417 protein-coding genes, 7 tRNA genes and 12 pseudogenes (2 of these 436 cut by a window edge) are annotated in these 461373 nt (G+C 57.5%); 267 read left to right on the top strand and 169 right to left on the bottom strand.

Annotation, left to right across the window (positions count from 1 at the left end):
* Window positions 1-579: the 5' portion of a FliC/FljB family flagellin gene (locus CLM71_RS14035; RefSeq protein ID WP_105231559.1), read on the bottom strand. The gene continues 483 nt to the left of window position 1, outside the view; only the first 579 of its 1062 coding nucleotides appear in the window; the start codon lies at window positions 577-579; its stop codon lies beyond the left edge, outside the window.
* 285 nt (window positions 580-864) lie between these two features.
* Here CLM71_RS14035 and fliD point away from each other — a divergent pair, with 285 nt between their 5' ends.
* The 4 genes from fliD to CLM71_RS14060 all read left to right on the top strand — a co-directional run bounded on the left by fliD (window position 865) and on the right by CLM71_RS14060 (window position 4204).
* Window positions 865-2262: a flagellar filament capping protein FliD gene (fliD, locus tag CLM71_RS14045; RefSeq protein ID WP_105231560.1), complete on the top strand. Its 1398-nt coding sequence runs from the start codon at window positions 865-867 to the stop codon at window positions 2260-2262.
* A gap of 30 nt (window positions 2263-2292) precedes the next feature.
* On the top strand, window positions 2293-2703 hold the full coding sequence (gene fliS / locus CLM71_RS14050) for a flagellar export chaperone FliS (RefSeq protein WP_105231561.1): 411 nt from the start codon (window positions 2293-2295) through the stop codon (window positions 2701-2703).
* Window positions 2703-3071 (top strand): flagella biosynthesis regulatory protein FliT, encoded by a 369-nt coding sequence (gene fliT / locus CLM71_RS14055; RefSeq protein ID WP_105231562.1) that lies wholly within the window; start codon window positions 2703-2705, stop codon window positions 3069-3071. The genes fliS and fliT overlap by 1 nt, the downstream gene beginning before the upstream one ends.
* A gap of 302 nt (window positions 3072-3373) precedes the next feature.
* The gene (locus CLM71_RS14060; RefSeq protein ID WP_105231563.1) at window positions 3374-4204 is read left to right on the top strand and encodes a helix-turn-helix transcriptional regulator; all 831 of its coding nucleotides are present in this window, start codon (window positions 3374-3376) and stop codon (window positions 4202-4204) included.
* A 46-nt stretch (window positions 4205-4250) separates the two neighbouring features.
* Here the strand turns inward: CLM71_RS14060 and lpxO are convergent, their stop codons facing one another.
* Window positions 4251-5159, bottom strand: coding sequence for a lipid A hydroxylase LpxO (lpxO, locus tag CLM71_RS14065; RefSeq protein WP_105231564.1), 909 nt, complete (start codon window positions 5157-5159; stop codon window positions 4251-4253).
* Between the two features lie 501 nt (window positions 5160-5660).
* On the opposite strand from lpxO, the gene CLM71_RS14070 reads away from it, so the two are divergent.
* Window positions 5661-6113: a GNAT family N-acetyltransferase gene (locus CLM71_RS14070; RefSeq protein ID WP_105231565.1), complete on the top strand. Its 453-nt coding sequence runs from the start codon at window positions 5661-5663 to the stop codon at window positions 6111-6113.
* 70 nt (window positions 6114-6183) lie between these two features.
* Here CLM71_RS14070 and CLM71_RS14075 read toward each other — a convergent pair whose 3' ends face one another.
* Complete coding sequence (locus CLM71_RS14075; protein WP_105231566.1) at window positions 6184-6633, bottom strand: PaaI family thioesterase; 450 nt, start codon at window positions 6631-6633, stop codon at window positions 6184-6186.
* Window positions 6634-6981: 348 nt separating this feature from the next.
* Complete coding sequence (gene fliE / locus CLM71_RS14080; RefSeq protein WP_105231567.1) at window positions 6982-7296, bottom strand: flagellar hook-basal body complex protein FliE; 315 nt, start codon at window positions 7294-7296, stop codon at window positions 6982-6984.
* Between the two features lie 270 nt (window positions 7297-7566).
* On the opposite strand from fliE, the gene fliF reads away from it, so the two are divergent.
* From fliF to fliR, 13 genes are all read left to right on the top strand, one after another.
* Window positions 7567-9249: a flagellar basal-body MS-ring/collar protein FliF gene (gene fliF, locus CLM71_RS14085; RefSeq protein ID WP_105231568.1), complete on the top strand. Its 1683-nt coding sequence runs from the start codon at window positions 7567-7569 to the stop codon at window positions 9247-9249.
* Window positions 9246-10238, top strand: coding sequence for a flagellar motor switch protein FliG (gene fliG, locus CLM71_RS14090; protein WP_105231569.1), 993 nt, complete (start codon window positions 9246-9248; stop codon window positions 10236-10238). The genes fliF and fliG overlap by 4 nt, the downstream gene beginning before the upstream one ends.
* On the top strand, window positions 10231-10935 hold the full coding sequence (gene fliH, locus CLM71_RS14095) for a flagellar assembly protein FliH (RefSeq protein ID WP_105231570.1): 705 nt from the start codon (window positions 10231-10233) through the stop codon (window positions 10933-10935). Before fliG ends, fliH begins: the two co-directional genes overlap by 8 nt.
* Entirely contained in the window at window positions 10932-12296 is a 1365-nt protein-coding gene (gene fliI, locus CLM71_RS14100; protein WP_105231571.1) for a flagellar protein export ATPase FliI, read from the top strand. The genes fliH and fliI overlap by 4 nt, the downstream gene beginning before the upstream one ends.
* A 20-nt stretch (window positions 12297-12316) precedes the next feature.
* Window positions 12317-12763: a flagellar export protein FliJ gene (gene fliJ / locus CLM71_RS14105; RefSeq protein ID WP_105231572.1), complete on the top strand. Its 447-nt coding sequence runs from the start codon at window positions 12317-12319 to the stop codon at window positions 12761-12763.
* On the top strand, window positions 12760-13941 hold the full coding sequence (locus CLM71_RS14110) for a flagellar hook-length control protein FliK (protein WP_199776385.1): 1182 nt from the start codon (window positions 12760-12762) through the stop codon (window positions 13939-13941). Before fliJ ends, CLM71_RS14110 begins: the two co-directional genes overlap by 4 nt.
* Before the next feature lie 162 nt (window positions 13942-14103).
* The gene (gene fliL / locus CLM71_RS14115; RefSeq protein ID WP_105231573.1) at window positions 14104-14592 is read left to right on the top strand and encodes a flagellar basal body-associated protein FliL; all 489 of its coding nucleotides are present in this window, start codon (window positions 14104-14106) and stop codon (window positions 14590-14592) included.
* 6 nt (window positions 14593-14598) lie between these two features.
* The gene (gene fliM, locus CLM71_RS14120; protein ID WP_015672814.1) at window positions 14599-15603 is read left to right on the top strand and encodes a flagellar motor switch protein FliM; all 1005 of its coding nucleotides are present in this window, start codon (window positions 14599-14601) and stop codon (window positions 15601-15603) included.
* Window positions 15596-16012, top strand: coding sequence for a flagellar motor switch protein FliN (gene fliN, locus CLM71_RS14125; RefSeq protein WP_105231574.1), 417 nt, complete (start codon window positions 15596-15598; stop codon window positions 16010-16012). Before fliM ends, fliN begins: the two co-directional genes overlap by 8 nt.
* On the top strand, window positions 16009-16404 hold the full coding sequence (gene fliO / locus CLM71_RS14130; protein WP_105231575.1) for a flagellar biosynthetic protein FliO: 396 nt from the start codon (window positions 16009-16011) through the stop codon (window positions 16402-16404). The genes fliN and fliO overlap by 4 nt, the downstream gene beginning before the upstream one ends.
* Window positions 16401-17189: a flagellar type III secretion system pore protein FliP gene (fliP, locus tag CLM71_RS14135; RefSeq protein WP_232251561.1), complete on the top strand. Its 789-nt coding sequence runs from the start codon at window positions 16401-16403 to the stop codon at window positions 17187-17189. Before fliO ends, fliP begins: the two co-directional genes overlap by 4 nt.
* A gap of 48 nt (window positions 17190-17237) precedes the next feature.
* Window positions 17238-17507 (top strand): flagellar biosynthesis protein FliQ, encoded by a 270-nt coding sequence (gene fliQ / locus CLM71_RS14140; RefSeq protein WP_105231576.1) that lies wholly within the window; start codon window positions 17238-17240, stop codon window positions 17505-17507.
* Window positions 17508-17509: 2 nt separating this feature from the next.
* On the top strand, window positions 17510-18292 hold the full coding sequence (gene fliR, locus CLM71_RS14145) for a flagellar biosynthetic protein FliR (RefSeq protein WP_105231577.1): 783 nt from the start codon (window positions 17510-17512) through the stop codon (window positions 18290-18292).
* Between the two features lie 181 nt (window positions 18293-18473).
* On the opposite strand, the gene flgL is transcribed toward fliR, so the two are convergent.
* The 11 genes from flgL to flgB form a co-directional block, all read right to left on the bottom strand.
* Window positions 18474-19439 carry a flagellar hook-associated protein FlgL gene (gene flgL, locus CLM71_RS14150; protein ID WP_105231578.1) on the bottom strand — a complete coding sequence of 322 codons (966 nt, stop codon included), beginning with the start codon at window positions 19437-19439 and terminating at the stop codon, window positions 18474-18476.
* A 16-nt stretch (window positions 19440-19455) separates the two neighbouring features.
* On the bottom strand, window positions 19456-21105 hold the full coding sequence (gene flgK / locus CLM71_RS14155; protein WP_105231579.1) for a flagellar hook-associated protein FlgK: 1650 nt from the start codon (window positions 21103-21105) through the stop codon (window positions 19456-19458).
* Between the two features lie 237 nt (window positions 21106-21342).
* Window positions 21343-22290 carry a flagellar assembly peptidoglycan hydrolase FlgJ gene (gene flgJ / locus CLM71_RS14160; protein ID WP_105231580.1) on the bottom strand — a complete coding sequence of 316 codons (948 nt, stop codon included), beginning with the start codon at window positions 22288-22290 and terminating at the stop codon, window positions 21343-21345.
* Window positions 22290-23390 carry a flagellar basal body P-ring protein FlgI gene (locus CLM71_RS14165; RefSeq protein ID WP_105231581.1) on the bottom strand — a complete coding sequence of 367 codons (1101 nt, stop codon included), beginning with the start codon at window positions 23388-23390 and terminating at the stop codon, window positions 22290-22292. The genes flgJ and CLM71_RS14165 overlap by 1 nt, the downstream gene beginning before the upstream one ends.
* 9 nt (window positions 23391-23399) lie before the next feature.
* Entirely contained in the window at window positions 23400-24104 is a 705-nt protein-coding gene (gene flgH / locus CLM71_RS14170) for a flagellar basal body L-ring protein FlgH (protein WP_187044722.1), read from the bottom strand.
* An 86-nt stretch (window positions 24105-24190) separates the two neighbouring features.
* On the bottom strand, window positions 24191-24973 hold the full coding sequence (flgG, locus tag CLM71_RS14175) for a flagellar basal-body rod protein FlgG (RefSeq protein ID WP_004961475.1): 783 nt from the start codon (window positions 24971-24973) through the stop codon (window positions 24191-24193).
* A 10-nt stretch (window positions 24974-24983) separates the two neighbouring features.
* The gene (locus tag CLM71_RS14180) at window positions 24984-25739 is read right to left on the bottom strand and encodes a flagellar basal body rod protein FlgF (protein ID WP_105231583.1); all 756 of its coding nucleotides are present in this window, start codon (window positions 25737-25739) and stop codon (window positions 24984-24986) included.
* 24 nt (window positions 25740-25763) lie between these two features.
* The gene (flgE, locus tag CLM71_RS14185; protein ID WP_105231584.1) at window positions 25764-27002 is read right to left on the bottom strand and encodes a flagellar hook protein FlgE; all 1239 of its coding nucleotides are present in this window, start codon (window positions 27000-27002) and stop codon (window positions 25764-25766) included.
* 64 nt (window positions 27003-27066) lie between these two features.
* Window positions 27067-27756 (bottom strand): flagellar hook assembly protein FlgD, encoded by a 690-nt coding sequence (gene flgD / locus CLM71_RS14190; protein ID WP_105231585.1) that lies wholly within the window; start codon window positions 27754-27756, stop codon window positions 27067-27069.
* Window positions 27757-27768: 12 nt separating this feature from the next.
* Window positions 27769-28173: a flagellar basal body rod protein FlgC gene (gene flgC, locus CLM71_RS14195; protein WP_105231586.1), complete on the bottom strand. Its 405-nt coding sequence runs from the start codon at window positions 28171-28173 to the stop codon at window positions 27769-27771.
* Between the two features lie 5 nt (window positions 28174-28178).
* Complete coding sequence (gene flgB / locus CLM71_RS14200) at window positions 28179-28589, bottom strand: flagellar basal body rod protein FlgB (protein ID WP_105231587.1); 411 nt, start codon at window positions 28587-28589, stop codon at window positions 28179-28181.
* Between the two features lie 186 nt (window positions 28590-28775).
* On the opposite strand from flgB, the gene flgA reads away from it, so the two are divergent.
* From flgA to CLM71_RS14225, 5 genes are all read left to right on the top strand, one after another.
* Window positions 28776-29426, top strand: a complete 651-nt coding sequence (flgA, locus tag CLM71_RS14205) for a flagellar basal body P-ring formation chaperone FlgA (protein WP_105231588.1) — start codon at window positions 28776-28778, stop codon at window positions 29424-29426.
* A 127-nt stretch (window positions 29427-29553) separates the two neighbouring features.
* Entirely contained in the window at window positions 29554-29865 is a 312-nt protein-coding gene (gene flgM, locus CLM71_RS14210) for a flagellar biosynthesis anti-sigma factor FlgM (protein WP_105231589.1), read from the top strand.
* Between the two features lie 30 nt (window positions 29866-29895).
* Window positions 29896-30330: a flagella synthesis protein FlgN gene (locus CLM71_RS14215; protein WP_105231590.1), complete on the top strand. Its 435-nt coding sequence runs from the start codon at window positions 29896-29898 to the stop codon at window positions 30328-30330.
* Between the two features lie 238 nt (window positions 30331-30568).
* Complete coding sequence (locus CLM71_RS14220) at window positions 30569-30955, top strand: type II toxin-antitoxin system RelE/ParE family toxin (RefSeq protein WP_105231591.1); 387 nt, start codon at window positions 30569-30571, stop codon at window positions 30953-30955.
* Complete coding sequence (locus tag CLM71_RS14225) at window positions 30936-31238, top strand: DNA-binding transcriptional regulator (protein ID WP_105231592.1); 303 nt, start codon at window positions 30936-30938, stop codon at window positions 31236-31238. Before CLM71_RS14220 ends, CLM71_RS14225 begins: the two co-directional genes overlap by 20 nt.
* Window positions 31239-31242: 4 nt before the next feature.
* Here the strand turns inward: CLM71_RS14225 and CLM71_RS14230 are convergent, their stop codons facing one another.
* From CLM71_RS14230 to flhD, 15 genes are all read right to left on the bottom strand, one after another.
* The gene (locus CLM71_RS14230) at window positions 31243-31647 is read right to left on the bottom strand and encodes a flagellar protein FlhE (protein ID WP_105231593.1); all 405 of its coding nucleotides are present in this window, start codon (window positions 31645-31647) and stop codon (window positions 31243-31245) included.
* Window positions 31647-33728 carry a flagellar biosynthesis protein FlhA gene (flhA, locus tag CLM71_RS14235; RefSeq protein WP_105231594.1) on the bottom strand — a complete coding sequence of 694 codons (2082 nt, stop codon included), beginning with the start codon at window positions 33726-33728 and terminating at the stop codon, window positions 31647-31649. The genes CLM71_RS14230 and flhA overlap by 1 nt, the downstream gene beginning before the upstream one ends.
* The gene (gene flhB, locus CLM71_RS14240) at window positions 33721-34872 is read right to left on the bottom strand and encodes a flagellar biosynthesis protein FlhB (RefSeq protein WP_105231595.1); all 1152 of its coding nucleotides are present in this window, start codon (window positions 34870-34872) and stop codon (window positions 33721-33723) included. The genes flhA and flhB overlap by 8 nt, the downstream gene beginning before the upstream one ends.
* Window positions 34873-35079: 207 nt before the next feature.
* On the bottom strand, window positions 35080-35724 hold the full coding sequence (gene cheZ / locus CLM71_RS14245; RefSeq protein ID WP_105231596.1) for a protein phosphatase CheZ: 645 nt from the start codon (window positions 35722-35724) through the stop codon (window positions 35080-35082).
* A gap of 12 nt (window positions 35725-35736) precedes the next feature.
* Window positions 35737-36126 carry a chemotaxis response regulator CheY gene (gene cheY, locus CLM71_RS14250; protein ID WP_105231597.1) on the bottom strand — a complete coding sequence of 130 codons (390 nt, stop codon included), beginning with the start codon at window positions 36124-36126 and terminating at the stop codon, window positions 35737-35739.
* A gap of 109 nt (window positions 36127-36235) precedes the next feature.
* Window positions 36236-37285 (bottom strand): chemotaxis response regulator protein-glutamate methylesterase, encoded by a 1050-nt coding sequence (locus CLM71_RS14255; protein WP_105231598.1) that lies wholly within the window; start codon window positions 37283-37285, stop codon window positions 36236-36238.
* Window positions 37285-38145: a protein-glutamate O-methyltransferase CheR gene (cheR, locus tag CLM71_RS14260; protein ID WP_105231599.1), complete on the bottom strand. Its 861-nt coding sequence runs from the start codon at window positions 38143-38145 to the stop codon at window positions 37285-37287. The genes CLM71_RS14255 and cheR overlap by 1 nt, the downstream gene beginning before the upstream one ends.
* Window positions 38146-38173: 28 nt before the next feature.
* Window positions 38174-39778 (bottom strand): methyl-accepting chemotaxis protein, encoded by a 1605-nt coding sequence (locus CLM71_RS14265; protein WP_105231600.1) that lies wholly within the window; start codon window positions 39776-39778, stop codon window positions 38174-38176.
* 103 nt (window positions 39779-39881) lie between these two features.
* Window positions 39882-41549, bottom strand: a complete 1668-nt coding sequence (locus CLM71_RS14270) for a methyl-accepting chemotaxis protein (protein ID WP_105231601.1) — start codon at window positions 41547-41549, stop codon at window positions 39882-39884.
* A gap of 169 nt (window positions 41550-41718) precedes the next feature.
* Window positions 41719-42219 (bottom strand): chemotaxis protein CheW, encoded by a 501-nt coding sequence (gene cheW, locus CLM71_RS14275; RefSeq protein ID WP_105233410.1) that lies wholly within the window; start codon window positions 42217-42219, stop codon window positions 41719-41721.
* A 30-nt stretch (window positions 42220-42249) separates the two neighbouring features.
* Complete coding sequence (gene cheA, locus CLM71_RS14280) at window positions 42250-44223, bottom strand: chemotaxis protein CheA (protein WP_105231602.1); 1974 nt, start codon at window positions 44221-44223, stop codon at window positions 42250-42252.
* Window positions 44220-45263: a flagellar motor protein MotB gene (gene motB, locus CLM71_RS14285; protein WP_105231603.1), complete on the bottom strand. Its 1044-nt coding sequence runs from the start codon at window positions 45261-45263 to the stop codon at window positions 44220-44222. Before motB ends, cheA begins: the two co-directional genes overlap by 4 nt.
* Window positions 45260-46150, bottom strand: a complete 891-nt coding sequence (gene motA / locus CLM71_RS14290) for a flagellar motor stator protein MotA (protein ID WP_105231604.1) — start codon at window positions 46148-46150, stop codon at window positions 45260-45262. Before motA ends, motB begins: the two co-directional genes overlap by 4 nt.
* A 147-nt stretch (window positions 46151-46297) precedes the next feature.
* Entirely contained in the window at window positions 46298-46879 is a 582-nt protein-coding gene (gene flhC / locus CLM71_RS14295) for a flagellar transcriptional regulator FlhC (protein ID WP_105231605.1), read from the bottom strand.
* 2 nt (window positions 46880-46881) lie between these two features.
* A complete protein-coding gene (gene flhD, locus CLM71_RS14300) occupies window positions 46882-47232 on the bottom strand; it encodes a flagellar transcriptional regulator FlhD (RefSeq protein ID WP_172606272.1) in 351 nt (116 codons plus the stop codon).
* A gap of 1438 nt (window positions 47233-48670) precedes the next feature.
* On the opposite strand from flhD, the gene ydgT reads away from it, so the two are divergent.
* The 40 genes from ydgT (at window position 48671) to CLM71_RS14505 (ending at window position 93970) form a co-directional block, all read left to right on the top strand.
* A complete protein-coding gene (gene ydgT, locus CLM71_RS14305; RefSeq protein WP_105231607.1) occupies window positions 48671-48886 on the top strand; it encodes a transcription modulator YdgT in 216 nt (71 codons plus the stop codon).
* Window positions 48887-49043: 157 nt separating this feature from the next.
* Window positions 49044-49463, top strand: coding sequence for a universal stress protein UspC (uspC, locus tag CLM71_RS14310; RefSeq protein ID WP_105231608.1), 420 nt, complete (start codon window positions 49044-49046; stop codon window positions 49461-49463).
* 89 nt (window positions 49464-49552) lie between these two features.
* Window positions 49553-50587 carry an NADP-dependent oxidoreductase gene (locus tag CLM71_RS14315; RefSeq protein WP_105231609.1) on the top strand — a complete coding sequence of 345 codons (1035 nt, stop codon included), beginning with the start codon at window positions 49553-49555 and terminating at the stop codon, window positions 50585-50587.
* A gap of 1439 nt (window positions 50588-52026) precedes the next feature.
* Window positions 52027-52530 carry a type VI secretion system accessory protein TagV gene (gene tagV / locus CLM71_RS14320; protein WP_105231610.1) on the top strand — a complete coding sequence of 168 codons (504 nt, stop codon included), beginning with the start codon at window positions 52027-52029 and terminating at the stop codon, window positions 52528-52530.
* A 26-nt stretch (window positions 52531-52556) separates the two neighbouring features.
* The gene (gene tssJ / locus CLM71_RS14325; RefSeq protein ID WP_105231611.1) at window positions 52557-53084 is read left to right on the top strand and encodes a type VI secretion system lipoprotein TssJ; all 528 of its coding nucleotides are present in this window, start codon (window positions 52557-52559) and stop codon (window positions 53082-53084) included.
* Window positions 53085-53126: 42 nt separating this feature from the next.
* Window positions 53127-54473 (top strand): type VI secretion system baseplate subunit TssK, encoded by a 1347-nt coding sequence (tssK, locus tag CLM71_RS14330; RefSeq protein WP_105231612.1) that lies wholly within the window; start codon window positions 53127-53129, stop codon window positions 54471-54473.
* A 3-nt stretch (window positions 54474-54476) separates the two neighbouring features.
* On the top strand, window positions 54477-55700 hold the full coding sequence (locus tag CLM71_RS14335) for a DotU family type VI secretion system protein (RefSeq protein ID WP_105231613.1): 1224 nt from the start codon (window positions 54477-54479) through the stop codon (window positions 55698-55700).
* Window positions 55700-59347 carry a type VI secretion system membrane subunit TssM gene (tssM, locus tag CLM71_RS14340; protein ID WP_105231614.1) on the top strand — a complete coding sequence of 1216 codons (3648 nt, stop codon included), beginning with the start codon at window positions 55700-55702 and terminating at the stop codon, window positions 59345-59347. The genes CLM71_RS14335 and tssM overlap by 1 nt, the downstream gene beginning before the upstream one ends.
* Window positions 59348-59369: 22 nt before the next feature.
* Window positions 59370-60089, top strand: a complete 720-nt coding sequence (gene tagF / locus CLM71_RS14345) for a type VI secretion system-associated protein TagF (protein ID WP_105231615.1) — start codon at window positions 59370-59372, stop codon at window positions 60087-60089.
* A gap of 29 nt (window positions 60090-60118) precedes the next feature.
* On the top strand, window positions 60119-61144 hold the full coding sequence (gene tssA / locus CLM71_RS14350) for a type VI secretion system protein TssA (RefSeq protein ID WP_105231616.1): 1026 nt from the start codon (window positions 60119-60121) through the stop codon (window positions 61142-61144).
* Between the two features lie 130 nt (window positions 61145-61274).
* Window positions 61275-61814: a type VI secretion system contractile sheath small subunit gene (tssB, locus tag CLM71_RS14355; protein ID WP_105231617.1), complete on the top strand. Its 540-nt coding sequence runs from the start codon at window positions 61275-61277 to the stop codon at window positions 61812-61814.
* Window positions 61815-61817: 3 nt separating this feature from the next.
* Window positions 61818-63323 carry a type VI secretion system contractile sheath large subunit gene (gene tssC / locus CLM71_RS14360; RefSeq protein WP_105231618.1) on the top strand — a complete coding sequence of 502 codons (1506 nt, stop codon included), beginning with the start codon at window positions 61818-61820 and terminating at the stop codon, window positions 63321-63323.
* Window positions 63324-63346: 23 nt separating this feature from the next.
* Window positions 63347-63886: a type VI secretion system amidase effector protein Tae4 gene (locus CLM71_RS14365; protein WP_105231619.1), complete on the top strand. Its 540-nt coding sequence runs from the start codon at window positions 63347-63349 to the stop codon at window positions 63884-63886.
* Window positions 63883-64326 carry a T6SS amidase immunity protein Tai4 family protein gene (locus tag CLM71_RS14370; protein WP_105231620.1) on the top strand — a complete coding sequence of 148 codons (444 nt, stop codon included), beginning with the start codon at window positions 63883-63885 and terminating at the stop codon, window positions 64324-64326. The genes CLM71_RS14365 and CLM71_RS14370 overlap by 4 nt, the downstream gene beginning before the upstream one ends.
* A gap of 189 nt (window positions 64327-64515) precedes the next feature.
* Complete coding sequence (locus CLM71_RS14375; protein WP_015672867.1) at window positions 64516-64998, top strand: type VI secretion system tube protein Hcp; 483 nt, start codon at window positions 64516-64518, stop codon at window positions 64996-64998.
* A 79-nt stretch (window positions 64999-65077) separates the two neighbouring features.
* A complete protein-coding gene (locus CLM71_RS14380; RefSeq protein ID WP_105231621.1) occupies window positions 65078-65905 on the top strand; it encodes a peptidoglycan-binding protein in 828 nt (275 codons plus the stop codon).
* A 12-nt stretch (window positions 65906-65917) separates the two neighbouring features.
* The gene (locus CLM71_RS14385; protein ID WP_105231622.1) at window positions 65918-66712 is read left to right on the top strand and encodes a lysozyme inhibitor LprI family protein; all 795 of its coding nucleotides are present in this window, start codon (window positions 65918-65920) and stop codon (window positions 66710-66712) included.
* A gap of 29 nt (window positions 66713-66741) precedes the next feature.
* The gene (locus CLM71_RS14390; protein ID WP_105231623.1) at window positions 66742-67119 is read left to right on the top strand and encodes a T6SS amidase immunity protein Tai4 family protein; all 378 of its coding nucleotides are present in this window, start codon (window positions 66742-66744) and stop codon (window positions 67117-67119) included.
* A gap of 63 nt (window positions 67120-67182) precedes the next feature.
* Window positions 67183-67563 (top strand): T6SS amidase immunity protein Tai4 family protein, encoded by a 381-nt coding sequence (locus CLM71_RS14395; protein ID WP_105231624.1) that lies wholly within the window; start codon window positions 67183-67185, stop codon window positions 67561-67563.
* A gap of 390 nt (window positions 67564-67953) precedes the next feature.
* The gene (locus tag CLM71_RS14405) at window positions 67954-68307 is read left to right on the top strand and encodes a hypothetical protein (protein ID WP_105231626.1); all 354 of its coding nucleotides are present in this window, start codon (window positions 67954-67956) and stop codon (window positions 68305-68307) included.
* A 78-nt stretch (window positions 68308-68385) separates the two neighbouring features.
* Window positions 68386-70251 (top strand): type VI secretion system-associated FHA domain protein TagH, encoded by a 1866-nt coding sequence (gene tagH, locus CLM71_RS14410; RefSeq protein WP_105231627.1) that lies wholly within the window; start codon window positions 68386-68388, stop codon window positions 70249-70251.
* Complete coding sequence (locus CLM71_RS14415; RefSeq protein ID WP_105231628.1) at window positions 70251-71024, top strand: PP2C family serine/threonine-protein phosphatase; 774 nt, start codon at window positions 70251-70253, stop codon at window positions 71022-71024. Before tagH ends, CLM71_RS14415 begins: the two co-directional genes overlap by 1 nt.
* Window positions 71025-71050: 26 nt before the next feature.
* A complete protein-coding gene (locus tag CLM71_RS14420; RefSeq protein ID WP_105231629.1) occupies window positions 71051-72052 on the top strand; it encodes a type VI secretion system-associated protein in 1002 nt (333 codons plus the stop codon).
* 17 nt (window positions 72053-72069) lie between these two features.
* Window positions 72070-72891: a type VI secretion system accessory protein TagJ gene (locus tag CLM71_RS14425; RefSeq protein ID WP_105231630.1), complete on the top strand. Its 822-nt coding sequence runs from the start codon at window positions 72070-72072 to the stop codon at window positions 72889-72891.
* Window position 72892: 1 nt separating this feature from the next.
* Window positions 72893-73471: a type VI secretion system baseplate subunit TssE gene (locus tag CLM71_RS14430; protein ID WP_105231631.1), complete on the top strand. Its 579-nt coding sequence runs from the start codon at window positions 72893-72895 to the stop codon at window positions 73469-73471.
* A 4-nt stretch (window positions 73472-73475) separates the two neighbouring features.
* Complete coding sequence (gene tssF, locus CLM71_RS14435) at window positions 73476-75362, top strand: type VI secretion system baseplate subunit TssF (RefSeq protein WP_105231632.1); 1887 nt, start codon at window positions 73476-73478, stop codon at window positions 75360-75362.
* Window positions 75359-76429 (top strand): type VI secretion system baseplate subunit TssG, encoded by a 1071-nt coding sequence (gene tssG, locus CLM71_RS14440; protein ID WP_105231633.1) that lies wholly within the window; start codon window positions 75359-75361, stop codon window positions 76427-76429. The genes tssF and tssG overlap by 4 nt, the downstream gene beginning before the upstream one ends.
* A gap of 84 nt (window positions 76430-76513) precedes the next feature.
* Window positions 76514-79222, top strand: a complete 2709-nt coding sequence (gene tssH / locus CLM71_RS14445) for a type VI secretion system ATPase TssH (RefSeq protein WP_105231634.1) — start codon at window positions 76514-76516, stop codon at window positions 79220-79222.
* Between the two features lie 46 nt (window positions 79223-79268).
* Window positions 79269-80705, top strand: a complete 1437-nt coding sequence (locus CLM71_RS14450; RefSeq protein ID WP_105231635.1) for a serine/threonine-protein kinase — start codon at window positions 79269-79271, stop codon at window positions 80703-80705.
* Window positions 80706-80824: 119 nt separating this feature from the next.
* On the top strand, window positions 80825-82762 hold the full coding sequence (locus CLM71_RS14455) for a type VI secretion system Vgr family protein (RefSeq protein WP_105231636.1): 1938 nt from the start codon (window positions 80825-80827) through the stop codon (window positions 82760-82762).
* Window positions 82759-83196, top strand: a complete 438-nt coding sequence (locus CLM71_RS14460) for a DcrB-related protein (RefSeq protein WP_105231637.1) — start codon at window positions 82759-82761, stop codon at window positions 83194-83196. The genes CLM71_RS14455 and CLM71_RS14460 overlap by 4 nt, the downstream gene beginning before the upstream one ends.
* A 3-nt stretch (window positions 83197-83199) precedes the next feature.
* The gene (locus CLM71_RS14465; protein ID WP_105231638.1) at window positions 83200-87804 is read left to right on the top strand and encodes an RHS repeat-associated core domain-containing protein; all 4605 of its coding nucleotides are present in this window, start codon (window positions 83200-83202) and stop codon (window positions 87802-87804) included.
* Between the two features lie 14 nt (window positions 87805-87818).
* Window positions 87819-88319 carry a hypothetical protein gene (locus tag CLM71_RS14470; protein WP_158684817.1) on the top strand — a complete coding sequence of 167 codons (501 nt, stop codon included), beginning with the start codon at window positions 87819-87821 and terminating at the stop codon, window positions 88317-88319.
* Window positions 88320-88706: 387 nt separating this feature from the next.
* Window positions 88707-89159, top strand: coding sequence for a hypothetical protein (locus CLM71_RS14475; protein ID WP_105231640.1), 453 nt, complete (start codon window positions 88707-88709; stop codon window positions 89157-89159).
* Between the two features lie 380 nt (window positions 89160-89539).
* On the top strand, window positions 89540-89704 hold the full coding sequence (locus tag CLM71_RS23995) for a hypothetical protein (RefSeq protein ID WP_158684818.1): 165 nt from the start codon (window positions 89540-89542) through the stop codon (window positions 89702-89704).
* A gap of 853 nt (window positions 89705-90557) precedes the next feature.
* Complete coding sequence (locus tag CLM71_RS14485) at window positions 90558-91967, top strand: RHS repeat domain-containing protein (protein ID WP_234008579.1); 1410 nt, start codon at window positions 90558-90560, stop codon at window positions 91965-91967.
* Window positions 91967-92314 carry a hypothetical protein gene (locus CLM71_RS14490; RefSeq protein ID WP_105231641.1) on the top strand — a complete coding sequence of 116 codons (348 nt, stop codon included), beginning with the start codon at window positions 91967-91969 and terminating at the stop codon, window positions 92312-92314. The genes CLM71_RS14485 and CLM71_RS14490 overlap by 1 nt, the downstream gene beginning before the upstream one ends.
* Window positions 92315-92343: 29 nt before the next feature.
* Window positions 92344-92736 carry a hypothetical protein gene (locus tag CLM71_RS14495; protein WP_105231642.1) on the top strand — a complete coding sequence of 131 codons (393 nt, stop codon included), beginning with the start codon at window positions 92344-92346 and terminating at the stop codon, window positions 92734-92736.
* A gap of 155 nt (window positions 92737-92891) precedes the next feature.
* A complete protein-coding gene (locus CLM71_RS14500) occupies window positions 92892-93389 on the top strand; it encodes a HEAT repeat domain-containing protein (protein WP_105231643.1) in 498 nt (165 codons plus the stop codon).
* Window positions 93390-93592: 203 nt separating this feature from the next.
* Window positions 93593-93970, top strand: a complete 378-nt coding sequence (locus CLM71_RS14505; RefSeq protein ID WP_105231644.1) for a DUF6508 domain-containing protein — start codon at window positions 93593-93595, stop codon at window positions 93968-93970.
* Between the two features lie 20 nt (window positions 93971-93990).
* On the opposite strand, the gene kynA is transcribed toward CLM71_RS14505, so the two are convergent.
* The 3 genes from kynA to CLM71_RS14520 all read right to left on the bottom strand — a co-directional run bounded on the left by kynA (window position 93991) and on the right by CLM71_RS14520 (window position 96832).
* Window positions 93991-94833, bottom strand: coding sequence for a tryptophan 2,3-dioxygenase (kynA, locus tag CLM71_RS14510; RefSeq protein ID WP_105231645.1), 843 nt, complete (start codon window positions 94831-94833; stop codon window positions 93991-93993).
* Window positions 94834-95060: 227 nt separating this feature from the next.
* Window positions 95061-95453, bottom strand: a complete 393-nt coding sequence (locus CLM71_RS14515; protein WP_105231646.1) for a DUF4440 domain-containing protein — start codon at window positions 95451-95453, stop codon at window positions 95061-95063.
* Window positions 95453-96832, bottom strand: a complete 1380-nt coding sequence (locus tag CLM71_RS14520) for an MFS transporter (protein WP_105231647.1) — start codon at window positions 96830-96832, stop codon at window positions 95453-95455. The genes CLM71_RS14515 and CLM71_RS14520 overlap by 1 nt, the downstream gene beginning before the upstream one ends.
* 125 nt (window positions 96833-96957) lie before the next feature.
* Between CLM71_RS14520 and CLM71_RS14525 the strand changes: the two genes are divergently transcribed.
* The 4 genes from CLM71_RS14525 to CLM71_RS14540 all read left to right on the top strand — a co-directional run bounded on the left by CLM71_RS14525 (window position 96958) and on the right by CLM71_RS14540 (window position 100108).
* A complete protein-coding gene (locus CLM71_RS14525) occupies window positions 96958-97872 on the top strand; it encodes a LysR family transcriptional regulator (RefSeq protein ID WP_105231648.1) in 915 nt (304 codons plus the stop codon).
* Window positions 97873-97998: 126 nt separating this feature from the next.
* Complete coding sequence (locus CLM71_RS14530) at window positions 97999-98442, top strand: universal stress protein (protein WP_105231649.1); 444 nt, start codon at window positions 97999-98001, stop codon at window positions 98440-98442.
* Window positions 98439-98867: a universal stress protein gene (locus tag CLM71_RS14535; RefSeq protein WP_105231650.1), complete on the top strand. Its 429-nt coding sequence runs from the start codon at window positions 98439-98441 to the stop codon at window positions 98865-98867. The genes CLM71_RS14530 and CLM71_RS14535 overlap by 4 nt, the downstream gene beginning before the upstream one ends.
* Before the next feature lie 110 nt (window positions 98868-98977).
* Window positions 98978-100108: an MFS transporter gene (locus CLM71_RS14540; protein ID WP_105231651.1), complete on the top strand. Its 1131-nt coding sequence runs from the start codon at window positions 98978-98980 to the stop codon at window positions 100106-100108.
* Here CLM71_RS14540 and CLM71_RS14545 read toward each other — a convergent pair.
* From CLM71_RS14545 to CLM71_RS14560, 4 genes are all read right to left on the bottom strand, one after another.
* A complete protein-coding gene (locus CLM71_RS14545; protein WP_105231652.1) occupies window positions 100100-100855 on the bottom strand; it encodes a DUF4105 domain-containing protein in 756 nt (251 codons plus the stop codon). The two genes, CLM71_RS14540 and CLM71_RS14545, sit on opposite strands and share 9 nt — an antisense overlap.
* Window positions 100855-102138 (bottom strand): MFS transporter, encoded by a 1284-nt coding sequence (locus CLM71_RS14550; protein ID WP_105231653.1) that lies wholly within the window; start codon window positions 102136-102138, stop codon window positions 100855-100857. The genes CLM71_RS14545 and CLM71_RS14550 overlap by 1 nt, the downstream gene beginning before the upstream one ends.
* A gap of 2 nt (window positions 102139-102140) precedes the next feature.
* Complete coding sequence (locus tag CLM71_RS14555) at window positions 102141-103412, bottom strand: MASE1 domain-containing protein (protein ID WP_105231654.1); 1272 nt, start codon at window positions 103410-103412, stop codon at window positions 102141-102143.
* A gap of 213 nt (window positions 103413-103625) precedes the next feature.
* Window positions 103626-103991 carry a DUF596 domain-containing protein gene (locus CLM71_RS14560; protein ID WP_105231655.1) on the bottom strand — a complete coding sequence of 122 codons (366 nt, stop codon included), beginning with the start codon at window positions 103989-103991 and terminating at the stop codon, window positions 103626-103628.
* Window positions 103992-104433: 442 nt separating this feature from the next.
* On the opposite strand from CLM71_RS14560, the gene fdhD reads away from it, so the two are divergent.
* On the top strand, window positions 104434-105222 hold the full coding sequence (gene fdhD, locus CLM71_RS14565) for a formate dehydrogenase accessory sulfurtransferase FdhD (RefSeq protein ID WP_234008580.1): 789 nt from the start codon (window positions 104434-104436) through the stop codon (window positions 105220-105222).
* Window positions 105223-105447: 225 nt separating this feature from the next.
* Window positions 105448-106365 carry a bestrophin family protein gene (locus CLM71_RS14570; protein WP_105231656.1) on the top strand — a complete coding sequence of 306 codons (918 nt, stop codon included), beginning with the start codon at window positions 105448-105450 and terminating at the stop codon, window positions 106363-106365.
* 68 nt (window positions 106366-106433) lie between these two features.
* On the opposite strand, the gene CLM71_RS14575 is transcribed toward CLM71_RS14570, so the two are convergent.
* A complete protein-coding gene (locus tag CLM71_RS14575; protein WP_105231657.1) occupies window positions 106434-108749 on the bottom strand; it encodes an FdhF/YdeP family oxidoreductase in 2316 nt (771 codons plus the stop codon).
* Between the two features lie 308 nt (window positions 108750-109057).
* On the opposite strand from CLM71_RS14575, the gene CLM71_RS14580 reads away from it, so the two are divergent.
* A complete protein-coding gene (locus CLM71_RS14580; protein WP_105231658.1) occupies window positions 109058-110023 on the top strand; it encodes a Dyp-type peroxidase in 966 nt (321 codons plus the stop codon).
* A 35-nt stretch (window positions 110024-110058) separates the two neighbouring features.
* Here CLM71_RS14580 and CLM71_RS14585 read toward each other — a convergent pair whose 3' ends face one another.
* The gene (locus CLM71_RS14585) at window positions 110059-110892 is read right to left on the bottom strand and encodes an IclR family transcriptional regulator C-terminal domain-containing protein (RefSeq protein ID WP_105231659.1); all 834 of its coding nucleotides are present in this window, start codon (window positions 110890-110892) and stop codon (window positions 110059-110061) included.
* Between the two features lie 241 nt (window positions 110893-111133).
* Here CLM71_RS14585 and CLM71_RS14590 point away from each other — a divergent pair, with 241 nt between their 5' ends.
* The 11 genes from CLM71_RS14590 to benD all read left to right on the top strand — a co-directional run bounded on the left by CLM71_RS14590 (window position 111134) and on the right by benD (window position 120694).
* Window positions 111134-111820 (top strand): 3-oxoacid CoA-transferase subunit A, encoded by a 687-nt coding sequence (locus CLM71_RS14590; RefSeq protein WP_105231660.1) that lies wholly within the window; start codon window positions 111134-111136, stop codon window positions 111818-111820.
* Between the two features lie 9 nt (window positions 111821-111829).
* On the top strand, window positions 111830-112510 hold the full coding sequence (locus CLM71_RS14595) for a 3-oxoacid CoA-transferase subunit B (protein WP_105231661.1): 681 nt from the start codon (window positions 111830-111832) through the stop codon (window positions 112508-112510).
* Window positions 112488-113690, top strand: a complete 1203-nt coding sequence (gene pcaF / locus CLM71_RS14600) for a 3-oxoadipyl-CoA thiolase (RefSeq protein ID WP_105231662.1) — start codon at window positions 112488-112490, stop codon at window positions 113688-113690. The genes CLM71_RS14595 and pcaF (CLM71_RS14600) overlap by 23 nt, the downstream gene beginning before the upstream one ends.
* Window positions 113690-114448, top strand: coding sequence for a 3-oxoadipate enol-lactonase (gene pcaD / locus CLM71_RS14605; protein WP_105231663.1), 759 nt, complete (start codon window positions 113690-113692; stop codon window positions 114446-114448). The genes pcaF (CLM71_RS14600) and pcaD overlap by 1 nt, the downstream gene beginning before the upstream one ends.
* Window positions 114449-114451: 3 nt before the next feature.
* Window positions 114452-115567 carry a muconate cycloisomerase family protein gene (locus CLM71_RS14610; protein WP_105231664.1) on the top strand — a complete coding sequence of 372 codons (1116 nt, stop codon included), beginning with the start codon at window positions 114452-114454 and terminating at the stop codon, window positions 115565-115567.
* Window positions 115568-115580: 13 nt separating this feature from the next.
* Window positions 115581-115871, top strand: a complete 291-nt coding sequence (catC, locus tag CLM71_RS14615) for a muconolactone Delta-isomerase (protein ID WP_105231665.1) — start codon at window positions 115581-115583, stop codon at window positions 115869-115871.
* Window positions 115872-116006: 135 nt separating this feature from the next.
* The gene (gene catA, locus CLM71_RS14620; protein ID WP_105231666.1) at window positions 116007-116936 is read left to right on the top strand and encodes a catechol 1,2-dioxygenase; all 930 of its coding nucleotides are present in this window, start codon (window positions 116007-116009) and stop codon (window positions 116934-116936) included.
* An 89-nt stretch (window positions 116937-117025) separates the two neighbouring features.
* Window positions 117026-118387: a Rieske 2Fe-2S domain-containing protein gene (locus tag CLM71_RS14625; RefSeq protein ID WP_105233414.1), complete on the top strand. Its 1362-nt coding sequence runs from the start codon at window positions 117026-117028 to the stop codon at window positions 118385-118387.
* Window positions 118384-118869, top strand: a complete 486-nt coding sequence (gene benB, locus CLM71_RS14630) for a benzoate 1,2-dioxygenase small subunit (RefSeq protein ID WP_105231667.1) — start codon at window positions 118384-118386, stop codon at window positions 118867-118869. The genes CLM71_RS14625 and benB overlap by 4 nt, the downstream gene beginning before the upstream one ends.
* Before the next feature lie 12 nt (window positions 118870-118881).
* Window positions 118882-119901 carry a benzoate 1,2-dioxygenase electron transfer component BenC gene (gene benC / locus CLM71_RS14635; RefSeq protein ID WP_105231668.1) on the top strand — a complete coding sequence of 340 codons (1020 nt, stop codon included), beginning with the start codon at window positions 118882-118884 and terminating at the stop codon, window positions 119899-119901.
* A gap of 10 nt (window positions 119902-119911) precedes the next feature.
* A complete protein-coding gene (gene benD, locus CLM71_RS14640) occupies window positions 119912-120694 on the top strand; it encodes a benzoate diol dehydrogenase BenD (RefSeq protein ID WP_105231669.1) in 783 nt (260 codons plus the stop codon).
* Between the two features lie 39 nt (window positions 120695-120733).
* Here the strand turns inward: benD and arsC are convergent, their stop codons facing one another.
* The 3 genes from arsC to CLM71_RS14655 form a co-directional block, all read right to left on the bottom strand.
* Complete coding sequence (gene arsC, locus CLM71_RS14645) at window positions 120734-121159, bottom strand: glutaredoxin-dependent arsenate reductase (protein ID WP_105231670.1); 426 nt, start codon at window positions 121157-121159, stop codon at window positions 120734-120736.
* A gap of 12 nt (window positions 121160-121171) precedes the next feature.
* Window positions 121172-122461 carry an arsenic transporter gene (locus tag CLM71_RS14650; protein WP_105231671.1) on the bottom strand — a complete coding sequence of 430 codons (1290 nt, stop codon included), beginning with the start codon at window positions 122459-122461 and terminating at the stop codon, window positions 121172-121174.
* Between the two features lie 65 nt (window positions 122462-122526).
* Window positions 122527-122862 (bottom strand): metalloregulator ArsR/SmtB family transcription factor, encoded by a 336-nt coding sequence (locus CLM71_RS14655; protein WP_105231672.1) that lies wholly within the window; start codon window positions 122860-122862, stop codon window positions 122527-122529.
* A 213-nt stretch (window positions 122863-123075) separates the two neighbouring features.
* Between CLM71_RS14655 and CLM71_RS14660 the strand changes: the two genes are divergently transcribed.
* From CLM71_RS14660 to CLM71_RS14670, 3 genes are all read left to right on the top strand, one after another.
* Window positions 123076-123255 (top strand): hypothetical protein, encoded by a 180-nt coding sequence (locus CLM71_RS14660; protein ID WP_105231673.1) that lies wholly within the window; start codon window positions 123076-123078, stop codon window positions 123253-123255.
* A gap of 153 nt (window positions 123256-123408) precedes the next feature.
* Window positions 123409-124008, top strand: a complete 600-nt coding sequence (locus CLM71_RS14665) for a hypothetical protein (protein ID WP_105231674.1) — start codon at window positions 123409-123411, stop codon at window positions 124006-124008.
* 2 nt (window positions 124009-124010) lie between these two features.
* Complete coding sequence (locus CLM71_RS14670; RefSeq protein WP_105231675.1) at window positions 124011-124784, top strand: DUF3307 domain-containing protein; 774 nt, start codon at window positions 124011-124013, stop codon at window positions 124782-124784.
* An 11-nt stretch (window positions 124785-124795) separates the two neighbouring features.
* On the opposite strand, the gene mgtA is transcribed toward CLM71_RS14670, so the two are convergent.
* A complete protein-coding gene (mgtA, locus tag CLM71_RS14675; RefSeq protein WP_105231676.1) occupies window positions 124796-127495 on the bottom strand; it encodes a magnesium-translocating P-type ATPase in 2700 nt (899 codons plus the stop codon).
* 617 nt (window positions 127496-128112) lie between these two features.
* The gene (locus tag CLM71_RS14680) at window positions 128113-128979 is read right to left on the bottom strand and encodes a LysR substrate-binding domain-containing protein (RefSeq protein WP_105231677.1); all 867 of its coding nucleotides are present in this window, start codon (window positions 128977-128979) and stop codon (window positions 128113-128115) included.
* Between the two features lie 104 nt (window positions 128980-129083).
* On the opposite strand from CLM71_RS14680, the gene CLM71_RS14685 reads away from it, so the two are divergent.
* Window positions 129084-130499 carry a pyridoxal-dependent decarboxylase gene (locus tag CLM71_RS14685; RefSeq protein ID WP_105231678.1) on the top strand — a complete coding sequence of 472 codons (1416 nt, stop codon included), beginning with the start codon at window positions 129084-129086 and terminating at the stop codon, window positions 130497-130499.
* On the opposite strand, the gene CLM71_RS14690 is transcribed toward CLM71_RS14685, so the two are convergent.
* A complete protein-coding gene (locus tag CLM71_RS14690; RefSeq protein WP_105231679.1) occupies window positions 130486-131223 on the bottom strand; it encodes a GNAT family N-acetyltransferase in 738 nt (245 codons plus the stop codon). The two genes, CLM71_RS14685 and CLM71_RS14690, sit on opposite strands and share 14 nt — an antisense overlap.
* Before the next feature lie 722 nt (window positions 131224-131945).
* Between CLM71_RS14690 and rcsA the strand changes: the two genes are divergently transcribed.
* Window positions 131946-132578, top strand: coding sequence for a transcriptional regulator RcsA (rcsA, locus tag CLM71_RS14695; protein ID WP_105231680.1), 633 nt, complete (start codon window positions 131946-131948; stop codon window positions 132576-132578).
* Between the two features lie 236 nt (window positions 132579-132814).
* Here rcsA and dsrB read toward each other — a convergent pair whose 3' ends face one another.
* Window positions 132815-133015: a protein DsrB gene (dsrB, locus tag CLM71_RS14700; RefSeq protein WP_105231681.1), complete on the bottom strand. Its 201-nt coding sequence runs from the start codon at window positions 133013-133015 to the stop codon at window positions 132815-132817.
* 578 nt (window positions 133016-133593) lie between these two features.
* On the opposite strand from dsrB, the gene CLM71_RS14710 reads away from it, so the two are divergent.
* Window positions 133594-134634, top strand: coding sequence for an IS630 family transposase (locus tag CLM71_RS14710; protein ID WP_004966524.1), 1041 nt, complete (start codon window positions 133594-133596; stop codon window positions 134632-134634).
* Here CLM71_RS14710 and CLM71_RS14715 read toward each other — a convergent pair.
* Both CLM71_RS14715 and CLM71_RS14720 read right to left on the bottom strand, forming a co-directional pair.
* Window positions 134631-135527, bottom strand: coding sequence for a tyrosine-type recombinase/integrase (locus CLM71_RS14715; RefSeq protein ID WP_105231682.1), 897 nt, complete (start codon window positions 135525-135527; stop codon window positions 134631-134633). The two genes, CLM71_RS14710 and CLM71_RS14715, sit on opposite strands and share 4 nt — an antisense overlap.
* A gap of 90 nt (window positions 135528-135617) precedes the next feature.
* Complete coding sequence (locus CLM71_RS14720; RefSeq protein ID WP_325964492.1) at window positions 135618-135920, bottom strand: helix-turn-helix transcriptional regulator; 303 nt, start codon at window positions 135918-135920, stop codon at window positions 135618-135620.
* Window positions 135921-136015: 95 nt separating this feature from the next.
* On the opposite strand from CLM71_RS14720, the gene CLM71_RS14725 reads away from it, so the two are divergent.
* The 9 genes from CLM71_RS14725 (at window position 136016) to CLM71_RS14760 (ending at window position 142042) form a co-directional block, all read left to right on the top strand.
* Window positions 136016-136369 carry a hypothetical protein gene (locus CLM71_RS14725; protein WP_105231684.1) on the top strand — a complete coding sequence of 118 codons (354 nt, stop codon included), beginning with the start codon at window positions 136016-136018 and terminating at the stop codon, window positions 136367-136369.
* Window positions 136366-136626 (top strand): hypothetical protein, encoded by a 261-nt coding sequence (locus tag CLM71_RS14730; protein ID WP_105231685.1) that lies wholly within the window; start codon window positions 136366-136368, stop codon window positions 136624-136626. The genes CLM71_RS14725 and CLM71_RS14730 overlap by 4 nt, the downstream gene beginning before the upstream one ends.
* Window positions 136617-136832, top strand: a complete 216-nt coding sequence (locus tag CLM71_RS14735) for a phage filamentation protein Fil family protein (RefSeq protein ID WP_105231686.1) — start codon at window positions 136617-136619, stop codon at window positions 136830-136832. Before CLM71_RS14730 ends, CLM71_RS14735 begins: the two co-directional genes overlap by 10 nt.
* A 76-nt stretch (window positions 136833-136908) precedes the next feature.
* Entirely contained in the window at window positions 136909-137217 is a 309-nt protein-coding gene (locus tag CLM71_RS14740) for a hypothetical protein (RefSeq protein ID WP_105231687.1), read from the top strand.
* Window positions 137218-137305: 88 nt separating this feature from the next.
* Window positions 137306-137437, top strand: coding sequence for a hypothetical protein (locus CLM71_RS24370; protein ID WP_255414252.1), 132 nt, complete (start codon window positions 137306-137308; stop codon window positions 137435-137437).
* Window positions 137438-137451: 14 nt separating this feature from the next.
* Window positions 137452-138570, top strand: a complete 1119-nt coding sequence (locus CLM71_RS24460; protein ID WP_105231688.1) for a 3'-5' exonuclease — start codon at window positions 137452-137454, stop codon at window positions 138568-138570.
* Window positions 138567-139376 carry a Dam family site-specific DNA-(adenine-N6)-methyltransferase gene (locus tag CLM71_RS14750; protein ID WP_105231689.1) on the top strand — a complete coding sequence of 270 codons (810 nt, stop codon included), beginning with the start codon at window positions 138567-138569 and terminating at the stop codon, window positions 139374-139376. Before CLM71_RS24460 ends, CLM71_RS14750 begins: the two co-directional genes overlap by 4 nt.
* Window positions 139373-139660: a DNA-binding protein gene (locus CLM71_RS14755; RefSeq protein WP_105231690.1), complete on the top strand. Its 288-nt coding sequence runs from the start codon at window positions 139373-139375 to the stop codon at window positions 139658-139660. Before CLM71_RS14750 ends, CLM71_RS14755 begins: the two co-directional genes overlap by 4 nt.
* A 15-nt stretch (window positions 139661-139675) precedes the next feature.
* Window positions 139676-142042: a replication endonuclease gene (locus tag CLM71_RS14760; protein ID WP_325964495.1), complete on the top strand. Its 2367-nt coding sequence runs from the start codon at window positions 139676-139678 to the stop codon at window positions 142040-142042.
* 215 nt (window positions 142043-142257) lie between these two features.
* On the opposite strand, the pseudogene CLM71_RS14770 reads toward CLM71_RS14760, so the two are convergent.
* Window positions 142258-142362 (bottom strand): annotated as a pseudogene (locus CLM71_RS14770) (IS1 family transposase); the annotation flags it as partial.
* Between the two features lie 67 nt (window positions 142363-142429).
* On the opposite strand from CLM71_RS14770, the gene CLM71_RS14775 reads away from it, so the two are divergent.
* Window positions 142430-143604, top strand: a protein-coding gene (locus CLM71_RS14775) for an IS3 family transposase (RefSeq protein ID WP_105231692.1) whose coding sequence is annotated in 2 segments (ribosomal slippage) — window positions 142430-142688 and window positions 142688-143604 — 1176 coding nt in all. Because the reading frame shifts where the segments join, the coding sequence is not laid out codon by codon here.
* Between the two features lie 17 nt (window positions 143605-143621).
* Here the strand turns inward: CLM71_RS14775 and CLM71_RS24000 are convergent.
* From CLM71_RS24000 to CLM71_RS14805, 7 genes and pseudogenes are all read right to left on the bottom strand, one after another.
* Window positions 143622-143780 (bottom strand): hypothetical protein, encoded by a 159-nt coding sequence (locus CLM71_RS24000; RefSeq protein ID WP_158684820.1) that lies wholly within the window; start codon window positions 143778-143780, stop codon window positions 143622-143624.
* A gap of 41 nt (window positions 143781-143821) precedes the next feature.
* A pseudogene (locus CLM71_RS24295) lies at window positions 143822-143995 on the bottom strand (S24 family peptidase); the annotation flags it as partial.
* 33 nt (window positions 143996-144028) lie between these two features.
* Window positions 144029-144298, bottom strand: coding sequence for an ogr/Delta-like zinc finger family protein (locus CLM71_RS14785; protein ID WP_105231693.1), 270 nt, complete (start codon window positions 144296-144298; stop codon window positions 144029-144031).
* Window positions 144299-144359: 61 nt separating this feature from the next.
* Entirely contained in the window at window positions 144360-145157 is a 798-nt protein-coding gene (locus CLM71_RS14790) for a LamG domain-containing protein (RefSeq protein ID WP_234008581.1), read from the bottom strand.
* Window positions 145108-147858 (bottom strand): hypothetical protein, encoded by a 2751-nt coding sequence (locus tag CLM71_RS24300; protein WP_234008582.1) that lies wholly within the window; start codon window positions 147856-147858, stop codon window positions 145108-145110. Before CLM71_RS24300 ends, CLM71_RS14790 begins: the two co-directional genes overlap by 50 nt.
* Window positions 147859-147860: 2 nt before the next feature.
* Window positions 147861-148901 (bottom strand): phage portal protein, encoded by a 1041-nt coding sequence (locus CLM71_RS14800; RefSeq protein ID WP_105231695.1) that lies wholly within the window; start codon window positions 148899-148901, stop codon window positions 147861-147863.
* Window positions 148898-150703, bottom strand: a complete 1806-nt coding sequence (locus CLM71_RS14805) for a terminase large subunit domain-containing protein (RefSeq protein ID WP_105231696.1) — start codon at window positions 150701-150703, stop codon at window positions 148898-148900. Before CLM71_RS14805 ends, CLM71_RS14800 begins: the two co-directional genes overlap by 4 nt.
* A gap of 196 nt (window positions 150704-150899) precedes the next feature.
* On the opposite strand from CLM71_RS14805, the gene CLM71_RS14810 reads away from it, so the two are divergent.
* The 21 genes from CLM71_RS14810 to CLM71_RS14915 all read left to right on the top strand — a co-directional run bounded on the left by CLM71_RS14810 (window position 150900) and on the right by CLM71_RS14915 (window position 167628).
* Window positions 150900-151754 carry a GPO family capsid scaffolding protein gene (locus tag CLM71_RS14810; protein WP_158684821.1) on the top strand — a complete coding sequence of 285 codons (855 nt, stop codon included), beginning with the start codon at window positions 150900-150902 and terminating at the stop codon, window positions 151752-151754.
* A gap of 57 nt (window positions 151755-151811) precedes the next feature.
* A complete protein-coding gene (locus tag CLM71_RS14815; protein ID WP_105231698.1) occupies window positions 151812-152864 on the top strand; it encodes a phage major capsid protein, P2 family in 1053 nt (350 codons plus the stop codon).
* Window positions 152865-152866: 2 nt separating this feature from the next.
* A complete protein-coding gene (locus CLM71_RS14820; RefSeq protein ID WP_105231699.1) occupies window positions 152867-153670 on the top strand; it encodes a terminase endonuclease subunit in 804 nt (267 codons plus the stop codon).
* Window positions 153667-154158 carry a head completion/stabilization protein gene (locus CLM71_RS14825; RefSeq protein WP_234008583.1) on the top strand — a complete coding sequence of 164 codons (492 nt, stop codon included), beginning with the start codon at window positions 153667-153669 and terminating at the stop codon, window positions 154156-154158. Before CLM71_RS14820 ends, CLM71_RS14825 begins: the two co-directional genes overlap by 4 nt.
* Window positions 154155-154652, top strand: a complete 498-nt coding sequence (locus tag CLM71_RS14830; RefSeq protein WP_105231700.1) for a phage tail protein — start codon at window positions 154155-154157, stop codon at window positions 154650-154652. The genes CLM71_RS14825 and CLM71_RS14830 overlap by 4 nt, the downstream gene beginning before the upstream one ends.
* The gene (locus tag CLM71_RS14835; protein ID WP_105231701.1) at window positions 154636-155349 is read left to right on the top strand and encodes a phage virion morphogenesis protein; all 714 of its coding nucleotides are present in this window, start codon (window positions 154636-154638) and stop codon (window positions 155347-155349) included. The genes CLM71_RS14830 and CLM71_RS14835 overlap by 17 nt, the downstream gene beginning before the upstream one ends.
* Window positions 155346-156470: a DUF2586 domain-containing protein gene (locus CLM71_RS14840; RefSeq protein ID WP_105231702.1), complete on the top strand. Its 1125-nt coding sequence runs from the start codon at window positions 155346-155348 to the stop codon at window positions 156468-156470. The genes CLM71_RS14835 and CLM71_RS14840 overlap by 4 nt, the downstream gene beginning before the upstream one ends.
* Window positions 156471-156476: 6 nt before the next feature.
* Complete coding sequence (locus CLM71_RS14845; protein ID WP_105231703.1) at window positions 156477-156932, top strand: phage protein; 456 nt, start codon at window positions 156477-156479, stop codon at window positions 156930-156932.
* 5 nt (window positions 156933-156937) lie between these two features.
* Window positions 156938-157237 carry a phage holin family protein gene (locus CLM71_RS14850; protein WP_105231704.1) on the top strand — a complete coding sequence of 100 codons (300 nt, stop codon included), beginning with the start codon at window positions 156938-156940 and terminating at the stop codon, window positions 157235-157237.
* The gene (locus tag CLM71_RS14855) at window positions 157224-157565 is read left to right on the top strand and encodes a M15 family metallopeptidase (protein ID WP_105231705.1); all 342 of its coding nucleotides are present in this window, start codon (window positions 157224-157226) and stop codon (window positions 157563-157565) included. Before CLM71_RS14850 ends, CLM71_RS14855 begins: the two co-directional genes overlap by 14 nt.
* Window positions 157565-157951 carry a hypothetical protein gene (locus tag CLM71_RS14860; protein ID WP_105231706.1) on the top strand — a complete coding sequence of 129 codons (387 nt, stop codon included), beginning with the start codon at window positions 157565-157567 and terminating at the stop codon, window positions 157949-157951. The genes CLM71_RS14855 and CLM71_RS14860 overlap by 1 nt, the downstream gene beginning before the upstream one ends.
* A 114-nt stretch (window positions 157952-158065) precedes the next feature.
* Entirely contained in the window at window positions 158066-158332 is a 267-nt protein-coding gene (locus CLM71_RS14870) for a putative phage tail assembly chaperone (protein ID WP_105231708.1), read from the top strand.
* 184 nt (window positions 158333-158516) lie between these two features.
* On the top strand, window positions 158517-160430 hold the full coding sequence (locus tag CLM71_RS14875) for a phage tail tape measure protein (RefSeq protein ID WP_105231709.1): 1914 nt from the start codon (window positions 158517-158519) through the stop codon (window positions 160428-160430).
* Complete coding sequence (locus CLM71_RS14880) at window positions 160423-160755, top strand: DUF2590 family protein (protein WP_105231710.1); 333 nt, start codon at window positions 160423-160425, stop codon at window positions 160753-160755. Before CLM71_RS14875 ends, CLM71_RS14880 begins: the two co-directional genes overlap by 8 nt.
* Complete coding sequence (locus CLM71_RS14885; protein ID WP_105231711.1) at window positions 160752-161936, top strand: baseplate J/gp47 family protein; 1185 nt, start codon at window positions 160752-160754, stop codon at window positions 161934-161936. Before CLM71_RS14880 ends, CLM71_RS14885 begins: the two co-directional genes overlap by 4 nt.
* Window positions 161929-162531, top strand: a complete 603-nt coding sequence (locus CLM71_RS14890; protein ID WP_105231712.1) for a phage tail protein — start codon at window positions 161929-161931, stop codon at window positions 162529-162531. The genes CLM71_RS14885 and CLM71_RS14890 overlap by 8 nt, the downstream gene beginning before the upstream one ends.
* Window positions 162532-162609: 78 nt before the next feature.
* On the top strand, window positions 162610-164211 hold the full coding sequence (locus CLM71_RS14895; protein ID WP_105231713.1) for a phage tail protein: 1602 nt from the start codon (window positions 162610-162612) through the stop codon (window positions 164209-164211).
* Window positions 164212-164214: 3 nt separating this feature from the next.
* Window positions 164215-164712, top strand: a complete 498-nt coding sequence (locus CLM71_RS14900) for a tail fiber assembly protein (RefSeq protein ID WP_105231714.1) — start codon at window positions 164215-164217, stop codon at window positions 164710-164712.
* A complete protein-coding gene (locus CLM71_RS14905) occupies window positions 164712-165413 on the top strand; it encodes a hypothetical protein (RefSeq protein WP_105231715.1) in 702 nt (233 codons plus the stop codon). Before CLM71_RS14900 ends, CLM71_RS14905 begins: the two co-directional genes overlap by 1 nt.
* A complete protein-coding gene (locus CLM71_RS14910) occupies window positions 165410-165964 on the top strand; it encodes a hypothetical protein (protein ID WP_105231716.1) in 555 nt (184 codons plus the stop codon). Before CLM71_RS14905 ends, CLM71_RS14910 begins: the two co-directional genes overlap by 4 nt.
* Complete coding sequence (locus CLM71_RS14915; protein ID WP_105231717.1) at window positions 165961-167628, top strand: hypothetical protein; 1668 nt, start codon at window positions 165961-165963, stop codon at window positions 167626-167628. The genes CLM71_RS14910 and CLM71_RS14915 overlap by 4 nt, the downstream gene beginning before the upstream one ends.
* Before the next feature lie 302 nt (window positions 167629-167930).
* Here CLM71_RS14915 and CLM71_RS24005 read toward each other — a convergent pair whose 3' ends face one another.
* On the bottom strand, window positions 167931-168194 hold the full coding sequence (locus CLM71_RS24005) for a hypothetical protein (protein ID WP_158684822.1): 264 nt from the start codon (window positions 168192-168194) through the stop codon (window positions 167931-167933).
* 68 nt (window positions 168195-168262) lie between these two features.
* Between CLM71_RS24005 and CLM71_RS14920 the strand changes: the two genes are divergently transcribed.
* From CLM71_RS14920 to CLM71_RS14935, 3 genes are all read left to right on the top strand, one after another.
* On the top strand, window positions 168263-168901 hold the full coding sequence (locus tag CLM71_RS14920; protein ID WP_105231718.1) for a hypothetical protein: 639 nt from the start codon (window positions 168263-168265) through the stop codon (window positions 168899-168901).
* Between the two features lie 570 nt (window positions 168902-169471).
* A complete protein-coding gene (locus CLM71_RS14930; RefSeq protein ID WP_105231720.1) occupies window positions 169472-170176 on the top strand; it encodes a hypothetical protein in 705 nt (234 codons plus the stop codon).
* Window positions 170173-170604 carry a hypothetical protein gene (locus tag CLM71_RS14935; RefSeq protein WP_105231721.1) on the top strand — a complete coding sequence of 144 codons (432 nt, stop codon included), beginning with the start codon at window positions 170173-170175 and terminating at the stop codon, window positions 170602-170604. Before CLM71_RS14930 ends, CLM71_RS14935 begins: the two co-directional genes overlap by 4 nt.
* Before the next feature lie 178 nt (window positions 170605-170782).
* Here the strand turns inward: CLM71_RS14935 and cspE are convergent, their stop codons facing one another.
* On the bottom strand, window positions 170783-170995 hold the full coding sequence (gene cspE, locus CLM71_RS14940; RefSeq protein ID WP_015672942.1) for a transcription antiterminator/RNA stability regulator CspE: 213 nt from the start codon (window positions 170993-170995) through the stop codon (window positions 170783-170785).
* Between the two features lie 808 nt (window positions 170996-171803).
* Between cspE and CLM71_RS14945 the strand changes: the two genes are divergently transcribed.
* On the top strand, window positions 171804-172013 hold the full coding sequence (locus tag CLM71_RS14945; RefSeq protein WP_105231722.1) for a hypothetical protein: 210 nt from the start codon (window positions 171804-171806) through the stop codon (window positions 172011-172013).
* A 161-nt stretch (window positions 172014-172174) separates the two neighbouring features.
* On the top strand, window positions 172175-173179 hold the full coding sequence (locus CLM71_RS14950; RefSeq protein ID WP_105231723.1) for an NAD(P)H-quinone oxidoreductase: 1005 nt from the start codon (window positions 172175-172177) through the stop codon (window positions 173177-173179).
* A gap of 31 nt (window positions 173180-173210) precedes the next feature.
* On the opposite strand, the gene CLM71_RS14955 is transcribed toward CLM71_RS14950, so the two are convergent.
* The 4 genes from CLM71_RS14955 to CLM71_RS14970 all read right to left on the bottom strand — a co-directional run bounded on the left by CLM71_RS14955 (window position 173211) and on the right by CLM71_RS14970 (window position 175483).
* Complete coding sequence (locus CLM71_RS14955) at window positions 173211-174293, bottom strand: endonuclease/exonuclease/phosphatase family protein (RefSeq protein ID WP_105231724.1); 1083 nt, start codon at window positions 174291-174293, stop codon at window positions 173211-173213.
* Window positions 174294-174514: 221 nt separating this feature from the next.
* On the bottom strand, window positions 174515-174919 hold the full coding sequence (locus tag CLM71_RS14960; RefSeq protein ID WP_105231725.1) for a YidB family protein: 405 nt from the start codon (window positions 174917-174919) through the stop codon (window positions 174515-174517).
* A 102-nt stretch (window positions 174920-175021) separates the two neighbouring features.
* Window positions 175022-175270: a GlsB/YeaQ/YmgE family stress response membrane protein gene (locus tag CLM71_RS14965; protein ID WP_054307869.1), complete on the bottom strand. Its 249-nt coding sequence runs from the start codon at window positions 175268-175270 to the stop codon at window positions 175022-175024.
* Window positions 175271-175285: 15 nt separating this feature from the next.
* Complete coding sequence (locus CLM71_RS14970) at window positions 175286-175483, bottom strand: DUF883 family protein (RefSeq protein WP_105231726.1); 198 nt, start codon at window positions 175481-175483, stop codon at window positions 175286-175288.
* A 341-nt stretch (window positions 175484-175824) separates the two neighbouring features.
* On the opposite strand from CLM71_RS14970, the gene CLM71_RS14975 reads away from it, so the two are divergent.
* On the top strand, window positions 175825-176745 hold the full coding sequence (locus tag CLM71_RS14975; RefSeq protein ID WP_105231727.1) for a Kdo(2)-lipid IV(A) acyltransferase: 921 nt from the start codon (window positions 175825-175827) through the stop codon (window positions 176743-176745).
* Here CLM71_RS14975 and CLM71_RS14980 read toward each other — a convergent pair.
* Entirely contained in the window at window positions 176742-177659 is a 918-nt protein-coding gene (locus tag CLM71_RS14980) for a LysR family transcriptional regulator (protein WP_105233421.1), read from the bottom strand. The genes CLM71_RS14975 and CLM71_RS14980 overlap by 4 nt on opposite strands.
* A 59-nt stretch (window positions 177660-177718) precedes the next feature.
* Complete coding sequence (locus CLM71_RS14985) at window positions 177719-178492, bottom strand: SDR family oxidoreductase (protein ID WP_105231728.1); 774 nt, start codon at window positions 178490-178492, stop codon at window positions 177719-177721.
* Window positions 178493-178745: 253 nt separating this feature from the next.
* On the opposite strand from CLM71_RS14985, the gene CLM71_RS14990 reads away from it, so the two are divergent.
* Window positions 178746-179165 carry a VOC family protein gene (locus tag CLM71_RS14990; RefSeq protein ID WP_105231729.1) on the top strand — a complete coding sequence of 140 codons (420 nt, stop codon included), beginning with the start codon at window positions 178746-178748 and terminating at the stop codon, window positions 179163-179165.
* Between the two features lie 22 nt (window positions 179166-179187).
* Here CLM71_RS14990 and CLM71_RS14995 read toward each other — a convergent pair whose 3' ends face one another.
* Window positions 179188-179382 (bottom strand): hypothetical protein, encoded by a 195-nt coding sequence (locus CLM71_RS14995; RefSeq protein ID WP_105231730.1) that lies wholly within the window; start codon window positions 179380-179382, stop codon window positions 179188-179190.
* A 146-nt stretch (window positions 179383-179528) separates the two neighbouring features.
* Here CLM71_RS14995 and CLM71_RS15000 point away from each other — a divergent pair, with 146 nt between their 5' ends.
* Entirely contained in the window at window positions 179529-181067 is a 1539-nt protein-coding gene (locus tag CLM71_RS15000) for a GGDEF domain-containing protein (protein ID WP_105231731.1), read from the top strand.
* A 56-nt stretch (window positions 181068-181123) separates the two neighbouring features.
* On the opposite strand, the gene paaZ is transcribed toward CLM71_RS15000, so the two are convergent.
* Window positions 181124-183202 carry a phenylacetic acid degradation bifunctional protein PaaZ gene (paaZ, locus tag CLM71_RS15005; RefSeq protein ID WP_105231732.1) on the bottom strand — a complete coding sequence of 693 codons (2079 nt, stop codon included), beginning with the start codon at window positions 183200-183202 and terminating at the stop codon, window positions 181124-181126.
* Between the two features lie 319 nt (window positions 183203-183521).
* Between paaZ and paaA the strand changes: the two genes are divergently transcribed.
* The 13 genes from paaA to paaY all read left to right on the top strand — a co-directional run bounded on the left by paaA (window position 183522) and on the right by paaY (window position 194831).
* Complete coding sequence (gene paaA, locus CLM71_RS15010) at window positions 183522-184460, top strand: 1,2-phenylacetyl-CoA epoxidase subunit PaaA (RefSeq protein ID WP_105231733.1); 939 nt, start codon at window positions 183522-183524, stop codon at window positions 184458-184460.
* Between the two features lie 15 nt (window positions 184461-184475).
* The gene (gene paaB, locus CLM71_RS15015; RefSeq protein ID WP_105231734.1) at window positions 184476-184763 is read left to right on the top strand and encodes a 1,2-phenylacetyl-CoA epoxidase subunit PaaB; all 288 of its coding nucleotides are present in this window, start codon (window positions 184476-184478) and stop codon (window positions 184761-184763) included.
* Between the two features lie 7 nt (window positions 184764-184770).
* Window positions 184771-185529 (top strand): 1,2-phenylacetyl-CoA epoxidase subunit PaaC, encoded by a 759-nt coding sequence (paaC, locus tag CLM71_RS15020; protein ID WP_105231735.1) that lies wholly within the window; start codon window positions 184771-184773, stop codon window positions 185527-185529.
* Window positions 185530-185540: 11 nt separating this feature from the next.
* A complete protein-coding gene (paaD, locus tag CLM71_RS15025; protein ID WP_105231736.1) occupies window positions 185541-186038 on the top strand; it encodes a 1,2-phenylacetyl-CoA epoxidase subunit PaaD in 498 nt (165 codons plus the stop codon).
* A 14-nt stretch (window positions 186039-186052) separates the two neighbouring features.
* Window positions 186053-187111, top strand: coding sequence for a 1,2-phenylacetyl-CoA epoxidase subunit PaaE (gene paaE, locus CLM71_RS15030; protein ID WP_105231737.1), 1059 nt, complete (start codon window positions 186053-186055; stop codon window positions 187109-187111).
* A 9-nt stretch (window positions 187112-187120) separates the two neighbouring features.
* Window positions 187121-187894: a 2,3-dehydroadipyl-CoA hydratase PaaF gene (paaF, locus tag CLM71_RS15035; RefSeq protein WP_105231738.1), complete on the top strand. Its 774-nt coding sequence runs from the start codon at window positions 187121-187123 to the stop codon at window positions 187892-187894.
* Window positions 187895-187897: 3 nt separating this feature from the next.
* Window positions 187898-188689, top strand: coding sequence for a 2-(1,2-epoxy-1,2-dihydrophenyl)acetyl-CoA isomerase PaaG (paaG, locus tag CLM71_RS15040; protein WP_105231739.1), 792 nt, complete (start codon window positions 187898-187900; stop codon window positions 188687-188689).
* A gap of 2 nt (window positions 188690-188691) precedes the next feature.
* Window positions 188692-190227: a 3-hydroxyacyl-CoA dehydrogenase gene (locus tag CLM71_RS15045; protein WP_105231740.1), complete on the top strand. Its 1536-nt coding sequence runs from the start codon at window positions 188692-188694 to the stop codon at window positions 190225-190227.
* A complete protein-coding gene (gene paaI, locus CLM71_RS15050; protein WP_105231741.1) occupies window positions 190224-190664 on the top strand; it encodes a hydroxyphenylacetyl-CoA thioesterase PaaI in 441 nt (146 codons plus the stop codon). The genes CLM71_RS15045 and paaI overlap by 4 nt, the downstream gene beginning before the upstream one ends.
* The gene (gene pcaF, locus CLM71_RS15055) at window positions 190661-191872 is read left to right on the top strand and encodes a 3-oxoadipyl-CoA thiolase (RefSeq protein ID WP_105231742.1); all 1212 of its coding nucleotides are present in this window, start codon (window positions 190661-190663) and stop codon (window positions 191870-191872) included. The genes paaI and pcaF (CLM71_RS15055) overlap by 4 nt, the downstream gene beginning before the upstream one ends.
* A 10-nt stretch (window positions 191873-191882) precedes the next feature.
* Window positions 191883-193190 (top strand): phenylacetate--CoA ligase PaaK, encoded by a 1308-nt coding sequence (gene paaK, locus CLM71_RS15060; RefSeq protein WP_105231743.1) that lies wholly within the window; start codon window positions 191883-191885, stop codon window positions 193188-193190.
* 91 nt (window positions 193191-193281) lie between these two features.
* Window positions 193282-194223: a phenylacetic acid degradation operon negative regulatory protein PaaX gene (paaX, locus tag CLM71_RS15065; RefSeq protein WP_105231744.1), complete on the top strand. Its 942-nt coding sequence runs from the start codon at window positions 193282-193284 to the stop codon at window positions 194221-194223.
* 11 nt (window positions 194224-194234) lie between these two features.
* Entirely contained in the window at window positions 194235-194831 is a 597-nt protein-coding gene (gene paaY, locus CLM71_RS15070) for a phenylacetic acid degradation protein PaaY (protein ID WP_105231745.1), read from the top strand.
* Window positions 194832-194876: 45 nt separating this feature from the next.
* Here the strand turns inward: paaY and CLM71_RS15075 are convergent, their stop codons facing one another.
* The gene (locus CLM71_RS15075; protein WP_105231746.1) at window positions 194877-195284 is read right to left on the bottom strand and encodes a putative T6SS immunity periplasmic lipoprotein; all 408 of its coding nucleotides are present in this window, start codon (window positions 195282-195284) and stop codon (window positions 194877-194879) included.
* Between the two features lie 192 nt (window positions 195285-195476).
* Between CLM71_RS15075 and CLM71_RS15080 the strand changes: the two genes are divergently transcribed.
* Together CLM71_RS15080 and CLM71_RS15085 are read left to right on the top strand one after the other, a co-directional pair.
* The gene (locus CLM71_RS15080) at window positions 195477-196175 is read left to right on the top strand and encodes a hypothetical protein (protein ID WP_105231747.1); all 699 of its coding nucleotides are present in this window, start codon (window positions 195477-195479) and stop codon (window positions 196173-196175) included.
* Window positions 196172-196600 (top strand): hypothetical protein, encoded by a 429-nt coding sequence (locus tag CLM71_RS15085; RefSeq protein WP_105231748.1) that lies wholly within the window; start codon window positions 196172-196174, stop codon window positions 196598-196600. Before CLM71_RS15080 ends, CLM71_RS15085 begins: the two co-directional genes overlap by 4 nt.
* 56 nt (window positions 196601-196656) lie before the next feature.
* On the opposite strand, the gene CLM71_RS15090 is transcribed toward CLM71_RS15085, so the two are convergent.
* From CLM71_RS15090 to CLM71_RS15105, 4 genes and pseudogenes are all read right to left on the bottom strand, one after another.
* Window positions 196657-198060 carry an amino acid permease gene (locus tag CLM71_RS15090; RefSeq protein WP_105231749.1) on the bottom strand — a complete coding sequence of 468 codons (1404 nt, stop codon included), beginning with the start codon at window positions 198058-198060 and terminating at the stop codon, window positions 196657-196659.
* Between the two features lie 16 nt (window positions 198061-198076).
* Window positions 198077-199267: pseudogene (locus tag CLM71_RS15095) on the bottom strand (aromatic amino acid transaminase).
* A 102-nt stretch (window positions 199268-199369) separates the two neighbouring features.
* Window positions 199370-199741 carry a RidA family protein gene (locus tag CLM71_RS15100; protein WP_105231750.1) on the bottom strand — a complete coding sequence of 124 codons (372 nt, stop codon included), beginning with the start codon at window positions 199739-199741 and terminating at the stop codon, window positions 199370-199372.
* The gene (locus CLM71_RS15105; protein ID WP_105231751.1) at window positions 199738-200541 is read right to left on the bottom strand and encodes an alpha/beta hydrolase; all 804 of its coding nucleotides are present in this window, start codon (window positions 200539-200541) and stop codon (window positions 199738-199740) included. The genes CLM71_RS15100 and CLM71_RS15105 overlap by 4 nt, the downstream gene beginning before the upstream one ends.
* Before the next feature lie 376 nt (window positions 200542-200917).
* Here CLM71_RS15105 and mtfA point away from each other — a divergent pair, with 376 nt between their 5' ends.
* The 3 genes from mtfA (at window position 200918) to CLM71_RS15120 (ending at window position 202685) form a co-directional block, all read left to right on the top strand.
* Entirely contained in the window at window positions 200918-201706 is a 789-nt protein-coding gene (mtfA, locus tag CLM71_RS15110) for a DgsA anti-repressor MtfA (RefSeq protein ID WP_105231752.1), read from the top strand.
* A gap of 102 nt (window positions 201707-201808) precedes the next feature.
* Window positions 201809-201884, top strand: a tRNA-Asn gene (locus CLM71_RS15115).
* 249 nt (window positions 201885-202133) lie between these two features.
* Window positions 202134-202685, top strand: coding sequence for an NADPH-dependent FMN reductase (locus CLM71_RS15120; RefSeq protein WP_105231753.1), 552 nt, complete (start codon window positions 202134-202136; stop codon window positions 202683-202685).
* Between the two features lie 116 nt (window positions 202686-202801).
* Here the strand turns inward: CLM71_RS15120 and CLM71_RS15125 are convergent, their stop codons facing one another.
* From CLM71_RS15125 to nac, 3 genes are all read right to left on the bottom strand, one after another.
* Window positions 202802-205549, bottom strand: coding sequence for an autotransporter domain-containing protein (locus CLM71_RS15125; RefSeq protein ID WP_105231754.1), 2748 nt, complete (start codon window positions 205547-205549; stop codon window positions 202802-202804).
* A gap of 235 nt (window positions 205550-205784) precedes the next feature.
* A complete protein-coding gene (locus tag CLM71_RS15130) occupies window positions 205785-208670 on the bottom strand; it encodes an autotransporter domain-containing protein (protein ID WP_105231755.1) in 2886 nt (961 codons plus the stop codon).
* A gap of 196 nt (window positions 208671-208866) precedes the next feature.
* A complete protein-coding gene (gene nac, locus CLM71_RS15135; RefSeq protein WP_105231756.1) occupies window positions 208867-209790 on the bottom strand; it encodes a nitrogen assimilation transcriptional regulator NAC in 924 nt (307 codons plus the stop codon).
* Between the two features lie 318 nt (window positions 209791-210108).
* On the opposite strand from nac, the gene CLM71_RS15140 reads away from it, so the two are divergent.
* Together CLM71_RS15140 and CLM71_RS15145 are read left to right on the top strand one after the other, a co-directional pair.
* A tRNA-Asn gene (locus tag CLM71_RS15140) sits at window positions 210109-210184 on the top strand.
* A 281-nt stretch (window positions 210185-210465) separates the two neighbouring features.
* Window positions 210466-211116, top strand: a complete 651-nt coding sequence (locus tag CLM71_RS15145) for a hypothetical protein (protein WP_105231757.1) — start codon at window positions 210466-210468, stop codon at window positions 211114-211116.
* Window positions 211117-211566: 450 nt separating this feature from the next.
* On the opposite strand, the gene CLM71_RS15155 is transcribed toward CLM71_RS15145, so the two are convergent.
* From CLM71_RS15155 to CLM71_RS15165, 3 genes are read right to left on the bottom strand one after another with little or no spacing between them, the layout of a single operon-like run.
* Window positions 211567-212523: an ABC transporter substrate-binding protein gene (locus CLM71_RS15155; protein WP_234008584.1), complete on the bottom strand. Its 957-nt coding sequence runs from the start codon at window positions 212521-212523 to the stop codon at window positions 211567-211569.
* Window positions 212524-212568: 45 nt separating this feature from the next.
* Window positions 212569-214149, bottom strand: a complete 1581-nt coding sequence (locus CLM71_RS15160) for a rhodanese homology domain-containing protein (protein WP_105231759.1) — start codon at window positions 214147-214149, stop codon at window positions 212569-212571.
* 2 nt (window positions 214150-214151) lie between these two features.
* Window positions 214152-214751: a cysteine dioxygenase gene (locus CLM71_RS15165; RefSeq protein WP_105231760.1), complete on the bottom strand. Its 600-nt coding sequence runs from the start codon at window positions 214749-214751 to the stop codon at window positions 214152-214154.
* 110 nt (window positions 214752-214861) lie between these two features.
* On the opposite strand from CLM71_RS15165, the gene CLM71_RS15170 reads away from it, so the two are divergent.
* From CLM71_RS15170 to CLM71_RS15205, 8 genes are all read left to right on the top strand, one after another.
* Window positions 214862-215749 carry a LysR family transcriptional regulator gene (locus CLM71_RS15170; RefSeq protein ID WP_105231761.1) on the top strand — a complete coding sequence of 296 codons (888 nt, stop codon included), beginning with the start codon at window positions 214862-214864 and terminating at the stop codon, window positions 215747-215749.
* 173 nt (window positions 215750-215922) lie between these two features.
* Window positions 215923-217005, top strand: a complete 1083-nt coding sequence (locus CLM71_RS15175; protein ID WP_105231762.1) for an LLM class flavin-dependent oxidoreductase — start codon at window positions 215923-215925, stop codon at window positions 217003-217005.
* 24 nt (window positions 217006-217029) lie between these two features.
* A complete protein-coding gene (locus CLM71_RS15180) occupies window positions 217030-218223 on the top strand; it encodes an acyl-CoA dehydrogenase family protein (protein ID WP_105231763.1) in 1194 nt (397 codons plus the stop codon).
* Window positions 218210-219178 (top strand): ABC transporter substrate-binding protein, encoded by a 969-nt coding sequence (locus tag CLM71_RS15185; protein ID WP_105231764.1) that lies wholly within the window; start codon window positions 218210-218212, stop codon window positions 219176-219178. The genes CLM71_RS15180 and CLM71_RS15185 overlap by 14 nt, the downstream gene beginning before the upstream one ends.
* Window positions 219175-220224 carry an ABC transporter substrate-binding protein gene (locus tag CLM71_RS15190; protein WP_105231765.1) on the top strand — a complete coding sequence of 350 codons (1050 nt, stop codon included), beginning with the start codon at window positions 219175-219177 and terminating at the stop codon, window positions 220222-220224. The genes CLM71_RS15185 and CLM71_RS15190 overlap by 4 nt, the downstream gene beginning before the upstream one ends.
* Window positions 220205-221203, top strand: coding sequence for an ABC transporter permease (locus tag CLM71_RS15195; protein WP_105231766.1), 999 nt, complete (start codon window positions 220205-220207; stop codon window positions 221201-221203). Before CLM71_RS15190 ends, CLM71_RS15195 begins: the two co-directional genes overlap by 20 nt.
* Window positions 221197-221985, top strand: coding sequence for an ABC transporter ATP-binding protein (locus tag CLM71_RS15200; RefSeq protein WP_105231767.1), 789 nt, complete (start codon window positions 221197-221199; stop codon window positions 221983-221985). The genes CLM71_RS15195 and CLM71_RS15200 overlap by 7 nt, the downstream gene beginning before the upstream one ends.
* Before the next feature lie 54 nt (window positions 221986-222039).
* A complete protein-coding gene (locus tag CLM71_RS15205; protein ID WP_105231768.1) occupies window positions 222040-222837 on the top strand; it encodes a class II aldolase/adducin family protein in 798 nt (265 codons plus the stop codon).
* Between the two features lie 40 nt (window positions 222838-222877).
* Here CLM71_RS15205 and CLM71_RS15210 read toward each other — a convergent pair whose 3' ends face one another.
* Window positions 222878-223969 (bottom strand): LacI family DNA-binding transcriptional regulator, encoded by a 1092-nt coding sequence (locus CLM71_RS15210; protein WP_105231769.1) that lies wholly within the window; start codon window positions 223967-223969, stop codon window positions 222878-222880.
* Between the two features lie 199 nt (window positions 223970-224168).
* Between CLM71_RS15210 and CLM71_RS15215 the strand changes: the two genes are divergently transcribed.
* The 5 genes from CLM71_RS15215 (at window position 224169) to CLM71_RS15235 (ending at window position 228889) form a co-directional block, all read left to right on the top strand.
* Complete coding sequence (locus CLM71_RS15215; protein WP_105231770.1) at window positions 224169-224990, top strand: ABC transporter substrate-binding protein; 822 nt, start codon at window positions 224169-224171, stop codon at window positions 224988-224990.
* 73 nt (window positions 224991-225063) lie between these two features.
* Entirely contained in the window at window positions 225064-225882 is an 819-nt protein-coding gene (locus tag CLM71_RS15220; RefSeq protein ID WP_234008585.1) for an amino acid ABC transporter permease, read from the top strand.
* A gap of 2 nt (window positions 225883-225884) precedes the next feature.
* Window positions 225885-226661: an amino acid ABC transporter ATP-binding protein gene (locus CLM71_RS15225; protein ID WP_105231771.1), complete on the top strand. Its 777-nt coding sequence runs from the start codon at window positions 225885-225887 to the stop codon at window positions 226659-226661.
* Window positions 226662-227735: a Gfo/Idh/MocA family oxidoreductase gene (locus CLM71_RS15230; protein WP_105231772.1), complete on the top strand. Its 1074-nt coding sequence runs from the start codon at window positions 226662-226664 to the stop codon at window positions 227733-227735. It abuts the gene before it with no gap.
* Between the two features lie 38 nt (window positions 227736-227773).
* Window positions 227774-228889 (top strand): FAD-binding oxidoreductase, encoded by a 1116-nt coding sequence (locus CLM71_RS15235; protein ID WP_105231773.1) that lies wholly within the window; start codon window positions 227774-227776, stop codon window positions 228887-228889.
* 130 nt (window positions 228890-229019) lie between these two features.
* Here CLM71_RS15235 and CLM71_RS15240 read toward each other — a convergent pair whose 3' ends face one another.
* From CLM71_RS15240 to CLM71_RS15290, 11 genes are all read right to left on the bottom strand, one after another.
* The gene (locus tag CLM71_RS15240; protein WP_105231774.1) at window positions 229020-229625 is read right to left on the bottom strand and encodes a LuxR C-terminal-related transcriptional regulator; all 606 of its coding nucleotides are present in this window, start codon (window positions 229623-229625) and stop codon (window positions 229020-229022) included.
* A complete protein-coding gene (locus CLM71_RS15245; RefSeq protein ID WP_370446955.1) occupies window positions 229622-231256 on the bottom strand; it encodes a Wzy polymerase domain-containing protein in 1635 nt (544 codons plus the stop codon). Before CLM71_RS15245 ends, CLM71_RS15240 begins: the two co-directional genes overlap by 4 nt.
* A 413-nt stretch (window positions 231257-231669) precedes the next feature.
* Complete coding sequence (locus tag CLM71_RS15250; protein ID WP_105231776.1) at window positions 231670-232707, bottom strand: fimbrial protein; 1038 nt, start codon at window positions 232705-232707, stop codon at window positions 231670-231672.
* Between the two features lie 79 nt (window positions 232708-232786).
* On the bottom strand, window positions 232787-233791 hold the full coding sequence (locus CLM71_RS15255; RefSeq protein ID WP_158684823.1) for a fimbrial protein: 1005 nt from the start codon (window positions 233789-233791) through the stop codon (window positions 232787-232789).
* 79 nt (window positions 233792-233870) lie between these two features.
* A complete protein-coding gene (locus CLM71_RS15260; RefSeq protein WP_105231778.1) occupies window positions 233871-234392 on the bottom strand; it encodes a fimbrial protein in 522 nt (173 codons plus the stop codon).
* 32 nt (window positions 234393-234424) lie between these two features.
* On the bottom strand, window positions 234425-234946 hold the full coding sequence (locus CLM71_RS15265; protein WP_105231779.1) for a fimbrial protein: 522 nt from the start codon (window positions 234944-234946) through the stop codon (window positions 234425-234427).
* A gap of 90 nt (window positions 234947-235036) precedes the next feature.
* The gene (locus CLM71_RS15270) at window positions 235037-235669 is read right to left on the bottom strand and encodes a fimbrial protein (protein ID WP_222618810.1); all 633 of its coding nucleotides are present in this window, start codon (window positions 235667-235669) and stop codon (window positions 235037-235039) included.
* A 21-nt stretch (window positions 235670-235690) separates the two neighbouring features.
* The gene (locus tag CLM71_RS15275; protein WP_105233427.1) at window positions 235691-236446 is read right to left on the bottom strand and encodes a fimbria/pilus periplasmic chaperone; all 756 of its coding nucleotides are present in this window, start codon (window positions 236444-236446) and stop codon (window positions 235691-235693) included.
* Window positions 236447-236501: 55 nt separating this feature from the next.
* A complete protein-coding gene (locus CLM71_RS15280; protein ID WP_105231780.1) occupies window positions 236502-239033 on the bottom strand; it encodes an outer membrane usher protein in 2532 nt (843 codons plus the stop codon).
* Window positions 239034-239072: 39 nt separating this feature from the next.
* Entirely contained in the window at window positions 239073-239618 is a 546-nt protein-coding gene (locus CLM71_RS15285) for a fimbrial protein (RefSeq protein WP_158684824.1), read from the bottom strand.
* 78 nt (window positions 239619-239696) lie between these two features.
* Entirely contained in the window at window positions 239697-240218 is a 522-nt protein-coding gene (locus CLM71_RS15290) for a fimbrial protein (RefSeq protein WP_105231781.1), read from the bottom strand.
* A 502-nt stretch (window positions 240219-240720) separates the two neighbouring features.
* Here CLM71_RS15290 and CLM71_RS15295 point away from each other — a divergent pair.
* Window positions 240721-241626 (top strand): winged helix-turn-helix domain-containing protein, encoded by a 906-nt coding sequence (locus CLM71_RS15295; RefSeq protein WP_105231782.1) that lies wholly within the window; start codon window positions 240721-240723, stop codon window positions 241624-241626.
* 1 nt (window position 241627) lies between these two features.
* Window positions 241628-242101, top strand: a complete 474-nt coding sequence (locus CLM71_RS15300) for a FidL-like protein (protein ID WP_105231783.1) — start codon at window positions 241628-241630, stop codon at window positions 242099-242101.
* A gap of 53 nt (window positions 242102-242154) precedes the next feature.
* Here CLM71_RS15300 and CLM71_RS15305 read toward each other — a convergent pair whose 3' ends face one another.
* From CLM71_RS15305 to CLM71_RS15345, 9 genes are all read right to left on the bottom strand, one after another.
* Entirely contained in the window at window positions 242155-243414 is a 1260-nt protein-coding gene (locus CLM71_RS15305; protein WP_234008586.1) for a DUF2254 domain-containing protein, read from the bottom strand.
* Window positions 243415-243600: 186 nt separating this feature from the next.
* Window positions 243601-245034 carry a 6-phospho-beta-glucosidase gene (locus tag CLM71_RS15310; RefSeq protein ID WP_105231785.1) on the bottom strand — a complete coding sequence of 478 codons (1434 nt, stop codon included), beginning with the start codon at window positions 245032-245034 and terminating at the stop codon, window positions 243601-243603.
* 12 nt (window positions 245035-245046) lie between these two features.
* Window positions 245047-246942 carry a glucose PTS transporter subunit IIA gene (locus tag CLM71_RS15315; RefSeq protein WP_105231786.1) on the bottom strand — a complete coding sequence of 632 codons (1896 nt, stop codon included), beginning with the start codon at window positions 246940-246942 and terminating at the stop codon, window positions 245047-245049.
* A gap of 242 nt (window positions 246943-247184) precedes the next feature.
* Window positions 247185-248105 (bottom strand): LacI family DNA-binding transcriptional regulator, encoded by a 921-nt coding sequence (locus CLM71_RS15320; protein WP_105231787.1) that lies wholly within the window; start codon window positions 248103-248105, stop codon window positions 247185-247187.
* 205 nt (window positions 248106-248310) lie between these two features.
* A complete protein-coding gene (locus tag CLM71_RS15325; protein WP_105231788.1) occupies window positions 248311-248634 on the bottom strand; it encodes a PTS lactose/cellobiose transporter subunit IIA in 324 nt (107 codons plus the stop codon).
* Window positions 248634-250025 (bottom strand): glycoside hydrolase family 1 protein, encoded by a 1392-nt coding sequence (locus CLM71_RS15330; RefSeq protein WP_105231789.1) that lies wholly within the window; start codon window positions 250023-250025, stop codon window positions 248634-248636. Before CLM71_RS15330 ends, CLM71_RS15325 begins: the two co-directional genes overlap by 1 nt.
* Before the next feature lie 14 nt (window positions 250026-250039).
* Window positions 250040-251362, bottom strand: a complete 1323-nt coding sequence (locus tag CLM71_RS15335) for a PTS sugar transporter subunit IIC (RefSeq protein ID WP_105231790.1) — start codon at window positions 251360-251362, stop codon at window positions 250040-250042.
* Window positions 251359-251682, bottom strand: coding sequence for a PTS sugar transporter subunit IIB (locus CLM71_RS15340; RefSeq protein ID WP_054307116.1), 324 nt, complete (start codon window positions 251680-251682; stop codon window positions 251359-251361). Before CLM71_RS15340 ends, CLM71_RS15335 begins: the two co-directional genes overlap by 4 nt.
* 230 nt (window positions 251683-251912) lie before the next feature.
* Entirely contained in the window at window positions 251913-252542 is a 630-nt protein-coding gene (locus CLM71_RS15345) for a hypothetical protein (RefSeq protein WP_105233431.1), read from the bottom strand.
* Between the two features lie 76 nt (window positions 252543-252618).
* On the opposite strand from CLM71_RS15345, the gene CLM71_RS15350 reads away from it, so the two are divergent.
* Window positions 252619-253575 carry a LysR family transcriptional regulator gene (locus CLM71_RS15350; protein WP_105231791.1) on the top strand — a complete coding sequence of 319 codons (957 nt, stop codon included), beginning with the start codon at window positions 252619-252621 and terminating at the stop codon, window positions 253573-253575.
* Here the strand turns inward: CLM71_RS15350 and alkB are convergent.
* The 10 genes and pseudogenes from alkB to citC form a co-directional block, all read right to left on the bottom strand.
* A complete protein-coding gene (gene alkB / locus CLM71_RS15355; protein WP_105233433.1) occupies window positions 253553-254200 on the bottom strand; it encodes a DNA oxidative demethylase AlkB in 648 nt (215 codons plus the stop codon). The genes CLM71_RS15350 and alkB overlap by 23 nt on opposite strands.
* Window positions 254201-254300: 100 nt before the next feature.
* Window positions 254301-254996 (bottom strand): 4'-phosphopantetheinyl transferase, encoded by a 696-nt coding sequence (locus CLM71_RS15360; RefSeq protein WP_105231792.1) that lies wholly within the window; start codon window positions 254994-254996, stop codon window positions 254301-254303.
* A gap of 97 nt (window positions 254997-255093) precedes the next feature.
* Entirely contained in the window at window positions 255094-256323 is a 1230-nt protein-coding gene (gene agp, locus CLM71_RS15365) for a bifunctional glucose-1-phosphatase/inositol phosphatase (RefSeq protein WP_105231793.1), read from the bottom strand.
* A gap of 141 nt (window positions 256324-256464) precedes the next feature.
* Window positions 256465-257927 (bottom strand): annotated as a pseudogene (locus tag CLM71_RS15370) (anion permease).
* 25 nt (window positions 257928-257952) lie between these two features.
* Window positions 257953-258843: a triphosphoribosyl-dephospho-CoA synthase CitG gene (gene citG / locus CLM71_RS15375; protein WP_105231794.1), complete on the bottom strand. Its 891-nt coding sequence runs from the start codon at window positions 258841-258843 to the stop codon at window positions 257953-257955.
* Window positions 258821-259369 carry a citrate lyase holo-[acyl-carrier protein] synthase gene (gene citX / locus CLM71_RS15380; RefSeq protein ID WP_105231795.1) on the bottom strand — a complete coding sequence of 183 codons (549 nt, stop codon included), beginning with the start codon at window positions 259367-259369 and terminating at the stop codon, window positions 258821-258823. Before citX ends, citG begins: the two co-directional genes overlap by 23 nt.
* 3 nt (window positions 259370-259372) lie before the next feature.
* Window positions 259373-260878 carry a citrate lyase subunit alpha gene (gene citF, locus CLM71_RS15385; protein ID WP_105231796.1) on the bottom strand — a complete coding sequence of 502 codons (1506 nt, stop codon included), beginning with the start codon at window positions 260876-260878 and terminating at the stop codon, window positions 259373-259375.
* A complete protein-coding gene (gene citE, locus CLM71_RS15390; RefSeq protein WP_105231797.1) occupies window positions 260875-261795 on the bottom strand; it encodes a citrate (pro-3S)-lyase subunit beta in 921 nt (306 codons plus the stop codon). The genes citF and citE overlap by 4 nt, the downstream gene beginning before the upstream one ends.
* Complete coding sequence (gene citD, locus CLM71_RS15395) at window positions 261779-262087, bottom strand: citrate lyase acyl carrier protein (protein WP_105233434.1); 309 nt, start codon at window positions 262085-262087, stop codon at window positions 261779-261781. Before citD ends, citE begins: the two co-directional genes overlap by 17 nt.
* On the bottom strand, window positions 262087-263157 hold the full coding sequence (citC, locus tag CLM71_RS15400) for a [citrate (pro-3S)-lyase] ligase (protein WP_105231798.1): 1071 nt from the start codon (window positions 263155-263157) through the stop codon (window positions 262087-262089). The genes citD and citC overlap by 1 nt, the downstream gene beginning before the upstream one ends.
* A gap of 305 nt (window positions 263158-263462) precedes the next feature.
* On the opposite strand from citC, the gene dpiA reads away from it, so the two are divergent.
* The 3 genes from dpiA (at window position 263463) to CLM71_RS15415 (ending at window position 265811) form a co-directional block, all read left to right on the top strand.
* Window positions 263463-264149, top strand: a complete 687-nt coding sequence (gene dpiA, locus CLM71_RS15405; RefSeq protein ID WP_105231799.1) for a two-component response regulator DpiA — start codon at window positions 263463-263465, stop codon at window positions 264147-264149.
* A gap of 162 nt (window positions 264150-264311) precedes the next feature.
* A tRNA-Asn gene (locus CLM71_RS15410) sits at window positions 264312-264387 on the top strand.
* 161 nt (window positions 264388-264548) lie between these two features.
* Window positions 264549-265811: an integrase arm-type DNA-binding domain-containing protein gene (locus CLM71_RS15415; protein WP_000059623.1), complete on the top strand. Its 1263-nt coding sequence runs from the start codon at window positions 264549-264551 to the stop codon at window positions 265809-265811.
* A 193-nt stretch (window positions 265812-266004) separates the two neighbouring features.
* Here the strand turns inward: CLM71_RS15415 and ybtS are convergent, their stop codons facing one another.
* Genes ybtS through ybtP form a run of 4 tightly spaced genes read right to left on the bottom strand, consistent with a single transcriptional unit; the run spans window position 266005 to window position 272111 of the window.
* Window positions 266005-267309, bottom strand: coding sequence for a yersiniabactin biosynthesis salicylate synthase Irp9/YbtS (ybtS, locus tag CLM71_RS15420; protein WP_000703040.1), 1305 nt, complete (start codon window positions 267307-267309; stop codon window positions 266005-266007).
* A gap of 27 nt (window positions 267310-267336) precedes the next feature.
* Window positions 267337-268617 carry a yersiniabactin-associated zinc MFS transporter YbtX gene (gene ybtX, locus CLM71_RS15425; protein WP_001286280.1) on the bottom strand — a complete coding sequence of 427 codons (1281 nt, stop codon included), beginning with the start codon at window positions 268615-268617 and terminating at the stop codon, window positions 267337-267339.
* Entirely contained in the window at window positions 268610-270412 is a 1803-nt protein-coding gene (gene ybtQ / locus CLM71_RS15430; protein WP_001446633.1) for a yersiniabactin ABC transporter ATP-binding/permease protein YbtQ, read from the bottom strand. The genes ybtX and ybtQ overlap by 8 nt, the downstream gene beginning before the upstream one ends.
* On the bottom strand, window positions 270399-272111 hold the full coding sequence (gene ybtP, locus CLM71_RS15435) for a yersiniabactin ABC transporter ATP-binding/permease protein YbtP (protein ID WP_001327262.1): 1713 nt from the start codon (window positions 272109-272111) through the stop codon (window positions 270399-270401). Before ybtP ends, ybtQ begins: the two co-directional genes overlap by 14 nt.
* 256 nt (window positions 272112-272367) lie before the next feature.
* On the opposite strand from ybtP, the gene ybtA reads away from it, so the two are divergent.
* From ybtA to mobC, 29 genes and pseudogenes are all read left to right on the top strand, one after another.
* The gene (gene ybtA / locus CLM71_RS15440; RefSeq protein WP_080884762.1) at window positions 272368-273327 is read left to right on the top strand and encodes a yersiniabactin transcriptional regulator YbtA; all 960 of its coding nucleotides are present in this window, start codon (window positions 272368-272370) and stop codon (window positions 273325-273327) included.
* Window positions 273328-273517: 190 nt separating this feature from the next.
* Complete coding sequence (gene irp2 / locus CLM71_RS15445; RefSeq protein WP_105231800.1) at window positions 273518-279625, top strand: yersiniabactin non-ribosomal peptide synthetase HMWP2; 6108 nt, start codon at window positions 273518-273520, stop codon at window positions 279623-279625.
* A gap of 87 nt (window positions 279626-279712) precedes the next feature.
* Window positions 279713-289204: a yersiniabactin polyketide synthase HMWP1 gene (gene irp1 / locus CLM71_RS15450; RefSeq protein ID WP_080884760.1), complete on the top strand. Its 9492-nt coding sequence runs from the start codon at window positions 279713-279715 to the stop codon at window positions 289202-289204.
* Window positions 289201-290301: a yersiniabactin biosynthesis oxidoreductase YbtU gene (ybtU, locus tag CLM71_RS15455; protein ID WP_000982866.1), complete on the top strand. Its 1101-nt coding sequence runs from the start codon at window positions 289201-289203 to the stop codon at window positions 290299-290301. The genes irp1 and ybtU overlap by 4 nt, the downstream gene beginning before the upstream one ends.
* On the top strand, window positions 290298-291101 hold the full coding sequence (gene ybtT / locus CLM71_RS15460) for a yersiniabactin biosynthesis thioesterase YbtT (RefSeq protein WP_080884759.1): 804 nt from the start codon (window positions 290298-290300) through the stop codon (window positions 291099-291101). The genes ybtU and ybtT overlap by 4 nt, the downstream gene beginning before the upstream one ends.
* 3 nt (window positions 291102-291104) lie before the next feature.
* Window positions 291105-292682, top strand: coding sequence for a yersiniabactin biosynthesis salycil-AMP ligase YbtE (gene ybtE / locus CLM71_RS15465; protein WP_001088826.1), 1578 nt, complete (start codon window positions 291105-291107; stop codon window positions 292680-292682).
* A 130-nt stretch (window positions 292683-292812) separates the two neighbouring features.
* Window positions 292813-294834, top strand: coding sequence for a siderophore yersiniabactin receptor FyuA (fyuA, locus tag CLM71_RS15470; RefSeq protein ID WP_004175333.1), 2022 nt, complete (start codon window positions 292813-292815; stop codon window positions 294832-294834).
* An 871-nt stretch (window positions 294835-295705) separates the two neighbouring features.
* Window positions 295706-296632, top strand: coding sequence for a hypothetical protein (locus tag CLM71_RS24160; protein ID WP_000039790.1), 927 nt, complete (start codon window positions 295706-295708; stop codon window positions 296630-296632).
* A gap of 139 nt (window positions 296633-296771) precedes the next feature.
* Complete coding sequence (locus CLM71_RS15480; protein ID WP_000205185.1) at window positions 296772-296957, top strand: AlpA family transcriptional regulator; 186 nt, start codon at window positions 296772-296774, stop codon at window positions 296955-296957.
* 21 nt (window positions 296958-296978) lie between these two features.
* Window positions 296979-297161, top strand: a complete 183-nt coding sequence (locus CLM71_RS15485) for a hypothetical protein (protein WP_001513329.1) — start codon at window positions 296979-296981, stop codon at window positions 297159-297161.
* Window positions 297146-297727 (top strand): DUF2857 domain-containing protein, encoded by a 582-nt coding sequence (locus tag CLM71_RS15490; protein WP_000937857.1) that lies wholly within the window; start codon window positions 297146-297148, stop codon window positions 297725-297727. The genes CLM71_RS15485 and CLM71_RS15490 overlap by 16 nt, the downstream gene beginning before the upstream one ends.
* Window positions 297717-297926 carry a TraR/DksA family transcriptional regulator gene (locus CLM71_RS15495; RefSeq protein ID WP_001112403.1) on the top strand — a complete coding sequence of 70 codons (210 nt, stop codon included), beginning with the start codon at window positions 297717-297719 and terminating at the stop codon, window positions 297924-297926. The genes CLM71_RS15490 and CLM71_RS15495 overlap by 11 nt, the downstream gene beginning before the upstream one ends.
* Before the next feature lie 221 nt (window positions 297927-298147).
* Window positions 298148-298297: pseudogene (locus tag CLM71_RS15500) on the top strand (Hha/YmoA family nucleoid-associated regulatory protein); the annotation flags it as partial.
* A 568-nt stretch (window positions 298298-298865) separates the two neighbouring features.
* Window positions 298866-299099 (top strand): hypothetical protein, encoded by a 234-nt coding sequence (locus CLM71_RS15505; protein WP_001231171.1) that lies wholly within the window; start codon window positions 298866-298868, stop codon window positions 299097-299099.
* 72 nt (window positions 299100-299171) lie between these two features.
* Entirely contained in the window at window positions 299172-299882 is a 711-nt protein-coding gene (locus CLM71_RS15510; protein WP_001446637.1) for a lytic transglycosylase domain-containing protein, read from the top strand.
* Window positions 299882-300175 (top strand): TrbC/VirB2 family protein, encoded by a 294-nt coding sequence (locus tag CLM71_RS15515; RefSeq protein WP_000600171.1) that lies wholly within the window; start codon window positions 299882-299884, stop codon window positions 300173-300175. The genes CLM71_RS15510 and CLM71_RS15515 overlap by 1 nt, the downstream gene beginning before the upstream one ends.
* Window positions 300176-300187: 12 nt before the next feature.
* Window positions 300188-302926 carry a VirB3 family type IV secretion system protein gene (locus CLM71_RS15520; protein ID WP_021551849.1) on the top strand — a complete coding sequence of 913 codons (2739 nt, stop codon included), beginning with the start codon at window positions 300188-300190 and terminating at the stop codon, window positions 302924-302926.
* Between the two features lie 18 nt (window positions 302927-302944).
* Window positions 302945-303658 carry a type IV secretion system protein gene (locus CLM71_RS15525; protein ID WP_000848059.1) on the top strand — a complete coding sequence of 238 codons (714 nt, stop codon included), beginning with the start codon at window positions 302945-302947 and terminating at the stop codon, window positions 303656-303658.
* A gap of 7 nt (window positions 303659-303665) precedes the next feature.
* On the top strand, window positions 303666-303908 hold the full coding sequence (locus tag CLM71_RS15530; RefSeq protein WP_000949385.1) for an EexN family lipoprotein: 243 nt from the start codon (window positions 303666-303668) through the stop codon (window positions 303906-303908).
* Window positions 303909-303911: 3 nt separating this feature from the next.
* Window positions 303912-304985 (top strand): type IV secretion system protein, encoded by a 1074-nt coding sequence (locus CLM71_RS15535; protein ID WP_000014008.1) that lies wholly within the window; start codon window positions 303912-303914, stop codon window positions 304983-304985.
* A gap of 217 nt (window positions 304986-305202) precedes the next feature.
* Window positions 305203-305886 carry a type IV secretion system protein gene (locus CLM71_RS15540; protein WP_001005327.1) on the top strand — a complete coding sequence of 228 codons (684 nt, stop codon included), beginning with the start codon at window positions 305203-305205 and terminating at the stop codon, window positions 305884-305886.
* Window positions 305883-306791, top strand: coding sequence for a P-type conjugative transfer protein VirB9 (gene virB9 / locus CLM71_RS15545; RefSeq protein WP_105231801.1), 909 nt, complete (start codon window positions 305883-305885; stop codon window positions 306789-306791). The genes CLM71_RS15540 and virB9 overlap by 4 nt, the downstream gene beginning before the upstream one ends.
* A 43-nt stretch (window positions 306792-306834) precedes the next feature.
* The gene (virB10, locus tag CLM71_RS15550; RefSeq protein WP_080884758.1) at window positions 306835-308097 is read left to right on the top strand and encodes a VirB10/TraB/TrbI family type IV secretion system protein; all 1263 of its coding nucleotides are present in this window, start codon (window positions 306835-306837) and stop codon (window positions 308095-308097) included.
* The gene (virB11, locus tag CLM71_RS15555) at window positions 308087-309112 is read left to right on the top strand and encodes a P-type DNA transfer ATPase VirB11 (RefSeq protein WP_105231803.1); all 1026 of its coding nucleotides are present in this window, start codon (window positions 308087-308089) and stop codon (window positions 309110-309112) included. The genes virB10 and virB11 overlap by 11 nt, the downstream gene beginning before the upstream one ends.
* A pseudogene (locus CLM71_RS15560) lies at window positions 309109-309512 on the top strand (cag pathogenicity island Cag12 family protein). The gene virB11 and the pseudogene CLM71_RS15560 overlap by 4 nt, the downstream one beginning before the upstream one ends.
* Before the next feature lie 35 nt (window positions 309513-309547).
* A complete protein-coding gene (locus tag CLM71_RS15565) occupies window positions 309548-309850 on the top strand; it encodes a TrbM/KikA/MpfK family conjugal transfer protein (RefSeq protein WP_080884757.1) in 303 nt (100 codons plus the stop codon).
* A gap of 44 nt (window positions 309851-309894) precedes the next feature.
* Window positions 309895-310200, top strand: coding sequence for a hypothetical protein (locus tag CLM71_RS15570; protein WP_001168332.1), 306 nt, complete (start codon window positions 309895-309897; stop codon window positions 310198-310200).
* 709 nt (window positions 310201-310909) lie between these two features.
* On the top strand, window positions 310910-312769 hold the full coding sequence (locus CLM71_RS15585; RefSeq protein ID WP_000602685.1) for a type IV secretory system conjugative DNA transfer family protein: 1860 nt from the start codon (window positions 310910-310912) through the stop codon (window positions 312767-312769).
* 9 nt (window positions 312770-312778) lie between these two features.
* Window positions 312779-313525 (top strand): MobC family replication-relaxation protein, encoded by a 747-nt coding sequence (gene mobC, locus CLM71_RS15590; RefSeq protein ID WP_000909124.1) that lies wholly within the window; start codon window positions 312779-312781, stop codon window positions 313523-313525.
* A 192-nt stretch (window positions 313526-313717) separates the two neighbouring features.
* Here mobC and CLM71_RS15595 read toward each other — a convergent pair whose 3' ends face one another.
* Window positions 313718-314662: an ArdC family protein gene (locus CLM71_RS15595; RefSeq protein WP_158684825.1), complete on the bottom strand. Its 945-nt coding sequence runs from the start codon at window positions 314660-314662 to the stop codon at window positions 313718-313720.
* A 236-nt stretch (window positions 314663-314898) separates the two neighbouring features.
* On the opposite strand from CLM71_RS15595, the gene CLM71_RS15600 reads away from it, so the two are divergent.
* The 5 genes from CLM71_RS15600 (at window position 314899) to CLM71_RS15625 (ending at window position 320116) form a co-directional block, all read left to right on the top strand.
* Entirely contained in the window at window positions 314899-315132 is a 234-nt protein-coding gene (locus CLM71_RS15600; RefSeq protein ID WP_001446639.1) for a JAB domain-containing protein, read from the top strand.
* A 535-nt stretch (window positions 315133-315667) separates the two neighbouring features.
* Window positions 315668-316663 (top strand): restriction endonuclease, encoded by a 996-nt coding sequence (locus CLM71_RS15610; RefSeq protein ID WP_105231805.1) that lies wholly within the window; start codon window positions 315668-315670, stop codon window positions 316661-316663.
* On the top strand, window positions 316660-317748 hold the full coding sequence (locus CLM71_RS15615; RefSeq protein WP_000127329.1) for an ABC-three component system protein: 1089 nt from the start codon (window positions 316660-316662) through the stop codon (window positions 317746-317748). The genes CLM71_RS15610 and CLM71_RS15615 overlap by 4 nt, the downstream gene beginning before the upstream one ends.
* Complete coding sequence (locus CLM71_RS15620) at window positions 317745-318239, top strand: ABC-three component system middle component 2 (protein WP_000076577.1); 495 nt, start codon at window positions 317745-317747, stop codon at window positions 318237-318239. Before CLM71_RS15615 ends, CLM71_RS15620 begins: the two co-directional genes overlap by 4 nt.
* The gene (locus CLM71_RS15625) at window positions 318236-320116 is read left to right on the top strand and encodes an ATP-binding protein (protein WP_000214431.1); all 1881 of its coding nucleotides are present in this window, start codon (window positions 318236-318238) and stop codon (window positions 320114-320116) included. The genes CLM71_RS15620 and CLM71_RS15625 overlap by 4 nt, the downstream gene beginning before the upstream one ends.
* 283 nt (window positions 320117-320399) lie before the next feature.
* Here CLM71_RS15625 and CLM71_RS15630 read toward each other — a convergent pair whose 3' ends face one another.
* Together CLM71_RS15630 and CLM71_RS24465 are read right to left on the bottom strand one after the other, a co-directional pair.
* Window positions 320400-321419: a DUF4917 family protein gene (locus CLM71_RS15630; RefSeq protein ID WP_080884755.1), complete on the bottom strand. Its 1020-nt coding sequence runs from the start codon at window positions 321417-321419 to the stop codon at window positions 320400-320402.
* Window positions 321420-321546: 127 nt separating this feature from the next.
* Window positions 321547-321886: pseudogene (locus tag CLM71_RS24465) on the bottom strand (IS630 family transposase); the annotation flags it as partial.
* Between the two features lie 931 nt (window positions 321887-322817).
* Here CLM71_RS24465 and CLM71_RS15645 point away from each other — a divergent pair.
* The 3 genes and pseudogenes from CLM71_RS15645 to CLM71_RS15655 form a co-directional block, all read left to right on the top strand.
* Complete coding sequence (locus tag CLM71_RS15645; protein ID WP_032641557.1) at window positions 322818-325064, top strand: retron Eco8 family effector endonuclease; 2247 nt, start codon at window positions 322818-322820, stop codon at window positions 325062-325064.
* A gap of 114 nt (window positions 325065-325178) precedes the next feature.
* A complete protein-coding gene (locus CLM71_RS15650) occupies window positions 325179-326279 on the top strand; it encodes a reverse transcriptase domain-containing protein (protein ID WP_080884754.1) in 1101 nt (366 codons plus the stop codon).
* A gap of 480 nt (window positions 326280-326759) precedes the next feature.
* Window positions 326760-326915, top strand: a pseudogene (locus CLM71_RS15655) (IS630 family transposase); the annotation flags it as partial.
* Between the two features lie 19 nt (window positions 326916-326934).
* Here the strand turns inward: CLM71_RS15655 and CLM71_RS24315 are convergent.
* The 4 genes and pseudogenes from CLM71_RS24315 to CLM71_RS15685 form a co-directional block, all read right to left on the bottom strand.
* On the bottom strand, window positions 326935-328053 hold the full coding sequence (locus CLM71_RS24315; protein ID WP_234008587.1) for a hypothetical protein: 1119 nt from the start codon (window positions 328051-328053) through the stop codon (window positions 326935-326937).
* Window positions 328054-328187: 134 nt separating this feature from the next.
* A pseudogene (locus CLM71_RS15670) lies at window positions 328188-328319 on the bottom strand (phage virion morphogenesis protein); the annotation flags it as partial.
* A pseudogene (locus CLM71_RS15675) lies at window positions 328268-328702 on the bottom strand (transposase); the annotation flags it as partial. The pseudogenes CLM71_RS15670 and CLM71_RS15675, both read right to left, overlap by 52 nt.
* 617 nt (window positions 328703-329319) lie before the next feature.
* Window positions 329320-330204, bottom strand: a complete 885-nt coding sequence (locus CLM71_RS15685; RefSeq protein WP_105231807.1) for a LysR family transcriptional regulator — start codon at window positions 330202-330204, stop codon at window positions 329320-329322.
* Between the two features lie 234 nt (window positions 330205-330438).
* Here CLM71_RS15685 and CLM71_RS15690 point away from each other — a divergent pair, with 234 nt between their 5' ends.
* A complete protein-coding gene (locus CLM71_RS15690; protein ID WP_105231808.1) occupies window positions 330439-331416 on the top strand; it encodes a nitronate monooxygenase family protein in 978 nt (325 codons plus the stop codon).
* A 228-nt stretch (window positions 331417-331644) separates the two neighbouring features.
* On the opposite strand, the gene CLM71_RS15695 is transcribed toward CLM71_RS15690, so the two are convergent.
* Both CLM71_RS15695 and CLM71_RS15700 read right to left on the bottom strand, forming a co-directional pair.
* Window positions 331645-332082: a cupin domain-containing protein gene (locus tag CLM71_RS15695; RefSeq protein ID WP_105231809.1), complete on the bottom strand. Its 438-nt coding sequence runs from the start codon at window positions 332080-332082 to the stop codon at window positions 331645-331647.
* A 251-nt stretch (window positions 332083-332333) separates the two neighbouring features.
* Window positions 332334-333050: an IclR family transcriptional regulator gene (locus CLM71_RS15700; RefSeq protein ID WP_234008588.1), complete on the bottom strand. Its 717-nt coding sequence runs from the start codon at window positions 333048-333050 to the stop codon at window positions 332334-332336.
* A 277-nt stretch (window positions 333051-333327) separates the two neighbouring features.
* On the opposite strand from CLM71_RS15700, the gene CLM71_RS15705 reads away from it, so the two are divergent.
* The 6 genes from CLM71_RS15705 to CLM71_RS15730 are packed head-to-tail and all read left to right on the top strand — an operon-like array spanning window position 333328 to window position 339595.
* Window positions 333328-334377 carry a 2-dehydro-3-deoxygalactonokinase gene (locus tag CLM71_RS15705; protein ID WP_105231811.1) on the top strand — a complete coding sequence of 350 codons (1050 nt, stop codon included), beginning with the start codon at window positions 333328-333330 and terminating at the stop codon, window positions 334375-334377.
* Window positions 334374-335000 carry a 2-dehydro-3-deoxy-6-phosphogalactonate aldolase gene (locus CLM71_RS15710; RefSeq protein WP_105231812.1) on the top strand — a complete coding sequence of 209 codons (627 nt, stop codon included), beginning with the start codon at window positions 334374-334376 and terminating at the stop codon, window positions 334998-335000. The genes CLM71_RS15705 and CLM71_RS15710 overlap by 4 nt, the downstream gene beginning before the upstream one ends.
* A 10-nt stretch (window positions 335001-335010) precedes the next feature.
* Complete coding sequence (locus CLM71_RS15715) at window positions 335011-336447, top strand: amidohydrolase family protein (protein ID WP_105231813.1); 1437 nt, start codon at window positions 335011-335013, stop codon at window positions 336445-336447.
* Window positions 336448-336460: 13 nt separating this feature from the next.
* Window positions 336461-336859: a RidA family protein gene (locus CLM71_RS15720; protein WP_105231814.1), complete on the top strand. Its 399-nt coding sequence runs from the start codon at window positions 336461-336463 to the stop codon at window positions 336857-336859.
* 28 nt (window positions 336860-336887) lie between these two features.
* Window positions 336888-338372: a sodium:solute symporter family protein gene (locus CLM71_RS15725; RefSeq protein ID WP_105231815.1), complete on the top strand. Its 1485-nt coding sequence runs from the start codon at window positions 336888-336890 to the stop codon at window positions 338370-338372.
* Window positions 338369-339595, top strand: coding sequence for an amino acid deaminase (locus CLM71_RS15730; RefSeq protein WP_105231816.1), 1227 nt, complete (start codon window positions 338369-338371; stop codon window positions 339593-339595). The genes CLM71_RS15725 and CLM71_RS15730 overlap by 4 nt, the downstream gene beginning before the upstream one ends.
* A gap of 58 nt (window positions 339596-339653) precedes the next feature.
* Here CLM71_RS15730 and CLM71_RS24020 read toward each other — a convergent pair whose 3' ends face one another.
* Window positions 339654-339821: a hypothetical protein gene (locus CLM71_RS24020; RefSeq protein WP_158684826.1), complete on the bottom strand. Its 168-nt coding sequence runs from the start codon at window positions 339819-339821 to the stop codon at window positions 339654-339656.
* A gap of 118 nt (window positions 339822-339939) precedes the next feature.
* Window positions 339940-340515: a hypothetical protein gene (locus tag CLM71_RS15735; protein ID WP_158684827.1), complete on the bottom strand. Its 576-nt coding sequence runs from the start codon at window positions 340513-340515 to the stop codon at window positions 339940-339942.
* 131 nt (window positions 340516-340646) lie between these two features.
* On the opposite strand from CLM71_RS15735, the gene CLM71_RS15740 reads away from it, so the two are divergent.
* Both CLM71_RS15740 and CLM71_RS15745 read left to right on the top strand, forming a co-directional pair.
* On the top strand, window positions 340647-341549 hold the full coding sequence (locus CLM71_RS15740) for a LysR substrate-binding domain-containing protein (protein ID WP_105231818.1): 903 nt from the start codon (window positions 340647-340649) through the stop codon (window positions 341547-341549).
* 68 nt (window positions 341550-341617) lie between these two features.
* Window positions 341618-341974: a DUF805 domain-containing protein gene (locus CLM71_RS15745; RefSeq protein ID WP_105231819.1), complete on the top strand. Its 357-nt coding sequence runs from the start codon at window positions 341618-341620 to the stop codon at window positions 341972-341974.
* Here CLM71_RS15745 and CLM71_RS15750 read toward each other — a convergent pair.
* Window positions 341971-343407 carry an EmmdR/YeeO family multidrug/toxin efflux MATE transporter gene (locus tag CLM71_RS15750; protein WP_105233436.1) on the bottom strand — a complete coding sequence of 479 codons (1437 nt, stop codon included), beginning with the start codon at window positions 343405-343407 and terminating at the stop codon, window positions 341971-341973. The two genes, CLM71_RS15745 and CLM71_RS15750, sit on opposite strands and share 4 nt — an antisense overlap.
* 207 nt (window positions 343408-343614) lie before the next feature.
* On the opposite strand from CLM71_RS15750, the gene CLM71_RS15755 reads away from it, so the two are divergent.
* Window positions 343615-345075, top strand: coding sequence for an AMP nucleosidase (locus CLM71_RS15755; protein ID WP_105231820.1), 1461 nt, complete (start codon window positions 343615-343617; stop codon window positions 345073-345075).
* Between the two features lie 45 nt (window positions 345076-345120).
* Here the strand turns inward: CLM71_RS15755 and CLM71_RS15760 are convergent, their stop codons facing one another.
* The 3 genes from CLM71_RS15760 to CLM71_RS15770 all read right to left on the bottom strand — a co-directional run bounded on the left by CLM71_RS15760 (window position 345121) and on the right by CLM71_RS15770 (window position 348482).
* Window positions 345121-346521, bottom strand: a complete 1401-nt coding sequence (locus CLM71_RS15760) for an MFS transporter (protein ID WP_105231821.1) — start codon at window positions 346519-346521, stop codon at window positions 345121-345123.
* Window positions 346522-346718: 197 nt separating this feature from the next.
* Window positions 346719-347906 carry a sugar transporter gene (locus tag CLM71_RS15765; protein ID WP_105231822.1) on the bottom strand — a complete coding sequence of 396 codons (1188 nt, stop codon included), beginning with the start codon at window positions 347904-347906 and terminating at the stop codon, window positions 346719-346721.
* A gap of 171 nt (window positions 347907-348077) precedes the next feature.
* Entirely contained in the window at window positions 348078-348482 is a 405-nt protein-coding gene (locus tag CLM71_RS15770; RefSeq protein WP_145961109.1) for a hypothetical protein, read from the bottom strand.
* A gap of 480 nt (window positions 348483-348962) precedes the next feature.
* Here CLM71_RS15770 and CLM71_RS15775 point away from each other — a divergent pair.
* Window positions 348963-349038 (top strand) — tRNA-Asn (locus tag CLM71_RS15775).
* Between the two features lie 54 nt (window positions 349039-349092).
* Here CLM71_RS15775 and mgrA read toward each other — a convergent pair.
* From mgrA to CLM71_RS15795, 4 genes are all read right to left on the bottom strand, one after another.
* Window positions 349093-350127 (bottom strand): L-glyceraldehyde 3-phosphate reductase, encoded by a 1035-nt coding sequence (gene mgrA, locus CLM71_RS15780; RefSeq protein ID WP_105231824.1) that lies wholly within the window; start codon window positions 350125-350127, stop codon window positions 349093-349095.
* 154 nt (window positions 350128-350281) lie between these two features.
* A complete protein-coding gene (gene tmaR / locus CLM71_RS15785; protein WP_105231825.1) occupies window positions 350282-350599 on the bottom strand; it encodes a PTS system regulator TmaR in 318 nt (105 codons plus the stop codon).
* Window positions 350600-350761: 162 nt separating this feature from the next.
* Window positions 350762-351826, bottom strand: a complete 1065-nt coding sequence (locus CLM71_RS15790) for an FUSC family protein (protein ID WP_105231826.1) — start codon at window positions 351824-351826, stop codon at window positions 350762-350764.
* A 131-nt stretch (window positions 351827-351957) separates the two neighbouring features.
* On the bottom strand, window positions 351958-352725 hold the full coding sequence (locus CLM71_RS15795) for an N-acetylmuramoyl-L-alanine amidase (RefSeq protein ID WP_105231827.1): 768 nt from the start codon (window positions 352723-352725) through the stop codon (window positions 351958-351960).
* Window positions 352726-352902: 177 nt separating this feature from the next.
* On the opposite strand from CLM71_RS15795, the gene CLM71_RS15800 reads away from it, so the two are divergent.
* On the top strand, window positions 352903-353649 hold the full coding sequence (locus tag CLM71_RS15800) for a S24 family peptidase (protein WP_105231828.1): 747 nt from the start codon (window positions 352903-352905) through the stop codon (window positions 353647-353649).
* A gap of 6 nt (window positions 353650-353655) precedes the next feature.
* Here CLM71_RS15800 and CLM71_RS15805 read toward each other — a convergent pair whose 3' ends face one another.
* Window positions 353656-354765 (bottom strand): SDR family oxidoreductase, encoded by a 1110-nt coding sequence (locus tag CLM71_RS15805; protein WP_105231829.1) that lies wholly within the window; start codon window positions 354763-354765, stop codon window positions 353656-353658.
* 254 nt (window positions 354766-355019) lie between these two features.
* Here CLM71_RS15805 and CLM71_RS24025 point away from each other — a divergent pair, with 254 nt between their 5' ends.
* The 5 genes from CLM71_RS24025 to sbcB all read left to right on the top strand — a co-directional run bounded on the left by CLM71_RS24025 (window position 355020) and on the right by sbcB (window position 359063).
* Window positions 355020-355178: a hypothetical protein gene (locus CLM71_RS24025; protein ID WP_158684828.1), complete on the top strand. Its 159-nt coding sequence runs from the start codon at window positions 355020-355022 to the stop codon at window positions 355176-355178.
* Window positions 355179-355335: 157 nt separating this feature from the next.
* Entirely contained in the window at window positions 355336-355578 is a 243-nt protein-coding gene (locus CLM71_RS15810) for a DinI family protein (protein ID WP_105231830.1), read from the top strand.
* 77 nt (window positions 355579-355655) lie between these two features.
* Entirely contained in the window at window positions 355656-356684 is a 1029-nt protein-coding gene (locus CLM71_RS15815; protein ID WP_105231831.1) for a hypothetical protein, read from the top strand.
* A gap of 11 nt (window positions 356685-356695) precedes the next feature.
* Window positions 356696-357106, top strand: a complete 411-nt coding sequence (locus tag CLM71_RS15820; RefSeq protein ID WP_105231832.1) for a hypothetical protein — start codon at window positions 356696-356698, stop codon at window positions 357104-357106.
* A gap of 526 nt (window positions 357107-357632) precedes the next feature.
* Window positions 357633-359063: an exodeoxyribonuclease I gene (sbcB, locus tag CLM71_RS15830; RefSeq protein ID WP_105231833.1), complete on the top strand. Its 1431-nt coding sequence runs from the start codon at window positions 357633-357635 to the stop codon at window positions 359061-359063.
* 33 nt (window positions 359064-359096) lie between these two features.
* Here sbcB and CLM71_RS15835 read toward each other — a convergent pair whose 3' ends face one another.
* A complete protein-coding gene (locus CLM71_RS15835; RefSeq protein ID WP_105231834.1) occupies window positions 359097-359549 on the bottom strand; it encodes a universal stress protein in 453 nt (150 codons plus the stop codon).
* Window positions 359550-359558: 9 nt separating this feature from the next.
* Window positions 359559-360347, bottom strand: a complete 789-nt coding sequence (locus CLM71_RS15840) for an IclR family transcriptional regulator (protein WP_105231835.1) — start codon at window positions 360345-360347, stop codon at window positions 359559-359561.
* Between the two features lie 164 nt (window positions 360348-360511).
* On the opposite strand from CLM71_RS15840, the gene CLM71_RS15845 reads away from it, so the two are divergent.
* Together CLM71_RS15845 and CLM71_RS15850 are read left to right on the top strand one after the other, a co-directional pair.
* The gene (locus CLM71_RS15845) at window positions 360512-362116 is read left to right on the top strand and encodes an MFS transporter (protein WP_105231836.1); all 1605 of its coding nucleotides are present in this window, start codon (window positions 360512-360514) and stop codon (window positions 362114-362116) included.
* A gap of 2 nt (window positions 362117-362118) precedes the next feature.
* Window positions 362119-363147 carry an HlyD family secretion protein gene (locus tag CLM71_RS15850; RefSeq protein ID WP_105231837.1) on the top strand — a complete coding sequence of 343 codons (1029 nt, stop codon included), beginning with the start codon at window positions 362119-362121 and terminating at the stop codon, window positions 363145-363147.
* A gap of 79 nt (window positions 363148-363226) precedes the next feature.
* On the opposite strand, the gene CLM71_RS15855 is transcribed toward CLM71_RS15850, so the two are convergent.
* Window positions 363227-364594: an APC family permease gene (locus CLM71_RS15855; RefSeq protein WP_105231838.1), complete on the bottom strand. Its 1368-nt coding sequence runs from the start codon at window positions 364592-364594 to the stop codon at window positions 363227-363229.
* Window positions 364595-365491: 897 nt separating this feature from the next.
* On the opposite strand from CLM71_RS15855, the gene puuR reads away from it, so the two are divergent.
* Complete coding sequence (gene puuR / locus CLM71_RS15865) at window positions 365492-366049, top strand: HTH-type transcriptional regulator PuuR (RefSeq protein ID WP_105231839.1); 558 nt, start codon at window positions 365492-365494, stop codon at window positions 366047-366049.
* A 275-nt stretch (window positions 366050-366324) separates the two neighbouring features.
* Entirely contained in the window at window positions 366325-368316 is a 1992-nt protein-coding gene (locus CLM71_RS15870; protein ID WP_105231840.1) for a ligand-gated channel protein, read from the top strand.
* A 77-nt stretch (window positions 368317-368393) separates the two neighbouring features.
* Here CLM71_RS15870 and CLM71_RS15875 read toward each other — a convergent pair whose 3' ends face one another.
* The 6 genes and pseudogenes from CLM71_RS15875 to yieE all read right to left on the bottom strand — a co-directional run bounded on the left by CLM71_RS15875 (window position 368394) and on the right by yieE (window position 374631).
* Window positions 368394-368801 carry a hypothetical protein gene (locus CLM71_RS15875; RefSeq protein WP_105231841.1) on the bottom strand — a complete coding sequence of 136 codons (408 nt, stop codon included), beginning with the start codon at window positions 368799-368801 and terminating at the stop codon, window positions 368394-368396.
* Between the two features lie 17 nt (window positions 368802-368818).
* Window positions 368819-369818: pseudogene (locus CLM71_RS15880) on the bottom strand (hypothetical protein).
* A gap of 178 nt (window positions 369819-369996) precedes the next feature.
* On the bottom strand, window positions 369997-370785 hold the full coding sequence (locus CLM71_RS15885) for an ABC transporter ATP-binding protein (protein ID WP_105231842.1): 789 nt from the start codon (window positions 370783-370785) through the stop codon (window positions 369997-369999).
* On the bottom strand, window positions 370785-371867 hold the full coding sequence (locus CLM71_RS15890; RefSeq protein ID WP_105231843.1) for an iron ABC transporter permease: 1083 nt from the start codon (window positions 371865-371867) through the stop codon (window positions 370785-370787). Before CLM71_RS15890 ends, CLM71_RS15885 begins: the two co-directional genes overlap by 1 nt.
* Window positions 371868-372111: 244 nt before the next feature.
* Window positions 372112-373584: an amino acid permease gene (locus tag CLM71_RS15895; protein ID WP_105231844.1), complete on the bottom strand. Its 1473-nt coding sequence runs from the start codon at window positions 373582-373584 to the stop codon at window positions 372112-372114.
* Between the two features lie 168 nt (window positions 373585-373752).
* A complete protein-coding gene (gene yieE, locus CLM71_RS15900) occupies window positions 373753-374631 on the bottom strand; it encodes a DNA-binding transcriptional regulator YeiE (protein WP_105231845.1) in 879 nt (292 codons plus the stop codon).
* Between the two features lie 171 nt (window positions 374632-374802).
* On the opposite strand from yieE, the gene CLM71_RS15905 reads away from it, so the two are divergent.
* From CLM71_RS15905 to nfo, 3 genes are all read left to right on the top strand, one after another.
* A complete protein-coding gene (locus tag CLM71_RS15905; RefSeq protein WP_234008589.1) occupies window positions 374803-376749 on the top strand; it encodes an acyltransferase family protein in 1947 nt (648 codons plus the stop codon).
* Window positions 376750-376895: 146 nt separating this feature from the next.
* On the top strand, window positions 376896-377972 hold the full coding sequence (locus tag CLM71_RS15910; protein WP_105231847.1) for a YeiH family putative sulfate export transporter: 1077 nt from the start codon (window positions 376896-376898) through the stop codon (window positions 377970-377972).
* A 158-nt stretch (window positions 377973-378130) separates the two neighbouring features.
* The gene (gene nfo, locus CLM71_RS15915; protein ID WP_105231848.1) at window positions 378131-378970 is read left to right on the top strand and encodes a deoxyribonuclease IV; all 840 of its coding nucleotides are present in this window, start codon (window positions 378131-378133) and stop codon (window positions 378968-378970) included.
* Between the two features lie 65 nt (window positions 378971-379035).
* On the opposite strand, the gene fruA is transcribed toward nfo, so the two are convergent.
* The 3 genes from fruA to fruB are packed head-to-tail and all read right to left on the bottom strand — an operon-like array spanning window position 379036 to window position 382813.
* Complete coding sequence (gene fruA, locus CLM71_RS15920) at window positions 379036-380727, bottom strand: PTS fructose transporter subunit IIBC (protein WP_105231849.1); 1692 nt, start codon at window positions 380725-380727, stop codon at window positions 379036-379038.
* Window positions 380728-380738: 11 nt separating this feature from the next.
* Window positions 380739-381680, bottom strand: a complete 942-nt coding sequence (gene fruK, locus CLM71_RS15925; protein ID WP_105231850.1) for a 1-phosphofructokinase — start codon at window positions 381678-381680, stop codon at window positions 380739-380741.
* A complete protein-coding gene (fruB, locus tag CLM71_RS15930) occupies window positions 381677-382813 on the bottom strand; it encodes a fused PTS fructose transporter subunit IIA/HPr protein (protein ID WP_105231851.1) in 1137 nt (378 codons plus the stop codon). The genes fruK and fruB overlap by 4 nt, the downstream gene beginning before the upstream one ends.
* Window positions 382814-383060: 247 nt before the next feature.
* Here fruB and CLM71_RS15935 point away from each other — a divergent pair, with 247 nt between their 5' ends.
* From CLM71_RS15935 to torA, 3 genes are all read left to right on the top strand, one after another.
* Window positions 383061-383483, top strand: coding sequence for an NUDIX hydrolase (locus CLM71_RS15935; protein WP_105231852.1), 423 nt, complete (start codon window positions 383061-383063; stop codon window positions 383481-383483).
* Between the two features lie 255 nt (window positions 383484-383738).
* Window positions 383739-384893: a NapC/NirT family cytochrome c gene (locus tag CLM71_RS15940; RefSeq protein ID WP_105231853.1), complete on the top strand. Its 1155-nt coding sequence runs from the start codon at window positions 383739-383741 to the stop codon at window positions 384891-384893.
* Between the two features lie 13 nt (window positions 384894-384906).
* Entirely contained in the window at window positions 384907-387387 is a 2481-nt protein-coding gene (torA, locus tag CLM71_RS15945) for a trimethylamine-N-oxide reductase TorA (RefSeq protein WP_105231854.1), read from the top strand.
* A 76-nt stretch (window positions 387388-387463) separates the two neighbouring features.
* On the opposite strand, the gene CLM71_RS15950 is transcribed toward torA, so the two are convergent.
* Window positions 387464-387718 (bottom strand): YkgJ family cysteine cluster protein, encoded by a 255-nt coding sequence (locus CLM71_RS15950; protein WP_105231855.1) that lies wholly within the window; start codon window positions 387716-387718, stop codon window positions 387464-387466.
* 299 nt (window positions 387719-388017) lie between these two features.
* Between CLM71_RS15950 and mtr the strand changes: the two genes are divergently transcribed.
* Together mtr and yeiP are read left to right on the top strand one after the other, a co-directional pair.
* Complete coding sequence (gene mtr, locus CLM71_RS15955) at window positions 388018-389259, top strand: tryptophan permease (RefSeq protein ID WP_105231856.1); 1242 nt, start codon at window positions 388018-388020, stop codon at window positions 389257-389259.
* A 131-nt stretch (window positions 389260-389390) separates the two neighbouring features.
* Window positions 389391-389963 (top strand): elongation factor P-like protein YeiP, encoded by a 573-nt coding sequence (gene yeiP / locus CLM71_RS15960; protein ID WP_105231857.1) that lies wholly within the window; start codon window positions 389391-389393, stop codon window positions 389961-389963.
* 137 nt (window positions 389964-390100) lie between these two features.
* Here yeiP and uxuA read toward each other — a convergent pair whose 3' ends face one another.
* On the bottom strand, window positions 390101-391294 hold the full coding sequence (gene uxuA / locus CLM71_RS15965) for a mannonate dehydratase (protein ID WP_105231858.1): 1194 nt from the start codon (window positions 391292-391294) through the stop codon (window positions 390101-390103).
* 331 nt (window positions 391295-391625) lie between these two features.
* Here uxuA and CLM71_RS15970 point away from each other — a divergent pair, with 331 nt between their 5' ends.
* Window positions 391626-393104, top strand: coding sequence for a mannitol dehydrogenase family protein (locus CLM71_RS15970; RefSeq protein WP_105231859.1), 1479 nt, complete (start codon window positions 391626-391628; stop codon window positions 393102-393104).
* 45 nt (window positions 393105-393149) lie between these two features.
* Here the strand turns inward: CLM71_RS15970 and CLM71_RS15975 are convergent, their stop codons facing one another.
* Window positions 393150-393461 carry a type 1 fimbrial protein gene (locus tag CLM71_RS15975; protein WP_105231860.1) on the bottom strand — a complete coding sequence of 104 codons (312 nt, stop codon included), beginning with the start codon at window positions 393459-393461 and terminating at the stop codon, window positions 393150-393152.
* 320 nt (window positions 393462-393781) lie between these two features.
* On the opposite strand from CLM71_RS15975, the gene CLM71_RS15980 reads away from it, so the two are divergent.
* The 6 genes from CLM71_RS15980 (at window position 393782) to CLM71_RS16005 (ending at window position 400920) form a co-directional block, all read left to right on the top strand.
* Window positions 393782-394756, top strand: a complete 975-nt coding sequence (locus tag CLM71_RS15980; RefSeq protein WP_105231861.1) for a GTP-binding protein — start codon at window positions 393782-393784, stop codon at window positions 394754-394756.
* Window positions 394757-394804: 48 nt separating this feature from the next.
* Window positions 394805-395515 (top strand): phosphatase PAP2 family protein, encoded by a 711-nt coding sequence (locus CLM71_RS15985; RefSeq protein ID WP_105231862.1) that lies wholly within the window; start codon window positions 394805-394807, stop codon window positions 395513-395515.
* Window positions 395516-395926: 411 nt separating this feature from the next.
* The gene (gene mepS, locus CLM71_RS15990; protein ID WP_105231863.1) at window positions 395927-396505 is read left to right on the top strand and encodes a bifunctional murein DD-endopeptidase/murein LD-carboxypeptidase; all 579 of its coding nucleotides are present in this window, start codon (window positions 395927-395929) and stop codon (window positions 396503-396505) included.
* Window positions 396506-396686: 181 nt separating this feature from the next.
* On the top strand, window positions 396687-397340 hold the full coding sequence (locus tag CLM71_RS15995; RefSeq protein ID WP_105231864.1) for a TetR family transcriptional regulator: 654 nt from the start codon (window positions 396687-396689) through the stop codon (window positions 397338-397340).
* A 100-nt stretch (window positions 397341-397440) separates the two neighbouring features.
* A complete protein-coding gene (locus tag CLM71_RS16000) occupies window positions 397441-399033 on the top strand; it encodes a cyclic di-GMP phosphodiesterase (RefSeq protein WP_105231865.1) in 1593 nt (530 codons plus the stop codon).
* Between the two features lie 84 nt (window positions 399034-399117).
* Complete coding sequence (locus CLM71_RS16005; protein ID WP_105231866.1) at window positions 399118-400920, top strand: extracellular solute-binding protein; 1803 nt, start codon at window positions 399118-399120, stop codon at window positions 400918-400920.
* A 158-nt stretch (window positions 400921-401078) separates the two neighbouring features.
* On the opposite strand, the gene CLM71_RS16010 is transcribed toward CLM71_RS16005, so the two are convergent.
* The 3 genes from CLM71_RS16010 to rsuA form a co-directional block, all read right to left on the bottom strand.
* Window positions 401079-401423 carry a YejG family protein gene (locus CLM71_RS16010; RefSeq protein ID WP_105231867.1) on the bottom strand — a complete coding sequence of 115 codons (345 nt, stop codon included), beginning with the start codon at window positions 401421-401423 and terminating at the stop codon, window positions 401079-401081.
* Between the two features lie 648 nt (window positions 401424-402071).
* Window positions 402072-403283 (bottom strand): Bcr/CflA family multidrug efflux MFS transporter, encoded by a 1212-nt coding sequence (locus tag CLM71_RS16015; protein WP_105233437.1) that lies wholly within the window; start codon window positions 403281-403283, stop codon window positions 402072-402074.
* Between the two features lie 33 nt (window positions 403284-403316).
* Window positions 403317-404033: a 16S rRNA pseudouridine(516) synthase RsuA gene (gene rsuA, locus CLM71_RS16020; RefSeq protein WP_105231868.1), complete on the bottom strand. Its 717-nt coding sequence runs from the start codon at window positions 404031-404033 to the stop codon at window positions 403317-403319.
* A 257-nt stretch (window positions 404034-404290) separates the two neighbouring features.
* Here rsuA and CLM71_RS16025 point away from each other — a divergent pair, with 257 nt between their 5' ends.
* Window positions 404291-406048 (top strand): DEAD/DEAH box helicase, encoded by a 1758-nt coding sequence (locus CLM71_RS16025; RefSeq protein ID WP_105231869.1) that lies wholly within the window; start codon window positions 404291-404293, stop codon window positions 406046-406048.
* Window positions 406049-406211: 163 nt separating this feature from the next.
* The gene (rplY, locus tag CLM71_RS16030) at window positions 406212-406496 is read left to right on the top strand and encodes a 50S ribosomal protein L25 (RefSeq protein WP_105231870.1); all 285 of its coding nucleotides are present in this window, start codon (window positions 406212-406214) and stop codon (window positions 406494-406496) included.
* A gap of 89 nt (window positions 406497-406585) precedes the next feature.
* Here rplY and yejK read toward each other — a convergent pair whose 3' ends face one another.
* Window positions 406586-407593, bottom strand: a complete 1008-nt coding sequence (gene yejK / locus CLM71_RS16035; RefSeq protein WP_015673075.1) for a nucleoid-associated protein YejK — start codon at window positions 407591-407593, stop codon at window positions 406586-406588.
* A gap of 190 nt (window positions 407594-407783) precedes the next feature.
* Between yejK and CLM71_RS16040 the strand changes: the two genes are divergently transcribed.
* From CLM71_RS16040 to CLM71_RS16070, 7 genes are all read left to right on the top strand, one after another.
* Window positions 407784-408011 carry a YejL family protein gene (locus CLM71_RS16040; protein ID WP_105231871.1) on the top strand — a complete coding sequence of 76 codons (228 nt, stop codon included), beginning with the start codon at window positions 407784-407786 and terminating at the stop codon, window positions 408009-408011.
* 10 nt (window positions 408012-408021) lie between these two features.
* Window positions 408022-409800, top strand: coding sequence for an LPS biosynthesis-modulating metalloenzyme YejM (gene yejM, locus CLM71_RS16045; protein WP_105231872.1), 1779 nt, complete (start codon window positions 408022-408024; stop codon window positions 409798-409800).
* A gap of 77 nt (window positions 409801-409877) precedes the next feature.
* Window positions 409878-409954: transfer RNA gene (locus CLM71_RS16050), tRNA-Pro, on the top strand.
* A gap of 183 nt (window positions 409955-410137) precedes the next feature.
* Window positions 410138-410779, top strand: coding sequence for a hypothetical protein (locus tag CLM71_RS16055; protein WP_199776386.1), 642 nt, complete (start codon window positions 410138-410140; stop codon window positions 410777-410779).
* 339 nt (window positions 410780-411118) lie between these two features.
* The gene (locus CLM71_RS16065; RefSeq protein WP_105231874.1) at window positions 411119-411664 is read left to right on the top strand and encodes an AAA family ATPase; all 546 of its coding nucleotides are present in this window, start codon (window positions 411119-411121) and stop codon (window positions 411662-411664) included.
* Between the two features lie 162 nt (window positions 411665-411826).
* On the top strand, window positions 411827-411979 hold the full coding sequence (locus CLM71_RS24030; RefSeq protein ID WP_156484018.1) for a hypothetical protein: 153 nt from the start codon (window positions 411827-411829) through the stop codon (window positions 411977-411979).
* Between the two features lie 149 nt (window positions 411980-412128).
* Window positions 412129-413280: an acyltransferase gene (locus CLM71_RS16070; protein WP_105231875.1), complete on the top strand. Its 1152-nt coding sequence runs from the start codon at window positions 412129-412131 to the stop codon at window positions 413278-413280.
* A gap of 81 nt (window positions 413281-413361) precedes the next feature.
* Here the strand turns inward: CLM71_RS16070 and CLM71_RS16075 are convergent.
* Together CLM71_RS16075 and CLM71_RS16080 are read right to left on the bottom strand one after the other, a co-directional pair.
* Window positions 413362-413437, bottom strand: a tRNA-Thr gene (locus tag CLM71_RS16075).
* A 170-nt stretch (window positions 413438-413607) separates the two neighbouring features.
* A complete protein-coding gene (locus tag CLM71_RS16080) occupies window positions 413608-414528 on the bottom strand; it encodes a LysR family transcriptional regulator (protein ID WP_105231876.1) in 921 nt (306 codons plus the stop codon).
* Between the two features lie 171 nt (window positions 414529-414699).
* Here CLM71_RS16080 and CLM71_RS16085 point away from each other — a divergent pair, with 171 nt between their 5' ends.
* Complete coding sequence (locus CLM71_RS16085) at window positions 414700-416115, top strand: M20 family metallopeptidase (RefSeq protein ID WP_105231877.1); 1416 nt, start codon at window positions 414700-414702, stop codon at window positions 416113-416115.
* Window positions 416112-417401 carry an MFS transporter gene (locus CLM71_RS16090; protein WP_105231878.1) on the top strand — a complete coding sequence of 430 codons (1290 nt, stop codon included), beginning with the start codon at window positions 416112-416114 and terminating at the stop codon, window positions 417399-417401. The genes CLM71_RS16085 and CLM71_RS16090 overlap by 4 nt, the downstream gene beginning before the upstream one ends.
* A 75-nt stretch (window positions 417402-417476) precedes the next feature.
* On the opposite strand, the gene CLM71_RS16095 is transcribed toward CLM71_RS16090, so the two are convergent.
* Window positions 417477-418604, bottom strand: a complete 1128-nt coding sequence (locus CLM71_RS16095) for a hybrid-cluster NAD(P)-dependent oxidoreductase (RefSeq protein WP_105231879.1) — start codon at window positions 418602-418604, stop codon at window positions 417477-417479.
* 344 nt (window positions 418605-418948) lie between these two features.
* Between CLM71_RS16095 and CLM71_RS16100 the strand changes: the two genes are divergently transcribed.
* Complete coding sequence (locus CLM71_RS16100) at window positions 418949-420271, top strand: aromatic ring-hydroxylating dioxygenase subunit alpha (RefSeq protein ID WP_105233441.1); 1323 nt, start codon at window positions 418949-418951, stop codon at window positions 420269-420271.
* Between the two features lie 88 nt (window positions 420272-420359).
* Here CLM71_RS16100 and CLM71_RS16105 read toward each other — a convergent pair whose 3' ends face one another.
* From CLM71_RS16105 to CLM71_RS16130, 6 genes are read right to left on the bottom strand one after another with little or no spacing between them, the layout of a single operon-like run.
* Entirely contained in the window at window positions 420360-421163 is an 804-nt protein-coding gene (locus tag CLM71_RS16105; protein ID WP_105231880.1) for an electron transfer flavoprotein subunit beta, read from the bottom strand.
* Complete coding sequence (locus CLM71_RS16110; RefSeq protein WP_105231881.1) at window positions 421153-422391, bottom strand: electron transfer flavoprotein subunit alpha/FixB family protein; 1239 nt, start codon at window positions 422389-422391, stop codon at window positions 421153-421155. Before CLM71_RS16110 ends, CLM71_RS16105 begins: the two co-directional genes overlap by 11 nt.
* Window positions 422391-424349: a (Fe-S)-binding protein gene (locus CLM71_RS16115; RefSeq protein WP_105233443.1), complete on the bottom strand. Its 1959-nt coding sequence runs from the start codon at window positions 424347-424349 to the stop codon at window positions 422391-422393. The genes CLM71_RS16110 and CLM71_RS16115 overlap by 1 nt, the downstream gene beginning before the upstream one ends.
* A gap of 40 nt (window positions 424350-424389) precedes the next feature.
* Entirely contained in the window at window positions 424390-426453 is a 2064-nt protein-coding gene (dgcA, locus tag CLM71_RS16120; protein ID WP_105231882.1) for a dimethylglycine demethylation protein DgcA, read from the bottom strand.
* A 56-nt stretch (window positions 426454-426509) separates the two neighbouring features.
* Complete coding sequence (locus CLM71_RS16125; protein WP_105231883.1) at window positions 426510-427040, bottom strand: 4-vinyl reductase; 531 nt, start codon at window positions 427038-427040, stop codon at window positions 426510-426512.
* A 31-nt stretch (window positions 427041-427071) separates the two neighbouring features.
* Entirely contained in the window at window positions 427072-428049 is a 978-nt protein-coding gene (locus CLM71_RS16130; protein ID WP_105231884.1) for a dipeptidase, read from the bottom strand.
* Window positions 428050-428166: 117 nt separating this feature from the next.
* Here CLM71_RS16130 and CLM71_RS16135 point away from each other — a divergent pair.
* Window positions 428167-428268: pseudogene (locus CLM71_RS16135) on the top strand (AbrB/MazE/SpoVT family DNA-binding domain-containing protein); the annotation flags it as partial.
* 151 nt (window positions 428269-428419) lie between these two features.
* On the opposite strand, the gene CLM71_RS16140 reads toward CLM71_RS16135, so the two are convergent.
* A complete protein-coding gene (locus CLM71_RS16140; RefSeq protein ID WP_105231885.1) occupies window positions 428420-429574 on the bottom strand; it encodes a GlxA family transcriptional regulator in 1155 nt (384 codons plus the stop codon).
* A gap of 290 nt (window positions 429575-429864) precedes the next feature.
* Window positions 429865-431241 (bottom strand): L-serine ammonia-lyase, encoded by a 1377-nt coding sequence (locus CLM71_RS16145; RefSeq protein ID WP_105231886.1) that lies wholly within the window; start codon window positions 431239-431241, stop codon window positions 429865-429867.
* A gap of 284 nt (window positions 431242-431525) precedes the next feature.
* On the opposite strand from CLM71_RS16145, the gene CLM71_RS16150 reads away from it, so the two are divergent.
* The 10 genes from CLM71_RS16150 (at window position 431526) to purU (ending at window position 444712) form a co-directional block, all read left to right on the top strand.
* Complete coding sequence (locus tag CLM71_RS16150) at window positions 431526-433181, top strand: BCCT family transporter (protein WP_105231887.1); 1656 nt, start codon at window positions 431526-431528, stop codon at window positions 433179-433181.
* A gap of 35 nt (window positions 433182-433216) precedes the next feature.
* The gene (locus CLM71_RS16155; protein WP_105231888.1) at window positions 433217-435103 is read left to right on the top strand and encodes a DUF294 nucleotidyltransferase-like domain-containing protein; all 1887 of its coding nucleotides are present in this window, start codon (window positions 433217-433219) and stop codon (window positions 435101-435103) included.
* 7 nt (window positions 435104-435110) lie between these two features.
* Entirely contained in the window at window positions 435111-435869 is a 759-nt protein-coding gene (locus tag CLM71_RS16160; RefSeq protein ID WP_105231889.1) for a 3'-5' exonuclease, read from the top strand.
* A 96-nt stretch (window positions 435870-435965) separates the two neighbouring features.
* Window positions 435966-437057 (top strand): GlxA family transcriptional regulator, encoded by a 1092-nt coding sequence (locus CLM71_RS16165; protein ID WP_105231890.1) that lies wholly within the window; start codon window positions 435966-435968, stop codon window positions 437055-437057.
* 147 nt (window positions 437058-437204) lie between these two features.
* A complete protein-coding gene (gene glyA, locus CLM71_RS16170) occupies window positions 437205-438521 on the top strand; it encodes a serine hydroxymethyltransferase (protein WP_105231891.1) in 1317 nt (438 codons plus the stop codon).
* Window positions 438522-438539: 18 nt separating this feature from the next.
* On the top strand, window positions 438540-439790 hold the full coding sequence (locus tag CLM71_RS16175) for a sarcosine oxidase subunit beta family protein (RefSeq protein ID WP_105231892.1): 1251 nt from the start codon (window positions 438540-438542) through the stop codon (window positions 439788-439790).
* A gap of 14 nt (window positions 439791-439804) precedes the next feature.
* The gene (locus tag CLM71_RS16180; RefSeq protein WP_105231893.1) at window positions 439805-440176 is read left to right on the top strand and encodes a sarcosine oxidase subunit delta; all 372 of its coding nucleotides are present in this window, start codon (window positions 439805-439807) and stop codon (window positions 440174-440176) included.
* Entirely contained in the window at window positions 440173-443199 is a 3027-nt protein-coding gene (locus CLM71_RS16185; RefSeq protein ID WP_105231894.1) for a sarcosine oxidase subunit alpha family protein, read from the top strand. The genes CLM71_RS16180 and CLM71_RS16185 overlap by 4 nt, the downstream gene beginning before the upstream one ends.
* Complete coding sequence (locus CLM71_RS16190; protein ID WP_105231895.1) at window positions 443192-443836, top strand: sarcosine oxidase subunit gamma; 645 nt, start codon at window positions 443192-443194, stop codon at window positions 443834-443836. The genes CLM71_RS16185 and CLM71_RS16190 overlap by 8 nt, the downstream gene beginning before the upstream one ends.
* 12 nt (window positions 443837-443848) lie before the next feature.
* Window positions 443849-444712 carry a formyltetrahydrofolate deformylase gene (gene purU, locus CLM71_RS16195; RefSeq protein WP_105231896.1) on the top strand — a complete coding sequence of 288 codons (864 nt, stop codon included), beginning with the start codon at window positions 443849-443851 and terminating at the stop codon, window positions 444710-444712.
* A gap of 94 nt (window positions 444713-444806) precedes the next feature.
* On the opposite strand, the gene CLM71_RS16200 is transcribed toward purU, so the two are convergent.
* The 3 genes from CLM71_RS16200 to CLM71_RS16210 form a co-directional block, all read right to left on the bottom strand.
* Window positions 444807-444894: transfer RNA gene (locus tag CLM71_RS16200), tRNA-Ser, on the bottom strand.
* Window positions 444895-445139: 245 nt separating this feature from the next.
* Window positions 445140-445469: an osmotically-inducible lipoprotein OsmE gene (gene osmE, locus CLM71_RS16205; RefSeq protein WP_105231897.1), complete on the bottom strand. Its 330-nt coding sequence runs from the start codon at window positions 445467-445469 to the stop codon at window positions 445140-445142.
* A gap of 115 nt (window positions 445470-445584) precedes the next feature.
* Window positions 445585-446979 carry a PepSY domain-containing protein gene (locus CLM71_RS16210; protein ID WP_105231898.1) on the bottom strand — a complete coding sequence of 465 codons (1395 nt, stop codon included), beginning with the start codon at window positions 446977-446979 and terminating at the stop codon, window positions 445585-445587.
* Between the two features lie 157 nt (window positions 446980-447136).
* On the opposite strand from CLM71_RS16210, the gene CLM71_RS16215 reads away from it, so the two are divergent.
* On the top strand, window positions 447137-447580 hold the full coding sequence (locus CLM71_RS16215) for a DUF2946 domain-containing protein (RefSeq protein ID WP_105233445.1): 444 nt from the start codon (window positions 447137-447139) through the stop codon (window positions 447578-447580).
* Between the two features lie 87 nt (window positions 447581-447667).
* Here the strand turns inward: CLM71_RS16215 and CLM71_RS16220 are convergent, their stop codons facing one another.
* The gene (locus CLM71_RS16220) at window positions 447668-448084 is read right to left on the bottom strand and encodes a VOC family protein (RefSeq protein WP_105231899.1); all 417 of its coding nucleotides are present in this window, start codon (window positions 448082-448084) and stop codon (window positions 447668-447670) included.
* Between the two features lie 129 nt (window positions 448085-448213).
* Window positions 448214-449323, bottom strand: a complete 1110-nt coding sequence (locus CLM71_RS16225) for a porin OmpC (RefSeq protein ID WP_105231900.1) — start codon at window positions 449321-449323, stop codon at window positions 448214-448216.
* Window positions 449324-450038: 715 nt separating this feature from the next.
* Between CLM71_RS16225 and CLM71_RS16230 the strand changes: the two genes are divergently transcribed.
* From CLM71_RS16230 to rcsB, 4 genes are read left to right on the top strand one after another with little or no spacing between them, the layout of a single operon-like run.
* Entirely contained in the window at window positions 450039-450443 is a 405-nt protein-coding gene (locus tag CLM71_RS16230; RefSeq protein WP_105231901.1) for a DUF4186 domain-containing protein, read from the top strand.
* Between the two features lie 54 nt (window positions 450444-450497).
* Entirely contained in the window at window positions 450498-451652 is a 1155-nt protein-coding gene (locus CLM71_RS16235; RefSeq protein WP_105231902.1) for an MFS transporter, read from the top strand.
* 20 nt (window positions 451653-451672) lie between these two features.
* Window positions 451673-454387 carry a phosphotransferase RcsD gene (gene rcsD / locus CLM71_RS16240; RefSeq protein ID WP_105231903.1) on the top strand — a complete coding sequence of 905 codons (2715 nt, stop codon included), beginning with the start codon at window positions 451673-451675 and terminating at the stop codon, window positions 454385-454387.
* On the top strand, window positions 454380-455030 hold the full coding sequence (gene rcsB / locus CLM71_RS16245; RefSeq protein ID WP_105231904.1) for a response regulator transcription factor RcsB: 651 nt from the start codon (window positions 454380-454382) through the stop codon (window positions 455028-455030). Before rcsD ends, rcsB begins: the two co-directional genes overlap by 8 nt.
* 54 nt (window positions 455031-455084) lie before the next feature.
* Here the strand turns inward: rcsB and rcsC are convergent, their stop codons facing one another.
* Both rcsC and gyrA read right to left on the bottom strand, forming a co-directional pair.
* Window positions 455085-457964 carry a two-component system sensor histidine kinase RcsC gene (gene rcsC, locus CLM71_RS16250; RefSeq protein ID WP_105231905.1) on the bottom strand — a complete coding sequence of 960 codons (2880 nt, stop codon included), beginning with the start codon at window positions 457962-457964 and terminating at the stop codon, window positions 455085-455087.
* Window positions 457965-458121: 157 nt separating this feature from the next.
* Window positions 458122-460764, bottom strand: coding sequence for a DNA topoisomerase (ATP-hydrolyzing) subunit A (gene gyrA / locus CLM71_RS16255; protein WP_105231906.1), 2643 nt, complete (start codon window positions 460762-460764; stop codon window positions 458122-458124).
* A gap of 191 nt (window positions 460765-460955) precedes the next feature.
* Between gyrA and ubiG the strand changes: the two genes are divergently transcribed.
* Window positions 460956-461373: the 5' portion of a bifunctional 2-polyprenyl-6-hydroxyphenol methylase/3-demethylubiquinol 3-O-methyltransferase UbiG gene (gene ubiG, locus CLM71_RS16260; protein ID WP_105231907.1), read on the top strand. 308 nt of this gene lie beyond the right edge of the window; only the first 418 of its 726 coding nucleotides appear in the window; its start codon is at window positions 460956-460958; the stop codon falls past the right edge of the window.

Consider the following 461373-nt stretch of genomic DNA (forward strand, 5'->3'; position numbering starts at 1 on the left):
CTTGATGGTCGTGCCCTTGGCGACTTCGCTGCCTGCGGTCGGGCCTTTGACGGTCACGTCGAAGCCTTCCAGACCCAGCTGCTTGGCGTCGATTTTTTGCAGATCGATATTGATGGTTTCGCCGTCGTTCGCACCAACCTGAATGGTCAGAGACTGATCTTTACTCAGCACTTTCACGCCGTTGAAGTCAGTTTGTTCAGAGATGCGGTTAACTTCTGACAGACGCTGGGTGATTTCGTCCTGGATGGATTTCAGATCGCTGTCAGAGTTAGAGCCGTTCTGCGCCTGTACGGTCAGACGACGGATGTTCTGCAGGTTGTCGTTCACTTCGTTCAGCGCGCCTTCGGTGGTCTGCGCCAGGGAGATACCGTCGTTGGCGTTGCGGGACGCCTGAGTCAGGCCTTTGATGTTGGCGCTGAAGCGGTTGGAGATCGCCTGGCCGGCCGCATCGTCCTTCGCGCTGTTGATGCGCAGACCGGAAGACAGACGCTCGATCGCGGTACCCAGAGAAGACTGAGATTTGTTCAGGTTGTTTTGCGCCATCAGCGACAGGCTGTTGGTGTTAATTACTTGTGCCATAGTGTGAGTTTCCTTACGAATCAGTATGAATGCACGGGGTCATTCATATTCACAATTAAAGGTTCGGGCTGTTGCCCACGGCGTCAATCACCGTCCACTCAGGTATCGGCGCTGCCCTTGCAACCTTTAGATTTTTTTTATTTTTTTTTCATGCCTGGCCAATGACGCAAATAACACGCTTTTTCCCTCTTCATTGCCCTATCGGTTTTTGCTTTTTTGCATAAACTTTTCCACCGCTGGGCCGATAACGCAGTAAGCGAATACATCAACCAAGGAGCACGACCCATGGCATCGATCAGTTCATTAGGCATCAGTACCGGCATGGATCTGAATGGATTACTGGACAAATTAAGCCAGGCGGAGCAGCAGCGTCTGACGCCCTACACCACACAGCAAAGCAGCTACAACGCCAAACTGACCGCTTACGGCACGCTGAAGGGCGCGCTGGAGAAGTTCGACAACCTGAGTAAAGAGCTGGCTAAACCCGAGTTTTTCACCAATACCACCGCCAGCAAGCACGATCAGTTTAATGTCACCACCAACGCCAAAGCGGTGCCGGGCAACTACACCATCACCGTCGACCAGCTGGCGCAGCCGCAAACGCTGACTACCGACGCCAAGATTGCCAGTCAGACGGAGAAGCTGGGCACAACCGGCGCCGGCGACCGCTCCCTCACCCTGACCACCGGCAACCCGCCGAAAGCGGTGAACATCCCGCTCAGCGACGACCAGACCTCGCTGGTGGAGATGCGTGACGCCATCAACGGCGCCAAGGCGGGCGTCAACGCCAGCATCATGCGCGTCGGTGATAATGAGTACAAACTGGCCATCAGCGCCAGCACCCCGGGCGCAGAGAGCAAAATCTCCGTGCAGGTGAATAACGACGACAAACTGGGCGCGGTACTGAACTACGACGGCGTCAGCGGCAAAGGTGCGCTGCAGGAAACGGTGAAAGGCCAGGATGCCAAAGTCACCATCAACGGCACGCAGATTCAGCGCAGCACCAACGCTATCTCCGATGCGCTGCAGGGCGTGACGCTGGATCTGAAAACCCTCACCAAGCCCGGCGAATCGCAGAATCTGGTGATTGAAGCCGATAAAGGCGGCTCCGCCGATAAGATCAAAGAGTGGGCCGACAGTTACAACTCCCTGCTGGATACCTTTAACTCGCTGACCAAGTACACGCCGGTAAAAAGCGGCGAGGCGCAGTCAAACAGCAACGGCGCGCTGCTGGGCGACAACACCCTGCGCGGCATTCAGTCATCGATCAAAAACGCGCTGAGCGCCGCGCAGGACAACCCGGAGCTGAAGGGGTTCGGCAACCTGGGCATCAAGACCGATATCAAAACCGGCAAGCTGGAAGTCGACAGTGAAAAACTGAAAAAAGCGATTGAGGAAAAGCCGGATCAGGTGGCGAACTTTTTTGCCGGCAACGGTAAAGACAGCGGCATGGCGACGGAGATTCATAACGAAATCCAGAACTATATCAAGGCCGGCGGCATTATTGAGAACTCTACCAAGAGCATCAACAGCAGCCTTGACCGGCTGAATACGCAAATCACCCGCGTGACGGAAAGTATTCAGAACACCATCGACCGCTATAAACAACAGTTCGTACAGCTGGACACCATGATGTCGAAACTGAACGGCACCAGTAACTACTTAACTCAGCAGTTCTCTTAACACAGATTAACCACAGGTAAATAAAACAGCATGTATAACCGTAGCGGAACACAGGCCTACGCACAGGTCGGTTTAGAAAGCGGCGTCATGAGCGCCAGTCCGCATCAGTTAATCGTAATGCTATTCGACGGGGCGCAAAATGCCCTGTCGCGCGCGCGCATACTGATGGAACAAGGCAATATCACCGGTAAAGGCCAGGCGTTGTCCAAGGCGATAAACATTATCGACAACGGCCTGAAAAGCGGGCTCGACCACCAGCAGGGCGGCGAGATCGCCGCGCAGCTCGACGCGCTGTACGACTATATGAAACGCCGTCTGCTGCAGGCTAATCTGCATAACGACCCGCAGGCGCTCGACGAAGTGGCGAAGCTGCTGGAAAATATCGCCGACGCCTGGCGACAGATTGGCCCCAATTATCAACCCGCGCAGGACGCCATTTAATGGAACGCCAACAGCAACTGTTATCCGTCTATCAGCACATTGCCGGCCTCAGCGCACAAATGCTCGCGCTGGCGCAAAACGGCGACTGGGATCGCCTGGTGGAACTTGAGCTGACCTACGTCACCGCGGTGGAAAAAACCGCAGACTTTTCTGACGTGATGGCTTCATCCATGGCGCTGCAGGAACTGCTGCGCCATAAGCTGCAGCAGATTCTGGATAATGAAACCCAACTGCGCGCCTTATTGCAGCAGCGCCTGACAGAGCTAAAGTCTTTAATCGATCGGTCAACGCGGCAAAGCGCCGTTAACGCCGCCTACGGGCAATTCCACGACCGCGCCCTGCTGTTAGGGGAGCCGCAGAACCCATAATCGCCCTACCCGATTCCCGCCGCAGGCCGCAGCGTTGATAACGCTTTAACGTCCGGCACGGTTTTCGTTTATCCTGTTTACTTTATTCACGGTGGCAACGGTTTCTTTGGCAGACGCCGTTTAGCCGGCGGGAAAAACAATGGATAAATATCATCCCGACATGGACGTTTTCTGTTCAGCAGGAAATTAATTTTTGGCAGGAAATAAGCAGAACTGCGCGTCACCGCGTATGGAAAAAAGTTGCTCCAATGGGCGGCAACGCGTAAAGATATTCTCAGAGACTGGCTGCGAAGCGAATATCGATGGAACGCACAATTAATCTTTGTCCCGGGATCGGTAGCTCGGCGCATATTATTCAACATACTGAATTATTACTCCCTTCAGTGTATTTCGAACAACCTCACCTGTACCTGATTCAGGAGGGGTGCAAACGCATCCGTTGGCAACAGCAGGAAGTGGTGGCGAACGCCGGCGATCTGCTGCTGATTGATGGCGGACAGACCGTTGACATTATTAACAGTATTTCCGATAAGGGCCGCTTCAGCTGCCATTTGATCACCTGCGATCCGTTGCTGTTCAGCGCCTCGCCTGCGCCGGTTGATTTATCTGCAGCCAGCGCGTTTTCCGGCGTCCGGACGCTGCCGGATATCCCCTGTGGATTTATTCACAGCTTTGAAACCACGCACCTGGCACTCACGTTACACCACAGTTTTCCTCAGGCGATCACCCGCCATAAACTGCTGGAAATTTTGCTCTGGCTGGCGCAATACGGCATCAAATTTGTCCACGGCGAAGTCAAAGATCTGACGCAGCGCGTACGCCGCTGCCTGGCGACCGATCCGCACAGCATCTGGAGCGCGGCAAAGGTGGCCGCCAGTTTATCGATGAGCGAAGTGGTGCTGCGGCGTAAGCTGTCAGCAGAAAATACCGCTCTGCGCAACCTGATGATCGACGTGCGCATGAGCAGCGCGCTGGCGTTGCTGCAATCCACCGACTGGCCGATCTCCGCCATTGCCCAACACGTCGGCTATGAGAGCGCCTCCCGCTTTGCCGAGCGTTTCCGCAAACGCTTCGGTTTCGCCCCCACCGCCATCCGCGGGCATCAGCGCGTTATGGAGGCGGCGACCGGCTGAGAACATCACGCCATTTGCCCTAGGACAGGGCAAGTGGCGTGATGGCTTAACTCAGGCTCGGGATAATAATGGCGGCAAAGACGGCGGCAATAACCAGCCATTTCAGCAGATAATAGCCGCGACGGTGGCGTTTTTTCAGCCGTTGCCCTGCATCGCGGATTGCATTGACGTATTTGAAAATACGGTTAATAAAACCGGTGCGATCCTGTTCGTCATTAGGCGAACTGGCCGCCGACATCAGCGTCTTGCCGACCCAGTGGTTCACCGCCTGCGCCCAGCCCCATTTCATCGGCCGCTCGATATCGCAAAACAGGATGATGCGCGTCTGATCCGTGCCGTTTTGCGCCCAGTGCACGTAGGTTTCGTCAAAAATCACCGCCTGACCGTCACGCCAGCTGTGGCGCTGGCGATCCACTTCAATAAAACAGCGGTCGTCATTCGGCGTCACCAGCCCCAGGTGATAGCGCACCGATCCGGCATAAGGATCCCGGTGCTTGCCCAGATGGCTGCCGGCGGGCAACTCGGCAAACATCGCCGCCTTAACCGACGGGATCTGGTTTAGCAACGCCACGGTGTTGGGACACAGTTCCAACGCCGAAGGATGGGTATCGCTATACCATTTAAGGTAAAAACGCTTCCAGCCGCGCTTGAAAAAGGTATTGAACCCGGCGTCGTTGTGGCTTTGCGCCGCCTTGATATGGTCCTGCAAACGCAGGGCTTCCTCGCGAATCACCTGCCAGCTGTCAGTCAGGTGCTGCAGCTCGGGAAAAGTCTGCGGCGCAAAGTAAGGCTGTTTGGCCGGCAGGCGGGAGAAACCGGTCATAAACATGTTGATCGGCCCCATAAAGGTGGAGTGATCGAAAAGTTGTCTGCTAACTTTTTGTTTTTCCTGCCCGCGGGAGTGGGCGTAAATAAAGCTGATAATAAAAATGCCGATGATAATTACTGCAACCATAGAATCCGTCCTATAGAGTCGTTCTGTCAAAATCGCAGGAATTATAATTTCATGCCCAAAAAAATTTAATTATTTTGTGCCTTTTAGTTAAATGAATGTTAAACAAATAGTTTTTAGCCGCTAATCTCACGTCGACGGCGGGCCAGTTAACGGCGGAGAAGGCAAGCGGCCATGTCGCCATGGCCGCGTAAACGGTTACTGTGTAATCATGAGATAAATTAATACAATCAGAATAGCTATTATCACAAAACTTATTCTACGCCATCCGGCTTCACTTTTTAAACTCATACTGTTCCCTGTGTTAACTGCATCAAATAATAACGCCGATATTTTAATTCATTACATTTTAAATAACCATCGCCTGTCGTTTTTTTTCTTCGCGAATATTTAATAAGTCGATGAAAATCACCTTGCAGCCAAAAATATCGTGTTTTAATTCCATGCATAACAATTTTCAATTAGAATGCCATTTCAAATAACACATTAATCCTGCTGCTTACTATGAAAATAATATCCGTACGGGAACACCCGGAGTTAGCCGAAACCGCCATCGCCTATTTTCAACGCCAGTGGGCCACGCCAGAAACGATGATGATGTACCGCGATGCCATTATCCATGCCATCAACGCTGAAAATCCGCTGCCGCAGTGGTATCTGCTGATGCAGAACCAGGAAGTTATCGGCTGCGCAGGGTTAATCACCAATGATTTTATCAGCCGTGGCGAGCTTTATCCCTGGCTATGCGCGCTGTTTATTGAAGAACAGCATCGCGGCCAGGGCCACGCCACCCGGCTGATTCAACATATCGCGGCGCAGACCAGGACGCTGGGGTTTACTCAATTGCACCTGTGCAGCGACCTGACAGGTTTTTACGAAAAACGGCAGTTCGTTTCCAACGGAATCGGCTACCATCCGTGGGGAGAAAGCTCGCGTATTTATACGCTGAAATTATAGTTCAACTTGATTAATCAACATATTATGACGCCGGCTCACTCTATGCCGCCGGCCGGCGCCAGAAAATCACCTACCCCTGCCAGGGAATCGGCATCCTGCCGTACTTACCCAGTTTGAATGTCGCGCTGCCTGTTGCAATCAGATCGCCCTCGGCATTATGCAAAAAACCCTCGGTAAACACGATGGAACCTGTCTTGCGCACTATTTTGCCAATGCCTTTGATCTTTCCCGGCTGCGCCGGACTGATAAAACTGGTTTTTGATTCAATCGTTACCGCCAGCAGCGGCGTCGGCAGCGTAATATAGACCGCCGGCCCCATCGCATCATCCAGCATTGCCGACAGGATCCCTCCCTGAATACAACCCAGCGGATTGGTCAACACCTGTTCTGCGTCGTACTCCACCTGAACTTTCATCGCATCATCATCGTAGTGGACGAATTTCCATCCCAACATCTTTGAGACCTGCGACAGAATAACGTCACCTTTAACTACGCGTAAAAAGTAGGGATCGTTCTGCATGGCAACCACCTCCAGTTATGAAAGAGTACTCTGGAAAATACATAAAAATTATTTCACTTTCATACTTAGGATAGTTGAGCAAAAAACAATCACCAGTTTCTTTTTAACACGTTCGAATCATCCAGAATGGCCATAAAAAACAGTAAGGGGCACAGGCAACTTCGGTGTGTTCAAGAAAAACGGCTTATGCCATAAATGCGTGAGTTAACCCAAAGAAAAGATGTGCGCAGTGGGGCCAAGCGACTATTTCCGCCACCGAGTGGCGGCGCCGACCAGCGGACGGTTTATTATCTGGGACTCTCACCTTTCCTGCCATGGCATCACCCATCTGTCAGCCGTCTTATCCCGCTACACCTGCATATTCATAATATCCTGATACGCCGCCACCAGCTTGTTGCGCACCTGAATACCCAACTGCATCGACACCGATGATTTCTGCAGATCCACCATCACATCATTCAGGCTGATGCCCGGCATGCCCCGCTCAAAATCCTGCGCCTGTTTGCGCGCCGCCTGCTGGTTATCGCTGATTTTACCCAGCGCGGCCTTCAGCTCACCGGCGAAGCTGACGCCCTTCGCCGGCTGCGCCGCGCCTGAGCCGCCGGCCTGCAGCGCCGTTGCCTGCAACTGCTGCAGCACGCCTTCAATCCCCTGAATCGCCATTCCGTTCCCCTGTTAGTGGTTATCGTCACCGGGTTGCTGTACGCCCGACACAATTTTGATGATGCACACCCTAGCACAGGCTTTTGCCGCTAAAGCGGTTAATTAACTGCAAAAAACGCGGCTTATCGGGCCATCAAAATCATCGTCCGGGGCAAATAATGGCATGCCCAAAATGGGGACAGTTTTAACCCGTCAAGTTATGTGCATCATGGAGTCTGTTTTGTCACCACACAACGCTAAGCATTTTGTTCAGCCAGGTAAGGGGCCAGCATGAGCGCCTCAATCACCAGCGGTGAAAACCGTGAAAATGGCCTTCAGGCCCAGTGGAACCGCCTGCGCGCCAATCCTAAAATCCCGTTGCTGATTGCAGCCTCCGCTGCGATAGCCATCGTGGTGGCGCTGTTGTTATGGGTGAAAAGTCCGGATTACCGCGTGTTGTACAGCAACCTGAACGACCGGGACGGCGGCGCGATCGTCACGCAGCTCACGCAGATGAACATCCCCTACCGCTTTGCCGATAACGGCGCGGCGCTGATGGTTCCCGCCGATAAGGTGCACGAAACCCGTCTGCGTCTGGCGCAGCAAGGGCTGCCGAAAGGCGGCGCCGTCGGTTTTGAACTGCTCGATCAGGAAAAATTCGGCATCAGCCAGTTCAGCGAACAGATTAATTACCAGCGGGCGCTGGAGGGCGAACTGTCGCGCACCATCGAATCGCTGGGGCCGGTGCAGAATGCGCGGGTGCACCTGGCGATGCCCAAGCCGTCGCTGTTTGTGCGTGAGCAAAAATCCCCTTCCGCCTCGGTCACTCTGACGCTGCAGCCGGGCCGGGCGCTGGATGACGGCCAAATCAACGCCATCGTCTATATGGTCGCCAGCAGCGTGGCCGGCCTGCCGCCGGGCAACGTGACGGTGGTCGATCAGGCCGGCCGGCTGCTGACGCAGTCCGACGGCAGCGGGCGCGATCTTAACGCCGCGCAGCTGAAATACGCCGGCGAAGTGGAAAGCCGCTACCAGCGCCGCATTGAAGCGATTCTGGCGCCGATCGTCGGCAGCGCCAACGTACGGGCGCAGGTAACCGCACAGATTGATTTCGCTACCCGTGAACAGACCGATGAACAGTACCAGCCCAACCCAACGCCGGAGAAGGCCGCCATCCGCTCGCGTCAGCTGAGCCAGAGCGACCAGATCGGCGGCCCGCAGGTGGGCGGCGTGCCGGGCGCACTCTCCAATCAGCCAAGCGCAGCGCCTGCTGCGCCGATTGAAACGCCGCCGGCCAATAACGCCGATGCCCAGACCAAGGCGCAAACCAATGCCGGCAACAACGCCGTCAGCGGGCCACAAAACAGCCGCCGCGATGAAACCACCAACTACGAAGTCGACCGCACCATCCGCCATACCCAGCACCAGGCCGGTACGGTACAGCGCCTGTCCGTGGCCGTGGTGGTCAACACCCTCGGCACGGATAAAGACGGTAAGCCAGTCATGATGGACAAAGCGCAGCTGGCGCAGGTGGAATCGCTGGTGCGCGAGGCGATGGGCTACTCCAGCGCGCGCGGCGACTCATTGAACGTGGTCAACTCGCCGTTCAGTGATGTAGAGGTCGGCGGCGGCGAACTGCCGTTCTGGCAGTCGCAGCACTTTATCGATCAATTGCTGAACGCCGGCCGCTATCTGCTGATCGCGCTGATTGCCTGGCTGCTGTGGCGCAAATTGGTGCGTCCGCAGTGGCAAAATCGTCAGGCGCAACAGCAGGCCACCGCCGCAGCCACAGCCGCACCGGCCCACGCCGCCGAAGGCGGCAGCAAACCCAGCAATGAGGAACTGGTGCAGCGCAGGCGTTCACAGCAGCGCGTCAGCGCCGAAGTTCAGAGCCAGCGCATCCGCGATTTGGCGGATAAAGATCCGCGCATCATCGCCCTGGTAATCCGCCAATGGATGAGTAACGAATTATGAGTCTGACAGGTACAGAAAAAAGCGCCATCCTGCTGATGACGCTGGGAGAAGACCGCGCCGCCGAGGTATTCAAACACCTCTCGTCGCGCGAAGTGCAACAGCTGAGCGGCACCATGGCCAGCATGCGGCAGGTATCGCACAAACAGCTGGGCGATATTCTGACGGAGTTTGAGGACGATGCCGAGCAGTATGCCGCGCTCAGCGTCAATGCCAGCGACTATCTGCGTTCGGTATTGGTAAAGGCGTTGGGCGAAGAGCGCGCCTCCAGCCTGCTGGAAGATATTCTCGAATCGCGGGAAACCACCTCCGGGATGGAAACGCTCAACTTTATGGAGCCGCAGAGCGCTGCCGACCTGATCCGCGACGAACACCCGCAGATTATCGCCACCATTCTGGTGCATCTGAAACGCGGCCAGGCGGCGGATATTCTGGCGCAGTTCGAGGAACGCCTGCGCAACGACGTGATGCTGCGAATCGCCACCTTCGGCGGCGTGCAGCCGGCGGCGCTGGCGGAGCTGACCGAAGTACTCAACAACCTGCTCGACGGCCAGAACCTCAAGCGCAGCAAAATGGGCGGGGTGCGCACCGCCGCCGAAATCATCAACCTGATGAAGACCCATCAGGAAGAGGCGGTGATCGACGCGATGCGCGACTACGACGGCGAGCTGGCGCAGAAGATCATCGACGAGATGTTCCTGTTCGAAAACCTGGTGGAAGTCGACGATCGCAGCATCCAGCGCCTGCTGCAGGACGTGGAAAGCGAGTCGCTGCTGATCGCCCTGAAAGGCGCGGAGCAGCCGCTACGCGAGAAGTTTCTCAAGAATATGTCGCAGCGCGCCGCCGACATTCTGCGCGACGATCTGGCCAACCGTGGTCCGGTACGGATGTCGCAGGTGGAAAACGAACAGAAGGCAATTTTGCTGATCGTCCGTCGTCTGGCGGAAAGCGGCGAAATGATTATCGGCGGCGGCGAGGATACCTATGTCTGACAGCAGCTCCCCACTCGCCTGGCAGCCGTGGCAGCTTAACGATTTAGCGACGCCGATGCCGCCGGAGGAGGACGCGACGGAAGCCGCGCCGATGCCGGCGGACACGACGCCTGATGAGGCGGAAAGCGAGCGGCAGCATCTGGCAGCGCTGCGCCTGCAGGCGCAGCAGCAGGGCCATCAGCTGGGCCATGACGAAGGCCGGCAACAGGGCTATCAGGAAGGCTATCAGCAAGGCCTTGCTGAAGGGCGCCAGCAGGGCATCGAACAGGGCGAACAGCAGCAGCAGCCGCTGACCGAACAGTGGCGGCAGATGGTCGGCGAATTCCAGCATACGCTGGATGCGCTGGACAGCGTGATCGCCGCACGCCTGATGCAGCTGGCGCTTACTGCCGCCAAACAGGTGCTCGGCCAGCCGCCGGTCTGCGACGGCACCGCCCTGCTGGCGCAGATCCAGCAGCTGATTCAGCAAGAACCGATGTTCAGCGGCAAGCCGCAGCTGCGTGTGCATCCCGATGATTATCCGCGCGTGGAGCAGCAGCTCGGCGTAACCCTGAGCCTGCACGGCTGGCGGTTACTGGCCGACGGCGATCTGCACCCCGGCGGCTGCAAAGTCAGCGCTGAGGAAGGCGATCTCGACGCCAGCCTGGCCACCCGCTGGCACGAAATCTGCCGCCTGGCGGCGCCGGGGGACGTATGACGACGCCCCGCCTCAGCCGCTGGCTCAGCGCGCTGGATACGCTGGAGCAGCGCATTCAACATGCGCCGCCGGTGCGCCGTTACGGCCGCCTGACCCGCGCCACCGGGCTGGTTCTGGAAGCCACCGGCCTGCAGATGCCGCTCGGCGCCACCTGCCTGATAGAGCGGCACTGCGCCAGCGAGATCCAGGAAGTGGAAAGCGAAGTGGTCGGTTTTAACGGCCAGCACCTGTTTCTGATGCCGCTGGAAGATGTGGAAGGCATCGTGCCCGGCGCGCGGGTGTACGCCCGTCTGGCGCCGGAGGGGCAAAGCGCCGGCAAACAGCTGCCGCTCGGCCCCGCCCTGCTCGGCCGGGTATTGGACGGCGGCGCCAAACCGCTCGACGGCCTGCCGGCGCCGGAAACCGGCTATCGTGCGCCGCTGGCCACCGCGCCGTTCAACCCGCTGCAGCGCACGCCGATCGAACAGGTGCTGGACGTCGGCGTGCGCACCATCAACGGCCTGCTGACCGTCGGCCGCGGCCAGCGCATGGGACTGTTTGCCGGCTCCGGGGTGGGTAAAAGCGTACTGCTCGGCATGATGGCGCGCTATACCCAGGCCGATGTGATCGTGGTCGGGCTGATCGGCGAGCGCGGCCGGGAGGTGAAAGACTTTATCGAAAATATTCTCGGCGCCGAAGGCCGCGCCCGTTCGGTGGTTATCGCCGCGCCGGCCGACGTGTCGCCGCTGCTGCGGATGCAGGGTGCCGCCTACGCCACGCGCATTGCCGAAGATTTCCGCGATCGCGGTCAGCACGTGCTGCTGATTATGGACTCCCTGACCCGCTACGCCATGGCGCAGCGGGAAATCGCGCTGGCGATCGGCGAACCGCCGGCTACCAAAGGCTACCCGCCGTCGGTGTTCGCCAAGCTGCCGGCGCTGGTGGAACGCGCGGGCAACGGCATCAGCGGCGGCGGTTCCATCACCGCCTTTTATACCGTCCTGACCGAAGGCGACGACCAGCAGGATCCGATTGCCGATTCGGCGCGCGCCATTCTCGACGGCCATGTGGTGCTGTCGCGCCGGCTGGCGGAATCCGGCCACTATCCGGCCATCGACATCGAAGCGTCCATCAGCCGTGCGATGACCGCGCTGATCGACCAGGAGCACTACCGTCGGGTGCGCGATTTCAAACAGATGCTGGCCAGCTACCAGCGTAACCGCGACCTGATCAGCGTCGGCGCCTATTCGGCCGGCAGCGATCCGCTGCTGGACAAGGCGATGGCGCTGTATCCGCAGATGGAGGCCTATCTGCAGCAGGGCATTTTCGAACGCAGCGGCTATGACGAAGCCTGTCAGCAACTGCAACAGCTGATCGTTTAACCACACGGGGGCCAGGCACGATGAAATCAGACTCGCCACTGCTGACGCTGCGCGACCTGGCGCAAGAGGCGGTGGAACAGGCCACTCAGCAGCTGGGCCAGGCGCGTCAGGCGCAGCAGGCGGCGGAGCAGCAGCTTTCCATGCTGCTTAATTACCAGGATGAATACCGGCAAAAACTCAACGCCACGCTGAGCCACGGCATGGGTTCCGCCAGCTGGCAAAACTATCAGCAGTTTATCGCCACGCTGGAACAGGCCATCAGCCAGCATCGCCAGCAGTTACAACAGTGGAGCCAGAAAGTGGAACAGGCGATGAAACAGTGGCAGGACAAACGGCAGCGGCTGAACGCCTTCGACACCCTGCATACGCGCGCGCTGCACGCCGAACAGCAGCGGGAAAATAAACGTGACCAAAAACTGATGGATGAGTTTGCTCAACGTCGTTCACACAGGAACAGTAACCTATGAACCTCACCCTTCTGCCCGGCCTCACGCCGGCAGGCGACGCCGCAACCGACGGCCTGGTGCCGGCTGCCGATAACGATGCGCTGTCATCGGCATTCGCGCAGCTGCTCGGCGAGCGTTTTCGCCCCGCCGGACAGCGCTCGGGCGTGCCGCAGCCTTTGGCCGCCGATGCGGAGCCGACGCCGGGCGATGGTGCGCTCAGCCAACTGCTGAACGTCCCGGAACAGTTCGAAACGCTGGCGAACCTCACCGCACGAGCGCCGGCCGACGCGGCGGTGGCGCAGGATGATACGTCGGAACCCCCGACCGTATCCGCACTGAAAACCCATGACGCGCCGGATGCCGCTACCTTACAGGCGCTGTTGGCTATGCTGCCGGCGATTGCGGCACCGCAGCCGGATGAACAACGCGCCGTCCCTGCGCCCGCGGATAACCGCCCCCCCGGCAGGCCGTCCGCCCCGGCGGTCTCATTGATCGGCGCATTGCATGACGATGCCGCGCCGTCTGCCGAGCGCGTCGCTACGCCGGTAACGCCTCGTCAGACGCCGGCAGCGCAAAATAGCGCGGCCGACGCCGCACCGCAGGCGATCAAAACGGACCTCTTCACCACCGATCGCGTACCGCTGAGTACCGATAGCGCATCGTCGCCGGCGCCGCAGCACGCCATGACGCCAGCCCCGCAGTTCACCGCATCACAACAGCCCGCAGCGGCGGTAGCGGCTCCGGCCGCGCCGCTGCTGAACGCGCCGCTCGGCAGTCCGGAATGGCAGCAGGCATTAAGCCAGCAGGTGCTGATGTTCCACCGCGGCGGCCAGCAAAGCGCCGAACTGCGCCTGCATCCTCAGGAACTGGGATCGCTGCAGATTACGCTGAAGCTGGACGATCAGCAGGCGCAGCTGCACATCGCCTCGGCGCACGGTCAGGTGCGCGCCGCGGCGGAAGCCGCCATACCGCATCTGCGCCATGCGCTGGCGGAAAGCGGCATCAATCTGGGCCAGAGCAGCGTTGGCGGCGACGCGACGCCGCAACAGTCGCAACAGCAGGCCTCACAGGAGCACGGCCGGTCGCCTTCCTACCGTGAGCAGCACAGCGGTGCGGATCTGCCGGCGGAAGCGACGGCCGCTCCGCCAACCCTGCAGGCGCTGGCGCGGGCGGTTGACGGCGTCGATATCTTCGCCTGACGCAGCGCGGCAAACGCCGAAGCTGACACGTTTTTCCCCGTCTATTCAGGCTATTGCATGCCGGGATAGACGGGATAATAACGCCATCTTTATCTCCCCTATTTGTCAGGGGGACGCACGGGCGAGCTCTGCGCGTGCCAATAACAGGAATTTGATTAAGTAATGTCACAAAATACCCTGCCAACGGCGCCGAAAAAGCGCCCGCTATTGGTCATCCTGTTGCTGCTGATCACCGTCGCCGCCTGCGGTGCGGCGGGTTACAGCTGGTGGCTGCTGCAACAAAAAGGCCACGGCGACGGCACCGCCGCAGCCAAACTGCAGCCGCCGGCGGCGCCGGTATTTATGCCGCTCGACACCTTTACCGTCAATCTGCTGACGCCGGACAACAACCCCGACCGCGTGCTTTACATCGGCCTGACGCTGCGGCTGCCGGATGAGGCGACGCGCCGCCGGATGAACGATTTTCTGCCGGAGGTGCGCAGCCGTCTGCTGATGCTGCTGTCCCGTCAGGAAGCCGCGCAACTGGCCAACGAACAGGGAAAACAGCAGCTGGTGGCGCAGATCAAAGAAGTGCTCAGCCCGCCGCTGGTTAACGGCCAACCCAATCAGGTGGTCAGCGATGTGCTGTTCACCGCCTTCATCCTGCGGTAATCCACTATGGGCGACAGTATCCTTTCTCAGGCGGAGATCGACGCATTACTCAACGGCGACAGCTCAGGCGATGAACCTGCGGCGATGGTCGGCAACGAGAGCGAGGTCAAGCCTTACGATCCCAATACCCAACGCCGGGTGGTGCGTGAACGTCTGCAGGCGCTGGAAATCATTAACGAACGTTTTGCCCGTCAGTTCCGCATGGGGCTGTTTAACCTGCTGCGCCGCAGCCCGGACATTACCGTCGGCCCGATCAAGATCCAGCCGTATCACGAATTCGCCCGCAACCTGCCGGTGCCGACCAACCTGAATCTGGTGCATCTGAATCCGCTGCGCGGCACCGCGCTGTTCGTGTTCGCCCCCAGCCTGGTGTTTATCGCCGTCGATAACCTGTTCGGCGGCGACGGCCGCTTCCCGACCAAAGTGGAAGGCCGCGAGTTTACCCCGACCGAACAGCGGGTGATCCGGCGCATGCTGCGGCTGGCGCTGGACGCCTACGGCGACGCCTGGAGCGCGATTTATAAGGTGGACGTGGAATACGTCCGCGCCGAGATGCAGGTGAAATTCACCAATATCACCACCTCGCCGAACGATATCGTGGTCACCACGCCGTTCCAGGTGGAGATCGGCGCGCTGACCGGCGAATTCAACATCTGCATCCCCTTCTCGATGATTGAGCCGCTGCGCGAACTGCTGACTAATCCGCCGCTGGAGAATTCACGTCAGGAGGACAACCGCTGGCGCGAAACGCTGGCGAAGCAGGTGCAACACTCTGAACTGGAGCTGATCGCCAACTTTGTCGACATCCCGATGCGGCTGTCGAAGGTGCTGAAGCTGCAGCCCGGCGACGTACTGCCGATCGACAAACCGGAACGCCTGATCGCTCATGTCGACGGCGTGCCGGTGCTGACCAGCCAATACGGCACCCTGAACGGGCAATATGCCCTGCGCGTTGAACATTTGATTAACCCTATTTTGCATGCTCTGAGTGAGGAACGGCCCAATGAGTGACCCGAAACAACCGTCTGGCGAAGAAAAGGAATCCGCCGACTCCCTGTGGGCTGACGCGTTTAACGAACAACAGGCGGCGGAAAAGCCGGGCGTCACCACCGAAGGCGTGTTCAAAACGCTGGAGGCGCAGGATGCCATCGGCAGTCTGCAGGACATCGACCTGATTCTGGATATTCCGGTCAAACTGACGGTGGAGCTAGGCCGCACCAAAATGACCATCAAAGAGCTGCTGCGCCTGTCGCAGGGTTCCGTGGTGGCGCTGGACGGGCTGGCCGGCGAGCCGCTGGATATTCTGATCAACGGTTATCTGATCGCCCAGGGCGAAGTGGTGGTGGTGGCCGATAAGTTCGGCGTCCGCATCACCGATATCATCACCCCGTCCGAACGCATGCGGCGCCTGAGCCGATGAGCGCGACCGTGCAGACCCACACCGGCCAGCCTGCCGAACCGGTCTTGCCGGCCGGTTCGGTGCTGACTCAGGTCAGCAGCGCGCTCGGCGGCGTGCTGCTGCTGATCGTGCTGGCGGGCTGGCTGTTTCGCCGCCTGGGTTTTACGCCGCAAAAACGCCGCGGCGCGCTGCTGAATCTGCGCGCCAGCTGCCAGGTCGGCCAGCGCGAACGCGTGGTGGTGGTGGAAGTGGACAACACCTGGCTGGTGCTGGGCGTCACCGCGCAGCACATCACCCCGCTGCATACCCTGAGCGCGCCGCCGGCCGCGCCTGATGCCGCCAGCGCCACGCCGCCGGCGGATTTTCGCCAGTTGATACGCAATGTCCTGCAACGCCCGGAAAAATCGGCATGAATGCACCCCAACGCCCTTCCTGCGCGTCGCCGACGCGCCTCACCCGTCTGAGCCGCTGCTGTGCGCCGGCGCTCACCGCCCTGCTGCTGATCAGCCCGCCGGCGCTGGCGCAACTGCCGGGCCTTATCAGCCAGCCGCTCGCCGGCGGCGGCCAGAGCTGGTCGCTGTCGGTGCAGACGCTGGTGCTACTGACTTCGCTGACTTTCCTGCCGGCGATGCTGCTGATGATGACCAGCTTTACCCGCATCATTATCGTGCTCGGCCTGCTGCGCAATGCGCTGGGCACCCCCACCGCGCCGCCGAATCAGGTGATGCTGGGACTGACGCTGTTTCTGACCTTCTTTATTATGTCGCCAGTATTCGACAAGGTGTATCAGGACGCCTACCTGCCGTTCAGCCAGGACAAGATCGCGCTCGACGCCGCCATGGAAAAAGGCGCGCAGCCGCTGCGCGAATTTATGCTGCGCCAGACGCGGGAGAGCGATCTGGCGCTGTATGCCCGGCTGGCCAATCAGCCGCCGCTGGCCGGCCCGGAAGCGGTGCCGATGCGCATCCTGCTGCCGGCGTACGTCACCAGCGAGTTAAAAACCGCCTTCCAGATTGGCTTTACGGTGTTTATTCCCTTTCTGATTATCGATCTGGTGGTGGCCAGCGTGTTGATGGCGCTGGGGATGATGATGGTGCCGCCGGCCACCATCTCGCTGCCGTTCAAACTGATGCTGTTTGTGCTGGTCGACGGCTGGCAGCTGCTGCTGGGTTCGCTGGCGCAGAGCTTTTATTCCTGACCCCGTTCCCTCCGGCGCTCAGCGCCGCACTATGCGGAGAGAAACGCAATGACTCCTGAATCGGTAATGGCGCTGGGCGTCGAAGCGATGAAAGTCGCGCTGGCGCTGGCCGCCCCGCTGCTGCTGGCGGCGCTGGTCAGCGGCCTGGTGGTCAGCCTCATGCAGGCGGCGACCCAGATCAACGAAATGACGCTGTCTTTTATCCCGAAAATCCTGGCGGTGGTCGCCACCATCATTATCGCCGGCCCGTGGATGCTCAACCTGCTGCTGGACTATATGCGCACGCTGTTTGGCAATCTGCCCAACATTATCGGTTAACCATGCTCAACCTCGACAGCTCGCAGTTCACCCTCTGGCTCAGCCACTATTTCTGGCCGCTGCTGCGTATTCTGGCGCTGATCGCCACCGCCCCGCTGCTGAGCGAAAAGCAAATCAGTAAAAAAGTGAAGCTGGGGCTGGGCGGGCTGATCGTCATGCTGATTGCGCCGACGCTGCCGGCCAGCGAGATACCGATTTTCTCCGCCGCCGGCCTGTGGCTGGCGCTGCAGCAAATCCTGATCGGCGTGGCACTCGGCCTGACCATGCAGTTCGCCTTTGCCGCGGTGCGCACCGCCGGCGAAGTGATCGGCATGCAGATGGGCCTGTCGTTCGCCACCTTCTTCGATCCCTCCGGCGGGCCGAATATGCCGGTGCTGGCGCGCTTGCTCAATCTGCTGGCGATGCTGCTGTTTTTATCCTTCGACGGTCATCTGTGGCTGATCTCGCTGCTGGCGGACAGTTTCCACACCTTGCCGATCGGCACTCGGCCCCTTAACGGCAACGGCTTCCTGGCGCTGACTCAGGCCGGTTCGCTGATCTTTATCAACGGCGTGATGCTGGCGCTGCCGCTGATCTGCCTGCTGCTGACGCTGAACCTGTCGCTGGGGCTGCTCAACCGCGTCACGCCGCAGCTGTCGGTATTCGTGATCGGCTTCCCCGTCACCATGACCATCGGCATCCTGACGCTCGGCATGATGATGCCGATGCTGGCGCCGTTTTGTGAACATCTGTTCGGCGAGGTGTTTAACCGGCTGGCGGATGTGCTCAGCGGCATGCGCAGTTAGCCCGCCGATTCCGCGCATAAAAAAAGCCCGTTGCTCCAAACCTTAGTGGGAAAAAGAGCAACGGGCCAAACGACTGCGCCCGGTTTGTAAGGGAATGGTCGCCCCGCGTCAGCACGGGACGTTCCCTTTCGCGCAGCCAAATCGGCATGCGCCGCCAACCGGCGGCGCACAATGGTCAGCGTTAGCGATTCATCTGAAACAACGACATGCCCTGCATATCGCCGAAGGTCTTATACGAAGCCTGCAGCGCGGCCTGCTGCTGGAAATAAGACGAGATAGCCTCGACAACGTCCACGTCGACCAGCGCGCTCATCTGGACCTGATTGTTCGTATCACGGACTTTGCCGATATTATCCAGCGTCTCAATTTCCTGCATCTGCGTACCCAGCTTGGAATTGACCGTCAGCACGTTGTTGTAAGCGTTATCCAGACCGCGCTGCGCCTTGTCCAAATCCGCCTGTACCTGTTGACGCGTCGCGTCGTCGGCGTCCTGCAGCGGGGTATTGAGCGCCTTGAGCGCCAGATCGATACTGTCAAACACGTTGCTCACCGGCGCGCTGCCGTCCGGCTCCGGCTTCGGGTTGCTGGTCAGCGACATAAAGATCGCATCACCGGTATAGCCGACGGTCATGGTGCGGTTGGCGTCAACCTTCTGCTCAATCGCCCGGCTGCTGCCCTGATACACCACCTTGCCGTCGTCCTGCTGGACAAACGGCGGCTGGTCGTCCTTAAAACCGCCGAACATATAGCGGCCGTTGCCGTCAGAGTTGTTCGCCTGGCCCAGCAGCTGATCTTTCAGCCCCTGCAGCTGGGTCGCCAGCGAGGCGCGGTCGTTATCGCTCAGCACGCCGTCGCCGGCGTTAACCAGCAGGCCTTTCATATCCTTGATGCTGCCGGCGGCGCTGGCGGTCACTTTCTCCGCCATGGTGATACTTTGCAGGGCGAACTGACGCGCCAGCGCATACTGGCTGTTTTCCGACTGGGACTGCGTCAGCATCACCGCCTGCGAGGCCGCCAGCGGATCGTCGGACGGCGTCAACACCCGGGTGCCGCTGGACAGATGCTGGGCGGACTTCATCCACAGCGACTGCCGGTCGGTCAGGCTCTGCATGTTTTGCTGATACATCATGCTGGTGCTCATACGCATAGTCTGGGTTCCTCAATCAACGGATGGACAGGAGAGCATCGAACATCGAGCTGGCGGTCTGAATCACCTGCGCGTTCGCCATGTAATACTGCTGGAAACGCAGCAGTTCGCCGTACTCCTCGTCCAGGTTGACGCCGGATACCGACTGCTGTTGTTCCGTCAGCTGCTTGACGATATTGCCCTGCGCAACGCTGTTGGTTTTCGCCGTGGCGGTCTGGTTGCCGACGTTGCTGACCAGGCTGGCATAGGCGCCGCTCAGCGTGGCCTTGCCGTCCACCAGCTTTTGCGTCTGCAGGTCGCTCAGCTTTTTCACGTTGTCGTTATCGCCGCTACCGCCGTCCTCGCTGCCGGCGGCGGCCAGCTTGCCGGCGTCGCTAATCACCACCTTCAGGTTGCCGGCCACATCGCTGACGGGCTTGACGGTGAAGCTGTCGTTCTTGTTGGCCGTGCCGTCGATGCCGACCCGCAGCCCTTCAAATTCCAGCGTCGGTTTACCGTCAGCGTCGGTGCCGGGGGTGGTGTTCACTTTGACGTTGTCCGACAGGCGCGTCACCTGCCAGTTGCTGCCGTCAAACTCGACGCGGTAATCGCTGGCCTGCACTTTGCCGGTATCGGTATAGCTCACGCTCAGTTCGGCGTCGCCGCTGTTGCGACTGTTTTCCACCACCCGGCCGCCGCTGAAGCTGAAGAAATCGCCGCCCGGTTCGCCATGAATATCAAAACCGGCGCGATGCTGCTGGTTAAAGCTGTCGGCCAGCGCCAGCACCATCTGCCCCAGCTGGTTACGTGCCCCGTCCAGCGCCTCACTGCGGAACTTCAGCACGCCGCTGACGCTGCCGCCGGTAATCTGCCCGGTCGGGATCTCGCTGGCGCCGTTACCGCGGTTATAGCCCAGCGTCAGCCGCGCCGGATCCTCGCTGGATGGCACGGCCTCCACCTGATAGGTATTACTGCCCTGCACCAGCGTCAGGCCGTTGGCGAAAGAGACGGTGTACGTGTCGCCGTCCTGCTGCGTCACCTGCACATTGACGATTTGGTTCAGCTCGGTCACCAGTTGGTCGCGCTGATCGAGCAGAGCGTTGGGTTCGCTGCCGCTGCTGCCGCGCAGGCGGGTGATTTCATCATTCAGTCGGGCAATCTGCTGGCTGTAGTTATTAATTTGTACCGCGCTTTCGCTCAGTTGCTGATTGACGCCGGCATCCAGATCGCGCAGATATTTATCGGCATTACCGATCTGGTTCACCAGGCCGTTGGCCTTGCCCAGCACGGTGTTGCGCGACGCGTCATCACCGGCGTTATTGACCACGTTCTGCAGGCTGGTGAAAAAATCCTGCATATTGGTCGACACGTTGTTGGTTTTGTCCGCCAGCAGGTTATCTATCTGCGAAATTTTTTCATAATAGGCGCTGTGGGCGCCGGCCTGGCTCTGTGCGCCACGCAGCTGATTGGTGATGAACTGGTTATATTCACGGTTCACGCTGGTGACCGTGACGCCGTTGCCGATAAAGCCGGCCATGGTGCCCATACCGCCGTTCTGCGCCAGAATGGCGGTCTGACGGTTGTAGCCGGCCACGTTGTAGTTGGAAATATTATTACTGACGGTGCTCAGCGCCACCTGCGCCGCATTCAGGCCGCTCATCGCGGTATTGATTAAGCTATTGGACATAGAGATTCCTTGTGCTGCGGCGCCGGAGGCCCACAGGGTTTCATCAGGTTGCTGAACGACGCCGCCCAGCCTGTCTGGGTTATCGGCCGGGCGGCGAAAAACTTGAGGGAAAACTCACGGCGGCGCGGCATGTGGAAAATACGTGACAGGGTTGGTGAATCGCTATTAAAAGCCTATTTTCAGGATACTTTGCCGGCAGACGTGACATTTAATCTGACACATCGCTGGGCATGGTGATCAGAACAGATCCTGCAAATCGTGGCTGTAGGCCTTCGCCACCTGCTCACCGGCGCTTCTCATCTGCGCAATCACGCTGACCAGTTTGCGGGCATAGTGCGGATCGGTGGCATAACCCGCCTGCTGCAGCGCATGCGCCGCCTGTTCCGGCGTGCGGGCGGCGGCGACGCCGGCGTAACGCGGGTTGCCGGTCAGCAGTTTGACGTAGTCGGCGATCGCCTCCACGTAGGAGCCGTACACGCGGAAACGCGCCTTGATCTTCTTCGCCGCCCCCTGTTCAAACTCGGTAGTGGTAATTTCCGTCACCGGCCCGCGCCAGCCGCTGCCCGCCTTGATGCCAAACAGGTTATGGCTCGGCGAACCGTCGGCGGCCGGGATTTCACGCCGTCCCCAGCCGGACTCCAGCGCCGCCTGCGCCACGATCAGCTGATGGGGAATACCGCTCTGCTGGCTGGCAAGGCGCGCCGGCGTTGACAGCCGGGCGACAAAGTTGCCGTTGTTCAGCGGCGCAGGATTCCCCGGCACCGACGGCATTGGCGGCAGCGCGCGCCGCACCAGTTGCTCCAACGCCTGACGCGGCAGAGCCTGCAGCCTGTCGCCGTCCAACGCCATCGGCACCGTGCCGGCCGTTTCGCTCGGTGGCCTGCCGGCGCTGCCGAGCTGGCGCACCATCATATCCGCCAGCCCCAGCCCCTTCTGCGACATCTGCTGGGCGATCTGCTGATCGTACAGCGAGGTGTACAGCCGGGTCTGGTCGCTACTCAGCATGCCGTCTTTCGGCAGCGCCGCGCGCATGCTTTTCAGCATCATCTGCACGAACATGCCCTCCACCTGGCGGGCCACCTGCTTCAGGTTGCCCTGCGGGTCAGCGGCGGCGGCGCTTTTCAGCCCGTTCAGCGCCTGGGCGTCGTAGGCCGCGCCGGCCATACTGGTGACGTCTCTGCTCATCAGATAATTTCCAGTTTTGCGCGCAGGCAGCCGGCGCTCTGCATCGCCTGCAGGATGGACATCAGGTCGATCGGCGTCGCACCCAGCGCATTCAGCGCGCGGACTACGTTATTCAGATTGGCGCTGGCGTTGACCTTCTGCAGCGAACCGCCCTGCTGCTGCAGCGAGATCTGGGTATTCGGCGTCACCACCGTCTGACCGCCGCCGAACGGCGTATCCGGCTGGCTGACGCTGTTTTGCCGATCCACCACCACCGACAGGTTGCCTTGCGCCACCGCGCAGGAATCCAGCACCACATCACGGTTCATCACCACCGAGCCGGTGCGCGAATTGATGATCACCTTGGCGTCGATCGCGCCGACACGCACATTGATATTCTGAATATCCGCCAGAAAACGCACCTGAGAGCTGTTGCCCTGCGGCACCAGTACCTTGATGGTGCGCGCGTCCAGCGGCGTCGCGGTGCCGTAGCCGCGCTGGCGGTTAATCGCGTCGCTGATCTGCTGCGCCAGCGTAAAGTCTTCATTGTTCAGCTGCAGATTGATTTCGCCGCCCTGACCGAAGGTGGTCGGCAGCTCGCGTTCGATGGTGGCGCCGTTGCTGATGCGCCCGCCCGCCAGCTGGTTGACCTGTACGCTGCTGCCGCCGGCCGCCGCGCCGGCGCCGCCGACCAGCACGTTGCCCTGCGCCAGCGCGTATACCTGGTTATCCACCCCTTTCAGCGGCGTCATCAGCAGCGTGCCGCCACGCAGGCTTTTGGCGTTGCCCATCGAGGAGACCACCACGTCGATATTTTGCCCGACGCGCGAGAACGGCGGCAGCTTGGCCGTCACCATCACCGCCGCCACGTTTTTCAGCTGCATATTGGTGCCCGGCGGCACGGTGATGCCCAGCTGCGACAGCATATTGCTCAGGCTTTGGGTGGTGAACGGCGTCTGCATGGTCTGGTCGCCGGAACCGTCCAGCCCCACCACCAGTCCGTAGCCGATCAGCGCATTGTCGCGCACGCCCTGCACCGTCACCAGATCGCGGATCCGCTCCGCCGCGGCCGGCAGGCTGAGGCTCGCCAGCAGCGCGGCAATCAGTAATTTCTTCAGCATCGCGATTCCTTAGTACGGGGAGAGATTGAGGAAGAAGCGCTGCAGCCAGCCCATGGTCTGCGCTTCGTTGATATAACCGTTACCGACGTACTCAATGCGGGCGTCCGCCACCTGGGTCGAGGTCACGGAGTTATTGCCGCTGATGGTGCGCGGGTTCACCACGCCGGAGAAACGAATAAATTCGGTGCCCTGATTGATGGCGATCTGCTTTTCCCCCACCACGTGCAGGTTGCCGTTGGTCAGCAGCTGGTTGACGGTTACGGTAATGGTGCCGTTAAAGGTGTTGTTGGCGTTCGCCCCCCCTTTGCCGCCGAAGCTGCTGTCGCCGGACATTTCCATATCGGCGCGCGCGTTGCCGAACAGCCCGCTGAGGTAGCGCGGTGCGGTGGCGACGCCGAATTTGCTGGCGCCGTTGCGGCTGGCGTTGGCTGACGAGCTCTTGCTGGCGCTGACGTTTTCCTGCAGCACGATGGTCAGGGTATCGCCGATATTGCGCGGCCGCCGGTCTTCAAACAGCGGCTGATAGCCGTAGTTCATCGGCTGTACCGTCTGAAAAATCGAGCCGTTCGGCACCGGCGCGGTGGCCGGCGCCGGCTGCGCGCTGGTGGCCCCGTCGACCAGCGGTTTGTGCGGTATGTAGGCGCAGCCGCTGAGCGCCAACAGCGCCGTGGCGGCCAGCGCGCGTTTGCCCTGCGATGGCCGGCGCGCCGTCAAAAGAGTGGTTAGCACAACAAATATCGCCTTTGTTTACGAGAGAGTTAAGCGGGCGCAGCAGGCTGCGCCCTGTGCGTCCGCATCGGTTACAGCTGCGTCAGCTTCTGCAGCATCTGATCGGAGGTGGACACCGCCTTACTGTTGATTTCATACGCGCGCTGTACCTGAATCATGTTTACCAACTCTTCCGCCACATTGACGTTGGAGGTTTCCACATAGCCCTGATACAGCAGCCCGGCGCCGTTCAGCCCCGGCGTGCTCTCATTCGGCGCGCCGGAGCTTTCAGTTTCCTGGTACAGGTTTTCACCGACGCTCTCCAGACCGCTGTCGTTGATAAAGGTGGTCAGCGTCAGCTGGCCGACCTGCTGCGCCGCCGTCTGCCCCTGCTGGGTCACGCTGACGATGCCGTCGCGCCCCACGGTAATGCTCAGCGCGTTGGCAGGAATGGTGATCGCCGGCTGTACCTGGAAACCGCTGGCGGTCACCAACTGGCCGTTCTGGTCGATCTGGAACGAGCCGTCGCGGGTGTAGGCCTGACTGCCGTCCGGCAGCATTACCTGAAAATAGCCCTGTCCCTTGATCGCCACGTCTTTACTGTTGTTGGTCTGTGACAGATTGCCCTGACTGTGCAGGCGCTCGGTGGCCACCGGCCGCACGCCGGTGCCGATCTGCAGGCCCGACGGCAGCGTGGTCTGCTCGGAGGACTGTGCCCCCGGCTGGCGCATGGTCTGGTACAGCAGGTCTTCAAATACCGCACGCTGGCGCTTGAAGCCGTTGGTGCTGACGTTCGCCAGGTTGTTGGCGATCACGTCCATATTGGTCTGCTGCGCGTCCAGACCGGTTTTGGCAATCCATAATGATGGGATCATGTTGTTTTCCTTAGCTCACTGACAGCAGCGAGTTGGCGCGTTGTGCATTCTCATCCACGCTGTGGATGACCTTCATCTGCATTTCGAAGCGGCGGGCGTTGGCGATCATATCGACCATGGTTTCCGTCGGGTTGACGTTGCTGCCTTCCAGCACGCCGGGCATCACCCGCACCTGCGGGTCGTTCGCCAGCTGGTTGCCGCGCTGCTGCCGGCTTGCCGGCGTCAGATGGAACAGCCCGTCATCGCCGCGCGCCACCTCGCCGGCATCCGCCTTGACCAGCTTCAGCCGGCCGATCTGCGCGATGGTGTTCGGCGGGTCGCCCGGATTGAGCGCCGAGATGGTGCCGTCGGCGGCGATGGTGATTTCAGACTGCGGCGGCACCTCGATTGGCCCGCCGTCGCCCAGCAGCGGCCGCCCCTGCACCGTCAGCTGCCCTTCGGCGGAAATCTGGATATTGCCGTTGCGGGTGTAGGCTTCGCCGCCATCGGCCAGCCGCAGCGCCAGAAAACCATCCTGCTGCAGCGCGACGTCCAGCGGGCGCGCGGTGTAGTTCAGCGCCCCTTGGCGCATATCGGCGCCCGGCGTCGAGGCGGCGACCAGCGTACGCGTCGGCAGGCTCGGCCCGTCGACCGGCACCGCGCGCAGCGCCGCCAGCTGGGCGCGAAATCCCGGCGTCGAAACGTTGGCCAGATTGTTGGCGGTGATCGCCTGCTGGTCCAGCGTCTGACGCGCCGCCCCCATCGCGGTATAAATCGCGTGATCCATAGCTTGGTTCCTTTAACCCCGCCGTCAGCGCAGGCTGACCAACGTCTGCAGGATGGAGTCCTGCGTCTTGATGGTCTGCGCGTTCGACTGATAGTTGCGCTGTGCGACGATCATATTGACCAGTTCCTGGCTCAGATCGACATTGGAGGACTCCAGTGCGCCGCTGGTCAGCTTGCCGAAGCCGCCGCCGCCCGCCACGCCGACGCGCGCCTGACCGGAGGCGCCGGTTTCCTGCCACACGTTATCGCCCTGTGACGCCAGCCCTTCCGGATTGGAGAAGTTAGCCAGCACGATCTGCCCCAGCACCTGTTTTTGCTGGTTGGAGTACAGGCCGACCACGGTGCCGTCCTGCTCAATCTGGAAGTTGGTGTATTCGCCGGCGCTGTAGCCGTCCTGCGACACTTTACTCACCGAGTCGCTGCCGACGTTCTGCTGCATGCTGCCGGCAAAGCTGAGGGTGAAGTCCTGCGCCGGCGCGCCGTCTTTGGCCGACATCGGGATCGTCAGGCTGAACGCCGTGGCGCTCGGGTTGCCGTCGGCGTCCAGGGTTTCAGTCAGGGTGCCGCTGGTGTTGAAGTTCAGGCTGCCGGCCTTGTCGGCCGGAGCGCCGTCAACGCTGCCGTCCTGGGTGTAGACATCCCATTTGTTGTCGGCGGTTTTGACGAAATAGGCGTTAATGTTGTGCGCATTGCCCAGCGAGTCGTAGGTGGTAATAACGTTGACGTAGTTATAGGAGTCCGTTTTGCTTGGATCGAAGGTCGTATTTTCCGGCACCTTGTGGGTGGACTTCAGGTTGGCCACCATCGCGCCGGAAGTGGATGCTCTGGCGTTCATCATCCCTTCAGGAATGCTCAGCGGCTGCGGATCCGCCCCCTGCTGAATGGTTGGCGGCGTACCAGCTGCCGGGTAGCCGGTCAGCTGCAGGCCTTGCATATTCACCAGGTTACGGTTTTCATCCAGTTTGAACTGGCCGTTGCGGCTGTAAAAGATGCCGCCGTCGCTGTCCTGCAGGCGGAAGAAACCACTTTCGGTAATGGCGATATCCAGCGCGCGGTTGGTGCTGGTCGGCGTGCCGCCGTTAAAATTTTGCGTAATGCCCGCCACTTTTACCCCCAGCCCGACCTGCGAGCCGGCGAACATATCGGCAAAGGATACGCTGCCGGATTTAAACCCGGCGGTGGCGGAGTTGGCGATATTGTTGCCGATAACGTCAAGGTTGGTCGCCGCCGCATTAAGGCCGCTGACTGCCTGAGAAAAAGCCATGTGTAGTCTCCAAAAAAACAAATAGGTAAGTTAAAACCGCCGTCGCTGAATCTGGCGCTGCGTGTTATAGGATCTGGCGCACATCTTCCAGCGTGGCGCTGCCCGCCAGGCCGAGATCCAGTTTGGCGCCGTCTGCGCCGCGGGTGACGCCGTTCACCATGGCGAAGCGCAGCGGGTTTGCCACCAACTGTTCACCGTTGCCCTTGGCGTTAATGGCGACGGTATAGGCGCCGTCCGGCGCGTTGCTGCCGTCTTCCAGCTTGCCGTCCCAGGTAAAGGCGTGCACGCCGGCGCCCAGGCCGCCGATCTCGATGGTGCGCACCGCCTTACCGGTGGCGTCACTGATGGTGGCGGTAACGCTGCTGGCGGCGCGTTCCAGCTCGACGCCGAACGGCGTGGTGCTGACCTGACCCTCTTTACTGCCCACCAGGATGTCTTTGCCCGGCACCATTACGCCGTGGCCGATCAGCGCGCTGGCCTGCAGTGACTGGTTGCTGTTGATCTGGCCGGAAATCGATCCCAGCGTGGTGTTGAGTTTTTCGATGCCGCTGACGGTGTTGATCTGCGCCAACTGGGTCGTCAATTCGTTGTTCTGCATCGGGTTGGTCGGGTCCTGGTTTTTCAACTGCGCCACCAGCAGGGTCAGGAAACTGTTTTGCAGATCCTGGCTGCTGTTGCCGGCCGCGCCGCTTCTGGCGTTGGCGCCGGCGACGGTGTTGTCCAGTGGTTCATTGGTGGTTGCGGCAATGCCCATAAAAAGCTCCGGTTATTGGCCCAGCGTGAGGGTTTTCATCATCATCGACTTGGTGGTATTCAACACCTCGACGTTGGCCTGATAGCTGCGCGAGGCCGAGATGGTGTTGACCATTTCACCGACCACATCGACGTTGGGCATCTTGACGTAGCCGCGGGCGTCCGCCAGCGGGTTGCCCGGCTGATACACCCTGCGCGCCGGCGCCGGGTCCTCCACCACCTGCGCGACGCGTACGCCGCCGGTAGGTTGGCCGGACGCTGAGGCCACCTCGAACACCACCTGTTTGGCGCGGTACGGCTGGCTGTCCGGCCCGGTGACGCTGTCGGCGTTGGCCATGTTGCTGGCACTGACGTTCAGCCGCTGCGACTGCGCGCTCAGCGCCGAACCGGAAATATCAAAAATGTTCAGTAGTGACATACGCCTTATCCTTGAATCACCGACAGCATGCCTTTGATCTGACCGGTAAGCAGCGTCAGATCGGTTTGGTATTTCAGGCTGTTATCGGCAAAGTTGGTGCGTTCGCGATCCATATCCACCGTGTTGCCGTCGCTCGCCGGCTGGTCCGGCACCCGGTATAACAGCTCGAGCTGCGGCGGCTGCAGGTTCTGCGCCGGAATATGGCGCGCCGAGGTCAGGCTGAGCGCCACGCCGCTGCCGCTAGGGCGGCCCTGCGCCATCACCTTGTTCAGTTGGCTGGCAAAATCAATATCCCGAGCCTGATAACCCGGCGTGTCGGCGTTGGCGATATTGCCCGCCAGGATCTCCTGGCGCTGCGCGCGCAGGTTCAGCGCCTCCTGCCCGAAACGCAGGCTGGCATCCAGTTTGTCGAGCATGCTCCCTCACGAGGTTAGAATTTGGAGCCGACAGCATAAACGCCGCCATTGCCAACCTATCGCCAGAATAAACGTCAAATGCGTCGCTATTTGCCCGCTTAACCGGCGCGGACTCCGGGTACACTGGACGCCATCAGACAGGTCGCCGCGGCGGCGCGTGCGACGCTAACCTCCGGGAGGCCGGGATTGCGATTATTACTCATACTGCTGGCGCTGCTGCCGGGCCTGCCGGCCTATGCCGACGATCTCGCCGGGCAAATCGACCGTTTTATCCAGGCGCAGTTTGCCAACAGCCCGGTGACGGTCAACGTCGAGGTGCGCACGCCGAAGGCGCAATGGCCCGCCTGCGCCACACCGCAGCTGGCGCTGACGCAAAGCGTCCGCCTCTGGGGCGCCGTCACCCTGTCCGCCCGCTGCGGCGATGAACGTCGCTTTATCCAGACGCAGGTTGCAGCGACCGGCCGCTATCTGGTGGCCGCACGCGCGATCCGCGCCGGCCATGCGCTGACGGCGGCAGACGTAAAAGTCGTGCGCGGGCGGCTGGATACGCTGCCGCCGCGTGCACTCAGCGACGCGCGCCGCGCCCTCGGCGCCGTCAGCCTGCGCAATATCGGCCGCGCGCAACCGCTAACCGCCCCGATGCTGCGCCGCCCCTGGCTGGTGAAAGCCGGCCAGCCGGTGCAGGTGCGGGTACAGGGCGAAAGTTTTACTATCAGCGGCAACGGTAAGGCGATGAACAACGCCGCCGCCGATGACAGCGTGCGGGTGAGAATGACCTCCGGGCGGATCGTCAGCGGCCATGTCGGCGAAGATGGCGAAGTGCGTATCACGTTATAAAGAACGCGATTAAAGGTTTGCGCCGGCCTGCCGATAGTTACACTATCAACGGCAGCGGCCGAGCGCGCCGCCCAGAGTAATAACGACTTCCGTCGCCGCAGACGCGCGATGTAGATGGAGATGGGACATGAGTATCGATCGCACCCAACGGCTGCAGGCCATTACCGCCGTGCAGCCCCGAGAAACCTCGGCGGAAACGCCGCTGAAACCGCGTAAAAACGCCCAGGCGGAAAACGGCCAGAGCGGTACGCAGGTCAGGCTCAGCGACGCGCAGGCGCAGCTGATGCAGCCCGGCAGCCAGGATATCGACATGAACCGGGTTGAGGCGATCAAGCAGGCGATTCGCAGCGGCGATCTCACTATGGACGCCGGCAAGATTGCCGACGCGCTGCTGCAGGAAATGCAAAACGACAGCCAGTGGACATCCGGACCGCGCTGAACGTACAGAGAGAAAAGGTAAACAATCACCATGGAAAGTCTGGCACTGCACCTGGACAAGCTACTGGAAACGCTCAGCGAGTTGGAGAGCGTGCTGGCGGAAGAACACGCCCTGCTGTGCGCCGGCACGCTGCCGGGGCCTGCGCTGCAGCGCGTTACCGATGACAAAAGCCAGCTGCTGGCGACGGTCAATCATCTGGAACAGCAGCGACAGCTGTTGGAAAACAGCGGCGGCCCGAAAGCGCCCTATGCCGGCCACGACGGGCTGACCGCGCGCTGGCGGCAGGTTCAGCAGCAAAGCCAGCAATTACGTGAGAAAAATCAGCATAACGGCCTGCTGCTCAGCCGCCATATCGACCACAACGCTCAGGCACTGGCGGTGCTGAACAAACAGAATAAAAACCTGTACGGGCCGGACGGACAGTCGCGCGGCGGCAGCCTGCTGGGGCGCAAAATCGGCGTTTAAATCCAAATCCCTCTTCGCGTCGTCCGGCTGCCCCATAACGCCGGACGACGTTTACCATTTTGCGCAGCCGTGCGCATTCCTTTGATAAATGCCGCTATATCGTCATTTTTAAATTCATCACGCCCCGCATAATCCCTCTATTCCTCTGTGCCTCCCTCGTTTGACGCGGCATGATGAGCGCGTTGTTAAACCGCTTGAAATATACCCACCAAGGGTATAGATTTCACAGGGAGCGTGAATGACGGATATCTACCTGACCAAAACGTTTCAGGCTTTTGCCGCGCGTGAACGCATCAGCGACGCCACCGTGATCAAAGCCGCCAGAGAAATACGGCATGAAAACTACGAGGCCAACCTCGGCGGCTGCGTGTACAAAAAACGGGTCGCGAAACACGGCGGGGGAAAACGCGGCGGCTACCGCCTGTTAATCGCCTTCCGTGAGGAGAACCGGCTGTTTTTTATGCGCGGGTTCGCCAAAAGCGAGCGGGAGAACCTGAGCCGCGACGAACTGGCTGCATTAAAGTGCCTGGCGGCTCTGTATCTGGATTTCTCGCCTTATAGACTTTATCAGTTGGTTAACAACAAGGAATTAAAGAGGCTGTGTGATGAGCAAAATTCTGTCTGAGATCCACCAGGAAGTGCAGGGACTGCACCAAACGGGCTTCGTCGACGATGTGACAATGCGCACCTTCGATATGCTCTGTTTACACCCGGTTAAACACTACTCGCCCGCCGACATCCGCGCCCTGCGTGAACGTGAAAACGTCAGCCAGCCGGTGTTCGCCCTGCACCTCAACGTCAGTAAAAAAGCGGTGCAAAAGTGGGAGCGCGGCGAGGCAAAACCCAACTCCGCGGCGATGAAGCTGCTGTCGCTGGTTGAACGCAGCGGACTGGCGATCCTCGCCTGAGACATTACTGATAATTGACAATCACCTGGTTGCTGAGCACCCGCAGCGGAGGAAACAACGCGCCGCGCGTCTGCACAACATAGCTGAAGCGCAGCTCGCTGGCCGCCGGCGCGTCCTGCAACGCCAGCGTAGTGCCGCTGGCGCCTGCGAGCGGTACGCAACGTCCCGGTATGCACAGCTGCACCTGTAAACCAGCCGGCGGCGGTGATGTCAGCAGATAACGCCAGCTGACGCTGACGATGCGCGCCTCATCGCTCGGCAAGACATTCGGCGGCCGCAGCGCGGACGACTGCGTGCTGATACCACCGTGGCTCAGCGTCGCCCCCAGCCCGTCCGCCGCCCAGGAGCCGGAGACCGCCTGCGCCGCCGGCACGCCGAACAGCCACAGCAGCAGCCACAGACGCCTCATCAGACGCCGCCGATGGTGGCGGTCATGCGAATTTGGCGCTCATCATTGATTTCCAGATTCGACAGCACCACCAGCTGCGGCAGACTGCGGCGCAGAAAGCGCGACAGCAGCGGCCGCAGCGCGTGATTGACCAGCAACACCGGCGGCGCGCTGTGCATTTCCTGACGCTGCAGCGCCTGCTGCGCCTGTTCCAACAGCCTTTCGGCCAGCCCCGGCTCCAGCCCGCCGCCGTTCTGCAGCGCCTGCAGCAACAGACGCTCCAACTGGGTATCCAGGCCAATCACCTGAATTTCACCGTTGCCCGGGAACCACTGCTGGGTTATCGCCCTTCCCAGCGCGACGCGCACCACGGCGGTCAATTCATACGGATCGCTCTGCGTCGGCGCATGCTCTACCAGCGTTTCAATAATGGTGCGCATATCGCGAATCGAAATACGTTCCGCCAGCAGATTTTGCAGCACCTTGTGCAGCGTGGTCAGCGAGACCACGCCGGGCACAAAGTCCTCGGTGAGCTTCGGCATATCCTGCGTCACGCGGTCCAGCAGTTGCTGCGCCTCCTGACGACCAAACAGGTCGCTGGCGAACTGGCCGATCAGATGATTCAGGTGGGTAGCCACCACGGTGCTGGCCTCCACCACCGTGAAGCCCTGAATTTGCGCCTGCTCACGCAGCGCGCTGTCGATCCACACCGCTTCCAGACCAAAGGCCGGATCGACGGTTTTCTCGCCGGGCAGTTCCCCCGCCGCATTGCCGGGGTTAATCGCCAGCCAGCGCCCCGGATGCGCTTCACCGCTGCCGATTTCCACGCCCTTCATCAGAATACGGTAGCGGGCCGGCGGCAGCTCAAGATTGTCGCGGATATGCACCACCGGCGGCAGGTAGCCCATCTCCTGGGCGAATTTTTTGCGGATGCTGCGGATACGCCCCAGCAGCTCGCCATCCTGCTGGAAGTCCACCATCGGGATCAGCCGGTAGCCCACTTCCATGCCCAGCGGATCTTCCAACTGAACGTCCGACCAGCTGGCCTCCAGCGCCTGCGGGTTGTCCTGTGGCGCGGCCGGTGCTTCCGCCTGGCGCGGCGCCTGCTGCTCACGGCCGCGCAGCCACCAGGCCAGCCCCAGCAGCCCGGCGGTAAACAGCAGGAACACCAGATTCGGCATGCCCGGCACCAACCCCAACAGCCCCAGCACCCCGGCGCTGAGCAGCATCACGCGCGGGTTGTTGAACAGCTGGCCGACCATCTGCTCGCCAACGTCCTGATCGGTCGCCACGCGGGTGACGATCACGCCTGCGGCGGTAGAGATCACCAGCGCCGGAATCTGCGCCACCAGCCCGTCGCCGATGGTCAGCAGCGTGTAGCTCTCCGCCGCCGCCCCCAAAGGCATGCCGTGCTGCACCACGCCGACCAACAGGCCGCCGACCACGTTCAGCACCATAATCATCAGGCCGGCAATCGCATCGCCGCGCACAAATTTACTGGCGCCGTCCATCGAGCCGTAGAAATCCGCCTCCTGCGTCACCTCGGCGCGGCGTTTTTTCGCCTCTTCTTCGCCAATCAGTCCGGCGTTCAGGTCGGCGTCGATCGCCATCTGCTTGCCCGGCATGCCGTCGAGCACAAAACGCGCGCCCACTTCGGCAATCCGCCCGGCCCCCTTGGTGATCACCATAAAGTTAATCAGCACCAGAATAATAAACACCACGATGCCGATGGCGAAGTTGCCGCCGACCAGGAAGTGGCCGAAGGCTTCCACCACCCGTCCCGCCGCCGCAGAGCCGGTATGCCCTTCCATCAGAATGATGCGGGTCGAGGCCACGTTCAGCGACAGGCGCAGCAGGGTCGAGAACAGCAAAATGGTGGGAAACGCGGCGAACTCCAGCGTGCGCTGGGTAAACATCGCCACCAGCAGCACCATAATCGACAGTGCGATATTGAAGGTGAACAGCAGATCGAGGATAAACGACGGCAGCGGCAGCACCATCATCGACAGAATCAGCAGAATCAGCACCGGGCCGGCAAGCACCTGCCACTGCGTATCTTTAAAATTCCCCGGCAAACGAAGCAGGGAGGCCAAATTAGCCATCAGCGTTACTTTCTCCAGCAAAATCCAGTGCGTCCGGCACCGGTAAATGTTCAGGTTTTTTCGGGATCAGCCCCCCTTCTCGCTGCCAGCGGCGTAGCTGGTACACCCAGGCCAACACTTCGGCGACCGCGGCATACAGGGTAGTGGGAATATGTTGGCCAATCTCGCTGTGACGGTACAGCGCGCGCGCCAGCGGCGGCGCCTCCAGCAGCGGGATACGGTGTTCTCCCGCCAGTTCGCGGATGCGCAGCGCAATCTCGCCGGCGCCTTTCGCCAGCACCTTCGGCGCGCTCATCTTTTTATCGTTGTACTGCAGCGCCACCGCGTAGTGCGTCGGGTTGGTGACGATCACGTCCGCCTTCGGCACGTCCGCCATCATGCGGCGGCGGGCGGCGGCGCGCTGCTGCTGGCGAATCCGCCCCTTCACGTGCGGATCGCCCTCCTGCTCCTTAAACTCGTCGCGAATATCCTGCTTGGTCATCTTCAGCTTTTTGAAGTGGCTCCACAGCTGATAAAACACGTCGAACGCCACCATCGGCACCAGGCCAAGCACCACCAGCAGGCCGCAGAACACCACCATCTGCAGCGCGTTGGCCATCGCATCCAGCGGCTGCTGCGTCACCAGATGCAGCATCGCCGCCCAGTTGTGCCACAGATACAGACCGGTCACCCAGCCCACCAGCAGCGCTTTAAGCACGCCCTTCAGCAGCTCCGCCAGCACCTGGCTGGAAAAGATGCGTTTCAGGCCGGACAGCGGGTTCAGCCGTTTGAGATCGAACTTGAGTGATTTGGCGCTGAACAGCAGGCCGCCCAACAGCATCGGCGCGGTCAGCGCCACCAGCACCAGCCCCGCCAGCACCGGCAACAGCGCCCACACCGCCTGACGCAGCAACGTGGCCAGCTGGCGCAGCATCTGTTTATCGTTATTCACCATGGCGTGATCGAAATGCAGGCCGCCGGCCAGCATCTGTGACAGCTCCCGGGCCATATTGCTGCCCCCCAGCCACAGACACGCCAACCCCACGATCAGCATCAGCATGGACGTCAGTTCGCGCGAACGCGGGATCTGCCCCTCTTTCCGCGCTTTTTCCAACCGATGGGGCGTGGGGGCCTCGCTTTTTTCCAGATCGCTGTCTTCAGCCACTGCCTGCTCACCGTGCCGGAAAGGAATAAAATTGCGGTCAGCATGACAAAAAAATGCGGAGTTTATTGATGGAACAGCGCGGGAAAAGGTGAGTTATTTCGGGGATGGGGAACGACCGGACGCGGAGATTACGGTCAGTTTTGCCGCCGCAGAGCATCGATTACACAAAAAATATCACCGGACGCGGCGACCCGCGCCCGGTATCCCTCAGAAACCGAGGCTGTCGAGCAGGTCGTCCACCTGCTCCTGATTGGCGATCACGCCGACGCCGTTCTGATCGAGCTGCGGACCGTTGAGTAAACTGTCATTCGGCCGCTTATCTTTAACCGGCTGCTCCGGAATATTCTCCATCAGCACCATCAGCAGCTGTTTTTCGATCTCCTGCACCACGCTCATCATGCGTTTGATGACCTGACCGGTCAGATCCTGGAAGTCCTGCGCCATCATGATTTCCAGCAGCTGCGCGTTGGTAAAGGCGGTGTGCTCCGGCACCTGCGCCAGGTACTGACGGGTATCGCTGACCAGCACGCGCGCCTCCGCCAGCTCGATCGGATTGGCGAACCACTCATCCCAACGCCCCTGCAGCGCCTTCGCGCCGGTTTCCAGCTCCGCCTGGCGCGGTTGCGCCGCTTCAACGCAGTTCAGGGCGCGTTCCGCCGCCTGCGCCGTCATGGTCACGACATAGTCCAGCCGGTCGCGCGCATCCGGTATCGCCTCCGCCGCCTGGGCGATCGCCTGGTCAAGTCCCAGCTCGCGCATGCTGTCGCGCAGCATCCGCGTCAACTGGCCGATACGGGCGATAATCTCCCCCGCGCTCGCCGCATCGCTGGCAGGCATCGGAATATTTGTCATGGCGCTTTCTCCTTACATGCCCAGTTTTTCGAAGATCTTATTGAGCTTTTCTTCCAGCGTCGCCGCCGTGAACGGCTTCACCACATAGCCGCTGGCGCCGGCCTGCGCCGCCGCAATAATGTTCTCTTTCTTGGCCTCGGCGGTCACCATCAGCACCGGCAGTTTCGCCAACTGTCCGTCGGCGCGAATCGCCTGCAGCAGCTCCAGGCCGTCCATGTTCGGCATGTTCCAGTCGGAGACCACAAAGTCAAAACCGCCAGCCTGCAGTTTGCCCAGCGCGTCGGCGCCGTCCTCCGCCTCTTCCACATTATTGAAGCCCAGCTCTTTCAGTAAGTTCCTGACGATGCGACGCATGGTTGAGAAGTCGTCCACCACGAGAAATCTGAGATTTTTATCTGCCATAGTTAGTCCTAAGGTTTAATGCTCATTATTGAGCCAATTGCAGCAACAGCCGCGCCGCCGCTACTCCGGCGACGCCGGCTAAATCCGTTCGCCCCCGACGCAGGCGGCGTCAGATACGCAGCGCCTGCCCTCCGGCGATTTGCGCCAGCATGCGCTGGCTTATCCGTTCCAGTTCCACCACTTCGCTGACGCCGCCGCCGGCGATAGCCTCGCGCGGCATACCGAACACCACGCAGCTGTTTTCATCCTGCGCCAGGGTATAGGCGCCGGCGCGGTGCATTTCCAGCATGCCGGCGGCGCCGTCGTTCCCCATGCCGGTCAGGATCACCCCGACCGCATTGCGCCCGGCGAACTTTGCCACCGAGCGGAACAGCACGTCCACCGCCGGCCGGTGCCGGTTGACCAGCGGTCCGTCATGCAGCTTCACCTGATAGTTGGCGCCACTGCGCGCCAGCTCCAGGTGACGATCACCCGGCGCGATGTAAGCGTGCCCCGGCAGCACGCGCTCGCCGTCTTCCGCCTCTTTCACCGTAATCTGGCACAGTTTGTTCAGACGCTCGGCAAAGGAGCGGGTGAACCCCGGCGGCATATGCTGCGTGATCAGCAGCGCCGGACTGGTGGCCGGTAACGGCTGCAGCACCTGACGAATCGCCTCGGTGCCGCCGGTGGAGGCGCCGATGGCGATCAGCTTTTCGCTGCTGAGCAGCGGCGTATGACTGAGGATCGGCGGCGCGGCGGCGCGCGTACGCGACGGCAGGCGCGCACGGGCGGCGGTGCGAATCTTTTCGGCGATCAGCTCGCTGTACGCCAGCATGCCTTCGCGGATGCCCAACTGCGGCTTGGTGACGAAATCAATCGCCCCCAGTTCCAGCGCCCGCAGGGTAATTTCCGAGCCTTTGCCGGTTAGCGATGACACCATCACCACCGGCATCGGCCGCAGACGCATCAGCTTTTCAAGGAATTCCAATCCGTCCATGCGCGGCATTTCGACGTCCAGCGTCAGCACCTGCGGATTAAATTTTTTGATGAGATCGCGCGCCACCAACGGATCCGGCGCGGTCGCCACCATTTCCATATCCGCGTGGCTGTTGACAATTTCACACATCAGCTGCCGCATCAGGGCGGAGTCATCTACGCTTAACACTCTGATTTTACTCATTACCTCTCCTTGGTCAGGCCATACACGGTCTGCCCGCGCAAGTAGACATCCCGGCTGATCTGGCTGAAGTTTTCGGAATGACCGGCAAACAGCAGCCCGCCAGGCTTCAATAGGGGAACAAACCGACGCAGAATCTTTTCCTGCGTCGCCTTATCGAAATAGATCATCACGTTGCGGCAAAAAATAGCGTCGAACTGCCCCGGCAGATCCCACTGCGGCGCCAGCAGGTTCAGCGGCTGAAAGTGCACCTGCGCCGCCAGTTCCGACCGGATACGCACCAGCCCCTGATGCGGCCCGGTGCCGCGTAAAAAGTAGCGCTGCATCTGCCCCGCCGTCAGCGTGCGCAGGTCCTCCTGCCGGTAGATGCCCGCCAGCGCCTTCTCCAGCACCTGCGTATCAATATCGCTGGCCCATACCTGAAAGCCGCCGCCCCGTTGCCCCAACGTTTCGCTCAGGGTGATGGCGATGGAATACGGCTCTTCGCCGGTCGAGGCGGCGGTACTCCAGACGCAGTAGCCGTTCGGGCGCGTGCGGGCATGTTCGGCCAGAATAGGAAAGTGGTGAGCCTCACGAAAAAACGCCGTCAGGTTGGTGGTCAGCGCATTGATAAACGCCTGCCATTCGGCGCTGTTGACGTCGCTCTCCAACTGCGCCAGATAGCTGCCGAAATCATTGATGCCCAGCAGGCGCAGGCGGCGCACCAGGCGGTTGTACACCATTTCCCGTTTATGCTCCGCCAGCACGATGCCGGCGCGCTGATAAATCAGCTGGCTGATACGGCGAAAATGCACGTCGGACAGCGGCAGACGCTGCGCCATCTGCGCCAGCGGCGTCGCCGCGCCATGGGGTAAAGGCTTCATCGCGTCTTACCCGGAAAAGAACTCGGTTTTATGCTGTTTGACAATCTGGCGTCTCCTTTTGCCTCTGTAACCACTCTGCGGCCGGCACGCTGACGTGCGCGTCCGCCAGACGAAATACCGACACCGCATCCGCCAGGGCGATCGCCTGCTCTTCCAGACCGCTGGCGGCAGAGGCCGCCTCGACCACCAGCGCCGCATTCTGCTGTGTCACCTGATCCATTTGCGTCACCGCCTGCGTCACCTGTTCAATGCCGCGGCTTTGCTCATCGGACGCGGACGTAATTTCCCCCATGATGTCGGTAACCCGCGTTACCGAACGCACGATGTCCTGCATGGTGGCGCCGGAGTGTTCCACCAGCGTCGACCCCTGCTGCACCCGCGCCACCGACTCATCGATCAAATCTTTAATCTCTTTCGCCGCCTGCGCGCTGCGCTGCGCCAGACTGCGCACCTCACCGGCCACCACGGCGAAACCGCGCCCCTGTTCGCCGGCGCGCGCCGCCTCCACCGCCGCGTTAAGCGCCAGGATATTGGTCTGGAAGGCAATAGCGTCGATGACGCCGGTAATGGCGCCGATTTTCTGCGAACTGCCGGAGATAGCGCACATGGTATCGACCACCTCGCCCGCCAGTTCGCCGCCTTTGGCGGCGATGGTCGACGCATCGCGCGCCAGTTGCGTGGCCTGGCGCGCATTGTCGGCGTTCTGTTTCACCGTTGAGGTCAATTGCTCCATGCTGGCGGCGGTTTCTTCCAGCGAGGCGGCCTGCTGCTCGGTGCGGGAAGAGAGGTCGTTATTGCCTGCCGCAATCTCCTGCAGCCCGATCAGCATGGCTTGTGTCCCGTCCTGCACTGCGCCGACGGTATTGGCCAGCGACTGCTGCATCTGCCGCAGCCCGGCGAATAGCGCGCTGATTTCATTGTTGCCTTTCACCTCCACCGGCATCGCCAGATCGCCGGCGGCGATGCGTTCAAAATGGCGGCGCATGGTTTTCAGCGGCCCCAGCAGCACGGTCTGCTGCCACCAAATGGCGCTGCCGGCGACGACGAACAGCATCAGCACCGCGCCCGCCAGCATCCAGCCGCCCAAGGCGTAGGCCCGCTGATTGGCCTGCTGCGCCTGCGCCATCTCGCCCCTCAACTGCTGCAGGTAATGCGTGAACTCCGTGTCAAACTGCGCCTGTATTTGCTGCGTGGGCTGCGCCATAAAAGCCTGCAGGTTGCCGCTCTCCAACAAACCGATCAGCTCCAGCAGCGCTGCGCGCAACCGCTGATAGCGGGCCGTCAGGCGGCGTTCACTCTCGCCGGCGGGCGCAAGCGTCTGAAACTGACCAAAACCCTGCTCGGCGCTCTGCAGCGAACGGCGGGCGTCATCCATCAGGGGGGTCACCTGCTCCTGCGGCAGCTGCAGCGCAGCACGGGTGCCGGCGCGGTTCAGGCTATTGCGCGCCTGCAGCAATGCAATCCGGCTCATCGTCAACACGTCACGCTGTTGACTTCCCTGCGTTATCACCTCAAAGCTGCGGCTGTCGGCGCGGAAGGCGCTGAACGACAGACCGGTGCTGATCAGCTGCATCAGACAAAAACAGAACATCAGCAGATACAGGCTGATGGAAATACGGACTCGGTTAAACATGATGAATCTCCTTTCATCCGGACGCGGCCAGCCGACGACGGAACAGAGGCGCTTTCTCCGCAACCGCCGCGCTACAGCATGCGGCGGTTACGGCACCTCAGAGTCAGAACGTTTCCCAGTTATCCTGCGTCTCGCCGACGCTGGCTTTACGCGGCGTAATGCTCGGGACAGCCGCCTTGCTGATGACCGGCGCGTTGACGGTTTCCTGACCGTTGTTATGCAGGCGGAACACCGCGACGGAGCGCGTCAGCAGGCTGACCTGCTCCTCCAGCGCCGCGGCCGCAGAGGCCGACTCTTCCACCAGTGAGGCGTTCTGTTGCGTGACGCGGTCCATTTCCGCCACCGCCTGGCCGACCTGGTCGATCCCACGGCTCTGCTCGTCGGACGCGGAGGCGATTTCTCCCATAATGTCGGTGACCCGCGTCACCGCATTGACGATATCGCCCATGGTTTCGCCGGCGCTTTCCACCAGTACCGATCCCATATCGACACGGCTGACCGAGTCATCAATCAGTCCTTTAATTTCTTTTGCCGCCTGCGCGCTGCGCTGCGCCAGATTGCGCACTTCGCCGGCCACCACGGCAAAACCGCGCCCCTGTTCACCAGCGCGCGCCGCTTCCACCGCCGCGTTAAGCGCCAGAATATTGGTCTGGAAGGCAATGCCGTCGATCACGCTGGTAATATCAGCGATTTTCTGCGAACTGCCGGCGATATCGTGCATAGTCTGCACGACGTCGGCGACCACCTTGCCGCCCTTCTGCGCGGTTTCAGAGGCGCTCAGCGCCAGTTGGCTGGCCTGGCGCGCATTTTCCGCATTCTGTTTCACCGTGGCGGTCAGTTGCTCCATGCTGGCGGCAGTTTCTTCCAGCGAAGCCGCCTGCTGTTCAGTGCGGGAGGAGAGATCGTTATTACCGGCGGCGATTTCCGACGCGCCGCTGTAGATAGCGTCGGCCCCCTGACGCACGCCGCTGACGGTGTTAGTCAGTTCGGCCTGCATATGCTGCAGGCTGGCGGCCAGCACGCCCATCTCGTTGCGGCTGCCGACGTCGATCGACCGGGTCAGATCGCCGGCAGCAATGTGTTTGATATGTTCGATAATGCGGTTAAGCGGACGTACCAGAATATGATGAATACCGCTCCATACCAGCACGATCGCCGCCAGCACCACCAGCAGCACGGTCACCAATGTCCAGAGCGCCGAACTATAAGAGCGTTCGTTGGCCTCTACCGCATCGTGATACAGCTCGCCGTTTTTCATCAGATACGCGACATAGACCTGTTCGAAGGCATCCTGGTAGCTTTGAGTCGGTTGGTCGAAGAAGGCGTTGATTTTGCCGGCGTCCAGCAGTTGGATCAGCTCCGACAGCGCGCCGTATAAAATGTGATACTGCTGCTTAAGCTTTTCAGCAGCCTGCCGGTCCTGTCGCTCGCCAAGCGGGACTTTTTCGTAAGCGGCGTAACGCTGCTGCGCCTCGCCGAGCGCGCTGCGGGCCGATGCAAGTAAATCCTGCACGCTGGCGCCGCTGCCGATTTTATTGGCATCCATCATGTAGCGGATGCCCGCGCGGTTCAGCGTATTGCGGGCCTGCAACAGGCTTACCCAGCTGCCGTTCAGTTCGGACTGCTGCTGTCGGATAGTCTGCAATACGGTGAAGTTTTCCTTATCGCTCTTGAGCGAGGAGAAGAACAGTCCGCCGGAAATCAGCTGCAACGCACCAAACAACACCAGCACCAACAGCAGGCTGGTCACGACTTTCATACGATTAAACATGTGTCCCCTTCTTGGAATGCCACTCGGATAAATCCCAAAACGTTATCTGTCTGGGTTATCGGCGGCGCCGAAGAGAACTTTATGGTTGCGGGTAACTATTTTGTGTGAGTCGGTTACCGCCGTTGCACCGCCCGGAGACGGCGGCACAACGGCGACGGCCATCTGTGAATCAGGCGCTTTTCACCACGCTGTCGACCAGCGACATCTCTTCGCTGCTCAGCAGTTTTTCAATATCCACCAGGATCAGCATCCGTTCACCCAGCGCCCCCAGCCCGGTGAGGTATTCGGTCGCCAGCGTGACGGCAAATTCCGGCGCCGGCCGGATCTGCTCGGCGGTCAGCGACAGTACGTCGGACACGCCGTCCACCACAATACCTACCACCCGCTGGCTGAGGTTGAGCACAATCACCACGGTGTTTTCATCGTAAGAGACGTCCTGCTGGGCAAACTTCACCCGCAGATCGATAATCGGCACGATCACGCCGCGCAGGTTGGTCACCCCTTTAATAAACGCCGGCGTGTTGGCGATGCGCGTCACCTGGTCATAACCACGGATCTCTTGCACCTTCAGAATATCAATGCCGTACTCTTCATTACCCAGCGTAAAAATCAGGAACTCCTGCCCTACGGTTTCACCAGCCATTTTGCTGACGCTTGCCAATCCAGCCATATTCATGCCCTATCCAAGTCGGTTAACGAGTTACGCCGCCGCCTCCGGCAGCAGCTTTTCACGGTTCAGCGTCTGCAGCGCCGACACATCGACGATCAGCGCCACGCTGCCGTCACCCAAAATGGTCGCTGCGGAAATGCCCGGCACCTTGCGGTAGTTGCTTTCCAGGTTTTTCACCACCACCTGATGCTGGCCGATCAACTGATCCACCAGCAGCGCGTAGCGCCGGCCGGCGCTTTGCAGTATCACCACGATGCCCTGCGTCGCTTCGGTTTTCGCGCCGGCAACGTCGAAGATACGGTACAGCTCAACCAGCGGCAGGTATTCGCCACGCACCTGCAGCACCCGCTCGCCGCCGGCCAGCGGATGCAGATCTTCCGCCTGCGGCTGCAGCGACTCCATCACCGCGTTCAGCGGCAGGATAAACACCTCGTCATTCACCTTGACCGACATCCCGTCCAGGATCGCCAGCGTCAGCGGCAGCAAAATACGGATAGAGGTTCCCTTGGCCGCCTGCGAATGAATTTCTACATGGCCGCCCATCTCCTGAATGTTTCTCTTCACTACGTCCATGCCGACGCCGCGGCCGGAGACGTCGGTCACCTGTTCCGCGGTGGAAAAGCCCGGCGCGAAGATCAGCATACCAACCTCTTCGTCGCTCATGCTGTCGCTGACCGCCAGCCCCTGCGCGGCCGCCTTGGCCAGGATTTTTTCCCGGTTCAGCCCGGCGCCGTCGTCAGTCACCTCAATGCAGATATTGCCGCCCTGATGCTCCGCCGACAGAATCAGGTTGCCGACCTCCGGCTTGCCCGCAGCCAGACGCACCTGCGGGTCTTCAATCCCGTGGTCCAGGCTGTTGCGCACCAGGTGGGTCAACGGATCGATAATGCGCTCTATCAGGCTCTTATCCAGTTCGGTGGAGCTGCCCTGTAACGTCAGCTCTACCTGCTTGTTCAGCTTGCCGGCCAGGTCCCGCACCAGCCGCGGGAAGCGGCTGAACACGTACTCCATCGGCATCATGCGGATCGACATCACCGACTCCTGCAAGTCACGTGCGTTGCGCTCCAGCTGGCTCATGCTGTTGAGCAGGTCGCCGTGCGCGACCGGATCCAGCGTGCCGGAACGCTGCGCCAGCATCGACTGGGTGATCACCAACTCGCCGACCAGGTTGATCAACTGGTCCACCTTCTCGACCGCCACGCGGATACTGCTGGACTCCGTCGCCGCTTTGCTGCGCGGCTTCGGCGCGTCTGCCGCCGGCGCCGCCGTTTGCACCGCCGGTGGAACAGGCCCGGCCACTTTTGCCGCCTCAGCCGACGGGGCTGTGGTCGCAGCGAAGGCAATCTGCTCAGGCTCCAGCACAAAGCAGAGCACCGCGCTGATATCCTCTTCGCTGACGGACGTCAGCAGCGTCACCGACAGGCTGTTTTCACCCTGCTGCGGATCGCGCACTTCGCCGAGGTTACCCAGTTCTTCCAGCAACAGCGGGATTTCGTTCGGTTTCAGATCGGTCAGTGAAATATGCAGCCCGCCGGCTCCGGCTGACGCGGACGGCGGCATCGCCGGGGCGGCCACCTCAGGCTCCGCTGCCGGCGGTGCGGGAGCGTCCTGTTGCGCTTCCAGCGCCAACTGCCGCAGCGCCTGACAGATATAGGCAAAGCTGTCGGCATCGGGTTGTTGTGACGTTTTATAGGCGTCCAGTTGCTCCTGCATAATGTCTTTGGTTTCCAGAAACAGGTTGATAATCTCGGTGCTCAGGCTCATTTCCTGGCGCCGCGCGCTGTCCAGCAGGTTTTCCAACAGATGGGTGGTTTCCTGCAGAATGCTAAAACCGAAGGTGGCCGCACCGCCTTTAATCGAATGGGCCGCGCGGAAAATGGCGTTCAGCGGTTCGATGTCCGGCGCCAGCGGATCCAGCTCCAGCAGGTGCTGTTCCATATCCGCCAGCAGCTCGTCTGCTTCATCGAAAAAGGTCTGATAAAAAGCGCTAATATCCATACTCACGGGATCACCTCTACTGTGAGACGCTGTGGGTTAGTCGATGGGCCTGCCGCCGGCGCCGGTGAGACGTCCGTCGTCGGCGCCTCCGGCTGTGGAGCCTCCGGCGCTGACGGCTGAACCGCCGCTTCTCCAACCGGCGTCTTTTGTGTCGACGCGGCAACAGGCTGCGGCGCCAGTTGCTTCAGCGCCTGCGGCCGGCTGATTTCCGCCGCCTCGCTTTTGGCGTTTTCATGCTCGATGCCCTGCTGCGTTTGTTTATTCAGCACCAGGATCGTGATGCGCCGGTTCATCGAATCATCCGCCCCGTGCTGCTTCAAACTCATGGTGGCGGCCATGCCCACCACGCGCAGCACTTTGCCTTCCGCCAGCCCGCCGGCAATCAGCTCTCGCCGTGAGGCGTTGGCGCGATCGGCGGACAGTTCCCAGTTGCTGTAATAGCGCTCGCCGGTGGCGTACGGCAGATCGTCAGTATGGCCAGACAGGCTGATTTTATTGGGTAAGTCATTCAGGATCGGCGCAATTGCCCGCAGAATATCGCGCATATAATTCTCCACCTGCGCGCTGCCGGTTTTGAACATCGGCCGGTTCTTGCCGTCGATAATCTGGATGCGCAACCCTTCATCCATCAGGTTAATCAGCAGGTGCGGCCGCAGCGCCCTGAGGCGCGGGTCGGACTCAATCAGCTGATCCAGCCGCTCGCGCAACTTATTGAACCTCCGCGCTTCCGCCTGCTGTTCGGCGTTCGGCTGTTTTTTTACCAGCCCGTCCTGCCGGGTGGGATCCTCGCCGCCGCCGGGAATCGGGCTGCTTTCGGCACTGCTTTTGTTGCCGCCGGTCAGCGCCACTTTCAGCGGCGTACGGAAATATTCGGCGATTTGCGTTAACTCCTGCGGACTGGCGATGGCCAACAGCCACATCACCAAAAAGAACGCCATCATCGCCGTCATAAAGTCGGCATAGGCGATTTTCCAGGAACCACCGTGATGCGCGTTATGGTGCGCCTTACGCTTGCGAACCAGGACGACCGGGTGATTCTGCTTCATGCCTGCTCTTCTTCCGCTGCCTGCTGCGCCGGCGCCCTCACCTGACGAACATGTTCTTCCAGTTCCACAAAGGACGGCCGCTCCGTGGTGTACAGGGTTTTACGGCCGAATTCGACGGCAATTTGCGGCGCGTAGCCGTTCAGGCTGGAGAGCAGCGTCACCTTGATGCACTGCATCATTTTGACGTTCTCCGCGCTCTTTTGCCGCAGCAGGGTGGCAAGCGGAGAAATAAAACCGTAAGCCAGCAGGATCCCAAGGAAAGTCCCCACCATCGCATTGGCGATCAGCGCCCCCAGCTCCGCCGCCGGCCGGTCAGCCGAGGCCAGCGCGTGCACCACGCCCATCACGGCGGCGACGATGCCGAACGCCGGCAGTGAATCGCCGACCATTGCCAGACTGCCGGCCGGCACCTCGCTTTCCTGCTCGAAGGTTTCAATCTCTTCATCCATCAGCGCCTCAATTTCAAACGCGTTCATATTGCCGCTCACCATCAACCGTAAATAGTCGGTAATAAATTCCACCAAATGGTTATCGGCAAGAATGCGCGGATAATTAGAGAAAATTTCACTCTCCTGCGGGTTATCAATATCGAACTCCAGCGACAGCATCCCCTGCTGGCGTGATTTGGACAGCAGGCGAAACAGCAACGCCATCAAATCCATATACAGCGCTTTGTTGTATTTTGAGCGGCGCATCAGCGTAGGTATGGCGCGCAGCGTGGCCTTGATCGCTTTACCGTTGTTGCCGACGATAAACGCGCCAACGCCGGCGCCGCCGATAATCAGGAACTCCGCCGGCTGATACAGCGCGCCGAGGTGGCCACCCACGATCATATAGCCGCCAAATACCGTGGCCAGAACCACTACGTAACCCAAAATAACTAACACACGCATTCCTTAATTAAACGAGGTGGATGGAGGACGGGAGCAATGCCAAACGCCATCGTAGCGGCGCAACAGCCTGCGCCGACGGGAGCCGCCGGCTCCCCTACGTATGGGTGATAAATTGATGCCGTAAGCCGGAGGAACCCCGGCTTACATTGCGCGTTTAACCGGCTCGTCCAACAGTTGTGGAATAATATCGGCCAGTTGCGGCGAAAGTTTACGTCTTTTTACGGCGCGGGATGGGGGTTGGCATAAACTGCAGACGAAATTGCTCAGCGGCTGATGTGCATGAGTGATAAACGTACCGCCGCAGCTGCTGCAGGCGGAAAGCTGCAGCATATCGCTGTCGACAAAGCGCACCAGCGTCCAGGCGCGGGTCAGCGCCAGCAACGGCGGCTCGCCCGGCTGCTGGGGACACTGTTCCAGATATAAACGGTAGGCTTTGATCACCGCCTCAACGCCCGTGCATTGCCCGCTTTTGAGCAAGAAACAATAGGCGTTATAGAACATCGACGAGTGAATGTTATGTTCCCAGGTCATAAACCAGTCGGTAGAGAACGGCAGCATGCCTTTCGGCGGCGGACTGCCGCGCAGTTCCTTGTACAGCTTGATTAATCTGCCGCGGCTGAGCTGCGTCTCGCTTTCCAGCATCTGCAGCCGTGCTCCCAGAGCGATCAACTCCATGGCAAGCTGGATATCCTTGGCTTCCTTGACAATACTCTTATCCGCCATCTTCAAGCCCTTTTCTTCATCGCGCCGTCCTGCTTACCGGAGAGCTCTTGCAATAAATGGCTTGAGAGCAAAATCCCGGTGTGGATCTGCTGCAGGTCATCAACACGCGACTCTTTTGTCAGCTGTGTGATGGTTTGATGATCGTTAAAACGGAAATGGCACACCAGCTGGTTGGTCTCCGCCAGCTTGACCATTTGCGGTAACGTTAATTGCGACAGGGCGTCGGCCATATCCTCATCAATCCCCAGACGGAACATTGCCGATGCTTTTTCATCATTAATCAAACGCTGTGCTAAAAGTAAGTACGACAAATTGATGTCGTATATATGCTTAAGTAATTCAGACGTACCCATATTTCCCATCCCGACAGACTATGTTTAAAAACATACGCTGGGTGATAATTTTATCGCCCGTGACTTGGGTTTTCTCGAAGTTGGCAAATGAATCCTGATTATCATCCGTGAAAAGAGAGTGCCGATTTCACGCTCCCGGAACGTCATTCAGTAAATAATTCGCTCTCAAATCCATGTGAATAGGTATGCAACACCCTGCTCCGCTGGTTGCGAAATCACGGTGAAGCTTTTTTACAAGTTAATAAGATTATTCCTAAACAACAGCAACTCTACCCCCGATCCGTTAGCACACACAACGCAAGCATACGGCAATTTTAAATACAATGTGACGTAGATCACAAAAATGCAGCCTTTTTAACTCAAATATCAGGTTGGCAGCATTTTTTTTGCACAGATCAACGCGCAAAAAAGCGCCACAAGTAAAAAAACGTCTGAAAAGAGATATTTATCAGCCAAAAAAATAGCTTTTTTAGATCAATTCGAACAAAAGCGTCACCAAACCAAAATCACAGAACAAAAATCTGCATATCTCGGATAAATACAGAGTAAATAGCTAGTTAACAGCAATCTAACCATCAGCACGCTAACAATTAGCCGCATCAACTATAAGGTTGTTTGTAGGTAAGATATCGCAAAAAGTGCAGATTTCAGTGAATCACTATTCGACAATAGCGAATAGTCTTGGCAAAGCGCCGGGCTAGTGCGGGACAAAAGCCAAGAGATGTAACAAAGCATATCCACCGGCGCGGGCCATCTGCATAAAATAAATGTATAGAGCGCGTTAATCTAACTATCGGCAGGATTGTTTAATCCTTTAATTGTTTTTTTATATTTCCGCAAAAAAACAATCTGAAAAATTGCGCCAGATTAATACGTTCGCGGAGTTTTGTATTTTCCCGTCTTTTATGCCAGGTGTATATTTCCTTTATCCCTGCCATTCATCGCTCAAAACCAACGGCTCAGACACTCGCCTGTTTATCGTTTTCCCGCCGATGTGCCAGGCCAGTGTTCGACACCAAATGTCCCCCGAATAGCCGGACGTTTTCTCACTCGGGGTTATCGCGGCCCCCAAGCAACGCAAAACAGGTTGCCGGCGCATCCCGCCCATCGGCACAGATACGCCACACTTCCCCGCCGCCTTCCGGAAATATTCAACACGCCATGACTGACATAAATCTGAAAATGCAGCCTGAACGCTGCCGGCCAGCTTAAGACTAGGCTGAATTCATAAAAAATCGGGCGTTGCCGCATTGCTGACAACGCACGGGCATATTACTATTCTGGCGCTTATGCGCACTTGGCGCGTTATTTTTCACCGGTGCTCGTTTTTCACCATAGTTTCTACTTTTTAGTCTGTCGTCCATACACGGCAACGGTGCAATCACTCTACATATGTGATTTTTCCTAATCACAACTATTAACAGGCTATATTTAAATCATGACAACTACCCTAGAATACCTGATGACATTTCGTAAATGCTCCAGCCTGGACAGCCTGGAAAAGGTTTACGACAAGCTACACTACTCGATTGATAATGATACAGAAATGAGCAACATGTACCGTGCGGCAGACCACCGGCGCGCCGAGTTGGTTTCAGGTAAACTGTTTGACCTGGGAAAAATTCCTAAAACATTATGGGCCCGCGTGCTTTAATTTTTTCCTGCGAATCATAACGTGCGCAACCACCGTTATCTTTAATTGCTCAATAAAGGCTTTTTGGAAAATTTATTGTCGCGCGTGATGCAAAACACGGTTATTTCCCTCATCAGCTTCTACGATTATTTATCGGGACAATAGATGGAGAGGAAATATGGGATATCAAAAGGTGCTGGTTGCCGTCGCCGTGGCCGCCGACAGTCAATTATTAGTGCAAAAAGCGGTCTCCATCGTCCGTCCCTACAGCGGACAGCTCACGTTGTTAAGCATGGTGGCGAACCCTGAGCTTTATAATAGTTTCGCCGGCCCGATGCTCGGCGATCTGCGCAACCTGATGGAAGAAGAGACCCGATTGTTCCTGGAACAACTCCGCCAGCAGGCCGGCTATCCGATCGCCGACTTACTGGTGGTGCAGGGAGAACTGGGGGACGGCCTCAGCTACGCCTGCCAGCAGCGCAGTTTTGATCTGGTTATCTGCGGCAATCACAGCGGCCATCTGATGAACAAGCTGAGCTGTTCAGCCGCGCGGTTTATCGATACCAGCCGGACAGATGTGCTGATCGTCCCGCTCTGACCCGGCGCGGCGCGGAGCACTTTCCGTTGGTTGTTCCCCATCGCTTCTGACTAGACTAGGGGCTGGTACCCGCAGCTCAGGAGCGTTTTATGTCTCAACAACCACAAAACAATCGCCGGATCGTGCTTGCTTCACGGCCGCACGGCGAACCCACCCCGGAAAATTTACGTCTGGAAACGACCGACGTACCGCAGCCCGCCGCAGGCCAGGCGTTACTGCGCACTGTTTATCTGTCGCTCGACCCTTATATGCGCGGCCGGATGAGCGATGCCCCTTCTTATGCTCCCCCGGTAGAAGTTGACGACGTCATGGTCGCCGGCGCCGTATCGCGCGTCGTCACCTCACAACATCCGGATTTTAAACCCGGCGACTGGGTGCTGGGCGCCACGGGTTGGCAGGACTACTCACTTACCGACGGCAGCAACGTGCGCAATCTTGGCGCACACCTGGAACACCCCTCACGCCTGCTCGGGGTATTAGGCATGCCCGGTTTTACCGCCTATATGGGATTACTGGACATCGGCCAGCCGCAGCCCGGCGAAACCGTGGTGGTTGCCGCCGCCAGTGGGGCGGTCGGTTCGGTGGTCGGCCAAGTGGCGAAACTGAAAGGCTGCCGCGTGGTCGGCATCGCCGGCGGCGCAGAAAAATGCCGCTATGTGAAGGATGAGCTGCAGTTCGATGATTGCATCGATCATCGCGCCGACGATTTTGCCGAACGGCTCGCCCAGGCTTGCCCAAATGGCATTGACGTTTATTTTGAAAATGTCGGCGGCGCGGTGTTCGACGCGGTAATGCCTTTACTGAACGCCAGGGCGCGCATTCCCGTCTGCGGCATTATCGCCCAATATAATGCCACTGGCCTGCCCAACGGACCGGATCGCCTGCCAATGCTGCAGGCGCTGATCCTGCGTAAACGCATTCGCATGCAAGGTTTTATCATTTTTGACGACTATGCGCCGCGCTTCACTGAGTTCCTGCAGCAAATGGAAACCTGGGTCAATCAGGGCCACATAAAATTCCGCGAAGATATCATCGACGGCCTGGAGAACGCCCCGCAGGCCTTTATCGGCCTGCTCAGAGGGAAAAACTTCGGCAAACTGGTTATTCGCGTCGCAGAAGAGTAATCAATATCATGCCGCTGGGGGCGCTCGCCCCCAGCATGGGTAAACCTAAGATTTAGCTCAACCCATTAACTTTTTTACCAGAAAAAACCTAGACTCATGCGTTCAGCCCACCATGGCATGAGTGCTTTACAATCAAAAATCGCCATCCCCACCCCCGCCACCAATGAGATTTATCTGAAATAATATTCGATTAATTTATGTATTTCTCTATATTTATCATGTGAATGGTAAGGATAGAAAATCAGCGAAAAGTTAATTTTCGTTAAAAAATAGTTTTAATTAAGAGGGTTAAGAGACACCTGACTCATAAGCTTTTGGTATTACCAATTCACCAAATCATACACATGGAAAATGGGATGCATTTTAACTCGCTGTTTATATTGCATAAAAATAAAAAATTGCGTAAGTTAGCTTCACCAAAATGGGTTACTCGCGGTCATTTTGCAAATGCCTGTGGCTATTGTAAACTGCAGCCAGACCCGTGGATGTGTAAAGATTGTTAAATATTCGGATAATAAAACGCTCTATTTGTGACAGATACGCCCTCGGGATCGCGCGTTAATCCCGTGCGGTAGCCATGCCTGAACGGCAAAAATAGTATGTGTCTGCTTATCATTAAACATGGCGCGAATTGAGGCACACGGCGCTGCCAGACGCCAGTCTGAGCGGCACCTGCAACGTTCAATCGCTCGCTAATCATTAAGCAAAAATCATCACATTATCCGCTGTTTTCCAGCTTAATAACGCGTAACCGTCGCATGCAACAAGGCTCGCTATTCCCCGGTCCCTGCGCCCGAACGGATGTGCGCCTGATGCCATGCATACGCATAATCATTTGTTTTAGGGAACGTTACCTTTTATTTCCCTGTCGTTTACATAATTTCTTGTGACGTAGCCTGATATCTATAAAACCTAAAACGGGACTGTTTTGAGCGGTGCTGCGTGGCAGCGCGCTGATATCCACAGGAAGCCTTACACACACAATGAAAGCTACCACTACCATGTTGTTACGCTACGGCGTCTCTCCTTGTCTGGGCCACCAGCAGGAACATTATCTTCTGGGAAGCCGCCGTTTTTACCTGGGTAAAAACGGCGGCTTCTCCATGCCTGCTGCCCACACCACCGCAGGGAAAACGCGACGACCAGGCGCTGCCGTTTCACGGCGGGATGCCGGCAGCCGTTTTTCCCGCCGGCCTCGTCCTGCCCTGCCGCGTTACTCCCCACCCCTGACAGAAATGCATCCGCACTGGCGCCATCGCGCAGGCCTAAGCCCTTTGCCGCACCGGCACTCGGCGGCGCCAGTCCAGAACCATTTCCCTATGGCAACGCGCGTCGTACCCCGTCATCCACATCGCCAATGCGCAGCCGCAGTGACGATGAACGTTGATTAATCACCGCGCTTCTAGCCGACAGACAACAAAAGATATAAAGAGGATATTGTGAAAATACGGATTACGATGACACTGCTTTCCGCCCTGATCCTTGCCGGTTGTTCGACGCCGCCGCCGCCGCCGGTCATCAGTTCAGATACCCTGGTCACCAGCGAAATCAACGGCGTGAAGCTGCAGCACCGTATGGCGATCGCCGCACCGAAACAGTTCAAACCGATTAATGAAGAGTACCGCAGCCTGTACGCCGCCAGCGTCATGACCCAGCCGGGTTACGGTGGCGCCACCGTTACGCGCCTCGACAACGCCGCTTCCTTCTACGCGCTCGGCGAAGTGGAAAACGACTGGCTGGCCATCTCCGCCGTACGCGGCGGCGACCTGATGGGTTATATCCAGAACAACGCCGGCGTGCCCGAAAACAAATACAAATCAACCTTGCGAAAAGACCGACCGCGCCGTGCACGCGCCGCCGCCAAACCGCAAAACTGCGTTCAGGTCGGCAGCGACGGCAAAGCCTGTAAAGACGCCAAATCGGCCACCTGGATCCTTGAGTAGTCCCCTTTCGCTGGGAGTCATTGATAATGAAATCATCATTCGCCCCGCGTGCGTGGGGTTTTAGCCTGCTGATGCTGGGCGCGCTGCTGCTCAGCGGCTGTATGTCTTCGGCAAAAAGCGTGCCGTCGCGCTACAGCCTGACGTTTGACGCCGTCCCGCAGGTCAATGCCGCCGCCGGCCAGCGCCCCGCGCCGATCAAGGTGCGCGTGCTGCTGCTGCGTTCTGACGCGGAATTTATGGATGCCGACTTCTTCAGCCTGCAAAACGACGCCAAAAGCGTACTGGGCAACAGCCTGCTGGACAGCGACCAGTTTTTCCTGACGCCTGGCCAAAATGGTAAAAAACTGAACGGCCAAAGCACTCTGGAAACGCGCTATATCGGCGTAATCGCCGAATACCAGAATCTGGACGGCAAAGCCTGGCGCATTTCACTGCCGCTGCCCGCCCCGACCGAAACCAATTTCTATAAGGTCTGGCAATTCTCGCCGGATGAGCTGCAAGCGCACGTTGTGGCCGATGTTAACGGTCTGCGCATCGTCAAAGACGAAGACTGATTATTTGGGGCGGGCGCGCCCGCCCTCTACATAGGTGTGATGATGAAAGATGCTCATAAAGTGGTCTGGAGTGAAGGGATGTTTCTGCGTCCCCACCATTTCCAGCAGGCGGAAAACTACCTCGAAAGTTACGTGCGTAACTGGGGACAGGCGCATAACGGGTGTTTCTGGGGCTTTTTGACCCTTGAGCTGGATCAGACCCTGCTGCGTCAGGGGAAAATTGCCCTGACCGCCGCCAGCGGCATTATGCCGGACGGCACGCCATTCCGTTTCAACGGCGCACAGCAGGCACCGGCCCCGTTGGCCATTGCCGAGAACAAAACCGGCGAAAATGTTGTACTGGCATTGCCGACGTACCGCGCCGGCCGTGAAGACGTTATCTTCCAGGAGTCGCCGGACGCGCTGGCGCGCTATCTGGCTTACGAAAATGAGGTGGACGATCTCAATGCGGTCTCCGTCGGCAGCGCAGCGCTGCAGTTCGGCAACCTGCGCCTGCGCCTGATGCTGGAAAGCGATCTGAACGCCGAATGGACCGCCATGACCGTCACCCGCGTGCTGGAAAAACGCAGCGACAACAGCCTGCGCCTGGAGCCAGACCTGATTCCGCCGACGCTCAACTGCCAGAGCAGCCCGGCACTGAAAACTTTTATCAACGATCTGCAGGGCCTGCTGCAGCAACGCAGCCAGCAGATGAGCCAGCGTCTGCTGCAGCCGGGCCGCGGCGGCAGCTCCGAAATGGTCGATTTTATGCTGCTGCAGCTGGTGAACCGCTATCTCGGCCAGGTCAGCCATGCCTGGCACCTGGAACATCTGCACCCGGAACGCCTGTTTGCCGAATGGCTGCAGTTCGCCACCGAGCTGTCCAGCTTTTCACCGCAGCGCACGCCGGAAGGCCGCCTGCCGGTATACGATCACGACAACCCGGCGCTGTGCTTCGGTAAACTGATGCTGCTGCTGCGCCAGGGGCTGTCGGTGGTGCTGGAAGACAATGCTATTCAGCTGACGCTGGTCGAACGCTCGCACGGGCTGAACGTGGCGACGGTGCAGGACACCAAAATGATGCGCGACTTCGGCTTTGTGCTGGCGGTACGCGCCGACGTCGCCGCCGACGTGCTGCTGACCCACTTCCCGGCGCAGATGAAAATTGCCCCGGTGACGCGCATCCGCGATCTGGTGCAGCTACAGCTGCCGGGCATCGGCCTGCGCACCATGCCAGCCGCGCCGCGTCAGATTCCGTACCACGCCGGCTATACCTACTTCGAGCTGGAGAAAGGCGGCGATCTGTGGAAACAGATGGAAAAGTCCAGCGCCTTCGCCCTGCATCTGGCAGGGGAATTCCCGGGTCTGGATATGGAATTCTGGGCTATTCGCAGCCATACGGACCGATAAGCTATGACACAGGAAAACATCCAGGCCGCGCAGTGGGATAACCCGTTGGTGGCCGCCGCCAATCCACTGTTGAATGCGATCTCGCAAATCCGGCAGTCGGCGACGCACGCTAATCCGGCGCAGCTGCGTCAGCAATTGATCGATGAAGTTCGCCGTTTTGAAGTCCGCGGCCAACGCGCCAATCTGCCGTATGAAGTGATTATCGGCGCGCGCTACTGCCTGTGCACCGCGCTGGATGAAGCCGCCGCCCTCACCCCTTGGGGCAGCAACAGCGTCTGGTCGGGCAGCGGCCTGCTGGTCACCTTCCATAACGAGACCTGGGGCGGCGAAAAGTTTTTCCAACTGCTGGCCAAGCTGTCGCAGAGCCCACGCGAGCACATTAACCTGCTGGAGCTGGTCAACTACTGCCTGCTGCTGGGCTTTGAAGGCCGCTACCGGGTGATGGAAAACGGCCGTTCGCAGCTGGAAACCATGAAACAGCGCCTGCTGCAGCTGATTCGCTCGGTGCGCGGTGGCTATGCTCCGCCGCTGTCGCCGAACGCGGTCGATCTGCCGGTGCAGCAAAAACTGTGGCGACCGCTGGTGCCGCTGTGGGCCTGCGCGGCGCTGACCGGTTTCCTCGCCTCGCTGCTGTTTATCGTACTGAACTGGCGTCTGGGCGATGCCACCAGCCCGGTGCTGGCCTCCATCTACCAGACCAACCTGCCGCAGGTGACGATCGGCAACCCGGCGCCGGCCGCGCCGCCGGTGCTGAGCCTGAAAAGCTTCCTGCGTAAGGAGATCGCCGAAGGCCTGGTCGTAGTGCGCGATGAAGCGCAGCAAAGCGTGGTGATCCTCAAAGGCGATGGACTGTTCAACTCTGCCGCCACCAGCGTACGCCCGGCGTATATCCCGGTCATCGACCGCATCGCCAAGGCAATGAACGGCGTCAGCGGCAAAATCCTGGTGACCGGCTATAGCGACAGCCAGCCGATCCGCAGCGCCCGTTTCGCCTCGAACTGGGAACTTTCGCTGGCGCGCGCAGAAGCCGTCAGCGAACGGCTGCAAAAACATCTTGATAACCCTCAGCGGGTGAAAGCGGAAGGCCGCGGCGAAAGCAACCCGGTCGCGCCGAACAACAGTAAAGAGAACCGCGCATTGAACCGCCGGGTTGAAATTACGCTGTTGGTTGCGCCAGAGAATACTCAGGCGGAAATCAACGGACTGCAGCAAGGAAACGGAAAGTAATGCTTAGTACGTTATTCTCCATCATCACCAGCCGCCTGTTATGGGGTTTTGCCGGCATCAGCGCCATGGCGTTCATCATCTGGATGATCGGCCCGCTGGTGGCCATCGGCGATTACCGTCCGCTGGAGCCGGAACTGAACCGCATCATCACTATCGCGGTGATCTATCTGATTTGGGTGCTGTGCCGCATTGTGCCGCGCATCTACAGCGCCTGGTTCAACCGTAAGCTGCTCAGCAACCTGCGCGCCAGTGAGCAGGCGCCGGCCGACGACGCCGACGCCAAGGCGGAGCCGCAGCAGGATCAACTGCTGGCGCAGCGCTTTGACGAAGCCGCCCAACTGCTGAAAAAAGCGCGTTTTGCCCCCGGCCAGGGGGATAAACACCGCTGGATGACCCGCTTCAGCCGCCAGTATCTGTATCAGTTGCCCTGGTATGTGATTATCGGCGCGCCGGGCGCAGGGAAAACCACCGCGCTGGTGAACTCCGGCCTGCACTTCCCGCTGGCGGATCGCTTCGGCAAATCGGCGCTGCGCGGCGTCGGCGGCACCCGCAACTGCGACTGGTGGTTCACCAACGATGCCGTGCTGCTGGACACCGCCGGCCGTTACACCACTCAGGAAAGCCAGCGGGAAGAAGACGCCGGCGAATGGAAAAGCTTCGTCAACCTGCTGAAGAAATACCGCACCCGCCAGCCGATCAACGGCGTGATGGTGACCATCAGCGTCGCCGACCTGATGACGGAAAGCGCCGAAGCACGCAATGCGCAGGCCAGCGCCCTGCGCAAACGGCTGATTGAACTGCACGAACAGCTGGGCATCCACTTCCCGGTGTATGTGATGGTGACCAAAACCGACCTGCTCAACGGTTTTATGGCCTACTTCAGCGGCTTTGACAAAGCGCAGCGCGACCAGATCTGGGGATTCACCTTCCCGTATGAGCGCTCGCGCCAGCCCGACTTCAACCTCAGCGGCGAATTTGAGCAGCAGTATACGCTGCTGCAACAGCGTCTCGACGCGGCACTGCCGGATACGCTGCTGGTGGAACACGATGCCCGCCAGCGCTCGGAAAGTTACCTGTTCCCGCAGGAATTCGCCGCACTGCGACCGTTGCTGGCGCAGTACCTGGACGTGGTGTTCGCCACCTCCAGCTTTGAAACGCGCTTCACGCCGCGCGGTATTTACTTTACCAGCGGCACCCAGGAAGGCCTGCCGTTCGACCGGGTGATGGGCGAACTGAACCGCTATCTGCAACTGCCGTCAGCCGGCAACGGCCAGCGCAACGGCGCGCAGACCTCCTGGGACAGCGTCAACGACGATGCACCAATCCCGGCGGCCAAAGGGCAAAGCTTCTTCCTGAAAGAGACGCTGGAAACGGTGATCTTCCAGGAGTCCGGGCTGGCCGGCAGCAACCGCTGGTGGGAGTACCGCAACCGTGCGCTGCACTGGGCCGGTTACATCGCTCTGGCGGTGGTGCTGGCGATTCTGGGGATTTTCTGGTTCACCAGCTACGGCAATAACAAGGCCTATCTGGCCGAAGTCTCCGCCAAGGCGCCGTCGGTGGAGCGTCAGGGCCAGGGGCTGACCCAGCTGAACTCCGGCGATATGTTCGCCCTGCTGCCGTTCCTGAACAGCGTGCTGCATCTGCCGGACAGCCAGAACTTTTCGCTGGACGATCCGCCGTTCACCTACCGCATGGGGCTGTATCGCGGCGATCAGGTCAGCGACGCCAGCAACGCGCTGTATCAGAAAACGCTGCAAGAGCTGCTGCTGCCGCAGGTGGCGCAACAGATCGCCACTACCCTGCGCAACGATAACCACAGCGACGCCGATTTCAGCTACGAAGCGCTGAAGGCTTACCAGATGCTGTATCTGCCGAAGCAGTACGACGGCAAATTCCTGCGCGCCTGGGTAATGCTCAACCTGCAGCGCAATCTGCCGCAGGGCAGCACCCAAAAACAGCTGCAGCAGTTGGAATGGCACCTGAGCCAGTTGCTCGACGGCCAGATTCAGGCTTCGCCTTACGCCAAGGATGAGGCGCTGGTTAGTCAGGCGCAGGCCGCCATCAACCGCGCTCCGCTGTCGCAGCGCGTGTATGGTCGTCTGAAGCGTCTGTTGCTGAATCAGACCGAGATTAAACCGGTTCGTCTGGTGGATCTCGCCGGCCCGCAAACCGAGCTGGCGTTCTCGCGCAAAAGCGGCAAGCCAATCACCGACGGCATCCCCGGCCTGTTTACGCCACAGGGATATTGGAAAGCGTTCGACAGCAATATCGACAAAGTGACCGATACGCTGCGCCAAGAAGATGTCTGGGTGCTGAACACCCAGACGCCGGAGCAGAAAAGCGCCGATCTGACGAAAACCGTACGTCAGCTCTATATGCAGGATTTTATCGCCGTCTGGGATGAACTGCTGGGCGATATTCAGCTGGCCCACATTGGCAACCTGACGCAACGCATCAGCAGCGCACGCCTGCTGTCCGGCAACCCGTCGCCGATGCGCAACCTGCTGGTCAACGTCGGTAAAAACGTCACGCTGCGGGAAGAGAAAGAGGGTGAGGAAGCACGCTCGCTGGCGAATAAAGCCGGCGAATCCATCAACCAGAGCGCCAACCGTACGCTGGAAGCCCTGTTCACCAACCGCCCGAGCAACGCCGACGGCGACGTCTCCGCCCAGCCGGAACAGGTGGTGATGGCGCACTTCGCACCTCTGCTGGAACTGGCCCAGGGCCAGGGCGAAGGCAGCAAAGCGATTGTGTTTGACGGCGTTCTGAAACAGGTCGACGAGCTGTACAGCTATCTGACGGCAGTTCAGGGTGCGGCCAACAGCGGCATGTCGGCGCCGCCGAGCGACGTGATCCCACGCCTGCAGGCGGAATCCGGCCGTTTGCCGACGCCGTTTAAACAGATGCTGTTATCGCTGGCGATCGGCGCCAGCAGCGATACCCAACGCAAGGAGATGGAGAACGTAAAAAAGCGCATCAGCTTTGAGGTCGGCAGCTTCTGCCGACAGGCGATAGCTGGCCGCTATCCCCTCTCCTCGCGTTCAAAACGAGACGTCACGCCGGATGACCTGGCGCGCATGTTCGCGCCCAACAGCGGGCTGATGGACAGCTTCTTCCGTGAAAACCTGCAGGGCAAAGTGGACACGACCCGCGCCAACTGGCGTTTCACCCCGGGCGTCGATGGCAAAACGCTGCCGGGCGGCGAAGGTATCTTGCGTTCGTTCCAGCAGGCGCAGCGTATTCGCGACGCCTTCTTTGCCAACGGCACCGCTACGCCGTCGTACCGCGTGACGGTGCGTCCGGTGCGGATGGATAACGATATTCTCAATATGACGCTGGATATTGACGGGCAGCTGTTCAAATACAGCCATGGTCCGCTGGTGCCGCTGGTGGTCAGTTGGCCGGGCACCCGTAATACCAATCAGGTGCACCTGCAGCTGGCGCTGGCGAACGGCACCACCGCCAGCCTGCTGACCAGCGGCCCCTGGGCGCTGAATCGCATGGTCGATATGGCGAGCCTGTCGGCCGGCGGCAGCAGCCTGAGCCGTCAGGCGACGTTTAACCTCGACGGCCACCGCGTCACGCTGGAATTCACCGCCAACAGTATCCGCAATCCGTTCCAGCTGCCGGCATTCTCTTGCCCGTAGCCCCGAAAGGACATTCATCACCATGAGCAACGACCAAAGCCCGACAGCGAGCATCGGCTGGTATGGAAAGATTCCCACCGCCGGTGATTTTTTACAGCGCCGCCTGCCCGACTTAGTGGTCAGCAACTGGGCCCAGTGGTTTCACAACGGTTTAGTCAACCAGAAACAAAACTTGCCCGATAACGCCAGCAACCCGTTCAGCAATGCGCCGGTGTGGAATTTTGTGATTCCCGCAACACTCGGCAGCCAATATATCCAGATGGGCTGCCTGCTGCCGGCGCGCGACCGCGTGGGGCGCCACTACCCGATCTGCGCCATCCGTCTGTTTACGCCGGAAGAGTGGCATATCCAGCAGTTGAATATGGCGGCGGAATGGTATCGGCAACTGGGCCACACCCTGCTCAACGGCGTGCGCAACAGTTTTTCCGCCGAGCAGATCGACCAGAGCCTGCTGAACATACCGCCGCTGCCGACACCGCCGGAAGAGAGCGAGTCCGAAATCCTGTCGATTATCGGCTTTCGCCATCCGGATCTGCCGGGGCTTGGCTGGCAACAGGCCGCTGACTGTTTCGACCCGGCGCAGTACACCAGCTTTTGGTGGACCAATCAGGCCGATGGTCATCCGCTTTATACCCATGTACACAGCGGTAACCTGACGGTGCAGCTGTTCTCGCTGCTGTTTGAGCCTAACGGCTGGGCGCGTCCCGGCCGCGGCGGGCAATATCCGCAAATGTTTGATTAACAGCGTTTTCATTTATCTAGAGACTGTGTATGGCTATCGAAACCCTGCTGACCCCGATTAACGCGGATTCTCCCTGCGGCGACAATCTGGAATATGACGCTGACTTTTTAGCGATGGAGCAGGCCTGTGCCGGCAAGGCTGAGCAGCAGTTCGGCGACACCATTATTCCGGCTGAAGCGCCGGATTGGGTGCAGGTGGAGCGCCTGGCGACCGCACTGCTGGAACGCACCAAGGATCTGCGGGTAATGCTGCCGCTGACGCGCGCCTGGACACAGCTGCGCGGCCTGCAAGGCTATGCCGACGGCCTGACGCTGATTCATCAGGCGCTGGATCGCTACTGGGAACCGTTGCTGCCGCAGCTGGAATTTGACGGCGAAGCCGACCCGCTGTTCCGCATTAACGTGCTGGCGGATCTCGGCGACAAGTCCGCCCTGGCCGGCTGTGTACGATCCGCCTGGCTGCTGAAAAGCGCCGCCGGCGAGATTATGCTGCGCGACGCCTGCTCGCTGCTGGATGGCAGCAAGCAGGAGTGCCCTACCTTCCCCGGCGGCCGCGCCCGCCTGCAGGATGAGCTGGGCCAGCCGGAACAGCCGGCGGTGGCACTGGTGCGCACTATCCTTCTGCAACTGGCCGCCATTCGCGACATCGTGACGCGCCACTTGGGCGAAAGCGCGCTGCCGGAAATGCACACCCTGCTGAAAATGTTCAACGTGATTGCGCAGGCCGGCGGCACCACGGCGCCGGACGTCGCAACGCCGGAAGCACACGACGAGCAGCAACCCGAGCAGCCCGCCAGCGCCCAACCGGCCGCAGCGGCGGCGCTCAACTGGCGCAGCGCGCAGATTCAGTCGCGCGACGATGCCCAACTGATGCTGGAAAAAGTAAAAAGCTATTTTCAGCTGAATGAACCGAGCCATCCGGCGCCGCTGATGATTGACCGCGTGCAGCGCCTGATCGCTCTGGACTTTATGCAAATCGTCCGCGACCTGGCGCCCGATGGTCTTAACCAACTGGAAACCATTCTTGGGCGCACTGATAACGACGACAACCACTGAAACTGAACCCCGGCTTGTCGTTTTTCGTTTCGACCACTATCGTTGCCTGTAGTAACAGAAACAGGCCAGAATTTGAACGACGCCGTTACCGATGGCAATCGTTCCTAATCGTCATTAGATGGAGTAACTCATGGCAAACTCGAAATCCCGCAGCGGACAGAAGTTCATCGCCCGCAACCGCGCGCCGCGCGTCCAGATTGAATATGATGTCGAAATCTACGGCGCAGAACGCAAAATTCAGCTGCCGTTTGTAATGGGTGTGATGGCGGATTTGGTCGGTAAACCGGTAGACCCGCAGCCGAGCGTCGACGAACGCAAGTTCCTCGATATCGATATCGACAACTTCGACGAACGCATGAAGTCGTTGAAGCCGCGCGTGGCCTATCAGGTAGACAATACCCTGACCGGTGAAGGGAAGCTGAACATCGATCTGTCCTTTGAAAGCATGGACGACTTCTCCCCTGCCGCCATCGCCCGCAAGGTTGATTCGCTGGGCGGCCTGCTGGAAGCACGCACCCAACTTTCCAACCTGCTTTCCTACATGGACGGTAAAAACGGCGCCGAAGAGCTGATCTCCCAGATCCTGCAAAACCCGGAGCTGTTGAAATCTCTGACTAACGCGCCGAAACCGGCGGAGAAAAAAGACGACAATAACGAGCGTGAGGATTAATTGATGAGCAACTCGCCTCAGCAACAACAAGCGTTACAGACTAACGAAACCTTATCCAACGACGAGTTCAGCGCACTGTTGAACAAAGAGTTTCGTCCGAAGACCGATCAGGCGAAAGAAGCCGTCGCCAACGCGGTGAAAACGCTGGCGCAGCAGGCGCTGGAAAACACCGTGACCGTTTCCTCTGACGCCTATCGCACCATTCAGGCGTTGATCGCGGAGATTGATGAAAAGCTGTCGCAGCAAATCAACAAAATCATTCACCATGAAGATTTCCAGAAGCTGGAAGGCGCCTGGCATGGCCTGCATTATCTGGTTAACAACTCGGAAACCGATGAGCTGCTGAAAATTCGCTTTATGAGCATCTCGAAGAAAGAGCTGGGCCGCACGCTGAAGCGCCACAAGGGCGTGGGCTGGGACCAAAGCCCTATCTTCAAGAAAATCTATGAAGAAGAGTATGGCCAGTTCGGCGGCGAACCGTTCGGCTGCCTGGTGGGCGACTACTACTTCGACCATAGCCCGCAGGACGTTGAACTGCTGGGTGAAATGGCCAAGATCAGCGCCGCGTCCCACTGCCCGTTCATCGCCGGCACCGCGCCAAGCGTGATGCAGATGGAATCCTGGCAGGAGCTGTCCAACCCGCGCGACCTGACCAAAATCTTCCAGAATACCGAATATGCCGCCTGGCGCAGCCTGCGCGAGTCGGAAGACGCGCGCTACCTAGGCCTGGTGATGCCGCGCTTCCTGGCGCGCCTGCCTTACGGCATCCGCACCAATCCGGTTGATGAGTTCGACTTCGAAGAAGATACCGACGGCGCAACGCACGGCAACTATACCTGGACCAACGCCGCCTACGCGATGGCGACCAACATCAACCGCTCCTTTAAAGAGTACGGCTGGTGCACCGCGATCCGCGGGGTGGAATCCGGCGGCGCCGTAGAGAACCTGCCGTGCCACACCTTCCCGAGCGACGACGGCGGCGTGGATATGAAGTGCCCGACCGAGATCGCCATCAGCGACCGTCGCGAGGCGGAACTGGCGAAAAACGGCTTTATGCCGCTGGTGCACCGCAAAAACTCCGACTTTGCCGCCTTTATCGGCGCACAGTCACTGCAGAAGCCGGCGGAATATTACGACGCCGACGCCTCAGCCAACGCCCAGCTGTCTGCACGCCTGCCATACCTGTTCGCCTGCTGCCGTTTCGCGCACTACCTGAAGTGCATCGTGCGCGACAAAATCGGTTCCTTCCGCGAACGCGACGATATGGAACGCTGGCTGAACGACTGGATCATGAACTACGTAGATGGCGACCCGGCCAACTCCTCGCAGGAAACCAAGTCCCGCAAACCGCTGGCCGCGGCGGAAGTTCAGGTGGAAGAGATCGAAGATAACCCGGGCTACTACAGCGCCAAGTTCTTCCTGCGTCCGCATTACCAGCTGGAAGGCCTGACCGTTTCCCTGCGTCTGGTGTCGAAACTGCCTTCGCTGAAGAAGAATGACGCGTCCTGATGCGCCGATGACAGGCTGCGGTAATGCGCAGCCTGATTAAAATAAGGATATTGTCTATGGGCACGAGGCCACGTTTTCTTGCAGCATGGGCTGCTGCAAAAAATATTTATGATCCCAATGATCCGTTGGGAAAAGTAAAAAATACTATCGGCGGTGCTGTAAAACGCAATTTCGATATCCCTGTAAATAAAGGCGGATGGGAAAATAGTTGTGCAGTAAGAATGAGTTACGTTCTTAACTACACGGGCCACCCCGTCCCCAGGATAAGTCAGTTAACCGTCTCTGGCGCAGATAAGAAATGGTATTTTTTTCGAGTCAGGGACTTGATTGCCTACCTTAACACTACATGGGGAAAGCCAGATTTAATAATGAGTTACCCGCAATTGCCTGTAGCTCAACTGGCTAATAGGAAAGGGTTAATTCTATTCGAAATTACGGGCTGGAGTAACGCCGGCGGACACGCAACCTTTTGGAATGGTTCTCAGTGTTCCGATCATTGTTATTTTAATGAGGCTAGTGCTCAGTACTCGACCACACATGCTAACTTCTGGGAATTACCATGAGTAAGTTGATAATAACCAGTCTCACTACGGTCTTAGTAAGTCTTTCCCTGCAATCATTTGCTAAAGATGCCCAGGACCCGGTAGCATTTATCAAGCAAATGCCTTATCAGCAGGCGGTCAAAGAACTGGCATTATCCCGTTGCTTATCTCAGGTTTCTGATTCAGACAAAACTTTTTCTATTGACGCTGCTAGAACGGCTAATGCAATAAGAGACTGGATACCGTTTGATATAGAGTCTGGAGATGATAGAATCAACGCGCTTATTGATAAATTCAAGTCAAGAACCAATGAATTTCATAGCGAGTCTGAAACTAACAGTCAGGGTGTTACCCTGAACTGCCTGCGGTTATATCACAGCCATGAATTAGATGGTTTGTCCCGCACGTTAATCGTCGGCAATCCAACTCACTCATGGGAAACAGATAACCCGCATAAATAATTATTGAGTTATTACTATTTAGAATAGTATCTCGATAAACAATACCGATAGTTTTCGGTATTTCATAAGGTGCATGGCACAAGGAGCGTTAAATGGTAGTGCATTGCCAACTTTCCAATTCCTGCTGCTATTACCTGATTTTTCAACGCAACGTTAATATTATTAACCCTTAAAAAGAGTGAATAAACTATGGCTATTGATATGTTCCTGAAAGTTGAAGGCGCCAGCGGTGAATCTAAAGATTCCAACCACAAAGGCTGGACCGACATTACTTCTTTCTCCTGGGGCGCGTCCCAACCGGGCAACATGAGCGTGGGCGGCGGCGGCGGTGCCGGTAAAGTGTGCTTTAACGACCTGCACGTTAACGCGCTGGTTGATAAATCCACCCCGGCTCTGCTGAAGCACTGCTCCAGCGGTAAGCACCTGACCAAAATCGAACTGTCCGTCTGTAAAGCCGGCGGTACTCAGGTTGAGTATGTAAAAATCACCCTGGACGACGTACTGGTTACCGCTGTGCAGTACACCGGTTCAGGCGGTGAAGACACCGTCGGCGTAACCTACTCCTTCCAGGCGGCTAAAGTTAAACAGCAGTACTGGGAGCAGAGCGATAAAGGTGGTAAAGGCGCAGAAAGCAGCGCAGGTTGGAACATCAAAGAAAACCGCGAAGCTTAATCTCAATATAACCTCCCCCTTGGGGGAGGTTTATTCTTGTCCAACTTAAATTTATCTATTAACTTAAAAATAAATAACAATGAAAGCTATCAGGAAAGGTGATAAAGGATCTCATGTAAAATCCCTACAAGAGATGCTTATCGGACAAGGTGCGAATATTTATGCTGATGGTATTTTTGGCGGAAAAACAGAATTCGCAGTCAAGAAGTTTCAGCTTAAAAAAGGTTTACATATCGATGTAATTGCTGGCCGAAAAACTTTTTCAGCTTTAGGCAAACCATCAGTAGTACGGGCACCACAACCCCCCATTGGAGGGAAGTCCGGGCGTCAAGGGACGCGAGCAATGACCACATCACAAAGTGGACTAAGGTTTATATTCAATATTGAATCGTGGCGAGGCGTAAGTAACCATCTTCACTGGCCAGGTGGCGCAAGTGGAGTAACCCTTGGCCCAGGTTATGATATGAAAACGCGTTCTGTTAACTCTATAAAGAACACAATGATCGCCATAGGATTAGATAGTACAACAGCAGATAAGATCAGTAAGGCCTCTGGTTTAAAACACCAAGACGCCAGGATTTTTTCACAAGAAAACCATAATTTGGTTGCTTTAACTGCTGCGCAAGAAACCTCATTACTTAAATTTATCATCCCCGCGTATGAAAAATTAGTGAAAAGTAAAATTCATGTCCCCTTAACCCAACAAGAGTTTGATGCGTTAGTTTGCTTTTCCTATAACCCCGGAGGGAGATTTAACAATGTTGCTTCATTAATCAATCAAAATAGAATATCTGACGCAATGACAGAAATAAAAAGAGCAATAACCTCTGCCGGAAAGGTAATGAAAGGTCTTATCAATAGAAGAAATTACGAAGTTGATCTATATCTAAATGGAAATTATCGATAAGGATAATACCTAATGAATTCATTAAAATTACTAGCCTGCGGATTTATACTTTCTTTCAGCGTATGTGCTGCGGACAAAAACAATAATACGTCAATAGTCTCCCCTATTGAAGGTCAATGGCAAGTTAACCAGGCAAATATCAATAACGATGCCACACGTACGCTTAGTTATCAGTTTAACGATCCGCGACTAGTCGGTAGAGTCATTACTATTAGCAATAATAAAATCCAAACAAACTTGCCAGAAGGCAGTGACTGTCTCACCCCAAAACTTGCTGAAAAGACAATCAGCCTTGACCAATATATTACCGACACGATGGGCGGCGAACACACCATCACGGCTAAAAGCTATGAATTAAACGAGGATGGTAACAAGCATGTTTTGGCCCAAGAAATAACTTGTGCCTCAGGCTCATTCGGCCCTGCCGACAACGCCATGAATGCCCGCATTGCCGTACTCAACGCAAATAAATTACTGGTCAATTGGTATGATGGTTCGTTATTGCAACTTAACAGGTTGCCTGCAAACCCTAAACCCGTTGCCTCATTCGAGTGCTCTAATGCTAAAAGCAACGTTGAGAAAGCGATATGTTCGGATTTTAATTTAGCCGCTTATGATAAAAGTGTCGCTCGTGCCTGGTTGCTGGCTAAAAAACAATCCAACAATATCGGTGATAAAAACTTATCCACATCATTGATGAAATCACAAAAATCATGGTTACAGCAAAGAGATAAGTGCATGAATGACAAAAATTGTCTGACTGAAGCAATGTCGACTCGTATTGACTCACTTTCATCATATTGGTAAGGCTAAATATAACGTCTGAACATTTTGTTATGAAAACAAAAATAAGCCGCTTTCTATTTATCTGTTTTTTATTTTCTTCAAGTGCATCATTTGCAAATGATATGAAAATAGAAAACCTACCACAAAATAAAATATATGACAATTGGCTAATCAGTCGTTGCATCGGTGAATTTACTGACTCAGAAAGCACCCGGCAAGATGCATTCCGCTCTGCCAGTGCTTATCTTGAATTTAGTCAACTACCGATCGAGGCCTTTGACAGCAGCGAAGTGCTGATACATCAGTACCTGCAAAAAAAGAGTAGCGGTTCAGTGCCTGGAAGCTATAACACATTGGCCTGTCTTTCATTACCAACATCAGAACAAGCCAAAAGTATTTTCAAGAAATACGCAGTCATCAGTAAATAAAACAAACACTTTACGGTGGCGGTCAGCATGGGAAATGACAACGTAAAACATGGAAAGATAGTTATGAAAAATAATAAATTATCGTTTCTTAGTTGCCTTAGCCTGGCCTGTTTCTTCACCTCTTTATCTGTCTATGCTGCACCGCGATCTTACCACGGTGATGCAGTGAGCTATCTGAAGAATTACGCTATCAGCGTTTGTATTGCCAAAGGCTATTCGGCAACAGAGGTTAAAAACGACGCGGCCGCAGCGGCAAGAGGCTATAGTGAGTTTGGCGAATACTCACTTGAGGCACATAGCGCAGTGCGCAGTCTGGCTCAACGGTTTCTTGCCAGGCATTATGACAGTATGTCCGGCGAATCGATGACGCTAACTAAGTGCATTGACCTCTATCACAGCCGGGAACTTGATAGCATCATCGAAAAATATAAAGACAAAAATTAATGGATTGGTAATGAACAATGACGTCACTATCTCCACCTTTAACTACTCATATGGATTTGTATTTTCATACTTTACCATCTCCATAGCGTTGTTTGTTTTACTTTTCCATTTAAATAAATACGTCACAAAAAAGCATAGCCATTCACTTTTTATTTTATCGACAGTTATTGTTGTTATTTGCGGAGCCGTGCAGTTCATTGTTTTTGGTGACGGCAATTACTTCTTTAGTCTTTTCTACCCCGTTGAACTTATCAAATACCAAGTCGTGCAGTACGGTGGGTTATTTTTTACCATCGCCTACTCTGTTCTACTGCCACGAAACACGTATTACAAGAAGCTAAAGAGTGATAGTAAAAAAAACCAACATAAAAACAAAAGACAAGGCTAACGATGACAACACCATTATCAACTTACCCTTACTCCTACGGATTCCCTGTTGGCTATTTTTTTATTTCCATTGCGGTACTGCTGGGACTCTACTTTCTACGAAAAAAAACCATACGCCTGCACTGGTTTCCGTTATTTATTGCGCACTTTGGCGTAACAATCGTCTGCATTGCGTTGCAAAGCGCCATCTGTCTTGATGGCGAAGCTATTTTTGACCACATTTACCCGGCTATCGACTTCCCCGATTACCCTGAAGTCTGGTACGGCAGCATATTCTTTATGGTCGCCTATTTTCTGTTACTGCCCCCTGTCACTAACTTTGAAGGCACGTCCGAAACACGGCAACCAAAACAGTAACAACCTCTTTATTCATCACTACCCGCAGCCATGGGCGTGAAAACAGTTTGCATCAAACCTAATCAGCAGGAATGCCTTATGCGATTTTCTATTGTAAAAAACAAAAATGGCCAAAACCCGCCGCAAAGCAGTTGCGACTTCCTGCCGCCGGGCGGCACCATCGGCCGCAGCGTGGACAACAACCTGGTTCTGCCGGATGAAGAGCGCGCGATTTCCCGCCTGCAGGCCATTGTGCATATTTCCGCTGACGGCGAGTGCCGCATCACCAACCGTGGCAACGTCACCCGCGTCCTGCTGAACGACATTCCGCTGGAGCGCGGCCGTCAGGTGGAGCTGCAGGATGGCGATATCCTCGGTATCGATGATTATCAGATCCAGGTCAACGATCTGAATCAGCAGGCCGCGCCGGTGCAGCCGGCAGCCGCTGCGCCACCGGTGCCTCAGGCGCCGGTGGCCGATGCCGCGCCGGCCGCCAAGGCAAACGGCGCCGCGCCGATCCCCAACGAAATCTGGGACAGCCTGGTGGAAGAGTTCACACCGGCAAGCGCCGCCGCGGCCGTACCGCCGAAAGCGGAGCCAGCAGCGCAGCCCGACCATAACCCGCTGCTCGATCGGCCACAGCGCGAACTGAACCCCAGCGACCCGCTGGGCCAACTGGACGGCGATGTCGATCTGCACCAGCTGCAGCAAAAACAGACTGACCCGGCCGAACTGTTCAAAACCGACAGCACCTTCGAGCGCGACAATATCCTGACCGATACCACGCCGAGCACGCTGCTGGCGGAAAACCAGCCGAAACCGGCCAAACCGGAAACGTCAAAACGCCCGCAAGCGGCGGTGACGGAGAGCGGCAATAAAGATGAAGAGCTGGATCCGCTGGCGCTGTTCGGCGGTTCTTCCGCGCCCAGCACGCCTGGCGCATCAAACAGCAACGATCCGCTGGGGCTGCTGATGGGCGGCGCCGTACCGCTGACACAGCCGGAAGCAGCACCAAGCGTGGCCGCACCTCAAACGCCGGCAGCCCCGGTTGAACCGGCAAAGCCTCAGCCTGCACCGCAGCCGCAGGCAGCGCCAAAGGCCAAGCCGCAACCGCAACCGCAACCGCAACCGCAACAACAGGCTCAGCCAACACCAGCGCCGAAGCCACAGCCGCAGGCCGCCGCACCGCAGGAGCCGCCACGCGCGCAGCCGGAACCGCTCGTGCCGCCTGAAGCCGCGCCGCATGTGGAACCCCAGCAGCGTTCTCGCCCGGGCAACCGGCTGGGTATCGATCCTATCGCCTATCAGAACGCCCGCGCCCAAGGCTCGGCGGCGTCTAACGGCGACGTGCTGGAAGGCCCGCTGCTCAAAGCGTTGCTGCAGGGCATCGGCCTGGACGACCTGCAGCCGCAGCCACATTTTGACGAGCAGCAGGTACGTCAGGTCGGTCGCCTGCTGAGCCTGTTCTCTCAAGGCACCGTCGCCCTGCTCTCTTCGCGCTCTATCCTCAAGCGCGGCGTGAAGGCAGAGATGACCATGATTCTCGACGAGGCCAATAACCCGTTCAAACTGCTGCCGTCCGGTAAAACCGTGCTGATGCAGATGTTCGGCAGCCAGATGCCGGGCTTTATGCCACCGGAGCAGGCGGTGCGCGATGCGCTGATCGATCTGCAGGCGCACCAGTTGGGGATGATCGCCGGCATTCGCGCCATCATCGCCGCCATGCTGCAGTCCTTTAACCCGGACCGTCTGGAAGAAGAAGCGCGTAAAGAAGGCTCCGCGCCGCGGCTGGCGCTGCCTTCCAACCGTAAAGCGGCGCTGTGGGACTATTTTGTAAAAAATTACCAGCAGACCTCGGGCGAGATCGAAGATGACTTCCATACGCTGTTTGGTGAAGCCTTCCTGCATGCCTATGATGTTGAAGTGAATCAGTACAAAGACTCCCAAACCAAACCGGACGTGTAATGAATATCACCATAGCCTCTACCTCTAATCAGGGCGGCCGCGCCTCAAATCAGGATCAGACCGGCGAAGTGGTTGGCAACCGTGCAGCCTGTTTCGTGGTGTGCGACGGCATCGCCGGTTTTCCCGGCGGCGAAGTCGCCGCCAAACTGGCGCGCGACACCATCCTGGACAATTTTAACGGCGAAAAACATCTGGATGCGCAGAGCATCCGCCAGCATATCTCGCAGGCGAATGCGGCCATCCATCAGCAGCAGAATCAGTCCGAAGAGTACAGCAAGATGGGCACCACGCTGGTCAGCCTGTTTATCGACCGGGATTACCAGCTGGCCTACTGGGCCCACGCCGGCGACAGTCGCCTGTACCTGTTCCGTCGCGGCTACCTGCACGCGGTTACCACCGACCACAGCCTGATCCAGCAGATGCAGGACGCCGGTTACCAGACCAGCGGCATCAACAGCAACCTGCTGTACTTTGCGCTGGGGCTGAGTGAAGAGCGCGACGCTACCTACAGCGACGTACTGCAGTTAGAGGACGGCGACGTTTTCCTGCTGTGCACCGACGGCTTCTGGCACAGCTTTACCCAGGCCGAACTGGAGCAATCGCTGCATATGGTCAACTCCCCCAGCGAGTGGATCGCCCTGATGCAGCAAGCATGGAAGAAAGACAACAACAGCGATAACTACAGCGCTATCGCCGTATGGATTGGTTCACCGCAAGAGACCACGCTGCTGCATTCGCTGGCGGATGCAGAACGTTTCCTCACGCGCGACTGAACCGCATAACACAGCTAAGGTTAACGATGAAATATTGGATGCCCGGTGTAATCGCCCTGATGGCGGTACCCGCCGTTCACGCGGCAAATTACCGGCTGGTGTATTCTCCCAGCCAGAAACTCGAAGTCTTTATCGACAACGTTAAAAACAACAAGCCGGAAAGCTGGTGTGCGCCAAGCATCCCGCTGCGTATTGTTTCCGCTAACGCAAAGGACGCCGCCATCCTGGACGGCTTCCTGCCGCGGGTAGGCAGCCTGCTGGCGAAACAGTGCCCCAAAGTCAGCCAGTTGCCGTGGACGCTGACCGATAAGGCCGGCAACACGCTGGCAGCCGGCGATGCGCTGAAAAACCAGCGCTGGAAGCCGCAGGTTAAAACGGCGCCGCAGGCGCAGCCGGAAACAACGCCGGAAGCACAGCAGGCAACCGCTATGCCGCCGGCCGCGGTCGCCGTCAGTTCACCGCAGGCCGATGCCGCGCCGGCGCAGGTGTTCGAGCTGCCGAAAGGCTGCAAGTTCCGCACTTACTGGCAAGGCAACGACGCCGGCAGCGCGATGTTCGTACCTGCCGGCGGTAACCTCACCTGCCAAAGCGACGGCTGGCTGAGCGGCAGCGATAAAGTCCAGCTGCAGAGCAATGGCAAAAGCAGCTCGCCGACCATCAGCTTCCTGCAGGGCTACCCGCTGATGAATATTGACGTGGCCGGCCAGACGCTGACCGTGGTCAGCGCCAACCGCCAGCGCATGGTGCTGGCCAATCCGCAGGTGGCCGGCAGCTATCTGGTGCTGCCGTTTGACGCCGCTCAGCACGCCTGGTTCTTCAGCGGCACGCTGATTGCCGAGTTCCCCCGCCAGCAGGCCGCCGATGCCGATCGGGTGAAACAGCGCGTCGCCAAAGTGCGTGAAACCTGGCTGCCGCTGCTCAGCGCCTATCGCGAGCCGCTCAGCGTACGGCTGGTGGATCAGCTGGCCGCCGACCGGGTTGACCCGGCCAGCGGCAGTTATCTGACCGTCCAGAACGCCGCCCACTGATTAAGAGGTATTTTGTTGTGAAATCATTAACCGACGTATTGCAAGGCGGCTCCGTCAGCGCAGCCACCCAGGCGGTGGAAGCCGATATCAAAGCGCGCCCGGCCGACGCCGATCTGCGCGCCGCGCTGGTGCAGCTGCTGTGCCTGAGCGGCAACTGGCAGCGCGCCAAAGCGCAGCTGAAATCCTGGCAGGCGCTGAAACCGATGGCGCAGCCGACCACCCTGCTGCTGTTGCAGTCGGTCGAGGCCGAACTGCAGCGCCAGGCGGTGTTTGCCGGCCAGGCCGCACCGGCGCTGCTGAAGCAGGATCAGCCTTGGATCGGACAGATGGTCAAGGCCCTGCAGCTGGACGTCGCCGGCGACGCCGCACAGGCGCAGGCGCTGCGCGACCAGGCGCTGGAAGACGCGCCGGCCAGCGGCGGCAGCCTGCTGCTGGCGGACGGCGATGATGAAAAAACCGTCGCCTTCGACTGGCTGACCGACGGCGACGGCCGCCTCGGCCCGGTGTGTGAATTGGCGCTCAACGGCGTGTACTACTGGCTGCCGTTCTCCGCCATCGCCGAAATCCAGTTCCAGGCGCCGCAAAGCGCCATCGATCTGGTCTGGAGCCACGCGCTGGTGCGCCTGACCGACGGCCGCGAGCAGGTATGTCAGCTGCCGGCGCGCTATCCGCTGGCGGCAGACAGCGACGACGCCCTGCTGCTCGGCAAGCGCACCGAATGGCAGCCGCTCGGCGACAGCCCGCACTATCTCGGTTACGGCCTGAAAACCTGGCTGAGCGACAGCGACGAGTTTCCGCTGCACAGCCTGCGCCAGTTGAGCTTCGATCAGGACGCCTGAGATGAACGACAAGCACCTATGGGGCGCTCATAACGGCGACGATCTGCGCCGGCAGGGCTATCGCCAGCGGCAGGACAGCGAGCGCCTGACGTCACGCGACAAGATGCAGCCGGTGCTGCTCGACCTGCTGACCGATGATGAACCGCATAAAAAACAGGAAGCGCAGATCCGCAATCTGGTGTCGCACAGCGAACTGCGGCGGCGCGTGCTGCGCGATTTGCAGTGGCTGTTTAACTGCGTCAACAGCGAATCCAATCTCGACCTCGGCGATTTTCCTCAGGTGCGCCGCTCCACGGTGAATTACGGCGTCGCCTCGCTGGCGGGCAAACGAATGTCGGACATTGAATGGCAGGATATCCAGCGCGCGCTGACCGAATCGATCCTGAATTTCGAGCCGCGCATTCTGCCTGAAGGCCTGCAGGTGCGCTGCATCTCCGACACCGGCTCACTGGAGCTGCACAACGTGTTATCGATTGAAATCAAGGGCCGCCTGTGGTGCGTGCCCTATCCGCTGGAGTTTCTGTTCAGAACCGACGTCGACCTGGAAAACGGTCACTTCGATCTGAAAGACATAGGGTAAGGCGATGGACAGTAAACTGTTAGAGTATTACAACCGCGAACTGGCCTATCTGCGCGAGATGGGCGCGGAGTTCGCCGAACAGTACCCGAAGGTCGCCGGGCGTCTCGGCATGCGCGGCATCGACGTGGCGGATCCTTATATCGAGCGTCTGATGGAGGGCTTCGCCTTCCTGACCTCGCGCGTACAGCTGAAAATGGACGCGGAATTCCCGCGTTTCTCGCAGCGGCTGCTGGAAATTATCTATCCGAACTATCTGTCGCCGACGCCGTCGATGGCGATTGCCGAACTGCAGCCAGACAGCAGCAAAGGCGACATCAGCAACGGTTTTACCGTACCGCGCGGCACCATGATGGACAGCCAGACGCTGAAAAAGAACGGCATCACCTGTAGCTATACCACCGCCCACGACGTCACGCTGCAGCCGGTGCGGCTGGCCAGCGTGGAACTGGGCGGCATTCCGGCCGATATTCCGTTTTCCTCCCTCGGGTTGCAAAACCGCGGCTGCGTCAGCGCGCTGCGCATCCGGCTGGAGTGCTATGACACCGTCACGCTGAACAGTCTGGATCTCGACAACCTGATGTTCTACCTCTCCGGGCCGGATATGCAGGCGCAGCAACTGCTGGAGCTGCTGATGCAGCACAGCGTCGGCATGCTGTGCCAGACGGTGGAAGCGCAGCCGCAGCGGCGCGTGCTGGCGGATGACGCGCTGCGTCAGGAAGGCTTCGCTCCGGAACAGGCGCTGCTGCCGAACGACCTGCGCAACTTCGACGGCTACCGTCTGCTGCAGGAATACTTCGCCTTCCCGGCGCGCTTCCAGTTCTTCAGCATCAGCGGGCTGCAGCCGCTGCTGCGCAGCGTGCGTGAAGGCAAGAAAACGCTGCGCCAGTTTGAGATCGTGGTACTGCTGGACCGCCACGACGCCGCGCTGGAGCGGGTGATTGACGTCAGCCATCTGGCGCTGCACTGCACGCCGGTGATTAACCTGTTCCCAAAGGTGGCCGAACGCATCACCCTCAACGAAAAAAATCACGAATACCATCTGGTGGTCGATAATATCCGTCCGCTGGATTATGAAGTGTTCTCGGTGCAAAGGCTGGGCGGCAGCGCCAGCGAGAAACGCTATGAGCAGGAGTTCCGGCCGTTTTACAGCACGCTGAGCGAAGACGACGGCAACTACGGCGCCTACTTCTCGCTGCGGCGCGAACAGCGCACCCTTTCCTCTCACGCCCGGCGCTACGGCACCCGCACCGGCTATGTCGGTTCCGAAGTGTTCGTCTCGCTGGTGGATGAGCGCCAGTCGCCCTGGCACAGCGATCTCAAATACCTGACGGCCGACGTGCTGTGCACCAGCCGCGATCTGCCGTTGATGCTGATGCAGCAGGACCAGGGCAACTTCGTGATGCCGGACTCTATCCCAATCAAGCGGGTATTTCTGCGCAAAGGGCCGACGCCGCCGCGGCCGGCGCTGGCGGAAGGCATGATCACCTGGCGGCTGATCAGCCAGCTGCAGCTTAACTACCTGAGCCTGATGGACGGCGATCCAGAACAGGGCGCCGCCAGCCTGCGTCAGCTGCTCGGCCTGTACGGCAACCTGAGCGAGCCGGCAATCGCCAAACAGATTCAGGGCGTGCGCAGCTGCAACCTGCGGCCAGTGTACCGCCGGGTGCCGGAGCCGGGGCCGATCGTGTTCGCCCGCGGCATCGCCATCGACCTGACCGTTGACGATCAGGCGTTCTCCGGCAACAGCCCTTATCTGCTCGGCAGCGTGCTGGAACGGCTGTTCTCACGGCTGGTGGCGATGAACACCTTTACCGAAATGACGCTGTCCAGTCAGCAGCGCGGTGAAATCGCCCATTGGCAGGCGCGCATGGGCAAAAGGACGCTGATATGAGTGAAAGCGTAACCGAACTGCCGGCCGGCGACGCGCCGCAGATCAACGCGCTGCACCGCCTGCCGGACGACTTCTGGCTGCGGCTGCGCGCCGCGCCTTACCGTTACGATCTGTTCCAGCTGCTGCGCCGGCTGGACGCTCAGGGCGGCCAGGCTTATCTGCTGGGGCGCGCCCCGCTGCCGCGCCATGAAATGCTGCGTCTGGGGCAGGAGCCGTCGCTCTCTTTTGCACCGTCGACGCTGGCCAAGGTCACGCCGCGCAGCGGCAGCCCGCTGCATGATGTGTCGATCCTCAGTTTCGGCCTGTTCGGCCCCAACGGCCCGCTGCCGCTGCACCTGACCGAATACGCGCGCGAACGGATTTACCACCATCAGGACACCACCCTGACGGCCTTCGCCGACCTGTTTCATCACCGCCTGACGCTGCTGTTTTACCGCGCCTGGGCCGATGCGCAGCCGACGGTGTCGCTCGACCGGCCCGACAACGGCAGCTTTAATGACTACCTGTCGAGCCTGATCGGCAACGGCCAGCCGGCGCAGCGCCAGCGCGACAGCATCAACGCGCACGCCAAGCATTTTATGGCCGGTCATCTGATTCGCCACAGCCGCGACCCGGAAGGCCTGAGCAAAATTTTACGCGGCTATTTCCAGGTGCCGGTGCGCATCGTGGAGAACGTGCCGCACTGGCTGCGCGTCGACCCGCGTGAACAGGCGCGGCTTAAGGCCGGGCGCGGCGCACCGCGGCTGGGCGAGTCGGCGTTTCTCGGCGTGGCGGTGCGCGACGTGCAGCACAAGTTCCGCATCGAGCTAGGCCCGATGTCGCAGCAGGAATACGACCGTTTCCTGCCCGGCGCCGAACTATGCGAACAGCTGCGCGACTGGGTGCGCCAGTATCTGGGCATCGAATTTGTCTGGGAAGTCCGGCTGATTCTGGCAAAAGAACAGCTGATCGGCACCCAGCTCGGCGGCGCTCAGCGGCTGGGGCTCAGCAGCTGGATGGCCGCCGAACGGCGTCAGCACGACGCCGGCGATCTGACTTTCAGCCCGGAACCGCTGGAAGATATTTAGCAGGGCGCGCACTGCCGCGTCCGTCAATTACATCGATATGTTTAAAACGCAGGCAGGACTTGCCCTGCCCCTACGAGGAAAACCATGTCAGAAATCAGCCGCTCGGTACTCTTTGGCAAACTGGATAGCCTGCTTTTCACCTCCCTGGAAAGCGCCACGGCTTTTTGTAAGCTGCGTGGCAACCCTTATGTTGAACTGGCGCACTGGCTGCATCAGCTGATGCAGGCGCAGGATGGCGATCTGCAGCAGATTATCCGCCACTTCGCCCTCGACGAAGACCAACTGACGCGCGATATCGTCGACGCTCTGGATCGCCTGCCGCGCGGCGCCAGCGCCATCTCCGATCTGTCCGAACATATCGACAGCGCGGTCGAGCGCGCCTGGGTCTACGGCTCGCTGAAGTTCGGCGCGCACGCCATCCGTGGCGGCCATTTACTGCTGGGGATCCTGAAAACCTACAGCCTGCGCCATCTGCTGAAAGCCATTTCCGGCCAGTTCGAACGCATCAACGCCGATCTGCTGATGGACCAGTTTGCCGCTATTGTCGGCAATTCGTCGGAAAACGCTCAGGCGCAAAGCGCCGCCGGCGAACCGGCTGCCGTGTCCGTACCGGGCCAGTCCGGCGGCAGCGTGCTGGCGCAATATGCGCAGGATATGACGGCGCGCGCACGCAACGGCGAAATCGATCCGGTCAGCGGCCGTGACGAAGAGATCCGCCAGATCGTCGATATCCTGATGCGCCGCCGGCAGAACAACCCGCTGCTGACCGGCGAGGCCGGCGTCGGTAAAACCGCCGTGGTGGAAGGCCTGGCGCTGCGCATCGTCGCCGGCGACGTACCGCCGCAGCTGCGCGACGTGCAGCTGTACCTGCTGGATATCGGCATGCTGCAGGCCGGCGCCGGCATGAAGGGCGAGTTCGAAAAACGCCTGCAGACGGTGATTGACGAAGTCCAGTCCAGCCCGACGCCGATTATTCTGTTTATCGATGAAATTCATACGCTGGTCGGCGCCGGCGGCGCGCAGGGCACCGGCGACGCCGCCAACCTGCTGAAGCCGGCGCTGGCGCGCGGTCAGCTGCGCACCATCGGCGCGACCACCTGGGCGGAATACAAAAAATACATCGAGAAGGACCCGGCGCTGACCCGCCGCTTCCAGGTGGTGCAGGTGCACGAGCCAGACGAAGAGAAAGCGCTGCTGATGCTGCGCAGCACCGTCAGCCCGCTGGAACAGCACCACCGCGTGCTGCTGCTCGACGAAGCGGTCGACGCCGCGGTGCGTCTCTCCCACCGCTATATCCCGGCGCGTCAGCTGCCGGATAAGGCCGTGGCGCTGCTGGATACCGCCTGCGCCCGCGTCGCGGTCAGCCAGCACGCCGAGCCGGCTCAGGTGGAAGATTGCCGCCACCGCATCGACGCGCTGCAGATTGAACTGGATATCGCCCGCCGCGAAACCAAGGTCGGCATCGGCGATCCGCAGCGCCCGGCGGCGATCGAAGCGCAGCTGAGCGAGCTGCAGCAGCAGCTGACGCAACTGACCGAGCGCTGGCAGGAAGAACTGGGGCTGATTGCGCAAATCATCGATCTGCGCGCCCGACTGCATCAGCAGGAAGCGGAACCGGACGACGACGCCACAACCGACAGCGACGCGGAAACGCCGGCGGAAACCGCCGAGGCGGCTGAAGCCGCAGAACCGGCGCCGTCGGCAGATGAACTGCGCGCCCAACTGGCCGTGCTGCAACAGCAGCTGGCTACGCTGCAGGGCGAAGCGCCGCTGATCTTCGCCGCGGTGGACGCCAATATCGTCGCCGCCGTGGTCGCCGACTGGACCGGCATCCCGCTGGGCCGCATGGTGAAAAACGAAATCGAAGCGGTGCTGCAGCTGTCCGACACCCTGAACGAGCGGGTCATCGGTCAGCGCCACGCGCTGGACCTGATCGCCCGCCGCGTACGCACCTCGCGCGCCCGGCTGGACGACCCGAACAAACCGGTCGGCGTCTTCCTGCTGGCCGGCCCGTCCGGCGTCGGCAAGACCGAAACCGCGCTGGCGCTGGCGGAAACGCTGTACGGCGGCGAGCAGAACGTTATCACCATCAATATGAGCGAGTTCCAGGAATCGCACACCGTATCGACGCTGAAAGGCGCGCCTCCGGGCTACGTCGGCTACGGCGAAGGCGGCGTGCTGACCGAAGCGGTGCGCCGCCGTCCTTACAGCGTGGTGCTGCTGGACGAAATTGAAAAAGCGCACCCGGACGTGCACGAAATCTTCTTCCAGGTGTTCGATAAAGGCTGGATGGAGGACGGCGAGGGCCGCCATATCGATTTCCGCAACACCATTATTATTCTGACCTCCAACGTCGGCACCGACTTAATCGCCGGCCTGTGCAGCGACCCTGACCTGATGCCGGAGCCGGAAGCGCTGAGCGGCGCACTGCGTCAGCCGCTACTGGAGGTGTTCCCGGCGGCGCTGCTCGGTCGCCTGCTGGTGGTGCCTTACTACCCGCTGACCGACGCCACGCTGGGCAACATCGTGCGTCTGCAACTGGGCCGCGTCCAACGCCGGATGGCGGAAAACCACGACATTACCACCACCTTCGACGACGCGGTGATCGAACAGATCGTCAGCCGCTGCACCGAGGTGGAATCCGGCGGGCGTATGGTCGACGCCATTCTGACCAATACCCTGCTGCCGCAGATCAGCCATACCCTGCTGTCGGCCAGCGCCAACGACCAGCGCTACCGTCAGCTGCATATCGCGCTGCAAAACAACGAGTTTATTTGTCAATTTCAGGCTTAACGCCCCGGCCGCCGCGGCGGCCAGTTGATCACAGAGAGTAGTCACTATGTCCGGAAACGGGATCAAAAAACCGAACTCAAACAGCCTGCCGATCGGCTATCGGTTCAACGAGTTTGAGATCAAGGAAGTGATCGGCGAAGGCGGCTTCGGCATCGTCTATCGCGCCTACGACCACCAGCTTGAACGCACCATCGCCATTAAAGAGTACATGCCGACCCAGTTGGCCCAACGCAATGACGATCTGACCCTCAGCCTGCGTGGCGAACGTTTCAGCAAAACCTTTCAGGCCGGCCTGAACAGCTTTATTCAGGAGGCGCGCCTGCTGGCCCGTTTCTCCCACCCGGGACTGCTGCACGTACTGCGCTTCTGGGAAGAGAACGGCACCGCCTATATGGGCACCCAGTTCTACAGCGGCACCACGCTGAAAAACTTCCGCCTGCAGCAGCCGGCGATGATTGACGAGGCGTGGATCCGCCGGCTGCTGCCGCCGCTGTTCAGCGCGATCGACACCATCCATCAGGAAGGCTACCTGCACCGCGATATCTCGCTGGATAATATCCAAATCCAGGAGAATCAGCTGCCGGTGCTGCTGGACTTCGGCTCGGCCCGTAAAGAGATCGGCAACCTGTCCGACGAAACGGAAATCATGCTGAAGCCGGGCTACGCGCCCATCGAGCAATACACCGAAAACAGCGACGGCGAGCAGGGGCCGTGGACGGATATCTATGCGCTCGGCGCGGTGCTGCATACCCTGATCGTCGGCAACCCGCCGCCGGTCAGCGTGGTGCGCAGCATTGAAGACAGCTACCAGCCGCTGAGCGAGCGCCGCCCCGAAGGCTACTCGCCGGAGCTGCTGCGCGTAATCGACCAGACGCTGGCACTGAAACCGGAAGAACGGCCGCAAACCATCGATGAAATGGCCGAGCTGCTGCACCTGCCGGTGGCCGACGAAGCAGAAATCATCAGCACGCCGGCCGCCGCGCCGGAACCCCCGCTGCCGGCCAGCACTCCGGCGACCGGCACTGCCGCCGCCGGCAGCATAACCGTCGGCGGTATGACGTTCTCCCGGCCGATGATGATCGGGGCAGGCGTTGCCGCGCTGCTGGTGATTGGCATCATCTCCTGGCTCAGCAGCTCTCCGGACGACGCCGCGCCGACCGCAGCGGCGGAAAACGGCGCGCCGGCCGACAAGACGCTGTCACCGCAGCAAAGTGCGCCGCAGCTGGACAGCGCTGCGCAGGAAGCCGCACCGCCGCCTGCGCCGGTGGCGATGGTCTATTTCAAACTGCGCCCGGGTGAAAAAGTGACGCTGGACGGCAAAGTCCAGTCGCTGCAGCCAAGCACTAACGGCTTCGCCAGCCTGGATCTGGCGCCGGGCACCTATCAGCTGGAAATCCACCGTAACGACGATAGATTGCGCCGCCAACAGCTGACGATCGAGCATGCCGGCACCTGGCTGGTCGCGCCGACCGACGCCGGTTAATTGTCCCCTATTCCGGCGCCGTCAGACGGCGCCGTTTTACCTCCACGCGATTGACATCACTGCCCCGGTCCAAGGCCACGCCGCCGTAACGAGGAGTGTCATTCACCAAGGATGTTTCTATGTTAGACCGCATCACAGCTTATACACCGCTTGGCCCTGAACAACTGCTGTTTCGTTCTCTGGAAGGCACCGAAGCCCTGTCCACGCCGTTTGATTTCCGCATCGAACTGCTGAGCACCGACGCACGTCTGGACCGCAAGGCGCTGCTCGGCCAGCCGCTGACGCTGGAAATCCCGATCCCCGGCCTGCTGCGCCCGCCCCGCTATCTCAACGGCAAGATCACCGCCATCGCCGTCAGCAGCGAAGAAATCAGCGGCACCCGCTATTCGGTGTACACCCTGCGCGTACAGCCCGACCTGTGGCCGATGCTCAAGGATCGCAACTTCCGCATCTTCCAGGAGCAGACCGTTCCGGACATCGTCAAAGCGCTGCTGGCCGAACAGAACATTCAGCTGGAAGACCAGCTGACCGGCGAGTATCGCCAGTGGGGCTACTGCGTGCAGTACAGTGAATCCACCTTTAACTTCATCAGCCGCCTGATGGAGCTGGAAGGCATTTACTACTACTTCAAGCACGAGCAGGACAAACACACCATGGTGCTGGCCGATAACCCGCACCATCACCAGCCGTTCCCCGGCTATGAGACCATTCCGTACCACGTCACGCCGTCCGGCGGCGTCACCAGTGAAGAAGGCATCAGCCAGTGGACGCTGGCCGATCAGGTGACCCCCGGCATCTACAGCGTGGACGATTACGACTTCCGCAAGCCCAACGCCTGGCTGTTCCAGGCGCGGCAGAACCCGGCCTCGCCGGCCCCCGGCCAGATTGACGTCTACGACTGGCCCGGCCGCTATACCGAGCATCAGCAGGGCGAGTTCTACGCGCGCGTGCGTCAGGAATCCTGGCAGGCCGAGCATCAGCAGGTGACCGGCACCGCTACCGCGCTGGGCATCGCCCCCGGCAACACCTTTACGCTGATCAAAGCGCCTTATATGTCCGATAACGGCGAATACCTGACGCTCTCCGCCCGCTATCACCTGCGCGAAAACAGCTACGCCAGCGGCGATACGCAGGGCAGCCTGCACCGCATCGACTTCACCGTCATCCCGGCCGATGTGCAGTTCCGCCCGGCGCAGAGCGCGTCGTGGCCGAAAACCCACGGCCCGCAGACCGCCCGCGTGGTCGGCCCGCAGGGCGAGTCGATCTGGACCGACAAATACGGCCGCATCAAGGTGAAGTTCCACTGGGACCGGTTGGCCAAAGGCGACGACACCAGCTCCTGCTGGGTGCGCGTCTCCAGCGCCTGGGCCGGCCAGGGCTTCGGCGGCGTGCAGATCCCGCGCGTCAACGACGAGGTGGTGATCGACTTTATCAACGGTGACCCGGACCGGCCAATCGTCATCGGCCGCGTGTACAACGAAGCCAGCATGCCGCCGTGGGCACTGCCGGCCGCCGCCACCCAGATGGGCTTTATGAGCCGCTCCAAAGACGGCACGCCGGACAACGCCAACGCCCTGCGCTTTGAGGACAAGGCCGGCTCCGAGCAGGTGTGGATCCAGGCCGAGCGCGATATGGACACCAACGTCAAGAATGACGAGAGCCACTCCGTCGGCGGCCACCACAACTTTATCGTCACTAAAAACCATGAAAGCCAGGTTAACGGCGAATACCGCCAGTCGACCCAGTACAACCGCAGTGAACTGGTGGGCGGCGACTATGCGATGAAGACGCAGCAGCAGATCATGCTGAGCTCCGGCGAAGGCATCACGCTGGTAAGCGGCGACAGCAAGCTGACGCTTAATCCGAACGGCACCGTCTCGATTCAGTGCACCCAGTTTGAAATCAACGCCAGCGCGCAGGGCGAAATCAACACCGGCGGCACGCTGGATCTCAACATCAAAAAACCGGCCAAAGGTAAAACGCCGACGCCAACCCCGGCGGAGATCACGCAGGAAGTCGCCAAGGTGTTCAACAGCTCTTCGGAGGGCAACGCATGACGCAGCAGACCCGTTACGCCCTGTCCGAAGGCACCCTGACGCTGCCGGAAGCGGCGCAGGATACCAGCGTCACCATCCTCAAACTGCCGCAGGCGCGCGCCACGCTGGTGGTCACCCGCGCCTATGACGTCAAACCGGGACAGGAAGAAGCCTACCTGCAGCAGCAGCTGGCCAAGGTGAAGCGCGATATGAAAAAATTCAGCGCCCGCGCCGTGGAGGACAGCAGCTTCGGCCCGCTGCCGGCACGGGCGGTCAGCGTGCGTTTTGAAAACCAGGGCATCGCCATCGAGCAGCAACTGCTGGTCGTACGCCTGGAAAGCCACCTGATGGTGCTGACCTTCAGCACCAGCGCCGCCTTCGCCGCCGAGGCGCAGGCCACCTGGGAACAGATCCGCCAGGGATTTATTCCGGCCGGCAACGCAGCGGAGGCGTAAGCGATGTCTGATTTAACCGCCGCGAGTCTCGGCGACCCGCTGGTGCACAGCTCGCTGCTGGCCGACTTTGTCAGCGGCCTGGTTGAGGGCGCCATCTATGCCGGCATCTACGCCGGCGCCACCGCGCTGATCTCCTCCGGGCTCGGCGCACCGGTCGGTTTCGCCCTAGTCGCCGGCGCCATGGTGTCCGGCATTCCGGAGAAAATCGGCACCGCCGCCGGCGCGCTGGTGGATACGCTGATCGGCACCGGCCCGCCCGACGCCTTTATCACCAGCGGCTCCGACAACGTCCATATGAACGGCAAACCGGCGGCCCGCGCCGCCGGCACCGTCGACCACGATTTTCTCAACAGTCCCGACGTTGGCGCTGAAGAAGGCCCGGGCCTGATCGACAGCGCCCTGGCGGTGGCCGGCGGCATCATCTCCAGCGTGATGCATCCCGGCCCGCTGATCGACAAGATCGCCAGCATCGACGGTGAATCGGTGAAAAACTGGCTCGGCGACGTCTGGGACGACATCACCCAGCCCACCGTTGAGAGCGCCAGCCCGTACGCCACCCCGGCCAACAAAGACACCGTCGCCTGCACCAAGGGCCATATGGCGGAGAACGTCAACTTCCTGGCCGAAGGCTCGAAGAAGGTGCTGATCAACGGCCACCCAGCCGCACGCAACGGCGACCGCAGCACCTGCGAAGCCAAGATCGAGGTGGCGGACAACCCGCGCGTACGCATTGGCGGCGACGGCATCGTGGTGCGCGATATCCGCAGCGGTAAAAACGCGCTGGCCTACTTTGCCGGCGGCCTGATTGGCGGCCTGGGCAAGCAGGGCCTGGCGCTCGGTCAGTCGCTGTTCCGCCGCGTAATGCCCCGTCTGGCGCTGAAGGATGCCGGCTGCGCTCTGGCCGCCGTGGCCGCCGCCGATCTGGCGGGCAACGCCGCCGGCGCTGCCGTGGGTACAACGCTGGTGGCCGCCACCCAGACCGGCCACCCGGTGCATATCCCCACCGGCGCCAAAATCCTCGCCGGCGAGGAGGAGCTTGACTTCACCCTCCCCGACCGCATCCCGCTTTACTGGCAGCGCCTGTACAACAGCCGCAACCGCGCCGCCGGCATGCTCGGCGTCGGCTGGATGCTGCCGTTCGAAACCCGCCTGCTGCGCATGCTGGACGACAACGGCCAGCCGCAGTTTATCCTGCGCGACGCCTCCGGCCGCGAGACCGGCCTCGGCAACGTCACCCCCGGCGACGTCATTCGCTTTACCGAGGACGGCTTTACCCTCTACTGCTCGCTGCAGGGCGTGATGCTGCTGCAGACCGCCGAGGGCGAACACCAGCTGTACGAGCCGGATCCTGCCCGCGTCGGCGAATGGCGCATCGCGCGCATTTATGACCGCCACGAGAACTGCCACCACTTCGCCTGGAACAGCGCCGGCCAGTTGGTCACCATCTCCAGCGACAACCAGGCGCTGGACGTCGAGCTCAGCTACGACGCGCGCAACGGCCGTCTGCTTGCGGTGCATCAGCACGTCGGACAGGAAAAACGCCTGCTGGTGCAGTATGACTACAACCCGCAGGGGCAGCTGATTGCGGTGCGCGACGCCGACGCCATCGTCACCCGCCGTTACGGCTGGGACGACGCCAGCGGCCTGCTGGCCTGGCACAGCTACGCCACCGATCTGCGCGTCAGCTACCGCTGGCAGCGCGCGGCGGACGGCGACCACTGGCGCGTCAGCGAGTATCAGGTGCTGGACGCGCAGCTGCAGTGTCTGGAGCACTGGCTGCTGGAGGCGGACGAAGCCGCACGCCGCGCCAGCGTCACCTGCCTGTCCGGCGGCACCACCGAACACCGCTGGGACAGCCTGCTGCGCATTACCGACTATACCGACAGCTACGGCGCCCGCTGGCGCTTCCGCTGGGCCGCCCTGCGCGAGAACCTCAGCGCCGTCATCACCCCCGACGACCAGCGCTGGGAGCTGGGCTATGACGAGCGCGGCAACCTGATACTGGTGCGCGACCCGCTCGGCAACACCACCCATACCACCTGGCACCCCGCCTGGGCGCTGCCGTTAAAAGAGGTGCTGCCCGACGGCGCCTGCTGGCAATATCGCTACAACCCGTTCGGCGACGTGGTGGAGATGACCGACCCGCTCGGCAACGTCAGCCGCTTTACCTGGAACGACCAGGGCGACCTGCTGACCCGCACCGACCCGCTCGGCAATACCCAGCAGTTCTGGTGGAACGCCCTCGGCCAGCTGACCCGCGACGAAGACTGCTCCGGCCACCAGAGCCGCCGCGAATATGACGACGCCGGCAATCTGCTCCGCACCTGCGATGCCGAAGGCAACGCCACCCGCTACCGCTGGAGCGCCGCCGGACGTCTGCAGGCGCTGGTGCGTCCCGACGGCCGGGAAACCCGCTACGACTACGACCACGCCGGTCTGCCCTGCCGCGAGAACATCGACGCCTTCTCCGAACGCCGCGTCGAGCGCAACGTGCGCGGCCAGATAACCTGCGCCGTCGACCCGGCCGGCATCGAGACACGCTATCAGTACGACCGCTTCGGCCGTCTTACCGCGCTGGTCAACCCCAACAACGAGCGCTGGCAGTTTGACTACGACGCCGGCCACCGCCTGCTGGCCCAGAGCGACTTTGCCGGCCGCCGCAGGCAGTACCGTTACAACCCGCTGGGACAGGTCAGCGCCATAACCGAGTACCCGCTGGCGCAGGACGGCGACGCGGCGCAGCCGCTCCACACCCGTCTGAGCTATGACGCGCTGGGCCGCCTGACCGCCAAAGAGACCGCCGACAGCCGCACCGAATACCGCTACCAGGCGCGCACGCTGGAGGTACGGCGTACCCCGCTGGCGCTGTGGCAGCAGGCGCAGGCGTGCGGCGAGCAGCCCGACTGGCCGGAGACGCTGCGCTTTAGCCGCGACGCCGCCGGCAACCTGTGCGCCGAAGAGAACCACAGCGGACTCTGGCAGCACAGCCATGACCCGCTCGGCAACCTGAGCGCCACCCACATGCCCGACGGCAGCACCCTCTCCCAGCTGCGCTACGGCAGTGGCCACCTACTGCAGACCGCACTGCAGACCGCCGGCCAGCGGCTCGATATCGCCGGCTGGCAGCGCGACAAGCTGCACCGGGAAGTGACCTGCACCCTCGGCGAAGTCACCCAGGAGACCCGTTACGACAGCGTCGGACGCATCACCCTGCGCCGCGCCAGCAGCGAACGCAGCCACCCGCTGGTGTTCGAACGCCGCTACCAGTGGGACCGTCAGGACCTGGTGGTGCAGCAGAAGCTGATTGAGAACGACAACCTCACCGACGGGCCGCAGTTCCAGCAGCGCCGCTTCGGCTATGACGCCCGTGGGCAGCTGACCCACAGTATCCTGCCGCAGCGCGAGGAACGTTTTTACTACGACCCCGCCGGCAACCGCAGCGACGGCCCGGCCGTCACCGTCTGGCGCAACCTGCTCCAGCGCCTGAACGGCCACCGCTGGGGCTATGACGGCTTCGGCCGGCTCAGCTGGCGCCGCGACGGCAACACCGGCGTCGAGCAGCGTTTTCAGTACGACGCCGAGCACCGCCTGACCGCCGTCACCTTCGACGGCGACAGCCGCTACCAGCGCGCCGAATACCGTTACGACGCGCTGGGGCGCCGTACCCGGAAAACCCTCTACCCGCACCACGGCGAGCCGCAGACCACCCTGTTCCACTGGAACGGCCTGCAGATGGTCGGCGAGCACAGTCCCGACCAGCCGCAGCGCAGCATCCAGTATCTGTACAAGGAAGACAGCTACGAGCCGCTGGCCCGCGTCGACCGCCACGGCGACAGCAGCGAGGTGTACTGGTACCACAGCGAACTCAACGGCCTGCCGGAGCGCATGACCGACGCGCAGGGTAAAGTCGTCTGGCACGGCCGTTTCTCCGCCTGGGGCGCCACCGACGCCGAGAGCGGCACCCTCGCCACGGCGCAAAACCTGCGCTATCAGGGCCAGTACCTGGACAGGGAAACCGGGCTTCACTACAATCTGTTCCGCTACTACGATCCGAACTGCGGTAGATTTACCCAGTCAGATCCGATTGGGTTGGCAGGCGGGGTGAATACCTACGCGTATACCCCGGATCCGATTAGCTGGGTGGATCCGTTGGGGTTGAGTGGATGTTCAACCACCCTTGGCAAAAATATGATGGCAAAGATGGGATTACCCCGATCTACGTCATGGAAAGGATATCAAGCGCACCACATTATTCCTAAGGAACTGGCTAATCACCCCGCATTAAAAAAAATAGGCTATTATATTGATGATGCTAAAAACGGTATATTCTTGAGAAAAAAAGATGAGGCGACAAGTGCAATGGCAAGGCACCAAGGGAATCATAGTGGTTACACTAAATCTGTAGAAGGCGCTCTTGATAAAATCGATTTAAATCAGTCAAAAGATATTATTAGTCAACAAGTGGCCGAGATCCAAAATATAGCTAGAAAAGGACTACAAAATGGATACCCTATACGTCCTCTCGATATGGATGTTTCCGGTGGCAGCCTTGGCAACGCAAAGGTGAATTTATTATGGGTGAAAATATTTAATACTGGAGGTTGGTGATGGGGAATTATTTTGTGGAAGAACCATTGGAGTTATTATTTTCCAATGAAATTTTCAGTGGGATATCAGAGAGAATAAATGCACCTTATATTTTAGTCAGTAATTTAAACGACGCCTTTAGAATAGCATTTGACCAAAACCCTCCTGCAGGATTTAAAATATGGAAAGATGTGGTAGAAAACCACAGGAAAGAAATGAGAAATGACAGTAAGTTTTCTGAAGCAGACGAGTTCGTGTCAAAGTTCTTAGAAGAACATCATGACAAACATAAAAAAAACACATTAACCTATAGGAAAATGAAAATAAAAAAAACAAACACAGCATATGATGACTTTATATTCTCAGATGCTCGAGAAGATGCTATTTTTGCTTTAGGTACGGTATCAATCAGCAGATATTTAGGAGAAAAAAGCGAATTAATGGACTGGATCTTTGAAATATATAAAAAGGGCGGATGGGTTTGCGGCATGAAAAATAAAAAATTAGCAGTATTTAATCCTGACATACTAAAATAGGAGGGTGATATCATTAATTTTTATAACGCTCCTATATTACTATTAAATAGCATAAGTAATAAAATGCGGGGGCGCTATTTTTATAACAACGGTGGGAGTTTTACACCCTCTCTTATATTAATCAACCACACCTATTTTACCTAAAGTTAGTACATCACCAATAGCGAATAAAATTCAAGTTAAAATAGAGTTAGCTCTTCTTCTCGAATGGAAGATCACAAGGCAATTTGAAGCAATAATTAAAGTCACCAAAGGTATTATCCTTCAAATAGGAAAGCTTGAAAAACAAACAATGATATCAGGCGAAGTTCTTAAAGGCGGTGCTGACCAGATACTATTGCCACAAAATTATCCGATGAGTTGGATAAGTGATAAGAGAATATTGTAATGATTGAAGTAAAGTCTTATATAAAGTCAAAAGAAGATTACATAAACATATTAGAATTCAGTGGTGAAATAAAAGACTGCAACTATATCGAAGGCGCTTTGGAATTAACCATAAACAATGTTAATTTGATCAACCTTGAAATGTGGGATTACATTGATCAGTTATGGGCTTATTTGTCAGAAGGATTGGATGCCATATCTAAAAACAATGAGTTCAATACTTATTTTCCAGACCAACCGATAGAGGTTAAATTAAAACCCATAAATGACAATGTACTTATCAGTGTAAAATGCAACTCAAAAGTAACAACATTGACCAACAAGAATGAGTTTGTATCTGCAATGTCAAAACATGCTTTGGATTTTTTTGAAAGATTATCCACAATAAAAGGCATTGAGAAAGATCATTATAAATATGAGATTGAAAACTTAAGAAAAATCCACAATAAATAACAATCAAAAATATAGTAACCCATCGATAAAATACTCATCACTCAATGCCTCACGTAGTGAAAGCAATGAATTTACATAGTTCATTACTGCGTCCAACTACACTTTTAGCACAACGCCGAGATCATTCGGCGTTTACCCACATGATAATTCCATAGCGTACAAAAATTAATATATTTAAAAATATCATCTCCAAAAAATAAAATGATAATCGATGATTTAATAAATAAACTATCGTCAACAAAAAAGCATGAGGTTATGTGGCTTGGTGCTGAATATAAAGAGAAAACATCTAGATTATAACACTATTCATCCCTAAATTCACCTGAGGATTTTAAATTTTTCTTAGAAAAAACAGGAGGGGTGGCGTTATAGAACAAGAGATGTCTGACATTGAAGATAATGATCCATTGGCGGATTTAGGAGGGATAGTATATTATGATGCAATATATTGCCAGGATCAATATCAACTCCCTTCGCATTTAGCTTCAATCTACTTCAAAGATGATGAAGTTTGTTGCCCCCCCCAAATAGCCTTGATGAAATAGCATGCTACGATTTATATTCAATGAAAAAAAATAAAAATTGCATGATTCATTCAAATCATTCCTTCAATGAATATGTAAATCTGCGATGTTAGTAAAACGTACTTACGAAAAAAATCGTATAGTATAAGTTTTTGAAAAACACTAAATATATCATTATTATTCTGGTTTTTATAATTCCCCGCCCCAAAAATATAGTTCCCCCTACAGACTCAACACCGTGACCGCGTAGCCATAGAGGTATTTAACCCTCAAACTGTACAGTGGATATAAAAAGGTCTTTAATTCCCCATAAACCTTGGAGTCGACAAAAAGTACCAACAGAAATTAAAGGTGCACATAATAATGTAATTAGCAATGATAGTGGATTGGTGTAAATATCACCAAACGGTGTGAAAATTGATGCTTATTTAGGCCGTATTGGAAATATAAACACAGCACTTCCAGTTCTCTAACGAGTGAAGATGAAAATGAAATGTTTTATTGATGAACGTGGTCATTGCCGTGTTAAAACAGAAAAATAACACCACCTCATATCTTCATTTTTAGAAGGAGGTATTCAAAGTAGTTTATATGGTGTCAACGAGTATATTTCTGCATGTGAATCCGTCAATAATGGTTATATTCCTGAGTGGAAAGGAACAGGCAATGCTCATACTATTACCATCAAACAGGATGGCATCGAAATTTTTAACGAGTACACAGAAGAGAGCTTAACGATTCTAACAATAGAAAAGTTCAAAGGCTATCTTGAAAAGTGGAAAGAATTAATTCTGAGTAAAGAGTGATCTTTATATAAAGGAAAACGGCAGCCCCCTCTCCCTGTTGGCCAGCGGCACGATATCGCCGGCTGGCAGTGCTGCAAGCTGCACCGGTAAGTCACCTGCGCCGCGCCAGCAGCGAACGCAGCCACCCGCTGGTGTTCGAACGCCGCTACCAGTGGGACCGTCAGGACCTGGTGGTGCAGCAGAAGCTGATTGAGAACGACAACCTCACCGACGGGCCGCAGTTCCAGCAGCGCCGCTTCGGCTATGACGCCCGCGGGCAGCTGACCCACAGTATCCTGCCGCAGCGCGAGGAGCGTTTTTACTACGACCCCGCCGGCAACCGCAGCGACGGCCCGGCCGTCACCGTCTGGCGCAACCTGCTCCAGCGCCTGAACGGCCACCGCTGGGGCTATGACGGCTTCGGCCGGCTCAGCTGGCGCCGCGACGGCAACACCGGCGTCGAGCAGCGTTTTCAGTACGACGCCGAACACCGCCTGACCGCCGTCACCTTCGACGGCGACAGCCGCTACCAGCGTGCCGAATACCGTTACGACGCGCTCGGGCGCCGCACCCGGAAAACCCTCTACCCGCACCACGGCGAGCCGCAGACCACCCTGTTCCACTGGAACGGCCTGCAGATGGTGGGCGAGCACAGTCCCGACCAGCCGCAGCGCAGCATCCAGTATCTGTACAAGGAAGACAGCTACGAGCCGCTTGCCCGCGTCGACCACCACGGCGACAGCAGCGAGGTGTACTGGTACCACAGCGAACTCAACGGCCTGCCGGAGCGCATGACCGACGCACAGGGTAAAGTCGTCTGGCACGGCCGTTTCTCCGCCTGGGGCGCCACCGACGCCGAGAGCGGCACCCTCGCCACACAGCAGAACCTGCGCTATCAGGGCCAGTATCTGGACAGGGAAACCGGGCTTCACTACAATCTGTTCCGCTACTACGATCCGAACTGCGGCAGGTTTACCCAGTCAGATCCGATCGGGCTGGCCGGCGGGGAGAATACCTACGCGTATACCCCGGATCCGATTAGCTGGGTGGATCCGTTGGGGTTGGCTAGGTGTGACCCTACCGGATACCATAAACGCAAAGCTCTTCGAACAGATGTCTATAATGCTCAACGCCCTACTGCTGGTCGCCATGCAACAAAACATATTAATGCAAAAGATGCAGATGAAGCTAAAAACCTGAGCGTAGGCAAAGGAATTTTAGATAAAAGATCTGAAGCATCTTACTTCCCGGAATATGCAGGTAAAGTGTCTGGTTTTGAGAAACAAGCCGCATATGGAGCTATTCGGAATGGTCATGCTTTCGATCATGGCGGAACTCGATTCATGTTTTACAAAAACCCTAAAGGACACGTGGGATACAATGAAGGGAAATTAACTGATTGGGTAAGGATTGAAATGACAAATACTCCAGTCCCTACAATTCATAGTTTCCCCGCATCGTTAGAACAAGTAGGAAAATACATTCCAGGAGTTCGTTAATGAAAGAAGAAATATGGAAAAACATTCAACCTTTAAGAGTACCAAGCAGATGGGTAATTGATGTAAATAACTTCTACAACTATGAACCTACTAAAGAAAACATGGATTGGTTCTATGGATCAATTTTGATTAGCGGTCATAATTCTCTTGATGGTCTTTGCTTCGATTCACGATATGAACCAGAAGGAGAACCTAATGGTTTCTTTGTATTGGATTTTTTCATCATAAAAATAAATAAAAAGACAGGAAAGACAGAAGAGGAAAAATTCCTAGGTAGTAAGCAGACAAAAGATAAATCTATGTTCATTAACATGCTTGAAGAGTTTATGTTCACAGGGAAATATTAATAATTGAATAAAAAGCCGGAGAGCTTCTAATGCTCTTCCGGCTTTATGTTTTTTATTCACAGCCTCCGTTTACAACCCCGGAAAACCCTCTACCCGCACCACGGCGAGCCGCAGACCACCCTGTTCCACTGGACGGCCTGCAGATGGTCGGCGAGCACAGTCCCGACCAGCCGCAGCGCAGCATCCAGTATCTGTACAAGGAAGACAGCTACGAGCCGCTGGCCCGCGTCGACCGCCACGGCGACAGCAGCGAGGTTTACTGGTACCACAGCGAACTCAACGGCCTGCCGGAGCGCATGACCGACACTATCAAGGCCAGTACCTCGACAGGGACAAATCAACCAACGGCTGAAGCAAAGGTAAGTACTCCATATGCTAAAGAAAAAATAAATTCACTGTCAAGAACCAACAAAAATAAATAAAAGATAAAGCAGTTGAAATTATAACAACCAATAACATACAATCATATAAAAAACATGAGGTTAAGTGCAATCAACCAGTGACACAGGAAACCAAACTGGGCGCTTACTTATACCCTCAACGAAAAACAAAATGACTCACGAGGATTAATTTGCATATGTCAACCGATAAAAAGGATTTAATTCTATCATTTATCATGAATAAAATAACCGCCACTGAACTGATCAGTTCATATAATGAAAATTACGGAGAGATAAATATATGCAAAGAACTTTACAATGCTCGCAATGAAAAAGATCCAGATGCAGTAGATATTTTTTTATATTTTGGAGACGTTATAGGCTACAGATACACTTGTATAAATTTATTAAACAATCTACTTACAGAAACTTGGCATAAAAAACACGAAGAACTAGTCCGGCTGTTGGCACAATATAAAAGCGAAACAAGCATAAATAGTTTATTTGAAACATCTTTATTAAATCTTGATTACTTGGATTATGATGAAGATCATGTCTTGGCTGATAAATGCATCAGAGCTCTAGCAAAGATAAACACAAAAGAATCCATAGAAAAAATAAAAAAATTAACTCACTCAGATAACGCATCCATTAGAAAAAGTGCAACAAAGCATCTACAGAAGATTAAAATGTAAACGTGATGAAATTTAAATCACGTTGATAATATCTTTGGCTAAAGGGCTACGATACAACCAAACAAGAAAAATGCGGTTGATATCTTCGCTTACGAAGAACACGACATTGTCGCCGATCCGGCAGAACCGTGCTTATACTGAAAAAAGTGGTTAAACTCCTTATAAACAATAAACATCCCATTAAAAACACGGACATCTCCCCCATGACCCCCATCCCCCCACTGAGTAAAGAAGACATCGACGCCGTGCTGGACAGCGCTGCGGGCGTTACGCCGCCGCCGGACGCCCAATGGCGATTTGACGATGTACCTCATGAGCCTCTGCTGCGCCATATTCAGGCCCTGAGCCACAGCCAGTTTCTCTTTGTCTACGACTGGACGAATGAGTTTTCCCGCGGGGGCGATCCGCGTTTCACCTGCCGGCGCACGCTGGCACAGGCCGACCTGACGCTGCTGCGCAAACTAATGACCGCCCATCTCCGTATGGATCGCTTCTGCGAAAATCACCTTGCCAGCCTTATCATCTGCGGATACTGGCAGGCCTGTCTGGATCGCCTGCAAGAATTGCGCCGGGCAATGTAACCCGCCGGCGCCCTGCCCCATCAGTTGCCGATCTCGGTGCGCACATCCAGCAGCTCCGGGAAGAAGGTCAGCTCCAGCGCCCTTTTGAGGAAACTGACGCCGCTGGAACCGCCGGTGCCGCTCTTAAAGCCGATAATCCGCTCTACCGTTTTCATATGGCGGAAGCGCCACAGGTGGAAACTCTCCTCAATATCCACCAGCTTCTCCGCCATTTCATAGGCTTCCCAGTAAGTCTGCGGATTGTCATAAATGATTTTAAACACCGGCAATAAATCGGGGTTGCGCTGGTAAGGCTGCGTCCAGTCCCGCTCCACGCAGGCCTGCGGTACCGGCAGCCCTTTGCGCGCCAGGTACAGCAGAAACTCATCGTACAGGCTCGGCGCGTCCAAAATCGCTTTCAACGCGGCGTATTTCCCCTCGTCGTTGCGGAACACCTCCAGCATCGCCGCATTCTTATTCCCCAGCAAAAACTCAATCGAACGGTACTGATGCGACTGAAAACCGGACGAATTGCCCAGCACATTGCGAAACTCGACGTACTCCGACGGGGTTAAGGTTTCCAGCACCGCCCACTGTTCGAACAGCAGACGCTGGATCTGCTTCACCCGCGCCAGGATCTTGAAGCAGTGGCTGAGTTTATCCTGTTGTACCAGCTGGCGCGCGCCCTGCAGCTCGTGCAGCATCAGCTTCATCCACAGTTCGGAGGTCTGATGCTGCACCACAAACAGCATTTCATCATGGTGCTGCGGGTTGGACAGCGGGTGCTGGCAGTCCAGCAGCTGGTCCAGGCACAGATAGTCGCCGTAGCTCATACGCTTGGAAAAATCGGTAACAACCGTGCTCTCTATTTCCCGTTGATTCATCTGTTCTCTCCGCGCAGTTTCAAATATGAAACAGGGTTCCGATTACTAAACTGAGAGAAAACAATAGCCCATACGTGCAACAACTGCTCAACAATAAACGAGAGTTACCTCGCAGAATGTACGCCAGCTACCGGCGTCCGGTGTTCACTTTTCTTGACGCTTTCGGCTACGCCGCCCGCTCCATACCCGCCGTGGCTCAAACCACCGGCGTTACGCGGGCAGCGCGCTTACAGGGGAAGCATGGTTTCATGCAGATGACGCCATACCACCTGATTATCCGCCCCCAATTCAAACACCACGGTCGAAAAGCGCAGCGTCGCCTCCTGGCCCGGCAGTTGCTGCCGCTCCTGATAGGTCACGGTCGCCCCGGCGGCGCTCTCTGCAATCAGCTGCATGTTGTCAATTTCAATCTCCAGCCCCGGCCGCGCGCCGCACTGGGCGCGGAAAAATGTAGTCAGCGAGGGGAAATCAAGCAGTGCGCCGCCCGGCGTCACCATGGAATAGTCCGGGCTGAAACGCGCCAATAAATCGTCACACACGGCCACCGGGCTGTCGCCATCGCCAAGCCAGCGGCGAATCAGCGTATGGGCATCTAAAACTTCCTGAAAATAACGGTTCATCATTTCTCCTGATTAAGCATAAGAATAACGCTGCGATTGGCGATCCGCAGGCAGAGCAGAACGGGGATGACGGTGCTGACCGCCGCCAGGACAAAACACAGGTGGTAAGCCCGCGCTGGCGGCATACCGGTCATATTGAGTAATACGTTAAGCAATAAGCTGATTAGCGTGACGCCGAAACAGAAGCTGAGCTGGCGGTTAATGTTCCACAGCGCGCTGGCATCCGCCAGTTCAGTATCGTCTACCTGAATAAATGCCGAACTCTGCGCGGTGCTGCTGCACAGGCTGCCGCCAAACCCCATCAACGCGTAGGCGGAGGCCGCCAGCACCACGTCATCGCCGCTGCCAATCAGCGACAGTAAGCCGATACCGCTCCCCTGCACCAGACAGCCGATGATAAACAGCGGGCGCGGCCCAAGCTGATTAAACGTTTTGCCCGTAAGGGAGATAGCGGCAAACGCGGCGATCGCCCACGGGAACATCATCACCCCCACCAGCGTGGCGTGCATACCCAGCTGATTTTGCAGATACAGCATCGCAACCAGGCTGACGCCGGTAAAAATGCCGGGAATCAGCTGATAAATCAGCATCGCGGTTCGCAGCATCGGCTCCTGCATCAGGCGCAGGTTAAGCAGCGGCTGCGTTTTGCGTAATGAAGCGCGCACATAACCGCCCATCAGCGCCAGACCGGCAAGCAGTAGCATCGCCCCCACGCCCAGACGGCCAGACTCCCCCATGTTGGTCAGCCCTAACAGGATCAGGCTCAGCGCCAGGCAACCCGAGATAAGGCCGCTGAAGTCCAGCCGTTCGGCCGCGCCGGCCTCGGCGTCGGGCTTCAGCCAGCAGGCGGCGAGGATCAATGCGGCGAACGCCAAGGGCAGGCTGGCCAAAAATACCCAGCGCCAGCTAACGCTGTCGACCAGCGCCCCGCCGATAGCCGGAGAGAGCGCCGGCGCCATCAGCGCCACCAGCATCACGACGGCAGAGAGCCTGGCCCGCTCATGGCTGCGGTACAGGGCGTAGGTCATGGTCTGGCCGACCGGGATCAGCAGCCCCCCGCCCAGCCCCTGCAGCACGCGCCAGGCTATCAGCTGTCCAATATTGCCGGCGGCGGCTACGCCGCAGGTGCCGATAATGAAAACCCCCAGCGAGAGCATCAACAGGCGCTTTGATCCCATCCGTTTTGCCAGCCAGCCGCTCAGGGGAATAACCAGCGTCAGTCCCAGAATATAGCCGTTGCTCACCCACGCCAGCTGACTGACCGGCGCATCAAGCTGCCGACCGATATCCGGATAGGCAACGTTGGCGATAAACATGTTGACCAGATCGATAAAAAATCCCAGCAGATAGACGCTGGCGACACGCAGCCGGTAATTCATAGGTTTTCCATAAAAAACAGCACAGTGCGCGTAGTATAAAATCATAAAAAAAAAGATAAATCGGCGCCTGGCGGTTACACTGTCAAAATTATTTTGACAATTATTCCCCCACGCGAGGAAAACCCATGTTGAATATGCAGCGCCTGGAGATATTTGTGGCGGTGGTGGAAGCCGGCAGCTTTACCGGCGCGGCGCAGACGCTGGGGCTGACCAAGGCGGTGGTGAGTTTTAATATCAAGCAGCTGGAGGAAAAGCTGGGCGTCTCCCTGCTCACCCGCAGCACCCGGAAAGTTGCCGTCACGGATGCCGGCGAGCGTTTTTATCTGCGCTGTCTGCAGCTGCTGCAGGATGCGGAAAAAATTCTGGACGATGTGCGCAGCGACCATTGCGGCCTGCACGGCATACTGCGCATCACCACCACGCCGGAATATGGCGCCAACGTCGTGGTGCCCGCGCTCTCGGCGTTTGCCGCTCTGCATCCGCAGCTGCGCATTCAACACGTCTCCTCGTCAAAAAACGACGATCTGATCGCCGGGCGTTTTGACGTGGCGATACGCCTTGGCCAGCTGGCGGACTCGACGCACCATGCAAAACTGTTGGAGTGGTTTGATATTTTCCCTGTAGCCTCAACGGATTACTTGACGACGCATCATGACGGGACAATCGCGGACCTGCAGCAATTGCAAAACGCACGCTGGATCGCCCATAGCCGTCTGGCCACGCCGCTGAGCTGGCAGGTGGTGACGCCGGCCGGCGACAGCGTGCTGTTCCGGGCCAGCACCCCTGCCACAATCATGGCAGACAGCGCGGCGGCACTGCTGGCGTTTGCCCGCAGCGGCGCGGGTGTAGCGTTACTGCCCGCCTGGCTGGTGCGGGAGGACATCGCCAGCGGCGCCTTAACCCGGCTGCTGCCCGACCACCGTTTTCCCAGACAGGGCATCTACGCTCTCTATCCCAATACCCGCCATGTCTCCGAGAAGGTGCGGGCGTTTATCGATTTTCTGCAACGCCGTATTGACGCTCCCGATGCCCCCCTTTAGCGCTGCGTTTGCAACGGTCGCCGGGCCGCAGGTAATTTCTGTACTAAACTAATTACATACCCCGCCAACAGCGGATGGATGCGTGGGACCGCTCTCTGCATTGGGTCAGAACCCCAAGGAGGCGCCATGAGCTACCAACATATCGTGATTGCCGTCGACCTTAACGGCGACAACCGGCAACTGTTAGCAAGAGGTGCGGCGCTGGCCGACGCCTGTGATGCCAAGCTGTCATTAATTCACGTCGATATTCACCACGCGCCCTACTACTCGGCGTTGGGCCTGCAGACCTACCACTACAGCGGCGAGGTGCCCGCCGAAGTCACCGCCAGCAAGCAGCTAGCCGCCATTGCACAGCAATCGTCTTATCCGATACCGGATTCGATCGTCGTGTCGGGCGAACTGCTGCCGGAACTGAGAAAAGAAATCGACGCGCGCGGTATCGATCTGATTATTTTCGGCCACCATCACGACGTGTGGAGCAACCTGTTCTCCACTACGCGGCAGGCGATTAATCATCTCGACGTCGATGTCCTCGTTGTACCGTTAGTGACCAATCAGGAGGCCTTATGAGCAGCTACCAGCATATCGCCGTCGCCACCTCACTGCTGGATGAGGAACGCCTGCTTATCGACAAAGGCATCGCCCTCGCCTCGGCGCTCGGGGCGAAGCTGTCGCTGATTTATGTCGATGAGCATCACGCCTCTTACTATTCGGAACTGGGCCGCCCGGTGGCGAACTTCTCCGAAACCCAGTTTGAGGAGAAGATCAGAACGGAGATGCAGCCGCTGCTGCAGGCCGCCTCCTATCCGATCGCGGAAGTTATTATCAGACGCGGCGAGCTGGCTTATGAGCTGAAATACGCCGCCGCAGAAAAAGGCATCGATCTGTTTATCTTCGGCCACCATCAGGATCTCTGGGGCAACCTGTTCTCTTCCGCCAGAAACGCCATTAATACCCTGCATACGGATATTCTGGTGGTTCCCATCAGGAAATAACCGCGCGCCGCGCCGGTGCATCGCCGGCGCGCCTTTCTCCGCACTTGCTATACTTCTCACACCTCACACCATCACCCCTGGCCGCTCTCTGCAGAAAGGATCGATCGTCCATGCAACAGGCGCACCGTAACATTCTGTCCGTCATTTTTTCCGTGTCGGTCTTCAGCCTGACCTACGGGCTCAGCGCACCGCTTATCGCGCTGCAGCTGGCGGATAACGCCTATGGCGAGACCACTATCGGGCTTAACGCCGCCATGCACGCCCTTGGGGTATTCGCCGTCGCCCCGTTCCTGCCGCGGCTGTTCCGCCGCTTCAGCCCGCTGGCGCTGATGTGCGCCTCGCTCAGCGCCATCGCGCTGCTGTTTCTGCTGTTTCCCTGGCTGCCGCTGCCGGCATGGTTTGTGTTGCGCTTCGGGCTGGGCATATTTACCGAAATCATTATGGTGCTGACCGAAACCTGGCTGAATGACGCCACCGTCGAGCAAGCCAGAGGGAAAACCATGGCGCTGTATACCGCCGGGATGTCGCTGGGGTTCGCTTCCGGTCCGCTGATCCTGACGATGATGGGCAGCGACAGCGCCGGGCCGTTTGTGGTTGGCGCGCTGATCGCCCTGGCCGCCGTGCCATTGATCGACAGAGCCGGTATGGTGCGGCAGCCAGGCGAGGAGCTGACGCCGATCGGGCTGCGGCAGAGCCTGCAGCTGGCCCTGCTGGCGATCGTCGCCACCGCGCTCAACGCCGCGATTGAAGTGGCGGGAATGAATTTTCTGTCACTGTACGCCATCAGCCTGGGGTGGAGTGAATCACGGGCGACGCTGCTGATCTCGGTGCTGATGTTTGGCGCCATCGTACTGCAGCTGCCGCTGGGCTGGCTGGCGGACAAAGTGGATCGCCGCCGCCTGATGACGCTGCTGGCGGCAATTTCAGCCCTCGGCGCGCTGGTGTGGCCACTGCTGCTGACCACGCCGCTGCTGGCCTACTGCCTGCTGTTTGTCTGGGGCGGGGTCTTTGTCGGCATCTATACCGTCGCCATCACCTGGGTAGGTTCACGGTTTCGCGGCGCGCAGCTGGCGGGCATCTATGCCGCCATGTCGGTCGCCTGGGGCGCCGGCGCCCTGCTCGGCCCGCTGCTGGGAGGCGCAGCGATGGAAGCCGCTACCCATGGTTTGCCGTATATGACCGCGCTGCTGTGCGCGCTGTTTACCGTGCTGTCGCTCAGCCGCCGGACGGCATCACGTTGAGCGCCCGCGGCGGATCGCCCGGGAAAACTCGCCGTCAATCAGCGCGCCGGGCGGACGCTGCAACCGGCTGCGACGCCTTAGATCGGCAAACGGCAGCCGGCTGTCCAGCAGCCCCATGCGGTAACAGTAACGGTCGGCAAAGCCGCTGAGCAGCAGCCGCCAGTCATACTTGACCGCCGGCGATACCGCCCGGCCGTGACGCAGAATATTGGTGGTGCAGTTATTGCACAGCGTGTGATACCACTCCGGTTGTGCATTCACCTGCTCAATACGCAGCAGGTAATCACGCAGCAGCAGCCGACGTTGCTCGGCCGTCAGCGTTAATCCATACAGCCAGACCCGTTCGTGGCGCACATCGCTGCGCACGCCGATCAGATCGCGCTCGTCGGCCACGACATAGATCACCGGGTAGTTGCGCCAAAATCCCCCCATGGCCGACCACGGCTGATCCTCCCTGCGACGGGTCTCAATCGAGATCGCCAGCCACTCCCCGTTACTAAAGCCAAAACTGAGAAATACGTGGGCAATGGCGTTGCCGCCCCAGTAAGAAAGCACCAGATCGGTGGCGTTCAGTTCACTCAGGCGAAAGCTGCGATCGTCCCACGCCGGCAGCGGTTCAGCAACGCTGCGGTAGCGAAAATTGCGTACGTTGCGAATCTGAAAGCGGTCATTATCCAGCCAGACCACGCCGGCCAGCCGGGCGTATTCCGCCAGCCAGGGCGCACCGTTTTCTACCGGGCGAAGCATCAGGAAGCGTCATCCTGACGCCGCCGGCGTCGCCATGACAGGCGTGCCGGATGCACAATGGCATGCAGCGCCCGGGCATAGTCCAGCGCCAGGCCGGGCGTCCAGGCCATGGTGGTGGCGCGCTTGCGCAACTGGGCGGCAATCCACAGTTCGGGAATAAAAAACAGGCGTAAAAACGTCAGCCAGCCGCCGCGGGCAAAAACGCCGTCCAACGCCGCCTCCAGCCCGTAGGCCACGCTGCTGGAACAGTTGCGCCAGGTCAGGTTGTACACCTCCGCCTGGCGATAGCTGGCCCAGTAGCGCCGCAGCCCTTCGGGATTAAAGTCGTGGAAGACAATCTTGCGGTCGGACTCACACCACGCCGCCGACTCGCTGGCGTAGCTCTGCTGGTACTGCCCGGCGACGTTGTTCTCCTGAATTGCCTTCAGGGTATTGAAAAATTCCGACGGCGAGCGGTCGATATCCACCGCCGGATAGAGGCTGATATACAGTTCCGGCGGCATTTCCAGCGCCGCATGGCCGGTAGAAATCACGCCGTTGGCGTCAACCGCAGCAATATAGCGGTTAAACACCGGCCGGCGGATCGGTTTACTGGCTGCCGAGCCTTCCGGCGTCCAGATATGCACCACCAGCGAGCCGTCATAGGGCAACGGATCTGGTTCCTGCGGCGGCGCTGCCGTTTCCGGCAGCAGCCCGCCCGGCGCCAGCAAATTAAACACCGCCGCGCCGTCTCGCAGGCGGAATGCACGCCAGGCCAGCCGCAGGCACTGCAGGCCGCCGGCCATCATAATCGCGCCAAGAAACTGCGAAACGGTGCCATGATGGTGCGTCGGGTACGGGAAGAAAAGAAACAGCGCGAACAGCAGTTGCGCAACGCCGGCGGCAAACGCCCGTCGCCAGCCGTGGTAGCGCACCACCCAGGCCGAGGCCATCACAAACAGCCCGGTAATAAAGAAGGCAAAACCGAAAATGACCGCCAGTAACAGATTACTGCTGTTACGCCCGGATAAAATCAGCAACGCAACAAAACAAAAAATGCCGCCTTTAAAATAGAGCACCGCCTTTTGCGCACCGACGCCGCCAGGGGCCAGCATCAGCGTCGCCAGGCTCTCAATCAGCAGCAGAATGCCAAAGATATGCAGGGGGAAATAGCGAATGCCCTGCAAACCGTCAATAAATATGGAGACGCCCAGTCCGCCCCACAACAGCCCGATTACCGCCAGCAGCGGGGCATTCCTTCTTACGAAATCAGCACCGGATAGCAACAAGGCAAGCTGTAACATATTTACGCCCCCTGCGGTGAGTGAATAGAGACTTTGCTGTGCGGCTCTTCGCTCCAGTAGCCGACAATCACCACGCCAGCAGGCCCGCGCAGGCCGAGCAAACGGTTTTCGCTGACCGCAATCCGGTTTGACGGCGGCAGCGCCAGATGGAAGCGGAAGGTTTCACTGTTGCCCCCCTGCTGCAACACCTGCTGCCAACGCTGCTGCATGGCGCTGCTGTCCTCCGCCGACAGCAGCGCAAACAATTGTTCAACATTGCTTATCGCGGCCAGTTGTTGGCTCAGCGGGGTATGGATGTTTTCATCCCACGTCAGCCGCCCGCTCTGCGGCTCCAGATGGTAGGCCGCCTTCCCCTGTCCGGGGCCGGCCATGCGTTCTTCCGCCTCTGATGCGCTTACCGCCGCACGCTTTTGCACATAGACAAAACTCAACAGCAGCGCCGTGGCGGACAGGTAACACTGCGCCAGCAGCAACGATTCACCGTCGCGCAGCCCGGGGATAAAAAATGGGCCATAGCGCTGCCAGGAGTAATAAATCACGATGATGCTAAAACACAGGAAGGAAAATGCACCGAACCGGTTGCCGCTCATCACCGGAATCGCAATCATCAGCATCACCGGCAGGCAGGCCAGGGCAAACTGTAGCGCCGTTCCGTGCGCTCCGCCGATCGGCTGATGAAAAACGTACCAGGCACTCAGGCATAGCAGCAACCACAGCACACCGCCGGACAGCAGTTGGCGAACGCTTAATGGCCCGGAACGCCAGCGCAGCCCCATCAGGATGGTGGTCAGCAAAATGGTGCCGACCACGTTGGACGCCCACCACGTCCAAGCGGCCTGCACAAAATCAACCTCGTGCCTTAACGCCAGCCAGCCACCGCCCAGCAGACCGGAGAGCACGCTGGTGCCCAACGTCGCCAACAGCCAGACGCCCACGCTGCGCAGTTGATCTTGCAGTGAGGAAAAATGCCTGACGCACCACGCCACCGCCAGGCTGTTACTCAGGGAGATCGCGGATAGAATCAGGGAGGTTTCCAGCGTATGCCGCAACGTGGCATCCAGCAGCACCCGGGTAAGGAACAGCACCAGAAACAGCATCGGCCAATAACCCCGGCCGAAGATCAAAAATGCGCTGACCGCTACCCCGGCAGGGAACCAGACGGCGGCGACCCGGCTGACGGGCGCATCCATATACAAAGAGATATAGCCGGTAAGAAAATAGAGCGCGCACCAGAACAGTAAAGCCAGCAACGAGCGCCCGGACAGGTAAGACACGTCGTGCCTCCAAGAGCAAAATCAGCGTGACTTAAGAATAGTGCAGCATGGGGCAAATGGTAGGAAGGCACCCCGTTCGTAAAGCCGTAATCCGGTATACAGGCGAATACATTCCTGTAACGAGAGCACGTTTTTGTCTGATGGCTGGGTGATATCAGGCAACATGAACGGTAGCAGCAAAAAACGGCTCCGCAGAGCCGTTCTCATTAGCATTTAGGTCCAGTCTTGATAGCCATCTTCGTGGATCCAGACGATCCCTCCAGGGCACTGTTCAGTCAAAAACCAATACCCATCGAACGCGCCGGCATCCATTTCATCCTGATTTCTCGGAAAAACATCTGTGAAGTGCTTTATCTGTTCCTCTGCCGTTCCAGGTAAAAAAACACCATCACTCGCTAACTTTACAGTTCCATCACTCAGTAAATGATGGAGAAACCATAAGAAAATATCTTTTTCCTCATCAAAACTGAGCGTTTTTAGCCCCTCAACACTATCCGGATCAATATTCTTCCATAAGTTACCTATCGATAACCCCTCAAGAGTATCTCTCCTTTCTATATACTGTTGTTCTGTCAACAGAATTCTCCTATCTGAATTTTATTTCATATTTGTTAGAGGCTATGCCTACAGCATTTTAAATGTCGTCGTTGCCTATAAGATCAATCGTCCAACGAGCTTTCGTTAGCTCCCCAGAGGCTGAGTAATTCGGCGTGCCGCCGGCAGAAACAGCACCTGAACCTATAATAGCATCCGGCGCATAGTTCCTCGCCTGATTAAGACACAAAGTAAGAAGCGATGATGACAGCGTACTGCTTGATGATTTTATTCAGATTATAAAAAATAAAACTGCTGATGCCGGATAATAACAATCCGCCAATATTTTCGGGAATCTCCACCGTCATCCGTGTATAATAAAATCTCGACCGTTTAGTCGCGTCGTTATCTGAATCACAGCCGGCAAGAAGAGATGATGAATAAACATTTAATAACAAATGCGCCTGAAAATAACACCGATACGTGCATGGTTAAACGCCCGGTCTGGCAGCGCGATAATCTGCAACAGGCGGAAGAAGACTGGCTGGCGGAAGAGGTGCCGGTCGCGCTGGTGTATAACGGCATTTCCCACGTGGTGATGATGGCAACGCCAAAGGATCTGCCGGCCTTTGCCATCGGTTTTTCCCTGTCGGAAGGCATTATCACCTCAGCCGACGAGATCTATGATATTCAGCAGTACCCTGCCTGCAACGGTATAGAAGTGCATATCGAACTCTCCAGCCGGCGCTTTATGCAGCTGAAAGAGCGCCGCCGCAGCATGACCGGGCGCACAGGCTGCGGCGTTTGCGGCGTGGAGCAGTTGCAGGAAGTCACCCGCACCATCGCCCCGCTGCCGTTCAGCCAACGTTTTGATTTAACACAGCTTGATGCCGGGCTGGCGCAGCTGAAAAGCTATCAGACCGTCGGGCAGCTGACCGGCTGCACCCACGCCGCCGCCTGGCTGCAGCCGGACGGTAACCTGAGCGGCGGCTATGAAGACGTCGGCCGTCACGTGGCGCTGGATAAGCTGCTGGGATACCGCAGCCAGCAGGGCTGGCAGGCCGGCGCGGTGCTGGTTTCCAGCCGCGCCAGCTATGAAATGGTGCAAAAAACCGCGATGTGCGGCATTGAAATTCTGTTCGCCGTCTCCGCCGCCACCAGCCTGGCGGTTGAGGTGGCCGAGCGCTGCAATCTAACCCTGGTCGGCTTCAGCAAGCCGGGGCGCGCCACCGTCTATACGCATCCGCAGCGTCTGTGGCGCTCCGGCAGCGCATAGGCTCGCTGTTTCCGGCCCCCGACAGGGCCGGTTTTATTTTGTTTCGGAGAAAAACATGACCTCTGGCGTAATAAATTAATCAGGAAGCTTTCCGTCATCCGGATGGATAATAAAAATCCGTTGTTGATTAAATAGCTTATTCTCAATGACGCCACCATCCGTTAAAATACAACCTATTATTCATCCCATAAAATATTTCAGTAAAAATCAGGAAATATTGACCTTATGATCATTCGTCCAAACCAGCACTGGTTTTTGCGCCTGTTTGACTGGCGCGGCTCGGTGCTGTCAAAAATAACTTTTCGTCTGGGCTTAAATGTCCTGATGTCGATTATCGCCATTGTCTTTTATCAATGGTATGAGCAATTCGGCATTCATTTAACCGTTGCCCCTTTCAGTTTGCTTGGGATCGCCATCGCCATTTTTCTCGGCTTCCGCAACAACGCCGGCTACAGCCGCTTCGTCGAGGCGCGCATGCTGTGGGGCACGCTGCTGATCGCCGAACGCACCCTGCTGCGCCAGTTGCAAAACCTGCTGCCGGAAGAGAAAGCGCTGCATCGCCATATCGCCCGGTATCTGATCGCCTTCGCCTGGAGCCTGAAGCACCAGCTGCGCCACACCGATGCGACCGCCGATTTGTACCGCATTCTGCCGAAGCCGGCGTTTGCAGAAGTGAACGCCAGCCCGATGCCGACCAACCGTATCCTGCTGCTGCTCGGCCATGAAATCGGCCGGCTGCGTCAGGCCGGCCGGCTCAGCGACATCACCTACAGGATGCTGGATAATAAACTCGACGAACTCGCCCACGTACTCGGCGGCTGCGAACGCATCGCCAATACGCCGGTGCCGTTTGCCTATACCCTGATCCTGCAGCGTACCGTGTACCTGTTTTGCTCCCTGCTGCCCTTCGCGCTGGTGGCCGACCTGCACTACATGACGCCGTTCGTCTCGGTATTTATTTCCTACACCTTCCTGTCCTGGGACTCGCTGGCCGAAGAGCTGGAGGACCCGTTCGGCACCACCGCCAACGATCTGCCGCTCAGCGCCATCTGTAACGGTATTGAACGCAGCCTGATGGAAATGAACGATCAGCAGCCGCTGCCGGCGCTGCATAAGCCGGATCGCCACTTCAACCTGACCTGAGCCGCCAACGATAAAAAAGCCTGTCGAAACAGGCTTTTTTATCATCCGCCGACGGTGCGGAAAACAGGTTATGCAATCCGCTGAGTTGATCTGCTCGTGGTGCGGGTAATTTTTACCGGAACGGATTTTGAGGTAGGCGTACCGGTACCGTCGCCGATGCTGTTCATCGGCACCAGCGGGTTGGTTTCCGGGTAATAGGCGGCCAGGTTGCCACGGGGAATGGCGTAGCTCACCAGTTTGAAGCCGCTGACCGCTCGCTGCACGCCGTCGTTCCAGATGGTTTCAATATCCACCAGATCGCCGGCCTGATAGCCGGCCGCGGCGATATCCTCCGGGTTCATAAACAGCACCTCACGCTGGCCGTAAACGCCGCGGTAACGGTCATCCAGGCCATAAATGGTGGTGTTGTACTGGTCATGGGAGCGTAACGTCTGCAGTACGAACGGCACGTCCTGCTGCGTCGCCAACTGCGGGAACAGCGTGGCCGGCAGCGGCGCATGGCTGAACTGCGCCTTGCCAGACGCCGTCGGGAAGCGCAGCTCGGCGGCCGCATTGCCCAGGTAAAAGCCCCCCGGCTGCTCACACTTGTGGTTAAAGTCGCTAAAGCCTGGAATGGTGGCGGCAATATGGTCGCGGATCTTGTTGTAATCTCCGGCCAGTTCCAGCCAGTTGATGGTCGGCGTATTGCCGAACGCCGCGTTGGCGATGCCGGCGACGATCGCCGTTTCAGAGCGCTGGCTGTCAGACAGCGGTTTACCAATACCTTCGGAGGCGTGCACCATGCTGAAGGAGTCTTCCACCGTGATGAACTGTTTGCCACCGGCCTGAACATCCTGCTCGGTGCGCCCCAGCGCCGGCAGAATCAGCGCGTCTTTTTTGCCGGTCACCAGGTGGCTGCGGTTAAGTTTAGTGCTGATATGCACGGTCAAATCGCAGTTGCGCAGCGCCTCTTCCGTACGGCGGCTATCGGGAGCCGCCGCGGCCAGGTTGCCGCCCAGCGCGATCAATACCTTAACCTCGCCGCGCAGCATGGCGCTCAGCGCATCCACCGTATTGTGGCCGTGGGCGCGCGGCGGCTCGAAGCCAAAGTGCGCGCCCAGGCTGTCCAGAAAGGCGGCCGGCGGCTGCTCATCGATACCCATGGTGCGGTTGCCCTGCACGTTGCTGTGGCCGCGCACCGGGCACAGACCGGCGCCCGGTTTGCCCAGTTGGCCGAACAGCAGCTGCATGTTGACGATCTCACGCACCGTCGCCAGCGAATGTTTATGTTGGGTAATGCCCATCGCCCAGGTGCAAATCACCCGTTCTGCGTGCTGATAAATCTCTGCCGCCTCGCGGATTTGCGCCTCGCTCAGGCCGGACTGCCGCTCAATAAACGCCCAACTGGTGGCCACCACTTCCTGCAGATAGCGCTCCACGCCCTCGGTATGGTCGGCGATAAACTGCGTGTCGAACAGACCGGATTCCCCGGCGGCGATGCGCGCGTGGTGGGTTTCCGCCAGCGCTTTCACCATGCCGCGCACCACCGCCATATCGCCACCCAGGTTCGGCTGGTAATAGCGATGGCTGATTTCGCCGGCCATCGGCGTCACCACTTCCAACGGTTTTTGCGGGTCGGCAAAGCGTTCCAGCCCACGCTCGCGCAGCGTATTGAAGGTGACGATGCGCGCGCCGTGTTCTGCGGCATGGCGCAGGCTGTGCAGCATGCGCGGGTGGTTGGTACCGGGGTTTTGGCCGAAGACAAAGATGCCGTCCGCCTGGTCGAAATCCTCCAGGCGGATGGTGCCCTTGCCAACGCCCAGGCTTTGCCGCATGCCGAAGCCGCTGGCTTCGTGGCACATGTTGGAACAGTCGGGGAAATTATTGGTGCCCAGCACCCGGCCGAACAGTTGATACAGCCACGAGGCTTCATTGCTGGCGCGTCCGGAGGTGTACAGCTCCAGCTGGTTCGGATTCTCCATCCCCTTGATGTGTTTGCCAATCAGGGCAAAAGCGTCATCCCAGCTGATGGGTTCATAATGATCGGTGGCGACGTTATAGCGCATCGGCTCAGTCACCCGGCCCTGATACTCCAGAAAATAATCGCTTTCCAGATAAAGGCGGCTGACGCGGTGCGCGGCGAAAAATTCGCGATCGACGTGACGCCGCGTCGCTTCCCAGGTCACCGCTTTGGCGCCGTTCTCACAGAAGCTGAAGGTGCTTTTATTATCGTCACCCCAGGCGCAGCCCGGGCAGTCAAACCCTTTGGATTTATTCATCCGCATCAGGTTGACCATGTTCTTCAGTGCTTGTTTACTGTCAAAAACAAACCGCGTGGTGGCCTCCAATGAGCCCCAACCGCCCGCGGCCGCTTTATACGGCTTTATTTTTGATTTGAATTTCATAATTGTCTCGATGTCTTTTTAATAAATAACCGGCCGCTGGCTAATCAATTTTTTATTTGTGTCCGGCTATTTTCTGCGATGTAAAATCATTTTACCTCTGTATAACATACCGTCAAATTGGTTAACTTTATGGCGCAATAGATACGGTCTATCACACACAATATCGACCTATCTCACTGTATTTAAAGGAAACAATCTGAAGCTCATGATGTGGGGAAATATCCAATCGATATCGTGACGATTTTGGCGCTCGCTACTTTTTACTTCTAAAATATCAGTGGCATTCTCACTTTTACGGCAAAGGACTCATGAACAACCATAATTATGATTCACAAGCAGTTTTTAGCCCGATAACGCGCAGCGCCATTTTTATTGTCGCCACCCTTAACCCCGTCCCTGAACACTACGATACGGTACGCGACTGGTGCGCCGACGTCGCTGCGCTGGTGCGTTCGGTCGGGAAAAGAGCGCCGGCCGGAAAGTTATCCTGCGTCTGCGGCTTCGGCTCCGGCGCCTGGAATACGCTGTTCGGCCAGCCGCGCCCCGCGCAACTGCACCCGTTCCGCGAAATAGGCGCCGGCGGACGCGTCGCCGTCGCCACGCCGGGGGATATTCTGCTGCATATTCGCGCCGATGATATGGATCTCTGTTTTGAACTGGCGACCCAGTTGCTGGACAAACTGGGCGACGCCGTCAGCGTGGTTGATGAAGTGCACGGCTTCCGCTATTTCGATCAACGCGCGATGATCGGCTTCGTCGACGGTACGGAAAACCCGGAAGGCCGAGAAGCCGTTGATTTTACGGTGATTGGCGAAGAAGACGCCGAGTTTAGCGGCGGCAGTTACGCGCTGGTGCAAAAGTATCTGCACGATATGACGGGCTGGAACGCCCTGAGCGTGGAGCAGCAGGAAGGTATTATCGGCCGCCATAAACAGTCCAATATTGAACTGGACGACGATGTGAAACCCTCCTCCTCCCACAGTTCCCTCACCACCCTTGAAGATGAACACGGCAACGAGGTGAAAATCCTGCGTGACAACATGCCGTTCGGCCGCCCGGGCATGCGTGAATTCGGCACCTATTTTATCGGCTATGCGCGCTCGCCGGAACCGATTGAACAGATGCTGGAAAACATGTTTATCGGCCGGCCGGAGGGCAATTACGACCGGCTGCTCGACTTCAGCCACGCGGTGACCGGCAGCCTGTTCTTTATTCCGTCGGCGACGCTGTTGGAGCAGTTATCAACGCGCACGCTCCCCGTCAACCTGCACTGATTCCGGTAACGGCGTACGCCATAAAAAGTTAACCTCTACAGCAGCAGCGCCAGCTCCATCGCCGTGCGCTGCAGCAGCGGCAACACGCGCTCACGCAGCTCCTGCGCCGACACCTGCGAGGCATTGACGCCGACGTTCATCGCCGCCACCACGCCGCCTTTGCGCGAGTGCATCGGCACCGCGATGGAACGCAGGCCAATCTCCAACTGCTGGTCGTTAATCGCATAGCCCTGGCGCCGCACCCGGGCCAGCTGTTCGCGCAGCTGCGCCTCGCTGACGACGGTATGCGCCGTCAGCGGCTCCAGCGTCACCCGCGACAAATACGCCTCCAGCTGCGCTTCATCCAGCGCGCTGAGCAGCACCAGCCCCATCGACGTGGCATAGGCCGGCAGGCGGCTGCCGCGCCCGAGATCGATAGTCATAATGCGCTTTACCGAGGCGCGGGCGATATACAGGATATTGTCGCCGTCCAGCGTCGCCACCGAACAGGACTGATTAAGCTGCTTACTCAGGTAATCCAGTGAATTCTGCGCCGCCTTCGCCAGTTCCGAAGAGGACAGATAGGCGTGCCCCAGGGTCAACACCCGCGGCAGCAGCCGGTAGTGGCGACCGTCGGGGCAGTGCACAAACCCCAGCGCCTTCAGCGTGTACAGGCAGCGCCGCACCGCCGCGCGCGGAATGCCGGTAATCTGGCTGATTTCCGACACCGACATCTGCGAATACTGCGGCTTGAAAGCCTGCAGCACTTCCAGCCCGCGCGCCAGCGACGCCATAAAGTTGGGGTCGCCCTTATATTTATCATTGCTCAGCTCGCCGATCTCCTGCAGCCGCTGCAGTTCGCCGTCGCCTAATTCCGGCATATCGCTCATTCCGCCTCTCCTTTTCGTTAATAATCATGCAAATAGCGTCTTACGTCAGCGTATGCAACCACCTGCTACAGCAAATGGGTGAATTAGTTAGCTGCATCACAAAATTAACATCAAAATAACAAACCGTCCGATAATCGCACAAAGATCTGATATTCGCACTTGCTGGTGATTTTTTCCTCCCCTAAGTTGAATTCAAGCCAGGCCATATGGCGTTAAAGAATCAGCCTACCAAGGAGAAGAAATGATTAATAAAAGCGTGCAGTCCACCGACGCCGCCGTTGCCGATATTCCCGACGGCGCCAGCGTGATGGTGGGCGGCTTCGGTCCGGCAGGCCAGCCTTATGCCCTGCTGGACGCCCTGATCCGCCGACTCCCGCGTAACCTGACGGTAATCAGCAACAACGCCGGCAACGGCGATTTCGGGCTGGCGGCGCTGCTGAAAGCCGGCTGCGTACGCAAAATCATCTGCTCATTCCCGCGCCAGTCCGACTCCTGGGTGTTTGACGACCTCTACCGGCGCGGGGAGCTGGAGCTGGAGCTGATCCCGCAGGGCAACCTGGCGGCGCGCATTCAGGCAGGCGGCGCCGGCCTCGGCGGTATTTATACCCCGACCGGCTACGGCACCCAGTTGGCGGCAGATAAAGAGGTGCGCGAAATCGACGGCCGGCACTATGTGTTCGAACTGCCGCTGAAGGCCGATTTTGCCCTGATCCGGGCCGAGCGCGCCGACCGCTGGGGCAATCTGGTCTATAACCAGACCGGTCGCAACTTCGGCCCGATCATGGCGATGGCCGCCGGCTGCACCATTGCCGAGGTCAATCATCTGGTGCCCCTGGGTGAGCTGGATGCCGAAGCGGTGATCACGCCGGGGATTTTCGTGCGGCGCGTGGTCAGCGCACCGTCCACCCCACAACGGCTTTCGGCCTGAGGAACCATCATGTCAAAACTGACGCATCAACAGCTGGCCGAACGTATCGCGCGTGATATTCCGGAAGGGGCCTACGTCAATCTGGGCATCGGCATGCCGACCCAGATCGCCAACTATCTGCCCGCCGATAAAGAGATCTTTTTACACAGTGAAAACGGCATCCTCGGCATGGGGCCGGCGCCGGCGGCCGGAGAAGAAGACCCCGAACTGATTAACGCCGGCAAGCAGCCGGTGACGCTGCTGCTGGGCGGCTGTTTTTTCCACCACGGCGACTCCTTCGCCATGATGCGCGGCGGCCATCTGGATATCTGCGTGCTGGGGGCCTATCAGGTGTCGGAACGGGGCGATCTGGCCAACTGGAGCACCGGCGCGCCGGGGGCAATCCCGGCGGTCGGCGGCGCGATGGATTTGGCGATCGGCGCGCGTCAGGTGTATGTGATGACCGAACACCTGACCAAAAAAGGCGAGTGCAAAATCGTCAGAGAGTGCAGCTATCCGCTGACCGGCGTCGGCTGCATTACCCGCATCTACAGCGACCTGGCGGTGATCGACGTCACCGACCACGGGCTGGTGGTGCGCGAGATTTTTGCCGGCCTGACGCCACGCCAACTCCAGGAGGTCACCCCGGTTGAGCTGACTTTTGCCCTGCAACACGGAGAACAACACGATGACTCACGCTTATCTGTGTGACGCGGTGCGCACCCCGTTCGGCAAGCTGAACGGCACCCTGGCCGGGATCCGCGCCGACGATCTGGCGGCGCTGCCGCTGCAGGCGCTGCAGCAACGCCACCCGCAGTTGGACTGGAGCGCGCTGGACGATGTGCTGCTCGGCTGCGCCAATCAGGCCGGCGAGGACAACCGCAACGTGGCGCGCATGGCGCTGCTGCTGGCCGGGTTGCCGGTTTCCGTACCCGGCTGCACCGTCAACCGTCTGTGCGGCTCCAGCCTGGATGCGACGGCGATGGCGGCGCGCGTGATTAAAAGCGGTGAAGGCGATCTGCTGATCGCCGGCGGCGTCGAGAGCATGTCGCGCGCGCCGTTCGTCATGGGCAAAGCGGAAAGCGCCTTCAGCCGCGCCATGCGGCTGGAAGACACCACCATGGGCTGGCGCTTTATCAACCCGCAGATGAAAGCGCTGTACGGCGTCGACTCCATGCCGCAAACCGCCGAAAACGTGGCGGAGCAGTTCCGCATCAGCCGGCAGGATCAGGACGCCTTCGCCCTGCGCAGCCAGCAGCGCGCCGCCGCCGCGCAGGAAAGCGGCTTCTTCGCCAGCCAGCTGATCGCGGTAACCATTCCGCAGAAAAAAGGCGAGGCGCTGAGCTTCAGCCGCGATGAACACCCGCGCGCCACCAGCCGTGCGGCGCTGGAAAAACTCAAGCCGGTGGTGCATCCGCAAGGCAGCGTCACCGCCGGTAACGCCTCCGGGCTGAACGACGGCGCCTGCGCCCTGCTGCTGGCCAGCGAACGCGGTATGCGCCGGCACGGCCTGCAGCCGCTGGCGCGCATCGTCGCCAGCGCGGTCACCGGCATCGAGCCGTCGATTATGGGTTTCGGCCCGGCGCAGGCGGTGCGTAAAGTGCTGGCAAGCGCCGGCCTGCGCCTCGAACAGATGGACGTGATTGAGCTGAATGAGGCCTTCGCCGCGCAGGCGCTGGCGGTGACCCGCGCCCTGTCGCTGCCGGACGATGCGCCGCAGGTTAACCCGCACGGCGGCGCCATCGCTCTCGGCCACCCGCTGGGCGCCTCCGGCGGCCGGCTGGTGATGAATGCCGCCTATCAGCTGCAGCAAAGCGGCGGACGCTACGGATTGTGCACCATGTGCATCGGCGTCGGTCAGGGCATCGCCATGATTATCGAGAGGGTGTGATGGAGATTGAATACCGCCTTGACGGCCCGGCCGGCGCACCGCTGCTGGTGCTGTCCAATTCGCTGGGTACTACATTGGATCTGTGGCAGCCGCAGATGGCGCTCTTTACCGCCCATTTCCGCGTGCTGCGCTATAACCAGCGCGGCCACGGCGGAACGCCGCTGCCCGCCGCCCCGCTGACGCTGGAGATCCTTGGCCGCGATGTCGTCGCCCTGCTCGACAGCCTGGACGTTGAACGCGCCCATTTCTGCGGCATTTCGATGGGCGGGCTGACCGGCCTGTGGCTCAACCGCTATCAGCCGCAGCGCCTGCAGCGGCTGGTGGTGGCCAACAGCGCCGCGCGCATCGGCAGCGCCGAAGGCTGGCATCAGCGCGCGCAGACGGTGCGCCGTGACGGCCTGGCGGAGATTGCCGCCGCGTCGCCGGCGCGCTGGTTCAGCGAGGAATTCCAACGCCGCGAACCGCAGCAGGTGGCGGCACTGGCCGCGCAGCTGGCGCAGGGCAACGCCGCCGGTTATGCCGCCTGCTGCGACGCGCTGGCGCAGGCGGATCTGCGGGCCGAAGTCCGCCACATGCCGCAGCCGATGCTGGCGATCGCCGGCGAGCTGGATCCGATCACCACGCCGGACGACGCGCGCTTCCTGTTGGCGAACGCGCCGCAGGCGGAACTGGCGACCCTGCCCGCCTCGCACATCAGCAATATTGCGTGTCCGGCGCTGTTCGCCCACCGCGTACTCGACTTTCTGACAGAGGTATAACCCATGACGCTGTGTATTGAACGCATTGAAAGCTGGCTGCTGGATATTCCCACCATCCGGCCGCACAAACTGTCGATGGCGACCATGGGCTGCCAGACGCTGACCATCGTTCGCCTCACCTGTGCGGGCGGCCTGGTCGGCTGGGGCGAAGCCACCACCATCGGCGGCCTGAGCTACGGCCCGGAAAGCCCGGAAGGGATCAAGTCCGCCATCGATACCTATCTGGCGCCGCTGCTGACCGGCCAGCAGTTTGACGGCCTGACGCCGCTGGTCAATCTGATGAACGCCAGCGTCAAAGGCAATACCTTTGCCAAATCGGCGCTGGAGACCGCGTTTCTCGACGCGCAGGGCAAAGTGCTGCGTCAGCCGCTCAGCACCCTGCTCGGCGGCGCGCAGAGTCGGCAGCTGCCGGTGTTGTGGACGCTGGCCAGCGGCGACACCGAGCGCGATATCGCCGAGGGGCAGCGCCTGCTGGCGGAAGGCCGCCATAACGCCTTTAAACTCAAGATCGGCGCCAGACCGCTGGCCGACGACCTGCGACACACCGCGGCGATCGTCCGGGCGCTGGGGGCCGACGCCAGTATCCGGGTTGACGTCAATCAGGCCTGGGACGCCGCCAGCGCGGTGCGCGGCATGGCTGCGCTGCAGGAGATCGGCATCGATCTGGTGGAGCAGCCGGTGGCGCTGTGGGACCGCGCCGCGCTGACGCAGCTGAGTCAACGGTTCACCCTGCCGATTCTGGCCGATGAAGCGGTAGCCGACGCCCATGACGGCTACGCGCTGGCCGCCGGCGGTTTCCGCGGCGCCTATGCGCTGAAAATCGCCAAGGCCGGCGGCCCGGCGCAGGCGCTGAAACTGGCGCACGTCGCCGATGCGGCCGGCATCGCGCTGTACGGCGGCACCATGCTGGAAGGCAGCATCGGCAGCGTGGCGTCGCTGCACGCTTGGTCAACGCTGAAGCTGGCCTGGGGAACGGAAATGTTCGGTCCGCTGCTGCTAAAAGACGACATCATCGCCGAACCGCTGAATTTCGCCGACGGACAGGTCACGCTGCCGGACGGCCCGGGCCTCGGCATTGAGGTCGATGAAGACAAACTGCGTTTTTATCAGCGCACCTAGAGGAGCCTGCCTGATGTTGTTCAAAGTTGAAATGTCCGTGCAACTGCCGTCCGATATGCCGGCCGCCGTCGCCGATGAGATCAAACTGCGTGAAAAGCGCTATGCGCAAGAGCTGCAGACGCAGGGAAAATGGCGCCACCTTTGGCGCGTGGCGGGAAAATACGCCAACGTCAGTATCTTTGACGTGGAAAGTAATAGCGAACTGCACGATATCTTATCGGCGCTGCCGCTGTTCCCGTATATGGAAATGCATATTGAGGCCTTGTGCCGGCATCCGTCATCCATTTACGACGACGATAAATAAAGCAGAAATAATTCATCTCCACGGGTTAGCCGGTTATTTTCGGCGCCGTAAACCCGAGCTCAGCCCGAATAATTGCGATGCGCCGCTGCCGGCCATCGCCGTTATTTACGGCTCTATTATAATGAGGAGTCTGCAATGTCCGTATCCTTCAATCAGTCTGAAGACGTCAGCAAGCTGCTGGATATCAGCAGCGGTTTAACCGGAAACGACGGCGATCCGCGTTTTAAAGCCATCACCCGCCAGCTGCTGGGTAATATCTGTCAGTTGATCGACGACTTTGATATTAGCGCCGAAGAGTTTTGGCGGGCGATTAACTATCTGCATCAGCTCGGCGGCCGTCAGGAAGCGGCGCTGCTGGCGGCCGGCCTGGGGCTGGAGCACTATCTGGATATGCGTGAGGACGCGCGAGAACGCCAGCAGGGTCTGAACGGCGGCACGCCGCGCACCATCGAAGGGCCGCTGTATGTCGCCAATGCGCCGCTGAGCGACGGCTACGCACGGATGGACGACGGTACGGACAGCGGCGAAGTCATGTGGCTGCACGGCCAGGTCAGCGACCAGCACGGCCGCCCGCTGGCCGGCGCCATCGTCGATATCTGGCACGCCAATACGCTGGGCAACTATTCGTTCTTCGATAAGTCGCAGAGCAATTACAACCTGCGTCGCCGGGTGCAAACCGACGCCGACGGCCGCTACGCGGTGCGCAGTATTTTGCCCTCCGGTTACGGCTGCCCGCCGGACGGCCCGACGCAGGCCTGGCTCGATCGCCTTGGCCGCCACGGCAACCGGCCGGCGCATATCCACTTTTTTGTTTCCGCTCCCGGCCACAAGCACCTCACCACTCAGATCAACCTGAACGGCGACCGCTACCTGTGGGACGATTTTGCCTTCGCTACCCGCGATGAACTGATCGCCGATCCGATCAAAATCAGTGATCCGGCGCTGGCCGCACAGCGCGATCTGCCCGGCGAACATACCGAAATCCGCTTTGATTTCATGATTTACGCCGCCGGCGACAGCGCAGAGGAACAGCGAATTAAACGCCCGCGCGCGCTGGAAAGTTAAACCGGAAAAAGAACAACAATAATACCTGCGCCATGGGGAATAAATTTCCCCAGGGCACCCTACGCAACGTGATTAACGAGGTCATTAGTATGAACTCATCAACAACTGCTATTTATTCCACGCTGGAACAGAAAATAAAAAATGCATTGCGGGTAGATAAAGAGCAAGGCGTCTACCAGTGTCACCGCGGCATATTTACCGACCCGGCGATATTTGAACTGGAAATGAAGGCAATTTTTGAAGGCAACTGGGTATATATGGCGCACGAAAGCCAGGTCGCCGAGCCGGGCGACTATTATACCCTGACGATGGGCCGCCAGCCGGTGATCATTACCCGCGACAAGCAGGGAGAACTGCATGCGATGATCAACAGCTGCTCGCACCGTGGTGCGATGCTGGCCAGCCGCAAAAAGGGCAACAAAGCCACCTTTACCTGTCCGTTTCACGGCTGGACGTTTAACAACGCCGGCAATCTGCTCAAGGCCAAAGACGAAAAGAGCGGCGGCTATCCCCCGTGCTTCAAACAGGCCGGCTCGCACGATCTCAAGCACCTGCCGCGCTTTGCCTCTTACCGCGGGTTTCTATTCGGCAGCCTGAGCGACAAGGTGCTGCCGCTGGAGGAATACCTGGGCGATACCCGGCAGGTGTTGGACCTGATTGTCGATCAGGCGGAAGACGGCATCGAACTGCTGACCGGCGCCTCCTCGTATACCTATGACGGCAACTGGAAGCTGCAGATGGAAAACGGCGTCGACGGCTATCACGTCAGCGTGGTGCACTGGAACTATGTCTCGACCATGTCGCGCCGCAGCCACGACGCCAGCAGTACCCAGACGCTGGACGCCACCTGCTGGTCGAAAAGCACCGGCGGCGTCTACGGCTTCGAACATGGCCATATGCTGCTGTGGACCCGGGCGCTGAACCCGGAGGTGCGGCCGGTATTCAAACACTTCCGCCGCCTGAGCGACCGCTTCGGCGAGACGCGCGCCGATTTTATGGTCAACCATACCCGCAACCTGTGCATCTACCCCAACCTCTACCTGATGGATCAGTTCTCCACCCAGCTTCGCGTGATGCGCCCCATCGCGGTGGATAAAACCGAGGTCACCACCTTCTGCTTCGCGCCGAAGGGAGAAAGCGCCGAGGACCGCGCCCTGCGCATCCGCCAGTATGAGGACTTCTTTAACGTCAGCGGCATGGGCACGCCGGACGATCTGGAAGAGTTCCGCGCCTGCCAGCAGGGCTATCTCGCCGGCAACATGCCCTGGAGCGATATCAGCCGCGGCGCCACGCGCTGGCTGGAAGGCCCCGACGACAACGCGCAGGCGATGGCGATCCGGCCGCTGATGAGCGGCGTGCGCGCCGAGGATGAAGCGCTGTATGTCCCCCACCACCATCACTGGCAGCAGACCCTGCTGCGCAGCCTGAACGACACCGAGGTGCAGTCATGAGCCAGCAACAACGTATTGAGCAGTTTTTATACCGCGAGGCGCGGCTGCTGGATGACCGCCAGTGGGATGAGTGGCTGGCGTGCTACAGCCCGCAGGTCGAGTACTGGATGCCCTCCTGGGGCGAGGATGACCGGCTCACCTGCGATCCGCAGCGCGAAGTATCGCTGATTTACTACCCGAACCGCGAAGGGCTGGAAGACCGCGTCTACCGCATCAAGACCGAGCGTTCAGCGGCCAGCACGCCGGAACCGCGCACCACCCACCATATCAGCAACGTGGAGCTGATCGGCGAAACGGCGGATGCAGTGGACGTACGCTACAACTGGAGCACCTACAGCCACCGCTATCAGAAAACCGATCTGTTTTTCGGCAGTTGCCGCTGCCGCATCGCGCTTGGCGGCGAACAGCCGCAGATCCTGAGCAAAACGATCCGTCTCAATAACGACTACATCAGTCATGTGATTGATATTTACCATGTTTAATGGGAGGCGATGATGAGCTATACCGTTGCGCTTAACTTTGAGGACGGCGTCAGCCGTTTTATCCAGTGCAATCCCGATGAGACCGTGCTCGACGCCGCCTATCGCCAGCAGGTCAATCTGCCGATGGACTGCGCCGACGGCGTCTGCGGCAGCTGTAAATGCCATTGCGAACAGGGCGACTACCAGTTGGGCGATGACTACCTGGATGATGCCCTCTCCGCAGAGGAAGCCGGACAACGCCAGGTGCTGACCTGCCAGATGGTGCCGCAGTCCGACTGCGTGATCGACGTGCCGATGGCCTCCACGCAGTGTAAAACCGGCTGCGAAACCTTTTCCGCCAGCGTGGTAAGCGCCACCGCGCTGTCGGACAGCGCGATTGAGTTCAGCCTGCAGTTGGATGACGCCCACGGCGGCGTCGCCTTTTTGCCCGGCCAGTACGTCAACATTGAAGTGCCGGGCAGCGACGCCCGCCGCGCCTATTCGTTCAGCTCCCTGCCCAACGCGCCCCGGCTGTCGTTCCTGCTGCGCAACGTGCCGGGCGGCATGATGAGCAGCTACCTGAGCGGCCGGGCGCGCCCCGGCGATAAAGTGCGTCTGCACGGCCCGCAGGGCAGCTTTTATCTGCGCAGCGTGACGCGGCCGCTGCTGTTCCTCGCCGGCGGCACCGGGTTGGCGCCCTTTCTGTCGATGCTGGAGCAACTGGCGCAGGACGACGTCCGGCAGCCGGTGCGGCTGATCTATGGCGTCACCCACGACTGCGATCTGGTGAAGCTGGAACAGCTGGACAGTTATCGCGCACGGCTGAGCGATTTCAGTTACCTGACCTGCGTCGCCAGCGACGCCTCGCAGGCGGCGCGCAAAGGCTATGTCACCCAGCATCTTGATGACAGCCAGCTGCACGACGGCGATGTGGACGTCTACCTGTGCGGCCCGCCGCCGATGGTCGAGGCGGTGCTGCACGACTTCCGTCAGCGCGCCTTCACGCCGGCCAGTTTCCACTATGAAAAATTCGCCCCCAGCCAGACGGCGTAAGGAGTCGCTGATGCTACAGCAACGTTTTAGCAACAAGGTAATGGTCATCACCGGCGCGGCGCAGGGGATCGGCAAAGCGGTCGCTGAACAGGCCGCGCGGGAAGGCGCGAAGTTGGCGCTGATCGACCGCGCGCCCTATCTGCAGGAGGCGGCCGCTGCGCTGCGGGAGCTAGGCTGCGACGCGCTGGCGATTCATGCCGATCTGGAACGCTGGGAGGAGACGCAGGCGGCCATCGATGAGGCGCAGCAACGCTTCGGCCGGCTGGATATACTGGTGAACAACGTCGGCGGCACCATCTGGGCGCGGCCGTTTGCCGAGTATGCGCCGGCGCAGATTGAGGCGGAGATTCAGCGTTCGCTGTTTCCTACGCTGTGGGGCTGCCGCGCCGTGCTGCCGCACATGCTGGCGCAGGGCGGCGGCGCGATCGTCAATGTCTCTTCGGTCGCCACCCGCGGCGTCAACCGGGTGCCCTATTCGGCCGCCAAAGGCGGGGTGAATGCGCTCACCCGGTCGCTGGCGTTTGAGTACGCCAACGCCGGCATCCGCATCAACGCCACCGCGCCGGGCGGCACCGAAGCGCCGCCGCGCCTGACGCCGCGCAACCGGGAAACGCCGACACCGCAGGAGGAGGCGTGGTATCAGCAGGTGGTCGATCAGACCCTAAACAGCAGCCTGATGCACCGCTACGGCACGGTAAACGAACAGGCCGCCGCCATTTTATTCCTTGCCAGCAACGCGGCCAGCTATATTAACGGCACCGTGCTGCCGGTGGCCGGCGGCGATTTAGGCTGACAGACCCGGCAGAGCGGGCCTCCGCTCTGCCGTCCCGCTCTAACGCCGCCGCCGCCCGTGCTCATCAACCACCCTTTCTCCGTCTTCCTTGATAAACTCGCCTTGCTGTGCGTCCGGTAAGATATCCAGCACCACCTCCGACGGCCGGCACAGCCGGGTGCCGAGCGGCGTCACCACGATCGGCCGGTTAATCAGTATCGGCTGCTGCTGCATAACATCGATCAGCTGTTCATCACGCCAGTGCGTCTGCGCCAGTTGCAGCCGTTCATACGGCTCGACGTTCTTGCGCAGCAATGCCCGCACCGGGATGCCCATATCGGCAATCAGCCGGCACAGTTCGTCACGGCTCGGCGGTGTTTCCAGATACAGTACGATCGTCGGTTCGACGCCGCTGTTGCGGATCAGCGCCAGCGTATTGCGCGACGTGCCGCAGGCCGGATTATGGTAGATGGTGATCGTTTTCATGGTTGCCCCTTTTTACGATGAGACCGACAAACGCAGCGCCAGGGCGGCTAACGTCACGAACAACACCGGCAGCGTCATGACAATACCTACGCGGAAATAGTAACCCCAGGTGATATTGATATTCTTGCGCGCCAGCACATGCAGCCAAAGCAGCGTCGCCAGGCTGCCAATCGGCGTAATCTTCGGCCCCAGATCGCTGCCGATCACGTTGGCGTAGATCATCGCCTCTTTAATCACGCCGCCAGCGCTGCTGCCGTCAATCGACAGCGCGCCGATCAGCACCGTCGGCATATTGTTCATCACCGAAGACAGGAAAGCGGTGATAAAACCGGTGCCCAACGTCGCCGCCCACAGCCCCTGTTCCGCCAGGCGGTTCAGCACTGCCGACAGCAGATCGGTCAGCCCGGCGTTGCGCAAGCCGTATACCACCAGATACATCCCCAGCGAGAAAATCACAATCTGCCACGGCGCGCCACGCAGCACCTTGCCGATAGCGATCGTCCGGCCGCTTTTCGCCACCAGCAACAGCACCAGCGCGCTCACCGCCGCCACCAGACTGACCGGCACGCCCAGCGGCTCCAGCACAAAAAAACCGACCAGCAACAGCAGCAATACGCCCCAGCCGGCGCGGAAAGTCGACACATCGCGAATGGCCTCATGCGGCGCCTTCAGCAGCGCCACATCGTAACGGGTCGGAATATCCTTGCGGAAAAACAGGTGCAGCATCGCCAGCGTGGCGATAATGGCGGCGATATTCACCGGCACCATCACCGCCGCATAGTCATTAAAACCAAGCTGGAAGAAGTCTGCCGAGACGATGTTCACCAGATTGGAAACCACCAGCGGCAGGCTGGCCGTGTCGGCAATAAAGCCGGCGGCCATGACAAACGCCAGCGTCGCCGCCGGACCAAACCCCAGCGCCAGCAGCATGGCAATCACTATCGGCGTCAGGATCAGCGCCGCGCCGTCATTGGCGAACAGCGCCGCCACCGTAGCCCCCAGCAGCACGATATAGCTGAACAGCCGCCGCCCTTGTCCTTTACCCCAACGCGCAACGTGCAGCGCCGCCCACTCAAAAAAGCCGGACTCATCCAGCAGCAGGCTGATGATAATCACCGCGATAAAGGTGGCGGTAGCATTCCAGACGATGTGCCACACCACCGGAATATCGCCAAGCTGCACCACCCCGCTCAGCAGCGCCAGAACGGCGCCCAACGAGGCGCTCCAGCCGATGCCCAGCCCCCGCGGCTGCCAGATAACCAATACGATGGTCAGGATAAAAATCGCGCCCGCCAGCCACATACGTACTCCTTGTCTCTTGGATTTCATATTCGAAATTTCAAATATGAAAAGTTAAAATTTTTACGTTAGCGGCACACCGTCCACCCGTCCGCGGCGGCGCGTTTTGCCAGATTGCTCACCTGCTCCTGCTGACTAAGGTAAGCCTGCTCGATAATGCCCGCCGCCCAGGCCGGCATATGCGGCGAAAGCCGGTAATAGACCCACTTGCCCTCACGGCGGTCCAGCAGCAGGCCGCTTGCGCGCAGCATCGCCAGATGACGGGAGATTTTAGGCTGCGGCAGCGTTAAAACCGCCGCCAGTTCACACACGCACAGCTCTTCAGCCTGCCGCAACAGCAGCACCATCGTCAGTCGGGTTTCGTCCGACAGGTTTTTAAACAGTTGTAATGGCGTCAGCATCATTCCGCAGGCTCCTTATCCCATTGCCCGGCCAATCTTAACCCTGCACGACACGCTGTCAACAACATATATGGAAATTCATATGTTATTGAGCGGCCGCGCCGCACATCGTGAAAGTTTCAGCTATCGAATCGATACGGTAAAGCCGCTGTTCATGTTCTAAGCAGCACTCTACAATCGCCGCACTGACAACCAGACATCGCCAAGGGGGGCGCCATGTACAATTTTTCACGTTATCAGGCCAAAGAATTGGCATTAGCCTATATGAGCGGCAAACAGCACGATCTCTCGCCGCAGGCATTCCTGCAGCAGCTTAAGCAGACGGAAAAGTCATTCGAACATCTGCTCAAGTATGGCGCAGAACAGCCGCGTGAAGTGATGATGAAAAGCTTCTGAACCTTGGTACGCCGGGATTTACTCATATTTTCCATACATAAAATTCGTCTCTGGATGCGAATATCATAAAAATTCGTATCTGAGTACGAATAATTGACAAATTCGCCTTCAGATGCGAATTTAAATGTCCGTTCGTTTTCTGGACAGCCTACTATGAAAGCGCAAATCAGCGTTATCACCGGCGATCTCGTCAACTCACGACGTGTTGACACCCCACGTTACATCGCGCAGTTACGCACCGAACTCACGGCGCTTCAACAGGCCGGCCTGCTGACGCAGTTTGAAATTTTTCGCGGCGACGCCTTTCAGGCCGTGGGCCAGCCCGAGTCCGGCCTGTGGCTGGCCGTCTACCTGCGTACCGCCTTAAAAGCGCAACATGATGCCGCGCTCTGGGACGCGCGCATCGCCGTCGGCCTGGGCAAACGCCGGGGCCGGGGCGACGGTTACGGCAGCGCCTTCCTCAATTCCGGCAACGCGCTGGACCTGATGACAAAAAATTGCAGGCTGGCTCTGAAAATTGACAATGAACGCGCCAATGCCATTGTCAGCGATCTGCTACCGATGCTAGATCATACCCTCAGCCGTTTGTCACAGGCAGAAGCGCAGGTCGTCCAGGCACGCATGCTGACAACGACCAACGCGCAAGCGGCCGCCGCGGTGCGCAAGGCAGCGTCAACCGTCTCCGCAACGCTCAAACGCGCGGCCTATGATGAAATTATCCGGTTCATTGATGCAATTAACAGGATCATTTAAGTATGGCTTTAACCTATGCGCCACTGTTGATCTGGCTGCTGGTGCTCCATCTGCTGGCGGACTTCCCTTTGCAACCGCGCGCCTGGGTGCAGGATAAGGCTCAATACCGCCACCGGTCGCGTTTTTTACTGCTGCACGCCCTGCTGCACGGCGTCGTGGCGGCCTGGGCCGTTGCCGGCTTCGGTCTGCTGCACGGCGGCGTCTCGTCGGCGGATGTGCTGCTGGCGCTGCTGGTGGTCGGCATCAGTCACTACGTGATTGATCTGGCCAAGGTGACGCTGATGGCGCCGATGAAGCCGGCGGCAAGCTTCCTGCTGGATCAGGGCCTGCATCTGCTGGTGATTATTCTGCTGTGGCTGGCAATCGTGCCGCATGTCGCTACGCTGTTCGAGGCGTTATGGCAGCGTTTCGACGGCTGGCGCGTCGGCCTGGCGGCGCTGGGATACGGGCTGATTTATATGCCGATGGGGCTGCTGATCGGGCAGTTGCTGGCAAGCTGGACGCCGCAGATGCAGCCGAACGCCAAGACGGACAACGATTCTTTGCTGCGCGCCGGCAAACAGATCGGCTATCTGGAAAGAACGCTGATCCTGACCTTTGTGCTGCTGGGGCATATTCCGGCCATTGGCTTTCTGCTGGCGGCCAAATCTATTTTCCGCTTTGGCGATCTGCGACAGAGCGACGATAAAATGCGTACCGAGTATGTGATGCTCGGTACGCTGTTTTCTTTCACCCTGACGATTATGCTGGGGCTGCTGATTACCCTGTTATGGTAACCGACCGCCGCTTACAGCCAGACGCCAAACCGGCGGATATAGAAGCGCTTCATCAGCTGCGCGACCACGCAGTAGCTGACCAGCGTCGCCGCCAGCCACGGGAAATACTCCCACGGTAACGGCTGCAACCCCACCCAGGCGCCGAGCGGCGAGAACGGAATATAGATGCCAATCGCCATGATCAGCCCGGTCATCAGCAGCACCGGCAGTGCCGCCGTACTCTGGATAAACGGAATCTTCTGGGTACGCAGCATATGCACCACCAGCGTTTGCGACAGTAACCCTTCAATAAACCAGCCCGACTGGAACAGCGCCTGATGCTCAACGCTGTTGGCGGCAAACACAAACCACATCAGCGCATAGGTGGTCATATCAAAAATCGACGACGTCGGGCCAATCCAGATCATAAAGCGTCCGATATTTTTGGCATCCCATTTGCGCGGCTTACGCAGAAACTCCTTATCCATTTTGTCCCACGGTAGCGACAGCTGTGAGATGTCATACATCAGGTTCTGAATCAACAGATGAATCGCCAACATCGGCAGGAACGGAATAAACGCGCTGGCGACCAGTACCGAGAACACATTGCCGAAGTTGGAGCTGGCAGTCATATTCAGATATTTGATGATATTGCCAAAAGTCTCGCGCCCCTTGATGACCCCTTCCTCCAACACCATCAGGTCTTTTTCCAACAGGATGATATCCGCCGACTCCTTGGCAATATCGGTGCCGCTGTCTACCGAAATACCCACGTCGGCATCGCGCAGCGCCGGGGCGTCATTGATGCCGTCGCCGAGAAAACCGACGGTGTGGCCATTCGCCTGCAGCATTTTCAGTACGCGGGACTTTTGCAGCGGCGTCAGCTTGGTGAACACGGTGCGCAGCTCCACCTCCTGCGCCAGCTGACGATCGTCCATCAGCTCGATTTGCGGCCCGGAAAGCGGCACCCCCGGCTCCAGCCCGACATCGCGACAGATTTTGCAGGTAATCACCGGGTTATCGCCGGTCAGCACCTTCACCGCCACACCATGTTCCTGCAGCGCGCCGATCGCCGCCTGCGCGCTTTCTTTCGGCGGATCCAGGAATGTCAGCAGCCCCCGGATCACCAGATCGCGCTCATCCTCCACGCTGAGCGGCAGCGTGCAGCCCTGTACGCCCAGTTCGCGCGTCGCCAGCAGCAGCACGCGGAAGCCGTCCTCATTATATTGATTGGCCAGCGCCAGCAGCGCCGCACGACGCGTCTCATCCAACGTAACCCGGCAGTCGCCCTCCTGCACATGGCTGGCGATAGCAAGCATCTCCTCCACCGCCCCTTTGCAGATCAGCAACTGTTGCTGCCGTTCGTCCTGCACCACGATCGACAGGCGGCGGCGGATAAAATCAAACGGCAGTTCGTCCACCTTGCTGTAACGCCCCAGGGCCTCTATGCCCGTCTTACCGCGGCCAAAACGCACGATTGCCTGATCCATCAGGTTCTTCATGCCGCTCTGGTGAAAGCTGTTCAGCCAGGCCAGATGCAGCACCTGGCTATCCGAAGCGCCGCTGGCGTCCAGGTGATGCTCGAGAATGATGCGATCCTGCGTCAAGGTGCCGGTTTTATCGGTACACAGCACGTCCATCGCGCCAAAGTTCTGGATGGCGTTAAGCCGTTTAACCACGACCTTACGCCGTGACATGGCAATAGCGCCTTTTGCCAGGTTGGAGCTGACAATCATCGGCAACATTTCCGGCGTCAGGCCGACGGCGACCGCCAGCGCAAACAGCGCCGCCTCCCCCCAGTCGCCCTTGGTAAAACCGTTAATCAGCAGCACTACCGGCACCATCACCAGCATAAAGCGGATCAGCAGCCAGCTGACGCTGTTGACCCCACGGTCAAACGCCGTCTGCGCCCGGCTGCCGACGATCGATTTTGCCAGCGAACCAAAATAGGTTTGTCCGCCGGTGGCCACCACCACCGCGCTGGCGGTGCCGCTGGCGACGTTGGTGCCCATCAGGCAAACATTGGCCATCTCGAGCAGCTCGCTTTCGCTGGCGGCCTCGGCATCGCAGGACTTCTGGCTGACGCTTCCCAACGTGTCATATTTTTCAATCGGAATCGCTTCCCCCGTCAGAATAGCCTGGCTGATAAACAGATCGCGCGAGCTGAGCAGCCGCACGTCCGCCGGCACCATATCGCCGGCCGACAGCTGGATAATATCCCCCGGCACCAGCTCACGCAGCGGAATTTCCACCACCAGCGATTGGGCGCTGAAGCTGCTGCGCCGCAGCACCGTCGCGGTGGTGCGCACCATACTTTTCAGCGCCTCCGCCGCTTTATTGGTGCGGTACTCTTGCCAGAAGCGCAGCAAACCGCTCAGCGCCACCATAATCAAGATGATGCTGACACCGGTCAGATCGGTTTCGTCACCCTGCTGGGCCGGTAGCCAGTAGTCGGTAAAGAAACTGATCGCCGCCAACACCATCAGCACAAAAATAAACGGGTTATTGAAAGCGCTGACCAACTGCCACAGCGCATGCGGCGCTTTTTCATGAGCGACCTGATTTGCCCCGTAATAGGCGAGCCGCTCCTGCGCATCGTCCTGCGTCAAACCAAGACGATTACAGTTAAGCTGCGCCAGCGTCTGGTCAATGCTGTTTGTCGCCTCTTGCGCGATGGCATACGACTCATGCCCCTGCGGACGGCGATGAGTTTTGTTGCTGAAATAAGTCATAATGCTATGCTCTTATTTTTATTCTGCGCACATGGGTTCCTCCGCCGAAAATAAATTAACGACGTTACGCAGAAAGAATTTTATTTAATAAGACTTACCCGACGTGAATGTTACTCCGCCGGTAATGCAGACAATAAAAATCCGGGATGATCGTCCATGACGCCTCCTTATCACCCAGCGGGTGAAGCACATTGATCAGAATGAACCGGCCGGACTGCGCAGAGCATGGCCGGACGCACGCCGAGCGATGCTCAGCGCAGGTGCGAAAGGAGGCCTGGAGGGAACAGGCTGAAGCGGAAAAGTGCCATATCGATATCCGAATTCAATCATCCACGACGCGCAGGCGGTGGATACGGCGTTATTATTCGGGAATGCACAACACAGGAATACTGGGAAGGTGCTGCCCGCCAAAGTCGGCAAGCAACATATCAGAAGAAGATAGTTCAGCTTGCCTTGTTTATTTTATCGCAACTAAAACTGTCCAATTAATTTCTCCTGATAGATTTTGCACGAAGTATAATAATGCGGAATTATTAAGTAAAGCAGGTTTTATTAAACGAAGCGTCAACCTGACGGCGAAATAATTACCGGCGCCGATAATCTGCCGGAAACGGCCGTCACAGCTGTTGCTGCAGCCACGCCAGCAGCCGTTGCACGGCAGGGTTATCATTGGCCTGCGGCCAGACCAGGTAGTAATCGACGCCTTCCGGCCGCCAGGCATCGGCCAACGCAACCAGCCTGCCGGCGGCAAGCATATCCCTGGCCAGCAGGGTCTTCACCAATGCAATACCAAACCCCTGCTCTGCGGCGCGTAGCAGCAGCCCCGCATCATTGAACAGCGCCAGCGTTTGCCCGCACGCCTCCCTTCCCCTTGCCTGAAACCATGTACGCCACGGCGTCACATCATGCTCCAGTAACGGCAGTTCTTCGCCACCTTGCAACAGCGCCGCTTGCCAGCGCTGCGCCAGGTCAGGAGCCGCAACCGGAATAACGTCACCATCAGCAATCCGCTGCGCCTGCACGCCGCGCCATTCGCCAGCGCCGATGCGAACCGCCGCGTCAAATCCTTGGTGGGCCAAATCCTGCACCGTCAGGGAGGCGTCAATATCCAACACGATATCCGGATGCGCCGCCTGAAACGCGGGCAGACGCGGCAGCAGCCAATAATGGGCAAATGACGGCAATACGCTGATGCGCAACCCCTGACCGGCAGCAACGGCGCGCGCCCGCAAGACCCCTTGCTCTAGCGCTTGCATCGCCGGCTCTGCGGCCGCCAACAGCTCGCGACCGGCACCGTTTAGGCGTACGCCGCGACCGCGACGTTCAAATAACCGGTATCCCAGCGCCTGTTCCAGCTGCCGAATCTGCTGACTGACGGCCCCATGCGTCAGATGAACCTGTAGCGCCGCAGCGCGCAAATTTTCCAACCGCGCGGCGATAATAAAGGTCGGCAAACACTGCAGAGGCAAGCGGTCAAATTTCACTGGTTAGCCTTTCTATCCAAAAGCGTCATTCTTTCTCGATTTTCACCGGCTGACAACCTGTTTACTCTACGCTTAACACTCTCCACTCTGACCCGGAGCCGATAATGCACCCAACGCTGCAACAAGATTTAACCCGCTTTCCACTGATCCTTGATCACACCCGCCGGCTGGCCGAAACCTTTCTGGCCGGCCTGAATGAACGCCCCGTCTGCCCGCCGGCGGCAGCGCAGCAACTCAAGCCCGGCGACGATCGCTTATCTGCAGAGGGCGTAGGCGCCCAGGCTGCGCTGGAGCACTTTTGGCAACATTATGCCGACGGCCTTTCCGCCAGCGCCGGACCACGTTACTTTGGTTTTGTCACCGGCGGCGCCACGCCCGCCGCGCTGGCCGGCGACTGGCTGGTTAGCGTTTTCGACCAAAACAGCCTGCTCAGCCATGACACGGTAGCCGCCGCCATCGAGCTGGCAGCGATTGAACAGCTAAAAAGTTTACTCGGCCTGCCGAAGACATTCAGCGGCAGCCTGGTCAGCGGCGCAACGATGGCCAATTTTTGCGGACTGGCGATTGGCCGCCAATGGCTGGGCGCCCAGCGCGGCATCAACGTGGCGCAGCAGGGCGTGGCGGCGCTGGGCGCGGTGCAGGTGTTGGCCGCCAACCCCCACTCCAGCAGTGAGAAAGCGCTCGGCATGCTGGGCATCGGCCGTGATGCTCTGGTGCCTATCGCCCCCCTGCCGGATTCGGAAGCCATCGACCCCGATGCGCTGGCGCGCCATCTGGCCGCACACCCGGCCACGCCGACCATCGTACTGGCCAGCGCCGGTACGGTGAATACCACGGCGTTCGACAATATTTCCCGTCTGCTGGCGCTGCGCGAACGCTACGGGTTCTGGTTGCATGTCGATGCGGCATTCGGCGGCGTCGCCGCCTGCTCCCCCGCCTACGCCCCATTACTGGAAGGCTGGCAACAGGCGGATTCCATCACCGTCGATGCCCATAAATGGCTGAACGTGCCCTATGACAGCGCCATCCAGTTTACCCGTCATTTGGCGTTGCAGATGCAGGTGTTCCAGAACGTGTCGGCTTATATGGAAGCGCCGGCCCTGCGCCCGGATCATTACCTGCACCTGACGCCCGAAAACTCAAGGCGCTTTCGCGCGCTGCCGCTGTGGATGGCGCTGAAAGCCTATGGCCGCGATGGTATACGCGATATGGTTGAACGCAATATCTTGCTGGCTAAACAGTTGGGCGATGGCCTGACGGCCAGTGGGGGATTCTGTCTGCTGGCGCCGGTCAACCTTAACGTGGTGTGTTTCGCACTGACGGGAATCAGCGGCGACGCAGAAGCGGAGCGCGATAACTTTTTGGCGCGGCTCGATCGGCACGGCATTATACGCTGTACCGCCACCCACTATCAGGGCCAGCCGGCGATCCGCGCCGCGCTGGTTAACTGGATGACCGAAGAAAGCGATATCGCACTGGCGCTGGATTCGTTGCGGGCATGCCGGTTTACAGCGAACTGACTACGGCAGAATGGTCTGCATGCCACGTGGCAAACGCCTGCAGCCGCTGCCTTTGCCGGCCATCATCGTCAATGTTGCCGGCAGAGAGCCAGGCGTTAAAGGCAGCACGACGCTGCGGCCACTCATGGTCCAGCATTGACAGCCAGTCGGTATCCCGGTTGCGCCCCTTAACCACCACGGCCTGGCGGAAGGTGCCTTCCAAGCTAAAGCCAAAGCGTAGTGCCGCCGCACGCGACGGCGCATTAAGCTGGTCGCATTTCCACTCGCAGCGGCGATAGCCCAGATCGTCAAAGACGTGACGCAGCATCAGAAAAATCGCTTCGCTGCCGCTCGCCTGGCGCTGCATCCGCGGCGACCAGTTGATCATGCCCAGTTCAACCACGCCATTGGCCCGGTCAATACGCATAAAAGCGCAGGTGCCAAGCGCTCTGCCGCTGCGCTGATCGATCACCGTCATGGTTTTTCGATCGCCGGCCTGAGCCTGGCTTTGCAGATAACGGGTAAATTCATTCGGCGTTTGCGGACGTTCATAGGGAAGGTAAGTCCAGTCGCGCCCATCTTCAGCCAGTTGATAGGCTTGAAACAGCGCTGCGGCATCGCGCTGGATATCCAGCGGCTCCAGCCGGCAAAAACGCCCGGACAGCGTCTGTGCTCCCGGTTCTCCGGCTGGCTGCCACGCGGGTAACGCATCGCCGACACATTGACCAAACAGGTTATTCCCCATCGTCGTTGACCTCTCCCAGTAAATTGGTTAGCTCAAGCAAACTAAGCGGAACGCCCATAGGACGCAAGCGCTACGCAGAAAATTTCGCCGGCAATAGTTCAGAAAAACCAATAGGTAGGTATTCCCTCGTCACTTTTCCATTAACGAATCATCAACAAAGCGCTAATTCTTTGTTCCATATCGCATTGCGGAACGAAAAATACACCGAAAATATTAAAAAAATGTGACAAGCAAAGAAGCGCAATGATACAAAATGAAAAGATTACCATTCTCAACAATACGATGAGCCATGCTAACATAGTGAATTATAGGAATTTTCCCCTACAAACAACGATCGGGAAGGCAAAATGCGCATAAAAAATGGACGATTATCAGTCAAAAAAACAACACATGAATTTTTTTTAAGAATTTTCCTAGCAATCTGAAATTTAAAATCGTGACATGATAAACAGACTCAATGAACAGGCGAGCGGTGCTTAAGATGCCTTAGGCTGTAGAGCAAGTGTGGTGCTCTGGAGGCATTGGTGAAGCTTTGTGCTGACTTAAGCCAAACTTATGAATTCATCTGTTTGATAAGGTTAGTCAGAAAATATCATTGAGCCGTTTCGCTTTTGTTGGTAGAACATTCTTAATTAGTGATATTTTGATTTTTTTGCCTTTTTGGCTTTCAGGCTTTTTCTCATTATTACCGCGGTAAAACGGATTTAAGTGGGGGTGCAACTATGCCAACGATCATCATGGACTCATGCAGCTATACGCGATTGGGTCTAACGGATTACCTGACATCGAACGGTGTGAAAAAACGGCAAATAAACGCCGCGACCGACATTGATAATCTGCACGAAAAGTGCACACGTTTGAAACCCAGTCTGGTATTTATTAACGAAGACTGTTTCATCCATGAGAGCAACGCAACGGAACGCATTAAACGGGTGATCTCACTACATCCGGATACGCTGTTCTTCATCTTTATGGCCATCACCAATGTGCATTTTGACGATTACTTATATGTTCGTAAAAATGTCATCATCTCGTCAAAATCCATCAAACCGGAGACGATGAACCAGCTGTTGAGCCACTACCTGGAACGCAAGCCGGCAACCCGCTCTGAAAAAACCGCTCTCGATCAAACGCCGGTCACGCTAAGCCAAACCGAATCGAATATGTTGCGTATGTGGATGTCTGGGCAAGGTACAATCCAGATCTCCGACCAGATGCAAATTAAAGCAAAAACGGTCTCTTCTCATAAAGGGAATATCAAGCGCAAGATTAAAACGCATAATAAACAGATCATCTATCACGTGGTGCGTTTAACCGATACGCTGACCAGCGGAATATTTGTTAATAGCCGCTAATGGCGAGAATATCACCGCAACAATCGGCGATAAGCAGGTTTAAATAACCATCAGATTACGTATAGCAACGTATTTCGCCACTAAATATGAAACGCCTGACTGCGACATTTTTTGCCGCAGCGGGTTATTCATTTTTATCGCCGCCTGTGCTGACATACAGATACGCAAGTTATCATTACGCAGAGTGAAAATAACCGACAAAACTACTTTCCGGCCAGCACAACTGGTCAGCGCAGCTAATATTTTTCCGGATTGCGCGGCTCAACGAAGGTGCCGTCACGGCTGTCGATTTCATTGAAGAACCACACGCCAGCCGGGTAATCCTCCAGCGCCACCAGATACATCGTCCCCTCATTAAAAACTTCCACCGCCAGAATGGTTCCCTCGCGCCGTGGGCCGCCGTCGGTCTTCACCGTTACCGCATCGTTGACTTTCATCGTTACCTCTCCCCGTTCGTTGCTCTCAGTGTATAACACCGTGCGCCAATGCCTGGCATCCCGCCGCTATTTTAGCTGTCGCTGCGTCTTTTCGCATTCTTAACACTCTGCCGGCAGAATCTTACATCGCCGGCAGGTAGTCTGTATCACGGTATCTCCCCCCAGAGAGGTGCCTGCAAATGAAGAAGTAACAAGGAACTTTTGCCCGCCGGCACCGGCGGGCTTTTTTTATCTTCAGGCGCTGTAAGGCGTTGAAAGCATAAAAACAACACATAAAAATCAATGAGTTATAATAACAAGCATTTTAAAGAAATTAATCTAAGTTAATCCAAGCTCAACAAAAGAAACCTAATGATGGCAAAATGTGGTCACTCATTTGGTGCCGTATACTCAAGAGGATTGAACCTGACGGCATCGAGCAGATAGTCCGGCGCGAAATGCGCATAGGTCATAGTTTGTTCAATGGTCGCGTGCCCTAAATAGCTGCGCGGAATAGTAGATCACTTTGAGGGAACTCAGTCCGGATTGTGCGATCTGATCAATCGCTGAATATCCCAAATCACTAACCGGACTGAGCGATGCCGATCATAGCACCTATTCCCCGTGACGAACGACGCCTGATGCAGAAAGCAATCCATAAAACGCACGATAAAAATTATGCCCGCAGGCTGACTGCCATGCTGATGCTACATCGGGGTGACCGCGTCATCGACGTTGCCAGAACGCTCTGCTGTGCCCGTTCCTCCGTCGGACGCTGGATTAACTGGTTCACGCAGTCAGGTGTTGAAGGCCTCAAATCACTCCCCGCAGGGCGTTCCCGTCGCTGGCCTTTTGAGCATATCTGCACGTTATTACGTGAGTTGATAAAACACACTCCCGGTGATTTTGGCTATCAGCGTTCACGCTGGAGTACCGAATTGCTGGCAATAAAAATCAATGAGATAACCGGATGTCAGTTACATGCCGGGACCCTTCGCCGCTGGCTGCCATCGGCCGGGATGGTATGGCGCAGGGCCGCGCCAACTCTGCGTATCCGTGACCCGCATAAGGATGAAAAGATGGCGGCAATCCACAAAGCACTGGACGAATGCAGCGCAGAGCATCCGGTATTTTATGAAGATGAGGTGGATATCCATCTTAATCCCAAAATCGGTGCGGACTGGCAGCTACGCGGGCAGCAAAAACGCGTGGTGACGCCGGGACAGAACGAAAAATACTATCTGGCCGGAGCACTGCACTGCGGCACGGGCAAAGTCAGCTACGTGGGCGGCAACAGCAAAAGTTCGGCGCTGTTCATCAGCCTGCTGAAGCGGCTTAAAGCGACGTACCGGCGGGCGAAAACCATCACGCTGATCGTGGACAACTACATTATCCACAAAAGCCGGGAAACCCAGCGCTGGCTGAAGGAGAACCCGAAGTTCAGGGTGATTTATCAGCCGGTTTACTCGCCGTGGGTGAATCACGTTGAGCGGTTATGGCAGGCGTTGCACAACACGATAACGCGCAACCATCAATGCCGTTCAATGTGGCAACTGCTGAAAAAGGTACGGCATTTTATGGAAACCGCCAGCCCATTCCCCGGAGGAAAACATGGCCTGGCAAAAGTGGAGCGGTATTAGGCGCAGCTATTTAGAATCTTCTGCAGGGCCAAGATATTCCCGCCGTTCATCATAAAATGAGAACCGAACGTATGCCGAAATACATGTGTGGCCTGCCCATAAGGTAAGTCCGGGAACATCTTTTTTAATTGGTTTCGTACCCGCTCATAGTGCAACTGAGGGAAAACACGACGTTCCGTTATTGCCCCTTTGATCTCACGGTAGAGGCTGCTGGATATTGGGACGGTTCTATCCTTGCCATTCTTTGTATCGATATAGGTCACGCGATTTTTTACAACATGCTCAGCCTGTAAACTTATGACCTCGCCAAATCGCGCACCAGTAGCAAGCGCAAGCCGAATCCCTAACAGATCATCAGGATGTGCCTGCTGTAAAAACAAAGCGATCTGATGTGTCGTTAAAAACGCCATTTCAGAGTTCTTCGTTTTTGCTCGCTTCAGACCTTTCATCGGGTTGTCGCCATGACACTTACCCAGTTCGGTCAGCTTCGTAAAAACTCCACTAACACGAATCTGGGCATTGTTGATCGTCCTGGGGCTAATGCCTTCCGTCAGGCGTGCAGCCCGATAATCTGCAAACAGTTCATGAGTTATCTGATCGGCCCGTGGGTGTTTCATATAGCGGTCAAATGCATGCAAAGCCAAATACGTGCAGCGCCCTGCTTTTAAGGTCTGCCCATAATGCAGCCACCAAAGTTCTATCAGCTCAGAAAAAGGCCGTCGGTCTTTTGGCTTATCAAGCCACCCCTTATTATGCTGGGTAGCTATGACCCAGCGTTCGTACTGCTGGGCCTCTGCCTTGGTCTCAAATTTTTTACGTATGCGCTTCCCATCACGCCCCTGAGGACGGACATCAACAAGATACTGCCCAGAGTCAAGTTTGCTGATACCCATCTTTTATCGACCGCTCTTAACCCAATCACCAAAAGTATTTTTCATGAGCAATGCCCCCTTTGCCCCAACTTAAGTAAATTTTATAGACAGTTAACCAACCTTCTGGCCGTTTTGGTTGTTGGATATGCCGTCTTGCCCATTAGGGGAGAGAGCCGGACAGATCTGTCCCACCTCCGGCATTGCTTTTCCTGTCATTAACCACATCGTGTACTTCTCAAAACGAGGATGTTTGATAATTTTGTCTAAAACGATCAACCCTACTTCGCGCTGCCCCGTCTCATAATTTCTAATAGCGCCAAGACTTACCCCTGTAAGTTCAGCTAATTCCGGCTGGGTTAACTTCTCTGCGTTTCGCATTTGCTTCAGTTTTTCACCGTACCCGCTTGACATCATCCTCTCCTGAAGATTATCCTCACCACCAACATCCTCAATTGAGGATTATTTAGTGGTATTGAAATGAATTTAAGTTGATCCAGCGAGGATAACGCATGTCAGCTACAGCACAAAGAAAGGCAAGCGAAGTTAATCGACGCAAATTGCACGGTGTTAGCGCCCGTGTGGCTAAGGCGACCACCGTCACTGAAAGAATCGCGCAGGAAATGGCGCTCGAATACATCACAAAGAACGGCATCAAGCCACGCATGACGCTGAAAGAATTCGCTGATTTCTTCAATATGCCCCTGGGCCAGGTTCAGAGCGATGCTCGCAGAAACTATTTGCCTCTTATGCCACGCATCGATCCAAACCGTCGCGAACTCATGCAGGTAAACATGGTTGCGTATTACGCAATGAGCCTCGCCGCGAGTAATGGCTGTCTGGAAAAAGCGGCGGCATTCCAATGAACGCCCCGTTCTACGCCGCGGCCAACCGCGTGATCCGCATGTACGAGATGCGCCAGCAACACGCCAGCCCTGCGCATTCACCGTCTGAAATCGAGTGGGCCGCCGATCGTCTTCTTGATCTGGCGCTGGCCGCTGGTTACGCAGCAAGTAACGAGGCCATCAAACTGCGCGACCGCGCTGTAATTTGGAAACGATGCGGCACACAGCCGGAATTTTTTCCCGAAGTAATCGAAGAGGTATCACCAACATGGAAATGACTCACTGCCCATCACTGGCCGCAATGCTGACCAACGGCCAGCAGATCACCCACCGCCGCCACCAACGCGGCTGGATTGAAACCCCGGACGGCCGCCACTTTCAGCCACGGGCTACCGATGTGCAGTTTATCCCTGGCATGCGCAAACCGTTTATGTCCCGCCCTCGCCCGCGTTGGTTCGCGCGCTTGATGGGAATTTTTGCTTAGCCGGGGAAGCCCGGCCCTATCTGTAAACGCATCCATGTAGGTGTGTTTTCAAATGGGCAACCACCAAGGTGACGCAATGACAATGACAACTCAGCAACGAGAATCCGTTGGGAAATTCCTTGTTAACGCCAAGCAGCTGCTTGCCCAGGCCAAGCGCGTGAATGCTACGGCCGTTTTCTATGACCGACTGACGCGCAGTGAGAAAAAAGCCGTTTGCACCCTCGGTAATACCGAAAGCCGTGCAACGTTGACCGCAAGGCACATCGATATGTCATTTGAGGAAATGAGCCGCAGCGAACGCCGGGCGGTGTTTCGCGGTATAGAAGCCCTCAAGCGTCTGAGCGGGCAAATACCGATACACGTCAATATCGGTGACTGCGACTAATTAGCCTGATTCTTATTTAACCCAGCAGAGTGATCACAGGTGCATTTATATGCGCCGGGGTTTGCTCATGCCCAAAAAAGGTAACGCCATGCTAACGACATTTGCCGTCTACGCCTCAATTGCCACCGGGGCTATCTGGATCGCTCTGCTGGCCTGGCTGGCTTTTCGCCTCACCAAAGCCAGCAAAGAATTGCCACCTGAACAACACAACTACGACTAACGGAGAACATCACAATGACCCCACAACAAAGCGCAAAGCATTGGTTAGATAAAAACTTCCTGATCCTGGACACCGAAACCACCGGCCTGGGTGACGATGCCGAGATCGTGGAAATCAGCATCATCGACTGCGCGGGCAACGTCCTGGTTGATACGCTGGTGAAGCCATCCAAACCAATCCCCGTAGAAGCCACAAAAATTCATGGCATCACTAATGAGATGGTGGCTTCTGCACACTCATGGCCTTTTGTTTTTGTTCATCAGGTTGCCCATATCATTGCTGGCCGCGAGATCGTTATTTACAACGCGGACTATGACATCCGTCTGATTAAGCAGTCTTGCGAAATTACCAACATGATTGGGGCGATCAATATCCCGTCACATTGCGCGATGTTGGCCTATGCCGAGTTTTACGGCCAGAAAGGAAACCGCGGCGGGTACAAATGGCAGAAGCTGACCAACGCCGCCGCACAGCAGGGCGTTATCATTGAAGGAACACCACACCGCGCACTTTCCGACTGCCTGACAACACTGGGCGTCATCAAAACAATGGCCGGCAAAAGTTACCCTGAACCCGTCACCCGCATCATGGACGAATTAGACCATGCTGCAGAGGCGGCCGCCTGGGAGCCGCGTGTCTATAACGCCGTTGTTCGCGCTAAACAAATCATCCAATGCCAGCAGAAATCCAACAATAATTTTAAAGTCAAGTTCCGTCATACCGACCAGCATATTCATGAACTGGAAACGGAAAACGCGACGCAGCGCCGTCGCATCGAGCATCTTGAGCAATATAAAGCCGGCGTCATTTCCATTGTTAACGCCTGTAACGAGGCACACCCAAGCCCCGTGCCATTTTCTGAAGATGATTTCCTGCGCATTGTCGATTTAATCAAGATTGACGATATCCCGTTCGGTGCCGAAAACGCAGATCAGGACATCATTGCAGCACAAGAACGCCTGTTGGGGGAGCAAGCGACACTGTTGCAGCAGGCCAAAGAGAAAGAGCAGAAATTAGAGAAGTGCCTCGGACTAGCGCTCGCTTTCATGAAAGGGGCGGCCGCCGATGTGTCGTTCGTTGACTGGCTGGAGAAAACAGCCGACAACCTGACCACAAAGGAGCGGAATAAATGATCCGCTCACCACTTAAATGGGCCGGCGGCAAAGCCGGCATCATCAACACGCTACGTAAACACCTGCCCGCCGGCAAACGCCTGGTTGAACCGTTCACCGGTTCGGCCACGGTGTTTATGAACACCGACTATCAAAACTATCTGCTCGGCGACATCAACGGCGATCTGATTAACATGTTCAACACGATAAAGCGCAACCCCGGCCGCTTTATCAGCTATGCCGCGGCGCTGTTTCGTGATGAAAATAACCCGGTTTCCTATTACCAGCTGCGGGAAGCCTTCAACAAAAGCAGTAACCCATTCTATCGCGCAGTGTTGTTTTTATACCTGAACCGCCACGGTTATAACGGCATGTGTCGGTATAACAGCGCCGGCGGCTTCAACGTGCCATACGGCAAGTACAAAGCGCCCTATCTTCCCCAGGCTGAGATCCGGGCGTTCGCAGAACGCGCAGACAAAGCGCTGTTTTTATGCCTCGACTTTGACGAGTGCCTAGAAATGGCAAACGCCGGCGACGTCATTTATTGCGATCCGCCCTACGTGCCGACGTCTAAAACCGCCGACTTCACCAACTACCACACCGCGGGCTTTTCCCTGGACGACCAGCGCCGGCTTGCTGACGCACTACGCCGCGCCGCCCGCAGGGGTTGCCACGTTGTCGCATCCAACAGCCTGACCGACGAAACACTGGATATGTACAGCGATTTCAAAATCACCCAGATCACCGCGCCGCGCGCCATCAGCTGCAAAGCAACCGGCCGCCAGCCTGCGCGGGAAATCATCGCAACCATGAGGGCGTCAGCATGAAACGATGGAGCAGCGCAGAAGATAAGACCTTAAAAGACCATGCCAGCACCATGACAGCAAAACAGATCGGCCATTTGCTCGGCAGAACGGCAGGGGCCATCAGTCATCGTGCGGCCATTATTGGGGTTGAAATGAGGAAGCGCGGCGACGCATACCACGGCCGAAAGTATCCAGAGGCAGATATTGAGATGGCTCGCCAGCTACACAGCTCTGGGATGAATTTGAAACTGGTTGCGGAAAAAATGGAGATCCCATTCGCCTCACTGAAAAACTATTTTTACTAATAACGGCAACGGTACATGACACAAAACACCCGAGGCCGTATGGCTCCTACCCCGCCGCCGCCCTACACGGGCAGCGGCGTTGTTGCGACTGAATACGCATATTCCTGGAACGCCAAGCGCGACGCCGTGCTGACTGCTCGCGGCGATACGCCGGCATCCTTCCAGTTGTTCAACGTCACCGACCATACTGGTGAGAATGCCCGCGTCCAGCTGTTTGACATTGCCGGCCAGTTCACCGTCGCCGACCCAGCAGCCAAGCGCCTGCGCCGTCGCCTGGCATCCCTGCCACAGTACATCCGCCGATATTACGCCGCGCGCCTGGACAAGATAGAAAGCAGCAAGGGCAGAACAGCCGGCAATAAGTGGCTGCTGAATACATTTGAGCGCCACGTCCTACCCCGTATCGATGCAGTCAACGAGCAATACCAGGTTGACCAGGTGCCGCCGGCGCTGCTCCCATTCCGCGACGATTTTTTCCGCATCCCTTATTACGGCAAAAAAGACCTCAAACGGCTGGCCTCCCGCCTCGCCGATCTGATGTCGGCCGAATACATGAGCCTGTTCAAGAACCAGAACGAAACCCACGGCGATATTGAACACGCGATTATCTATGCCTACGGGCGGATCGGTTACCTGGTTTCGCACCTGAATATGTCAGCGCCGGGCTGGGCTTATTATTGCGCCTGCAGCTTAACCGCAGAGGACGCCTTGCGCGCCTTCGCCCGCCTCGAATCACCGGCATGGTGGTTGCGCCGCTTGCGCCGCCTCCATGACCAGTGGCGCGAACACCTGATGATTGCCGCTGGCTACGTCAGCGATAAGGCGACGCCATACTGCAGCGATCCATGCCTGAAAGAATGGCACGCGCAGAAGAAAGCAAATCGCGAGTTCATCAAAGCAATGGAACTCGAAGACCAGGAAACCGGGGAACGCATTTCCCTGGTCGATAAAGTTGACGGAAGCGTCGCTAACCCGGCCGTGCGCCGGTGCGAGTTGATGAACCGCATGCGAGGGTTCGAAGACCTGGCGAAAGTCGAGGGCTTGGCCGGCGAGTTTTACACGCTGACCGCCCCATCAAAGTACCACGCGATGCGGGCCAAGACCGGCCACCGCAACAACAAATACCAAGGGGCCAGCCCGCGGGAAACGCAGCGCTATCTCTGCAAAGTCTGGTCAAAAGTTCGCGCCAGCTGGAAGCGTGCCGGCATTCGCGTGTTCGGGTTCCGCGTTACCGAGCCGCATCATGACGAAACACCCCATTGGCATCTGCTGCTATTTCTCAAGCCAGAACGCGTCGAGCAGGCTCGCGACATATTCAGACGCTATGCGCTGCAGGTCGATGGCGACGAGCCGGGCGCGGAGGAGTACCGCTTCACGGTAAAAGCGATCGATGAGAAGTTCGGCAGCGCAACGGGCTACATCGCGAAATACATCAGCAAGAATATTGACGGCTACGCGCTTGACGACGAACTGGACACTGACACGGGCCAGCCGTTAAAGGACATCGCCAAGCGCGTAAACGCCTGGGCTTCTCGCTGGCGCATACGCCAGTTTCAGCAGATCGGTGGCGCGCCGGTAACGGTTTATCGCGAACTGCGCCGGCTGCGCGACCGTGACCTGTCCTTCCTCTACCCTGAAATCTCGCCAGCGCATAACGCCGCAGATGAAGGGGACTGGGCCGGATATACCAGCGCCCAGGGTGGCCCGCTGGTCGAGCGCCGAAACATCCGCGTGCGCATCCGATACGACATCACAGAGAACGGCAACGACTACGGCGACGACATCAGCAAAATCGTCGGCGTCTACTCGCCCTTTGCCGGCGAAGAGGCCGCCATTTTCACCCGCATGAACACCTACAAGATTGTGCCCATTGTCGCCGATCCGGGGTTGGCCGTTGACCTTCAGGCGGCCCCGCCGCCCCTCGGAGTTCTGTCAATAACTGTACGCGAAGCACCGCAGGCAGCAGACAGACAGGGCAGTAATTCCGTTAGCGCACCTGGAGATATAGACAAAAACAGCTGTGCCAGCTGGCCGAAAATAGATGACTTTGAGCGCATGACGCGCAAAGAGCGGCGGGCGCTGAATGAAAGGTTAATAGCGGAGGCGAAAAAATCACGACGCCGGCACGCAGCTGCGCCACAAGAACCGAATATGCAGACAGAGCGGGAAGTAAAAATCGCCGACTTTGCTTATTCGATTGGATTGCAACTAAGTGATATAGAGATTCGAAAGCTGTCAGAAGGTAAGGAGCTGATGCTTGCAGGTAAGAGGTGGCATGTGGCAGCCGATGGAGCACTAAGAGAACTGCCAGCCAGCTATGCCGAAAAATGTAGCACTATCATGGGGCGTGTATTTGCTTTAAAAAAGGATAGCCATATATAATGGCAACCAATAGTCACATTAGGGTTAGGTTATGAATGAAGAATTGAGTGGAATTATTAATGCAGCAAAGGAGAGAATAACAGGGCCTCTCTCTTATATAACAATCTCATTCATTATATATAATTGGTCATGGTTCTACTTCTTGATATATAGTGATAAACCTGCAGAGGTTAAAATATCATCCATCACAAATCTTTTTCCGGTGGTGCATCCAATTAGTAGAACATGTATTTTTCAATGAACGCCCCAATGACTTTTTCATGCAACTCAATCGAGCGTGAGAAGCAGATTGTTTTTCGGGTCAGACGCTTGATTGTAGTGGCACACTGAATTTGGCCACCTGAATAGAGGTGATATCATCACCTCACAGTTAAAACAGGTGACATTATGACCGGACGTAACAGACGCAATTTTAGCCCCGAGTTTCGCCTCGAAGCTGCCCAGCTTGTACTCGATCAGCATTACACCGTTGCCGCCGCTGCTACGGCAATGAACGTCGGCAAATCCACAATGGACAAATGGGTTCGACAACTGAAAGAAGAGCGAGCGGGAAAATCACCCACTGCTTCACCCATGACACCTGAGCAGATTGAAATACGTGAGCTAAAGAAAAGACTTCAACGCATTGAAATTGAAAGGGATATATTAAAAAAGGCTACCGCACTCTTGATGTCAGACTCCCTGAACAATTCTCATTAGTTGAAAAACTCAGGGCGCGGTTTCCTGTTGCCGTTGTGTGCAACGTGTTTGGGGTTCATCGCAGCAGTTATAAATACTGGCGGCAGCCCAGGAAGCCTGACGCCACGAGAGTGGCATTACTGAGCCTTGTGCGTGAAGTTTATCGCGAAAGTAACGGCTCAGCAGGAGCGCGAAGCATTGCCGCGATGGTCACCACCAAAGGTGTAAAACTTAGCCGCTGGCGGGCAACAAAGCTGATGAAAGAGCTTCATCTCATCAGCTGTCAGCAGCCTGGTCATAGGTATAAGAAGGCGTCTAAGGAACACGTTGAGATCCCCAATTATCTGGAACGCCAGTTTGCTGTAACCGAGCCTAATCAGGTCTGGTGCGGTGATGTGACTTATATCTGGACGGGTAAACGCTGGGCTTATTTGGCCGTAGTGCTTGATCTGTTTTCCCGTAAACCGGTTGGCTGGGCTATGTCATTTTTCCCGGATTCTGCACTGACAGCTAAAGCGCTGTCCATGGCCTGGGAAGCGCGAGGAAAGCCGGCTAATTTACTGTATCACTCGGATCAAGGCAGCCACTATACCAGCAGGAATTTCAGACAGTTACTGTGGAGATATCAGATAAAACAAAGCCTGAGTCGCCGGGGAAATTGCTGGGATAACAGCCCAATGGAACGGTTCTTCAGAAGCCTGAAAACAGAGTGGGTACCGGATAATGGCTACACGAATTTTAGCCAAGCCAGCACGGCAATAACGAATTACATCACAGGATATTACAGCCAGCTCAGACCCCATCAATATAATGGTGGTTTGACGCCGAATGAATCAGAAAGATTGTTCTGGAAAAACTCTAAAGCCGTGGCCAGTTTTTGTTGACCACTACACTCCGCCCGCTAACCTAAAGCCAATCCAAGCACTGCGTTCACGAAGCCCGCCACAAGCATGGCAAGCCCCGGAATCAGAAAGTTCTTCTCGCGCCTCTTTCGCGCCAGATAGAACATTAGTGCCGCAACACAAAACATTGGGATTGCCACATACATGTAAACTGACATGCCATCTCCTTAGCTAAAAGTCTCTTCCGGCCACTGGGCAATCAGAGCTTGTTGTACTTCAGCGACTCATGGATCAGCGCTTTACCCATAACGTAGAACTGATCTTGCGTTGTGTCAATTACGTACCATTTTTCATACGTTGGGTTGTCAGACAGCACCGCTAGCTTCTCGCCCTGCATCTGCAATCGCTTAACGTGGAAGGTTTTTCCGTACACCTAATTAGAAGACAAAAAAGCCATTCATCATATTTATCCTGGTTGCCCCTGCAACAAATCGAGGGCTATCTGTTTATCTTCCGGCCGCAATAAGCTCAGCAGCGATTTGACCAAACCACGGCCACCGCGGGCGCTGGGGCTAAGGGTGTGCGAGAACGTCATATTCATCACGAAAGTGTGGCCGCACTCGACGTCACTGCATTGGCAGTACAGATCGGCAAACTGCGGTGTTTTGCGGTTGGTTTTGCTGACCGTTGCCGGCGCGCCGCACTCAGTACAGATAACTTTCAGATTACGTGACATCACTACTTCCCCCAGATCGGCCGTTTGTCATAGTTTAACCGATCTGGAGGTCGTCAGCTATTTAGCGCAGCCCTCGATCGGCAAGGACTTCCAGCCCGACATCAATCATTGCCGTACGCTGTTCTACCGAGAACGCGCCATCGTAGACCGCAGTGAAGGCTACATCGCCATGCATAGACGACGTGGTCTTTCCTTCTGGCCCGCCGCCGATATGTAATGGGGTGCTGAGCGTCTGATCGGCGGCAATATTATCGCCCAGGTCACCGAACCGCAGCCCCAGCTCGCTGAACAACACGCTGGCTTTGCGGTTGACGGGGTCAAATGTGCCGGCGGCAACATACCATTTGTTCAGCTCCGGCTGTGCGACATCGCCGCCGCTGATATTGCGCACCTCACCCGACGGATAAGCAAAACCCATCAGGAGATCGCCGCTCCAGTACAGGTTAAACCCGTGCCCCTCGCCGGCCGTCTCATTGCGACAGCTGAAGATATTGGTATAGCGGTTCAGCGACGCGAAGCGAAAGGCGGTAAGAAACGACACCGCGCCCTGGCCTGGCTTGGTGAGCGTCGTGGCCGACGGTTTCGCCCCGCTCTCATAGTGCAGGCCCCAATAGTTGATTGTCGCCCCGCCCTGTTTAACCTCGAACCCGTTACCACTGTTGTCCAACGGGTTGAGCAGGTCAAGGCTGCCGATCGCCGGCAGCGGTGACAACGTCTGTAATTTAGACTGGATCGGCACATACATCCGGTTCCAGTCGTTGTAGCGAATGATTTTGTTTGCGAATAAACGAACGCCATTACCGGCCATATTATTTACCTTCAATATTAGGTGAGTGTTCTGGCGTGCCGCGGTTTTCATTTCCCACGCCTGCCAATGTTCCGTCATAGGTCGCCCCGGCTGCAGGGTCTAACCAGTCACAATTTGCGGTCCGCACATTGCTGCTGGTGAAGTAGGTTGCGCCAGTGGCATCAGGGTAAAGCTGGATATCCGCCCCAGTGATGCGGCAGCGGTTACCGGTATCGCCGACGTCGTAGCGCGCCAGTAATCCGCCGTGAATGTCGAACGTTGCCCGCGCGCCGGCGGCGTTGATGATCACCGGGTCGCAGTTAATCAGCGTCACCTTTGGCACCCACGCGTAAGGGCTTTGGCGGTACGTCGTGCCATCGACGGTTTTGTCCCAGTCCGTGGTTTTTCCTGGTAGGTACACCATCGGGCAGGCATTGGCGGCAATCACTGGGTTATTGATAACGCTGATAACGTTCTCGCCGATGATCCGCGCGTTTGTACCGTCCGGCCGCAGTTTCTGGCGGCTGCCGTAGGGGTTACTCGCCAGGTCTGCACCGATTCGGAAAACGGCCATTGCCGCATTCTTCTCTTCCGGCACGTTGATGGCGGTCATCCCGCGAATACTGACCAGCGACGGCAAATAGGTGCGGTTATAGGTGCTGTATCGTGAGCGGTACGCCCGGCAGAACGTGAACGCAAAGTTATCCGGCAGCGACGCCTGAGAGCCTTCCAGGTCGAACGTGATATTTTCGCCAGTAATGGTGTGTGGCGTTTTCGTCGTAACACCATAATTTACCGCGTCGCCGGAGTTCATCAGTACCACGTCAAACGACAGCACCCCCTTAGCCCAGGCTTTATCGATGTTACTGTCGAAACGGATCACCTGGTCACGCACGGTCAAATTACATTCGCAGTCACCGGCGTAATCTTCACGCATGGCAATCATGTAGCCCTGGCGATATTCCAGCGTGCCGCCTGCCTGCTCAACGGAATACTGAGTCACAACGAAGGTGTTGTCGTCAAACGTGTACTTGCCACCGCCCTGCAGGTAAATTTGCTTGCCTTTAAACAGCGTGCGGCTGATGTTCACGTCGTAGCCGAATGAATGGAAGTCGAACCGATTCATGACGGAGCGATCGATAAACAGACGTTTAACGCCGTGGTGTCCTTGGAACCCCCAGCCGTACAAGCCGTAATAGCCGGTGACGTGTGCCTCAATGCTGTTACGAAGGCAAATGGCATAAGCGCCGCCGACGTCGTTTGGCATGCATTCCGCCGTGGCATTGTTCAGCCGAATATCGCTGACGCCATAGGCACCGACCACGACGCGAGATTCAACGTTACCGCTCGCCCAGTTGCCCAGCACCAGATCATTCACCGTTACCATTGAGCGCTCAATCTCAATATTGACGAACTTCCGGCCGTTGCCAGCCTCGCAGAACGCCGGCGGCGTGAAGGTGAGCCAGGCGTTTTCCTTGGGCTGGATCCAGGCTTCAGAGATCGTGCCGGCCGGCGTGTTCTTCACCAGCTGGTCAGACAGCGCACCATTGCGGCCAATGCGCGAAAAATCGCGGAACTTTACCTGTGTGCGTGGGTTTACCTGGTTGCCGCCGCGGTACAGCTCCACAGCGGAAGATATGTAACCGAACAGGCCGCCGCGGTACGGATACAGCTTCGGCATCGGCAGGTATGCGCTGCCTTTTTTGATGTGCTGCGCATAGTTGGCATTGAGATCGGCCAGCTCGTCAGCAGTAAAATCGATGCGGCTTTTGCCCTGAATGCGATACATATACATCGGTTCCGGTGAGCCATCATCGACACCGTCAACCCGGCCCCAGCGCGTTTCGTTGGTGCCGCTACGGTTGCAGGTAACCACGGTGCAGCCGGCCAGGTTGCACGGCGTGCGGACAATCCACTCCGCGCCCACCCAGAGAAACGCCCCCGCGTTCTGCACCACGGGCAGGCCGTAGCGGTTGGCAAAGGCGTGACAGCGAGCGATCGCCTCGTCTGCTGGCACAATATCAGCCAGCAATGACTGTGCTGCAGCTTCCTCGCCGTTTCTCGACAGCTCGGCATACTGCTCATAAATCGCGTCGGGGATCCGCGGTGCGCCGAACATGTCATAACTCACATAGTCAGTTTGCCGAACCCAGCGCCGGCCGTCAGCGCCCACCAGAACGCCGCCGCCGTCGTCGTCATCCGTCAGGTCGGGATAGACAACAAAACGCCCGCCAATGCGCGCCCCGACGACATCGCGCGCGGTAGCGTCACCGGTGTAGTCGCGGATATCGTCATAGCCCGCCGCGGTATCGCCCGGCGTAATGCCACCGGCTTGCCCGCTACTGCCGCCACCCAGTCCTACGGTGCTGCCGTCTTCTTTCGCGCCGGCAACAACGACACCGTTAGCGGTATAAATCAGCCACACCCAGCCATCAGGGGCGTGATTATCAAACAATGAGCCGCCAAACTTCAGGCCATCATCGCCGGTCACCAGCTTGGCAACCATTTCAAACAGCGTCGCGCCGTCCTCTTCACGGATAACGAACGGCCGTACACCGTTGGCGGTCACCACCTCAAGGATGGCGTCAGGCGACAGTTGCATCGGGCCGGATTGCCGGAACAGGAAGTCGCACAGCATGCGCAGCGATGCGCTTTGCGTTTCGAAAACGTCGTCACTGACTACGCGTGAAAGCGGAAAAATGTCAGTGTTATTCAGCGCCGGCGCGCCGGGTAATTCACTAATACGTTTGGTTGGCAGCGATTCATCAGCCATTGTTATTCCCCTGCAGGTGTTGAAAGGTCGAATTTGATGTGTAAGCGCGCCGGCACTTCGGGATCAGCGGCAACGGCCTCACTGAGCATGCGTTGGACGGGGATCACTTCGTCTTTGCGGTAGGTTTCCCGTGCTTTGTCCGGGTCACCCAGGCCGGCGGTGTTCTGGGGGATGATGCCGGCCAGACCGGCCGGGAAGCGGTGAGACGTCAACACGTCCTGCGCACTGATGTTTTTCACGTTGCTAAACTCGTCTTTGGCGCTGATGTCCCCCACGGGGATAAATTTCACGCCCTCTTTGTCACCGCCGGGGATGTTAATAAACATGTTGCGGAAGTTACCCAGCCCCTTGGTGCTTTCGATCTTCTTCTTGATTTCCTGCTCCAGCTCGTCGGACAGGTTTTGATCGGTGGTGTAGAGAATGCCGCCAACGTGCGCGCCGTTGGCGTAGTAACGGCGACGAAAGACCGTGGCTTCACTGTTTAATAGCGCGCTGTTGATGCCGCCGATATAGTCGGGCAAACCATAAACTTGCTGCTGCGGATCGTATTGCTTCAGGAAGATGATTTCAGACTCCGGGTAAATCAGCGGCTGGCCCTTCTGCAAAATGACAAACTCACCCGTTTTGCGGCGCCGCAAATACATGGACGGCAGCGGAGCCAGGGCAACGACCTGCCCCCACCCGTTACGCACTTTCAGCAGCGGCGCATCACCGAACAGCAGCCAGTCAAACACCAGGCCGCCCAGTTGGTCGCGCGTCAGGCCGCCGCCCAGGTAATCAGACATCACCATGTTTTTTCGGGCGTAGATCACCCCATCGTGCTGCGCGTTGGCATTAGGCAATCGCGCCAGCGCCAGGCGGTTGATCGGCGGTGTCCAATAGTCATAGCTATCGTCATACCAAATTTCCTGATAGTCGGTGCCACTGGTCAGCACCAGTTCCGGCGGCCCGATGAAAATCGTGCTGCGGTCGCCAGGGATAGGAAGGCCAGCGCCGGCCGAATAGGCGTTAGTCTGCGCCGGTTTCTTTTTCTTTTTGCTCATGCTGCCGCCTGTGAGAATGCCCAGGTAGATTTACGCCGGGTATCAAAGTTGAGGGGTTCATTGATTGCCGCGTGGGAAATGGCAAAGAAAACGTCCGCGTGGCCGGTTTCGGCGCTGCGTTCGGCGACAAAGGTCAGTGCGTTGCCGCTTTTGGTGACGCTTTTGCGGATGGCCAGGAAGCTGCCGGCAATGCCGCGTTTTTCGGCATCCCACTCGATGCGGTCGCCTTCGACCAGGTCCACCATTTTCAAGACCAGCCGGGTTTTGCTTTCCGCGCTGTAGTGGATGTCGCGCACTTCACGCGGCGCGAACGACTGGACGCGCTCATAGACACCGCGGCCGATGCCGGTCACGTCGATGCCGATGTAGGTCATGCGGTAGCGCTGCATGATTTTTTTGATCTGCTCGGCCTGGTACTTGAAGCTAAGCCCCTGCCAGTGATGGGTTTCCAGCACGCGGAACCGTTCGCCGTCATACAGCGGCGGAGCCACTACGACAAACGTTGATGTATCGCCGCTGCGCGCCGGGTCAAAACCGCCCCACACTTCCCTATCACCAAACGGCCGCTTGGCTTTCGGGTTGAAGTCTTGCCAGGTGGCGGGATCCACTTCGCAGCGCGCCAACATGTCGAATTTGAAGACGCTGTCACCGCTATCAACAAAGATGCACATGTAAAGCAAGTTGAACGCGTCAACGCTGTGTTCGTTGCGTACCCGCTCAAGCGTGACATATTTGTCCAAACCGCCGGCGCAGGCGTCGACCAGCGTGACAACATACCGCCACTGGCCGTCAGGACACAGCCGCCCACCGTCGCGCAGCTCGTCAAAGTCCGGGAATTTGAGCGCCTGCCGCTTCTTGTCGCTGCCTTTCCATTCGTCGCCAGTCCAGAACGGGTAGCCGTCGTGCGTCTTGGCGCTGGGCGTAGAGAAGAACGTCCGCCGCCACTTGTCGTGTGTGGCGATCGCGCTGGTCACATCCTTGAATACCTGGAATTTCGGCACCCAGAAATATTCATCACAATAGAAATGTCCGGTTTCACCCTGCGCAGTGTTGGCGTTGGTTGACAGGAAAATCAGGCTTGCGCCGTTGCTGAGCGTGATCGGGTTGCCGGTCAGCGTGACGTCAAACATTTCACGGGCAAACTTGACGATATAGCGCCGGAAGATTTCAGCCTGGCGGCGAGACGCCGACACAAAAATCTGGTTGTCGCCAGTCAGCGCCGCGTCTTCCAGCGCTTCCCAGGAAAAATACCAGGTCGCGCCAATCTGACGGGATTTAAGCAGGTTGCGGATAGACTGATGCTTGTTGGCGCGTAGCGTCTTTTGATAGTCCAACAGCTGGTTATCGGCGAATTCGTCAAAGCGTTCTTTGGTCATGACGCTGACGTCATTCTTGCCGCCGCGCCGTTTGCCCTTCCGTCCGCCGGTATCATCGTCGCCGGCCGCAATAAAGCCGATGCTTCCGTCGCCACCACGCGACGCAGCAGCTGTCGCCGCTGCTAACTTTTCGGCGTGCTTATTGCGTTGAGCAATTAACTTGACGTGATGCTCGATCAGCCGGTCAAGCTCCTGCATTTCGAGATCGTTTTTCTTATCGCGATGGGTCAGCGTCCGGATCCGGCGCTGGATGCAATCCTCGATACTTTCTTCGACCAGTAATTCCGACCAGCCGTACTTCTCCGCCCAATGATAAACAATGCGGGCAGATGTTAATTTAAGTTCGGCGGCAATTTCTTTGGGTGTCCAGCTTTTTAAATAAAGCGAACGCGCCACCTTTCTGATTGATTCGGGATATATAGCCATGCATTGCATTATGCAGGGCAACTTATATGCGGGTGATAATTAATGTTCGGGTTTATTCGGCTAATGCCTTATATCCGAATATATCGGAAGTAAACTATTCGCCGCGCTTTATTTTATCCGTAATACTCGCCTTACATTTTATTTTTCAGCAGAACAATAACGGATAACACTCATGCCCCGCCCATCATCGCATTTAATGACAGACTGGATTTGCATTGCCACGGCTGGCGAAACCGTTGACGGGCGAGAGATCCCAGAAGCCTGGTTAACTGAAATGGCCGAAACCTATGACCCGGAGTTACACACCGCGCTCATTTGGCCTAACCACGAACGCTACTGGGGCAACTCCGGCGAAGTGTTGGCACTGCAGACCGGCAATGAAGACGGCATCACAAAACTGTATGCCAGGCTTTGCCCCAGCGACGATCTGATTTACACCAACCGCCGCGGTCAGTTGCTGTTTTCCTCTATTGAGCCGGAGCCTGATTTCCGCGGCACCGGCAAATGCTACCTGGAAGGCTTGGCGGTCACAGACTCGCCGGCCAGCGTCGGCACCACGCGTATTCGTTTCAGTGCTGATAAAGAAAAAAAATCTGTCTACGGCGCTCCGGTGCCGCTTGTCATCAATATGGTCACAGAACGGCCGGGAGATAAAGATATGTCTGGTGAAAAAAATTGGCGCACGCTGTTTGGCATGAAAGATCCTGAACCAACGCCAGAGCCAACGCCTGAACCAACGCCGGAGAATAAAAATAAATTCTCTGACGAAGCTATCGGCAAATTGGCGGAAGCCGTTGCATCACTGGAAAATCAATTCAGCCAAATGAGCGCAGACGTTGAGGCGGCTAAAAATTTGGCGAGCGAAGTCAGCGGTATTAAATCGCAATTTTCCGACATTAAAAAACTGTTGGAGTCGGAAGACGCCAAGCAGTTGTTTAGTTCTCTGCCTGATCTGCTGCCGAAGTTTAAAAAGCTGGATGAAACATTCAGCAAATTGCCAACAGCAAACCCCGGCGAAAAAGAAAACTCCGCCGCCGCGATGATCGTTTAAGCGTCGTCGTATCGATTACTACGCTGCTGACCGCGGCGGGAAAGAGGAAATTAAAGTATGTCACAACAATTATCGGTGTTGAGCGATAGCGCCCGCCAGGCGATGGACGCCTATTACAGCACGCTGTTTAAAAATCTCGGCCAGCCGGAAACCGCTGACCGCAACAAGTATTACGCAGTCACCCCGCCGATGGAAACCGCCATCCGCAAGGCGCTGCAGGAGTCGCTCGACTTCCTGCAGTTCATCACCATGAAAGACGTGGATCAGATGAGCGGCCAGGTTGTCGATGTGGGCGCGTCTCGCCTGCATACCGGCCGTTCTCAAAATGGACGCTTCCACCGCAATATCGGCGTTGACGGCAACACCTATACCCTGGCGAAAACCGACTCCGCGGTCGATCTGGACTGGGAAACCCTGTCGAACTGGGCGAACAGTGGCGACGCTGGCGAGTTCATGCAGCTGGTTAACGCGTTCACCATGCAAGCCTTCTCGCTGGATATCCTGCGCATCGGCTTCAACGGCACCAGCGTGGCCGCTACGACTAACCCGGACAAAAACCCGCTGGGCCAGGACGTGAACAAAGGCTGGCACCAGATTGCCAAAGAGTTCAACGGCGGTTCACAGATCATCACCGACCCGGTCACTATCGGCCCGAGCGGGGATTACAAATCACTGGACGCCGCGGCGTCAGACATCATCAACACCAAAATTCCGCAGGAATTCCGTAATGATCCACGCCTTACGATCATGGTTGGCGCTGACCTGGTTGCTGCTGAGCAATTCCGCCTGTACGGCAAAGCCGACAAGCCAACAGAAAAAATCGCCGCGCAGCTGCTGGCCGATTCCGTCGCTGGCCGTCGTTCTGCCATCCCGCCGTTTATGCCTGGCAAGCGCTTAGCGGTCACCATTCCGGCCAACCTGCAGGTATTGACCCAGCGCAACACGCGTCAGCGCAAGGTTGAGTTTGTCGAAGACCGCGCGCAGTACGAAAACAAGTACCTGCGCAATGAGGGATACGCCCTGGGCTATCGCGAGCTGTACGGCGCGATCGATGAGTCTGCCGTCACCATCGTGGGCGAGGAAGCCGTCACCCCACCGGCTGAGGGTTAACTATGAGCCTGTCTCCCGGTCTGCGGCACAACGCCCGGATTGCCGCCAAGCAAGCGTTAAGCCAGGGGCAGGCGCTCAGCGCCAACCCTGACAGCCTGCACATCCAGTTGCGCGAGCTGCAGCAGGACGTCGAACGGCTCCGCGCGCTGCCGACAATCCGTGACCGGGTAGACATGAAGCGCCGCAAGCTGCTGCCGAAGTGGCGGCCCACGGTGGAAAGCTACCTCAGCAGCGGCGAGCAATACACTAACCCGGTGTTTGGGTACTGCGTGATCTGGCTGTTCGACGTGGGCGACTTTGACCAGGCGCTGACGTGGGCAGACATTGCCATCGAGCAACATCAGCCCACGCCGGGCAACGTAAAACGCACCCTGTCGGCCTTTGTTGCTGACACGGTGCTGGCCTGGGCCGAGCAGGAAGCCGAAGCCGGCCACAGTGTAGAGCCGTATTTTTCCCGCGTGTTCGAGTGCGTGCGCGAAAAGTGGCGGCTTCACGAAGAGATTAACGCGAAGTGGTTTAAGTTCGCCGCCCTGCTGCTGCTGCGCGATAGCAACGGTCGGCCGCTGCCGTCTGCCATTGAAGACGCCAGCGTTTTGCAGGCGGCTGATGACCTACTGGCGCAGGCATATGCCTATCACCCACCTGTCGGGGTGAAAACACTACGCGAAAAAATAGAGATGCGCCTGCGGGCGCTGAATAAACGACTGCCGCACGGCGGAGTGGGCGCAGCGGAGGGCGATACCGGCGAGGTGTCTAGCGCCGTGGATGCTGGTCAGCCCGCTTCTTTAACTGGGGGTGAGGTGTGAGTTCACTCGGATTTAGCGGTAAGAGCCTGAGCTATCAGGACGTCGCCATCGAGCAAGGGCCGGGCAGCTTCTGGCCCGATCTGAACCTGGGCGAGTTTCAGCTACAGCGCAAAGTCCCGCCGCAGCTGCAGGGAGACACGGCGATCCAGGCGGTACTGTCCGCCATTGGCGACATTAACCGCCGGCTGAAGGCGTTCGAGGCTGACAAACGCGCGGAGGGTTACCAGAAAGCCGCTGACTTGCCAGGCGCACGCGTTGCGAGTGAAAACCAGACCACCGCGCAATACAAAAAGGCCGTTTATGCGATAGCGAAAGCCGACCTGCTGGGCGAAGTGACCAGCCTGAGCAGGCTGGGCACCGGTAACGCGCCGGAAGGCACCAGCAGCGACGTCGCCGAATCGTTCGCCCGTGGTGCGCTGCTGACCGAGGCCAGCCAGGCAGTGCGTGCCATCCTCGGTCTGGGCCGCGCAACGGTGTCACTGTCATGAGCCAGTTAAGCGAGCTGACAGCCTTTATTGATAACTGCTTGCCGCCACGGGTGAAAATCACCGCCAGCTGGATGGACAACCAGAAGCTGATCCCGGCGATGAAAAACATCGGCAAAGGACAGCGCCGCATCAGCATTACGACTTATGACGGCGTGCTGGAATGGGACAAGTTGCCGTATCGCGTGTTTGACCCGGCGATATTGCACGCCCTGGTCGCGGCCTGGCTGGAAGAGGGAGCCAACGAGCTACGCAGCGACTTGAACCTGTCCGAACCAGACATCGAGATAGAACCCTACGACGAAGAGACTGCGCTGATCACCATTACCGTGCCGCTGGTTGACGAGGTGTTCATCGTTCCAGACGAGGACGGGATCATCCCATTGGACGGCCAGAAATGGAGCGTCGTCAATGCGACTTACGACCATGCCGAACAGGCGGTCATTTTTGGGGCGGATGTTGAAGGGGCACCGGTAAAAGATGGCGACAATCGTTAACGGCGAACTGAGCAAAAGCCAGCTGCGCGCACTCAAGCAGGCACTAAGGGATGTCGATTTCCCCAAGGCCAAGCGGCAACGGCTGCTATGGCGTATTGCCAAGCGCGGCATTATCCCCGCGTCAAAGCGCCACGCACGCAATCAGCAAGCGCCAGACGGCAGCGCATGGGCACCCCGCAAGCACGGACGCCGCAAAATGCTGCGGCAACTGCCGAAGCTGCTGAAAGTACGCGATATGCCAGAGCGTGAAGCCGTCAGGATTTACCTGCATGGCGGCAATTACAGCAACGGCGCACGTCGTATGCCGGCCGGTGTTATCGGGGCCGTACACCAGGGCGGCGCACAGATCACCGTCAATGCGGCGAACTATCGGAACCAGCCCAGCCAGGAAGGCAAGACAGCTACACGCCGCCAGGCCAAGCGCCTGCGTGATCTGGGGTTCAAGGTGTGGTGGAACGGCAAATGGGTGAAGCCGGCGGTCAGTTACATCACTGCAGAAATGTCCATGAAACAGGCCGGCTATCTGATTAAAAAGCTGAGCCGCAAGGCCCGTAAAAACACATGGACGATCGACATCCCAAGCCGTGTATTCCTCGGCGTGAGTGATGATGACTTTAACAGGATCCTGGCCCGCCAGCTGCAAGGCATCGGGTTCGGCTGGGACATCAAAGCACAGGATATCAAGGGGAAACTATGACCTGGCCGAGTGTTGAAATTAACCAGCTGAACCAATACCAGGGCGCACCGACAGAAATTGAGCGCGTCGTTCTGTTCGTCGGCGTCGGAACGACCAACGCCGGGACGCTGCAGTCACTGAACAGCAGCACCAATCTGGATACGGTATTGGGTGATGCTGACAGCGTACTGAAAAGCAATATTGCCGCCGCCCGCCGCAATGCCGGCAGCAACTGGTTTGCTTACGTGGCGATTTTGGCCGCTGACGCCGCCGAAACCGCTAACTGGGTTGCTGCGGTACTGGACGCCCAGAAAACCGCCTCCGTTGAAGGTGTGGTGCTGTGCATCGACACCAACGATAAAGCAGACATTAACGCCGCGGTAACGCTGCGCACTGACCTGGTCAGCAAGTACAGCCGCTGGTGCTGGACGATCTTGTCAGTTGGCGGCCCGACTGCAGAAGAAACCTGGGCGCAGTACAGCACACGACTGGCAACGCTGCAAAATGGCATTGCCGGCCCCAGCGTCCAGCTGGTTCCGCGGCTGTGGGGGAATGAACCGGGCGTGCTGGCCGGCCGGCTGTGTAACCGTGCCGTGACCATTGCCGACAGCCCTGCCCGCGTGCGCACCGGCGCACTGGTTGACTTGGGCAGTGACGACCAGCCTGTCGATGGCGCCGGCGTCGCGTTGGATCTGTCTGTACTGCAGGCACTGAACGCGAACCGCTACAGCGTGCCGATGTGGTACGCCGACTATGACGGCGTTTATTGGTCTGACGGCCTGACGCTGGACGTCGAAGGCGGTGATTATGTCGTGATCGAGTATCTGCGCACCGTTGATAAAGCCGCGCGCCGCGTCCGTCTGCTGGCAATCCCCAAAATTGCCGACCGTTCGCTGAATTCGTCGGACAGCAGCATCGCCGCGCACCAGACCTACTTCAGCCGGCCACTGCGGGAGATGGCGATCTCTTCCCAGATTAACGGCGTGCAGTTCCCTGGCGAAGTGAAGCCACCACGCGACGGCGACGTCGTGATCACTTGGCTGAACAGCGTCAAGGTGCAAATTTTCATCACAGCCCGGCCGTATGCCAGCCCGAAAGAGATTGCGATCGGCATCCTGCTGGACACCAGCCTGACGGAGTAACGAACAATGAGTAAACGCATTTCAGGCATGAGCTTTGATTTCGACATGGGCGGAACCTCGATCCATGCCGAAAGTATCTCGCTGAACATCACCGACAACACCGCGGTAACAAAAACCCGCGGCGTGCCGGACGGCTACACCGACGGCGACGTCGAAGCGGACGGCGAGATCGAGCTGGACAGCAAAAACCTGATTGCCGCCCAGGACGCCGCGCGCAGTGCCGGCAGCTGGCGCGCGATTCCCCCCCAGGACTTTCTCTTCTATGCCAAGGCCGGCAACGAGGAAATGAAAGTCGAGGCGTTCGGCTGCAAGATTTCGATCTCTGACTTGCTGAACATCGACCCGACCAGCGCAGACAAGGCGAAACACAAAATCAAGTACATCGTCACGTCGCCAAACTTCGTACACATCAACGGTATTCCGTACCTGTCCGAAGAAGACACGCGCGATCTGCTGGGGTAACACGGATGCAAGAGCACGAAAAGAACATGCTGACGCTACTGCTGATCGGCGCAGTCATCGCCCTGGCGAAAATGCTGGTCAGCAATGACCCCATCACGCCGCGCCTGGTTGCCGGGCGCGTGATCCTGGGGTCGGCTGTGTCAATGATTGCCGGCGCGGCACTTATTCAGTTCCCCGACCTGCCCAACACCGCGATTAACGGTATTGGCTGTGCGCTGGGGATCCTGGGCTATCAATTTGTCGAGGGCTGGCTGCGCCGGCGCGGCAGCAAGTGGATGAAAGGTGAAAACAATGACGCTCAGTGAAAAACAGCAGCTGTTCACCAAGCTGATTGCGCAGCTGATTTTATGGGCTGACGAGAAAGGCATGCGCCTGACGTTCGGTGAAGCCTACCGCACGCCGGAACAGGCAGCGCTCAACGCCAAAAAAGGCAGTGGCATCAGCAACAGCTTGCACACCAAGCGCCTGGCCGTTGACCTGAACCTGTTTATTAACGGCCAGTATCAGACCAACAGCGCCGCGTATTTGCCGCTGGGCGAGTATTGGGAAAGCCTGGGCGGCAGCTGGGGCGGCCGTTTCAAAAGCCGGCCGGACGGCAATCATTTCAGCCTGGAACATGAGGGCGTTCGCTGATGAACCTGCCGCCGCCCTTCTTGCTGGCCGCGTTGCTTGCCGCGTTCGGCGGTGGCTGGCTGGTTGCCGGATGGCACCAGGACAGCCAGCAACTGGTTATCGAGAGAGCGGCAAGCGCCGGCGCGGAGAAATCCCGACGGTATACCGAACAGATGGCGGGCGAGTCGGCCCGCTTACTGGAAAGCAAGTTAGCGGAGTTGAGCGCCAATGAAACGCACACAGAGCGGGTCATCCGAACAGAAGTGGTTAAGCCGGTATTCAGTAATGTGTGCGCTACTGATGATTATGTCCGGCTGTTCAACGCCGCCTCCGGCCGCGCCGAACGTGCCCTATCAGGCGAACCTGTTGACGCGCTGCCCGACAACGCTACCCAGGCTAAACAGTAACACCGGTGCGGCGCTGACCGCCGCGCTGGAAGAGTACCGAAAAATTTACCCACCGTGCGCAGCCAGGCATAACCAGTTGGCTGATGAAATCGAACAAAGAGAAAGGGCAACAAAATGAGCGACAAACACACGATTGAACTGACCGTAAACGGCATTGATCTGGTCTTTGAGCCGAACGTCACCGCGTTTAATAAGTTCATCAACGAGATGAGCCTGGATAACAAGGTCGCCCCCGCGGTGAACTTCCTGCGCCGAATCATCAGTGCGGACAGCAAAGCCGCACTGGAAGATATCATCGCGCTGCCGGGTGCGGCGGTGAAACTGGCGGGCAAGGTGAACGAGATTTACTCGCCAGATCTGGAGATTGAAGTAAAAAACTAGCCCGCCGCGCGCAGGCCATTGACGACAACAACCTGGAACAGTTGTTGGCACTGCGCCGGCATTACCTGCCGGGCGAGCCTGACGATCAGGAATCACTCGCCCGCGCTATCTGGCTAGATAACCGGTATTGGCACAACATGGCTATTGCCGTTAATAACGGCATTGGCCGAGCATTTAAGGGCGGATGATGAAACAGCTTGAGGTTATGTTGTCGCTGGTCGACAAATTTACCCGCCCTCTAAAAATGGCCGGCGGAGAGCTGAACAACTTCGCCGCCAAATCACGTACCGCTTTCGGTCAGGTGGCTGCTGGCGGTGTCACGCTATGGGGCGTAGCACAATCCATCATGGGGATCCTTGGCCCTGCTGACGAAATGCAGCGCGCGCTCGCTGAGGTAAAATCGATTGGCGTTGCCGATACGGCCCTAAAAAACCTCAGCAAGACCGCCGTCATGTTCAGCATGCAATACGGCGAGTCTGCGGCCGGGTTCGTCGCGTCGGCCGCATCCATTGCCGGCGCTATCGATGGCCTGTCTGATAAAGAGCTGCGCACCTTCACCACCGCCGGATCCATCCTGGCAAAAGGCACCCGCGCGGACGCGAACACCATCACCGACTATATCGGCACCATGTACGGCGTGTTTCAAAAGACTGCCGACGCGATGGGCCGTTCCAAGTGGGTGGAAGTCATGACCGGCCAAACGGCCGAAGCGGTGAAGGTTTTCAAGTCCGACGGTAAGCAGATGTCTGACGCGTTCACCTCCATCGGTGCCAATGCCACCGCTGCCGGGATCGGTATGTCTGAGCAGTTTGCCATCCTCGGCCAGCTGCAGGCGACGATGAGCGGCAGCGAGGCGGGGACAAAATATAAAGCCTTCCTGCAGGGTGTCGGTAACGCCCAGAAAACCCTCGGCCTGTCATTCGTCAATCAAGACGGCTCGATGAAAGGCATCGTCGATATCATGAGCCTGATCCAGAAGAAATACGGCGACATCAAGAAAGTGGCCGATTCGGACATGATTAAAAAGGCCTTTGGTTCTGATGAAGCGGTATCCCTGATCAAGCTGCTGGCGCAGAACGTTGACGGCCTGAAAAACAATATCGACCAGATCGGCAAAATCAACGGCATGGACAACGCCAAGAAGATGGCGGCCGATATGACGAACCAATTCGACAGGCTGCTGCAGGTGTGGAACGGCATGCGCATTGCTGTGGGTGGCGCGTTGCTGCCGGTCATCAACCCGCTGGTAAAACGCATGGCGGACATGGGTACGCAGGTCGTTGAATGGCTGGAAAGGTTTAAAAATATCGCCCGCTGGATTGGCTATGTTGCTATCGCCTTAACCTCACTGGTTGCGGTGTCCGCATTAGCCAATATCGCTATGGGGGTGGGTAAATTCCTGTGGATGGGGTTCCTGATCGTTCTGAAGTTATTCCGCCCTGTGCTGCTGGCCCTGCGTCTGGCGTTCTTCCTGACAGGTCTGGCGGTGAACTTTATGTCCTGGCCGATCCTGCTGATTGTGGGGCTTATCGCATTGCTGGCCTATGGCATCTGGATGCTGATTGACCACTGGGACGAATTGAAAGCCGCCATCATGAATACCGCCGCCTTTGCCTGGGTGATGGACGTTGCCGGGTCAGTCGCAGATGCGTTCGCGAATGCCTGGGCCTCGCTCAAATTGGGCTGGCAAATGGTGGTCAATTTCTTCAGCGGTCTGTCACCTGTGCAAGCATTCAAAGACTTTGCCGGCACGATTGGTGACGCCTTCAGCGGGCTATGGGGCTACCTGAAAAATAACTTTGCCAAAACCTACAACTGGATAGTTGAAAAACTCAACATGATCCCCGGCATCGACATCGAGATGAAAAGTGTCCTTCCGGAAGCACTAAGCCCCGGCGGGCTAACCGGTGGTCAGCCGCTTCTTACCGGCGGTCAGCCGCAATCAACCGGACGCGGCGGGATCATCGGTCAGGTATCGCAGGCTACAAGCAACAACAACGCGAAAAGTCAGACCATCGGGCAGATCAACTACAACGTGATGCAGCCACTGACCCCGCAGGCGCTGCAGGAAAACATGGAGCTTTACGGTTATGGCTGACACACCGCTGTATATCGACTTACTGATCACCGATCGCGATTTCACACTGAACGCTGGCAACGAGCCGGCACTATGTGCTAACCGCGCCAGCATCGCCCAGGACATCAAACACGCCATCATGGAAAGCGGCTTCGCGACGCAGCTGCTTGCCGAGCGCAGCCCCACCCTGCGCGCAGACATCATGATGCAAATCTCTATGCTGGTTGAAGATGATGTCCGCATCATCCCGGCCACCGTCCAGATCACCGAAGAAACCAGCGGCCGCCTGCTGGTTAACGCTGACACTTACGACTTTGGCCCACTGGGCACCGAGGTAGAACTATGACAAACAAACCCAGTGTAGATTTTGAAGATGCCCTGCGCGCCGGCGGCATGCCAACGACTGAAGTCGAGGTCAAAGCCGAGTTTCAGAAGGTGGTTGACGAAGAAGGCCTGATCACCAACACATCACCGATGTCACCATTCTGGCGGCTCATTACCGCCATTGTGACCAAACCGGTGATCTGGCTGAAAGACATCCTAGTTAATACCATCATGGCGAACATGTATCTGGCGACCGCTGCCGGCACCTACCTGGACTTATTCGCCTGGGCGGTGAACCTGACGCGCAAAGACGCCACCTTTACCCTGGGCGCAATAACCTTTTTCAAGTCTGATTCGACATTGCTGGTCACTATCCCCGCCGGCACCGTGATCCAGACTGAACGCATTGACGACAAAATTTACCGGGTAATGACGGTTGCTGAAGTGGTTATTTCCGCAGGAACGGCCAGCCAGGCTATCGCCGTTAAGGCTGAAGCCGCCGGCACCGCGTACAACCTGGCTCCGGGGTATTTCCGTATTCTGCCGACAGAGATCCCCGGCATCAGCCACGTCGAGAACCTGGAGAACTGGTTAACAGCGCCCGGCTCCGATCAGGAATCTGACGACGAGCTGCGCGACCGCTGCAAAAATCAATACAACCTCGTCGGCTCGTATCACATTGATGCCGTTTACCGCAGCATGATCGCCGCAGTTGCCGGCCTCAGTACCGACCGCGTTTATTTTCAGCACGACGCACCGCGCGGCCCTGGCACGGCGAATGCTTACCTGCTGCTGGATACCGGCGTACCCGCGGATGCGTTTATCGATGCCGTCAACGATCACATTATGGTGCAGGGCTATCACGGCCACGGTGATGACATGCGCTGTTTTGCCATGCCGGAGACGCACCACGACTTGACCGTCACCGCCTACATATACGCGACGCTCAACCTGACAGAAGGCGAACGGGCCGACTTGCAAAAAGACATTGAGAACTTTGTCCGCTGCGCGTTCCGCGAAAATGCCACGTTCGACGTGACCAAGACCTGGCCGCATAGCCGGTTTAGCTTCTCGCGCCTGGGCGAAGAAATGCACCTGGCGTTTTCGGCGCTGGAATCTGTTCGCTTCTCACAGGACGACATCATCAGCGGCCTATCCATACCGCGCCTGGCGTCTCTGAACGTGGTGCTGACCAATGGATAAACCTGTTATTACCCTGCCCAGCTGGATGAGTAAGGGCGAAGTCAAAAAGCTGGCCGCCGCCTGCGCCGAGTTCTGGGTGAAGGTCAACGAGTGGATTTCATTCCCGCTGCAGCAAACCGACCCGGAAACCTGCACGGTTCAGATCCTGAACCTGCTGGCGTACCAGCGCGATATAGAGCGTTTCGAAAATGAACCGCTGTGGCTCTACCGCTTACGCGTGAAGCATGCCTTTGCAAATGCCCAGGACAGCGGGAGCCTGATCGGATTCGCCCGCATTTTCGACCGGTTAAAAATTGGCGAGGTGCAGCAGCTGGAGCGTCAGCCCGGCATTGACTGGGACGTGATCATTATTCGCGTCAACGATAACCAGCTGGCGGCCAATGCCACGCTGATGAATGAAATCATCAGGAAATACGGCCGCACCTGTCGGCGATACCGCTTTGAAGTCCTGAACGTGGCAAACATCGGCACCCGTGCCGGCGAGTTCGACAACGATCATCAGCTGTTTGTCGGCCGCGTCGGTGTTGATGCCGCCATCATTACCGAAAGTCGCGCTTACATCATGACCGAAAGCGGCGAGATTTTGACAGTTTAACCAGGTGGCACGGCCGGATCTGTCTGTGCTGGCCATAGACGTTACCGACCGTGCTGCAGTGACAAAAAAGGGGCCGCAATGTCAGCCATCATCACAAGAAAATACGAACAATGGGCCGCAAGCCAGACCGCGCAAAAATTGCCGGCACGCCCTGACACCTTTGTTTTTGCCTATATCCCCGATCAGGATCCGGAAACGGAAATCAGCCGAGACGAGCCAATGCCGGCACAGGCCAATATCGTTCACACGGCCCCGGTGATGCAGTACGGCATGCTGAACGGTAACGCCGTGGTGTTCTCGGTTGTGCTGGACACCACCGTCGGGGATTTTAATTACAACTGGATCGGGCTGCTCGACCAGGACAGTGGCACGCTATGCATGATTGTCCACACCCGAACCCAGCGAAAAATCGCGACCAGCGGCCAAGCCCAGGGCAACACCCTAACGCGTACCCTGGCAATGGAATTCGACGGCGCTGCCGGCACCACACAGATCAACGTCACCGCCCAGACCTGGCAAATCGATTTTTCTGCTCGCCTGAGTGGTATTGACGAACGCCAGCGCCTGGCAAATATCGATGTTTACGGTGTCGGGGCATTCTTTGGCGACGCGTTCCTGGTCACCCACAGCAACGGGGCATACCAAGCCGCGGCCGGCGTCGGTTATGTCGGCGGAGTACGCGCCGAATTGCCGGCCAATGTGTCGATCGACATTGGCAGCGCACCGACACTTGTCTGGGCTGATGTCAGCCTGCAAGGCCAGGTAACCAGCCGCTGGGAAGCAGCCGTCACGTTCACCGTGGCCGACGAACTGCAGAACTACACCGACGCGCAAGGGTTCACACACTACGTCACGCAGCTGGCGCGCATCAACGAAGACGGCAGCGTCACCGATTTACGCCGCACCGGCGCTATCGACGACCGCTATGTTAAAAAAGCCGGCGACACGATGACCGGCCCACTCACGCTAAAAAGCACAATCGCGGCTGATTATTATGGTACGACAACTGGCATCACGCCGGTCGGTAGCGGCCCCTATGACAACCAGCTGGAGAGTAAGGCGCAATTTTATCAGGACTGGTTTGAGTGGGATCCGACATCCGGCGGCCACTATGTGCCACTGGTAAAGGGCAAAGGAACCCGCAAAGAAAAAGGGTGGCCGACTGCGGTTAGTTTTGGTTATCTGCTGCCCGGAGAAGATGTTCACGCGCACCCAATCATACACGCGGCGGGCGATGGCGGCGCGGAATGCGTTTGGGAGTTCGATACACAGTCGGGCGGCATCTTGAGCAAGCTGGGGAGTTTTTGCACGGAAGACTATGCACAAAACCGCGCCAAGGACGCAGAGAATGAGGCCAAAGCATATGCAGACCAAAAGGCCGCCAGCGCAGAGTCATCAGCAAAAACCTACGCAGAGCAGCAGGCAGCAAACGCACAGAGCAACGCGCAAAACTATGCTGCAACTGAAGACCAAAAAATCAGAGACTGGGCAGAGGGACGTTTTGCCCAACAGCTGCGCCTGGGGGCTAATGTTCGCTTTGGTGGACATGATGGCGATGTGCTCGCGCCAGCCGGTTACGTGGTTACCGGCCTGGGCGACTTCGGCGCATCAGATGGCTATGGCTATGCCGCACCATTGCAATACCTGATTGGCGGCAACTGGATCACAATGGGAGTATAAAAGATGCGCATGAACAACTTTACCCGCTACACACCAGAATCACCGGAATTTGGCCCATTGGCGTTATACCTGCAAGATGATAAAGGGCGTGATTGGTACGCCTCACAGGATAAATTCAAGAAAGTCTATACGCTGGCGATCAATCCCCGCACTGGCGTTATTCACTGCATCACCCAGGACGTTTCGGCGCTATTCCCTGACGGATTAACCGTTGTTGATATCGACGAACTGCCGCCGGGTTGTGATATCTCAGGTGACTGGGTTTATAGCAATGGCACCGTGAAGAAAGCCGAAGGTGCGAACATCCGCCAAACCGCCGAGTTGAAAAATAAACTCATGAACCAGGCAACCAGCCGTATTCAGGTATTGGCCGACGCCGTTGATCTGGGTATGGCTACGCAGAAAGAAACAGCCCAATTGGCCCAGTGGCGAGAATACCGCGTGTTGGTGTCACGTATCGACACCGAAGCCAGTGATATTACTTGGCCGGAGATCCCATAATGTGGCAACGCGTAACCCTGGCGTTTCCTGACAATATGGCGGCGATCAACTGCTCACTGCTTACGGTCAACCCGTGGACGTACGGGGCCGGACAGGTGACACCGTCGGGGAATTACCTCAGCCCGGAGAATGCCATCAAACACTTGGCCGGCAAGTTACGCAATGCCGGCGGCGCGCCGGGCGTGGTCGCCTTTCTCATAACCGGCACCCAGTCGGGCAGCTTCCTGGAAAAAATGAGCGACTTCGCTGCCCTGCTACCGCTGCCAGACCTGCAGAAGACGGTGCGTAAGGCTACAGCCGCCGCTGAGCTGGCTGTCACAAAAATGCAGTTGCCGGGTGTCCAGTCTGTCGGTCTGCCGGCTGCCGCGCCACTGTCGCTCAGCACCACGCGCGCCGCGCTGAATGCACAGCGCATCAATGAGGCAGCGCTGGCTACGGGGGCCGGGCTGTCATTTGACGATATCACCAATGCGCTCAGCGCCCTGGACGCAGCGGCGAAAGAAGCCCAAGAAGCGGCCAGCGCCGCGCTGGAAAAACTGAAAGGCGTACGGGTTAATGCCTGGATGTTCTCTGATGCCGGCCACCCCGCCGGCATCGCAAACAACATGATGAACGGCATCCCCGAACAGGATGCCATTTTCACGCTTGGCGCGCTGTTCGCCGGCGACGTCAGCGAGCTGCTGAGGATGGTAACGCCATGACAATCATTATGCTGGCGCTGGATGGCGAAGCCATACCGCTGAAGGCGATCAGAGTGTCGCCGAAAATGACGATTGAAACCAAGGACAAATCCGGGCAGTCATCGAGCACCACCCAATCAGAGAACGGCATCAAGGCCAAAGAGCTGAACGTCTCCGGCCTGGTCGATTTCAAGAACAAGGCGCTGCTGTCGCGCATCTTTGCCCTGGCAGAAGCCAAAGGCAGCGGCGGCGCAGGGAAGCGCTACCGGATTGCCTGCCCCGTAGCGCAGGCCATCAACATGCGCATGGGGATGTTCACTGGCAACATTGAGGCCATCGAGCAAGACGACAAATTAGCATGGAAGGTCAGTTTTACGCTGACAGAGCAGATCAGCACCGCCGAGAAATCCAAAGGGCGTAAAGCCGCCAGCGCCCCGGCAGGCAATACCAAAACCCAGGGCGCAACCGGCACCACCACCGCCGCGAATAACGACCAACCGGAGCAGGAAAAAGAGCTGACCGGGTTTGAAAAAATCCTGAAAAAAGTTGACGACAAATTGGGGGCGCTATGAAACCCATAATTACGCTGAAAATCGGGCCTGACGAGGTGGAAGTCTCAGCCTATGAGGTGGTGATCGACCTGAACGATACCGGCCGTGGATTTATCACGGCAAAAACCGATGCGGAAACCACCGGCGCGATTGTTCGTCTTGATATCGGGTATAACACAGGCGTGTTTCGCTGGTTTACCGGCTATGTTGAGCGCGACCAGCAAACGGGGAATGGATTCCGCCGCCTATTCGTCCGCGAAATGACCGGCATCTTTGAAAAACGCTGGCCGCTATCCCTGCAGCATCCGACACTGCGCCAGGTAACGCAGGAGCTGACCGCAGGCAGTGGCGTGCAATTTGTGTTACCAGCTGCGGACTATGTCGATCGCCCGATCCCGCATTTTGTTCATAGCGGTACGGGCTGGCAGTTGCTGAACTCACTGGGGCGAGCCTTTGGCATACCGGATTACATCTGGCAGCAGCTGCCTGATGGCAGCGTCTGGCTGGGAGACTGGCGACATTCCAGGTTTGCCAATCTGCCGATTGAGCTGCCGGCTGAATACGCGGACGCGACCGGCGGCGGCAACTCGGCAACACTTCCGCTTATCCCGTCGGTACGGCCGGGCGTGCTGATGAACAACCGGCGCATTACCCGCGTTGCCGTGAAAGACGGCGACATGACCATCACCTGGCAGGCAGGATCCAGCATCGGCAACACGCCGGCCAAGCCGCCGTTTCAGCGCCAGCTTGAGCAGCTAAACCCGGAGATTGCCGCCGGCCTACACCTGCCAAAGCTGGCACGGGTGGAAAACTACGCCGAGCCGGCAGCGCTGGGCGACATTGCCGACCCGTTCCGGCCAAAATATGCCGTTGGCGTGCAGCTGCTTGACGAGAACGGCGACGCCAGCAAGGGAACGCCGGCCTATCCTGCAGTACAGCTACCGGTGACAATGGGCGGGGACGAATGCGGGTTCATGCAGTATCCACCGCCGGGCACTCTGGTTGAGCTGGCGTTTCAGGATGGCCGGCAGGATAAGCCGTTCATCCGCCAGGTACTGCCGACAAACAGCAGCCTGCCGGAAATCAAACCGGGTGAGCAGCTGCAGCAGCAGCGCGCCGGCGTGTTCCAGCGAGTGACCGCGCCAGGTGACTGGCATCGGGAAACCGACCAGGAGATCAAAGAGATTTCCGCGTCGCGCAGCGTCGAAGCCGACAAAGAAACCCGCCGGCTGATTGACCGCGACATCACCGTCCAGGCTGACGACAGCAAAACCGTCATGGGCACCGCGCGCACCACCGCGGGCGCAGTGACGCACATCGCCCGCGGCGATTACACCGTCGGCACCGGGGCCAACCTGAAGACGGCCGCCCGCGCCGCTGATGAGAAAATCGCCCAGGGCAAAACGGTGGACATTGGCGGAGCACTGACAGAACGGATTGCCGGCGTACGTCAAAGCGTATCCGCCGCTCTGCAGCTGCAGGCGGCCACCACGTCGATCGGCAATGGCGCCGTAAACATCCTGAACCTGCTGACCGACACGCTTGACCTGATCGACGCGCTGGCGCAGAGCACCGCCAACCACACGCACAGCAACACCGGCACCCCGACCAACGCCGGCGAGATAGTGCACGCATCAACCACCGCGGCCACCCTGAAAGGCAAATACGGGCCGCTGATCGGCTAGCACCGACCACCGTCAGAAACCACCACCCCACCAAACGACCTCAGCGCCTCTATGCGGGGCGCTGACGCATTTCACCACCCGGCAACGCCGAATCAACGAACGCAGCACCACGCCGCTCAGGGCGCGCGGAACAGGCACAGCACGGAGCCATCACGCCACGGAAACCGCGCTACACCGCACCCGCCTGCACGGTTTGCGTCATAAAATTTTTGCAAAGGATCTTTTCCGCAATTGCCATCCTCAGCCCGCGCCGTGGCTGGGCTTCTGCGAAAGATAGGCCGTTGCAACGATTGCAATGTTTTTCAACGGTTTGCAAAAACAACCGAGTGAGCGAGGCCCGGAAAAAATGTTAACTTGATGATATGAAAGGATCTGTTTTGCTTTCCGTGAGGATCTGCGGCAAGAATCGCCCCTTTGCGGCAATGAGCAGACAGCGCCTTGAGGCCAGTGCTGGCGCGGCTTCTGTGGTGTTCTGGGCAGCGCCGGAAGTTTTGCAAAAGTGCAACGGGATGGATCTTTGCGCCACGCATCACGAAGCTGAAACAACAAGAATTGATATGCGCCATCGCCACCGGTTATCCTTCGCTTAGATTGAATTAGATTGAATTAGATTGATTTAACTTAAGGAAGACATATGGACGCAAAGCAAGTTGCGCAGGGGATCGTTGAAGGGATTGCATCTATACCAGTAACATTTGGGTATAGTGTCCGCCGTACATGGGAAGGTTCTGGCGCTGCTGGTAGTGACCTTAAAGCACGGAACAGCAAAGAAACAGAGCGATTTATCGCCCTGATTCGTTCTGCAGTTAACAAAGAAGAGCCGATCAGAAAACTGGTGATGATTGTCATCACTGAGTTTTACACCAAGCTGAATGATAACGGCAAAAAAGCGGTCAACGGAAAACTAAACCGCGTTGAGGGGAAGTTAGTTGGGCGCAGCCTAGCACAGTTTTACGTCGCCAATAAAATAGCATCAACCCTTATCCGCAAGGCCAGCTACGGGATGGTTTACAAGCGGTTCATCTCATACAGCACCACGGTGTCACTGAACATTGTCATGTTCCAAGGGATGATCGAGCAATCCGCTCTAGCATCACGTAGGATGCAAGTGAAATATCCGTGGCTCTATTACAAAGTGCGGGGAATGAACCTTGATATGGCCTATTTTCTTGTCGAGGACTTCCTCGAACCATACCTAATTTACATAAGCAGCCCATCACAGCAGTTTTGCGCAGGTGTTGATAATGAACTCGATAAAATCCTTTCTCGCTAAATTCGTCAAATTCGTGGGACGCCAAACCGCTGATTTAGTCGAGTCGGTTGTCTTGGGCCTATTTTCGATAGCCGCGTTTGTTGCACTGTTCTGGTTTGATGAATGGTGGCAGTCAATAGGCGCTGCGGTTGGGATCTTCCTCATGGGCTTTTTGGTCAGCCTGGCCATTGGATGGGGTCGGGGGGAGCGATAGTCTAAAGAATGTGGTCAATATGTGGATCATAAAATAAATAAATACATAAAAATCAATTAATTAATTTAAACACAAAGAATTAACAAGGAACTTTTGCCCGCCGGCACCGGCGGGCTTTTTTTCATCGGCAAATCTCATTTTCAAACCCGGCAACGCCCACATTAATCATAATAAAAACAAATAGTTCTACAACACCTTAAATGATTATCGTAGCGCAACGGATACATACTGGTGCAGATATACAGGCAGCAGATATGTTGCTACGGTGCAGTCAAAAAATTGTGATGTCGTCGTATAAAATTGAGATGTGAGGGAATTGATAAGCACCATTCCATCCGGTTACATTGAACGTACAATGGAATAAAAGGATGCCAAGGATGAGCAAAAGGTCAGACATCATTGATGGTTCGCAAGCCCCTTTCCAAAATAGAGGCTTAGTTTATACGGAAGTACTTGGATGGGTGGATCTTGGACATGCACAAGGTACAGATATTCGTTATCTCCTGAATAAAATTGCGCAAGGAGAAGCATCGGGAAAAGAGTTTTACGATGTCACGTATTCTCAGGGCATGACATCACGATGGGGCCTTGTTCGCTCAGGGAAGGTAATGACGTGGCAGGTCAAACATGGCCGCCACGATTATGAACAGAAAAGCATCGCTCTGGCGATGATGATGTCGATGGCATTAAGATTTGAGTCGTTCCAAAGCTCATTTCCTAATAATCTGGTGACCGACAGCGGATTCAGTGGTGAAGATCTGGTCTCTGACCTGTTAGGGTTTTATCGCGTAGTATCTGTCCATAACCCTTTCCACCTGTTACGTCCAGTCAGTAAAGCAAAAGCCCTAAGGCGCTGGGATCATTATGGCAAAATCGGCAATTGGAAAAACAAGACGTTTCTGCCCCTCCTGTTCCCCGATCCAGAAAAATTCCCTAACGCTAAACCGTATAAAAGCGTTCTTCCCTCGTTTATGCGTACGGTCGTTCCTTATAGCGATTTTCAGTCTGGGAACGTGATGCTTCCCCAGCATGATAAAACCTTTATAGTTTTAGGTGCCGACAACAACAGGAGTGGTCTGTGAGAAAAAGTGTAGCTGTAGCGATGGGCGTAATATTAGCCGCCGGTATGGTACTGACAGCGGTCTTGCCATACGTGAAGATGGAATTTGCCAGCAGCGCCCACTATACCGAACAAGATACGCGGGAGTATGAATATTACACACCGGACCTGCTAAAAAAAATACCAAAAATTTCAAAAGATTATGAGTTTAATTATAGCAATATCAGTGGCCCGCAGGCGTTTGTATTCGGTATACAGTTCAACGGCACAACCGATACCAGCAAGATTCGCGACTACCTGACTTCTGAAGGTTATGAACCACAGAAGCAATGCCAGACAGAAGCTGAATGCTGGCGCTCTCCACACAGCAAAGATGTCGTATCTTTTTATCAATCAACGGAATTAAATTTAGTGAGTGTCGAAATTTATCGCAGTGAGTATACCGAGTAACCACGGTGAAACAGGGGTTGGATTCGCCTTCCCTGGTTTACAGGCCTGGCCTGCAGGCGATCGATTGGTTATGCGAAGCGCCACTAGAGAAGTGCTCTTCATCCAACAAAAAATCTTTTCCACCAGACACAAAAAAACCCGCCTTGGCGGGTTTTTAGTTAATCAGCGTGGATGCCGATTAGATAGCGGTAACGTTAGCCGCAGATGGACCTTTAGCGCCGTTCTCGATAGAGAACTGAACGTCCTGGCCTTCAGCCAGAGTTTTGAAGCCGTTACCCTGGATTGCAGAGAAGTGTACGAACACGTCTTTGCTGCCGTCTGCAGGAGTGATGAAACCAAAACCTTTAGACTCGTTGAACCACTTCACTTGACCTTTGATCATGTTGGACATGTCGATTTCCTTTAATAAAATATGTTAGCCGCCATCGGCAGCGTTTAATAGCCGGTTATCAGTTACTTATGGAGGCACCGGAAAGGAAATTCGTCAAAGAAGGCTATCAGGGATAACGCTCTAAAATTGAACTACTTTACTCAAAATGTCGTGCATAAATAGGTCTGTACCACAGGCCAACTGCATTAACGCACGATGGGCATTTAATAGCAACTCTTTTCGTCATTGACGACGCCAAAGAACATCATTTGTTCAGATTTCACGCCTTATGCGCGTTTTTAGCGCACTGTTCGTTATTTTTACAGATATATTGCCGACGACTGCTTTCGGAGTTATCCCTATATCGTCTCACCGGGCAAGGCCATAAAATAATAATAAGTTCACCACTCCTCCTGGTGATGGACACTACAAGCTGTGTTGTAAATTTTATGCGCCTCCCTATAGGCGCTTTTTTTATCCCCGTATCCCGGCCCCGCGCTTCAGGAATCTTCTCATTGCTGTTCAGAGTGACTTCCGTCACAAATATGCCCCTTCCAGGGCACTTTACCGAGGTCACGTTATGGCGACTGAATACTTACTACTCTTGGCCGGTTTGGCTGGCGTCGCAGGCTTTGCGATGTATAAACACTTCAAAAACGTTAAAAAAAGCAGTTTGGTGCGTCCAAACGACCGTTAATCGATGAATAACCGGGGAAACGCCCCGGTTTGCCCCCCCCGCCGACGGTAACATTACCGTCACACCGTCGTCACAATAAAGCCATATTATAGTGAGCGCCCTATCCTTATCGGTTTATTCCAGGGATCGTCTATGGCTACAATAAAAGCAGTTAACCATCAGCAGGCGGAAACGTTAATCCGCTCCGGCACGGCGAAAAAAATTGAGCTGGCGTACGATATCGGCAGCGATGATTTCTTTCAGCTCGCCAGTTTATGGTGCGATCGCGGCGCCAAAATCACCAAGGGAAAAGAACACTTCGTTGTTTCATTGAAAGGATTCCGCATTCCTCCCAATGATTAATCCTACGCCGCCTTCCGGCGGCGCTTTCCTCGCCTCTGGCGTCCATCTCCCTTTCTTCTACATCCACCGCGCCGGCTTGCGGTAACATTCTTATCATGATGTAACGTAACGCTTATCTACACTGAGAGAGTAGCGTCACCCCATTCAATAAGGAGAACCGCATGACCGTCACACACCTGCCCGAGCAGATGCGCGTTATTGAGATTACCGCCGCCGGCGGCCCGGAAATGCTGCAGCCCGCCCAGCGCCCGCTGCCTGTGCTGGCGCAGGGCGAAATACTGGTGAAGGTTGCCGCCGCAGGGGTTAACCGCCCGGATGTGCTGCAGCGGCGTGGACACTATGCGCCGCCGCCGGGCGCATCCGATATCCCGGGATTGGAAATCGCCGGGGAAGTGGTCGCCGTCGGCGAGGGCGTCCAGCACTATGCGCTCGGCGACAGCGTCTGCGCCCTGATCGCCGGCGGCGGCTATGCCGAATACTGCAAGGTGCATGAAAGCAATGCGCTGCCGGTTCCCAAAGGCTTCAGCATGGCTGAAGCCGCTGCCATTCCGGAGACCTTCTTCACCGTCTGGGTGAACGTCTTTCAGCGCGGCCACCTGCAGGCCGGTGAAACTGTTCTGATCCACGGCGGCACTTCCGGGATCGGCACGGTCGCCACCCTGCTGGCCAAGGCGTTTTGCGCCCATGTGATCACCACCGTCGGTTCAGAAGAAAAACGGGCGGCCAGCCTGGCGCTCGGCGCCGATGTGGCGATCAACTACCGCACGGAAGACTTCGTCGAACAGACGATGAAAGCGACCAACGGTAAGGGCGCCAACGTGATTGTCGATCTGATCGCCGGAGAGTACCTGGCGAAAAACTATCAGGCGGCGGCGATGGAGGGGCGCATTGTGCAAATCGGCACCCAAAACGGCGTGGTGAAAGAGCTCAACCTGATGCCGCTGCTGCTGAAGCGCCTGACGCATACCGGCTCCACCTTACGCGCGCGCAGCGTGCAGGATAAAGCTCAAATCGCCGCCGACCTGCAGCAAAAAGTCTGGCCGCTGCTGGAGCGCGGCGCCATCAAACCGCAAATCTTTCAGACCTTCCCGCTGGCGCAGGCGGACGAAGCGCACCGGCTGATGGAATCCAGCGCGCACATCGGCAAGATTATGCTCACCCTATAATCCTTGCCCCGCCCTGCGGTGGGGCAAGGCATCAGGCGCCGGGGGCGTGGACGTCCGCCGGCGTGGCGTCGGTGCTGGCCAGTTTCTCCTGAGCCAGCGCCTCATCCTCGCTCTCCCGCTGCAGGCTCTCTTGCTGTGCGCCCTTCTTCGGCGAGTACACCAGTTCGGCCATGATCGGGAAGTGGTCAGAGCCAATCGAGGGCAGGCGGCGCAGGCTGCCCAGCACAAAATCATCGCTGTGAAAAACGTGGTCCAGCGGCCAGCGTAAAAACGGATAGCCGGCATGGAAGGTGCTGTACATGCCGCGACCGCGGCGCGGATCAAGCAGCCCGCTGATTTTCAGGAATAACCGCGTGGTGGTGGACCAGGCGACATCGTTCAGATCGCCGGTGACGATCACCGGCGTTTTGGCATCGACCACGCTTTTTCCCACCAGCACCAGTTCTGCATCGCGGTCTTCCGATTCATCATTCTCCGTCGGGCTGGGCGGCATCGGGTGTACGCAGTGCAAGCGCACCTGCGGCCCGTTATCCAGTTGTACCAGCATATGCATCGACGGAATCTCCTTATCCACCAGATACTGAATCTCTGCGTCGACAAGCGGCAGGCGCGAATAGACGTGCATGCCGTACAGGTTGTCCTGCGGGCATTTCAGCGTATAGGGATAATCCTGTTCCAGCGGCGCCAGCTGTTGCTCCCACCAGCCGTCGGTTTCCACCGCCACCAGCACGTCCGGCCGCTCTGACGCCGCCAGCGCCAGCAGCTTTTCCGCATGGCGGTTCGGCGTCAGCACATTGGCGACCAGTATGCGCACGCGCGGCTTTTTCTCATAACCGGTAAAATCCAGCACCTGCGGCTTGCTCAGCGGCGTATAAGGATAAATCCAGCGCGCCTGATAAATCACACAGGCCAGATTGACTACCGCCAGGCCCCAAACCCACGGCGATGACCAGGGCAGCAGCGTCACATTCAGCAACAGCGTCAATAACGCCAGCGCCAGTATCTGCAAACGGGGGAAATCCCATACGCGGACCCACCAGGCCGGATGCGTTGAAATCGGCGCAATAGTCACCAACGCCAGTAAACACGTCAGTATTGAGATAATCCCTGTCACGCAACGTTCCTCTTTTTTAGTTAATCGTCGGCGGATTTACGCACCGACCTACCGCACACATCTATGCGGCAGCCAAAAGGTTGCCACAAACGACCTTGTTTCCGCCAGCGGCGGTGCAAGGAATATTTTGCGTATAAAGCGAGGAAATTCTGTAAACCGTCTGCGGCGCAGACGCGGATGGCAGGAGAGAAACATGCCCCGGCAAACCGGGGCATCAAGGCTTAGCTGAACAGTTTACCGACGTAGTTGGCCAGTTCGTCCTGTTTCACTTCACCGTTTGGCGAGGCTTTATCCGCCAGCGTCGGCAGCAGCTGCGCCACGGTTTCAGACGCCTGGTTGCTGTCAACGCCCAATTTGGCGGCCAGCTGCGCAATCGCATCGCTGCCCAGTGCCTGCTGAACGTGGTCGCCGCTGATGGCCTGGTTTTCACCGTTGCCCAGCCAGGAACCGACGATATCGCCCAGCTGTCCCTGCTGCAGTTTGTTCAGGATTGCCTGCAAACCACCCTGCTGCTCAACCCACTGCAGAATGGCCGCGATATCGATCCCGCCTTTACCGCCATTACCCAATGCATTACCCAGCACGTTGCCTAAAACATTGCCTAATGCGCCATCTAACAAACCCATAGTATTCCCCTTCTCAGATCGCCGGCCATACGCCGGGCGATCGTCACCTGTAATTAAACGAAAAAGGGCCGCCATGGGCGACCCTCATTGATCAGCACCGGATTAGCTTCTGATCTTTCTGTAGACAAAAAGCACCACCAGGGCACCGATCACGGCAACCACAAAGCTGCCCAGGTTAAAGCCATCGACGCGGCCCATACCGAAGAAGGTACTGATCCAACCGCCGACAACTGCACCGATAATACCCAGGATGATGGTCATGATAAAACCGCCGCCATCTTTGCCCGGCATAATCCACTTAGCCAGAATACCGGCGATTAAACCAAAAATAATCCAAGAAATGATGCCCATTTATACTCTCCCTATTTACTTTTTGCCTAAAAGGAAACCGACGACCAGTCCAACAACGGCGCCGGCGCCAACCCCAGCCCACGGGTTGTCTTTTACATAACGACAAGAACAATCGACAGCGTCCTTCACACAGGCGCGCACTTCACATGCGCACCCTCTGGCGCTGCCGCATGCCGATTCTACACGATCTTTACTGTCATTTTTAACAAACATTTCAATTCCTTAGCATAACATAATCTGGAAGCCCCGCATCACACCGCGTGTGAGCGCGTCTTTCCGCCTTATGTTTCACCTGCTCCGCCGCCCGCATACGCCGCCGGCAGCGACAGGGTGCCCAACGAAACGACGCGTTTGCACTTTATTACTATAGTCAAAAATCAGCGCGTTACCTATTTCACATCATCTGAATCGTCGGGCGGATTCACGCGCCCCTGACGTCAGGCGTGCAATGGCATTAAAGGGAAAAAGTCGATCGGTTGATTCAAATTATATTATTATCATTCACCAAATCCATCTTTGAGAAAAAACACGTAACAGCAGGAAGTTGAAAGCAAATGTTATTAAGCCCAACTTTTGAGCGCTCTTTCTTGCGCCCTCGATACTGGCTACTTTGGATCGGTCTCGGCATACTCTATTTGTTAGTTCTTCTCCCCTACCCGCTTATTTATCGCCTCGGCCATCTGCTCGGCAGAATCGCCAAACGCTTTATGCCACGTCGGGTAAAAATAGCCCGACGGAATCTGGAACTGTGCTTCCCCGACATGCCCGCAGCGGAACGCGAAGCCCTGGTGACCCGCAACTTTGAGTCGGTCGGCATGGGTCTGTTTGAGGTCGGCATGGCCTGGTTCTGGCCCGACTGGCGGATTTCCCGCTGGTTTGCCGTCAACGGCCTGGAAAATATGCAAAAAGCGCGCGAAAACGGCAGGGGCGTCCTGCTGATCGGCATGCATTTCCTGACGCTGGAACTGGGCGCACGCATCTTCGGCATGCAGAACCCGGGCATCGGCGTGCATCGCCCGCATAACAACAAGCTGATGGAGTATGTACAGACCTGGGGCCGCCTGCGCTCCAACAAATACATGATCGACCGTAAGGACGTAAAAGGCATGATTCGCTGTCTGAAACAGGGCGAAATCATCTGGTACGCGCCGGACCATGACTATGGCCGGCAGAGCAGCGTGTTTGTGCCGTTTTTTGCCGTGCCGAACGCCGCCACCACCACCGGCACCTATCTGCTGGCGCGCATGGGCCGGCCCGCCATCGTACCTTTCGTGCCGCGCCGTCTGCCGCACGCCAAAGGTTATGAGCTGATTATTCAGCCGCCGCTGGACAATTTTCCGCTGGATGACGACACCAAAGCGGCCGCCTACATGAATAAAGTGGTAGAGGAGCAGGTTTTACTCGCCCCTGACCAGTACATGTGGCTGCACCGCCGTTTCAAGACGCGCCCCGCAGGCGAAGCGTCCCTTTACTAGTTTGCTGATTGCGCCGTTTCACAAAAAGGCGCAATCAGCCGGCTAAACCAGTCCGCAAAGGCGCTGAAACGCGCCGTGCGCTGGCGACGGTGCGGATACAGCAGCGCAAGATTCATCGCAGGCGCGCGCGCCTGCGGTAAGACTTCCACCAACTGTCCGGCATCCAGATAGTGCTGCACGTCAAAACGCGGGATTTGAATCAGCCCCATCCCTGCCAGACAGCAGCCGATGTAGTTTTCTGCATTATTCACCGTCACCCGGCTGGGCAGCGCTTTCTCCTGCGCCGCGCCATCCTGTCGCCACTGCCAGACGTTCGCGGTCATCAAATTCGGCTGAGCATAGCCCACCACCCAATGCGCAGTCAGCTGTTCGGTTCGCAGCGGAACGCCCTGCCGCTGCAGATACGCCGGGCTGGCGCAGTTGATCATGCCCAGTTGCCCCAGGCTCTGGCCGATCAGGCTACTGTCGTGCAGCTCGCCGACCCGCACTACGCAGTCCACGCCTTCCTGCACCAGATCGATATGGCGATCGCTGGAACTGAGAAACAGTTGAATATCGGGGTAACGGGTAAAGAAGTCCGGCAGCGCCGGCACGATGATGCGCCGCGCAATGCGGCTGGGCACATCCACCGTCAGACGGCCGCCGATCGACGCATCCGGCGGCAGAAAAAGCCGATCCAGCGCCGCCATCTCATCCAGCAACATGCGCGCGCGTTCCAGCAGGCGCTCGCCGTCGCTGGTCAGCTGCACCCGCCGCGTGGTGCGGTGGAACAGCCGGGCGCCCATCTCGCTTTCCAACTGTTGGATCGCCGAGGACACCGTAGTTTTCGGCATCAGCATGATTTCCGATGCGCGCACAAAACTGCCCACTTCGGCGACCTGGATAAATACCCGCAGTCTCCCTATTTTATCCACCGGCGCCTCACGCTGCGGCTGCGGCGTCACGCCGCAGCCAGGTTGAACGATATCGTCAATTAACGGGTAGTATAGCCGCCGTTGGCGAACAGCGTTTGCCCGGTGATCCACCAACCGTCGGTCACCAGGAATTTCACGATCGGCGCAATATCTTCAATATCGGTCAGGCCGGTTTTGGAGAACTTGCTCAATGCCGCCGCGCTGCGGTGATAGGCTACCGCTTCCTCGCTTTCCTGCCCGTAGAAGAACGGCGTATCCATAGGGCCAGGACCGATGGCATTGACGCTGATTCCCCGCTCGCCGAACTCTTTCGAGGCGGCGCGGGTGAAGTGCTCTACCGGCGCCTTACTGCCGGGATACACCGCATAAAACGGCGTATAGGCCGCCAGCAGCGAACTGACAATGGTGACAATCCGGCCGTTATCCGCCAGATGTTTCCCCGCCTGCTGAATAAAGAAGAACGCCGCCTTGGCATTCACGTCAAAGCTGGTGTCGTAATCCGCCTCGGTCACTTCGGCGATCGGCTTTTTAATCACCAACCCGGCGGTATTGATCGCGATATCCACCTTGCCGAACGCGCTCACCGCCTCTTCAAACAGCCGGGCGACGTTGTCCGGCCGGGAAAGGTCGCCCTGTACGGCGATCGCCTGCGCGCCTGCGGCCTTGACCGCCGCCAGCGTCTCTTCCGCCGCCGGGCGGCTGCTGTCGCTGTTATAGTGCACCACGACCGCCGCCGCGCCGTTTTGCGCCAGATCGCGCGCCACCAGGCCGCCCAGGTTCTTCGCCCCGCCGGCGATCAGGACCACTTTGCCATTAAGAGATTGACTTCCCATAACCATAAACTCCTTTAGTGAAGGTGCCGTTGAGTATAGGAAGTCTTATCGCGCAGATAATCAGCGAAAATCGGGATGCACTGTCCCGCTTTTTCGTTTAATCATGGCAAATGCGCAGAGCGTGATCCCCCGCCCGATCTTCTCCCTGCCAGCCGCTACACTAACCAATCACGCTCTGCAACAGTTGCCGGGCGTAACCATTTTATCAGCGCCCTCAGGCGGTGGGGGCCGAAGATAATCCGAGGGCAATACCATGCAGATTCAACCCTATCTGTTCTTTAACGGTAACTGCGAACAGGCGATTAATTTTTATGTCGAGCAACTGGGCGCCAGGCTGGAAATGCTGATGCGCTATAAAGATCTGCCCGCCGAGGCGAAACAGGACGACATGCCGGAGGTAGACCCGCAGGCGGTAATGCACGCGCACCTGCTGATTGGCGACGGCGCGCTGATGGCTTCCGACGGCTGCCCGCAGGAAGACGGCGACAACGGCGCGCACCGGGGCTACTCGCTGTCGCTGAACCCCAGCAGCGTGGAGCAAGGTAAAGAAATTTTTAACAAACTGGCGCAGGGCGGCACGGTCACCATGCCTTTTCAGCCTACGTTCTGGGCCAAAGGTTTCGGCATGCTGACCGACCAGTTCGGCGTCAACTGGATGATTAACGTGGAATAAGCCCATAGGCCTGCAGCGGGCGTCAGCGCGAGTGATGCCAGCTGTAGGCCGCCATGGCGAACAGCACAAACAGCAGCGTAAACAGCAGCAGCGCCAGCCGCCAGTAAGGCGATTGCCGCCGGCGCACGGCGATAGCCATCATCACGGCCAGCGCTCCCAGCGTCAGCGGATAATAGACCGACAACGTCAACAGCGTAATGATAATGTAGTCCGACACCTTGTCCCCCTTCCTGTATTAATCAGTTAACTTGTACTAAATTTATTCCTTCCACGTCCGCCCGTTCATTCGGCCGGCGGGCAGGTTTCAACGCGCATCGCCCAACGTTTTGTTCGCATTAATCACTACCCGATAATCAGGATGATATGACGCCACCGTCCTCAGAGTCAGCAAAGTCCAGAACTTCGCCGTTGCTGTTTCAAGCCGCCGTGTTCGTGGTGATCGTCGTCGTTACGCTGATCGTGTTTAACGTCTGGCAGAGCTGGCATGCCCGCAAACTCGATCTGCAAAGTGCGGATAACGGCACCTCTAATCTGGCGCGCTCGCTGGCGCAGCATGCCTACGACACCTTCAAGCAGGTGGATAACGGCCTGCTGGATTTGAAAGAACGCGCCGAACACGACGGATTTGGCGCTCCGCAACAGCGTCGCCTGCAAAAAGTGATGCATGACCAGGTCACCAATTCGCCGCAGCTGCACGGCAGCTTTATCTTTGACGCGCAGGGGCGCTGGGTGGTGACCTCGTTCGGCCTGACCGGCGCCCACGCCAATAACGGCGACCGCGCCTATTTCCAATATCATAAGAACCACAACAATAATAACTTCTATATTGGCAAAGTAATCCGCAGCCGCTCCACCGACGATCTGGTGATCCCCATCTCACGCCGGCTTAACCACCCGGACGGCAGCTTTGCCGGCGTGGTGCTGTCGACGCTGTATGTCGATTATTTCCGCAACTTTTACGATGACTTCGCCCTTGAGGACAACGATGCGCTCAGCCTGCTGCTGGCGGACGGCACCATTTTGTACCGCCGCCCTTACGCGCCGAATAACATCGGCAAGAACGTCGCCCTCGGGGTGCTGTTCCGGCAGATTCTGCCGTATTCGGCGTTCGGCAACGCCACGCTGGTGTCGCAGTTTGACGGCGTGGAGCGTATTTACGGCTACTCCCGCGTACCGCATTACCCACTGGTGATCGCCGCCGGGCTGTCGAAACACGATGTACTGAGCAGTTGGCGCAAGGACACCGGCCTGTTCGCCCTCGGCGGCGGCATACTGCTGGCGATATTGCTGGCGCTGGGCATGGCGCTGATCCGGCAAATCAACCACAGCCTGCAGACGGAGGCGGAACTGGTGCGCACCCGCGATCAGCTTACGCAGATGAACCAGACGCTGGAGGAGCTGGCGCTGCTGGACGGCCTGACCGGGCTAGCCAACCGCCGCCGCTTCGATATGGCGCTGGCCAACCATATCAATCACGCCGTACGCTATCAGCGCGATCTGGCGCTGCTGATCCTGGATATCGACTATTTCAAACAGTACAACGACATCTACGGCCACGTCGCCGGCGACCGCTGCCTGCAGCAGATCGGCCGGCTGCTGAAAGAGATGCCTAACCGCGTCGGCGATCTGATCGCGCGCTACGGCGGTGAAGAGCTGACGATCATCCTGCCGGATACCGATCTGGCAGAGGCGATGAGCTGCGCCAAACGGGTGCTTGCGCATGTGCGTCGGCTGCAAATCCCTCACGAAGGCAGCCCGCTGGGCCTGATTACCGTCAGCATCGGCGTCGCCATTCAGGCTCCCGGCGACGCCGACAGCACGCCGGTCGCGCTGATCAAACAGGCGGATGCGGCGCTCTATCAGGCCAAGAAAAACGGTAAGAACCAGGTGTGTCACGCCTGAGGCGGCGCCAATAACAACGGGGCCACAACGGCCCCGCGTAAGGAGAGAAGCGGCGCTTACTGCGCCTCTTGCTGCGGGAAGTCGCCCTGCTGCCGCGCCACCAGCGTTAAAATGCTGTACAGCGCCACCGCCTGCTGATGCTGATTCAGCACCTGCACATCCCACACCACCACGCCGTGCGGCCTATCCTCCGCACTTTTCTGCGGCTTGCGGATCTTTTTCTTGCAGGTCAGCCGCACCTGAATGGTGTCGCCGATCTTCACCGGCTCGATAAAGCGCAGATTTTCCATGCCGTAGTTGGCGATCACCGGCCCGACGCCCGGGTCGACAAACAGCCCCGCCGCCGCGGAAACCACAAAGTAGCCATGGGCCACGCGCTCGCCGAACAGCGACTCCGCCGCGCCGAGTTTATCCATATGGGCATAGAAATGGTCACCGCTCAGACAGGCGAAATTGACGATATCCGCCTCGGTGACCGTACGCCGCGCGGTCAGCAGGCTTTCGCCGATCGGCAGCTGTTCAAAATATTTGCGGAACGGATGAACCGGCGATTCCAGCGCCTCGGCGCCGCGCACCCACTCTTGTCCGATCGCCGCCAGCATGCTCGGGCTGCCCTGCAGCGCGGTACGCTGCATATAGTGCTTCACCGCCCGCAGGCCGCCCAGCTCCTCGCCGCCGCCGGCGCGTCCCGGCCCGCCGTGCATCAGCATCGGCAGCGGCGAGCCGTGGCCGGTGGACTCTTCCGCCGCCGCACGGTCCAGCACCAGCATCCGTCCATGGGCGCAGGCGGCGGCGCGGATAAAGCGCGTCGCCACGGCGGCATCGGCGGTGACCAGCGAGCCGGCCAGGCTGCCTTGCCCCAGCAGCGCCAGCTCAATCGCCTGCTCGCCGCTGTCGTACGGCATCAGCGTAGCGACCGGGCCAAAGGCCTCAATATCGTGCACCGCGCTGTTACGCAGCGGCTCGGCGCAGTACAACAGAGTTGGCGGGTAGAATGCGCCCTGGCGATCGTCATCGCCCTGCGCGCTGAATGACTGCAGGCTGGCGCCGCATAGCGGTTCACAACCGTTGTGCAGCAGCAGTTCAACTTTCTGCTGCACATCATCCCGCTGCTCCAGGCTGACCAGCGCCCCCATCCTGACCTGCTCCAGCCGCGGGTCGCCAACCTTCACCGCGGCCAGGCGCTGCAACAGCGCCTGTTTCACCGCCTCAACCTGCGTCGCCGGCACCATCACCCGGCGGATGGCGGTACATTTCTGCCCCGCCTTGCTGGTCATCTCACGGCAGACTTCTTTAATAAACAGCGCAAACTCCGGCATCTCCGGCGTCACGTCCTCTCCCAGCACGCAGCAGTTCAGCGAGTCGGCCTCCATGGTGAACGAAATCGATTTTTCCAGCAGCCGCGGGTGGGCGCGCAGTTGCCGGCCGGTCTGCGCCGAGCCGGTAAAGGTCACCGCATCCTGATAGTCCAGATGGTCAAACAGATCGCCGACGCCGCCGCAAATCAGCTGCAGCGCCCCGTCCGGCACCAGACCGCTGTCGATAATCAGCTGCACCATCGCCTGCGTCAGCTGCGCGCTGGCGGTGGCGGGTTTCACAATCGCCGGCATACCGGCCAGCCAGGTCGGCGCCAGTTTTTCCAGCATGCCCCAGCAGGGAAAGTTGAAGGCGTTGATATGCAGCGCCACGCCGGGGCGCGAGGTCAACACGTGACGCGCCATAAACTGGCCCTGTTTCGATAACGGAATCGGCTCGTCTTCTGGCCACAGCGTGTCGTCCGGCAGCTCGCGCCCGGCCAGGCCGGCGTAGGCAAACAGCGTAGCGATGCCGCCTTCAATATCCACCCAGCCGTCGCTGCGCGTCGCGCCGGTCTGGTAGGAGATCTCATACAGCGTCTCTTTATGCGCCAGCAGATACTTCGCCACCGCCTTCATCATCTGCGCGCGCTGCTGGAAGGTCATCGCCGCCAGCGCTCGGCCGCCCTGCTCCCGCGCATAGTTCAGGCTGTCGGCCAGCGGCAGCCCCTCAGAGCAAACCTGATACAACGGCTCGCCGGTGAGCGCGTGACGGATCTCGCGAGCCGGCCCCTGGCCGTATAGCCAACGCCCCGAGAGGTAACTGTTCAACTGCTGCATGCGGCTTCTCCTGAATTCATAAAGTGACGTCATAAAGCGTAATTACGTATCACATATTTTCCAGTCATCGCCAAGTTAAAATTTAACAAAAAACAAACAATGGGAGTGTAAAGCTGGCCGTACGTCAGCAGCCGTGCGAATTTACGGCACAAAAAGCAAATATAAATCAATAAAATAAGAAAATTAGTTGTGAAGGCCGTCGCAAAACCCTAAGAACCTTGTTTGATCTTTAGGTTATCAACTTGTAGCTTTATGGTTATTAAAGTGATTCACATTTTTATTATTCACTTTAAAAATACGAATCATCAATGAGGTAACCATGACCACCGACGCACAACATCAGCAGCATTTCGACGCCAAGCTGGCCGCCGATATCTCCATCGAGGCCAAAGACTGGATGCCGGACGCCTACCGGCAAAACCTGATCCGTCAGATCGGCCAGCACGCGCATTCGGAAGTGATCGGCATGCTGCCGGAAGCCAACTGGCTGACCCGCGCCCCGACCCTGCGGCGCAAAGCGGTGCTGCTGGCCAAGGTGCAAGACGAAGCCGGCCACGGCCTCTACCTGTACAGCGCCGCCGAAACGCTGGGCTGTTCGCGTCAGGACATCTACCAAAAGATGCTCGACGGCAAGATGAAATACTCCTCCATTTTTAACTACCCGACGCTGAACTGGGCCGACGTCGGCGTGATCGGCTGGCTGGTCGACGGCGCGGCCATCGTCAATCAGGTGGCGCTGTGCCGCGCCTCTTACGGCCCGTATGCCCGTTCAATGGTGAAAATCTGTAAAGAGGAGAGCTTCCACCAGCGTCAGGGCTATGAGGCGGTGATGGCGCTGGCGCACGGCAGCGAACAGCAAAAGGCCATGCTGCAGGACGCCATTAACCGTTTCTGGTGGCCGGTGCTGATGATGTTCGGCCCCAGCGACAACGACTCTCCGCACAGCGCGCAGAGCATGGCGTGGAAAATCAAACGCCACAGCAACGACGAGCTGCGGCAGAAGTTTGTCGACAACACCGTTCCACAGCTGGAAGCGCTGGGCATGACCGCCCCCGATGCGGATCTGGCCTGGGATGAGGCCAGCGGCCACTACCGCTTCGGCAACATCGACTGGAGCGAGTTGTACCAGGTGATCAAGGGCCAGGGCCAGTGCAACCACGAACGCCTGCAGGCCAAGCGTCAGGCCTGGGAAAACGGCGCCTGGGTGCGCGAAGGCGCCATGGCGCATGCCGAAAAAAACCGCACGCGAGCGGCTTAACAAGAGGATTCTTCCATGACTCACGCCGAATGGCCGCTGTATGAAGTATTTATCCGCAGCAAACAAGGGCTGGCGCATCGTCACGTCGGCAGCCTGCACGCCGCCGACGACCGGATGGCGCTGGAAAATGCCCGCGACGCCTACACCCGGCGTAACGAAGGCTGTTCCATCTGGGTGGTGCAGTCCTGCCACCTGATCGCCTCGCAGGCCGAAGACCGCGACGCCTTTTTCGATCCGTCGGAGGACAAAATCTACCGCCACCCGACGTTTTACACCATTCCCGACGGCATCAAGAACATGTGAGGCGGCCATGACGCAACGCGATCCCCGTATTACCTATCTTTTGCGTCAGGGCGATACGCCGCTGATTCTGGCGCAGCGCCTGTGCGCCTGGTGCGGCCACGCGCCGGAGCTGGAGATCGATCTGGCGCTGGCGAATATCGGCCTCGATCTGCTCGGCCAGGCGCGCAATATCCTCAGCTACGCCGCGACGCTGATCGGCCCCGAATGCAGTGAAGACCAGTTGGCCTTCGGTCGCGACGAGCGCGAATTCCATAACCTGCTGCTGGCCGAACAGCCAAACGGCGGCTTCAACGATACGCTGGTGCGCCAGTTCCTGCTGGATGCCTACCACCTGCTGCTGCAGCGCGAACTCAGCCGCAGCCGCGATCCGCAGCTGGCGGCCATCGCCGCCAAATCGCTGAAAGAAGCGGAATACCATCTGCGCTTCAGCCAGGGCTGGATGATCCGCCTCGGCGACGGCAGCGAAACCAGCCATCAAAAAATTCAGCAGTCGCTGGATGCGCTGTGGCGCTTTACCGCCGAACTGTTCCACGCCGATGACACCGAGCTGATGCTGGCCGAACAAGGCATCGCCGCCGATCCGCGTCAGCTGCAGGCGCCGTGGCAGGAACTGGTGAACGATACGCTGCGCCAGGCGACGCTGACGCTGCCGGAGCAGCCGGCGTTCCGCCTCGGCGGCAAACAGGGCCAGCACAGCGAGCACCTCGGTTTTATCCTCGCCGAGATGCAATTCCTGCAGCGCGCCTACCCCAACTGCAACTGGTAGCGAGGTGACTGATGATCCTCCCCCACTTGGAGCCCGCCGAAATCCCGCAGATCTGGCACTGCCTACAGCAGATCAGCGACCCGGAACTGCCGGCGCTGTCGATTACCGATCTGGGCATGGTGCGCAAGGTGGAGCGCGACGGCGACGGCTGGCGCATTATCTTTACGCCAACCTATTCCGGCTGCCCCGCCAGCGAATTTTTGCAGGACGCGATCAAACAGCGGCTGGCCGCCGCCGGTTTCAGCCCGGTGACGGTCGCCATCCGGCTCGATCCCGCCTGGACCACAGACTGGATGAACGCCGACGCGCGCGCCAGGCTGCGCGCCTACGGCGTCGCGCCGCCGCAGGGCCATACCTGCGATAGACCGGACAGCCACGGCCCGGTGCAGTGCCCGCGCTGCGGCAGTGACAATACCGAGAAAATCAGCGAGTTCGGCTCCACCGCCTGCAAAGCGCTCTACCGCTGCTGCGCCTGCCGCGAGCCGTTCGATTATTTCAAATGCATCTAGGAGCGCAGAACATCATGACGGTTTTTCATCGCCTGAATGTCGCCGCTATTGAACGCGAAACGCCGGACGCCGTCGCCATTACCCTGCGCGTGCCCGACGAACTGAAAAGCGCCTACCGCTATACCCCCGGCCAGCACCTGACGCTGAAAGCCAGCCTCGACGGCGAGGAGCTGCGCCGCTGCTACTCCATCTGCAGCGCGCCGCAGGACGGGCTGTTGCAAATCGGCGTCAAGGCCATTCATCAGGGGCGTTTTTCCTCATTTGTCAATCAACGGCTCAAGGTCGGCGACGCGCTGGAGGTGATGGTGCCGCAGGGGCGCTTCGGCTACCAGCCGCAGGCGGAGCGCCACGGCAACTATCTGGCCATCGCCGCCGGCTCCGGCATCACGCCGATGCTGTCGATTATTAAAGCCACGCTGCTGCTGGAACCGGACAGCCAGTTCACGCTGATCTACGGCAACCGCAGCAGTCGCTCGGTGATGTTCAAAGAAGCGCTGTCCGATCTGAAAAACCGCTACCCGCAACGCTTCCAGCCGCTGTACCTGTTCAGCCAGGAGAGTCTGGACAGCCCGCTGCTCAGCGGCCGCATTGACCGCGAACGCCTGCAGGCCATCGGCGCCACGCTGCTCGACTACCGCGACTATCAACATGCGTTTATCTGCGGCCCGGAAGCGATGATGGACGACGCCCACAGCGTACTGGAGCAGGCCGGCATGCCGGCCGGGCGCATCCACAGCGAACGCTTCAACACCAGCGGCGTCAGCGCCAGACCGGCCGATGCCGCCAGCCGCAACGCCACCCGGGTGGCGATTCAGCTCGACGGTCGCCGGCAGGAGATCGACGTTACGGCGCAGGACGACAGCATTCTCGACGCCGCGCTGCGTCAGGGGGCGGACCTGCCCTACGCCTGTAAAGGCGGGGTCTGCGCCACCTGCAAATGCAAGCTTACCGCCGGCGAAGTCGAGATGGGCGTCAACTACAGCCTCGAGCCGGACCAGCTGGCCGCCGGTTACATCCTCAGCTGTCAGTCGTGGCCGAAAGGCGACGGAGTGACGCTGGATTTCGACGTTTAGGAGCCGCCGATGACTACCCCCTGGATATTGCACGAGCGGCAGGGTCGCGTTCTTACCCTGACGCTGCACCGCCCGGAGGCGCGTAACGCGCTCAGCACCCCCTGCCTGCAACAGCTGATCGAACGGCTGGAACAGGCCGAGGCCGACGACGACACCGGCGCGGTGGTGATCGCCGGCGGCGCGCGTTTTTTTGCCGCCGGGGCCGACCTGCGTGAACTGCAGCAGCAAGATCTGCCCGCCACCCTGCGTGACCCGCGCCCGCTGCTGTGGCAGCAATTGGCCCAGTTCAGCAAGCCGCTGCTGGCGGCGGTCAACGGCTATGCGCTCGGCGCCGGCTGCGAGCTGGCGCTGGCCTGCGACATCGTCATCTGCGGCGAAAGCGCCCGCTTCGGCCTGCCGGAAATCACCCTCGGCCTGATGCCGGGCGCCGGCGGCACTCAGCGGCTGATTCGCTGCGTCGGCAAATCCCGCGCCAGCCAGATGGTGCTGAGCGGCGAGGCCATTGACGCCCGCCTGGCGCTGCAGAGCGGACTGGCGAGCGAGGTATGCGTCGACGCGCTGACGCTGGAGCGCACGCAGCAGGTGGCTGCACGTATAGCGCAACAGGCGCCGCTGGCGTTGCGCGCCGCCAAACAGGCGCTGCGCCAGGCGGAGGAAACCGGGCTGACGCAGGGGCTGGCCATGGAGCGCCAGCAGTTTGCCGCGCTGGCCGCCACCGAAGACCGCCGTGAAGGCATTGCCGCCTTCTTCGAAAAACGTACCCCACACTATAAAGGGCGCTGATCCATGGACAACAACCTGATTCTCACTCACCTCGACGCCGGCGTACTGACCATCACGCTGAACCGCCCCGACCGGTTGAACAGCTTTAACGATGAGATGCACCACCAATTGGCGGAAGCGCTGACTCTCGCCGAACGCGACGAGGCGGTGCGCTGCGTCCTGCTGACCGGCGCCGGACGCGGCTTCTGCGCCGGGCAGGATCTGAACGATCGCACCGTCAACGCCGACCAACAGGCGCCGGACCTCGGCCTGTCGGTCGAGCGTTTCTATAACCCGCTGATCCGCCGTCTGACCGCGCTGCCCAAACCGATCGTCTGCGCGGTGAACGGCGTAGCCGCCGGCGCCGGCGCGGCGCTGGCGATGGCCTGCGATATCGTTATCGCCGCCGACAACGCCAATTTTATCCAATCTTTCTGCAAACTCGGGCTGGTGCCGGACTCCGGCGGCAGCTGGTTCCTGCCGCGTCTGGCAGGCCATGCGCGCGCAATGGGCATGGCGATGCTCGGCGATAAAATCAGCGCCCGTCAGGCGCAGGAGTGGGGCATGATCTGGCAGGTGGTGGACGGCAGCGAACTGGAGGCCCATACCCGGGCGCTGGCGCGCCATCTGGCGACCCAGCCGACCTACGGCCTGGGGCTGATCAAAAAAGCCATCTACAGCGCCGCCACCAACACGCTGGACCAACAGTTGGATCTGGAGCGCGACCTGCAGCGCCTTGGCGGCCGCAGCGACGACTATCGCGAAGGCGTCAGCGCATTCTTCGCCAAACGCCCACCGGTCTTCAGCGGAAAATAATCATGAACGCAATTCCCCTTACCTCACCCGTTGCGGTGATTGGCGCGGGCACCATGGGCATCGGCATCGCGCAGGTGGCCGCCGCCGCCGGGCATCCGGTCACCGTGTTCGATATTGACCGCGCCGCCGCCGAGCGCGCCTACGAGACACTGAGCCAGCGCCTGATGCGCCGGGTCGAGGCCGGCAAGGCAGATCGCCGCGCCAGCGAACAGCTGCTGGCCCGCATCCGCATCGCCGAGGCGCTGGAAGAACTGGCCGACAGCGCGCTGGTGATCGAGGCCGTAGCGGAAAAGCTGGCGGTCAAACAGAGCCTGTTCCGCGAGTTGGAAGCGATTTGTCCGGCCGACACGGTGTTCGCCAGCAACACCTCATCGCTGTCGATTACCGCTATCGCCGCCGCGCTGCGCCACCCGCAACGCATGGCCGGCATGCACTTTTTCAATCCGGCGCCGCTGATGCAGCTGGTAGAGATCGTCACCGGGCTGGAAACCAGCGCCGCGACGTGCGATCGCCTGAGCCAGCTGGCGCAGCAATGGGGCAAACGACCGGTTGTGTGCCGTTCGACGCCGGGCTTTATCGTCAACCGCGTCGCCCGGCCGTTCTATGCCGAAACGCTGCGGGCGCTGGAGGAGCAGCTCGCCGATGCGGCGACGCTGGATGCCGTGCTGCGCGACGCCGGCGGCTTCGCCATGGGGCCGCTGCAGCTGACCGATCTGATCGGCCAGGACGTTAACTTCGCCGTTACCCAATCGGTGTTCGACGCTTTCTTCAACGACACGCGCTTCACCCCGTCGCTGTTGCAGCAGGAACGGGTGGCCGCCGGCCATCTGGGGCGCAAAAGCGGCCGTGGTTTTTACCGCTATGGCGACGATGTCGATGCACCGCAGGCCAGCTACGCCGCTGCCGCTAACGCCGGCCCGGCTGCTCGGGTCACGCTGCACGGCGACTGGTCGCCGCTGGCGGATTTCGCCGCGCTGCTGACGGAAAATGCGGCGTCGGTCAAACAACCCGGCCAGACCAGCCCGCTGGCGATGATCGATGATGTTACTTTTATGTTAACAAATGGTAAGTCAGCCAGTCAGGTCGCCGAAGACATCGGCACGCCGGTGGTGCTGTTCGATCTGTCAGCCGACTACCGGCAGGCAAATACCCTGGCGATCGGCTGCGCGGCGCAAAACAACCCTCAGGACAACGCCAAAGTGATTCAATGCTTGCAGTCGCTGGGCAAACGGGTCATCACACTGCCGGATTATCCCGGTCTGCTGGTGATGCGCACCGTCGCCATGCTGGTCAACGAGGCACTGGACGTGGTCAACAAAGGCATCGCCAGCGCGGCCGATACCGATAACGCCATGCGTTTCGGGGTTAACTATCCGCGCGGGCCGCTGGCCTGGGGACAGGCGCTGGGCTGGAAACAGATCCTCGCCACGCTGGAAAACCTGCAGCGCTTCTACCTTGAAGAACGCTACCGCCCGATGCCGCTGCTGCGCCGCTGCGCCGCCGGTCACGCCCTCCCCCCTTCAGGAGCCGAACAATGAACGCCAATACGCCGCGCGCGCTGGCGCAACGCTGCGCCGAACATATGTTTCAACAAGACAGCTGCGCCCAGGCGATGGGCATGCGTCTGGATGCGGTCGACTGCGGTTTTGCGCAGGTCAGTATGGAGGTCGGCCCGCAGATGCTGAACGGCCACCGCACCTGCCACGGCGGCCAGCTGTTCAGCCTGGCCGATACCGCCTTCGCCTACGCCTGCAACAGTCAGGGACTGGCGGCGGTCGCCGCCGGCTGCAGCATCGACTTTATCCGCCCGGCGCTGGCCGGCGACCGGCTGATCGCCAGCGCCGAAGTGCGCCATCAGGGAAAAACCACCGGGCTGTACGACGTGGAAATTATCAACCAACAGGGGAAAACCGTGGCCTGGTTCCGCGGCCGCGCCCATCGCCTTGGCCATCAGGTCCTGGAGGAACAGCCATGAACCACGCCTTCATCTGCGACGGCGTACGCACGCCGATTGGCCGCTACGGCGGCGCGCTGGCGACGGTGCGCGCCGACGATCTGGCCGCCCTGCCGCTGCGGGCGCTGATGGCGCGCCACCCGCAGGCCGACTGGACGCAGGTTGACGATGTGATCCTCGGCTGCGCCAACCAGGCCGGGGAAGATAACCGCAATCTGGCGCGCATGGCGCTGCTGCTGGCCGGACTGCCGCAGAGCGTTTCCGGCACCACCATCAATCGTCTGTGCGGCTCCGGCCTGGACGCGCTGGCAATGGCCGCCCGCAGCATCAAGGCCGGCGAAGCCCAGTGGGTGCTGGCCGGCGGTGCAGAGTCGATGACCCGTGCGCCGCTGGTGATGGGCAAGGCCGACAGCGCCTTTAGCCGTCAGGCGCAGCTGTTCGACACCACCATCGGCTGGCGTTTCGTCAACCCGCTGATGCAGCAGCAGTTCGGCACCGACTCGATGCCGGAAACCGCCGAAAACGTCGCCGCACAGTTCAACATCAGCCGCGCCGATCAGGACGCCTTCGCCCTGCGCAGCCAGCAGCGCGCCGCCAGGGCGCAGGCCGCCGGCATTTTGGCGCAGGAAATCGTGCCGGTCAGCATTGCGGGGAAAAAAGGTGCGCTTATCCAGGTCAGTGACGATGAGCACCCGCGCCCCGAAACCTCGCTGGCGCAGCTGCAGGCGTTGAAAACTCCGTTCCGCCAGCCCGGCACCGTGACCGCCGGCAACGCGTCCGGGGTTAACGACGGCGCGGCGGCGCTGATCGTCGCCTCGGAGGCAATGGCGCAACAGCAGGGGCTGACGCCGCGCGCGCGCATTGTCGCCACCGCCGCCTGCGGCGTGGAGCCGCGTCTGATGGGCATCGGCCCGCTGCCGGCCGCCCGCCGGGTGCTGGAAATCGCCGGGCTGAGCCTGGCGCAAATGGACGTGATTGAGCTTAACGAGGCGTTCGCCGCCCAGGCGCTGGCGGTGCTGCGCCAGCTCGGCCTGCCGGACGACGCCGAGCAGGTCAACCCCAACGGCGGCGCCATCGCACTCGGACACCCGCTGGGCATGAGCGGCGCCAGAATGGCGCTGGCCGCCATGCACGAACTGGAACGGCGGGACGGCCGCTATGCGCTGTGCACTATGTGCATCGGCGTCGGTCAGGGCATCGCCATGATTATTGAACGCGTCCAACACTGAGGCCAAAATAATGACAACCAATCCCCAGCCCCTCGACACCATTGAATTCGCCTCGCGCGATGAGATTGAAGCACTGCAGCTACGGCGCCTGAAGTGGAGCCTGAACCACGCCTACCAAAACGTGCCGATGTATAAACGCAAATTCGATCAGGCCGGCGTCCACCCTGACGATTTACGCCAGCTGAGCGATCTGGCGCTGTTCCCCTACACCACCAAACAGGATCTGCGCGATAACTACCCGTTCGACACTTTCGCCGTGCCGATGGAACAGGTGGTGCGCATCCACGCCTCCTCCGGCACCACCGGGCGGCCGACGGTGGTGGGCTATACCCAGCGCGATATCGACAACTGGGCCGACATCGTCGCCCGCAGCCTGCGCGCCGCCGGCGCCACGCCGCGGGATAAGGTGCACGTCGCCTACGGTTACGGCCTGTTTACCGGCGGACTGGGCGCCCACTACGGCGCAGAGCGGCTGGGGGCGACGGTGATCCCGATGTCCGGCGGCCAGACGGAAAAGCAGGCGCAGCTGATTCTCGACTTTAAGCCCGACGTGATTATGGTCACCCCGTCCTACTGCTTGACGCTGATTGACGAGCTGGAGCGCAAGTTGGGCGGCGACGCGCGCGGCTGCTCGCTGCGTATCGGCGTGTTCGGCGCCGAGCCGTGGACCGAAGCGCTGCGCCATGAAATAGAAAGCCGCATGGGCATCAAGGCGCTGGATATTTACGGCCTGTCAGAAGTGATGGGGCCAGGCGTGGCGATGGAGTGCGCCGAAAGCGGCGGCGGCCCCACCATCTGGGAAGACCACTTTCTGCCGGAAATTATCGACCCGGACAGCGGCGCGCCGCTGGCGGACGGCGAGCACGGCGAACTGGTGTTCACCACGCTGACCAAAGAGGCGCTGCCGGTAATCCGCTACCGCACCCGCGATCTGACCCGCCTGCTGCCGGGCGACGCGCGCCAGATGCGGCGCATGGGCAAAATCACCGGTCGTTCCGACGATATGCTGATCATCCGCGGCGTCAACGTCTTCCCGTCGCAGCTTGAAGAGCAGATTATGCAGTTCGAGCAGCTGTCGCCACATTATCAGCTGCAGGTCAGCCGCGCCGGCCACCTGGATACGCTCGCGGTGCGGGTGGAACTCAAAGAGTCGGCGCTCAGTCTCAGCCACCAGCAGCGCTGCGATATCTGCCATCAGCTGCGCCACCATATCAAATCGATCGTCGGCGTCAGCACCGACGTCAGCATCGCCAACTGCGGCGATATTCCGCGCTCGGAAGGCAAGGCGCAGCGGGTGGTCGACCTGCGTCCCCGCTGACGACGCCGACGCCAGGGATGGCGCCGCCGCTGGCAGCCGCCGGGGGATATGGTAATGTGGTGAGTCACCGTAGCCTAACTCGTGGAAAAATATGGAACAAAAACTGGATGACTTTATCCACCATGCTTTAGAGGCTCAGCCGATTAGCGGCACGTCGCTGATTATTTCCCTGTATGGCGATGCGCTGAGCCATCGCGGTGGCGAAGTGTGGCTGGGCAGCCTGAGCGCCCTGCTGGAATCGATGGGGTTTGGCGATCGCTTTGTGCGCACCTCGGTATTCCGGCTGCAAAAAGAGGGCTGGCTCGACGTGGAGAAAATCGGCCGCCGCAGCTATTACCGCGTAACCGAACAGGGCATGCGCCAGTTTCGCCACGCCGAATCCAAAATTTACCTGAGTGAACAGCCGGAATGGGACGGCAAGTGGGAGCTGTTGCTGCTGGAAACGGCGGAAAAAAGCGAGCGCGCGCGGCTGAAGAAGGAGCTGGGCTGGCTGGGGTTCGGCCAGTTGGCCAGTAACCTGATGGCGGCGCCGACGCACGCGCAGACCGACGTCACCGCCCTGCTCGGCGAGCTGAACGCCAGCGAACAGGTGATCTACTTCCGCGCCGACTACCCCTACGCCCGCTCCGAAACCACCCTGCGCCAGCGGGTGGCCGACTGCTGGGCGCTGGAGCAGGTCGCCGGTTATTACCATGAGTTTATCGTCTCTTTCCGCCCGCTGATGGCGCTGCTGCGCGAGGCGGACGACGCGGTGCTGACGCCCCGGCGCTGCTTCCAGATCAAGCTATTATTAATTCACTTCTTCCGCCGCGTGGTGCTGAAAGACCCGCTGCTGCCGGATGCGCTGCTGCCCGCCCAGTGGGAGGGACAAATCGCCCGCAACCTGTGCATCAATATTTATCAGCGCGTCGACCGCGCCGCGACGGAGTATGTCAGCGCGCTGGCGGAAACCACCATCGGCGCCCTGCCGGCGCCCGCCGCCGGCTATTACCGGCGCTTTGGCGGCCTGCCGCGCGATAACGTCACCTATTGAGGAGTAGCCACATGCCTGTGTATCAAATTGACGGCCTGACGCCGGTGGTCGACCCCAGCAGCTATGTTCACCCGACGGCGGTGCTGATCGGCGATGTGATTATCGGCAAAGGGGTGTATATCGGCCCCAACGCCAGCCTGCGCGGCGACTTTGGCCGGCTGGTGATTGAGGACGGCGCCAATATTCAGGACAACTGCGTGATGCACGGTTTCCCGCAGCAGGACACGGTGGTGGAACAGGATGGTCATATCGGCCACGGCGCCATCCTGCACGGCTGCCGCATCGGCCGCAACGCGATGGTCGGCATGAATGCGGTGGTGATGGACGGCGCGGTCGTCGGTGAAAACACCATCGTCGGCGCCTGTTCGTTTATCAAGGCCGCGGCGGTGTTCGACGCCAATAAGCTGGTGCTCGGCAGCCCGGCGCGGGTGCTGCGCGAGCTGAGCGAACAGGAGCTGGCCTGGAAACGCGTCGGCACCCAGGAGTATCAGGATCTGGTGACGCGCTGCAAAACCACCCTGCGGGAAGTCGCGCCGCTGAGCGAAGCCGAGCCAGACCGCCAGCGCCTGACCTTCGGCGATCGTCTGGTGCCGAAAAGCCAGCTGTAATCCGCCGGCGGGGTTAACGCTGACCCTGCCGCCACGGACGCCCCGTCACCCTTCCCTGGCCACCTTGAGCACGCCCTGCTCGCGGTACAGTCTGAACGACGCCGAGTAGCTGTTCCCACCGGGTTGCCGCATGTCCTTAAAGAAGGTCTCCACCTGGATGCCGTATCGGCCCCCCGCGTTAAACGGATAACCGAAATCAGGAATACAGCGGCCGGAAAGTACAGGAATAGGCGCCACGCTGGCGTCTGCAGCCAAGTATTTGCGGAAAATGCGGCCCTCAGCATCAACGATTTGTAATCCGTTCAGGTATTCATTTTTCCCTGCCGGGATAGACACGCACAGACGGTTATCTTTAATAGTCACGTCGGCAGGCTGGATATCCAACAGCCTGGACTCGCAGGCGACCAGCAGCACAGCGCTACAGACCACAATGGTTAATTTGATATTTAGCACAATGGTGAGTCCTTACCCGAATTTATAAATCTTCCACATTATTTTCAGATAATGTATTTAATTTTTTTATTTATCTGAGAAATAATAAGAGCGAGTCGATATTCAGGTTCAACGAAAGAGAAAATATATTGCCATGCGTTAGCCTAGCCGTATATTAAAACCTATCTATCAAACAGGAAGATAGGATTAAGGATGAGTAAACGAAAGGACATCATTGATGGACGGGATTACGGTAGATCCAACGGATTGATTTACACCGAAGTTCTTGGATGGATTGATTTAGGTCATGCGCGGGGCAATGACATCAGGGGATTGATGCGAAAAATTAACGCTGGTGAATCTTCCGGACAGGATGAATACAATGTTACGTATTCACAATCGATGACCGATCCCACCTACACCATTAAAATGGGTAAATTCATTACCTGGCGCATTAAGAGGGGGCGTTCATATAATGAACGACAAAGTATTGCTCTCGCGATGATGACAACACTAGCGCGAAAGTTTGAAGCATTCCAATCATCATTCCCCATCAACCTAGTGACGGACAGCGGTTTTAGTGGTGAAGATCTGGTTTCCGACTTACTGGGTTTCTATCGCGTGATGTCTATTCACAACCCATTTCCACTGCTGCGCCCTGTCAGTAAAGCAGAAGCTCTAAAACGTTGGGATCACTATGGTCCGATTGGATCGTTCAAAAACACCTGTTTCTTGCCAATATTATTCCCTGCCCCGGTCAGATACCCCCATGCCAAACCACGTCTGGGAGAATTGCCCCCTTTTATGAAGACAATCCGGCCTTATAGCGATTTCAAATCTGGCAACGTTGTAGTAGCGTCTCGCAATGGCTCATTTATCGACAGAGCACGAGGGGGAATCTTGCCATTATGAAAAAGTCGTCGAAAATCGTTGGCATCGTGGCAGTGCTGATTGTCGCGGGGTTGCTCTATTCCTGGCCGTTAATCCAGATGGAGTTTGCCGGCAGTGCACACTATACCGAGCAGGATAAGCGAGAGTATGCATTTTATACCCCAGATATCCTGAAAAAAATGCCACGAATCTCCCCCCGTTATGACTTTGACTTCGCCAACATTACAGGTCCTTCAACGCATGTGTACGCCGTAAACTTTTACGCGACTGAGGATACCAGCAAAATTGATAATTACCTGACATCCATTGGCTACCAGCGTCAGGATAACTGTAATATTGACAATGAATGCTGGAAAGGCAAAGACCCCGTGGAAACGGTCATGGTCATGAAACTGAAAAGTGAAAAAGGTGTCGTTGTGCAAGTAGTCTATGATTTCACATCATAATTTTCCGGTATCTTAACGGACACTTCGCGCCTCCTGCAGGAGGCGCTTCCGCCCCGCTACTCCATGCCCGGCGTCGGCCTCACCGCATGGGCCGCCGGCCGGCGGCGCAGGCGATACAGATAGATGCCCGCCAGCAGCAGGGTAAACGGGATGCCGAACCACAGCGTCATATGGAAAAAGTCGGTAAAGGCGGTGGAGATCATCAGCGCCAGCATCAGCCCCGCCCCGAGCAACGTGGTATAGGGGAAGCCCCACATGCGGAACTTCAGAGGCATCCCGCCGTGATGGCGACGGAAAAACAGGTGAGTGATAAAAATCATCAGCCAGGTGAAACAGGCGCCGAACACCGATATCGACATCATCGCGGCGAAAGACTGTTCCGGCGCCACCAGGCTCAGCACAATCGACACCACAATGCCGATGCATGACATCGCCAGCGCGTTGAGCGGGATTCCGCGCTTGCTGACGCGCCCCAGCGCCGCCGGCGCCTGCCCGGCGCGCGCCAGCGAAAACATCATGCGGGTAGTGATATACAGCTGGCTGTTCATCGCCGACAGGGCGGCAATCAGCACGACAAAGTTGAAGATACCGCCGGCCGCCGGCAGGTGGATGACGTTCATCGCCACCAGAAACGGGCTTTCCCCGGTACCGGACTGGCGCCAGGGCACAATCGCCAGCATCAGCGCAATCGACAGCATATAGAAAATAAACAGCCGTAAGATGGTGCCCTTAAAGGCGCTGCGTACCGCCACCACCGGATTTTTCGCCTCGCCGGCGGCTACCGCAATCATCTCAATGCTCAGGTAGCTGAAGATCGACACGATCACCGCAAACCACATACCGCTCAGGCCAAACGGGAAAAAGCCGCCGCCGGCGGTAAAATTGTGCAGGCCAAAATGCGGGTTGGCGGAAAAGATCAGGATGCCGACGCCGATGGCGATAAACGCGCCAATCGCCAGCACCTTGATGGCCGACAGCGCATACTCCACCTGGCCGAAAGACTTCACGCCGACCAGATTAATGACGACCACCGCGGCGGAGAACAGCAGCACCCACGGCCAGGCCGGCGTATCCGGGAACCAGAACTGCATATACATGCCGATGGCGGTCACCTCGGTGCCCACCGCCAGCACCACGCACGACCAGTAGGAGTAACGCACTAAAAAACCGCACAGCGGGCTGAGGTAAAACTCCGCGTAATCGCCGAACGAACCGGAGGTCGGGTGCTGCGAGGTCATCTCCGCCAGGCAGCCCATCAGCAGCAACGCCACCACGCCGCCAATCAGGTAACTCAGCAGTACGCTCGGCCCGGCCATCTGTATCGCGTAAGCGCTGCCGAGAAACAGGCCGGTGCCTATCGCGCCGCCGATGGCCAGCATCGACATCTGCCCGGCCGTCAGCTGCTTTTTCAGCCCGCCCTGCCGCCGGGCGATTTCATCAAAACGCGCCTGATCTTTCATCGTTAATCCACCTTGTTCACACGCTGCGGGAAACGGCCAGAATGGCGTCGGCGACATAGTCGATATTGTTCAGGTTCAGGCCCGGCAGGCACATGCGGCCGGGCGCCACCAGGTAGATGGCGTAGCGCTGCCGCAGCGTCTCCAACTGCTGCGGATTGAGGCCGGTGTAGCTGAACATGCCGCGCTGGTCGCGAATTCGCCGGTAGTCCAGCGCCGAACCGCCCTGCTCAAGCCCGCTGGCCAGCCGCAGGCGCATCTGACGGATGCGATCGCGCATGGCGTCAAGTTCGCTGCGCCACAGGTGACGCAGTGCATCATCCGTCAGAATGGTTTCCATAATTCGGCCGCCGTGGGTCGGCGGGCAGGAGTAGCTGCGGCGGATCAGGGTTTTCAGCGCGCCTTGCGCATTTGCCGCCGTCTGCGCATCACCGCAGCACAGCGTCAACGCCCCCAGCCGCAGGCCGTACAGCGCCGCGTTTTTGGAAAATGAGTTGGCGATCAGGCAGTCCAGCCCGGCCCGGTGCGCAGCACGCAGCGCATAGGCGTCCTGCTCCAGCCCGTCGCCGAATCCCTGATAGGCGATGTCAAACAGCGGCAGCAGGCGACGGCGCTGCATCACCTCAATCACCGTGCGCCACTGCGCCGGCGTCAGATCGGTGCCGGTCGGGTTATGGCAGCAGGGATGCAATAACACCACCGCCCCGGCCGGCAGGCCGTTGAAGCATTCCAGCATCGCCTCAAAGCGCAGCTCGCCGGCGATATCGTCAAAATAGGGATAGCTGTGCGTTTGCAGGCCGGCGCCGGCGAAAATCGCCCCGTGGTTGGCCCAGGTCGGGTCTGACAGCCAGATCTCCTCGCGGGAAAGATAATCACGCAGAAAATCCGCCGCCAGCTTTAGCGCCCCGGAACCACCGACCGTCTGCACCGTCGCCAGTCCGCATGCGGAGACCTCCTCGCCCAGCAGCAGACGCTGTACCTGCGCGGCAAAGGCCGCGCTGCCTTCAATCGGCGGATAACCGTGCGGATGACCCTGCGTCAGTAAGCGTTGCTCCGCCTGCCGCACCGCCTGCATCAGCGGGATATTGCCCTGTTCGTCGTAATACAGGCCGATACCTAAATTAACCTTTTACGGATTATCATCCCGTAAATAGGCCTCCATCAACGACATAATAGGATCGGCGGCGGAAGGTTGCAGATGTGCGAACATAGTTATCCTTAGCCCATCATTAATGGGCCGGCAGGTAAATGGAATAAATAACGCCGCCAAATAAAAATGGCACGGCGTTAATAAGCAGATTATTTAAATAATTTAATCGCAGGCGCTGACGGTAATTTCTATTTTCATTCCCGGCACCACCAGTTTATCGACAATGACCGTCGAACGGTTGGGATAAGGCGGATTAAAATAGCGTTTATATATTTCATCGAGCAGTTTGACGTCATTCACGTCGGTCAGATAAACAATCACCTGCAGCACGTTATCGCTGTGGCTGTTGGCGGCACGCAGCGTTTGCGCCAAATTATCGAACGTCAGCGCTATCTGCCGCTCCGCCGCGCCGGTTTCAATCGTGCCGTCCGCACGCACCGGGCCGTGGGCGGTAAACAGCATGCCGCCGCCGCGTGTCGCCCATGAAAAGGGCTGCCCGATATCTGGCAGCCCGGTGTCGACGATGGTTCTCATCGGCCATCTTCCCCCTGTTGCAGTAGATGAATCAACGCCCCGTCAGCGGCAAACAGCGCGTCCAGCACGTTGTAATGATTGGCGCCGACCACCGCCTGCAGCCCGACCGACAAGCCCTGCTGACGCAGCGCCTGGCAGTAGTGTTCGCTTTGGCCGATCAGCTCCGGCAGCTCCTGCGCGCCGTAGAACAGCGTCATCGGCGTAAGCCGTGCGGGAATATGCCGCGCCGGGCTGAGCGCGGCGATTTCGGCCGCCGTCAGCTGCAGGCGGTGGTTGACGTAGGTAGACAGCAGCGGCTCCAGCTCAAAGATACCGCTGATCGGGAACACCGCATCCGCCAGCGGATGCTGCTGCCAGCGGGCAACCAGCTGCCCGCCGGCCGAATGCCCGGCCAGATAGACCGGCCCGCACGGCGGTCGCTGCGCCAGCCGGCGTTGGATCTCGCTCAGCGCCGCGCCGATTTCCCCGTCGATATCCGTCAGCGTCGCCTGCGGCGCATGGCTATATTCCACCAACACCACATCCAGCCCCAACGCCAGCGGCACCGCAGCGATGAAGGCAAAATCTTCTTTATTACAAAATTGCCAGTAGCCGCCGTGAATAAATATCAGCGTGCCGACAACCGAATGGGGAGAATATAGCCAATCAATGGTTTGACGCGGCAATTCCCCATAGGGAATATCACCGTCAAAATTGAATTTTTGATAAACCTCGCAGCTGCGGTGCTGAAATGAAGCCAGAATTTCCGCCTCATTATCCACCGTAGTGCCATTATCATAACTCCCCGGCATTAGTTTCATATATTGAACTTTGTTTATTATTTAATATATGGATTAACTATTAGCAACCGGCCAAAATGTTGTCAAGAAGTGAACAAACGCAATGCGCGTCCGGTAGAATAAAATAAATGATTGCGCGATAAAGTTTTACCGGTGAAACTTTTTTCCGCAAATCTGCCAATAAATACCTGCGACATCGCGTCGTCATCATATTGCTTAACTGTGATTGCGGTCGCTGACTAAAACAGCGCTAAGTGTTTGAATGGTCACTATACGCATTTTTGCCCTGGCGGCGATGCCTCTCGCTTAAAACACTTGCTATCACGGCTGATTTTGCGGCATTTTTACTCAAGCAAGCCTGACGCTACCGAACCTATAAGCATTGATGAGTGCCCTGATGATTAGATGGCCATGGAAAACCACGCCCTCCCCGGCGCTGACGCCCGCCCAATGGCAGGAAGCGCTGGCGATTCCGTTGCTGATGCCGCTTGATGACGATGAATGCCGCCGACTGGCGGCGCTTGCCGAGAAACTGCTGCAGCAAAAGCGCATCGTGCCGCTGCAGGGGCTGCCGCTGACGCCGCTGATGCAGATGCGCATTGCCCTGCTGTTCGCCCTGCCGGTGCTGGAGCTGGGCGTCGACGTTCTGGACGGCTTCAATGAAATCCTGCTGTATCCTTCCCCGTTTGTGGTGGAAGAAGAGTGGCAGGACGATCTGGGGCTGGTGCACTCCGGGCCGGTGGTGCAGTCCGGGCAGAGCTGGGAGCAAGGCCCCATCGTGCTGAACTGGCAGGACGTGCAGGACTCGTTCGATCTGTCCGGCTTTAACCTGGTGATCCACGAAGCGACGCATAAGCTGGATATGCGCAACGGCGGCGTCGCCAACGGCGTACCTCCGATGCCGCTGCGCGAGGTCGCGGCCTGGGAGCACGAACTGCACGGCGCGATGGACGCCATTCAGGACGAGATCGATCTGGTCGGCGAGGAAGCCGCCAGCATCGACGCCTATGCCGCCAGCGATCCCGCCGAGTGCTTTGCGGTGCTGTCGGAATATTTCTTCAGCGCGCCGGATCTGCTGGCCCAGCGTTTCCCCACGCTATACCCGCAGTTTTGCCGCTTCTACCGCCAGGATCCGCTGGCGCGGCTGCAGCGCTGGCAGAGCGAACACGGCGGCGGCGAGGCCTAACCACGCCCGCTCTGCTCAGTTGCTGAGCAGTTGAATCAAAAGCGCTAAATTAGCGTTGACACACCCGGAGCGGCTGGATATGATGCGCCCCGTTCACACGATTCCTCTGTAGTTCAGTCGGTAGAACGGCGGACTGTTAATCCGTATGTCACTGGTTCGAGTCCAGTCAGAGGAGCCATATTTAGAGAAGCCCGCTTAAGGAAACTTAAGCGGGCTTTTTGCTATCTGAAAAAGCCCTCCTGCTTTTTTACGAACGCAGCACGTTATCACCGAAAACCATCGGTCCAATCGGCCGCTCTGCTATGCTGTATCCCGCAACCACCGTGGCGGACCAATGGCCGCATCAGGGCAATAGGTCCGGATGATAGTGAGCCAGCCCGCCGCGATTCGATGAAATACCTGTAACCGGGTTGGGAGATGCAGTTTTATGAGCAACATATTCCATGTGTTGGGGATTTCAGGCAGTCTGCGCGCCGCTTCGTTAAACACCCGCTTTCTGCAGGCGATGGACAGATTACGGCCTGGAAACGTCAGCTTTACCCGCTACGCACATCTGGATGCTCTCCCGTTGTTTAATGCCGATCGCGAAGATCGCCCCTGTCCGGCCCTGACGCACTGGCGCAACGCCCTGGCCCGTGCCGATCTGGTACTGCTGGTCAGCCCGGAATACGCACATGGCGTGACCGGCGTGATGAAAAACGCGCTGGACTGGATCGTCGGCAGCGGCGAACTGCTCGATAAACCGCTGGCTTTGCCCAACCTCTCTCCACGCGCGCAGCTGGCGCATTCACAGCTGGCGGAAACGCTGCAGATTATGGGCTGTCGCCAGCTCACAACCTGCAGCCCGCAGGCCACGCTGGCAGCACCGTATGTCTTGCCGGACGCCGATGAACAAACGCTGGCCGCCCACCCGGAGATCGGCCCACGGCTTCAGGCGCTGTGGCGCAATATTGCAGAGGAACTCTCGGCGTTACGCTGAGGTACGCAGGAAAAGATAAAACGACAGGTAGGGATCTGGGCCTGTGGGATCTCGACGCGGGGGATAGACGTGACCTGCGGATTGCCGGACAACGGCAATCCGCAGGGTATTTTTGCTTAGAACGAGACCGTCAGCTGCGCGTTAACCGAGTTGGCCTGCAGCTGCGAGCCGTACTGTCCCTGATAGGACACCCCGACCCGCGTCGAACGCGTCAGCGGCACGTCCAGACCGACGCCGACCACCGCCACGTCCTTATCCACCGGCGCGCCCTTGGTGGCAAAGCTGTCGCCGGTGGCGAACGCCATCCGCGCCGAGGTGTCCGTGTCGCCGTAGGCGTGCTGCCAGCCCAGGTTGCCGTGCAGCGTGACGTCAACGCCCGAGACCGGGATATCCGTCGCGCCGCGCAGCCCCAGCGTCGAGTAGAAGGTGTTCATCGTTTCATCCTTCACACTCAGAGCCGCCGCGCCGCCCTGCTCCTGCACCGCATCCGTATGCAGACGCACGTAACTCAGGTTGACGAACGGCTCCACGCTCGATGACTCATAACGCAGCCGGTAGCCCAGCTCCGTAAACGCCTGCAGCGTATTGCCGTCGTAATCCCCCGTCAGACGGTCGCAATAGCCACCGAAGCCCACGTTGCGCTCGCTCTCTATCCGGTGCCAGCTGTAGCCCAGGCCGCCACGCAGCGCCAACGCATCCCGCTGCCCCGCGCCATACAGACCCAGATGGTAGTTGTTGCTGTGGCCCGATGACGCACGGCTGTCTACGTCGAAACGCGTGCGGCTGTAGCCCGCATACGCACCCGCCCGCACCCCGTCGCTCAGCTCTCGGTCTGCACCCACCAGGAAACCGCCGGTGTTGCTGTCCAGCTTGCCGACGTTGCCGTCGCCCTTGCTGCGCGTCCAGCTGCCGAACATCTGGCCCCAGGCCCCGTTACGCTCGCGCTCCGGACTCTGCACCAGGCTCATCGCCAGCGGCGGCACCGTCAGGCTGTCGCCGTCGAACATCGTCTGCATATGCTGGTTTACCACGCTGCCTACCAGCGTACCGCTCTGCAGCAGGCTCGACTGCACCGACGCATACTGCTCACCGGACAGCTGGTCAAACGCATCCCGCGCCTCGGCCGCGTTCAGCATCAGCAGCGAGTTGTACAGGCCGAGCGACGGCCCCTGCTGCGCCAGCGAGCTCAGCGCACCGGCGGTGTTCCACTGGTTGCCGCTGGTCGCCACCGTCTGGAAGATGCCCGGTGCGTTCGGCTTACCGCCGCCGGTATTGCCGACATCACTACCGCCGGTATTACCATCGCCGCCGCCACCGGAATTGCCGCCGCCGTTGTGGCTGCCGTCATCGCCGGCGCCTTTCTGCCGGATAATCAGATCGACAGATTTATCGTCGTTTGCCAACGAGGCATCCAGGAAGGCAGAGTCCAGCACGGCCTTGCCAAATGTGCCATTGAGATTTTTTTCGGAGGTTAAAATACGGTAGGTTTGCCCGTTTTGGTAACTGGTATGCGGATCGAGCGCATTGACCAACACCTTGACATCATTACCGATGGTGACCTGGCCTAAAACCGCCATGCTATCGCTGCGACCATCCGCAGCAACGTCGACATCATAGAACGCGCCGTCGTTAAAGGTCAGGTAACTCTTGATGTCGAATTTACCAATGCCGCCGTCGCCGGGGGAGATATGCGCATCACGCTCCACAATCGTTCTGCCGATTGTCGCGGTACCGGCCAACCTCCCGCCAGAGTTAACGAAAAGTGAAGTCGAAAAACCATCCCTATCGGTAAAGCTTCCCATTACGCCATTTAGAATCAATACTCCGCCATCATCAATACTTATTTTTTGATAGCGCATGGGATACAAGTCAGGGTTTCCCATATCCGTATCAATGATGAGCTTCCCTCCCTTAACATATATATTCCCAGTATATTGACTCAGATCGCCGGTCAAGGTTGTTTGCCCAGCAATATTCACTAATGAAATATATCCCTCGTCATCATTAATTGTATTAGCAAAAAGATAATTATCCGAAGTATGATTAAAAATTATTGAATTCAACACGCCTGGCGTGTAATACCCTTTGCCACTTTGCACAACAATTCCCGGATCGAGCACGCCAGGTGCTTGAGCCTCACCCAACGTTGGCAAAGGGAATACATTCTCATCGTCATTCGGCCTATCCAGTTCCGAGTGACCATCAAAGGAGGCGCGACTTCCAATCACCAAAATCCCAGATAGGCCTAATATGTTGTCAGCACTACTAAAGCGACCGCGATCGGCTAAAGCGAGCGTATCCACTACGGAATGCCCCCCGACATGCAAATGCGAGCCCGCACCGCTGACATAAATATCCGCCGTTTTTCTTCCGTCCCACGGCCGGTCGGCAATTTTCAACTCTCCGGCGCTGACCGTCGCACCATCAAGCACATCCAGCCCCCCCGCCACCGCCAATTGTTCGTTAATCCGCCATTCGCTACCCTGGCCACTAATCACCGCCTGCGGCTTTTGCTCATAGTCCGTATCGTCAACGCCGTAGGCTATCGTGGCCCCGTCATTCACCAACCTGGCGCCGTTGCTGACCTTCACTTTCGCCTGCGACTGACTCTCCGAACCAATCACCAGCCGATCGGCGCTGAACGTGCCGCCATCAATCAGTAAACGACTGATGTCGGTCTGCCCGACGATCACCCTCCCGTCATAAGAGACCGAATGAGAAACATGGTGATCCCCGTCAAGAACAGTATCGTTGGCGTACACCGCATTGGCCGCCAGCGACAGCGTCGCCATCGCTAACGCCATATGCAAGCGCGACAACCGTGTTTTAACCGGCAACCGACATTGCCCCCAGAGCGTACCCATATGTCCTCCTTCCGTTTTTCATTATTATTCCGTCGCCGGACGGCGACGGAATAAGGCTGACACAAGAATCAGAAATGTGCCATTCAGGCGGCGGTAAGTCGGATAACTAACTACTTATACGGCAAAATATATCATCTGATACCGAGCAATAGAAAAGCCCGCCTAAGAAAACCTAAGCGGGCTTTATTGGGGGTGACCTTGTCACCCGAAACGAACGTTAACCGACTACTTTCTCTTAGAACGAGACCGTCAGCTGTGCATTAACCGAGTTGGCCTGCAGCTGCGAGCCGTACTGTCCCTGATAGGACACCCCGACCCGCGTCGAACGCGTCAGCGGCACGTCCAGACCGACGCCCACCACCGCCACGTCCTTATCCACCGGCGCGCCCTTGGTGGCAAAGCTGTCGCCGGTGGCGAACGCCATCCGCGCCGAAGTCTCCGTGTCGCCGTAGGCGTGCTGCCAGCCCAGATTGCCGTGCAGCGTGACATCAACGCCCGAGACCGGGATATCCGTCGCGCCGCGCAGCCCCAGCGTCGAGTAGAAGGTGTTCATCGTCTCATCCTGCACGCTCAACGCCGCCGCGCCGCCCTGTTCCTGCACCGCATCCGTATGCAGACGCACGTAACTCAGGTTGACGAACGGCTCCACGCTCGATGACTCATAACGCAGCCGGTAGCCCAGCTCCGTAAACGCCTGCAGCGTATTGCCGTCGTAATCCCCCGTCAGACGGTCGCGATAGCCACCGAAGCCCACGTTGCGCTCGCTCTCTATCCGGTGCCAGCTGTAGCCCAGGCCGCCACGCAGCGCCAACGCATCCCGCTGCCCCGCGCCATACAGACCCAGATGGTAGTTGTTGCTGTGGCCCGATGACGCACGGCTGTCTACGTCGAAACGCGTGCGGCTGTAGCCCGCATACGCACCCGCCCGCACCCCGTCGCTCAGCTCTCGGTCTGCACCCACCAGGAAACCGCCGGTGTTGCTGTCCAGCTTGCCGACGTTGCCGTCGCCCTTGCTGCGCGTCCAGCTGCCGAACATCTGGCCCCAGGCCCCGTTACGCTCGCGCTCCGGACTCTGCACCAGGCTCATCGCCAGCGGCGGCACCGTCAGGCTGTCGCCGTCGAACATCGTCTGCATATGCTGGTTTACCACGCTGCCTACCAGCGTACCGCTCTGCAGCAGGCTCGACTGCACCGACGCATACTGCTCACCGGACAGCTGGTCAAACGCATCCCGCGCCTCGGCCGCGTTCAGCATCAGCAGCGAGTTGTACAGGCCGAGCGACGGCCCCTGCTGCGCCAGCGAGCTCAGCGCACCGGCGGTGTTCCACTGGTTGCCGCTGGTCGCCACCGTCTGGAAGATGCCGGGTACGTCCGGCTTACCGCCGCCGGTATGACCGTCATCACCACCGCCGGTATGGCCGTCATCACCGCCGCCGGTATGGCCGTCATCACCGCCACCGGTATTACCGTCATCACCGCCGCCGGTATGGCCGTCATCACCACCGCCGGTATTACCGTCATCACCGCCGCCGGTATTACCGTCATCACCGCCGCCGGTATTACCGTCATCACCGCCGCCGGTATCGCCATCATCGCCCCCGCCAGCGTCTTTTTGCCGGATAATCAGATCGACAGACTTATCGTCGTTTGCCAACGAGGCATCCAAGAAGGCGGAGTCCAACACCGCTTTGCCAAATGTACCGTCGAGATTTTTTTCGGAGGTTAAAATACGGTAAGTTTGCCCGTTTTGGTAACTGGTGTGCGGATCGAGCGCATTGACCAACACTTTGACATCATTACCGATGGTGACCTGCCCTACAACCGCCATGCTATCGCTACGGCCATCCGCGGCGACATCCACATCATAGAACGCGCCGTCGTTAAAGGTCAGATAACTATTAATATCGAATTTACCAATGCCGCCGTCGCCGGGGGAAATATGCGCACCACGCTCCACCACTGTTCTGCCGATTGTCGCGGTGCCGGCCAAAACTCCGCCTGTTTTAACAAAGAGGCTCGTTGAAAACCCAACGCCACGCATACCAAAAAAGCCCATGGTGCCGTTCAGAACCAGCGTCCCGCCATTCTCCACGCTCAGAAGTTGGTAGCGTTGAAGCAAAACATTCGGATCCCCCTGCCCCATATCGCTGTTGATCGTCAGTTTGCCGCCATCAACGATAATGTCCCCCTCATAGTCAGACAGGTTGCCATTCAGCGTCGTCTGACCACTCGTATTGATGATCATACTCCCGCCGGCAATCGTATTGTCGAGCTTATAATCATCCGACGTATGATTAAAGATAAGAGCGCTCCGCCGTAAGTCACCTATAATATGACCGATATACAATCTAATATCGGGATCCAGAACACCTGGTGCATGTGCTTCCCCCAATGTCAGATAATCCCGAATGTCTCCCGACAACGCTGGGGAACTGAAAATATGTGCATAGCCGTTAAAAGAGCCACGGCTGCCTATCACGAAGGCCCCTTTGGTATTTAATTTCTTGCTATCGATACTGAAACGCCCCCCATCAACCAAAGCAAGCCCCTCAATATTTGCCACCTCGTCGACATGCAGTTGCGAACCTGCACCGCCGACGTAAATATCCGCCGCCTTATTACCATTCAAGTTTGGGGAATCGAGCTGCAGCTCTCTGGCGCTGACCCGCGCGCCATCAAGCACATCCAGCGTGCCCGCCACAGTCAGCTTATTGTTAACCCGCCACTCGCTGCCCTGACCGCTAATCACCGCCTGCGGCCGTTGATCATACTGCGTATCGTCAACACCGTACGCTATCGTGGCCTCATCGTTCACCAACTTAGCGCCGTCGCTGACCCGCACCGTCGCCTGCGACTGACCTTCCGAGCCAATAACCAGCTGATCGGCGCTGAATGTGCCGCCATCAATCAGTAAATGACTGATATCTGCCTGCCCGACAATCACCTTCCCATCATAAGTAACCGAATGAGAAATGTGGCGATCGCCATCAAGAACGGTATCGTCAGCGAAAACCGCATTGGCCGTACCGGCCATCGACAGCGTTGCCATGGCCAACGCAATATGCAGTCGCGATAACCGTGTGTTGACCGGCAGCGTGCGCTGCCCCCAGAGCTTGCCCATATATCCTCCATGCCTTTTCATTATTATTTCGGCGCCGACCGGCGACGAAATAAGGCTGACACAGGAATCGGGAATCTGCCATTCAGGGGGCGCAAATTCAGATAAAGAAGGGATTAGGCTTGCCATATCCCCTCCGCCCCCGATAGACGTGGTGATAAAGAGCCGGCTTTTGTCAGAAAAACATCAGTGACTTCGCTTACTGCACCAACGTCAGCGCGCGTTTCGGCTGGCCCGGAGCGGCAATCATCGCCAAGAGTTGCGCTTTCACCGCCTGCGCCGCTTCAGACAGCGGCTGCTGAACGGACACGCACAGCGCCAGCGGCAATGCCAGCGACGGATTGCTGATACGCGCCATCCAGGCTCTGGCCGGGCCGGTCAGCGCCCGCGCGGCGGACTCCGGCAAAATGGTCGCCCCCAGCCCGCCGGCGATGGCGGCGCTGAGCATGGTCGGCGATTCGATCTCGCCGACGACATTCAACGCCAGTTTGCGCACCGCCATCGCGTCTTCAATCTGATCGCGCACGCTGTCTCCCCGGTGCGGTAAAAACAGATTCAGCCGCGCCAGCGCCCGCAGATCGATATAGTCGCCGGGATTAGGCACCGAACGCGACGCCACCAGATACAGATCCTCTTTCGCCAGTACCGTGGTATTAAACCCCTGCGGCGCCTTGGTGCCATAAATAACCGCCATATCCAGCGCGCAGTTGGCCACCTGATCGGTCAGCGCCGGGCCGGTATCCTCATGCAGGCGCAGCAGAATGCCGGGGTGCGCATCGCGCATCGCCTGCAGCAGCGGCATCGCCAGCTGCGCGGCGGCGCAGCCGGACGCGACGCCGAGGGCAACCTGCCCGCTGACCGCCAGCCCGATGTTGCTGACGGCGGCCTGCGTCTGCTCACACATGCGCAAAATCGTCTGCGCATGGGCATAGAGAATGTTGCCCGCTTCGGTCGGCATGACGCCGCGCTTACTGCGAATCAGCAGTTGCTGCTGAAGTTCGCCTTCCAGCGTCGCCAGCTGCTGGCTTAACGCCGGTTGCGCAATATGCAGCACTTCCGCTGCCTGCGTCAGGCTGCCGATATCGACGATTTTGACAAAGTATTTAAGACGTCTGAAATTCATGGAGCCCCCGTTATGCGCAAAAAACAACGCTAACCCCACAGCAAGATCCGGGCCATAATCGGGGGAAAAAGCCAATGACGCCGCCAACAGGCTAAAAAGGCAGGAAAAACCGGCGCACTCCGGCCGCCGCCGCCCGCCGCCGAAGGCCGGCTACGCCGGCGCGCTGCACCAAAAAGAAGCAGCGCCGCCCGCAGAAACACGCCCAATCACTCAATAATGCAGCAGGTTGGGCATTCTTACAGCAAACGCGTCAAAATGCGTTTTTTCATGCTTTACAAGCCCCTGCCGCCTCGCTATTATGCGCCCCGTTCACACGATTCCTCTGTAGTTCAGTCGGTAGAACGGCGGACTGTTAATCCGTATGTCACTGGTTCGAGTCCAGTCAGAGGAGCCATATTTAGAAAAGCCCGCTTAAGGCAACTTAAGCGGGCTTTTTGCTTTTCTATATATAGACTATCCCCTTCAGTCAGCCTACGCGCTTTATCATTCACCCGGTCAATTGCTCAATCGTAAACGGTGATTGATTCATTGTTACCGGTATTTCCAGGGTCAATTAATTGCCATATTGATAGTTCATTTATTTTCAGTGCGTGAAAAAATTACAAATTAAAATTGGAGTTGTTTTTATTTTATTTTTGTTTTAGTCTAACGAAAATAGATAAGAAGGGAATCTTAATGAGTACTTACAAAGAGATAGCAAAACGCATCGCGAAGATTATTGTTTCTCCCGAAACGGCAATTGGTTTTGTGCATGGTGTATTATCCGTACCTCAAGACTTAGGCTATCTGGCCTATGGTTATCTGAATACAGAATCCAGATATAACAGAGACACGGAACGCATTAGGTTAATTAAGGCGGTTCGCTTTGGCATTCTTCAAAATGAAAGCTTTATAAACACAATAGAAACCATATTAAAAAAATTCAATCAATACGTACCGAAAAACAAAAGAGATAACATTTACGCTAAAGTCGGATCGTCTATAGTGGGTCGTACAGTCACCAACTCCATAATATCAAAAAAAATAGCAACATCTATAGCTCAACGTAGTACTCTTATGATCGCTCTGCGAGGTGGCATTGTCGGCAATACGCTCTTAGCAGGAGGCATGGCAGAACGTAGCATTTATACGTCTCAAAGGCTTCAACGCACTGAACCAAAAATATATAACGCGTTGCGCCCCAAAAATTATGACTTCCTTTATTTTCTTGTTGAGCCGGCTTTACATCCTTTTGTTGAAGCATTAAGAGTGAGAAGAACGCAGGGAGAAGCAGCATTCAATCAGATTCTAGAGCTTGTAGAGAAAGAGGTTAATTATGGGAAATGATAAAAAAGGAAAGTTACCAATCGGAAAACGCATATTCCATAGTTTTCTGGAGTACTCTGTTTCTTTACTTGGCGGAGTATTAGTTTTTTTATGTATCTATTGGTTCTTCCACTTTGAAACATGGCATGAAAGATTTATATATATTTCTGTTAGTATAGCCGTTGTATATCTTATTGTTAAGCTTCTACCCGAAAGACCAGAAGAGTAAAGTTTTAATCGTTTAGTTTTATGAGCGCTCAACGTGGGCTGAGTTATATTTTAGAACTCAGCCCACGTTGAGCGACTGTTTCACGGTTGAGTATTCTGCAAGCAGCGCATGCGGCATACTTACAATTCAATCAGCGAGCGTGAAAACACCTCCCGGTGCATTGTGATGTCCTCCGCCGTATCGGAAAAATGGGCGGCCAAACCCGGAAACAGGCATCGCCACCACTGAGTCCCATCCGCTGTTCATTTAACCAAGCTAAACTCCTTATCGATCAGGTCATTAACCGTCACGCGATTTGGCAGAATCTTTAACTGATAAAACAAATCGGCCACGGGCTGCAGCACCTGAATGTCCTGTTGATTGACGCTATGCGCGCCCTTTGACGTCCGACCCGCAATGTGCCGGGCGGTTTTCAGCGGTAAACGCGTCAATTGAGCGTAAACCCTGGCGTATTCCTCCGGATGATCGATCGCCCACTGCCGTGCTCTGGCGACGCGTTCGGCAAAATCTTTGATGGCCGCTCGCTTGTCCGCATCGGCCAATGAGCGCGTCGTGGCGGTCAGGAAACCGAGCGACGGCGTTAATCCCTGACCATCACGCAGCAGGCGCGCGCCGCTTTGCTCCGCAACGCCCAAATAGGGATCAAAAACCGCCCAGGCCGCCACCCTGCCGGTGCTAAACGCCGCGCTGGCATCGGTGGGCATCACAAACTGAACCTTCACATCTTCCCGCTTCAGCCCGGCCTCCTGTAATGCCGCATACAGCAAGTTTTGCGAGATGCTGCCACGCGCGGAGGAAACCACCACCGTTTGCCCTTTCAACTGCTGAACGCTGTGCAACGGCGAATCCTTCGGCACAATAATCCCGTTAGACTGGCCATAGCCGACGTTGGTCTGAATCAGCTTAAAATCCACCCCGCCCGCCGCCGCCATTAATACCGGCAGATCCCCGGCATAGGACGTATCTACGGCGGCCGCGCGCTGCGCTTCAAACAGCGGCGCCGCCCCCTGGAAATTGGCCCATTGATACTGATAAGGCGCATCTTTCATCACGCCGGCGGCCTCCACCAGGCTGCGCAGCCCGCGGGCCTGATCGCCCAGCACCAGTTTGGCGTCGCCGATCGCCCCCTGTGCCAGCGGCGCCGTCAATAACATGGCGCCCAGCCCCACAACCCTAAGTAAAACAGAAAACTGTGCCATACTTTTCCTCTTTATCAGTGGCGGTGATGCGTATTGTCCGATGAGTCAGAGCACGTTAAAGCCATGGGTTGCATCACGCGCCAGCTGTTCCACCAATCCGAACTCCCAGTCCAGATACGCTTGCATCGCGTCACGCGGATTGTCCGTGCCTTCATACGGGCGGCGGTAGCGATCGATGCGCGGCGCGGCCAACCGCCCTTCGCCCTTTTCCAACGGCCGGTTTTCAGCTATCCACGCCTGGGTGCCGCCGGCAAGCAGCTGCACCGGCTTGCCGGTCAGCGCGGCCACTTCCGGCACGGCATAGCGCGCCAGCTGGCTGCTGCCGCAGGTCACAACATAGCGTTCCGCCGGCGGCAGTTTTTCTAGCGCCAGCGGCAACTGTGAACGGATGACCCAATACGCACCGGGAATATGGCGCGCCACATAGTTGGCGCTGGTGGTGAAATCCAGCAGCACCGTGCCTTCCTGCGCCAGCAGTGCGGCCAACTGCGCCGGGGTGATGTCATCCGTCGGCGGCGACGGCGGTAGCTGCGCCGCCGGGCCGCCCTGCTCGGTAAAGTCGGCGGCGGACAGCCCGTCCACCACCGCCGCCTCCCAGCCCATCTGCGCCAGCCAGGAGGCGCTCATGTTGGCGCGCACGCCGTCATCATCCACCAGCACCACGCGGGCGCCGCGCACGCTGGCATAGTGATCTGTTTCCTGCACCAGTTGCCCGCCCGGCGCGCTATCACTGCCCGGCACATGCCCGGCGTGATACTCCTCGGGGCTGCGCACATCAAACAGATAGGTGGTGCGCGTCGTATCCTGCCGCCACAACCCAAACGTCTCGCGATCGATACGCACGACACCGGCCGCGTCCGCCACCCGCCGGGCCTGTTGCTGAGCCTGCGCCCGATTCTCCACGCCGTCCGGGTAGCGGCGCTGCTGTTGGCTTTCCAGCGCAAACCCCGCCAGCTCCCAGCCGATCGTACCATTGCGCAGCGCCGCCACCGGGTTGCTGATGCCGGCATTGATTAACGACTGGGTACCGATGATGCTGCGGGTACGCCCGGCGCAGTTAACAATCACCTGCGTATTGGGATCCGGCGCCAACGCGTTGATCCGCAACACCAGCTCCGCCCCCGGCACGCTGGTGCCGGTGGGGATACTCATGGTTTGGTATTCATCAAAACGGCGCGCATCGACGATCACCACATCGGCATGCTGATCGATCAGCGCCTTAACCTGCTGCGCGGTCAGCGATGGCGTATGCCTGCGGCTTTCCACCAGCTCGCCAAAGGCCTTGCTTGGTGTATTGACGTCCTGGAAAAGCTCGCCGCCACCGGCTTGCCAGCCCGCCAGACCGCCGGCCAGCAGAGCGACGTCGCCATAGCCGAACTGCCGTAACCGCGCTGCCGCCTGTTCGGCCCGCCCGTCACCGTTGTCGTAAACGGTAATGGGGGTGCCACGGTGCGGAATGCGCCGGTAGGCCTCCAGCTCCAGCTTGCTCAGCGGAATATTGACGGCAAACAGCGGGTGGCTTTGCGCAAATTCAGCCTCTTCGCGCACATCGATCAACGCCAACTCCTGCCGTGCCAACAACGCGGCGCGCAGGGTGGAAAAATCACGGTAAACAAAGGCAGACATACTTATACTTCCTTAGAAAGATCCCAGATATTAGGCAGTTGGGTGTTCGAGTAGCCGGAGATAAAAGGCTTCACCGCGCCACTTTCGCCATACACCGCCCGCTTGACGGCACCGATATTGCCGCCGTACACATGAATGCTGATTGATACGCGATCGTTAAACGCATTACTGACCTGGTGAATATCGCCCTCCTGCTCGGACAGTTTCACCACCTGCCCGGCGGTTAACCGCTCGGCGCCGCCTTCGGGCCGGGGCACGCCCTGGCCGTCGAGCACGTAACGCTGGTTGATTTCGGCGCCGCGCAGCATGCCAATCAGTCCCCACACGCGGTGATCATGGATCGGCGTAACCTGCCCCGGCCCCCAAACGAAGCTGACGATGGAAAAGCGCTGGGCGGAATCAACGTGCAGCAGGTACTGCTGGTAATGCTGAGGGTGTGGGCGGGCGTATTCTTCGGCCAGCCAGTCATCCTGGCTGACCAGTTCGGACAGCCATTGCGCCGCCTGTTCCAGCCGCGCCGTATCGCCCAGCGGCTGTTGATGCAGTCGGGCCAATTGTTCGATGAACCCGCGTAAACGGTCTAAGCGTAATGGCACTGTCATAGGGTTTTCCTGTCTGAAGCCGTGCCTATCACGCTAACAAAGAAGTTTTTATTATCTAAATGCATTTTTGTAATAAACTAAAATGCATAATTCACATAAAGAGAGTTTTCATGCGTACAGACGACATTGACGCACTGCTGGCGGTGGTGCAATTCGCTTCTCTTAGCCAGGCCGCGGAATACCTTGGCATTAGCCAATCCGCCATGACCCGCCGTCTGCAAAGCTTTGAACAGAGCCTGGGCGCCACGCTGCTGGATCGCCAAACCAAACCGCTTAAACTGACGGCCATCGGCCATCGCGTCTATGAGCAGTGCCTGACGATCAAACGCGAAACCAAGCGGTTGGAAAGTTTGCTTAATCAGGATGCGGAACCGCGCGGCCCGCTGCGCCTGGGAATTCCGCAGAGCCTGAGTGAAATTGCCTTACGCCCGGCGCTGCTGGCCCTCGGCGAACATTACCCGCAACTGCGCCCGCAGGTGGTCTGCGGTTGGGGCGGGCAGCTGATAAAGCGCCTGGAAAACGTTGAGTTGGACAGCCTGCTCGCCATGGGGCCGGCTCAGCAAACCTTTGATGACAGTCTGACGGCCAAGGCGCTGTGCCCGCTGGAGGTTGTGGTGATCGCCGGCAAAAACCTTAATCTCAACGCCAGCCGTCTCGGCCGTTGCGCACACCACGGCTGGGTATTGAACCCCGACGGTTGCGGCCTGCGCGCCGGCTTAAACCGCGACCTGCAGTCGCAGGGGCTCGGGCTGAAAATCAACGTGGAAACCGCCAGCGCGCAGTTGCAAATCAGCCTGGTGGCCCAGGGGTTGGGGCTCGGGCTGGTGCCCCGGGCCGCATTAACCCATAGCCCGCATCAGGACGAGATCGCCATTGTTGAGCTGACCGACTTCCAGCCGAAGGTCCAGCTGTGGCAGGTCAGCAGCCCGGGACTGGGCAACCTGCAGCGGCCCACTACCTTTTTTGCCGAGAAGATCGTGCAGTCGCTTCGCGATTAATGAGATTAAAAATAACAAGTTAGAGTTATAATTAACTTTTCGCATATTAAGATATGATAAAAATGCATTTAGATCATTAGAGCATCGCGTATAGGGTATAAAAACAACGCTGCTTATCGCCAAACCTTTGGCCGGCAGCCCAACCCTATCACGCATCCTGGCAAGGAGTTCTAATGAGCGTCCAATTTTTAGGCATGATCGGCCACCGCCTGTCTTCGGAAATCATCCCCCCGGCAGGCCCGATATTTGACCGCGACTACATTGTGCGCTTTGCACAGACCCACGAGGCCGCCGGTTTTGACCGCCTGCTGGTCGGGCATTGGTCCGATCAGCCCGACGGTTTTTTAGTCACGGCGCTGGCCGGGCTATCCACGCAAAAAATCAACTTCTTACTGGCACACCGTCCGGGCTTTGTCTCGCCGACCCTGGCGGCGCGCAAATTCGCCACGCTGGAACATCTGCTGAACGGCCGCCTGGCGGTGCATATCATTAGCGGCGGCAACGACGCCGAGCAGCGCCGCGACGGCGACTACCTCGATCACGATCGGCGCTATGCCCGCACCGATGCGTTTTTAGACGTTGTGCGTCAGGTCTGGACTCAGGAACGACCGTTTGACGCCGCTAACGATTTTTACCAGGTCGAGCAGGCCTTTTCGGCAATAAAACCGCTGCAACAACCCCATATCCCGATCTTTTTCGGCGGCTCATCAGACGCAGCGATCGCCGTGGCCGGCAAGCACGCCGACGTGTTTGCCCTGTGGGGCGAATCGCTGGCGCAAACCCAGGAAACCATCCAGCGTGTACGGGCCGAAGCGGCCAAACACCAGCGCCACATCGACTTCAGCGTGTCATTCCGGCCGATTATCGCCGACACCGAAACGCAGGCCTGGGAAAAGGCCGAAGAGATCCTGCATGTCGCCACCGAACATGCCGCGCAAACCGGCGTGAGCCATAAGAACAAGCCCAACAGCGTGGGCGCGCAACGCCTGCAGCAAACCGTGGCGCAGGGCGACGTGGTGGATAAACGTCTGTGGACCGGCATCGCCAGACTGGTCGGCGGCGGGCACAATTCCACTGCGCTGGTGGGCACGCCGGAGCAGGTGGCCGATGCGCTGCTTGATTACTACGATCTGGGCGTGCGCAACTTCCTGATCCGCGGCTTCGATCCCCTGAATGACGCGCAGGAATACGGTAAAGCACTGTTGCCGATCGCCCGTGCCAAAATCGCCCAACGCAACGCCAAACAAAGCGCCTGATGGCCTACGGAAGAGGCACCACGTATGAGCTCCGTTCAGTCTATCCCTCTCCTTGCGCGGCGACAGCGCATACCGGCGCCGCTCGCGCAGATCGCCGAGCAACTGGCGCAGCAGGCCGCAGCGCTGGATCGCAGCGGCGAGTTCCCGCACGCCAATCTGGCCCTGCTGCATGAATATGGGCTGCTGGGCCTGGCCTGTGAGCAGCGTTATGGCGGCGCCGACGCCAACCTGCCCACTCTGCAGCAGGTTGTCAGCGCCATCGCACAGGGCGAACCGTCAACGGCGCTGATCGTCTGCATGCAGTACCTGCACCACCTGCGCCTGGCCGCCAATCCCAAGTGGCCGGAAGCGCTGCGCAGCGCAATCAGCCAAAGCGCGGTTCAACACGGGGCGCTCATCAACAGCCTGCGGGTCGAGCCGGAACTGGGTTCCCCGGCGCGCGGCGGCCTGCCCCGCACCGTGGCGACCCGCACCTCGGCCGGCTGGCGGCTCAACGGCCACAAGCTCTATACCACCGGCATTGACGGGCTGAGCTGGCTGGCCATCTGGGCGCGCAGCGATGATGCCAACCCGCAGGTGGGCACCTGGCTGGTGCCGCGCAACAGCCCGGGCATCACCATTAAACGCAGTTGGGATCATCTGGGCATGCGCGCCAGCGGCAGCCATGAGGTGATCCTGCACGATGTGGCGGTGCCGTTGAGCCATGCGGCGGATATTTACCCGGCCGATCGGCCGCCGCCGCCGGATACGGCGCAGATCCGGGCCGCCGCCAATGCGCACGCCGCCCTGCTGCCGGCCATCTATGACGGCGTTGCACAGGCGGCGCGCCGCTGGCTGATCGCCTGGCTGCAACAACGGACGCCGACCAGTCTGGGCGCACCGTTAGCCAGCCTGGCCCGCGTACAGGAAACCGTTGGGCAAATCGACGGCCTGCTGCTGGTCAATCAGAGCCTGCTGCGTCAGGCTGCGGCGCAGGCATTCAGCACGGAACAAGCCAATCTGGCGAAAGTGACCATCACCGAAAATGCGATAGCGGCGGTGGAAAAAGCGCTGACGCAGAGCGGCAACCACGGCCTGACGCGCCATAACCCGCTGGAACGCCACTACCGTAACGTACTCTGCGGACGGGTACATACCCCACAAAACGACAGCGCATGGATCAAAGCCGGCCAGGCTGCGTTAAGACCACAGGACGATAATCAACATGTTGCGTATTAAATCCCCCCTGGGCGCCCTATTGCTGCTAGGCCTGGCAGGCCTGCCGCTGCTCGCCGACGCACGTATCACCTTGCATATCGCCGATCAAAAAGGCGGGATGCGTTCACAGCTGGAAGCGGCCAACGAACTCACCAACCTGCCTTACGATATCAAATGGGCCGAGTTCCCCGCCGCCGCCCCGCTTGCCGAAGCGCTGAACGCCGGCGCGGTCGACGCCGGCATTATCGGCGATGCGCCATTGCTGTTTGCCCTTGCGCAGGGCGCACCGGTGAAAGCGGTCGCCGTGGATAAAAGCAATCCGGCGGGCACCGCGGTGCTGGTGGGCGAGAACTCGCCGCTGAAAAGCGGCCAGGATCTGAAAGGAAAGCGCATCGCCACCGGTAAAGGTTCGATCGGCCACTTCGTGGCGCTGAAGGCGCTGCAACAGGCCGGCCTGACGACCGCGGACGTACAGCTGGTCTTTTTAGGCCCCGTGGATGCCAAGATCGCGCTGCTCAGCGGCTCGGTCGACGCCTGGGCCACTTGGGAGCCTTACACCACCCAACTGGTTAAAACCGGGCAAGGGCATGTGCTGGTCAGCGGTAGCGGTCTGCTGCCGGGAAATACCTTCCTGGCGGCCACCGATGCCACGCTGCGCGATAGCGCCAAACGCCAGGCGCTGCAGGATTATCTCCGCCGCCTGGCCAATGCGGAGCGCTGGGCCTACGCCAACCTCGACAGCTACGGCAAAACGCTGGGAAAAATTATCCGTTTCCCGCCCGATATCGCCCGCGAGCAGTTCGCCAACCGCCAACTACGCTGGCAACCGATTGACGCACAGACCGTGCGCCAACAGCAGGCCACGGCCGATTTCTATCAGGCTAACGGGCTGATCCGGCAACCGCTTGACGTTACTCATACCTTTGATAAGGGCTTTAGCGTGCCGCCGCAAACGCCACAGGAAGGTCAGCCATGAAACACCTTGCCCAGTATTCACGCCGCAGATTTCTCAGTTTGGGAGGCAGCCTGCTGGCAGCCCCCGCGTTGGCCGCCCTATCGCCGACGCTGTTCGCCCATGATATGACCGCCATGCATCAGGAGGGCGGCAACGCACTGCGCCTGCCCGCGCCTTATAAGTTGAAACTCGCCATCAACCAGAGCGCGGTATGTATTGCTCCCGTCACCGTGGCGGAGCAGCAGCACTTCTTCAGCAAGTACAATTTGGACGTTGAATTTGTCAACTTCGGCAACTCGACCGATCTGCTGTTGGAAGCGATCGCCACCGGCAAAGCCGACGCCGGCATCGGCATGGCGCTGCGCTGGCTGAAGGCGCTGGAGCAAGGTTTTGACGTCAAGCTCACCGCCGGCACCCACGGCGGCTGCCTGAATCTGCTGACCGCCAAAAATGCGCCCTTTACCAGCCTGGACAAGCTGAAAGGACAAACCATCGGCGTGACCGATATGGCCGGCCCGGACAAAAACTTTTTTGCCATCCTGCTCAAACGCCACGGCGTAGACCCGATCGCCGACGTGCAGTGGAAGGTTTATCCCGCCGATTTATTGAGCGTCGCGTTGGATAAGCAGGAAATTGCCGCCATCAGCGGCAGCGAACCCTTTAGCTACCGCTTATTGGCGAGCGGCAAATACCAACTGCTGGCAAGCAATATGACCGGGGAATACGCCAATCTCAGCTGCTGCGTGGTTGGCGTCAGCGGATCGCTGGCGCGTAAACACAAGGCCGCAGCGGCGGCGTTAACCCAGGCGCTGCTGGATGCCCACAGCTACGCGGCAGAGCACCCGGAAAGCGTTGCCGACGCCTTTATGGCCCACGCGTTAAACACCAATGTCAAAGAAGTGGCCGGCATTATCCATGGCCAGGCCCACGGGCATCACGCAGTGGGGGAAGCCTTCGTCAAAGAGCTGACCCAATACGTCAGCGATTTACAGCGGGTACAGGTAATTAAACCCGGTACCGATGCCCACCAATTTGCGGAGAGCATCTATGCCAACGTATTTGCTTGATAGCACTTTGAAAAGAGAGAAAACCGCCGGCGAACGGATCTGGCTTACCGGCCTGCTGGCCGCCGCCGCGTGGCTGGCGTCCGGGCTTATCACCACCTATTGGCCTGACGCCAGCCGCCAATGGCCATACAGCCGGGCCTGGTCCTGTCTGCAGTTGACGCTCGGGGTGGCGTTGCTGGCCCTGGCGCTTGGCTATCGGCGCTGGCGCGGCCGCGGGCAGCGCTTACAGCGCGCCGGGCAGTGGCTGATCGCGCTGCCGCTGTTTTTCAGCCTGTGGGAGCTGCTCACGGCGAAAACCGGGCTGCTGCCGGTGCCGTTTTTCGCCCCGCCGCAGGCGCTGATTGAGGTTTACCTCACCGACTGGCCGCGCCTGCTGAACAGCCTGTATCACTCGCTATCGTTACTGTTGCTGGGGGTCGCGATCGGCACCCTGAGCGGCTTTGTCAGCGGCGTGGCGATCGGCTGGTCGCAGCGCATCGGCTATTGGCTGCACCCGATACTGCGCATTCTCGGGCCGGTGCCCTCAACCGCCTTGCTGCCGCTGTGCCTGTTTATTTTCCCCAGCAGCTTTGCCGCCAGCGTGTTCCTGATCGCGCTGGCGACCTGGTTCCCGGTTACCGTGCTCACCTGGTCGGGCGTCGCCAACATCGATAAAGCCTATTACGAGGTGGCGCGCACCCTCGGTGCCAGCCAGCGCTTTTTAATTTTCCACGTGGCGATCCCCGCCGCCCTGCCCAGCGTGTTTGTCGGCTTGTTTATGGGGCTGGGGGCGTCGTTTTCAGTGCTGATCGTTGCTGAGATGGTCGGAGTGAAAGCAGGCATCGGCTTTTATCTGCAGTGGGCGCAGGGCTGGGCGGCCTATCCCAATATGTACGCAGCGCTGCTTGTGATGGCCTTTCTGTGTTCAGGGCTGATCGGCCTGCTGTTTTTCGTCCGCGATCGGCTGCTCGGTTGGCAAAAAGGAGTGATGAAATGGTAGCGCAAGCCGCACAGGCCCGGATAAACGCCAGAGGGACGGCGGTTGACGTGCGCAACGTCAGCCACCGCTTCACCCTGGGGCAACGGGAAATAGCCGTGCTGGATAACATCAGCCTGAACGTTGCCCCCGGTGAAAGCGTCGCCCTGCTCGGCCCTTCCGGCTGCGGGAAATCCACGTTGCTGCGCCTGCTGGCCGGGCTGGAACCGCTGCAGACCGGCCAACTGCTTGCTGACGGCCGCCCGCTCGGCGCCCCCAGCCCCGAGCGCATTCTGGTTTTCCAGGATCCCACGCTCTACCCCTGGCGGACGGTGCGGCAGAACGTGCTGCTCGGGCCGCAGGCGCAGGGGCTGAGCGGTCAGGAGCAACGGGCCGACAGCCTGATTAGCCGTATCGGCCTTAACGAGTTCGCCAACGCCTACCCGAAGCAGCTCTCCGGCGGCATGGCCCAGCGCGCCGCGCTGGCGCGCGCACTGCTCAACGAGCCGTGCCTGCTGTTGCTCGACGAACCGCTGGGAAAACTGGACTCGCTGACCCGCATCAGTATGCAGCGCGAATTGATTAACCTGTGGCAAAGCCAGGGCTACACCAGCCTGCTGGTCACGCACGATATTGAAGAAGCGCTGCTGTTGTGCGATCGGGTGATCGTGCTGTCGCCGCGTCCGAGCCGGATTCTGGCGCAGTTTACGGTGCCGCTCGCCTACCCGCGCCACCGGGACGCCCCGCTGCTGATTAAACACCGGCAGGACATTCTGAAAATCCTCGGCCAGGAGATCGATTGGTAACTTTACTGCCAATCGCGGCCAACACCGATCAAACCACCGCTAACGGGAGTTGTTATGTCTTTACTGTCTGTCCCTACCCCCTCTATCGACCCGGTAAAAAACGGCGTCAGCCAGGAAGAGTGGCAGGTGCGCGTCAAATTGGCAGCCGCCTATCAGTTGGCTGCCCTGTATAACTGGACCGATCATATTTATACCCATTTCTCGGCGCGCGTACCGGGGGTGGAAGAGCACTTCCTGATTAACGCCTACGGCCTGTTATTCAGTGAAATCACCGCCTCCAATCTGGTGAAAATCGACCTGGACGGCAATATCCTTGCCGACCCTACCGGGCTTGGCATTAATCAGGCCGGCTTTGTGATCCACAGCGCCATACACCGCGCCCGGCCCGATCTGCAAGCCGTGCTGCACACCCACACCAAAGACGGCGCGGCGGTCTCGGCGCAAAAAGAGGGTCTGTTGCCGCTGTCACAACATGCGCTGGCTTACTATTCGCGTATGACCTATCACGAATACGAAGGCGTGGCGCTCGATCTGGATGAGCAGGAACGGCTGGTGAACGATCTGGGCCACAGCAACGTGATGATTTTACGCAACCACGGCCTGCTGGCCGGCGGCGTGAGCATCGAACACGCGTTCCGCGAGCTGCACGGTCTGGAGCGCGCCTGCAACATTCAGGTGGCGGCGCTCGCTGGCGGGCGGGACAATTTACACTACGCGCCGCCGGCCGCGATCGAAAAGGTTAAGGCGCAGTCTGCGCGTTTTAGCAGCGGCACGGATGAGATCACGCAAAAACACTGGGCGGCGGCCATCCGCCAGTTGGAAGCCAGCGGTTTATCCCGCTTTAACCAGTAACTTTTGGCGCTCTTTCTCCGTCAGCCATGAGACATCGCCGTCAACGGCCCGCGTTCCCGCTTTTGTCGGCGCAAGGCACAACAGAGCCGCGCACCAGCAGTCTGGCGGTAAACTCAACCCGATCGGTCAGCGGTTCCTGCCGTATCTGGGCGATCACATGCCGGGCGGCTTCTCGCCCCATTTCATACACCGGCTGCGCCACCACGCTCAAGGGTGGCGTGACGATCTCGGTCCACGGGAAATTATCGTACATGATAAACGACAGATCGTCGGGTATGCGCAATCCCCGCTGCGTCAACTCACGCAGCAGCGACATGGCGATAAGGCTATCGGAGGCCACCAGCGCCGTCGGCGGAGAAGCGCTCTCCCACAGTTCCGCCACAATGCGCGCAATCGCAGCGTCATCCACCGCATTCGCCTTGATCAACGACGTGTCAAACGGCACGCCGGCTTCAAGAAACGCTTTCTCCATCCCCGCCAGACGCTGCGCTACCGGCGTCGGGCCTAAATCTTCAGGATAGCGCCAGGGTTCCTCACAGCGCATGCTCGTCACATAGGCAATACGCCGGTGGCCGCCATCCAGCATCAGCCGGGTCGCTTCCTGCGCGGTATCGGTAAAATCCACCGAGATGGTGGCAACGCCAAGGCCATGAACCGCCCGGTCAAACAGCACCAGCGCTTTACCGTCGGCGATAATCTGCGCCAGGTGCTGATTATCATTGGCGGCGGAACTGCACGGCACGACGATGATGCCGTCCACGCGTTTTTCCATCATCACGCGCACGGCCTCCTGCTCCTCCTCAAGCTGCTCATCGCTGTTGCTTAACAGCAGATGATAGCCGGACTGTCGGGCGACATCGGCAATGCCGCGCAGCGCCAGGCCAAAGTGCGGGTTTTCGATATCGCCGACGATGACGCCTATCGTATTGGAACGCCCCGTATTCATACTGCGCGCCAGCTCGTTCGGCCGGTAGCCGAGCTTTAACGCCGCCTGATGCACCAGCTTATGCACCTCTTCACTCACTGCGCCATAGCCGCCCAGGGCGCGGGCGGCCTGCGCCTTGGAGACGTTGGCTTCCCGGGCGACATCAGCCACGGTCGGCGATTTGGTTTTAGGCATCCTGTTTGTCATAAGTATTCCGAATCACAAGTTAATAACGTGAAGATTGACGCTGCGTAAACGGTGTGCATATTATCATAATAACTGATTGAGACCGGTCTCACAACGATGAGACGGCTTAACAGACACCTGCGCCGATGCTGACAATACAACACCATAATCCCGTCACTTCGGCAGTCTCTGATGTTTAAACAATAATGACGGATGAGCTATGAAATCGCACAAATACCTGCACAACATGACGGCCATACTCCTTGGCTCAGCAGTTCTCCTTAGCGCGCCATACGGCGCTCTGGCCGCCGATAATGATAATCCCTACGGGCTGATCCAGCCCGGCCACCTGCGGATAGCCAGCCTCGGCGATGCCAAACCCTATACGTTCACCGATAAAAACGGCCAGTTCACCGGCTTTGACGTGGAGTTTTTCACCAACGTGGCGCACCGGATTGGGATCAATCAGGTCGATTTTATCGGCCAGGATTTTTCCGCCATTCTGCCCGCCGTAGCCAACGGCCAGTACGATGCCGGCGTCGCCGCTATTGGCATTACCCCGGCCCGGGCAAAGACCGTCGATTTCTCTACCGGTTATCTGGCGGGCTACCTCACCGTACTGACCCGTAAAGATTCGGGGGTGAAGGATGTCGCCTCGCTGGCGAAAAAACGCCTTGGCGTCGTCCAGGGGACACTGCAGGAAAGCTATGCCGTCAAGCACTTTACCCAGACCGACGTCGTGCGTTTTCCCGATAACAATGCCGCCGTCTCGGCGGTGAACAACGGCACCCTGGATGCCATGTTCCTCGATTACGAAGCCGCAAAAAGCTACAGCGATCGTTTTCATCTGGTTAACGCCGCCAATGTTCCCTCGTTTGATGCCCCCGCCGGCATCGCGATCGCCAAGAACAAGCCCGCCTTCAAGGCCGCGCTGGATCAGGCGATCAACGACGCCATGAAGGATGGCACCTGGAAAACCCTGTATCAGAAGTGGTTCCCGGGTTCACCGATGCCGAAGCAGTATCTGCCCGACGGGCAGTAACTCCGCGAACGTTCACGTTCTGAATGCCACCGGGGGTGAGCCGCGCTCACCCTGAAGAAAATGAGGCACGGTTATGGACCTGTTAACCATTCTCTCGCGCACCTTCTTTGATATCCCTTCGATGCTGGAGGTTCTGCCGCAGCTGATCGGCACCGGGCTGATAAATACCATCATCATCTCACTGTCGGCGACGGTGCTGGGCACGCTGTTTGGCTTACTGCTGGCCCTGATGGGGATCTCGCCGTCGCGCTGGCTTCGTCTGCCGGCCCGTATTTATACCGACCTGTTCCGCGGGCTGCCGGCGATTCTGACCATCCTGGTGATTGGCCAGGGCCTGGCCCGCTTTAGCTACCAGCTTTTCGGCCCGACGCCCTATCCGCTCGGTATTTTCGCCCTCAGCCTGATCGCCAGCGCTTATATGGGAGAAATATTCCGCTCCGGTATTCAGAGCGTAGAAAAAGGGCAAATGGAAGCCTGCCGGGCGCTGGGCATGAGCTACGGCCGCGCCATGAGGCTGGTGATTATTCCTCAGGGGATACGCCGGGTGCTGCCGGCCATTGTGAATCAGTTTATCGCGATCATTAAAGACTCATCCCTGGTCTATCTGCTTGGCCTGATGACCAACCAGCGCGAGCTGTTTCGCGTCAGCCAGGACGCGGCCGTTCTGACCGGCAACCTTTCGCCGCTGATGCTGGCCGGGCTGTTTTATCTCGCCATCACCGTTCCGCTGACCCATATGGTGAATTATGTGGATGTGCGCTTCCGCACCGGCCGCCGCCGTTTAACGGCGCCGCAAAGCGGTCTGAAAGAGGTCGATGAAGTTCAACACCAGGCCGACGCCACGCTGAAAAACGGTTCGGCTAACGCGCTTATCACCGAGAGAGGTCAGTAACCATGAGCCAGTCAGTGATTCATGAAACCCACCCGACGCCGCAGCCCACCTACCACGGGGCCGGGCTGGAACTGCGGGAGCTTACGCTGGCCTATGGGCCGCTGGAGGTGTTGCGCAAGGTCTCGCTACGCGTCGAACCCGGCACCACCACCTGCATTATCGGCCCGTCCGGCTCCGGCAAGTCGACGCTGCTGCGGGGGATTAACCGCCTGCATGAACCAAAGTCAGGGGACGTGCTGCTGTCGGGCAAATCGGTGCTGCAGGACAAGCCGGATGCGCTGCGGTTGCGTATCGGCATGGTGTTTCAGCATTTCAACCTGTTCCCGGACCATAGCGCGCTGGAGAACGTGGCGCTGGCGCCGTGGAAAGTCAAAGGGCTGCCGAAATCCCAGGCGATGTCGATTGCACAACGGCGGCTGGATGAGGTCGGTCTGGGCCAGCGCACCGATCACCGGCCGCGGGATCTCTCCGGGGGCCAGCAGCAGCGCGTGGCCATTGCCCGGGCGTTGGCGATGGATCCTGAAGTGATGTTATTTGATGAAGCCACCTCAGCGCTTGACCCGGAGCTGGTAAAGGGCGTTCTGACGCTGATGGCGGATCTGTGCCGCTGCGGCATGACGATGGTGGTGGTTACGCATGAGATGGGTTTTGCCCGCAGGGTTGCCGATCAGGTGGTGTTTATGGATGAAGGCGAAATCGTTGAGTACGGCTCGCCGGAAAATATCTTTGAACGCCCGCGGTCGGCCCGCCTGCAGCGTTTTTTATCGGAGGTACTGTAAATGGCATACAAAAGCATCGCCACCGGCCTGATTCGGACAGCGCTGGTCGGTTTTGGCATTTCCGGGCAGGTCTTTCACGCGCCCTTGCTGGCCGCCAATACGCGGTTCCGGCTGGACGCTATCGTCACCGCTAATGAGGAGCGCATCGGCAAGGCGCGGCAGCGTTATCCGCAGGCGCGCCTGCTCGCCAACTGGCAGGCGTTATTACGGCATATCGATAGCGGTGAGCTGGAGATTGACCTGATCGTGCTGGGGACGCCGCCCGCGCTGCACGCCGAACAGGCGCGCGACGCCACGGCGCGCGGCATTCACCTGGTGGTCGATAAACCGTTTGCCGCCAATGCCGCGCAGGCCGAGCAGATGCTCGCCGACGCCCGGCGTGCGAATACGCTGCTGACCGTGTTTCATAACCGCCGCTGGGACGGCGATTTCCTGACGCTGCAAAAGCTGCTGAGTGAGGACGCGGTTGGCGCCGTCCGCACCTTTGAGTCCCGCTTTGAGTGGTGGCGTCCGCAGGGGTTCGGCAACTGGCGCGACCGGACTCCGCTGGCCGAAGGCGGCGGCCTGCTGCTTGACCTCGGCAGCCACCTTATCGATCAGGCGATTCAGCTGTTTGGCCCGGTACGGCAGGCCTCCGCCGAATTGGTTCGCTACGGCCGCCAATCGGACAGCGATGACGATGCGTTTGTCTCACTGCTGCATGAGAACGGCGTACGTTCCCGCCTGTGGATGAACGGCCAGGCGGCGCAGAACGGACCGCGCTTTCACCTGCTGGGCAGCCGGGGCGGCTATACCTGCTGGGGCCTGGATAACCAGGAGCCGTCGCTCGCCGCCGGTCTGTTACCAAGCGACTCGCAATATGGCGTCACGCCGGAGCCGGACTGGGGGACGCTGAGCAATGGCGAAACGCGCCATGCCGTACCGCATCAGCGCGGGAATTACCCCGCGTTTTATCAGCAGCTGGCCGGCGCTCTGCTGGACGGCGGCCCTTCCCCGGTTGATGCCGGAGAAGCGCTGACGGTACTCCGGCTGATCGACGATCTCCATCAACGCTTTGCCGTCCGCTGCGCCTGAACGGCGTGAATTTTATCTTTGCAGAAAAGGAAACAGACATGCCTGTGAAATCTGAACGTAAAACGGTTGTGGTGCTTGGCGGCGGCGTGCTGGGCGTCTCCACCGCCCTGCAGCTGGTGAAAAAAGGCGCGCAGGTGACGCTGGTCACCGAAGCCGCGCTGTGCTCCGGCGCTTCCGGCCGCTCGCTATCATGGTTAAATTCGGCCGGGGAACGCTCGGCGGAATATCACGCGCTGCGGATGATGGGCATCGATCGTTACCGGACGCTGTTCGCGGAGGATCCTGCCCGCGACTGGCTGCGCTTTGACGGCGGGCTGTTCTGGGCGGCCAACGACACGGCGGGTACGCTGGCCCGGCACGCCTATGAAAAGGCGCACGGTTACGATTCGCATGTGGTTGACGCGCACGGTATCGCGGAGATTGACAGCGCGGTGAATCCGGCTGCGCCGGCTGAGTGCGCCATCGTCAATCCGGGAGAAGGCTGGGTTAGCCTGCCCGACTTAATCCGCCATCTTCATCAGCAGTTTCAGGCACTTGGCGGGGAGGTGATCGAGCATGCCGGCAAAGCGGAGGTTATGACCGATAAGGGGCGGGCCTGCGGTATCCATTGCCAGAAAGGCACCTTTCGTGCCGATGCGGTCCTGGTGGCCTGCGGGCCGTGGACGCCGGATGTCGTCGCGCCGCTGGGCGTCGCTATTCCCAATGGTTCGCCGGTTTCGATGCTGGCGATCAGCCAGCCCGTCGCGCAGAGCATCAAGCTGGTGATGAATACGCCGCGCGCGGCGGTGCGCCCGAACCCGGGGAGCACCATTGCCGTGGATCACGATTGGTATGAAGAGCAGATCGTTCCACAGCCTGATGGCGGCTACACCATTGCCGAAAGCGTGGTCGATCAACTGATGGAGGAAGCCGGCGCACTCATCGGTCGCGGCGCCCCGCTGCACGCTCAGAGTTGGAAGCTGGGGCTTAAACCTATCCCGGGCGATGGCGAGCCGGTACTCGGCGAACTGCAGAAAGTGCCCGGATGTTTCGTCGCCTTTACCCACTCCGGCGCCACTCTGGCGCTGATCGTCGGCGAACTGCTGGCCGACGAGATTGTTGACGGTAAGCAACACCCGATGCTGGCGACATTCCGCGCCGAACGTTTCCACTGACGATCAACCCGCCTTCACCGGCGGGGAATCAGAAATGCGTCCAGCGTCAGATTATGCGTATGACACCAAACCACCGGGCGGTAAACAGCCGGAGGGTTTGGTGTTTGCCTTTTCTCGCCAACGGCCAACGTTACGCCACAGGCTGGTGCTTCAGGCCGCCGTTCTGCAGCCAGTGATAAAGGTCCGACGTGCTCTTCAGGTGCATCTTGCGCATCATCGAGCGTTTGTACAGGCTGACGGTTTTTACGCTGATTTGTAAGCGCTCTGCAATGTCGTACGGCGTTTCCCCACGGCCAAGGCGGCGCACGATATCATGCTCGCGCTGCGTTAACGCATGCTTGTCACACCAATAACAGCGGTGCGCAAAATCGTACCGCATCTCACAGGCTTCCAGTGCGGCGTCAACCTGGCGCATAATTTTTTCCAGCGGGTCGCGGCGGTACAGGCGGCCGGTTTCCCGTTGGCAGGCCGGCAGCATCAGCATCGGCACCTCCGGCCGATCGCGCAGGGTCAGGTACGCCGTAGACAGTCGATAGTCCGGACGCGGCAGCCGGCAGAACTGGCCGGCCACACCTTCGCCGGCGGCAATAATCACCAGATCGGCCGGTGAAGCCGTACTGTATAAATGGCAGACTCCGACGCTGCGGGCGCTAAAATGCTGCTCCAGCGCCAACCTTAAGCCTGCGGCAAAAAAAAGATTGGAGTCGTCGATATAAATAGAGATTGTCCGGGTCATTGTGTTCCCTCATCAGATGCCACGGGTTGAAAACGCGCGTCCATAGGAAACAGCAGCGCTGCCTCGCGGCGTTGCTGTTCTGCCGGCACATCTTGTTGCTGATACTGCAAAATCTGGATGAATGTGGCGTACACGTTGGCATCGACGCGATGCTTCAAATAACGCTCCGCCCAAGATGCATACTGCTGTAAACGCCGTTCATCCCCCGTCTGGTTAAACGTCAGCAGGGAAGACATTTGCCGGTCAAACTGACGGCGATCGCGATACGCCCAGTAGGTAAACGGCGACATGGCGTCCACATCCTCCATCTGCCTGAAACCGCCCCTTTCTGCCTGCGTCAGCGTATAGCCGCCGCTTAACGCGCCCGCCATCATCACCAGGGTCACCACCGCCAGCAGCTGCGTTCCCCAGGCGATCGGCGCGCGTAAGCGCGGTGACAAACGCCGTCGGCGCATAACCGGCATGGCCCGTCGCTCCAGCATCGCCAGCAGGATTAAAAACGCCATCCAGTGCGGAAACGACAGATAAAAGGGATATTCCGTCTGAGTGTGCAGCAGCAGCGGCAACAGCACGAGAAACAGCGCGATGCCTTCCGCACGTCTTTCCCCCTGCGCCAAACGCAGCGTGTGCCGCAGCAGGACGATGCCGCCGGCGATGAGCAGCGAGGCGCCGGCCAGGGCGATTACACCGCCCTCCACCCACCACAGCAGCAGCTCGTTATGCGGATGACGGGCAATTTCCGTCACCACGGTCGGCACCGCCTGATGCACGCGGAAGTGTTGAAAGCTGTACTCAAAACCGCCGTATCCCCAGCCTGACCACGGTTTCTCTGCAATCATCGCCAGCGTGTCGCGCAGCATGGTGTAACGCGCATGGTTGGAGGCGGTATGACTGACATAGCGCAATCCCTGTTCCGTCAACAGCCCCTGCCACAGGGCCAACAGCGCCAGCCCCGCACCCAGCGTGATTAACAGTGCCGCAATCCGGCTACGCCGCAGCGCAATGCGCCACTGCGTCAGTAGCATCAACGCCGCCGCCACGCCTCCCGCCAGCCAGCCGGTGCGCGACTGAACCCAGACCAGCACCGCCGGCAACAGTAACAGCAGCGCGGCCAGCAGCCCGCTGCGCCAGCGTTCAGTAACCAAACCGGGCAGGCTAAACTGCGGCTGTAGCCACAGCATCAGCGTCAACGCCACGCCCATGGCGATAAAGCTGCCCAGCACGTTCGGCTGTTGGAAAATACCGTAGGGGCGACCGCCGGGCACATAATCCATCCACGCCTGCGCCACACCCGGCCAGAACAGCTGAAACAGCGTCAGCGCCGCCTGCAGCGCCACTGCGCACAGCATCATATGCAGCAGCAAACAACGAAAACGCAGCGGCATGCGGTATTGCGACAAGATAAAGTAAAACAGCAGGCCTCCCGCCAGCCCCGCCAGGCGCCAGCCAGCATGCGCCAGCCATTCCGGCTGCGTATAAGTCAGCGGAATAAACAGCAGCGCCGCGCCGCCAATAAACAACCTGCTGACCGATGTTAACGTCAGGTATTTATGCTTAGGCAGGCATTGCCAAATAACCAGCGTTACCGCAGCCATCGCCATCCAGGCAAGACTATTTAGCGGTAAATTCAAACCAATTCCGCCACCGTTTGGCAGGTAAATTTGCATGACAATGATGAACCACAGGCAAAAAATCATTGCTGGCAGCCGCTGATAGGCCAAAAAAGAGGTAGAACAATGTTCTAAATACAAGCGCGCCATCCTCAAATAACTTCCGAAAAAATAATCAATAGCTCACCTAAAAAAACAAACCCCACTGAACAGTGAGCATTAATAATAAAAGGTGGCAACAACACTACCTGCCACGGCAACGTTTACTGACCTCCGCCAGCAGGAATTATCCGGACAAATAATATTTTACAAGCCAATATTGATAGGGTACGTATTATGTAACTCCCCTCGCATCCCCTGCCGACAAACACGGACTGCGGTGTGTCAATTCACAATATGACATAGCTATTTTGTGTGCTTTCATTCACATTTCATTAAAGAGACTGAATAACCAGCGTGGCCGAAGCATTAAATACACCGCCTTTTAATTCAGCCTGAGGGTTTCTTACCGGCATCAAGGTGATGTTTGCACGCCCCAAACCGTCTTCCAACCGAATGGGAAATGCCCCCATTGGTTTGACCAACCTCTCATTGTTTTTTAGCGCAAAGCCTAACTCAGCATTGTCAGAACGGATTAAATCCGATGAAAACATTGACGTATCCGCCACCAATTTAATTTTAACATTCTGTGTCAGGCTGCTGTTGCAGTTAAAGGACAACGTAATATCTTTACTATACCCTTCGCCTTTTTTGTCAGAACTGGAAGCAGGGATCAGCGCAGTTTGCAACATGCCGAAGTTAACGTTAATGACATTTCCTTGATTAATAGAGCACTCTGACGGCACCGGGATTACCTGCCCCCCGGGCCGCGTCCGCGCCTGTACCAGCGGCTTACTGGGTCGGGATGGCCGGGGTACAGAAATATCATTGGTATACATGACCCGATAAACAGAGAACAGTTCGGTATTTGAGGGGACGACAACGGCACCACCAATAATATTCCGCCTCAACATTAAATAAATATATCCCTGACTGGTCGTAGAGAACATCATCCCACGGGTTCCCTGCCCGACAGGAGGAACCGTAAAAGCTTTCAACCCAGGAGGGGCTAAGGGAAAATACTCATAGGCCGCACTCCCCGTCTCGGCACTGGAAATGCGAATGTCTACGTCCTCATTTAATTTAAAGTAACCAGGGTTAAGATCAGACGGCGCCAAGCCGCTTCCCATATCGACATAGTGCGACATCATAAGACCGGAGCCTTCCATGTTCCGGTTACAAACAGCAGGAAACCTGTCGGGAACCGTTGAGTAGCGCATCCGTGCCGAAGCGCCTTTCTTATTACTGGAAAACGACGCAGAGGACATCGTCACCACCGCAATATTAACCGGATCCCCCCAGCAGGTATTATCCGGCTCCGCATGGGAGCATAGCGAAAACACCGCTAGCAAAATGAATAAAAAATGCCTCATTTAAGTCTACCCTCAGAAAAGTAAGGCACTCATCATCAACTCAATATCAAGCATGTCGACGAAATCACATTCAGCACGTTCAAATAGACAGAATAACTAACGTAGCCGAAGCGTTAAACCTACCGCCTTTTAGCTCACGATAAGCATCTTTTACCGGCGATAAAGTAATATTCTCATTATCCACTCCGTTTTCCAATCGGGCAGAAAATGACTCCATGGGTCTGATCAAAACTCCGTTATGTTTTAGCGCGAACCCCAGTTGATAATTATCAGAGCGGATAAGATCTGAGGAGAAGTCCGCGCTGTCTGCCACCAGCCGTACCTGAATATCCTGCGTTAGGCTGGTAGTACAGCTAAAATGCAACGCAATATCTTTGCGGTACCCCTCATCATCGCTGCGACTTGGAACCAAATTCGTTTGTAACGTATGAAAATTAGCTTCAATGGTGTTCCCCTGATTAATCGAACACTCCGGCGTCACCGGTATTACCTGCCCGCCGCCTTTGGTGCGTGCCTGAACTATCGGCCGGCTTGGGCGCGGCGGGTAAGGTAGCCGATCCATAACCCGGTAGGCTGAAAAAAGCTCGGTATCTGACGGTACGACAATAGCGCCGCCAATAACATCTCGCCTTAATTTTAGTTCCACGAGCCCACTACCAGCCACACTGAACCCAGAAACCTTTATATTCTCCCCATATGACTTGGGAGACGTCAAGCCAGCCAATCCATCAGACGGTACCAAAGGGAAGTATTTGCTTATTGAGCCACTCCTTATCCTAATATCCACATCATCAGTTAATTTAAAATAACCAGTACTCATTTCAGAGGGTACAAGCGTCGGCCCCATGTCAACATAATGGGTCATGAATACATAATTTTCGCTTCTATTACAAACCCCATCAAACTCTATAGGGTCCGTTTGATACCTCATTGTTGCTGCAGCCCCTTTTTTATTACTGGTAAAAGGCGCGGAGGCTATATCCACCACGGCAATATTCACCGGGTCGCCCCAGCAGGTATTATCCGGCTCAGCGTGGGCGGATAACGCCGCCAGGGTTGATAACAATACGACCAATAATCTCATGCTCTGCATGTCCCTGTCCTTTTTATACCGCGCTCCCATCTGTCATAAGCGCGTGATATGAAATATCCCCACGTCCCGCTCAGGGATAATCAATCATCAGCGTCAGCGCTGCGCTAAAGCTGCCGAGCGTAATCGTATGGTTCTTCAGCGCGTCAGGCTCAGCCTGCACGTAACCCATCAGGTTAAAGGTATTGCTGCCGTCATGCAGTTGGTGGCGGTAAACCTTATTGATCGGCAACGGCTTCCCTTCGCTAGATTCCAGCCCGATAACCACGCCTTTTGCCAGACTGCCGCCCGCCAGCTGCAGCAGGCCGGGCAACGGGCCGCTTTCAGCCCCTTTCAGGGTGATTTCCACCTGATCACCCAGCTTGGTGTCGCACTGCGTCAAACGGATGGCAAACGCCTTACCGGCCGTGCGCTGGTTAAGGTACAGGTATTTATCCACCACGTTGCCGAAGTCGAGCTCGATCTCCGCATCATCAGGCTCCAGCATGCAAGGCTCCGCCACCAGTGAGCCGTGGAAATACAAATTCTCTTTGGCCTGCAGCGCAGCACATGGAATGAGCAGGCTTAATAACAGCGCAACGCACTGGGTACGCATGGCAGCTCCTTTTCGCCAATTCTTCGTAAACATTATTGGTACTCGACCAGCAGCGTGGCAGAGGCGTCAAACGCCCCTTCCGGCAGCTCGGCACCCGCTTTTTTTACCGGCACAGCCTGCAACTTCAGCGTCGGGACAGGCGTAATCCGCACCGGCTTATTCAGCTCCAGCGGTTTACCATCCAGCAGCATGTGAATGCCCAGATCGGTCACGGAGCTCTGGATCGCGGCTTTATCAAACGCCGTTGCCTGGCCGTGCACCTCCAGCCAGAGATCCCATTTCAGCTGGCTTTCATCGCACTTCAGCGGCGCTTCAACCTGCTTTAAGTAATTCTTACCGTCCACCCGGTTGATCCCGATCTCGCCAAACGGCACGTCGATCACCTTGTTGTTATTAATCTGGCACGGCGGCGGCTCAACCAACGTGCCATAAATTTTGATTTCCGTGCCGCCGCTGCCGCCCGGCACAGCCAGAGCGGGGGAAAAAATCGGCGCCAGCAGGCATCCCCCCATCGCCAGCCAACCCCCCCTGCTGCGGCTTAAATAACTGTGCATATACCCTCTCCATAGGCTTGAGAAAATAGCCTGCGTCCTTTTGCCATCGGCTTTTAATCACTGGCTATGCGCTGACGGCGTTTGTACCGCTCAGTCATAATTCAGACTGAAATTAACCTGGCTGCGATACGCGCCGGCCTGCAGCGGCGCAGCGGTGCGCTCCGGCATCACCCGGTAAGTCAGAACGTCCTGACCCGGCGTCAGAAACTGCGGCTTACCGCGGAAACCCAGGCGAATATCCCGCCCTTTCGCATCAAGCATGCGCAGGCCTAAACCGGAAACGCCCTGCACTTTAATCAGCTGTGCATTGTCAGCATCCGCCGACGCGATAAAACGCACGCTGACCACCGGCTGGTTGGCGTCCCAGCTCAACATGCCGCCGCGCTCGTCCCGGCTGCTGCCGGTGGTGCGAATGCAGTCGCGCAGCCGCAGTTGGAAAGCGACCGGTTCGCCACGGTCGCCGGCCTTTTGCAGGCGTCCGGTGCCGGTATTGCCCAGCGATACCGCCTGCTCGGCAGAATTCATCTCCAACCGACAGGCGCTTTCCGTCAACACGCCGTGCACGTGCAGCACGCCGTTGGCGCCTTCCACCTGCCAGTTATCCGCCGCCGCGGCGATGCCCGGAGCCAGTCCCGCCGTGCAAAGCAACAGTGCGGCGAGCGGTAGAACCTGACGTGTCGGGCATAAACGGGCTTTACCCGACAGACTGCGTTTGATGGTCATTCCCTTGTCCCCCTTACCGGTTTAGCTGCGGTGATTTTCCGCCACGGCCTGGCAGTCATTGCCGGCGCAGCGGAAAGTCAGCTGCGGACGACCGCCGTAATCGTTGATATAGGTCAGCACCGGCGCGCTGCCCAGCGCCGCCGCGCTGACCGACATCTCGGCCGCACCCAGCGGCGGCACCATAAAGGGTTCAAAACCCGCCGCGCTCTTGCCGTTCTTCTGGCTGCTGGCGTCCACCAGCGTGACGTAATATGGCGTCGGGTTATTCACCGTGTAGCGATCGCCGTGCCTAGTCAGCGTCAGCTTCTCCTGCCAGGGCTTGGTCAGCGCCTCCACGTCCTGCATAATCGCGTGCGGGCGGTAAAACAGTTTGACCCGCGTCTGCAGGGCGATCTGCAGCGTATTGGGCTTATCGCTCTTGGGCGGAATTTCACGCAGGTTGAAATAGAACAGCGTTTCCCGGTCCTGCGGCAGCTGTTTAACGCCCGGCAGCGCCTGGATTTTCACCTGGCTCGGCTTACCGGCCTCGATGCGCTGCACCGGCGGCAGCACCACCAGCGGATCGCTGATCTTGTTGCCCTGCTCGTCCTCAATCCACCCCTGCGCCAGATAGGGCAGTTGCTGGTTCTGATTGCTGACGTTCAGGCTGACGGATTTCGCGCCGCCGTCGAATACCACCCGGGTGCGATCCAGAGCGATGGCGGCATTGGCCTGCTGCATCGCCGCCGCGCCGCTAAACAGGCAGGCGGACATCATCAGCAAAGTACTTGGTTTCATTCCTTTATTACTCCATTCAATCATCATAAAAACCGTCATAGACCGAAAGTCCGCGCTACTTCGCCGCGTTGACCGCCTGTTCCAGCGGCTGGCACGGCAGCAACAGGTTGTTGAAACCGTCTTTCGGCAGCGGATCCGGCAACGAAATGGCGCACTGCGCGTCACCGTTCCAGAACACCCGCATTTTTTCGCCCGCCTTGATGCCGCTAAGGTAAACCTTGCCGCCGTCGTTAACGATGCCGGTCTCCTGCTTGCGCAGATTAAACACCGTAGCGCCGAACGGCGGCGCATCGCCATTCGCCAGGCGAATGACCGCCATGGCCTTTTCACCGGCAATCACATTAAAACGCCGGAAACCGATCGCCCCTTCCGTCAGGGTCGCCTGCACCACCGAATTGCTGGCATCCGCATTGTCCGCCAGCTTGTTCAGATCGATACTGGCCTTGTTGCGGTAGTAGCTGTTAATGTCGGTCACCACCGCTTTACCGAACATATTGCTGCGGCTGGTGCTGCCGTAGCCACGCACCGGCACATCCGCCACGCCGCCGGTATCCAGCATCAGCCGCGTACCGCCCATCGTGCCGACGCGGTGCAGCGCGCCGCCTTCCATCGTCAGCGTGAGCCCACCCTGGGCGGACAGACCGAGCGCGGTATATTGCCCTTCCTGGTAGCTGATATTGCCGCTCAGCTGCGCGGCATCGGCTTCATGGTTTATATAACCGCTGACCGAGGCGCCGCTGCGCGTCTTGCCGACGCTGACCTGATAGTTATTGTGTTCATCAATGCGGTCGTAATAGCTCAGGCTGTTGCTGTTATCCCCTTTCGCCAAGGCGGCGTTGTAGCTCAGGCTGCCGCTGTTGCCCCAGGGAATCGACAGCGACAGGTGGGCGCCGTCATCTTTGACGCCGTCATAGGTATTGCGGTAAGCCGACAGCGACAGGCTCAAATTACGCATCGACCACAGATCGAAATAGTGCGATACCGTCAGGTTGTAGCGGTCGTTCGCCGCCCGATCCCAGTAGGTCTGGTGGTTGTAGCTGATAAAGGTGCTGACCCCCAGATCGCGGAACTGCTTGTTAAAGCTGAGGGTATACATCTCTTTACTGCTGCCGATCTGATAGCCGTAGTAACGCGCATCCAGATATTCGCTCATGGTCATAAAGTTCTTTTCCGAGAAACGATAGCCGGCGAAGGTGATATTGCTGTCGTACTCATCAAAGTTTTTTGAGTAGTTCACCCGATATGAACCGCCGCTGAACGTCCCCTCCTGCGGGATATGCGCACGCGACTGAATCACGTCGAACGAAATCGCCCCCAACACCCACAGATCGCGGCCGACCCCCAGCGACAGCGCGTTATAATCGCCGCCGAGAATGCTGCCGCCAAACAGCGACCAGCCGTTGCTGATGCCCCAGGAAAACTCGCCGCTGGCAAACATCGGTCCGCGCGTGCGATGCCGCCAGTCAGAGGGTTTGCCCGCCGCCAGTTTGTAACGCACGCTGCCCGGTCGGGTCAGGTACGGAATGCTGGCGGTGTCCATCTGGAACTTTTGCACGCTGCCGTCCTGCTCTTCCACCCGTACGTCCAGCTTGCCCGACACCGCGTCATTAATGTCCTGAATGCGGAACGGCCCCGCCGCCACCTGCGTTTCATACAGCACGCGCCCCTGCTGGCTGACGGTGACCTTGGCGTTGGTTTTCGCCACGCCGACCACCTCCGGCGCATAGCCGCGCAGGTTGGGCGGCAACATATTGTCGTCGGATCGCAGGTTGGCGCCGGTATAGCGGAAGCTGTCGAACACGTTCGAATCCAGGTAGTCTTCCCCCACCGTCAGGCGCGATCGCCAGGACGGCAGGGCGCGGAACGCGTAGTAACGGCTCCAGTCCAGCTTCTTTTCCGTCCCCTGAGCGCTCCCGCTCTGGTGGCTGATATTGCCCTGCCAGTCGGCACGCAAACGCCAGGCGCCGATGTTCAGGCCGGCGGTGCCGTTGCCGCTGAAGTCGTAATCGCGCGCGCCGTCCCGCTGCTGGCGGGTGCCCTGCGCATTGACGTTGTAGTCAAACAACAGCCCGGCAATACCGTCATCCCACAGTGAAGGCGGGTCCCAATCCTCGGAGGTATATTCCAGGTAAGCCTGCGGCATGTTTAGATAGAGCGACGCCGCCGACAGATCGCCGGTGGCCTCCATTCCCTTCAGGCTATGCATATCCAGGCATTCGCCGTTGTGCCACCACGTCAGTTTCTTGCTGATGTCCTCTTTCAGCCCCAGTTGCGCCACCTGCGCTGGGGAAAGACAGGCCTGACTGCCCTTATCGTCATCGTCAGGCGCATAGAACATAACCTGCTGTTCCGGTAATTCATGTTTATTCAGCCGAATCGTCATGTTATATGCACCCGGCATAATATATCCGCGACGCGAAAATTGGCTGAGGTCAATATTATTTCGGTCATTCAAATCCAACACATCGGTGTTAAATTCAATTGCGTCGCCTGCCAGTACATAACCAGGCAACCCGTTAATGGCTAACGCAATTAATATCCCTATCGTTTTCGGGCGAAAGAGTGCCCCAGCAGAAAACCAATCCATATCTGCAGACCTTTCGTAATATAAACTTATGACGACGAATCAGTAATAATCGAGCTTGAATCTGATGGTTGAAAAATAATCGCCGGTACGCAGCGTTTTTTTATCCCCAATCAGCCTGATGAAATAATTCAGCTGCATATTTCCCGAGTGAATGTCGCTCTTTGGCATCGCTACGCCAGGCGCGGCAACATTGCCTTGTTCGTCGCTGATTTGGATGGCCAGACCCCGTGCCTCGCCCTGCAGGCCGAACCCGTTGCCTTCCGTCGGCCCGTCAAACGTGATTTGAAAATATTGCCAGTCAGGCAGCCTTGAGGTGTATCTTTCCAGCGAACAGTTAACGAGGCGCACGCTAAAAGGAATGGCGCTACCCTGCCCCTGACTGACAATCTGACTGACGGGAACCGTCCCCATATCGACCGTTTGATCGCGTTCTCCGGCCGCAATCGCACAGGCGCTGTCAATAATCGCCCCGCCCATATGCACCGTTCCCCGGCCGGATAAACCGGCAAACGCGACAGGGCCCATGGCCAGCATGCCCAACAACAATAAAAGAACCACAGTTATCCAGGGTTTCAACCAACGCATCACGTTTCCACCACACAATCCTTTATGGGATAACATGCGGGTATCGCTACCCGCATGTGTTCATTTACGTACTGGCTATTACTGGTAAGACATGGTGAAGTCAGCAACGCTGGTGAAATCACCCGGGACCACGGCTGCAGACGCGCCGTCACCCTGCAGGTAAGCGCCGAAACGCAGAATGTTTTTACCTTCGGTCAGCTTGTGTGCGGCAGTCGCAGTGCCCAGTTTGATTGGTTTACCTTCGGTATCCACCAGCGCGATGCTGGCGCCTTTCGCGGTGCCGTTGATTTCCAGGCGGCCGTCGCTGTTTTCAACGCCGGTAAAGGTCAGAGAAACGGTGCTCTTATCTTTTTCCAGCTCGCAGTTTTCCAGCAGTACCTGGAACTCTTTCTTGACGGATTTACCGCCGTCTTTCAGTACCACTTTAGAGATCTGCCCCAGGTCGACAGTTTGATCGACGGTTTCTGGCGAGATGGAACATGGCGCATCAATAATCGCTCCTTTGAAATTAACCACCCCTTGCCCCTGATTGCCTGCGTGCGCCATGGTTGAAGCACCGAATACCAATACGCTGGCCATCATGATTTTGTTTAATTTCATTTGTTAAATTCCTTATTAAATTCCAATGTAATGTCATGGTTGTGCATTATTAATGCGCATTGTCATGCCTCCCTGCCTTCTCTGCATATCGCCTCATTTTTACGCAATGAAAGTGATATGCATTTAGAATCAACCTATAAACAGAAGAATTTTCTCATTCCATTATTAGAGAATTTTTACCTCTGAATGTCAGGAAACAGACTCCCATCAAACAGGTATACAGGTCTGCCGTGACAGCGATGACAATGATAGACACACCGACAACAACCAGCAAAACATGCCTTAAACAAGTAAACATATAGTTTTTTACACCACAAAAACATAAACACATAGATTTTAATAATGGACACTAAGTTTTTATTTATGCCATAGAGTTTTTTTAACCAGGCTAAAGTTTAGCTGGATTATATTAAGTGAAAATATTTACCATAGTGACTTGACGGTCATTTGCCGAGTGTATAACCCTATAAACATTATTATAACTAGGAATCATCCTATCCTTATGAAATACATAATAAATCTGATTGTCGTTTATACACCATCGGAAAAAACGCTCGCTTTACATAACGACCCGTCGCAAAAAGTGAATCTGTCGAATCCGGCTAATCGCTTACTGCTGGAGTTAATCAGGTACAATGGAAAAACGCTGGAGCGAGAAACGTTATTGCATAACGTATGGGAGGAGTATGGTTTTACCGGTTCCAACAGCAACTTAAACACCTATATCAGCGAACTGCGGAAATCATTTTCCAGCCTCAGTGAAAACATAAAAATCATCACCACCGTCCCTAAGGTCGGCTTTCGTCTGGAAGCAGAAATAGAACCGGCATTACACCCTGATGCACATGCGGAAACGCGTGCCGACGCCGAGGTGGTCGCTCAACGCACCACCTCACCGCCACAGGAAGAGCTGGAAATGAGTGAGGATAAAAGAAACAACGCTGATCGACAGTACAGCGGCGTTAATAATAAAGCGGCTCCCGTAGAGGCATCAACACACACGCCGCCGGCAGTGCCAAACAGCTCCCGCCAGCGCAGCTATAAACTCGGTGTGGTCATGGCCATGGCATTCGCGTTAATCGCCTGGCTGGGGTATGCGTATTTTCACACGCCGCGACTGTTGAAGATTGTATCGGAGCCCTATTCCTATCTTTTCACCCTTGGCGGTTGCGAGGTGTACTCGTTGGACTATAAAAACGCCTACAGCAAAAAAACGCTGATCGCCATGGCCAGACAGGATATTGCCCGGGAAAAACTGGACTGCCAACACATCAAAAACGTAATCTTTTATAAAAAAATGTGGGCCGAGGATAAATTCAACGAAGTCACCTTTATGGGCATCTGTTCGGTCACCACCACGGAAAAATACGAACGTTGTTTCACCATCAAAAATTTTGCAGGGAACTAGCATGAAGAAACTGGTCTGTTTTATGGTTAGCCTGATAGCGCTGTTATCGGTTCCCTCTATTCCTGCCAATGCCGCCACGGCGCTGCTGCATTGTGAAGCCGAAATGCTGATCCGTAAAAACGTGACGGAAAACGATCCCATTTCACTGCATGCAAATGCACACTACTTCTTCGACCCGGCAGGGAAAGGCTATGTGGATATTATCGGCACCGTACAAAATAAACGGCAAGCCGCCCATCTGGACAGGATCATTTACTTCACTTACGCCCGCGCCGCGCGCGATGGTTTTTACACCGTGAAATTTACCCACAGCCGGCCCAAACCGCTCGACAATACGCCGCAGGCAATGCTGGATTATTTTTATGAGATCGGCAAGGAAACGCCCGGTTACCCGGTGGATATCTCAAAACTGAACGAGAACCTGATCCTGTTCAGCCATTTGTCCTTCCCCACCATGCTGTGCCAGAAGATCTGAATCTCCTTCGCGGCCGGGCTGACCGGCCGCTGCCTGCAACGGGGAGAAGCGGTTCAGTGATTGTCTAACCCCGATTGGCGTATCCATGCATGGAGTCTGGCGCAATCTTGCTGCGACACCATCTGTTTTTCAGCCAGTTGCTGAATGATGGCGACATATCTGCGCACGTCCGCAGCAAAAACGGCCGTATTCATCCGATCGAGCGCCTGTAATCCTTTGAGCAAACGGAGTTGTACCTCAATCAGCGCTGCGCCATCGCGAGCTATGGGATTCACAATGTCATCGAAAAGATCTGCCGTCACGATCGGTTTGACCCACACGTTGTGATAGATCACCGCGTCAGGTTCCGGCTTGTTTCTGCCCCATACCGCCAACAGTCTCACCGCGCGGCCGATAACATCAATCGCCGTGCCGGGGTCGTTAACGGCCGGCGACAACGCGCGGGAGGCGATCTCCGCCAACACAGCAAGGCCAAAGCGAGGATCCTGATCAAACGAGCGCTCCGCTCCGATGGTGATGGCAGCCAATAGTGCTGCCGTCTCAAGGTCAGTATCTGGTGCAACGATCCAGCCCACAGGATGCCCCGGATGCACAAAGGCGCCGGTCTGGCAGGCCAAATAAAGCTCCCCTTCAATTTCTTGCAGCCGGTCATCCAGCATCTGCATATCAATATGCTGAATATACCCAATTTCTGTCGGATAGAGCGCGATGGCATCCGCAGGAGAGTGCTGAGGGGATAACCACGCGTTGCCCCCCATGTAAGGGATGTTAACACGGTTTTCCAGCGCATTGCGCGCCGCCTCTTCCACCCGCGACGTCGTTTCCCCTACGCGCCCCAATAATGAAAGATGCTGGATCCAGCGCAAGAGCGTGATAACGATTAATGCAATGACCAGCAGCGTAACAACGAATAATACAACCCGCCCCCGCTCCCCATAGGCGCCCATACTCAGCGCCACAATCCCGACCAGGCTGAACAGGAAGGAGCCGATAAAGGTCGCCAGGACGTTTTGCGTGGTGCTGTCTTCCATCACCAGCCGCGTCGCGCGCGGCGTCACGCTGGTGGTTGCCGAGCTGTAGGCGGACACCATAATATTTAATGAAAATGTCGTTACCGCCAGCATGCTGGACGCCAGAATATTGAGGATATTATCTACCGCATCGGCGCCGACCATGCCGCCGATGCTGGCAGGAATAAATGGTTTAATGACAATGGAAACTAACGCTGAAATGACGGCCAGAAGCGCGAATAAGCATGCGCGAAACCAGAGTTTGCGCGTTAACTGGCTAAACAGCCAATGCCATTTTGACATGGTAAACAATCCGTTGTGAGCACATGCTAATCACTATAGCCCAGACTGTTTCATCTGCACCACGTTTCGCGCCGGCCAGAATCCCGTCGTTTTATGCCGTTATCACCACCGGGAGATAAAAAAACCTGCCGCCGGGGCAGGTTTTTCAGTATGACGTCCGCTACCAATAGCGAGGTGGCTCCACGATTAAAGGGTTTCACCGTTAGAGGCAATCACCCCCTGATACCAGTAGAACGACTTCTTGCGCGAACGTGACTGATCGCCGGTGCCGTCATCATGTTTGTTCACATAGATAAAGCCATAGCGTTTGCTGTACTGGCCGGTGGTAAAGGAAACGCAGTCGATGCAGCCCCACGGCGTATAGCCCAGCAGCTCCACCCCGTCATAGCTGACGGCCTTGCCCATTTCGGCGATATGCGACTTCAGGTAGTCGATGCGGTAATCATCATTGATGCTGCCGTCGTCTTCCACCTTGTCGTAGGCGCCGAAGCCGTTTTCGACGATAAACAGCGGCTTCTGATAACGCTCATACAGCTCGCACAGCGCATAGCGCAGGCCGACCGGGTCAATCTGCCAGCCCCAGTCGGAGGCTTTGACGTGCGGATTCGGTACGCTGCCCTCAAAGCCGGAAATGGCGTCACCCTCGCCGCCGGCGGCCTGCACCGCGTTGGTCATGTAGTAGCTGAAGCCCAGATAGTCGCAGCAGCCTTCGCGCAGAATCTGCTCGTCGCCCGCTTCCATCCTGATGTTGAAGCCGCGTCGCTGCCACTCGTTCAGTACGTAGGACGGATAATAGCCGCGCAGCTGCACATCGGTGAAGACATAGCGTTCGCGCATGGATTCCTGCGCATACATCACATCTTCCGGCTTACAGGAGAACGGATACAGCGGCACCATCGCCAGCATGCAGCCGATCTTCATCGTCGGGTTGATGCGGTGGCCGATTTTCACCGCCAGCGCGCTGGCGACAAACTGGTGGTGCAGCACCTGATACATGGTCTCTTCAGGATTATCATGTTCGGTGTACACCACGCCGGAGCAGCAATAGCCGAACAGCGGCGCGCGCCAGTTGCGCTGGTTATTGATCTCGTTGAAGGTCATCCAGTACTTCACCTTGTGTTTGTAACGTTCAAACACCACCTCGGCGAAGCGGACGAAGAAATCGACTACCTGACGGTTGGTCCAGCCGCCATACTGCTGCACCAGATGCAGCGGCATTTCGAAATGCGACAGGGTGATGACCGGCTCAATATTGTGCTTGAGCATCTCGTCGAACATGTCGTCGTAGAAACGCAGCCCCTCTTCATTCGGCTCCGCCTCATCACCCTTGGGGAAAATGCGCGTCCAGGCAATCGAGGTGCGGAAGCATTTGAACCCCATCTCGGCGAACAGTTTGATGTCATCTTTGTAGTGATGATAGAAATCCACCGCCTCATGGTTCGGGTAATATTTGCCCGGCACCACTTCCTGGGTGATCTCGCGTGGCACGCCGTGCGCGCCGCCGGTCAGCACATCACAAATGCTCGGGCCTTTGCCGCCCTGATCCCAACCACCTTCAACCTGGTGTGCGGCAACCGCGCCGCCCCAAAGAAAATCCTGCGGAAATACGCTTTTCATCATCGCTCCTGTTTGTTACCCAATCTGCATAACCGGCTGCCCGCAGGCAACCTCTCTGTTTACGTCCAGCAGGCGCACCGCGAACTCATCGCTGTTCAGCACCACAAACGGCGTGGTCACGTCATACCCCGCCGCTTCTATCGCCTGCTGCTCAAAGCGGATCAGCGGGTCGCCCGCTTTCACCTGCTGGCCCACCGCCACCAGCGTGTCAAAATGCTGCCCCTGCAGCTTGACCGTATCCAGCCCGACGTGGATCAGCAATTCGGCGCCGTTGGCGCAGGTCAGCCCGACCGCATGCCGGCTGTCGATCACCGAGGAGACCACCGCGTCGCAGGGCGCCAGGATCTGACCGTCCACCGGACGGATCGCCACGCCTTCGCCCAGCAATTTCTGCGCAAAGCTGGGATCGTTCACCTGCTCCAACGGCACATAATGCCCCGCCGCCGGGGACAGCAGCGTCACCGCCTGCGGCTGCGCCGCCGGCTCATCAGCCGCAGGCGTTTCTGGCGTCTTTGGTGCCGCAGGCGCCGCGCCGCCCGCCGCCAACGGCGGATCGTCAAAGCCCACCGCGTACACCATCGCCATGGTGCTGATTATCGCCGTAGCAACGCCCGCCAGTTCGCCGATAAACGACATCGGGTTCTCCGGGCTGATAGCGTTTACCACGGTCAGCAGGCTGGGTAATCCAGCATAAGCATAGTAGTAACTGCCGAAGAAGCTGGTGACCAAAGCGCCCAGCGCGCCGCCGATACAGCCGCAGATAAACGGCTTTTTCAGGCGCAGGGTCACACCGTACAGCGCTGGTTCAGTAATGCCGAACACGCCGGTGACGCCGGCGGAAAGCGCGGTAGTTTTAAACTGCGGGTTGCGTGATTTAAAGCCGACGGCCAATGCCGCCGCCATCTGCGCCACCACCGCAATGGTCTGGAAAGCCTGAAAAGAGTCGCGGCCGTGCGCATCAAAGTTGGCCATCACCACCGGCGTAATCCCCCAGTGCACGCCGAAGATCACCACCATTTGCCATACGCCGCCGATCAGCGCGGCGGCCAGCGCCGGCGCGGTGTCAAACAGCCAGTTGTAGCCGCCGGCAATGGCGAACGCCGCCGAACTGGTGATCGGGCCGATCAGCAACAGCGTAAACGGCACCATAATCAGCATGCAGACCAGCGGGGTAAATAATTCGTTGACGACGTCGGGGATCGCGCGGCGGGCATATTTTTCCACGTATGACAGGCACCAGATCATAAAGATCGGCGGCAGCACCGACGAGGTGTACACCGTTTCCGCCAGCGGCAGGCCGAGGAAGTGGATCGCTTCGCCCTGCGCGATACGCGCGGCGATGGCGCCCCACTCAGGATTAATCAGCGCGCAGCTGCACAGCACCGCGATAAAGGTGTTACAGCGGAAAAAGCGCGACGCGGTAATGGCAATCAGCACCGGCAGAAAGGCAAACGGCGTCCAGGACATAAAGTTGAGCACCTCGAAGGTGCCGCCGTTCGCCAGCTGCGGCGCAAAATGTCTGGCGACGATCAGGCCGCCCTGCAGGATGCCCGCCGCCGCCAGCACAAACACGATCGGCGCGAAAATCGCCGACATGGAGCCGATGACCGCGTCCAGCAGCCGGACTTTCGCGCCTTCGGTTTTTAGCTGGCTCTGATCGACCAGGCCGGAAAAAGCGTCAAACACCTCCGCCACATGTACGCCGATCACCACCTGAAACTGTCCGCCGCTCTGCACCACCATGATGACGCCCGGCAGCTGTTTAATCCGCTCCGCCGCCTGCGGCGGCGTCTCCTTCAGCACCAGCCGCAGACGGGTGGCGCAACGGGTAAAACTGACCAGATTATCCTGCCCGCCGACCTCCGCCAGAATATCGCCGGCCAACTGGGCATAGTTTCTTATTTTCGTCATTATTTTAATACCTTATCGTAAAGGTTATGACTTCCGCCTACGTGTTTCTCAAAAATGAAACCGGTTGCAGAATAAGTGGGAGGCTTCTTTTCTGCAACCGGTTTCAGTGAGAAGTGTGTCAGGGATAACAGTTTGCGGCGCGCGGCCATGAGCGACGGCGGCAGAGCGGCGTCGCTGCGGGAGACACAAAAAAATAGCGGGGAGAAACGGCCGCCCGCCAGAACGACGGGGGCTGCGGCGCGTCAGCGCGCCGTCAGGCTGCCGCGCAGTAAACCAGGCTCTTCTGCGCCGCTCAGCAGCGCCAGCGCACGCTGCGCCAGCGCATCCAGCGAATACTCAATCGACGGCACCGTCGGCGCGCCGGGCCACTGCAGCGAACCGTCCAGACTGAACACCATCACCTGCGCCGGCACCTGACGCTGATACTGCGCCAGCACCGTCAGCGCCTCCTGCGCCTGACAGTCGTCGGTCACCAGCAGCGCATTAAACGGCATCGTGCTGTTGAGCAGGCGCTGCAGCGCAATGCGCGTCACCGCTTCGTCTTCCACCACCAGCTGGCGGTTATAGGGGATAAGGTGCGTTTCCAGCGCGTGGCAATAGCCCTGCAGCACCTGTTCGGCGGCGTCGCCGGCGGCAAAGTTAATCAGGGCGATCTGCCGCCGCTGCTGGCTAGCGAGGTAATGCACCGCGGTTTCTGCCGCAAACTGGTGGTCAAAACCCACGCTTTTCGCCGTGGACGCGGTGACGCAGTCCAGACACACCGTGCTGTCCGGCAGCGGCGGCAGCGCAAAACGCGCGCCGACCACGATCAGCGCATCGCACCAGCCGCTGCTCAGCTCCGCCGCCGCGGCCGCCAGCGCGGCGGCGTCGTTGGCGAAACGCAGCAGCAGATGCTTCTGCTGACGGCTCAGCTGCTTCTCCAGCGCCTGGAGATAACCGGTCGCCTGCTGAATATGTTCCGTGGCGCAAATCACGCCGATACAGCCGGTGCTCTGGCTGGTGAGCGACTGGGCGACGGCGTTCGGACGATAGTTCAACGTTTCCACCGCCCGCAGCACCGCCTGCCGGCTCTCTTCCTTTACCCCGCGACTGCCGCTCAGCACCCGGGACACCGTGGCTTTCGATACCTGCGCCAGGCGGGAAACATCATTGATATTGGCCATAACTGCGGGTCTTCCTGCTGATAGAGAAAAACGGGCCGGCGGCCCGCTACAGACGACTGATAAAGCCAACTATTAGGGAGAGCGTGACGATGGGGTCGTAGCGGCGTAAGCCGCCGAAGCGCCCCTCGTTACGCTAGGCCCGGGTATCACGAATCATCAGACGACGTTGTCATCAACCTCAAACGGGCCGGCGGCCCGCTAGTGATTATCCCTGAGCCGATGGCCGTTGTCGTTGATAAAGTTCGACCATTTCGGCAATCAGTTCCCGCGCCAGTATCGCATTCATCAGATGATCCTGCGCATGCACCATAATCAGCGTCATCGGCGTTTTGCCCTCACCGCCGTCCTGCTCAATCAGCCGGGTCTGCACCCGGTGTGCGGCGCGGGAAAACTCATCGGCCTGCTGCAGCTGCGTCTGCGCCAGTGCAAAATCGCCGTCGCGCGCCGCCTGCAGCGCGCTGAAACACAGGCTGCGCGTCTGGCCGGCATTGACGATAATCTCCATCACCGTACTTTCCAAATCGTCCATCAGCGTTGCTCCTCAAAACCGTTGGCGGCGGCGGTTGCGGCGAACCATTCGCCGCTTTTCTTGATAGTGCGCTGCTGGCTCGCCAGATCCAGCTGCACAAAGCCATAGCGGTTCTTGTAGGCGTTGCTCCATGACCAGTTATCGATAAAGGTCCACATATGGTAGCCCAGGCAGCGGCTGCCCTCGCTGATGCCCCGGTGCACCCACTGCAGATGCTCGCGGATAAAATCGATGCGGTAGTCGTCCTGAATCTGCCCGTTCTGCTCAAAACGCCGTTCATCCTCCACGCCCATGCCGTTCTCGGAAATAAAGCAGCGTGGGTTGCCGTAGTTTTCCCGCAGGTTGGTCAAAATATCGTAGATGCCCTTTTCGTAAATCTCCCAGCCGCGGTACGGATTCATCTTGCGGCCCGGCATCGCATAGTGGCTGAAAAACCACTCCGGCATAAACGGACTGTCCGGATTGACCAGGCTGTCGCGGCACTGAATGCGGCGCGGCTGGTAATAGTTAATGCCCAGCAGATCCACCACGCCCTGCGCCAGCAATGCGGCGTCCTCCGCCTGGCATGGCGGCAGTTGGTCATGCTGACGCAGCAGCGCCACCAGCTCCTGCGGGTAGCTGCCGCGCAGCGCCGGGTCGAGGAAACTGCGGTTAAACATCAGATCGGCAACATGCGCCGCCTGCACATCGGCCGGGTTGGCGGAGCGCGGATAGGAAGGCGTCAGATTGAGGATGATGCCGATCTCCCCGTCCTGCCCGCGGGCGCGGTAGTTCCGCACCGCCAGCGCGTGCGCCAGCATGGTGTGGTAGGCCACCGTCGCGGCGCGCCTGAAGTCCACCACGTTCGGGTAGTGGAAGTCATACAGATAGCCGCCCTCCACCGGCACAATCGGCTCGTTAAAGGTAAACCAGTGCTTGACCCGGTCGCCGAACAGGCGGAAACAGACATCGGCAAACTCGGCATAGGCCTGCACCACTTCACGGCTTTCCCAGCCGCCCTGCTGCTGCATCGCCAGCGGCATATCAAAGTGAAACAGGTTGATAAACGGCGTAATGCCCTGCGCCAACATCTCGTCAATCACCTGGTTATAAAACGCCACCGCCTGCGGATTAACCTCGCCGCGCCCCTGCGGGATCAGCCGCGCCCAGGGAATGGAGGTGCGGAAACTGTTGTGGTTCAGCCGTTTCAGCAACGCGATGTCATCGCGCCAGCAGCGGTAGAAATCCGAGGTTTGCTGCGGGCCGACCTGCTGGTGAAAACGCTCCGGCTGCAGCCGGAACCACTCGTCCCAGATGGTGGCGCTTTTGCCGAAACTGAGGCTCTCGCCTTCACTCTGCGGCGCCGAACTGGCGCTGCCCCACCAGAAATCTTGCGGGAATGCATATTTCATCACGACCCCTTACGTCAGGAATTAACGGCGGCTTCTCCGCCCTGTGGTTGTTGTTTTTCCTGCTCCTGCTTGAGCAGCGTGCGCTCATAAGCCTTCAGGAACGGGTAATACATCAGCGCCGACAGCACCATGCAGAACAGGCACATCAGCAGCGGGCTTACCGCCCAGTTCGCCGCCCATGAGGCGCCAATCGGCGCCGGCGTGGTCCACGGCGTCAGCGACACCACCTGCGCTACCCAGCCCAGTTTGGTGGCGATATAGGCGAAGGTGGCGTTAATCATCGGCACCAGAATAAACGGCAGGAAAAACACCGGATTCATGATGATCGGCGCACCGAACAGAATCGGCTCGTTGATATTGAACACGCTGGGCACCACGCCCATCTTGCCGATACTGCGCAGATGCGCCGCCCGGCTGCGCAGCAGTAAAAACGCCAGCGGCAACGTAGAGCCGACGCCGCCGATCAGCAGGTAATGGTCCCAGAAGCCCTGCAGGTAGATATGCGGCAGCGGCGCGCCCGCCGCCAGAGCGGTCTGGTTCAGCGCCAGGTTGGTCATCCAGAACGGGTTCATGATGCCGGTGACGATCAGCGCGCCGTGAATACCGGCGAACCACAGCAGTTGGCAGATAAACACGGAAATCAGGATCGCCGGCAGCGAGTCCGAGGCGGACACCAGCGGCTGCAGCAGATGCATAATCGCCTGGGGAATGATCATGCCGGTGTAGCTCTGCACCAGCAGATTAAGCGGATGCAGGGTGGCGACGATCGCCACCACCGGGATCAGGATCTCAAACGATCGCGCGACGCCGGTCGGCACCTCCTGCGGCAACCGGATGGTGATATTGTGCCGCTTCAGCCAGGCGTACAGTTCACCGGCATACAGCGCGGTAATGATAGCGGTGAAAATCCCCTCGCCGGAGAAATACTGCGTATCGATCACGCCGTCGCGGTACGGCGCCGCCACCAGTAAAAACGCCATCAGCGCCAGCAGGCCGGTCATGATCGGGTCCAGTTTATGGTGCCGCCCCAGGCTGGCGCCGATCCCCACCGAGATAAAGAAAGTCATCACCCCCATGCTGAGGTGAAACGGCAGCATCAGCTGTTCACGGTATTGCAGTGAAAAATTCAGCCAGCCGCGGGCGAACGCCCAGCTGCTGTCGGCGGAGAACGGCGGAAAGATAAACACCAGCATAAATGAGCCGATGATCATAAACGGCAGCGCGGAGACAAAGCCGTCGCGGATGGCAATCACATGGCGTTGCTGGCCGACGCTGCCGGCCAGCGGCGTCACCTTCTGCTCGATAAGGTTGACCATCGCCTGATAGAGAGAGGTCATGCCGGCTCTCCCTGCTGCGCGATCAGCGCCAGGGCGAAATCCAGCACCTTATCGCCGCGCTGCATGCCGTAATCCATCATATCGATCGCCGCGACCGGAATGCCCTGCTCCGCCGCGCGCGCAGACAGCGCCGGCAGCATATATTTCACCTGCGGCCCCAGCAGCACCACCTGATAGCGGCTGAACTGCTCATCAAATTCCCCCGCGCTATAGGCGGCAATCTCCACCGGCAGATCGCGGCTGGCGGCCTCCGCCGTCATTTTCTTTACCAGCAGACTGGTCGACATCCCCGCAGAACAGCAAAGCATAATTTTCTTCATTGTTATTACCCCAGTGATGGTTGGATGCATTTCTCACCGCCATTGGAAACGATATGGAAACCGGTTTCCAACACCAATAAAAAGGAATGAGAGCGTTCTCAAGCATCAGGAATAAAATAAGGGAAACGGCGTGAGGCGGCTCACAAGTTACGCAAGCGGCAGGCATGACGGCATAAAAAACCCGCAGCACGTGCTACGGGCAGAAAAATTACCGGCGAAATGTCGCGCCGTTATCTGAGATCGTAATAAACCACCAGTTGGCCTTTTTTCATTTTCAGCGCGCTGATAGTCACCTCACCCAGCTCAGCCAGCGAGCGCACGTGGGTGCCGCCGCAGCCGTAGGCCGGCAGATCGCCGAAGCCGACCTGGCGAACGCCGTTTTCCTGCCGCTGACGGCGCGGTAAATCGGCGGCGATCAGGCGCGTCAGCGCCTCCTGCAGCCATGCCTGCTCCAGCGCTTTCACACCGTCGCCGGGCATAAAGGTAATGCGCCCTTCCCCCGGCCAGTGATGCGCCTTCACCGGGCGCCAGCCCTGCGTTTCCCCCAGATAGCCGATCAGATGACCGGCGGAGTGCCAGCGCGCATGCAGTACCCGCAGCCGGCCGTCGACCTCGATATCGATGGCGCCCGGCGGCTGCGGGCGCGCCACCACGTGCAGAATATCCTCACCGCGCGGCACCAGCCGCAGCAGCGGTTCGCCGTTCAGAGTGCCGCCATCGGCCGGCTGTCCGCCGCCCTGCGGATGAAACAGCGTAGCATCCAGCTCCAGCGCATAGTTGCCGTCCTCCAGCGGCTGGCAGGCCAGCACCTGCGCCTGCAACTGCAGTGCATCGCTGTGATAATAATGTCGTTCTGTCATCATTTATTCCCCGGTTAATTGACCCTGCACTCAGTATATTCATGTCATAATCAGAGGATAATCCGTTATCAGAAGAATGGACTTTTGCGCTGTGATCACAAATCAAGCCACCACATTACTGGCCGAGATGGCCGTATTCGTCCAGGTGGCGGAAAGCGGCAGTTTCTCCGCCGCCGCCCGCCAGTTGGGCGCTTCCCCCTCGGCCGTCAGCCGCAGCGTCAGCAAGCTGGAACGGGCGCTGGCGCTGCGCCTGCTGCACCGCACCACCCGTAAGCTGCGCCTGAGCGAGCAGGGAGAAACCGCCCTGCAATACTGCCGGCAGATGCTGGCGGCGGCCGACGCGGTGCTCAGCCTCAGCGGACAAAACGACGCCGAGCCGGAAGGGCTGGTCAGCATCAGCGTGCCGAAAGCGGTCGGCCGCTTTGTGCTGCACCCGCATATGCCGGCATTTTTGCAACGCTACCCCAAGGTGGACGTGCGCCTGCGGCTGGAAGACCGCTATATGGATTTGATTGACGACGGCGTGGATCTGGCGCTGCGCATCACCGACAGCCCGTCGCCGGGGCTGATCGGCCGTAAACTGATGGATATTGAGCACCTGCTGTGCGCCACGCCGCACTATCTGGCGCAGCACGGTACGCCGCAGCAGCCGCAGGCGCTGACGCAGCACAGCTGCATCTATCTGGGAGAGACGCCGAACGACGCGCGCTGGCGCTTCCGCCGGGCAGGCAAGACGCAGACGGTCAACGTGCGCGGGCGCTATGCCGCCAACCACACCGGCGTACGGCTGGATGCGGTCAGACAGCATATCGGCATCGGCAGCCTGCCGTACTTTACCGCCCGACAGGCGCTGGAGGACGGTGAACTGGTGCAGGTGCTGCCGGACTGGGAGTTTCTCAGTAACTATCGCGGCGGGCTGTGGCTGCTGTATGCGCCGACGCCGCACCTGCCCGCCAGGCTGCGGGTGTTTATCGACCATCTGGTCGCCTGCCTGGCGCAGCAGCCGCGTCTTACAGCGCCTTGCGCAAAGTGATGTTGATGCGGTGCGATCCCACCAGCGAGTGGTAGCCCTCCTTCACCGGTAAAATACCGTGGAAGCACAGGCGCGACGGACCGCCCCACACCACCACGTCGCCGTGCGCCAGCGGAATACGCCGCGCCCGGTCGCTGCGCTGCAGGCCGCCGAACTGAAACACCGCCGGCAGCCCGAGCGACACCGATACGATCGGCGCGCCGAAATCGCGCTCGTCTTTATCCTGATGCAGCGACAGCTTGCTGCCGGGGTCGTAACGGTTAATCAGGCAGGAGTCCGGCGTAAAGTGGCCAAAGCCGGCCTGCAGCGCAGCCTCGTCCGCCAGCGCCAGCAGAATGGGCGGGATCGCCGGCCAACGGCGGCCACTGCCCGCGTCGCGTTCGGCGTAGCGGTAGCCGCGGCTGTCGCTGGTCCAGCCGTTGCCGCACCAGCTCATCGCCACCGACATGGTATAGCCGCCGGGCGTGGTCAGATGCCGCCACGGCACCTGCGCCACCACGCCGCGCACCGCCGCCAGCAGCTCGGGGCCGTGGTCGCGGACAAATCCGTGCAGCACCACCGCGCCGGGCGCTATCTCCTCACGCCACGGCGCCGGCAGCGCGTCTTCAAAAAGGTCGATCGTCATCGCCAACACCTGTTTATTTAAACAGTATTTATTGTAGCGGCGAAAATACGCTTGTCCAGCGCTGCCGCAGCCGGCGGCGGAATACATTTAGTTGATTGATTTAAAATAAAATAAATGTGGTTACGTTGTCACCATCAAGCGTAAAGCGTCCGCCAAAACGCCGGCCGGCCGGGCACTGCGGCGTTAAATCCTGCAGCAGCGCCAGCGTAAAGGTCTGCGCCTGCGGATCCAATGCGACGATCTGCGCATCGAGAAAATCAAAGTAGCGCTGCACCTGCGGATAAAGCGCCTTGAACAAGCTCTCTTTGGCGGAGAACGTCAGCGTCAGCGACAGGTTGAACGGCAGCGGCTGTTGCCGCAGCCACGCCTGCTCTGCCGGGTTGACGATCCCGCTCCACAGTTGCTCGGCGCGCTGCATCGGCATCTGCGTTTCCACATCCAGCCCGACGCCGCCGCTATCGGCCGCCGGTGCGACGGCGCATAGCGCGGTATCCGCGTTGTGGCTCAGCGCGCCGACGATGCCGTCAGGCCAGACCGGCGCGCGATCGGCGCCGCGCGCCACCACCCGTTGCGGATGCCCCAACGCCTCCAGCGCCTGGCGCGCCAGCAGACGTCCGGCCAGATACTCCGCGCGGCGCTTCGCCACCGCCGCGGACAGATGGTCAGGGAACGGCAGCGCCGCCTGTTGCCACAGTGCGTCATGGTAGGCCGTCAGGCTGAAACGGCCGCGGATAACCCGGCCGGGAAAGTCGCTGACCGGCAGCCAGCGGATATCGGTAAGAAATGTAGTGAGCACGGCGGTTCCGCAGTTTAGGATCGACGGGGAGCAGTGTAATGCGAGTGACGGGCGGGCGTACAGCCCCTCTCTCACCGGAGAAAGGGGCTATCGGCGCTTACAGCATTGTTTTCATCGCTTTTTCAAAGTCGCTCCAGCTGCAGAAGCCGTCTTTATCGATCGGGCAGCCTTCCAGCGCCATTGTCACCCGCTGCGGCGGATGCTGCAGCGTCAGCTTGTCGGCGTTGCGCAGCTGCTCGGTGGACTGATAGACATACTCAATCTTCAGCAGGTCGCGATCGCCCTGCTTATCGTGCCAGCGCTGGAACACCAGCTTGCCGCCGATCGGCGTTTTTTCATACTGCTGCGGCAGCTGATAAGGTTTGAACTGCATCGCCGACAGCAGAGAGGCGATGTTGGAATCATGCCCCACCAGCACCGTCAGCTTGGGCGCATCGCCCTTCTCCTTACCGATCAGCGCCGAGCTGATGTAGGTCAGCAGCGGCTTGGCGACGTTCTGCGCCACCACCGTCGAAGTGAACAGCGAATCCTGATAGCCGTCTTTCAGCTGTGCCAGCTGCCGCCACTGCTCCGGCGTGGTCACCTTGCCCCACGCCACCTGATCGGCCGGGAAGCCCTCGTAATACTGCAGCATAAAGGCGTCCACCAGCGAGTTGCCCACCCGCAGCGGGCCGGCGACGCCCGGCTCTTTACCCGGCACCGCGCTCATGGTGCTGGTTTCTGCGGTCAGGTCGCACTGCTTGTCGGTTTTACAGGCGCTGGAGTCGGCGTAATCGGTGATTTTCGCCAGCTGCCGGTAGGCGGCATCCAGCTGCAGCGAGTGCAGTTTGTCGTTCATCGCCTTCAGCGCCTGCTGGTTAAACTGCTTGCTGTTATCGGTAATAATCGGGTTAAAGGTCGGGTCCATAGTCCCCATTTTATCCTGATGATGCACCGCCACGTCACAGCCCGGGAACGCGCCGTTGGTAAAGAACTGCGCGGTGGCCACCGTGCGCTGCAGGCTGTTGGCGTACACGTAGACGCTGCCCGGTGTCGGACAGCCCTGCTGCGGCAGCAGGCCGGCCTGCTTCAGCCAGGCGTTGAAATAGTGCCCCATATACACTTCCAGCACCCCGCCCTTGGTGGTCAGCTCACCGCCCGGCGTATCCCACTGCGGCCAGGCCTGCGGCGTTGAGTTAGCCAGCACGCTGCCGTTGTTGGCCAGCGGCGCGCGCAGGTTGTGGCGGCTCATCACCAGCACCTGCTCCAGCTGATAGTCGGCGGTTTCCGCCAACGCCGAGGCGGAAAACAGCAGCGGCAGGCAGAGCAGCATCTTGTTTTTTTTCATCGCGAAGGGTCCCTGTTGTGTGTGTTTTTAATCAGTTAGCCTGACCGGACATCATGGCGGGGTTCGGCAAGAAAAGGTGTGAGGAGGGTCACGCGCGGCGCAATACAGCGGCGGCCCGCTAACGGGCCGCCGGCATCACGCTTAATACCACAGGCTGAGGATCGGCCAGCCGATCAGCAGCAAGGCGGCGATATACAGCACGCCGAGGATCGCCCCCAGCCGCCAGTAGTCTTTCGACTTCACATAGCCGCAGCCGTAGATGATCACCCCCGGCCCGGTGGCGTACGGCGTCAGCACGCCCATCAGGCCGATCGACAGCACCAGCAGAATCGACAGCTGCTCCATCGGCACGCCCGGCAGCCCTTTGCCCACCGCCAGAATCACCGGCAGCATGGTGGCGGTATGGGCCGACAGACTGGCAAACAGATAGTGGGCGAAGTAGAACACCAGCACCAGCGCCACCACGGTCATCGTCGGCGAGAAGTCGCTCAGGTGGGTGCTCATGGTGGTGGCGAACCAGTCAATAAAGCCGGAGCGCGTCAGGCCGTTGGCCATCACCACCAGCGTCGCCAGATTCACCAGCGTATTCCAGGCGCTGGAGTATTGGGTGATCGCCTTCCACGACACCACGTGCAGCGCCAGCATCAGCGACACCGCCAGCAGGCACACCGCCGTGGCGTTCACCACTTTACCGCCGAACACCCACAGGCACAGGCTCAACAGCACCAGGCCGATCAGCGTGTACTCCTGACGGCTCAGTTTGCCCATCTCCGCCAGCGCGCCGTCGGCCCAGCCGGCCACCTCGCTGCTGTGGGTGACGCCCGGTTTATACAGGTAATAGGAGAGCAGCGGCGCGACAATCAGCAGCACCAGCCCCACCGGCAGAAACGCCATAAACCACTGCATCCAACTGATATGTACGCCGGCGATTTTGCTGACAAACTCAATCCCCAGTACGTTCGGCGCCGCGCCGGTGACGAACATCGACGAGCTGAGGCTGGTGCCGACCACCATCATCCACATCAGGTAGCCGCCGATGCGCCGCGACGACGGATCGTTCGGGAACGAGTCAAACAGCGGCGGCAGGTTTTTCACCACCGGGAACACCGTGCCGCCGGTGCGCGCGGTGTTGGACGGAGTAAACGGCGCCAGCAGGATATCGATAATCACCACCGCATAGCCGAGCGTCAGCGTCCGCTTGCCCATAAACTTCACCAGAAACAGCGCGATGCGCCGCCCCAGCCCCGTGACCTCGTAACCGAGCGCAAAGATGAATGCGCCGAACACCAGCCACACCGTGGTGCTGGAAAAGCCGGCCAGCCCCCACTTCAGCGCCTCTTTGCCGGCCTTAAAGCCCGGCCCGGCCAGTTCCTGCGGGCTGAACAGCACCCAGGGCGCGGCCAGCACGCCCACCGTTACCGCAATAAAGCTGATGGCGGTCGCCGGGATCGGCTCCAGGATCATGCCGATAATCATGGCGACAAAAATGGCGAAATAGCGCCACGCCTGCTGCTGATACCGGCAGGCGCCGGTATCAGCAGCAGGATCGCCAGCACCACCAGCGGCGCCAGCGCCTTGGCGAATTTTTGTTTCAACGGACTCATAGAGGTTCTCCTGAACGCAGCATTATTATTCCTGTAAGGCCGGTGGCGATATCTGCGCCAGCAGCCAGGTGACTATCAGCAGGTCGGCGCTGCCGCCGGGGCTGAGATGACGGGCCGTGCACTCGGCGTCAAACCGGCGCAGTCGCGCGATACCGTCTCTGCCGCCGGCGCCGCCCTGCGCCAGTAGCTGCGACGCCCGCTGCTGCAGCCAGCGCAGCCCTTCCATGCCGCCGCGCGCGGCGACATTGGTATCGCCGTTGTGCGCCATCAGCCACAGCAGGCAGTCCTGCAGCGCGCTCTGCGCGTTATCGCCCTGCCGCAGCCGCCGCAGATAGCGTGGTAATGCGCCGTGCAGCACCAGCGGGAAGCCGGCTTCGGCCTCGCCGCGCGCGCCGCTCAGGCCAAACCGGCGGTACAGCCGCTGGCCGGCGCTCTGCCCGGCGTTGTTGCGCTGCAGCTCGCGCACCGTCAGCCCCTGGCAGATAGCCGCCACCTCCGCGCACAGCGCAGCGGGCGTCGGCGACGACAAACGGCCGAATGCGCAGCACAGCAGCCCGAGCGCAAACACGCTGCCCTTGTGGGTGTTGACCCCGCCGGTGGCGTGGAACATATGGTTTTCGCAGGCCAGACCAAGCGGCCGCAGCCGCGCCAGCACGCGATCGGCCGGCAGCGCCGCGTCCTGCCGCCCCTGACGGATAAAGCGCGGCAGCCAGACGCCGATGGCGCGCGCGCTGCGATAGAAATGGCCGATATGCATATCCTGATGCGCCCCGTTGTTGTCGCGGTCGACCAGTCCGGGCTTCGGCGTCAGGTTGACCTCGGTCAGCAAGGCGCGATAGGCATACAGGGCAAAGCGCCGTTCAGCCGCAGACAGCGGCGACGGACTGGCGGAACTAGCGGGCAGCGAGTGCAGCATTGAGCGTCTCCTCCATGGCGGCCAGCAGCCGTTCAACGTCGTGGCGGCGCTGCCGCGCACAGACGCGCGCCGGCCGATCGCACAGCAGACAGCGCCGGGCAGGCAGCCCGCCATCGTCGCGCGACAGAATGCGCCCCTGCGCGTCCAGCACGTCGATATCCCACAGCCGCCCGGCGGGATGCATATCCTCCAGCCGGATGCAGCACTGTTTCACCTGCCGTGCCGCCGCCTGCAGCGACAAAAAACCTTCGCCGCCGCTGGGCAGCCCCTGCGCCTCGGCGCGCAGGCAGCGCCACCCCTGCCGCCGTTGCTCGGCGCGCAGCGCCTGCCAGCCGAGGTTGAAGATGCGCCGCGTCAGCGGGCTGTCTTTCAGCGCGCCCGGCGCCAGCGGCGTCAGCACCACCAGCGTCGCCGGATGGCGCGTCAGCCAGGCCTGCTGACGGTCGCGCCGCCGCTCGCGGGCGGCGAGCAGTTCCGTCAGGCCGACGGCGCGGTTGGCGGCCTGTTCGGGGGGGAGGATCGCCATAAGCTACTCCGCCACCTGACGCACCACGTCAATCACCGAACCGTCGCGGTAGCGCACTACCGCCACCACCTTGTCGCTGAAGGCGATCGGCTGCGGTTCGCCGGTCAGCGTCAGAGCGCGCTGGCGCAGCCAGCCGATATCAACCACCGCTAGCCCGGCGTCGCGCAGCCGCTGCGCCAGTTCCGGGCGCGCCGGGTTGACGGCAATGCCGTGATCGGTAACCAGAATGTCGATGCTGGATCCCGGCGTGACGCAGGTGGTCACCTCATCCACCAGCGTCGGGATGCGCCCGCGCACCAGCGGCGCAACGATAATCGCCAACCGCGCGGCGGCGGCGGTGTCGCAGTGGCCGCCGGAAGCGCCGCGCAGCACGCCGTCGGAACCGGTCAGCACGTTGACGTTGAACCCGGCGTCAATTTCCAGCGCGCTCAGCACCACCACGTCGAGCCGATCCACCGCCGCCCCTTTCGAGGTCAGGTTGGCGTACTGATTGGCGCTGATTTCGATATGCTGCGGGTTACGCGCCAGCGAGCCGGCCGCGGCGCGGTCAAAGCTCTGCACGTCCAGCAGTTTGCCGATCAGCCCCTTCTCGTGCAGATCCACCATGGTGGAGGTGATGCCGCCGAGCGCAAAACCGGCGCGCACGCCGCGGGCGCGCATCTTGTCTTCCAAAAAGCGCGTCACCGCCAGCGACGCGCCGCCGGTGCCGGTCTGCAGCGAGAAACCTTCACTGAAATAGCCGGAAGCGGCGATCACCTCGGCGGCGCGGCGGGCGATCAGCAGTTCGCGCGGGTTGGAGGTCATGCGGGTGGCGTCGGCGCCGATCTTGTCGGCATCCCCGACCCGCTCCAGCTGTACGATCAGATCGACCCGATCCTGCGCCAGACTGGCGGGATGATGCGGGTACGGCACCAGCGCCTCGGTCAGCAGCACCACGGTATCGGCGTGCTGCGCATCCACTTTGGCGTAGCCGAGCGAACCGCAGCAGGCGTCGCCGCTGTAGCCGTTGGCGTTGCCGAACTCATCGCAGGCCGGCACGCCGAGAAAGGCGACGTCGATATGCAGCTCGCCGGACTCAATCAGGTTGACCCGCCCGCCGTGGGAATGAATCTGCACCGGCTGTGCCAGCAGGCCGCGAGAAATCTCTTCCGCCAGCGGGCCGCGCAGGCCGGAGGTGTAAACACGGCTGACCACGCCGTGGCGGATATGCTCCACCAGCGGCGCATGGCACTCGCTGAGCGAACTGGAAGCCAGCGTCAGGTTGCGAAAGCCCATCGCCGCCAGCGTGTCCATCACCTGGTTCAGCGTCAGATCGCCGCCGCGAAACGCGTGGTGGAACGAAATGGTCATGCCGTCCTGCAGGCCGCTGCGGCGCACCGCCTCCTGCAGCGAGTCGCAGCGCTTTCTGTCGCGCGGTTTGGCCGCCTGCTGATTGGCTTTTGAACTCTCCTGATAGACGGCCAGGCCGGCCAGTTGCTGCAGATCGATCGGTCCTTGTTGACGTTTCATTGCGCCTCCCCGCTGTGCGTTGCTTCTTCACGAATGCCGGACAACGCCGCGCGTTGCAGCACCAGACGCGCCCGCTCAATCACCGGGCTGTCGACCATCTTGCCGTTCAGCGACACCACGCCGCGCCCTTCACGCTCCGCCGCTTCGGCGGCATTCACCACCCGCTCGGCGTGCGCCACCTCTTTGGCGCTCGGCGCGTACAGGTTGTGCAGCAGCTCAATCTGCCGCGGATTGATCAGCGACTTGCCGTCAAAGCCCAGCTGCTTGATCAGCGCCGCCTCCTGCAGGAAACCGGCCTCGTTGTTGGCATCGGAATAGACGGTATCGAACGCCTGAATACCGGCCGCTCTCGCCGCCTGCAGAATCGAGCAGCGGGCGAACAGCAGCTCAATCCCCTCCGGCGAACGTTCGGTGCGCAGGTTGCGTACGTAATCTTCCGCGCCGAGCGCGATGCCGATCAGGCGTGGCGATGCCTGAGCGATGGCGACGGCGTGGGTGATGCCCGCCGCCGACTCAATCGCCGCCAGTAGCCCGGTGCTGCCCTGCGGACGACCGCACGCGCGCTCGATGGCGCTAATTTCACGCTCCATATCCAGCACGTCCTGCGCGCCGTCGGTTTTCGGCAGCCGCACCACGTCGGCGCCGCCGCGCACCACCGCCTGCAGATCCGCCAGGCCGTAGGCGGAGTCCAGCGCGTTGACCCGCACGATGGTTTCCACCTCCTGATACAGCGGGTGCTGCAGCGCGTGGTACACCAGACGGCGCGCCGCGTCTTTTTCCCGCAGGATCACCGAATCTTCCAGATCGAACATCAGCGCGTCGGCCTGATAGATAAAGGCGTTGCTGACCATTGCCGCGTTGGCCCCCGGCACAAACAGCATGCTGCGGCGCGGACGGGATTTATTCAGCGTTTTCATCGCTCACCTCCCAGGGCAGTTGGCCGTCGTCGCTGGCGCGCATCAGCGCGGTTTCCAGCCGGGCGTGCAGCACGCAGTCCAGCGCGCCTTTGTCGTCGACCATCACCTGTACCGGCTCGACGCCGTACTGGTTCAGCACCTGCAGCAGCGTGTTGCGGATCGCCGCGCCGAACTGTTTTTCCACGCTGCTGGCAATCAGCAGGTCATGCTGCGGGCCGTCGCAGGGCGCGATGCGCACCATCACATCGCTGGATTCCAGCGTGCCGGCCATTGCTTCTCGGATTATCTTCATCATTCACCTGATTGTGCGGACTCAAATTCCGGCGACGCCGCGTTAGACTGGCGTCGTGCCTGCAGATCCTGCAGGTAGTAAAGGGTGTCTTCCGGCACCAGCGGCGCGGCGGCGTGGAAATCGCCGGCGGCCAGCAGTTTGCGAACCCAGGAGGCGGAGATGGCGGTGCCCTGATACTGCAGCCGTTCAATCTCCACCAGCTGGATCGGCGGGCTGGACAGCGCCGGCGTTTCCAGCCAGTGGCGCATATCGCGGTTATATTTCGCCGTGACGGCGCAGAAAGGCTCATTGCCGACAAACCGGTGGGTAATGCCCAGCGCCGGTGCCAGATACTGGCGGAAGATTTTTAAATCGATTTCGGTGTAGCAGTCGTCGGCCACCCCCTGCTCCTTGATGAAGTAACAGGGGAAGGTGGCGCGCGAGATCACATACTGCGAACCTTCGTGTACCGTCAGGTTGGCGATGTCGCGGCTGCCCTGCATCACCAGCCGGCGCCGGTCTTCATAGGGAAAACGCGAGGTGTCTTCACGCACCAGAAACAGGTGCAGCCAGTCGCACTGTGCGGCGGCGCGGCGGATCAGATACTGGTGACCGCGGGTGAACGGGTTGGCATTCATCACGATACTGCCGATCACCTCGCCCGGCCGGCGCTGCGTTGCCAGCCGCGCCGCATAGCGCTGCAGGCGGCACGGACTGTTCTCCATCAGCACCACAATGCCCGGCACATCGGCGATCGGGTAAAAGCCGCACTGGCGGAACAGGCCTTCGTTTTGCGTTTTGGTATAGATAAACAGCTGACTGTGATGGCGTTCGTACGCCAGGTTGACCAGCTCGGTCGCCAGCGACAGCGCCAGCCCTTCGCCGCGTAGCTGCGGGCTGATGGCAACACATTTAATAATATTGCCGGCGATGCCGCCGCAGGCCATCAATTTATCGTTCTGCGTAACGGTAATAAACACTTCCACCGTCGTATCAATATTCAGGTCATTGGCGCGCAGAAATGCGCGAATATCGGCAATGGCCTGATGTTCCGTTCTGTAGACTCGATTAAATATGGCGCCCGCCAACATAACTCGCTCGCTAATATAACAATTCAAATACAAATACCGGGTAAAGTTAACAACAGGTGAAATAACACCTTAAAAACCACCGCCTTACGCCGGAGATAACAATAAAGAGGTAAGCTAAAAATTATGGTAAAGGGAATTATTGCGGCAATAATTGACCTAATTCACAAAGCGTTGGCGATTAATAAGTTATTTAATGGTTTTTATTTACTTAATTATTTTTATCGTTTTTATTGATCTGGCACGGCGCTCCAATGCCAGAAGATCCATTACCTTCAGCTTAAGCGTTATTTCATTAGGGGGAGCATATGGAATGGCTGAATATCTTAATCGTTGAGGACGAAACGCCGCTGGCGGAGATGCACGCCGAGTTTATCAGGCAGCACGGCAACTGCCGGCAGATGTGGCTGGCGGGCAATCTGGCGCAGGCGCGCGCAATGTGCGAACGCTTTAAACCCGATCTGATCCTGCTGGATAACTTTCTGCCCGACGGCCGCGGCATTGAGCTGCTGCGCGAGCTGACGCTGCAGGGCTACGGCGGCGGTATTGTATTTATCACCGCCGCCAGCGATATGGATACGGTAGCCGAAGCGCTGCGCTACGGCGTGTTCGACTATCTGATTAAACCGCTGGCCTACGACCGGCTGGCGCAGACCCTGCAGCGCTTCAGCCAGCGGCGGCAGGCGCTGAAGGGCAAAACCCGCGTCAGCCAGCAGCGCATTGACGAGATGTTCAATACCTATGCCCGCAGCGAGCGGCAGGCGACGCTGCCGGCGGGCATCGACGCGCTGACGCTGACCAAGGTGCGCGAGCTGTTCGCCGACCCGGCCATCCGCCACACCGCCGAAAGCGTGGCGCAGCAGCTGGGGCTGAGCCGCACCACCGCCCGCCGCTACCTGGAGTTTTGCAGTGCGCACCAGCAGCTGACGGCGGAGATGGTATACGGCAAGGTCGGCCGCCCACAGCGGATTTATCGCGGCGTCGCCGCATCCTGACGGCTGTGCCCCGATACAGGGCCGGCATTTTGGCGGTGAAATGCGCTAAATCTGCAAAAAACTCAAGCGATTGCGCATTCTGTAAGCAAACGGTCACAGAATGCGTATTCCCCCTTTGACATGCCCGCAGCGGCTCGCTATGATTCGCCCCGTTCACACGATTCCTCTGTAGTTCAGTCGGTAGAACGGCGGACTGTTAATCCGTATGTCACTGGTTCGAGTCCAGTCAGAGGAGCCAATTTTCTGTTTTCATGCATCCTTGCGAATCTTTATCTGATGTTGATTCAACAGGTTAGTGTGAAAACTCTTCTCGGTGCATTTTGATTTTACCCTACGCATCGGGAAAAATTGGTGGTCAAATCTGGGGTCAGGTTAGTTCGATAATGGAGTGACCCCCATATGTCCCTTACCGACGCAAAAATCCGCACCCTCAAGCCTTCTGATAAACCCTTTAAAGTCTCCGATTCTCACGGTCTGTATCTGCTGGTTAAGCCGGGTGGCTCCCGCCACTGGTATCTCAAATACCGTATTAGCGGTAAAGAATCCCGCATTGCGCTGGGTGCCTATCCAGCCATCTCCCTGTCTGATGCGCGACAGCAACGTGAAGGTATCCGTAAAATGCTGGCGCTGAATATCAACCCGGTACAGCAGCGGGCTGCTGAACGTGGCTCACGAACACCGGAGAAAGTTTTTAAAAACGTGGCGCTGGCGTGGCATAAAAGTAACAGGAAATGGTCGCAGAACACCGCCGACCGTCTGCTTGCCAGCCTGAACAATCACATCTTTCCGGTCATCGGGAACCTACCTGTATCAGAACTTAAACCCCGTCATTTCATTGACCTGCTGAAAGGGATCGAGGAAAAAGGTCTGCTGGAGGTTGCGTCCCGCACACGGCAGCACCTGAGTAACATAATGCGCCATGCGGTCCATCAGGAGTTAATCGATACGAACCCTGCAGCAAACCTTGGCGGCGTGACCACACCTCCTGTCAGACGGCACTATCCTGCCCTGCCGCTGGAGCGGCTGCCTGAACTGCTTGAACGTATTGGGGCATATCATCAGGGCCGTGAACTGACCCGGCATGCCGTTCTGCTGATGCTGCATGTGTTCATTCGCTCCAGTGAACTGCGTTTCGCCCGCTGGTCAGAGATTGATTTCACAAACCGAGTCTGGACGATACCCGCGACGCGAGAACCCATTATTGGCGTGCGTTATTCCGGCCGCGGGGCAAAAATGCGAATGCCGCATATCGTCCCCCTCTCAGAACAGTCCATCGCCATTCTGAAACAGATTAAGGATATCACCGGTAATAATGAACTGATCTTCCCCGGCGACCATAACCCGTATAAGCCAATGTCTGAAAACACGGTCAATAAGGCACTGCGGGTGATGGGTTACGACACGAAAAAGGATATCTGCGGTCACGGCTTCCGGGCAATGGCATGCAGTGCGCTGATGGAATCGGGTTTATGGGCAAAGGACGCAGTAGAACGCCAGATGAGTCATCAGGAGCGCAATACCGTGCGCATGGCTTATATTCATAAGGCAGAGCACCTAGAAGCCCGCAAAGCGATGATGCAGTGGTGGTCGGATTATCTGGAAGCATGCCGAGAATCTTATGCACCGCCTTATACAATTGGTAAAAATAAGTTTATCCCATAATATACTAACGAATCCCACACTCTGGCAAATTACCACCACCTCCACAGGAGGTGGTTCTATATAGACTTTTATCAACTTCATGACGAAAAACACCTATTTTATCCCAAAAGAAGACAATAGAGTCACAGAGGAATCAAAGAGCGACTCAATTGTCTTTGGACAGTCTGGTTGTGAGGTTAGAAAACAGTTACTCCTACACCATTAAATAGGGCGCAATGCTCGCTAATTTCTCCCGGGTTTCTGTCAGTTCGCGTTCCGGCGTAGATTGCGCGATGATTCCCGCCCCCGCCTGTATCCAGCAGCGCTGGCTATCCTGAAATACGGAACGCAGAACTAGCGCTGCATCAAAGCGCGTATCGTCCAGCAGCAGGATTGCGCCGGAATAAAGCTCTCGCGGCGTCTTCTCAATTTGCATAATCGCGTTCAGAGCAGCATTTTTAGGGATACCTGAGGCGGTAATCGACGGAAACAGCACGGTAAACGCATCCCAGGCATCCTTGTTTTCCGCAAGCTGACCGCTCACGCCAGACCCCAGATGCTGAACGCTGCCGCGCTGGCGAACCGACATTAAATCTTCAACCACCACGCTGCCCGGCTGGCAAACGGCCTCCAGTTCAGCAATAGCTTCTTTGACAGAAAGGATATGCTCAAGCACCTCTTTACTGTCGTGCAGCAGTTCTGCCTCTTTCGCCTTATTATGCTCCGGGTTTCCCATGCGATCGCGGGTGCCCGCAAGCGGTTCAGTGACCACTTTATTGCCCGTCACTGACATCACCAGTTCCGGGCTAAAGCCCAGCGCTTCGCGTCCTTCCTGACGGAACATAAACGAGCGCACAGGTGTGTTTGCCTGCCGCCCGTATAACAGCGTGGCGGGCATATCAATCCGCGATGGCAGGGGAATGGCGCGCGAGACAATCACTTTGACATACTCGCCACGGCGGATCTCCGCAACGGCGCGCGCAACCTGTTGTTTATATGCCTCACCATTGAGGGCGGTATCCACCGCCAGTGGTGCGTTCTGCGTCGTTGTACCGGCCTCTTTTACCCACTCGCACAAACGTCGGCACCCGTCGGCGGAGTCCGCATAAACGGTGACATTTCCCTTTTCAAAAATAAGTTCTTCACGGGGAACGGTTAACGTCAGCAGCGGCCACTCCCCGGCGTTAAAGGCAATCCCCCGCGCATGCGCCGCAAAGTTGAACCCAACCTGTCCATATACCCGACGTCCTTTCACCTGAGGATGCGCCATAAAACGACGCGCGCAGTCGGCAATGGAATCCACCGCCCATTTTTGCTCCCCGGCATCATCAATAAATGTCGCCTGCGTTCCGTCGGCATTAATGTGCAGCCGTGCCTGGCACCCTTTGCCTAAATACCAACAGGGTTGACGCTCATAGACATAACACTCTTCTTCTGCGAACTGGCGTAAAACGCCAGAAATCGTCGGTAGCCATTGTTCCTCTGGTAACGCCAGATGTAGAAATTCACTGATTTTCATCCCTTACCTCTCTGTGTTATTCCCGGATCAATCAATTGCGCTTGTCATCAGTTCTCTTGCCGAATGCAGCCGGATATAAGCAACCCACGCCGCCAGCAACGTGAATGCCCCGGCAAACAGGAAGCAGGCCGCATAGCCAAAATGTTGAGCAACAACGCCACCGATAACGCCTGCCAGAATGGCGATTGCCGCGTCAGTACATTGAAAGAGGGTGAAGTCGACACCGGCCTGCAAAGGCGATGAAAGCGACATCAGCGTGGCGTAAAGACAGACCAGCGCGCAGGCCAGCGAAATGGACTGGACAATGACCAGACACTGGAGAATCGGCAGCAGCAGATGACCCGGCGCCATCATGAGCGTCATCACCACCGCCAGCAGCGCGATCCCCTGGACGCCATAAGCCGTCAACAGCGCTCTGCCGGGTGAGGTGTATTTCATCAGCAATCCGCCGGCCAGCGTTCCTGCTATGCCCGCTGCAATATTGCCGCCGCTGAACAGCGCGCCCAATGCGGACATGCTCAACCCATGATCCAACAACAGCGGTGCCAGAAGAGGCAGCACAAACCGCATGCCTGAATTCAGCATCAATACCAGCAGTAAGCCCAGGCGCGCCTGCTTCCTCCTTAGCGCATAACCTAACGCCGGAACATGCGGGATAGTCGCTGTTCGCGTCGGCTCCGTAATGCGCCACAGCGGGAGTGACAGCGCCATAATCAGCACCGCCATCATCAGCATGGCGACAGGCCAGCCGGATGCCGCCGACAGCATCAGGAACACCCCGCCGCCGCACATCATTCCCAGATAGCTGCCGCCGACCTGCACGCTGTTTCCCCAGCCGTAACCCGTGCGGGTCAGTTGATCGACGCAAAAGCCGTCGCTGGCGATATCAATGGTGGAGGCGACCGTGCCTGCCACCATAAACAGAACAAATAACGCGACGATTTGCGTATCGGGGAATCCCCCTTCTCGCCCAAACCAGCCAATCGCTGCGGCAATAGTCAGGATCGCCGCTAGCGCGACCTGACCACGCAGGATTAACATGCGGGAACGGCGTTCCTGGCTACCGGGCGGAAGCCGCCAGCGCTCGATCCATGGCGCCCAAATAAACTTCAGCGCCCAGGGCAGCATAAACAGGGTTGTCGCACCGGCAAGCGCCAGCGAACCGCCAGCAGCGCGCACCAGCGCGGGTAAGGACTGCATAGACAGCGCCGATACCAGACTCTGCGTCACATAGACGCCGGCAATAGCAAAAATCACCCGCCCGGTCGTCAACGTCAGCGGTTTCACATTCGACTGAACATCACTCATGCACCCACTCTCCAGACGCGGAAACCCCGTCGTCGCGCCACACGCGCGCGGCCATTTGCGCCTGCCACAGCGCCTGATAACGTCCATGATGTGAGAGCAATTGCGCATGAGTACCCTGCTCAACCACCTGTCCCTCTTCCATCACCAGAATGTTTCCGGCCCCGGCGATGGTGGATAAACGGTGAGCGATGATAATCACCGTCCGGTTGTGAACCAGGTTATCGATCGCTTTTTGCACCGCCAGCTCGCTTTCAATATCCAGCGCGGCAGTCGGTTCATCGAGAATGACGACCGGCGCGTTTTTCAATAACGCTCTGGCAATGGAAATCCGCTGGCGCTCGCCGCCCGATAGCTGGCCGCCCATCTCTCCCATTGGCGTCAGCCAGCCTTGCGGAAGACGGGAAATAAACTCAAGGCACTGCGCCGCGCGGGCGGCCTCTTCTACCTCCTGCCGCGTCGCCTGTGGGCGCGCGATACGGATATTCGCCAGCAGCGTGTCATCAAACAGCCAGACATCCTGGAAAACAACAGAAATCAGGCTATTGAGCTGTTCCGGCGTCAGGCGGCGAATATCGACGCCGCCAATAGAAATCTGCCCTTGCTGCGGATCGGCATAGCGCATTAACAGTTTGGTGACCGTAGTTTTGCCTGCGCCGGAGGCACCCACCAGCGCGCTCATACTGGCTGCCGGGAACGTCAAAGAAACATGATTAAGCGCGTGGCCGTCGCCTTCTTCGTAGCGATAGCTGACGTTGTCAAAGCGGATATCGTAACGTTCCGGCATCTCGCTTTGCTCTGCGACGGGAAGCGGTGCTATCGCCATAAACCGCTCAATCCGTTGCAGGGCGCTGGCGATCAGTTCCACAACCGAGGTGTAGCTGATAAACATCGCCATCGGTTCTGCGAAGCGCATAATCATCGCGACGGCGGCAATCAAAAAGGCGAGGTTCAGAGTGCCCGTCACTACCCAGACGATCCCGGATAACACCACCACCTGTAGGCCCAACTCCACGACGCTGGCGATCAGCATCGTCGCGCCAGCGCCCTGACGGTGAGTGCGGGTCTGTAAGTTTTCCAGCGCATTGAAATGCGCCAGCAGCGCCCGGCTTTTATCGGCATCGCTGCCGCAGGTGCGCAATACCATCATCCCCTGAGCAAATTCAACGATATCGCCGCTCAGACGCTGGTGCGCTTCCCCCAGCGTCTGCATTTGTCGCCGCATCGCCGGGCGGCGCCAGTAATAAAACGGCACCAGCAGAGGGAAGATCAGCAACATCACCAGCCCCAGCCGCCAGTCTATCCACAATGTCGCCAGCGACGCCGTCAGCGGCGTGACAATGGTGAGCAGCAAAATATTGGCTATCGCAATAACATAATTGAGGTTTTCATCCACGTTGCCCAGCAGCAAGGCGTTCATTTCACCCGCCCTGCCGCGCTGGAGCTTCTCCAGCGGCACGCGGCGTAACTGCTCGCCAAGTCGCAGGCGCAACTCATGGGTGGCCTGCGCCAGATGACCACGGTATTCAAAGCCCAGGCCATACCAGCGTAGCACCAGCGTCACAATTGCGGCGACGCTGAAGGCCATAGCCCAGTTAAGAAGTTGCGGCGCGTCTCCCCGTAACAGCGCATCAATGATCGGATAAAGACAGGCAAAGGCGATCCCCTGCATGAATGCCGCCAGCAACAGCGCCAGCATACTGCGTCGCAGCATCCTGGCCTGACTGCCAACGCTGGAGATAAGCTGGCGCCAGATGACGCGCCAGGCTAGGTTATCCGCAGGATTATTGTCTTTCATTTTCCACCACCTCTTCCTGTGTTCCACCCGGCACCCAATGCTGCGCCTGCTGATAGTGTTGCCAGAGCCGTTGATACAGGCCGCCCTGCGCCAACAGTTGCGTATGGTTCCCCATTTCCCTGAGCTGTCCGTCGGAAAACAGCAATATCACATCGGCCTGAGTCACCATTGAGAGACGATGCGCGACCATGATGACCGTCCGGCCACGCATGGCCGCCGCGAGCGCCTTGATAAGCGCCGCTTCGTTTTCCGGGTCAGCAAACGCCGTCGCCTCATCGAGCACCAGGATGGGGCGATCCTGCAAAAGCGCCCGGGCGATAGTAATGCGCTGCCGCTGGCCGCCGGAGAGAAATACCCCACGTTCCCCGACTCGTGTGTTGTAACCTTCTGGCAGAGCGCTAATAAAATCATGGGCCTGCGCCACTCTGGCCGCCGCTATTACCGCCTCCAGCGGCGTATCCGGCGCGCCCAGACGAATGTTATTGGCTATCGTGTCGGCAAAAAGGAAGTTGTCCTGAAACACAAACGAGAGTTGCTTCATCAGGGTGTCCGTCTGCATATCACGCAGATCCACGCCGCCAATACGGATATGGCCTTTGTCCGGGTCGGCGTAACGCAGCAGCAAGCGCGCCACGGTGCTTTTTCCGGCGCCGCTTGGCCCGACCAGCGCCACAATTTGCCCGGCAGGCACATGAAAGCTCACCTCCTGCAACGCGGCGCCAGTACGCGCTTGCGGATAATGAAAGCTCACCTGCTCAAAGGTAATGCTCGCCTCTTGCGGCTGCTGGTCAGACTGCGGCAGCGATAACTCCGGCATCGCGAGAACCTGATAAATACGCTGAATGCTTAAACGCGTTTGCGCGACCAGGTTATTGAGCATCATCATTGGCATTACGGCTTCGGCCATTCCGCTGCCCAGCAGTAAAACGGCCACCCACGCGATAAAATCGAAACTGCCATAGTGCAACAGGCCGTATCCCGACCAGATCAGGACAAACAGGGTCGGGAGAGGATTCAGAATCGAGAAGGAAAAACGCGCTGAAAAACCGGCTTTGCGATACCAGGTTTTGAGCACATCGACCCACTCTTCAAGGGCGCGTTGATAGCGCAGAAAACTGGTGCTGCCGCTATCAAACGTTCTCACCACGGGCATGGCCTGCACGAACTCAATAACCGCCGCGCTAACCTGCTCGCGCGCCTTATGATAACGCTGAGCCATATCTTCCGAACGCTGGCGGGCGAGCACGAGAACAACCGATCCAAACGCCAGTACCCCCAGCGTCGCGATTGCCAGCCGCCAGTCCAGCCAGAACAAGATAACGATTGTCGCCAGCGGCATGATGATCGCGCGGGCATAGAGCGGCGTGCTGTCGGCCACAAAAATATGTAACGACTTCACGTCATCCAGCATCACTTTCGCCACTGACCCGCTGCCCATTTGCTGTAACACGCCAGGCGGAAGCTGCAATGCTTTACGGGCTAACCTGCTGCGCAGAATGTTCTCCAGATGAAAAGCCGCGTAATGAGAGGTGTTGAACGCCTGTAAGCGCAGAACAAAAGTTAAGACCACGCAGCCGATCACGCCGCCCAGCGGCCAGGCCGGAATAGCGTCAGGCGTCGCGCGAATGTCACGCAGGCTCCACGCCAGAAAAAGGAGCGCCCCCAGGCTGGTTAATGCCGCCAGCCCCGCCAGCGCCATAGCTAAAATAACCTTCCTGCGAACCGGTGTAATCACCTGCCAGAGAGGAAATCGGGACAGCGATTCAGTATTGGATGATTGAGATGACATGGGAGTAACTGAATTTCCTGATGAATTTTTACGGACGCCAAAAACGACAATTCAGGGTGGCGTTCTGAGAATTAATGTGAATAATAACCATTATCAATAACTCATCTACCCCATTCGGTTCTATTTATACCCGCATTGGTCTAAGCCACAGGGAGATAACCAGGTCATGACGGAGTCACCGCAAACGCAATCTGAAATCTCTATTCACCAGTTGGTGGTCGGGAAACCTGCAAACGATGGCAATATTCCTGCTCAGTGTGAACTGCTGCGCTGTTCGTTGCAGGAAGGTATGGATATTTTGCTCTGGAGGGGCCATTTTGCGCAGCCTGAGACGTTGCAGCTACACGACGATCTGGGCAGGATTAACTTCTCGTGCATCCTGGAAGGCACATCGCGCTTTGCGATTCAGGGACTCCGGCGCCACACCGACTGGGAGCTTGCGCGCAATCGCCATTACATTACCCATACGCCAGACTGTCGCGGCAGCGCCTCCTATTGTGGCCGATTCGAGAGCATTACCCTCTCCTTCAGCCCTGAAACCCTCGCGCTGTGGGTGCCGGATATTAGCGCGGTCATTAAGAATAAGATCGACTCCCACTGCTGTTGCCAGCAGCAGCGTTGTAATGCTGAAACCCACTTAACGGCTCAGGCCTTGCGTCACGCGCTGATGCGCATGCACGGCGGCTTCAGTCATGAACAAAAGCCGTCGACGCTATGGTTGCAGGGGCAAAGTCTGGTCATGCTCAGTCTGGTGCTGGATGAACATCGCGAAGACGCCAGTTGCCTCTCCTGCCACTTCAACCCGATGGAACGCCAGAAACTGCTGCGGGCGAAGGATCTGCTGCTGGCTGATCTGACGCAAGCGCCGGGCGTCGCGGAGCTGGCCAGAGAGTCCGGTCTGAGCGTTCTCAAAATTAAGCGAGGCTTCCGCGTTCTGTTCAACAACAGCGTCTATGGCCTGTTTCAGGCTGAACGAATGCAGGAAGCCAGAAGACGCCTGGCCAACGGCAATACCTCCGTCATGACGGTGGCGGCCGATCTGGGCTATGCCAACGCCAGCCATTTCTCTGCCGCCTTCCAGAAACAGTTTGGCGTAACCCCTTCGACCTTTAAACGCGTGATGTAACCGGGGTCGCGCCCCCCTAAACTCCTCCCTGACAGAGGCCCGGATACCCCATCCGGGCCTCTGTTCTTTCCGCCTGTTACCAACCCGAAACGGGCATAAATAAACCCGTTTCGGGTAGCATCCAATTGTTAATAATTATTATTCTCATATGAGCAATGCTTTTCGGTAAGACGTGCCATCAGGAGGAAGAATGATTTCTGGCGCACCATCTCAGGATTCGCTGTTACCGGACAACCGCCACGCGGCTGATTACCAACAATTACGCGAGCGGCTCATACAGGAACTGAATTTAACGCCGCAGCAGTTACATGAAGAGAGCAACCTGATCCAGGCCGGCCTGGATTCCATAAGATTGATGAGATGGTTACACTGGTTTCGTAAAAATGGCTACCGCCTTACCCTTCGCGAGCTGTATGCCGCCCCCACGCTGGCGGCATGGAACCAGTTAATGCTCAGCCGGTCGCCTGAGAACGCGGAAGAAGAAACGCCGCCCGACGAATCATCCTGGCCGAACATGACCGAAAGTACCCCCTTCCCATTGACGCCAGTACAGCACGCCTACCTGACGGGCCGCATGCCGGGGCAGACGCTTGGCGGCGTGGGTTGCCACCTGTATCAGGAGTTTGAAGGCCATTGTCTGACGGCGTCGCAGTTGGAGCAGGCCATCACGACCTTGCTGCAACGCCACCCAATGCTGCATATCGCCTTTCGCCCCGACGGGCAGCAGGTCTGGCTACCGCAACCTTACTGGAACGGCGTCACCGTTCATGATTTACGCCATAACGACGCTGAAAGCCGCCAGGCCTATCTGGACGCACTGCGCCAGCGCCTGAGCCACCGTCTTTTACGCGTGGAAATCGGCGAAACGTTTGATTTTCAGCTGACGCTCTTGCCGGACAATCGCCACCGCCTCCATGTCAATATTGACCTGCTGATTATGGATGCCTCCAGCTTTACGCTTTTCTTCGATGAGCTTAACGCCCTGCTGGCCGGAGAATCGCTGCCGGCTATCGACACCCGCTATGATTTCCGCTCGTATTTGCTGCACCAGCAGAAGATCAATCAAACACTGAGAGACGACGCGCGCGCTTACTGGCTGGCGAAAGCATCGACGCTTCCCCCCGCGCCCGTCTTGCCGCTGGCCTGCGAACCCGCCACGCTACGTGAAGTCCGTAATACCCGACGCCGCATGATTGTCCCGGCAACACGCTGGCACGCCTTTAGCAACCGGGCCGGCGAGTATGGCGTGACGCCGACAATGGCGCTGGCGACCTGTTTTTCTGCCGTGCTGGCTCGCTGGGGCGGCCTGACGCGTCTGCTGCTTAACATCACCTTATTCGACCGCCAGCCGCTGCACCCGGCGGTTGGCGCGATGCTTGCCGACTTCACCAATATTCTTCTGCTGGATACCGCCTGCGATGGCGATACCGTCAGCAACCTGGCGCGTAAAAACCAGCTCACGTTTACGGAGGACTGGGAGCATCGCCACTGGTCCGGCGTCGAATTACTCCGTGAACTCAAACGCCAGCAGCGCTACCCCCACGGCGCCCCGGTGGTATTTACCAGCAATCTGGGGCGTTCCCTCTACAGCAGCCGCGCAGAATCGCCGTTGGGCGAGCCGGAATGGGGCATCTCGCAAACGCCGCAGGTCTGGATAGATCATCTGGCGTTCGAGCATCACGGCGAGGTCTGGCTACAATGGGACAGCAACGACGCGCTGTTCCCTCCGGCGTTAGTCGAAACATTGTTCGACGCCTACTGCCAGTTGATTAACCAACTCTGCGATGACGAAAGCGCCTGGCAAAAGCCGTTCGCAGATATGATGCCCGCCAGCCAGCGCGCGATACGCGAACGGGTCAACGCCACCGGCGCCCCCATTCCCGAAGGCTTGCTGCATGAAGGCATTTTCCATATCGCTCTGCAACAGCCGCAGGCGCTGGCGGTAACGGACATGCGTTATCAGTGGAATTATCATGAGCTGACAGACTATGCCCGCCGTTGCGCGGGCAGGTTAATCGAGTGCGGGGTTCAGCCCGGCGATAATGTGGCTATCACGATGTCGAAAGGCGCAGGACAACTTGTTGCGGTTCTGGCCGTCCTGCTGGCCGGGGCGGTTTACGTTCCGGTTTCGCTGGATCAGCCTGCCGCACGGCGCGAGAAAATCTACGCTGACGCCAGCGTCCGGCTGGTGCTCATTTGTCAGCACGACGCCAGCGCCGGGTCAGACGATATTCCCGTCCTTGCCTGGCAGCAGGCCATTGAGGCGGAGCCGATCGCCAACCCGGTAGTACGCGCCCCCACGCAACCGGCCTACATTATCTACACCTCCGGCTCTACCGGTACGCCGAAAGGGGTAGTCATTTCTCACCGGGGAGCGCTTAACACCTGTTGCGATATCAATACCCGCTATCAGGTTGGCCCGCATGACAGGGTGCTGGCCCTCTCCGCCCTACATTTTGATTTATCGGTTTACGACATTTTTGGCGTACTGCGCGCGGGCGGCGCGCTGGTGATGGTGATGGAAAATCAACGGCGCGATCCTCACGCATGGTGTGAGCTGATCCAGCGCCATCAGGTCACGCTCTGGAACAGCGTCCCGGCGCTGTTCGATATGCTGCTGACCTGGTGTGAAGGTTTCGCCGACGCCACGCCGGAAAACCTGCGCGCAGTGATGCTTTCCGGCGACTGGATCGGGCTTGACCTCCCCGCCCGTTATCGGACCTTCCGGCCACAAGGACAATTTATCGCGATGGGCGGCGCCACCGAGGCGTCTATCTGGTCTAACACCTGCGAAATTCACGACGTCCCCGCCCACTGGCGCTCCATCCCTTACGGTTTTCCGCTAACCAACCAACGCTACCGGGTGGTGGATGAACAGGGCCGGGACTGCCCTGACTGGGTGCCGGGTGAATTATGGATTGGCGGCATTGGGGTCGCGGAAGGCTATTTCAACGATCCCCTGCGTAGCGAGCAGCAATTTTTGACGCTCCCGGACGAGCGCTGGTATCGCACCGGCGATCTCGGCTGCTACTGGCCAGATGGCACAATCGAGTTCCTCGGTCGTCGCGACAAGCAGGTCAAAGTCGGAGGATATCGCATCGAGCTGGGCGAAATCGAAAGCGCGCTAAGCCAGCTGGCGGGGGTGAAACAAGCAACCGTTCTGGCGATCGGCGAAAAAGAAAAAACGCTGGCGGCATACGTTGTTCCTCAGGGCGAGGCTTTTTGCGTTACCGATCATCGGAACCCGGCACTGCCGCAGGCGTGGCACACGCTTGCGGGAACGTTGCCCTGTTGCGCCATCTCGCCAGAGATCTCCGCAGAACAGGTAGCCGATTTCCTTCAGCATCGCCTGCTAAAACTGAAGCCGGGTCACACCGCTGGCGCCGATCCTCTCCCCCTGATGAACTCACTCGCTATCCAGCCGCGCTGGCAGGCCGTGGTGGAACTCTGGTTAGCATTTCTGGTGACACAACGGCGACTGAAGCCCGCTGCTGAAGGTTATCAGGTCTGCGCTGGTGAAGAACACGAGGATGAGCACCCGCACTTCAGCGGACATGATTTAACGTTATCGCAAATTCTTCGCGGTGCCCGTAACGAACTGTCGTTACTGAACGACGCGCAGTGGTCGCCGGAAAGCCTGGCCTTTAACCATCCGGCCAGCGCCCCGTATATTCAGGAACTGGCGACAATTTGCCAACAGCTTGCACAGCGCTTACAGCGCCCGGTACGCCTGCTTGAGGTGGGAACCCGCACTGGCCGCGCCGCAGAATCGCTGTTAGCACAGCTCAACGCCGGACAGATTGAGTATGTCGGGCTTGAGCAGAGCCAGGAGATGCTGCTGAGCGCCCGGCAGAGGCTCGCCCCCTGGCCTGGCGCCCGTCTGTCCCTCTGGAATGCAGACACGCTGGCGGCGCACGCTCACTCGGCGGACATTCTCTGGCTTAATAACGCCCTGCATCGTCTGCTGCCGGAAGATCCCGGGCTCCTTGCGACATTACAACAGCTTGCCGTTCCCGGCGCGCTGCTCTACGTGATGGAGTTTCGCCAGTTAACGCCGTCCGCCCTGCTCAGCACGCTCCTGTTAACCAATGGGCAGCCGGAGGCCTTGCTGCATAACAGCGCCGACTGGGCGGCATTATTTAGCGCGGCCGCCTTCAACTGTCAGCATGGCGATGAGGTCGCGGGGTTACAACGCTTCCTCGTACAATGTCCTGACAGGCAGGTGCGCCGCGATCCCCGTCAACTTCAGGCCGCCCTCGCCGGACGTCTGCCGGGGTGGATGGTGCCGCAACGGATCGTCTTCCTCGACGCCTTACCGCTGACGGCTAACGGGAAAATTGACTACCAGGCGCTGAAGCGTCGTCATACCCCTGAAGCGGAAAACCCGGCCGAAGCGGATTTACCCCAGGGCGACATTGAAAAACAGGTTGCCGCCCTCTGGCAGCAACTCTTATCAACTGGCAATGTCACCAGAGAAACCGACTTCTTCCAGCAAGGCGGCGATAGCCTGCTGGCGACCCGTCTGACCGGGCAACTTCATCAGGCAGGTTATGAAGCGCAATTAAGCGACCTGTTTAATCATCCCCGGCTGGCGGATTTTGCCGCCACGCTGCGGAAAACCGACGTCCCGGTCGAACAACCATTCGTCCACTCCCCTGAAGATCGCTACCAGCCCTTTGCGCTTACCGACGTGCAGCAGGCTTACCTTGTGGGGCGTCAGCCGGGCTTTGCCCTGGGCGGCGTCGGCTCACATTTCTTTGTTGAATTTGAAATTGCCGATCTGGACCTCACCCGGCTGGAGACGGTCTGGAACCGATTAATCGCCCGCCACGATATGCTGCGCGCCATCGTGCGTGATGGACAGCAACAGGTGCTCGAACAGACGCCCCCCTGGGTGATACCCACACACACCCTCCATACGCCTGAAGAGGCGTTGCGGGTGCGCGAAAAACTGGCGCATCAGGTACTCAACCCCGAAGTGTGGCCGGTATTCGATCTCCAGGTCGGATACGTGGACGGGATGCCTGCCCGCCTGTGGCTGTGTCTGGATAACCTGTTGCTTGACGGTCTGAGCATGCAGATCCTGCTGGCGGAGCTGGAGCACGGCTACCGCTACCCGCAACAGCTGCTTCCGCCGCTGCCCGTCACCTTCAGGGATTATCTGCAACAACCCTCGCTACAGTCGCCCAATCCAGATTCTCTGGCATGGTGGCAGGCGCAGCTTGATGATATTCCTCCGGCGCCTGCGTTGCCGCTGCGCTGCTTGCCTCAGGAGGTTGAAACACCGCGCTTCGCCCGCCTGAACGGCGCGCTGGACAGCACGCGCTGGCATCGGCTGAAAAAACGGGCGGCTGACGCCCATCTCACCCCGTCGGCCGTACTGTTGTCGGTGTGGTCAACGGTTCTCTCTGCATGGAGTGCACAGCCTGAGTTCACGCTTAACCTTACGCTTTTCGACAGGCGACCGCTGCACCCGCAAATCAACCAGATTCTGGGCGATTTCACCTCGCTGATGCTGCTGAGCTGGCATCCCGGCGAAAGCTGGCTGCACAGCGCGCAGTCACTACAGCAGCGGCTGAGCCAGAACCTCAACCACCGCGATGTGTCAGCCATCCGCGTGATGCGTCAACTGGCGCAACGGCAAAACGTGCCTGCCGTTCCGATGCCCGTCGTCTTTACCAGCGCGCTGGGCTTTGAGCAGGATAACTTCCTCGCCCGGCGTAATCTGCTCAAACCGGTCTGGGGCATCTCCCAGACGCCGCAGGTCTGGCTCGATCACCAGATTTATGAATCCGAAGGCGAACTGCGCTTTAACTGGGATTTTGTCGCCGCGCTGTTTCCTGCCGGGCAGGTGGAGCGCCAGTTTGAACAGTATTGCGCATTGCTAAACCGAATGGCCGAGGATGAAAGCGGCTGGCAACTGCCGCTCGCCGCGCTGGTGCCTCCCGTTAAACACGCAGGGCAATGCGCAGAGCGCTCACCGCGCGTATGCCCTGAGCACTCTCAGCCACACATTGCGGCGGACGAGAGCACCGTCAGCCTGATTTGCGACGCCTTCCGCGAGGTGGTTGGCGAGTCTGTCACGCCCGCAGAAAACTTCTTTGAGGCGGGCGCAACGTCGCTGAATCTGGTGCAACTGCACGTTTTGTTACAACGTCACGAATTTTCCACCCTGACGTTGCTTGACCTCTTCACCCACCCTTCTCCTGCTGCCCTGGCCGATTATCTGGCCGGCGTCGCCACGGTGGAGAAAACAAAACGACCTCGCCCTGTTCGCCGTCGTCAGCGGCGGATATAGCGCGAAGCAAACTGATTTTCCCCGGAACGCCATCGCGAACGCATGGCGTTCCATTGACTTTGTGAATCTTAGGAAACGGGACCGATTATGGATAACTTGCGCTTCTCTTCTGCGCCGACAGCAGATTCCATTGATGCATCGATCGCTCAACACTACCCGGACTGCGAACCTGTCGCGGTTATCGGCTACGCCTGCCATTTTCCTGAATCGCCGGATGGCGAAACGTTCTGGCAAAATCTGCTGGAAGGTCGTGAATGCAGCCGACGCTTTACGCGCGAAGAGCTTCTGGCCGTCGGTCTGGATGCCGCCATCATTGACGATCCTCATTATGTCAATATCGGTACGGTGTTAGACAACGCCGACTGCTTCGACGCCACCCTGTTTGGCTATTCGCGACAGGAAGCGGAGTCGATGGACCCGCAGCAGCGCCTATTTTTGCAGGCGGTCTGGCATGCGCTGGAACATGCCGGTTATGCCCCCGGCGCCGTCCCCCATAAGACCGGCGTTTTCGCCTCTTCCCGGATGAGTACCTACCCCGGTCGCGAAGCATTGAACGTGACAGAAGTCGCGCAGGTAAAAGGTCTGCAATCTCTGATGGGCAATGATAAAGACTATATTGCCACCCGCGCCGCGTACAAACTCAACCTGCACGGCCCGGCGTTATCGGTACAGACCGCCTGCTCCAGCTCGCTGGTTGCCGTGCATCTGGCCTGTGAAAGCCTGCGCGCAGGCGAATCCGATATGGCGGTTGCCGGCGGCGTGGCGCTCTCTTTCCCCCAGCAGGCAGGCTACCGCTACCAGCCCGGAATGATTTTCTCTCCTGATGGTCACTGTCGTCCCTTTGACGCCTCGGCTGAGGGCACCTGGGCCGGTAACGGTCTCGGCTGCGTGGTGCTGCGTCGCCTGAGAGACGCGCTGCTGTCAGGCGATCCGATTATCTCGGTGATCCTCTCCAGCGCGGTCAACAACGACGGCAACAGAAAGGTCGGCTATACCGCCCCTTCCGTCGCAGGGCAACAGGCAGTCATCGAAGAGGCGTTAATGCTGGCGGCCATCGACGACAGGCAGGTAGGTTACATTGAAACCCACGGCACCGGCACACCGCTGGGCGACGCGATTGAAATTGAAGCGTTACGCAACGTCTATGCGCCTCGCCCGCAGGATCAGCGCTGTGCGCTCGGTTCCGTGAAAAGTAACATGGGCCATCTGGATACCGCGGCGGGCATTGCCGGACTGCTGAAAACCGTTCTGGCAGTCAGTCGCGGGCAAATTCCTCCCTTACTGAATTTTCACACCCCCAACCCGGCGCTGAAACTTGAAGAGAGCCCCTTTACCATACCGGTGTCGGCACAGGCATGGCAGGACGAAATGCGCTATGCGGGCGTCTCCTCCTTTGGTATTGGCGGCACCAACTGCCATATGATCGTCGCCTCGCTGCCCGACGCGCTCAACGCGCGCCTCCCCGATACGGATAGCGGCAGAAAAAGTACCGCGCTGCTGCTCAGCGCCGCCAGCGACAGCGCGTTGCGGCGGCTGGCGACGGATTATGCCGGGGCGCTGAGAGAGAATGCGGATGCCAGCTCTCTGGCCTTCACAGCCCTGCACGCGCGCCGTCTCGATCTCCCCTTCCGCCTGGCGGCGCCATTAAACCGTGAAACCGCCGAGGCGCTCAGCGCCTGGGCCGGTGAGAAATCGGGGGCGCTGGTTTACAGCGGCCACGGCGCCAGCGGCAAGCAGGTGTGGCTGTTTACCGGCCAGGGCTCGCACTGGCGCACTATGGGTCAAACGATGTACCAGCACTCAACGGCGTTTGCCGACACGCTGGATCGCTGTTTTTCCGCCTGTAGCGAAATGCTCACGCCGTCACTGCGCGAAGCGATGTTTAACCCCGATTCGGCGCAGCTGGACAATATGGCCTGGGCGCAGCCGGCGATTGTCGCGTTTGAAATCGCGATGGCGGCGCACTGGCGTGCTGAAGGACTGAAGCCAGACTTCGCCATTGGGCATTCCGTCGGTGAATTTGCCGCTGCCGTTGTCTGCGGACACTATGCGATTGAACAGGTCATGCCACTGGTTTGTCGGCGCGGCGCGCTAATGCAGCAGTGCGCAAGCGGCGCGATGGTGGCGGTATTTGCAGACGAAGACACGCTGATGCCGCTGGCTCGCCAGTTTGAGCTGGATCTCGCCGCCAACAACGGTACGCAACATACGGTATTTTCCGGGCCGGAAGCCCGTCTCGCGGTATTTTGCGCCACGCTCTCGCAGCATGACATTAACTATCGTCGCCTGAGCGTAACCGGTGCGGCGCACTCCGCTTTACTGGAGCCGATACTCGATCGGTTCCAGGACGCCTGCGCGGGACTGCACGCGGAGCCGGGGCAAATACCGATTATTTCCACGCTCACCGCCGACGTCATTGATGAGTCAACGCTCAACCAGGCGGATTACTGGCGCCGACACATGCGCCAGCCGGTGCGTTTTATCCAGAGTATTCAGGTGGCGCATCAGCTCGGCGCCCGCGTTTTTCTGGAGATGGGGCCCGATGCCCAGTTGGTTGCTTGCGGGCAGCGCGAATACCGCGATAACGCATACTGGATAGCCAGCGCCCGGCGTAACAAAGAGGCGAGCGATGTCCTCAATCAGGCCCTGCTCCAGCTTTACGCTGCCGGCGTCGCCCTACCGTGGGCCGACCTGCTGGCGGGCGATGGACAACGTATCGCTGCGCCATGTTATCCGTTTGATACTGAGCGTTACTGGAAAGAGCGCGTCTCCCCGGCCTGCGAGCCTGCCGACGCAGCGCTGTCTGCCGGGCTGGAGGTGGCGAGTCGCGCCGCGACAGCGCTCGATCTCCCTCGCCTGGAAGCGCTTAAACAGTGCGCCACGCGACTGCACGCCATCTACGTCGATCAACTGGTACAACGCTGTACCGGCGATGCCATTGAGAACGGCGTGGACGCCATGACCATCATGCGCCGTGGACGTCTGCTGCCCCGCTACCAGCAGCTACTCCAGCGCCTGCTGAATAACTGCGTGGTCGACGGCGATTACCGCTGCACCGACGGGCGATACGTCCGCGCCCGCCCCATTGAACATCAACAGCGGGAATCACTGCTGACGGAACTTGCCGGTTATTGTGAAGGTTTTCAGGCTATTCCCGACACCATCGCCCGTGCCGGCGATCGGTTATATGAAATGATGAGCGGCGCGGAAGAACCGGTGGCGATTATCTTCCCGCAAAGCGCCTCCGACGGCGTGGAAGTGCTGTATCAGGAATTCAGCTTTGGCCGCTATTTCAACCAAATCGCCGCCGGGGTATTACGCGGCATTGTCCAGACGCGTCAGCCCCGCCAGCCGTTGCGTATTCTTGAAGTTGGCGGCGGAACCGGCGGCACCACCGCGTGGCTGCTGCCGGAACTCAACGGCGTTCCGGCACTGGAGTACCATTTCACCGATATCTCGGCGCTGTTCACCCGTCGCGCCCAGCAGAAATTCGCCGACTATGATTTTGTGAAGTATAGCGAGCTGGATCTCGAAAAAGAGGCGCAGTCTCAGGGGTTCCAGGCACAGTCTTACGATCTTATCGTGGCAGCGAACGTGATTCACGCCACCCGCCATATTGGCCGCACGCTCGATAATCTGCGCCCCCTGCTCAAGCCGGGCGGGCGCCTGCTGATGCGCGAAATCACCCAGCCAATGCGTCTGTTTGACTTCGTTTTCGGCCCGCTGGTTCTTCCGCTACAGGATCTCGACGCCCGCGAAGGTGAGTTATTCCTCACCACCGCTCAGTGGCAACAACAGTGCCGCCACGCCGGATTCAGCAAAGTGGCGTGGCTACCGCAGGATGGCAGCCCGACCGCCGGGATGAGCGAACATATCATTCTCGCCACGCTGCCCGGTCAGGCGGTTAGCGCCGTAACATTCACCGCGCCATCAGAACCCGTGTTGGGGCAGGCGCTGACGGATAACGGTGATTATCTCGCCGACTGGTCTGATTGCGCAGGTCAGCCCGAACGGTTTAACGCCCGCTGGCAGGAGGCCTGGCGTCTGCTTTCACAGCGTCATGGCGACGCTCTACCTGTGGAACCGCCCCCCGTCGCCGCCCCGGAGTGGCTGGGGAAGGTTCGCTTAAGCTGGCAAAACGAAGCCTTTTCCCGCGGTCAGATGCGCGTTGAAGCCCGTCATCCTGCTGGCGAGTGGCTGCCGCTATCGCCCGCCGCGCCTCTTCCTGCGCCGCAGACGCATTATCAATGGCGCTGGACGCCCCTCAACGTCGCCAGCATTGACCATCCGCTTACCTTTAGCTTCAGCGCCGGTACGCTTGCGCGCAGCGACGAGCTGGCGCAATACGGCATCATTCACGATCCGCACGCCTCTTCGCGACTGATGATTGTTGAGGAGAGCGAGGATACGCTGGCCTTAGCGGAGAAAGTGATAGCAGCGCTCACCGCCAGCGCAGCCGGATTGATTGTGGTTACTCGCCGCGCGTGGCGAGTCGAGGAAAATGAAGCACTCTCTGCATCCCATCACGCGCTATGGGCCTTGCTTCGCGTCGCGGCCAACGAACAGCCGGAACGGTTGCTTGCCGCCATCGATCTCGCCGAAAACACCCCGTGGGAAACGCTGCATCAAGGGTTGAGCGCAGTCTCACTATCACAGCGCTGGCTCGCCGCACGGGGTGACACCCTTTGGCTCCCTTCACTGGCGCCCAATACGGGATGCGCCGCTGAATTACCGGCAAACGTGTTTACCGGCGATAGCCGCTGGCATCTGGTGACCGGAGCGTTTGGCGGATTAGGCCGCCTTGCCGTGAACTGGCTCAGAGAAAAAGGGGCGCGACGCATCGCCCTGCTGGCGCCGCGCGTGGATGAGTCATGGCTACGCGACGTGGAGGGCGGGCAGACGCGCGTCTGCCGTTGTGATGTGGGCGATGCCGGGCAACTGGCCACGGTTCTTGACGATCTGGCGGCCAACGGCGGCATTGCCGGAGCGATTCATGCCGCTGGCGTATTGGCTGACGCGCCCTTGCAGGAGCTTGATGACCACCAGTTGGCTGCCGTTTTCGCGGTAAAAGCGCAGGCGGCAAGCCAGCTGTTGCAAACCCTGCGCAACCACGACGGACGCTATCTTATTCTCTACTCTTCCGCTGCCGCCACCCTCGGCGCGCCGGGTCAGAGCGCCCATGCGCTGGCCTGCGGCTACCTGGACGGGCTGGCCCAGCAGTTTTCCACCCTTGATGCGCCGAAAACGCTCTCTGTCGCCTGGGGCGCATGGGGAGAAAGCGGTCGGGCGGCCACGCCGGAAATGCTGGCGACGCTCGCCAGCCGAGGTATGGGCGCGTTAAGCGATGCCGAAGGCTGCTGGCACCTGGAACAGGCGGTGATGCGCGGCGCCCCGTGGCGACTGGCGATGCGCGTTTTTACCGACAAAATGCCCCCGTTACAACAGGCTCTGTTTAACATCAGCGCCACAGAAAAAGCCGCAACGCCGGTCATTCCTCCTGCTGATGACAACGCCTTTAACGGCAGCCTGAGCGATGAAACAGCGGTGATGGCATGGCTGAAAAAGCGGATTGCGGTTCAGCTAAGGCTGAGCGATCCGGCGTCACTGCATCCAAACCAGGATCTGTTGCAACTCGGCATGGACTCGCTGCTCTTCCTTGAACTCAGTAGCGATATTCAGCACTACCTGGGCGTACGCATCAATGCGGAACGGGCGTGGCAGGATCTGTCTCCTCATGGACTCACGCAGCTTATCTGTTCTAAGCCAGAGGCGACGCCTGCCGCTTCGCAGCCGGAAGTGTTGCGGCACGACGCCGACGAGCGTTATGCGCCCTTCCCTTTGACGCCCATTCAGCACGCCTACTGGCTGGGGCGAACCCACCTCATTGGCTATGGCGGCGTCGCCTGTCACGTCCTGTTTGAGTGGGATAAACGCCACGATGAGTTCAATCTCGCCATACTGGAGAAAGCATGGAACCAGCTCATCGCACGCCACGATATGTTGCGTATGGTGGTTGATGCCGACGGGCAGCAGCGAATCCTGGCGACAACGCCGGAGTATCACATCCCGCGTGACGATCTGCGCGCGCTTTCCCCGGAAGAACAGCGCATCGCGCTGGAAAAACGGCGGCATGAACTGAGCTATCGCGTTTTGCCTGCCGACCAGTGGCCTCTTTTTGAGCTGGTGGTCAGCGAAATCGACGATTGCCATTACCGTCTGCATATGAACCTCGACCTTTTGCAGTTTGATGTGCAGAGTTTTAAAGTCATGATGGACGACCTGGCGCAGGTCTGGCGCGGTGAAACGCTGGCGCCGCTCGCTATTACCTTCCGTGATTATGTGATGGCTGAACAGGCGCGCCGACAGACATCGGCATGGCACGATGCCTGGGATTACTGGCAGGAAAAACTGCCGCAACTGCCCTTAGCGCCAGAGCTGCCGGTGGTTGAGACGCCCCCGGAAACGCCACACTTCACCACCTTCAAATCGACGATCGGCAAGACAGAATGGCAGGCCGTGAAACAGCGCTGGCAGCAGCAAGGCGTCACACCGTCTGCCGCGCTGCTCACGCTGTTTGCCGCCACCCTTGAGCGCTGGAGCCGTACCACAACATTTACGCTGAACCTGACGTTCTTCAATCGCCAGCCGATCCATCCGCAAATCAACCAGTTGATTGGTGATTTTACCTCCGTCACGCTGGTTGATTTTAACTTCTCAGCGCCGGTGACGTTGCAAGAGCAGATGCAACAGACCCAACAGCGCCTCTGGCAAAACATGGCGCACAGTGAAATGAACGGTGTTGAGGTGATCCGTGAGCTGGGCCGCCTGCGCGGATCACAACGTCAACCGCTGATGCCGGTAGTGTTTACCAGTATGCTGGGGATGACGCTGGAAGGCATGACTATCGATCAGGCGATGAGCCATCTGTTCGGCGAACCCTGCTATGTATTCACGCAAACGCCGCAGGTCTGGCTGGATCATCAGGTCATGGAGAGCGACGGCGAGTTGATGTTTAGCTGGTACTGCATGGACAACGTGCTGGAACCCGGCGCTGCCGAGGCGATGTTTAATGACTATTGCGCCATCCTGCAAGCCGTCATCGCCGCCCCTGAAAGCCTGAAGACTCTCGCCAGCGGCATCGCCGGGCACATTCCCCGCCGACGCTGGCCGCTGAACGCGCAGGCGGACTACGACCTGCGGGATATTGAGCAGGCGACGCTCGAATACCCCGGCATCCGGCAGGCCAGAGCGGAAATAACCGAACAGGGCGCGTTGACGCTGGATATCGTGATGGCCGACGATCCGTCGCCATCAGCGGCGATGCCTGATGAGCACGAACTTACCCAACTGGCGCTGCCGTTGCCTGAGCAGGCGCAGCTTGATGAGCTGGAGGCGACCTGGCGCTGGCTGGAGGCGCGTGCGCTACAGGGGATCGCGGCTACGCTAAATCGTCACGGCCTGTTTACCACGCCGGAGATCGCCCATCGCTTTAGCGCAATAGTACAGGCGCTGTCCGCGCAAGCGTCTCACCAGCGTCTGCTGCGCCAGTGGCTACAGTGTCTGACGGAAAGAGAGTGGTTAATCCGCGAAGGTGAAAGCTGGCGCTGCCGCATTCCGCTCAGCGAGATTCCTGAGCCTCAGGAAGCGTGCCCGCAAAGCCAATGGAGCCAGGCGCTGGCGCAGTATCTGGAAACCTGCATCGCCCGGCACGACGCCCTCTTCTCCGGGCAGTGTTCTCCGCTGGAATTGCTGTTCAACGAGCAGCATCGCGTTACCGACGCGCTGTATCGCGACAACCCCGCCAGCGCCTGTCTGAATCGCTATACCGCGCAGATTGCCGCCTTGTGCAGCGCAGAACGGATTCTGGAGGTTGGCGCCGGAACCGCAGCCACTACCGCGCCGGTGCTGAAGGCCACGCGGAACACGCGGCAGTCGTACCACTTCACGGACGTCTCCGCGCAGTTCCTCAATGACGCCAGAGCCCGTTTCCATGATGAATCGCAGGTGTCTTATGCCTTGTTCGACATCAACCAGCCGCTGGATTTCACCGCCCACCCGGAGGCGGGTTACGACCTGATCGTTGCCGTCAATGTGCTCCACGACGCCAGCCATGTCGTCCAGACGTTGCGCAGATTAAAACTGTTGCTGAAAGCCGGCGGACGTTTGATGATCGTTGAAGCGACGGAGCGAAACAGCGTATTCCAGCTGGCGAGCGTGGGCTTTATTGAGGGATTAAGCGGATACCGCGATTTCCGCCGCCGGGATGAGAAACCGATGCTCACCCGCTCCGCATGGCAGGAGGTTCTCGTTCAGGCCGGGTTTGCAAACGAGCTGGCGTGGCCCGCGCAGGAATCGTCGCCGCTGCGCCAGCATCTGCTGGTGGCGCGTTCGCCTGGCGTAAATCGCCCGGATAAAAAAGCCGTGAGCCGCTATTTACAGCAGCGCTTTGGCACCGGTCTGCCCATTTTACAGATCCGGCAAAGAGAAGCGTTATTTACGCCGCTGCATGCCCCGTCTGATGCGCCGACTGAGCCAGCCAAACCCACGCCAGTTGCCGGGGGGAATCCGGCGCTGGAAAAACAGGTGGCTGAACTCTGGCAATCGCTGCTGTCTCGCCCCGTGGCAAGGCATCACGACTTTTTCGAACTGGGCGGCGACAGCCTGATGGCGACAAGGATGGTCGCGCAGCTAAACCGGAGAGGGATTGCCAGGGCTAACCTTCAGGATCTGTTCAGCCATTCGACGCTGAGCGACTTCTGCGCCCATCTACAGGCGGCTACGTCAGGAGAGGACAACCCGATACCCCTTTGCCAGGGCGACGGTGAGGAAACCCTGTTTGTCTTCCACGCTTCAGACGGCGATATCAGCGCCTGGCTGCCGCTCGCTAGCGCGTTGAACAGGCGCGTTTTCGGCCTGCAAGCAAAATCGCCGCAGCGCTTTGCCACGCTCGACCAGATGATCGATGAGTATGTCGGGTGCATCCGTCGTCAGCAGCCTCACGGCCCTTATGTGCTGGCGGGTTGGTCGTATGGCGCGTTTCTTGCGGCGGGCGCCGCACAGCGCCTGTACTCCAAAGGCGAGCAGGTTCGGATGGTGTTAATCGATCCCGTGTGCCGACAGGATTTCTGTTGCGAAAACCGGGCGGCCCTGCTGCGCCTGTTAGCCGAAGGACAAACGCCTCTGGCACTGCCCGAACATTTCGACCAGCAGACGCCCGACAGCCAGCTTGCCGACTTTATCAGCCTCGCTAAAACGGCCGGTATGGTGCCGCAAAACCTGACGCTGCAAGCGGCAGAAACGTGGCTCGACAACATCGCGCATCTGCTGCGTTTACTGACTGAGCATACGCCGGGCGAAAGCGTTCCGGTCCCCTGTCTCATGGTGTATGCCGCCGGGAGACCCGCGCGCTGGACGCCAGCAGAAACCGAGTGGCAGGGCTGGATAAACAACGCCGACGACGCTGTGATTGAAGCCAGCCACTGGCAAATCATGATGGAAGCCCCCCACGTTCAGGCTTGTGCGCAACACATTACGCGCTGGCTTTGCGCAACCTCAACGCAACCGGAGAACACGTTATGATGCCGTCCGCCTCCCCAAAACAACGCGTACTGATTGTGGGCGCCAAATTTGGCGAAATGTACCTGAATGCCTTTATGCAGCCCCCGGAGGGGCTGGAACTGGTCGGCCTGCTGGCGCAGGGAAGCGCCCGTTCAAGAGAGCTGGCTCATGCGTTTGGCATTCCGCTGTATACCTCGCCGGAACAGATAACCAGGATGCCGGATATCGCCTGTATTGTCGTGCGTTCGACCGTCGCCGGAGGAACCGGTACGCAGCTTGCCAGACACTTTCTGACGCGCGGCGTACACGTCATTCAGGAGCATCCCCTCCACCCGGATGACATCAGTTCCTTACAAACGCTGGCGCAGGAACAGGGCTGCTGCTATTGGGTAAACACGTTTTATCCGCATACGCGCGCGGGACGCACATGGCTTCGCGATGCGCAGCAGCTGCGTCGCTGCCTGGCTAAGACGCCGCCGGTAGTCCACGCCACCACCAGCCGACAGTTGCTCTACTCCACTCTGGATTTGTTGTTGCTGGCTCTGGGCGTTGATGCCGCCGCCGTGGAGTGCGACGTGGTTGGCAGCTTTAGCGATTTTCACTGTCTGAGACTCTTCTGGCCGGAGGGAGAAGCCTGCCTGCTGCTTCAGCGCTATCTCGATCCTGACGATCCAGATATGCATAGCCTTATCATGCACCGCCTGCTGCTGGGCTGGCCGGAAGGTCATCTTTCGCTGGAGGCGAGCTACGGCCCCGTCATCTGGTCATCCAGCCTGTTTGTCGCAGACCATCAGGAGAACGCCCACAGCCTCTACCGCAGACCGGAGATCCTGCGCGATCTGCCGGGTCTGACGCGCAGCGCGGCGCCCCTGAGCTGGCGCGACTGCTGCGAAACCGTCGGGCCGGAGGGCGTCAGCTGGTTGCTACACCAGTTGCGCAGCCATCTGGCGGGCGAACATCCACCAGCGGCCTGCCAAAGCGTACATCAGATCGCGTTATCACGTTTATGGCAGCAGATTTTACGTAAGACCGGCAATGCGGAGATCAGACGCCTGACGCCGCCGCACCACGACCGGTTAGCCGGTTTCTACAACGATGATGATAAGGAGGCGCTGTGACGCAATCTGCAATGTGCATCCCGCTGTGGCCCGCCCGAAACGGTAATACTGCGCATCTAGTCATGTGCCCTTTCGCTGGCGGCAGCAGTAGCGCGTTTCGCCACTGGCAAGCTGAGCAACTGGCTGATTGCGCGCTTTCTCTGGTGACCTGGCCGGGGCGCGATCGCCTTCGCCATCTGGAACCGCTCAGAAGCATTACACAACTGGCGGCACTGCTGGCGAACGAGCTGGAAGCATCCGTATCGCCTGACACGCCGCTTTTACTCGCCGGGCACAGCATGGGGGCACAGGTGGCGTTTGAAACCTGCCGACTTCTGGAGCAACGGGGGCTTGCGCCACAAGGACTGATTATTTCCGGGTGCCATGCCCCGCATCTGCATTCTGAACGCCAGCTCAGCCATCGCGATGATGCCGACTTTATCGCTGAGCTGATAGACATTGGCGGATGTTCTCCTGAACTGCGGGAAAACCAGGAATTAATGTCGCTGTTTCTTCCTCTTCTGCGCGCTGATTTTTACGCCACCGAGAGCTATCACTACGACTCGCCCGACGTCTGTCCGCCGCTGCGCACGCCTGCGCTGTTATTGTGCGGCAGCCACGATCGCGAAGTCTCCTGGCAGCAGGTCGATGCCTGGCGTCAGTGGCTGAGCCCCGTTACAGGCCCGGTGGTGATTGACGGCGATCATTTCTATCCCATTCAACAAGCCCGGTCCTTTTTTACGCAGATTGTCCGCCATTTTCCCCACGCATTTTCTGCAATGACCGCGTTGCAAAAACAGCCCAGTACTTCAGAAAGGTGACGCATGAATTCTTCCTTTGAATCTCTGATTGAACAGTATCCCTTACCCATTGCCGAACAGTTGCGCCACTGGGCGGCCCGTTATGCCTCGCGAATTGCCGTCGTTGATGCAAAGGGGTCGTTAACCTACAGCGCGCTTGATGCACAAGTTGACGAACTTGCCGCAGGTCTGTCATCACTGGGTTTGCGTTCGGGGGAGCATGTAATTGTGCAGCTTCCCAACGACAACGCGTTTGTTACCCTGCTGTTCGCCTTGTTAAGACTGGGCGTTATCCCCGTGCTGGCGATGCCCTCGCAACGGGCGCTGGATATCGACGCGCTGATTGAGCTGGCGCAACCCGTCGCTTACGTTATTCACGGGGAAAACCACGCAGAGCTGGCCCGACAGATGGCGCACAAACACGCCTGCTTGCGTCATGTTCTGGTCGCTGGAGAGACCGTGAGCGACGATTTTACGCCGCTCTTCTCCCTTCACGGTGAGCGACAGGCATGGCCGCAGCCTGATGTTTCCGCCACCGCGTTGTTGTTGCTCTCAGGCGGCACAACCGGCACGCCCAAACTCATCCCGCGCCGACATGCCGACTATAGCTATAACTTCAGCGCTTCTGCTGAACTGTGCGGCATCAGCCAACAGAGCGTGTATCTCGCCGTCCTCCCGGTGGCGCATAACTTTCCGCTGGCCTGCCCCGGTATTCTGGGAACGCTTGCCTGCGGCGGAAAAGTGGTGCTGACCGACAGCGCCAGCTGTGATGAGGTGATGCCTTTAATCGCGCAGGAAAGAGTGACTCACGTCGCCCTGGTTCCGGCGCTGGCGCAATTATGGGTGCAGGCCAGGGAGTGGGAAGACAGCGACCTTTCGTCGCTGCGCGTCATTCAGGCAGGCGGCGCCCGGCTCGACCCGACGCTTGCTGAGCAGGTTATCGCCACCTTTGACTGTACCCTGCAACAGGTTTTCGGTATGGCGGAAGGCCTGCTCTGTTTTACCCGGCTGGACGATCCGCATGCCACCATTCTCCACAGCCAGGGGCGCCCGTTGTCCCCTCTGGATGAAATCCGCATCGTTGATCAAGACGAGAACGACGTCGCGCCGGGCGAAACCGGGCAATTGTTAACGCGCGGCCCTTATACCATTTCGGGCTATTACCGCGCCCCTGCCCACAACGCGCAGGCCTTTACCGCGCAAGGGTTTTACCGCACAGGCGACAATGTCAGGCTGGATGAGGTGGGGAACCTGCACGTTGAGGGACGCATAAAAGAGCAGATCAACCGCGCCGGAGAAAAAATAGCCGCGGCTGAAGTGGAATCGGCACTGCTGCGTTTAGCGGAAGTGCAAGATTGCGCGGTGGTCGCCGCGCCGGACACGCTGCTTGGCGAGCGGATTTGCGCGTTTATCATCGCGCAGCAGGTGCCAACTGACTATCAGCAGTTGCGTCAACAACTGACCCGTATGGGGCTCAGCGCGTGGAAAATTCCTGACCAAATCGAGTTTCTGGACCACTGGCCGCTCACCGCCGTCGGCAAGATAGACAAAAAACGCCTGACGGCTCTCGCCGTCGACCGTTATCGCCATTCTGCCCAATAAGCGCAAACCGACCCGAAACAGGTTGAAATAAACCCGTTTCGGGTAGCACCACTATTAGAAATAGTTATCATTTTCAATTCACCATTGTCGGTATTTTTGGCGTTTCGCCGTCTTACAGGGACTCACAACAATGAAAATGACACGGCTTTATCCTCTGGCCTTGGGGGGATTATTGCTCCCCGCCATTGCTAATGCCCAAACTTCACAGCAAGACGAAAGCACGCTGGTGGTTACCGCCAGTAAACAATCTTCCCGCTCGGCATCAGCCAACAACGTCTCGTCTACTGTTGTCAGCGCGCCGGAATTAAGCGACGCCGGCGTCACCGCCAGCGACAAACTCCCCAGAGTCTTGCCCGGGCTCAATATTGAAAATAGCGGCAACATGCTTTTTTCGACGATCTCGCTACGCGGCGTCTCTTCAGCGCAGGACTTCTATAACCCCGCCGTCACCCTGTATGTCGATGGCGTCCCTCAGCTTTCCACCAACACCATCCAGGCGCTTACCGATGTGCAAAGCGTGGAGTTGCTGCGAGGCCCACAGGGAACGTTATATGGCAAAAGCGCTCAGGGCGGGATCATCAACATCGTCACCCAGCAGCCGGACAGCACGCCGCGCGGCTATATTGAAGGCGGCGTCAGTAGCCGCGACAGTTATCGAAGTAAGTTCAACCTGAGCGGCCCCATTCAGGATGGCCTGCTGTACGGCAGCGTCACCCTGTTACGCCAGGTTGATGACGGCGACATGATTAACCCCGCGACGGGAAGCGATGACTTAGGCGGCACCCGCGCCAGCATAGGGAATGTGAAACTGCGTCTGGCGCCGGACGATCAGCCCTGGGAAATGGGCTTTGCCGCCTCACGCGAATGTACCCGCGCCACCCAGGACGCCTATGTGGGATGGAATGATATTAAGGGCAGTAAGCTGTCGATCAGCGATGGTTCACCAGACCCGTACATGCGGCGCTGCACTGACAGCCAGACCCTGAGTGGGAAATACACCACCGATGACTGGGTTTTCAACCTGATCAGCGCCTGGCAGCAGCAGCATTATTCGCGCACCTTCCCTTCCGGTTCGTTAATCGTCAATATGCCTCAGCGCTGGAATCAGGATGTGCAGGAGCTGCGCGCCGCAACCCTGGGCGATGCGCGTACCGTTGATATGGTGTTTGGGCTGTACCGGCAGAACACCCGCGAGAAGTTAAATTCAGCCTACGACATGCCGACAATGCCTTATTTAAGCAGTACCGGCTATACCACCGCTGAAACGCTGGCCGCATACAGTGACCTGACCTGGCATTTAACCGATCGTTTTGATATCGGCGGCGGCGTGCGCTTCTCGCATGATAAATCCAGTACACAATATCACGGCAGCATGCTCGGCAACCCGTTTGGCGACCAGGGTAAGAGCAATGACGATCAGGTGCTCGGGCAGCTATCCGCAGGCTATATGCTGACCGATGACTGGAGAGTGTATACCCGTGTAGCCCAGGGATATAAACCTTCCGGGTACAACATCGTGCCTACTGCGGGTCTTGATGCCAAACCGTTCGTCGCCGAGAAATCCATCAACTATGAACTTGGCACCCGCTACGAAACCGCTGACGTCACGCTGCAAGCCGCGACGTTTTATACCCACACCAAAGACATGCAGCTTTACTCTGGCCCGGTCGGGATGCAGACATTAAGCAATGCGGGTAAAGCCGACGCCACCGGCGTTGAGCTTGAAGCGAAGTGGCGGTTTGCGCCAGGCTGGTCATGGGATATCAATGGCAACGTGATCCGTTCCGAATTCACCAATGACAGTGAGTTGTATCACGGTAACCGGGTGCCGTTCGTACCACGTTATGGCGCGGGAAGCAGCGTGAACGGCGTGATTGATACGCGCTATGGCGCACTGATGCCCCGACTGGCGGTTAATCTGGTCGGGCCGCATTATTTCGATGGCGACAACCAGTTGCGGCAAGGCACCTATGCCACCCTGGACAGCAGCCTGGGCTGGCAGGCGACTGAACGGATGAACATTTCCGTCTATGTCGATAACCTGTTCGACCGTCGTTACCGTACCTATGGCTACATGAACGGCAGCAGCGCCGTCGCGCAGGTCAATATGGGTCGCACCGTCGGTATCAATACGCGAATTGATTTCTTCTGATTATTGTAAAAGGGATACCGAAAAGGTATCCCTTTTACACCACTAGTTAAAACCAGTAACTCAGCAGAGTCGCAAAAAATATTAATCCATAGTGATTATTTAAACAATGAAATTGCGATTAGGACAAATAGATTTAACTTTCTCGTTCCTTTCTCTCCTTATACTAAAGAAATAATCATATCAAAATAAAAATTCACAACAGTGCAACATTAAAAATACAACCAACAAACGATCCTATATACAAGGCACATCTCCAGAATATAAAAGCACAGACAAACAACCTAAAAAAAACAACCCGAATTAATAAAACCTTTACAATTACACACCCTCAACTCAAAACAATTTCGAAAACTCAAAGATTTCATCGGCAAAAACAGTCATTAACACATCTATTTTTTTGAAATTCTGTAGAGTAAAACTGATATAAAGCATTTATCATATTAACATATCAATAAGTGCAAACTTAAAAATCAAAAGTTAGGGTTCAGTAAAACCAATTCGCCACAAAAAAACCACCCCATACATATAAATTATTTTATAGGTAAAATAGATTATATATTCTCATAGCTACCACAAACTATACTAGCCTGAACTATATTTATTCTGCTGCAATCAATGCATACATAACACAAATATCACTCAGGTACACTACTCAAACCACGCTGGGATTTTTCCTCAAGTTATAATCATCACCCCGAAAATCATTCGGCATTTACTCATTAAATAGTCACCCCATAGGCCTGTACATGTTCACTCAGAAATATACATCCTTTTCTCTGTCATAAACCCTCTGATTAATCATAAATAAATACTTGTGACACCAATCTTTTTCCTTAACGGAACGAATTGTTGTGTAGAAGGAGATAATATTATGTCAAAAAAATATCAGCCATTGCTTATAACTCATTATATGTCAACATGGGTCACTATAACGGAAGCAGTTGAGATCACTACCAAAACCATAAAACAAAAAATTACTCCTAGCGATATTTATCGTCATGCCTTGAGTGGCAACATCCTACTATCGGTCTATTTCCAGTCTCCTGTGATACTTAAGAAGATACAAACTTTTAATGGAAAAATAAAATTCAGGCAGTTTGAGGGAGACCTACTTGATAAACTATGCATGCTTGACAGGGACGGTTTTATTTATGGTCAAAATTTAAGACTCTGTACAGAAGCCAGATATGTTTGTCCTGTGCAACAAATTATAGATACCCCCCTGATAGGCTATGAATATGTTTTGATTCAGCGCATACTGGCACGTGAACTTAAATTCCCCTCCCCAATTGTGGGGGCAAGAAAAACTAACCATGGTATTATAGTAAGATTTTCAGAGGAGCTTTTTCAAATTTTCGAAACGATGAGTTGGAAAGAACGCGTAGAAAAACAAATTTCCAGACTACCTAAAAACACAGCATTAGATGTCATAAAAAAACTAACAGAAGTGACGACCATAAAATATAATCACAATGGGTGTTTTCCTCTTTATACATTACCGCCTGATGCCTGTTTTGTTATTCGCCACACCGAAGTCGAAAGACTAATTAATTTATACAAAAAAAGGGAGAGTCATCCCATTTCACCTTCCCGTATGACAACACCGTTATCACGCCTGTTTTGGCTGGCCTGCAAGCACAATGATACTATCAGCCCACTGCTGAATCATCCCTATAAGCTCCTTTCTATTTTTGAACAATGGGCATCAGACGATGGCATCGGGGAAAAACTGGACGCTGAAACACTGAAAAATGCGCTGAAGCGTGGTTCGCCATCTTCGACATCCTTATCCGGCTAATACCATCCCCATTTGTAATGGCCGACAACCCTAAATAAGGGTTTTGCATCCCTTATTTAGGGCTCACCAGCTTTCTCTCAGGCTTCCACTGTGTTTTTTTATTCTCCAGCCACCGTTTATTTCAGTCACAGGAGGATATATGACATCTTATCAGTTACTACGCCTCAGACAGGTTGAGCAAAAAACAGGGCTGAAGCGTTCACAGATATACCTTTATATGAAAGAGGGTGCATTTCCCCGTTCAATAAAAATAGGCCCTGCTAGTGTTGCCTGGCTCGAGTCTGAGATTGACGAGTGGATCAACAAAAAGTTATCTGACCGATAAAGACGCAATGAGGAGAAGATGATGAACATTAATATCCCTGCACTCATAAACTTCGATCCTGCAGGTATAAAAAAAAGCACCTGCATGTATATTTCAGACCTGCCCGGTATTGTGCTATATGACACTATACCATTCACTGAATATTCAGCTGAATTACTGAGCACTTATTCAGTTAAGGAGTCAATTTCATGCTTCCATCCCTGAATCATATTATATTAACCGTTGCTCTTCAGGCGCTACGGGAAGGAAATATTCATCACTGCGAAACTATGGGATTCACTTACGATGAAATGAATTTGCTCGGTTGCTTATCAATAAACGATCTTATCACCCTCAGTCAGGCACCTTTACCGCTTGTCGATATTACTATCCGCCATGATGTCCTGCAAAAATTACTGGCATCATCCCACGAGGAAAACAGGCGTCAGGAACAACTGAACAGAGCTGTCAGGCTGGGGGGCTCAATCGCACTGATGAACCGTTATTTCGGGGTTGGCTCCAGAGAAACCTGTGCACGCCGCCGGTTACTCGGTGTCTCCGTTCCAAACGGGAGAACACCCATTCCGGATGAAGAAACCGATGCTGCAATCTGGCATCAGTGGCAAAAATATCGGGTCGAAAACATTGATTCCCCGGAGGCGCTGGACGCCATGATGCAGGTTACAGAAAACCTTTCATCGTGTACTGCCCCCTCGCTGACCGTTGTCTGGAACTGCATCACGCATTGCGAAAGAAAGAACACGGTAAGGAGAATACAACGTGCCAGATGAAATCGATCGCGATCAGGCGTTTAATGAACGGTGCCTAGAAGCACTGATTGAACAAAGCCGGTTAAGACCCACACCGACACCTTCCCTGCAGCACTGTCGATTTTGCGGCAAGGCTATTCCGGAAAAACGCCGTCAGACGCTGCCGGGTGTAACAACCTGTACTGACTGTCAGTCGATACTGGAGAAACGCAGACGTTAAATCTGTATGTGCGGAGGAGAATAGCTCCGCACATTTTAATATGCACCAGCCGGCTTGTTTTCAGGTTCCCGTGCCTCCATGTCATGGATGAATAACCTGCTCACATCTCCTGCTGTGGCAATCCTTTTTTACAGTCAGTACACCAGAGGTCAGACATGAACAAACCGGCAAACAAGATGGAATTCGTCAGAAAACTGCGGTAAATAAATGACGGCAGCCTGCTGGAAAAGGTTGTCGGGCATATGGAAGAAAAGCTCACAGGGAATGAGCTTGAAATGCTTTATGCCGCAGCAGATTATCGCCGCGCAGAGATTGTAATGAACCAGTACTTTGATAAGGTTCCCGGTAATGTCTGGAAATATGTCAGATAACTCTGTGTTTTTTATGCAACAGGTACAGACGGATACCACTGCGGCATGAAAACGAATTTCACCACCCGGCCCGGTAAGTATCGGCCTAAGTGGCCGGGAAACGTTTAACCAGATTAAAGACCGTCCCTTACAACAAAAGGGACTACTGTATTCCTGTCTTTCACGCCTTACACATTATTGTCGTTACCAAATTCAGCCACAGAGACAGCATACAACCCCATCTGACATATAAAGAAAGTCTTCCTCCGGATGTTTAATTTAACCTGATAATAATCAACAAATATTATTATCAGCCCGCCCGTCATCATTCATGCACACACACACCGTGCCAGTAATACGTTAATTTCAAATACTTTTTTATCATTCCTTCCGGTATTTATTTTCCCGTTAAAATTTCATTCCCCCTCCTGCATCCTGACCATGCTCTTTAACAATATGGAGCGGGCTGTCACACAACCATAATTCAGGGTGCCGCTGAATGTTCTCGCTGACCCGTTAAAACCGGAATGCAGGATCGGAATGTGATCGAAGAGATCATCTTCAACAATTTTAATTAAACGAGGACACTATGAGAAAGCCTGTTTATTACGCGTATGTTGCCCAGGAAAGTCATCCGGACTCTCAGGGTGAGAAAAATACCTGGTGGACAAAGGTCGGAGTCGCCTTTCCCCACCACGGTAAATCCGGTCTGAATATTGTCCTGACGCCCGGTATTGCCGTTTCCGGCAAACTGGTCCTGCTTGAGCCCCGGGAGGAAAATAATCCACCACAGAATACGGGCCCCATCGAAACCGTGTCGTAACCACCCTTAATTCTGTTCCCACAGCATGCAGTATCAGCAGACCCTGCATGTCACTTGTTTACTGAGGTCACCATGCTTTCCACCACAGCCTTTCTGGCGATAGCCATGCAGTGCGCCGCCAGCATTCATCCGTCCACGGCATTCGACGTGGCACGGGTGGAATCCGGTTTTAACCCTTATGCCATCGCTGAGATTGTCCCGAAGGCCGGCCCCTCTTTCGGCGATCAACACATTATTTCTCACCTGCCAGCCAGCCGGGGAGATGCAGAGCATATTCTCCGCCGCCTGACAGCACAGGATCGCCGTTACTCTGTCGGGCTGATGCAAATCACCAGCACCAATTTCCGCCATTATGGTGTGTCCGCCACAGAGCTACTTGATCCCTGTACCAATCTGTCCGTCTTCGAACACATTCTCAGAGACTGCTACCGGCGCGGCGGCACGCTGAAAAGGGCGCTGAGTTGTTATTATTCCGGCAATTTCAGTACCGGGCAACAACCTGAAACGGCGTTTTCCGGAACGAGCTATATCCAGCGAATCGGTTATCCGCCGGGATCATCCCGCTATGCGGTCCCCGGAACCCGTGAGGACAAATCATCAGTTGCCGTTCCCCTGAAAACCGCCCCTGCCAGTGACTCATCCCGTCACCACGAGATCTGGCCCGGAGTCGTCGTCCGTGGCGTCCCTGCGAAACTCCGCCAAGAAAAAATCTTCATCGCACCGTTCTCCGCGCCGTCAGTGCGCCGGAGTTTCTCCCTGTCACCCCGTGAGGAGGAGGAATAATGATACTTTTCCGCAAGCTAAAAGCTGTGGTCCCCCCCGTTTCGGCCTGTACGCTGACGACTTTTTCTGCAACCCCGGCACTGGCCGACGGATTTCAGCGGGCAAATACTGTCATGCAAAAAGTGTCAACCGGGCTGCATGGTCTGGCGGCAATCACGATCACCGTGGCCGTGATCTGGATTGGCTATAAGACCCTGTGGAAAGGCGAGAGCCTGTCGCAGTGCGGCTACATCATCATTGGCGGCATTTTAATTGGCGGAGGCAGTGAAATCGGCGCTCTGCTGATGAGCTAAGAGGCTGAACATATGGCAAAGCTGCTCAAGGCAATGAAACGCCCGGCGGCGCTGTGGGGGGTGCCTATGGTGCCCCTGCTGGCTGTCACGGGTGTAACCATCATCGTTGCTGTCTGGACTTCCGTCGCACTCCTGTTCTTACTTCCCGTCGAATTTCTGGTGATGAAATCCCTCACCAGAAATGAACCAATGCGGTTCAATCTGATTGCCGTTTGGCTGAGAGTGAAGGGAAAACCGGTAGCAAACCGTTTATTTGGCGCAACAACACTTATGCCCGTTGAGCATGAGGCTGTTGATATCAAGGAGTTTCTCGACGCCATGAAACTAAATCAGTGTGCCACCATCAAGAAGTATATTCCGTACTCATCGCACATTCATCAGCATGTGGTTCGCTCACCTAAAAGCGATCTGTACTGCACCTGGGAATTGATGGGAACGCCGTTCGACTGCGAGTCTGACGAATCACTCCAGTTCGGGACGAACCAGTTACACGGGCTAATCCACTCATTCGAAGGTATGCCCGTCACTTTCTATATCCATAACGACCGCAATACGTTTACCGACAATCTTCATAAAGATTCCGGCAACCCGTATGCCGATGAAGTTAGCCGTCTTTACTACGCTTCTGTCGGGGTGTTCCGGCGTAACCGCCTGTTCCTGACAGTCTGCTATCGCCCGTTTGTCAGCCTTGAAAAAGCAGAACGCAAACGGATGAAAGACAGCCAGAAACTAAAGGAACTGGACGGTGCTTTGCTGGAAATGCTGGAAATAAAAAGCACGCTCGATACCGCGCTGTCGCGCTATGGTGCGCGGCCTCTCGGTACGTTTACCGAAGGAAGCGCGGTGTTTTCGTCGCAACTGGCTTTCTATGAATATCTGTTAACGCACCAGTGGCGAAAGGTGCGCGTCACCCGCACCCCGGCCTATGACGTGATGGGAGCGGCGGCGTTGTTCTTTTCGGCTGAATCCGGGCAGATAAACCACGCCAACGGTACGCAATATTTCCGGGGGCTGGAGGTTAAAGAGTTCTCCGAAGAAACCGCCACGGGGATGATGGACTCCCTTCTTTATGCCCCCTGCGATTACGTGATCACGCAGTCCTATACCTGCATGTCACGCGAGGAAGCGAAGAAAGCCATTAAGCGTACCCGTCGCCTTTTGATGAGTGCCGATGACGATGCTGTTTCCCAGCGGCTGGATCTGGATGTGGCGCTTGACCTGCTGACATCGGGGAAAATCGCTTACGGAAAGCACCATTTTTCCATCATGGTGTATTCCCCGTCGCTGGAAAACCTAGTGGCTGATACTAACGAAATCAGTAATGCGCTGAACAACATCGGGATAACGCCTGTTCCGGCAGAAATATCGCTTTCAGCGGCGTATATGGCGCAACTGCCAGGCAACTACAACCTGCGGCCACGTAAAGGGGAGCTAAGTAGCCAAAACTTTGTGGAGCTGGCCGCACTCCATAATTTCTATCCGGGCAAGCGCGATAAAGCCCCCTGGGGGGATGCTATGGCTTTACTGCGCACCCCGTCAGGAGATGGCTACTATATCAACCTGCATAACACACTGGCAGATAAGGACGAATTCAACGAAAAGAACCCGGCCAGTACCTGCATCCTCGGTACGAACGGTTCGGGTAAAACCATGTTGATGACGTTCTTTGAGATCATGCAGCAGAAATACGGGCGTGAGGATAGCTTCTCCCCGGATGCCAAAACCAAACGGCTGACAACCGTTTACCTCGATAAAGACCGGGGCGCAGAGATGAACATCCGGGCGCTGGGTGGCCGTTACTATCGGGTTATCAGTGGTGAGTCTACAGGGTGGAACCCGTTCTCGTTGCCAGCAACCAAACGCAATATCAATTTCATCAAGCAACTGATGAAAATCCTTTGTACCCGCAACGGCTCGACGATCTCCCCACGCGATGAACGCCGTCTGAGTGATGCGGTTAATGCTGTGATGAATGACGAGCCACAATATCGCGTCTACGGCATTACCCGAATGCTGGAGAATTTGCCTGAGCCGGCTACGAAAGAAGCCCAGGAAAACGGCCTTAGCATTCGGTTGTCACAGTGGGCGCAGGGCGGTGAGTTCGGCTGGGTGTTTGATAACGAGTCTGACACGTTCGATATCAGCAACTGCGATAACTTCGGCATCGACGGAACGGAGTTCCTGGACGATGCAAGCGTATGTGCGCCAATCTCGTTTTATCTGCTGTACCGCATTACCAGCCTGCTTGACGGGCGACGCCTGGTCATTTTCATGGATGAATTCTGGAAGTGGTTACGCGACCCGGTGTTTAAGGACTTTGCTTATAACAAGCTGAAAACCATCCGTAAGCTGAACGGGATGCTGGTCGTCGGCACTCAATCCCCGGCTGAGATCATCAAAGATGATATCGCCCCGGCAGTGATTGAGCAGTGCGGGACACAGATTCTGGCGGCGAACCCCAACGCCGACCGCGCACATTATGTTGACGACATGAAGTTTGAACCGGAAGTGTTCGACGTGGTGAAAGGGCTTGACCCGCAAGCCCGCCAGTATGTTGTGGTGAAAAATCAGTTCAAGCGCGGCGATACCAAACGTTTTGCCGCTCGTGTCACGCTAGACCTGTCGGGTATCGGCAGATATACCAAAGTCATGAGCGGCGATGCTCCCAACCTCGAAATATTCGAATCGATTTACCGGGAAGGAATGCAGCCTCATGAATGGCTCGATACCTACCTGGCTAAAGCACTCTGATTCCAAAGGAGATATAGGATGAAAACTCACTTTTACGCGCTAATTTTCGCATGTTCGCTTGCAAGCCCTCTGGCACAAGCGGGAGGTATATTAGTATTTGATGCCACGGCCAAACTGGAAAATGTCCGCCAGTGGCAGAAAGAAGCGAAGCAATGGATGGAGACCGCACAACACTACAAAGACCAGATACGAGCTTATAAAGACCAACTGGCAACAGCCACAGGTGTTCGAGATATCGCCAGCTTTGTTGACCAAGCCAAAAGCCTGAAAGCCGATCTCGAAAAACTACGCAAGCCGGGACAGGCTCTGAATGATTTGCTTCTCTCCGGCGGCTCCTCCGGGCAATTCGATGCGCTGTACGAAAAATATAAAATTTTTGATACCTGCAAAGCCGAACGCTCGGAGAGTTATGCCAACGTGTGCAAACAACAGGTCATCAATAAAGCTATCCAGCTTGAGCAGACCGACGAGATCCAGAATCAGGTAAGCCAGGCCCTGGGAGAAATCAACAGCCTCTCCAACAGAGTTGCGCTAGCCAAAGATTCGAAAGAATCTCAAGACCTTGCAAACAGTATTCAGCTAAAATCTGTCATGCTGAACACGCTTACCACTCAGTGGGAAATGAGTGTGAAAGCAGCAGATAAACGCGAAAAAGTGCTTGAGGCGGAGCGCGTTAAACAGTGGAACCAACAGCAGTTAAACGCGCCAACTGCTGACCTTAATAATTTATGAGGTTTTTATATTATCAAAAAAAATTATTTTAATTTCGACGCTCACCCTGTGTTTTTCTGTTATTGGATGCAAGGAGGAAGCTAAAACAACAAAATGGTATAAGGAACACCCTGATGAATTAAAACTCGTTTATGAAAAGTGCCAAAAGAGTGGTGATGCTACTGAAAACTGCAAGAATGCAAATGAAGCCCACTATCAAATAAAGCAGCTAAACGCACCAACTCCAGACTTAAATAATTTAGAGGAGTAATATATGAGTGGCGGTCTTTTTGTTGGGGTTGAGAAATACCTAATAGGAGGAATAACGGACGCCACAAAAGGATTAATGATGTCGTACTCTTCTATGATGATGGGGCTGGCAGCAGCGTCAGCTACCATCTACATCATGTGGCGTGGATACCAGACTCTGGCTGGTAAGCTCTCTACGCCGATGGAAGACACGATGTGGGACATCATGAGGATGGCGATCATCCTGTCCTTTGTAGCTAATTTAGGTGGCTACCTCGATGGCGTTATTGATGCCATAAACGGAATAAAGGAGGGTTTTTCTGGCAGTGATAATATATGGCAGCTATTAGACACCTTATGGAATAAAGCAAAGGTGTTAGGTAAAACATTACACGACATGGATGATTCCACTTATATAAAAGATGAGGGAATGACTGCTCAATTTTATGTCTGGCTTGGGATATTCGTCTTAATGATTATCACCGCGTTTGTTTCCATGATAGCGGAAGTCATGATCTTATTACTGAGTATTACAGCACCTATATTTATTTTTTGCCTTATGTATGGTTTTCTCCGCACCATGTTCAATAACTGGCTACAAAATATATTTGCAGCCATATTAACCATTATGCTTTCAGCTCTTTCTTTAAGAATTGTAGTGAATTATTTAAACCTAGTCCTTACCAAGGCAACGAAGGTCGCGGACAGTTCAACAATTGTTGAATTAGGAGCACAAGTCTGTCTTGCGGGTATCTGTGCGGCAATATTGGTTTATCTCTCCGCAAAACTGGCCGCAGCACTGGCCGGGGCGAGTGCTACCGTATCCATGCAGGGGCTGGCCGCTGTAGGTATCGGTGCTGCTGCTTTTGGTGCCGGGAAGCTAGCCGGAGGTGCAATTAAAGAAACCAAACGTTCCACCCAGGACAACATTCAGGGCTGGAAGGATGCGAATGCAGGTAAGCCCGGCAAGCCTGGAGGTGAGTTAGGCTATAACGCTTCTAAAGCGCGTAAATACGCGATTGAGCAGATGATAGCCCGGAACGAAGCGCGGAGGCTGGCACAGTCGAGAGAATCCGCAGTTAAGAAGTTCAATAGCTAAGACGTCTCCAGTCCATCCCCCCAAAGTGCCAACTTATGAAAATATAATTATATTTTCATATTTTTAATTCAATTGAGGAAATATTTGATGAAACGCTTGATTGCGCTGGCTTTGCTATGCGCGCTTTCTGGCTGCGCCCAGAACACGCTTCCATCTGCATTTAGCGGTAAGGGAGAACCCGTAAACACATCTCAAATTATGGCGGAGTTAAACAGTCATGAATGAACAGAAATTAATTGCTGAATCCCGCACCTTTGAGCAGCAAATGATTGACCGGGATAAACGCGCCACGAAAGCCGGTTTTGTTGTTGGCGGTGTGGGTCTGCTGATTGCGGTACTGGCGCTCGTCGCCGTGGTCGTGATGTTGCCACTAAAACAGACAGACGTTGATCTGTATACCGTGGATAACCACACAGGACGGGTGGAACATGTTACCCGGACATCGAAAACCAGCCTGACCGCAACAGAAGCCTATCAAAAGGCGATGGCCGCAAACTACGTCAAAGTACGTGAGCGGTATGTCTATCCCTCTTTGCAGGACGACTACGAGACGGTACAGGTCTACAACGCTCCCCAGGTAAACGATGACTATCTGGCGCTTTACGCCGGAAAAAACGCCCCGGACAAGGTTTATAAGAACGGTGCGCACACCGTGAAAGTGGAGATCCTGTCCAACCAGATCACCGATGGAACAGCCCCCGATAAAGTCGCCACTGTTCGCTACAAGAAGATTATCCGCCGTCTGGCTGATAACAGCACCCGCAACGAGTATTGGGATGCCCGGTTCACATTCCATTCAGACCCTGACAAGGACATGAGCGATGCGGAACGCGAGATCAACTACTTCGGCTTTACCGTCACCAGTTGGCAGACCGACCGCGAAATCCGGGGAGGTGAATGATGAAAAAGTTAACGTTTAACGCACTGGCACTGATGATGTGCGGCGCGGCATGGGGTGCGGCCATACCACAGGCAAGCCGCTATGACTCCCGTGTTCAGCAGGTTATCTATAACCCTCAGAACGTCACCGTCGTTAACACCAAACCCGGCTTTATGACAACGCTGGTATTTGATAACGATGAGGCGGTCATAAGCGCCAAACCCGGCTTTGATGAGGCGTGGGAAGCCACGCCGGATGCAAACCGGGTAAACGTTCGCCCGGTTGCGCTCACGCAGGGAGCGCCCGGAGAAGATGGCAACACAACGCAGGTCGTGATCCCCCCGAACAGCCGGGACTGGCATACCAATATGCTGGTTGTCACCAGTAAGCGCCTGTACAACGTCGAGCTGAACGTCATCGATGATAAATCGGCACAGCAACCCGCTTTTCAGGTGAGCTATCGCTATCCGGGCGAAGAACGGGACAAAGCGAGCCGGGAGGCGACGGCCAGACAGCGCGAGCGGGAGCAGAAACAGCAACAGGCCAGCGTCCAGAAAGCGCTGAACTCGGCGCAGACGCCCCGCAACTGGAGTTACACCAAATATCCGGGCAAAGGCAGTTTCAACATAGTTCCCGACTTTGCTTATGACGATGGCCGCTTTACGTTCGTGGGCTTCTCCCCGTCTAAGTCCATTCCTTCTGTCACCAAAGAGCTGAACGGCAAAGAGCATGCGGTTAACAGCAGTATCCAGAAGAGAGGCGACTTCACCGTACTGGTGATTCAGGAGGTGACGCCACGCCTGGTACTGCGTTCCGGTAATGCCGTTGTAGGTCTGGAAAATAGCGGATTTGGCAAGGTACACGCCGCCGATGGTTCCACCGTATCCCGGCAGGTGGAAAGAGTGGAAAAACCGGAATCCAATTAATCTATAAAAATAGTTTTATATTTTTATAAAAGGAAACATGCAGATGAACGACGAAAACAAAGTGCCTGTGCCGGATGAAGCGCAGGCATCCCCGGCACACGCTGAGGATGATATTGCCACGCTTGAGCGGGAAGCCCGCGTAAAAAGGGAGGCAGGGCTTCTCAACGCGCAGGACGACGAAGAGAAAGACCCGGTACAACCCGCCGTTAACAAACTGAAAAAGCGCAAACGGGGCAAAGCAACCGCCTTTCTTGCCATTGTCGCGGTCGCGCTTATCTTCCTGGCATGGGGTGGTAACTGGGTTTATCGCAATATCCTGTGGCAGCCTACGGAAGAAAAGAAACAGGACACAGCCCCGCAGACGAACAAAACCGATTACCGGCAGCGTAACGATCTCGGTATGTCCATCGATACAGCCGAAGAAGAGCCAGAGCAACAGGATAACGGCCAGAGCAGCGCGGGGGGAACAGGGCAGGCGGCTGCCCCGCCAGAACTCAACAAAGCCAGCTTCCTTATTCGCCGTGATGGTTCGGCCACCACACAGAACCAGGTAAAAACCCGGCAGCAGGAAATGACGCTGACATCGGCAACAACCACCGGACAACAGGACAGCAGCGCGGCCACACCTCCCGGCCAGCCGCAAAATACCACCGCACCGTCGCAGGGACAAAGCCCCGCACCAGTACGGCGCATACCCTATAACCCTGACCTGTACATCCCGGAAAATACCTCGATCCCCTGCTCACTGGATCGCCGCTTTGTATCTGACCGGGCGGGGAAACTTCGCTGTACGGTCACTACTGACATCTGGAGCGCCAGCGGCAACACGAAGCTGATAGAGAAAGGCACTACCGCATCATTACTTTACCGCGCCATAGCGGAAGAAGGTATGAGGCACGGGCAAGGGCGGGCATTCATCATTGCGACGAAGCTACGCACCCGCCAGCCACCTTATCTCGATATCCCGTTGGTTGATACCAGCGCGGCTGGCGAGCTGGGCGAGGCTGGCGTTGATGGGTGGATAGATTCGCACTTCTGGGAGCGATTCGGCGGCGCATTAATGGTTGGCATGATCCCCGATATTGCCGCATGGGCATCCAACAGCGCAGGTAAAAAAGACCGCAATACGGACTATACGGAAAACAGTCGCCAGGCTATGGCAGATATGGCTCGTACCACTCTGGAAAACAGCATCAATATTCCCCCAACGCTCCATAAGAATCAGGGCGAGATCATCAATCTGCTCACAGGCGAGGATATTGATTTTTCCAACATCTATACACTGAGGTTGAAAAATGACCGCTAAGAATATTTCCCTCGACCGCTATAAACAACGTTTCTTTGGCGACTTTCTGGAGCTTCCCGGCCTGACGGAAATCGCCGTCAACCGTCCAGGTGAACTGTACACAAAAATCAACGGCGTGTGGGAGCAACATGCCGTTCCTTTGAACTATGAGGATTGCTACAACTTTGCCCGGTGCCTGGCAAAACACCACGGCGACAATATCGAAGATATTAAGCCGGGGCTGTCAGCCACGCTGGAATCCGGCGAACGGTGCCAGGTGATTGTTCCTCCGGCCTGTGAGCGCGATACGGTGTCTATCACCATCCGTAAGCCATCAAAGGTACAAATCCCGCATCAGTCATATATCGATGCGGGGTTTTATAACCGGGTAACAGGCGAGGAAAAAACGGAGACGCACGACGAGGAATTAATTGCATTGTACAATACAAAAAACATTCCTTTGTTTATGGAGAAATGCGTCGAGTACGGTAAAACTCTCGCGGTCGCCGGGGAAACCAGTACAGGGAAAACTACCTATATGAAAATGTTGATAGGTTATATTCCGGTACATCTTCGGATATCAACAATTGAGGACAACCTGGAAATCACGTTCTTTATCCATAAAAACTACGTCCATCTTTTTTATCCGTCAGAATCATCAGATGAAAAAGGTTCTATCGTTACCCCGGCGAGCCTTTTACGCTGGAATTACCGTATGAACCCTGACCGCATTTTATTAACAGAGGTTCGCGGTGCGGAAGCCTGGGACTTCCTTAAAATAACAGGTTCCGGCCATGAAGGGAGTATGACCTCCATTCATGCAGGATCAGCGAAAGAAGCTATAGATGGGTTTATTACCCGTTGCTATGAAAATCCACAGTGCGCCCAGCTCCCCTATACATTTATGTTACGTAAGGTTCTGGATAGCCTGGACGTGATTGTGAGCATTGATTTAGACGGAAATGTCCGCCGTATGAATGACATTTATTTCCGTCCAATTCATCGAAACCAGTATTTTGAGGAAATGAAAGCATGATAAAACAAATTAAAGTAATCATGTTGGCAGCAATAGTTACCGGATGTTCATCGCCACCGCCTCCCGTTCCTGTAGAGTGGGATAAAGCCGCCGCCCCATTAAATACCAGTTTACCGCAATGGAGCGACAATAACGTTATGGTCCCTTCCCCGACAGTTAACAGTAAATGGACATCATCAATCAGCGCACAAAGTTTCTACAATACAATACAATATGGACTCCAGCCGTATTTTACGCAGTCGCCCACTCAACACGAATTGTCGTCACTGCACAATCCGGCACTGATTTCTTTAATGCCAAAAACTGGCTTCGGCAGAATGGAGCAAAAGGTGTTATTGAATACCAGCCTGTCTTTAATTGTCTGACGTGCAGAGAAACCACTATTTATTTCTCTCGCTAATCAATTTAAGCAACACAACCTAATAAGGACTCACCATGAATAAAACCGTTATCGCGGCGGCTGTATTATGTATGGCCGCAGGAACCCCAATTTATTCCTTTGCCGCTGACCCGTGCGAAGTTGTTCTTTGCATGTACGGAAAAGCAACGGGTAATAGTGGTGGAAGTGAATGCCGCTCAGCAGAAAAGGCTTTCTTTAATATAGTCAAAAAGAATAAATATGGTTTCTTACCTAACCATACGTTGAATGCGAGAAAAGCATTTCTTGGTGAATGTCCCAGCGCAGACCCGGAGGCAGTAAATAAAATACTATCTAAGTTCGGCAAGGTCAGAGGATAGTAATAATCCGCATAACCCCCCCTGTTTACTGTAAAAGGTGCAACATGCAAAAAGAAGACTTATTTATCCGAAATATACATTCTCGTAATCAGGACAGGATATCGGTAGCCCTGATATATGACACGTTATCTAAAGAAGCCCACAGTGGTTGTGGGCTGTATTATGAGATATACGAAAGCAGGCTTATCGGTCTTTTGCGCGATCATCTTTTAGAACTTAATGAAGCTGACGCAAATAAATTACGACGCTATGCCGAAAGCAAAGGCACGAAAATTGATGATGCGTCCTACAGTGAAGCACTGGAAGCTGAAAGGGAGTGCAGGGCTGAAATATACCGCGAACAGATGTAATCACACAGAACAAAAATGTATTGTGCAACACACAGGCTGACAGGCGGCGGGTTTTTAAGGCTTCATTATTTTTGGCTTCAATTTCGAAGAAATTGTTAAGACGAAAAATAATGAAGTGGAACGTGGACAGAAAATTCAATTTCGGAGAAATTGCTAATTTTCAGGATCCACGTCCACCCGCGAACATTCGCCCCAGCGAATTGAAGCGGGCCGGGGGGAGCCGCAAAAATTTTGCCGCCCCAGCGAGCAATAAGGCACGCCCACGTGCCGGTTTTTGTGGGGGGCTTGCCCCGCACACCGTCGCAGCCAGGCTATATTTCCCGCCCCGGCGGGGAATATGCCGATTAGGCGCGACCAACCCCTTTAAAGCAGCGTTCCCATTTTTTCGAGCTTGCGAAGAAAAAATAGGCTAAACGCGCGTCTTAAAGGGGTTGGTCGCGCGTAGCGTGCGACGGTGTGCCGCCGTTGACCCCGGGGGTTTTGACGCGACGTTCAGCCGCGACATTACCCCCATGCGACAGGCAATAAGGGCGTCCAGCCCGCATGTACTGGCGCACGCCGTGTCGTGCAGGAAAGCATGCTTTCCTGCACATGGCCGCACAGCGGCCACCTTCTTTACCCCATACGCTCGCCCCGCCTTTTCGCCCGACACCGTGGGGCGAATTGATGGGGCGATGTTATGGGGTGAATAGCTGACGAGGGAGGTATCATGATTTTAAATAAGCTTGCCGCTTCACTGTCGCCGATAGTGAACGGGATGCTGGCGCTGCTCGCTTTTGTGCAACAGCAACAACTGGTGCTGGCGTTATTAGCGGGGCTGACGATGCCGTTTTTTGCGTCGATGAAAAGCGATGAACGGCAGAAAGCCCCGTTATGGAAAAAGCTGATTATCGCTTTTTCCCTGCTGTGTTTTCTCTCCGGCACACTGGCTCCGGTCGTTATCGGACCCTTTCAGTGGTTGTATAAGATCAGACCCAGCAGTGATAATACGGTACTGGCTTGGTCAGTACGGATTGCATTCACTGTAACCGGGGTTATTTTTCATATTATGCTTCGCCGGATATTCACGCCGGAACTGGACAAAATAAAGAAACGCCTTGTTAAAAAAACCACCCTTGAACGGGAATTGCGCACCGATGTCCGCACCGTAAAGTCCCTGCTGCCCGAAACACTGCATTATGATCCGCTGGATTATATCGACCTGAATAAAGGCATTTTTACTGGCATGGACAGGGAGAACGAACCAATGTATCTCCCGTTAAAAGACTGGCAGAAACAGCACGCGGATATTATTGGCACCACCGGAGCCGGTAAAGGGGTAGCTGCCGGGATATTGCTATATCAAAGTATTATTGCCGGTGAAGGCGTTTTTGTTATGGACCCCAAAGACGATGAATGGGCACCACACCTTTACCGCAAAGCCTGCGAGGATGCAGGAAAACCCTTTGCCTTAATTGACCTGCGAAAACAGCAATACCAGCTAAACCTGATTGAAGATATTACGCCAGATGAACTGGAAGAATTGTTCGTTGCCGGTTTCAGCCTGGCAGAAAAAGGGCAGGAATCGGACTTCTATCGTATTGATGACCGAAAAGCCGCCCGTATGGCCGCGCAATTTGTCAGTGATAACCCATCGGCAACTCTCCGTGATATTTATAACGGTGATTACGTTCAGGGTATTGCCGAAAAAATCAAAGCGTTCTTTGGGAAGATTGAGGAACTGGCATTACTCAATGCCATTAACTCACCAGAAGGCTTTTCGCTTAAGCACATATTTGATGAGGGCGGCTGCTGTTATGTAGTCGGCTCCATGCGAAACAGCAAAATTATTACCGCCCAGCGCATGCTGCTGGTTCGCCTTTACCAGTTAGCAGAAAGGCGCGACCGTGTAACAGACGTACCCCGCCCCATTGCTGTTTATCTTTCCGAACTGAAATACCATTTATCCAGACCAGCGCTGGAAGGTTTAGGCGCGGCGCGGGATAAAGGCGTACACATTATTATGGACCACCAGTCCATCGCCGATTTAAAAGACTGCCCGGCAGATTTGAAAGGTGACGCCGTTGTCGGTGCGGTCGTTGAAAATGCCAAATTCAAACTGGTTTACCGGGTTATGGATCCGGATACGGCAGGCTGGGTGGCAAGAATGTCAGGCACGATTCTGGTGGATGACGAACTCCGCAAGGCTAAGACGGATAATATGCTGACAGAAACCATCGACAGTGAGCGCACAATCCGCCAGGCCGAACGTTTCTTTATTGACAGCAATATGATCCTGAACCTGCCCGATTTTGTCAGCTTTATCTTTACGACAAAAACGCTACCTTCTGCCTCCTTGATTTCACCGATAAAGGTCAGAAAGCGTCAGCTAAAAATCTTCTCGGTTTCCCCTGATATTGCCGCAGCGGCAGCCCCGGTGAAGATCATGCTGGATTTTGGCGAGGATGATAAACCAGCCATGCCGGATGTGATGACAACCCATCCGGCTCTTTTCTTCGACGAAAGCGAAGTAAAACCGGCAAAGTCCCAATCTGATGATGAAGAACACTTCTCCCCACTGGATTTTTAAGGAGTGGTTATGCTGATTTCGTCATATCACGAGCGCCAGACGCGCAACAGCGAGAAAATAAGACAACTGCTGAACTTCCTGAAAGAAGAAACCTACAGTGATTTTAAAACGCTGATGCAGTTATTTAGCTTCCGAGATCATAAGTCGCTTTATTCGCTGCTTGCAAAAATGGAGCGAATGGGGTTAATCCAGAAGCATATGCTTGAATCACGGACAATCAAGATTTCATTATGGGGGATCACCAGCGACGGGCTGGCGGCGGTCTTAACCCCGAATGATAAAATCTTTCCTGCGCGGTTTGAACCATCAAAAATCACCGGCTGGACACTGGAGCACCATCTTGATAATCAGGCCGCCAGGCTTATTCTGGAGAAGAAAGGTGCTTCGGGATGGATTAACGGCGACCGTGCCAGCTTTCTCAGCCAGTATCAGGTAAAACATCGCCCGGACGGGTTACTGACCCTGCCTGACGGTAACGTTATTGCCATTGAAACCGAGCGCCGCCTGAAAACCCGAGCCCGCTACCAGTCGATTATCGCCAGCCACCTGCTGGCCCGAACAAACAAGTACTGGATTTACATTTTTTATGTTGTGCCCGATCCACAGAAGAAGCGTGCGCTTGAACTGCTGTTTGACAGTATCAGGCATGTCATCATCAACCATCAGCACATCCCGCTGGAAGAACGCCACCGTAGGGTGTTTCGCATTTATACCTTTGATGAACTGAAACACCTGTCATTAGGCAGCTATACGTAAGCTTTTACTCAGGCCATCGTGATGGCCTCACCGGCCTGGCGGCGATACCGCCAGGCCGGAAATTTTTTATTCCACTGCGAGCCGCAGACTGTTCGGTACTCGCTGTGCTGCGTTCCGCCTCAGTCTGCGCCTTGCAGCGTTGCCGGTTAAAAGCCATGTAACCGCATTCCCTTGCGGTGTCTGATTCCGGTCTCAGAGTTTATCCATCAGGTAACGATGTGCTTTAGAGGCTGCGCTGGCCGCTTTGAAAATATAACGCTTGTCGTTTTTTAGCGCTTTCAGCCAGGAAGCAATATAGCTTCCATGTTGTACCTCTCCCTCAATCCCAAGATCCGCCATCAGAAAGGCACTTCCCAGCTCTGCTACCAGTTCTTCCTCTGCATAATCCGCACTGCCAAACTTCCCTTTCATTTCACGGTTCAGACGTTTTTTGCCACCACTCCAGTGAACCAGCTCATGCAGACCTGTAGCGTAGAAATTAGCCGCATCCGAAAACAGATGGCGCTCCGGTAGCCAGACTTCATCTGTTGATGGGCTGAAAAAGGCGTTTTGTCCTTTCTCGATGATGTTTGCGCCACTCTTCCGCAACAGGTTCTCAGCCTGCGACAACGGGTCAAAGGTTGCTTCCGGGCTGACAGTTTCAGTTGTCAGGGACAGGCCGTCGATTTGCTGAACGTTAAACACGGTGAAGGTTTTCAGCATCGGGATATGTTCAACTTCTCCGGCGTCGTTTTCCTTCTCCAGCGTGGTGTAAAAAATAGCTGTTGTACCATGTTCCCCCTTGCGACCCTGTCCACCTGCTACCTGTGCCTGTTTGTAGGTCATCCAGCGTGAATCGCTGAAACCCTGCTTAGATGCGCTGCACCACAGTAACATGATGTTCATACCGCTGTAGGCTACGCCGGTGGCGTAATTCGATGGCAGACCAGATATGCCGGATACGCGTTGCCACGGGCAGGACCACGGTTTTACACCGCCTTCAAGTGCTGCAATGATGTTGTTGGTAACGGTCTGATAAATGTCGGCTCTGGTTTTAGAAAATTTCGTTTTTGAGGAGCCTGACGGGTCCAGCGGGGATACGCTGGTCGCCGCTGTGATGTTAGGGGCGCTAGTCTGGGTATGCAGGGAAATCGTCATGGTTTTTTCTCCGTCAGTGTGTGATTTTCGTCTTCGTATCGCCTGACGGTTCGCTTTCCCGGCATCGTTCCGTCCAGCAAGGGCGCAGCATGCGTGCCATTTACCCTTGCTGGACGGGTTGTGTTGGGAAACGATTAACCGGAAGCTGATATGAAGAACGAAAAGTACACAGGAGGAAAAACTATGCCCCTGCATAGCCGGACTTAGCGCCCCTTAGTTCGCAGCGGTGAAATGGTTTGGGGGTTAACACTGCAGCGGTGATACTTGCAAATAATCATCCGAGTGGTATCTCTGAGCCCAGTCATGCTGGCAAGGTGATGAGGGTGCAGATTAAAAAAGGATTGGGAATAGTCGACATGCGTACATTGGCTCACTTTACTTCGGAGGTGAGTCCACGGTGTCCTTCGCTGAATGGGGGTTATTTTGATCGCAGGGAGCTTCGGCCCCCATTTTGCTGTGATCTATGTTGAATTCTCCGTGGCAGCATGTTCCCTACGCTTTGGAATACCGACTGTATGCGCTGCTTACTTTTATTGTATTTGATTATACTCAATTTATGTACGATTGACGTACATCCTCAAAACCCTTACCGTTGAGTAATAGCCTGTCCTTTTTGTGGCATAATATGACCGCAGCTGCCCGTCACCCAAATGAAGTTCTCACACAATGGCATGAGGCTGGTGGTGTGTTAACGATTGAGCTAGCGCGCCAACTTGGTGTCCCAGCCAATGGAACACCCAGATCATCATCGGCAAACGCAGTATTACCAGCGACTAAGCACTACGGCTTGCTCATTGGTTCAGCGATTACTCGCAGTTCTGGATGCACTTGTAGGCACTGTACGATTTGGAGTTTGTCGAAACTGAATCAGGAATGGCTATCAGATCGCTCCCTACTGGCCTAACTGTTTACTATTGTAAGATTAACAAGCATACGAAGCCTGAATTGGGAAGATTTATGACGGAAGGGCTTACATTGATGAGTGTATTTGGAGGGAAGTAGCGCATGAATGATGCACCTTCAGACATCATATTTCACTATCCACCGGAGCTGTTCAATCTCCTGGTGGATGTTGTGCCGTTGCTCAATCGCTCTAAGCAGGATGTGCTGGTTTTCTTCCGGGGCGCAGGAGTACCTGACAACATAACTTCTGACATTGCAGTTCACTTGAGGGCTGCACCAAAGGATGTCAACAAGTACCAGATGGTTCGCACGGTACTTGAACGCCTCAACGCGAAGGGGGAACACGCTCTCCGTGAACGGCGCGAGGTGCTGCGGCGCGTGGTGGACTTTGCGAACTTTGATTCGTGCTGGCCCGCAGACCAACTTAAGGCCAAAGGTCTTGTCGCCAGTATCCGCGAAGTCGTCAACCAAAAAGACGCTTTCACGCGCATGAACAATGCCCGCGAAGAAGAACGGCAAACCCGCCTCGCTGAGTCACAGCGGATCACAGCAGAAAAACGTGATCGTAGTTATAGAATCGAGAATGCCAAGCAGGGTTTATATAAATTATTTGGCACTACTGCGACTGCACAGGAAAGAGGAAAATTGCTGGAGACGGCTCTCAACAATCTTTTTCAAGCCTACGGTGTTCTCATTCGTAAATCCTTTCATTTGGTTGGTGAGGCTGGTGAAGGGATCGTCGAGCAGATTGATGGGATCATTGAACTCAGTGGTGTTCTGTATTTCGTTGAAATGAAATGGTATCGCAATCCGGTGGGTAAGCCTGAGATTTCAGAGCATCTTGTTCGCCTCATGTCGCGTGCCGAGGTTCGAGGTATCTTCATTTCTGCCAGTGACTATACAGAACCAGCCATTCTTACGGCACGTGAATTTCTGCAACACAAAGTTGTAGTCCTATCCACGCTTCATGAGATCGTCCGTCTGCTTGAGCAGCAAGACGACCTTTCAGAGTTCTTCACAAAGAAAGTCCAGGCTGCGCAGATACACAAAAACCCGTATTTCTGCCCACACGATAGCCAAGCACAAGGTGCGTTATGACTGCGAGTTGGATGGACATCAATAAGCCGCCGAGCCCAGCAACCGCTGTTACGGCAGCTCAGGTGGCGAACGGCCCCATTTTTCCACCGCAGCAAAGACTACTGACCTACTCACCAGACGAGTGGGAGGGATTCGTCGAGGAATGGGCTTATTACTGCCTCACGACGAAGTATGAACACGTCCTGCGTTTCTCTGGTGCTGGTGATATGGGTATTGATGTCGCCGGGTTCGTTGGTGATGAACGCCTGCTGGGGGTTTGGGACAATTTCCAATGCAAGCACTACGGCAATGCCATCAGGCCTAGTGATGTTTGGGTTGAGTTCGGGAAGATCATCTGGTACTCGTACAAAGGTGAATATACGGTCCCTCGTCGCTACTACTTTGTTTCGCCACGAGGTGCTGGTACGTCGCTTAGCCGCCTATTTTCGAATGACACGAAGTTGCGTGAGGAATTGTTAGCTAACTGGGATAAGCATGTGAAAAATGCAATCACTAGCACACAAGAAGTGTTACTCGACGCGAAGCTTCGTGCCTATGTAGACTCATTCGATTTTACCATCTTCGACGCCAAGACTGCGCTTCAGCTTGTTGACGATCACAGAGCCACACCGGTTCACACAGCGCGCTTTGGTGGTGGACTACCAACGCGGCCTGCATCTGAAAAGCCGCCCCAAGAAGTTGCCGCCACCGAGAGCCGCTATGTGACGCAGTTGTTCGGCGCATACAGCGAACACACAGGAACAATAGTGACTGACCCTTCGGCCTTGCCCTTGCCGAAACTCAAGGATCATTTCCGTCGCCAGCGCGAGGCGTTCTATGAGGCTGAGTCACTGCGCGTCTTCGCACGTGATAGTGTCCCGCCAGGCACGTTCGAAGCTTTGCTGGATGACATTCATGATGGCGTTATTGATACACATGACGGGAACCATGCTGACGGCTACGAAAAGGTCTGCGCTGTCACCAAGGCTGCCCGCGACATGCAAATTACGGCAAACGCCCTCATCATTTGTACTAACCCCAAGGATAGAGACGGAATCTGCCACCAACTTGTGAACGAAGAGCGCCTTCGGTGGACACGATCATGAGCCAAGAACATAAGCCAATTACCTTCAATAGCCCACTTGAGGCGGGTATCCGTGCGGTCTCGATTCTGGGTGCTGCCTATCCGCAAACCTACGACCTCCAGCGGCTTGTGGCCTTTGACTACCTTCTTGTTCACACGGGCGATATTGGTGGACCAGACAATTTGCACCCACCGACGCCAATGCGCTCTGCTGAATTGCTCGTGCGCCGCAAGTTAGTTGAGCAATCACTGCTTCTGATGATGACCCGTGACCTAGTTGAGCGCGAAGTCACATCCGAGGGAATCAAGTACGGCGCGGGTGAAAATGCTGCAACGTTCCTGTCATCAGTATCTTCCAACTATTTGCTGTCCCTGAAGGATCGCGCTGTATGGCTTGTCGAAACTATTGGTGATCTGACGGATGAACAGTTCAAAGCCATGATGCGCCGTTTCTTCGATAAATGGGTCGAACAGTTTCAGAGCATTGAGCAAAGCTTAGGAGGTGATGCATGACGACAGTAACTCCCGGCTTACGCTTGCGCTTTCTCGGTTTTTTTGGGCCACAAAAGCCACCCGCTACAGTGACCTTCGGTACTGGCCTCAATGTCATTTACGGCGCATCAAACACTGGAAAATCTTTCATTGTCGAAGCCATCGACTTCATGCTCGGTGGAAAGCCGCCTCTGCGTGATATCCCTGAGCGCGTTGGCTACGACCTTGTTCTATTGGGGCTTGAAACCCTTGATGGGAAGTCATTTACACTCTGGCGCAGCATAGATGGCGGTGGTTTTCGGCTCTACGAAGACTTGCACCAGACGCCACCAACAAACGAAATTCCGTATACGCAGCTTGACGAAAAACACAGCGATAAGAACAATACGAACCTTTCATCATTCTTGCTGGATCTATGTAGCCTTGGTGGCAAGCGTGTTCGCAAAAATTCCCGGAACGAAACCCTCAGTTTAAGCTTTCGCAACATTGCGCGTTTGATGATCGTCGATGAGACGGAGATCACACAACAAAGCTCACCGCTTATTGATGGCAATCCCACCGCCAACACGCCGAACTTGGCCACATTCAAGTTACTTTTAACCGGAGCAGACGACTCCGCATTGGTCGCCACCAGTAATAAGAGTGAGCCGGAAGAGTTATCGCGCAAGGCACAATTGCGTCTTCTCGATCAGCTTCTTGAAGACTATGGTGACCGGCTCAAGGAGTTGACAAAGAGTCCTAAGGAACTCAAGGAGCAGCTAGAGAAGATTAACACCTCACTTCGTCAACAGGCGGCCCAGGTAAACACCACCGAAGATGAGTTTCAGGAGGCTGCCGGGAAGCGACGAGAATTACGCAAAAAACTGGAAGAAAGCCGAGAGCGACGTGCAGAGGTAAGTGCGATGCTTGAGCGATTCAGGCTGCTTGATAGACACTACTTGTCCGATATTGAAAGGCTACGTGCCATTGAAGAAGGCGGGACGCTCTTTAGCGTACTGAGTGCCGGGCATTGTCCTCTTTGCGGAGCGGCCCCCGATCATCATCCCCCCGATACTGGGTGTAATGGAGATACTGATGCCGTCGTTCAGGCTGCACGTGTGGAGATTGCCAAGATCGAAGTTTTGCGCACGGAACTTGTAGCTACCGTCCAAAGCCTTGAGCGCGAAGGCGCCAACTTTGATCGCAGAATACCCACTGTTGTTCGAGAATTAGAGTCGATTTCGGAGTCAGTTGAAGAATTCCTCGCTCCCAAGCTCTCGACCCTTCGCAAGTCCTATTCAGACTTTGCCGACAAGCGGGCCGAGGTACGCGAAGCGCTGGCACTCTATGCCACTGTTCAAGACATGGAGCGCCGTCGGGCTGATCTTGAGAAGGGCACTGAGGACGAGAAGGCTGGGGTGGTTACTAACGCAGATCTCTCAAGCACTGTGGCCCATAGTTTTGCTAAGACTGTTGAAGGCATACTGACTGGTTGGCACTTCCCAGAGGTTGGGGATGTGTACTTCGATTCCAAGTCTCGAGATCTTGTAATTGCTGGAAAGTCGCGTAGTGCTTTTGGTAAGGGCCTTCGCGCCATTACGCATGCAGCTTTCACCCTCGGGCTGCTTGCTTTCTGCCGTGAGCGCCACACACCACACACGGGATTCGTTGTACTCGATTCTCCATTGCTGGCATACAGAGAGCCAGATGGAACAGAATATGATTTGACCGGTACTGACCTTAAAGATCAGTTTTACGCGTACCTTGAAGCGCTGCCTGAGGACACCCAAGTCATCGTTGTTGAGAACACCGACCCGCCTGATGCAATCATGAAGCGTGAGCAGTCTCTTATGTTTGGCAAGAATCCGCATCATGGCCGTTACGGTTTGTTCCCTTTTATAGCCGACCCTGCACAATAAATGTGTATACAAATGGGAAGTCACCAATGACTTGGTGACGATCCAGCGTTTTTTATCGAATAGTATATGTACCTCCCCTTCGCGGGTCTGGTTGCTCCAGATTTGCTATTCGCTTATCCCTGACAGGCTTAGCCAGTTTTCCGTATCCTGACACCTCCGGCCCGACGTCAGATTGCCCACGGGGTGGCTTTAAAAAAACTGGGCGATGTTGTGATTCGCCGCGCCCAGTTTCAATCTCCGTAGCTGTCCTCGCTCAGGCAACCACGTTAATCCCGCGAGTTGTCTAAAATCGGGGCAAAATTGGCTGCACCGGATGAACCCAACATCCAGGACTTTCACTGTCAAAAAAATCAACACGAACAGGCCCTAGATCGTCCTGAATAACCTGATACGCATGGTTGCAATAGACCTGATTCCAGCGATAAACGGAAACCGCTACACGTTGGATGCCGGTTCCGCGCATCCGCTTCAGAATATGACGGTCATGTTCTCCAAGCCCCCAACCAAGTATCGTTAAGGAGGGTCGCTGCGACGTAAGTACCTCCCGGTACACGGTGGACAGATAGTAGCTATTCTGGATAGAAGATACTTTCTGCTGCATCGTTCCTTCGCTAACAAACAGCGGCACCGCTTGCTCGCTGCGCCACTCTTCAAGAATTGCCTCAAGCAAGCCTTCTCCAGCGTTGTGGATCTTGAACTCCTGCTCCACAACATTTCTGCACAGGGCCAAGCTTCCATGCGGGTAGAAAACCAAGGTGTTAGTACGCTCTCTAAAAGTATCACGAAATCTCCACCAAGCATCGTCGAAGATGCCGTTCCACAAGAAACAATCCTTGAATAAATGACCATCTTGGATGTCGAATCCATAGGTCATCGTCCAGTAGAGCAACAAGTCGTAATTCAACGATAAAACGGTATCGAACCCTTTGAGGAACTGGTACATATTAGGCAATTTATCGCTAACTTGCTCATATTCAGGGTGTATATCACGAACGGCCTGAATCAAACAATTTCTGACATTCAGGTAGGCTTGATGTGTGCGATTGTCTGGTATTTGAAGTGATCTGTTTACGTTGGATGCCTGCCAAACTAGCCGAAGAATCATCTCGAAATCGGATGTTCTGAAAAATTGGAAGAGTCGATTCATATCATGTGTAAGCAGACCTGCCCTGTGGGCGTAAGCCAGTAGAGAACCGTAGTCAAGGACAGGTGAAACAGCAATGCTTGCACCATTACCCAACAATATCGTATTCCGATGATAGTTAGGTGCAATTTGAGCCCAAGGCATAATAGCGTGTGGCATATCTTATTCTCTCTTTTTCCTTGGCAGTTTATTATGAAATAGCACTGATAAGCCATTTTCCACAATTTCTTAAGGATAAATCTTTTTGGTCGAGTTTAAGGCCTTTCTGTACATGTCGGCGCGGTACGCCACCGACGTAATGGACTTGCCTCATATCCGAATGCATCATACCGCCACATAATGTTTTTGGTTCTGTCCCGGCGTCGTAATACGCTTCTGTTATCCTTTGCGCATCCAGTCCACGCCAATTTTCGGATTCAGATCGATATCGGCTTCATCCAGATAAAATACCGGCTGGTCCGTCCGCCTCTGGGCTACAGCCTATTAGATGGGGAGCCACTTTTCCTCATAATGCAGATGTTGGATTTTAAGTGTTGGCGAAGCTCTGGGCCAGATCATTCTGCCCGTCTCAAGCATCTATGTAATGTAGCGGGATGCAGTGACACGTTAAAGAGTCGGTTATCGACCTCTATGTCCACAACGTGAAGGGCTGGCAATAAAACCAATATTTTTATGAGAGCTGGTGCTGTATGCGCTGATATACTCGATTACATTGAGGTCTTCTACAACCTGGAACGGCACCACAGCCATCTAAGCCATTTCATCCCGAAGGACTTCGAACAGGTCCAGTTATGAGGGCAGGAAATATCTACTATCGTGGGGTCAATCCACGATTTACCAGAAGCTGATATGGAAAATGGAAAGCATACAGGAGAAAAAATCTGCCTCTGTATAGCTGGACATGGAGCCCCTTGCTCCGCTGTGGTGAAATAGGTTGTGGTAGGATCTAGAGGCGTTAGTTCATATCTAAGATGTTAGCCTGCTTTTAACGACAAACAGGAGTAATATCATAGAGCGATTGGTTATTAGAAACATACACCGCCATCATTAAAAGTTATTTTTGGATTAACATCGTAATTCGACCATATTTAATAATACCTCAATGATACGGAGCCCCCAAAAATTTACTATAGTAAATTCAAAATGGTATTATAGTTTTGTTCATCCTTTATAGATAATAATAAAAAACTCTTCCCTTTGAAGTTTTGCTTTTTTTAGTAATTATGTAGAACAAACACAAAGATACTATCGGTGTTATATATACAATCAAATATATATTAAAAATTTGGTTGAAATTATTAGCGATAACATGGTACAATAAGAAAATTAATTATTATATTCATGGCCGTTAACAATAAGGTCTATGGGCGGTAGCGTACTTATATAAAAATTAGTTGTTATATCAATTACCAACGTAAAATCTCTCCCTCTCTTGCTAATAAGACTTATTTATAACAGAGGGGGTTCTATTCACCTATTAACTGAATTATTTTTTCAAAAATCAATTAAGTTAATACTTATACACATATGCATGATAATACCGCAGGTATATTACTTATGGGAATAAAAAGTATACGGATTAAAAACATACTCTCCTTTGATGACGTATATATTGATAGCTTTGAAGATTTTAATTTGATTATTGGTAGAAATAACTCTGGAAAATCAAATCTTTTAAAAGTATTTAAATACTTTTATGAAAAATTAGACGAGCAACGGAGCATTCCTCTTACTCTAAATTCGAATTACACGCCCTCTGGAATAATAACAATTACATATGATACAACCCGGATAAAGAAAATAGTAACCAGCACTAATAATAACTCTCGATTTCATAAACATATATACAACACTCTTTTTAAAGAACCAAATAAAAATAAATTCACCGCACTTTTCGCACCCGAAAGAAAAAAACAAAATAGCGAATATTCCTTAACACTTACAATATCAAATGATGACTCAATATCATGGTCTACGAAAGATAAAAAACTTTTATCCCTAATTAAAATTATCTTCCCTTTTTTTTATATAGACACACGTAGAATGGATTTATACAACTGGGAAGACATATGGAGAATAATAAGTAGCATTAACTCCTTCAACTTTCAGAAAATAAGCGAAGATGAAATCCTGAAATTTTTAGATGAAAATATTTCATCTAGAGATGGCGACTACAAAAAATACATCACTCGCATTACTGATGTAATTGACACAAAACCATACACCTATAAAGAGAAAGTAATTAATTATATTAAGATAGCATTGAAAGGTCATATTTTCACGAACTCAGGTGAAGATATCCTTCATCAGTCTGATGGAACAAATTCACATAAATATATTGAAACAATTATTAAGTTGCTCATTTCGTTATCACGAACCGAGTTCATAACACCTACCATATATATAGACGAACCCGAGATAGGACTACATCCAAAACTTGGCGAGCAATTTATTACAACAATTCACACAACTTATAATAGATATAAAAAAAGCGTTCCCGAAAAGGAATCAGGAAAATACTCAACACCTTATCCTTGTTTAATTTTCAGCACCCATGCACCAAATATTTTAAAGCAAACTATTAAACTTTTTTCAACAGATCAGCAGATTTTGCATTTTTCTAAAAAGAATAAACACTCCACAAAGATATCTAAATTAAACTCACAATATAGTGATTTGCGTTTTATAAATATGTTTAGCGATAATGAAGCTAGACTTTTTTTCAGTGAGTATATTCTTTTCGTAGAAGGTTCCACTGAAATGGAAGTCTTCCAAAATAGTTCTTTAGCTAGAATTTATCCTGATTTAGGCAGGATTGACATATACGCCAGTGATGATGTTATGTTGAGAAATATAAACCCAACTTATTCTCAAGCAGCAATTCCTTTTTTAATTGTTAAAGATATAGACAAGGTGATTAAGCTTGACTATAAAAATGAAATATTAAGTCTGGATGGTGATGTTTCTCTAGTTAATAAACTAATACGAAAAGGCAGTTTAAATTTTTATAATCCATCCTTAATAAAAAAAATTGACAGCGCAAAGGAAATAATAAGAGCGGATAAGTCTAAGAAGGAAATGTCGGTTGATGGCTTGTTTTTCAAAACATTTAAAATTGAAAATTTTGTGAGGGATTTCAATAAACTGTTAAAATCATTTAACCTTAATTATATGACAACTACAATAGAGGGTGCATTAATAAATGAGCATTCTTTAAAATACTTTTACAGATGGATTTGTCATATCGTTTTTAACCAGCTAGACGTCAATAATGAAAACCCTAAAAAAATGTTTGCTGGCTTAATGAGAACGTACAATCTTAAAGATGGAGCTATAAGTATATTAAATTCGGCTTTTGTTCTCTCAACTCATTTAAGTATATTAGATCCAGTGGAGCAAAAGCTGGTATTCAAGGTTAAAAAAAGGGCTCTTTTTTTAATTAAAAAAAGCATTAAAGGAGATTTTAAAAACAATAAAGAAATTACAACCCTATTTAGACTTCTTTTTGGAGGAAAAACTGCCACACTTATAAGTTTAGAAATGAATCTTAAAAAAAGCTGTCAAAGAATAGACCCATCTATTACAGCCACAATAAAGAAATATAAAAGCAATGAGCTTAAATTCTTACTCCCCTATACCACAAAAACTAGTGGCTGGGTTACCAGTTTTTTGGATTTTACGATAGCTAAGTTAGAGCAAGAAAATGCTGATAAGATAGCCGAGAATTTACGCTTCCTTTTCCCTGAAATTATATCTATAATAGAGCAAGCTTCTTCTTCGATAGATATAGGGGAGTTTCACTGAACGATTGTCGTTCCTAGCCCCTGCAAACACTAGTTTGCCGCCGCCAATTGTCGCGATGGCCGCTTTAAGCCTCACGGGGTGTAAAGATGGTCTTGGTATCGGAGAAGAAGCTTTATGAAAGAAAAAATAAGCAAGATTGATAAAAATTTCTATACTGACATTTTTATTAAAACATCATTTCAAAATGAATTCGAGGCAGGGGGAGTTATACCACCAATTGCCAAGAATCAAGTATCAACAATCAGTAACAAAAATAAAACATTCTATTCTCTAGCTCACTCATCCCCACACTACTCTATTCAAACCAGAATTGAAAAATTCTTACTTAAAAATATACCTTTAAGTGCATCGAGTTTTGCATTCAGAAAAGAGCGCTCATACTTGCATTATTTAGAGCCTCATACCCAAAATGTCAAATATTGTCATCTTGACATTGTTTCATTCTTTCATAGCATAGACGTAAATATTGTACGTGATACTTTTTCGGTATACTTTTCCGATGAGTTTTTGGTAAAAGAGAAACAATCCTTATTAGATGCATTCATGGCTAGTGTGACTCTGACTGCGGAGTTAGACGGGGTCGAAAAAACATTCATTCCGATGGGATTTAAATCTTCCCCATCAATATCTAATATTATTTTTAGAAAAATTGACATTTTAATACAAAAATTTTGTGATAAGAATAAAATTACTTATACACGATATGCAGATGATCTTTTGTTCTCAACAAAAAAAGAAAACAATATATTAAGCAGCACTTTTTTTATAAATGAGATTTCATCCATTCTCTCCATTAATAAATTCAAGTTAAATAAATCGAAGTATTTATATAAAGAAGGGACTATTTCTTTAGGTGGATACGTCATTGAAAATATTTTAAAAGATAACAGCAGTGGAAATATTAGATTGTCGTCTTCAAAATTAACCCCATTATATAAAGCACTATATGAAATCAAGAAAGGTAGCTCTGCAAAGCATATATGCATTAAAGTATTTAACCTAAAACTCAAAAGATTTATATATAAAAAAAATAAAGAAAAATTTGAAGCCAAGTTCTACTCATCGCAACTGAAAAATAAACTCTTGGGATATCGTTCTTATCTGCTTTCCTTCGTAATATTCCATAAAAAATACAAATGCATTAATCCTATTTTTTTAGAGAAATGCGTATTTCTTATAAGTGAAATTGAATCTATAATGAACAGGAAGTTTTAAAAAACAGCAAGAACTTATTAACACTACCTATGTCATAATTAAAAATCTCATACCATAAACAATCAGCCACAATGATCATTGTGGCCATGATGTTAGTAATATTCGACTAATTTTTTATATCAATTTAGCTCCGTGAATTCACAGAGCAATACATCCACGTGATCCACAGTACAGCGTTTAATGGTGGTCATTCTGGTGGTCTTGACGGACTAGCAATTCAGGTTTAGCTTACTTATTAGCCAGTTACTGGCAATGGCGATCCCAGTCAGAGGAGCCAAATTTAGAAAATCCCGCTTAAGGAAACTTACGCGGGATTTTTGTTATTAATCAACTGGCCCTGCAATTAGCCCATATGCCGACATAGCTCGCTCCATCTGTTTATCGCTGTGGCGAACGGCGTATTGCCCAACAAACAGAGATTAATTTCAGCCCCATTTCCCCTGACTGATCTCCGTGACCCGGTTATACGGGATGTTTACTGTGAACCACGTTGAGCGGTTATGACAGGCGCTACATGACACGATAACCCGGAATCATCAGTGCCGTTCAATGTGGCAGTTGCTAAAAAAAGTTCACCATTTTATGGAAACCGCCAGCCCGTTTTCCGGAGGTCAACATGGGCTGGCAAAAGAGTAGCGTTATTCCGCGCAACTATTTAGCTTTTATTTTCTCTAAGAATATCGAGGTATGAACGCTCTCTCCTATTTATCCATGTTTCTTTTATATGCTCTGACAATTGTGGAATATCGCTTTCTAGCGTAGAAGGCCATAAGCAAGGATTATAATCATAGACTCTTAACATGTGGTCTATATCAAATATAGGTGCAGTACCTTTTGCTCTGATCAAACAGACAGGTTTACTAAAGGCAATCCTCATACCTAATTCAAAAAGCACATTTGGATTGTGTTCAGTTAGATCAACTATAACAAGATCAGCAGCATCAAGATCGTTGACAATCGTAGATTGAATAACTTCACTCCCTGCTTTTTTTGCCGTCTTAGCATTAAATCCAGCCTTCACCGCAGAAGGCGTAATGAGATGTTTAAGTACTTCATCAAAATAACCATGCGGGTAGTTAGACGTTTTTTCTGAAAAAGGCATAGCAACAAATGCAATAAGTTTACTTTGCCCTTGAGATTCACCGAGCATAATGGAACTACTAGCTGTGGCAGTTTTGTCATTAACTGAGTTAGTACTAATGCTATCTTCTCTAGCGACTTTTTCTCGAACGTATTTGAGGTTTTGTTGATATAAGTTATAAAAGTCGTCTTGTAATTGATCATCTATACCGAATTCAGTTTTTAGAGTATTCTTTAAATATTCAATCTCAGGTAGGTTACCACCTTGATAGTAATCATATACTTTCTTAAATAAGTCTATATTTAAGAAGCTATTTAATATTGCATTGCCTTCTTCCTCCTGTGATTTAGGATATACTAAACTCTTCCCTAATTCCGTAAGTTCAATTTTGCTTGTGTCGCGAGTACCCACGGTTATGCCGTAATCTCGAGCAGACGCAGTCATGTAGAAAAAATTTGGCCCTTTACCTAAACCCAGTGCTTTAGCAACTTCACCTGGTGCCCATGGGTTACCGGCGTTAAATTCCTTCAGACAGTCAGCTATTTTTCTACAATCTTCTAGAGAGTATTGAGGGAAGTCACGCTTTGGTTTGGTCGCTTTTTTTCTAGGCTTCCTTACTTTAACTACAGGCGTTGTTTCAGATGCAACTTCTGGAGTGGTTTCATTTTGGGAAATTTCGTTATCTTCAGACATATAAATCCTTTTTAATACTAAGAACAAGACTACGATGAAAAATCAAATTTTACATCGTACCGATGATAGCAATGGGATATATCTCAATTAAATAAAAGCTATTGCCATCACAAAATCAAGTTATTAATTATGATTTATTCAATCTTCCCCATTGTTTCATTATTTATACCCATCAGCGGCCTGGCCTCATACCGCACATCTTCGCCCCCACGCACCAGCCGATCCCGCAACCCATAATGATGCACCCGCGCCATGCGCTGCACCCGTGTAACTGACACCCAGTTATCTCATTGATTTTTATTGCCAGAAGCTCTGAGCTCCAGCGTGATCGCTGGTAGCCAAAATCGCCGGGAGCATGTTTTACCAGCTCACGTAATAACATGCAGATATGCTCAAAAGGCCAGCGACGGGCACACCCGGCAGGTAATGATTTCAGTCCTGCAACACCCGACAGCGTGAACCAGTTAATCCAGCGGCCGACGGAGGAACGGGCACAGCAAAGCGTTCTGGCAACGTCGCTGACGCGACAGCCGCGGTGCATCATCAGCATGGCAGTCAGCCGACGGGCATAATTTTTATCGTGCGTTTTATGGATCGCTTTCTGCATCAGGCGTCGTTCGTCACGGGGAATTGGTGCTATGATCGGCATCACTCAGTCCGGTCAGTGATATTGGTTGGTTTGGCGATGATCAGATCGCACAATCCGGGCTGAGTTCACTCAAAGTGATCTACTATTCCGCGCAGCTTTTTAGATTTATGTAACCTTCGCCTATTGGTGGTCATTTTGGTGGTCTTGACAGCATCGCAATTCAGGTTTAGCTTACTTATTAGCCACTTAAAGGCAAAAGCGATCCCAGTCAGAGGAGCCATATTTAGAGAAGCCCGCTTAAGGAAACTTAAGCGGGCTTTTTGCTTTGGGGGATGTGGTGGACGGCGGCTGATATCGCGGAACGGCGTGAGTGGGGGGAGAGGGTTAGGCAAACAGAATCCCCCTCTTCCATCGGTGCTTTCTGTACTTACGGGTGTGTTATTTCCCAGCGACAGCTGTCACAGACGCCAGGATAAGCAATCATCTCACCTTCTGCGCCATCGTGTATTGATTCATACGCCACAGACCAGCTTACGGCAGCGAGTACGCAGGATATGATATTTGCGACCTGATCAGATATAACTTGGTATAAGGCGCGTTAGAATCCGATGTTTTGCTAAGAGCGAGGTGCGGAAGTTGTGGCTAATCATTAATCATCTCAACTTTCGACTTAAAAGTTACAATAACCTCTCTAACCACTCGGCAAATACTTTTACCTTACGGGAGAGGTGGCGGTGCGGATAAAGAAGTGACAGCTGACGAGGTGGTACGGGATAGTCTGTCAGTACTTCTACCAGACGGCCACTGTTGAGGTAAGGTTGTAAAAAAACATTCATCCCCTGTAATATTCCCAGCCCTGCCAGACCTGCTGCTATATAGGCTTCGGAGTTATCCAGTACAAGCTTACCGGAAAGGCTAATTTCTTCTGTGCCCTCTGGTGTCTGAAACGTCCACGGCATAATTTGCCTACTGCTGTTGTTAATCCAATTGACGACCTGATGCTGGCGCAACTCCTCCAATGTTTCTGGTGTACCATGTTCTGCAAGATAAGCCGAGCTGGCGCACGTCGTCATTTTAATGGAGCCCATCTTCCGGGCGACGTATTCACCATCATCGAGTTCCCCTACTCGCAGCACGCAGTCCAGGCCATCGCGCAGCATATCCCTGCGGCGATCTGAGCAGCTCAGTATGATTTCAATATCAGGATGCTCACGGTAAAAATCGGGCAAATTTGGCACGACGAGTAAAGCCGCAAAAGCGATTGGCATATCCACGCGCAACTGCCCACGCAAAACACGGTCGGCTGCAAACGACTCCAGTAGATCATCCGTCTGGGCCAGTAAGGGTTTACTGCGGCGATAAAATTCTTCCCCTTCTGGCGTCAGGTTAATTCGCCGTGTCGTGCGCTGCATTAATCGAATACCGCTGTGTTGCTCGAGTTGTTGCAGAGCTTTGGTAACAGCAGGACGATGGATTTGCAGATTCTCCGCCGCCTGCGTGAGGCTACCTGACTCGACAATTTCGATAAAAATTCTAATAGCTTCAAAGAGATTAATTTGCATCGCTTATTTCTTTCACAGGAGAGGTAAGAGTCGTCAATTCGCAACCGGATAACTATATTGTTACTGATTTCGTAATAGTGATGAACTGTTTTTACTATTTTTCTAAACAATCCCCCGTTCTACACTCTTCCCATTCCGAAACCTGAGCGGCTGTGTAGCGCCATTTCGAAACATAAAAACTCTTTAAGGCCGCTGTTTCAGGCTGCCGGACCTCTTTGTTAAGGACATTACGCCATGCAAAATAACCGTATCTGCCAAATTTTGGGCATAGAAAAGGCTGTCATTCAGGGGCCATTATCATGGTTGACCGATGCCCGTTTAGTCGCCGCTGTCAGCAATGCCGGAGGACTGGGTGTGCTGGGCCCAAACGCAGGATTAACGCCAGAAACCGCAGTTTCTACGCCACATGAAACGGCCGAAAAAATGCGTGAAGAAATTCGTAAAACCAAAGCGCTAACAGAAAAACATTTTGGCGTCAATCTGATACCGACACCTGAAAACGACATATGGACTCCGCCAATCTTACAGGTGATAAAAGAAGAAGCGGTGAAAGTGGTGGTTTATACAGGCTATGGCGAAGGTGCTGTGATCCCCGCATTGTTTGACGAACTGAAAGACGCGGGCATCAAGATTATCTATCGCGATATCAACCCCACCCCTGAAAACACCCGCCTCGCCGAAGCCGCCGGGGCAGATATTATTGTCGCCACCGGTTTTGACGAAGGCGGAACCTTGCCAGGCAAGGCGCTGGGAACATTTTCAATCGTTCCACTGATTGCCGATGCCGTGCAAAATGTCCCGGTACTGGCCGCCGGAGGTATCACCGATAACCGTTCCGCCAGAGCAGCCCACGCCCTTGGGGCAAACGGGGTTTTCGCCGGTTCCATTTTTATCAGTACCGAAGAAAGCCGTGTACCGCAGTCAGTGAAAGACAAAATCATCAATTCTCACGGACTCGATATGCTGCTTTTCCGCACCATGCCCGATTACTATCGTTCATTGCCCGGTAAGCTGGCAGAAAAACTGGTGCAAATGGATAAAGCGGGAGCCAGTAACGAAGAGCTTGGAAAAACCATGGGCGGGTTACGCGGTTTGCGTATAGGGATGCTAGAAGGGAACACCGATGAAGGCTATATATCGCTGGGGACTGGCATCGGCAGTATTCGGGATATTAAAACCGTTGCTCAAGTGGTTGATGCATTAGCAATATGACCGCTTCCCCCGTTTACTACGGGGTTTACTATTCATCATGCCCTGAAGCTGCAGTTTTTATCCGGAGAATGAGTCTGCTCAGGGATATTGAATTTGTTGGCTTCCATACCGCCGCTTCAAGGGTATCGTTCTCTTCACGGTTGATGGACACATTAGAATTTCGGTAACTTCCGCTCCTGGCACTTAGCCGCCCTCCCGAGTTAAATACCAACCTCCACCAAAAATCTCTTACTTAACCGGCTCCGACAGCGGCACGCCCTTCTTCCCGGCGTAAAACACAATCAGCACCGCGCCCTCTTGGGTGGTATAGCCGCGATGGGCAATATCTACCACTTCGGGCAGCACCTCGCCGGCGGTGACCTGCCGTTTTTCCCCGCTGGATTTCTTCTCTATCGTCACCACGCCGCTCTGTACATAGGCGGCATTCGGGATCGGATGCTGATGCCAGTCCAGGCTGCTGTTGGGAGCAATGGTGATCTTCAGCACCGAAAGCTGCGGAGTGCCCTGCGGATAGGCGGAATATCGCGTACCGTCCCAGGAACGCTCCGATTCCAGCAGCGTTTCGCTGTCGACGCCGCGCTTATCGCCGTGCGCCTGAGCAAAAAAGGTGGGAAGGGATAACATCGCGGCGGTGCAGATTACCAAAGCGTGCTGAGGCCAACGCATAGCGCAATCCTTATGTTAGACAACCTGATGAATAACGCATGAAGCGCCGGCTAGCCTTCAGCGCATCCGGGAAACACTGCCCCGGCTTTACACAGTATGTACAAATATTGCGCTAACGGTAGTTTCTGCCGCCTGTACTGCGGCCATCAACATCATTCAGCACGTCCTGCCGGGCGTTCTCGTTAACCATGCCGGCCCTTCGCAAACGGCACGGCGTTAACCGTGCCGCAAGCATCCGCAGCGGGAAAAACCTATTTCCCCAGGTAGCCCAGACGGCGGGAAATCAGTGAGCAGACCTGCTCCAGCTCCTGGTTAACCCGCTCGATTTTACGCTGCATACGGTGCGTCGGCCCCGCGACGCTCAGCGCGCCGACCACGCTGCCGGTATAGTTGAAGATCGGGTGCGCCACGCAGGTCAGCCCCTCTTCGTTCTCTTCGTTATCGAGGGAGTAGCCTTTCAGGCGAATATCCGCCAGCACCTCATACAGCGCCACGCGGTCAACCAGCGTTTTCTCGGTAAACGCCGTCAGCGGTTTGCTCAGCACGCGGTCGATCTCTTCCTGCGGCTGGAAGGCCAGCAGCGCCTTGCCAATCCCGGTGCAGTAGGCCGGCAGACGCGCACCCAGCTGTGCGTTGGTCTGGATGGAGAGCGTCCCTTCGCTTTTGTACAGGTAGACCACGTGGCCGTCGTTGTAGACGCCCAGAAAACAGGTTTCTTCAGTTTTGGCGGAAAGCTTCTTCAGGTATGGAATGGAAACCTCAACCAGGTTCACATTCATTAATCCTTTTATCCCCAGTTCCAGACTTTTCAGATCCAGATGATAGCGCTCCGTCGCGCTGTCCAGCATCACATACTGCCGCTCCTTGAGGGTTTCCAGGATGCGGAATCCGGTCGTTTTCGCTATCTGGGTACGCTTTACCAACGCCGCCAGCGATATGCCTTCGGGATGGTCTCCTATTTCTTCCAACAGCGTTAAAACCTTATCAATGCTGGAAGAGTTCGTGCTCTCGCCACCTGACATCCCGTTACTCCCATTCGAAAAATTTCCGTTATTGTAGCCGTAATGCTACATCCTACAAAATTCGTTTGTTTTCAGTATATTGACATCCGCACCTGACTTTCGCCGCCTGCTGTTTGTGACCCCCTTCACCGATCGACAAAAAACGGAATGACATTCCTATTTATAAAAAATAGTCTAAATGAAAGGAATGACGTTCCGAAATTTTAGCCACTAAGGAAGCGACATGTTCATCGTCACCATTGATTCCGGTACCACCAATACCCGGGTGCGTATCTGGCAGGATAAAAGGATCATCGCCGACGCCTGTGCGGCGGTCGGGGTGCGCGACAGCGCCAAAAGCGGCAATCTGGCAACGCTCACCGCCGGGATTAAAGACGCCTTGGATCGTGCGCTGGCGCAGGCTGAAAACTGTACGCTCGATCGCTGCGCGATCGTGGCGTCCGGCATGATCACCGCCGATGTCGGGCTCTGCCCGCTTCCTCACCTGAGCGCACCGGTCAGCGTTGAACAGCTGGCGAACGGCGCGGTGGCGCGCCATATTCCGGCCATCGCGCCGCAGCCGATCTGGTTTATTCCCGGCGTCAAAAACGCCCTGCCGACGGTGAACCTCACCAACCTCGATATGATGGACGTGATGCGCGGCGAGGAAGTAGAAACCTTCGGCCTGCTGGCATTACAGGCCGTGCCCGGCCCGGCGGTGATCGTACTGCCCGGCTCACACTCGAAGTTCGTCAGTATCGATCGACAGCAGCGCATTGCCGCCTGCGCCACCACCATGGCCGGCGAGTTACTGGATGCACTCACCCACCACTCCCTGCTGGCCGGCTCGCTGGATCGACAGTTCGCCGCCCGTCTGGAGCTCGACTATCTGCTGCAGGGCGCCGACGCCTGCCGGCGCACCGGCCTGTCGCGCGCCTGCTTCTCCGTGCGGCTGCTGGATCTGTTTACCGCCGCCAGCCACGACCAGAAAGCCAGCTATCTGCTGGGCGTTACGCTCTGCGCCGATATTCAGGCGATGAAACAGAGCCGGGCGCTGGCGCTGACGCCGGAGACCCGCGTGGTCATCAGCGGCAAACCGATCCTGCAACAGGCGCTGGCCTCGCTGATCGCCGCCGATCCCTTTTTCACCGCCGACGCGCTGCTGGTTGACGAAGATCCCGCCCGGCCGCTGTCCTGCATCGGCGCTATCCGCGTGATGGAAATCATCATGCGTCAGGCGGCAACGCCGTACGCGTCGCCGTCCGACGCCGTCTCATCCGGAGATTCACGATGAAAATGCACCTTACGCTACCGCTGGTCGCCATCCTGCGCGGTATTACGCCCGATGAAGTCGACGACCACATCCCGGTCCTGATTGAGGCCGGCTTTGAGGCGATTGAAATCCCGCTGAACTCGCCGGCGTGGCAAACCAGCATTGCGCACGCGGCCCAACGCTATGGCGGACAAGCGCTGATCGGCGCCGGTACGGTGGTGAACGTCGCCGACGTCGACCAGCTGGCGGCGGTAGGTTGCCAGTTTATTGTGACGCCGGCGACGCAGCCTGCGGTAATCCGCCGGGCGCTGCACCACGCGATGCCGGCGCTGCCGGGGTGCGCGACGCCGACGGAGGCCTTCAGCGCCATCGAGGCCGGCGCCCGGCAAATCAAACTGTTCCCCGCCGGCCAGTTCGGCCCCGGCTATGTGCGTGCGCTGAAATCCGTGCTGCCTGCCGATATTGCCCTCTACGCCGTCGGCGGCGTCACGCCGGACACGCTCGGCGCCTACCTGCAGGCGGGCTGCAGCGGCGCCGGCCTCGGCAATGACCTGTACCGCGCAGGACAAACGCCGGCACGCACCGCGGCGCAGGCGCAGGCCTTTGCGGCGGCCTACCGCTCCCATGCCAACCAGAACGCTTAAAGGTATCGCTATGAAACATCACTACCTGTTTAAAAACGCCACCGTGATCGACGGCTCCGGCAGTGACGGTTACACCGCCGACGTGGCCGTCAGCGACGATCGCATCACCCGCATCGCGCCGGCCATTGATGAGGACGCGGCGGTAACGCTGGACTGCCGCGGCCGGGTGCTGGCTCCCGGGTTTATCGACGTTCATACCCATGACGATCTGATCGTGATCAAGCACCCGGACTATATCGAGAAAACCTCGCAGGGCGTCACCAGTATCATCGTCGGCAACTGCGGCATCAGCGCCGCCTGCGCGCAGATGAAAGACGAAGTGCCCGACCCGCTCAACCTGCTGGGGGAGCTGGCGGAGTTCCGTTACCCGGATCTGGCCAGCTATCGCCGCACCGTGGATGAGGTCATGCCCTCGGTGAACGTCGCCACGCTGATCGGCCACACCACGCTGCGCAACAACGTTGTGGCGTCCCTGAACGAACCGGCGCAGAGCGCCGATATCGATGCCATGCGCGCCGTTCTGCGGCAGGCGCTGCAGCAGGGTGCGCTGGGGCTGAGTACCGGCCTGTCCTACGGCAACGCCGTTAACGCCTCAACGGAAGAGATCTGCGCGCTGGCGGAGCTGCTGGCCGAGCATCAGGGCATCTACACCACGCATATGCGCACCGAATATGACGGGATCATCGACGCCATGCATGAGGCATTTCACGTCGGCCGTCACGCCCGGGTGCCGGTGCAGATCTCCCACCATAAGTGCGCGGGCGCCAAAAACTGGGGGCGCACGGTAGAAACGCTGGCGCTGATAGAGAAGTATCAGCAACGCCAGGATATCAGCTGCGATCTCTACCCGTACCGCGCCGGCTCCTCCAACCTCGATCCGCAGCAGGTTACGGCGGACTACGACATTTTGATCACCTGGTCCACGCCGCACCCGGAAATGGCGGGCAAAACCCTGCTGGAGATCGCCGCCGCCTGGGATAGCGATATTCACCACGCCGCCCAGCGGCTGATGCCCGCCGGCGCCATCTATTTCCAGATGGATGAAGCCGATGTGCGCCGCGTACTGGCTCACCCCAGCGCCATGATCGGCTCCGACGGTCTGCCCTGCGATCCCAACCCCCATCCGCGCCTGTGGGGCACCTTCCCGCGGGTATTGGGCCACTACAGCCGCGACGAAAAGCTGTTCCCGCTGGCTACCGCCGTACACAAGATGACCGGCATGTCCGCACAACGCTTCGGTATGCGGCAGCGCGGGCTGATCAAAGAGGGCTACTTTGCCGATTTGGTGCTGTTCGACCCGGAACGCGTCAACGATGCCGCCACCTTCCAGCAGCCGAAACAACTGGCCGACGGTATTGAGCACGTGTTCGTCAACGGCGTACTGACCTACAGCCAGCAACAGATGACCGGCCGGCGCGCCGGGAAGTTCCTGAGTAAAACTCATTAACCAGTAAGAGGACATTATGATTAAACGTTACGGGATTACCGGCTCCACGGGCACCGGCGGACAAAACCTGCCTTTCGCCAAAGCGGTCAGCGCAGACGGCTGGCTGTACGTCTCCGGCCAGACGCCGATGGTCGATGGGGAGATTATCGACGGCGGCATCGTCGCCCAGTCCACCCAGGCGATTCAAAACTGCCTCGACATCATGAACGAAGCGGGTTTCGGCAAAGAAGATATCGTACATATGAAAGTCTTCCTGACCGACGCGCGCTACTTCCAGTCCTTCAATAAGGTCTTCCGCCATTTCTTTGCCGAGCATCCGCCCGCGCGCGTGTGCTGCGTGGCCGATCTGGTCGTCGACTGCATGGTCGAGGTCGACATCACCTGTTTTAACGCCAAATACAAGCAGAACTAACGGCATTATCACTACGTAAGGGAATATTATGGAACACAACAATTTCCTGATCTGGTTTTTACTCTATGCCTTCGTCATGATGGCGATCGGCTGGTACGTCACCCGCCACCAGAAAACGGGGGAAGACTTTATCCTCGGCGGCAGAAAGCTGCCGATGCTGCTGACCCTGGGCTCCACCGTCGGCACCATGGTCGGCACCGGCTCCAGCATCGGCGCGGTGAGCTTTGGCTATACCAACGGCTGGGCCGGCATGCTGTACGGCATCGGCGGCGCAACCGGCATCCTCCTTACCGCCTGGCTGTTCGGGCCGGTCAGGAAACTGCGCTTTATGACCATGAGCGAGGAGATCTGCTACTACACCGGCGGCAGCCGCATCGTGAAGAACCTGGTGGCCCTGCTGATTTTCCTCGCCTCAATCGGCTGGCTGGGCGCGCATATCCTCGGCGGCGGGCTGTATCTGGCCTGGGCGGCGGATATCGATATCACCGTAGCCAAGATCATTATCGCCGTCGGCTTTATCTTCTATGTCGGCATCGGCGGGTATAAAGCCGTCTCCTGGATCGACACGCTGCAATCCATCGTGCTGTTCCTCGGCTTTATCGTGCTGGCCGCGCTGTCCGTCAGTTACGTCGGCGGCTGGGACACCCTGGTCGCCAACACCGACCCGCAAGCCTTTACGCTGTTCGGCATCGGCAAGCTCGGCCTGTGGCCGGCGCTCTCTCTGGCGATCGTCATCGGCATTGGCGTACTGGCAACGCCGTCTTACCGTCAGCGCATCTACTCCGCCGCCTCGACGCGCTCCATCCGCCAGTCTTTCGTGATTACCGGCGTGCTGTACATGGGCTTTTCATTCCTGCCGGCAATTATCGGCATGGCGACGCACGTGATGAACCCCGAGCTGGAGAACCCCAGCTTTGCCTTCCTGTTCGCCACCAACGCCCTGCCGGCCGCGCTGGCCATGGTGGTGCTGATCGCCGGCATGTCTGCCAACCTGTCATCCGGCAGTTCGGATGCAATTGCCGGGGTTTCCATCATTCTGCGTGATATTTACACCATGGTGACAGGGAAAATGCCGCCGCCGGAGAAAGCCATCAATCTGTCGCGCATTTTCCTGCTGCTGGTGATTCTGCTGGCGCTGATTTTCGCCCTGACGTCGAATGACATCATTGGCTATATCACCAAAATGATTTCAATGATTATGTCGGGCATGTGCGTCACCGTGCTGCTGGGTAAATTCTGGCTGCGCTTCAACTGGCAGGGCTGCATTGCCGCGCTGCTGGGCGGCAGTCTGACCTCGCTGACCGTGATTCTGATCCCAGCCTGGTCACAGGCGCTCGGCAACCCGGTGATCCCGGCGCTGCTCGTCAGCCTGGTGGCCGCCGTTGCCGTCACCCTGCTCACCCCGAAAAATAAACTGTCACGCGAAGAGGTGCTGCAAATGATCACCGACGAACGGGAAGCCACCCACACCGACACCAAACCAATCGGACCGCTGGCGGGAGAAAGCAAATGACGGCCGTCAATAGCGCAAAGCATAAATCGGCGCCGATGCATATTTCCGCCGCCGGCATCAGCAATCTGCTGCATGAAGATGTCTGCCTGCCGGCCGCCGTGATCCGGGCCGGCGCGCTGGAAAATAATATCCGCTGGATGCAGCGTTATGCCGATAAGCGCGGGGTTTCACTCGCGCCGCACGGCAAAACCACCATGACGCCGTGGATTTTTCGCCGGCAGCAGGAGGCCGGCGCCTGGGCAATTGGCGTCGGCAGCGCCTGGCAGGCACATGCCGCCATGGCTGCGGGCATCGAGCGGGTGCTGATGGCGAACCAGCTGGTGGGCAAAGCCAATATGCAACTGGTGTCGCAGTTGAAACAGCGCTATCCGCGCTGTGATTTTCTGTGCTGCGTCGACAGTGTGGACAATGCCGCCTCGCTTGCCGCCTTTTTCCACACTCAGGGACAAACGCTGGACGTGCTGGTGGAGCTGGGCGTGCCGGGCGGCCGCTGCGGCTGCCGCAGCACGGCGGAGGCGCTGGCGCTGGCGGCCAAGATCGCGGCGCTGCCGGGCCTGCGGCTGCGCGGGCTGGAGCTGTATGAAGGCGTGCTGCACGGCGACGATCCGCAGCCGCAGATAGAAGCCTTACTCAGCGCGGCGGCGGCGCTGGCCTGCAATATGGCGGAGTATGTCGACGGGGAGTTTATTCTGACCGGTGCAGGCACCGTGTGGTATGACGTGGTATGCAACGTCTGGCTGACGGCAAAAAAGCCGCCGCACTGCCGCATTGTGATTCGCCCCGGCTGTTATATCACCCATGACAACGGCATCTATCAGCAGGCGCAGGATGCGCTGCTGGCGCGCGACCGCATCGCCTGCGATCTCGGCGGCGATCTCAGCGCCGCTCTGCAGCTGGTGGCCATGGTGCAATCGGTGCCGGAGGCCCGGCTGGCGATTGTTAATTTTGGCAAGCGTGACTGCGCCTTTGACGCCGGGCTGCCGCAGCCGGTCGCCCATTACCGGGCGGGTAAGGCGCTGCCGTTCAGGCCCGGCGCCTATACCAGCAGCGAGGTCATGGACCAGCACTGTATGCTGAGGCTGGCGCCTGACAGCGATGTGCAGGTCGGCGATATCCTGATCTTCGGCACCTCCCATCCCTGCCTGACCTTTGATAAATGGAAAACGCTGTTGCTGGTCGATGACGACTATAACGTGCAGGCGGAGCTAGATACCGCCTTTTAATCAGGCAGTCACGCACAGCTCATTCCAGTAGCTGTAGCGCATCGCGCGGCGGTAGCGATTATTTTCCATAATGACGCAGCAGCGAAGGATGGAACTCAAAACCGTACAGCTGGCTGGTGGCCAGCATGGTTTCCAACAGTGCGGCGCTGTCGCCGGGCTGCTTCGTCTGCTGCGGTTCGGCCTGTACCCCACGGCTGAACCGCAAAAAAGCCAGTAAACGCTTCATGCTCCCCTCCTCAGTCAATGATTGACGCCTGAGAGAAGTAAAACGCTTACCGGCCCGGAAAGGAAATATGCATTTTTGCGTTGCTTAGCTGAAAACCGGGTTAACCGCTGCGCCGGTGTCAGCTTTCACGGTCGCGTTCGACAATGCGCACCAGCAGCGCGCCAAACAGAACCATATCCACCAGCAGCGCCAAAGCGAAGTTAAACCCGCCCGCCGCCTGCCACTGCAGCCACTGCGTCGCCGCCAGCGCCGCGCCGCAGATCAGCGCCAGCGCGGCGCGCCCCCAAACAGGATGTCGCCCCGGCGGCGCGCTAGCGCGATGGCGCTGGTAGACCGCGCCCAGACCGGCGCCGGTCAGCCAGGCGCCCGGCAGCAGCATCGTCCATTCCAGCCGTCCGTGCAGCGCCAGCAGGATCCATAGCAGCCCTGCGGCAGCGATCAATAAGCCATAGCGCGCCACCACCAGCGGCGACGGCTGCGCCAGCGGACGGTAACGCCCCAGCGCCACGCCGCAGGCAAAGGCCAGCGCCAGGCTGAGCGGCAGCGCAACACCGGGCAGCGGCTGCGCCCAGCCATACTGCCGGAACAATAGCAGCGCCGCAGATAGCAGTACGCTTAGCACGATCGCCCGGAGCACCGCACCCGGCGGCGCGACCGCGCCTGCGTCCGGCTGTTTGGCTAACGGTATCATCATCGTCCTCCTGCATCATACGCAATAATCATGAGATAAACTCACCCTCAGTGAGCAACTGCAATAAGCTTATCTCGCGTATAATCAGGTAATCAAAGTCATAGATTTCATTCATAGATGAGAATAACTCAGCCATGAGAAAACCACGCCTACCGCCGCTGGGCGCCGTACGCGCCTTCCATGCCGTTGCGGGCTGCCTGAGCTTTAAGCTGGCCGCCGAACAGTTGGGCGTCAGCGCCACCGCCGTCAGCCATCAGATCAAACTGCTGGAGTCGATGTTGGAATGCCGGGTCTGTGAACGCAGCGCCCAGGGCGTCAACCTGACCCATGCCGGGGAATTGTTATACGGCGCAACGCAAAGCGCCTTCAGCGCGCTGGAGACCGCCACCGCGCAGATTATGCAGGCCGCTCAGCCGCCGGCGCTGACGGTCACCACCACCTCCAATTTTCTCACCCACTGGCTGGTACCTCGCCTGGCCGATTTTAAAGCGCAGCTGCCGGCCATTGATTTACGTCTGCACACCAGCGTTGAGCGGGTGGATTTAACCCAGCGCACCGTCGATGCCGCCATCCGCTACCGCGAAACGCCGGAAACTCACCTGCACAGTACCCTGCTGTATGAAGACCGCTTTATCCTGGTGACCAGCCCGTCGCTCGGCATCAAAACGAGGGAAGATCTACACACCGCCACACTGTTTCACGTGGAGCAGCGGCACGTTCCCGCCGACTCGCCCACCTGGCAAAACTGGCAGCGGCGCTACGGGCCTGACGGGCTGGACTGCAACGGCGGGTTGATTTTCAGCGATGAAACGCACGCGCTGCAGGCGGCGGTGGCTGGACAAGGCGTGGTCATCGCCAGCCGGCTGCTGGCGAACGATCTGCTACAGCGCGGCGTGCTGACCGCACCGTTTGACGAGTCGCTGCCCGGAGCGCGCTATTATCTGGTAACAACGGAGGAAGCGGCGCAGCGGGCAGATATTATCGCGCTGCGGCACTGGTTATTGCAGCAAATGGCGGGGCAACCTGCAGATAAATGATAAACGCTTGCCCTTCCCCTTCATGATCTATAAGTTATTAACTTATTGATATATAAAATATATCCATCATGGAGGATGCTATCATTTACCTGTTAAATGTGATCTATCAGGGATATCGACAGTCGTTCAGCATCAAAGGCCGGGACAGCCGCGCATTCTATATCACGCTGGTGGTATTTCAGCACCTGTGGTTTGTGCTTTACCTGGCTGTCAAGGTGGTGATGAATTACCCGCTTTCATGGATCGTGGTCATTATCTTTGTGCTGCCGCTGCTGGCCAGCAATATCCGCCGCCTGCATGACGGCGGCTACAGCGGCACCTGGTGTTTCTGCTGGTTTGTGATGCCGCACCTAGCGCTGATTGGCACCATGTTTCTGTCGTCGCTCAATAACAACAATCCCTACACCCGCTACCCGCAAAATTAATCCCGGGACGCATTTTCCTTATTGCGCGGGTACTTCCACAGCCAGCGGCCGCTAACCATACGCCAGTAGAACAGCGCGCCGCGTACCGCCCAGTCCATAAACATCCCCAGCCAGACGCCGGTCACCCCCATGCCCAGCACGATCCCCAGCGTATAGCCGGCTACCACCCGGCAGCCCCACATGCCCAGCATCGACACCCACATGGCAAAACGCGCGTCGCGCGCGCCCTTCAGCCCGGCGGGCAGCACCCAGGAGGCGGCCCAAATCGGCATAAAGGCGGCGTTCAGCCAGATCAGCACCTTCACCACCTCTTTCACATCATCCTGCTGGGTATAGAACGCGGCAAACAGCCCGGCGAACGGCGCGCTGCCCCAGGCCAGCAGCGTCAGGCCAAGGGTCGACAGCCAGAAAATATGCCGCAGCTGCCGCTCCGCCTGGCCAATTTGCCCCTTGCCCAGCCGCCGTCCCACGATAATGGTCGACGCCGAGCCCAGCGCATTGCCCGGCAGGTTAATCAGCGAGGCGATCGAGAAAGCGATAAAGTTACCGGCGATCACGCTGGTGCCCATGCCGGCCACAAACATCTGCGTCAGCAATTTGCCGCCGTTAAACAGCACTGACTCAATGCTGGCGGGAATGCCGATGCCCAGCACCTCTTTCAGGATCGACAGCTGCAACCGGCTGAAATAGCTCTTCAGGGTAATGTGCAGCGACGGATTAAAGCCGATCGCCAGCACATAAATAATCGCCACGGCGCCAATATAACGTGACAGGGTCAGCCCCAGTCCGGCCCCGATGAAGCCCAGACCGTCCCAGCCCGGAATGCCGTATATCAGCGCGCTGCTGATAATGATATTGAGGATGTTCATGCCGCCATTGATCAGCAGCGGAATTTTGGTGTTGCCCGCGCCGCGCAGTGCACCGCTGCCGATCAGCGCAATCGCCGCCGCCGGGTAGCTCCACACGGTGGTCTGCAGATAGGAGAGCGCCAGCGCCTTTACCTCCGGCGTGGCGGCGCCGGCAATCACATCAATAATCTGCTCGCCAGCCAGATGGATCGCCGCCGCCAGCAGCAGCGCCACCACCGTCATCAGCACCAGCGACTGACGCGCCGCCGCGCGCGCCCGCTGGTGATCCAGTTTGCCCAGGCTGAACGCCACCACCACCGTGGTGCCAAGATCCACCGCGGCGAAAAAGGCGATGATCACCATGTTGAAGCTGTCCGCCAGCCCAACCCCGGCCATTGCCTCCTTGCCCAGCCAGCTCACCAGAAACGTACTCAATACGCCCATCAGCAGGACGCAGGTGTTTTCCAGCAAGATCGGCACCGCCAGCGGCACGATCTCGCGCCGAAACAGCACGCGGTAACTTTTCCGTTTGGGGTACCACGGCGTGGCGATCACCCGTTGACGAAGCTGCGCAAATAAGTTCAACATTGCTCCATGGCATAAAACGAAACTCTGTTTTAAATCATGTTTGATCCCTGCCGATCCTGCAAAGTTTTTTGTGCTGATTGCGCATGCCGGGCGCTGGCGGGCTGGCACCCTGCGCCACGGCGCTGATATGGATTTGTAACATATTGAGAATATGCTACTTTCTAACAATACCCGCAGTCGGACATCAACACGTTCAGAGGTACTATGGCTCATAGCAAAACAGGCAGTCACCACGCGGTCGCAGACGCGCTGGATCAGTTGGAAGCCCTCTACCAGGGTGCGGTCGAAGCGCTGCGTACGGCGATCGGCGATTTTATTGATAACGGCACGCTGCCGGACGCGCAGGCGCGGGCCGCCGGGCTGTTTGTCTACCCGGAGCTGCGCGTTAGCTGGCACGGCACCGCCCCCAGCGAAAAGAAAACCCGCGCCTATGGCCGCTTCACCCATCCCGGCTGCTACACCACCAGCGTGACGCGGCCGGCGCTCTTCCGCCACTACCTGGAAGACCAACTGACGCTGCTGGTGGAAGAATACGGCGCCGCCATCGAGGTGGCGCCCTCGCAGCGTGAAATCCCCTATCCGTATGTGATAGACGGCTCTACGCTGGAGCTGGAGCGTTCGATGAGCGCCGGGCTGGCGCAACATTTTCCGGTGCCGGAGCTGGCGCAGATCGGCGATGACACCGCCGACGGTCTGTCGCAGGCCAGCGACACCTTCCCGCTGTCGCACTTCGACGCGCTACGCGCCGACTTCTCGCTGGCGCGCCTGCGCCACTACACCGGCACGCCGGTGGAACACTTCCAGCAGTTTGTGCTGTTCACCAACTACACCCGCTATGTGGACGAATTTGTCCGCTGGGCCTGCAGCGAGATCGCCGATCCGGACAGCCCGTATCAGGCGCTCTCCTGCGCCGGCGGTATCTACATCACCGCCGATACTCTGTCGCCGGAGCAGGCCGTGTCCGATCTGGCATGGAAAAACAACCAGATGCCGGCCTACCACCTGATTGGCGCCAACGGTCAGGGCATTACGCTGATTAATATCGGCGTCGGCCCTTCCAACGCCAAAACCATCTGCGACCATCTGGCGGTGCTGCGGCCGAACGCCTGGCTGATGATCGGCCACTGCGGCGGCCTGCGTGAAAGCCAGTCGATTGGCGATTACGTACTGGCGCACGCCTACCTGCGCGACGACCACGTGCTGGATGCGGTACTGCCGCCGGATATCCCGATCCCCAGCATCGCCGAAGTACAGCGGGCGCTGTACGACGCCACCAAGCAGGTCAGCGGCATGCCGGGGGAAGAGGTCAAACAGCGGCTGCGCACCGGCACGGTGGTCACCACCGATGACCGCAACTGGGAGCTGCGCTACGCCGCCTCGGCGCTGCGCTTTAACCTCAGCCGCGCGGTGGCGGTCGATATGGAAAGCGCCACCATCGCCGCACAGGGCTACCGCTTCCGCGTGCCTTACGGCACGCTGCTGTGCGTTTCCGACAAGCCGCTGCACGGCGAGATCAAGCTGCCGGGGCAGGCCAACCGCTTTTATGAAGGGGCGATCTCCGAGCACCTGCAGATCGGCATCCGCGCCATCGACCTGCTGCGCGCCGAAGGCGAACGGCTGCACTCCCGCAAGCTGCGCACCTTTAACGAGCCACCGTTCCGCTGACGGTAAACGGCCCGGAAAATCCGGGCCGTTTGTTTTTATCTGCGCTTAAATCGCTTCCAGGTCGCGGCCACGGGTCTTCGGCCCGAAAATGCCAATCACTCCCATCACCATCAGCATGCTGAAGACGATAAAGCCGATGACGCCGGCCGACCCGCCGTACTGCAGGATCACGCCGATAATAATGCTGCTGAACGCCGTCGATAAGCGGCTGAAGGAGTAGCAAAAACCCACCGCGCGGGCGCGGATAAAGGTGGGGAACACTTCCGACTGATAAGAGTGGTAACTGTAGGTCAGCCAGGCGTTCGACCAGGTGATGAAAATACCGCACAGCACCAGCCACAGCGGGTTGCTCTGCCAGGCGAACAGCGAGCCGAAAATAACCGTCACCAGGCAGGAAAGAACGATTTGCCACTTGTTTTCCATCCGGTCGGCAAAGCGGCTGCAGATTAACGAGCCCAGCGGATAGGCCAGCGTGATAAAAAACGCATACAGCAGGCTGTGGGTCACCGAGGCGCCTTTGCCGGACAGCAGCGCCGGCAGCCAGTTGCCAAAGCCGAAAAAGCCGATCGCCTGGAAGAAGTTCATCACTACCAGCATCAGCGTACGGCCGCGGTAGCGCGGCGACCAGATATCGCGAAAACGCCCCTGTCGCCCCTCTTCCGCCGCCGGCGCGTCGCGCTGCGGAAACGGCGGCGCATTCGTCACGCCGCAGCGCTGCTCCATGCCCGCCATAACCTGACGTGCCTCGCCATAGCGTTGCTGCTGCACCAGCCAGCGCGCCGACTCCGGCAGGCCTTTACGCACCAGCCAAATCACCAGCGAGGCCAGCGCGCCGATAATCACCACGTAGCGCCAGCCGGTCAGCCCGAAAATGGTCTGCGGCACCAGCCACCATGACATCAGCGCCACCGCCGGCACCGATAAAAACTGGATAAAGAAAGCAAAGGCGAACGCGCGGGTGCGTAAATGCGCCGGGATCCATTCGGTGAGATAGGTGTCGATGGTTACCAGCTCGATGCCCAGGCCGACGCCGACCAGAAAGCGCATCAGCAATATCCATTCCGCCTGATTTTGCAGCGCCAGCAGCAGCGAAAATGCGCCGTACCAGGCCAGTGCAAACATAAAGGTCGCCCGCCGCCCGAAGCGGTCGGCATACGGGCTCAGCAGGCTGGCGCCGACAAACAGGCCAAGAAAAGTCACCGAGGCAAACGCCGCCTGATCGGAGACGCCGAACACGCCGTCGGCGCCGAGATGGAAAATGCCTTCGGCGATCATTGCGCCACTGATATAGCCGGTCTGAAACAGATCGTACAGCTCAAAAAAACCGCCTAACGACAACAGGGTAATAAAGCGCCATAGCCCGGCCGAGGCGGGTAGCGCATCGATTCTGGCCGACAGGTCCTGCTCATGAATCGGCGATTGCGCATCGGCCCGCCGGTTATCCATCACAAAAGTATCACTCACCCGCAACCTCTCGATAACATTGACATAGGCTGTCTATGCTAATGATTCGCGGACGGAGTTAAATTTTTAATTAGCAGGCTAAAGAAGTTAATTAAGCATAAAAAACTGCGGGGATGCGGTTTGGCTGGGGGAAAATTTAACCGGCTGACGAAGAGGGTTCGCCAGCCGGTCTGCACGGCTCAGGCGCGATGATGCTGCAGGCGCTCGCTGCGGTAGAAGTTCAGCACGCACCACCCCAGCGCAATCAGCGCCAGCGGCGCGCCGACCAGGCCGACGTTCGGCATGCCGAGATGCAGGCTGACCTGGTTGCCCAGCAGCGCCCCGCCTCCGATGCCCAGGTTGTACAAACCGGAGTAAATCGACATTGCAACGTCGGTGGCGTCCGGCGCCAGGCTCAGCACCTTCGCCTGCATCGACAGGCCGATAGCCATAATCGCCATCCCCCAGAACGCGCACAGCAGCGTCAGGTGCAGCTCACTGTCGGCGGCCGGCAGCAGCAACAGCAGGCAGACGGCCAGCAGACCGATCGCGCTGATAAACAGCCCGGACGGGAAGCGTTCGCTGTAGCGGCTGAACAGCAGGCTGCCGATAATGCCGGTCGCGCCGAACAGCAGCAGCATCAGCGTGGTGAAGTTATCGCTCAGGCCGGCCACCCGCTGGATAAACGGCTCGATATAGCTGTAAGCGGTAAAGTGCGCCGTCACCACAATGATGGTCAGCATATACAGGCTGACCAGCGCCGGGCGCTTGAACAGTACCGGTACGCTGGCCAGCGAGCCGGAGTGCTCGCTCTTCAGCACCGGCAGCAGCCGCCACAGTATCAGCAGCGCCAGCGTCGCCGCCACCGCGATGCCGATAAAGGTCATCCGCCAGCCCAGCAGCTGCCCGACGACGCGCCCCAGCGGCAGGCCGAGCACCATCGCCAGCGCGGTGCCGCCCGCCAGCATGCTCAGCGCCTGCGCTTTTTTGCCCGCCGGCGCCACGCGGATCGCCAGCGAAGCGGTAATCGACCAGAACACCGAGTGCGCCAGCGCCACGCCGGCGCGGGAAATCACCAGCGTGGTGAAGTTCCAGGCAACCGCCGTCAGCACATGGCTGGCGATAAACAGGATAAATACGCCAATCAGCAATTTACGCCGTTCGATTTTGCTGGTCAGCAGCATGCACACCAGCGAGGCGGCGGCGACAATCCAGGCGTAAATCGTAATGATCAGCCCCACCTGCTCGGTCTGCATGGCAAAACTTTGTGCTATATCGCTCAGTAAACCAACCGGAATAAACTCGGTGGTATTAAAGATAAAGGCGGAAACGGCAAGCACGACAACGCGCAGCCAGGCTGTGCGGCGGGAAGCGGCGACTTCGTTCATGAGTAAACAGATCCAGAACAGGTGGGTAGCAATGGGGATATTTTATCCAATTGCCGGAAAAAACGCGACCCCCATCACACTTTTATGCCGATTTTTTTACTTACGCCGTCTATTCGGCGCAGGAGAGAAGGATGACGTCCGGCAGCGAACGTCATCCAACCGCGCCGTCCGTCAGATGTTTTCCACCCGCTCAACCAGCGCCTGAGTTAACGCCGTACGAATGTCATTGCAGGCTTTGCCGATGCGGTATTGATAGCCGGAGTCCAGAATGCCGTTGATCTCACGGCTCAGATTGGCGCGCACCTGCGTATAGAGTTTGGCCTGCGTCAGAATCTGATTTAATTCGGTGTTTTTGCTCTGATAGGCCGCCGGCGAAACCTGCTGCAACGCATTCAGTTCTTTCATGCAGGTATACAGGGCGGCGTCGTTGCCCACATTCACTGCCGGCCGGGTTGATAACATGGAGGATGTTTCCGTGGCTTGCGCCTGCTCCGCCTTGGCGACGGAACGGTTGCCAGCCTGCTGGCAACCCGCCAGTAACGCGCAAAACGTTACTACTGCGATGGTTCTTTTCATAACTTTCAAAATCCCAGAAATGCGGCAACGGCAAACTATATACGCCGTCAGACGTGCTGTTATAGGTATCAAACCGCCAGGCAAGCGCGTAGCGGCTTGTTTATCAGGGATATTCCCAAACAAGCCGTCATGCTAACACAGAAAAATCCCAACAAACAGTAAGGTGAAATGAAAAGTATTAATATAAACAGGGCTATCGTTTTTTTGTTAACTCTCTGGAAAGTAGCTAAAAGTCAGCAGGTCATCGGTCAGGCCGTCGCCTGCCGCTCCGCCATCGCCTGATAACCGCGCCTTCGTTAACGGCAACACGCCAGGCGATGGCAATAACAAGGTTTCTGCACGCAAAAACCGCACGGCTCAACATTAAGATGCTGAAAAATGGCGCGAATTGTTTATTAAGCCAGCGAACGCACCGTTTAACCCTCCTGACGCTTTGACAAAGCCCGCCCGGCTCGTTACTATGCGTCCCGTTCACACGATTCCTCTGTAGTTCAGTCGGTAGAACGGCGGACTGTTAATCCGTATGTCACTGGTTCGAGTCCAGTCAGAGGAGCCATATTTAGAAAAGCCCGCTTAAGGCAACTTAAGCGGGCTTTTTGCTATCCGGCGTTTAGCGATCGGACGATGCCTGCCAGAGATTAAGCTGGCCGTCGGCCACGTGCTCATCAATCTGCTGCAGCTCCGCCGCGCTGAACGTGAGGTTGTTCAGCGCCTGGCAGTTTTCCTCCAGCTGCTCCGGCCGGCTGGCGCCAATCAGCACCGAGGTGACTCGATTGTCCTTTAACAGCCAGCTCAGCGCCATCTGCGCCAGCGTTTGCCCGCGCTGCTGCGCCAGCTGGTTCAGCAGCTGAATGCTTTGCAGGTTCTGAGCGGACAGCATGCTCTCTTTCAGCGAACCGCCCTGCTCGCGCTTCATGCGCGAATCCTCCGGAATGCCGTGCAGATACTTATTGGTCAGCAGCCCCTGTGCCAGCGGCGTAAAGGCGATGCAGCCCGTTCCCTGCTGTTCCAGCGCATCCAGCAGGCCGCTGCTTTCGACCCAGCGGTTCAGAATGCTGTACGAGGGCTGATGGATCAGCAGCGGTATTTTCCATTCCCGCAGCAGCGCCGCCATTTTGACGGTACGGTCGGTGGAATAGGAAGAAATCCCCACGTACAGCGCCTTGCCGCTCTGCACCGCCTGCGCCAGCGCCGCGGCGGTTTCTTCCATCGGCGTATGTTCATCCACCCGGTGCGAATAAAAGATATCGACGTAATCCAGCCCCATGCGCTTCAGGCTCTGGTCGAGGCTGGCCAGCAGGTATTTGCGTGAGCTGCCGCTGCCGTAAGGGCCGGGCCACATATCGTAACCCGCCTTGGTGGAAATAATCAGCTGATCGCGATACGGCAGAAAGTCCTGCTGCAACAGCCGGCCGAAATGGCTTTCTGCCGAGCCCGGCGGTGGACCGTAGTTGTTTGCCAGATCGAAGTGGGTAATTCCCAGATCAAACGCTTTACGCAGCAGCGCCCGCTGGGAAGAGAGACTGTGACCATCGCTAAAGTTGTGCCACAGTCCCAACGACAGCGCAGGCAGCTGTAGCCCGCTGTTGCCGCAGTAACGGTATTGCATCTGGTCATATCGGGAAGCATTTGCACAATAAGTCATGAGTGATCCCTACGCATTGTTTAATATTAAAACGTCGTTTCAATATCAGACTAAAGCGTGGTTCACCGGCTGGCAACGGGTAAAGCGCATAACTTTGAGGCAGGTAAAATTAAAGCAGGCCAGATCGTAGATCTGGCCTGTGGGGAACGTTGGGTTACTTCACTTCGCCCATGGCTTTCAGCTTTTTAGACAGCTCGCGACGCTCTTTCGACAGATCGGCATTTTTGATGATGTAGTCATCAACGCGATCTTCATAGTCGCTGCGCATATTGGCGATGATGGCCTGAATGTCTTCGATGCTCATGCCCGGCTTGATGTACTCGCTCAGGTTGTCCAGCAGCAGTACACGCTTCTGGTTATCACGGATTTTCTTTTCGTTATCGACGATTTCGCGCTGCAGCTTGTTTTTACGGCGGAACATACGCACAAACTCCAAAACATCCTGGAAACTCGGCTTAGTTGCATTATCCATCTTTATACCCTTGCTTTAGTAATACACAGATTCATTTGCTTACGGCCACAATGTTCTCAAGATACAGGTTTGTGGCGGTGCGGCACAACTCCCAATACCGCTATCTTACCCACTTTAGCGTCGCGGCCAAAACCCGAAGCGCACGCTTAATGATCTCACACACTATTCCGCGCTGTCGGCGGTACAGACTTTAAGCAGATCGCCCAGTTCTTCCAACTGCTGCGCCAGCTGCATACTGAGCCACACATAGCCGTAAATCGGCGCTTCAACGTGCTGCCCGCCGGCTTCCTGCATCAGGGTTTTCAGTTCGGCGGAGATCTCCCCCAGCTCGCCAATGGTTTGCTGTGGCAGACCGGGGCCGCCGTGCTCCATCATCGCCGCCAACGCCTCTAGCGAATGCAGCGTCAGCAGTTGAGCACTGCGCAGCTTTTTAGCGTTCAGCATAATAAAGTGCGTTTCACGCGATGCCCAATAGGCATCGGCCAGCAGTTCCAGCGTGCACACCAGATTGCGGCTCAGGGTCTGCACCGCTTCAAACACTTCGACGGAGATATGGCTTTCCTTACTGCTGGGGGCAATCAGACTGCGCAGCTTCACCACCTGATTCAGCAGGCGCTTCAGGCGCAGCTCCAGCCGCGGCCTCTCCACCACGTTCGGCGACAAATAGGCGCCATAAACCTGCCCGGCGGTGCGAAAACACTCCGCCATCTGCATCCGCCACAGAATATAGGCGCGCTGCGGATAAATGCTGGTGAACAGCAGCGCCAGTATCGAACCGAAGATGACATCGCCGCTGCGCCACAGCGCGGTTTGCATATCGCCGCTGCCTTCGCCGCACACCACCGCCAGCGTAATGCCGATCAGCAGCGCCATATAGGGCCGTTTACCCAGGGTAAAGTAGCCGCAGACGAACATCACCACCCCGCACCACAGCAGCATCAGCGGCAATGAATAGATTGCCAGATACAACGCCACCAGCCCGGAGGCGGCGCCGAACACCGTGCCGGCAATGCGCTGCAGCGCCCGCTGCGACACGTTGCCCCAAAACGATATCGGCCCCATCACCACCACCAGCGTAATCAGCGGCCAGGTGCCTTCCGGAACCTCCAGCAGGCGGATCAGTAAAAAGGTGAGAATAAACGCCAGCCCGATGCGCACACCGTGCACAATGCGGTAATGACGGTATATCAGGTGTTCAAATGAGGAAATGCCACGATCCAGACGCACGGTGAGCCCACTTACTGATAACGGAAAACCCTCAGTGTAGCGGAGCCAGCACAAAAATGGATAACCGGGAATGTAGAAGAATATGTGCCGCAGCGGGAAACCGGGCGCAGCCGCTACGCCCGGCTTAGCTATTATGCAACGTATTTATCCACCAGCGCCTGCAGGATCGCCGCGGTTTCCGCATCCATTACGCCGTCATATTTCTGCGGACGGAAATGCAGCTGAAACGCCCGCACCAGCTGGCGGTAGCCTTCGTCATCGCCGGCGGCGCTGACGTCATAACCATATTTGGCAAACAGCGCCAGCAGTTGCTGCCGGTCAGGCAGCCCCTGGTTGCAATAGTAGTGCTGATAGCGCTGACGCGTTTCTTCCTCATACCAGGCGCCGACGCCGGCCTGATACAGCTGATGCCACGGGAACTGCGGACCGGGGTCGCTCTTGCGGCCGGGCGCAATGTCCGAATGCGCCACCACGTTGACCGGAGAAATGTCCGGGTAGCGCTGCAGAATATTGCGCGTCAGCTGGATCACCGCCTCAATCTGCTGTGGGTCAAACGGCGGGAACGTTATATCTTCGCCGTCGCCGCTGGCCAGATTAACGATCTCAATGCCGATCGAGGTGTCGTTCAGGCTGTTGCGCGCGCCCCACTGACTGACGCCGGCGTGCCAGGCGCGCTCCTGCTCATCCACCAGGTTAAAGATGCGCAGCCCGTCGAACCCGGCCGCCTGATAGCTGGGATCCTGCGGATCCGGCACCAGATAGTGAGCGCTGACGGCGTTGCCGGTCAGCGAAGTGATCGAGTCGGCAAAATTTTGCGCGGTATAATGCAGCACCAGAAAGCGCACACGGCGGTTAAAGCTGGCCACCGAACGGTAGCTGTTGTAATCGATAGTGAACATCGCAGATTCCCTCTTTGCGTTAGCTGTCCAAAGGTATTCGCATAGCATCATGATACGCGAAGGCTGGGTGGTATGAACATCACCACGCTTTATTTTTAGCTAAACGCTAAATTTTTAGCAAGCGTTTTTAGCGGATAAAATATTTACCTTTTTGCTAAAGAGTGCGATTATCCGCCCATGGAAACCAAAGAAATAAGACGCAATAATTTGCGCGACCTGATGGCCCGCTACGCACGCAACGGCACCAACCAGAACGAGTTCGCCGCCCTGGTGGAGTCTTCCGCGCCCACGCTGAGCCAAATCATCGGGGACAAATCTTCACGCAATCTTGGCGACAACCTCGCCAGGCGGATTGAGGCCAGGCTGAATTTACCCAAGGGCTGGTTCGATGTTTTCCATGAAAAGCAGCTGGCCAAACCCTTTGATAACGTCGATACGGCGTCAGACTTTCAGCCTGCCCGCCTGAAGCCGGTGGTGTGGGAAGACACCAATCAGGACAAGGAAGAGTTTGTGGAGATCCCCCTGCTGGATATCGATTTCTCTGCGGGCGACGGCTGCTATGAAATCGTCGACCGCGAAGAATTTTCGCTGATTTTCCGCCGCTACTATCTGCACAAGATGGGCGTACCGGTGAATGCCGCGCGGATTATCCGCATCTCCGGCTCCAGCATGGAGCCGCGCCTGCAGGACGGTGACGTGGTCGGCATCAATACCGACGATTTACGCATCCGTGAAGGCAAAACCTACGCCATCCGCCACGGCAATCTCCTGCGTGTCAAAGTGCTGCTGGAGCAGCCGGACGGCGGCGTGATTATCCGCTCGCTGAACCGTGAGGAGTACCAGGATGAGTACCTCAGCTATCAGCAGCGTAAAGATCAGCTGGTGGTGCTCGGCCGGGTGTTCTGGTCATCCTCATCCTGGTAAGCGCGCTTATTTGAAGTCCACCGCCATCTGCTGCGGAATCGACTGGCCGCGGGTGCTGACCACACAGTGTGCAAGATAGTCGGTAAAGCGCGGCGGCTGCGGCATCCCCAGCTTCAGCAGTTTATCATTGCTAAAACGCACGTTGAGCATGGCGAACGAGCCGTACAGGCGCATCGCTTTCAGCATCAGCCGTTCGTTGCACGGGCCGAAGATATCCTTAAGTTGACGGCGCATCTTCACCAGCGCCTCATAGCTGACCTGCGCATAGTGTTCGCCAACCGGCGCCTGCTCCAAAGCGCTGGCCATGGCGCGGTCGATATCGGCAAAGCTGACGCTGCGCTCCGCCCCGGCGGAGATATGGTACACATCGTTCTCCAGCCTTTCGCCGTTCAGCAACATCACCAACGCATCGGCGCAGTAATCCGCCGGGATCACGTCAATTTTGTCCTGTAGCGAACACATAAATTTGCGCAGCATCAGCGCCATGCTGAATACCCAAAAAATGCTGCTGGATGGCTGGCAACCAAGGCGCGTGTGGCCGACGACGATCGACGGCCGGGCAATCACCAACGGCAGCTGCGGCAGTTGCTGACGCATCAGCTGTTCAATGGCAGATTTGGAACGGGTGTATTCCACCAGATGCTCGGCGTCTTCGGCGAACTCGCCGCTTTCTGCCACCAGCGTGCCCGGTTCCGGCGTACAGGACATGGCGGTGCCGACGTGTAAAAAACGCTGCAGCCCTTCCACCTGCGCCATTCTGCTGGCCAGTGCCAGCGTACCCTCAACGTTAACTTTCCAGATCAGCGGGTTATTGCCAAATGACGCCACCGCCGCACAGTTAATCACGTGCGTCACATTATTCAAGCGCGCATCCCTCAGGAAACTTTCCGCGTCGGCCAAATCCCCCAACAAAATACTTTCCGGTGTAATTCTATCTAATACTTCAGGCGTCAGGTTAAACTTGGCCATATTATTTTTAATCCGTGCCAATCCCTGTTCTTTATTTTCCGCACGCACCAGAAGCAGATAGTTTACCTGCTGATTTTCAATTAATAATTTTTCCAGAACCGCACCACCCAGAAAGCCGGTAGCACCTGTCAGCAACAAAGTTTTCATTTCGTTTTACTCGTAGAAGGATAGAATAAAACGGATTTTAAATGGCAATAATTAAACGCATCATCAATCAACTATGCGGAGAGAAAACAAATATCGCCGTTAAGGCTTCATTAAGGTTTGAACTGAAATCCATACAATATCTTTAGTTACACTCTTATATTCACACTCAAGATATTTAATCGGTTCGTTGAAGGATTATTTATATTATCTCTGTCTTAATACGCGTGATTTTTCCCTTTTATTTCGGAACCACTATGAGTTACAACCAAAAAGTCTGGTCAGCGGTACTCTTGATGTGCGCCCTGTTCTGGACAGCAATCATCGGCACGCTCTGCACGTTGAATGACCATCATCACCAGCCAGGAAGCTACGCCGAGCAAAAAAACAGCGTTGCCAAGCATCCGACATGTTAAGAATAATGCATTGAAATTAAACCTATTTCATCATCTGCTCTTTTCCTGGCTCTCTTTTATCTACGCATAGAGGCATGTGCGCTCTGCTCTGCTTGACGGAAAGACACCTTACGGATAAGAATACTGTACACAATCACAGTAACCTAAAGATGATGATATGTTTGTAGAGCTGATTTTTGACCAACGTAATGTGCAGGGATTGCCGGGCGCGGCCGGGATTATCAAGGACGAACTGACAAGGCGGGTGCACAAGATTTTTCCCGATGCCGAAGTGAGGGTAAAACCCATGCAGGCCAACGGCCTGAATACGGATGTCAGCAAGAGCGACAAAGAAAAACTGAACCGCCTGCTGGAAGAGATGTTTGAAGAAGCCGATCAGTGGCTGGTTAGCGACCTGTAGCCGTTGAAATATTAGGTAAGGTTAGTTTAAGGTACATAGGCTAAAAGTCCCTATCGACTATGACAAGGAGTCACCCCATGGCCTTACCTCCCCGTCAACGGATTGAACCTGGTTACTGCGTTGTTGAAACCCCTGGTTCGCTCACTTCGCAGGCAAACATGCTGTTCAGAAACCCAAACAGCGAAGCCGCCCGCTATTACCTGCAGCTTAATGCCGATACTCCATGGGTGAAGCCGGGACATATTCTGATCGTTGCCGATCCGCACAACCCCCACCAAGGCCCAGCCCTACACCATTTACGCCGGGCCAAAAACCAGGTGAATAAAGCGATGGCGCAGGTGGATGCCGAACAAGCGACATTTCTGCAGCGCAATTACGACACTCTCGCCACCATACTTAATGGCAGCAGCACCGGATTAGGCATCGCCAGTGATTCAGGGAAACGCTACTTTGAACGAATTGATGAAATATTGCGAAAAGTAGAAGCTACGTATCAGAACCAGTTCCGCACCCAAGGTACGCTGATTGGACAGCAGTTTTTTGTCGAACGGAATCGCCTGTTTGGGGAGCTCAAAGTGATGCTGGATAAACCTGTATTCAGCCGACTAACGCGTAAAATCCTGAATCTGCGTCCGTATGACAGCATCAAAAGCGCCCTGAATTTGTCAAGCCGCTCAATTGTCCATGAGTGGTCTACGGTTGGCGTGGGCGCGATTAGAGGTTATTCGACTTATCTGGATGGAACCAGCAGAGCCATTAAATTTATGAAGAATGCTGGATGGGTGGGTTTGGCAATATCAGCGACCAGCACGACCAATGACGTGTATCATGCCTGTTCCACTGGACGTGAAAGCGAATGTACCCGAGTCGCTATACAGGATTATTCAAAATTCTCTCTTGGTACCGCTGGAGGGATTGGGGGTGGAATGGCCGGCTCGTGGGCTGTTGGTGGGATTTGCATTGCTGCTGGTATTGCGACAGGGGGGACGGCAGCATTAGCGTGCGCGATCGTCGGAAGCGGCCTTGGAGCATATGGAGGGGCTGCTGCGGGTGAAGCCCTCGGCCAGAAAGCGGGCAGTTTAATGGCCGATATTTTAGTGAAATAAGTTAGGAAATTATGGGCGATATTCTCAGATATACCGGCGTTTTTATGACCTACTCTGGCCTGCTGTGTTTTTTCATCAGCCTCATTTACTTCGCCATTATAAAAAAACGCTATAACAATCTTATCTCACAATATAAATCTCATGGTTTTTTCATGAAGCAATTTGATATATTAGCTTCTTCCTCAGGTTTTTTTGGAAGTGTATCAGTCACTTATTTTTTTTGGCAACTATTGACTCACAAACGAATCCGGCTTTCTCGCACCGAATTTCTTGGAGATGAACCTTATAACTTCATCGCTTCATTTCAGAAAAAGGATACACAGTGGATAAAAAGGTACTTTTACCTTTTTATAATTTGGTTTGGCCTAGTATTCTTGGGTGGAATATTGATATATCTTCCTGACTGGTTTCAATTACGTTAATATTTTCACTTCGCATTGTTGTTTATCTCTGTAAATAGCCGGGGTCCCTCCCGGCCGATTTCTGATTCTTCTTAGTTGACTGGCGGCAGTTAACGCAGCTTGCTCTCAATATACGCTAACTGCAGCGCCATAAACTCGTCCATCCTCAATATGTACGTCCCCCGACAAAAAAACAACTTCCTATCGCGCTCTCTAGCCGTGTCCTGCTCTTGACCGTAACCTTACTGTCTGTGGTGCCGTTAGTATTCAAAATACTGGCGCTGAGTCCGCCGACATCTGATACTTCAGGACAGCCTGAATATGGTTTACCATGTGTGGAGCGCAGCTTAGTATCGCTGATAGCCATAATAATTTTTTGTACGCAGTTGATTTGTGGTTATGTACCAAATATGTACGCAATACGACATGGGCAAAACCATTCCGGACAATACAACCGATAACAACCATGGACAAAGCCAGCGAAAATCGAAGGATAAAACCTTTAAAAATCTGCATATTACACTACAAACGCGGACAAAATTAGACAGTGAAAAACAACAGCAGACAGAATACGTTTTACATCCACGACTATGAGACCTTTGGCAAAAGTCCGTCGCTGGATCGTCCGGCCCAGTTTGCCGGCGTGCGCACCGATATGGACTTCAATATCATCGAAGAGCCGCTGGTGATCTACTGCACCCCGGCGGATGACTACCTGCCGGATCCGGAAGCGGTGATGATTACCGGCATTACGCCGCAGGAAGCGCTGGCCAAAGGCGTTTGCGAAGCCGAGTTTGCCCATCAGATCAACGAAGCCTTCAGCGTTCCCGGCACCTGTATCCTCGGCTACAACAATATTCGTTTCGATGATGAGGTCAGCCGCAATATTTTTTACCGCAACTTCCACGATCCTTACGCCTACAGCTGGCAAAACGGTAATTCACGCTGGGATCTGCTGGATGTGATGCGCGCCTGTTACGCCCTGCGGCCAGAGGGAATTGTCTGGCCGGAAAATGACGAGGGCTTCCCCAGCTTCCGTCTGGAGCACCTGACCCGCGCCAACGGCGTCGAGCATGAACAGGCGCACGACGCGATGTCGGACGTGTATGCCACCATTGCCATGGCCAAGCTGCTGAAGCAGGCGCAGCCGCGCCTGTTCGACTACCTGCTGCAGCACCGCAACAAGCACAAGCTGAATGCATTGATCGACATTGCCGAGATGACGCCGCTGGTGCACGTTTCCGGCATGTTCGGCGCGGCACGCAGCAACACCAGCTGGATCGCGCCGCTGGCCTGGCACCCGGAGAATAAAAATGCGGTGATCGTCTGCGATCTGGCCGGCGACATCTCCCCGCTGCTGGATCTGAATGCCGATCAGTTGCGCGAACGCTTATATACCCGCCGCGACCAGCTGGCGGCCGATCAGCCGCCGGCGCCGATCAAACTGGTGCATATCAATAAATGCCCGGTGCTGGCGCCGGCCAAAACCCTGCTGCCGGAAAATGCCGAACGGCTGGGCATCGATCGTCAGGCCTGCCTGGATAACCTGCAGATTCTGCGTCAGCACCCGGAAGTCCGCGAGAAAGTGGTAGCTCTGTATGCCGAAGCGGAGCCCTTCACCCCGGCCGACGACGTCGACGCCAAACTGTACGATGGTTTCTTCAGCGATGCCGATAAAGCGGCGATGAAAATCATTTTGCAAACCAAGCCGCAAAACCTGCCGGCACTGGATCTGGCCTTTGGCGACGGCCGCATGAAGGAGTTGCTGTTCCGCTACCGCGCACGCAACTATCCGAACACGCTGGACGATGCCGAACAACAACGCTGGCTGCAGCACCGTCGGGAAGTGCTCAACGCCGAGCGGGTGCAGGCCTATATTCTGCAGTTGGAAGCGCTGTATAACCTGCATGAAGGCGACAACGCCAAAATGGCGCAGCTAAAAGCGCTGTTTGATTATGGTAAGCAGCTGGTCGGGTAAGGCAGGAGTGCGGTGGGCCTGGCCCACCGCAGGTTATTCGTCAATGCGCACGTCGATCAGCACCGGGCAAGGCGCATGTTCAATCACCGCCACGCTGCACGAACCTTTCAACAGGCGGTTAAAGGATGACATCTGGCGACGCCCCATCACGATCATCGCTGCCTTCTGCGCCTTCGCTTCCGCGACAATCGCTTCCGCCGGCTCGCCGACCAGCACCTTGCCGCTGGCACTGACACCGGCCTCGCTCAGCACCGCCAGCGCCTGCCGTACCACCGTTTCGGCCGCCTGCTGCTCGTCATTGGCATAGGCAAAGTCAGCCGGGTCTTCGCCGCCTTCTTCATCGCCGTTCACAACCAGCGCGTAACCCGCATCGATGCAGCATACCGCCAGCGCCTGCGCCTGCAGCGCCCGCGCCTGTTCGGCGGCCAGGGCCAGCACATATTGCGTCGCGTCCGAATTATCCACCGCCACCAACAACGTTTTCATCTCAGGCTCCTATTCATCACGCAGCGCCGCCTTGCCGATTTCATCGATCAGCGCCTCTTTGCACTTCAGAATTTCAGTCCGGTAATGCGCCTCATTTTTCTGCAGGCGCGGGCCGGGGATCAACAGACTGATGGAGAAACGCCCCAGGATGGTGTCGATCGCCACCGCCATAGTGGAAATGCCTTCCAGCGTCTCACCGCGATCGTAAGCCAGCCCAGTTCGGCGAATCTCCGCCAGACGCGTCATCAGCGCGGGAAAATCACGCACCGTTAAATCAGTAATCGCCGGGTAGGCCTCACCCAGCAGCGTGCGGGCCGCATCGTCGTTATCCAGCGCCAGCAGCGCCCGGCCGCCGGAGGTGCTGTACAGCGGCAGGTTCATACCCAACCGCGGCACCACGCGCAGCTCGCGCTCGGCAACAATATAGTGCACCACCGCCAGCTGCAGGCCGTTGGCCCGCGCCAGCGACACGGTTTCCCCGGTCGCATCGCTCAGTGCCTGCAGCCAGGGCTGGGCGATCGCCACCACGTCGGTATGCACGTTGGTAATCAGACGCAGCAGCGCCGGCCCCAGACGTACCCCGCCGACGCTGCCGTGGCTGCGTACCAGTTGAGCATCGTCCAGCGCGCCGACAATACGCTGCACCGTAGAACGCGGCAGATCGACCCGCTGGGCGATCTCGCCCAGACTCATACCGTTTGGCTTTTCGCCCAACGCGTTGAGGATCTTCGCTGCGCGAGCGATGACCTGAATACCCCTCGTCCTTTCGTCGTCGCGGGCTATTGGCGATTCAGACATAACACTTTCCCTTTTCGTGCGGTTCACGTCCATTGTAACACTCATACTTTGACGCGCGCACTGTACCACATTGCAATACAATGCATCACAATATAATATAAATCGCGACTTGTATCACAATACAGTACACCGCATCGATTAATTCCCCTCTCTGGAGTACTCATATGACAACCCAGCCTGCGGCCGCGCCGCCGCCGCACCCTTTTACCCTGCGTTTAGCGCTGGGGTTAGTCGGCGTGCTGATTGCCGCGTTGACGTCCGGATTGAACGATCGTATCTCCAGTCTGGCGCTGGCGGATATCCGCGCGGCGATCGGTATTGATTATGACACGGGCAGTTGGATCACCTCCGCCTATCAGGCCGCCGAAGTGGCGGCGATGATGGTAGCGCCCTGGCTGGCCGTCACCTTTTCCCTGCGGCGCTTCGCCCTGATCGTCATCACCGGCTTCGCTGCGGTGGGCATACTGCAGCCCTTCGCCACCGGCGCCGCGCCGTTTATTACCCTGCGGGTGATTCAGGGACTGTTCGGCGGCGCACTGCCGCCGCTGCTGATGACGGTGGCGCTGCGCTTTCTGCCGCCCCAAATTAAACTCTACGGTCTGGCCGCCTATGCGCTGACCGCCACCTTCGGGCCTAACGTCGCCGCATCGCTGACAGCGCTGTGGACCGACAGCGTCGGCTGGCAGTTCGCCTTTTGGCAGGCCGTGCCGCTGTGTCTGATCGCCGCGCCGCTGATAGGCTGGGGACTACCGCAGGACCCGCTGCGGCTGGAGCGGCTGAAGCAGGCCGATCTGTTCGGCATGCTGACCGGCTGCAGCGGCATTGCACTGCTGATCCTGGCGCTCACCCAGGGGGAACGGCTGGACTGGCTGAATTCGCCGTTGATCGGCGCCATGCTGCTGGCCTCCGCCGCGCTGCTGGTCGTTTTCCTGATTAACGAGTGGTTCCATCCGCTACCGCTGTTCAAGCTGCAGATGCTGGAACGCAGAAACCTGGCTTTCGGCCTGCTGGCGCTCGCCGCGGTGCTGACGCTGTCGCTGTCCGGCTCGTCACTGCCGTCCGCCTATTTCGCACAGGTGGAAGGGTTCCGCACCACCCAGTTTGCGCCGCTGGCGCTGGCCGTCGGCCTGCCGCAGCTGATTATCGCGCCGTTTATCGCCATGCTGCTGAACTGGCGCTGGGTCGACAGCCGCTGGATGCTGGCCTTGGGCGCCGGCGCGATGATGCTCTCCTGCCTGCTGGGCATGCAGCTGACCGCCGAATGGGCGCGGCAGAACTTCTGGCTGATCCAGACGCTGCAGGCGTTCGGCCAGCCGATGATGATCTTGCCGATCCTGATGGGCTCAACCAGCGTGGTGGCGCCGCCGGAAGGGCCGTTCGCCTCCGCCATGTTCAATACCGTGCGCGGTTTTTCCAGCGTGGCGGCCGGCGTATTCGTTACCCACTTCCTCAACCAGCGCGAGCAGTTCCATTCACACATTCTGGTCGACCAACTGGGCAACCGCCCATGGCTGATGACCGCCGCCACCGGTGACAGCGCCGGCTACAGTACGCCGCTGCTGCCCGACGGCACCGTCAGTTCGGCGGAAAACCTCGGCCATTTTTCAACGCTGGTGAAACATCAGGCGCTGATCCTCGGCATCAGCGATGCCTATTTACTGATCATCGGCTGCGCGCTGTTGCTGGTACTGCTGACCCTCTGGCTGCCAAAACGCGTCTATCCGCCACAAACGCTGTTACCTTTAGCTCCTAAAACATCGAGACCATAACTATGAGTTTTACACCTGCCAAACGGACATTCATCCTGGCGCTGCTACTGCTGCTGTTGCTGGCCTGCGCCTTTGCCATCTGGTCATTCAGCAACCGTCACGACTACAGCACCACCGATGCAGTGGTCACCGCCGACTATACGCTGGTGGCCCCCAAAGTGTCCGGCTATATCCGCAGCGTCAACGTCGAGGACAACCAACAGGTTAAAGCCGGCGATGTACTGGCGACGATCGATGACCGCGATTACCGCGTCGCGCTGGAAACCGCCGAAGCCAGCCTGCAGCTCAGTCAGGCCAAGCTGGCCAGCATTCAGGCCCAGCTGGAACAGCAGCAGGCCAATATCGCCCAGGCCGAAGCGGCCGTCAGCGCCAGCCAGGCAACGCTGAACTACGCCGGTCAAAATGCCGAGCGCTACCGCCGCCTGCTGAAAAGCCATGCCATTTCGGCCGATGAACAGCTGAAGTCCGCCTCCTCGATGCAGAGCGCCGCCGCACAGGTTAAGCAGAATCAGGCCGCCGTCGTATCCGCACGCAAGCAAGTCGGCGTGCTGCAAGCCAGCCGGCAGCAGGCAACCGCCGATATCGCCGCCGCGCAGGCCAGCGTCGATCAGGCACGTCTGAACCTCTCCTATACCCGCATCGTGGCGCCTATCGACGGCATGATCGGCCAGCGGGCGGTGCGTCAGGGTGCCTGGGTCAGCGCCGGTACGCGGCTGCTGGCGGTCGTGCCGCTTGAGCAGAGCTATGTGCTGGCCAATTTCCTGGAAACCCAGCTGTCCAACGTCAGCCGCGGCCAGCCGGTCACCATCAGCGTCGATGCCCTGCCCGGCGTCACCCTGCGCGGCCACGTCGACAGCATCGCACCGGCCACCGGCGCCACCTTTGCCGCCATCAGCGCCGACAACGCCACCGGCAACTACACCAAAGTGGTGCAGCGCCTGCCGGTGAAAATCCAGCTGGAACCGAACCAGCGCGACGTCGCGCGCCTGCGCGTCGGCATGTCGGTAATCCCGCGGCTGGAAATGCGCTGATTTCATCCGCCAATCTGCGGGCACAAAAAAGGGCTGAACACTGTTCAGCCCTTTTTTATTCAGCGGTAACGCTTACCGTTTACGCCACGTCTTCACTCGCCTGCGGCACCGGCAGACGGAAGCTGCGGGTGACGAACGCCAGATAGATCAGGCCGATAGCGCCCCAAACCAGGCCCAACGTCATCGAGCTGCTTTCCAGGTTCAGCCACAGCGCACCGACGGTCAACGCGCCCAGCACCGGCAGAATCAGATAGTTCACGGTATTTTTAACTCCGTGGTTCATCTTATCGCGGATGTAGAACTGCGAGATCACCGACAGGTTAACGAAGGTGAAGGCCACCAGCGCGCCGAAGTTGATCAGCGCCGTCGCGGTCACCAGGTCAAACGACACCGCAGACAGGGCGATCGCCCCCACCAGCAGCACGTTCATCGCCGGGGTACGCCATTTCGGATGCACATAGCCAAAGAAACGCTCCGGGAACACGCCATCGCGGCCCATCACATACATCAGGCGGGATACGCCGGCGTGCGCCGCCATACCGGATGCCAGAACGGTCACGCAGGAGAACACCAGAATCACCGACTGGAAGAACTTGCCGGCCACGTACAGCATGATTTCAGGCTGGGACGCGTCCGGATCCTTGAAGCGGGAGATGTCCGGGAAGTACAGCTGCACAAAGTAAGACACCACGATAAAGATCACGCCGCCAATCAGCGCCGTCAGGAAGATGGCCTTCGGGATCACCTTCTCTGCGTCTTTGGTTTCTTCAGACAGCGAGCTGATGCCGTCAAAGCCGAGGAATGAGAAGCACAGAATGGTCGCGCCGGTAATCATCGGCACCACGTGCGCATTGTCGGACCAGAACGGACGGCTGCTCACCAGCGTACCGGCGCCTTCGCCGTGATACACGCCGTTGATCACCAGCCCCAGGAACACCACCATGATCGCCACCTGCACCACCACGATAATGGAGTTCAGGTTCGCCACCAGCTTGATGCCGCGCAGGTTGAACAGCGTCATCAGCGCCACCAGCGCCACGACAAAGATCCACGACGGCACGCCCGGGAAGATCGCTTCCAGGTAAATTTTGGCCAGCAGGATGTTGATCATCGGCATGAACAGGTAATCAAGCAGTGATGACCAGCCCACCATAAAGCCGACGTGCGGCCCGATCGCCTTCTGCGCATAGGTATAAGCAGAACCGGCCGATGGGAACTTCTTCACCAGTTTGCCGTAGCTGAGCGCAGTGAACAAAATCGCCAGCAGCGCGAAGGCGTAGGCGGTGGCGACGTGACCGTCGGTCAGGCCGGAAACAATGCCAAAGGTATCAAAGATGGTCATCGGCTGCAGATAAGCCAGGCCCATCATGACCACAGGTACCAGAGTAAGGGTTTTACGCAGTTGAGTGCGCTGTGCCGGAGCGGCGCTGACGATGTTATCGGACATTGTTCAGCCCCCCCTTACCTTCAGACTTGCGGAGAGTAGACACGCTAAGACTCAAGGTTGCGGGGAAACTTCGCAACAGGCGACTTAATTCTAAAAGAGGGGTAAGGGGAGCCGGGATATGCATCAAGGAAACCTTGGCTGCTGGTCCGTAATCGCCGCGGGTGCAGCGGAAACCGGCGGGCACCGGTGCTGTATTGAAAAATTGCCCCATCTTTCTTTTCCTCATGAGTCACGACCAATGAAGTTTTTGGTTGATCGTGCACAAAACTGTTTATCTATCCGGCTCGGAGTCCGGCCTCGCTTGTGTATGAAACGCTCGGTTTACAAAACTAGATGCAAAAAAATAACCGACGCTTTAAAACGTCGGCTATCTCTGCATTACGGGTATTTTGCATCAGAAAACCTCTGGATGACAAGATCCAGAAGCCCTCCAACTGCAAATTATTTTTGGCGATCGCACTAAAATCCTTCGTTTAGATGGATATTTCAGCGGCTGACATCACCTTAAGTTATTTCTTAGGTTTTACCTTACACCCTTTCAATCATTTTTCAACACCCAATCGCCGACGACGGTGCGTAGCTGCGCGGCAAATTGCCCGTCCCGCGCTCCGCGCTCAAAATAACGGCCGCACAGAGAAACATACTATTAACATAGCAAGGGAGCGAATGTTACAATGGCGCATGATTTTTCATCAGCTGCACCAATAAAACCGTTAACGTCGTTTTCATCTATATTCTTGCCGTCTTATCGGAGACAAGCATGGGCAATATATTTTCCATCCTTTCCTCCGTATGATGGATACATCTGATATCCGGGATATCACAATCGTGCGGCGCATTTCCGCCGTATAACGGTTTTATCTCTGCCTGTCGCAGCCACCAGAAGGAAGTACCGCTATGAGCGAAATCCCCCTGGCGCCAGGAAAGCGCCTGTCGCAAATCCGTCAGCAGTTAGGCCTGTCGCAGCGGCGGGTCGCCGAGCTGTCCGGCCTGACCCACAGCGCCATCAGCACCATTGAGCAGGACAAGGTCAGCCCGGCGATCAGCACGCTGCAAAAACTGCTGAAGGTCTATGACCTGTCGCTGTCCGAGTTCTTTGCCGAACCGGAGCGGCCGGATGAGCCCAAAGTGGTGATCGAGGCGGAAGAGCTGATCGAAATCGGCAGCCAGGGCGTTTCGATGAAACTGGTGCATAACGGCAGCCCGACGCGTAACCTGGCGATGATGCTGGAAACCTATCAGCCCGGCTCCACCACCGGGGAAAAAATCAAGCATCAGGGCGAAGAGATTGGCACCGTACTGGAGGGCGAAATTATTCTGACGATTAATGGCCAGAGCTACCCGCTCAGCGCCGGCCAGAGTTACGCCATCAACACCGGCATCCCGCACAGCTTCAGCAATACTTCGGCCCGCGAGTGCCGCATCATCAGCGCCCATACCCCTACCACCTTCTAAATCTCTGCCCTGCCTGCGCCCTCTTCTGCTGAAGAGGGCCGCCGTATTGCTGCCTACGTCTCTGCGCCACGCACTGCACCGTATCAAAAACCCTGATCAAATATACAAATGATACGGATTATCATTTGCATTTACATTCTCTATTATTTCCTTACAATAGCCTCACGTTTTCACGCGGGCCATTGAATTCCCCGGAATTTAATGGGTTTTCATTTGTACTTACTCTTTTGGCAGACAACGTTGTTCTGCCGCTCTGGGCCAGGAATTGCTATTTCATGGAAAAGCCAAGCTATAACAAACTCACCGCATTCATTATCGCCGCGTTCACCAGCCAGGCCGCCCTCGCCGCCGATCCGGAAAGCGCGCAAGACACCATGGTGGTCACCGCTTCTGGTTTCCAACAGAAGATCCAGGATTCCGCCGCCTCCATCTCGGTGATCCCACGTCAGCAGATCGAAAATAAAGCCTATCGCGACGTGACCGACGCACTGAAAGACGTGCCGGGCGTGGTGGTCACCGGCGGCGGCAGCAGCAGCGATATCAGCATCCGCGGCATGTCGTCCAAATACACCCTGATTCTGATCGACGGCAAACGCGTGGATACCCGCGGCACCCGCCCTAACAGCGACAACGCCGGGATTGAGCAGGGCTGGCTGCCGCCGCTGGAAGCCATCGAACGCATCGAAGTGGTGCGCGGGCCGATGTCCTCGCTGTACGGCTCCGACGCGATGGGCGGCGTGATTAACATCATCACCCGTAAAACCTCCACCACGCAGGGCTGGCGCGGCTCGGTGCACGCCGACGCCACCTTCCAGGAAAACCGCGACTCCGGCGACCTGTACCAGACCAACGCCTACGCCTCCGGCCCGCTGATTGAAGGCCTGCTCGGCCTGCGCGTCAACGGCCTGCTGTCCCACCGCGCCGAAGACAAAATCGTCAACGGCTATAATGAACAGCGCATGCGCAGCGGTACCGCTGTCTTCAGCCTGACGCCGGATGAGCAGAATGAGTTTGAGTTTGAAGTCGGCCGCTCGCTGCAGGACCGCAACAGCACGCCGGGCAAATCCACGGCGACGGAAAGCTGCCGCAAAGGCAGCTGTAAACCCAGCCAGCCAAGCGACAGCCTGTATACCCGCACCAACTACTCGCTGACGCACAACGGCTATTACGATATCGGCAATACCACCAGCTATATCCAGCGTGAAGAGACCAACAACCCGGGCCGCAACATGAAGATGTACAACACCATCTTCAATACCCAGAATCAGTTCGCGCTGGGTGACCATATGCTGAATATCGGCGGCCAGTACCGCTATGAAAAACTGAGCGACAGCGGCAACCAGCTGGAATCTGCGCAGGGCGTCAACCAGCTGACCCGTTGGAGCTGGGCGCTGTTCGCCGAAGACGAATGGGCAATGACCAATGATTTCAGCCTGACCAGCGGCATCCGTATGGACCGCGACCAAAACTACGGCAGCCACTGGACGCCGCGCCTGTACGGCGTCTGGCATCTGGCCGAGCAGTGGACGCTGAAGGGCGGCGTTTCCGCCGGCTACCGCTCGCCGGATCTGCGCCAGTCGTCAGCCAGCTGGGGCCAGGCCACCGGTGGCGGGTCGCGCGAAGGCATGATTGTCGGCAACCCGGACCTGAAGCCGGAAAAGAGCCTGAGCGAAGAGATCGCCCTGCTGTGGGATAACCAGCAAAATCTGAACGCCGGGATTACCCTGTTCAACACCGACTTCAAAGACAAGATCACCGAAGTCAGACGCTGCGAGGATGAGCCGGGCTGCTCTCTCGGCGGCACCGATTACGACTTTATCAGCGACCGCGTCAACGTCGACAAGGCCAATATGCGCGGTGTAGAAGCCACCGCCGGCTGGAAGATCGCCAAAGACTGGCAGCTGACCGCCAACTATACCTATACCGAATCGGAACAGAAAAGCGGCCAGTTCCAGGGCCAGCCGCTGAACCAGATGCCGAAACATATGTTCAACACCGTGCTGGACTGGCAGGCGGCGCACGATCTCGATGTGTGGACCCGCGTCAACTTCCGCAGTAAAACCTCGGAGTACCTGAGCCGCACCTCGATGGCCAAAAGCACGCCGTCCTATACCTTTGTCGACGTCGGCGTCAGCTATCAGGCGGCGAAAAACCTGCAGCTGACCGGCGGGGTGTATAACATCCTCGATAAAACCGTGGATTACGAGCACTACAACACCACGCTGGACGGCCGTCGCTATACCGTAGGGATGAGCTATAACTTCTGATGGTAATATCAGGCCCGGCAACGGGCCTTTTTATCGCGTATTGATCTCCCTTGTCCCATCAGAGAGGAACAAAAATATCAGTCGGGGGAAAAACTAACCAAGGCGGCGCAAATCGCCGCCAGTACGAAAAACAGCATGCTTGACAACCAGAGGTAATACAACTTATGCACCCAACCAGTTAGAGCCGTAGGTTGAGACTTGATAAAACGATAAGCGGCCAAAGGTATGTTTCCACCATCATCCATACGAACACTATTTCCCGCCAATAAACGTTTAAAGTATAAAGCCATAGGAAAACAACCAAAAAAACCAGCCAGTGAAAAGAAAGCGTAAAGGCCAGGAAAAGAAAAACCATTAGCCTTGTATAGCTCAATCAGCTCCGTATATTTTTTCTTTTTGATACCAAAATAAAAAAATGAACAGATAAACAGCGCGATAGCCAACCACGCAAAAATAGCACCTACTGATTTAGCGTCAAGCTCCATATTGCCACCTTAATTATTTAGAAAAGCAAATCACCCATTGCTTCCCCAGCTTTACCACCAGCATAACCTGCAACTAAAGAGCCAATAGCAGCACATGCAAAGCCTCCGACACCTGCGGCGGGAGCGCTGATCGCACCTAAAGCAATACACACCCCCGTTCCAGCAAAAGCCCCGGCGGTTCCTCCGCCAATAGAACCAATGGTACTGAGTCCGAATTTCGAATATTCCCGAACAGCTACCTTCGGACATTCTTCTTTACGTCCAACGGTACAGGAGTGAGTTACTTCATTAGTTGTATTCGCAAAAGAAAGCCCAATCCCGACATATCCCCCGGCTTTTAAAAATTTAGCCGCTCGAGCTGCGCTATCGAGGTACGTTGAATAACCCTTTATCGCACCGACACCTACCGTTGACCACTCATGCACTATTGATTTACTTGATAAATTAAGTGCTCTCTTCATGCTTTCATAAGGCATTATCTTTACTGCCCTTCGGGTCAGCTGTTGCAGAACTGGTTTATTAATTAATCCTTTCAATTCATTAAATAAAGCCGCCCGTTCGACATAGAATTGTTGACTAACAAGGGTTCCCTGAGAACGGTATTGGTTCTGATAGCTTATTTCAATTTTCCTCAGAGCGTTTTCAATATGAGAAAAATATTTATTCCCAGCATCACTGACTGTTCCAAAAAGTTTATCTCCAACGCTTGTCAATGCAGCAATAACTCCATAGTTTTTTTTGTAAAAACCCAGACTCATCACAACTTAATTCATTGATATTTCTATTTACATGCTGTTTTGCCAATCGTAAAAGCCGTAGTGTATTCTGTGGGATATCTCTGGCGGGGTCAGCAACAATTAAAACTTGCCCTGGTTTCAGCCATGGAGAATCTGCATTTAGCTGCATGAATAGCTTCGATGCTGAAGACATACGATGGCGAAATAGCATATTTGTCTGGAAGGATAATGTCCCTGCCTGCTCGACAATACAGTATCCCGGGGCTAAAAAACGCGACATATCATACCTCCTTGTAATGGATAATTACTAAAAGTATACATGGCTAGTAACACACCAGCCACCGATCACAGCAACCATTTAATCCCTGTATTACCCATGGTTAATCTATAAAGAATAATACTATTTAATATCATAATCCCGGAGCCAGTATAACCTTTAATGGTCACTTTCAAGATAATCAAATCACCGGCGCCTTCACCAACCCATCAATCAATACCTGCGGCGTTCCCTGCGAGCAGCGCTCGATACGCCCGCGCACGCCGTACACCTGCGCCAGGCTTTGCGGGGTGATCACCGCCTCCGGCACGCCATCGGCAATCAGGTCGCCGTCCTTCAGCATCAGCACATGGTCGCCGTGACGCAGCGCGATATTGATATCGTGTACCACCACCACCGTGACGATATTACGCTTGCGGGTTTCACGCCGCACCAGATCCATCACGTGGAACTGGTAGTTCAGATCGAGCGCGCTCAGCGGTTCATCCAGCAGCAGCAGCGAAGGCTGACGGATCAGCGACTGCGCCAGCCCCACCAACTGTTTCTGCCCGCCGGAGAGTTGATCCAGATAACTCAGGGCCAGATGGGCGATCCCCAACTGTTCCAGCAGCGCCATCACCTCGGCTTCGCTGCCGGCATTGCTGCGGCCACCGGACGCGCGTTGGGCAACGATAATCGACTCCAGCACGTGCAGATGCACTCCGGCCGGCAGTGACTGCGGCAGATACACCACCTGTTCGGCGCGACGGGCGAACGGCATCGCCATCAGATCGTTATCATCCAGCCACAGCTTGCCCTGCGCCGGGTTCAGGCCGGCCAGCGAACGCAGCAGGGTCGATTTGCCGCTGCCGTTCGGCCCCAGCAGCACGGTAATATCGCCGCGCGCCAGACGCGGCACCGACAGGTCGTTAATCACCGGGCGTTTGGGATAGCCGGCGGAAAAATGCTCAATGCACAGCCCCTGGCTCATCAGACGTTCCCCCGGTGACGCAGAATAATGCTGAGGAAGAACGGCACTCCCACCAGCGAGGTCACGATGCCGACCGGAATAATGATGCCCGGCACCAGGTTTTTCGACGCCACCGAGGCCATCGACAGCACCAGCGCGCCGATCAGCGCGCTGGCCGGTAAATAGAAGCGGTGATCTTCACCAAAAATCAGACGCGCGATATGCGGCGCCACCAGGCCGATAAAGCCGATCGGCCCGACAAACGCCACCGCCAGCGCGGAGAGAATGCTGATGCGCAGCAGCGTGGTCAGCCGCAGGCGGCGTACGTCAATGCCGAAGCTGACGGCGCGGTCTTCACCCAGACGCAGCGCGGTCAGTTTCCAAGAGCTCATCATCGACAGCGGCAGCAGTACGGCGAACACCGCCAGCAGGATGCCCAGCTTTTCCCATGAGGCGCGCGCCAGGCTGCCCATGGTCCAGAACACCAGCCCCTGCAGCGTATCCTCGCTGGCGATAAACTGCATCATCGACACCAGTGCGTTAAAGGTAAACACCAGCGCAATGCCGAACAGCACCACGCCGGAGGTCGCCACCCGCGTCCAGCGGGTGATACCGTCCAGCATCAGCGCCGCCAGCAGCGCAAAGATAAAAGCGTTGGCCGAAATAAACCACTGGTCCGGGATCCCCGGCAGGCCGATGCCGAGCACGATCGCCAGCGCCGCGCCGAAGGCCGCCGCCGATGACACGCCAAGGGTAAAGGGACTCGCCAGCGGGTTGTTCAAAATGGTCTGCATCTCCGCCCCCGCCAGCCCCAGCGCCAGGCCGACCACCACCGCCATCAGCGCATAAGGCATGCGGATGTCCCAGACGATCACCCGCGTGCCGGCGTCGGCGCTGGCCGGATGAATCAGCGTCTGCCACAGGCTGGATAAGGACAGGCCGGACGGCCCCATGGTGAAATCCAGTACCAGCGAAGCCACTATCGCGATTCCCAGCACGCCCATAATCAATAAACGGTGGCGGAGGATATGCTGATAACGCCCCATAACCTGGACGCCGGATTTGCCGCTCGCGTCGGGTAAAGGATCGGTGGTTACGCTCATGATTTCGGGTACCTGTTACGACGACATCACCGCCCGCGGCGGCGATAAAAGAATCTGGAAAGCATCATTTCGGGGATGCTGCGGACGTCAACAATAGAGCAAACGATAATACTTATCAATCACGTCGATGACTATGCCGCGTGAGGGGGAATTTGTAACGAGGTATGCATCAGAAAAGGAAAAAAGTCAGGCGGGACAAAGAGTAAAAGAACGCGGCGCATAACGCCGCGTTCCGCAACAACCCTTATTTAAACGTCGGGAATTCCATATCGCGGTACTTCACGAAACGGCTGCCGCGCACCAGCTTATAGCCGAACCAGATGATCAGGAACAGCGGAATGCCGATATAGGTGGCGGTAACGCCGTACCAGTCGATCTTGTCTTCCAGGAAGGCCTGATAGTTCTGCCCCAGCGTGATGATCAGGCACAGAATAAAGGCAAAGACCGGGCCCAACGGGAAGAAACCGGAACGATACGGCAGCGCATTCAGATCATGCCCCTGCAGCATATAGCCGCGGCGGAAACGATAGTGGCTGATGGCGATCCCCAGCCAGGCGATAAAGCCGGTCATACCGGAGGTATTAAGCAGCCACAGGTATACCGACTGGTTGCCGAACATTGAGCTCAGGAAGCACAGCGCGGCCACCACCGTGGTGGCATACAGCGCGTTGCGCGGCACGCCGCCTTTCGACAGTTTACCGAAAATGCGCGGCGCCTTGCCCTCACGCGCCAGGGTAAACAGCATACGCGTCGAGGCGTACATGCCGGAGTTGCCCGCCGACAGCACCGCCGTCAGGATTACCGCATTCATCACCGCCGCCGCCGACAGCAGGCCGGCATGCTGGAACACCAGCGTGAATGGGCTGACGCTGATGTCTTTGACATCGTTACGCAACAGGCTCGGATCGGTATAAGGAATAATCAGGCTGATGATCAGGATCGCAAAGATATAGAACAGCAAAATACGCCAGAACACCTGACGCACCGCCCGCGGGATGTTTTTCCCCGGATCTTCCGACTCACCGGCGGCGATGCCGATAAGCTCAGTCCCCTGGAATGAGAAACCGACAATCATCGCCACGCCGATCATCGCCGAGAAACCGCCGGCAAACGGCGCGTCGCCGATGCTCCAGTTCTGCCAGCCGGCATGCTCGCCGCCTTTCAGAATGCCGACAATCATCAGGATGCCGATGATAATAAAGATAATTACGGTGGTGACCTTGATCAGTGAGAACCAGTATTCCGCTTCGCCGAACCCTTTTACTGAAATGTAGTTCAGCAGGAACATGACGCCGAGGAACAGCGCGCTCCAGATCCAACCCGGCGTATCGGGGAACCAGTAGCTCATCACCAGCTGCGCGGCCACCAGGTCGACCGCGATGGTCACCGCCCAGTTGTACCAGTAGTTCCAGCCCAGCGCGAAGCCGAAGCCCTCTTCCACATATTTGGCGCCATAGGTGGAAAACGAACCGGCCACCGGCATAAACGCCGCCAGTTCGCCCAAGCTGGTCATCAGGAAGTAGACCATCAGGCCGATCAGCGCATAGGACAGCAACGCCCCGCCGGGGCCGGCCTGTGAAACGGTAGCGCCGGAGGCGACAAACAGACCGGTACCGATAGAGCCGCCGATGGCAATCATGGTTAAGTGCCGCGCTTTTAACTCGCGGCGGAGTCCGGGTTCTTGCTGCCCCGATGTTTTTATATCCTGCTGAGCCATTCTTACCCTATCTGCTCGTCCAAAAATTGAGGGCGGATTGTAGCAAATACCCGCCGGCGCACTAGTAACATTCCAGTGATATAAGATAGCTTCATAATTCAGAGGCAATTATTAGCAACACCCCTAATACCCTGACTTCCTGTCAGTTATGTGACGCAACACAGATTTTTATGCTTCGGCAGGCGGCAAACAGTAGCTGAGAAAACGCTGCAGCGCGTTGGAGATATGCTTCTGGCGATGATGGATCAGATACAGGGTACGGATCATCGGCGGCAGCGGCACCGGCAGTTCCACCAACGCGCCGCTCGCCAGCTGTTCGGCGATCACCCGGCGTGACAGACAGCTGATACCGATGCCATGACGCACCGCATGTTTGATGGCCTCAGAGTTGCCCAGCTCCATCACCAGTTGGAAATGCGGCAGATGCGCCAGCAGCAGATGGTCCAGCACTTCACGCGTTCCCGAACCGCGCTCGCGCAGGATCCACGGCGCTTCGGCCAGTGCCGTCAGGGTCAGCGGCTGCCGGGTCAGCGGGTTGTCGGGCGCGGCAAACACCACCAGCTCATCCTCCAGCCAGGGCTGAGTCACCAGTTCCGGCATATGGCACGGCCCTTCGATCAGCCCCAGGTCAACGCGAAAATCCGCCACCGCGCTAATCACGTCCTGACTGTTGCCGACGTTCAGCTCCAGCGGCGTGGCCGGAAAATCCTGCCGGTAGCGCGCCATCATCGCCGGCAGCATATAGTTGCCGATGGTGCTGCTGGCGGCAATGCGCAGCGCCCCGCCGTCGTGGCGAAACAGTTGCTCAATCTCACCCGCCTGTTCCAGCAGCGCCAGCGCCTTGGGATACAGTAGACGGCCGTGCTCATTCAATACCAGCCGCTTGCCTACCCGGTCGAACAGCTGCACGCCGAGTTGCCCTTCCAGATCGGCCAGCGCGGCGCTCACCGCCGACTGGGACAGCGCCAAGACCTGCGATGCCTGGGTCGTGGAGCCGCTTTTCAACACCTCGGTGAAGACGGCCAACTGACGTAAAGTGATATGCATAACGGTCTCAGTACAATAAATGGAAGGAGCAAACGGCCAAAATAGACGAATAACCTTACCGCAGCGTCGCGGATTCGCAAGCCCTGTCTTGACGCACCGGCACCGGGCAGGCTGAGCTTAATCCTATTTTATACATTATCACTCCCAATCGACTGTAACGCTCTTCAAATAATGTTAACGATTTGCTTATACTTTCGCATCATTTTGCTTACTTTAGGTGGGATTGTGAAATATAGAGCAGATATCGACGGGTTACGGGCGCTCGCCGTTCTGCCGGTCATCGCATACCATATGGGATTTCCTGGCATTCCCGGCGGATTTACCGGTGTTGATATATTTTTTGTAATATCCGGTTATTTAATTTCCGGTATTATCTTCCAAGAGTATATTAAGGGTGATTTTTCTTACGTAGACTTTTATAAACGCCGCAGCTTAAGGATTCTCCCCCCTTTATTTGTCGTTTTACTCGTCACGCTGGTTATCGGTTACCATATTCTGCTACCTGTGCAGGTCGCCGAATTGGGAAAAAGCGCGCTGGCCACAACGTTATTTTCCTCAAACTTTTTCTTCTTTAGTCAAACCGGTTACTTCGACGGCCCCGCAGAATTAAAACCCCTGCTTCACACCTGGTCGCTGGCGGTTGAGGAACAGTTCTATATTCTGTTCCCGATTATTTTATTTACCGCATTAAAATTCTTCCGCAACCGCACTACGATGATGATTGTACTTATTATCATCGGCTCCTTTATGCTCAGCCTGCTGGGGTTGAAGTTCCAGCCAAGCATGACTTTTTATATGCTGCCGACCCGCGCCTGGGAATTGGCGCTCGGCGCCCTGCTGGCGGTTGGCGGATTGGAACAGGCCGCTTTTCTGAAAAAATCTGCAACCCGCCACGCTTTAAGCCTGCTGGGGTTGGCGCTAATCGTATTTGGTTTCCTGTGGTTGGATACCACCAAAAAGTTCCCGTCATATAATGCCCTCTACCCGTGTGTAGGCGCATTTCTGATTATTATTTCCGGCCGCGATGCCATCATCAACAAGATCCTGGCAATCAAGCCGATTGTGTATATCGGTATGATCTCTTACTGCCTGTACCTCTGGCACTGGCCGATTATCGTGTATACCAATATTCTGTTTGACGGCGCGCTGTGGCAAAAAAGCCTGCTGGTGCTTTCCAGCACCTTTATTCTGGCGATTGCTTCCCGTTATCTGATCGAAATTCCGTTCCGCTATAAACTGAAGAACGTGCCGTCAAAACGTATTGTTACCGCTTCAGCCGCCAGCGTGGTGCTAGCCGCCTCGCTGACGTCGATTATCGGCTACTGGCAGTATGACAACGGCAGTTTCTCCGATAATTCGTTAAAAATTGCCGATTACATTAATTACCGCACCACCGACGAATACAACTATCAATACCGCTTCGGCGAATGCTTTATCAATGGTGAAGTGGGCGCGACGGGCAATTACAACAAAGAGCACTGCCTGAAACTGTCCGACACCAAAAAGAACGTCGTACTGATCGGCGACAGCCACGGCGCTCACCTGTGGCGCGCCATCAGCCTGGCGGCGGGTGAAAACGTCAACCTGATGCAGGCCACCGCCTCCGGCTGTAAACCGGTTACCGAACAAAAGTTCAGCAACCGCTGCACCGCCATTATGGACTATGTCTATAAAGATTTGATTATCAATAATAAGATCGACGGCGTCATCGTCTCTGCGCGTTGGAATGAACACGATAAGCCGGCGCTGATCAACACCATCAACTACCTGAAGCAACACACCAAGAACTTCTACATCCTGGGGCCGACCGTAGAGTATAAAGGGCCGTTGCCGGAACTGTTGGCCTATCAGGAAAATGGCGATCCGGCGCTGGCCAGTCGTTCCGTCGTGAAAAGCCGTAAACTGATGGACAGTGAACTCAAAGCCCTGTCTACCTCGATGAAAACCAACTACATCTCGGTTTACGATTTGATCTGTCCGGGAGATCGCTGCCTGGAAATGACAACCAGCGGGCAACCTGCCGCCTTCGATTATGGCCACTTTACCCTGAGCGGAGCGAACTACGTTGCGAAGGGCATCGTCGCGCAGCTCAACAGTAACCACTTCTTTTTCCAATAACGTCGACGTTAAAACCGGGGCCGCACATCGTGCGGCCCTTTTTATTTACCACTTATTCAGATTGATTATAACCATATAATCAATTTCTCTTTTATAGCGCCACGCCCTACTCTTGTCCGCAGAGAATCAGAGAAAGGACCTGAGCAATGGCGACTGAAACAACAACAACCTATCCTGAACGGCGCTTCCCGTTATTGGGCCTGCCGCGTCTGGTGCCCGGACTGGCACTGACCGCCGCGTTAACCGCGCTCGCCGTCTGGGCGGGCGACGTACCCTGGATAGCCGGGCTGGGCCTCGGCGCGCTGACGCTGGCCATTTTGTTCGGCATCGTGATAGGCAATACGCTGTATCCCTGGCTGCAACCCAGCTGCCACGCCGGCGTACAACTGGCGAAACAGCGCCTGCTGCGTCTGGGCATTATCTTGTACGGCTTCCGTTTAACCTTTCAGCAAATCGCCGACGTCGGCGCCACCGGCATTCTGATCGATGCGCTGACGCTGAGCAGCACCTTTCTGCTGGCCTGCTGGCTGGGTAAAAAGGTGTTCGGCATCGACAGCCAGACCGCCATGCTGATCGGCGCCGGCAGCAGCATCTGCGGCGCGGCGGCGGTCATGGCCACCGAACCGGTGCTGAAAGCCGAGTCCAGCAAGGTAGCCGTTGCGGTATCCACCGTGGTGGTGTTCGGCACGCTGGCGATCTTCGCCTATCCGTGGCTGTACCATTTAAACCTGCAGTATCAGTGGCTGCCGTTCAGCCAGGAAACCTTCGGTATCTATACCGGCTCGACTATTCATGAAGTAGCGCAGGTGGTAGCCGCCGGTCATGCCATCGGCCCGGACGCCGAAAACGCCGCGGTAATCGCCAAGATGATCCGCGTGATGATGCTGGCCCCGTTCCTGCTGCTGCTTTCAGGCTATATCAGCCGCAGCAGCGGCGCCGGCAAAGCGGAAAAATCCGCCATCACCATCCCGTGGTTCGCCGTGCTGTTTATCGCCGTTGCCGGGTTCAACTCCTTCAACCTGCTGCCGGCCGCGCTGGTGCAGCAGTTGATTACCGCCGACACCTGGATGCTGGCAATGGCGATGGCGGCGCTGGGCCTCACCACCCATATCAGCGCCGTACGTCAGGCGGGGGTCAAACCGATTCTGCTGGCAACCCTGCTGTTTATCTGGCTGATTGTCGGCGGCGGCGTGATTAACCAGGCCGTGCAGCATCTGTTCTAATCGCCTCCCGGCAGGTCCGTAATTCGGGCCTGCCCCCTTCCTGCCATTCAAACCGCCGTCCATCAATGCCATAATGGCAGTGCGACACCCTCGCCGGTTCGACCGCTTCGCTCAGGAGACGGCAGGAACTGGCGCGGGGTTAACACAGGAGATTGCAAATGAAGTTTGTCGGTGCACATGTCAGCGCGTCAGGCGGCGTGGATCAGGCGGTTATCCGCGCACACGAATTAGAGGCGACCGCGTTCGCCCTGTTCACCAAAAATCAGCGTCAATGGAAAGCAGCACCGTTGTCTGCCGAAGTTATTGATAAATTTAAGAGCGCCTGCGCGCGTTATGGCTATGGCCCGGGGCAAATTCTGCCGCACGACAGCTATCTGATTAATCTGGGGCACCCGCTGACCGAAGCGCTGGAGAAGTCCCGCGCGGCCTTTCTCGACGAAATGCAGCGCTGCGAACAGCTGGGGCTGACGCTGCTGAACTTCCACCCCGGCAGCCATCTGATGCAGATTGATGAAGACAAGTGTCTGGCGCGCATCGCCGAATCCATCAATATCGTGCTGGATCAGACTGAAGGCGTGACCGCGGTGATTGAAAACACCGCCGGCCAGGGCAGTAACCTGGGGTTTAAATTCGAGCATCTGGCGGCGATCATCGACGGCGTGGAAGACAAAAGCCGCGTCGGCGTCTGTATTGACACCTGCCACGCCTTTGCCGCCGGCTATGACCTGCGCAGCGAAGAAGCGTGTGAACACACCTTTAAGCAGTTGGGAGAGGTGGTCGGCTTCAACTATCTGCGCGGTATGCACCTGAACGATGCGAAAAGCGAGTTCAACAGCCGCGTTGACCGCCACCACAGTCTGGGAGAAGGCAATATCGGCAAAACGGTGTTCAGCTATATTATGCGCGATGCGCGCTTCGATAATATTCCGCTGATCCTTGAAACCGTCAATCCCGATATCTGGGCGGAAGAGATTGCCTGGCTGAAAGCCCAGCAGTAACCGGCCGCAGCGATAAAAAAACCGGAAGCCAAAGGCTTCCGGTTTTTTATGGCCGCAGATCTGACTCAGGCTTCCGCTTTCACCGCCACGTCGGCGCGTTTGACCAGCGCGTAGGAAATACCCGCCAGTAGCGTGCCGGCAACGATCGCCAGCAGATACATCAGCACCGGTGAAATCGCGCCCGGGATCAGCAGGACAAACAGGCCGCCGTGCGGCGCCATCAGCTTGGCGCCGAACATCATGGACAGCGCGCCGGTCAGCGCACCGCCGGCGATGCAGCACGGCAGGACGCGCATCGGGTCACGCGCCGCAAACGGAATCGCCCCTTCACTGATAAAGCACAGCCCCAGCACCAGCGCCGCCTTGCCGCCTTCCTGCTGCGACTTGTCGAATTTACGCCGCGCCAGCAAGGTCGCCAGCCCCATTGCCAGCGGCGGTACCATGCCCGCCGCCATAATGGCCGCCATCGGCGCATAGACCGAGGAACTGAGCAGCGCCACGCCAAACGCGTAGGCCGCCTTGTTGACCGGGCCGCCCATATCGGTGCACATCATGGCGCCCAGAATCGCCCCCAGCAGCACCGCGTTCGCCGTACCCAGCGACTGCAGCCAGTGGGTCAGGCCTTCCATGATTCTCGCGACCGGCGTACCAACCACATAGATCATCACCAGACCGGTGATCAGGCTGGCGAACAGCGGAATGATCAGGATCGGTTTCAGCGCTTCCATACTCGGCGGCAGACGCAGCTTGCCGCTGATGGCTTTGGCGACATAGCCCGCCAGGAAACCGGCGATAATCCCGCCGAGGAAGCCGGCGTTGGTGCTCACCGCCAGCATGCCGCCGATCAGGCCCGGCGTCAGGCCCGGACGGTCAGCAATGGAGAAGGCAATATAGCCGGCCAGTACCGGCACCATCAGCGCCAGCGCCGAACCGCCGCCAATCTGCATCAGCGCCGCCGCCAGCGTGCCTGGCTCTTCAAACGCCTTGATGCCGAACATAAAGGACAGCGCAATACACAGGCCGCCCGCCACCACCATCGGCAGCATATAGGAGACCCCGGTCAACAGGTGGCGATACGGCCCGTTGCCCTCTTTCTTCTGCGCGCCGGCAGACTGGGCGGCGCCGCCTTTCTGCGGCTGAAACACTTCCGCTTCCGCCAGCGCCTTGTCCAGCTCCTGCGCGGTTTTCTTCAGCGCCAGCCCGGTAGAGGTGCGGTACATCGGCTTGCCGGCGAACTTGTCCAAATCCACTTCGATATCAGCGGCTACCAGCACCAGATCCGCCTCGGCCACCTCTTCCGGCGTAATGGCATTGCCGGCGCCGACGGAGCCGCGGGTTTCCACTTTCACCCACCAGCCACGTTTCTTCGCTTCGCTTTCAATCGCCTCGGCGGCCATAAAGGTGTGCGCCACGCCGGTCGGACAGGCGGTCACCGCCACGATACGTTTTTGTCCGCTGGCCTGCGCCGCAACCGGCGCGGCGGCCGGCGCCTGATACGGCGCCGCGTCGCGTTTGGCCTGCGCCAGGAAGGCGTCGGCATCACGCACCGCGTGTTCAACATCGCCCAGATACACGGCCTTGCCGCTCAGCGCTTCGTCCGCCGGCACGGCCGCCCCGGCGACCACCACCAGTTCGGCCTCCGCCGGCGCATCAACCAACTGCAGGCCGGCTTTGGCCGCCGCAGCGCTGAGCATGCGTTGCGCCAGGTGCCCGCGCGCCTGCCCCTGTGAACTGTCAATTATCAGCAGCGTTTTCATTCTGCCTCCTGCTATTGATTAAAAGGTTTCAGGTCGACGCGCGCCATCATCGCGGCCAACTGCGGACGATCGGTGATGCCTACGTTGCTCTGGCTCACGGCCAGGGCGGCGACCGCGGTCGCCAGGCGCAGGGTGTGCTCGCTGGATTCGCGCATCAGCAGGCCGTAGATCAGCCCGCCGACCATCGAATCGCCGGCACCGACGGTGCTGACCACTTCGCAGGACGGCGGCTTGGCGATCCATTCGCCGGAAGCGTTCACCCACAGCGCGCCTTCGGCGCCGAGAGAAATCACCACGTGAGCAATGCCCTGATCGCGCAGCGCATGCGCCGCCTCCACCACATCCTTCAGCGTCGGCAGCGGGCGGCCGGCCCAGATTTCCAGTTCGCGGCGGTTAGGCTTCACCAGCCACGGCGACGCTTTCAGCCCGGCGACCAGCGCCTCGCGGCTGCTGTCGAAAATAATGCACGGACACTGGGTGCGCAGGCGGGTCATCCAGTCGGTAAAGGCTTCCGGCGCCACGCCGGCCGGCAGGCTGCCGCTGACCGCCACCATATCGAACTGGCCGAGCCAGCTCAGGGAATCCGTCACAAAACGTTCCCAGTCCTGCGGCGTCACCTCAAAGCCGGAAAAGTTAAAGTCGGTCACTTCGCCGTCTTTTTCCGTCAGCTTGACGTTAATGCGGGTGCGGCCCGGCACCACCTGAAAACGATTGGCGATGCCCAAATCGCTGAACAGCAGTTGGAAGCCGTCCTGATTATCTTTGCCGAGGAACCCGCCGACGGTCACGTCGATGCCCAGATCCTTCAGCACCTTGGCTACGTTAATGCCTTTGCCGGCGGCGTGCAGACCGGCGGTTTTCACCCGGTTGACTTCGCCGCGCTCAATCTCGGGGCAAAAGCCCACCAGATCGTAAGCCGGGTTTAACGTAATGGTTGCGACTCTTCTGCTCATGCCACACCCTCGCCCAGTCCGCTGCCGATGGCTTCACCAATCGCCGTCAGCGCCGCTTCAGCATCTTCTCCGCTGGCGGTAAAGCGCAGGTGGTGACCTTTCTTCACCCCCAGCGCCACCACTTTCATCAGGCTGCGTCCATTGGCCGGTTTACCACTGCCGTCCAGATTGGTGACGGTAATATCGCAGTTAAACTGTTTGATCACGTTCACCAAGGCGGTGCCCGGACGGGCATGCAGACCGTGTTCGTTACGAATCACATATTCGGCGGTCAGCACTTCGCTCTGTTCCGCCACCTCACTGGTCAACAACGCCAGCACGCCGGCGGCATCCGCCTTCAGCAGACGTTCAGCTTTTTGCGCCAGCAGCAGATCGCTGAGGTAGTTCAGCACCGTCAGCGGCTGCTCATCGGCGACCGCCACGGTCAGCAGCAGCGCTACCGGCTCGCCGTCTTCGGTAAACGCCTGTGCCGGGCGGCTGACCGTCGCCGCGCTACTCAGGTTGCCTTCGTTGCTGTCGCTCAGCCAGATGCCCTGCCCCAAATTCAGCGGCTTGCGGGTAATCACATCGCTGACGAAGTTTGCGTCCACCGCGCCAATCTTTTGCAGACGGCCGGCGTTCAGCGCCTGCAGCGTCATCAGGCTGTCGGCGCTGACGTCCAGCGCAATCAACGAAGCGTCAAACTGGAATTCAGCCGCCTGTTTCTCGCCCATCAGCAGGCTGCGCAGCTCTTCCGCGCTGGTGGTCTGCGCCAGCTGTTGCGCAACGTTGTCATCGCTCAGCACATGGGTCAACTGACGCAGCAGCGCCAGGTGCTCATCGGAACGGGCGGCGATGCCGATCACCACATAGGCGGTCTGGCCTTCACCCCACTCAATGCCCTGCGGATACTGAAAGACCTGCACACCGGTGTTCAGCACCAGATCGCGCGTGTCGGTGGTGCCGTGCGGAATGGCAATGCCGTTACCCAGGAAGGTGGAGGTTTGCAGCTCGCGCTGCAGCATGCCGTCGACATAGGCGGCGCTGACGCAGCCGGCCTCGGTCAGTGCGGCCGCCACCTGCCGGATGGCATCCTGTTTGCCGCCGGCGGCGGCGGCGCCCAAGTGGATGTCTTGCTGTGACAACTGGAACATGGTTCTCCTCTCCTGCTGAATTGAATCGTTTCAGCTTTATTGAGAAAAAGGAGCGTTATCTATCGAAAAACAATCGGTCTGATAACGCTGAAACGTTTCAATCAATATGTGAGGCGCACTAGCTGAAAGCAAGCTTTGCCGCGTTTGATATGATAGATTTTTGAGCTTACGCACATTTTTCCCTCGCTCCGCACGCGCGAACGGGCGGAAAAGGCAGATTGCTGAAGTTTAGCTGAAGGAGAAAAGCATGGCGGTGTTAACGGGCATCGGGGTGATTATCGTCAACCCACAGGGGGAAGTCTTGGTGGGCAAACGCTGCGGCAGACACGCGCCCTACTGGTCGATTCCCGGCGGCCATCTGGAGGCCGGCGAAAGCTTCGAACGCTGCGCCCAACGCGAAGTGGCGGAAGAAACCGGGCTGCATATCGCCACACCGCAGTTTGTCGGCGTATGTAATAACCTGCAAACCTGGCGCGAAGAAGGCAAACACACCGTATCCATCTGCCTGGTCACCGCACACCCCGGCGGCGAAGCGGTGCTGAAAGAGCCGGAAAAGTGTGCCGAATGGCGCTGGTGCCGGCCGGAGGCGCTGCCCGAGCCCCACTTTGAAGCCAGCCGCATGGCGATCTACCTCTGGCAGCACCAACTGGCCTACCACGCCCCACACTGATCGCCGAACATCACGCTTTGGCAACAAATCCGTGATACCCGCGCCATCTGTTTCGTCACCGTTGTTCACAACAGCGTGATATATCAGCGATATATCACGCTGCTTTTTCCTGAAAGTGTCACTTTTACCGCTAATAACCCTAATGTGTTAGGTGACTTTAATGATAACCTTTATAATCTCGCGGTTATAACGGCCGAAAGAGCCGGTTTTCAACGCGTTTTTATCGGGCATTTCATCATTATAAGCGGGTTTACTATGAGCAAAAAACTGACGAACAATGAAAAGCGACGCCGGTGGGGATGGTTATGGCTGTTACTGCTTGGCATTGTGCTGGGCGCGGCGCTGCTGGCCGCCACCGCCACCGTGTTCCATAAAACCAGCGACAGCGAATTTTGCGTCTCCTGCCACAGCATGCAGCAGCCCCTGGCGGAATATCAGGGCAGCGTACACTTCCAGAACCCTAAAGGCATCCGCGCCGAATGCGCCGACTGCCACGTGCCACATCAGCCCATCGACTATTTATGGACCAAGATCCGCGCGGTCAAAGATATTTATGGCGAAATGACCGGGGTGATCGATACGCCGGAGAAATACGAGGCGCATAAACTGGCGATGGCGCAGTCGGTCTGGAAGACGTTGAAGGACAATGATTCCGCCACCTGCCGCTCCTGCCACAGCTTTGACGCCATGGACATCACGGCGCAACGCCCGGAAGCGCGTCTGCAGCATCCGGTCGCCATCAAACAGGGCGAAACCTGTATCGACTGCCATAAAGGCGTCGCCCACATTCTGCCCGATATGAGCGGCACCACCCAGGCTGGCGCCGCCGAACTGGCGCAGGCTGCAGCGGCAAGTTCGCCAAGCGCCACCACGCTGTACACCATCGCCACCGAGCCGTTCTTCCTGCAGCCGCAGGATAGCCACAACGCCGGCAACCTGATGCCGTCCACCGAGGTGCACGTGATCAAACAGGACGGCGACAAGGTGCTGGCCCAGGTCGACGGCTGGCAGCAGGACGGCGTCAGCGAGGTATTTTATGCCGCGCAAGGCAAACGCATCCTCAGCGTATTGCTGGGTGAAGAGGCGCGTAAACAGCTGAAAACTACCGATACCCTGACCGATGCGGAAACCGGCCTGGTTTGGCATCAGGTTTCCCTGCAGGTCTGGCTGCCGCGCAAGCAGCTGATTGATGACCAGCAAAAAATCTGGCGCTACAGCGCGGAGATGATGTCGGCCAACTGCACCGGCTGCCACGGTCTGACCGCCCTTGACCGCTTCAACGCCAACCAGTGGATCGGCGTAATCAAAGGCATGGCGCCGCGTACCTCATTGACGCAGGAACAATTGCGCGTGCTGACCCAGTACGTACAGAAACACGCCAGCGATATGCCACCGGCGGCCAAGTCTTAAGGGAGATACGAAGATGAGCAAATATTTACAACAGCCGTTAACCCTCAGCCGCCGCCGCTTTCTGACCGGTGTCACCGCGCTGGCCGCCGCCCCGCTGCTGGCGGGCCTGTGGCCAAAATCCGCGCTGGCGCAGGCCATCAGTCAGGCTCTGCCGCAGTTTACGGCGCTGCGTCAGGCGCAGAAAGGCATTCTGACCGGCGCCCACTGGGGCGCCTTTGAGGCCATCGTGCAGGACGGCAAAATGGTCGGCGTCCAGCCGGTAAAAGACGACCCTTACCCGAACGAGCTGATCGCCATGGCGCCCTATCAGGTGCATGCGGAAAACCGCGTGAAATACCCGATGGTGCGCAAAAGCTGGCTGGAAGGCGGCCCCGGCAGCCGCACCGATCTGCGCGGCCATGACGAGTGGGTGCGCGTCAGCTGGGAGAAGGCGATTGAGCTGGTGTGCGGCGAAATCACCCGCCTGCAAAAAGATCACGGCCCGCAGTCGATCTACGCCGGCTCCTACGGCTGGAAGAGCGTCGGCATGCTGCACAACAGCCGTACGCTGCTGCAGCGGCTGATGAACCTGACCGGCGGCTTCCTCGGCTATGCCGGCGACTATTCTACCGGTGCAGCGCAGGTGATCATGTCGCACGTGGTCGGCTCGATGGAAGTTTACGAGCAGCAGACCGCCTGGCCGAACGTGGTGGAGCACAGCCAGCTGGTGATTCTGTGGGGCTGCAACCCGATGGTGACGCTGAAAAACAGCTGGAACGTGCCGGACCATTACGGCCAGACCGGTTTTGCCGCGCTGAAGCAGAAAGGCACCCGCGTCATCAGTATCGACCCGGTGCACAGCGACAGCGCCAAATTCGTCAATGCGCAGTGGATCGCCCCGCGTCCCTATACCGACGGCGCGATGTTGCTCGGCATCGCCCACACCCTGCTGACGGAAAAGCTGCATAACGCCGACTTCCTGAACACCTATACCGTTGGCTTTGACAAATTCAGCGCCTACCTGCTGGGCGATGACGACGGCGTCGCTAAAACTGCCGACTGGGCCGCCGATATCTGCGGCGTGGAAGCCGAGGCGCTGCGCCAACTGGCGCGCGATATGGCCGGCCACCGCACCATGATCATGGGCGGCTGGGGCATTCAGCGCCAGCACCACGGCGAACAGCAGCACTGGCTGCTGGTGACCGTGGCGGCAATGCTCGGCCAGATCGGCCTGCCGGGCGGCGGCTTCGGCTTCAGCTATCACTACTCCTCCGGCGGCAGCCCGACGGCCAAAGGCGGCATCGTCGCCGGGATTTCCGCCGGCAACGCCCCGCGCAACTCGCCGACGCCGATTCCGGTGGCGCGCATCGCCGACTGCCTGGCCAATCCGGGCAAAACCATTCAGTTCAACGGCGCAGACGTCACCTATCCGGAAGTGAAGATGGTGTATGTGGCGGGCGGCAACACCTTCCACCAGCATCAGGACACCAACAATCTGATCAAGGCCTGGCAGCGGCCGGACACCATCGTGGTCAACGAACCGTACTGGACCGCCACCGCCAAATATGCCGATATCGTACTGCCGGCCACCACCAGCTATGAGCGCAACGACCTGGAAATGGGCGGCGACTATTCGCAGCTGTATGTGTTCCCGATGCACCAGTGCGTACCGCCGCAGCACGAGGCGCGCAGTGATTTTGATATCTTCGCCGCCATGGCGGCCAAGCTGGGTGTGCAGGAAGCCTTTACCGAAGGCAAAGACGAAACCCAGTGGCTGAAAGGCATGTATGACGATATGAAACAGCAGGCGCGCAACGCCCGCGTCGCCCTGCCGCCGTTCGATATGTTCTGGCAGTCCAACAACTATGTGCGCTTCCCGGTGCCGGAGGCCAACACCCAGTGGGTGCGCTTTGCCGACTACCGGGAAAACCCGCTGCTGAACCCGCTCGGCACGCCGTCCGGCAAGATAGAAATCTACTCCGACGCCATCGCCAAAATGCACTATCAGGACTGCCGCGGCATGCCGAGCTGGATGCCGCCGCACGAATGGTATCGCGGGCCGGAAGCGGAAAAATACCCGCTGTCGCTGAATACCGCGCACCCGGCCAACCGCCTGCATTCGCAGCTCGATAATACGCCGCTGCGCCTGAAACTTGCCGTGGCCGACCGCGAAGCGATCATGATCAACCCGCAGGACGCCAAGGCGCGCGGCATCAGCGAGGGCGATCTGGTGCGCGCCTTTAACGACCGCGGCCAGATCCTGGTCGGCGCGCGGGTCAGCGAAGACGTGCGTCCGGGTGCGGTGCGCATCAGCGAAGGAGCCTGGTTCGATCCGGCCGATCCGTCGCAGCCTGGCTCCCTCTGCAAGAACGGCAACGTCAACTGTCTGACGTTCGATATCGGCACCTCCAGCCTGGCGCAGGGCAACTGCGGCCAGATGGCGCAGCTGGAGATCGAGAAGTATCAGGGAGAACCGCCGAAAAACACCGCGCATGCGGTGCCGGCCGGCGCCTGATGCGGCATTAGAGGGCAGAGAATCACGGGGCGCTGGTGACGGCCCCCCGTTTTTTATCTGCCGCACACTGAACATGTTAAGGGGCGGTGTCCGCCTCCAGGCGAGTAAGATAGATCAGCGCCTCATCCCGGCTGTCGGCGCACATCTCGCGGCTGGGCTGCAGACCGGCGCAGACTTTCGGGCGCAATGGCGAGTGGAACAACCCGCAGCGCAGGCGCTCATCCAAATGGATACAAGGAGTATTGGCCGGCTTGCCATCCGGCATGCCCGGTATCGGGCTGGATATGGAAGGCGCGGTACAACAGGCCCCACAATCAATACGGCATTCCATACGCAACTCCCAGTAACGGTAAAGGCGCGACGATACCAGAAGCGCCCCGGCAGCGATACAGCCCCCTGAGTTTTATTGCGCGGATGGCGGCGGCGCGCTGCGTCGGCATCCGGTAACCACTGCGGGCACAATGCGATGTCAGCGCCGCTGACTCGGTTCGGTATGCAAGATAGCGCCAGGTTGCCCGCCAATCATGCACTCTTTATGCGTAATAAGCCCTTTACATGCACCTCACCACCGCGTACCATCACGCTAGTACAAAAGAACCAGCGCGCTAAACGGCCACACCAGGAGCCAGTATGTCTGCGGACAGTATCCAGAAAATTTCCCGCCCCTCAGTACTTGGCGGCGCCATGATCATTGCCGGCACCGCCGTCGGCGCCGGTATGTTCTCCATCCCTATTGTAACTTCCGGCGTATGGTTCAGCGGTTCGGTCGCGCTGCTGATTTATACCTGGGCCTGTATGCTGATTTCCGGCCTGATGATCCTGGAAGCCACGCTGCACTACCCGGCCGGCGCCAGCTTCCATACCGTGGTCAAAGATCTGCTCGGCAACGTCTGGAGCGGTATCAACGGCCTGTCGATCGCCTTCGTGCTGTATATTCTGACCTACGCCTATATTTCCGCCGGCGGCTCGATTATCGCCCATACGCTGGGGAACAGCGTCGGCGCGGGCCAGACCGGCGCCGGCCTGGTGTTTGCCGTGCTGGTGGCGTTTATCGTCTGGCTGTCGACACGCGCCGTCGACCGGCTCAGCACCATTCTTATCGGCGGCATGGTGATTACCTTCGCGCTGTCGGTCGGCAATATGTTCACTCAGGTGCAGCCGGCGGTGCTGTTCGATCTGCATAACAGCGACGCCAGCTACATGCCGTATGCGCTGGCCGCGCTGCCCTATCTGCTGACATCGTTCGGCTATCACGGCAACGTGCCGGGGCTGGTGAAGTATTACCATAAAGACAGCCGCGCGGTGGTACGCAGCCTGGTGTACGGCACGCTGCTGGCGCTGGCGATTTACATCCTGTGGCAATATGTGATTCAGGGCAATATCGCGCGCGACGCCTTTAAACAGGTGATCGCCGAAGGCGGCAATATCGGCAGCCTGCTGAAGCAGATGGGCAACAGCAGCAGCCAGACCGTCAGCCAGCTGCTGAACGTGTTCTCCTATATGGCGCTGGCCAGTTCATTCCTCGGCGTATCGCTCGGCCTGTTTGACTATATTGCCGACTTTTTCAAATTCAGCGACGACGGCTGCGGACGAGCCAAAAGCGCGCTGGTGACCTTCGCGCCGCCAACGCTGGCGGCCCTGCTGTTCCCGAACGGTTTCCTGTACGCCATCGGCTTTGCCGGCCTGGCGGCGACGGTGTGGGCGGTGATCGTGCCGGCGCTGATGGCGCGCGCCAGCCGCCGCCGCTTCGCGCAGTCAGACTATCGTGCGCCCGGCGGCCGCGGCATGATTGCCTTTATTATTCTGTTCGGCCTGATTAACGCCGTCGCACACTGTCTGGCGCTGCTGGGCATGCTGCCTGAATTTAAATAACCCTGCCGGCGGGACGGCGCGCCGCCCCGCCTTTTCGCCGTTTTATTTTAGCGCGCGATACTTGCCTGCAAGCCGCGGCGCGAGTAACTTGTCGCAACTTCCCAAGACTCCTCACAAACAGGTTTATTTTTATGGCAAGAGCTAACGAAATTAAACGCGGCATGGCGATCAACCACAACGGTAAATTGCTGCTGGTGAAAGATATCGACGTACAAAGCCCGAGCGCACGCGGTGCCAGCACGCTGTACAAAATGCGCTTCTCCGACGTGCGCACCGGGCTGAAAGTAGAAGAACGCTTCAAAGGCGACGATATCCTCGACACCATCTCGCTGTCGCGCCGTAAGGTGACCTTCTCTTACATCGACGGTGAAGAGTACGTGTTTATGGACGAAGAAGATTACACGCCATATATCTTCAAAAAAGAGCAGATAGAAGACGAACTGCTGTTTATTCCGGAAGGCGGCCTGCCGGGGATGCAGGTACTGACGCTGGACGGCCAGGTGCTGGCGTTGGAACTGCCGCAGACCGTGGATATGGAAATCGTCGACACCGCGCCGGGCATCAAGGGCGCTTCCGCCAGCGCGCGCAACAAACCGGCGACCATGGCTACCGGCCTGGTGATCCACGTGCCGGAGTATCTGAGCAACGGTGACAAGATCAGAATTCATATCGCCGAGCGGCGCTACATGAGCCGTGCCGACTAAAAACCCTGCGTCTTTCAAGCCGCAGCGTCGTTGGCTACGTCCGCTCACCCCAGTCACTTACTGATGTAAGCTCCCGGGGATTCACGGACTTGCCGCCTGGCTGCGACTTGAAATCCATTGGGTTTTCCCCCGACCTTTTACGGCAAGAGGTCCGGGAAAAAGCATCGTTTGAGCGCCAACTCCACGCCGCGGATTTCCGCCAGCCCTTTCAGGCGACCAATGGCCGAATAGCCGGGGTTGGTTTTCTTACGCAAATCATCCAGCATCTGATGGCCGTGGTCCGGACGCATCGGAATCGGCCGGCGGTCGCCGGCGCGCAGCCGCCGCTGCTCTTCGCTCAGGATCGCCTCAATCACCGCCACCATATCGACATCCCCCTGCAGGTGCGCGCCCTCGTGGAAGGTTTTCGGGTTCTCTTCGCGGCAGGTAGCGCGCAGGTGGGTGAAGTGAATGCGATCGCCGAAGGTTTCAATCATCTTGACCAGATCGTTATCGGCGCGCACGCCGTAAGAGCCGGTACACATGGTGAAGCCGTTATGGAGGCTGTCGACGCACGCTTTTAGCCACTGCATATCCTCAATGGTGGAGACGATGCGCGGCAGGCCGAGGATCGGACGCGGCGGATCGTCCGGGTGCACCGCCAGACGAATGCCCACCTCTTCCGCCACCGGCACGATCGCCTGCAGGAAGACGGCCATATTCTGCCGCAGCTGCGCCTTATCAATACCGTCATACTCGGCCAGACGCGCGCGGAACTGCTCAAGCGTGTAGCCCTCCTCCGCCCCCGGCAAACCGGCGATAATATTACCGGTCAGTTTGGCGATGTCCGCCTCGCTCATCGCGGCGAAATACGCCTGCGCCTGCGTCTGTTCCTCGGCGCTGTAATCCTGTTCCGCGCCGGCGCGCTGCAGAATATGCAGATCGAAGGCGGCGAAAGCGATCTGATCGAAACGCAGCGCCTTGGAGCCGTCCGGCAATTGATACGCCAGATCGGTGCGCGTCCAGTCAAGGATCGGCATAAAGTTGTAGCACACGGTATCGATACCGCAGGCCGCCAGATTACGCAGCGACTGCTGATAGTTGGCAATGTAGCGTGCAGCATCGCCGCGCTGGGTTTTAATATCCTCATGCACCGGGATACTTTCCACCACCGACCAGACCAGCCCCTTCTCCGCCAGCAGCGCCTGACGCGCCTTGATCTCGTCGACCGGCCACACCTCCCCGTTGGCAATATGGTGCAACGCCGTCACCACGCCGCTGGCGCCTGCCTGACGCACATCATCCAGAGAAACCGGGTCATTCGGCCCGTACCAACGCCACGTTTGTTCCATACCGTATCCTTATTGCGCTTGCCGATCGCCGGTAGTGAGGCTGATCGCATATTTTAGAGAATGTTGTTATACCAACTTGCGATAGATGTCATTCATCTTTAACTTACTCTTTCGTAGCCGGCTGTCAAAATGCAAACTTCGTTTGATTGATCCATCTCACGCTTCCCAGTTTATTTGCCATGACAGCGGCGTAATGACTAACGTTGCAGCGGCGGCTATGGCACTCTGGATGCAATGCCGTCCGCACGCAGCCTCACCGATAACGCACGGCCAACTGGTCTGATAGCTTTAGCGCTGCCGGCCAGCCTTTTACTTTGCTACGGAGCTTTGCATGAACACGATCGCCAACCAGCCGCTTCCCGCCGATGTCCAACAGCCGACCTACGACCGCAGCGCCCTGCGCAGCCGCATCGTGCATATCGGCTTCGGCGCATTTCACCGCGCTCATCAGGCATTACTGACCGACCGGGTGCTTAACCGTCAGGGCGGCGACTGGGGGCTGTGTGAAATCAGCCAGTTCAGCGGCGACAAGCTGTTTGAAACGCTGCGCCGGCAGGATCACCGTTATACGGTGCTGGAAAAAGGCGCTGCCGGTAATCAGGCGATCGTCATCGGCGCGGTGCATGAAAGCGTCCACCGTAAACTGGAAGGCGTGGAGGCGGTGCTGGAAAAACTCGCCGAACCGCAGGTGGCGATCGTGTCCATGACCATCACCGAAAAAGGCTACTGCATCGAACCCGGCAGCGGACGACTGGATCTGCAGCATCAGGCGATTCGCGACGATCTGGCCAACCCCGGCCAGCCGAGCAGCGTGCCGGGACTGCTGGTTGAAGCCCTGCGCCTGCGCCGTCAGCGCGGCCTGCCGCCATTTACCGTATTGTCCTGCGATAATATTCCGGAAAACGGCCCCGTCGTGCGCCATGCGGTGATCGATCTGGCGCAGGCGCGCGATGCCGACCTGGCGGAATGGATCGCGGAGCAGGTCACCTTCCCCAGCACCATGGTCGATCGCATCGTGCCGGCGGCCACGCCGGAAACGCTGGATGAAATTGCAACCGCGCTGGGCGGCGTCAACGACGAGTGCGCCATCGCCTGCGAGCCGTTTATTCAGTGGGTGGTGGAAGACAATTTCGTCGCCGGCCGCCCCGAGTGGGAGGTCGCCGGCGCACAACTGGTGGACGATGTGCTGCCGTTCGAACAGATGAAGCTGCGTATGCTGAACGGCAGCCACTCCTTCCTCGCCTACCTCGGCTATCTTGGCGGGTATCAACATATCAATGACTGTATGACCGACGCCAGCTACCGTCAGGCCGCCCGCCGGCTGATGCTGGCGGAACAGGCGCCGACGCTCAGCGTCAGCGGTATCGATCTCGCCGCCTATGCCGACCAGCTGATCGAACGTTACAGCAACCCGGCGCTGCAGCACCGCACCTGGCAGATCGCCATGGACGGCTCGCAAAAACTGCCACAGCGTATGCTGGATTCCGTGCGCTGGCACCTGGCGCACGGCGGCGATTATACCGGCCTGGCGCTGGGCGTTGCAGGCTGGATGCGCTATGTCGGCGGCATTGACGACGCCGGGCAACCGATAGACATTCGCGACCCGATGCTGAGCACCCTGCAGCAGGTGGTCGGCAGCACGCCGGACGACGAACGCCGGGTACAGGCGCTGCTGGCGTTAAACGCCATTTTCGGCGAGGCCTTGCCGGAGAGCCAGGCATTTGTCGAAGCGGTGACGCAGGCCTATCTGTCGCTGCGCGATCGCGGCGCGCGCCAGACGGTGCAAGCGTGGGTCAGTAAAGGGGAATAAGAACAATCGGCCATGCCGGGCGACTGCTCCCGGCATGGCCGGACGTTAACGATAGTCCACCGTCATCATGGCGAGTTGCTGCTGCTGGTCCACCCAGCGAATTTCTGTAGTGCCTAAATTCCGCGGCAGTTCTTTGCGTGTAGTATCGAAGTTTGGCAGGGTGTGCTGCAGGCTTTGATAGTCGCGCCCGTTACGATAACATTCCGTCCGCGCCGCCGTTGCCGTAATATTCAGCTCGCAAGGGCTTTCCACCACTGCACCAATAAAATGGACGGTGCCGCCGAGCGCACCGACATCGCCGGCCGCCATCCATAAACACAATGCGCCTACGGCAGTGACAAACCTATGGGTATTCATGGCCACCTCATATTTTTATTAAGCCAATTTAAACATAGGAGATATCCTTGGGAATAATCTCAAGAACAGACGTGAACTTTGTCGACTGCTTGCTCAATTAACAGAAGAAAAACAAGCTAATAACAACAAAAAACACACTGAATGTAATGATTTTCCTTAGGAAATTTCTTGTATCGCAAGATGGATTTTGAAACCAGAAAGGCGCATTTTTATCTGCAATATTTGTGATTCAGCACACGTGCCCGGGATGGCCGCCGATAATCCCATCAATAATGTTCAATAATTGTACTGTTAAATAAATTAACATCAGGAATCTATTTATGACGAAAACCAACCTGATCACCGGCTTTCTCGGCAGCGGCAAAACCACCACCATTCGTCATCTGTTGGCGAATAAGCCGGAAAATGAACGCTGGGCGGTATTGGTCAATGAGTTTGGAGAAATCGGAATTGACGGTGCGCTGCTGGCCGATTCCGGCGCCGTGCTGAAAGAGATCCCCGGTGGCTGTATGTGCTGTGTCAACGGGCTGCCGATGCAGGTCGGGCTGAACATGTTGCTGCAGCAGGCTAAACCCGATCGGCTGCTGATTGAACCCACCGGGCTCGGCCACCCGAAGCAGATCCTGTCGTTGCTGACGCAGGAAACCTACGGCGGCTGGATCGATCTGCGCGCCACGGTTTGTCTGCTGGACGCACGCCAGCTACGGGAAACGCGCTACCGCGATAATGAAAACTTCCGCGATCAGCTGGCAGCCGCCGACCTGATTATGGCGAACAAACGCGACGTCTGGCAGGACGCCGATCGCGACGCGCTGCAAAGCTGGCAGGAAAATGCCGCCGCCGGCCGGCCGGTATACCAGATTGAGCGCGGGCAGATGGACGTCGCGCTGCTCGACCTGCCGCGCACCAACCACGCGGAATTACCCGATGGACAACATCACCATGCGCACGCCGCGACGCAGGGGCTGGCCGCATTGCGTCTGCCGTCCAACGCGCGCTGGCGCCGGGCGCTGAACCAGGGGCAAGGCTACACCGCCTGCGGCTGGATTTTTGACGGCGATACCGAGTTTGACACCATCGGCATGATGGAGTGGATCCGACTGGCGCCGGTTGACCGCGCCAAAGGCGTAGTGCGCATCGCTGAAGGCACGCTGGTGATCAACCGTCAGGGGCAGGATCTGAGTATTGAAACCCGCCCCGCGCCGCCGCTGGATAGCCGCATTGAGTTGATTCACAGCGAGGATGCCGACTGGAATGCGCTGCAATCGGCTTTGTTTAAGATTCGTTTAGGCTGACGGCTTTACCGTTATTATCGTTTTCTGACTATCGACACAGGTTATTTCATGACGCGCCGTAATCTTCCCCGTATTCTGCTCCTTAATATCCTGGGCATCGCCTTATTTTTGTCCTGGTATTTACCTGCCAACCACGGGCTGTGGTTTAAAATGGATTCGGCCATTTTCTTCTTCTTTAACCAGCACCTGGCCAGCGACCCAACGTTTTTGCACCTGGTCGCCATTACCAATAACCGCGCCTTTGACGGCATTTCACTGATCGCCATGGGGCTGCTGTATCTCCATTTTTATCTGAAACAGGACGCCAGCGGCCGCCGTCGTTTGCTGGTGACCGGCGTGGTGATGCTGCTGACTGCGGTGGTGCTGAACCAGTTAGGGCACCTGCTGCCGGTAAAACACCCCAGTCCGACTCTGACCTTTGACAATATCAATCGCGTCAGCGAGCTGACCGGCATCCCGACCAAAGATGCCTCCAGCGACAGTTTTCCCGGCGACCACGGCATGATGCTGATTATTTTCGCCTGCTTTATGCTGCGTTACTTTAGCGTCTGGGCCTTTATGGTCGCCCTGGCGATCGTTGTGGTATTTTCGCTGCCGCGGGTGATGATCGGCGCGCACTGGTTCACCGATATTGCGGTCGGTTCGCTGTCCGTGGTGCTGGTCGGCGCCAGCTGGTGGCTGATGACGCCGGCCAGCGACGCCCTGATTGACGGGTTAAATCGCCTGTTGCCCGGCAAACACCGCCCGGGCCGGTCATAAGTCAACGTTATCTTCCCCCGCAACGCATCCGCTGCGGGGGAAATCTCCGTCAAATTATCCGCATCTTTGCCCCCGCCTCCGGCCTTATTTCGCCCCGTCGTTACTCGTCAAAATCGCCTGAGCAGGTTTGGTTTTTTTTATCTGAAGTTTTACATTATGTTACATCGCGAACTCACACAAAAAAGTCAGAGAAAAAGGCTCGCAATCCCCTATATCTTCCGGTAATCTCTTTAACGTTTGCGCCCGTTTTATCACTTTTCGGTATTAAAACCGTGAAAAGTGTGCGTTACAGCACATTTTTTTGCCGTTTTCCGATGGCTGATAAACCGGGATGCGGCTCAGCCTCGTTCAGTTTGGCATTTTTCAGGTAGCGACATTCGTCGTTAAGGACTTCAAGGGAATTCGAGAACAATGGTCAAATCTCAACCTTTTCTGAGATACATGTTGCGGTTGGTACCCGCAATGGCGGCAGCGGTCCTGCTCTCCGCATGTAGTTCGACTCACACGGCCAATCCGGATAGCGCGCAAACTGAGATGCGTGCAGTTAATGACAAAGACGGTCTTTTACTGCAAGCCTCTCAGGATGAATTCGAGGCCATGGTGCGTAATGTTGACATCAAGTCAAAAATTCTGGACCAGTATGCCGACTGGAAAGGCGTTCGCTACCGTCTGGGCGGCGAAAGCAAACGCGGCATCGACTGCTCTGCCTTTGTGCAACGCACCTTCCGCGAGCAGTTCGGCATGGATCTGCCGCGCTCAACCTATCAGCAGGAAGATATGGGCAAGAGAGTGCAGCGTAGCAAGCTGCGTCCGGGCGACCTGGTACTGTTCCGTTCCGGTTCCACCGGTCGCCATGTCGGCATCTATCTGGGTAACGATCAGTTCGTTCATGCGTCGACCAGCAATGGCGTGATGATTTCCAAACTGTCCAACGTTTACTGGAACAAGCGCTACCACGAAGCGCGGCGGGTGTTGACCAACAACAGCTGACCTGAAAGAAGTCCTGAATACCAAACTGAACGCTGTAACGCCGCCCTCCGGGCGGCGTTTTTATTCCTGCCGCCGCGGTGAAATTTGCACTTTTGTCCGCCGGATTTTACAGTGGCGGCTGACCTCCCGCGCACGACGCCAGCAATAGCCCGCCGCGACGGCATACTTTACGGAGCCTATTTTGAGCACACCTCGCGAAACATCCGCAAAAAACACCCGCAAAAATGACCCCGAAGGGCTGAAGCAACGTATTTTCGCCAGTGCGCTGGCGGAGTTCTCCGAGGCAGGCCTGAAGGGCGCGCGCCTGGAGCGCATTGCCGAGCAGGCTGACACCACCAAACGCATGGTGGTTTATCACTTCAAGAATAAAGAGTCGCTGTATATCGCCGTGCTGGAATACGCCTATGCGCATATCCGCCAGGATGAGATGGCGCTCAATCTGGCGACGCTGCCGCCGCAGGCCGCCATGCAGCGCCTGATTGAGGCCAACTTCGACTATCACATCGCCCATCCGGCATTTATCCGCCTGGTCAGCCTGGAAAACATGCAGCGCGGTCAGTACGCCCGCCAGTCGGAAAAGTTGAAATTACTCAATATCAGCGCGCTGCAGACGCTGGAGGATATTTTACAGCGGGGTAAACGGTCGGGATTATTCTCCGAAAAAATGAACGCGCGCGATGTGCACCGTATTATCAGCGCCCTGTGTTTTCACCACGCCGCCAACCAATATACGTTCGATACCTTATTTGAAGGCAACCGCACGGCGGAAGAAAAATTGGCCCACTACCGACAAATGACGGTGGAAGTGGTGATGCGTTATTTACAGTGCGAATAAATAAACCGCACGGCGCCCCACTCCTTTGTGCTCAAAGCGGCGCGAATAAGATATAGTAAAAGCAGAACAAATTATTACGCCGTGCTCAGGGGGCTGGCTCATGGGTTTAAAAAAGGCATTTACCCGCCATCTATCACATCGTCGGCGTAGTCTGGTTAAAAGTTGTATGGTGGCTCTGGTCTTTTTTATCCTTTTCAGCTCGGTAACGCTGTCCCTGATCTATCACCAGCGCGCGCAATTTCATCACGAACTGGCACAGCGCACGCAACGGTTCACCATTAATTATTTAAATACCCTGACCGGCGTGATGCGCAATATACTGCCGCTGACCCAGGAAAGTTGTCGGTCGGCGCAGCCGAATATCGGCTATCGCGCCGCTTTTACCCCCGATGTTCGCACTTTTCTGCTGATCAAAAACGGCGTCGCTTATTGTTCATCCGCCACCGGCGATATGAGGCTCGGCCTGAAAGCCATTTCACCGGAAATTAACTGGCATCAGCCGCTGGATATGAAATTGCAGTCAGGCACGCCAATGATCCCGTACCGGCCGGCGGTGATGATCTGGCTGCGTAAACCCGGCAGCAGCGCCGACGGCGTCCTCGCCACGCTGGATATCGATATGCTGCCCTACTTACTCAGTGCCCCCGGCTCCAAAAGATCCGGCGTGGCCGTGATTATGGGCACCCGCGCCTTAACCACCTTCTCTACCGATCTGATCCCGCTGAACCGTTTGCCAGATTATCAGTCCGACCGATTATCCATCCCCGGCTATCCGCTGGCGCTGCTGTTCTATAATCAGAAGCTCACCAGCAACGATATCCGCCTGACGTTGCTTGCCGGGTTGATCCTGTCCCTGTTGATCGGCGTGCTGTGCTATTACGCCATGCTGCTGCGGCAAAGCCCGGAACGCGCGCTGATACGCGGCATAAAGCGCAATGAATTCTTCATTGAATATCAGCCGGTATTCCATACCGCCAGCAACGCCGTTTCCGGTCTGGAGGCGCTACTGCGCTGGCAACACCCGACAGAGGGCCGCATCCCGCCGGATCTGTTTATTCCCTATGCCGAAAGCGAAAACCTGATCGTGCCGCTGACGCGCCACCTGTTCAAACTGATTGCCGACGATGCCGCCAGGCTGGCCCAGGCGCTGCCGCCGGGCGCCAAACTGGGGATGAATATCGCGCCTTCGCATCTGCGCGCTCCGAGCTTCCATCAGGATGTGCTGGAGCTATTAACCCAGTTGCCGCAGCACGACCTTACGCTGGTATTCGAAATCACCGAGCGCGATATGGTGGAGGAAGACTGCGCACAGCAAGAGTTTGACTGGCTACACCGCCAGGGGATCGAAATCGCGATTGATGATTTCGGCACCGGCCACAGCGCGCTAATCTATCTGCAACGCTTTAGCATGGACTACCTGAAAATCGACCGCGGATTCGTCAATACCATCGGCCGGGAGACCGTCACCGCACCGGTGTTGGATGCGGTGTTGGCGCTGGCGGATAAACTGAAGATGCGTACGGTGGCCGAAGGGGTGGAAACCACCGAACAGGTTCGTTTCCTGCAGCAGCGCGGAGTGAGTTTCATGCAGGGATACTACTTTAGCAAGCCGTTGAAAATAGATGATTTTGTTGATTTTTGTCAAACGAACTCGGTCTATAATAGCCTGACCGGCGAAACCACCGGTCCCTGAGTTTTTTACGCCCAGCGCCTCAGCCGCCGGTAAGACGCGGATACGCCGGGTACCCAATGGATACAGCAGGAGCCTACCGTAAAAATGTCCATGCGCGTTTTTGCTGCTCTGGTGCTTTCAGCCCTGAGTTTAGGTGTACACGCCGAACAGCTTAATGAGAGCTACGCTTTCGCGCTGCTCGGCGATCCCAAATACTCAAACGATTTCAGCCACTACGACTACGTCAATCCGGCGGCGCCCAAGGGCGGCGATATCCGGTTGGCGGCCATCGGCGGCTATGACAGCTTCAACCGCTACGCCAGCCGCGGCGTGCCGGGTCAACGCACCGGCGAGCTGTACGATCCGCTGTTCGCCACCTCGGATGACGAACCGGGGAGCTACTACCCGCTGATTGCCGAATCGGCGCGTTATCCGCAGGATATGCGCTGGATGGAGCTGAATATCAACGCCCTTGCCCGTTTTCAGGACGGCAGCCCGATTACCGCCGCCGACGTGGCGTTCAGCTTCAATAAGTTTATGACTGAAGGCGTGCCGCAGTTCCGGGCTTATTACCGGGGCATTACCGTCAAAGCGATCTCCCGCCTGACGGTGCGCATTGAACAGTCCAGACCGGATCGCGTGCAGATGCTCAGCCTGCTCGGCCTGAAAGTGCTGCCGCAGAGCTTCTGGCAAAACCATAAGCTCAGCGAACCGCTCAGCACGCCGCCGCTCGGCAGCGGGCCGTATAAAATCAGCGGCTATCGGCTCGGCCAATCTATCACCTATCAGCGCGTGCGTAATTACTGGGCCGCAGGTCTGCCGGTCAACCGTGGCCGTTTCAATTTCGATACTATCCGCTACGAGTACTACCCGGACGAGCAGGCGGCGCTGGAGGCCTTTAAGGCCGGTGCCTATGATTTCCGCAGTGAAAGTTCGCCCAAAAGCTGGGCCAGCCAGTATCAGGGCGACAATTTCACCCGCGGCTATATCGTCAAACGCGACGACGTCAGTCAGGCAGCGCAAAACGCACGCTGGCTGGCGTTCAATATTCAGCGGCCGCCCTTTAACGACCGTCGGGTGCGTGAAGCCATTACGCTGGCCTTCGACTTCGACTGGATGAATAAAACCCTCTACAACAATGCCTACCAACGCGCCGACAGCTATTTTCAGAACACGCCTTATGCGGCCAAAGGCTACCCGAACGCCGAAGAACTGGCGCTGCTGGCGCCGCTGAAGGGCAAAGTGCCGCCGGAAGTGTTTACCGGTATTTATCAGCCGCCGCGCTCGGACGGCAGCGGCAACGATCGGCAAAACCTGCTTAAAGCGGCCCAGCTGTTGAAAGAGGCCGGCTGGGAACCCGGCGACCAGCGGCTGGTTAATGCCCAAGGTCAACCGCTGACCTTTGAACTGCTGCTGCCAGACAACAGCACATTCCAGTATGTACAGCCGTTCCAGCGCAACCTGCAGCGGCTGGGCATCAGTATGAAGCTGCGCAACGTCAGTGCAACCCAGTACGCCCAGCGCCTGCGCAAGCGCGATTACGATATGGTTGCGGTAGTCTATCCGGCCATGCCGTATCCCAACGCCGATTTACCGTTTTATTGGAGCAGCGGCAGGCTTGATGCCGGCCATAACGCCTCCGGCGTCAGCGATCCGGCGGTCGATACACTGATCGCGCAGATCGTTAAAAACCAAAATAACGCGAAAGCGCTGCTGCCGCTCGGTCGCGCGCTGGATCGGGTGCTGACCTGGAACCATTATATGCTGCCGATGTGGTACTCCAGCCACGTTCGCTACGCCTTCTGGGATAAGTTTTCCTCCCCGGCGATCCGCCCTGCCAACGCTATCGGTCTTGATGACTGGTGGTTCGACGTAAATAAAGCCGCGCGTTTACCGGCGCAGCGGTAAGGCCCGGGCCAACGCTGACTTGGGGCGTCCTGACGGGCGTTCCTGCACATGGCAGGCGCGTTAAACGCATGCCGGTGCAAAACAGGTGCGGTGCAGGGGAACGGAATCAGTCTGCCGCAGCCAGTATGCGGCAACGGCTGTGGAGAAAGTCAGCGGGGTCAGAAAGGATATTGCGCGCTCATCGGTTCGGCGATCGCCGCACCGACATTTTTCAGGCGACAGATGGTGGCGCTCTCGTCCCGGCTGTGAACGAACAGACAAGGCTCCCCTTCCCATTCCACCACGGCGCAGTCGACCTGAATTTCCTGCAGGGAAAGTTTAAGCTGTTGCATCACGCGCCAGGCTTCATTGCCATCGTGACTGAGCAGTTTCAGGCCAATCAGGTTGTTATCTTCGTCGATACCGTTCAACGGCAGCGGCTCAACCTTAACGCCGGTGAACCCCGATAGCCAACGGTAACTTTGCGGCAAGCGATGCACTACCGAAAGTTGGATACTGTCCACATGAAATCCCTAGTTTGAAAAGTTGAAACATTTTTTTTACATCACCGGGTAACTAAGTTATAGCCGCTCAATACTGACTCTGCTGCGAATTGCCCGCTTTCATCAGCATATTGTGTCACAAACTATTAACAGAAACCGGCACTTGCTGATTTGTCGCTGTTTTTACCCTTGACGGGCGTGCCTCTTGGCTTATTTTGCGACTCAGCTCGCATTTTTGCGTTATATGTAACCCTTTCCGCTCACAATCTCAACTCTTTTTTATTGCATTGCGATTACCTTTACATCGCCATAATTTTACATGCATTAAACATTTTTTCATCTCCGCGCCACGCCGACTCCTAGCTAACCTTTTGATTAACAAACCAACAAAAAACAAACTGCCTCTTCGCCACCGCCGTATTCCCAGCGATTTATCACGTCAGAATCGTGGCCGGATAGACAGCCAGTTTTAACAACAGGTCGCGCCGCGCCACCCGCCCAACAAGTTAGCAAGCTTATATTTAGCAACAAATTAAACGTTGCTTGCTGAGGGAGATCATGATGATGCGTAAAAATGGCGCCGGCAGGACGATAAGCCGAAGCGGCATATTGGTGGGGTGCGTGGTGCAGCGGCAATAGCGGGAACCGGGATGGCGGTTCCCGCTTATTTTATCCGCGAGAGGAGGATGCCGCGCCAGCGCGAGGCCGGCTGGCATAGAGATACAGCAACATGGCGATGATGCTGCACAGCGCCATTGACGACACCATCGGCCAGGCGCTTTTACCCGGCAGCAGTGATAACAGCGCGCCGACCAGCGCACCGATGCTAAAGCGCAGCGTACCGGCCAGCGAAGAAGCGGTGCCTGCCATGTGCGGAAAATCGTCAAGAATCACCGCCATCGCATTGGAAGAGATCATCGCGATACAGCCCAGATAGACCGCCACACCAATCACCAGCGCCCAGAACCCCAGGCCGGCCGCGCTGACTATCAGCAGCCACAGCCCCATGGTCAGTTGTACGCTCAGCCCCAGCCGGAACATCTTCACCGCGCCGACGCGCCGCACATTACGGCTGTTCACCAAGGTGGTCAGGAACAGAAACACGATATTCAGCGCAAAGTAGTAGCCAAAATGCTGCGGTGATACGTGGTTCAGCTCGATATACACAAACGGGCCGGCGCTGAGGAACGAAAACATGCCGGCAAAGGAGAACGCGCTGGCCAGCATATAGCTCAGCACCCGCCGATGGCGGAACAGCGACGCAAAATTCCCCAGCGTGGTGCGCAGGTGAAACTTTTGCCGCCGCTCTCTGGGCAAGGTTTCTTTGATAAAGAGCGCCACCAGCAGCGAGCCAATCAGCGCCGCGGCGCCCATGGTCCAGAAAATCGCGTGCCAGTTGAACCACAGCAGCAGCGCCCCGCCGATCATCGGCGCCAGCAGCGGCGCGATGGTCATCACCAGGATCACGAAGGACATCATGCGCGAGAATTCATCCTTGGTGAACATATCGCGCATCAGGGCGTTGATCACCACGCTGGCCGCCGCCGCCGACAGCCCGTGCAAAAAGCGCAGGTTAATCAGCTGCTCCACCGACTGCGCCATCGCGCAGGCGCAGCCGGCCAGGGCAAAAATCAGCGTTCCCCACAGAATCACCGGCTTACGCCCGATGCTGTCCGACATCGGCCCGTAGAACAGCTGGCCGACGGCAAAGCCGAGCATATAGGCGCTGAGCGTCATCTGCACGCTGCCGGATGCAACGCCGAACTCCTGGGCGATCACCGGCATGCTGGGCAAATACATATCGATGGCCAGCGGCATCAACATGGAAAGCAGACCCAGAATAAAAATCAAACCGAGATGAGATGTCCGGTTATGTTGCACCTTCAACGACTCCTTAGTCAGCCGCGCTTATCATTAGTTTTGCTGCAAGTGTGGCGCGCCCACGCTGGCAATCTCTTCTTCCGTCAGCGGGCGGTATTCGCCCGGTTCCAGATCCTCATCCAGCGTAATCGCGCCGATCCGCTCGCGATGCAGCTCCACCACCCGGTTGCCCACGGCGGCAAACATGCGTTTGACCTGATGATAGCGCCCTTCGCTGATGGTCAGCCGCACCAGACATTCTTCCAGCTGTTCCAGCTGCGCCGGGCGGGTCAGATCTTTTTCATTATGCAGTTGCACCCCTTCTGCGAAGCGCTGCGCGGTGTCCGCCGCCAGCGGCTGCTCCAGCGTCACCAGATAGGTTTTCTCGCAATGGTGACGCGGCGAGGTGATGCGGTGCGACCACTGGCCGTCATCGGTCATCAGCACCAGTCCGGTGGTATCAATATCCAATCGTCCTGCGGCATGCAGTTTGTAGGCGACCGGCTCGTCGAGGAAATACAGCACCGTCGGATGGTCCGGATCGTCGGTGGAACACACGTAGCCCTGCGGTTTGTTAAGCATGAAATAGCGCGGGCCGTTCATTTGCTCCAGCACGTTGCCGTCAAACGTCACCGTCATCTCCGGGGTCAGCTTCAGCGCCCCGCTTTTTACTACTTCGCCGTCAACCGTGACGCGTTTCGCACGGAGTTCACGCGCCACCAGCGCACGGCTGATACCTAACTGCTGAGATAAAAACTTGTCCAGTCGCATTGAGTCTGCTTTGCCTGTCGTTGTCAGATCGCTTCGATCGTATTGCTAAAAAATATGACGTCCCGCCCTTGCACCAGGTGCAATAGCCGGTTCGAAGAGGGTGAATCAGTAACATCGCGTGGGGAAACAGCGATTGCTGTCCGCTGATTATAGCCACGGAAAGGTTGCCGTAACAGGGCAATTTTGTTGCAGGTCGCAACCCATGCCGGCAAACGGTACTATAAGCGCAATTTTTTTGCGGCCAGAGACGTTACAACATGGCATTTACCCTACGCCCCTATCAGTTGGAAGCGGTCAACGCCACCATCAGCCACTTCCGCCAACGCCCGGAGCCGGCGCTGATTGTCCTGCCTACCGGCGCCGGCAAAAGCCTGGTGATCGCCGAGCTGGCGAAGCGGGCGCGCGGCCGGGTGCTGGTACTGGCGCACGTCAAAGAGCTGGTGGCGCAGAACCACGCCAAATACTGCGCTTACGGGCTGGAGGCGGATATCTTCGCCGCCGGGCTGCAGCAAAAGCAGAGCGACGGCAAGGTGGTGTTCGGCAGCGTACAGTCCGTCGCACGCAACCTGCCGCTGTTTGACGGTGCGTTTTCCCTGCTGATTATCGACGAGTGTCACCGCATCAGCGACAACGACGACAGCCAGTATCAACAGATCATCACGCATCTGCAGCAGCGTAACCCGCAGCTGCGCCTGTTGGGGCTGACCGCAACGCCCTACCGGCTGGGCAAAGGCTGGATTTATCAATACCACTACCACGGCTTTACCCGCGGCGATGGCAGCAGCCTGTTCCGTGACTGTATTTACGAGCTGCCGCTGCGCTACATGATCAAGAACGGCTATCTGGTGCCGCCGGAGCGGCTCGATATGCCGATTGTGCAGTATGACTTCAGCCGGCTGCAGGCCAACAGCAGCGGTTTGTTCAGCGAGGCGGACCTGAACCGCGAGCTGAAGCGTCAGGATCGTATTACGCCGCACATTATCAGCCAGATCGTGGAATATGCCGAAACGCGCAAAGGGGTGATGATTTTTGCCTCCACCGTTGAACACGCGCGTGAAATCCACGGCCTGCTGCCGCCGGGCGAAGCAGCGCTGGTCAGTGCGGAAACGCCGCCGGCGGAGCGCGACGCGCTGATCGAGGCGTTCAAACAGCAGCAGCTGCGCTATCTGGTTAACGTCGCGGTGCTGACCACCGGCTTTGACGCGCCGCACGTGGATTTGATCGCCATTTTGCGCCCGACCGAATCCGTCAGCCTGTACCAGCAGATCGTCGGCCGCGGCCTGCGGCTGGCACCGGGCAAGGAAGATTGTCTGATCCTCGATTACGCCGGCAACCCGCACGATCTGTTTACCCCGGAGGTGGGCGTACGCAAGCCGCACGGCGACAGCCAGCCGGTGCAGGTCTTTTGCCCCGGCTGCGGCTTCGCCAACCTGTTCTGGGGCAAATGCACCGAAAGCGGCGAGATTATCGAACACTACGGCCGCCGCTGTCAGGGCTGGCTGGAGGATGATGACGGCAACCGCGAGCAGTGCGACTACCGCTTCCGCTTTAAAAGCTGCCCGCACTGCGGCGCGGAAAATGATATCGCCGCCCGCCGCTGCCATCAGTGCCAGGAGGTACTGGTGGATCCTGACGATATGCTCAAGGCCGCGCTCAAGCTGAAAGACGCGCTGGTGCTGCGCTGCGGCGGCATGGAGCTAAGCAGCGGCCGCGATGATAAGGGCGAATGGCTGAAAGCCATCTACTACGATGAGGACGGCGCCAGCGCCAGCGAACGCTTCAGGCTGCAGACGCCGGCGCAGCGCAAAGCCTTTGAGATGCTGTTTCTGCGGCCGCACCAGCGGGCGCCCGGCGTGCCGTTCAACTGGCAGCAGGCGGCCGACGTGCTTAATCAGCAGGCGCTGCTGCGCCACCCCGACTTTGTGGTGGCGCGCAAACGCGGCCAGTTCTGGCAAATCCGGGAAAAAGTGTTTGATTATCAAGGCCGCTTCCGCCGCGCCGACGCCCTGTACTGATGCGCGCCCTGCCCGCCGCCGCGGGCAGGTTTTCGTTGCCCTGGCGGCGGCTTTCCGTTAAAATGCCGCCCGCTTTACCTGGGTCCGCCCGGGTGGGTCGAATTATCGAACCTGTTACTGGGTCGCCTGTAGCAGGGTACATTTTCTTTTAAGAGAAAAAATAATGTTCACTATCAATGCAGAAGTACGTAAAGAGCAGGGTAAGGGTGCGAGCCGCCGCCTGCGCGCAGCCAGCAAATTCCCAGCTATCATTTACGGTGGCGAAGAGGCTGCAATCGCTATCGAACTGGACCATGATTCTGTAAAGAACATGGAAGCTAAGCCAGAATTCTACGATGAAGCTATCGTGCTGGTTATCGACGGCAAAGAAACTAAAGTGAAAGTTCAGGCAGTGCAACGTCACCCGTTCAAGCCTAAACTGGCTCACATCGACTTCGTTCGCGCTTAATCGCACAACGTTATCGAGCTTTAGTATTTCGGGACGCCGAAGTAAAAAACGCCGCAATCGCGGCGTTTTTTATTGTCTGTTATCCGGCCTTATTTCCCGCCGTTCAGACGACGCTGCAGCTGGTCACGCAGGTTCGGCGGCGTGCCGCGAATGGTCAGCGTATCGGTCGCCGCATCCCAGAAGATGCGCTCGCCCATCAGCATGGCGTCAAAGTTGATACTGATGCCGCCGCCGCTGCCGGCAAATTTGGTCAGCTGGCGCAGCGTACCGCGATCGGCCGGGAAGCTCTCTTCCAGCTCATAACCCTGCTCGCTGGAAAACTGCAGGAAATCTTTTTCTCCCACCGGCGCGATTTCCGCCGACAGCGCCTGCAGCTCAATCTCCTCACCCGCCTGCAGCTGTTCGTTACAGTAGCTGTACACCTGCTGACGCACGTTCTGACGCTCATTTTTATCCAGTTGTCCCTCGGCGCAGTAATCGTCCACCGCCTGCAGCAGACCGCGGTTTTGCGCTTTGGTATCCAGCCCTTCGGACGCCGCCAGGAAATCCATAAAGAAATCGGAGACCTTACGCCCCACCCGCCCTTTCAGGAAGGTCAGGTAACGTGTGGATTCCGGGTTGGTTTCCCATTCGGTCAGATCGACGCGCGCCACGATATCGGCATGGTTAATGTCCAGATAATGCGTGGTGCTGATATCCAGCTCTTCATTAACGCGCATGCTGTTGCAGCTGTTCAACACCGCAATCAGCAGATATTCCACCGCCAGATAACGGTACTGACCAAACAGCACCACGCTGCTTTCCGCAAACGGATATTTGGCCAGCTCATCGCGCAGCCGACCGGTCGCCGCACGGCTGAAGGCGAGGAAATCTTCGTCGCCCTTGCGGCAGGTGCGCAGCGCCTGCGCCAGTTCGCTCTCTTCATTGAACAGGCCATAAGCTTTGCTCTTGGCGCTGTATACGCGGTGCAGCTCCGCCATCATCTCTTCAACCGCCGCGTTGGCCGGCAGCAGGGAATCGCGCAGCACCACATCCAGCGTTTGTTCATCGCGCTTTACCAACTGGTGCAGAGCGATCTGGTCAATATCCAGACTCATGATAAATCCTCCCGTTCTTTGAGCGCGTATTCAAACACTGAAGGCCCGGTGCTGCAACTCGAAAGATGGCGTTCGGCAACGCATTGCCGCAGCGTCAGGCAGAAAGATAAACTGAATTGATAAAAGAGCGGAAAATCACGGCTCTATACGGTAAGATATGGGACTTTGTCAGGTTTTGAGCTCAATTTTTATGCCACAATCATCGCGTTATAGTGACGAACACGTTGAACAACTGCTCGCTGAGCTGGTCAATGTTCTGGAAAAACACCATACTCCCACCGATCTGTCTTTGATGGTGTTGGGTAACATGGTAACCAACTTGATTAACACCAGCGTCTCTCCCGCACAGCGGCAAACGCTGGCAAAATCGTTTGCTGAGGCCCTGCAGGCTTCAATTCATGAAGATAAAGCGCATTAATACTTAATTTATGGTGACAAACCGTCAGCGTTATCGTGAAAAAGTCTCCCAGATGATCAGCTGGGGGCACTGGTTCGCCTTGTTCAATATTCTGCTCAGCATTGGGTTGGGCAGCCGCTACCTGTTTGTCACCGACTGGCCGGCCTCGCTGCTCGGCCGCGTCTATGCCATGGTCAGCGTGTTGGGACACTTCAGCTTTATCGTGTTCGCCAGCTATCTGCTGATCATCTTCCCGCTCACCTTCGTGGTGATGTCGCAGCGACTATTGCGCTTTATCTCCGCCACGCTGGCGACCGCCGGGCTGACGCTGCTGCTGGTCGACAGCGAGGTCTTCACCCGCTTCCACCTGCACCTCAACCCCGTGGTGTGGGAACTGGTGGTCAACCCGGACCAGAGCGAACTGGCGCGCGACTGGCAGCTGATGTTTATCTGCGTGCCGGTCATTTTCCTGATCGAGATGCTGTTCGGCACCTGGAGCTGGCAGAAGCTGCGCAGCCTGAACCGACGCAGCTTCGGCAAACCGTTGGCGGCACTGTTTATCGTCTCCTTTTTTGCCTCGCACCTGATTTATATCTGGGCGGACGCCAATTTCTATCGCCCTATTACCATGCAGCGCGCCAACCTGCCGCTGTCATACCCGATGACCGCGCGCAAGTTCCTGGAGAAGCATGGTCTGCTCGACCCGCAAGAGTTTGAGCGACGGCTGGTGCAGCAGGGCGATCCGGAAGCGGCAACGGTCGAGTATCCGCTTAACGATCTGAGCTACCGTGATAACGGCAGCGGCTACAACCTGCTGATGATTGTGGTGAACGGTATCCGCAATCAGGATGTGGCGCAGGATATGCCGGCCCTCACCCGCTTCGCGCAGGAAAATGTACGCTTCACCGATCATTACAGTTCAGGCAACCGCGCTGACACCGGCCTGATGGGGCTGTTCTACGGCATTTCTCCGACCTATCTGGACGGCATTCTGGCCTCGCGCAAGCCTTCGGCGTTGATTAACGCGCTCGGCGCGCAGGGCTATCAGTTCGGCCTGTTCTCCTCAGACGGCTTTAATGCGCCGCTGTATCGTCAGGCGTTGCTGACCGACTTCTCGCTGCCTGCCCCGCAGGCGCAAAGCGATGCCGCCACCACGCAGCAGTGGCAGCATTGGCTGACCGCTCAGGGCGGCGCTATGCCATGGTTCTCGTACCTCAACTTCCGCGGCGGCGACGCGCAGGACGCGACTCCGACAGCGCCTGACGACTTTATGCAACGCTACCGCAGCGGCGCGCAGGATGTCGATGCGCAAATCGCCCAGGTGCTGAACACGCTGAAAGCCCGCGGCATGCTGGAGAAAACCGTGGTGGTCATCACCGCCGAGCATGGCGTAGAGTTCAACGACAGCGGTAAGGATCAATGGGGCGCGGGCAGCAGCTTCAGCCCGCTGCAACTGCAGGTGCCATTGGTGATCCACTGGCCGGGTACGCCGGCGCAGACCATCAATAAGATGACCAGCCACAACGACGTGATGCGCACCTTGATGCAACGCCTGCTGCACGTAAAAACCGCTGCCAACGACTATTCCCAGGGCGAGGATCTGTTTACCGCCCAGCGCCGCCATAATTGGGTGACGACCGGCGACAGCAAGCAGTTGGTGATTACCACGCCGGAACAGACCATCGTGCTGGATAATAACGGCAGCTACCGTTCATACGATAAGAACGACCGTGAGATAAAAGATGAAAAACCGCAGCTGGCCCTGCTGCTGCAGGTTCTGACCGATGTAAAACGCTTTATCGCCAACTAAGTTGCTTAAAACTATAGCAATCGGGCGTCAGCGATCTTGCATTGCCATCGGGAAGAGGTAGACTGATTGCATCGCGTCGGCATGTAGCGCAGCCTGGTAGCGCACCGTCATGGGGTGTCGGGGGTCGGAGGTTCGAATCCTCTCATGCCGACCAAACATTCCTTTAAAAACCAACCTTTATGGTTGGTTTTTTATTTTACAAAATCTTAACATGGTAAAATGGCCGACAAAATTACCGATTTGAGCGCTCATTTCTACCATCCAATCAACGCCTGTTTATTGAACGGCCTTCACTTATTGGCTATGTTATGCGCAAGCCAACTTACAAGGAAAAGTGATGGATGCAAAAATGACTGCTCAGGCCATTGCCTCGGGCTTGATATCTATACCAATGGACATTTACCTTGGCATTGAGAGAACCCTTCAAGATCTCGCCCTGGCGGACGGAAGGACTGCTGTTCAACGAAGGAATATGAACGATGACCTCCGTGTTATGCGTGCCGTTGGGAAATTGTTCCGCGATAGAAATACAATAAAAAAAGTTGCTGAAATCATCATTAATGATGTGCTTGACCACCTGCCCCAACCTGTTCTGCAGAAAATCCACGATGCCTTAGTCGGTGGTGCCATAACCTTCACATCACGTAGCGCGCTACAAATCGCCATATCGACCTACTTGGGTTCCAAAATTTTAGCGGGAATGGCGGTACCCATAATGACCAAGCTGGCCGTTCGTGGGACAACAGGCATTGCCCTTGGCGGCATTGTCACCCAAGGGCTTATCTCACGGGCATGTTCCGCATCACGCCGCCTGCAGCATGAAAACCCTTCGTTATGGCGGAAGTTATCTGTTCACGACTTCGATATGCTGTATTTCCTTTTTGAAGATCCTCTGAAACCTTATATCGCGCTGGGACGCGAACTGCGCACCAACCCCATGAATGCGGAGAAAATTATCAGTGCTATCGAAAACCTTTAGAATCATCAGGAAAATCATTGCTGAGATCTCGGGAGCGCTAGTGTTATCAGTCGCCGTTCTGGGGATGTTCATGACAGGATTTCTCAGTGAGGGAATTATGCGTGTCGTGTGGCCAGCCGTGATTTTTATCACAGCTCTTGGCCTGTACGGATTAACCTGGTTTATCTCTGACAAAAGAGACAGGAAGTAATCATCTGCCTATCTTTTGACGGTACGCGATACCCGGCTATAGGCCGGGTTTTTATGCCACCCCGCGCCAAAAACAATCATTCAAACCGATCGTTTTTTGATAATTAATCCGCCAGATCGATTACTCTCCCATTCCTCAAGGAAATACAGATGACTAATCAAAGAATTATTCTGACCGGTGGCCCGGGATCGGGCAAAAGCACACTGATTGACGCCCTGACCCGGCGCGGCTATGCATGCACCACGGAATCAGGCAGAGCCATTATTCAGGAACAAGTCGCCAGTGGCGGTAATGCGCTGCCCTGGGAAGAGCGCCAGGCGTTTGCCGAACTGATGCTGAGCCGGGAGATACGTGCATGGCACAGCGCCGGCAATACCGACGCTCCATACTTTTTCGACCGCGGCATCCCTGACGTGGCGGGCTATCTAACGCTTTGCCAACTTTCCGTACCTGCTCATCTGGAGCAGGCGATAGCGCACTTTCGCTATGCCGAGCGTGTGTTTATCGCCCCGCCGTGGCGTGAAATTTATGCTCAGGATGCAGAGCGCAAGCAGTCGTTCACCGAGGCGGAGATGACATACCGGGTAATGCGCGAAACCTATCAGCAATACGGTTACCGGCTGCTGGAACTGCCGCGCGCGTCGGTCGCTGAAAGAGTAAGTTTCGTGCTCGCCGCCCTGCGACATTCAGACTGAGATTAACGCTATACCGGCCCCTTCTGCATGATCTCATCCCCACACAACCGCATCCCTTTCCTGCTGTTAACCTTCCAGATTTCCCTTTTCCCGCCATCCTTCTACGGGTTTCTCTGCTATACCTTTTAAAGTGAACCCTAACGCTCTATGCAAGGAGGTCTGATGCTACGTTCAATCCCGCTATTATTAGCGCTGCTGATGCTGGCGGCCTGCTCTTCCGGGGAAGGACCGCCACCAGAAGATAACGGCGGCCCACCGGTATCTCACTGTAGCGACGCACAATGCGCACCTTCCGTCGGCCCGCAAACTTATTGATGGCATGGCAACGCGGCATTCACCACCGCGTTGCCAGTTACTTATTAATAATCAGATTACTACCAATAAGTAACATTTGAGCAAGATGCTATAGTCATTCGATTATTCGTTTTGCAGTGACAATGTGCATCAATTGAGGGTTACCGCCAATGCAGCCTGCTAAGAAGTGGTCACAAGAACTGGAAGGGCTACGGGGGTTGGCTTCCCTGTGGGTAGTTCTGGGACATATTTGCATCCTGGTCGATTTTCACTTCCCCATCCTGTCAGACCCTGCCATGGGCGTTGATCTGTTTATCCTGCTGTCAGGCTATCTGATGGCAAAGAATTACATGGAGCGTAAAGAGAAAGAACCCTGGACCGCCGCCAGCACCTTTAAGAAATTCTGGCTGCGCCGCTTCTTCCGTATCGCCCCGCTCTATTATGTGCTGCTGGTGTTCGCCATTGGCTTTGGCAGTTATTTCGGTGAAGCGCGCGACGCCATCGCCAACTTCTATCCGGGCACGCAGACCAATACCAGCCGCTACAGCGACGGCTCGCTGATGAACCTCTTTACCCACGTCAGTTTCCTGTTTGGCTTCCTGCCCTACTATTCATTTAATACCGTATTGCCGGACTGGAGCATCGGGCTGGAAATGCAGTTCTACTTCCTGTTCCCGTTCATTATGCTGGGTGTGATGCGCTTTGGTTTTGCGCCAGCCTGCATTGCGGTGATTTTACTGTGCGTCGGCGCCAGAACGCTGTGGCCTGATTACTTCGCCGCGTTCCCCATGCCATCGATGATATTGATAAAGCTGAATCTGTTCATCGCCGGTATGCTGATCGCCAACGGCGTACGTAACAAAAACGTCGGCTATATCCTGTTGGCTCTGCTGGCCACGGTCGCCAGCTTGTATCAACATGACAGCATGAATAAGCTCCGCTATGCCGCACAGCTTGGTATGATTGTCATGATGGCAACCATCTTGTGGAGCCGTGCCGAAAACAGCGCCGTTGCCAAACTCCTGCGCTTCCCGCGCTGGGTGCTCACCAATAAATTCAGCGTATTCCTGGGCGATGTCTCATACTCGGTCTATCTGCTGCATTTGCTGATCGTGCTGCCGGTTATCGCTCACCTGCTCACAGGCAGTGCATTTGCCGATCTGGCTGGCCCGGTGAGGTTTGCCGCCGCCGCCGCGATTATCCTGCCCGTGACCTACGGCATCAGCCTGTTGCTGTATCGCTTTGTGGAAAAACCAGGCATTAAGCTGGGTAAAACCATTATTGAACGCGGCCAGAAAGCCAAAGCCGTGGCGCTGCCGTAAAACGATGCCGCCGGCAACATGCCGGCGGATTCGACGATGATATAACGCAAAAAAGCCACCTCATTGAGGTGGCTTTTTAATTGGTGCCGGCTACCGGAGTCGAACTGGTGACCTACTGATTACAAGTCAGTTGCTCTACCTACTGAGCTAAGCCGGCGAATTCTGTCGGAAAACGTTCCGTTTCCGTGCTGCGCAATATAATACAGCGCCCTGCCGACAAGCAAGCCTAATCAACGGGCTATTGCACCGGTTGTTTAAAAAACACGCGGCCGACGGCATTGCCGGGGAAAAGGCGTTTTTTTACCCGGTTTCCATTACGTTATCCATCTATAGCGCATAGCGCCGGCGTACGGCGCTATCCTCCTGGTTCAGCGTGTCGCTGACAAATTCAACAAACAGCTGCAGCGCGGCGCTGCGCTGCCGGCCCGGCGGCAGCTGTAACTGCAGCGTACGCTGGCTGAGCTGGTCAACGCCAAAAGATTTGATGGTGATGGGCTGTTGCAACAGCGGCAATACGGTGAATTGGCTGCAAATAGACACCGCGCGCGGTGAAACCTGCAAAAAATTGAACAACGCGGCAAAGTTATCGCAGGTCAAAACCGGCTCAATAAAGGTGCCGCTCATCTGGCAGCAGATATCAAACAGCTGGCGTATGGTGGTGCTCGGCTCCGGCAAACACACCGGATACTGACACAGGTCGGTCAGCGCCACCTGCTGATTCGCCAACGGATGATCGCTGTGCATCAGCAGCAATACCGGCGCCGCCCACGAGGCGAGCACGTCCACCCCCTGCTCGGGGTGCAGGCTGAACTGCAGCGCCAGATCGCATTCGCCGTTGCGCACCAGACGCGCCAGGGTTTTGCTGTCCGCCACCGTCAGCACAAAAGTCACCGCCGGATTCTGCTGACGAAAACGGGCCATCAATTGCGGCAGCAGCGAAAAGGCCAGGCCGTTGGAACACGCCACGCGCAGCGCCGTGCGCCGCACCGCTTTCAGCCCCTTAATTTCCGCCATCGCCTGTTCAATATTCAGCAAGCTCTTGCGCAGGTGATTCTCAAAAATCTGCCCTGCTTCGGTCAGCACCATACCGCGTGCATGGCGCTCAAACAGCGGCGCCCCCACCTGCGCCTCCAGGCGCTGAATCTTGCGGCTGATGGCCGATACCGCCACAAACAACTGTTCGCTGGCGGCACTCAGCGAACCGCTGCTGGCCACCGCCAGAAAAAAACGCACTTCACTACTGATCATTCCGGGGCCTCCTGGCGGCGCATGCTTCACAACAGGGCAAACAAGCCTTGTTATAACAGCAAAGCTTGTTTGTTAAATAGACAATTGTGGCAAACCTCAATTTTAGCTTAGATACCCGCATAACAACGAAAACCAACACAACATCAACAACAAACACAACGGGAAGCAACCATGACGGGTGAACAGGTGGTACAACAGGCAAACGCCTATTTTGACAGCGGGGCTTTTCGGCAGGTGCTGGCGCGCCGTATTGCCCTGCAAACGGAAAGCCAGCGGCAGGATCGCGATGCGCTGCTGATGCAATACCTGCAGCAGGAGATCATGCCGCCGCTGCGCGCGCTCGGCTTTGAACTTCATCTGTGCGATAACCCGGAAGCGGCCAACCGACCGTTTCTGATCGCCGTACGCATCGAGGATCCTGCGCTGCCGACCCTGCTGAGCTACGGCCACGGCGACGTCGTCTTCGGCGATGATGACAACTGGCGCAGCGATCTCTCCCCGTGGCAGTTGCATGAGGAAGGCGATCGCTGGTACGGGCGCGGCAGCGCCGATAACAAAGGGCAGCACAGCATCAACCTCGCCGCTCTGGAGCAGGTGTTTCAGGCGCGCGGCGGCAGGCTGGGTTTTAACTGCAAACTGATCTTCGAAATGGGGGAAGAGATCAGCTCTCCGGGACTGGCGGAGATCTGCCGCCGTCAGCGAGATCTGCTGCAGGCCGATCTGTTTATCGCCTCCGACGGCCCGCGGCTGAACGCCATGCAGCCGACGCTGTTCCTCGGCTCACGCGGCTGCGTCAATTTCCGCCTGAGCATTCGCGCGCGGGATAACGCCTACCATTCCGGCAACTGGGGCGGCCTGCTCAGCAACCCCGGCATCCAGCTTGCCAACGCCCTCGCCTCGCTGGTCAATCAGCACGGTCAGCTGCAGGTCGCCGCATTACAGCCGCCGGCGCTGGATGACGCCATGCGCGCTATTTTGCGCGAGCTGGATGTCGGCGGCCAACCCCACGACCCGCAGATTGATGAAAACTGGGGTGAAACAGGATTAACGCCCAGCGAGCGGCTCTACGGCTGGAATACGCTGGAAGTACTGGCCTACCAGACCGGCAATCCGCAACGGCCGATGAATGCCATCCCTGCCAGCGCCACGGCGGTCTGCCAGCTGCGCTTTGTGGTCGGCACCGACTGGCAGCGGCTGGTCGAGCACCTGCAGGCCCACCTGCAAGCGCACGGCTTTGGCAATGTCGAGGTGGAGTGGCTGCGCGGCTCCCCCGCCACCCGCCTCGATCCTCAGGATCCGCTGGTGCACTGGGCGCTTGATATCATGCAGCGCACCAGCGGTAAAAAACCGGCGTTGCTGCCTAACCTCGGCGGTTCGCTGCCTAACGACGTGTTCGCCGATATTCTGGGGCTGCCCACGCTGTGGGTGCCGCATTCCTATCCGGCCTGCGGCCAGCACGGCGTAAATGAGCATATGCTGCAATCTATCGCCCGTGAGGGGTTGCAGATTATGACGCGTCTGTTCTGGGATCTCGGCGAGAACGGTGGTGACGTGCTGGCGCAGCGCCGGCGGGAGGCGACACGATGAGTACGTCCGCCCACACGCCGGTTGCCGGCAATAAGCCGCATCTCTACAAAACGCTGTTCGCCACCTGCATCGGCAACGCCCTGGAATGGTTCGATATCGCCGTTTACGGCTTTTTCGCCAACTATATCGCCCATGCCTTCTTTCCCACCGAAGATCCCGCCGTCTCAATGCTGCTGACCTTCGGCAGCTTCGGCGTCTCCTTTCTGATCCGCCCGCTGGGCGCCGTAGTGCTGGGCGCCTACGCCGACCGCGTCGGACGTAAAAAAGCCCTGCTGGCGTCAATCAGCCTGATGATGCTCGGCGGCGTTATCATCACCTTTATGCCGTCTTACGCCACCATCGGGCTGGCGGCACCGCTGATGATCCTGCTCGCCCGTCTGATCCAGGGTTTCTCCGCCGGCGGCGAGTTCGGCAGCTCAACCGCGTTTCTGGTAGAACACTTCCCCGAACGCAAGGCGTTTATCGCCAGCTGGCAGTTTGCTACCCAGGGGGCCAGTACCCTGCTGGCCTCGGCGTTTGGTCTGGGCATGACCTACTGGTTGAGCGAAGCGCAGATTCAGGAATGGGGCTGGCGCATTCCCTTCGCCTTCGGCCTGTTGATTGGCCCGGTAGGGCTGTATATTCGCCGTCACGTCCATGAGCCGGCCAGCTTCAAACAGCATGTGAAAGCCAGAGCGCCGCTCAAGACGCTGCTGGGCAGTCAAAAACGACTGCTGCTGTTGGCTATCGGGCTGATGGTGATCTCCACCGCCATCAACTACATGCTCAACTATGTGCCGACCTACGCCACCAAGAACCTGCATCTACCGGGGTCGGTGGCCTTCAGCGCAACGCTGCTGGCCGGCGTAATCCTGACGGTGGTGACGCCGCTGGTAGGGCTATGGGCGGAAAAAGTCGGCCGGCTGCCGTTGATGTGGGGTTCGCTGCTGTTGCTGGTGGTCAGCATCTACCCGGCATTCCGTCTGGTGGTCAACCACACCACGCCGCTGACCCTGATGCTGCTGGTCGGCTGGATGGCGCTGCTGAAATCGGTGTATTTCTCCACGGTGCCGTCGGTGATGGCGGATCTGTTCCCGATGGAAACCCGCGCCAGCGGTATGGCGATCGGCTATAACGTGGCGGTGACGGTGTTCGGCGGCTTTGCGCCGCTGATTTGCACCTTGCTGATCAGCATGACCGGCACCAGCCTGGCGCCAAGCTACTACCTGATGATGGTGGCGCTGCTGAGCGGCTGGGCGCTGCTGAGCAGCCAACACCAGCTGCGCGGCGTCGCGCGCGCATCATAAATCACACCCCGGGCTGACCGCCCGGGGTTTTCCCGTCAGCCAAGAGAAACTGCGCCCTCCGTGGCCGCATCTGCCTTAATACTCCACCACCACATCCCCCGTCGGCACGCTGCAGCAGGAGAGAATATAGCCCTCTTCGACATCCTCATCGGTAATGCCGCCGTTATGCGCCATCTCGACCGCGCCCTCCAGCCGCTTCACCTTGCAGGTGCCGCAGATTCCCATGCCGCAGGCTTTGGGGATGTGTAGCCCCAGTTTGGCGGCGGCGGCGTGTACGGTTTCCCCCGGCGCGATCTGCACGCTCTTGCCGGTGCTGGCGAAGAACACCTGAATCAGGTCGGAACGCGGTATCGCTTCGGCCTCTTCGGCCGCCTGTTCGGCATCCTGCTGCGCCTGCTCTTTGACCGGCTCCGGCGTCGCGCCGAACGATTCCTCGTGATAGCGACGCATATCAAACCCGGCTTCCTGCAGCATGTTGCGCACCGCCTTCATATAAGGCGCCGGACCGCAGCAGTAGACTTCGCGTTCCATAAAATCGGGGGCCATCATTTCCAGCATCGCGTGATTAAAGAAGCCGCGATAGCCGCCCCAGTTCTGGCCTGACTCATAGCGTTCGCAAATCAGGTTCAGCTTAAAGTTGGCGATGCGCGCGGCCATATTCTCCAGATCGCGCTGGAAAATAATGTCTCGCGGCGTACGCGCGCTGTGAACAAACACCATATCGACGTCGGCGTTGGTATCAAAATACCAGCGCGCCATCGACATCACCGGCGTAATGCCGACGCCCCCCGACAGAAACAGCACCCGGTCGCTCGGGTTATCGATACAGTTAAACTGACCAACCGGACCATGCACCGCCAGCTCCATCCCCTCGCTCATGTTGTCATGCAGCCAGTTGGACACCTTACCCCCCGGCACCCGTTTGACCGTGATCGAGAAACTGTAGGGCACCGACGGCGAGCTGGAAATGGTGTAGGAACGGAACACCTGCTCGCTGTCGATCTCCAGCTCCAGGGTGACAAACTGGCCGGGCTTAAAGAAGAACATGATCGGCTGCTCGGCCATAAAGCAGTAGGTTTTTACATCCCAGGTTTCCTGAATCACTTTGACGCAACGCACAGCATGACGACCGTTGATCCAAGTCTGGGTGGTTACGGGCTCAAAAGCGCCGCTATTTACTACCGAAATAGTCTGGTTGGTCATAGGGAATGCTTCCTGTGGGCCAGGTGTCGATGGATAGCACGCGATGATTCGGCGCGGCCGCAATACGGACTGAATTTTCAGTTCAACCCCCCTTTGCCATTTACTTATTCACGACATCGAGATATCTGAAAAAACCACCGGACAACAATACTTTCCCTCGACGTCTCTAACGGAGGGGATCGATGTCGCAGCCAGAACATTCCTTATTCTCGACCGGGTGCAGCATCTGATCCAACAGTGACCCATTTCTCCAATGGGGTGACCGGGAACGGGGCGTTGTTGCAACCAGGATGCGTCCGCGCGCGGGCGCGAAACACTTTGATCTGAATGAGAAGAGCAACATCATGAGTCATAACGATCTGCTGAATATCACCTGCGCCAGCATTACCGATGCACGCGAACAGATGGCCGACTTGCTCAAAAGGCGCCAGCCGAACTATTCGCTGCCGCAGCCGCTGTATAACGATCCGGCCCTATTCCGCATTGATATGGAGGAAGTGTTTCAGAAAGAGTGGCTGTTCGTTGGCATGACCAGCGAAATCCCGAAAAAGGGCGACTACTTCACCCTTGAAATCGGCCAGAACCCGGTGCTGGTGGTGCGCGACGCCGACGGCGCAGTCAACGCTTTCCACAATACCTGCCGCCACCGCGGCTCGCGCATCTGTCAGCAGCCGCGCGGCAAGGTAGCGAACCTGGTCTGCCCGTACCACCAGTGGACCTACGATCTGAAGGGCAACCTGCTGTTTGCCGGCACCCATATGGGGGACGGCTTCGAGCCGCGTCAGCACGGCCTGAAGCCGGCGTTTTGCCGCACCGCCGGTGGTTTTATCTTTGTCTGCATCGCGGAGCAGCAGCCGGAATCCGACTTCGATGACTTCCTGGCGACGCTCGAAGAATATATGGCGCCGTACGACGTGGAGAACACCAAGCTGGCGACCGAATCCGAGATGTATGAAAAGGCCAACTGGAAGCTGGTGCTGGAAAATAACCGCGAATGCTACCACTGCGCAGGCAGCCACCCGGAACTGCTCAACACCCTGCTGGAGTGGGACGACACCAACGATCCGCGCGCCACGCCGGAGTTTATCGACTACTACAACCAGCAGGCCGAACGGTGGGATCAGGAAGGGATCCCGCATCGCCACCAAAGCTTCGGCCAGCGCAACCGCATCGTGCGTATGCCGCTGAAACCGGGGGCCAACGTGATGACCATCGACGGCAGCGAAGGCTGCACCAAACTGCTCGGCCGCATTCAGAGCCGCCAGTTGGGATCGATGCGCATCCTGCACCTGCCCAACTCCTGGAACCACATGCAGAGCGATCACTTTATCGTGTTCCGGGTGCTGCCGATCTCGGCCCAGGAGTCACTAGTGACCACCAAATGGTTTGTGCATAAGGATGCGGTGCCGGGCGTCGATTACGATCCGGAGCGCCTGCGCCAGGTCTGGGATGCCACCAACGATCAGGATCGCGTTCTGGGTGAAGAGAACCAGCGCGGCATTAACTCCATCGGCTATCAGCCCGGTCCTTACTCCGAAACCTACGAGTTCGGCGTGATCAACTTCCTGGAGTGGTACAGCGATACCGTGCTGAAAAATCTGGGCGAGACGGATAACAGCGAGCACTACCCGATCGGCGTGCCCGACGTCGAACGACAATATGGCTGATTCCCCTTTGCCCCGGCCCTCTCGCCTGAGAGGGCCGGGCAACGGTACGATCTTTTCTTGGTATAAAAAACAACCTGAACAACACGCCTCACCGGCCGCCGCGCACCACGCCTTCCTCCAACAGCAGATCGAATATCGCCTGCGCCATCTCAGGCGCCGGCTTATCGCGCAGGATACGGCCGCCGTCGCCCTGCGACTTCGCGGTCGCCGCCTTGAAACGGTCGGCGGCGGTTTTCGCCTTCACCACCTGCAGGCGCTTCGGCCGCTTGCGGGCCGGCGCTTCGCTCCACTGCGCCCTGACCTCATCGGGACAGGCAATGCCTGCCGGCGTGCTTTCCAGCCGCGCCCGGCTGGCGGGGCCAAATGCGCTCTGGCGCGGCGCCGGCGCCGCCATATCAACGCTGGCGATAAACGGCAGCGGCACCCTGAGCGCCCGGCGCTGGCCGCGCGGCAACGCCTGCAGCAGCTGCGCCTCACCGCCATCGACAGCGACAATATCGGCAATGCCGGTCACCACCGGCATGCCCAGCGCCTCCCCCAGCAGGTAAGGCAGCATACCGGACGATTCGCCGCTCTCGGCCCGTACGCCGGTCAGGATAATATCCGGTTTGTCCTGGCTCAGATAACGGCACAGCGCCGGCACCACATCCGCATTCTCCTCCTGATCCAGAACCCGCAGGACGTCCAGCCCCATCCCTGCATAGCTGCGCAGCGCCTCGGCGTGAGGATCGCCCGCATGAAGCACTTCCAGCCCATCAGACGCCAGCGTCATGCCCAGCTCGACGGCCCGGGCGTCCTGCCCGGCGCGGCGCTCGCGCGCAGAGCCGGGGTGCTTGCCAATCGATACCAGCGCTGTCACGCGCAGGTCTGCATGATGCTTTTCAGGCTGCATGTTCAAACTCCCCCTGATGGTGCTCCCTGACCAGCCGGATCAGCTGGGCCATAATCTCGCTGCTGTCGCCAATCACGCTGAGCGCGGCGCGCTTTACCATATCGCAGCCGGCATCGGTGTTAATGGCGATCACCTTGTCGCACTGCCCGATGCCCTGCAAATGCTGAATGGCGCCGGAAATGCCCACCGCCACATAAACCCGGGCGGTGACCCAGGTGCCGGTAGCGCCAACCTGACGCTGGCGCGGCATATGGCCATCGTCCACCGCCACCCGGCTGGCGCCTTCCGTCGCGCCGAGCGCTTCGGCGCACTGGTGAAACAGCGTCCAGTCCTGCACGCCGTTGCCCGCCGAAAGGATAAACTCCGCCTCTGCCAGCGCCACCGCGTTGGGATCCACCGCCACCTGCCCGTCATCACGAATGCGCGCCGCCACGCTTACCGTCTGGTGCAACTGCACCGGCAATGCCTCGTGGCGGGTTTCGTCAACCGGTTCGGCGCACTCCGATGCCAGCAGCAGCATACGCGGCGTGGCGCGGATAATATCGGTGCTGCCGCCGGCGCCGCGGCAGACGCTCTGTGCGGCATCAACCCGCCAGGCCTGCGTCGCCGGCCGTTCGCCAAGACGCGCCGCCAGCCGGCATCCCAGCTCAAAGCCGCCGGCTACGCTGTCCGGCAGCAGCCAGTGACGCGGTGCAAACTGGCTGTCGACCTCGTTCAGGACGGCGACCCGCAGCTCCGGCGCATACGCCTGATAGCCGTCGCCGCTCAGTTCCAACAGCCGGTCGACGCCAGCGGTATCAAACGCCTGTTCGCGGTGATCGCCGAACACCACGGCCAGCACCGCTCCGGCGCCGCCGATTTCGCGAATCAGCGCATGGGCCTGACCCAACACATCCCGGTCGTGATCGCTCAGCCGGCCACCCACCATATCGGGCACTACCGCAATGTAGTATTCCACCTGCTCCACCCGGTGCAGCGGCAGCGCCGTCGTCTGCAGCGCGCTGACCGTCCGCGGCCCGGCGCGGCCGACCGGCGCGCCGACATTCATCCGGTCAATGCGGCGGAGGCCGTTCGGGCCGATAAAACCTACGGCGTGCGGGTTGCGGCGAATCAGCCCGGACGGGCCACGTGATTCGCCCGCTGGCATCATCATGGCCGCATGCTGCGGGTGCAGGCGGTTGCGCGCAATCCATTCGGCGCGCGGGTCTCTGCGCAGAATCTCGCTCATCAGGCTACCTCCATCGCAGGTTGTTCACTCTTGCGCCTGGCCGCTGGCGGTGCGCTCGGCTCCACCAGCGCCTCGGCCACCAGTTCGGCAATATCCTTCACCACCGGACGCGGCTCCACCACGCCTTCAAGCATCGCGGTGCACTGCTGACAGCCGACGGCGACCAGTTCGGCGCCGGTGGCGCGGGCATCCTCCATGCGCATATCGGCAATCCGCCTCTCGCCGGGGATATCGGTAATCGGCGCGCCGCCGCCACCGCCGCAGCAGCGGGAACGAAAGCCGGAACGTTCCATCTCGGCCGGCTGAATACCCAGTTCCGCCAGCAGCTCGCGGGGGGCTTCATATTCGCCGTTATAGCGCCCCAGATAGCAGGGGTCGTGCCAGGTCACGCTGCCGCCCTTGTAGTCATTCAGGGTCAGCAGCTGCGCCTTCACCAGCTCATTGATAAAGGTGGTATGGTGCAGCACTTCGTAATCCGGCTTCTCGCCTTCGGGGCTGAATTCCGGGTACTCATTGCGCAGACAGTGAAAAGCGTGCGGATCGGTGGTGACGATCCGATTGAAGCGGTATTTGCCCAGGGTGGCGAGATTGCGCTTCGCCAGCCGTTGGAAGGTGGCGTCATCCCCCAGACGGCGCGCCACGTCGCCGCAGTCCAGTTCTTCGTCCCCCAGCACGGCAAAGTCCACTCCCGCCGCCTTCAGGATCTTCACAAAGGCGCGCAGAATGCGCTGGCTGCGCATATCGAATGCGCCGTCGGAGACCCAGAACAGCACGTCCGCCTGCTTCACCTCTTTCATCACCCGCAGGTTCTGATCCGCCGCCCAGTTGGTGCGGCTGCGCGGGTTAAAACCGTTCGGGTTGTCGGTCACGATCAGGTTATCCAGCACTTCGGCCCCCTTGTTCGGGGTGCTGCCTTTCTCCAGCGTCAGGAAGCGGCGCATATCAACGATGGCGTCCACGTGCTCGATCATCATCGGGCATTCCTCAACGCAGGCGCGGCAGGTGGTGCAGGACCACAGCGTCTCCGGACTGATCAGCCCGGAGACGATAGGCTGATGCGGAGCGCCGCACGCCTTGCCGACCTCGATGCCCGGGTAGGGGCTGCCGGCAAAACGGGCGTCCGAGCCGCCGGCCAGGCCAACCACCATGTCCTGAATCAGTTTCTTGGGGTTCAGCGGCTGCCCGGCGGCAAACGCCGGACACACCGCCTCGCAGCGGCCGCACTGCACACAGGCGTCGAAACCGAGCAGCTGGTTCCAGGTAAAATCGGCGGGCTTCTCCACCCCCAGCTTCGGCGCAGCCAAATCCACCGCTTTCAGCGCGGTGGAACGTCCGCCGCCAAAGCGCTCCGGCCGCCGGTGAAATGCCAGGTGCAGCGCGCCGGCAAAAGCGTGCTTCATCGGCCCGCCCCAGGCCATGCCGAACAGCAGTTCCCCCAGCCCCCAGACGATCCCGCCAGCCAGCAGCGCCGCCAAGAGCCAGCCGCCGCTGCCTTCAGGCAGGATGCCCGCCGCGGGCAGCGTGGCGATAAAAAAGCTGGCCGCGAAGACCAGCAGGCTTTTCGGCAGCCGCATCCACGGCCCCTTCGACAGCCGCGCCGGCGGATGGCGACGGCGGCGATAGACAAACAGCGCCCCGGTCAGCATCAGCGCCAACGCACCTAACAGCGCGCCAGCCAGCCAACGGCTATGGATGCCGAACAGGTGAACCGCCAGGATCAAAAGCATCGACAGCACAAAGCCGCCCGCGGTCGCCACGTGGGTGTTCGACATCACCTTATCCCGCGCCACCACATGGTGCAGATCCACCAGATAGCGGCGCGGCATCGCCATCAGCCCGGCCAGCAGGGCCACTTTTTCCGGCCGGCCGGCGCGCCAGAGGCGGATCCGTCGGATCATACCGACCGCCGCCAGCAGCAGTGCCATCACCAGCAACACGGGGAGTAATCTGTCGAGTATCATGGTGTCCTCTCTCGCAATAAGCCGGGTGGGCGTTGGGTTACAGATCCTTGCACAGGCGCAGTGCGTCGTAGATCGCCGCATGGACGTTGCGCTGCGACACACAGTCCCCCAGCCGCCAGAGGATCATGCCCTCGCCCGTCTCTGCCAGTACCGGCTGCGCCTGAGCGGCAAACAGCGCCTCGTTATCGATCTGCCCCTGATTGCGCGATTCCGCCTTCAGCTGGTAGTACAGCTCTTCGTTTGGCCGGGTGCCGTTTTCGACCACCACTTGGTCCACCACCCGCTCCTCTTTCTGGCCGGTGTACTCGTTTTCCAGCACCGCCACCAGCTTGTCGCCTTCGCGGTATACCGCCTCCAGCGCCAGATCCGAGGTCATGATCACCGCCTTTTCATACAGGCTGCGATAATAGGTCGGGAAGGTGGTGCCGCCGATGCCGACGCCGGGCTTGATATCATCGGTCACCAGTTCCACCAGCGCCCCTTTGGCGGTCAGGTAGTCGGCGGTCGACATGCCGGTGAATTCACAGATGGTGTCGTAAATCAGCACGTTTTTACCCGGCTCGACGGCGCCGGTCAGGATGTCCCAGCTGGACACCACCCGCCCGTCGTCCGCGCCCCACTCCGGGTTTTGCTCCAGGAACGGACGACCGCCGGTCGCCAGAATGCAGACATCCGGCCGCAGATCGCGCACCGTGGCGGCATCCGCTTCGGTATTCAACTGAATCGCCACCCCCAGCCGCTGCAGCTCCATCGCCAGCCAGCGGGTAATACCCGCCATCTGATCGCGCTGCGGCGCTCTGGCGGCGATCGATATCTGCCCGCCCAGCTCCGCGCCGCGTTCCAGCAGCGTGACCTGATGACCGCGCTCGGCCGCCACCCGCGCCGCCTCCATCCCTCCGGGACCGCCGCCGACCACCACCACCTTGCGCTGCGGGCCGTCGCTCTTGGTAATACTATGCGGCAGCCCCATATACTCGCGCGAGGTCGCCGCGTTCTGGATGCACAGCACGTCCAGCCCCATATACTGGCGGTCGATGCAGTAATTGGCGCCCACGCACTGGCGAATCTGGTCAACCTGATTCAGTTTGATCTTGGCGATCAGGTGCGGATCGGCGATATGGGCCCGGGTCATGCCGACAAAATCAACATAGCCCTGCTCCAGAATGCGCTGCGCCTGGTTCGGATCCTTGATGTTCTGAGCGTGGATCACCGGCACCGACACCACGTCTTTGATCCCGGCCGCCAGGTGCAGGAACGGCTCCGGCGGGTAGCTCATATTCGGAATAACGTTGGCCAGCGTGTTATGGGTATCGCAGCCCGAGCCGACCACGCCAAAGTAGTCCACCATGCCGGTTCCGTCGTAGTAGGCAGCGATCTGCTTCATATCCTCATGGCTCAGGCCGTCAGGGTGGAACTCATCACCGGTGATGCGCATGCCCACCACAAAATCCGGGCCTACCGCTTCGCGCACCGCCTTCAGCACTTCCATACCGAAACGCATGCGGTTTTCAAAGCTGCCGCCCCACTCGTCGGTACGCTTGTTGACCCGCGGCGACCAGAACTGATCGATCATGTGCTGATGCACGGCGGAAAGCTCCACGCCGTCGAGGCCGCCCTCTTTGGCGCGCACCGCCGCCCGGGCGAAATCGCCGATCACCCGCCGGATCTCTTCCACCTCGATGGTTTTGCAGGTCGCGCGGTGCACCGGCTCGCGAATGCCCGACGGCGACATCAGGTTGGGCCAGTTTTCACCGTCCCAGCGTGAGCGACGCCCCATATGGGAAATCTGGATCATGATCCTGCCGCCGTGTTTGTGCACCGCATCGGCCAGGTTCTGGAAATGAGGGATGATGCGGTCGGTCGACAGGTTCACCGAACTCCACCAGCTCTGCGGGCTGTCGATCGACACCACGCTGGAGCCGCCGCAGATACAGAGGCCACAGCCTCCTTTCGCTTTCTCTTCGTAATATTTGACGTAGCGATCGGTGGTCATGCCGCCGTCGGTGGCATACACCTCGGCGTGGGCGGTACTGACGATGCGGTTACGGATGGTCAGCTTATTGATATTCAACGGCTGGAACAGGAGATCAAACTGGGACATGGCAACACCCTGATTCAATGCTTAAACCCAGGCCGCCCGCAGGCGGCCATCGTGTATTACAGCGGCGTTACCTCAAACACGCCGTAGTCACTTCCCTCTTCGGCAGCGCTCCGGGTCTGGACCGCCCGGGTTCTGACCGCATAGCCCAGGCTCTGGGCTACCTGATCCATGGCGCCGGCGAACCAGCCGGTAAACATGTAATCGACTTTGCGGTTGACCTTGCCGTACTGATAAACAAACGCGGAGTGTTCCAGACGGATACGGGCCGTGCCCTGCTCCAGATCGAGCGCCTCGATGATAAACAGCCCCCAGCCGCGCTGGGAGAGCCGTTTCATATAGTGCTCAAACACCGCAGCGCCGCTGATGCCGTGGGCTTCCGCCTCCTTTTCACACCAGTAGTAGGCGGATTTGTAACCCGCCTTATACAGGATCGCCGCATAGCGTTCTGCGCCAATCTCTTCTTCAATCGCCATATGGTTGTTGACGAAAAAGTGACGCGGTACGTACAGCATCGGCAGCGCATCGCTGGTCCAGACGCCGGTTTCATCGTCCACCGCAATCGGCAGTTCAGGTGCATGTGAGCTCATGGTTTCTCCCGGACAATCTTCATCTTGGCGGTTATTCGCCCCATACCTCAGCCAGAACGCGGACCCAGTTCTCGCCCATAATCTTGCGCACTTGATGTTCGCTGAATCCGTGACGCAGCAGGGCCTCGGTCAGATTGGGGAATTCACCGAGGGTGCGGATCCCTTCAGGGTTGATGATCTTGCCGAAGCTGGTCAGATGGCGGGCGTAACCTTTGTCATGGGTAAGCCACTCGAAAAAGGCCTGATCCTGGCCCTGGGTGAAGTCGGTGCCGATACCGATCTGATCTTCTCCCACCAAGTTGAAGATGTATTCGATGGCCTCGACATAGTCGTCGATGGTGGAGTGAATGCCGTTTTTCAGGAACGGCGTAAACATGGTGACGCCGACAAAGCCGCCGTGATCGGCAATAAACTTCAGCTCCGCATCGGACTTATTGCGCGGATGATCCTTCAGGCCGGAAGGCAGACAGTGCGAATAGCAGACCGGCTTTTCCGACGCCAGAATCACCTCCTCGGAGGTTTTGGCGCCGACGTGGGAGAGATCGCACATGACGCCGGCGCGGTTCATTTCCGCCACCACTTCCCGACCATAGCCGGACAGCCCGCCGTCGCGCTCATAGCAGCCGGTGCCCACCAGGTTCTGGGTGTTGTAGGCCATCTGCACCACCCCAACGCCAAGATCCTTGAATATCTGCACGTAGCCGAGCTGATCCTCAAAGGCATTAGCATTCTGGAACCCCATCAGCACGCCGGTCTTGCCCGCCGCTTTGGCGCGGCGAATATCGTCGGTGGTGCGCACCTTTATCACCAGATCCGAATTCTGCTCGAGCAGCGCGTTCATCGCGACGATATTGTCCACGGTGCTCTGAAACCCTTCCCAGACCGACACCGTACAGTTCGCCGCGGTCAGGCCGCCGCGCCGCATATCCTCAAACAGCTCGCGATCCCACTTCGCAATCACCAGGCCATCAATAACAATAGCGTCGTTGTGCAACTGTTCTGCGTCCATCTTTTCACCCCCTGTCTGTAACGGCCAGAGCGGCCCTGATGTTCGACAGCATAGGGTTAACCCCACAAAGAAAGTGTTCTGAAAACGTCACCTGACTGACCCAGAGCGCAGCCGGCGCCGAGCTATCTGGATTTTGCAGGCGTCAATGAACCGGAGATCGCCCGCGAAGGCGACGCCATCATCCTGCGGCCGGTAAAGCCGAGCTGGGGTTCGTTCCTGTAGGAAGAGAAAGCAGATGCGGACGTTATGACGGAACGTGGAGGACGCGTCGAGCCATAGGCCACGCCCACATGCTGGAAGACTGGGCTACATAGCCGCCGCCCGCCCGTTGCGGGCAGGCGGCAGCAGAATAAGCATGATGTTCAGCACTTCAGGGCGGCGAGCTCCAACCCAGCGTCACCGAACCGTAGGTCGGCTCAAAGCGCGCCTCGCTCAGGGCGCGCACCGCCACCGCCGACGCCACGCGCTCCTTCTTGCCGTTCAGGCCGGGCAGCGCAGTGGTCACCAACTGCGGCAGGGTTTCGCTCAGCACCTGGCTGCGTATACCGCGTCGCTCCTCGCGCGGCGGAATGCCAATATGCTCGCGGTAGCATTTGCTAAAGTGCGGCGTCGAGACAAAACCGCAGGCCAGCGCGATTTCGATAATCGACATCGAAGTCTGCTTCAGCAGTTGCCGCGCCCGGAACAGGCGGAGTTTCATATAGTAACGGGAGGGCGAGCATTGCAGATACTTCTGAAACAGACGTTCAAGCTGGCGCCGGGACAGCCCCACATAGGTGGCCAGCTCGTCCAGATCGATCGGCTCTTCGATATTGGCCTCCATCAGCGACACCGCCTCCACCAGGTTCGGCTGCGCGGTCCCCAGCACGTGGCGTAGCGGGATGCGCTGGTAGTCCGACTCGTTGCGCACCCGATCGCAGATAAACATCTCCGAGATCGCCGCCGTCAGCTGATAGCCAAAATCGCGCTTGATCATGCTGAGCATCATATCCATCGGCACCGTGCCGCCGCTGCAGGTCATGCGGTCGCGCTCGATAACGAACAATTGATTGGTACATCGCACTTTGGGATAGGCTTCCTGCATCGAGGCGATACACTCCCAATGCGCGCTGCAGTGGTAACCGTCCAGCAGCCCGGCTTCCGCCAGCAGATAAGGGCCGGTACAGACGCCGCCAATCAGAATTTGCTTGCGCGCCATCGCCTGCAGCCAGCTCACCTGTCGTCGGCTGTAGCTGCGGGTAATATTGACGCCCCCGACCACGATCAGCACATCCAGCGCGCTGGAATCGGCCATGGAGCAATCCGGCGTAATGTGAATGCCGTCGCTGGCCATCACCACGCCGCCATCCTCGCTGATGGTATGCCAGTCATACAGCTCGCGGCCGCTTAACTGGTTCGCCATGCGCAGCGGCTCAACCGCCGTCGCCAGCGCCATCATGGTGAAATTGTTCACCAGTAAAAAACCAACGGTATGCGTCTTATTGTTATTGATAGAATCCCGGGATGATGCATTTGTTTCAGACATATGCTCTTGCCTCTGTGGTCTCTCGTCAGGAGAGGGAACAAACGGGTCTGATACTTCTTCACTTCCACAGAAAACAATAAGGCAACAAATGTGCCACTTCCTTTTTACATTTAAAATGTATGCGCAATATCTCGATAATCATTCATCGATAGTGATTTAGCGCCGCTGTTGCGATTAAAAAAACAGAGGTGGCACGGTTTATGCTGATCGGGTAAGGCCGGGGTAATCCCCTGCCACCCCATGCTTTTTTGGTGCATCTGCCCAATAAACGGGCAGACATCAGGCAACCTTCAGCACTCTATCGCGTTCACCGCCAGACCGCCGCGCGACGTCTCCTTATACTTGTCCTGCATATCCCGTCCGGTATCGCGCATGGTGCGGATCACTTTATCGAGCGAAACAAAGTGCTGCCCGTCTCCCCGCAGCGCCATCTGCGCGGCGTTGATCGCTTTCATCGCGGCGATGGCATTGCGCTCAATACAGGGCACCTGCACCAACCCGGCCACCGGATCGCAGGTCAGCCCCAGGTTATGCTCCAGCGCAATCTCCGCCGCATTTTCCACCTGCTCCGGCGTACCGCCCAGCACTTCGGTCAGCCCGGCGGCGGCCATGGCACAGGCTGAGCCGACCTCGCCCTGGCAGCCCACCTCTGCGCCGGAAATCGAGGCATTTTTCTTACACAGCGCCCCTACCGCCGCCGCTGCCAGCAGAAAGTCCACCACGTCCTGCTCCCGCGTCTGCTCGCTGAAGCGCATGTAATACATCAACACCGCCGGCACGATACCGGCCGCACCGTTGGTGGGCGCTGTCACCATACGCCCCCCTGCAGCGTTCTCCTCATTGACCGCCAGCGCATAGAGATTGACCCAGTCCATCGCCGACAGCGTGGTGCCAATCACATTCGCCCCTGTCGCCCGCTGCAGGGAACGATACAGCCCGGGAGCACGGCGCTTGACGTTCAGCCCGCCCGGCAGGACGCCCTCATTCTCCAGCCCCTGGGCAATACAATCCTGCATCGCCTGCCAGAGGGCGGCGATACCGGCGCGGATTTCGGCTTCATCGCGCCATACCTTTTCATTTTCCAGCATCAGCTCACTGATTCTTAACCCCTGCCGCCGGCAGTGCGCCAGCAGTTCCGCGCAGGTGTTAAAGTCGTAAGGCAGTTCCACCTGCGGCACCAGATGCGCGCTCGCGGTGGCCTCGCTCTCATCCAGCACAAAACCGCCCCCTACCGAATAGTAGGTGTTCTCATACGCCACGCCCTGCGAGTTGAAGGCGGTCAAACGCATGGCGTTGGGATGATATGCCAGCACTTCATCAACGAAATGCAGATCGCGGTTCCAGTCAAACTCCACGCCAGCCCCGCCGGCCAGGGTCAGAAAGCCGGTTTCGCACACCGCTCGGATCGCGGGGTCGATAGTGCGGGGATCGACCGTTTCCGGCGACTCGCCCATCAGCCCCATCAGCGTCGCCTTATCGGTACCGTGCCCCACGCCGGTGGCGCTCAGGGAGCCAAACAACGCCACCCTGACGCGCGTCACCGCATCCCGCACGCCCTGCTCGCTTAACTGCCGGACAAAGCGCTGCGCGGCACGCATCGGCCCTACGGTATGTGAACTGGAGGGGCCGACCCCAATCTTGAACAGATCAAAGACGCTGATACTCATTACCTTCTCCCGAGAGCCTGAAATGTCAGCGTCCATTATCGCTGCGGACGCAGGTCAGGAAATGCCGATTCACGACGTTTTCAAGCGTCACACCGACCGAAAATCACCGCCGCTCCTCGTCTGAGCCGCATGTCGCAAATCGACCCCGTCAAGACGTTGACAGGCATTTCACACCGCCATCCCGTCGCTATCATCCGTCTTGGACGGGCTGATCTAACCAGAGGCCGTGTCCAGCCCCACGCAGAGTTCAGGCAATCACCAACCATTCCCTAGGAGGAATCACTATGCCGGATTCAAAAGATCCGATGGTACCCGATGGTGAGGTTAACCCGTACGATACCGACTATCAGGTGGGCCAGGACAATATCGTGGTCAGCGTCGGCCCTTTCGGGCTGGATATTCATAACCGCGTCTTCGTCATCTCCGGAGTGGCGATCGTTATCTTTGTCGTCTTGACGCTGGCGTTTCACAGCCAGATGGAACCCATCTTCAGCAGCGTGCTTAAATGGCTGACCACCAACCTGAGCTGGTTCTTTCTGAGCGTCGGCAATATCTTCGTGATTCTCTGTCTGGTGCTGGTGTTTTCCCCGCTCGGCAAGGTGCGGCTGGGCGGCACCCTGGCCAGACCGGACTACAACTATCTGGCCTGGTTCTCCATGCTGTTCGCCGCCGGTATGGGGATTGGCCTGATGTTCTACGGCGTTTCGGAACCGCTGTCGCACTTCTCCAGCGCGCTTGGCGGCGTCAGTATCGAAAACGGCGTACGCAGCGACACCGCGCCGCTGGCCGCCGCCGCGGGCGACCCGGATGCCGCCCGCCAACTGGCGATGGCCACCACCATCTTCCACTGGGCGCTGCACCCCTGGGCCATCTATGCGATGCTGGCGCTGGGGCTGGCGCTGTTCTCCTTTAACAAAGGGCTGCCTCTGACCATGCGCTCGGTGTTCTATCCGCTGCTGGGGGATGCGGTCTGGGGCTGGCCCGGGCATATCATCGATATTCTGGCGGTGCTGGCCACGCTGTTTGGCCTGGCGACCTCGCTGGGACTGGGCGCTTCCCAGGCCGCTTCCGGGCTGAACTACCTGTTCGGCATCCCGATGGGCGAAACCACGCAGATCCTGTTGGTGATCGGCATTACCGCTATTACCCTGCTGTCGGTGGTGGCGGGGCTGGAGAAAGGCGTACGCCGCCTGTCGGAAATCAATATGATGCTGGCGGCGCTGCTGCTGCTGTTCGTTATCATCGTCGGCCCGACCCTGGCGCTGCTGACCGGCTTCTTCTCTAATCTGGCCTCCTACCTGCAGTACCTGCCGGCGCTCTCCAACCCCTTCGGCCGTGAAGACGGCAACTTCGTCGCCAGCTGGACCGCCTTCTACTGGGCCTGGTGGATCTCCTGGTCGCCGTTTGTCGGCATGTTTATCGCCCGCGTTTCCCGTGGCCGGACCGTGCGCGAATTTATTATCTCGGTGCTGATTGTCCCGTCGCTGGCCTGTGTGATGTGGATGACCATCCTCGGCAATACCGCCATCCATCAGTTTTTTGACCTGGGACACAAGGCCGTTGCCGAAGCGGAACTGCCGCTGCAGCTGTTTACCATGCTCGACACGCTGCCGCTGGCGCAGATTACTTCACTGATCGGCATTCTGCTGGTGGTGGTGTTTTTCGTCACCTCGTCGGACTCCGGCTCGCTGGTGATCGATATCATCTCGGCGGGCGGAAAAGTCAACGCGCCCACGCCGCAGCGAGTGTTCTGGTGCAGCTTCCAGGGCGTCGTCGCGATAGCGCTGCTGCTGGGCGGCGGACTGGTGGCGCTGCAGACCATGGTGCTGACCACCGGGCTGCCGTTCGCCATCGTGCTGCTGATTGCGGCGGTCTCGGTGCTGAAAGGTCTGGCAACGGAACCTCGGCTGCGTACTAACGCCAGCGCGGAACGCAGCTGAGCCGTTCCGGTATTCCGGCTGCCACGGAGGTCACCATGCAGGCCGAACATCAGGACATGATCGACTTTCTGCGGCGCTATCCGCCCTTCGACGCGCTGCCCGTTGAAGCGCTGGCTCTGGCGGCCGCCAATATCGAAGTCAGCTACTTCAAGGCGGGCAGCCACATATTGTCCTTCGGCCAGCAGGTGGACGCCTGGTATGTGCTCCGCAGCGGCGCCGTCGAGGTCTACCGACGCAACGGCGATCTCTACAATCGCCTCAGCGCGGGAGGATATTTCGGCCAGTTCGGCCTGCTGCGCGAAAGCAGCGTGCGCTTTCCGGTGACCGCACTGGAAGACACGCTGGCCTGGCTGATCCCTGCCCCGGTATTCCACCAGCTGTTTGCGCAGTATGAGGCATTCGCCGACATCGTGGAGGTGGAAGACCGCACCCGGCTGCGCCACACCGTGGCTCGCACCGAGGACGCCAACGAACTGCTCACCTCAAGCATCGATACGCTGATTGGCCGTCAGCCGGTCACCATCGAAACCTCCGGCACCGTGCGCGAGGCCGCCATCACAATGAGCACGGAAGGGGTCTCTTCGTTACTGGTGATGCACCCCGGCGTGCCGGAGGGCGCAATGGGCAACGCCGCCCGTATGGCCGGCATGCTCACCGACCGCGACCTGCGCACCCGGGTCGTCGCCAAAGGGTTGAGCGTTGATACGCCGGTCAGCGAGATCATGACGCCAGAGCTGATTTACGGCGAACATCATCAGATGGTGTTCGAAGCCATGCTGACCATGATGCGTCACAATGTGCATCATCTGCCGGTGCTCAGACAGGGTCAGCCCATCGGCGTGATATCGCAGTCGGATATCCTGCGCTATGAATCTCAGAACAGCCTGTTCGTAGTCAGCCGCATCTTCCACGCCAACAGCGTCGCCGAACTGAGCGCCCTGAGCAGCGAAGTCCGCGCCTGCTTCAGGCGCATCGTGCGTGAAGACGCCAACTCGAAGATGATCGGCAGCGCCATGGCGGTCATCGGCCGCAGTTTTACCCAGCGCCTGCTGGAGCTGGCGGAACAGCAGCTGGGGCCGCCGCCGGTGCCCTACTGTTTTCTGGCGCTGGGATCGATGGCGCGTCAGGAGCAGCTGATCGTCACCGACCAGGACAATGCGCTGGTGCTCGACAACAGTTTCGATCCGCTACGCCACGACGGCTGGTTCCTTGAGCTGGCGACCTTCGTCAGCGACGGCCTGGCGGCCTGCGGCTATCGCTACTGCAACGGCGGAATTATGGCCACCACCGCCAAATGGCGCCAGCCGCTCGCCGTGTGGGAGCGCTACTTTGCCGACTGGATCGGCAAACCCACACCGCAAACCCTGCTCGACAGCGCTATCTTTTTCGACCTCGACGGTGTCTGGGGCAACACCGAGTGGGCGGAACATCTGAATCAGAGCATTACACAGCAGACGCGCCATAACGCCCGTTTTCTGGCCTGCATGGCGCGCAACGCGCTGCTGCGCACGCCGCCGCTCGGCTTTTTTAAGGGGTTTGTGATGGAGCCTTCCGGCCAGCACAGCCGCTCCATCAATATGAAACGGCGCGGCACCGCCCCGCTGGCGGATCTGATCCGCGTGCATGCGCTGGCGATCGGTTCCCGCGCCCGTAACTCCTTTGAACGCCTGCAGGAGATTATCGAGGCGGATATTCTGCCGCACGGGCGCGGCCAGGATCTGCGTGACGCGCTGGAGTTTATCTCGATGGTGCGCATCCGCCATCAGGCGCTGGATCTGGATGCCGAACGCCAGCCGGATAACAATATCGAGCCGGAAAACCTGTCGGATTTCGAACGCAAAAACCTCAAGGATGCCTTCCAGATCCTGAGCAATGCCCAGAAATTCCTGAAATACCGCTATCAGGCCGGACGAATACGCTGAGGTCGCCATGTTCTATATCGGCAAGCACCCGTTCAACACGACGTCGCGGCAACCCATCGCCGAATGCGCCCCCCCGGTATGGCCGGAGCGGATGGCTGAGCTGGCGCACCAGGCGCGTCATCCGGCGCTGCGGGCATTTTACCAGGCTGGCGCCATAGCACCCGACACGGCGATCGCCCAGGCGCCGCTGCTGGCGATGGATTTTGAAACCACGGGCACCGACGCCCGCCGCGACGATATCGTCAGCATCGGGCTGGTGCCCATGACACTGCAGCGCATTCACCTGCGGCACGGCCGCCATTGGCTGCTGAAACCACGGGCGGTGCTGCGCGACGAGTCGGTGGTGATCCACGGTATTACCCATTCCGAAGTGGAAAAGGCGCCGGACCTGAACGCGCTGTTTATCACGCTGCTCGAACTGATGGCCGGTAAAGTGCTGGTGGTACACCACCGCGGCATCGAGCGGCAGTTTCTCGATGCCGCCCTGCAGCGGCGCATCGGGGAAGGGATTACCTTTCCCTGTATCGATACCCTGGCGCTGGAAGCGCGCCAGCACCGTCATCGCCCCGTCAGCCTGGCGGCGCGGCTGTTCAGTCGCCGGCCGCGGGTTTCGCTGCGCCTGCCCGAAAGCCGCACCCGCTATAATCTGCCCCGCTACCCGGCGCACAATGCCCTCACCGACGCCCTGGCCTGCGCCGAATTGCTTCAGGCTCAGGTCGCCCACCATTTTTCTGCGGATACGCCGGTCGAGGCACTGTGGTGCTGAGCCGATACCAGGACGGCGGCACAATGCGGTCACCGTCCCCGCCGTTACCTTGCTAAGCTGTGGCAGTCAGCCTGCTACCCCCACGAGGAATCTCTGATGACCGATGCGTCGCCCTTGCTAACGGTAGGTTTCGTTCTGCTGCAGCGCTTTACGCTGCTGCCGTTTGCCGCTTTCGTCGATTGTCTGCGGCTGGCCGCCGATGAGGGAGATCGCAGCCGCCAGCTGCGCTGCCACTGGACCTTTATGACCGGCGACGGCCAACCGGCGCTCTCCAGCTGCGGCGCCGCCGTTGCGCCCTGCCAGCCTTTTGCGGATCCGACGCGCTTTGACTATTTGGTGGTAATCGGCGGCGTGCAGGATGCGCAAGACCACACCGACCGCGTAGCGCTGGACTACATTCGCCGCGCCGCCGCAGCCAACGTGCCGCTGGTGGGCGTCTGTACCGGCGTGTTTGCGCTGATTCAGGCCGGCGTGATGCCCGGGCGGCGCTGCTGCGTCAGCTGGTATCACCATGGCGATCTGACCCGGCGCTTTCCGCAGGTGACGCCGGTGGCCGACCGGCTGTTCGTCGACGACGGCGATCTGATCACCTGCGCCGGCGGCAGCGCGGCGGCGGATCTGGCCGCTTATCTGGTGGAACGCCATCTGGGCCGCGCCTGGGCGATGAAAAGCCTGCATATTATGCTGATTGACGAAGGGCGGCGCGGCGAGCATCCCCAGCCGCAGCCCGTGGTGTTTGAACGGGTGGCGGATCGGGCGCTGCGCCGGGCAATCGATATTATTTCCCAGCACCTGGGCGAATCGCTGTCGATTGACGATCTGGCACGACGGGTAGGCACTTCACGGCGCAATATCGAGCGCAAGTTTCGCGATGAACTCGGCGTCACCCCGCAGCGCTTTATGCGTAACCTGCGGCTGCGCTACGGCCTGTGGTTGCTGCACTATACCCCGCGCACCGTCACCGATATCGGCGAGCAGTGCGGCTTTTCCGATACCGCTCACTTTTCGCGTCAGTTCCGTGAAACCTTCGGCTACTCTCCGTCGCGGGCGCGCAAAACCGGCCACGAACAGGCGGTCGATCCCTTCTTTCTGCATATCGGCCAGCCCGAAAGCGCTCAGCGTCGCCACGAGCCTGCAGCCGTTTTGCGATTGAACGCAAAAATACAAAACGACGCCATCAACAAATAAGCATAAATAACAGTGAGTTAAATACATATGTCGCGATTGTGACATAAAGTTGTCGCATCTGTTCAATCTTCAGAGGTACGCCCCGATCTATCTTGGTTGACGGTAGGCGGATGGTGCCGCCGCAGCGCTAACCCTGAGGATAAGCAGATGAATGCCGATGATTTGAACAAGACCGACCCGCAGCTCTTCGCCGCCGTCGTTGGCGAAATGGTGCGTCAGGAAAACCATATCGAACTGATCGCTTCCGAAAACTACGCCAGCTCTCAGGTGATGGCGGTTCAGGGAAGCCAGTTAACCAACAAATATGCTGAAGGTTATCCGGGCAAGCGCTACTACGGCGGCTGTGAACACGTCGACGTGGTGGAGCGGCTGGCTATCGAGCGCGCCTGTCTGCTGTTCGGCGCCGACTACGCCAACGTGCAGCCGCACTCCGGCGCTCAGGCGAACGCTGCGGCGTTTATGGCGCTGGTGAAGCCGGGGGACACCATCCTGGGGATGAGCCTGGCCCACGGCGGCCACCTGACCCACGGCGCGGCGCCTAACGTTTCCGGCAAACACTACAACGCGGTGCAGTATGGCCTCGACCCGGAAAGCGGCGAGATCAATTACGATGAGGTGCGGAGACTGGCGCTTGAGCACCAGCCGAAGCTGATTATCGCCGGTTTCTCCGCCTACGCCCGGGTGGTGAACTGGCGCCGTTTCCGCGAGATCGCCGATGAAGTCGGCGCCTGGCTGCTGGTGGACATGGCCCACGTCGCCGGGCTGGTGGCGGCCCGCTGCTACCCCAACCCGCTGCCCCACGCCCACGTGGTCACTACCACCACCCATAAAACGCTGCGCGGCCCGCGCGGCGGCATGATCCTCTCCGCCTGCGGCGATGAGGAGCTGTACAAAAAACTGAATGCCGCAGTCTTCCCCGGGCAGCAGGGCGGCCCGCTGATGCACGTGATCGCCGCCAAGGCGGTGGCGCTGCGCGAAGCGATGAGCGAAGAGTTTGTCCGCTATCAGGCGCGGGTTATCGACAATGCCCGGGCGATGGCGGGGGTGTTCATCCGGCGCGGGTACGATCTGGTCTCCGGCGGCACCGACAACCATCTGTTCCTGGTCTCACTGATTCGCCAGGGCATTACCGGCAAAGAGGCGGATGCCGCGCTGGGGCGCGCCCATATCACCGTCAATAAAAACGCCGTGCCCAACGATCCCCACAGCCCCTTCGTCACATCGGGACTGCGTATCGGCACCCCGGCGATCACCACCCGCGGCTTTGATCTGCGCGAGTGCGAAATGCTGGCGCATTGGATCTGCGACATTCTGGATACCCTGGCTCGCGGTAAAGAAGGCACTCACGAAGAGAGCAGCAATATCGAGGCCTGGGTACGATCCAACGTGGCGGAGCTGTGCGCCCGCTACCCGGTTTACGGCGACCCTCAGGGCATGACGCTGCCCCGCCCCGCTTTCGCCTAACAGACAGGAAGAGACGCTATGCAACATTATTCAGGTTTGAGTCTGCTGCGCCATGGCCTCAACCACCATGAAGACTGGCCGCGGATGTGGCGCAGCCCCGTGCCGAAGAAATCTTATGACGTAATTATCATCGGCGGCGGCGGCCACGGGTTGGGCACCGCTTACTACCTGGCGAAAGAGTTCGGCATCACCAATGTGGCGGTGGTGGAAAAAGGCTGGCTGGGGGGCGGCAATACCGCCCGTAACACCACCATCGTGCGCTCCAACTATCTGTGGGACGAGGCCGCAGCGCTGTTTGAACACTCAATGAAACTGTGGGAAGGCCTGTCGCAGGATCTCAACTACAACGTGATGTTCTCCCAACGCGGCGTGCTCAATCTGGGGCATACCCTCCAGGATATGCGCGACATCCGCCGCCGGGTAAACGCCAACCGCCTGAACGGCATCGACGGCGAGGTGCTGGACGCCCGCCAGGTGCAGGATTTGGTGCCGATGCTCGACTGTTCGAAAAACGCCCGCTATCCGGTGCTGGGCGCCTCTTGGCAGCCTCGCGGCGGCGTGGCGCGCCATGATGCGGTCGCCTGGGGCTTTGCGCGCGCGGCGGACGCCCTGGGGGTGGATATCCTGCAGCAGACCGAGGTCACCGGCTTTATGATGCGTGACGGCCAGGTCTACGGCGTGCACACCACCCGCGGCGATATCGAAGCCCGCACCGTCGGCTGCGTGGCGGCGGGCAACTCCGGGGTGCTGGCCGGCATGGCCGGGCTGAAGCTGCCGCTGGAATCCCACCCGCTGCAGGCGCTGGTGTCCGAACCGCTGAAACCGGTGCTGGATACCGTGGTGATGTCAAACCACGTGCACGGCTACATCAGCCAGTCGGATAAAGGCGATCTGGTGATCGGCGCCGGTATCGACGGCTACAACGGCTACGGCCAGCGCGGCAGTTACTCCACCATCGAGCATACGCTGCAGGCGATCGTCGAGATGTTCCCGGCGTTCTCGCGGGTGCGCATGAACCGGCAATGGGGCGGCATCGTCGATACCACGCCGGACGCCAGCCCGATTCTGTCGGCCACCAAAGTCAAAGGGCTGTGGTTTAACTGCGGCTGGGGAACCGGCGGCTTTAAAGCCACGCCGGGTTCGGCCCACGTCTTCGCCGCCAGCCTGGCGGCAGGCAAGCCGCACCCGCTGGCGGCCCCGTTCTCGATCGATCGATTCAATACCGGCGCATTGGTGGACGAACACGGCGCCGCCGGCGTTGCCCACTGAGAGGAGGAAGCAAGATGCTGCATATCTGGTGCCCCTGGTGTGGCGAACACCGGGAAGAAGAAGAGTTCCACCCCAAAGGCCAGGCGCATATCGTGCGCCCGGCGGATCCCGACGCCTGTAGCGACGAAGAGTGGGGAGAGTATCTGTTTTTCCGCGATAACCCACGCGGCATTCACCGGGAACTTTGGGTGCATGCTGCGGGCTGCCGCAAATTCTTTAACATGGTGCGCAATACGGTGAGCTACGAAATTCTGGAAACCTACCGGATTGGCGAACAGCCGAAAACCGGCGCCGGGGCCGATGTGGTGCCCCTGCCGCGCCGCGACGACAGCAAAACTGAAACCGTGACCCCTGATGAGCGGATCCAGGCCGGAGGTGGCGTATGAAACAGGTGAATCGTCTGGCTGACGGCGGCCGTATTGACCGCAGCCGACCGCTGAGTTTTCGTTTTAACGGCCAGACCCTGCAGGGGTTTGCCGGCGATACCCTGGCCTCGGCGCTGCTGGCCAACGGCGTAGATATCGTCAACCGCAGCTTTAAGTACGGGCGCCCGCGCGGCATTGTCGCCGCCGGCGCCGAAGAACCCAATGCCGTGGTGCAATTGGGCAGCACCGAAGCCAGCCAGGTGCCGAACGTGCGCGCCACCCAGCAGGCGCTGTATGACGGACTGACGGCGGGCAGCACCAACGGCTGGCCCAGCACCGAACGCGACCTGATGGGCGCCGTGGGTAAAATGCTCGGGCGTTTTATGCCGCCCGGCTTTTACTATAAGACCTTTATGAAGCCGGCCTCGATGTGGATGACCTGGGAGAAGTATATCCGCAAGGGCGCCGGACTGGGACGCAGCCCCGTGGCGCGCGATCCGGATCGCTACGATCATCTTAACCAGCACTGCGATGTGCTGATCATCGGCGCCGGCCCGGCCGGTCTGGCTGCGGCGCTGGCCGCCGGCCGCAGCGGCGTACGGGTAATGCTGGCGGATGAGCAGGAAGAGATGGGCGGTTCGCTGCTCGACAGCCGTGAGCCGTTAAACGGCCGCGACGCCGCACACTGGGTGGCGGAAACCCTGAACGCGCTGGCGGCGCTGGATAATGTACAGCTGCTGCCGCGCACCACCGCCACCGGCCGTCATGACCACAACTTCGTCACCCTGCTGGAGCGACGCACCGACCATCTGGACGAAACCGCGCCGGACCATCAGGCGCGTCTGCGCCTGCACCGGGTGCGGGCCAAACGCATTGTGCTGGCCAGCGGCGCCCACGAGCGGCCGCTGGTCTACGCGGGCAACGATATTCCGGGCAACTTCATCGCCGGCGCCCTCTCCACCTATATTCACCGCTACGGCGTGGCGCCGGGCCAGCGTCTGGTGCTGTCGACCAGCAACGACCACGCCTACTGCGCCGCGCTGGACTGGCTGGACAGCGGCCGGGAAGTGGCGGCGATTGTCGATGCCAGAGATAACCCGCAGGGCGAACTGGTGGCCCAGGCGCGCGCCAGAGGCATTCGTATCATCAGCGGCAGCGCCGTGATTGAGGCCCAGGGCGGCTCCAGAGTTAACCGCGTGCGGGTCGCCCGCATCGACCACGCCGGCTTCCGGGTGGTGGATCGGGTGGACACCCTGGAGTGCGATACCGTAGCAAGTTCTGGCGGCTACAGCCCGGTGATTCACCTGGCCGTGCACACCGGCGCGCGGCCGGTCTGGCGCGATGAGGTGCCGGGATTTGTCGCGCCGCAGGTGGACGGTATGATCGCCGCCGGCGCAGTGACCGGCGCGTTCGCTACCGGAAAAGTCCTGCAAGACGGCGCGGCGGCGGGTGCTCAGGCTGCCGCAGAAACCGGCGGCGAACCCGTGGAAATTGCGCTGCCTGAAGTGGCAAACCGCAACGACGGCGCAGCGCTGGCGCTCTATCAGGTGCCGCACGATCGGCCTACCTCGCGGGCGCCGAAGCAGTTTGTCGACCTGCAAAATGACGTCACCGCCGCCGCCATTGAGCTGGCAATACGCGAAGGCTTTGAGTCCATCGAACATATCAAGCGCTACACCGTGATGGGTTTCGGCACCGATCAGGGCAAACTGGGCAATATCAACGGCATGGCCATCGCCGCCCGCTGTCTGGGGCGCACCATCCCGGAAGTCGGCACCACCGTGTTCCGTCCCAACTATACGCCCGTCGCCTTTGGCGCCGTAGCGGGACGCCACTGCGCCGAACTGTTCGAGCCGGAGCGCCATACCGCGCTGCATCAGTGGCATCTTGATCGAGGGGCGGAATTTGAAGAGGTCGGCCAGTGGAAGCGCCCGTGGTATTTCCCGCAGCGCGTCAACGGACGCAGCGAAACGCTGGAAGAAGCCGTGGCCAGGGAGTGCCGCGCCGTACGCAGCGGCGTGGGGATCCTCGATGCCTCTACCCTCGGCAAGATCGATATTCAGGGGCCGGACGCCCGCACCTTCCTGGAGCGTATCTACACCAACAAGTGGGCGAAGCTGGGCTTTGGCCGGGTGCGCTACGGCCTGATGTGCAAGGACGACGGCATGGTGATGGATGACGGCACCACCAGTTGCCTGGGGGCTAACCACTTCCTGATGACCACCAGCACCGGCGGCGCGGCGGCAGTGCTGGAGTGGCTGGAGCTGTGGCACCAGACCGAATGGCCGGAGCTGCAGGTGTTTTTCACCTCGGTGACCGACCACTGGGCCACTCTCTCCCTGTCCGGGCCGGAATCCCGCCGCCTGCTGGAAGAAGTGTGCGATATCGATCTGTCGCGCGAAGCCTTTAAGTTTATGGACTGGCGCGCCGGCACGGTGGCCGGCGTTCCGGCGCGGGTGTTCCGCATCTCGTTTACCGGCGAACTCGCCTATGAAGTTAACGTGCAGGCCAACTACGCGCGCCACGTCTGGGAAGCGCTGTTCGAGCACGGAGAAAAGTATGGCCTGACGCCTTACGGCACCGAAACGATGCACGTTCTGCGCGCCGAGAAAGGCTTTATTATCGCCGGCCAGGACACCGACGGCTCCATGACGCCGGAAGATCTCGGCATGCAGTGGTGCGTAGGCTATGACAAAAGCTTTTCCTGGGTGGGCAAGCGGGCGCTGACGCGCGTCGATACCCGGCGCACCGACCGTAAGCAGTTGGTCGGCCTGCGGCCTAAAGATCCGAAAGTGGTGCTGGAAGAAGGCGCACAGATTGTACTGGATCCCAACCATCCGATCCCGATGCCGATGGTGGGCCACGTCACCTCCAGCTACTACAGCCCGACCCTGGACAGCGGTTTCGCGCTGGCGGTGGTGAAAGACGGCCACCAGAAAATGGGCCATACCGTCTGGCTGCCGATGGTCGACGGCCAGGTCCATGAGGCCGAAATTGTCAGCCCGATCTTCGTCGATCCCAAAGGAGAGCGCCAAAATGTCTGATGCCGTAAAGATAAGCACCTTTAACAGCCACCCCGAGGCGCAGGTGACGCGCGAATCGCCGCTGGCGCTGTCTTACCGCAACACGGGCCGCCCGGAGGCCGATGAGCGCAGCGGCGTGACGCTGCGGGAACGGCCGTTCTGCGGGCATCTGATTCTGCGCGGCGGCGCCATCGTCCTCGATCAGGCGCTGCGCGACGTGCTGGGGATCGGGCTTCCGGGCCAGCCGCTGGGGCTGGTCAGTGAAAACGGCGGCGAGATCAGCACCCAGTGGCTGTCGCCGGACGAATGGCTGCTGATCGTGCCGGAAGGCAGCGAGTTTGAGGTGGAAAACCGGCTGCGGGCGGCGCTGGGCGATGCCCACTACGCCATCACCAACGTCAGCGGCGGCCAGACGCTGTTGGAACTGCGGGGGGAAAAAGTTCGCGAGCTGCTGATGAAGTCGGTGGTCTACGACGTGCACCCGGACAATTTCCCTGCGGGCAAGGCGGTGACCACCGTCTTCGCCAAAACCACCGCGGTACTGCGCCGGCCCGACGATGTTCGCTGGGAACTGGTGGTCAGACGCAGCTTCGCAGATTACCTCTGGCGCTGGCTGCTGGACGCCGGAGAAGAGTACGGCATCGGCGCGATCCCCTGACGGAGAACAGAAATGAGTCGTAATAATGACTGCTGGATTATGACCGCCCAGTGTCCGGGGCGGCTCGGCACGGTGGATGCCGTGACCGGTTTCCTACGGGAAAACGGCTGCTACATTACCGAGCAGAACTCGTTTGACGATCGCGAATCCGGGCGTTTCTTTATCCGCACCGAGTTTCGGCCGCCGTCCGGTTTTGACAGCCAGGCCTTCGAGGCGCGCTTCGAAGAGCGGGCGGCGGGGTTCGAGATGACCTTCGGGCTGACCGCTCCCGGGCATCGGGTGCCGGTGGTGATTATGGTCTCGCGTACCGATCACTGCCTGAACGACCTGCTGTACCGCTACCGTACCAGCCAGCTGCCGGTGGAGGTGTGCGCCGTGATCTCCAACCACCGCGATCTGGAACCGCTGGTGACATGGCACGGCCTGCCCTACCACTACCTGCCGGTCACCGCCGACACCCGACCGCAGCAGGAAGCGCAGGTGTGGAAAATCATTGAGGAGACCGGCGCCGAGCTGGTGATTCTGGCGCGCTATATGCAGGTGCTGTCGGACACGATGTGCCGCCGGCTGGCGGGCAAGGCGATCAATATCCACCATTCGCTGCTGCCGGGCTTTAAGGGCGCCAAGCCCTACCATCAGGCCTGGGCCAAAGGGGTCAAACTGGTGGGCGCCACGGCGCATTACATCAATGAGGAACTGGACGAAGGGCCGATCATCGCCCAGAGCGTAGAGCCGGTAACCCATACCGACTACCCGGAAGATCTGATTGAAAAAGGACGCGATATCGAACGCGTGACCCTGGCGCGCGCCGTCAGTTGGCACGTAGAGCGGCGGGTATTTCTCTATGAGAACCGCACGGTGGTGTTCCCGCGCTGAACATGAAACAAGAGGCCCCACAGGGCCTCTTCTCTTTTCTGCCCACGGCACAACGAAAAAACCCCAGGCTGATTAAAGCCTGGGGTTTCGAATTTGGCGGAAGGACAGAGATTCGAACTCTGGGAGCTGTTACACTCGACGGTTTTCAAGACCGCTGCCTTAAACCACTCAGCCATCCTTCCAATGGGCGCAGATATTAACGGTACCGTTATGAAATGTCTAGCGTTGCCATACAAAAAAATAGGCATTTCGGCGCGTTTGCTCAAACTTCAGACCAAGAGTGGTTAAAAAGTGCAAACCACGCCGAAAACAGCGCAATATCTCATCAGCCTGACCTGTTTTTTTCTACCGCACGGCGGTGGATTTTCCGCTGGCCCCAACAACAAAAAGGCCGGACAGTCGTCCGGCCTTTGGCATCTGGCGCCGATTACTTCGGCTGCGAGTCATAGTCTGAACAGCTTTGATAGCCTTTGTTCATTACATGACCGGTATCGTTGTAGCTGACAAAATAGGTTTGCGCCTTGCCATCACGCGGCGCGACGGCATAAGTATCACAGGTGCCCTGCGCATGAACCAGCGTCGCAGAGGTTGACGGCGGCCCGGCAATCGCACGCACCTGCTCCTTGGTCATCCCGACTTTCACATCACTGACCACCGGCTCTTTCACATAGCTCGCCGCCCGGTCATAAGCGGTACAGCCGGCAAGAATGGAAAGTGCTGCTGTAGTACAAACGGCTAAAACCAACTTCTTCGTCATAGCTTGTCCTCTTAGAGTGCGTTTATTGTATTCTAAGTCTAGATGGCGAAAGGCTTTTCCACAAATTCCGCTTTAACTCTTGGTGCTATTTCAATCCGGCGATTCATCAGCAGCGTTAATCGGCTTGCCGCCAGCGCAGCCAACCGTAACGCAGCGCATCAGCCAGCAAGAACAACACGATGCTGGCCCCAAGAACCGGCAGGCTGTAACCCAGCAGCAGCGTCGCCAGTAAAATCAACGCCAGCGGCCCTTTTGGCGTGCGACGCAGCAGCATCAGCGGCGAACGCGGCGCGCGTTCCGCCGCCCGCGTCGGCCGGTTGCGCCACCACATCAGATACCCCATGATCACCATCGCCACCAGCCCGGCGGCAAAGACCACCAGCACCAGCTCATTCACCAGACCGAACAGAATGCCCATGTGCAGATCGATGCCCCAGCGCGTCAACTTGGCCGCCAGCGGGAAGCTGGCGAAATGCACGCTGTCGACAACCGTCATGGTATGCGGGTCTACCGCCACCGCATCGACCTGCGTCGGCCAGCTGCGGTCGATTTCGCTGACCGACCAGGCCTGGCCCGCCCCCTGCGGCTGACGAATCTCTACTTTATTGGCGTCAATGCCCGCGATGCGCGCCCGCTGCAATACCCGGTCATACATAGCGGCATCCGCCACAGGCGCCATCTCGCCTGACGCCATGGCGTGACCGCGGTGCTCCGCATGTTCATCCATCGCCTCATGGGATGCGCCGTGCAAGGCGGTAGACAGCGACGGTGTCGCCCAGCCAAACTGATGACGTAATACACTGATATTATCGCCGGCCCAGTTCGACCAGGTCAGGCCGGTAATCGAGAAAAACAGCAGCCCCAGCGACAACAGCACGCCCAGTTGGCGGTGCAGAGCGCGCACGCCGCGCTGACGCCGCGCCGCGCGTTTGCGCGCTCCCCACAGGATCAGGCCGCCCAGCGCCGCCACCCACAGCCAGGATGCCGCCAGCTCGCTGTAGTTGCGACCAAGCTCCCCCAGCAACAGGCTGCGGTGCAACTGGTCCAGCCAGGTGCGCAACGGCAGCACGCCGCTGGTGCCGTACACCGCCAGCGCGCCGTGGGTCTGCAGCGTGACGGGATCGACAAACACCGCCAGACGTTCGCCAGACGTCAAGCCGCCGACGTTAAACAGCACCCGCGTGTTCTCGCCGGCTGCCGGCGACGGACGTACGGCGGAGAGCTGCGCCTCCGTCGGCGCCACCGCCTGTGCGGCCGCAATCTGCCGCTGTAGCGTCTGCGGCTGTCCGCTGCTGTGGTGATACAACTGTTCGGCGTACCAATAAGATTCCAGCTGCGGCGTCAGGGCATAAAAAATTCCGCTTAATGCGGCAATAAGTAAAAAGGGACCGACAAATACGCCAATATAGAAATGCAGACGCATCATCAACGGAATAAACCAGCTGCGAGTCGTTACCCGCTGCCGCATATTTCGGGCAGCCGAAGGTAACGCGTTTACGCGTTCAGTCATTATTATTTTCCACAGGTGAATTTAATACCTGCGGAATTTATCCGATCTATATTTAATTAACAAATGATTTTCTTGCGGTGTTGGTAATTTGTGAATGATGTTACACTGGCGCCGGCACAGCATGCCGCCTTTTCCATTCCTCAAGGGCCGATTACTGGTGAAACTGTCAAAGCACTCAATACGCACGCTGGCCTGGCTGGGCCTGTTTGCCATGCTGATGGTATTTGCCGGGCCGTTAATCTCCGCGCAGCTGGTAAAAAACTCACAATATAACAGTGAGATGGGCATGAACATGCCGATGGGCGAGCATATGATGATGATGCATCATCAGACGGGCGACGCCCCCGCCGCACGGCAGCACGCCTCCGGTATGACGGATGACGGCAGCGGCGACCTTTGCGGTTACTGCAGCCTGTTCCATCATAATCCACCGTTGCACTTTACGCTGCCGCCCTTCCTGCACGCGCCGTTTTCCGCCGGTAAGGCTATTGCCGTTATTATTCCAGAACCGGTTATCAGTGAATTATTCCTGCCTTACCAAACGCGCGCGCCGCCAAAAAATATTAACGCCAATAATATTATTTCCACATTTATACTTTAATTTATTAAGGTAGGGGGTAGCGTATTTATTAATTAGACTTCCCCTACCCCATTCAGTGATTTTTATTAATCGTTTTCACCATCGTATTTAATAATTTTCCCACAGTCCGGGCGTCACTAATTCCAACAGATGGCCATCCGGGTCACGGAAATAAATACTTTCCCCGCCGCGCGGCCAGCTCATGCGCCCTTCGATTTCCACCCCGTGCTGGTTTAAGCGTTGCTCCCACTGCGGCAGCTGCGCCTTACTGACCGCGAACCCCAGATGATAGGGGCCGCTGCCGTCGTGAGGCGGTATGTAGCCCGCCTCTTCACGGAAGCCTTCCTGTGCGTCACCTTTGACAAACAGCAGCAGCACGTTCTGACCGCCAACGTTGTAAGCACGAAAGCGTGCTTTCGCCACCATCGCCGGCAGCTGTAATACGGTTTCATAAAAATGGCTGGCGCGCGGCATATCGCTGACATACAGCGCCGTTTCGATAATGCGTTCAATCGTGAGCGGCATAGGGCCTCCTGAGCAATGACTACTCAGCAAGCCTAGCCAGCGTGGATAAGACAGGCTAGCAATCCGTGCCCAACCGGCAGGCAAAAAAAACGCGGCCCGGAGGCCGCGTTATGCAAAACAACTTGAGGCTTAGAACTGGTAAACCAGACCCAGCGCCACCACGTCGTCGGTGTTGATACCAGCGGCTTTGGTGAAGTCGTTATCGTCCATCAGGTTGATTTTGTAATCAACATAGGTGGACATGTTTTTGTTGAAGTAGTAGGTCGCACCCACGTCAACATACTTCATCAGGTCCTGATCGCCGTAGCCACGCTCGATGTCCTTGCCTTTAGACTGCAGGTAAGCCACGGAAGGACGCAGGCCGAAGTCGAACTGGTACTGAGCAACCAGTTCAATGTTCTGCGCTTTGTTGGCGTAGCCGTAAGCGGTGCCTTTGCTACCGCCGAAACGGGTTGCGTTGTAAGACTGGGTGTACATCGCCGCCAGGTAGACGTTGTTGGCGTCATACTTCAGGCCGCCGCTGTACGCTTCAGCCTTGTCGCCGCTGCCCAGAATACCTGGGTTTTTGTAACCATTCTGCTCATTGGTACGGTCAGAAGAGAAGTAAGCCGCCGCCGCGCTGATGCCGTAGCCCAGATCGTAGGTGGCAGACATGCCATAGCCATCGCCGTTCTGCGCCAGCACGTCGCGACCGTTGTTGGACTCTTCAGCGCTGTCGTTTTTACCCTGGTACTGCAGGGCGAAGTTCAGGCCGTCAACCAGACCGAAGAAGTCATTGTTACGGTAGGTCAGCACGCCGCTAGAACGTTGGAACAGGAAGTTGTCCGCGCCGTAGGTGTCGCCGCCGAATTCCGGCAGCACGTCGGTCCAGGCGCCGATGTCGTACAGCACGCCGTAGTTACGGCCGTAGTCCAGTGAGCCGTAGTCGCCGAAACGCAGACCGGCGAAGCCGACACGGGTGTAGGAATCGTTTTCGTTTTCAGTCTTGTTCAGCTGAACCTGATATTCCCACTCACCGTAACCGGTCAGCTGGTCGCTGATCTGAGTTTCGCCACGCAGGCCGAAACGCAGGTAAGACTGGTCGCCATCAGTGCCATTGTCGTCAGAGAAATAGTGAAGACCATCGATTTTACCGAACAAATCCAGTTTATTACCGTCTTTGTTGTAGATTTCCGCTGCGCCTGCGGTGCCGGCAACCAGCATCGCAGGGACAATCAGGGAGAGTACTCGAAGTTTCATCGTTATTATCCTCGTTAATTATGTCGAGCTACGGCCACTGCCCTTTTGAGCATTATTAGCACGACTGTGCATTACCATTCTGGTAACACGGGTTATATTAATCCAGAAAGAAAATGATACCAAGTGTCCAAGAGTGTTTCTATCGAGCAAGTAAAGGTTGCAAAATGTAAATACCGGCGAACTTTCACAAAAACTTACCGACAAACAAAATAGCGCATCTAAAGACAAAAAATGAATTTAATTTAATAAATTCACTAAGTTATACAAAACCTTAAACTAATGTAGAATTCCATACAAAAATAGCGATCAATAAGCACATACTGTCAAAATATTCCCCTCAAACAGCCACTATAATTCACTCGCTATCATCATTATTTTCATTATTACCTTCATTATCGTAATGATAACCCCTGTACTTTACAGCCGGCCCCCGGGCCGGTTTTTTATTGTCTTTTTACCGCCGACCATACGCCTGCTGGCAAACTATCCGACCAGAAATAATCACTTACAGAAATAATCCCTGATTTAAACTTCCGCACTTATCGCTAAACGTTTTATTTATTTTGGTCTACACATTGATAGCTGGAAAATAAATAAACACTTTCGGCGTAATTATTGACCAGCAAGATAATAAGTATCACCGCCGGCCAGCGTTCGTCGCCCGTCATAAAATCTGTTATTCTTGCCGGGTGATTATTGCTTACGGCAACCCCATATGCACTCTCAACTCGAAACCCGATGGCAGCGGCTACAGACCTCGCCATTCCGCGCCAAATTCCGCCTGAACGATAAAGATCGGCTCTACCTGGAAAAGAAAGGCCTCGCCGTGATCCTCAGCCACGCACGCGATTTCATCGACCAGCGTCTGGCCGACGCCCAGCCCAAAAACGACGGTAAACAGACGCCGATGCGCGGCCACCCGGCGTTTGTCGCCCAACACGCCACCGCTACCTGCTGTCGCGGCTGCCTGGCGAAATGGCATGCCATTCCCGCCGGCCAGGCGCTGAACGAACAACAGCGGCGCTACATCGTGCAGTTAATTGCCCTGTGGCTGGTGCGCAAAGCCGGCGCGCAGGCCGACGAGTGCGCAAATGTTTTCGACCCCGATCGCGCTTTGTGATAAAAACACACCACAACTTAAGCCACCATTTCCTAACAGATCCTTGATGCCCACATGACATCCACTTTGTGCACCGAACAACAACAGCCCGGCGTTCCCGAACAGATAGCCACCCGCATCGCCTTTTTTGTCTCCGGCCTCGGCATGGCGGCCTGGGCGCCGCTGGTGCCTTTCGCCAAACTTCGTCTGAACCTGGACGATGGTTCGCTGGGACTGTTGCTGCTGTGCATCGGCGCCGGGTCGCTGCTGGCCATGCCGCTGACCGGGTTGCTGACCGGCAAGCTCGGCTGCCGGCGCGTTATCCTGCTGGCCGGGCTGGCATTGTGCGTCGATCTGCCGCTGCTGGTGCTGATGGATTCGACGCCGGGCATGGGACTGGCGCTGCTGCTGTTCGGCGCCGCCATCGGCATGATTGACGTCGCAATGAACATCCAGGCGGTGATTGTCGAACGCGCCAGCGGCCGGGCGATGATGTCCGGTTTTCACGGCTTCTTCAGCATCGGCGGGATCGCCGGCGCCGGCGGCGTCAGCCTGTTAATGTGGCTGGGGCTTAGCCCGCTCTCTGCCGTGCTGACCACGGTGCTGGCCATCGCGCTGCTGCTCGCTCTGGCTCAGAAGAACCTGCTGCGCGACAGCGACGCGCAAGACGACGGCCCGCTGTTTGTGCTGCCGCGCGGCTGGGTGATGTTTCTCGGCACGCTGTGCTTTATTATGTTTCTGGCGGAAGGCTCCATGCTGGACTGGAGCGCCCTGTTTCTGACGACGCTGCGCGGGGTCGAGCACAGCCAGGCTGGACTGGGCTATGCGCTGTTTTCCATCGCCATGACCATCGGCAGGCTGAACGGCGACCGGGTGGTCAACGCCCTGGGACGCTATAAGATATTGCTGCTCGGCAGCCTGTGCGCCGCATTGGGGCTGACGCTGGCGGTGGCCTGCGACAACGCCGTTATTGCCCTGCTGGGCTTTATGCTGGTGGGGCTGGGCGCTTCCAACGTGGTGCCGATTTTATTCAGCGCAGCGGGTAACCAGCGTGATATGCCGGCCAATCTGGCGATCGCGTCGGTAACGACCCTCGGCTATGCCGGTATTCTGGCCGGGCCGGCGCTGATCGGATTTATCGCTCAGGTCTCCAGCCTGACCGTGGCCTTCGGCTGCGTCACCGCGCTGCTGCTGGCGGTAGCCGCCAGCGCCAAAGCCGTTACCCGTTAACTCAGGACGCTGCGTCAACTATGCAAAATCAACAACTGACCATCAGTTCCGGCAATATCATCCGCTGTTTTCTGGTGTTTATTGTGCTGCTGTTTGTCAGCCTCGGCCTGTATGGCTACAACTATACCAACGCCTATCTGAGCGATAAAAAATCGGCGCTGAACACCATCGTCAAAAGCCTGCAAAAGCGCGTGGATACCTACCGCTACGTCACCGAACAGGTTTATGAACGCTTCGGCAATACGCCGATGCTGCAAGCCGCGCCGTCGGTGATGGAAACGCGTCTGCGCCCGGACGTCTACTACGTCGATAAGCCGTATAAAAAAACCGACGCGGTGATTTTCGGCAATCACGACGCCAACACGCTGGCGATGATGGCCCATATCTCCGACTATCTGGATAACCGCTGGGGCGCAAACACCGAAAACTACGCGATGTACTACCTGAACGGGCAGGATAACAGCCTGAGCCTGGTGACCACCCAATCGCTGAAAGATCTGACGTCACGCTTCCGGGATAGCTATCTGACCAACTCGGCCGAGGATCGCCGCACCGAAATGCTGCAGCAGGCCAATATGCTGGACGAACGCGAGAGTTTCTCCACCCTGCGCAAACAGCGTTTCCAGAACGCCTATTCGTTCTCTATCCGCACCACCTTTAACCAGCCGGGCCATCTGGCGACGGTGATCGCCTTCGATCTGCCGATCAACGACATTATTCCGTTCAATATGGCTCGCGCCAACTTCGAGCTACAGCCGGTCGACGACGGTGTCGATCCGGCGGGCAGCGAAGACGACACTACGACCAGCATGCCCAACACCCCGCAGGTGACGCTGTCAGGCAGTTGGGTCGAGTTCAGCGCCAGCCTGCCCAACGCGCCGCTGAACATGGTGTACCGCGTATCGGTGCTCAGCCTGGCCATCGACCTGCTGCGCAACAACATGTGGCTGCTGGTGACCAATCTGGTGCTGTTCATGCTGTCGCTGATCGCCATCTATTTTATCCGTCACCAGTATGTCCAACCGAGCGAAACGCTGGCCGACGAGCTGGACGCCGAGCGGGCGCTGAATCAGGAGATTATCGCCAGCCTGCCTTCGGGACTGCTGGTGTATGACTTCGCCAGCAATACGGTGATCGCCAGCAACAAGATTGCCGAGCACCTGCTGCCGCATCTCAGCCTGCAGAAAATCGCCCATATGGCGCAGCAACATCACGGCGTAATCCAGGCCACGGTCAACAACGAAGTGTATGAGATACGCATCTTCCGCAGCCAGCTGACGCCGGAAACCTATCTGTTCCTGCTGAACGATCAGGACAAAGAGGTGATGGTCAACAAACGCCTGCAGCAGGCACGCCGCGAATACGATAAAAACGTGCAGGCGCGCAAGCTGATGCTGCATAACCTCGGCATTGAGCTGAACCAGCCGATGCAGCAGATTCACGACATGGCCGACCGGCTGCGCACCCAAGCGGACCCGCAGCAGCAACAGCAGCTGGTGAACCAACTGTTTGATGAGTCGGCGTCGGTACTGGCGCTGATCGACAATATCACCCTGCTTACCCGCCTGGAAACGCAGGACTGGCAGCCGGCCAGCCAGCCGTTCAGCCCGGCCGCGCTGGTGGATGAACTGCTTAGAGAGGTGCTGCCGGCGCTCAACCGTAAAGGTCTGGCGCTGTTCAACCACTATCAGCTCGACGTCAACCAAACGTATATCGGCGATGCCAACGCCCTGCGCAAGGCGCTGTCGCTGCTGATCCGCTACGCCATTATCACCACCGCCTACGGCAAGATTTCCGTCGTCGTTAACCACGAGCCGGAACGTCCGGAGCAGCTGGTGTTCCATATCAACGACACCGGCGCAGGCATCTCCAACGAAGAGATCAGCAACCTGAACTATCCGTTCCTCAGCCAGACGCTGGTCGACCGCTTCGACCACGGTTCCGGCCTGACGTTTTTCCTCTGCAACCAGCTGTGTAAAAAACTTAACGGCCAGTTGGATATCCGCAGCAAGGTGGATATCGGCACGCGTTACACCATTCGCGTACCGATGGCGCTGGAGCGCCAGGACGAGGAAGAGCAGGAGAAACTGCTGGACGGCGTCACCGCCCTGCTGGAAGTGACCTCCGACGAGATCCGCGGCATCGTCACCCGTCTGCTGCATGCCTACGGCGCTGACTGCATCATCGCCGACGACCGGAAAATCAAGCGCGACTACGACGTGCTGCTGACCGATAATCCGCAGCGGGCCGATGACTATACCCTGTTGCTCAGCAGCGACGAGAACGGCTGGCAGCAGCTGAACAAACGCTATATTCGCGTCAACTACAACCTCGGCAGCGCGATGATCGATGCCATTCTGCTGCTGATTGAACAGCAGATGGCGGCGCTGGATCAGCCGGAAAACCCGCCTGAAATCGGCGCAGATGATATCCAACTGTATGAAAAACAGCTGAAATCAAGTGATTACTATGGCTTGTTTATCGACACAGTACCCGATGACATCAAAAAACTGTATACTGAGGCGGGCAGCGGTGATTTCGAGGCGCTGTCTCAAACTGCTCACCGCCTGAAGGGGGTGTTTGCCATGTTAAACTTGCTTCCCGGCAAGCAACTGTGTGAATCGCTAGAACAGCACATCGCTGACGGTGATGCGCTTAAGATCGAGAACAACATCAGTCAGATTGATTTTTTCGTCAGTAGACTGCTGCAGCAAGGTAACCAACTACATGAATAACCTGAACGTAATTATTGCTGATGACCATCCTATCGTACTGTTTGGCATCCGGAAGTCACTCGAGCAAATTGAATGGGTGAATGTCGTTGGGGAATTTGAAGACTCAACAGCGCTGATCAACAGTCTGTCCAAACTGGACGCCAATGTACTGATCACCGACCTGTCCATGCCCGGCGACAAATACGGCGATGGCATTACGCTGATTAAATACATCAAACGCCATTATCCGCAACTGTCGATCATCGTCCTGACCATGAACAACAACCCGGCCATTCTCAGCGCGGTGCTGGATTTGGACATCGAAGGCATCGTACTGAAACAGGGCGCGCCGACCGATCTGCCGAAAGCACTGGCGGCGCTGCAGAAAGGCAAGAAGTTTACGCCGGAAAGCGTGTCGAAACTGCTGGAGAAAATCAGCGCCAGCGGCTACGGCGACAAACGTCTGTCGCCGAAAGAGAGCGAAGTGTTGCGCCTGTTCGCCGAAGGCTTCCTGGTGACCGAAATCGCCAAGAAACTGAACCGCAGCATCAAAACCATCAGCAGCCAGAAAAAATCGGCAATGATGAAGCTGGGCGTCGACAACGACATCGCCCTGCTCAACTACCTCTCTTCCGTCAGTATGACACAGTTGGATAAAGACTAATCCATCCTGAAACGGGGCCTGAAGGCCCCGTTTTTTTATCCCCGCAAACCTGCCCTACTCCGCATCTTCGCGCGCCGTATCCTGATTCTGCTTGCGCACGATGGCGGAATAGACCGCCAGCGTCTCTGCCAGCGTATCCAGCGTTACCGGTTTGGACAGGCAGTTATCCATGCCGGCCTCAATACAGCGCTGTTTTTCTTCCGCCAGCGCGTTAGCCGTTACGCCAATCACCGGCGAGGTGAAATTCAGCTCACGCAGCCGCTGAGTCAGGCGATAGCCGTCCATATTCGGCATGTTCACGTCGGTCAGCACGATATCCACGCTCTCATGGTTCAATACCCCCAGCGCGTCGACGCCGTCATTGGCGGTCACTACCCGATATCCCAGCGATGTCAGCTGGTCGGAGAGCAGGCGGCGATTGATCGGATGGTCATCAACCACCAGCAGGCGGATATCTCCGTTGTCGATGCCGCAATTTTTACTTGGCGACGGCAGCGGCATCAGCGCCTTGGCATGACCGTCCTCAAGACCAAACAGCCGGTTGAGCAGGCCAATGGTCTCACGCGGCGTGGAAGTACTGTGCCGCCAGTAGCCCGGATGCAGCTCCTGCGACGGGCCGATATGTTCGGTCGAGAAATAGATATGCGCCAGCAGCGGCGTATTCACCTGCAGATCGTAATCGCTGAGCAGTACGTCGCCGGCGGCAGTGGCCTGACCTTCGTAGCGCAATACCGCCGCGCCGCGCGCATCCAGCAACGCCATCAGATACTGCTCCAGCCGCTGGTTGCGTACGTCCAGCCATAGCGTTTTGCCCTGCCAGGCGTCGCTCGGCTGCGGCGCCGGGTATTGCGCGTTAAACAGCGGCAGACGAACAGAGAACATGCTGCCCAGCCCCGGTTCGGACTCCACGGCGATATCGCCGTCCATCATGTTGATCAGTTTCTCACAGATCGCCAACCCCAGGCCGGTGCCCTGGAAATGGCGCTGCACGCCGGTGCCCACCTGGAAGAACGGATCAAACAGCCGGCTCACCTCTTTCTCCGGGATCCCCACACCGGTATCGCGCGCGCTGAAGATCAGGTAATTATCCTGCGCGCAGACCTGCAAAATAATACAGCCGGTATCGGTAAACTTGATGGCGTTATTCAACAGGTTCGACAGCACCTGCTGCAGACGCACCGGATCGCCCGAAATGCGCTCCGGCACGCTCTGTTCAATAAAGCAGTACAGCCCCAGGCGCTTTTTCACCACCAGCGGCAGATAGTTGCCGGCAATGTGGGTAATCACCTCCAGGCAAGAAAACTCGCGCGGCTCAATCTTCAGCTGTTCGGACTCGATTTTCGAGAAATCCAGAATATCACTGATGATTTTCAGCAGCAGGCTGGATGAGTTATTCATCGCGTTGACCAGCCGGTCGACCCCCTCCGGCAGCGCCTTGGTCTGCAGCAGGTCAAGGTTGCCGATAATGCCGTACAGCGGGGTGCGCAGCTCATGACTGACCGTCGCCAAAAACATGGATTTCGACTGGCTGGCCTGTTCCGCCGCCGCCGCCATCTCCTGCAGCGACTCTTCCATCTTCACGCGCGCGCTGACGTCCACCAGCACGCAAATCGCCACATCTTCGTTGCGATAGCGGGAATGGACGAAGCTGATCTGCAGATTGTTGTTGTCGCTGGTCATCACATCGACAAAATTCACCTGCTGCTCGCAGATAATGCGCGTGATGCGGTCACGATCCTCATGCGTCAACATATTGATATAGTTGTGCGCCAGCTCGTTACTGAGGATATTGGTGCCGTCGCTGATGCGCAGAATACAGATGCCCACCGGCGCTGACGCGACAATCTTGCGGTTAAACTGCTCATGTTCCTCCAGCCGGAAGGCATTCTCCTCCGCCGGCAGGAACATTTTGCGCTCAAACAGCCAGGCCAGGGTAAACAGTATGATGGCCGACAGCAGATTCAGCAGCACCGCGTTGAGAATCAGCATTTTGAAGCGTTCAAGCACGCTCTTGACCGGCAGCGAATAGACGATGCTGAGCGACGAAGGCGGCAGCGCCTTTTTCATGATTAAATCATGATAGCTGTCCACATAGCCGAAATAGGCATGCTCTTCGGGATAGCTGTTCAGCGCTGACGCGTAGCGTTCACCGTCAGTCAGCCGCAGTATCGGCTGATCGTTTTCATCCAGCAGCGTCACGCCGACCGGCAGCGTGCCCGGCGTGACGAAATCTTCCAGCCGGATGGTCTGTTCAATGCCCAGCAAGGCTTCCAGCTTATTGCCGATATAAATTGGCGCCAACACATACAGATACCCCACATCCGGACGCTGCTGGCTGGGGCTTATCCAATAAAGGTTGCTGTCTTTATCCTGGTTTTTGGCGTTGCGGTAGGTCAGGATGCGTTCATGCAGCGACTTCAGGGTGTTTTCGCGGTCTGCGACGTCATTGCCCTTGCCAAATTCCGCCATGCACAGGCTGTCGCCGCCGATAAAGAAGACCCGGTTCAGATCGTAAGCCGCGACGAAGTTTTCTTTCCAATACTGAATCAGGCTGCTGAGTGAATCGAGGGAAGTGCGATAGTTGGTGTTCAGCGAACAGTTTGACTCCGGATACAGCGGGAAAAATTCCGGCGGCGCGCTTTTACCCGGGAAAATCCCGCCCAGAATATCCAGGCTGCTGACGGAACCGTTCAGCCGGTTTTCCGCCATATATTTGATATCACGAATGATATCCGCCGAGTGGCGGATGTAGCCCTGCGCCTGATCGAAGTTCAGGTTATATTCCTGCCGCAGTTCCGACTCTTTATCGTGCAGGATATTCAGAATATAAAACGTGCTCAGCAGCGCGCCCAGCGACCACAGCAAAACGGCCAGCACCCGGAACATGTAGCGGGAAATTTTTAGCGTGGTACGGAAAGAGGCCAAGTATTTCAATCGGATACCATACAAAAGTGGAGGGATAACGCACGCGTTAAGCGCGGGTCAGCGCCTGGAAAACTGTCGCAATTAAACCATATATCTGAAAAAGGGCCTAGCATCGCTGCTAAGCCCTGTTTTCATCACTCTCACCGACGGGGAAATCCCCTACGGATCAGGCTTCTTCGCCGTCCGTATCGTCAGCGGCAGCGTCGCCGTCATCGTCCAGCGGCGCGGCGTCTTCTTCCGGTACTTCACCCGGTTCAAGACTGTCCAGCTCTTCATCTTCAACCGGTTCGGCCACGCGCTGCAGGCCGACGACATTTTCGTCTTCCGCAGTACGAATCAGCGTCACGCCCTGGGTATTACGGCCCACCACGCTGACCTCCGAGACGCGGGTACGCACCAGCGTGCCGGCATCGGTGATCATCATGATCTGGTCAGTGGTTTCCACCTGCACCGCACCGACAACCTGGCCGTTACGTTCGCTGACCTTGATGGAGATAACCCCCAGGGTCGCGCGCGACTTGGTCGGATATTCGGTGACCGCGGTGCGTTTACCGTAACCATTTTGCGTAACGGTCAGGATATCGCCTTCGCCGCGCGGCACAATCAGGGAAACCACGCTGTCGCCTTCGCCCAGGTTGATGCCGCGAACGCCGGTGGCGGTACGGCCCATGGAGCGCACCTGAGATTCCGGGAAGCGCACCACTTTACCGTTGGCGGAGAACAGCATCACTTCGTTGCTGCCGTCAGTCAGGTCGACGCCGATCAGTTCATCGCCCTCATTGAGGTTAACCGCAATGATGCCGGCGCTGCGCGGACGGCTGAACTCGGTCAACGCCGTTTTCTTCACCGTGCCGCTGGCGGTCGCCATAAACACGTGACGCCCTTCTTCATACTCGCGCACCGGCAGAATCGCGGTGATACGCTCGTTGGCTTCCAGCGGCAACAGGTTGACGATTGGACGCCCGCGCGCGCCGCGGCTCGCTTCCGGCAACTGATAGACCTTCATCCAGTACAGACGGCCACGGCTAGAGAAGCACAGAATGGTGTCATGGGTGTTGGCCACCAGCAGACGGTCGATAAAGTCTTCTTCTTTGATCCGCGCGGCGGACTTGCCTTTGCCGCCGCGACGCTGGGCTTCATAGTCGCTCAACGGCTGGTACTTGACGTATCCCTGATGCGACAGGGTGACCACAACGTCTTCCTGGTTGATCAGATCTTCGATGTTGATATCGGAAGAGTTGGCGGTGATTTCCGTGCGGCGCTCGTCGCCGAACTGATCGCGGATTGCCACCAGCTCTTCGCGGATCACTTCCATCAGACGTTCCGGGCTTTCCAGAATAAAGATCAGCTCGGCGATCGTGTTGAGCAGCTCTTTATATTCGTCCAGCAGTTTTTCGTGTTCCAGACCGGTCAGCTTTTGCAGACGCAGATCCAAAATCGCCTGTGCCTGCTGTTCGGTCAGGTAGTATTTACCGTCGCGAATGCCGAATTCCGGCTCCAGCCACTCAGGACGCGCGGCGTCGTCGCCGGCACGCTCCAGCATCGAGGCCACGTTGCCCAGTTCCCACGGTTTGGCCACCAGCCCGGCCTTCGCTTCCGCCGGCGTCGGCGCCTGACGAATCAGCTCGATAATCGGGTCGATGTTAGCCAGCGCAACGGCCAGCGCTTCCAGGATATGGGCGCGGTCACGCGCTTTGCGCAGTTCGAAGATGGTACGACGGGTCACCACTTCACGGCGGTGGCGCACAAAGGCTTCCAGGATGTCTTTCAGGTTCAGCAGCTTCGGCTGCCCCTGATGCAGCGCCACCATGTTGATGCCGAAGGTCACCTGCATTTGCGTCTGCGCGTAGAGGTGGTTCAGCACCACTTCCCCTACCGCGTCGCGGCGCACTTCGATCACGATGCGCATGCCTTCTTTATCAGACTCGTCGCGCAGCGCGCTGATGCCTTCCACGCGCTTGTCTTTCACCAGCTCGGCGATCTTTTCGATCAGCCGCGCCTTGTTCACCTGATACGGGATCTCATGAACGATGATGGTTTCGCGGCCGGTTTTGGCGTCCGCTTCCACTTCGGCGCGGGCGCGGATATACATCTTGCCGCGGCCGGTGCGGTAAGCTTCTTCAATGCCGCGACGGCCGTTGATAATCGCCGCGGTCGGGAAGTCCGGCCCCGGGATATGTTCCATCAGCCCTTCGATGCTGATGTTTTCATCATCAATATAGGCCAGACAGCCGTTGATCACTTCAGACAGGTTGTGCGGCGGAATATTGGTCGCCATACCTACGGCGATACCGGAGGAACCGTTGATCAGCAGGTTGGGGATCTTGGTCGGCATCACCGCCGGCATCTGCTCGCTGCCGTCATAGTTCGGCACGAAATCGACGGTTTCTTTTTCCAGATCCGCCAGCAGTTCGTGAGCAATTTTCGACATGCGCACTTCGGTATAACGCATCGCCGCGGCGGAGTCGCCGTCGACAGAACCGAAGTTGCCCTGACCGTCCACCAGCATATAGCGCAGTGAGAACGGCTGAGCCATACGCACTATTGTGTCGTAGACCGCGCTGTCACCGTGCGGGTGGTATTTACCGATCACGTCACCGACGACACGGGCGGATTTTTTATAGGGTTTATTCCAGTCGTTACCCAGTACATTCATCGCGTACAGAACGCGGCGGTGCACCGGTTTCAATCCATCGCGAACATCCGGCAGCGCACGTCCGACAATAACGGACATTGCATAATCCAGATACGAGCTTTTCAGCTCTTCTTCGATGTTTACCGGTGTGATTTCTCTGGCAAGGTCGCTCATGGAGCTGCTATCCCTCATACTGAATGATTCATCTGCCCTGGCATAGTGCCAAAGGTGTAAAACTATATCACAAAGCGCGCTTTACGGGAAAAATATACCCGCCTTTGTCGGCAAAAATGCGCCGACGGCGACAGGGGGACGACAGAACATGTATAATCCGCCGCAAAGAGAACAAGGAGCCCAACACGCCCATGAATGCTGAATCATCCGGCCGCGCTGCCAACGTCGACCAACAGGAAATCGCCAAATTCGAAGCCGTCGCCTCACGCTGGTGGGATCTGGAAGGTGAATTCAAACCGCTGCACCGCATTAATCCGCTGCGCCTGAACTACATTATGCAGCACGCCGACGGCATCTTTGACAAACAAGTGCTCGACGTCGGCTGTGGCGGCGGCATTCTGGCCGAAAGCATGGCGCGCGAAGGCGCACAGGTCACCGGACTGGATATGGGGGCGGAACCGCTGCAGGTGGCGCGGCTGCACGCCCTGGAAAGCGGCGTTGACGTCAGCTACGTACAGGAAACGGTCGAGAGCCATGCCGAAGCCAATCCGCAACGGTATGACGTCGTCACCTGCATGGAGATGCTCGAGCACGTGCCGGATCCGGCCT

Origin of the sequence: Serratia sp. MYb239 (assembly GCF_002966855.1) — a bacterium.
GTDB lineage: Bacteria > Pseudomonadota > Gammaproteobacteria > Enterobacterales > Enterobacteriaceae > Serratia_B > Serratia_B rhizosphaerae.

Bases quoted from the DNA above. Each gene is read 5' to 3' on its own strand.
- paaX (WP_105231744.1), top strand. From the start codon at position 193,282: ATGGAACAAAAACTGGATGACTTTATCCACCATGCTTTAGAGGCTCAG.
- CLM71_RS15165 (WP_105231760.1), bottom strand. From the start codon at position 214,751: ATGACAGTGCCATTACGCTTAGACCGTTTACGCGGGTTCATCGAACAA.
- CLM71_RS14970 (WP_105231726.1), bottom strand. From the start codon at position 175,483: ATGTTTGTTAAAAATGACAGTAAAGATCGTGTAGAATCGGCATGCGGC.
- benD (WP_105231669.1), top strand. From the start codon at position 119,912: ATGCTACAGCAACGTTTTAGCAACAAGGTAATGGTCATCACCGGCGCG.
- CLM71_RS14365 (WP_105231619.1), top strand. From the start codon at position 63,347: ATGCGCAGCCTGATTAAAATAAGGATATTGTCTATGGGCACGAGGCCA.
- lpxO (WP_105231564.1), bottom strand. From the start codon at position 5,159: ATGGTTGCAGTAATTATCATCGGCATTTTTATTATCAGCTTTATTTAC.
- flgB (WP_105231587.1), bottom strand. From the start codon at position 28,589: ATGCTCGACAAACTGGATGCCAGCCTGCGTTTCGGGCAGGAGGCGCTG.
- pcaF (WP_105231742.1), top strand. From the start codon at position 190,661: ATGAACCACGCCTTCATCTGCGACGGCGTACGCACGCCGATTGGCCGC.
- CLM71_RS14930 (WP_105231720.1), top strand. From the start codon at position 169,472: ATGAGCAAAAGGTCAGACATCATTGATGGTTCGCAAGCCCCTTTCCAA.
- tssH (WP_105231634.1), top strand. From the start codon at position 76,514: ATGTCAGAAATCAGCCGCTCGGTACTCTTTGGCAAACTGGATAGCCTG.
- CLM71_RS15130 (WP_105231755.1), bottom strand. From the start codon at position 208,670: ATGGGCAAGCTCTGGGGGCAGCGCACGCTGCCGGTCAACACACGGTTA.
- fliN (WP_105231574.1), top strand. From the start codon at position 15,596: ATGAGTGACCCGAAACAACCGTCTGGCGAAGAAAAGGAATCCGCCGAC.
- CLM71_RS16155 (WP_105231888.1), top strand. From the start codon at position 433,217: ATGCAGGCCGAACATCAGGACATGATCGACTTTCTGCGGCGCTATCCG.
- CLM71_RS15210 (WP_105231769.1), bottom strand. From the start codon at position 223,969: ATGACAAACAGGATGCCTAAAACCAAATCGCCGACCGTGGCTGATGTC.
- rcsA (WP_105231680.1), top strand. From the start codon at position 131,946: ATGCCAACGATCATCATGGACTCATGCAGCTATACGCGATTGGGTCTA.
- CLM71_RS24005 (WP_158684822.1), bottom strand. From the start codon at position 168,194: ATGGCGCATATCAATTCTTGTTGTTTCAGCTTCGTGATGCGTGGCGCA.
- CLM71_RS14610 (WP_105231664.1), top strand. From the start codon at position 114,452: ATGACGCTGTGTATTGAACGCATTGAAAGCTGGCTGCTGGATATTCCC.
- rcsB (WP_105231904.1), top strand. From the start codon at position 454,380: ATGAATAACCTGAACGTAATTATTGCTGATGACCATCCTATCGTACTG.
- flgJ (WP_105231580.1), bottom strand. From the start codon at position 22,290: ATGAGCAGAGACGTCACCAGTATGGCCGGCGCGGCCTACGACGCCCAG.
- CLM71_RS15125 (WP_105231754.1), bottom strand. From the start codon at position 205,549: ATGGGTACGCTCTGGGGGCAATGTCGGTTGCCGGTTAAAACACGGTTG.
- CLM71_RS14070 (WP_105231565.1), top strand. From the start codon at position 5,661: ATGAAAATAATATCCGTACGGGAACACCCGGAGTTAGCCGAAACCGCC.
- irp1 (WP_080884760.1), top strand. From the start codon at position 279,713: ATGGATAACTTGCGCTTCTCTTCTGCGCCGACAGCAGATTCCATTGAT.
- CLM71_RS15480 (WP_000205185.1), top strand. From the start codon at position 296,772: ATGACATCTTATCAGTTACTACGCCTCAGACAGGTTGAGCAAAAAACA.
- CLM71_RS15330 (WP_105231789.1), bottom strand. From the start codon at position 250,025: ATGAAATATGCATTCCCGCAAGATTTCTGGTGGGGCAGCGCCAGTTCG.
- CLM71_RS14215 (WP_105231590.1), top strand. From the start codon at position 29,896: ATGGAAAGTCTGGCACTGCACCTGGACAAGCTACTGGAAACGCTCAGC.
- tssK (WP_105231612.1), top strand. From the start codon at position 53,127: ATGAAAGATGCTCATAAAGTGGTCTGGAGTGAAGGGATGTTTCTGCGT.
- CLM71_RS16235 (WP_105231902.1), top strand. From the start codon at position 450,498: ATGACATCCACTTTGTGCACCGAACAACAACAGCCCGGCGTTCCCGAA.
- CLM71_RS15235 (WP_105231773.1), top strand. From the start codon at position 227,774: ATGCCTGTGAAATCTGAACGTAAAACGGTTGTGGTGCTTGGCGGCGGC.
- CLM71_RS14230 (WP_105231593.1), bottom strand. From the start codon at position 31,647: ATGAGGCGTCTGTGGCTGCTGCTGTGGCTGTTCGGCGTGCCGGCGGCG.
- CLM71_RS14735 (WP_105231686.1), top strand. From the start codon at position 136,617: ATGGAAATGACTCACTGCCCATCACTGGCCGCAATGCTGACCAACGGC.
- CLM71_RS15980 (WP_105231861.1), top strand. From the start codon at position 393,782: ATGACGAAAACCAACCTGATCACCGGCTTTCTCGGCAGCGGCAAAACC.
- ydgT (WP_105231607.1), top strand. From the start codon at position 48,671: ATGACAACTACCCTAGAATACCTGATGACATTTCGTAAATGCTCCAGC.
- CLM71_RS14790 (WP_234008581.1), bottom strand. From the start codon at position 145,157: ATGAAAACCGCGGCACGCCAGAACACTCACCTAATATTGAAGGTAAAT.
- ybtQ (WP_001446633.1), bottom strand. From the start codon at position 270,412: ATGAAAGACAATAATCCTGCGGATAACCTAGCCTGGCGCGTCATCTGG.
- fliO (WP_105231575.1), top strand. From the start codon at position 16,009: ATGAGCGCGACCGTGCAGACCCACACCGGCCAGCCTGCCGAACCGGTC.
- CLM71_RS14180 (WP_105231583.1), bottom strand. From the start codon at position 25,739: ATGGATCACGCGATTTATACCGCGATGGGGGCGGCGCGTCAGACGCTG.
- CLM71_RS14545 (WP_105231652.1), bottom strand. From the start codon at position 100,855: ATGCTTCGCCCGGTAGAAAACGGTGCGCCCTGGCTGGCGGAATACGCC.
- CLM71_RS16225 (WP_105231900.1), bottom strand. From the start codon at position 449,323: ATGAAACTTCGAGTACTCTCCCTGATTGTCCCTGCGATGCTGGTTGCC.
- fliL (WP_105231573.1), top strand. From the start codon at position 14,104: ATGTCACAAAATACCCTGCCAACGGCGCCGAAAAAGCGCCCGCTATTG.
- fdhD (WP_234008580.1), top strand. From the start codon at position 104,434: ATGGTTAAACGCCCGGTCTGGCAGCGCGATAATCTGCAACAGGCGGAA.
- CLM71_RS15885 (WP_105231842.1), bottom strand. From the start codon at position 370,785: ATGAGCCAGGGGCTGTGCATTGAGCATTTTTCCGCCGGCTATCCCAAA.
- CLM71_RS15510 (WP_001446637.1), top strand. From the start codon at position 299,172: ATGCTTTCCACCACAGCCTTTCTGGCGATAGCCATGCAGTGCGCCGCC.
- motB (WP_105231603.1), bottom strand. From the start codon at position 45,263: ATGAAGCAGAATCACCCGGTCGTCCTGGTTCGCAAGCGTAAGGCGCAC.
- fyuA (WP_004175333.1), top strand. From the start codon at position 292,813: ATGAAAATGACACGGCTTTATCCTCTGGCCTTGGGGGGATTATTGCTC.
- CLM71_RS14540 (WP_105231651.1), top strand. From the start codon at position 98,978: ATGCAACAGGCGCACCGTAACATTCTGTCCGTCATTTTTTCCGTGTCG.
- CLM71_RS15695 (WP_105231809.1), bottom strand. From the start codon at position 332,082: ATGCGTTGGCCTCAGCACGCTTTGGTAATCTGCACCGCCGCGATGTTA.
- ybtS (WP_000703040.1), bottom strand. From the start codon at position 267,309: ATGAAAATCAGTGAATTTCTACATCTGGCGTTACCAGAGGAACAATGG.
- CLM71_RS23995 (WP_158684818.1), top strand. From the start codon at position 89,540: ATGTCTGACATTGAAGATAATGATCCATTGGCGGATTTAGGAGGGATA.
- CLM71_RS16100 (WP_105233441.1), top strand. From the start codon at position 418,949: ATGAGTCATAACGATCTGCTGAATATCACCTGCGCCAGCATTACCGAT.
- rsuA (WP_105231868.1), bottom strand. From the start codon at position 404,033: ATGCGACTGGACAAGTTTTTATCTCAGCAGTTAGGTATCAGCCGTGCG.
- CLM71_RS14750 (WP_105231689.1), top strand. From the start codon at position 138,567: ATGATCCGCTCACCACTTAAATGGGCCGGCGGCAAAGCCGGCATCATC.
- CLM71_RS15725 (WP_105231815.1), top strand. From the start codon at position 336,888: ATGGAACACAACAATTTCCTGATCTGGTTTTTACTCTATGCCTTCGTC.
- CLM71_RS15320 (WP_105231787.1), bottom strand. From the start codon at position 248,105: ATGGCCAATATCAATGATGTTTCCCGCCTGGCGCAGGTATCGAAAGCC.
- flgC (WP_105231586.1), bottom strand. From the start codon at position 28,173: ATGTCACTACTGAACATTTTTGATATTTCCGGTTCGGCGCTGAGCGCG.
- ybtU (WP_000982866.1), top strand. From the start codon at position 289,201: ATGATGCCGTCCGCCTCCCCAAAACAACGCGTACTGATTGTGGGCGCC.
- flhC (WP_105231605.1), bottom strand. From the start codon at position 46,879: ATGGCGGATAAGAGTATTGTCAAGGAAGCCAAGGATATCCAGCTTGCC.
- fliR (WP_105231577.1), top strand. From the start codon at position 17,510: ATGCTCAACCTCGACAGCTCGCAGTTCACCCTCTGGCTCAGCCACTAT.
- paaD (WP_105231736.1), top strand. From the start codon at position 185,541: ATGATCCTCCCCCACTTGGAGCCCGCCGAAATCCCGCAGATCTGGCAC.
- benC (WP_105231668.1), top strand. From the start codon at position 118,882: ATGAGCTATACCGTTGCGCTTAACTTTGAGGACGGCGTCAGCCGTTTT.
- CLM71_RS14315 (WP_105231609.1), top strand. From the start codon at position 49,553: ATGTCTCAACAACCACAAAACAATCGCCGGATCGTGCTTGCTTCACGG.
- flgL (WP_105231578.1), bottom strand. From the start codon at position 19,439: ATGCGTATGAGCACCAGCATGATGTATCAGCAAAACATGCAGAGCCTG.
- paaA (WP_105231733.1), top strand. From the start codon at position 183,522: ATGACCACCGACGCACAACATCAGCAGCATTTCGACGCCAAGCTGGCC.
- CLM71_RS15795 (WP_105231827.1), bottom strand. From the start codon at position 352,725: ATGTTCACTATCGATTACAACAGCTACCGTTCGGTGGCCAGCTTTAAC.
- CLM71_RS14690 (WP_105231679.1), bottom strand. From the start codon at position 131,223: ATGGGGAATAACCTGTTTGGTCAATGTGTCGGCGATGCGTTACCCGCG.
- CLM71_RS14715 (WP_105231682.1), bottom strand. From the start codon at position 135,527: ATGGGTATCAGCAAACTTGACTCTGGGCAGTATCTTGTTGATGTCCGT.
- CLM71_RS24370 (WP_255414252.1), top strand. From the start codon at position 137,306: ATGCTAACGACATTTGCCGTCTACGCCTCAATTGCCACCGGGGCTATC.
- CLM71_RS15935 (WP_105231852.1), top strand. From the start codon at position 383,061: ATGGCGGTGTTAACGGGCATCGGGGTGATTATCGTCAACCCACAGGGG.
- tssM (WP_105231614.1), top strand. From the start codon at position 55,700: ATGCTTAGTACGTTATTCTCCATCATCACCAGCCGCCTGTTATGGGGT.
- CLM71_RS14650 (WP_105231671.1), bottom strand. From the start codon at position 122,461: ATGTGGCTGGCGGGCGCGATTTTTATCCTGACCATCGTATTGGTTATC.
- CLM71_RS15745 (WP_105231819.1), top strand. From the start codon at position 341,618: ATGGAGGATGCTATCATTTACCTGTTAAATGTGATCTATCAGGGATAT.
- CLM71_RS15735 (WP_158684827.1), bottom strand. From the start codon at position 340,515: ATGATGATACCGTTAGCCAAACAGCCGGACGCAGGCGCGGTCGCGCCG.
- CLM71_RS14265 (WP_105231600.1), bottom strand. From the start codon at position 39,778: ATGTTTAACCGAGTCCGTATTTCCATCAGCCTGTATCTGCTGATGTTC.
- CLM71_RS15765 (WP_105231822.1), bottom strand. From the start codon at position 347,906: ATGAACGAAGTCGCCGCTTCCCGCCGCACAGCCTGGCTGCGCGTTGTC.
- fliP (WP_232251561.1), top strand. From the start codon at position 16,401: ATGAATGCACCCCAACGCCCTTCCTGCGCGTCGCCGACGCGCCTCACC.
- CLM71_RS14720 (WP_325964492.1), bottom strand. From the start codon at position 135,920: ATGATGTCAAGCGGGTACGGTGAAAAACTGAAGCAAATGCGAAACGCA.
- purU (WP_105231896.1), top strand. From the start codon at position 443,849: ATGAGTCGTAATAATGACTGCTGGATTATGACCGCCCAGTGTCCGGGG.
- CLM71_RS15045 (WP_105231740.1), top strand. From the start codon at position 188,692: ATGAACGCAATTCCCCTTACCTCACCCGTTGCGGTGATTGGCGCGGGC.
- cheW (WP_105233410.1), bottom strand. From the start codon at position 42,219: ATGGCTGGATTGGCAAGCGTCAGCAAAATGGCTGGTGAAACCGTAGGG.
- CLM71_RS16145 (WP_105231886.1), bottom strand. From the start codon at position 431,241: ATGAGTATCAGCGTCTTTGATCTGTTCAAGATTGGGGTCGGCCCCTCC.
- flgK (WP_105231579.1), bottom strand. From the start codon at position 21,105: ATGTCCAATAGCTTAATCAATACCGCGATGAGCGGCCTGAATGCGGCG.
- CLM71_RS15910 (WP_105231847.1), top strand. From the start codon at position 376,896: ATGGCGACTGAAACAACAACAACCTATCCTGAACGGCGCTTCCCGTTA.
- CLM71_RS15895 (WP_105231844.1), bottom strand. From the start codon at position 373,584: ATGGCTCAGCAGGATATAAAAACATCGGGGCAGCAAGAACCCGGACTC.
- CLM71_RS15985 (WP_105231862.1), top strand. From the start codon at position 394,805: ATGACGCGCCGTAATCTTCCCCGTATTCTGCTCCTTAATATCCTGGGC.
- uxuA (WP_105231858.1), bottom strand. From the start codon at position 391,294: ATGGAACAAACGTGGCGTTGGTACGGGCCGAATGACCCGGTTTCTCTG.
- CLM71_RS14870 (WP_105231708.1), top strand. From the start codon at position 158,066: ATGAGCGACAAACACACGATTGAACTGACCGTAAACGGCATTGATCTG.
- paaY (WP_105231745.1), top strand. From the start codon at position 194,235: ATGCCTGTGTATCAAATTGACGGCCTGACGCCGGTGGTCGACCCCAGC.
- CLM71_RS15295 (WP_105231782.1), top strand. From the start codon at position 240,721: ATGAAATACATAATAAATCTGATTGTCGTTTATACACCATCGGAAAAA.
- CLM71_RS14385 (WP_105231622.1), top strand. From the start codon at position 65,918: ATGAATTCATTAAAATTACTAGCCTGCGGATTTATACTTTCTTTCAGC.
- CLM71_RS15185 (WP_105231764.1), top strand. From the start codon at position 218,210: ATGTTGCGTATTAAATCCCCCCTGGGCGCCCTATTGCTGCTAGGCCTG.
- CLM71_RS15615 (WP_000127329.1), top strand. From the start codon at position 316,660: ATGACTGCGAGTTGGATGGACATCAATAAGCCGCCGAGCCCAGCAACC.
- catA (WP_105231666.1), top strand. From the start codon at position 116,007: ATGTCCGTATCCTTCAATCAGTCTGAAGACGTCAGCAAGCTGCTGGAT.
- CLM71_RS14830 (WP_105231700.1), top strand. From the start codon at position 154,155: ATGAGCCAGTTAAGCGAGCTGACAGCCTTTATTGATAACTGCTTGCCG.
- citG (WP_105231794.1), bottom strand. From the start codon at position 258,843: ATGCTGCACTCGCTGCCCGCTAGTTCCGCCAGTCCGTCGCCGCTGTCT.
- CLM71_RS14660 (WP_105231673.1), top strand. From the start codon at position 123,076: ATGTACAATTTTTCACGTTATCAGGCCAAAGAATTGGCATTAGCCTAT.
- CLM71_RS14655 (WP_105231672.1), bottom strand. From the start codon at position 122,862: ATGATGCTGACGCCATTACAACTGTTTAAAAACCTGTCGGACGAAACC.
- CLM71_RS14505 (WP_105231644.1), top strand. From the start codon at position 93,593: ATGACCCCCATCCCCCCACTGAGTAAAGAAGACATCGACGCCGTGCTG.
- CLM71_RS14920 (WP_105231718.1), top strand. From the start codon at position 168,263: ATGGACGCAAAGCAAGTTGCGCAGGGGATCGTTGAAGGGATTGCATCT.
- CLM71_RS15570 (WP_001168332.1), top strand. From the start codon at position 309,895: ATGCAAAAAGAAGACTTATTTATCCGAAATATACATTCTCGTAATCAG.
- CLM71_RS14855 (WP_105231705.1), top strand. From the start codon at position 157,224: ATGACGCTCAGTGAAAAACAGCAGCTGTTCACCAAGCTGATTGCGCAG.
- CLM71_RS15105 (WP_105231751.1), bottom strand. From the start codon at position 200,541: ATGAAACTAATGCCGGGGAGTTATGATAATGGCACTACGGTGGATAAT.
- paaG (WP_105231739.1), top strand. From the start codon at position 187,898: ATGGACAACAACCTGATTCTCACTCACCTCGACGCCGGCGTACTGACC.
- tagH (WP_105231627.1), top strand. From the start codon at position 68,386: ATGCGATTTTCTATTGTAAAAAACAAAAATGGCCAAAACCCGCCGCAA.
- tssJ (WP_105231611.1), top strand. From the start codon at position 52,557: ATGAAATCATCATTCGCCCCGCGTGCGTGGGGTTTTAGCCTGCTGATG.
- CLM71_RS15315 (WP_105231786.1), bottom strand. From the start codon at position 246,942: ATGACGAAAATAAGAAACTATGCCCAGTTGGCCGGCGATATTCTGGCG.
- pcaD (WP_105231663.1), top strand. From the start codon at position 113,690: ATGGAGATTGAATACCGCCTTGACGGCCCGGCCGGCGCACCGCTGCTG.
- tssA (WP_105231616.1), top strand. From the start codon at position 60,119: ATGGCTATCGAAACCCTGCTGACCCCGATTAACGCGGATTCTCCCTGC.
- CLM71_RS15350 (WP_105231791.1), top strand. From the start codon at position 252,619: ATGGACTTTTGCGCTGTGATCACAAATCAAGCCACCACATTACTGGCC.
- CLM71_RS16110 (WP_105231881.1), bottom strand. From the start codon at position 422,391: ATGAGCGAGATTCTGCGCAGAGACCCGCGCGCCGAATGGATTGCGCGC.
- CLM71_RS16025 (WP_105231869.1), top strand. From the start codon at position 404,291: ATGGCATTTACCCTACGCCCCTATCAGTTGGAAGCGGTCAACGCCACC.
- CLM71_RS14220 (WP_105231591.1), top strand. From the start codon at position 30,569: ATGACGGATATCTACCTGACCAAAACGTTTCAGGCTTTTGCCGCGCGT.
- fliJ (WP_105231572.1), top strand. From the start codon at position 12,317: ATGAAATCAGACTCGCCACTGCTGACGCTGCGCGACCTGGCGCAAGAG.
- fliH (WP_105231570.1), top strand. From the start codon at position 10,231: ATGTCTGACAGCAGCTCCCCACTCGCCTGGCAGCCGTGGCAGCTTAAC.
- tssF (WP_105231632.1), top strand. From the start codon at position 73,476: ATGGACAGTAAACTGTTAGAGTATTACAACCGCGAACTGGCCTATCTG.
- CLM71_RS15525 (WP_000848059.1), top strand. From the start codon at position 302,945: ATGAAAACTCACTTTTACGCGCTAATTTTCGCATGTTCGCTTGCAAGC.
- CLM71_RS14740 (WP_105231687.1), top strand. From the start codon at position 136,909: ATGACAATGACAACTCAGCAACGAGAATCCGTTGGGAAATTCCTTGTT.
- CLM71_RS24020 (WP_158684826.1), bottom strand. From the start codon at position 339,821: ATGAAGCGTTTACTGGCTTTTTTGCGGTTCAGCCGTGGGGTACAGGCC.
- CLM71_RS15835 (WP_105231834.1), bottom strand. From the start codon at position 359,549: ATGAAAACGTTGTTGGTGGCGGTGGATAATTCGGACGCGACGCAATAT.
- CLM71_RS15820 (WP_105231832.1), top strand. From the start codon at position 356,696: ATGGGCGATATTCTCAGATATACCGGCGTTTTTATGACCTACTCTGGC.
- CLM71_RS14810 (WP_158684821.1), top strand. From the start codon at position 150,900: ATGACAGACTGGATTTGCATTGCCACGGCTGGCGAAACCGTTGACGGG.
- CLM71_RS14490 (WP_105231641.1), top strand. From the start codon at position 91,967: ATGAAAGAAGAAATATGGAAAAACATTCAACCTTTAAGAGTACCAAGC.
- CLM71_RS14580 (WP_105231658.1), top strand. From the start codon at position 109,058: ATGAACAACCATAATTATGATTCACAAGCAGTTTTTAGCCCGATAACG.
- CLM71_RS15290 (WP_105231781.1), bottom strand. From the start codon at position 240,218: ATGAAATTAAACAAAATCATGATGGCCAGCGTATTGGTATTCGGTGCT.
- CLM71_RS15705 (WP_105231811.1), top strand. From the start codon at position 333,328: ATGTTCATCGTCACCATTGATTCCGGTACCACCAATACCCGGGTGCGT.
- CLM71_RS16095 (WP_105231879.1), bottom strand. From the start codon at position 418,604: ATGACCAACCAGACTATTTCGGTAGTAAATAGCGGCGCTTTTGAGCCC.
- CLM71_RS14850 (WP_105231704.1), top strand. From the start codon at position 156,938: ATGCAAGAGCACGAAAAGAACATGCTGACGCTACTGCTGATCGGCGCA.
- CLM71_RS14895 (WP_105231713.1), top strand. From the start codon at position 162,610: ATGTCAGCCATCATCACAAGAAAATACGAACAATGGGCCGCAAGCCAG.
- CLM71_RS15535 (WP_000014008.1), top strand. From the start codon at position 303,912: ATGAGTGGCGGTCTTTTTGTTGGGGTTGAGAAATACCTAATAGGAGGA.
- CLM71_RS15205 (WP_105231768.1), top strand. From the start codon at position 222,040: ATGTCTTTACTGTCTGTCCCTACCCCCTCTATCGACCCGGTAAAAAAC.
- fruK (WP_105231850.1), bottom strand. From the start codon at position 381,680: ATGAGCAGAAGAGTCGCAACCATTACGTTAAACCCGGCTTACGATCTG.
- nac (WP_105231756.1), bottom strand. From the start codon at position 209,790: ATGAATTTCAGACGTCTTAAATACTTTGTCAAAATCGTCGATATCGGC.
- CLM71_RS14530 (WP_105231649.1), top strand. From the start codon at position 97,999: ATGAGCTACCAACATATCGTGATTGCCGTCGACCTTAACGGCGACAAC.
- fliF (WP_105231568.1), top strand. From the start codon at position 7,567: ATGAGCGCCTCAATCACCAGCGGTGAAAACCGTGAAAATGGCCTTCAG.
- fliD (WP_105231560.1), top strand. From the start codon at position 865: ATGGCATCGATCAGTTCATTAGGCATCAGTACCGGCATGGATCTGAAT.
- CLM71_RS14845 (WP_105231703.1), top strand. From the start codon at position 156,477: ATGAGTAAACGCATTTCAGGCATGAGCTTTGATTTCGACATGGGCGGA.
- CLM71_RS15170 (WP_105231761.1), top strand. From the start codon at position 214,862: ATGCGTACAGACGACATTGACGCACTGCTGGCGGTGGTGCAATTCGCT.
- citF (WP_105231796.1), bottom strand. From the start codon at position 260,878: ATGAAACGTCAACAAGGACCGATCGATCTGCAGCAACTGGCCGGCCTG.
- CLM71_RS16105 (WP_105231880.1), bottom strand. From the start codon at position 421,163: ATGCAGCCTGAAAAGCATCATGCAGACCTGCGCGTGACAGCGCTGGTA.
- flgE (WP_105231584.1), bottom strand. From the start codon at position 27,002: ATGGCTTTTTCTCAGGCAGTCAGCGGCCTTAATGCGGCGGCGACCAAC.
- CLM71_RS14270 (WP_105231601.1), bottom strand. From the start codon at position 41,549: ATGTTTAATCGTATGAAAGTCGTGACCAGCCTGCTGTTGGTGCTGGTG.
- CLM71_RS14890 (WP_105231712.1), top strand. From the start codon at position 161,929: ATGGATAAACCTGTTATTACCCTGCCCAGCTGGATGAGTAAGGGCGAA.
- CLM71_RS14805 (WP_105231696.1), bottom strand. From the start codon at position 150,703: ATGGCTATATATCCCGAATCAATCAGAAAGGTGGCGCGTTCGCTTTAT.
- CLM71_RS15870 (WP_105231840.1), top strand. From the start codon at position 366,325: ATGGAAAAGCCAAGCTATAACAAACTCACCGCATTCATTATCGCCGCG.
- CLM71_RS15855 (WP_105231838.1), bottom strand. From the start codon at position 364,594: ATGTCCGATAACATCGTCAGCGCCGCTCCGGCACAGCGCACTCAACTG.
- CLM71_RS15310 (WP_105231785.1), bottom strand. From the start codon at position 245,034: ATGATGAAAAGCGTATTTCCGCAGGATTTTCTTTGGGGCGGCGCGGTT.
- yejM (WP_105231872.1), top strand. From the start codon at position 408,022: ATGGTGACAAACCGTCAGCGTTATCGTGAAAAAGTCTCCCAGATGATC.
- CLM71_RS15190 (WP_105231765.1), top strand. From the start codon at position 219,175: ATGAAACACCTTGCCCAGTATTCACGCCGCAGATTTCTCAGTTTGGGA.
- mgrA (WP_105231824.1), bottom strand. From the start codon at position 350,127: ATGACTTATTGTGCAAATGCTTCCCGATATGACCAGATGCAATACCGT.
- mtfA (WP_105231752.1), top strand. From the start codon at position 200,918: ATGATTAGATGGCCATGGAAAACCACGCCCTCCCCGGCGCTGACGCCC.
- paaZ (WP_105231732.1), bottom strand. From the start codon at position 183,202: ATGCAGCAGTTGAACAGTTACCTCTCGGGGCGTTGGCTATACGGCCAG.
- fliT (WP_105231562.1), top strand. From the start codon at position 2,703: ATGGAACGCCAACAGCAACTGTTATCCGTCTATCAGCACATTGCCGGC.
- CLM71_RS14835 (WP_105231701.1), top strand. From the start codon at position 154,636: ATGGCGACAATCGTTAACGGCGAACTGAGCAAAAGCCAGCTGCGCGCA.
- CLM71_RS15490 (WP_000937857.1), top strand. From the start codon at position 297,146: ATGCTTCCATCCCTGAATCATATTATATTAACCGTTGCTCTTCAGGCG.
- cheY (WP_105231597.1), bottom strand. From the start codon at position 36,126: ATGGCAGATAAAAATCTCAGATTTCTCGTGGTGGACGACTTCTCAACC.
- virB9 (WP_105231801.1), top strand. From the start codon at position 305,883: ATGATGAAAAAGTTAACGTTTAACGCACTGGCACTGATGATGTGCGGC.
- CLM71_RS24160 (WP_000039790.1), top strand. From the start codon at position 295,706: ATGTCAAAAAAATATCAGCCATTGCTTATAACTCATTATATGTCAACA.
- CLM71_RS14405 (WP_105231626.1), top strand. From the start codon at position 67,954: ATGACAACACCATTATCAACTTACCCTTACTCCTACGGATTCCCTGTT.
- CLM71_RS15085 (WP_105231748.1), top strand. From the start codon at position 196,172: ATGAAAAAGTCGTCGAAAATCGTTGGCATCGTGGCAGTGCTGATTGTC.
- CLM71_RS15255 (WP_158684823.1), bottom strand. From the start codon at position 233,791: ATGAGATTATTGGTCGTATTGTTATCAACCCTGGCGGCGTTATCCGCC.
- CLM71_RS15630 (WP_080884755.1), bottom strand. From the start codon at position 321,419: ATGCCACACGCTATTATGCCTTGGGCTCAAATTGCACCTAACTATCAT.
- CLM71_RS14625 (WP_105233414.1), top strand. From the start codon at position 117,026: ATGAACTCATCAACAACTGCTATTTATTCCACGCTGGAACAGAAAATA.
- mtr (WP_105231856.1), top strand. From the start codon at position 388,018: ATGTCTGCGGACAGTATCCAGAAAATTTCCCGCCCCTCAGTACTTGGC.
- osmE (WP_105231897.1), bottom strand. From the start codon at position 445,469: ATGACGAAGAAGTTGGTTTTAGCCGTTTGTACTACAGCAGCACTTTCC.
- CLM71_RS15485 (WP_001513329.1), top strand. From the start codon at position 296,979: ATGAACATTAATATCCCTGCACTCATAAACTTCGATCCTGCAGGTATA.
- tssG (WP_105231633.1), top strand. From the start codon at position 75,359: ATGAGTGAAAGCGTAACCGAACTGCCGGCCGGCGACGCGCCGCAGATC.
- CLM71_RS16085 (WP_105231877.1), top strand. From the start codon at position 414,700: ATGACGGGTGAACAGGTGGTACAACAGGCAAACGCCTATTTTGACAGC.
- CLM71_RS14950 (WP_105231723.1), top strand. From the start codon at position 172,175: ATGACCGTCACACACCTGCCCGAGCAGATGCGCGTTATTGAGATTACC.
- irp2 (WP_105231800.1), top strand. From the start codon at position 273,518: ATGATTTCTGGCGCACCATCTCAGGATTCGCTGTTACCGGACAACCGC.
- CLM71_RS14225 (WP_105231592.1), top strand. From the start codon at position 30,936: ATGAGCAAAATTCTGTCTGAGATCCACCAGGAAGTGCAGGGACTGCAC.
- CLM71_RS14785 (WP_105231693.1), bottom strand. From the start codon at position 144,298: ATGTCACGTAATCTGAAAGTTATCTGTACTGAGTGCGGCGCGCCGGCA.
- CLM71_RS16165 (WP_105231890.1), top strand. From the start codon at position 435,966: ATGACCGATGCGTCGCCCTTGCTAACGGTAGGTTTCGTTCTGCTGCAG.
- CLM71_RS15180 (WP_105231763.1), top strand. From the start codon at position 217,030: ATGAGCTCCGTTCAGTCTATCCCTCTCCTTGCGCGGCGACAGCGCATA.
- CLM71_RS15155 (WP_234008584.1), bottom strand. From the start codon at position 212,523: ATGGCACAGTTTTCTGTTTTACTTAGGGTTGTGGGGCTGGGCGCCATG.
- fliG (WP_105231569.1), top strand. From the start codon at position 9,246: ATGAGTCTGACAGGTACAGAAAAAAGCGCCATCCTGCTGATGACGCTG.
- CLM71_RS15805 (WP_105231829.1), bottom strand. From the start codon at position 354,765: ATGAAAACTTTGTTGCTGACAGGTGCTACCGGCTTTCTGGGTGGTGCG.
- CLM71_RS14395 (WP_105231624.1), top strand. From the start codon at position 67,183: ATGAAAAATAATAAATTATCGTTTCTTAGTTGCCTTAGCCTGGCCTGT.
- CLM71_RS14535 (WP_105231650.1), top strand. From the start codon at position 98,439: ATGAGCAGCTACCAGCATATCGCCGTCGCCACCTCACTGCTGGATGAG.
- CLM71_RS14730 (WP_105231685.1), top strand. From the start codon at position 136,366: ATGAACGCCCCGTTCTACGCCGCGGCCAACCGCGTGATCCGCATGTAC.
- CLM71_RS15715 (WP_105231813.1), top strand. From the start codon at position 335,011: ATGAAACATCACTACCTGTTTAAAAACGCCACCGTGATCGACGGCTCC.
- CLM71_RS14110 (WP_199776385.1), top strand. From the start codon at position 12,760: ATGAACCTCACCCTTCTGCCCGGCCTCACGCCGGCAGGCGACGCCGCA.
- CLM71_RS15565 (WP_080884757.1), top strand. From the start codon at position 309,548: ATGAATAAAACCGTTATCGCGGCGGCTGTATTATGTATGGCCGCAGGA.
- CLM71_RS15520 (WP_021551849.1), top strand. From the start codon at position 300,188: ATGGCAAAGCTGCTCAAGGCAATGAAACGCCCGGCGGCGCTGTGGGGG.
- CLM71_RS14800 (WP_105231695.1), bottom strand. From the start codon at position 148,901: ATGAGCAAAAAGAAAAAGAAACCGGCGCAGACTAACGCCTATTCGGCC.
- CLM71_RS14880 (WP_105231710.1), top strand. From the start codon at position 160,423: ATGGCTGACACACCGCTGTATATCGACTTACTGATCACCGATCGCGAT.
- fruB (WP_105231851.1), bottom strand. From the start codon at position 382,813: ATGTTCCAGTTGTCACAGCAAGACATCCACTTGGGCGCCGCCGCCGCC.
- fliM (WP_015672814.1), top strand. From the start codon at position 14,599: ATGGGCGACAGTATCCTTTCTCAGGCGGAGATCGACGCATTACTCAAC.
- CLM71_RS15940 (WP_105231853.1), top strand. From the start codon at position 383,739: ATGAGCAAAAAACTGACGAACAATGAAAAGCGACGCCGGTGGGGATGG.
- CLM71_RS14900 (WP_105231714.1), top strand. From the start codon at position 164,215: ATGCGCATGAACAACTTTACCCGCTACACACCAGAATCACCGGAATTT.
- CLM71_RS14670 (WP_105231675.1), top strand. From the start codon at position 124,011: ATGGCTTTAACCTATGCGCCACTGTTGATCTGGCTGCTGGTGCTCCAT.
- CLM71_RS14075 (WP_105231566.1), bottom strand. From the start codon at position 6,633: ATGCAGAACGATCCCTACTTTTTACGCGTAGTTAAAGGTGACGTTATT.
- CLM71_RS14590 (WP_105231660.1), top strand. From the start codon at position 111,134: ATGATTAATAAAAGCGTGCAGTCCACCGACGCCGCCGTTGCCGATATT.
- CLM71_RS15145 (WP_105231757.1), top strand. From the start codon at position 210,466: ATGAGTACTTACAAAGAGATAGCAAAACGCATCGCGAAGATTATTGTT.
- flgD (WP_105231585.1), bottom strand. From the start codon at position 27,756: ATGGGCATTGCCGCAACCACCAATGAACCACTGGACAACACCGTCGCC.
- CLM71_RS14335 (WP_105231613.1), top strand. From the start codon at position 54,477: ATGACACAGGAAAACATCCAGGCCGCGCAGTGGGATAACCCGTTGGTG.
- CLM71_RS15200 (WP_105231767.1), top strand. From the start codon at position 221,197: ATGGTAGCGCAAGCCGCACAGGCCCGGATAAACGCCAGAGGGACGGCG.
- cspE (WP_015672942.1), bottom strand. From the start codon at position 170,995: ATGTCCAACATGATCAAAGGTCAAGTGAAGTGGTTCAACGAGTCTAAA.
- CLM71_RS15975 (WP_105231860.1), bottom strand. From the start codon at position 393,461: ATGAATACCCATAGGTTTGTCACTGCCGTAGGCGCATTGTGTTTATGG.
- citX (WP_105231795.1), bottom strand. From the start codon at position 259,369: ATGGCGATCCTCCCCCCCGAACAGGCCGCCAACCGCGCCGTCGGCCTG.
- CLM71_RS14985 (WP_105231728.1), bottom strand. From the start codon at position 178,492: ATGGGAAGTCAATCTCTTAATGGCAAAGTGGTCCTGATCGCCGGCGGG.
- CLM71_RS24000 (WP_158684820.1), bottom strand. From the start codon at position 143,780: ATGTCAGTTTACATGTATGTGGCAATCCCAATGTTTTGTGTTGCGGCA.
- CLM71_RS15415 (WP_000059623.1), top strand. From the start codon at position 264,549: ATGTCCCTTACCGACGCAAAAATCCGCACCCTCAAGCCTTCTGATAAA.
- CLM71_RS14375 (WP_015672867.1), top strand. From the start codon at position 64,516: ATGGCTATTGATATGTTCCTGAAAGTTGAAGGCGCCAGCGGTGAATCT.
- CLM71_RS24300 (WP_234008582.1), bottom strand. From the start codon at position 147,858: ATGGCTGATGAATCGCTGCCAACCAAACGTATTAGTGAATTACCCGGC.
- CLM71_RS15160 (WP_105231759.1), bottom strand. From the start codon at position 214,149: ATGTCTGCCTTTGTTTACCGTGATTTTTCCACCCTGCGCGCCGCGTTG.
- CLM71_RS15970 (WP_105231859.1), top strand. From the start codon at position 391,626: ATGAACACGATCGCCAACCAGCCGCTTCCCGCCGATGTCCAACAGCCG.
- CLM71_RS15710 (WP_105231812.1), top strand. From the start codon at position 334,374: ATGAAAATGCACCTTACGCTACCGCTGGTCGCCATCCTGCGCGGTATT.
- rcsD (WP_105231903.1), top strand. From the start codon at position 451,673: ATGCAAAATCAACAACTGACCATCAGTTCCGGCAATATCATCCGCTGT.
- CLM71_RS14595 (WP_105231661.1), top strand. From the start codon at position 111,830: ATGTCAAAACTGACGCATCAACAGCTGGCCGAACGTATCGCGCGTGAT.
- CLM71_RS15240 (WP_105231774.1), bottom strand. From the start codon at position 229,625: ATGACCCGGACAATCTCTATTTATATCGACGACTCCAATCTTTTTTTT.
- paaI (WP_105231741.1), top strand. From the start codon at position 190,224: ATGAACGCCAATACGCCGCGCGCGCTGGCGCAACGCTGCGCCGAACAT.
- paaE (WP_105231737.1), top strand. From the start codon at position 186,053: ATGACGGTTTTTCATCGCCTGAATGTCGCCGCTATTGAACGCGAAACG.
- CLM71_RS16230 (WP_105231901.1), top strand. From the start codon at position 450,039: ATGCACTCTCAACTCGAAACCCGATGGCAGCGGCTACAGACCTCGCCA.
- CLM71_RS16220 (WP_105231899.1), bottom strand. From the start codon at position 448,084: ATGCCGCTCACGATTGAACGCATTATCGAAACGGCGCTGTATGTCAGC.
- CLM71_RS14945 (WP_105231722.1), top strand. From the start codon at position 171,804: ATGGCTACAATAAAAGCAGTTAACCATCAGCAGGCGGAAACGTTAATC.
- CLM71_RS14840 (WP_105231702.1), top strand. From the start codon at position 155,346: ATGACCTGGCCGAGTGTTGAAATTAACCAGCTGAACCAATACCAGGGC.
- CLM71_RS16175 (WP_105231892.1), top strand. From the start codon at position 438,540: ATGCAACATTATTCAGGTTTGAGTCTGCTGCGCCATGGCCTCAACCAC.
- CLM71_RS14165 (WP_105231581.1), bottom strand. From the start codon at position 23,390: ATGCTGAAGAAATTACTGATTGCCGCGCTGCTGGCGAGCCTCAGCCTG.
- CLM71_RS15250 (WP_105231776.1), bottom strand. From the start codon at position 232,707: ATGAGGCATTTTTTATTCATTTTGCTAGCGGTGTTTTCGCTATGCTCC.
- CLM71_RS15755 (WP_105231820.1), top strand. From the start codon at position 343,615: ATGGCTCATAGCAAAACAGGCAGTCACCACGCGGTCGCAGACGCGCTG.
- CLM71_RS14905 (WP_105231715.1), top strand. From the start codon at position 164,712: ATGTGGCAACGCGTAACCCTGGCGTTTCCTGACAATATGGCGGCGATC.
- citC (WP_105231798.1), bottom strand. From the start codon at position 263,157: ATGTTGGCGGGCGCCATATTTAATCGAGTCTACAGAACGGAACATCAG.
- fruA (WP_105231849.1), bottom strand. From the start codon at position 380,727: ATGAAAACGCTGCTGATAATTGACAGTTCACAGGGGCAGGCGCGCGGG.
- puuR (WP_105231839.1), top strand. From the start codon at position 365,492: ATGAGCGAAATCCCCCTGGCGCCAGGAAAGCGCCTGTCGCAAATCCGT.
- CLM71_RS16150 (WP_105231887.1), top strand. From the start codon at position 431,526: ATGCCGGATTCAAAAGATCCGATGGTACCCGATGGTGAGGTTAACCCG.
- flhA (WP_105231594.1), bottom strand. From the start codon at position 33,728: ATGGCTAATTTGGCCTCCCTGCTTCGTTTGCCGGGGAATTTTAAAGAT.
- tssB (WP_105231617.1), top strand. From the start codon at position 61,275: ATGGCAAACTCGAAATCCCGCAGCGGACAGAAGTTCATCGCCCGCAAC.
- CLM71_RS15540 (WP_001005327.1), top strand. From the start codon at position 305,203: ATGAATGAACAGAAATTAATTGCTGAATCCCGCACCTTTGAGCAGCAA.
- CLM71_RS15305 (WP_234008586.1), bottom strand. From the start codon at position 243,414: ATGTCAAAATGGCATTGGCTGTTTAGCCAGTTAACGCGCAAACTCTGG.
- CLM71_RS15340 (WP_054307116.1), bottom strand. From the start codon at position 251,682: ATGAAGAAAATTATGCTTTGCTGTTCTGCGGGGATGTCGACCAGTCTG.
- CLM71_RS24025 (WP_158684828.1), top strand. From the start codon at position 355,020: ATGAGTTACAACCAAAAAGTCTGGTCAGCGGTACTCTTGATGTGCGCC.
- CLM71_RS16065 (WP_105231874.1), top strand. From the start codon at position 411,119: ATGACTAATCAAAGAATTATTCTGACCGGTGGCCCGGGATCGGGCAAA.
- CLM71_RS16080 (WP_105231876.1), bottom strand. From the start codon at position 414,528: ATGATCAGTAGTGAAGTGCGTTTTTTTCTGGCGGTGGCCAGCAGCGGT.
- CLM71_RS14450 (WP_105231635.1), top strand. From the start codon at position 79,269: ATGTCCGGAAACGGGATCAAAAAACCGAACTCAAACAGCCTGCCGATC.
- CLM71_RS14255 (WP_105231598.1), bottom strand. From the start codon at position 37,285: ATGAGTAAAATCAGAGTGTTAAGCGTAGATGACTCCGCCCTGATGCGG.
- CLM71_RS16185 (WP_105231894.1), top strand. From the start codon at position 440,173: ATGAAACAGGTGAATCGTCTGGCTGACGGCGGCCGTATTGACCGCAGC.
- CLM71_RS15730 (WP_105231816.1), top strand. From the start codon at position 338,369: ATGACGGCCGTCAATAGCGCAAAGCATAAATCGGCGCCGATGCATATT.
- ybtX (WP_001286280.1), bottom strand. From the start codon at position 268,617: ATGAGTGATGTTCAGTCGAATGTGAAACCGCTGACGTTGACGACCGGG.
- tagF (WP_105231615.1), top strand. From the start codon at position 59,370: ATGAGCAACGACCAAAGCCCGACAGCGAGCATCGGCTGGTATGGAAAG.
- fliS (WP_105231561.1), top strand. From the start codon at position 2,293: ATGTATAACCGTAGCGGAACACAGGCCTACGCACAGGTCGGTTTAGAA.
- pcaF (WP_105231662.1), top strand. From the start codon at position 112,488: ATGACTCACGCTTATCTGTGTGACGCGGTGCGCACCCCGTTCGGCAAG.
- CLM71_RS15285 (WP_158684824.1), bottom strand. From the start codon at position 239,618: ATGCGTTGGTTGAAACCCTGGATAACTGTGGTTCTTTTATTGTTGTTG.
- CLM71_RS14500 (WP_105231643.1), top strand. From the start codon at position 92,892: ATGTCAACCGATAAAAAGGATTTAATTCTATCATTTATCATGAATAAA.
- benB (WP_105231667.1), top strand. From the start codon at position 118,384: ATGAGCCAGCAACAACGTATTGAGCAGTTTTTATACCGCGAGGCGCGG.
- CLM71_RS24030 (WP_156484018.1), top strand. From the start codon at position 411,827: ATGCTACGTTCAATCCCGCTATTATTAGCGCTGCTGATGCTGGCGGCC.
- CLM71_RS24315 (WP_234008587.1), bottom strand. From the start codon at position 328,053: ATGTCTGAAGATAACGAAATTTCCCAAAATGAAACCACTCCAGAAGTT.
- fliI (WP_105231571.1), top strand. From the start codon at position 10,932: ATGACGACGCCCCGCCTCAGCCGCTGGCTCAGCGCGCTGGATACGCTG.
- CLM71_RS16140 (WP_105231885.1), bottom strand. From the start codon at position 429,574: ATGTCTGAAACAAATGCATCATCCCGGGATTCTATCAATAACAATAAG.
- CLM71_RS14475 (WP_105231640.1), top strand. From the start codon at position 88,707: ATGATTGAAGTAAAGTCTTATATAAAGTCAAAAGAAGATTACATAAAC.
- CLM71_RS14520 (WP_105231647.1), bottom strand. From the start codon at position 96,832: ATGAATTACCGGCTGCGTGTCGCCAGCGTCTATCTGCTGGGATTTTTT.
- mgtA (WP_105231676.1), bottom strand. From the start codon at position 127,495: ATGACTTATTTCAGCAACAAAACTCATCGCCGTCCGCAGGGGCATGAG.
- glyA (WP_105231891.1), top strand. From the start codon at position 437,205: ATGAATGCCGATGATTTGAACAAGACCGACCCGCAGCTCTTCGCCGCC.
- CLM71_RS15740 (WP_105231818.1), top strand. From the start codon at position 340,647: ATGAGAAAACCACGCCTACCGCCGCTGGGCGCCGTACGCGCCTTCCAT.
- ybtE (WP_001088826.1), top strand. From the start codon at position 291,105: ATGAATTCTTCCTTTGAATCTCTGATTGAACAGTATCCCTTACCCATT.
- CLM71_RS15000 (WP_105231731.1), top strand. From the start codon at position 179,529: ATGACGCCACCGTCCTCAGAGTCAGCAAAGTCCAGAACTTCGCCGTTG.
- CLM71_RS15800 (WP_105231828.1), top strand. From the start codon at position 352,903: ATGGAAACCAAAGAAATAAGACGCAATAATTTGCGCGACCTGATGGCC.
- citD (WP_105233434.1), bottom strand. From the start codon at position 262,087: ATGAAGATAATCCGAGAAGCAATGGCCGGCACGCTGGAATCCAGCGAT.
- CLM71_RS16090 (WP_105231878.1), top strand. From the start codon at position 416,112: ATGAGTACGTCCGCCCACACGCCGGTTGCCGGCAATAAGCCGCATCTC.
- CLM71_RS14915 (WP_105231717.1), top strand. From the start codon at position 165,961: ATGAAACCCATAATTACGCTGAAAATCGGGCCTGACGAGGTGGAAGTC.
- CLM71_RS15345 (WP_105233431.1), bottom strand. From the start codon at position 252,542: ATGACAGAACGACATTATTATCACAGCGATGCACTGCAGTTGCAGGCG.
- CLM71_RS14380 (WP_105231621.1), top strand. From the start codon at position 65,078: ATGAAAGCTATCAGGAAAGGTGATAAAGGATCTCATGTAAAATCCCTA.
- CLM71_RS15175 (WP_105231762.1), top strand. From the start codon at position 215,923: ATGAGCGTCCAATTTTTAGGCATGATCGGCCACCGCCTGTCTTCGGAA.
- flgM (WP_105231589.1), top strand. From the start codon at position 29,554: ATGAGTATCGATCGCACCCAACGGCTGCAGGCCATTACCGCCGTGCAG.
- CLM71_RS15335 (WP_105231790.1), bottom strand. From the start codon at position 251,362: ATGACCTCTCTCTATCAGGCGATGGTCAACCTTATCGAGCAGAAGGTG.
- CLM71_RS14460 (WP_105231637.1), top strand. From the start codon at position 82,759: ATGACGCAGCAGACCCGTTACGCCCTGTCCGAAGGCACCCTGACGCTG.
- ybtP (WP_001327262.1), bottom strand. From the start codon at position 272,111: ATGGCGCTGGCGGGGCTGGCGGCATTAACCAGCCTGGGGGCGCTCCTT.
- CLM71_RS14570 (WP_105231656.1), top strand. From the start codon at position 105,448: ATGATCATTCGTCCAAACCAGCACTGGTTTTTGCGCCTGTTTGACTGG.
- CLM71_RS15100 (WP_105231750.1), bottom strand. From the start codon at position 199,741: ATGAGAACCATCGTCGACACCGGGCTGCCAGATATCGGGCAGCCCTTT.
- CLM71_RS14515 (WP_105231646.1), bottom strand. From the start codon at position 95,453: ATGAACCGTTATTTTCAGGAAGTTTTAGATGCCCATACGCTGATTCGC.
- CLM71_RS14875 (WP_105231709.1), top strand. From the start codon at position 158,517: ATGATGAAACAGCTTGAGGTTATGTTGTCGCTGGTCGACAAATTTACC.
- fliQ (WP_105231576.1), top strand. From the start codon at position 17,238: ATGACTCCTGAATCGGTAATGGCGCTGGGCGTCGAAGCGATGAAAGTC.
- CLM71_RS14885 (WP_105231711.1), top strand. From the start codon at position 160,752: ATGACAAACAAACCCAGTGTAGATTTTGAAGATGCCCTGCGCGCCGGC.
- CLM71_RS16125 (WP_105231883.1), bottom strand. From the start codon at position 427,040: ATGAGCTCACATGCACCTGAACTGCCGATTGCGGTGGACGATGAAACC.
- dgcA (WP_105231882.1), bottom strand. From the start codon at position 426,453: ATGTCCCAGTTTGATCTCCTGTTCCAGCCGTTGAATATCAATAAGCTG.
- catC (WP_105231665.1), top strand. From the start codon at position 115,581: ATGTTGTTCAAAGTTGAAATGTCCGTGCAACTGCCGTCCGATATGCCG.
- CLM71_RS14665 (WP_105231674.1), top strand. From the start codon at position 123,409: ATGAAAGCGCAAATCAGCGTTATCACCGGCGATCTCGTCAACTCACGA.
- CLM71_RS15595 (WP_158684825.1), bottom strand. From the start codon at position 314,662: ATGACGATTTCCCTGCATACCCAGACTAGCGCCCCTAACATCACAGCG.
- CLM71_RS15270 (WP_222618810.1), bottom strand. From the start codon at position 235,669: ATGACCATCAAACGCAGTCTGTCGGGTAAAGCCCGTTTATGCCCGACA.
- CLM71_RS15770 (WP_145961109.1), bottom strand. From the start codon at position 348,482: ATGAAAAGAACCATCGCAGTAGTAACGTTTTGCGCGTTACTGGCGGGT.
- dsrB (WP_105231681.1), bottom strand. From the start codon at position 133,015: ATGAAAGTCAACGATGCGGTAACGGTGAAGACCGACGGCGGCCCACGG.
- CLM71_RS15230 (WP_105231772.1), top strand. From the start codon at position 226,662: ATGGCATACAAAAGCATCGCCACCGGCCTGATTCGGACAGCGCTGGTC.
- CLM71_RS14820 (WP_105231699.1), top strand. From the start codon at position 152,867: ATGAGCCTGTCTCCCGGTCTGCGGCACAACGCCCGGATTGCCGCCAAG.
- CLM71_RS15950 (WP_105231855.1), bottom strand. From the start codon at position 387,718: ATGGAATGCCGTATTGATTGTGGGGCCTGTTGTACCGCGCCTTCCATA.
- CLM71_RS16005 (WP_105231866.1), top strand. From the start codon at position 399,118: ATGTCCATGCGCGTTTTTGCTGCTCTGGTGCTTTCAGCCCTGAGTTTA.
- CLM71_RS15080 (WP_105231747.1), top strand. From the start codon at position 195,477: ATGAGTAAACGAAAGGACATCATTGATGGACGGGATTACGGTAGATCC.
- CLM71_RS14965 (WP_054307869.1), bottom strand. From the start codon at position 175,270: ATGGGCATCATTTCTTGGATTATTTTTGGTTTAATCGCCGGTATTCTG.
- CLM71_RS14455 (WP_105231636.1), top strand. From the start codon at position 80,825: ATGTTAGACCGCATCACAGCTTATACACCGCTTGGCCCTGAACAACTG.
- CLM71_RS14415 (WP_105231628.1), top strand. From the start codon at position 70,251: ATGAATATCACCATAGCCTCTACCTCTAATCAGGGCGGCCGCGCCTCA.
- CLM71_RS15850 (WP_105231837.1), top strand. From the start codon at position 362,119: ATGAGTTTTACACCTGCCAAACGGACATTCATCCTGGCGCTGCTACTG.
- CLM71_RS24460 (WP_105231688.1), top strand. From the start codon at position 137,452: ATGACCCCACAACAAAGCGCAAAGCATTGGTTAGATAAAAACTTCCTG.
- CLM71_RS15890 (WP_105231843.1), bottom strand. From the start codon at position 371,867: ATGAGCGTAACCACCGATCCTTTACCCGACGCGAGCGGCAAATCCGGC.
- CLM71_RS15220 (WP_234008585.1), top strand. From the start codon at position 225,064: ATGGACCTGTTAACCATTCTCTCGCGCACCTTCTTTGATATCCCTTCG.
- CLM71_RS14975 (WP_105231727.1), top strand. From the start codon at position 175,825: ATGTTATTAAGCCCAACTTTTGAGCGCTCTTTCTTGCGCCCTCGATAC.
- CLM71_RS15810 (WP_105231830.1), top strand. From the start codon at position 355,336: ATGTTTGTAGAGCTGATTTTTGACCAACGTAATGTGCAGGGATTGCCG.
- CLM71_RS16180 (WP_105231893.1), top strand. From the start codon at position 439,805: ATGCTGCATATCTGGTGCCCCTGGTGTGGCGAACACCGGGAAGAAGAA.
- CLM71_RS15215 (WP_105231770.1), top strand. From the start codon at position 224,169: ATGAAATCGCACAAATACCTGCACAACATGACGGCCATACTCCTTGGC.
- CLM71_RS16070 (WP_105231875.1), top strand. From the start codon at position 412,129: ATGCAGCCTGCTAAGAAGTGGTCACAAGAACTGGAAGGGCTACGGGGG.
- flgG (WP_004961475.1), bottom strand. From the start codon at position 24,973: ATGATCCCATCATTATGGATTGCCAAAACCGGTCTGGACGCGCAGCAG.
- torA (WP_105231854.1), top strand. From the start codon at position 384,907: ATGAGCAAATATTTACAACAGCCGTTAACCCTCAGCCGCCGCCGCTTT.
- CLM71_RS15300 (WP_105231783.1), top strand. From the start codon at position 241,628: ATGAAGAAACTGGTCTGTTTTATGGTTAGCCTGATAGCGCTGTTATCG.
- CLM71_RS15875 (WP_105231841.1), bottom strand. From the start codon at position 368,801: ATGGAGCTTGACGCTAAATCAGTAGGTGCTATTTTTGCGTGGTTGGCT.
- CLM71_RS14725 (WP_105231684.1), top strand. From the start codon at position 136,016: ATGTCAGCTACAGCACAAAGAAAGGCAAGCGAAGTTAATCGACGCAAA.
- CLM71_RS14760 (WP_325964495.1), top strand. From the start codon at position 139,676: ATGACACAAAACACCCGAGGCCGTATGGCTCCTACCCCGCCGCCGCCC.
- CLM71_RS14860 (WP_105231706.1), top strand. From the start codon at position 157,565: ATGAACCTGCCGCCGCCCTTCTTGCTGGCCGCGTTGCTTGCCGCGTTC.
- CLM71_RS15225 (WP_105231771.1), top strand. From the start codon at position 225,885: ATGAGCCAGTCAGTGATTCATGAAACCCACCCGACGCCGCAGCCCACC.
- CLM71_RS15280 (WP_105231780.1), bottom strand. From the start codon at position 239,033: ATGGATTGGTTTTCTGCTGGGGCACTCTTTCGCCCGAAAACGATAGGG.
- CLM71_RS14710 (WP_004966524.1), top strand. From the start codon at position 133,594: ATGCCGATCATAGCACCTATTCCCCGTGACGAACGACGCCTGATGCAG.
- CLM71_RS15505 (WP_001231171.1), top strand. From the start codon at position 298,866: ATGAGAAAGCCTGTTTATTACGCGTATGTTGCCCAGGAAAGTCATCCG.
- paaF (WP_105231738.1), top strand. From the start codon at position 187,121: ATGACTACCCCCTGGATATTGCACGAGCGGCAGGGTCGCGTTCTTACC.
- CLM71_RS15905 (WP_234008589.1), top strand. From the start codon at position 374,803: ATGTTAACGATTTGCTTATACTTTCGCATCATTTTGCTTACTTTAGGT.
- CLM71_RS14575 (WP_105231657.1), bottom strand. From the start codon at position 108,749: ATGAAATTCAAATCAAAAATAAAGCCGTATAAAGCGGCCGCGGGCGGT.
- yeiP (WP_105231857.1), top strand. From the start codon at position 389,391: ATGGCAAGAGCTAACGAAATTAAACGCGGCATGGCGATCAACCACAAC.
- CLM71_RS14755 (WP_105231690.1), top strand. From the start codon at position 139,373: ATGAAACGATGGAGCAGCGCAGAAGATAAGACCTTAAAAGACCATGCC.
- yieE (WP_105231845.1), bottom strand. From the start codon at position 374,631: ATGCATATCACTTTACGTCAGTTGGCCGTCTTCACCGAGGTGTTGAAA.
- CLM71_RS15090 (WP_105231749.1), bottom strand. From the start codon at position 198,060: ATGAAAGATCAGGCGCGTTTTGATGAAATCGCCCGGCGGCAGGGCGGG.
- gyrA (WP_105231906.1), bottom strand. From the start codon at position 460,764: ATGAGCGACCTTGCCAGAGAAATCACACCGGTAAACATCGAAGAAGAG.
- CLM71_RS15325 (WP_105231788.1), bottom strand. From the start codon at position 248,634: ATGGACGATTTGGAAAGTACGGTGATGGAGATTATCGTCAATGCCGGC.
- CLM71_RS15815 (WP_105231831.1), top strand. From the start codon at position 355,656: ATGGCCTTACCTCCCCGTCAACGGATTGAACCTGGTTACTGCGTTGTT.
- rplY (WP_105231870.1), top strand. From the start codon at position 406,212: ATGTTCACTATCAATGCAGAAGTACGTAAAGAGCAGGGTAAGGGTGCG.
- CLM71_RS15650 (WP_080884754.1), top strand. From the start codon at position 325,179: ATGAAAGAAAAAATAAGCAAGATTGATAAAAATTTCTATACTGACATT.
- CLM71_RS15845 (WP_105231836.1), top strand. From the start codon at position 360,512: ATGACAACCCAGCCTGCGGCCGCGCCGCCGCCGCACCCTTTTACCCTG.
- nfo (WP_105231848.1), top strand. From the start codon at position 378,131: ATGAAGTTTGTCGGTGCACATGTCAGCGCGTCAGGCGGCGTGGATCAG.
- agp (WP_105231793.1), bottom strand. From the start codon at position 256,323: ATGAAAAAAAACAAGATGCTGCTCTGCCTGCCGCTGCTGTTTTCCGCC.
- CLM71_RS16130 (WP_105231884.1), bottom strand. From the start codon at position 428,049: ATGGACGCAGAACAGTTGCACAACGACGCTATTGTTATTGATGGCCTG.
- CLM71_RS14910 (WP_105231716.1), top strand. From the start codon at position 165,410: ATGACAATCATTATGCTGGCGCTGGATGGCGAAGCCATACCGCTGAAG.
- CLM71_RS14550 (WP_105231653.1), bottom strand. From the start codon at position 102,138: ATGTTACAGCTTGCCTTGTTGCTATCCGGTGCTGATTTCGTAAGAAGG.
- tssC (WP_105231618.1), top strand. From the start codon at position 61,818: ATGAGCAACTCGCCTCAGCAACAACAAGCGTTACAGACTAACGAAACC.
- kynA (WP_105231645.1), bottom strand. From the start codon at position 94,833: ATGAATCAACGGGAAATAGAGAGCACGGTTGTTACCGATTTTTCCAAG.
- CLM71_RS14960 (WP_105231725.1), bottom strand. From the start codon at position 174,919: ATGGGTTTGTTAGATGGCGCATTAGGCAATGTTTTAGGCAACGTGCTG.
- CLM71_RS14465 (WP_105231638.1), top strand. From the start codon at position 83,200: ATGTCTGATTTAACCGCCGCGAGTCTCGGCGACCCGCTGGTGCACAGC.
- CLM71_RS16040 (WP_105231871.1), top strand. From the start codon at position 407,784: ATGCCACAATCATCGCGTTATAGTGACGAACACGTTGAACAACTGCTC.
- CLM71_RS14585 (WP_105231659.1), bottom strand. From the start codon at position 110,892: ATGAGCGATATGCCGGAATTAGGCGACGGCGAACTGCAGCGGCTGCAG.
- alkB (WP_105233433.1), bottom strand. From the start codon at position 254,200: ATGACGATCGACCTTTTTGAAGACGCGCTGCCGGCGCCGTGGCGTGAG.
- CLM71_RS15260 (WP_105231778.1), bottom strand. From the start codon at position 234,392: ATGCGTACCCAGTGCGTTGCGCTGTTATTAAGCCTGCTCATTCCATGT.
- citE (WP_105231797.1), bottom strand. From the start codon at position 261,795: ATGAAAACGCTGAATAAATCCCGTCCGCGCCGCAGCATGCTGTTTGTG.
- yejK (WP_015673075.1), bottom strand. From the start codon at position 407,593: ATGAGTCTGGATATTGACCAGATCGCTCTGCACCAGTTGGTAAAGCGC.
- uspC (WP_105231608.1), top strand. From the start codon at position 49,044: ATGGGATATCAAAAGGTGCTGGTTGCCGTCGCCGTGGCCGCCGACAGT.
- CLM71_RS15610 (WP_105231805.1), top strand. From the start codon at position 315,668: ATGAATGATGCACCTTCAGACATCATATTTCACTATCCACCGGAGCTG.
- CLM71_RS15685 (WP_105231807.1), bottom strand. From the start codon at position 330,204: ATGCAAATTAATCTCTTTGAAGCTATTAGAATTTTTATCGAAATTGTC.
- ybtA (WP_080884762.1), top strand. From the start codon at position 272,368: ATGACGGAGTCACCGCAAACGCAATCTGAAATCTCTATTCACCAGTTG.
- CLM71_RS14370 (WP_105231620.1), top strand. From the start codon at position 63,883: ATGAGTAAGTTGATAATAACCAGTCTCACTACGGTCTTAGTAAGTCTT.
- CLM71_RS15625 (WP_000214431.1), top strand. From the start codon at position 318,236: ATGACGACAGTAACTCCCGGCTTACGCTTGCGCTTTCTCGGTTTTTTT.
- mepS (WP_105231863.1), top strand. From the start codon at position 395,927: ATGGTCAAATCTCAACCTTTTCTGAGATACATGTTGCGGTTGGTACCC.
- CLM71_RS16000 (WP_105231865.1), top strand. From the start codon at position 397,441: ATGGGTTTAAAAAAGGCATTTACCCGCCATCTATCACATCGTCGGCGT.
- flhD (WP_172606272.1), bottom strand. From the start codon at position 47,232: ATGGGTACGTCTGAATTACTTAAGCATATATACGACATCAATTTGTCG.
- cheR (WP_105231599.1), bottom strand. From the start codon at position 38,145: ATGAAGCCTTTACCCCATGGCGCGGCGACGCCGCTGGCGCAGATGGCG.
- CLM71_RS15760 (WP_105231821.1), bottom strand. From the start codon at position 346,521: ATGGATAACCGGCGGGCCGATGCGCAATCGCCGATTCATGAGCAGGAC.
- paaC (WP_105231735.1), top strand. From the start codon at position 184,771: ATGACGCAACGCGATCCCCGTATTACCTATCTTTTGCGTCAGGGCGAT.
- tmaR (WP_105231825.1), bottom strand. From the start codon at position 350,599: ATGGATAATGCAACTAAGCCGAGTTTCCAGGATGTTTTGGAGTTTGTG.
- CLM71_RS16055 (WP_199776386.1), top strand. From the start codon at position 410,138: ATGGATGCAAAAATGACTGCTCAGGCCATTGCCTCGGGCTTGATATCT.
- CLM71_RS15120 (WP_105231753.1), top strand. From the start codon at position 202,134: ATGAGCAACATATTCCATGTGTTGGGGATTTCAGGCAGTCTGCGCGCC.
- CLM71_RS15515 (WP_000600171.1), top strand. From the start codon at position 299,882: ATGATACTTTTCCGCAAGCTAAAAGCTGTGGTCCCCCCCGTTTCGGCC.
- arsC (WP_105231670.1), bottom strand. From the start codon at position 121,159: ATGAAAACGATCACCATCTACCATAATCCGGCCTGCGGCACGTCGCGC.
- CLM71_RS16190 (WP_105231895.1), top strand. From the start codon at position 443,192: ATGTCTGATGCCGTAAAGATAAGCACCTTTAACAGCCACCCCGAGGCG.
- CLM71_RS16160 (WP_105231889.1), top strand. From the start codon at position 435,111: ATGTTCTATATCGGCAAGCACCCGTTCAACACGACGTCGCGGCAACCC.
- CLM71_RS15840 (WP_105231835.1), bottom strand. From the start codon at position 360,347: ATGTCTGAATCGCCAATAGCCCGCGACGACGAAAGGACGAGGGGTATT.
- CLM71_RS14430 (WP_105231631.1), top strand. From the start codon at position 72,893: ATGAACGACAAGCACCTATGGGGCGCTCATAACGGCGACGATCTGCGC.
- virB10 (WP_080884758.1), top strand. From the start codon at position 306,835: ATGAACGACGAAAACAAAGTGCCTGTGCCGGATGAAGCGCAGGCATCC.
- CLM71_RS14990 (WP_105231729.1), top strand. From the start codon at position 178,746: ATGCAGATTCAACCCTATCTGTTCTTTAACGGTAACTGCGAACAGGCG.
- paaB (WP_105231734.1), top strand. From the start codon at position 184,476: ATGACTCACGCCGAATGGCCGCTGTATGAAGTATTTATCCGCAGCAAA.
- CLM71_RS14815 (WP_105231698.1), top strand. From the start codon at position 151,812: ATGTCACAACAATTATCGGTGTTGAGCGATAGCGCCCGCCAGGCGATG.
- mobC (WP_000909124.1), top strand. From the start codon at position 312,779: ATGCTGATTTCGTCATATCACGAGCGCCAGACGCGCAACAGCGAGAAA.
- CLM71_RS15195 (WP_105231766.1), top strand. From the start codon at position 220,205: ATGCCAACGTATTTGCTTGATAGCACTTTGAAAAGAGAGAAAACCGCC.
- CLM71_RS15645 (WP_032641557.1), top strand. From the start codon at position 322,818: ATGGGAATAAAAAGTATACGGATTAAAAACATACTCTCCTTTGATGAC.
- CLM71_RS14420 (WP_105231629.1), top strand. From the start codon at position 71,051: ATGAAATATTGGATGCCCGGTGTAATCGCCCTGATGGCGGTACCCGCC.
- CLM71_RS15690 (WP_105231808.1), top strand. From the start codon at position 330,439: ATGCAAAATAACCGTATCTGCCAAATTTTGGGCATAGAAAAGGCTGTC.
- CLM71_RS15275 (WP_105233427.1), bottom strand. From the start codon at position 236,446: ATGAAACCAAGTACTTTGCTGATGATGTCCGCCTGCCTGTTTAGCGGC.
- CLM71_RS16210 (WP_105231898.1), bottom strand. From the start codon at position 446,979: ATGACTGAACGCGTAAACGCGTTACCTTCGGCTGCCCGAAATATGCGG.
- cheZ (WP_105231596.1), bottom strand. From the start codon at position 35,724: ATGACAAATATTCCGATGCCTGCCAGCGATGCGGCGAGCGCGGGGGAG.
- CLM71_RS15620 (WP_000076577.1), top strand. From the start codon at position 317,745: ATGAGCCAAGAACATAAGCCAATTACCTTCAATAGCCCACTTGAGGCG.
- CLM71_RS14525 (WP_105231648.1), top strand. From the start codon at position 96,958: ATGTTGAATATGCAGCGCCTGGAGATATTTGTGGCGGTGGTGGAAGCC.
- CLM71_RS15585 (WP_000602685.1), top strand. From the start codon at position 310,910: ATGATTTTAAATAAGCTTGCCGCTTCACTGTCGCCGATAGTGAACGGG.
- virB11 (WP_105231803.1), top strand. From the start codon at position 308,087: ATGACCGCTAAGAATATTTCCCTCGACCGCTATAAACAACGTTTCTTT.
- paaK (WP_105231743.1), top strand. From the start codon at position 191,883: ATGACAACCAATCCCCAGCCCCTCGACACCATTGAATTCGCCTCGCGC.
- dpiA (WP_105231799.1), top strand. From the start codon at position 263,463: ATGGAATGGCTGAATATCTTAATCGTTGAGGACGAAACGCCGCTGGCG.
- CLM71_RS14390 (WP_105231623.1), top strand. From the start codon at position 66,742: ATGAAAACAAAAATAAGCCGCTTTCTATTTATCTGTTTTTTATTTTCT.
- CLM71_RS14060 (WP_105231563.1), top strand. From the start codon at position 3,374: ATGGAACGCACAATTAATCTTTGTCCCGGGATCGGTAGCTCGGCGCAT.
- CLM71_RS15265 (WP_105231779.1), bottom strand. From the start codon at position 234,946: ATGCACAGTTATTTAAGCCGCAGCAGGGGGGGTTGGCTGGCGATGGGG.
- CLM71_RS14685 (WP_105231678.1), top strand. From the start codon at position 129,084: ATGCACCCAACGCTGCAACAAGATTTAACCCGCTTTCCACTGATCCTT.
- CLM71_RS14495 (WP_105231642.1), top strand. From the start codon at position 92,344: ATGCTCTTCCGGCTTTATGTTTTTTATTCACAGCCTCCGTTTACAACC.
- fliE (WP_105231567.1), bottom strand. From the start codon at position 7,296: ATGGCGATTCAGGGGATTGAAGGCGTGCTGCAGCAGTTGCAGGCAACG.